The following is a 461,373-nucleotide window of genomic DNA, read 5'->3' as shown; positions in this document are numbered from 1 at the left end:
CAGAGGGCGACGGTGAAATGGGCTTCTTGCATGTCCATATATCCACTGTGTTATGACTGTTTAAATATACAGAAAACAACTGTTGTTGTATACAGGTGTCAAAGAAATTTTGCAAAACGACAAGTGTTCGATGCTCAGTGGCTAGCGCGTAGACTGAGCCACTATGAATCAAGCTGCACCGTTGCCGTTCTCTGCTCATGCCTTGTTTGTGACGCGCATTGGCGTGTGCGGTATGGCCTGGAATGAGCGCGCCATTTGCGCGGTGCAACTGCCAGAAGCGACTGGCGCTGAAACGCGTGAGCGCATGTTGCTAGGCCTGCACAAACGCCATGCCTTGCAGCCTCAGCTCGGGCCTGCCGCTTATGGGGCGCTGACTGCTGTAGCTGAGTTACCTGCATTTGCACGGCAGGCTATGGCGGACGTGCAGGTTTTGCTGGCGGGAAGCAATGCCGGGTTCGACAAAAACTGGGCTGATGTCTCTGCTGCCAATGCGGCGTTGGGTATCTTGGGCGATATGCGCCATGACTATCAAACTAGCGCGGCGGATCTCGCCCATGACAGCAAGCTTTTACCTGCGCTGGAGTGGATTGAGTTGGATGAATTTGCCGTGCCTGAATTTCATGCGCGGGTCTATGCCATGACCCGTGCGATCAAGCCGGGTCAGACCGCAACGTATGGCGAAATCGCGAATGCTTTGGGCAGGCCCGGGGCTGCGCGGGCCGTGGGGCAGGCGCTGGGGGCTAATCCGTTTGCGCCGATTGTTCCTTGCCACCGGGTGCTGGCGGCGGGTGGCAAGACGGGCGGCTTTTCAGGCGGGCAGGGCGCGGTCACCAAGCTGCAGATGCTGGAGATTGAGGGCGGTGCTTGGGGTGGAACCCGATCACTTTTCGCTGCCTAGCTTGCAGGCTGCCACTTGCGGGACAGCACCGACACGCAGGCGACAAGCCAGCGCGTTGGCCCCCGCACAATCTATGGAGTCACCCATGCTGGCGCACAGCGAACATAGGGCGTAGTTTTTGATTCTTGATAACAAGCAGGAGACATGGCAATGACAAGAACGGTGCAGCAACTTTTCGATCTCTCTGGCAAGACGGCTTTGGTGACCGGTGGCTCGCGGGGCTTGGGTCTGCAAATGGCGCATGCGCTGGGCGAGGCGGGGGCCAAGGTCCTGCTGACGTCGCGCAAGGCCAAGGATTTGCAAGAGGCTGCGGCTGAACTCAAGGCAGCAGGTATTGAGGCGGACTGGATTGCGGCGGACTGCTCTGATGAAGCGGATATTGACCGGCTGGCCAATGAGGCAGTCAAGCGCCTGGGCCATGTAGACATTTTGATTAACAACGCGGGCGCCAGTTGGGGCTCGCCTGCGGAGGACCACCCCACGTCTGCATGGGACAAGGTGATGAACCTGAATGTGCGCGGCTACTTTTTGCTCAGCCAGCGCATTGCCCGCCTGTCCATGCTGGAGCGCAAGAGTGGTCGCATCATCAATTTGGCGTCGATTGCCGGGCTGGGCGGCAACCCTTCGGGCATGAAAACGATTGCCTACAACACCTCCAAGGGAGCGGTGATTAACTTCACCCGCGCGCTGGCGGGTGAGTGGGGCGAGCATGGCATCACCGTCAACGCAATCTGCCCGGGCTTTTTCAAAACCAAGATGGCTGCCATCTTGATCGAGACGCTGGGCGAGGATGAGATGAAGTCCCATGCGCCGCTGCGCCGTCTGGGCGACGATGAAGATTTAAAGGGCCTGACGCTTCTGTACGCCAGCGATGCGGGCAAGCACATCACCGGTCAGTGGATGGCGGTGGATGGCGGTGTGAGCGCGCTGGTCGGCGGCTAGCTAAAGCGCACAGCCAGTGAAGCCGTGTTTTTGTGCCACGCTGCCGATTGAGTGACTGCGGCGCGCTTACATTGACGGCTTTGCTGCCGTCAGTTACCTGTGCTGGCGGCGCTTCACTTTTCTGAGAGGTCTTGCGGTGTTGTCATTCGGTCCTGATATTCCTTTTGTGCATGAGTTGGGCTTTGTCCTCGTGAAAGCGGAAAGCGGCGAGTCAGAGCTGCACTACGCACCGCGCGCTGAGCATTTGAATTCTTTTGCGATTGTTCATGGCGGCGCTTTGATGACGCTGATGGATGTGACCATGGCGATGGCGGCACGCAGCGTGGACTTTGAGCAAGGTGCTCTGACCATTGAGATGAAGACTTCTTTTATGCAGGCGGCCAACGGACCGCTGGTGGGCAAGGGGCAGTTATTGCACCGCACAGGCTCTATGGCGTTTACCGAAAGTCGTGTTTATGACCAAGAAGGGCGGCTATGCGTACAGGCCACGGGCACTTTTAAATATATGAAGCGCAAGGTCAAAGAAGATGGCAGCTTGCACCCTCAGGCCACTGATTAAGGGGCGGGCAACTGCTCCTTATGCTCTTGTTTAAAGAGCAGCTAGTGTCTGATCTATCTTGGCTTGCGATGAAATGATCTTCCAGTGTTATGAATATCAAGCACTGGTAGCTATAAAAATTGAAGTTCAGACGGAAATTCATTAAGGAGACAGATCATGACGGTCAATCAGCAAATTCTTCTGGATAACCGCCCACAGGGCGAAGCGGTAGAGAGCAATTTCAAGCTGGTGCAGTCCCCGCTGCCAGAGGCGGGTGAGGGCGAAGTGCTGGTGCGCCATCACTTTATGAGCCTTGACCCCTATATGCGTGGCCGCATGAATGACTCCAAAAGCTATGCCCAGCCGCAGGCGCTGGGCGAGGTGATGCAAGGCGGCACGGTGGGCGAGATTGTGCAAAGCCGCCATCCCAAGTTTCAGGTGGGCGATAAGGTGGTGGGCATGGGCGGCTGGCAGGAGTATTCGCTGGTTAACCCAAATATTCCCGGTGCGCTGCGCAAGGTCGATACCACCCATGTGCCTCTCTCTTACTATCTGGGCGCCGTGGGCATGCCCGGTGTGACGGCTTGGTATGGCTTGGTCAAAATCATCAATCCCAAGGCGGGCGAGACCATGGTGGTTAGCGCCGCGACCGGCGCCGTGGGCAGTGCCTTTACAGCACTGGCCAAAGCACGCGGCTGCCGCGTGGTGGGGATTGCAGGCGGGGTTGAAAAATGTCGTTATGCCGTGCAAGAGCTGGGTTTTGACGCCTGTATCGACTACCGCGAGCACCCGGACGCCAAGACCATGGCCAAAGCCTTGAAAGATGCCTGCCCGAACGGCATTGACGGCTATTTTGAAAACGTAGGCGGCTATATCTTCGATGCTGTGCTGCTGCGCACCAACGCTTTTGCGCGTGTGGCCCTATGCGGAATGATTGCGGGCTACGACGGCCAGCCCTTGCCGCTGACCAACCCGGCCCTGCTGCTGGTCAACCGCATCAAGCTAGAAGGCTTTATCGTCAGCGAGCATATGGAGGTCTGGGCCGAGGCGTTAACCGAGTTGGGTGGTTTGGTTGCCGCTGGCAAGCTCAAGCCGCGCGAGACGATTGCCCAGGGTCTGGCGGCTGCGCCCGGCGCATTTCTGGGCTTGCTCAAGGGCAAGAACTTTGGCAAGCAACTGGTGAAGTTGATCTAACCCCCTGAGGCGTTACACCTAGGCGGTTCCACGCCTTCCCCTTTCTTTATGCGCTTCTCTACGCGCTGTGCGCTAGGGAAGGGGGACGATGCCTTCGCCGCGAGGCGGCTCTTGCTTGGCATCGCTGACCTGGAGCGCGCCAGTTTCAGGCGCTGCTCACATAAAAATATTCGGAGACAAGAATGATCACGAATTTCAAGGGAAAGACGGCGGTTCTGACGGGTGCTGGCTCTGGCTTCGGGCTGGAGTGCGCGCGCATTGGCGCCAGCAAGGGCATGAATCTGGTGCTGGTCGATGTGCAGCAGGAGGCGCTTGACAAGGCCGAGGCCGAATTCAAGGCTGCAGGCGTCAAGGTGTTGGCACGCAAGGTCGATGTGTCGGATGCGGCGCAGATGCAGGCGCTGGCTGCCGAGGTCAAGGCCCAGTTTGGCGCACCGAACTTTGTGTTCAACAACGCGGGTGTGGGGGCGGGCGGTCTGGTCTGGGAAAACTCCGTGGCTGACTGGCAATGGGTGCTGGGCGTCAACGTTTGGGGCGTGATTCATGGCGTGCGCTTGTTTACGCCCATGATGCTGGAGGCGGCCAAGGCCGACCCCGCCTACGAAGGCCATATCGTCAACACCGCCAGCATGGCGGGTCTGCTGGCACCTCCTAATATGGGCATCTACAACGTCAGCAAACATGCGGTGGTGGCGCTGACGGAAACGCTCTACCAAGATTTGGCGCTGGTGTCGGATCAAATCAGTGCCAGCTTGCTGTGCCCATTTTTTGTACCCACAGGCATAGGGCACAGTGAGCGCAATCGCCCGCAGGGTTTAGAGGCGCAGGCGCTGACGGCGAGCCAGAAAATAGGGCAGGCTATGACGGATAAGGCGGTGGGCTCGGGCAAGGTCACGGCCGCTGAGGTGGCGCAGAAGGTGTTTGATGCCGTCGCCACGGGGCAGTTTTATATCTACAGCCACCCGCAGGCCTTGAGTTCGGTGCAGGTACGCATGGAAGATGTGGTGCAGGGGCGTAACCCCACGGACCCGTTTGCCCACAAGCCGGAATTAGGCGTGAGCCTTAAGGCGGCACTGCGTGGTGCTTGATACGGGGTGTTTGAAAGCGGCTAAGAGCCGCTAACACCACCCTTGATACGTCGTTGTTTCGCCTTGTCGTACCTTTTGTACTGCCTGCGGCTTTGCGCCTCGTCTCAAACGCAAACCTGCGGTTTGCTGGGTTGTGTTAGCGGCTCTAAACACAAAAAGCCTTGTCAAAGCGACAAGGCTTTTTTCATGGCACAGGTTTGAGTTCAAGCTCGGTTGCCGGGCGCACCAGCCTTAAGAGCAAAGCATTACCTTTGCCCATGTCGGGTGTTGCCTCTAGTGTTTCTGTGTTCACCGCCCAGGCCTGCTGGGCTGAGAGGCTCGAGAGGGTGTTGGATTTATCCACTTGGCTGTAGTTGTATTGGTTGATGCGCGCGGAGTTCACTGAGGCTGTGCTCGTCCAGTGCCAATCGCGGGGTGCGGCGGGGAATAATTCTGGGTTTAAACCTTGAGGTTTGCTGCTGCGGTCTAGCAGCCGTTTCAGTTCGTTGACCCGGGGCAGTCGCCAGCGCTGGTTTTCTGCCTTGCTGCGCTCGGCGGCATAGGTCTGGGCTTGTTTGTAGTTAAAAACCTCAGCACTGCCGCTGCAAGTCTTGCCATTCCAGTCCATGCCTTCGGCGCAGCGCGGCCACGCCAGCTTTGCACGGGTGTCGATGACGAATTTGCCGTCGGCAGCTATCTGAAAAGCAGGGGGGTGAAGAGCAGGGGATGCTGGTGCGGTCGCAGCGTTTTGTGCAAGGGCTGCGGTGCTGATGCTGCTCAGAAGGCTAAGCAGCATCAGCCGATGAAGAGAAGGTCGCTGATAAGAGCGCTGACAAGATAGAGCAGTTGAGAGCACGGCGACAGCATGAGGTGAAGGAGGGTTTTATTGTGCGCAGGTTCAGCCGCAGGCATTCGCTCAATGATGTGTGTGAAAGCATCGCTATTTCATCCACTCTTGCATCCACTTTTACTTCCACTCAGGTTTTGGCTCAGGCTTTAGCGCAAGTTCAGCACGCAAATCCAGATGCTAGGACAATTGCGCCCCTATGCAAGCTTCTGTTTCCCTGCGTCTGGTCTTGGTTTTGGGCCTGTTATCGGCCATTGGCCCGTTCGCCATCGATATGTATTTGCCCGCGCTGCCGCAAATTGGCAGCAGCTTGGGCGCTGATGTGGGCGCGGTGCAAGCCAGTCTGACCGCTTTCTTTCTCTCTATTGGCGTGGGGCAGCTGCTGTACGGCCCAGTCTCCGACATGGTGGGCCGCAAGCCGCCGCTGTACTTTGGTTTGATAGTGTTTGCCGCAGCTAGCGTGGGCTGCGCGCTGGCGCCCAATATTGAGATGCTGGTCGCATTTCGTTTTGTGCAGGGCTTGGGCGCTGCTGCTTGCATGGCCATCCCGCGTGCCGTGGTGCGTGATCTGCACACGGGCCACGCCGCGGCTCGCATGATGTCTTTGTTGATGCTGGTGTTCAGCGTCTCGCCCATTTTGGCCCCCTTGGTGGGCAGCGGCGTGATTGCCGTGGCTGGCTGGCGCGCAGTGTTTTGGGTGGTGGCCGTTGCTGCTTTGCTGGGTCTTGTTGCCACTTGGCGCGGCGTTGAAGAAACTCGCACACCCGCTGCGCGTCTGGACAGCAGCTTAATCGGCGCTTTAAAGGCGTATCTGACGCTGCTGCGCGACGCGCATTACATGGGCTTAGTACTGATTGGCGGCTGCGCCATGGCCGGTTTTTTTGTCTATTTGGCGGGCTCGCCCTTTGTGTTGATCAATTACTACGGCTTGTCGGCGACCGAGTACAGCATGGCCTTTGCGCTGAACTCTATCGCCTTTATTGGTGCGGCGCAGCTGACAGGGCGACTGGGGCAACGCTTTGGGCTGGTCAATGTGGTCAAGGCAGCGGCTTCTGCATCGGGCGTGACCATGCTGACTTTGCTGGCGTATTACTTGATGGGCGGCGAGCAGTTGATCGTGCTCATCGCGCTGTACTTTATTGCTAGTGCTTTTATGGGTTTGGTTATTCCTACCACCTCGGTGCTGGCGCTGGAGGCGCACGGCAAGATTGCGGGTACAGCATCGGCCTTGCTGGGTACGCTGCAAATGCTTTGCGGCGCGGCTGCCATGCAAATCGTGGGACATTTTTCTAACGGCAAGCCTTTGCCCATGGTGATCGGTATGGCCATTGGCGCGTTGGTAGGAGTGGCACTGGCCTGGGTGACACTGGGTAAGAAGGCTGCAGCCCTCGCCCATGCATGATCAGGAGCTAAAAGTCAGCAGTAGCGGTAGCCATAGCGATGGCACTGGCGCTGGGGGTAACAAGGCCTGCACGCCGTACGACGGCCTTCCCGATGGAGCGCGTGGCCGCGCCATGGCGGTGATTATTTTGGGCCTGACCTTGGCGGTGTTAGACAGCAGCATCGTCAACCTAGCCTTGCCTGTGATAGCGCGAGATTTGCAGGCCAGCTCAGCGCTTACGCTTTGGGTGGTCAATGCCTACCAGTTGGCTGGGCTGGTGTTGCTGTTGCCTCTTGCCGCCTTGGGCGAGCGCATGGGCTACCGACGCGTCTATCTGATGGGTATGGTGGTTTTTGTGATCGCCTCCGTGGCTGCAACACTGGCCAACTCCTTGAGCACCCTGATTGCTGCGCGCGTCTTTCAAGGCATGGGTGCAGCGGGTGTGATGAGCGTGAACGCCGCCTTGGTTCGCCTGACGTATCCGCGAGCCATGCTGGGGCGCGGCATGGCGCTTAACTCCTTAGTCGTGGCGACCTCTTCTATGGCTGGCCCAGTGGTGGCAGCGGCGATCTTGTCGGTGGCAAGCTGGCCCTGGCTATTTGCCATCAATGTGCCGCTAGGTCTGCTGACGCTGTGGATGGGGCGCAAGGCCTTGCCTGTGAACCCACCTGTGAGCAGCAAAATTGAGTCGATGGCCTTGCTTGATGTGCTGCTCAATATTTTGATGTTTAGTTTGCTCTTTTTGGGGGCTGAACAACTGGGTGTGGGTATGGGCAAAGAGGCTGCGCCGGGCAGCTCATTCATGCCCTCTGGCTGGTGGCTGTTGGGTGCGGGGGTTGCCGTGGGCTTTGTCTATTTACGCCGTCAGCGGCATCAAAGTGCGCCTCTTTTCCCTGTGGACTTGCTGCGTATTCCTGTGTTCAGGTTGTCTATGTGCGGCTCGATTGCGGCTTTTTGCGCACAGATGCTGGCGTATTTAGCGCTGCCATTTTTGCTACTGGAAGCTCGCGGCCTTTCGCCCTTTGAGGCAGGAATGCTGATGACCGTTTGGCCGATTGCCACCATGCTGACAGCCCCTGTGGCTGGCCGCTTGATTGGCAAGTATCCCGATGGTTTGCTCGGCGGCATTGGCATGGCGATGTTTGCAACTGGCCTGTGGCTGCTGGCAGCCATGCCGGCAGATGTGTCAATCGCGGATATGGTCTGGCGCATGTTGCTGGCGGGCAGTGGATTTGCCTTATACCAGTCGCCCAATAATCACACCATCGTAAGCTCAGCGCCCTTATCGCGTAGCGGCGCGGCGGGCGGTATGCTCAGTTCTGCCCGAATGACGGGGCAGACGTTAGGAGCTGTGGTGTTGGCCACGATTTTTGCCATCTCTGGCGGCCACGGCGGCAATGCTGAAGTCTTGGCATTGGCCATTGCTGGCGGCTTTGCTGCGCTAGCAGGCGTGTTCAGCATGATGCGGGTGAACAAGACCCCGGATCAAGAGGTACACAAGCGCTGACTTGGCGGTAAAGAGTGCAGCGGCCTTTTTGCTTTAAAGCCGCTCTTGATCGCGCGCGGCGATGAATTTTGTGACGAGTTTATATATGAAATCAGCGACTCAATCTTCTCCGTAAGGAGAGACTGAGTCGCTGATGAAAGCGCTTTGCTGAACTAGGCTGTTTAGCCCAGTTAGCTAGGCAGGCGCTTATTAGGACTTCTTGGTCACCAAGCCATAAATAAACAAAAGAATCACGGCGCCAACGACAGAGGCAATCCAGCCGGCGGCTTGACCTTGTTGATACCAACCCATGGCTGAGCCGAGATAAGTGGCCACAAACGCGCCCACGATACCTAGCAAGATGGTCATGATCCAGCCCATGCTGTCATTTCCGGGCTTGATGGCTCGGGCGATGAGACCCACGATAAGACCCACGATGATGGTGCCGATAATTTCCATGCTTAGCTCCTTGAGTTGGTTTCAATAAGGTTCACTCTACGCGGATGCGTTGAGGGCTTTTGTCAGACGATGCTGTCACGTCCACATGGCTTGAATTTTTTCACGGTTTTTATGGGTCAATACCTAGGGGCTATGCTTGGTAAGCATCGTTGACAAAGTAAAAAAGCCTGCATAAAGCAGGCTTTTTTGAGTGCGCTTTGAAAATTCAAGGCTGCATGGGCGACGTGGCGGTGTATGCCGCTGCTGTCGTGGCCGATGCATCGGCACCTTCAACGCGGCGGGCGCCGTCAAAGCGGCGAGCCCAGTATGAGGTTTGCATGCTTTCTACGCGAACACTGGCACCCGTGCGTGGCGCGTGGATGAACTGGCCGTCACCCACATAAATGCCGACATGGCTAAAGGTGCGGCGCATGGTGTTGAAAAACACCAAGTCCCCGGGCTTGAGGTCGCTGCGGTCGATTTTTTGAGTCGCTTGCGCTTGCTCAGCAGAGACGCGCGGCAGCATCTTGCCCATGGTCTGGGCGTAGATGGCACGCACAAAACCGCTGCAATCAAAGCCGGTTTCAGCGGTAGTGCCGCCAAGGCGGTAAGGCACGCCAAGGAAGCCCATGGCCGTCACCACCAAGTCGGAGGTTTTTTCGGCCACGTTTTGGCGAGCTTCACGCACGAAGTCAGTCGTCTTCTCGGCCACGGTGTGGCGAGCTTCACGTAACTGGGTGATGAGACCTCGGTTGACAAGCAACTGGGTCATGTCGTCGTCACGCTGTTCACTGGGTGCGGCTTGCGCGCTGGTGACGCCAACAAATAGAAGTGCAATAAGCCATTTGGACATGGGGATCGAGGGTAACACGTTAATTTGTAGGATGAAACCTGCTATTTCCAATTTTCAGTTAGGGTTTTTGATATTTCGCAGTTGATGCGCTGTTTTATGAGATTTTCATATGAGCTTATTGCTTTGAATGCTCTCAAATTTGAAGCGCTGATTGCTGGTGTTTTCCCTGTTTTGACTCGTCCACAAGTGCATGGAGTTATTTGGCAACTGCTTTTTAAAGTGGCGCTAGCGGCTCTTAGCCTGTTTGAAGCCTTGGCCGCGTCTTGCGGCGACAATAGGGCATTCATTGTTGCAGGTGGCCGTGGCTATATAGCGCCAGCGACCTGCATCTCGATTGAAAGGCTTTGCTCTTTGAATCGAGTTGCCTAATTCAAGAAAGATTTGCCATGTTGTTAGAAGCTTCTGAGTCGCAACTGGTTCTGGTGGACTACCAGGACAAGCTCATGCCCGTTATCCATGAAGGTCAGCAAGTGCTGTCCAACGCCGTCAAGTTGGCCAAGATGGCTCAACTGATGGATGTGCCGGTTTGGGGTACGGAGCAGAACCCTTCGCGTCTGGGTACCAATGATGCGGAGCTCAAATCCCTGTGCAAAAAGACGCTTGAGAAAATGTATTTCAGCGCCGTGGCAGAGGGCCTGGGCGAATGGCTGCGTCCTCCTGCCAAGCCACAGGGCGGCAATGCTCGCAGCTTGCCCAAGCATTTGCAAAAGCCCCAAGAGCAAGCGCCAGAGCGCAACATGGTGGTGATTGCTGGTTGCGAAACCCATGTCTGCTTGCTGCAAACCGCGCTGGAATTGTTGGAAGAAGAGTTTGACGTTTGGGTCGTCACTGACGCAAGCAGCTCGCGTACTGAGCGTAACCGTGATGCCGCGTTTGACCGCTTGGCAGGTGCTGGCGCTGAACTGGTGACCACCGAAATGGTGTTGTTTGAGTGGCTGCGTACTTGCGAAGATCCAGCCTTCAAGGACATGCTGGCACTTGTGAAATAAGCGCAGAGGCTGGCTTTGCAGTGGGCGCACTTGGCTGACAATGCTGCCCATTGAAAGCAAGGGATAAGCGATGAGCGAACAAAAAAAACCATCAGCAAAGCAGGCCACCGACTGGGCGGCTTGGAGCCGCGAGGCCGTTGAAATGATGCAGGCCCGCAATGCCCAATGGCCCCAGCAGTTTGGCCTGCAAGCTAATCCAAAGTACCACTGGGATTTGGGCCGCGCCCTGCTGGAGCTGGATGGGCCGCTGCATAAGGTGATTGCCACAGTCTGTCTGGTGGGCACAAGCAGCGAGCAAGAAGGCAGCTTTGTATGGAGCTGGGCTAATGAAGCCATTCCCAAGCAACATGGCGAGGCGTTGGAGGTGGTGCACGACTTTGGCCGTGAAAACCATTTGTCACTGCTGACCACAGCCCGCATTCCCGGTGGCCGCCCTGAGGCGCTGGAATGTCTGTGCATTGCGGCCCGACTGCAACGCGCCGTGGGCACGTTTATTGATCAGCAAGGGGATGTGACGCTCTACTTCACGCTGCTGCATTTGCAGCCGGCGGTAGATCCGGCAGCTCTGCCGAACTGAGAAACCACTGGGATGGGCATGAAAAATTCGTTAACAATTTTTCAGCCATGTTTTTTATAGACTTGAGCGCCTTGAATTAGCTGCTCAAAAAGGAGTCCTCATGAAATCCATGTTCGTACTGGCTGCTGCCGTCTTCATATTGAGTGGCTGCGCGGTGTATCACGACCGCGGTGGCTACTACGGTGATGGCTATAAAAAGCCTCACCCTCATGGCTGCCCACCCGGTCAAGCTAAAAAGGGCAACTGCTGACCACTCAACCCGCTTTCAGCGGGTTTTTCTTTTGGTGATTCAGTCCGTCACCCAGCCAGCTCATCTGGCTTGATCCACCCAATGCGGCCTTGGCCGCTTTCGTTAAGGGTGCTAACAAAGGCTTGGGCAGCCGATTGCGGCATCTGCAGCTTGAAGGTGACCAGGCTGCCGTGATCGACCTGCAGCAGCTCGGCGCCCGCCGCATCCACCATGCGGCGAATCAGCCCTTCTAGCGGATAAGGGGCTGTGCATTGCAAGATTTGCATGCGCTCAATAGTGGCTTTTTCGGCTTGCAAGAGCGCTTGCGCCACTGCATCGGTATAGGCGCGCACCAGCCCGCCCGCGCCCAGTTTGACGCCGCCAAAGTAGCGCACCACGGTTGCCAGTACGCCCTCCAGGTCTTGGTGGCGCAGCACATCCAGCATGGGGCGGCCTGCGGTGCCGCTTGGCTCGCCATCATCTACCGCTGCAGATTGCCCGCCGGCTAGCAAGGCCCAGCAAATATGGGCGGCGCTCGGGTGCTGGCGCCACAGCGCATCGACAACGGCCTGCGCGCTGGCCCGGTCCGTCATCGGTTGCACACAGCCGATAAAACGGCTTTTCTTAATGATGAGTTCACTGGAGACAGCGGCGCGAAGAGTCTGAGGCATAGCGAGCGGCAGCATAACCGCAAAGAGGGAGGCTGCAGGCGGTGTGCCGAATCCTGTTGGACACTTCATTTGTGTCAGATCCATGACGTGATGACGCGGGGTGTGGGATTTGCTCGACAGTGGCGTTAATCCGGTTCCTACAGGCAGAAAAAGCAGCCATGATTAAGCTACTTGCAAAGGAGGCGGTCATGAACATTCCCCAGCCACAGACCCTGAGCGAACACACTTTTGGACGAGAACATTTCTCCCCGCCGCCTTTGGCGCAGGAGTTGATGGAGGTACAGTCCATGCAACTTACGCCCCCCGAAGATGAATGGGACTTGCTACAACGCATACGCAACGTTGGCGAGTGGTAGGTCACTGAACGAATCTTCAAAAAACCGGCTGACTCAGTAAGAGCAGCCGGTTTTTTGCATCTGCCGTGTGCTGATGCGGGTCGGTGTGAAGGTTTGAGCGTTCAAAATCAGCGTATGTTTTTGATTGCCGCATTCACTGCACAATTGACTGGCCCATGACTGCCTCGATCACACCGTTTTCTGACCCTTCGCACTGGATGCTTCTGCCTGCCGCTGCGCAGACAAGCGTGCTTGCCGTATCGTTGGCGGATGTGACGGCGCTGATGGAGAAAGTCGGGCGAAGCAGCGCCACGCTGGGCAGCAGTGATGCCATTGCAGAGCAAATTTTGCAGCTGCTGGGCAGGCAGGTGCCGCTTGCGCAGTGCACTATTTTCGCCTTCCAAGGCATGGCGCGGCCTCGTGTGGTGGGCTTGGGCGACAGGGCGCGTACAGGTGCGCTTCCCATGATTTCGCAAGATTACAGCGAACGCTTTTACCCTCTAGATGGCTCGCAACGCGTGATGAAGGCCGAGCTTGCGCGGCTGCTCAAAGACCCGCATGCCAAGCCCCGCGTGTGGCTGCACCGGCAGGGGCCGCAAGATGTGCAGCACCCCGAGTACCGCCATGTCTGCTACACCCAGCCGCAAATTGCGGAGCGGCTGTCGGTATTGATGCTGCAAGAAAATGCGCGCTGGCTGTCCGTCAATCTGTACCGGGGCGAGGAGCACGGCCGCTTTGATGACGAGGCCATTGCGCTGATTGAGGCGTTTGCCCCGCTGCTCATGCAAGCCATGCGCCTGCATTACGCGGGCCAGACCTTGCAGGGCGACTTGGTGGACTTGGTGCTGGCCCGTCTGGCGCGCCGTTTTGAGCAGCTCACGCCGCGTGACCTTGATGTGGTGCGGGCGCTGGCACAGGGCTTGGATGCAGATGCACTGGCTCAGCGGCTGGGCATCGCCGTCAGCAGTGCCCGCACCTATGTGAAGCGGATCTGCGCCAAGCTGGGGGTGCAAGGCCAGCGAGAGCTGTTTGCATTGCTGATGGAGCCTGCGCAAGCGGTGGATTCGCAATTTTGATAGCTGCTAGTCCTTATGCCGTAATGACTTGAGGCAAGTTTGGTTTGAAATTGAGGCAGGAGCTGGCCTTTAGTCATTCATGTCCTCATTTGGTGACATGTGCAGGCTGGTGCTTTTCTACACTGGGCAGCAAATAAGCACCCGGAGACATAACAAAATGCACCAGCCATACGCCGAGCCCCGCCACTCCATCTACTACGAATACCAAGTTCATCAGCCTTGGCTGGCATCCCAGCACCCCGGTGAGCAAAGCCACCCAGTCGTTATCGTCGGCACCGGCCCTGTGGGCTTGACCACGGCGCTTGAAATGGCCCGCCACGGCCAGCGCTGCGTGGTGCTGGAGTCGGAGTTGCAAGTCTCCGAGGGCAGTCGCGCCATTGTGTTTACGCGCCGCTCCATGGAAATTTTGCAGCAAGTAGGCGTGGCCCACCGCGTCACAGAGACTGGCTTGCCTTGGTGCTTTGGCAACAGCATTTACCGGGGCCAGCGGGTGTACCGCATGGAAAACGCCCGCGCCGATGACGATCGCTTCTTCCCCATGATCAATCTGCAGCAGCAGTTTCTGGAGGAATATCTGGTCGAAGCCGTAGAAGCCAACCCGCTTATCGAGCTGCGTTGGGGAAACCGCGTCAACAAAGTGGAGCAAAAAGGCGAGAAGGCCTTCGTCGAAGTCGATACGCCAGAAGGCGCATACCAGTTGCAGGCGGATTGGCTGGTGGCTTGTGACGGCGCACGTTCGGGCATCCGCTCGGCCATGAAGCTGCAAATGGAAGGCGCGTCTTACGAAGGCCGCTTTGTGATTGCTGATATCCGCATCGACCTGCCGCTGCCAACCGAGCGTCTCGCGTTTTTCGATCCCACATGGAACCCCGGCAACACCATCCTCATGCACCGCGAGCCGCATGGTATTTGGCGGGTGGACTACCAGTTGCCAGCGGGTGAAGATCCCGAAGATGCACTCAAGCCCGAATCACTGAAGGCGCGTATTGATGCTCAACTAGAGATGATCGGCTTTGGTGGCACGCCGTGGGAGATGGACTGGAGCTCGGTCTATTCCGCCCGCGCCTTGACTTTGCCCAACTATGTGCATGGCCGTGTGATCTTTGCGGGCGATGCGGCCCACATGCTGCCCATCTTCGGCGTGCGCGGCGCGAACACCGGCTTTCAAGATGCGCAGGCGCTGGGATGGCGGCTGGCGCTGGTTGCCAAGGGCGCGGCCAGCCCCAAGCTGCTTGAAAGCTATAGCAGCGAGCGTGTGGGCGCCGCACGGGAAATTGTCGAAGAGGCGGGCAAGAGCACCCGCTTTATGGCGCCGCCCACGCGGGGCTTCAGATTGGTGCGCGATGCCGTGCTGTCCCTGTCTTTGACGCAGCCCTTTGTCGGCCCGCTCTACCACTGGCGCACCTCGCGCCCGCATGAGTACGCTCACTCGCCGCTCAACAGCGTGGGTGACGACAATTTGCTCTTTAAGGCCGGCCCCGCCCACGGCGCGCCGCCCGTCAATGTGCGCTTTGCGGCCGATAGCTATTTGCTCGACCACTTAGGCGGCGGCTTTGATTTGCTGTACTTCACTGCAGCGCAAGCCATCCCGCCTGAGCTGCGCGCCGTGGTCGATAGCGTTAAAGCTCGCGGCATCAATGTGCGACTGATTGCGGTGACTGACCAGAGTGTGAGCGAGGTTCAAAGTTCTGTTCAAGGGGCTGATCTGGTGCTCAATGACAGCGAAGGCCGCTGCCGAAACCGCTACGGCGTACTGGCCAATGGCGCGGCTTACTTGCTGCGCCCCGACCAACATGTCTGCGCGCGCTGGATGGCGCTGGATGCCCATCAACTGCAATCCGCATTCAAAGCCGCGCTGCTGGCCTGAGGAAGATCACCATGAACAACACAACAAGCACTCTGGATATCGCAGGCCTTGAAACCGTCTACGACCAACTGGCCACCGCGATTGATGCCGTGGGCGCTGAAAAATCTGAACTATTGCTGGTCAAGCTGGCGCTGCTAGCGGCGAACCAGTTGGGCGACGCCCAGCAGTTTGGCGAGCTAATTGCTGCGGCGCAGCGCGATTTGTAGCATTCAACTCTAAGCACTTAGCACAATCACTCAACCACAAGCACTTGCGTGCTTGTGGCGGCTTATGCAGCTCACGAAGCTCAAGAGCGCTGCACCCCCCACTTACGCACCGTCAGCCGCTCCAGCGTATGAAAGCCCAAAGTCTCCACCAGCAAGCCAATGGCGATGACGGTTAGCAGGCCGGCAAACACTTTGTCTGTGTACAGCTCGTTGCGGTTTTGGAAGATGTACCAGCCCAAACCGCCTTTGCCCGACGATGCGCCAAAGACTAACTCGGCCGCAATCAGGGTGCGCCAGGCAAATGCCCATGCAATTTTGAGTCCTGAAAGAATAGCAGGGAGTGCAGCGGGAATCAGGATTTGCAGCACATAACGCACACCGCTTAGGCCATAGTTGCGCCCTGCCATGCGCAGGGTTTCAGGCACGGACTGAAAACCGGCATAGGTGTTAAGCGACAGCGGCCACAGCACGGAGTGCACCAGCACAAACAAGAGGCTGCCCTGACCCAAGCCAAACCACAGCAGTGCCAGTGGCAGCAGGGCGATGGCGGGCAGGGGGTTGAACATGCTGGTGAGCGTGGTGAGCAAGTCGCGGCCAAACTGGGTGCAGACGGCCAGTGTGGTCAGCACTAGTGCGCCCACAATGCCCAGCAAATAGCCTTGCACCAAGATGGCCAGCGAGATGCCAGCCTTGGCCAGCAGCTCGCCGCTGCTGACGCCTTCTGCAACCGCACTCATGGTCTGCAGAAAGGTGGGCAGCAGCAAGTCGTTGTCTTGCCAGCGGGCCAGCAGCTCCCAAGCCAGAGCCAGCACCGCAAGAATGACAGCGCGGCGCAGGCCGGCTTGCTGCCACAGGCGCTGGGGCAGGCTCAGGGGCTGGGCGGCGGCCAGTGCACCGGGGGCGGTGAGCTCACGCACATATTCAGCGCGTACAGGTGGTTGCAAAGGCGGTTGCAAAGGAGATTGCAAGGTGGGCTGTGTCATCAATGGCTTTCGGCGGCGCTGGTGGCAGTGACATTGGCGCTCGCTGCGGTTGCTGCGTTCGCTTTGTTCGCGTCAGCGGCTGTGGGGCTGTTAGTCATACTGTTAGGGGCGACGGGCTCGTCAAACAACAGCTGGTGAATGCGCTGGGCTGTGGCCTGAAAGTCCGCACTGCCTTGGCTTGATAGGTCAAACTGGTGGCTGTTGACCTCGGCGCGCACGCGGCCCGGGTGGGGCGAGAGGATGGCGATGCGGTTGCCCACAACCAAGGCCTCTTCAATCGAGTGGGTGACAAAGATCAGCGTAAAGCGCAGCTCTTGCCACAGTGCCAGCAGCTCTTCTTGCATGCGGCGGCGGGTAAGGGCGTCTAGCGCGGCAAAGGGCTCATCCATCAGCAGCACGCGTGGTTGCATGGCCAGCGCCCGGGCAATGGCTACGCGCTGCTTCATGCCACCAGACAGTTGATGCGGGTGGGCGTTGGCAAACTTTGCCAGCCCGACCTTGGCAATCATGGCGTCCGCTCTTTGGCCCGCTTGGGAGCGGTTGAGCTGGCCCGAAGCTACCAGCGGGAAGATGACGTTTTCACGCACGGTCTTCCACGGCGGCAGTTGGTCAAACTCCTGAAAGACGACGACTCTATCTGGGCCGGGGCCTGTAATGGGCTGGCCGTCGAGCAGGATTTGCCCTTCGCTGGGCGTTAAAAATCCACCCACAGCTTTGAGTAAGCTGCTTTTGCCGCAGCCCGATGCGCCAAGCAGCACAAACCGATCGCCCTCGTGCACATCGAGATTGACGCGGTAGGTCGCCTGCACTTGCTGCTGGGCGGTGCGGTAGATGAGGCTTACGTCTTGAATTTGCACCAGCGGCTGGGCGGCAGGCGCAGCATGAGTTTGATGATTACTTTCTACATTGATAGCACCATGTCCATTATCTATGGCGGCTGGAGGCTGGTTTTTATAGATTTTTTGCAAGTCTAAAGTCGCAGGGGTAGGCGATGGCGATGGCGTTGCCGAAGCCGGATTCCAGTGCGCAGTCCCCGCCAGTGCAGGCGTTTGTGGCTGGAACAGGTTTTTGAGCAAAGCTACAAAGGGGGTGAGCAAGCGGGGCATGGTGTGATCTTTGCGTGCTAGCTGTCTTTAGTTGCCGCCGGCCACACGCGGGTCGTCAAAGAAGTAGTCGCCCAACTGGGCTGGGTTGTTTTTGAGGGCACCCACGCGGTGCAAAAACTGGCCCAGTGCCAAAGTGCGCTGCGGCTGCACGGTGAATTGCACTTGGGGGTTGCGAATGACATCCAGCACCAGCTTGCGGTCTTGCTTGCCGCCGCTGACTTTGAGGTAAATGTCAGCTGCTTGCTCAGGGTTGGCCTGGGCAAACTGGGCGGCTTCATGCAGCGCATCTAAAAACGCGCGGTAGGTTTTGGGGCTGTTGTTCTTGAACTTCTCGGTGGCATACAGCACGGTGGCCGCAGCCGGGCCGCCTTGCACGTCATACGAGTTCAGCACCACATGGGATTTGGGGTTGCCAGCGAGTTCCTGCTCTTGAAAGGGTGGGCTGGCAAAGTGGGCGTTGATCTCGGTGCCGCCCTTGATGATGGCTGCCGCCGCTTCCGGGTGGGGCAGGGCCACTTGCAGTTTGTCGAGCTTGTTGAACTGCGCATCGCCCCACTGCTTGGCAGAAGCGAGCTGCAAAATGCGCGACTGCACGGAGGCGCCAACGGCGGGCAGGGCGATGCGGTCTTTCTCCGTAAAGTCCGCAATGGTTTTGACGGCGGGGTTGTTGCTCACCAGCAGATAGGGGAAGTTGCCCAGCGATGCCACGCCCTTGACGTTTTGCTTGCCCTTGGTGCGATCCCACAGCGTGAACAGCGGGCCAACGCCAGCGCCTGCAATATCGACATTGCCAGACAGCAGCGCATCATTGACGGCAGAGCCGCCGGACAGTTGCAAAAACTGCACCTTGATATCCACGCCGCGCGCCTTGCCGTGCTTTTCAATCAGCTTTTGCTCTTGCGCCACGTTCAGTAGCAGGTAAACGATGCCGAACTGCTGGGCAATGCGCAGCTCGCCTTCTTTGGCTTGGGCTTGGGTGGAGGCCAGTCCTGTAATGAGCAAAGCGCTGGCGGTGGCAATGGCTGCCAATGTGCTGCGGCGTTGTGGTTTGAATGACATGTGCAAATCCTTTGATCTTTTTTTGAGGCAAAGCCGCCCCAAGCCACCGCGTGATATGCGGTAGCTGCTATGAATTGAGTAGTGCTGAAGGTGGGGCGCCCGAACTAACCGCGAATCGACGTGTTAATCGATGCGTTAAACGACGTTTTAAGCGACGCGTTAAGCGACCGGCTTGCTGCCTTCCACCGTGGTGCGGTAGAGCTTGCGGCGCAGATGCTCGGGCGTGCCGGCTGCCAAGTGCTGAACAGAGCGGTTGTCCCAGAACACCATGTCATGCGGCTGCCACTGGTGGCGGTACACAAACTGCGGCTGCACGGCGTGGGCAAACAACTGGGCGAGCAGGTCGCGGCTTTCGTCCTCGGGCAGGCCGACGATGCGGCCGGTGAAATGCTCGCTGACAAAAAGCGCTTTCTGGCCATTGCCGGGGTGGGTGTGAACGACGGGGTGAACGGCGGGCTTGACCTCGTCAACCTGAGTCTGCGTCAGCGCTGGGCGCCAAGGGCTTTTCTCGCGCAGCTTTTCGTAATGCAGCAAATAGCTGTGCTCAGCTTGCAGGCCGTGCAACTGGGTTTTCAGTGCTTGGGGCAGGCTGTCGTAGGCCGCGTGCTGGTCGGCAAACAAGGTGTCGCCGCCTTCGCTGGGCAGCTCTTGGGCATGCAGCAAGCTGCCCAGGCTGGGCACTTCTTTGTAAGACAGGTCAGAGTGCCAGAGCTGGCCCGCATCGCCCAAACCTTCAGGATTGCCTTGGGCATCACGGATATTGGAGACTTGCAAAATCTCTGGGTGACCGGCTAGTTGAAACTGGCGCAGCACATGAATTTGCAGCGGCCCCCAGCGGCGGCTGAATTCGATTTGCTGGGCAGGCGTGATGCGCTGATCGCGAAAGACCAGCACATGGTGCTTCCAGTGGGCTTGCTGCAGGCGGTCAAAATCAGCATCGGTTAAAGGCTTGGATAGGTCTAGGCCGATTACCTCGGCACCCAGATCGCCTGCCGCGCCGGGTGCGGGGCGAATTTCAAAGCGCTGTGGCTCAGTGGTCGCTGGCGCTGGGCGCAAGGTCTGTGCTTGGGTGGCGGCGTGGGCAAGAACGGCAGACATGAATGGCTCTCCTCAGGTGTTTTTATGCAGCGAAAGCCAGTTTAAAAAAACTCTTTAATTCTATAAAAGAATATATTCTTGGATTTTTATAACCAAAACATCTAATAAAGGTTTTGGCTTCAAAAAACTACACGCTAATCAGCCGCTCAAATGAAGCGCATCTGGAATCAAAAAAAGAGGTGATTAGCTCTTTGCTCTATATTTATCAAGGACTAGCTGCTACAAATTTCAGAGTTCGCACCATGGTTTTGCAAGACCTTGCTCGTGCAAGGAGAGGGCCGTAAACGTACACTGCCCGGTTCTTTCCCCGCACAGGCCATCAGGCCGCATAAAGCTCATTCACATGAACGCCCCGGTTGATGTTTCCTTCTTCCAACGCGACGCCAAGCCGCTGACCAGCTACAAACCGTACTGGGCCAAGCGATTCGGTGTGGCTAAATTCTTGCCCACCACCCGCGCGGAGATGGAGCAGCTCGGTTGGGACAGTTGCGACATCATCTTGGTGACGGGCGACGCCTATGTGGACCACCCCAGCTTTGGCATGGCCGTTATCGGCCGTGTGCTCGAAGCCCAAGGCTTTCGCGTGGGCATCATCGCCCAGCCGGACTGGAATAGCGCTGCAGCCTTTAAGACCTTGGGTAAGCCCAATCTGTTCTGGGGCGTGACGTCGGGCAATATGGACTCGATGATCAACCGCTATACGGCTGATCGCAAAATTCGCTCTGACGATGCCTACACCCCCGGCGACGTAGGCGGCAAGCGCCCCGACCGCGCAGCCATCGTCTACAGCCAGCGCTGCCGCGAAGCCTATAAAGATGTGCCCATTGTGCTGGGCGGCATCGAAGGCTCGCTGCGCCGAATCGCCCACTATGACTACTGGAGCGACAAGGTTCGTCGGTCCATCGTGGTGGATAGCAAGTGCGACATCTTGCTGTACGGCAACGCCGAGCGTGCGCTGGTTGAAGTCGCCCACCGCATTGCTGCGCGTGAGCCAATTGAGCAAATTACTGATGTGCGCGGCACCACGTTTTTCCGCCGCGCCTCTGAAGAGGGTTGGTTCGAAGTTGATTCGACCACCGTTGATGAGCTGGGCGACGTTGAAGTTCACATCAACCCCTATATGACCACCAGCGAGCAGGCTGAGGCACAAGGCCAAAGCTGCTCGAAGGAAGACGGCGAGAAAGCTCAGGGACAAGCCCAAGGTCAAGCCGAGGCCATGGGCCCGACATGCGCGAGCGGTCAAAACAAGGCCGGCGGCGCATCGGTGGCCAATGTGCAGCCGATTCAGTTTGTACCTAACCTCTCGCTGCGCAGCAAGTCCAAGCTGCCCCCGCGCGAGCGCACCGTGCTGCGCTTGCCCAGCTACGAAGAGGTCAAGAGCGACCCGATTTTGTACGCCCACGCTAACCGCGTACTGCACCTCGAAACCAACCCCGGTAATGCCCGCGCTTTGGTGCAAGCCCACGGTGAAGGCACCACGGCCCGCGATGTCTGGATGAACCCGCCCCCCATCCCGCTGACAACCGCTGAGATGGACTGGGTGTTTGGCCTGCCGTACGCCCGCAGCCCACACCCCAGCTATGCCGATGAAAATGGCAGCCACGACGGCACAACCAAAATCCCTGCGTGGGAGATGATTCGCACCTCGGTGAACATCATGCGCGGCTGCTTTGGCGGCTGCACCTTCTGCTCGATTACTGAGCATGAAGGCCGCATTATTCAAAGCCGCTCTGAAGATTCCATCATCCATGAGCTCGAAGAAATTCGCGACAAGGTCAAGGGCTTTACCGGCACCATTTCTGACTTGGGCGGCCCCACGGCCAATATGTACCGCTTGGGTTGCAAGAGTCCTGAAATTGAAAAGCACTGCCGCAAGCCAAGCTGCGTGTTCCCCGGCATTTGCCCGAACCTGCACACCGACCACGCTCCGCTCATCAAGATCTACCGCCGTGCGCGCAAGCTGCCCGGCATCAAGAAGATCTTGATTGGCTCTGGCCTGCGTTATGATTTGGCCGTCAAGTCGCCAGAATACGTCAAGGAGCTGGTGCAGCACCACGTGGGCGGCTACCTGAAGATTGCGCCTGAGCACACCGAAGCGGGCCCGCTCAACAAGATGATGAAGCCGGGCATTGGCAGCTATGACAAGTTCAAACAGCTGTTTGAAAAGTTTAGTGAAGAGGCCGGTAAAAAGCAGTTTCTGATTCCTTACTTCATCGCCGCCCACCCCGGCACCAGCGATGAAGACATGATGAATCTGGCGATTTGGCTGAAAAAGAATGGTTTCCGCGCCGATCAGGTGCAAACCTTCTACCCCAGCCCCATGGCCACGGCCACGGCCATGTACCACTCTGGCCGCAACACGCTCACCAAGGTGCGCCGCGAGATGCGTGACGAGGCTGAAGAGCGCGTAGACATCGTGCGCGGTGACAAGCGCCGTCGTCTGCACAAAGCCTTTTTGCGCTACCACGACCCAAACAACTGGCCTGTGCTGCGTGAAGCGCTCAAGCACATGGGGCGCGCCGACCTAATTGGTAACGGCAAGCAGCATTTGATTCCGACCTTCCAGCCTTTGGTGGACGGCAGCTATCAAAGCGCTCGCAAGAAAAATAGCACCGGCAGCACCGCTGGCGTGGGCTACACCACCAACAAGGATGGCAAGGCCGTGGCAGTGCGCCGCCGCACTGTGGAAGAGTCGCAAGAGCCTAAGGGTGATGTGCGCTTCCGTACCTCAGCGCCCCAGCCGGGCAAGATGCTGAGCCAACACACGGGCCTGCCCCCGCGTGCGGGTGTGACTGGCAAAGCCACATCTAAGGCGAAGCCAGCTTTTAAGGCATCGTCCAAGCCAGTGGTGAAGTCGGGCAAGCCTGCTGCGCAGGCCTCTCGCAAGCCACGCTAGTTTTATTGGCATCAGCCCTCAGTTTGACTGGGGGTTGCTGCAAAAATAGTAGCAGCTTGTCATCTAGGCATAAGGACTAGAGCCTTAAAAGGCTCTGGAGAATGTTTTTTCGGCGCTCTGAGTGCGTAGCCTAATGCGTACTCAAGCGCGCAAGACAACATGCATTCGAACAAAAACAGCCAGCATTGCTGGCTGTTTTTGTATCTGGAGGAGCGTAACGAAGACTGGCTTCATCTGGAAACCTCACCACTCAATTTGGGCAATCAGCTACTTCTGTTAACGGCCAGAAGCAGACAATAATTTCGACATTGGCCTTCGACCAGTCTTGACCAGTTGCAATCTCGAAATATTTAGGTTTGCCTAAGAAGTTTGCTTGTAATTGCTCACTCTGAAAATTTCAGATAGATTAATTTTTACAAGAGCGATAAGCCTTTTTCGCTTGTCGTCTAAATCAAGTTAGAAACTTAACCAGCGTGAGCTGTGTCAAATTTATGCAAATAATTAAATCGATCGAAATAAAGAACTTCCGATCAATCAAGAGCACTGGAAAATCAATAGAGCTATCAGATTTGAATATTCTTGTTGGCCAAAATGACAACGGCAAATCTAATATACTTCGCGCTTTAAATCTCTTCTTCAACAATCAAACAGACATAGACCAAGGATTCAGATTCAACGAGGATTATTGCTACCACGCCAATTCCGGAACTGGAAGCCGAAGAGAAATTAAAATCTCATTAACCATTGAGCCACCGAAAGGACGATTCAAGAACGCCAACACGGTTAAATGGACAAAGCGCTGGAAAATGGACGGATCAATAATTGAAAATCGAATCTACATTCACTCAAGCCAAAGCCTCACCTCAAGCGACAACATATATAAGTGGCTCGATAAACTAAAATATAGATATGTTCCGGCGATCAAAGGTAGAGACTACTTCAACATCTTAATGGGCGAATTGCATGACGTTCTTAACGAAGCGCATGGCACGCTCATGGCAACCCAAGGACAGGGTTTCATATCCGGAATCCAAAAGGTAACTGGCCGCATAACCAAGGAGCTGTTCAATCAAATAGGCATACCAAGCACCATTCAAGTTCCATCAGATTTTAAGCAGCTGTTTTCAAATCTAGATTTCGGAGCGAAGATTGGTCAAAACACATACCATCTCAAACAACGCGGCGACGGAATAAAGGTCAGACATATCCCCGTCATTTTAAAATATATGGCCGAACAGGAAAAGAACATCTCTATTCCAGGATACGTGAAGCCAGACACAATATGGGGTTTTGAGGAGCCGGAAAACAATCTTGAACTTAGGTATGCATTTGAGCTCGCGGAAACAATCCAAAACTACGCGTCCGACATACAAATCCTTGTTACAACTCATTCACCTGCGTTTTATGCTCTCAAATCTACCGACAACACAGACACAAGGAAGTACTATATCAAGAAGGATACTCATGAGTGCACAACGACAAAGTTAATTGATGAGCAAGGCGACAGTGAGTTACACGAACAAATGGGACTTCTCCCACTGATAACCCCATACCTTGAGAAGGTTAACGAAGCTCAAAAAACAATACAAAATCTGGAGCAGGAGATCTCAAAGATCCCACCCAATAAAAAATACTGCATCATCACTGAAGACTCCAAGAACGCCAATCTAAAGACATTGCTATCCGCCAATGGGTTTAACCCATCTGATATGGAAATATTCTCTTACGACGGAAAAGATCAAGTCAAGGGGGCGATAATTCTTGGAAAATACCTAAAAGCAAGGAACTCGGAAATTGTCGTTATACTACACCGCGACAGAGACTATTTGAGCGACGATGAAATATTTGAACTTAAGAAGAAAATCAACAACGCCGGACTTAACTTCTTCTACACAACAGGAACTGATATTGAAAGTCACTTCATCTCAGTTGAGCATATTATGAATTTGTGCCCAACGGCGGATTCAAATATAGTAAAGACTGCAATCAGCGAAGCAACTGATGAGGCGAAGGCTGACTCGATTGGCAGATTCATAGACCATGCTTTTCAACGACGACGCCCGGCTGGTAATGGCTACGCCTCGGAAATTGAAAAGATTACTGCAATCTACAATGCTTCGCCCAGTCGTTATCGTTACGGGAAGAAGGTTTTTGGTCTTCTAAAAAGCAAGTTGCACAAGGCGGGTTATAAATCATTCAAATTAGAGAGCGAATCAGATGCACTGCAAGTAAATATTCTAAAGAGACTAGCAGGATAAATATTGTCATGCATGCCGATTTTCTAACTTGCGGTTCAACGCGGACGCCAACACTGGCCATGGCTTCGCCATTTTCATGGCCAGTGTTGGAGCCCTCCGCGCTTCTTGCTCCGACGCCGGCTAACCTTGGCGTTAGTGGCTGTCTGCTTCGGGTCTTTTGCCGCCGACCGCGTTGAGCAGTCAGGCCTCCACGAAAATTCAGCGAGCTACTCACTAAATTTCAGATTCCACGAAACGATGGTCGATTCAACTACGGCTTTTCAGTAATCGCGCGCCAATCCGGTAGAGCAAGTACAGGCAGCTCAGGCTGAAGACAGCCCATGGAAGGTACTGGGACAGGGAGACAAATTTCCATAGTGGCCCTTCCCCGACGTAGGAAGGAGTGCTAAGCATGGATAAATGAAGTGTCAGCGACGCGGCAGTTCCTCCAACGATGCAAGCCAGCATCAGTTTTTCTGCCCAAGGTTTGAGTGCGTAGTTAATGGCGACAACAGCAAACAACAGGTAGCAAGCCAAAGACATCCATGCAATTACATCGAAGCCCACAGAGCTAACTGGAGCGATAGCGTGTGCCGATGATTTTAGAGAGGTCGCAATGCTCCTGAAAACCGAGTCAACTTGAGGAAAATACATAGCGTCATTATCAGTGGTTAGCTATACAAAGCGTTCAGAACGCTTCACTCCACTGGATTGCCGCTGCTTTCAAATTCGACTTTAGGGCGTTTGCTGTCGTCCAAGATGTACCGCTAGCGCGACAATTTAATTTCAAAGGCCTGTCTACATATCGTGGAATGGGTGCTCAAGTAAGACCGGAATCAGCAATCAATTCTCAACAGAGACATTAGCCAGTCTTACTCAAAATCAGCCCAAAGCCAGCGAGGCGCACCACTGCGGAAGCTGGTTTTCTTGCGTGGGTGCAAAGTATTCAGCCGTCATAGGCTTGGGGCGGGCAATGGCATAGCCTTGGACATAGTCCACACCCATGCTCATGAGTTCCTCGGCAATTTCACGGCTTTCGACGAACTCGGCCACGGTTTTCTTGCCCAGTGTCTGGCCTATGCGGTTGATCATTTCCACCATGGCGTGATCGCCCTTGTCTTGGAGCATGTCGCGCACAAAGCCGCCATCGATTTTGAGGTAGTCGACGGGCAGTTGTTTGAGGTAGGTGAGCGATGACATGCCCACACCAAAATCATCAAGTGCAAAGCGGCAGCCCATGGCGCGCAGAGCTTGGATCAAGCGGGTGGCGTTGCTGAGGTTGCCAATGGCGCTGGTTTCGGTAATTTCAAAGCACAACATATCGGGTGAAATGTCGTGCTCCAGCATTTGAGATTTGACAAATTCCAGCAGGCCATCGTCGTCCAGACTGGCGCCAGAGAGGTTGATGGAGCAGGTATCAATTAGCTTGGCGTAGCCCGGTTGTTCAGAGAGTGTTTGCAAAGCCTTGGAGATGACCCAGCGATCTAGCGCAGGCATGAGGCCGTAGCGCTCTGCTGCAGGGATAAAGGTTCCGGGCGCCAAAATTTGCCCACTCTCGTCGCGTAGGCGCAGCAGTACTTCAAAGTGCATGCCTTTGCGTTGGTTGCTTTGCTTGCTGGTTTGCAGCGGCGCAATGTGCTGCGCGTACAGGCAAAAGCGATCTTCATCGAGAGCGCTGCGAATGCGGGTGGCCCATTCCATCTCACTGACGTAGCGATTGAGCATGCCGTCTTCAGCCGTGTAGAAGAAGACTTTGTTACGCCCGCGTTCCTTGGCTTGGTAGCAGGCCATGTCGGCCATGCGCAGCAGATCCGAGGCGTTGGTCGAATCACCCGGGATGTGGACTACACCAATCGAAAAACCAGTGCGCAGGGTTTTCTCGCCCCAGTAGGTTTGGAGTTGCTGTGCAGCGAGTCGAAGTTTTTCTGCAATGGTGGAGACGTTGGATGGAGGGCAGTTTTCTAGCAGTACCGCAAACTCATCGCCGCCCATACGGGCTAGGCAATCCGTTTCACGCAGATTGTGTTGCAGCATGCGCGAGACTTCGCACAGCATTTCGTCGCCTGCGGAGTGGCTGCTGGTTTCATTGATGAGCTTGAATTGGTCAAGGTCGATATAGAGCAGGGCGCAAGGCTTGACCTGATGCAGACCTTGAGTCAGCAGTTTTTGCAGCCGGCGCTCAAACTCGCCGCGGTTTTCCAGACCCGTCAGAGTGTCATGTCGAGAGTTCCATGACAGCTGATCCATGTATTGCTGCTCGCGCGATACGTCGCGCAGCACGAAGACGGCTCCTGATGTAACGCCTTCGCGCTGCATGGTGGAGCCCAGTACCTTGACTGGCACGATGCTGTGATCGGTGCGGCGAACCCAATGCGTTTGCTCGTCGCGCATGACCGTGGCTTCGTTCATTAACTGGCCCAGCAGCGACGCGCTATTGAACGATGAGTCTGTGCTGTAGAACTGCAGCACCAGCTTGATCGGTCTGCCGATGTAGCTTTGTTTTTGCAGGCCCAGCAAGCCAATGCCAACGGGGTTGATGTAATTGACCAAGCCAGCTTGATCGGTGGTGATGACCGCATCACCGAGTGCGGCCAAGGTGGTCTCAGCACGCTCTTTTTCAGTATTGAGGGTGATTTGCATTTGCTCGCGCAACTGGACAAGGCGCCAGGTATTCCAACTCCATAGGCCAATCAATAAAAGCGCCAGACTGCTGTTGAGTGCCAGCAGTACTCTCACAATGGCGCGCGAGCTTTGACCCAGAGAGTCGCTGAAAGCGCGGGTGAGGGCGCTGACGCCTTGGTTGATGAGATCAATCTCACGCTTCCAGGTGGCGATGATTTTGGGGTTCACGCTAGCGACTTCGTAGCTCTGCTTTATTTCAGCCGCCAGTACATCGAGCTGGTCTAAATACTGGTCGCCCATGCTCCAGTAAGCGACGGGCTCTTTCACCCAGTCAAAGTAGCGAAAGGTGCGCAGCAGCCAGATCAGGCTATTGATATCGTCGGGATGATTTTTTCCTTGCTCCATGCCTTGGCGTGCAAGGTCCAAGCGCAGCGGAGCGCCATATAAAGCGTTGCGTGCAAGAGTGTCACCGCGAGGCACGAGCAAGGCGGCTTCGTAGTTCGCAAGATCTGTGGGATTGCCTTCGTCGGCATAGCGCGAGAGTGAATAAATGGCGTCTTTTTGGGCTTTGGACCAAAGACTTTCACCGTTGACGAAACCGCGCACCGCAGAAAGCAGGTAAAGGCTGCTGCTGGCGCTGAGCGTCAAAATAACCACTAAAAGCGCAAATATCCAGATGGGATGAACGTGATGGTGAGACTTCAGTGTCGGGCTTGCAGATGCCTTCATAACGCCTCAATTTTTATGGTTTGACGGTTAACGAAGGAGTAAGGCTTTTCATAGGAAAACTGAATTAAGCGCCAAAAATCCAAAGACCGAGATATCTCACATAGCTCGTATCGATGAATCACCAAAACTATCCCTAACTTTCTCAATAAGCCCCAGTGGCGGGCCATGAGTTTTCAACGTATTAAGATCAAAACTTAAGTTTTATGCAATTTGTATGCATTCGTAATTTTTGGCTTGTAAAAGTGAATTTCATGTAAGACAAATGCCATAGTTGTCCCAAGACAGAGCATGAGGTTTTATGAACTCATGCTCTGAGCTGAAGTAATTCACTCACGCTGCTTGCTGTTGATGAGCATGTTTGGAGGCACTAACACAACCCAGCAAACCGCAGGTTTGCGTTTGAGACGAGGCTCGAAGCCGCAGGCAGTACGAAAAGTACGACAAGGCGAAGCCACGACGTATCATGGGTGGTGTTAGCCGCTCTTAGGCTAGATCAATAGAGTGAACTAACGGCTGTTTTAGGGCATCCGCCTTGCGGTCGGCAAAAAAGCGCTCGAGCGTGACTTTGACGGTTCTAAAGGCAATCTCATCCCACGGAATGTCGGCCTCTGTAAACAACTGGGCTTCGATGGTTTCAGGGCCGGGGTAGAACTGATCGCTTTTAAGGCGTGCCAAATAAAAGAAATGCACTTGCCCGACTTGGGGCACGTTGATGATGGAAAACAGCTTGCCCATCTCAATATCGGCACCGGCTTCTTCATCGGTTTCGCGCTGGGCGCCACCGGCGGTGGTTTCGGCCAGTTCCATAAAGCCGGCTGGCAGCGTCCACTTGCCCAAGCGGGGCTCGATATTGCGCTTGCATAGCAAAATTCGCCCGTCATCCATGACGGGTAGGGTGCCTACGACGTTAAGAGGATTTTCGTAGTGGATGGTGTGGCAAGCCGGGCAAACCGCGCGTTCGCGGGTGTCCCCATCGTCAGGAACTCGGTAAGTGACTGCGGCGCCGCAGTTGCGGCAAAACTTGATGGGGTTGCGAAAAATCATGCAGCAACTATAAGCAAATCAGGCCGTTGGTGCAGGTGTATCAGGCACAACCAGCTATAAAAAAGGGAGTCAAACCGATGACTCGGCGTGACTCCCTTTGACTCTCTTGGCGTGCAGTACGAGCTAGATGCTCATGCAATCACGTGCATGCTCAGGCTATTCAGGCGATTTGTAGCTTGATCGGGGACAGGCCGGTGACCGTGCCTTCCAGTACATCCCCCTTGACTACGGCGGCTACGCCTTCAGGGGTGCCGGTCATGATGAGGTCGCCGGGTTGCAGCTCCCAAGCGGCGGACAGGTGCTCGATAGTTTCGGCAATGTTCCAGATCAGCTTGTGGATATGGCTGCGCTGGCGGTCAGCGCCGTTGACCTGCAAAGAAATTTCGGCATTGGTGATGTCGCCGGCTTGGTCGGCAGGGGTGATTGCGCCGATGGGGGCTGATTGTTCAAACGCCTTGCCAATGCACCAGGGGCGGCCCAGCTTTTTCATCTCGTTTTGAAGGTCGCGGCGTGTCATGTCCAGACCAACGGCATATCCATAGATGTATTGCAGCGCATCTGCAGCCTTGATGTTTTTACCGGCCTTGCCAATGGCAACTACCAGTTCAATCTCATGGTGCAGGTTTTGTGTCAGCGTGGGGTAGGCTAACTGGGTAGTGCTGTTTGCATCAACGGCCACGACTGCATCGGCAGGCTTCATGAAGAAGAAAGGCGGCTCGCGACCCGTAAAGCCCATTTCTTTGGCGTGATCTTCGTAGTTGCGGCCCACGCAATAGATGCGGTGAATGGGAAAGCGCTCGTTACAGCCCACAACAGGAAGGCTGGCCACGGCAGGGGGAGTGAACACGTAACTCATGAAGTCCTCTTACAGGAAAACGCGCTGAAATCAGCATGGTTTGATGTGGCAAACAGTGTGCCACGCCACAGCCGCTGCAAGCGCAGCGGCGAATGCGGCTTTTACGTATGCTGCCTTTTTCAGGGCATTCGAGGCGGTGGCTCGCGCTATGCTGCACAGATCATGAAGCTGCATACCTACTTTCGCTCATCCGCCTCGTATCGCGTGCGCATTGCACTGCAACTCAAGGGGCTGCCCTATGAATCCGTGCCTGTGCATCTGGTGCGGGGTGACCAAAAAGCGCCCGCCTATGCGGCCCATGTAGGTGATGCGCTGGTGCCATCGCTGATCACGGATGAGGGGCAGTGGCTCACGCAGTCCATGGCTATCATCGAATATCTCGATGAGACCCATGCCCAAACGCCGCTGCTGCCGAGCAATGCCTTGGATCGTGCTCGCGTACGGGCGTTGGCGCAGATGGTGGCTTGTGAGATCCACCCTTTGAACAACTTGCGCGTGCTGAAGTATCTGGTGCGCCAGATGGGCGTAAGCGATGAGGCCAAAAACAACTGGTATGTGCACTGGGTGCGCTCAGGCTTGGAGGCGGTAGAGCGCCAACTGACGCTGCTTGATGGCGAGCGCGGGGCTGCTGGCCTGCCTGCCTCTCAGTTTTGCTGGGGCGATACGCCAACGCTGGCCGAGTGTTGCCTGATTCCGCAAATCTATAACGCCCAGCGTTTTAACGTGAACTTGGATGGCCTGCCTCGCGTGATGGGCGTGGTGGAGCGCTGCAATGGGCTTGCTGCTTTTCAGCAGGCTCATCCTTCTGCATGCCCTGATGCGGAGTGAGCAATGAATGACCAGCCGAAATGGCCTGCTTCATGGCTGACACCTGACTGGCCCGCTATTGCTGGCGTCCACGCTGTTTGTACTTCTCGCGAGGGCGGTGTTAGCGAAAAGCCTTGGGGCAGCATGAACTTGGGCGACCATGTCAATGACAAGCCTGAACATGTACGCCGCAACCGCGAGTTGTTCAGCGCCGCCATTCAGTCGCAGACCGCTGGCGCTTGCACTGCTTTCTTGCAACAGGTGCATGGTGTCGATGTGCTGGCGCTGGATGCAGACAACATCTCCCGCTCTAATGGGGCAAGCTTTGACGCTTGCGTGACGGCCGATGCCGGCGTGGTCTGCACCATCATGGTAGCGGACTGCCTGCCGGTGCTGCTAGCCCATGATTCGGGGTTGGTGGTGGGTGCAGCCCATGCGGGCTGGCGGGGGCTGGCGGGTATGCCGCCATCAAGAGTTGTGGCTGATGGTCCGTTGCTCAGTGGTGTGCTTGAAAGTCTTTTTGAGTCTTTTTGCCAGCAAGTTCAATCAACATCTGCACTGCCTGCTATCAAAAAAGAAGTAATTCAGATTGCGGCTCACACGCAGGCATGGCTGGGGCCTTGCATAGGGCCTGAGTCTTTTGAGGTGGGAGCCGAGGTGCGCGACATTTTTGTGGCGCATGACCCATCAGCGGCGCAATATTTTGTACCTACGTCGTTACCTAATACCAAATATTTGGCCAATTTGCCGCAACTTGCGCGCCAAAGGCTTGCTGCATTGGGCATCTCTGCAATCTTTGGCAACGATGGCAGCGAGCCATGGTGCACGGTCACTAATGCATCACGTTTTTTCTCGCACCGGCGTGATGCTGCCCGTTTGGGAAGTAGCGGAAGGCTGGCCGCCAGCATCTGGCGCGATGCTTGATTGAGGGTTTGAGCTAGCAAGCTTGTCACTCGCTGCTGGCTGCGTTGCAGCGAGTGCTTCCTGCTCTTGTTGAGCTTTGATGCGGCGCTTGCGGCCCGGGGTCCCCAAGATATAAAGCAAGATGGAAAGCGGCAGCAATCCATAAAGCAAGAAGGTAAAAAACGCGCCTAAAACTGTGCCGCCGGGGCTGGCAGCCTCGGCAATTGTCATCATCACGACGACGTACATCCAGGCGATGGCAATCAGGTACATGGAGCTCCGATAAAGCATCCGTCTTCAAACGAATGCGTGGTTGGCGTGTGTCAAGGGTGTATCAAAACGGCTGCATGTCGGTGCAATGCCAAAACTACTCATCCGTTCTGACGGACATATCGGTGACAATTTCGCCGTGTGAGCCGTATTGCAGATTCCGCAAGCGCCCCTTGACCCTGAGATCCTTGGTCGCTTGCCTTGATGAGGATGTAGCATGAATTTTGACCCGAGCTGGGGCCAAGCAGGCCAATCTATTCAACAATTTTGGCAGGAGCAATGGGGTAAAAGCCTGCAGACACTGCAGCAATTTCAAGCAACTGCGCCTGCAGGCTTGGGTAACATGCCCGGTTTGGGTGAGGTGCCCCAATCATGGGCTGGGCTGCTGGAAGCCATGAAATCCGCCATGCCGCAAATGGCAGGCACTGCCGGCATTGCCGACGTGACGGCTCAGAGCGTTCAGTTTGATACCACCAAGCTGCAAGACTTGCAGCAGGAATACGTCAAAGCTTTTCAGTCTTTAAGCAATGCGCAGGCGATTGAAGCCATGCTTGCCAAAGACAAGCGCTTTGCTAAGCCTGAGTGGAGTGCCAACCCCATAGCGGCCATGGCTGCTGCCAACTATCTGCTAGGCAGTCGCATGCTCACTGGCATGGCTGAAGCGGTGAAGGGCGACGAAAAAACCCGCAGCCGCGTGCGCTTTGGGGTAGAGCAGTGGGTGGCTGCAATGGCGCCCAGCAATTTTTTGGCGCTGAATGCGGATGCACTGAACAAGATTGTCGAGACCAAGGGTGAGAGTCTGGCGCAGGGCATCTCCAACTTGCTGGCTGATATGAAGCAAGGCCATGTCTCCATGACAGATGAAAGCCTGTTCACCGTGGGCCAGAACGTGGCCACGACCGAAGGCGCGGTTGTGTTTGAGAATGAGCTGTTCCAGCTCATTGAATACAAGCCGCTGACGACCAAGGTGTACGAAAAGCCATTTTTGATGGTGCCGCCTTGCATCAACAAGTTCTACATTCTGGATCTGCAGCCTGAGAACTCGGTCATTCGCTATGCCGTCAGCCAAGGCCAGCACACCTTCGTGGTGAGCTGGCGCAACCCCGATGAAAGTCTGAGCGGCGCGACGTGGGACGATTACATTGAAAACGGCGTGATCAAAGCCATCAGCACGGTGCAGGACATTTGCACTGCGCCGCAAATCAATGTGCTGGGCTTTTGCGTGGGCGGCACCATGCTGACCACGGCCATGGCGGTGCTGACTGCACGCCATACCCGTGAGCATGGTCAGCCTGCAGCCAAGCCTAGTCGTAGCCGTAGCCGTAGTAGTGCCAGCGCTGCGGGCAAGACAGCTAGTAAGACCACCGCTAAAACTGAGGCCGCGCCGTTCCCCGTAGCCAGCATGACGCTGTTGACGACGCTGCTCGACTTTAGTGACACCGGCATTCTCGATATCTTTATCGACGAAAACATGGTCAAGCTGCGCGAGATGCAAATGGGCAAGGGCGGACTGATGAAGGGCCAAGACATGGCTTCAACCTTCAGCTTTTTGCGCCCCAATGATCTGGTCTGGAACTACGTGGTGGGCAACTACCTCAAGGGCGAGACACCGCCGCCCTTCGACTTGCTGTACTGGAACAGTGACTCGACCAATCTGCCCGGCCCGTTTTACGCCTGGTATCTGCGCAACCTTTACTTGGAAAACAGCTTGGTCAAGCCCGGCGCACTGACGGTGTGTGGCGAGAAGGTGGATATCAGCAAAGTCTCAGTGCCCGTCTACATCTATGGCTCGCGTGAGGACCATATCGTGCCAGTGAGCTCGGCCTATGCTTCGTCTCAAGTCCTCGGTGGCGAGCTGCGCTTTGTGATGGGGGCATCGGGTCATATTGCCGGGGTCATCAATCCACCTGCCAAGAATAAGCGCAGCCATTGGTTGCGTGACGACGGCGAATTTCCAGCCAGCTTTGACAGCTGGGTTAAAGAGGCGACCGAGTACCCGGGGAGCTGGTGGAGTGACTGGAGTGCTTGGCTAGGCAGCCATGGTGGCAAACAGGTAGCGGCTCCCAAAACTTATGGTCGCGCCAAGGTTTACCCAGTCATAGAGGCTGCACCTGGCCGCTATGTTCTGAGCAAAGTCTGAGGCACAATAATTTTTATATTGCGGTGCAGCATCAAGATGTGCCGCGATAGAAGGCAAGTCGTGGGGGCACGATGAACAAGCTGCGTCCCACGTGTATCACTCTTGTGTAAGAAACCTAGAAAGGTTCGTCAGCAATGGAAGACATCGTTATCGTTTCCGCCGTTCGTACGGCGGTGGGCAAGTTTGGCGGCTCTTTGGCAAAGATCCCTGCAACCCAGTTGGGCGCAACAGTGATTGCTGAAGCTTTGGCCCGTGCCAAGGTGGGCAAGGATCAAGTCGGTGAAGTCATCATGGGTCAGGTGCTCACCGCGGGTGTGGGCCAGAACCCGGCGCGTCAAGCCATGATGGCAGCTGGTATTGCCAAGGAAACCCCGGCTCTGACGATCAATGCCGTGTGTGGCTCTGGCCTGAAGGCTGTGATGCTGGCCGCGCAGGCGGTGGCGACGGGTGACAGCGAAATCGTGGTGGCCGGTGGCCAAGAAAACATGAGCTTGTCACCCCACGCAGTTCCCGGCTCGCGCGACGGTCAGCGCATGGGTGACTGGAAGATGGTCGACACCATGATCGTGGATGGCCTGTGGGACGCCTACAAACAGTACCACATGGGCATTACTGCCGAAAACGTGGCCAGGGAAAAGAGCATCACCCGTGAGCAGCAAGATGCGCTGGCGCTGGCCAGCCAGCAAAAAGCAACGGCGGCGCAGGATGCAGGCAAGTTCAAGGACGAAATCGTTCCCGTGGCGATTCCCCAGCGCAAGGGCGACCCTGTCGTTTTTGAGGCTGACGAATACATCAACCGCAAGACCAATGCTGAAGCACTGGCTGGCCTGCGCCCTGCGTTTGATAAGGCTGGCTCGGTCACGGCTGGCAATGCATCAGGCCTCAACGATGGCGCAGCTGCCGTGGTGGTGATGTCTGCTGCTAAGGCCAAGGCTTTGGGCCTGAAGCCACTGGCCAAGATTGTCTCGTACGCCACCAGCGGCTTGGCTCCTGAAGTCATGGGTCTGGGTCCCATCTATGCGGCCCGTAAGGCACTCGATCGTGCAGGCTGGAAGGCGGGCGATGTGGATTTGTTCGAACTCAATGAAGCATTCGCCGCGCAGGCCTGCGCTGTGAACAATGAGCTGCGTATTGATACTGCCAAGGTCAACGTCAACGGCGGAGCTATTGCCATTGGCCACCCCATCGGCGCGTCTGGTTGCCGTATTTTGGTAACCCTGCTGCACGAAATGCAGCGCAGCGGTGCCAAAAAGGGGCTGGCAGGTTTGTGTATTGGCGGCGGTATGGGAGTCGCTATGGCTCTTGAAGCCTGTTGAAATTGAGGCAGTAAGTTTGTGCAGGCAGCGCCCGTTTTTTTGAAACTAGCGCTGTTTGAGCAGCCCGTATGAAACCATCTCGAGACTTCCGCTAGAGAAGTTCAAGGTGCAATATGCTGGCAAGGGCGAGTAAGGACAAGGCATTTCGCGCTCCGGGATTTTTGAAGTTCAAGCGTGAAATGCATGGAGTAGTGCGTCCTCAGTGATAAGTAAAAATACAAAATCTTATTGCTGATAACGTTATCGTGAAATTACCATTGATAGGAGACATAGATGGCACAGAAAGTAGCGTACGTCACGGGGGGCATGGGCGGCATTGGGACCGCAATTTGCCAGCGTTTGCATAAAGATGGTTTCAAGGTCATCGCAGGCTGCGGCCCATCGCGCGACCACGAAAAGTGGTTGAAAGAGCAAGCGCAATTGGGTTACACGTTCTATGCGTCGGTCGGCAACGTAGGGGACTGGGACTCCACCGTTGAAGCCTTTGAAAAGACCAAGGCTGAGCATGGAAGCATTGATGTGCTGGTGAATAACGCAGGCATCACACGCGACCGCATGTTCATCAAGATGACTCCAGACGACTGGAAGCACGTCATTGAAACCAACCTGAACTCCATGTTCAACGTGACCAAGCAAGTGGTGGCGGACATGGCGGAAAAAGGCTGGGGTCGCATCATCAACATTAGCTCGGTCAATGGCGCCAAGGGCCAAGCCGGCCAGACCAACTACTCGGCTGCTAAGGCCGGTATGCATGGCTTCAGCATGGCGCTGGCGCAAGAGCTGGCCGCCAAGGGTGTGACCGTGAATACGGTCAGCCCTGGCTATATTGGCACCGACATGGTCAAGGCCATTCGCTCCGATGTGCTCGAGAAGATCGTTTCCGGCGTTCCGGTCAAGCGTTTGGGCGAACCTTCTGAAATTGCCTCGATCATTTCGTGGCTGGCTTCTGATGAAGGCGGTTACTCCACCGGCGCTGACTTCTCGGTCAACGGTGGCCTGCACATGCACTAAGCCTTTTCAGGCATTGAACAAAAGGAGCTTCGGCTCCTTTTTTAATAGCTGCCTATCTATGCGCTGTAAGCGCCATAGCTCTAAAAGACTCAGGTGTCGTGAAACAGAGCTAGAAATGACAAAACCCGCAGAAATGAATCTTGCGGGTTTTGTTGGGTTTGCCAGTTTGAGCTGGCTTGCACATCGGCAGTGAGGCTTGATTTTTCAGTGGCCTGTCAGTGCCGACTGCCTTGGCAGCTGGCTGCAATAGTCAGCGCGAGATTGCTCGTACGCGCTGTATTGCGAAAGAGCGCTTAACGCTTGCGATCGCGTTCGTCTTCGGGCCAGATGTTCATGATATTGAGGACTTGCATGGGAAATTTCTCCTGTATGCCTGTACAACGCTTGAAAGATTCAGCTCGTTGACAGCTTTTGAAAATTTTTTAAATCTTTTTATGAGAGGCCGAAGTCACGCTGCAAAGGCGGGAGCACGCTTGCGATCGCGTTCATCCCAAGGCCAAGCCATTGAGGACATTGCGGCGGCAGCCTGAGATGGCAGTGCTTTGGCGGTGTCGTTAACAGTGTGGGTCATTACAGTTCACTCCTTTGCATGTTCAACGCGCTGTCATGAGTGCTGGTTGACAGGAATATGAAAGAAACACGCAAGTAAATGCAACGAGCTAGCGGATGGATAGAGGTTGTGAGGCGAGAGAGCTAGATTTACTATCAAAAAAATAGCGCCCAGTCCATACAAAATATGGACTGGGCGCTATTTTGTTTAAACCAGATGGTTTTTTAGCAGGTCAATTAGCAGCTCGATCAGCAGGTTTCTGTGCTCAGCGCTTCGATTTGCTCTGACAGTTCCAGCCAGCGCTCTTCTAGCTGCTCGATCTCTCCGTTCACATTGCTCAGCAGCTTGCCGGCTTCGACGATGTCGCCAGCTGCCATGCCAGAGGTGGCCAGCTTTTCTTCAAGTGTGCTGCGCTGGGCGTTGAGCTGGGGCAGCTTCTTATCAATTTGCTCCAACTCCTTCTTGAAAGGCTTGGTTTTCTCAGCCAGTTGCTGGCGCGTGGCGGCGGCTAGACGGCGAGCTTCCTTGGGGTCAGCCATTGCGCCAGCAGCGGTTGCGACAGGAGCAGTCGACGTTGCAAGAGCTTGCGCTTTTGGCGATTCAACTACAGGCACTGCCTGCACCGCTTGGGCGGCAACCGCTGGAGTTTGAACTTCGGCAGACTTTGCGCTGCTGGCTTTGCTCTCTGCTTGCTTGGCTTCTTCGCGCAGGCGCTTGGATTCGTCGAGCAGGTAGCGCTGGTAGTCGTCCAGTGTGCCGTCGAACGGGCCCACCACGCCGCGGCCGACCATCCAGAAGTCCTCGCAGACCGAGCGCAGCAGCGAACGGTCGTGAGATACCAGCATGACGGTGCCATCAAAGTCGTTGATAGCCATGGCCAGCGCTTCGCGGGTAGCCAAGTCCAAGTGATTGGTTGGCTCGTCAAGCAGCAGCAAGTTGGGACGTTGCCAAACGATCATGGCCAGTACCAAGCGGGCTTTTTCGCCACCGCTCATGCTACCCACGGCTTGCTTGACCATGTCGCCGCTGAAGTTGAAAGTGCCAAGCCAAGTGCGCAAATCTTGCTCGCGGCTGGCGGCAGGAGCGGCAGAGCCCAAATCGCGGGCCAAACGGGCCATGTGCTCCAGCGGGTTTTCGCTAGGGCGCAGCACGTCCAGCTCTTGCTGAGCGAAGTAACCAATATTGAGGCCCTTGCCTTCGGTGACTTCACCTTCGAGCTGCTTCATCTCGCGGGCAATGGTTTTGACCAAGGTCGATTTACCCTGACCGTTGGCGCCCAAAATGCCAATGCGCTGACCGGCCAGTACCGAGCGGTTAACGCCGCGCAAAATGGTGGTCTTGTTGCCGTCTTCGTCTTGATAGCCGAAGGAGGCATCGTTGATGGCCAGCATTGGGTTGGGCAAGCTTGCGGGCTCTTTGAATTCAAAGGTGAATTCAGCTTCGGCCAGCACAGGGCCGATCTTTTCCATGCGTTCGAGCTGCTTGACCCGGCTTTGTGCCTGCTTGGCTTTGCTGGCCTTGGCCTTAAAGCGGTCAATAAACTTTTGCAAGTGCGCCATCTTCTCTTGCTGTTTGGAGAAGCTGGCGGCTTGCAGCTCAAGCTGCTGGGCGCGCAGCTCTTCAAAGCGCGAGTAGTTGCCGCCGTAGCGGTTGATTTGGCCGCCCTGAATTTGCAGGGTGACGTTGGTGATCGCGTCTAAGAACTCGCGGTCATGGCTGATGACGATCATCGTTCCGCTGTAGCGCTTGAGCCAAGCTTCCAGCCACACCAAAGCGTCCAAGTCCAAGTGATTGGTAGGCTCGTCGAGCAGCAACAAATCGCTAGGCGCCATCAGCGCGCGCGCCAGTTGCAGGCGCATGCGCCAGCCGCCAGAGAAGCTGTTGACCGGCTGGGTCAGCTCGGACACCTTGAAGCCTAGACCCAGAATCAGCGCTTGTGCGCGCGATTCTGCATCGTGCGCACCGGCATCGCCCAGGTCGATATAGGCTTGGGCGATTTCCATGCCGTCTTCAGATGCTTCTGCAGCAGCCAATTGGGCATTGAGTTCGGCCAGACGCGTGTCACCATCCAGTACAAACTGGGTGGCGGTGTCGTCCGTCTCGGGCATGTTCTGGGCCACTTGGGCCATGCGCCACTGGGGGGGATGAAAAAATCACCACCGTCTTCGCTGATGCTGCGGTTGAGCAGAGCAAACAGACTGGACTTGCCCGCACCGTTGCGGCCGACAAGGCCTACGGATTCTCCCGGGTTGATGGTGGTGCTAACCTGGTCGAGCAGGACTTTGGTGCCGCGGCGCAGCGTGATGTTCTTGAGGCTGATCATGAATGGCGGTGATTATCCCAGTGATTGGATGCCAGCCTGCGGCCCCGTGGAATAGGCCGGCGTGATAGGCGCTGTGCGCAGCGGCGCAAATTAGTGGCTTGAAGTGGCCGGTTGAAGTGGCTTTAGGCGCTTATTTAGCAGTAATGTCGGCGACATCTTACAAATTAAGCGTGAATGTGCTCGCAAGATCGCGTATCTTTTAATCCGTTACAGCTATGGAATAGATCTGGATCTAGCGCCTGATGCAGCCAAACTTGTCATATCCACCGCCACCTCGCCGGTCAGAGCAGCTGACACCTCCATCAAAGACTGAAGGAAAGACTGCTCCCCATTGGCGAGTGCAAGACATTGACTTCTCAGCCATTGATCGCGCGGCGGTGCAAGGTAATGAAGATCTTTTCTTCTTGCTGACGAGTGCCTCTTTCATCGAAACAGGCTCGGATACCTATGCCGTAAATCTGGCCGAGCATTTCGCCGCATGGCCTGAAATTGCGTCTTGGCTTAGTGCGCAGTGGGAGGGCGAAGAGTTGCAGCACGGCACTGCCTTGAGAGCGTATGTAGAGGCGGTGTGGCCTGCATTCCCTTGGCAGCAGGCTTATGACAGCTTTTTTGCCGAATATTCTCAGCTGTGCACCGTGGAAGAGCTAGACCCGGACCCCCGGCTAGAGTTGGTGGCGCGCTGTGTGGTGGAGACGGGTACGACCGCTTACTACCACACGCTGCGGGAGCTGAGTGATGAGCCAGTACTGAGTCAGTTGCTGGGCAATATTCGCAATGATGAGGTGAACCACTTCAAGCATTTTCTGAAGTTTTTCAAGGAAATGCAGAACGAATCTCCGGTGGGCCGCGCCCGCATTGCCAAGGCTCTTTATCGCCGCCTGAAGGAATTGCGGGAAAGTGATACGGAAATTGCACTGCGCCATGTATGGGGCCACAAAGGACGCTACTTTAAAGGGAGCGCCACCACCTTTGAAGGCATGGCACAGCGCATTTATGAGCTAATTAGCCGAAGCCTGCCAGCCGATCTGGCGGTGCGCATGCTTCTTAAGCCCATGCTGCTGCCGCCCCGTGTGGAAGGGCTGATCCGTACTCCGATTTGCAGACTGGCGACACGAGTGATGTCGTACTAAGTGAGCTTCTAGCTTCTTCTTCCCTCGGCCAAAGGTGCATCACGACTTTCTGTTTCATGCTGGGCCGATTTAACGTCAAGAATGGTGATCTAAACACAAGGTCAGTGGTTTGTAGGGTGCCGGTTTGCTTGAGCGCGGGACTAGCGTTGAATCACTGCGTATTTCGCAGATGCTGGGTCACTTCCTTGAGCCAGTCCAGCAGATGTCGTACAGCGGGTCGCATGCCGCGGCGGCCCAAGTGGACAGCATGGATGATGCTGGTGGGGGGCTTGAGGTCGAGGGCAATATCCATCAAGCGGCCCTGATCTACATCCTCACGGACATAGACCTCGGGAATCATGGCAATGCCTATGCCTTGTAGCGCGGCGTCACGCAAGGTGGTTAGGTCATTGACCATGAGGCGCGGGCGAATTTGCACATCCACCGGCATGCCATCTTGCGCAATGAGTTGCCAGGAGGGCAGGGCACCGCTGGTCTTCCAGGCGATGGTGGGCACATGTTCCAGGGTTTCTCGCAGATTGGGTTGCAAGGCGCTGGCCCATGAGGGGTGGGCGACCAGACACAGCTTCATGCGCCCTAGCACCACAGGCACGAAATGCTGGGGGTAGTCCATCTGCGCGCGGGCACGAATCACAAAGTCCACATCTTCGTTTTGAATGTCCACGGGGCGGTTGGAGACTTCCAGCTCAACACGTACCTGGGTGTAGGTTTGCATGTAGCGCAGGATCTCATTGCCCAGATGTAGGTGCATCAGTGAGGGGGAATGGCGGCACGTACGATGCCACTGGGCTCACGCTGCAGATTTTCCACCAGCGCCACGGCATCATCCACCTGCGCAAAGATGTCTTGGCTGCGCTCATGAAGAATATGGCCCTGCTCGGTCAGTTTGAAACTGCGGGTGCTGCGCTCGATCAGGCGTGCACCCAGAGCGGCCTCCAGCTCTGAGATATGGCGGCTGAGCGTGGCGCGGGATTGCCCCGTCTTGCGATGGGCGGCGGTGTAGCCGCCAGCGTTCACCACGTCGAGAAAAATCTTCAGGCTATGGAGATCAACCATGGCAAATATTCAGCCTCTCGGTGGATGACAGTCAAGTACAGGTATGCGCTGGCCGGTGCTAATAGGCTTGAACACGGGTGGTAGCACCGGGTTACTTGTATCAAAAATGGAATAGTGACGATCAATTGTGGCGCATTTTTAGGCTTTTGCACTGCGTAGTATGCAAGTCATGGATGGTTCAGGAATTGATGCATCGCTTCCGCACGTTGGTCATCCCCACTAACCACCGCGTATTTCACGCATTGATTGGAGACTTCATGCAAAGCACAGTAATGATCGCCAAGACCTACGGGCAGGCCGAGGTTCTCGAGTTCGCCAACGTGGAATTGCCGCCACTGTCCGTCGGCATGGCACGCATCAAGTTGCACGCCGCGGGCATCAACCCTATTGATGCCAGACGCATGACGGGCGAGTTTCGCCATGCCTCCACGCCACAGACCTTTGGTACCGAGTTTGCGGGTGAGATTGTGGAAATCAATGCGCCTGCCGCTACTGGCGCTAGCCCCTGGTCGCTGGGCAGTGCGGTACTGGGATCAGGCGGCGCGTTCACCCATGCGTCCGTGATTGATGTGCCAGTGGGCAACCTGCTTGCCAAGCCAGCCTCCATGTCCTGGGAAGTCGCAGGCTCTCTGGCGGGTGTGGCCCAGACGGCTATGACCATCCTTGATGAAATCGGGGATGTACGTTCACTGCTGGTGCACGGCGCTTCGGGGGGCGTTGGCTCGATCACGGTACAGCTGGCCAAGGAGCGCGGCATTAACGTGGTAGCGACGGCGTCCGCAGGTAACCAAGAGTATGTGCGTTCTCTGGGAGCGACCGCTGTGGTCTATGGTGAAGGGCTTGTAGAGCGGCTCAAGGCCGTGCATCCACAGCCCTTTGATGCCTCCATCGATATGGCCGGGAACGAAGATGCCACGCAGGCCTCTCTGGCAACGGTTGTGCCTGGTGGCTTCATGGGCACGATTGCAGGTCGAAAGCTGTCATCGCCACTCATCAAGGCGGTCTGGGTACAACGCAATCCGGCCAATTTGCAGCATGTGGTGGATGGTGTGGCGGACGGTCGCTTCAGCTGGGTGGTAAGCAAGGCCTATCCATTTGCCGATGCAAGGGAGGCGTTTACCAACATTTTGGAAGGTCACAGCCGGGGTAAAACGGTGCTGACGTTCTGAAAATAAGACGTGCTGAATGAGGCGCGATACGGGGAGTAATGCACGGCTCCTAAGCGCTCGGTATGCTGAATGTGCATGTTTGACGAGTTGAAAGACTCCAAGGAGGTTTTGTGTCACACGACAACCCCACGATCATCCTCAGTGCCCAGGCGCTGGAGCGTCGCCTGCCAGGCATCGATCCCTTTATCTTTGGTGCTTATCACCAGGATCACTATCCCCGTGGCAACGGCCAGCTAGGACCTGATGCCCAGTTGCTGCAGGGCCGGGAGATCGGTATGGACTTCAGCGGCAAGGATGGCTTCAGCATGTACCACGGTGATCAGGTACCCGGCTTTCCCGCCCACCCGCACCGTGGCTTTGAGACCGTGACCATCGTGCGCAAAGGGCTGGTGGACCATGCCGACTCCCTGGGGGCCACCGCCCGCTATGGCGAAGGCGATGTGCAGTGGCTCACGACTGGCAGCGGTGTGCAGCATGGTGAGATGTTTCCCATGGTGCATGAGGACAAGGACAACCCGCTGGACCTTTTTCAGATCTGGCTGAACTTGCCTGCCAAAAGCAAGATGGCACCGCCCGAGTTCACCATGTTCTGGGCCAATGAGATCCCCATGGTGGTGCAGACCGATGCCCAGGGACACAAGAGCGAGGTGGAGGTCATCGCCGGCGACTATGCCCCTGTGGATATGGCGGCTGCAGGCGGTCAAAAGCTGGTCAAGGCCCTGCCACCCCCGCAAAACTCCTGGGCCAGTGAGCCTGGAGCCGATGTGGCGATCTGGATCATCCGCCTGGAGCCCGGTGCCCGGCTGGTGTTGCCCGCAGCGGTGGGGCAGTCGCGCCGCGCGCTGTACCTGACCACAGGGAGTACGTTGACGGTGGATGGCCACCGCTTCAACCAGCGTGTGATGGTGGAGGTGCAGGCGGCTCATCCTGCACCGCTGGCCAACGAAGGCACGGAGGTTATTGAAGTGCTGCTGCTACAAGGCAAGCCCATTGGCGAGCCTGTGGTGGCCCAAGGACCGATTGTGATGAACACGCAGCAGGAAGTGATGCAGGCCCTGCACGACTACCAGCGTACGCAGTTTGGCGGCTGGCCCTGGCCCACCTACAAACACACCCATGGCACCGAGGGACGGTTTGCACAACACCCGGATGGGCGTCTCGAGAAGCCCAAACCGGATGTGCCCAAGCCTTGAACATCCGGTGGTGTCCACTCCTTTCAGAGAGCTCTCATCATGATGGATCCCATTCAAGACAATCCCATTCTCGAATGCATAGAACTGACCCAGCCGTGGGTGGGCATAGACCCTTTTCTGGTCTGCGCCCACCATGTGGAGCACTACCCCGCCGGGGATGAGCACTACGCGGTGCCTGAGAGTCATCGTGTGGGCCATCCTGCTGGCAGTGATTTTGGCAACCCTGATGGCTATAGCTTGTATTCGGGGGCTGACGGGATGCCGGGCTTTCCCAATCACCCACACCGGGGAATGGAGACGGTCTCTATTTTGCAAAAAGGCTATGTGGATCATGCCGACTCACTGGGCAATAGCGGCCGCTACGGTCCCGGTGATGTGCAATGGATGACGGCCGGTGGCGGTATTCAGCATGCCGAGATGTTTCCGCTGCTGAGTCAGGATCAGCCCAATGAGTTCGAGCTGTTTCAGGTCTGGCTGAACATGCCGGGTCGCAAGAAAATGGTGCACCCCGAATACAAAATGATGTGGGATGCGCACATTCCGCATTACCAACATGGCGGGGCGGATGTGAAGATCATCGCCGGGACCTATCAGCCACAGGAGCCGGAGCAAAGTGCCGACGGTTTCGCACCAGTGTCGATTCAACCCATCGTTCCCACGCTCGACACCTGGGCGGCGGATCCCCGCTCGGAGGTCGCCATCTGGATGATCACGCTGGAGCCCGGTGCCCGTCAGACCTTGCCTGCTGCGCAATTGGCGCAGACACAGCGCACCTTGTATGTCTATACAGGTATCGGTTTACTGGTGGATGGGCAGGACGTGGGAGGCAATAAGCGCGTGCGGGTGCTGGCGCAGGCCGCTTTGCCGCTGGCCAATCGCAGTGCCCACACGGTGCGCCTGATGCTGCTGCAAGGCGTGCCTTTGAATGAGCCCGTGGTGCGATCGACTGTCTACGTGACCAACACCATTGAAGAGTTGCACCAGGCCAAACGCGATTTTCAGCGGACGCAGTTCGGCGGCTGGCCCTGGGAGACACGCCAGCCCATGCATGGGCCGGGGTATGAGCGCTTTGCCCGGTATATGGGGCGAAGTGACGTAGAGAAGCCTTAAAAAATGCGGGCGCTTGTTTCACCAATTGTCTCAACATGTCGCCCGCATTGGCATTGATCGCGCTCTGTGAAATCGCTTCGAAAGCGCTGTGCGTTAAAGCGTTAGCGCCGCCGTGTCGCCGTTGCTCCAGTGGCGCAGGGATTCTTCGGTCAGCAGCAGCACTTGCTCGTCGCCCGAGCTGGTGTCGAGCCAGAAGACGGGTAGGTCCGGGAAGGCCGTTTCAAAATACGGCCTTTCGTTGCCGATCTCCAAAATCACCACACCATCCTTGTTCAGGCGTGAGGGCAGGTCTTTGAGGAGTTGGCGAATAAAGTCCATGCCATCCGCGCCGCCAGCCAAGGCTAGCTCTGGCTCGGCCAGATATTCCGCTGGCAGTTTGCCCATGCTGTCAGAGTTGACGTAAGGCGGGTTGCACAGTACCAAGTCCCAAGTGCCGGGCACTGCGCTCATGCCGTTGCTTTCCAGCAGCGTCACGCGCTCTTGCAGGCCGTGCTTGTCTACGTTGATGCGGGCCACGGCCAGCGCGTCGGCAGAAATGTCAGCGCCGGTGACATGCACATCCGGGTATGCCATGGCGGCCAAACAGGCCAAAGATCCGTTGCCTGTACATAAATCCAGTACCTGCTGAGTTTTGTCACTCAGCCAGTCGTCAATGCTGCCATCAGCCAAAAACTCAGCAATAAAACTGCGCGGGACGATGGAGCGCTCGTCAATGTAAAAGGGCACGCCCACCAGCCAAGCCTCATTGGTAAGGTAGGCGGCAGGTTTGCGCGTGCGGATACGCTCTTCAAAAAGCGTAGCTACTTGTGCTTGCTGTTCTTGGACTACAGCCTGATTTGCCACAGATTCTGGCGCGCCGGGCGTGAGTTCGCTGTCTAGCGGCAGGGCCAGCTTCCAGAGAACCAGCCAAGCGGCTTCGTCTTCAGCCGTGGCTGTGCCGTGACCAAAGGCCACGCCAGCCGCAGTCAGCGCCTGCGCGCCGCTGGCAATCAGCTCGGCGATGGTGTTGCCGGTGATGGTGTGAGGGGTGCTTGCGTTCATGCGGCGTTCTTATACAGAGGTTTGCTGGCGCTGGAGTTGCTCCAGCGTCTTGCGGTAAATGTTCTTGAGTGGCTCGATATCGGCCAGCGCAATGCATTCGTCGATTTTGTGGATGCTGGCGTTGGGCGGGCCCATCTCAATGACCTGCGCGCAGATCTGCGCGATGAAGCGGCCGTCGCTGGTGCCGCCGGTGGTCGATAGCTCGGTATCCAGACCGGTTTCATCCTTGATGGCGGCTTGTACTGCCTGCACCAAGGTGCCGGGCGTGGTCAAAAAGGGCTGGCCGCCAATGGTCCAGACCAGGGAGTACTCAACGCCGTGGCGCTCCAGCACCTCGTGCACACGCTGCTGCAGGGAGTCCGCGCTGGACTCGGTGCAAAAGCGGAAGTTGAAGTCAATCACCACATGGCCGGGGATCACATTGCTCGCGCCTGTGCCGCCGTGGATATTGCTGATTTGCCAGCTGGTGGGCTGAAAGAAGTCATTGCCACGGTCCCAGACGGTGGCAGCTAACTCGGCCAGCGCGGGCAGGGCTTCATGAATGGGGTTGCGGGCCAGTTGTGGGTAGGCAATATGGCCTTGCACGCCATTGACGGTGAGCTTGCCGCTCATGGTGCCGCGGCGGCCGTTTTTGATCATGTCGCCGGTGCGCTTGACGGAGGTGGGCTCGCCCACAATGCACCAGTCCAGACGCTCGCCGCGCTTGCGCAGTTCTTCAACAACGACCTTGGTGCCGTCGATAGAAGGGCCTTCTTCATCACTGGTGAGCAAGAGAGCGATGTCGAAAGCGGGCTGGGGCGTGGCTTGCAAAAATTCCTCCAGCGCCACCACAAAGGCGGCGATGGACGTTTTCATGTCGCTGGCGCCACGGCCATACAAGTGGCCATTGCGGTGCATGGGCACAAACGGAGGGCTGGTCCATTCTTTGAGCGGGCCGGGCGGCACCACATCCGTGTGACCTGCGAAGACCAGCACAGCCCTGTCAGAACTAATAGCGTTCTGTGCAGATGTGGACTGGACTGGAGTCAGTTTTGCCCAGAGGTTTTGCACGCGAAAGTCGGCGGGGCCGCTATCGAGGCGCTCACAGGCAAAGCCCATGGGTTTGAGGGCAGCGCTCAGCAGCTCAAGGCAGCCAGCATCTTCAGGAGTGACAGAAGGCAGGCTGATGAGCTGCTCGGTCAGTTGCAGGGTCCGGGACATGGGGGTTGGGCTTCAAACTAAAACAATGGCAAAACGGCTGGCGCTACGCTGTCTTGGATTTCAAGTGCAGCTCTGGCTCAGCCATTTTTGACATCGAGGGTGATTTCTGTGAAGGACGGTTCTTCGTCTTCGTCGGTCAGCATCACATCGGCGATAACGATGTTGCTGGTGGGACCGCGGTGGGTGTCATTATCCATGCGCCACATCAGATTGGTGGGCGAGTCGGCATAAGTCAGCGCTTCGTTGCGCTCGATTGTGCCACTGCGCACTAGGTCGGCCAGCGCTTCTTCAAAGGTTTGTGAGCCTTCGGCCATGGATTTCTCCATGGATTCCTTGACACCGCCAAAATCACCCTTTTGAATCATGTCGCTGATCAGCTTGGTGTTGAGCATGACCTCGACCGCCGGCACGCGCGTATGTTTGACAGTGCGTACCAAGCGCTGAGAAATGACGGCCTTGAGCGCGGCAGCCAACTCACCGAGCATGCTGGGTCGTATTTCTTCAGGGAAGAAGGACAAGATACGGTTGAGTGCGTGATAGCTGTTGTTGGCGTGAAGCGTGGCCAGACACAGGTGACCGGACTGGGCGTAAGCCAGTGCGGCAGACATGGTCTCGCGGTCGCGAATTTCGCCAATCAAAATCACATCAGGCGCTTGGCGCAGCGCATTTTTGAGCGCCGTGCCCAAGGTGGCGGTGTCCGTGCCGACTTCACGCTGGTTGACGATGGATTTTTTGTTGCGAAACTGAAATTCGATGGGGTCTTCCACCGTCAGGATGTGGCCGGTAAGCGTTTCATTGCGCTCTTCAATCATGCTGGCCAGCGTGGTGCTTTTGCCTGAGCCAGTGGCGCCAACAATGAGCACCAGACCGCGCTTTTCCATAATCAAATCACTGACGATGGGAGGCAGGCAAAGGGAGTTGCGGTTGGGAATTTGCTGTGCAATAAAGCGAATTACAACGGCATAGCTGCCGCGCTGGCGCATAGCGCTGATACGAAAGCGCCCCAAGCCGGTAATTGGGATCGCGGTGTTCAACTCGCCCGTTTCTGTGAGCTCTTTAATAGCTTCAGGGGAGACAACTTCGGCAAGTAATGCCAAAGGGGCATCGACTGGCAGCTCCTGGTTGTTAATAGGAACGCTTACGCCATTGATCTTGATTAGTGCCGGTGCACGGGCTGAAAGAAAGACGTCGGAGGCTTTTTTCTCAGCCATCAGACGCAGAATTTTTTCCATAGTGCTCATTTTTCTCTCATCCCTTGTTTTCTCATTGCTGGCACACAAACTGTACGCGGCCTCTCGGTTTGTGCATGTTAGCGCCTTGTGAGGCTAGGCGGGCTTGAGCCGGCCTGCGCTATGGCCTCAGGCATGAAAAAAGCCTGCGCGCTTTGCAAGCGGGCAGGCTTTTTGTGACACACCTTAAAGGTGCGGCGAAATTAATCGCGCAGCAGGTCGTTCAAGCTGGTTGTGGAGCGGGTCTTGGCATCCACGGTCTTGACGATGATGGCGGCATACATGGAGTAGTCCTTGCCGTCCTTGGTCTTCTTGGGCAGGTTGCCCGACACCACCACGGAGCCAGCGGGCACGCGGCCGAAGGTGGTTTCACCGGTTTCGCGATTGAAGATGGGGGTGGACTGGCCGATGTACACGCCCATGGAGATGACGGAGTTTTCTTCCACGATCACGCCTTCGACCACTTCGGAGCGGGCACCGATGAAGCAGTTGTCTTCAATGATGGTGGGGTTGGCTTGCAGGGGTTCGAGCACGCCGCCCAGGCCCACGCCACCCGACAGGTGAACGTTCTTGCCCACTTGGGCGCAGGAGCCCACGGTGGCCCAAGTGTCCACCATGGTGCCGGAGTCCACGTAGGCACCGATGTTCACGTAGGAAGGCATCAGGATGGCGCCAGGGGCGATGAAAGAGCCGCGGCGGGCCACAGCAGGCGGCACCACGCGCACGCCGGTGGCGGCGATTTCGGCTTCGCTCATACCTTCGTACTTGGTGGGGACCTTGTCAAAGAAGTTCAGGTCACCCGATTGGATCAGCTTGTTGTCGTTCAGTCGGAAGGACAGCAGCACGGCCTTTTTCAGCCACTGGTGCACAGTCCACTGACCCACGCCTTCACGGGTCGCCACGCGCAGCGTACCGTTATTGAGTTCGTTCAAAGCATGCTGAACTGCTTCAGCCACTTCCTTAGGAGCGGACTTGGCAGAGATCTCTGAACGGTTTTCCCAGGCGGCGTCAATGATGGATTGCAGTTGTTGGGTCATGATGTTTTCAGTTAAAGCTCGATATTTCAATCGAAAGTTAAGGTAAATCGTTTAGCCATAAAGGGTCTGTTACAACCCTTTATGAGGGTCAATCAGTGCGTACGGCTTGCGATGAACTGGGCGATGCGCTGCGCCGCTTCCAGACATTCTGCCGTTTCTGCCACCAGCGCCATGCGAATGCGGTTGGCGCCGGGGTTAAAGCCTTGAGCCTCTCGGGCCAAGTAGCTACCTGGCAAAACCGTGACGCCTGTATGAATGTACAGCTCCTTGGCGAATTGCGCATCATCCATGCCTAACTCTGCAGGAATGCCGGCCCACAGGTAGAAGCTGGCATCGGGCAGCTTCACATCCATGACTTTGGCGAGCACGGGCGTAACCTGTGCAAACTTCTCGCGGTACAGGCGGCGGTTTTCTTGGACATGGGCCTCATCGTTCCAAGCGGCCACTGATGCGGTTTGCACCACAGGGCTCATCGCGCCGCCGTGGTAGGTACGGTAGAGCAAGAAGGACTTGAGCAGGGTAGCATCGCCCGCCACAAAGCCGCTGCGCAGGCCGGGCACATTGCTGCGCTTGGACAGGCTGGTGAACATCACCAAGTTCTTAAAATCATGACGGCCCAGCTTTTTAGCGGCTTCCAGTCCGCCCAAGGGCGCTTCTTCTTGGAAGTAGATCTCGCTATAGCACTCGTCGCTGGCAATCACAAAGCCATGCTTGTCGGACAGGGCAAAGAGCTTTTCCCATTCTGACAAGGGCATCACCGCGCCTGTGGGGTTGCCGGGCGAGCACACAAAAATCATCTGCGTGTTCTGCCACACATCCTCGGGCACTGCATCCCAGTTTACGGCAAAGTTGCGTGCTGCGTCGCTGGCTGCGTAGTAAGGCGTTGCACCAGCGAGCAGCGTCGCGCCTTCGTAGATTTGGTAGAAGGGGTTGGGGCAAATGACGCGCGCACCAGCTTTGGTGTTGTCCACCACCACTTGAGTGAAGGCAAACAGCGCTTCACGCGAGCCATTGACGGGAATGATCTGCGTGGCGGCATCAAGCTCAAGGCCGTAGCGCTGGTTGGCCCACTTTGCGCAGGCCTCGCGCAGCACGGGCATACCGGCGGTAGCGGGGTAAACCGACAGTCCTTGGAGTTCGCTACTTAGGGCTTGCTCGATAAAAGGCGGCGTGGCGTGGCGCGGCTCGCCAATGCCGAGACTGATGGGACGCACACCTGCTGGCGGCTGTACAGAGGCAAACAGCTGACGAAGGCGTTCAAACGGATAAGGCTGGAGGCGCGAGAGCAGGGGGTTCATAGATGCACATTATGGGCTGGAGCTATTTGCACAGATGAAAATAGCGCAGATAAGTGCTTTGTTTTCCATTTTTCGCCGTTGTGTTTTGTGTTTTTCGACGAAAGTGATGGAGAAAACACTAGTGAATCGGCAAAGAGTCAGGTTAAGGCGATAAAAGAGCGTCCAAAAGATAGAGCTTGCTCGCTAGGCTTTTGACGCTTTTCATACTCACAAATAGATAGCATCTAGTCCATTATTTATGTGGACAAGAAGGCTGTTTCATTCATAAAGATCAAAGCCCGGCGCGTTGGGCTTTGGCTTTGGCCAAGATGGCGGCAATCGTCGCTTTTTTATCGCTGGCTGGCACTGCTAGCTGCGGGGTGTCAAGCGTTGCCTCGGTGGTGGCTTCAGCGGGCATTTCTGTGGCGGCTGACAATGCTGTGGTGCGTACCGGCGCATTGGCTTTGCGGCCTGTGCGCTGTACATGGTCGCTGTAGCGGCTGCGGGCATGGTCAGCCTGTGCGGGGCTCCAAGCATTCCAGCCCGTGGCATCACCACTGGCATTGATGAGTTCAATACAGTCCACAGGGCAGACTGGAATGCACAACTCGCAGCCGGTGCAGTGATCGGCAATGACGGTGTGCATGCGCTTGTTGGCGCCCAAAATGGCATCGGTAGGGCAGGCCTTGATGCACAGCGTGCAACCAATGCACCAAGCCTCGTCAATGACGGCCAAGGCGCGCGGAGCGTCTATGCCGTGCTCGGCGCTCAAAGGTGACTCAGGCTGGCCGGTAATGAGCGCCAGACGGCGCACGCCTTCTTGCCCGCCCGGCGGGCATTGATTGATGGGGGCTTCTCTGCTGGCAATGGCCCCGGCATAGGACGCGCAATCGGGGTATCCGCAGCGCGTGCATTGGGTCTGGGGCAGGGCTGCATCAATGTTCGCAGCCAGTGCTTGAAGCGAAGAGGCTGCGGACGGTGATGCGTTCATGCTGGTCTGGTAAGCCTTTAGCCCCTGGCGCGATGGTTGTTGCGCTTATGCGGGGCGGGGGCGCTATTTTGACCTGTTTTTGGCTGCTTGGCGTGCTCGTCGTCGATCAAGCTTTCTGCCACGGGTGCATCGTCGCTTGCGCTGCTGACATGACCTGCAGCGCTGGCGGCTGTTGCGGCTGCTGGCTGGTGAGAAAGGATGAAGTCGCGCACCTGTGGGTACACAGTCTTGCGCCAGCGGCTGCCGCTGAAGATGCCGTAGTGGCCAGCGCCTTGCACTTCAATATGCTTTTGTGCGTTTTCGGGGATGCTGGAGCACAGGTCATGTGCTGCGCGGGTCTGGCCAGAGCCGGAGATATCGTCAAGCTCGCCTTCTACGGTCAGCAAGGCAGTAGTTTTGATGTCTTGGGGGCGCACCAACTCAAGCTCGCCTTGCTCGTTTTTCACATTCCAAGTGCCGTTCACAAGTTTGTACTCTTGGAAGACGGTCGCAATGGTTTCCAAGTAGTAGTCCGCATCCATGTCCAGCACGGCGTTGTACTCGTCGTAGAACTTGCGGTGATGCTCAGCGCTGGCCTCATCGCCCTTGATCAAGTCCTTGAAGTAGTCGTAATGGCTGTTGGCATGGCGGTCAGGGTTCATCGCCACAAAGCCCGAATACTGCAAAAAGCCGGGATACACACGGCGGCCTGCACCGGGATAGTTTTTCGGCACTTCGTAAATAACGTTGCTCTTAAACCAATCGTAGCTGCGGGTCTCCGCAAGATTGTTCACGGCGGTAGGCGAGCGGCGGGCATCAATGGGGCCGCCCATCATGGTCATGGACAAAGGTGTGCTCTCGCCGCGGCTGGCCATCAGCGATACCGCGGCCAGCACGGGCACGGTGGGCTGGCACACGCTGACCACATGGCACTGACCGTAGCGGCCTTGCAGGTAGCGAATGAACTCTTGCACGTAGTTCACGTAGTCGTCGAGGTGAAACTCACCTTCGGACAGTGGCACGGTGCGGGCGTTCTTCCAGTCGGTGATGTAGACCTTATGGCCTCCCAACATGCTTTGCACGGTATCGCGCAGCAACGTTGCGTAATGGCCAGACAGAGGAGCGACGATCAGCACCACGGGCTGGCTGAGCATGGCGTCCAGCGTTTTGGGGTCGTCTGAAAAGCGCTTGAAGCGGCGCAGCTCACAAAACGGCTTATCAATCTCTACACGCTCGCGGATGGTGACATCGACACCGTCTACTTCGACATTGCGCAGGTCGAACTCAGGTTTTTCATAGTCCTTACCCAAGCGATAAACAAGATTGAAGCCTGCGGCCATGCGCTGGGCCAGCGGAACCTTGCTAAAGGCCGAATGGGGGTTGTTATAGAACTTGGAAGCGGCTTGGGCAAAGTCAGCAAATGGCTCGACCATTGAGCGTTGCATTTCGTAAATCTGATAGAGCATGAGAGGCACTTCCACAGGTTATGTTGCAGTGCAATATATCAGTAGCTTGAGCTGGACGAAATAGCCAGTTTCCCTCTCTTTAGTAATCTGATGGCAAAGCGCAACGAGGTCTTTGCGGTCACTTGCACAAAAGAAAAAAGCTGACAGTGTCAACTTTTTTAGGGGAGTTATCGCGCCTCAGTCGGCTTCGCCGGACTTGGTTCGGGCAATCTTCATCACCTCATGTGCGGGCAGAGTTTTCAGGCGGTGATCGCTCCACACCTGACGCCAGCGGCGAGCACCGGCTAGGCTGTTGCGAAGCCCCAGCATGTGACGGGCAATGGAATACCAGTTCGTGCCATGCTCGCGTGCTTCACGCTCCATATAAAGCACCATCTGCTCTTCAACAGCCTCACGCGTTCGCTCTTTGCTCTCATCTTGATAGTAAAGAGCATCCCAAGAAGCCATCCACCAGGGGTTGTGATAGGCCTCGCGCCCCACCATCACGCCGTCAACCAGCTCAAGCTGCTGCTGCACCACCTCGTCAGTTTTGATGCCGCCATTGACAGCAATGGTTAGATGAGGGAAGTCGCGCTTGAGTTGGGCCACGATTTCATAGCGCAGCGGCGGAACCTCGCGGTTTTCCTTGGGCGACAAGCCTTTGAGCCAGGCATTACGGGCATGAACCACAAACACATTGCAGCCAGCATCAGCCACAATGCCCACAAAATCGCGAACAAAGTCGTAGCTTTCAACTTTGTCGATACCAATGCGGTGTTTGACGGTGACGGGGACCGACACCACATCGGCCATGGCCTTAACGCAATCCGCTACCAAAGATGCTTCATTCATCAAGCAAGCGCCAAACACGCCGCGCTGCACCCGCTCGCTAGGGCAGCCGCAGTTAAGGTTGATCTCTTTGTAGCCCCATTGCTCGCCTAAACGCGCGCTGTGCGCCAGATCTACTGGCTCTGAGCCACCTAATTGCAGCGCTACAGGGTGTTCTTCAGCTGAAAAGCGCAGATGACGTGCCACATCTCCATGCACCAAGGCTCCTGTCGTCACCATCTCGGTGTAGAGCAGGGTGTGCTGGCTGAGCAGGCGATGAAAGTAACGGCAATGTCTATCGGTCCAATCCATCATTGGCGCAACGGACATGCGCCAGATGGAGTGTTGTTGTGTATCGGTCATGGGGGCTGGGAAAGATCCGAGCAGTACGGACTAGCTGAGGGCAGATCGATAAAACGTTTGACGAGGAGCGAGGTGAAACTGCCCATCTTCGTTTTGGAATGGCGATATTTTAGTGATTCCGTCTGTGTCATATGCGCAGGCGATTGAAAGCCATTAGGCATGTATGAAGGAAGTGGCTGTATTTTTCCATCCTAAACATCACGTAGGAACATATCTAATGTAACTTACATGAATTTTAAAAGCTCTCTTTTAAACAGAGAGCGCGGTAAATCAGTCCTTTGTCTTCCAGCTATCTGGTTGGACTCCGTACATCAGGGCAATATCTTTTTCGTAGAACGCCATCAAGTTCTTACGCTTGAGCTTGAGGGTAGGGGTCATCAAACCGTTATCAATGTTCCATGAGTCTTTGACAAGGCAAATGGCTCTGGGCACTGCATATTTAGCAAAGCTACGTGTTTGCTTTTCGATGCGAGCCAAGGCCTCGCGCTTCGATGCAGAGTGCTCAAGACTGGATTTTTCGTCTGGATTCAAGCCCAGACTTTTGGCCATGACCTCCCATTCCACCGCATTGACTACGGCAACGCAGGCAATGAAAGGCTGGTTTTCGCCAACGACAAAGACTTGCTCAAACAGCGGGTCGACCATGATGGCTTGCTCCACATCATTGGGCGGAACTTTCTCACCCGTTGAGGTGACGATGATCTCCTTGATGCGGCCTTTGATTCGGATACGACCATTTTCTAAAGCTGCTTGATCTCCGGTTTTCAGCCAGCCATCAGCGGTGAATGTCTTCGCCGTATCTGCAGGACGGTTCCAGTAGCCGCGCATGACGATAGGTCCTGAAATTTGCAACTCTTGATCATCGCCAATACGCACGTTGATACCGGGCAAGGACTTCCCCACCGTATCTGGCCAGTTGTCATCGAGTCCATTGGCGCTGACAACAGGCGCTGTTTCTGTCATTCCATAGCCTTGCACCATTGGCAGGCCAAGACCTAAAAAGGCGCGTGCAATGGTGGGGGAGAGCGGGGCACCGCCGCTGACGGCGATTCGCAAGCGACCACCAAATTGGGCAAGCAAGGGCTGAGCTACAAGCTTTCGCAAAAGCCATGCAGGCACTAAATCGGCCCAGCCGCCATTGCTTTGCTCTGCAGTTTGCGGTTTTGAAATGGGAATGCCCTGCTTGGCGCAGAAACTGAGCCAGCCTTTGTTAACAGCCGCATCAAACAGCTTGTGCTTATTCGGGCTCAGTGCCAATGTTTCTTGCACCTTGGCAAAGACGCGCTCGTAGATGCGAGGTACGGAGATCAATACGGTCGGCCGGATACTTTTCAAGTCCTGAGAAAGAAGGGCAACCGAGCGTGCGTATGCCACGCAAGAACCTGTCGCGACGGCCAAGTAGTAGCCGGTGGTTCTTTCAAACGTATGCGAAAGTGGCAAAAAGGAGAGAAAAACATCTTCCTGTAAGGCGATGACGCGCTGCATCACTGCATGCACATCGCTGACCACATTGTCATGCGTGAGCATCACTCCCTTGGGTTTGCCAGTGGTGCCTGAGGTGTAGACAATGCCAGCGAGATCGGTTTTTAGTGGCGCAGCAGGGAGCTCCGTAACGCTTTTGTCCCCTGCTTGTAGCCAAGCGCTCAGAACAATCATCGGCTTGGCGTAAAGGGCTTTGACTGCGTCTTGCGAGCCTTCCGCAATCTCTGCGGGGCGCCTGTTTGATGCCTCATCTTGCTTGGTTTGCTTTGCATGGATGACTATTTGGAGCGCAGGCAAATATTGGCCTGTGGCACAGATGCGATCCCAGGCTCTGGCTTCGGCCACAACCAGCAGCGATGCGCCAGAGTCGGCCAGAATGTAAGCAATGCTTCCGGCGTTATCGATGGCGTGCAGTGGGACAGGCACATAGCCGCAGCGCAGGCATGCCTGATCAATCGACATGGCATCAAAACCATTGGGCAGCAAGATGGCAACGCGTGCACCTTGCGGCAGATTGGATGCGCAAAGTGCTCGGCTCCAGCGGGCAACACGCTCTGCAGTATCTGCCCAGCTTAGGCTTTTCCAGTTGTTGCTAGCTTCATCGAACTCGCGGTAGGCCTCGCCGAGTGGAGTAGTGCGAACCCGGATGGCTAAAAGCTCTGGCAAAGTTTGAGCTTGCGCAATCTTCAAGTTCTCGCTCAGAGCTTTCAGGCCTAGTACATCGTTCGCACTTTGATGATCCATACGCTTAACCTTCATAAAACAGGCCAGTTGCTGCTTCGTGAATGATAGCGGCCGATTAAAAATGAAACAAACGGTCCAAGTTTTGAATCAAGCCAATTCTGGCTAATTCAGATCGAAACGGTTAGTGGAATATCAATGCGCTGATAACAAACGGCAATGTAGTGGTGCAGGCGCTGCTGCTCGTCTCGCACGGCGGTTAAGGAAATTTGGTGGGTATGCGCGTCATGGCGCATGGTGCAAGCACCTTGCCAATGGCCGTTGCGGCCTATTTGAGTCCAAATTTCATGCCAGCGAGAATCTTCATCGTCGTGAATAAACAAACTGATAAATTCTTTATTCTTCGCAATTTTTCGGCTCAAACCGCTCATGCGCTCAAAAGCTGGGTTGATATCGACCACTTTACGGTTGGCGTCAAGCACCACCATGCCTTCATAAGAATGATCAAAAACAGTAGCGGCAATATGCAGCTGGTGCTCGGTTTTTTTGCGATCGGTTAAATCTGTCAGCAAGCCCACGTAGATGCGCTGGCCGCGTGCTTCGGCTTGACTTAATGCGAGGCGAAGTGGCACTAGAGCGCCTTGCTTGTTTTGCCCCAGTACTTCAGAAATTTTGTTTTTCAGGGGCGGCTGTGCATTGCGCTGACCTGTCTCATGGCGGTCAAGATAATGATCGTGCTGACCGGACAATGCCGAAGGCATGAGCATCTTCACGTTCTGGCCAAGCACTTCTTCTGCAGTCCAGCCAAAAATGGCTTCAGCCGCCGGGTTGTAGTCGGTCACTAGGCCGCGATTGTCTATGCAGATAATGCCGTCGGCAGCCATATTGACTAAGGCACTCAAGCGGGCCTCATTCATATCGACTTTTTGCCAGCGAGTACGGTAGTGGATCAAGCCGTTGGCTTGGGCAATCAGGCCGCCGATGGCGAGCGTAATCAAAGCGATGGTCAGGGCAAGAATAAGCTTGTCATTGCTGGCTGCGATGCCGTGACTGCTGTGATCAGCGGTGACTCGCAGCGCCAGCATGGCAATATAGTGCATGCCTGCAATCGCGCCGCCCATGATGAGCGCTGCCAGTGTTTTGCGCAGTGTGTCGTGCTTGATGCTGGAGCGGTTGAGTCCAAAACGTACCCAAAGCGCCAAAGTCGCTAAAGCCACGCCAACAATGAGTGAAACCGCAAACCAAAAAGGTGAGTACTTATGCGGCGACGACATGCGCATGGCTGCCATACCGCTGTAATGCATGGTGGCAATACCAACGCCAACAATCAGGCCGCCAATCATTAATTGTTTGGGGCTGATCTCATTGCGAGATAACAAGGTGAGGGCAACAGCTGAAGCCGCTATGCCTGGAAGGATTGAAATAACCGTGCGCAGCAGGTCATATTGCACAGTCTCATGCAGGGAGTAAGCCAGCATGCCAATAAAGTGCATGGCCCAGATCCCTATACCCAGCGCCAGCGAACCGCCAGCAATAGACCAGCAGCGCAGTTGGGGTTTAGTGGCTAGACGCGCAAAAGCCGCATGGCGAAGAGCCTGAGAGGAAGCAATCCAGCAAACAGCGAGTGACAGCAGAACCAAGAAAGGATCGTGCTCACCGTGCTGTAGCTGGACTCCTGGAGATGAACTCCAAAAAAAATTCTCTAACATGAGTAGTAGTCATCCTAAAGAATGAAAGCACATTCCGTTACTGCGCTAAGGATGACACAAATAAAGTAATCCGATTTACTTTATTTGTAGGAAGAATCTTTAAGAGACTTCAAAAAGACTTACAAAGACGATTGTTGACGAATGACGGCTCAGTCTTATGAAGCTAAGTGCTCTAAACCGCTGCTTCCAGCCCATTTCTAAAGTGCTGCTTGACTGCATTCATTGCGATATGCGGCTGACGCTCTAGCAGGGCTTGCATGATGGCGTCATGCTCGGCCAGTGAGTCCTCAATGCGGCCTTGTTTGAAAAGCGACTTGTGGCGGTTGAGCTTCATAACCTTGCGCAGGTCTGCCACCAACTGGATGCGCCAGCGGTTATTGGCAATTTCCAGAATCTCCATGTGAAAACTCTCGTTGAGCGCAAAGAAGCGATCTGAGTTGGCAGTTTGCTGCTTTAGTTCATCGTGGATTTGCTTTAAGCGTTGCAACTCTTCATCACTGGCCTTGCCCGCAACTTCTGAAGCGGCATCGGCTTCGAGCAGGCTCAGCAGGTGATAGACGTCCGAAATATCTTTTCGCGACACCTCGGTGACATAAGCACCACGGCGCAGCTTCATGGTAACTAGCCCTTCAGTGGCCAGAACCTTTAATGCTTCACGCATAGGAGTGCGGCTGATGCCGAATTCTTCGGCAATCTTTAGCTCATCAATCCATACGCCAGGTTCGAGCTCTTGCCGAAAAATGCGTTGGCGTAGCTGTTCAGCGACCTGTTCATATAGCGCGAGGGGTGTAAGCATTTTGGATGTCATTACCGCTCATTATATGCAATTAGAAATTTTGAATTCATAATTATGAATCATGTACACTAAGGGCAAACAAGTAGTTCGCCGCCATTTCACACTTCACTGCACGCACCGCGTACGAGAGATAGAGAGACAACATGAGCCAAGAGAACAATACACAGGGCCAACAAGAATTTGCACCTGCAGACATGCAAGCCTGGGCAAAGGCTGCCAACAAGGTGTCACCCGGTGGTGATATCAACAACCTGAACTGGGTCACGCCTGACGGCATTACCGTCAAGCCCCTGTACACGGCTGAAGACACCGCAGACCTTCAGCACACCAACACGCTGCCCGGTTTTCCCCCCTATATTCGTGGCCCACAAGCAACCATGTATGCAGGTCGCCCTTGGACCATTCGCCAGTACGCCGGTTTCTCTACCGCTGAAGAATCCAACGCCTTCTACCGTAAGGCGCTGGCTGCCGGCGGCCAAGGCGTTTCCGTCGCATTCGATTTGGCCACACACCGCGGCTACGACTCTGACCATCCCCGCGTGACGGGCGATGTGGGCAAGGCCGGTGTGGCCATTGACTCGGTCGAAGACATGAAGATCTTGTTTGACCAGATTCCGCTGGACAAGGTCTCGGTCTCCATGACCATGAATGGCGCGGTGCTGCCCGTGCTGGCCGGTTACGTGGTGGCTGCTGAAGAGCAGGGCGTGAGCCAAGATCAGTTGGCAGGAACGATTCAGAACGACATTCTGAAAGAGTTCATGGTGCGCAACACCTATATCTACCCGCCCAAGCCATCGATGAAGATCATTGGCGACATCATCGAGTACACGAGCGCGAACATGCCCAAGTTCAACTCGATCTCGATTTCGGGCTACCACATGCAAGAAGCCGGTGCCAATCAGGCGCTGGAGCTGGCCTTTACACTGGCCGACGGCAAAGAGTACGTGAAGACTGCCATCGACAAGGGCATGGATGTGGACGCTTTCGCGGGCCGCCTGTCCTTCTTCTGGGCGATTGGCATGAACTTCTATCTGGAGATCGCCAAAATGCGCGCCGCCCGTCTGCTGTGGTGCCGCATCATGAAGGAAACCGGCGCCAAGAACCCCAAGAGCCTGATGCTGCGCACGCACTGCCAGACTTCTGGCTGGAGCTTGACCGAGCAAGATCCGTACAACAACGTGGTGCGCACCACCATCGAAGCCATGGCCGCCGTGTTTGGCGGCACCCAGTCTCTGCACACCAATGCGCTGGACGAAGCCATTGCACTGCCTACTGAATTCTCGGCCCGTATTGCCCGCAACACGCAGCTGATCATTCAGGAAGAAACCCACATCACTAATGTGATCGACCCTTGGGCCGGTTCCTACATGATGGAAAAGCTGACCCAGGACATGGCCGATGCCGCCTGGAAGATCATCGAAGAAGTCGACGCCATGGGCGGCATGACCGCTGCGGTGGACTCCGGCTGGGCCAAGCTCAAGATTGAAGCCGCTGCCGCTGAAAAGCAGGCCCGTATCGACTCCGGCAAGGAAGTCATCGTTGGCGTCAACAAGTACAAGCTTGCCAAGGAAGACCCCATCGAAATTTTGGACGTGGACAACGTCAAGGTCCGTGACAGCCAGATTGCACGCCTCAACAGCATCAAGGCAAAACGCGATACAGCAGCCGTGGAACAAGCGCTTGCAGCTATCACTTCTGCAGCTGAATCCGGCGAAGGAAACTTGCTGGATCTGGCCATCAAGGCCGTGCGTCTGCGCGCCACGGTGGGCGAAGTCTCCGACGCGATGGAAAAGGCCTTTGGCCGCCACCGGGCTGATACACAAAAGGTGACGGGTGTGTACGCTGCCGCTTACGACTCTGCTGAAGGTTGGGACAAGCTCAAGGAAGAAATTGCCGCAGCGGCTGAAACGCTTGGCCGTCGCCCCCGCGTGATGGTCGCCAAGCTGGGCCAAGACGGTCACGACCGTGGCGCCAAGGTCGTTGCCACGGCTTTTGCCGATCTGGGCTACGACGTGGACATGGGCCCGCTGTTCCAGACTCCCGAAGAGTGTGCTCGCCAAGCCATTGAAAACGATGTGCACGCTGTGGGTGTCTCCACACTGGCTGCGGGTCACAAGACTTTGGTGCCCGCCATCATTGCTGAGCTCAAGGCACAGGGCGCTGACGACATCATCGTCTTCGTGGGTGGTGTCGTGCCAGCACAAGACTATGAGTTCCTGTACAGCGCAGGCGTCAAGGGCGTGTATGGCCCCGGCACTCCTATCCCCGCCAGCGCCAAGGATGTGCTGGAGCAAATCAAAAAGGCCAACGGCATTTAAGCCACGGTGCATTGATAGCAAAGGCGAACCAGAAGTGACACCTGAGCAAATGCAAGACGGCATCCTGCACGGCAACGCTGCCGTGCAGCGCCGCTCCATGGCCAAGGCCATTACGCTGCTGGAATCTTCCCGCGCTGACCACCGTGAGCAAGCCGATGCCTTGCTCACGGCCCTGCTGCCGCACACGGGCAAGGCATTTCGCCTTGGCATCAGCGGCGTGCCGGGGGTTGGTAAATCGACCTTTATTGAAGCGCTGGGTCTGCACCTGATTGGCAAGGGCCTGCGCGTTGCGGTGCTGGCGATTGATCCATCGTCCTCCGTCTCGGGCGGCTCTATTTTGGGTGACAAGACCCGCATGGAGCACCTGTCCATGCGCTTGGAAGCCTATATTCGCCCAAGCCCCAGCAGTGGCACGCTGGGCGGCGTGGCTGAAAAAACGCGTGAAGCCATGCTGGTCTGCGAAGCAGCAGGCTATGACGTGGTCATCGTCGAGACCGTGGGCGTGGGCCAAAGCGAGATTGCCGTACATGGCATGACCGATATGTTCTGCGTGCTGCAGTTGCCTAATGCGGGCGACGATTTGCAGGCTATCAAAAAGGGCGTGATGGAACTGGCTGACCTCGTGGTCATCAACAAGGCCGACATCGACAAAAACGCCGCTACCCGTGCGCAGGCCCAGATTACATCCAGCCTGCGCCTGCTGGGCATGCATGGCAACCCGGACCACGCCACGCATGGCGCGCTCTGGCAGCCGCGTGTGATTCAGATCAGCGCTTTGCTGGGCAACGGGGTGGATGACTTCTGGGCTGCAGTCAGCAGTTTCAGAGACATGCAAACCACCAACGGCCGCCTGCAACTGCGCCGCGAAAAGCAATCGCTGGCCTGGATGTGGGAGCGTATTGACGCGGGACTCAAGCAGGCGTTTCGCCAGCACCCGCAAGTCAAAGCCATGCTCCCCGTCCTTCAAGACGATGTGACAGCCGGCCGTATTGCGGCCAGTACCGCAGCAAGAAACCTGCTTCTAGCCCAAATGCAGTAGGCGCTAGTAGCTCTAATTACCATAGCATCGCAGCACAACTTGCGAGACAAGCAACCCAAATCACGTTAGAGGACAAGCATGCAAGACGATATCCTGAAGCAGCTGGAAGCCAAGCGAGAACTCGCTCGGCTGGGTGGGGGACAAAAGCGCATCGATGCGCAACACAAAAAGGGCAAGCTCACGGCGCGCGAACGCATTGAGCTGCTGCTGGACGACGGCACGTTTGAAGAGTGGGACATGTTCGTGGAGCATCGCTGCACGGACTTTGGCATGGAAGACACCAAGATCCCCGGCGACGGCGTGGTCACCGGCTACGGCATGATCAACGGCCGTCTGGTATTTGTCTTCAGCCAAGACTTCACTGTGTTTGGCGGCGCGCTGTCTGAAACCCATGCAGAAAAAATCTGCAAGGTGATGGACCAGGCCATGAAGGTCGGTGCTCCTGTGATCGGCCTGAACGATTCGGGTGGTGCGCGTATTCAAGAAGGCGTGGCCTCTCTGGGTGGTTATGCCGACGTGTTCCAAAAGAACGTGCTGGCTTCGGGCGTGGTGCCTCAGATCTCCATGATCATGGGCCCATCGGCCGGCGGCGCGGTGTACTCGCCTGCAATGACCGACTTCATCTTCATGGTCAAGGACTCGAGCTATATGTTCGTGACCGGTCCCGAAGTCGTGAAGACTGTGACCCACGAAGAAGTCACGGCTGAAGAGCTGGGCGGTGCCATTACTCACACCACCAAGAGCGGTGTGGCCGATATGGCTTTTGAGAACGATGTTGAAGCACTGATGATGCTGCGTCGCCTCTACAACTACCTGCCTTTGAACAACAAGGAAAAGGCACCGGTTCGCCCCAGTAACGACCCGGTAAATCGCGCCGAAATGTCGCTCGATACGCTGGTGCCTGAAAACGCCAACAAGCCATACGACATGAAGGAGCTGATCGCCAAGACGGTTGATGACGGCGACTTCTTCGAGCTGCAGCCCGAGTACGCCAAGAACATCTTGATTGGTTTTGCTCGCATGGCTGGCCAGACCGTGGGCATCGTGGCCAACCAGCCTTTGGTGCTGGCCGGTTGCTTGGATATCAAGTCCTCTATCAAGGCCGCGCGTTTTGTGCGCTTTTGCGATGCGTTCAACATCCCCGTGGTGACTTTTGTGGACGTGCCCGGCTTCATGCCCGGTACCTCGCAAGAGTACGGCGGCATCATCAAGCATGGCGCTAAGCTGCTGTACGCATACGCTGAAGCCACTGTGCCGAAAATCACCGTCATTACCCGCAAGGCCTACGGCGGTGCATACGACGTGATGGCTTCCAAGCACCTACGCGGTGACGTGAATCTGGCGTGGCCACATGCTGAAATCGCCGTGATGGGCGCTAAGGGCGCGGTGGAGATCATCTTCCGTGAAGACAAGAACGACCCCGAAAAGCTCGCCGCCCGCGAAGCCGAGTACAAGGCCCGTTTTGCCAACCCCTTTGTGGCCGGTGCGCGTGGCTTTATCGACGATGTCATCCTGCCGCACGAAACGCGCAAGCGCATCTGCCGCTCGCTGGAGATGCTCAAGAACAAGCAGCTGGACAACCCATGGCGCAAGCACGGGAACATCCCCCTCTAATAAGAACAAGAAACAGGAGATCACCACATCATGTTTACCAAGATCCTGATTGCTAACCGCGGTGAAATTGCTTGCCGCGTGATTGCTACCGCCCGCAAGATGGGCATCCAGACCGTGGCCGTTTACTCGGACGCCGACAAGGATGCCCGTCACGTCAAGCTGGCCGACGAGGCTGTGCGCTTAGGCCCTGCGCCCAGCCGCGAGTCTTATTTGCTCGGTGACAAGATCATTGAAGCCTGCAAGGCGACCGGCGCACAGGCTGTGCACCCCGGCTATGGTTTCTTGAGCGAAAACGAAGGCTTTGCCAAGCGTTGCGAAGAAGAGGGCATTGCCTTTATCGGCCCCAAGTCGCACTCCATCGCGGCCATGGGCGACAAGATCGCTTCTAAGAAGCTGGCTAATGAAGCCAAGGTCAATACCATCCCCGGCTACAACGATGCCATCGCTGGCCCCGAGCAAGCAGTGGAAATCGCCAAGGGCATTGGCTACCCTGTGATGATCAAGGCATCAGCGGGCGGTGGCGGCAAGGGCCTGCGCGTGGCGTTTAACGACAAGGAAGCCTTTGAAGGTTTTGCATCTTGCCAAAACGAAGCGCGCAACAGCTTTGGCGACGACCGCATCTTTATTGAAAAGTTTGTCGAGCAACCACGCCACATCGAAATCCAGATTCTGGGCGACAGCCACGGCAACGTGCTGTATCTCAATGAGCGCGAATGCTCCATTCAGCGCCGTCACCAAAAGGTGATTGAAGAGGCGCCAAGCCCCTTCATCAGCGATGCAACCCGCAAAGCCATGGGCGAGCAGGCCGTGCAACTGGCCAAGGCCGTGCAGTACCAATCTGCCGGCACGGTGGAATTCGTAGTTGGCAAAGACCAAGATTTCTACTTCTTGGAAATGAACACGCGTTTGCAGGTGGAGCACCCTGTGACCGAGTGCATCACCGGCATTGACTTGGTCGAGCAGATGATTCGCGTGGCTGCTGGCGAAAAGCTGGCTTTCACACAAGCCGATGTGAAGCGCGACGGCTGGGCCATTGAGTGCCGTATTAACGCCGAAGACCCGTTCCGCAACTTCTTGCCATCGACAGGTCGTCTGGTGCGCTTTCAGCCGCCAGAGCAAACCATGTGGCAAGCGGATACCGAGCACCTGGGCGGCGTGCGTGTGGATACCGGCGTGTACGACGGCGGTGAGATCCCCATGTACTACGACTCGATGATCGCCAAGCTCATCGTGCACGGCAAGGACCGCAACGACGCGATTGCCAAGGCGCGCGAAGCCCTAAACGGCTTTGCGATTCGCGGCATCAGCTCCAACATTCCATTCCAAGCAGCGTTGCTGGCCCACCCAGATTTTGTCTCGGGCAAGTTCAATACTGGCTTCATCGCTCAGCACTACGCCAACGGCTTCCACGCCGAAGACGTGCCCCACGCCGATCCAGACTTCTTGGTCGCTTTGGCCCTGTTCCGCAACCGCCGCTACCGCGCCCGTGCATCGACCATCTCCGGTCAAATGCAAGGCCACCAGCTGCAAGTGGGCGAGAAGTACACCGCTGCCGTGCTGGGAGCCGAAGGCAATAACCAGTATGTGAACGGTGAGGTCACAGACTTCGATGCAGACGCGCGCGTGTGCAAGGTCGTCGTCAACGGCAAGACTTACGACTTCCGCAGCAATGCAGACATTCGTGATTTGGTCGTGCGCGGCGTTTGCAATGGCAAGGATTTCACCTGCCAAATCGAGCGCGGCACTGGCAAGAACCCGCTGGCACTGCGCGTCGTACATGACGGCACACAAGTTGATGTGCTGGTGCTCTCGCCCAAGGGTGCTCAGATGCACAAGCTAATGCCTTACAAGGCTCCGCCTGATCTGTCCAAGTTCCTGCTTTCACCCATGCCCGGCTTGCTGGTCGACGTGGCAGTCCAGCCCGGCCAGAAGGTGCAAGCCGGCGAAAAGCTGGCCGTGATCGAAGCCATGAAGATGGAAAACATTTTGTTCGCGGCGCAAGACGGCGTGGTTGGCAAGATCAGCGCCACCAAGGGCGACTCGCTTGCGGTGGACGACATCATTCTGGAATTTGAATGATGCTTTGCTTTCAGAGCCTGCTGCCCGCGCTGACATGGCTGAATGCGCAGGCAGTTAGGCTCTGAAGTACAAAGCCCGCATGGCTCAAGCTCTGCGGGCTTTTCTACAGGTTTGATGTGAAATTTAAGTCAAATTGCCATCAAGTTCACGTATTCAATAGACATGCAGCTATGAAATCAGAAGCAAAAACCTCTGCCGCAAGCAAACTCACCCGAGTCTGCTTGGGTGCGGCTGCAGCTTCGCTGCTGATCAATGCTGGCGTGTTGATGGTCATGGGCCACTATCATATCGGCGTAGTGCTGCCTGCCGCCATCGGCGTGGCGGCTTGGCTGCTTTGCTGGAAATGGCAGGCCGTGCAAGGCTGGCGTGGAGCCAAACCTATGCATGCGCGCCTGTGGGCGCTGGGCTGGTCAGTTTTTGCCATTTGGCTGCTGAGCCTATTTTGGTTTTGGAGCCAGCTTTTCAGTCTGGGATTAGAGCCCAAGCAAGTGCCGCCCGTGCAATCGATTGTGGTGCTGGGCAGCGGCACACAAAACGGACAACCCCGCCCCATACTGGCGGCGCGCCTGGATACGACTGCTGAGTTGGCAAAGTTGCAACCCTCAGCGTTGATTGCCGTGTGCGGCGGTGTGGACTGGGGCGAGGACGAGTCTGAAGCCGAAGTCATGGCCCGCTACCTGCAGCAGCGCCACGGCATTGCGCCAGATCGACTGGTGCTGGAAAAACTCAGCACCAGCACGGAGCTGAATCTCAAACTCAGCCGGCCCATGCTGGCAGAGCGCGGAATTTCTGCTGACGCGCCCATGGCCATGGTCAGCAGCGACTTTCACTTAATGCGCTCCATGCGAGTGGCGGCGCAGCAGGATTTGCTGCAGGTCTACCCCGTCGCAGCCCCAACGCCTTTAGCCACGCGCTTTAACGCGTGGCTGCGCGAGTATTTCGCCATGGGCAGCAGTTGGCTACTGGGCGAGATGTGAAATTGATTTTTGAAATTTCATAAAAACCGGCTGTAGTCCTAGCATTTATTGGACTTATAGCTATTTATTTAGGAGCAAACTATGAGCAATCGTCCTTTCAAGGTTCTGGGCATTCAACAAGTCGCCATCGGCGGCACCGACAAGGGCCGCATGAAAAAGTTGTGGGTCGACATGCTGGGGCTGGAGCAGACCGGCACCTTCCAAAGCGAGCGCGAGAACGTGGATGAAGATATTCTGGCCATGGGCAAAGGCGCATTTAAGGTGGAAGTGGACATCATGCAGCCCATGGACATCGAGAAAAAGCCGGCCGTGCATGCCACGCCGCTCAACCACATTGGCTTGTGGATTGACGACCTGCCCAAGGCCGTGGAATGGCTAAGCGCTAACGGCGTGCGCTTTGCCCCCGGTGGCATTCGCAAAGGCGCGGCGGGTTACGACATCACCTTTTTGCACCCCAAGAGCAACGACGAGTTTCCCATTGCAGGCGAGGGCGTGCTGATTGAGTTGGTGCAAGCTCCTGCAGATGTGATTGCTGCGTTAAGTTAAAGCGTAGATTTCGAAGCTACCTTATCGGCGCCCTGTAACGGGAAACGATTGATTGCACCACGCTAGGCTGCCTTTGTTTGCGCCGTCCATAAGCGGTATGGCGGTGCAAGCCATTGCAGCCTAGCCTAGTCAAGAGTCGGCATCTGCCTAAAGTGGGCGGGTGGCGCGCTCGTTGCTCTCAGCCAGACCCGTTGCGGCGTGGGCAAAATTCAGGCGCTCCACCAGAAAGTCGAGAAACACCCGCACCTTGGGAGAGCGACCATGGCCTCGGGGAAACACAGCGTTGAACTCTACCTCCGGCCCGATCCAGTTGGTCAACACCGGGCGTACAGCACCCGTCGCCACATGCCGCTCCATATTGATGCTCATGATTTGCAGCAGCCCCATCCCGTCGAGCAAGGGCGCGTACAAGGCCTCGGGGTCGCTGGCCTCCAGCACTGGGCTAACGGGGTAGGGCTGTAGCGCCTGTTCGCTGCGGCGCAGCCGCCAGGCGTAGTGTTTGTCGGTGCGTGCCAGCGGCAATACCAAGGCGCGGTGATGCACCAGCTCATCAGGGTGCTGCGGCTCACCATGGCGGGCGAGGTAATCCACACTGCCATAAATCTGCATCCGAAAAGTGGCTAGCCTGCGCGCCACCAAGCCAGAGTTGGGCAGGCTACCAAGGCGCAGCGCCACATCAATTTCCTTGCTCAGCACATCCAATGGCTCATTGCCTAAGAGCAGCTCAATGCGTACTTCGGGGTAGCGTGCGTAAAAGGCGGATAGCAGCGGTGTAATCCACGTAATCGCAAAAGAGTGGGGGGCACTGACACGCAAGTGCCCTTTGGGCCCGCTTGTGAACTGTGCCACGGCGGTATGCGCGTCTTTGAGTTCTTGCGCCACTCGCTGTGCGTGCTCATAGAAAACAGCTCCCGCTTCGGTCAGTGTATTTTTGCGCGTGGTGCGGTGCAGTAGCTTGATGCCCAGCCGCTCTTCGAGCTCTTGCACCTTGCGGCTGACCGTGGTTTTGGGCAGCCGCAGCGATTTTCCGGCCGCCGTAAAACTGCCATCTTTCACCACGCGGGCAAAAATTAAGGTGTCGTTTAAATCGGCTTGCATGCTAAAGATTGTCCCGTATTCGGGAAAATGTTGTGGCAATTTACCGTCTAGCTTGAAGATTTCAGCTGTTTTATCCTTCAACTATTCCAATTTTTAGCCAAATGATGATTGCACAAGCCCTCCATGCCAGCGCACGCAAGCTGCGCGAGATCGAAGTCGCCGCCACCGCAACCTCAACCGCAGGCGCCACCGTGCCCCAGCGTACATGTCATTGCGAATGGCCCCCAGCGAGCTTATGCACCCAAATCTTTCAGAAAGTGTGAACCATGACCGTACGTGATGCTGTCTTTCCCCCAGGCCGACAGGCCTTGTATGAAAAAAACCGCTATTCGGCTGCCGTACGCGCCAATGGCTTGCTCTTTGTCTCGGGGCAAGTCGGCAGCCGTGAAGACGGCAGCCCGGAGCCAGATATTGAACAACAGATGCGCCTAGCCTTTGAGCAACTGAACGCAGTGTTGGCAGCAGGCGGCTGCAGCTTTAGCGATGTGGTCGATGTGACTCTGTACTTGGTGGACCCAGAAAAACACCTGGATACGCTGTGGAAAGTGCTGCCTGACTACTGGGGTCCAGCCCCATACCCAGCGCTCACTGGCGTCGGAGTCACCTGGCTGTATGGTTTTCAGTTTGAAATCAAGGTAACCGCTGTATTGCCTGCGACCCAGCCAGCGCATGCCAGCTAGGGTTTAGAGCCGCTAACACCACCCTTGATACGTCGTTACTTCGCCTTGTCGTACGGAATGTACTGCCTGCGGCTTCGCGCCTCGTCTCAAAAGCAAACCTGTAGTTTGCTGGGTTGACTTAGCGGCTCTTAGTGCTGCTTGCACAGATGCGGACATGCCTGTGTGGGCAGCGGGCCGGTACCAACCCGCTGACTGCAATCTAGAAATTCCTCCCCTGCAATTGGCGGTTGCGGCGGCCATCAACCCGCTTGAGCCGCCACTTCAATGGGCATATTCAGGATTTATCAATCAGACTATTTTGTCGCTTATGGCTTTGGTAAAGCCATTCATTTGCACACTGGCAGGTGCACGGGCGTATCGCTCAATCCTCATCCATCATGCGTGCTGCCGGATTGCTCAAAGCGGTATCGGCACGGAAGTAACCAAGCACAGTGGCAACACTGTGATGGCCAGTCAGGGCCATGGTGTCAGGCAAGGAAAGGTTGCGTCTTCCGGCTTCCGTCACAAAGCCAGAGCGCAATGAATGCGCCGAAAAATCGCCTTCTACGCCTGCTAACTCACAGCGCTGCTTGACGATATTGCGAACCGCGGCGGGCGTCAGTGGCTCGGCCACATGCCCGCCTTTTCGAATGCGGCGAAAAATCGGTCCTTCCACAATTTGCGCGGCATATAGCCATGCCTTCAATGCCGCGGCTGAGCGGCCCGTCACAGGCTTGTGGTTTTCAGGTGCGTCTGAGCCGCTTTGATTGGTCTTGCTGTGGGCTAGCGTGTAGATAAACTCGTGCTCCCCAATGGCCCGCAAATAACGCATATCAGCGGCAGCCACTTCAGAGCGGCGGCGCCCGCCGCTGGCCCAGGCGAACAAGAGCAGGGCGCGGTCACGCTGTCCGCGCAGGCTTTCATCGCAGGTGGACAGTAACTCTTCCAGCAGATTGCGTGTCAACGCCTCTTTTTTTTGCGGCAAATCTCCGCGACGCGCATAGGCCTTGCGCGTGCGCGACATCAATTCTTTGACTGCACCGTCCTGACAAGGGTTGAGCATGGAATGAACTTGGTGCGCCTTAGACATCACTGCCATGCGATGCACCAGGGTGTTGTGTGAAAGTGGTCCTTTTTTGGCCTTGTAGCCTGCCGCGACTAACGCGTCATCAATCTCGACAGGCATCTCACTGATAAGGCCCGCGCCGGTCTGTCGCTGAGCATGGTCAATGATGAACTGCAGCACACAGGCGACTGTCAGCGGCAACTGCATGGGTTGATCCAGACGCAGCAGATACCAAGCAGCCCAGTAACGCATAGCGCTTTGATAGCTGCTGCGTGTGTTGGCCGATTCCCCTTCATGCAGCAACTCTTTGATAGCTTGATGCGCCTTGGATGTCAGCGGTGATGTCAGTGCGCCAGGCGTAGACAGACCTTCAGAGTGAAAAGGCACAGGGGTAGAGAAAGGGGAGCGCTTGCTGGAGTCCATATTGGTATTTTCGTCGCGAGAACCTCTATCAAGGAGAGCTTGCCGCTGCTGCGGGCTCACATTGCTCATAAATAGTTGCATCTTCAGTTTTTGGCTTATGCATGAGATGGACATGCTTCGTCAAACTGAAATGCTGAGGGATTTGGAAAAATTTGCCCATGAACAAACTAAAACAGCCACTGATGCTGCATTGATGGCATTAAATAGCTGTAATGTACGTTTTCATCTGTATGAAAATTTCATACGTAATATTTAATACATGACATGTATTGTGTATTACGTAAATTATAAATAGATCACGATAACAATCACTTATCGTGAGTTAAATTGCTTATTGATATGAATACAACTAAAACTACGTCGCGCGGTGTGCAAGAGTCCGATGTTTGGGCTGCAGCTGACGCTTTGATTGCCCAAGGCCTGCGTCCAACCATTGAGCGCGTTCGTCAGCACATTGGTCGCGGCTCTCCTAATACCGTGAGTCCTATGCTGGAGACGTGGTTTGCAACGCTGGGGCACAGGCTAGGTGTAGCAGGTGAGCAAGACCCATCAGTGCTGAAGTCCGTGCCAGACCCTGTTCAACGGCTTGCGCAGGATTTGTGGGATAGCGCCCAGGAAGAGGCGAAAAAATCCGCCTCTGTTGCTTTAGCCCAGCGTGAAGATGCATTGAAAGCGCAAGAGCAAGAGTTTGTGGCGCAGCAAGAGCAACTGGTTCAGCGTGAAGCCACCATGCAGGCTCAAAAAGAGGCCATGAATCAAGCCTTGCAGGCAGCGCAAAACCACGCTCAAGACTTGGCACGTCGATTGGATGAAATGCAGCAGCAACTGCAAGAGCGTGATCAACGCTTAGAAGAGTCTCGTGAAGAGCTGAGCAGCGCTGTGCGCCAACGTGATTTGCAGCAGCAAAAACACAGCGAAGAAATCCAATCCGCAGCTGCAGAGCGACAACGCATGGCTGAGCAATATGCAGGTAACGAACGCCACATGCTCAACGAAGTAGATCGCGCACGTCAGGAGCTGACAGCAGCCCGCAAAATGCAGCAAGAACAGGAACGCAAGGCTGAGGCGAGATATATCGAGCTGCAAAACCGCTTTGAACAATCTGAGCAAGAAATCCTAAACCTGCACACACAGCTGCAAAGCACCCAAAACAGCGCTGCACTGGCGCAAGAGCGTGCAGCTGACCTTAAAAGCTTGCTCGATGCTCAGCAAAGACTGGCTAGCTCAGCTGTACCGCAAGAATCAGCTGCAACACAACTTGCATCACGTCGAAGCAACCTTGCTGCCACACGTAGATCGATTAATCGACGTACCTTGCGTTGAGGGGTAAAGAGGATGGAAAGTGCATTTAGTGGCTTGGCCCGATGGATCGCTGACCGATACTGGGCAAGCTTGGTTGCTGGCGACCTGGCAAAAGCTGTGCAACAAGTGGAGCCGCGATAAGGTCAAGGTGATGGGCTTCCACGTGGCCGAGCCGAACCATGATGGGTGCCCGCATTGGCACATGCTGTTGTGGTGCGATCCGCAGCACGTCGAATCCATGCGCAAACGGTGGCTCAAAGACTGCGGGGACGACCCCGGCGCCGACAAACACCGCAGCAAAACCATATTGATGGAAGCAGGCGGGGCCACGGGCTAAATAGCAAAAAACATTGACGATGTGCATGTGCCGGATGGGCATTTGGACTATGAGACACCGCAGCAGAAATTGGTAGCGAACTTGCTGCGTGACGTGGAATTCAAGCCGAGCCCGCGCGTCTAAGCTTGGGACACTGCCTAGTGCATTTGGCAATTCCAACCCATAGGACAGCTCAGCGTCACGGTGTGGCGCGAGTTGTGGGCATGTCCGGGCTGGGTCAGATACCGTCATTCACATATTGCTGGCGGCGCAGCGATGCGGCGATCAGTGGCATGCTTGGCGCAAGTACATGAAAACTCAGGGCGGGCCATTGCAGGGCCGAGACGGTTACCGCCTGGGCATGTTCTATATAGAGAGGGAATGTCAAGGCCGCTATGACAAAGCTGACCGCAAGGTGCCTTGTGGGGTATCAGATCGGCGTCACCAAGGGGCAGGTGCCGTGCGTGGGGCGGGGAGGTCAGGCGTCGCTCCTTAAATAACTGTACGCGGTCACTGCGTGCTGTGGTCAATCAGTTGGCCAATGTGCGGGCGTGGTACGGTTTGGGGCGTAATTTCAATGAAAAAAGCCCCAGATGCATCCCGCACCGGGGGCCGCTGTGGGCGTTGCGGCAGTTAGCCGCTGCGCTCGACCCTAGGTACAGGCCGAAGGCAGGTGGGCAGTGTCTTTAGAACACATAACGCAGCTTGAGCGAGCCGGCGACGCCTTCGCGCTTGCCCATATAGCCTTGCAGTCCCACGGCCAGGGTCAGGGCCTGGCTGGTAGACAGTGGGTGCATGGCCACACCCAGCTCCAACACACCGGTGTTGCCGCGCAGCGAGGGCTGCTCGATCGCCATGTCATAGGCGCTGCCCGGGGCACCGCCTTGGAACTCTCGCTCCCAGGCCAGACCAACATAGGGGGTGATGCGGGGGGTGTAGGCGTAGTGCCAGCGTGCGCCCAGGCGCATGCGCGAACTCAGCGATGCCCCCAGCTCCAGCACATCGTTGCCAATGGCCACTTTGTCCGCGCCCGTCTTGCCCCAGCTGTAGCGGCCATAGACATCCAGCGACTGCTGGACGCCCAAGCGCCAGACATAGCCCGCCCCGGCCATGGCGCCGTAATAGGTCGAGCGACTGGAGTAGGCGCCGCGCACGCCCTCGGCATCGGTCAGGTCGTTGCTGTCAAAACTGGTCTTGGCACGGCCGCCGCGCAATGCGGCATTCAGGTACAGGCCACTGGGGGCGCTGAGCTCCGGGGTGGCAATGGCGTGCCCCCCGGCATCCGTATCAGCCCCCGTGCCGGCCACCGCCACATGGGCCATCAGGCCCAGGCCGGTGTAGCTGGAGTCGCCATGGCCACGCACCACGCCTGCGCTGGCAAAGTGGTTGTAGCTGTCGAACTTGCCCTGGCCATGCTCCACAAAAGCGCCCAGCATCAACGCACTGCGGTCGGCCAGGGTCAAGCCCTTGGCCAGGCCCCAGGCCAGGCTGACGCCACGCACATCCACATGTGAGCCGGAGTGGTAGCGGCTGGAGCCGGCATCGCTAGCCAAGAATGCGCCCGCTCCTCCGGCGCCCAGACTCAGGCGTGCGGCGTTGATGGCCTGGTCGCTGACCATGTCTGCGCCCTGGTTGACCGCTGCCGCACCGGCGGCACGACCTTCCAAAAATGCCTTGGAGGTCGGGTTGAGGCGACCCGCTGGAGTGGGAGTGGGAGTGGGAGTGGGAGTGGGAGTGGTATCGGTCTTGCCATCCATCGTGAGGACCAAGGCATCGCCCGTCACCGCCAAGCTGGCGTCATAGGTGATGAAATGGCCTTGATTGACCTTGGCGGTGTTCAGCGTGGGTGTGCCTGTGGCTTTGTTGATCAGCGTCACCGTATCGCCCACGTTAAGGCGGTTGCCATCGTTCTCCATGGCAACGCTGTGCTGGGTGGCCGTGAGGTTGACTTTGTCGCTGCCCGTGATGGTGACCAGCGTATCGCGGTTGACCACATCCTTGGGCAGCAGCCAGTGGTAGTTCTCGAAGTTGTAGATGCCGGTCACAGCGCCCCGGTAGCCAAGAAGGTTCAAGGTGTTGCCGCGGAAGGCGCGGCTGTGGTTCACCAGGCCCGCACCATCCACGCTATAGCCGCCGTAGACCGAACCGCCAATGGTGATATGCGTGCCCACCAGCGTGACAGTGTTGTTTTGCACCAAGCTGCCCAAGCCGTCAGTACCTGCATTGCCTTTTTGACCACCCTGGCTGTAGCCCCCATAGACATTGCCCGGAATCAACGATGTCCCCGCAATACGGACCGTGTTGGCACTGACATCGCCACCTGCGCCACCAGGGGCCGTGGCGGTGCCGGAGAAGGAGGTGGCTCCTCCTCCGGCACCGCCACTGCTGAGGCCGCCGAAGACCGAGCCGCCGCCAAGGCCACCACCACCACCACCAGAAGCACTCCCGCCCGCGCCACCGGCAGCGCCGGTCAGGGTGACGTTGGTGAGGTTGACGGTGTTGGCACTGACAGCACCACCTGCACCACCCGAGGCTGTGGCGTCGCCAGTGGAGAGGGAGGAGGCTACTCCGCCGGCAGCGCCGCTGCTGAGGCCACCGAAGACCGAGCCGCCGCCAAGGCCACCACCACCACTACCAAAAGAAGCACTCCCGCCCGCGCCACCGGCAGCGCCGGTCAGGGTGACGTTGGTGAGGTTGACGGTGTTGGCACTGACAGCACCGCCCGCACCACCCGAGGCTGTGGCGTCGCCGGTGGAGGAGGCGTATCCGCCGGCAGCGCCGCTGCTGAGACCGCCGAAGACCGAGCCGCCTCCAAGGCCACCACCACCACCACCACCACCAAGAACAGTAAGCCCGCCCGAGCCACCTTCAGCACCGCTCAGGGTGACGTTGGTGAGCGCGACGGTGTTGGTACTGACTGCACCGCCCGCACCACCCGAGGCCGTGGAGGAGGAGGCGGTGGTGGATCCGGCATATTTGCCGGCAGCGCCACTGCTGAGGCCACCGAAAACCGAGCCGCCGCCAAGGCCACCACCACCACTACCAAAAGTAGCACTCCCGCCCGCGCCACCGGCAGCGCCGGTCAGGGTGACGTTGGTGAGGGTGACGGTGTTGGCACTGACAGCACCGCCTGCACCACCCGAGGCTGTGGCGTCGCCCGTGGAGGTGGCTAATCCGCCGGTAGCGCCGCTGCTGAGGCCACCGAAGACCGAGCCGCCTCCAAGGCCACCACCACCACCACCACCAACATAAGTAGCACTCCCGCCCGCGCCACCTTCAGCACCGCTCAGGGTGACGTTGGTGAGCGTGACGGTGTTGGCACTGACTGCACCGCCCGCACCACCCGAGGCTGTGGTGTCGCCAGTGGAGGAGTCGGTAGCTCCGCCGGCAGCGCCGCTGCTGAGACCGCCGAAGACCGAGCCGCCGCCAAGGCCACCACCACCACCACCACCATAAGCAGGACTCCCGCCCGCGCCACCGACAGCGCCGGTCAGGGTGACGTTGGTGAGGGTGACGGTGTTGTCACTGACAGCACCGCCTGCACCACCCGAGGCTGTGGCGTCGCCAGTGGAGGAGGATGAGGAGTTTCCGCCGGCACCGCCGGTGCTGAGACCGCCGAAGGCAACGCCGCCTCCAAGGCCACCACCACCACCACCACCATAAGCAGGACTCCCGCCCGCGCCACCGACAGCGCCGGTCAGGGTGACATTGGTGAGGGTGACGGAGTTGTCACTGACAGCACCGCCCGCACCACCCGAGGCTGTGGCGTCGCCAGTGGAGGAGGATGAGGAGTATCCGCCGGCACCGCCGCTGCTGAGACCGCCGAAGGCAACGCCGCCTCCAAGGCCACCACCACCACCACCGCCGCCACCGCCGCCACCGCCCCCACCAGCAGGCCCGGTGAGAATGGTGGTCCCCATGGGGTTTAGATACAATTTGTTGGCAATATCTTTACCCTTGCCACCTTCTGGATCGAGGCCGTCATTGCCTTCCGTTCCCTGGTTCACAGCATCTGTCGCAGAATGAATAAAGCTCGATGTGCCCGGAGCACCGCCAGCGGCCCATGCGGTGGTTGACAATAAAAATGCCGATGCAACGGCTGCCGCAATAGGGCTTAAACGAAAATACATAAATTCTTTGGGTGGTGTGCTGGGAAGGGGCGCATACAACCGCGATGGCGATCGCTCACATCGGTATGGCCTGAGGACTGAATGGTGAATATCTGTTGATATTTGTATCCACTTTATTCAATACCCCTTGAGCTGTCTATCACTGAAATCAGTGATTTTTTGATGTAACCCTTACATAGACCCACTGTTTTTCTTTGTTAATCGACCAGAGTTTTGTAGAGAGTTCGCAGCCTCCTATTTCCGTTCAAATAGAGGTCCATATGAACGCACAACGCTAGCCAGAAGAACTCAGGATTGAAGCGGTCAAGCAAATCTTGGAACACGGCCACAGCGTAGCCGGCGTCTCACGCCGTTTAGGAGCAAGACGCATAGTCTGTACAAATGGATTCGACTCCAGCAAATGCCTTCAGAGCAAGTGAGTCAAAGCGAAGAGTTAAGCCGCATCAAGGCAGAACTGAAACGTGTTGCTGAGCAGCCTGACATCCTAAAAAAGCGGCGGCGTACTTCGCTCGCCAGTGCTACTGAAGTACGCCTTCATTGCCAACCACCAAGTGATTTACAGCGTTGTGCGCATGTGCCGTATGCTGCAATTGCACCCAGTGGTTACTACGCGTGGATGGCAGGGCCGCGATGAGCAGCGTCTGTTGGGTTTAATCAAGCAAGCGTGGCTAGAAAGCGGTGGCGTGTATGGCTATCGCAAGTTAACGCTGGGCATGCGTGACTTGGGCGAGACGAGACCTGCAGCAGGCACCGAGTGGCTGATCTACACCACCTACATCCAAACCGATGAGGGTTGGTTGTATCTGGCGACGGTGATTGACCTGTTCTCGTGCTAATTGCTGGGGTAGTCAACGGGTAGCCTCATCGATACACAGTTGCCATTAGATGTATTGAATATAGCGCTCTGGTGCAGAAGACCACGTAATACCGTGACTGTGCATTCCGACTAAGGCTGCCCATTTACAAGCCATGAATGGAAAAAGTTCTTGGCCAACCATAATTTGCAGCCCAGCATGAGCAGGCGCGGAAACTGTCACGACAATGCAGTTGCCGAAAGCTTCTTCCAGTTGTTGAAACGGGAGCGCATTCGAATAAAAATCTTTTCGACGAAGCAAGAAGCGCACAGCGATCTCTTCAACTACGTCGAAATGTTCTACAACCCCATCCTCAGGCATTCGTTTGAGGATGGCCTGTCTCCCATAGAGTTCAAGAAACGCAATTCCGTGAGGCTGTTAGCTATCTAGGAAAAGCTGCTCGATACAAAAGCAAAAATTCGCCCTAGTGGTTCGGCGATCGCAGAATATCTACTAGATACGATGTATATTATGTTTAATCACATACACTACTAATAAGATAGCAGCATCCCCTTGCCGGACGCATGTTACAGCTTGATGCATTGCTAATATTTAGACATGTTCAGAGCACCATACCCCGCCCATCTGCCACATTTCAACTACGTGCTGGACAACGTGCCCGGCTCCTTCGAGCAAAAGGCTCGGCTGCTAAATATTGCACCAGCAACGCTGCGCAAATATCGAAAGCAAGGACAGGCTCCCAGACCTATCCACCTGGCCTTGTTTTGGGAGTCCGTTTGGGGCATCAGCACCATTGAAACCACCGCCGCCAATCAGGCATCAAGATACTTTGCATGTTGGCAAGCGGCCAAGCGCGATAACGCCCGACTTGTCAAGCAAATGTTGACAATAGAACAAGAGCTTTCAGCGCAAAAAAATGGGGCCGCGAACGGCCCCATCTTCCAAATTGGCTGAAATCAGCGTTTTTATGAACCCGGCCCCAGTGGATTAGGAACCCCGGCCCACTGGCGCTTAATCCAGTCGCGCAGCGCAGGCACTTGCCCAATGACTGCCGCAGCGATGATGGCCCCACCCATCACAATCAGTGCCTCTCGGGCCAGCACTACTGGCCCCGGTATGAATCCTGGCACCTTCATTTGCGCTTCTTAAAGCGGCCCTTGCTGTCACGCTTGGGCGTGCTGCGTTTCTTTGCCATTGCTTTTCCCCTTGGTTAAGTCATCAATACGGCTATGAGCCTTGTCCACCTTGGCATGCAGCCGGGCCAGATCAGCCCGTATGCCTGCATAGACGGCTAAGGCTGGCCCCACAATTGCCAGCAGCGGGCGCAGCTCATCACCCGTCATTTGCGCTCGGCCAGCACGATTGCACCCAAAGCGGCCACGCCGCCCACGATCTGGCCCACGGCACCCACTGCGGCTTCTGGCACGCCGAACAAGATGCCCAGCGCAGACAAACCCGCCCATGTGGACGGCTCACGTAAACGATTCCAAATCTTGCCCATAGCTCCCCCCTTTAGTCCCACAGATATTTGATGAAATCCCCGGCCGGGCAGTCGAAAGACGCGTCCCAAGTCCGGCCCTCTGCTTTTGCTCTCTCACACTTGGTCATGTTGGTGGCAGGGATGCCGAAAATCTCGCCCACGCCCACCACAGTCCCGCCAATCACGCCGTCTGCCAAGTCCACCACGGCCCCGCCGATGTACTGGCCCGCGTTGCTGGCACTGGTGTTGCTGGCCCGCGTTACGGCCCATACCAGCGCCGCCGCAACGACGCTGCCCGCAATGAGGTACAGGTGCTGGCTTTTCATGGCTTACCAGCTCCCCGACGCGCCGCCGCCCCACAGGCTGTAGCCGTTGCTTTCCACGCCGCCGTAAGTCATGCCCAAGCCGGAGTTATCCCGCGACAGGCCCAAGCCGGTGCCGGTGCCCTTGCTGCCGCCCACAGTGACGTTATCGGCGCCGAAGCCCAAGCTATCCAACGCGCCATCAAACAGGCCATAGCCGATGCTTGCGCCATTGAAGTTGAACCAAGGCGAGTAATAGTTGGTGGCAGGCGTTTTGCCGACGCCGGTCAAACCTGCGCCGGTGCCCGCTGCGCTGACGGCCTTTTTGACCGCGCCGCCGATGTTGATGCCTTGGCTTTTGACGATCATGTAAACCGCCACGCCTGCAAGGCCCAGCACCAGCAATTCATCTTTTTTGACTGCCATGCCTGCCCCTTAGTAGCTGCTGCCGCCAGCTTCGACGTAGACGGCCCGCGCCGTGTCCATGCTGATGACGGGTTGACCGTAGGGACTGCCGGGCATGCTGGCCCATTCCCATGCGATTTTTTTAACAGCCACTTCAAAGCGGCCTGCCTTGATGTCTTCAAGCGCGTTTCGGGCTGCAATGCGGCCCACTGCGCCTAAGTCTTGATTCGCTGGCGAAAAGCCGCGCAGGCCCATGATTCGGGCTGTTTCGTCCCATGTGCTGCTCAGGAACTGATAAGCGCCTGCAGCCGTGCTGGTGTAGCGGCCTTTGGTGACTTTGATGCGCGGATGATCAGCGAAGCCCTCAAAGAGCTGGCCGCCAAAAATCCGGCGATATCCCGCCTCGTCCGCTGTGCCCTCCCCGCGCCGAATAACGCGAAGCAAGGCGCGCACGTTGGGGTGCGCTACGTCTGCCGCTGTGACGCGGCTCATGTTGGATAGTTTCAAGCTGCCCCCCGTCAGGCTATCAATGACTTCCGCCGCGCCTTGCGTGACGGTGTTGGACGCGCTTTCCACGTCCGTCCATGTGTCGCTTTCCCAATCGCTGCCGCCTTCGTCCAGATCAACGGTTTCTTGCTGCTTGCGGTACATGACCCAAGCACCAACGGCCAACAAGCCAGCGGCTGCGATCAGGTAGGCGCTACGCATCAACCAAGGTCCATGCGCCGTCTGCGAATACAAGCACCTTGCCCTCTACGAACATTCGTTCAAACTCGTTATTGAGCTTGGGCAACTCAAGATCAGTGGCATAGGCCGGAATCAGGTAAACGCCGGGCTCCAACGGGCTTTCAAAGCCGTCGCTAGTGCCCAAGTACTGACCGGTGCTCTCGTCGTAATGGTGGATTTGCTTCATGCGTGCCCCGGCTTAGCTGTACTTGATGATGGTCAGGACGGCCACGTTGCGTGGGCGGTTTTCTGCTGCTGTTGGAACTTGGCGGGATGCATCAAGTGAAACGCCAAACCCCCTCGCCTGTGCGCTTGTCGGGCCTGCTACCGTGTATCCATAACTACCAGCAGGAGCAAGTGCCCCACTCCCCCCCGCCGCAAATGTTGCGGCGTACTCACCCGCCAGCGCTCCCGATATATTTCGGATTGCATCACCCTGCGCACTGCCAATGGCCCGCCCCGCATCCACACCGCGCCCGCGATCAGCGCCGCGCAGGAACTCGCCTCGCAGGTCCGGCAGATTGAACGTGGTTGCGCCATCGCCTGCACCGTAGTTGGTGCCGATAGATGCAAACAATGTGCCGTAAGTTGCACGGCTGATGGCTGCGCCGTTGCACTCCAGCCAGCCTGACGGAATCACACCCGCCGCGCAATATGCGATTTGACCCGCCATAAATTCGTCGCCTTCGTTGTAGATGCCGTCTGTACCGGCGTTGTAGATGAAGCTCATCCCATTAGCTCCTGCACCTTGACGATGCCCGCCCCGCCCTCGCTCACGCCGTACCATGCGGCGCTTGGCGCTTCGCTTTCCAGCAGCATTTCGCCTGGCTTGATCTTTAAGCAGCCGTTGACCAGATCAACGCCGACGCCGCCCAAATAAACGATGGTTGTGCCACTGTTCAAAAAACGAATGCCCCGACGCTTGGCGTTGGCTGGCACCAGCAGCGTGGCATCAACGCCAATTGGCACAGGCCCGGTATTTGCAATGGCCGTGGCCGTAGCCAGATTCACAGTGCCGGTATAGCGGTCATAGCCGCCGTCGCCGTCAGAAATTGCGACTTTGACCAGTTGCGGCCCGCCCAGCGTTATGATTTGAACGGCATCAAAACCGCCGTCCGGCGTGGTGTAAAAACCCGCCTCCACGGCTTGTGCGTCATAGACCACGCGGCCTTGTCGAATCACGCTCAGATTGACAGGCGACACGCATTCCATCAGGCGGATATAGCGGCCGGTGCCATTGAGCCAAAAGCTTTGTTCCGGGTAAACGATTTGAGATAGCGTGCGCATTACTTGGCCTTATTCACGAACGCCAGCCCAGCGACTGCCGCCACGGCAATCACCATGATGGTTTTGTTATCAATGGTCCCCTTTGCCTCTGTCTGCGCTTGTGCGTAGGCATCAGCCACGCTTTTTTGCGTCTGGCCGATCAGGCCTTGACCTTGGCTAAACCAGTCGCCCGCCGTGTCCAGCAACTTGGTGAAGTTGTCGGAATTGGTGGCGTTATTGATGTTGATGGAATTCAGCGCACCATCAATGGTGTTGCTGTTGTTGCTCAGCATTCCCTTGAAGGCAGCGTCCACCGTATCCAGCCCGCGACCAATCAGCCCGCCATCCATCACAGAAATATCTGTTGATGTGTTGCTGCTGTAGTTGGTGGTTGCTTCGTATTTACTGGTGCTGCTGGCATCAATCCAATTGCCACTTGAAGAAGACAGGCCCACGCCGTCTTGCACTGCGGTGCGGTTGTCGTAGGTGTTTGATTGCTGGCTGCTTTCAGAGTCACCACCGCCGCCGCAAACAACGCCGCCGCCCAGCTTGGCGCGTGTCACGCCATCGCCCAAAGGCAGACCGAATTCATAGAGTTTTTGCCGCGAAGTCATGCCGCGAGTTCCTTCACACAGATCAGCTCTTGTGGCCCGTAGCCCATGCGGGCCATTTTTCGGGCAACTGCCGGTTTAGCGGTATGAAACCGAATCGAACGAACGCCGCAAAAACGGGCTTCAATCGCAGGCATGCAGGTTTGAATCATGTCCACGCCCTGCAGCTCTGCAGCCGCCGCCACAATCACGCCCTGCCGTCCCTTGGCTGTGCTGTCAACGCGCAGCAAGAATGCACCGACGCAAGCACCCTCATGCATGATTCGGTACAGCTTTGCGCCGTGCAGCCACTGCCGGTGCAGGTCTTGCAGGGTTGCCGATGCCAGCGCACGCCCCAGCCAATGCGCGGCATCGTCCCCCCACTCCCCCGGCACTAAACTCATTTTTTGCGGGTCATGCGCCATACGACCATCGCCCCCACAAACAGCACCGCATAAGGCAGGTATGCATCAAAGGCGCTTGATTGCGACTCAGCGCGAGCGCTGTCGATATTCCCCGGCCCAAAATTCACATTCCAGCCGGAGTTGTCGTATTTGTTGGCCTGAGTACCCGAGGCCATACCGGGGGTGCCGTTGACAGCACCACCCAGCCCCATCGCAAACATGCCCGCAACGTTGGCCCAAGGATTCATGGCCGATGCGCCCGCTGCTACAGCTTCGCCCGCCATTTTTAGTCCTTGGTCATGATGACGATCACAGCAACTGCGCCGATTAGCAGCAGTGTTGGCGAGATCGTCAGGCCTTGACGGCCTGCATTGATAGACGCTTGGCCCTCTTGGTACATGCCCAACTGGCCCAGCGCCTGCAATTGCATCTTCTGGATTTCGAAAGGCTGCACCAGCTTGTTATCGGCGTATTTATTGATCAGGCTGCCTGAAACCTGTTGAGCCCAAGTACCCCAATCCATAGCGCCCCCTTACAGGTTGCCCAGCGGATCGAGATATTCGACCAGCACCACACCGCTATCAGCCGCCGAGAAATCGAACAGCCATTCCAGCGAACGCGCTTGGCGTGTGTCCAGCGCCTTGACCACAGCACCGTCCACGCAGAAATCCAGCGTGTAGACGTTTGCTTGAGGCACGCGGCCTTGGCTCTTTTGCTCGTACTCGTTTTCAGCCTTCACTGACTCATGAATGACGAGGCCGTCTTCTTTGACGGTTGCGCCAGTCAGGTTGCCAGTGTGGAAAACGTGCAGGCGCTTGATGATCGAACCCGAGCCGGGGCCAAAAGGCACGTTCACAGGCAAGCGACCGCCCGTGGCTTGGCTGTACGGATAGCGCAGCAGCTTGCACATCAGCGGGGCATAAGGCGCATATTCGCCAGAGCTCAACTTTTGCTGCGCCGATTCGACCAGGATGGGCTGCAGCGTTGGAGCCGTGGCACCGGCAATCTGCACCTCAGTGGTGATATTGCTGATACCCCGAGAGGTATCGAACGCACCCACCATTCGGTCGAACTCGTTATTGAGCTGGTAATCCGCGAATGCAATATCCAGAAAACCGGCATCCAGCGGAGTGCCACGGTAGGCATTGATTTTGTCCAGCTCTGCGCCCGACGCTTCAATGATGACCTTGCCATTCGCCTTGATCTTGATCAGCGACAGCATGGCCTTTGTGAAGGTGGTGCCGCCCAAGCGCAAACGCAGGGTTTCCAAGGTACGGCCCGGCGTAACTTGGTTGGTTGCGGTGCCAGTGGGCACCACGTTGGAGAAAGGCAGGCCGTAGCGGTTAAGTTTTCCGACGCTCATGTCTTTCCCCTTACATCACATCTTTGACGTAGGGAACGCGCTTGGCGACAACGCCAGCGGCCACAGCGACGGCACCGGCCTTCATCAGACCATTGCCCCACTTGTAGGCCGCAAAAAGAATGCCGCCAGCAATGGCGAGCTTGGTCATATCCGCAGAAGTCATTCTGTTTCCTTGATTTGAACAGTTGCACATAGGTAAGCCGCAACGGCTTTGCCCCGTGCAGGCATGGCCCTATTGCACAAAAAAGAACAGCGCCCCGAAAGGCGCTGTATCTGTTCCCGTTCCCGTACTCAAAACCGCAGTTTTCCGCGCTGAATTTCTCCGTTCAAAGCATTCATGTGAACGAACTGCAACGGCACTAGGCCATTGATTTCGCCCTGCTCTACCCGCGTTTTACGCGCCAGATATGTGACGTCATCCCCCGAGGATTGCCGGAAAATCACAAAATCCGAAGCGTTACCGAACGCCGTTTTATCGGCCTCAGACCAACGCTGGCTAATGCAGTACAGGGAAATCCCTCTTTTCAAACCACGGCGCACCAGAATGCCCCAGTTTCCCGGCGCTTTGCTTGGCGTGGTGACGTCTGCCAGCTCCTCTGCCACCGCATCCAGCGGCTCCACATAGCGGCCCGCATACATCACGGCCCCGGCCCAAAAATCGAAGTCTTCTTTGAGCTGCCCCCCCGCCACAAATGCCACCTTTTGCGGCCCCTTCTTCTGCATGCAGGCCAGTAGCTCGGCCCGCGTGCTGACTTTGCGCCAGCCGGGCAGCTCGCACCACTGCGCCTCAGGGTCCCAAGCCCATATTCGGCGCACCTTGGCAATGCGCTTGCGTGTCCAAGCAGTTTTGCCAGAGCGCGAAGCCCCGGCGATAACGTAGAGCTGGCCGTCATTAGTCTTCATGCGGCTACAGCCCCCGATGCTGGTGCCGGTACCGGAGCGCCGAACGTCACCACCTTGGATGGTGCTGGCCCCGATACGGGAACCGGCGCCGACAGATCAGGCCCGCCGATACGCTCAACCGGCTGACGCGCCGCGATATCACCCTTGACCCCCTTGTACGTGGCAAAGGCCATCGGCCCCACGATCAGCGCGCAGGCGATTTCTTCGCCATAGCGGCCCATCATCCCGCCTTGCATCCAGCCATGCTTGTTGCAGACCCCGGCCACCGCTGCCGATGCGGCTTGCGTGGCCTCCGGCGTGTAGATACCTGGCAGGCTGGGAAACATGGGGGCCAGCATGCCCACCGCCATCTGCAGCAGCCCCTCAATCTCTGCCCCAAGATCATGCCTGCCCTGCTCCTGCTGCTCCTCTGCTGCCACTTCATCCGGCCCCGGCCCAGCCGCCGCCTGCAGGGCGGCAAAGTCTGCCGCCTGTTCGCTGCTTTGTTCTGCCGCTTCTTGTGTTTCGTCTCTCATGCTGTTGCCTTCTTCAAAAACATATCAAAGGGATTGGCTACCGGTTTGCGTTGCGGCTTCGCTACCTGTACCGGAGCCATGACCGGATTCACCAACTCGGGTTCTGGTTCCCGTTCCCGTACCGGCTCAGGCTTGATGCCGCATTTCTCCAGCAGCCGCGCCGATGTGGCCTCACAGCGTGGGAAGTACTGCGCGTTGCACTCAGGGCACCAGCGATAGGCCAGCCCCGCTTTGGTCTCTTTCACCTCTGCGCCACCCATGCCGCACTCAGGGCATGGGCATGTACCGATGATTTTTTTAGCCATGAGCATTCCTCTCCACTTGCGAACGTTTGAACCACAGCTTCTTATCCACGGTTACGCCTTCGCGCACTCCCTGAATGCAGACCTCTACGCCGGTTTGCTGGCCTTCTTCCTCTACGGTTTCCGTTACCGTACCGACAAGGCCCGCATATTTGCCGGTACGGATACGGGCGGACTCATGCACTTTGAAGACGTCATTCATGGCTTTCCCCCGGAAACGGCCACTTTGCTTGCGGGCTGCCAAGGCCCGTACATGTTTCGCCACTTCCACTGCTCCCACCACTGCTGCAATTCATGCCCTTGCAGGTAATCGGGATGGTTTTTTTTCCATCCCCACAGTGGGAGAGCTGGCATAGCGACTCGATCACGGTCAAGACTGGCTCCATGTACTTCCCAGCCATCAATTTGACATGCGCCGGAGCCTTCTCCCATGCCGCCCTCGCCTCCTTCATTTGCTCTTGCAACTCCATCTTCTATCTCCCCCGTACAGTTATTGACACAAGTCCAAGGCGCGCAAGGCGCGCTCAAAACAGCCGGACGCGGGCGCCCGACGATCTCCCACACATGGCGGGACGATTCGACAAACCATTCCACCCGGCGTGGAATCAGCGCAGGCGGGCTCATGTGGGCCATCCACGGAGGAGTCCACTCCTCAATGCCGCTGGTGTAGACGCCCACCGGACGCTTACCCTTTTCTTCGCCGTAGCGGTTCAAGCCCTCTTGCTCTTGCATGTCTAGGCGAATGGAATACAGACGGCCACAGAAAACGCCGCCCTGCGCTTCGCAATAGCGGTCCCAAGCCACCGACGCGTTTTCTCTTCCCTCGATCAACTCCACCTTGTTGACAGCGTTGAATGCCATGACCAGATGCGCAGGGGCACCCTTTGGCAGCTCCTCAATACGGCGCAGCTCCCGCCATACCGTTACAGGAGGCCCGCCGACCTGCTGAAACTGACGAATCCCCCAAGTGCGCGCCCATGATTCGACGCGGCCTGAGGTTTCCATTGCAGGGTTGCCGAACAAGTCCTCGCCCACGTTGTAGCCGTCAATATTCTTGGCAACGTACTTAGCGATGTAGCCCGCTGCAGAACCCTTTGCCGAATCCATTTCTTCAAAGTCAACGCGGTGCACTTTGGCACCCGGCTCTGAATTCTGGTTGCGGCGATCAGCAATGCGCCACGCCGTTTCAGCCATCGCAGCAGCAGCCTTTGCGGCTTTTTTGGTGCGGTACGGCACCATGCGCTCAGTGAACATTTTTTTAAACGCTGGCATCCTTGCCTCACCCCGACCCAGCGCATAACGCCTGCAGATAGCCTTAATGCGCGGCAATGCCGCCCGCTTAGCTTCGCCCGGCCATTTCAGGTCAAAGAAAACCAAAAAATGCCAATGCGGCGTGCCGTCATGATTCGGTTCAGCAATGCGAAAGCCGTAAAGCGCCACGCCATACCGCAACAGCGCAGACCTAGTGCGCGCCCACACATCAGCCAAATGCTCTTGAGCCTGTCTCGGCTCGGTGCCGTCATAACGCGAATTTTCTACGACCTTTTTCGAATGCTTTGGCCCCACCGTGCGCCATTTGTGCATGCGGCTCGGGCATGTAGTCGTCATGAACAAACCACCATGCCCAGCAGCCACGGCCACGCGCTCAAAACCGCTGATTCGCGTCATCAACTCGGCCCGCTTAATGCTGCGCTCGGCCACGCTAACCTTGCGCAACTCTTCAAGGCTCAGCTCTTGACCATGCTCATTGCGCGCAAACGTGGTTGCCAGCATTTCAGCCGCGGCTTTATCCCGCTGCCGTATCCGGTACACAGTTTCATTGCTGCAATAAATCTCTTCGCTACGGTTCACATAACCGAGGCTGATAGCCGTTGACTCAATGCAGCGGCCATGATGTGAGCGCAGCTTGCGCCGCCACCAAATCGGGCAGCACATACGGGCAAGCGCTCCCGGAATATCGGAGCAACGCTTAACCCTTGGCGCTTGAATCCCCTGCCCCTCACAGACACGCTTCATTGACGCCAAAAGCGCATTCTCTTCATGCACCAACGTCGCACGCTCGGCACAGCGCAGCGCAAGGCCCATTGCCTTATCAGTTATTTCCCAATCCGATGCATCAAGGCTTATGCGCGTCTTGCCAAGATCTGCCACGTACTTACGCAAAAACTGCTCACTCTCAGGGCGATCAGTACGATGTATGCGCGCCCAATTTCGCATCAGGCGGGCCTGCCAACGCTTAGGCAAGCCCAGCCTATCAAGGCGATCAGCAGCGCGGCCACCGGCCCACTGCTCATAGGTGACGGGCTTTTCGTCGGAGTGCTGAACTCTCATGCGAAGGCATCCGGCTCAAAGTACCGAATCGAACGACGCGGCTGCAGCGAAGCGCTTAAAAGCCGCGCCTGCTCCAAACGCTGGCAGGCCTGCTGCTCAGCATTCAGGCGGATAGCTTCGCGCCTGCAGACCTCATAAGAGGCATGCTCCATGACTGCTATCCATTCGCCGTTACCACGGCTTCGGGCGACCACAAACCCGCCCGCATGAGCTGCTACGGTGTATTGCATGGTCAGACCCCCGACGACTTGAGGAAGTCCAGATACACGGACTCTGTGCGCTTCAATTCCTCAAGCTGCCCACAAATCACGATGCGATCAAATGGATCGTTAGTTTTGAGGTCTTCGATCAGCTCTGCTTTTTTAAGGGCCAGAAACTTGTAAAAGCTATCTGCCTTTTCCGCCGCTTGTCTGTTCGCCATGCGTGTTCCCCGTTACGCCGTGTCCCCAACCTCTCGCGAAGAGGTGCCAGCCGGGTTCGCATAACGGGCAGTACCGGGGAACGGCTTAGAAAACACCACCTGTTCCCGGCTGGCAGCGCATTGTTAGTTGCACACCTACAACTAGTCAAATCAGCTAAGACGTAAATTGTCTACAACGTTGCAATGGAACTACTGTTAAAGCAAGATTGACGCATTCCAACCCCCCGGAGTAGTCCCGAATGCGAGCTTTTGAATGGATTGACCGCGCCAAAAATGCGGCAAAAATTGAATCGGATTACGCTATTGCCAAGATACTTGGCATCCATCGCGCAACCGTTAGCAACTACAGAAAATCGAGCGGCCTACTTGATGTTGAGGTGTCGATTAAGGTTGCTGAAATCATGGGCATTCCGCCCGAAAAAATACTGCTCGACCAACTTGCAGAGTCAGTAAAAACGCCCGCAGCCAAAGCGGCGCTCGAGCGCTTCTGTATATTATGTTAAATATAAGATCACGATTTGAGCAGGATTGATTGCCATGCTCATAGTATGTGTTGGCTTGCTAACAAGAAATACGGAACTGGCGATCGCGGATCGCACGGCGTTGCTCACGCACATCGTCAAGTGTTCGCATGCTGCAGCTGTTGGAACGACATTGGGCATCTAGCAGACGAATACTTTGCTCAAGGCGTTGGCATTCATTAGAGGCCGCTGATGCTGTGGCAGATGACCTAGATGCAACGGACACAACTTGTTCTGCGGCAATTGCGTGAGCTTTGTTCATTTGCTGCCGGGCAATTGCTACTTGTTCTTCCCAAGACACATTCGCTGGTACGCGGGCAATTCTGTCCATAAACCTTCCATTGGCAGAACAAGCAACGCTTTCCCAGGTCAACCGCTCATAGATGTCTTTACAAAGATAAATTTCCTTAGAGACTGATATTTCACGCTGCGGGGCGTTCTGGGCACCTTTAACCACATGTCCATTGGTGCACTGAGTATTGCTGTAAGTATTTCCGCAGCGATAAATCTGCCCGCGCTCAACAGGTGCAGGTATTGCTGGTTCCTTGTAGGCCTGATCGACTGGATCAGAAAGCCTAGTTCGCGGTACGGCATCCATGACCGGCGAAGGATTTTTGAGCCCGCTGAGCATTGATTGTATTGATGACTGATACCGATATGCCATCGCGCAGAGCAGCAGCAAGGCGATAGTGAGAATGAGTTTCGCGGTGAAGCTCAATTCGTTTTTGGGACTTGAAAAGGGTGAGCGGCTCATCCTTGACTCAAAAGGGCTCACATTACCCTGCTCATCCTCAGGCCAATGCGTGGGACCTTTTCTGTTCTGGCGCCAGTAATCCTTATCCATTCATTGCCCCCTCTTTTTTTGGATGGATCATAGTTCAGTGGCGCTTCGAAGCCTGATTTTCATGCGCGAACAATCATTACAAGCTTGCTGGCAAAATGTTAGTTATGCGATTTCTCCACACTATGCTTCGCGTTGGCAACCTCCAGCGCTCTATCGATTTCTACACCAATGTCATTGGTATGCAGCTGCTGCGTACCTCCGAAAACACGGAGTACAAGTACTCGCTGGCCTTTTTAGGTTTTGCTGGCGGTAACCCAGATCAAGCTGAGATTGAGCTGACCTATAACTGGGGCACTGAGAGCTATGAGATGGGTACTGCCTATGGCCACATCGCTCTGGGGGTTCCCGACGCCTATGCCGCTTGCAACAAAATCAAGGCCGCTGGCGGCAATGTAACGCGTGAAGCGGGTCCTGTTAAAGGCGGTAGCACGGTTATTGCTTTTGTGACGGATCCAGACGGCTACAAAATTGAACTCATACAAATGAATTCGAGAACACAAGAAAATTCCGGATCTACAGATCCTTTGCGATCCAATTAATCGTTACCAAAAACGGAAAAAGATGAAGGCGGGGCATTAACCGTCTTCATCTTTAATTGGTCTCGTTCTCAGAGCCTCTGCGTGAACTTGATTTGTACTCACTTAATTACCGTTTTAATTTCTTAATTAGCGCTCAGTCCTAAGCTCTTAATTAAAGTGTCCAGACATTCGCGGGCTTGCTCAAGTGCTTGCACCGTGTCCACATCCAGCACGCAGCCGATGTCATCACAGCGAAAGTGTTGCAAATGACCGCCCTCTGCTGCTTTGCGCACGATGGCGCTCGCGCCTTGGTCGCCGCTTAGCTGCATTAGGGAGTTAGCCGCAGCGCGGCTGAAAGCAACAGGGTGGCCTTTTTGCGCTTCATCCTTTGTTTGAAAAAGCGGCTGTATAACTTGCAAAACACTGCTATTTAGCTCATTTTCCAAAAGCAGCAAAGCTAAGGTTTTGAGTGTTTGTGTCCGCAGCAACGGTAGATCAGCCGGCAAGATTAACCAGCCATTGGCACTGGCTGTGGCTTTAACGGCAGCGGCAATACTGTCGCCCATGCCCGGGTGCGGGCCATATTCCACATGCCATGGCAGGCCCGAAGCTTGAACTGCGGCCAATGTGGTTTGCAAAACCGTTAGATCGCCCAGCATGGCTTGCAGCTTGTGAGTGCTGCCGCCTGAAGCGAAAAAGCGCTCTCCCCTGCCCGCAGCAAGAACAAGAACGCAGGGCTGCTGTGCATTGATGGGTGGACTGATTAAAAGGTCTGACGGCATATTGCGCTTGAGCATAACGCTGGGCTAGGCAGCTGGCTGCAGCAGAGAAGGCAGAATATGGGGCATGAGCCGACTATCTTCTTCCATTGCCGACCTGCGCAAAAGCTATGAGCGCGCAGAGTTGAGCGAATCCGCCTCCAACGCCAACCCACTGCAGCAGTTTGACCAATGGCTGCAAGAAGCAGTCACTGCCCAGGTGCAAGAACCCAATGCCATGACGGTGGCAACCGTGGGTGGCGACATGCGCCCGAGCACGCGGATTGTGCTGATTAAGGGCTATGACGAAGGCGGCATCGTTTGGTACACCAATTACGACAGCCGCAAGGGCCAGCAACTGGCGGGCAACCCGTTTGCAGCGCTGCAATTTCACTGGGTGGAGCTTGAGCGCGTGGTGCGCATTGAAGGCCGGGTTGAAAAAGTCAGCGCTGAGGAAAGCGACGCCTACTTTGCCAGCCGCCCATTAGATTCACGCATAGGCGCTTGGGCCAGCCCGCAAAGCCAAATCATTAGCGGGCGCGGCGTGCTGGTGGCTAATGCGGCTAAATACAGTGCCCAGTTTTTGCTGAGCCCTCCTCGCCCGCCACACTGGGGGGGTTATCGCTTGGTGCCTGATCGTTGGGAATTCTGGCAAGGTCGCAAGAGCCGCTTGCATGATCGCTTGAGCTATCGTGCGGATGATGGCAAATGGATTCGTGAGCGTCTGGCACCCTGAGATAACGACTCCTTGTTAAGCAAGTTTTTGCATTGATCTGTTGAGAGGCTGGTTTCGGAACGAATTCGAGCCTCTTTTCTGATTAGCGCTGTGTTGGTTTAAAAAATAACAATTTAATTTTATTCCAATGATATTCATGTAAGTTACATTAGATGCGTTGATAAAGAAAACAGATCGGTAATGCTGTGACTCCTGCTCACCCCCTCGTACTGCCCCATGGAAATGCTGTTTTTCAAGACTGGCTTGAGCATGAAGGCAATAAAAGCTGGGATGCTTTGGATGCCTCGCCTGACGGTAACTATGAAAAGGTCTGGCAGGCTTGGCTTTGGCACTTGAGTGGCGGCGATTGCGATATGGGCAGCTCACGCAAGCCCTCCCCTCAGCACCAGCCCAAAGAATGGCATCAAGCTACCGCAGTGGATGTGCAGCATTTTCTGCAGGTGCGAGACGGTCAGCGAGCCCATCACCACCCTGAGCGCAAGATCAGCCCTGTGACCCGCAGGCGTTACTGGCGGCTGCTCGAACGTATTTACGATCACGCAATGGAGCATGGCTGGGTAACAATCAACCCCGCCACAGGCTTAGAGCCCACAGATCGCCCGCCTTCTGAAGATGGCAAGGGTCACTGCCTGCCTCCCCTGCTCTGGCAATCATTGCCGCGCCACTTTCCACTAGCGGATGGCTATCAAAACGCACGTGACAGGGCCATTGTGCTGCTACTCTATGAAATGGCACTGGCCCCCGAAGAAGTGCGCGCTTTGCTTTGGATGGATTTACGCTGCAGCCCTGATGTGGCTTGGACTAGCACATCAAAAGAAATAGCGAACAGCACCTTAGACCTGCCGCGCTTTTTAAAGATTGATGGAGGAAGGGCTGCACAACAACGACTGCTGCAGTTGCCAGAATCCGTCGCCAAGGCCTTAGTCGACTGGCAACGCTTTAGCGCTGCACAACGCGGCCCCAGCGTGGTGGATGGCAATCACATCGTGTTTTATTCACGCCGTGGCGGTGAGCTTTCGGTGCGAATGTTATTTCATGTCGCCTCCCAAATTATTCAGCGTGCTCATGAGGCGCAGGCTGAAAACACGCAAAAAGTGCCACTGCAGCGTGTAGGGCCGCAGGTGCTGCGCAATACCGCCATTGTTCAGTGGCTGCGCTCAGGGGTGTCTGAGCTGGAGGTCATTGCCAAGATTGGCGTCAACAGCACCCGCGCCCTGCGTCATTTACAGCATTATCTATAGCAGCTAGTCCAATCCACATAAGGACTAGCTGCCAATATGAATCTAATACCAAGCGCCAACACCAACGGCTTTAGCGCTTAGATGAGAGCATTGGGAATGCTTAAAAATCCAATCTCAGGCCGACCACCAGATTGCGCCCTGTCAAAGGCGCAGCAGTCTTGATGAACGAGGTGGCGGCATAGGCCAAACGGTTGGTCAGATTCTGGCCCTTTACATAGACCTGCCACTGATTGCCGCCGCTGCGCCACTGGTAGCTGGCGCCCAAGTTCAGCATGCCGTAGCCCGCGGTTTGAGATTCGTACTCTGCCGTGCGGTTTTGGCGCAAAACCTGCGTCCATTCGGCCATGCCGTCCCAGCCTGCCAAGCGAGCATTCACGCGCAAGCCGGCGCGCAGCGCGGGAATGCGAGGTAAGGCCGAGCCATCCTCCAAACTCGCGCGAACGCCATCGCCAAACACCGTCACGCTCAGCTCGCGGTTGATGCGCTGGGTCAGCTGCGCTTCCCAACCCGTAAAGCGGGCGTTGCCCTGCGTGTATTGCAGCAGTTGCAAGCCCTCGTGCGCATCCAGCGTGGCGCCGTAGATATAGCCATTGATGCGGTAGTGATAGGCGTTGAGCTTCCAGCGCGTGTCGCCCATGGTCTTGGCCAGCCCCAAATCCAGCGCCTGCGAGCGCTCTTTGCTCAAGTTGGCATTACCCAGCTCATATGTCGATGTGGCCATGTGTAGACCGTTGGCAAACAACTCTTCAGCCGTTGGCATGCGACTGCCGCTCGTGAAAGATGCTGTGGCGCTGTAGCCGGGCTGAAACTTCCAGGCAGCGCCCAGCGATGTCGATGTGGCGCTGTGGCTGCGGCGCTCGTCGCTTAGCTGTGCATCGATGCGTTGACGGTCATGTCGCAGAGCGGCTTGAAAACTCCAGTCCTGCCAGCGATATTCCTCCAGCAAATACAAGCTATTGCGCTGCGTTTCGGTGGGCTGCACATAGGCTTCTTCGCCTGTAGCGCTAAAGCGGCGGTTCAGAGTTTGCAAGCCCAGCGTTCCGCGCCAGCCGGCAATGGGCTGGTGCTCTAGCTCCAAACGCAGGTCATGCGCTTTGTTTTTGAACTGGGTTGCGATACTTCCGCCTTCCACCTCGTTGTGGCGGTAGTTGGTCAAGCCACCGCGCAGGCGCAGCGCAGTAATGCCTGCGGTGGGATTGCGCCATTCACCGCGCAGGTCCCAGCGCTCGCTGGTCAGCTCAACCACCGGCACGCTGCTGCTGGCTGCGTGATCGTGCTCATCGCCGCCCCCGTGGACGTGACCCGCATGGTCACCGCCGCAGTGCAAATGATCGCCATGAGCATGGCAGCCTTCAAAGCTGTGCTGATGACCCGGCAGACCATAAGTGGCCTGCTGGCGTGTATAGGCCAGGCCCAGATAGCCGTGGTTGGTAACCCAGGACAGGCCTACGCTACCCGTGTTGCCACGGCTAAAACTACCGGGCACCTTGCCTTGCCCCCAGCCACTGCCCACGCGGTAGTCACCGGCATTGCGGGCCACGCCTTCGGCATGCAAGACCAACTGGCCGTTATCGTTTTTAAGAGGCGTCGCCGTGGTTAAAGAAAAAGCACCTGCCGACATGCCTGCCGCCGTGCCTGCCTGCACTTCAGCGGAGCCTTCCACGCCTTTTTCAGGCACGTGGGTGGGGATCTTGTTATCGAGCACGTTCACCACGCCGCCCATGGCTCCTGCGCTGTAGAGCAAGGCCGATGGGCCGCGCAACACCTCAACCTGTTTGGCCAGCATGGGCTCGCTGGTCACCGCATGATCGGGGCTGACGGTGGATGCATCAAGCAACTCAGAGCCATCGCTCAGCACCGACACCCGCGCACCATCCATACCGCGAATCACGGGGCGGCTGGCTCCAGCGCCAAAGTGGCTGGCATTAATGCCGGGCTCGGCCGCCAGGGTTTCGCCCAAGGTCGCGCCGCGGCGCATGCGCAGCTCTTCTTCACCCAGCACCTGTACGGGCGTGGCCATGTCAGCAGCAGCCATGCCTGTGGCCGATACCGTCACTTCTGCCAAGCTGCTTTCTTGCTGCGCCAAGGCCAGTGGCGAGGCAGTCAGCAGGCCCAGCCCTGCGCCCATGAGCAGCGCAGTTTGGCTTGCTTTGTAAGCACGACGTGGAAAAGGTATTGGAGAAAGTTTTGAAGAAGGTACAGAGTTAGGGCGAGCGGGCGGGAGGGCGGAAAAAATCGAAAAAGCGTGTGTCATCTCAGTTCCAACAACATCCATGTGCAAGCATGGCCCATGCGGGCCGCAGCAAGTTGCAGACAGAAATTTCAATCAAAAATCGGCTCTAGCCCCTATAAAACAAGGACTAATAGCTATCAGTTTGGGAGTTGTGGGCCTAGCAGCTAATTCATGTCAAGGCATGAAAGCCGTCCAAGCCTAGGAGCTGAAATGCGAGGGAGGGCCGCGCGCACCCGGCGGTGCGGCGAGAAAAATGGTGTGCGGTACAGCCGCAAAAACCACAAGCTGCACAGCAGCCGGTACCGGTGCAACAAAAGCTATCGCGCTGGGCGGACCAGCCAAGCCGTGATGGGCTTGGTCCAGCAGCTGACATTCAGCCGGGCCGTGCCCTGCAAAAAGCGCTTGAACCCATGAAGCGCCCAATAATGGGTCTGTCGCGCAGGTGCTGCTAGTGTTTTGGCTCGTGCTTTCACTAGCGGCAGCAACACGCGCTTGGTGCCCCGCATGCGACTGGCTTTGCGCAGTGCCTGCGTGCACGGCTCGGTGCATCTGACCCAACGTGGGGCCCAGCACCATGGCCAGCGCAAGCAGTGCCATCAGCCAACGCATAGCCCAAACCTCACGCAGGCTCACGCGAGACACCACGCCAGAGCCTGCAGAGGCTGAGCGGCGTTGAGAGCGCTGAATGCGTTGGTGAAAAGATGAGGGCACGGTGAAAAAGACTGGGGCCGAGAAGCGAAAAGCAAGGTCAGCCCGGCGAAAATCAAGCCGACTGAAGGCCGCAAAGTGTAGCGATATTCTCAGCCGTAAATAAACAAGCCGCTCTTAATCCTTGAGCCAGCGCGTAAAGACTTTTTTCAGCTTCTGCACTTTGGGACCCACCACAAAAGCGCAATAGCCTTGGTTGGGGTTGTGCAAAAAATAATCCTGATGGTAGTCCTCAGCCGGCCAATACTTTTGCAGCGGCTGTACCTCGGTAACGATGGCGTGGTCAAAGGCTTTGTCAGCCTCAATATCGCGAATCAGCGCGCGCGCCACCTCGGCTTGCTCTGCGCTGGTGGTGTAGATGCCACTGCGGTATTGCGTGCCTACATCGTTGCCTTGGCGGTTGAGTGTGGTGGGGTCGTGCGTGCCAAAGAAAATCATCAACAAATCGCGCAAGCTGATGATGGCGGGGTCAAACTCCAGCTTCACCACCTCGGCGTGGCCGGTCTGGCCGGTGCAGATGTCTTCATAACTGGGGTTGTCTAGTTGGCCGTTGGCATAGCCACTTTCCACATCCACAATGCCGCGTACGCGATCGAAAACGGCTTCGGTGCACCAAAAGCAGCCGCCGCCCAGATAAATGGTTTCCGCAGCCATTGAATATTCCTTATAGCTAATAAATTGACAGAGCGGCAAGCGTAGCTCAAATCGACTAGCCACTTTCACCAATGACAGAGATTGCAGCCGCGCTATGATCTTTGAAGTTCAGCATTGTTTGTTGCTCTGCTATCAAATACTGTAGCGCACGGCTAACAGAACTCAGCAAATCGAAGATTTGCGATTGAGACGAGGCGCGAAGCCGCAGGCAGTACAAGCGTACGACAAGGTGAAGCAAGGACGTATCAAGGGTTGTGTTTGCGGCTCTTAGTGCACAGTTGACCGAATTCCCCCCTTCTCTAATCACAACAACATTTTGCCTCCGAGGGAAATCACATCATGAAGCGTTCAGGACGCTGGGCTGCAGGCCTCATCGTTATCGGTCTGCTGGCTCTCGCTGGCTGGCGCGTTGCCGTCAATCAAGAGCACAAAAAGCAGGCCATTCAATCCAGCTCAGCGCCGGCAGAGCTGCCGATTCAAATCGCAGCGCAAGAGGTCCTTAACGTACAACTGCGCCAACTGGCTCTGACCGTACCCGTTAACGGTGCCGTACAAGCAGTGAACTCTGCCGTGGTGAAAGCCTATGTGGCCGGCGAGCTGCGCGGCTTGACGGTGCGCGAAGGCGATAGCGTGAAAAAAGGCCAGCAATTAGCACACATTGATGCAACCGAAGCCGAAGCGCGCCTGCGCCAAGCGCAGCAGCAAGCCGATGCATCTAAAGCCCAACTGGCCATTGCCCAGCGCAACCAAGACAACAATGCAACGCTGGTGCAAAAAGGCTTTATCTCCACTACGGCGCTGCTGACCTCTCAAGCCAATTTGGATTCAGCCCGCGCCAATTGGTCTGCAGCGCAGGCCGCAGCTGATGTCGCCCGCAAGTCTGTGACCGATGCGGTGATCACCAGCCCCATGAACGGCCAGATTGCTCAGCGTTTTGTTCAAAGCGGCGAGCGCGTAGGCATTGAAGCGCGCATTGTGGAGGTGGTGGACCCGAGTCAGCTAGAAATCATGGCCCAGTTGGCCCCTGCTGATTCTGTGCAAGTACAGGTCGGCCAAAGCGCTGAGCTGCAAGTGCCCGGTGCCCCGCAAGACATGGCCGCCATCAAAGCCCAAGTTGTGCGTATCAGCCCCAGCGCGCAGACCGGCTCACGTACGGTGGCGGTGTACCTCAAAGTACAAGGTGAAGACAGCCAAAGTGATAGCAAGCAGCGAGCAAGCCAGTTGCGCCCCGGCCTGTTTTTGCAAGGCAGCATCATTACCGGCAACGCCAGCCAGCTCGCCGTGCCTTTGAACGCTGTTCGCACTGACAAGCCCCAGCCATATGTGCAAGTTCTTCAACAAAACGAGCAAGCTGCTAAGCAGCTGCGCGTGGTTCACAAAACAGTAGCGCTAGGCTCGCGTACCTCGTTTGAAGGTGCTACCTGGGTGCAGATTCTCAATGGCATAAACGCCGATGAGCAAATTTTGGCCGGCACTGCCGGTGGCCTGCGTGAAGGAACGCTGGTTGAGGTGCAAGCACCGCAAACGCAAGCATCGCCAGCCGCAAAAGCTAACGCGCCAGAAACTCAAGACTCGAAAGCCGAGGGCCAGTAAATGTGGTTCACGCGCATTAGTCTGAAAAATCCGGTTCTGGCCACCATGGTCATGCTGGCCTTTGTAGTGCTGGGCATCTTCTCTTACCAACGGCTCAAGGTCGATCAGTTCCCGAATATTGAGTTTCCTGTGGTGGTGGTCTCGGTCGAGTACCCCGGTGCATCGCCTGAGATTGTAGAAAGCGAAGTCACCACGAAGATTGAGGAAAGCGTTAACTCGGTTGCTGGCATCAACGCCCTCACCTCGCGCAGCTATGAGGGCACGAGTGTTGTCATCATCGAGTTTCAGCTGCATATCGATGGCCGCCGCGCTGCAGATGATGTGCGTGAGAAGGTGGCATCCGTGCGCCCCACGCTGCGCGATGAGGTCAAAGAGCCCCGCGTTATTCGCTTTGACCCGACCAGCAGCGCGATATGGTCGCTGGCCGTGCTGCCCGACCCACAAGCCTTGCATGGCCAGACAGATCCCAATGCTCAGCCTGTGACGCCACCCGACGCGATTGCACTGACCAGCTGGGCCGATCAGGTGCTCAAAAAGCGCCTAGAGAACGTACGTGGAGTGGGCGCCGTAAACATGATTGGCGCCACCAAGCGCGAAATCAACATCTACCTAGACCCGCAGGCGCTAGAAGCCTATGCGATTACCCCCGATCAGGTCGCTCAAGCCGTACGCTCCGAAAATCAAGATCTGCCCGTGGGCGCAATCCGCTCTAAAACGCAGGAGCGCGTGGTGCAAATCGACGCCCGCATCCAGCGGCCCGAAGAGTTTGGCAACATCATCGTTGCCCAGCGCAACGGCGCACCGGTTCGCGTCAAGCAACTCGCCCGTGTGCAAGACGATGCGCAAGAGCTGCAAACGCTGGCTCTGTACAACGGCGGGCGCACCTTGCTGATGAGCGTGCAAAAAGCTCAGGACGAAAACACGATCGAAGTGGTGGACGGTTTGAGCGCCGCCATTCAAGCCCTGGCCCCGGAGCTACCGCCCGGCGTGCGCTTGCAAGCCATTGCCGATAACTCCCGCGCCATTCGCGTGGGGGTCGAGAACGTGCGCCAGACGCTGATTGAGGGCGCAGGCCTGACAGTGCTAATCGTCTTTTTGTTTTTGAACTCTTGGCGCTCTACCGTGATTACGGGGCTGACCCTGCCCATCGCGCTGATTGGCACTTTTTTGTTCATGTACGTGTTTGGCTTTTCCATCAACATGATCACGCTGATGGCCTTGTCGCTGTGCGTGGGCTTGTTGATTGACGATGCCATCGTCGTGCGCGAGAACATCGTGCGCCATGTGCAGATGGGCAAAAGCGCCTACCAAGCTGCGCTGGAAGGCACGCAAGAGATTGGTCTGGCCGTGCTGGCTACTACGCTGTCTATCGTGGCCGTGTTTTTGCCCATCGGCTTTATGGGCGGCATCATGGGTCAGTTTTTTCACGAGTTCGGCATCACCATCGTCGCCGCCGTGCTGATCTCCATGTTTGTAAGCTTTACGCTAGACCCCATGCTCTCCAGCGTCTGGCATGACCCCGCCATTCACGCCCATGGCGAGTATGGCAAAAAAGGCCTGTATGACAAAACACTGGGCAGAGTGACGGCGTGGGTGGAACGTTCAAGCGACCGTCTCTCAGACCTGTACCAGACGATTTTGCGCTGGGCCCTGCGCCGCAAACTGCTGACGCTGTTTCTGGCCCTACTGATTTTTATAGCGAGCATCGCGCTTGTACCCTTGCTTGGCACCGAGTTCGTGCCCAAGGCCGATTTCTCTGAAACGCAGGTCAGCTTCAATACGCCCGAAGGCTCATCGATTGAAGCGACCGAAGCCAAGGCCAAGCAAGTCAACGACATATTGCGCGCCATGCCTGAGGTGCGCTACACGCTCACCAGCATCAACACCGGCAGCGCCAACGGCAAAAACTACGCAAGCATTTATGTGCGTTTGGTCGATCGCCACCAGCGCAGCTTAAGTGTGGATGAGCTATCAGCCCAGCTACGCCCCAAGCTTCAGGCCATTGCTGGCATCAAAGTCACCCATGTGGGCCTGCGCGATTCCGTAGGCGGACAAAAGCAAATTGAGTTCTCACTCATTGGCCCCGATCTGGATGAGCTGGCCCGCTTGAACCGCATCGTGCAAGAGCGCATTCAAGGCATTGCGGGCTTGGTTGATCTGGACTCCAGCCTCAAGCCCAACAAGCCCATGGTCAATATCGAGGTGCACCGCGATCAGGCCTCAGATCTGGGCCTATCGATTGGCAGCATGGCCGGTGCACTGCGCACTTGGGTAGCAGGTCAAACTGTGGGCAACTGGCGCGCCAGCGATGACCAGACTTATGACGTCAACGTGCGCCTGACACCCGAGGCGCGCACCACGCCGCAAGATTTGGAGCGCCTGCCCTTTGCCTTGTCTGCCAGTGATGGCAGCACCCGCATCGTGCGCTTGAACCAAGTTGCCAGCGTGGCCAACACCACAGGCCCCAGCCAAATCAACCGCCGCAACCTGAACCGCGAAGTGGCCATCAACGCCAACGTTTATCAGCGCAGCACGGGCGAGGTCAGCGGCGATATCAAAAACGTGATGGCTACCGTTCCCATGCCGCCCGGCTACAGCTACCAGTTCAGCGGCGCGGCCAAGAACATGGCGGAGTCGTTTGGCTACGCCATGTCTGCCCTAGCACTGGCCATCATCTTCATTTACATGATTTTGGCCAGCCAGTTCAAGAGCTTTTTGCAGCCTTTGGCTCTGATGACATCCCTGCCGCTCACGCTAATTGGCGTGGTACTGGCTTTGATGATGTTTGGCTCGGCCCTGTCCATGTTCTCCATCATCGGGGTTGTGATGCTGATGGGCTTGGTGACCAAGAACGCCATTTTGTTGGTGGACTTTGCCATTCGTGCTCGCGAGCCTCATCTAGATGAAGTAACAGGCCAAACGACACCTGGCTTGCCGCGCAGTGATGCCTTGCTGCTGGCTGCGCAAGTGCGTCTGCGCCCTATTTTGATGACCACGCTGGCCATGATCTTCGGCATGGTTCCACTGGCTTTTGCCGTGACCGAAGGCTCAGAGCAGCGCGCGCCCATGGGGCAAGCGGTGATTGGCGGCGTCATCACCTCCTCGCTTCTCACGCTGGTCGTGGTACCTGTGGTGTATTGCTATCTAGACGATTTTTCGCAGTGGCTGCACCGTAAATGGTCAGGTAGCCCCCAAAAAACCGATGAGCCAAACCAATGAGCCGGCGCAACAAGCCTGAGAGGCTCGTAGAATTGATGGTTTGTCCTCATAAGTCTTTCCCCGGAGATACCATGGCCCAGCCAATGAATGCCCAAGTAGACCCGCGCGATGTGCACGCGCAAGCTCGTTTCAACATGATCGAGCAGCAAATTCGTCCTTGGAACGTGCTGGATCAAGCCGTGTTGGAGCTGATGGACAAGATCCCACGTGAAAACTTCGTAGCGCCCGAGTACGCCAACTTGGCCTATATGGACATTGAAGTGCCGCTCAAGAGCAACGCCGAAGAGTGCGCCGCCAAAGGCTGGCACATGCTCGCGCCCAAGATCGAAGCGCGCATGTTGCAAGACGCTCAGATCAAGCCCACCGATCGCGTGCTGGAAATTGGCTCAGGCTCTGGCTATATGGCGGCTTTACTGGCCGCTCAAGCCAAAGAAGTCGTGACCTTAGAGATCGACCCCGAGCTAGCTGACATGGCCCGCGAAAACCTGCTCAGTGCTGGTGTCAAAAACGTCGAAGTGAAGTTGGCCGATGGCGCAACCAGCTCGCTGGCTCAAGGCTCGTTTGATGTGATCGTGCTCAGCGGCTCGGTCGCTCAAGTGCCCGAAGCGCTCTTTGCCCAACTCAACCAAGGCGGCCGCATTGCTGCCATCGTGGGTTACATGCCTGTGATGCGCTTCACGCTGGTGACCAAGAATGGCGACAACTTTGAAGTCAAGCAGCCTTGGGATACCGCTGCCTCGCGTTTGGCCAGCTTTGAAGAGCCTTCGCGCTTTTCCTTCTAAGAGCGCTTTTTAAGCTTTTTCTCTTCGCCCTGCCCGGTGGCACGCCGGTCAGGGTTTGTGTTTCAGTGCCAAGTCTGGCCTAGCGCTTTTAAAGCGAGTCGCCAGCAGGAGTTTTTTGTATGTTGACCCAAGTTCTGCCAACCCAATTTCAGCAATGGCTGGCCTCTCATGCCGATGGCGGCATCAAGCCCGTAGTGCTGGATGTGCGCGAAGCTTGGGAAATTGCTCAAGCTAGCATCCCCGCGGGTGAAGGCTTTGAGCTGGTGTGCATTCCCATGCACAGCATCCCCGCCCGCCTACAAGAACTTAACCCCGACCACCCCATCGCCTGCCTGTGCCACCACGGAGCGCGCAGCATGAGTGTGGCCGCTTTCTTGGTGAACAACGGTTTTGAAGATGTCGCCAACATTACTGGCGGCATTGACGCTTGGTCGATCAGCGCCGACCCTAGCGTTCCTCGTTATTGATGCAAAGAGCTTGTGGAGGCTCCTTCACTCTTGAATTTCATTAGCTGCGTTCCGTTAGCTGTATTGCGTTCATTCCCTTGCGTTTTTTGATAGAGACTGCCCAACCCTGACTTTTATGACCAAGCTGCCCCGGCCCCTGCAAACCTCTTCCACCCACGCGCTGCGTGCTATTTCTTTGGGAGTTTTGCTGGCATGGGCCAGCGCACAGGCGCAAGCCCAGTCTCTGTCTGAATTAGTACAGCAAGCCCGCGGCCACGATGCCTTATGGCAGGCCCAGCAGGCAGATGCCCGTGCCGCGGCTAGCCGTGCTGATCAGGCCTTGTCTGGTTTGCTGCCTACGGTGGGGCTATCCGCCGGGGTCAACCGCACGAATACGCAAATCAACCTGCCTCAGGCCAGCACCGGCGTTAGCAACTCGGTGCAAAACATGCAGCTCAGCGCCCAGCAGCCGCTATATCGCCCAGCCAACAAAATAGCTTACGAGCAAGGCCAGCGCGGTATGGATGTGGCGCAAGCCCAAATTGAAAGTGCCTCGCAAAACCTAATCGTGCGCGTGTCGCAAGCCTATTTCGATGTACTGGCTGCGCAAGACAGCGTGCAAGTTGCTCAGTCTCAAAAGCAAGCCATCAGCACCCAGCTGGAAATGGCCAAGCGCAATTTTGAAGTGGGCACGGCCACCATCACCGACTCGTACGAAGCCCAGTCGCGCTTTGACTTGGTCACAGCCCAGCAAATCGCCGCTGAAAACGATTTGCAGGTCAAGCGTGTGGTGCTCGATCAACTGGTGGGCCGCGTTGGCACCAGCCCCACCCGCCTTGCCTCGCCGTTGACGCTGCCCAGCGTGATGCCCGACCACATGCAAAGCTGGGTGGATACTGCGTTGGCCAGTCAGCCCCAATTGCGCCAAGCCCAGTTAGCGCTGGATATTGCCCAGCTCGACACGAAAAAAGCCGAAGCCGGGCACAAGCCCACGGTCGATTTACAAGCAGGCTACGGCATTAACCGATACCCCAATGGCTTTATGACGCCCAGCCTGCCAGCAGGTACACGCACCAACGCCGCCCAAATTGGCGTGGTGATGAATATGCCGCTGTTTGCCGGCTTTGCCGTACAAAACCGCATCAAAGAAACGCTGGCATTGGAAGACAAAGCCCGCGCCCAGTTAGATGATGCGCGCCGCAATGTGGAGCAATCGACCCGCACCGCGTTTTTAGGCGTGCAGTCGGGGCAGGCACAGGTCAAGGCGCTTGAAGCGGCTCTGGCCTCCAGCAAAAGCGCTTTAGAAGCCAATCGCATGGGCTATGACGTGGGTGTGCGCATCAATATCGACGTGCTCAACGCCCAAAATCAGGTCTACCAAACCGAGCGCGACCTAGCCACGGCCCGCTACCAAGTGCTGCTGGGTCAGCTAAAGCTGCGTCAAGCGGCAGGTGTGCTGACAGATGATGATTTGCGCATGATTGATGCGCTGACCTTGCCAGCACCAGTCACTCCAGCATTGGCAATAGCTGTGCCAGCCAAGCCTGCGTCTGTGCCAACGCCTGCTAAATCAGCGAAGCGTTAAGCATGGCCTAGAAATAAGGACTTGAGGTTTTTCGGCCTCAAGTCCTTATTTGCGTAGGCAGCCAAATTAAGTGCGGCTGGCAGCTCTGAACTGCAACTGAACGTCAAAGTTACCTAGCACGGATCGACCGTGGAAGTGGTCTGGTTACCCACGGTCACTGTAGTCACACACATAGGCTCAGTCGCCTCGGCATCTTTGGCCTTCCCTACTGGAAACGCCGCTGGCTCCACTAGAGCCAGGCTTTGCACCGTTTTGCCAAAGTAGCTGCGCTGCAGCAGCAATTGGGCCGGCATGGAGCCGGAGGGCAGCGACTCATATTCATCACCGCTAATACAGAACTCAAAAAACAAATAGTTAATTTCTTGCACTTTGAACTGGTGCCGGCAGCTGTACCGGCCGGAGCCTCGCTGCGTTTCCACGGTGACTTGTTCTTGAGCGTCCTGCCCCATCAACCAAGTGTAGGCCATGGGCAAGGTCTGAGCCCACACCATCCAAAACATCAGGCTCATGAAGCCTAGCAAGCCCAACAGCAAGCCCGCACGTTTGATAGGTCCTCCATCCACCCATGGACCTGCCGGGCTCCATCGCCCTGTACGGTACAGGTGCACCAAGCCCCAGCTTGCAGCGGCCATACATAAAGCCACCACATACCAGACCAGACGCAGCCACTCAGGACTGGGAACAAAACTACGGCGAAGCATCGGGATCACTGCCAGCACGAGCACGATCAGCAAAACCGAAAGAATCCATTTTTGACCGTGCGTCGCATTGTCCTGCCACAGCCAGCGCGTCCAGCCACGTTTCTTGTTTGATGCCATAGGTTCTCAGTGTTAAGCGGCGACTATATCACTCACAATTTAATAGCTATCGCTGCCCAGCCGACATTGGCCTCAATGACATGAACGACAGCAACGGGGCGGTTTACAGCCGTTAAAGCCGCTCGAAACAACTGTGGCGGCATGCGTTATTAGGGACTAGCCGCTCCTTATTTAGGAGTATTCATCAAGCCTTGAATGGCCTGCGCCGTCGCAGCCGCTGCACCGCGATTGGCTAGCATCATCTCGCTAGCGCTTTGTTGGGCCGCATTCAAGCGCTCAGGGTTAGCGACCAAAGCTAGTGCCGAGTGCAGCGCACTATCCATATCCGCCACCCGCAAGGCAGCGCCAGCCTGCACCGCCTCTAAAGAGGCTTGGCTGAAATTAAAGGTATGCGGTCCCAGCAAGACCGGGCAGCCGCATGCCAGTGACTCGATCAGGTTTTGCCCACCCAAAGGCGCAAAGCTGCCGCCCATCAACGCGGCCGAAGACAAACCGTAATACAGCGGCATTTCACCGAGCGAGTCACCCAGCCAAATCGCCTCATCTGGCACTGCTGGGACTTCTTGCCACTGACTGCGCCGTGATACTGCAAAACCTGCATCGACAAGCAACTGCGCCACTTCATCAAAGCGCTGCGGGTGGCGCGGCACGATCAGCCACTGCACGGCAGCGGCTTGCTGACCCAGCGCTTTAAGGGCTGCGATGAACATGACTTCTTCGCCCTCACGGCTGCTGGCAAACAGCACAACGGGCTTAGGCAAAGCTGTGCGCCATTGCGCGGCTTGCTGCATCTGCGCTACATCGGGCTGCACATCAAACTTAAGGTTGCCCAGTACGCCGTTGACCTTGGCTCCCACATTGCGCAGGCGCCGGGCATCATCTAGGGTCTGCGCCCAGACGGCAGCCAACGCTTGATAAGCAGGCCTTGATAGAGGCTTGATCTTCAACGCCCCGGCTTCAGACTTTTCATTCAAACGCGCATTGGCCAGCGCCAGCCCAACGCCTGCATTGGCGCAAGCTGCAATCAGATTGGGCCAAATTTCGGTTTCCATCAGCACACCAACAGCAGGCCTGAACTGATGGATAAAACGCTTCGTGGCGCCCAAGGTATCCCAAGGCAACCATACCTGCACATCACCTTGTTGCAGCAGCTTGGCTCCCTCTTGGCGCCCCGTTGCAGTGCTATGGGTCATGAGCAAACGCATACCGGGCAAGCGTTCACGCAAAGCCTTGATCAAAATTGCAGCAGCCCGTGTCTCGCCCAGTGACACCGAATGAATCCACACCCATTGCCCGCGCCCATCACGCCCTAAGTCAAAGGGCTGGTAATGGCCAAACCGCTCAGGCACTGCCACGCCATAACCGGGCTCAGCCACCGCTCGGCGGCGCAGCTTACGGCGCAGCAGCGGCTGGGCGGCCCAAGCCAGCGCGCTGAACAGCGCACGGGCAAACGTCATAGGTGCGCGTGAACTCATTGATTTGATCGTTAGCTGAATCTAGAGTGAAGCATGCTCTAAATCAGAGATGCCAAGCAAGAGCCGTCTCGCTGCGATGGCATCGTCCCCTTCCCGCGCAGCGAGAGAGGGGATGACGCGAAGCGAATCAGGGGGAGACGCGAAGCGACTCAAGGGGGAAAAGCATCTCAATGAGATGCGGCACCAATAGCTGCATCGGGCTTGACACGCTTGAGCAGCGTCAGCATTTGCGCCTCAATGCGGTGCAAAGCTTCTTCGGTATGGCCTTCAAAGCGCAGCACCAGCACGGGCGTGGTGTTGCTGGCGCGAATCAGGCCAAAGCCGTCAGCCCAGTCCACACGCAGGCCGTCAATGGTGCTGACCTGTGCAGGCGCAGAAAATTCTGTAGCTGCCAGTGCTTGCAGCTCAGCGGCCAAGCGGTGGGGCTCGCCTTCAGCGCAAGCCACGTTCAACTCGGGTGTAGAGAAACTTGTGGGCAGTGCATTGAGCAAAGCACTAGGGTCTGTTTCGCGGCTGACAATTTCGAGCAGTCTGGCGCCGGCATAGGTGCCGTCGTCAAAGCCGTACCAACGCTCTTTGAAGAAAATATGGCCGCTCATCTCGCCGCCCAAAGGCGAGTTCAGCTCTTTCATACGAGCCTTAACCAGCGAATGGCCGGTCTTGAACATCACAGCCTTGCCGCCCGCCGCTTCAATCTCAGGGGCTAGGCGCTGCGTGCATTTCACGTCAAAAACAATGGAGCCGCCGGGCACGCGAGAGAGCACATCTTTGGCGAACAGCATCATCTGACGATCAGGGAAGATGTTCTGGCCGTCTTTGGTGACGATGCCCAAGCGGTCGCCATCGCCGTCAAAAGCCAGGCCCAGCTCTGCATCCGAAGTCTGCAGCGCCTTGATCACATCGCGCAGGTTCTCTGGCTTGCTGGGGTCTGGGTGGTGGTTGGGGAAATTGCCGTCCACCTCTGAGAACAGCTCAATCACTTCGCAGCCCAGCTGGCGGAAGATTTCAGGAGCCGATGCACCAGCCACGCCGTTGCCGCAGTCCACTACAACCTTCATGGGGCGGGCCAGCTTTACATCGCCAACGATGCGCGCTTGGTAGTCGGGCAGCACATTGGCTTGGGTGACCTGGCCTGCGCCGGTGATCGTCCAGTCTTCTGCTTCCATGCGCAGGCGCAAAGCCTGAATCTCGTCGCCATAAATAGCGCGGCCTGCCAAAACCATCTTGAAGCCGTTGTAATCCTTTGGGTTGTGGCTGCCCGTGACCTGAATGCCGCTGGTGCACAACGTCGCCGCCGCGTAGTACAGCATGGGCGTGGTGGCCAGACCGATATCGATCACGTTCACGCCCACGTCGGTCAAGCCCTGCATCAGCACCGCAGAAAGCGACGGACCAGACAAACGGCCATCACGACCCACGGCCACAGTTTTTTCACCTGCGACCAGCGCTGCCATACCAAAGGCACGGCCAATACCGCGGGCGACTTCTTCAGTCAGCGTGCTCGGCACAATGCCGCGAATGTCATAGGCTTTGAAGATGGAAGATGCAACTTGCACGATAGGACTTTCTTGAAGCTTTCTAATTCCATAGCGCCCAGCACAAGTCTGTGCGGCGTGATCTCTCGATTTTAGGCTGCAAACAACAAGGCCCGAGCCTTGGGAGCACGGGCCTTGATATCAAAGATTCCCCCTGAGTCGCTTCGCGCCTTCTCCCAGCGGGGAACGAGAGCCTTTGCTACGGGGCGGCTCTTGCTGGCAGCCCCCTCTTTTGGGTAACAAAACACCACAGATAGCTGTAGTGCTGAAGTTACAGGCGTTGTTGTACCTGAGCCAAGGCTGCCGGGTCTTCCATGGTGCTCAGATCACCCGGATCGCGCCCCTCAGCCACGGCTTGGAGGGCGCGGCGCAGCAGTTTGCCGCTGCGGGTCTTGGGCAAGGCCGTCACAAAAATCACGCGCGATGGGCGGGCTACTGCACCCAGCCGAGTATCGACGAGCTTCATCACATCGGCCTCTAGCGCCTTGCAGCCCGCATCGTCAGCGACCACATTGGCATCGCGCACCACGCAAAAAGCCATGGCGGCTTGACCTTTGAGGTTGTCCGCCACGCCTACAACCGCGACCTCGGCAATTTGGGCGTGTGCGGAGATGCTTTCCTCAATCTCGCGCGTGCCCAAGCGGTGACCGGCAACATTGATCACATCGTCGGTACGGCCCAAAATGAAGTAGTAGCCGTCTTCATCGCGAATGCCCCAGTCAAACGTGCTGTAGATGAGGCGGCCGGGAATGCTCTTCCAATACGTATTAACAAAGCGGTTGTCATCGCGCCAAACGGTTTGCATGCAGCCGGGTGGCAGTGGCCCTTCAATGGCCAGCACGCCTTTTTGATTGGCTTGGGTCAGTTCTTCACCCGTCGCATCGTCAATCAGCTTGACGTTGTAGCCATAAACCGCTTTACCGGGGCTACCAAAACGCGTGGTCTGTGACTCCACACCGTTGCACAGCGTCATGATGGGCCAGCCAGTTTCTGTTTGCCAGTAGTTGTCGATGATGGGCTTTTTGATGGCCGCACTGATCCACGCAGCGGTGGGCTCATCCAAGGGCTCGCCCGCCAACCACAAGGCTTTCAAGCTAGAGATGTCATAGCGCGTCAGGTACTCAGCATCATGCTTTTTGAGCACCCGAATCGCCGTGGGTGCCGAGAACATGTGGGTGACTTTGTACTTCTCAACAATGCTCCACCACACACCAGCATCTGGGTTCACGGGCAGGCCTTCGTACATAACGGTAGCCATGCCTGCAATCAGCGGCGCATAGATGATGTAGCTGTGGCCCACCACCCAGCCAATATCACTGGTGCAAAAAAAGGTCTGACCGGGCTGCGCATCAAAGATGTTGGGCATGCTGGACGCCAACGCCACCGTGTAGCCCCCTGTGTCGCGCTGCACGCCCTTGGGCTTGCCGGTGGTGCCGCTGGTGTAGAGGGTGTAGCTGGGATGGGTTGACTCTACCCAGACGCAATCGACCTTGGCATTCAGATGCGCGGCACGCAAAGCGGTCCAGTCATGGTCGCGGCCAGCGCGCATGGGCATTTCAGCCAAACCGCGATTGACCATCAGCACTGCTGCGGGTTGGTGCTTGGATTGCTTGAGCGCCTCATCGAGCAAGGGTTTGTACGCCACCACCCGCCCGCCGCGCGAGCCCGCATCGGCACTGATGATGACTTTGGGCTCGGCATCATCAATGCGCGAAGCCAGCGCGCCCGAGGCAAAGCCGCCAAACACCACCGAGTGGATAGCGCCCAGACGCACACAGGCCAGCATGGCAAAGCAGGCCTCGGCAATCATGGGCATGTAAATTTGTACGCGGTCTCCTTTTTGCACGCCCAGCACCTGCAAGGCCGCTGCCATACGGTTCACCTCGGCATGCAACTCGGCGTAGCTGTAGACCTTTTCAGTATTCGTCTCCGTCGAGATCGCGATCAACGCGTTCTGCTCAGCTCGCTCGGCCAAATGGCGGTCTATGGCGTTGTGACACAGGTTGGTCGTGCCACCCACAAACCACTTGGCAAACGGTGGGTTGCTGTAGTCGCAGACTTGCTGCGGCTTTTGCTGCCAGTCGATCAGCTCGGCCTGCTCAGCCCAGAACAGATCACGATCTTCAATGGAGCGACGGTGGAAATCTTCGAAACGCGTGGTCATGAATATGTCTCCTTGGCTTTTCATCCATTGCAAAAAGCCTTATGTACTTTGTGATGAACGTTGAATTATTCATAGCGCACTTGCCAAAAACTGACAGCCCGTTAACTGGACGTCAGCACGCCTGTACGCTCTATTGAACGCCTAGCGCCGCAAAACTGCCACAAGGTGTTTCCTTGATGTCTGAGCAATGACACCGCAGTGATGACAGGCCTCAATTGACAGCCCCCTATTTACCGGCTCACCGATTCACCGACAATCGCCTCATGAAAGACAGCAGCCCCCACAAGCCCCACAGCCCGCGTTACTGGCTCATGAAAAACGAGCCTGACGAATATTCGATCGATCACGCATTGGCTGCCCCCGCACAGACCATTGCTTGGAACGGCGTGCGCAACTACCAGGCGCGCAACTTCATGCGTGACGATATGCAGGTGGGCGATGGGGTGCTGTACTGGCATTCAAGCTGCGCCGAGCCCGGCATTTACGGCATTGCCCACATTGCTGGCAATTTGCAGGTAGACCCTTCGCAGTTTGATCCGGCCGACCCCTATTACGACCCCAAGTCTCCACAAGACAAGCCGCGCTGGTTGATGCTGGATGTGCAGGCGCAGCGCAAAACCCGGCCACTCTTGATTGCCGAGTTGCGCGAGCATTCAGCGTTGGCAGATATGCGTGTGCTGCAAAAAGGCAACCGTCTGTCCATCACCCCCGTAAGCGAAGCTGAATGGCAGTTTATTTTGGGCTTGCTTGAGGGGCGTTGAAACGCTGAAACCGTCAAATACTGGCACTCCCCGAATGCTCTCTAATTCATAGCAAATAGTCTATATACCGCCTTGACCAGAAGGCAATTTCTTTTATGAAGCACGCACTTTCAGTCAAAGGCCGATAATCTTGCGTTTTTCGCGCAGCCAAGATTGTTTGATCTTGTACCCGCGCGAATGCCAAGAACGGCGCGCCAATTTGGGCTGCGCCACGCCATAGACAACACAATGGTCACAGCCCAAGTGCCGTGGCCATGCGCAGGTGGGACTGTCCACAGTTCTGCCTTGTTCTTGTGAAGGAAGATTGCCTTGACTGATCGCCCACCCGCTGCGGCTGCGGCCTCCCCCACCCACCGCCTGCAAAAGACCTTGATGCTCTGGCATGTGGTCATCATCGGCCTTGCCTACATCCAGCCCATGACACTGCTGGACACCTTTGGCATGGTCTCGCGTGATTCGCTGCAGCATGTGCCCACCTCTTACTTTGTGGCGCTGCTGGCGGTGCTGCTCACATCGCTGAGCTACGGCCACATGATTCGCCGCTACCCGTCCTCGGGCTCGGCCTACACCTATGCGCAAAAGGCCATTCATCCGAATGTGGGCTTTATGGTGGGCTGGTCGTCCCTGCTGGACTATTTGCTCTCGCCCATGGTGAACATCTTGCTAGCCAAGATTTACCTGACCGCCATCTTCCCGGACATCAACCATTGGTACTGGATTGTCGGCCTCACCGCTGTGATGATTTTGGTCAACCTGCGCGGCATTCGCTTTGTGGCCAATTTCAACGGGCTGATTGTTCTGTTTCAGCTGCTCATCATTGCCATCTTCACCATCATCGTCTGGCGCGAACTTAGCAACGGCCAAAACGCATTGGGCGCGATTGCTGAGCATGGCGGCCAAGGCCTGTGGAGCATGTCTCCCTTTTGGACAGCGCAGGCCGAAATTGGCGCGCTGATTACCGGGGCGACGATTTTGTGCTTTTCCTTCACCGGTTTTGACTCGTTGAGTTCACTGGCCGAAGAAACACACGACACAAAGAACACCTTACCTAAGGCAATTTTTCTGACGGCGCTGATCTCTGGTGTGATTTTTATCGCCTCCACCTACTTTATGCAGCTGTACTTTCCGGGCGATCCGGCGCAGTACTTTGAAGCCGTCGATGAAACCCAGCCCGAAATTCTCTATTTAGTGGGCGGTGCGCTGTTCAAGTCGGTGGTGCTGTCGTTTGCCATCATCACCGTCATGGCCTCAGGCATTGCCGCGCACGCTGGTGTCTCACGACTGATGTATGTGATGGGGCGCGACGGAGTGATCAGCAAGCGCTTTTTTGGCCATATCAGCCCCAAGTCCTTCACGCCTTCATACAACATTTTGCTGGTCGGCGCGGTGGCACTCACGGCAGGCCTGCTGAGTCTGGAATACGTGGTCGCCCTCATCAGCTTTGGCGCGCTCACCGCCTTTAGCTTTGTGAACCTGTCCGTGCTGGCTGAATATGTGTGGCGCCAAAAGCGCTGGAACACGCTGGGCGATGTGCTGCGCTACATCGTTACCCCCGTGCTGGGCTTTATGAGCGTGGGCGCCATGTGGCTCAAGGTAGAGATGACTTCGCTGACCTCGGGCCTGATCTGGGGTGCCATTGGTATTGCCTATCTGGCCATCATCACCCGCGGCTTTCGCAGCAGCGCCCCGCAATACCACGAGGACGCCCAATAAATCGTTTGATGAAAATGGCTCTCAGTCCTTTGACATCAAAGACTCAATGCTCTACTTTTAGGAGTTATGTTGCATTGAGTCTTTGATGAGAGCGGGCTTGTCTGTGGCGTGAGTCCAGCACTGGGTCACGCCCAGCGCCAGCAGCCAGCCCAGCACGCACATGCTGACTGTAACCACCCAAGTGAACTGCCAGCCGCCCATCCACACCGCCACGGCAGCCACCAAGGGCGGGCCGGCAAACTGGCCTACGCAAGACCATTGCTGCATCAAACCCACGGTGGTTGAAACCGTTGATGAGCTGGGCGCCAAATGCATGGCTGTGGTGAACAAGGTCGCAGGTATCAAGCCACCCGTGGCAGAGAACAAAAACACCGCCACAAAGCGCAGCCACAGCGGCAGCGCCTCGCCGCCTATCTGCACATAGGCCAGCAGCGCGCACAGCCCCATCATCACAAAGCCGGTTTGCAAACAGCGCGCGGGGCTCCAGCCGCGCTGCTGCAGCTTGCCCGATGCGATATTGCCCAGCAAATTAGCCGCAGCCACGGCCGCAGTCAGCACGCCAGCGAGCTTGGCGCTCAGCCCTGCTTGCCCATAGAGCGTTGGCAAAAAACCAATCACCCCCATCCACTGCCCCGAATACAGCATAAAACTCAGCGACACCAGCCACGGGCCGGGGCTGCGCAGCGTCAAGGCCAAACGAGGTCGCCAGCCATCATGGGCAGATGTTGTTGCTATTAATGGATGAGCAGAATCTGCAGGCACCATGCGCAGCACCGCCCAAAAAGCCAACATAGACGTGCCGCCCAGCGCAATCCACCAAGTCTGCCAACTCGTTGCCTGCAGCACCCACGGGCCAAGCAACAGGCCCATCGCGCTACCCACCGGCATGTATGAACCCCACCAGCCCATGCGCGCGCCCAGCTCACTGGGTTGAACGCTGCGCCGAATCAAACCCGGAGCAGGCATGGCGATGAGCAAAAAGCCCATACCCTCCAGCACGCGCAGTGCTAGCAGCCATGCAAAACCGGTAGCCGCAGCGCCCACCATGCTGGACAAGGCAATCAGCGCCAGCCCCACCAACATGCTGCGCCGCAGCCCCCATTTATCCGCGCCGAGGCCCACGACCAGCCCCAGTGCCATACCCGCAACTTGAACGGTTGAGAGCAAAAAGCCCGCTTGCACCAGTGATATGCCCAGCTCTTGCTGCAGCACCGGCACAGCCGGCGGCAGCTTACCCACGTGTAGAGAAGCGCTGATGCCAGCGGCGACGATGATCCATGAGGGGTTCAAGCCCCGCTTCGCAATTGTCTGCACCTTGATGTCTCTTTTTTTGAGGTCGCTGATATATAGCCTTGCGAGCATAGGCCATAACCGAAGCGAGCTTGAGCGAGCAAAAGCGACTCATTTGTTTGAGCGCTTTTTTGCTGGGCTGCAGACAAACTGGTGTCTTTGGAAGAGACCTGGGAAACGCCGAAGACAGCCCTTAAGGCTATGGCGTAAAGGCCTTCTGAGACTGGGCATGCTGGCCTTAGCGTGCCACGGTTACATTGGAGGCTTCATACAGGAGATTTCTATGGCCAAAGGCATGCAACTTAACAACAAAATGGTCAAAAAACCGAAGAAGGACACCAGCTTGCCACCGCCGGTCAATACCTCGTCGGAATCCATGCGCCCTATGCCCCCAGTCACCTCGGTGCTGCCCAAGGGCAAGTTGAAAAACAAATAAGGCCTTCGCCGTGCGCTCTCCGTACAGGGCGCGTACGGCCAACCGCCGCTAGCGCACACCTGGATCCGCCCCCATAGGGGTGCGTTAGTGCACCGCTTCTGGCAGCAAGCAGCGAGAAGGTCCAGCCTAAGTTTTCGCAACAACGCTGCCAAGCAAGCTCCGCTAAGCTTTGCCAGCCCTGCATATCCATCACAATTGTGCTTTCGACAAAACGCACCGAGAGCTGACCATGACCTTTGCCGACAACCTCAAGCAACTTCCCTCCATTGCCCATATTGCAGAGCTGCAACTGATAGATGCCGATGGCAATGTGGCCGCAAGCATTCCCAATGCGCCCGGCAAGGCTGGCTCTGTAACCGTCTACAACGGCCTCTTCGTCAAACACGGCAGCATCAATGTGGCGGCGGCTGAAGAAGGGCTGCAGTTGTTTGCCGAGCACACTGAAGACGCCAAGGCACGCCCCGGCGCTCACCCCAATATCGACCGCCTGCTGGAAGTGATCGCCAGCGGCAAGGGTTATGAGGTCAAAGTCGTCGCGGCTTAAACCCCGCACGAGCAAACCAAGCACTATCAAAAAAAGAGCTAGCAATCCTTAATAGATTAGGGATGCTGGCTCTTTTTATTCAAACCTCCACATCTAAATCTTCCCGCTGAATCTCAGCGACGCCCGCCGCACAACTTCGGGCAATTGCTGCACTTGGGCATATTGCTCGCGCAGCCAAAAGGCGTCATTGCCCTGCGGGCCCAGCACTTGCTTCAAATCTTGCAGTGCGCTGCGCCCAGCAGCCGGGGCGTAGCTGCTGATTTTTTGCAGCGTCAGCGCAATATGCTCACGCAGCGAATGCTGCTCGCTAGTGACCGGATCCACATAGGTTCCATCCAGACCAAAGCGGCAGGCCTGAAAACGGTTATAGCTGTAGACCAAATAGTCGTCCTCGCTAGGCTCAAACGGCTGCTCGCTCAAAAACCAGGCACCCAGCGCCTGTACATAAGCCGCCAACTGGGCAGCGCGGTCTATGGACAGCGGTGTGTCGAACACGCGCACCTCGACGGTGCCAAACTCTGGCTTGGGACGTATATCCCAGTAAAAGTCCTTCATGCTGTGGATGACGCCGGTGGCGGCCATTTTGTCGAAGTAGCGCTCAAAGTCTTCCCAGTGCAGCGCAAACGGCGCGCGGCCTGAGAGCGGGAAGGCGAAAACGGAATTCAGGCGGGCCGAATCAAACGCCGTGTCCTGACCCTGCACAAAGGGGCTGGATGCGGACAGCGCAATAAAGTGCGGAATGTAGCGCGAGAGGCGGTGCAGCATCAGCAGTGCATCATCGGCACTGGGGCAGCCCACATGGACATGTTGACCAAAGATAGTGAATTGCTTAGTCAGATAGCCATACAGCGCCGTCATTTCCTTAAAACGCGGCTTGTCGTAAATGCGCTGATGGTGCCACTGCTGAAACGGGTGCGTGCCACCACCGGCCAGGGTGATGTTCAGCCGATCTGCCGCCTTGACCAGCGCATCGCGCGTTACGCTGAGCTGGGCATAAGCATCTTGTGCGTCTTGGCAGATACCGGTAGAGATCTCAATCATGCTGGCCGTTACCTCGGGCACGATAGAGCCCGGCACTGGGACGTTTTTCAGCAGCGCCAGCATATCGGGCGCATAAGGGGCCATGTCGTAGTGGTGGGTGCTCAGCAGTTGCAGCTCTAGCTCTACGCCCAGCGTTAGTGCTTGCGATGAGGCGAACTCACCCAGCTTCAGAGTTGCTGATTTGGTTGATGACCGGGCTGAAAGCTGGGTTGAGGAATCAATTGATGGCTCATGCGTCATGGCGCTTCTCCCCTTTTTGTAGTGCGGCGCGGCCCACGCCTCTATGCGCATCGCCGCTGCGCCACAAAGCACTGGCGGCAAGCAGTACCCCTAACACCTCGCACAGCGCAATCAACGGCAAGGCGATGGCTGCAATTTGCTGGGCCACGCCGAGATTGACAAGCATCCACTGCTGCACCAGTGCAGACACCATGAGCAAGGCCACGCCTGACAACGCCACCTGTGCGCAGGCCACCGGCCACTGTTTACGCCAGCCAAGCGCCGTGCCGCGGCCTAGTAGCAAAACAGCGCCCAATTTGGCTGCAAGCCTTACCAAAAATACGCTTGCCACTACAGAAATCAAAGCAAAAGACAAACCGACCTGGGCCGCCATGCTGGCCACCAGCACAAACATCAGCAGGTTAAGCATGGCATTGGCAGCCTGAAATGCCTGCGGCCAGATCAAGGGCTGGGGACTTAAATTGCGTAGCAGCAAGCCCGCGACCATAAAGGACAAAGCGGCTGACCCACCCCATTTCTGAGCGAGCAAGCAAACCGCTACCGCTGCCGCTAACAGGTACATGGCCGTTGTGTCGCTGCGCGAAGACTTCCAGCGCAGTACAGGCCAAAAAGCCAGCGCCAGCAGCGCTGCCCAAAGAAGGGTTAAAAGAATACTCAGTAGCAGTTGCCCCAAGCCCGCCGCTGAAAACTGCAGCCCACTCGCCTCTACAGTTGATACTGCTGATGCAGGGACAAAAACCAGAGTCAACACCAACGCAGCCAGCAACGCCAGCCAGGTGCTGACTGTGGCCAGCAGCAGGCTTCTGTCAGTGATTGAACCACTAGAGCGCAAATCATCAGCAATACGAAGCAGCACGGCGGGCGATGCGGCCATCGCAATCACACCTACTGCCAGAGCAACGGGCCAATCCCAATCCAGAAGCCGCAGCAGAGCGCAGACCAAAGCCCATGTCAGCAAAGACTCGCCCAGACTTTGAAGCAGCAGCCACGGTTGGCGCAGCAACCAAAACAAAGACACTTGCGAGGCCGCCAGCAGCAGGCTTACCCCCACCGCCAGCTCCAGCAATAGCAAAGTGCTGCCTTGCAAAGGCCATTGCAAATCACCAAAACCAAGCCAGCCGGCAACCAGACCGGCCAAGGTGTAGCCCAGCATACGTGGGTAGCCTGTAAATCGATGCACCAAATGGCCCAGCAAGGCAGCTGCAGCCACCAGTACGCACCAGTTCAAAAGCGTTTGAGATTCAAACAGCATCAGCGCCCTCCTGTATCAATGCCCGGGGATGCAGAGTTCAGATACGAACATCCGCAAACCCAGTCTTGCTGCAGGCAGCGTTGCGTGAAGGACGGCGAGTTAGCCTCGTAGAGCCGCTAACACAACTGAGCAAACCAAAGGTCTACGTTTGAGACGAAGCGCTAAGCCGCAGGCCGAACATAAGTAGGGCAAGGCCAAGCCGTGACGTATCAAGGATTGCGTGAGCGACTCTAAAGGCTCATGAGATCATGAATAGGCCAGATGGCCCGAGCCCAACAAAAGTGCAACACCTGCGAAAGGCGGCCAAACGACCACCGCGCAGCTTTGCAAAGCGCACAGGCTGTGCAAAGCATTGGTTTCATCATACAAAGATGGTCCTGACAGACAAGGCTGGCCGTCAGCATGTAAGAGTCTGTATTTCATCCCCTTAGGGCAGCTTCAAAGCCATGTCCTCAAAACACCGCCCATCCGGCTCAAGCCTCAAATCTGCAACATGCGCTGGGTGCGACCACGGGCACCTGCCACCAGTTCACTGATGAGTTGCGCTTCAGGCAGGTTTTTCCAGTATTTGCGCGGCATCTCTCGCTGCATGGCTTGCTCTTTGAGTCGCGCTGGGTTGAAGGTAGATCGGTAATAGGTCAGCCACAGTTGCTCGCCCGCGTCTGGGCCGGGGGCTTGGTCAGCCGTGCTGCCGGGGGCCATCAACAACTGCTCCAAATCCCAGTAAACACTGCATTGCGGCGTAAGAATGGCCCAGCGCATATTCGGAAAACGCCTTCTAAAAAAGCCCGATGCAGCGCGCAGCACATGGTGCTCAGGTTCAAACCAGGCCATTTGCATGGGCTGAGCATCCGCTGGCGTCTCAGTTCCCGGCACTGGCCTGAAGCGCACAAAGGCATGCATTTTGTGAATTTCGCGGCCCGCCGCTTTGGCCAAGCGCTCAATCTCGCGCCAATCGCTATCGAGCGCATCCAGCCGCAACCTAGGGTCAGCCTGCAAGCGATACAGCCAGCGGTAGCACAACGCAAAGCGGCCTTCCAAAATGTGGCAGCAAGCTAAGCGCATGGTTGACAGCTGGCTTTTGCCTAAACGTAGCGGCTGCGCGGGTGGCAAGGGCAACTGCTCTAGTGCATCAGGTGTCAGCGCCCTGCCCACTACGCTGCCTGCCTCATCGGCTGCAAACAAATCCTGCGCTTGCATTTGCTTGGTTAGGGGCTGGCAAAAGCGCCAGCGCACGGCATGAGGCTCCACGCGCAAAGCCAGCAGCACTTTGGCGGCTTGGCGAAAGCCGTCGAAGTCATCAGGCTGCTCTAGCTCAATCACCAGAAATTCGCTGGATAAAACACTAGATGCGGCATTGCTCGCGTCACTCGATGTTTCTTTCTTCATTGCCATCTTTACCGCCTATCACCATCCATCAAACAACGAGAGTTGAGCTGTTTTTGCGCTCAAGCCAGTATCTGGCAATCGCATGCCGCTATGCTTTTGTTGAACGACGCCGTTATTCATGCGCTGCAGCAATTGCTGGCGCAACATCGGGCTTTCCAAATCTGCGCGGCGCGGGTGGTAGTCCGTCAGCTCCACAAAAGCCAGCACCTTGGCCGTGGCGGTGCGCAGCTGCTGCAAGTCGGCTAACCGCAAGCTGCGCCCACGCCGCGCCAGCAAAAGGCGCTGCACGCTGCGCACCCCCAAGCCGGGCACGCGCAGCAGCCACTCTTTGGGCGCAAGGTTGAGGTTGACTGGAAAGTGCTGGCGATTGGCCAGCGCCCAAGCAAGCTTTGGGTCCACCTCCAAGTCCAGCATGCCGGCGCTGCCGGGCAACACAATTTCTTGATGGGCAAAGCCATAAAAACGCATCAGCCAGTCCGCTTGATACAGCCTGTGCTCGCGCAACAGAGGCGGCGCCTGTAGCGGGAGATCGGCCGAGGCATCGGGGATGGGGCTAAAGGCGGAGTAATACACGCGCCGCAACTGGTGGCCGCCATACAGGCCGCTGCTGGTTTGCAAGATGGCTGCATCGCTGGAATCATCAGCGCCCACAATCATCTGAGTGCTTTGGCCACCGGGGGCGTAACGCGGCGCTTTGGCACGGCGCACGCGCTGCGCGCCGGGCAAAGAGACGATGCTGCGGGCCGCTTGTGAGCGCCCTTCGTCCTTGGCAATCTGAATAAACCGAGCTACATCGCCCATGGCCGTCTGAATCTGATTGGCGTCTTTTTCAGGCGCTAGCTGCTGCAGACCTTGCTGGGTGGGCAGCTCAATATTGATGCTCAGCCGGTCGGCATAGCGACCCGCCAGCGCCAGCAGTTCGGGCGCGGCATCGGGAATGGTTTTGAGGTGGATGTAGCCGCGAAAATCATGGTCTTCGCGCAGGCTGCGCGCGACTTCGACCATTTGCTCCATGGTGTAGTCGCTGGACTGAATGATGCCGCTGGATAAAAACAGGCCTTCAATACAGTTTCGGCGGTAAAAGTCCAGCGTCAGCTCCACCACTTCAGCGGCCGTAAAACGCGCACGTTGCACGTTGGAGCTTTTGCGGTTGATGCAGTAGCGGCAGTCGTAAATGCAGAAATTGGTTAGCAAAATTTTGAGCAGCGAGATACAGCGCCCATCCGGCGCGTAGCTGTGGCAAATGCCCATGCCTTCAGACGAGCCCATGCCCTTGCCGCCCAGCGAATTGCGCCCTTTGACGCCGCTGGAGGCACAGCTGGCGTCGTATTTAGCGGCGTCCGCCAAGATGCTGAGTTTGGCAATGATTTCCATGATGGTGCTCGTGATTCGTGAGGAATTCACGATGTACTGTTTATTTATACAGTAATTTAACGAATCAACGAAGCACCGTGAGCCAAGGGGTTTTTAAATTTCACCTCAATCCGCAATCAATTCACCTTGAAATTGGCAGCTAGTCCATACACCAAAAGGACTTTTAGCTATGGTTTTAAAAATTTGAAACAAAAAAAACCGGGCAGAGCCCGGCTTGGTGATTGGCGTGAAGCGTCTTTTGCGTTTTTTCTTTTGCCTTATGGCCTATGCCCTATGCCCTATGCCTTATGTTTTATGCATTCCCCATTACGTCGAGCTTGGCAGCTTGCCGTCGCGCAGCAGCGCATGCACCAGCTCTACCCAGTAGCGCATGCCCAAAGGCAAGTTGGCGTCGTTAAAGTCATATTGGGGGTTGTGCAGCGATGCGCTGCCCTCGCCATTGCCCAGCCAGATATAGACACCGGGGCATTCTTGCGCCATGAAGGCGAAGTCTTCCGATGCCATGCTGGGCACCATGTCGCGGCGCACTTTGCCTTCGCCAAGCACGCCGGTCAGCACATCGGCACAGACTTCGGCATGGGTGGCGTTGTTGATGGTGGCCGGGTAGCTGACGCGGTAGTCCAATTGAGCCTGCAGCCCATGCAGCGCGCAGGTAGCAGCAATGGCTTCGCGAAAGCGCTGCTCGATACGAGCGCGCTGGGGCATGTCAAAGCAGCGCACGGTGCCGCGCAGCTTGATGGCCTCAGGCATCACGTTATAGGTGTCACCGGCGTTAAAGCTGGTGACGCTTAGCACGGCGGGCTTGTGCACTTCTTGCTCGCGGGCAATCAACGCAGGCAAATGGGTCACCAACTGGCAGGCAGCCAGCAAGGCGTCTTTACCCAAATGCGGCATGGCGGCGTGGCAGCCTTTGCCAGTCAAGGTCAGATCGAAAATATCGAAGGCTGCCATCACAGCGCCGGAATGCACCGCCGCCGTACCCAGAGGCAGTCCCGGCCAGTTGTGCATGCTGTACACCGCATCCATTGGGAAACGCTTAAACAGCCCGTCCTCAATCATGGCGCGCGCGCCGCCTTCGTTTTCTTCGGCAGGCTGAAAGATGAAGTACACGGTGCCCGCAAAATCGGGGTGCGATGCCAGTGCTTGCGCGGCGCCTAGCAACATGCTTGTGTGGCCGTCATGGCCGCAGGCGTGCATGCGGCCGGCGTGGGTGGATACGTGCTCGCACTGGTTGAGTTCTGTCACGTTCAGCGCATCCATATCAGCGCGCAGGCCGATGGAAGGACCTGCGCCGCGCAAGCCCTTGAGCACAGCGACGACGCCGGTTCCTGCCAGCCCACGGTGTACTTCCAAGCCAAAGCTTTTGAGCAAATCCGAAACACGTGCGCTGGTGCGGTGCTCTTGAAATGCCGTCTCAGGGTGGCGATGAAAGTCGTGGCGCCACGCTTGCAGCGCTTGCTGACCGGGCCATTGAATAGTGTTCAACATACTTCGCTCCGCGCTTACAGCGTATGCACAAAGGTCTGGGCGATCATGGTCGCAGCCAAGAACACACCGGCATTGGCCAGCAGCGAGACCAGCACAATGCGCCAGCCCAAGCGGCGAAACGCCGGAATATCCTTGGCCAGCGACAGGCCGGCAAAGGTCAGCATGGGCGTAATCATGGCCAAAAAGCTCACCTTGCCAGTCAGCGCAGTCACTTCAGCGGCCAGCGGCATTTGCGGGAAGGTCATGGCCATGGCGATGAAAGAAATCCAGCACACCGCAGGCAGCTTGCGACCCGTCGCCATATAGATCAAATCACCCACCAGCACGGGGATGATGATGATGAGCACGCCGGGCAAAGCGTCCAGCATCGGCGTGCCGTAACCAATGCGGTTGCCAATCAACACCATGGCGCCCACCCAAACCCAGCACAGCAGGCGCATGCCCAAGCTCAGCGCGGGCACATCGACCTTTTCTTCCTCAGCTTGATTGGCTTGGGCTGCAGGAGCGAGCTTTTCCACCAAAGCGGCCTTGCGTTTGCTGCCCAAAATCGGCTCCAGCCACTGGTAAGCACGCACAGCCAAAGGCAGGGAGATGAACAGCGTCAAATACGTTCCAACCGTCGTCGCGATCAGGTTCGCGGCAGCGGCAAAAGTCGCGATTTGCTCGCCCATTTCAGGGTACTGCGCTGCAACCGCGCCCACGGCAGCGGCAGTCATGGAGCCAGAGCCCACGCCCGCGCCCATGCCCAAGGCGATGGGGTGGAAAATGCCCAAGCTTGCGATAAAGCCCGCCAGCAGCGAGATAAAAATCGCTCCAATCAACGTGCCAGTAATGTATTCAGCCAGCACGCCGCGGCCTTCGGGCGAATCCATGCCGAAGCGCTCGCCAATGATGGCCAAGCCCGGTTCACGGCCAATCGAGAACGTAGCGCCAATCGCTTCACGCTTAATGCCCAGCAGCAGCGCCACCGGCATACCCAGCGCTACGCAGCCCACCAAGTTACCTAACTCTTGCAGCGCCAAGCCCCAGCCTACCTTGGCCAGTTGCGGCAGCGAGCCGCCCACCATCAAACCCAACTTGGCAATAAACAAAAACAGCGCGCAAGACAGCACGGCAGCGGCCAAGTTTTGGCTATACAAGCCAAGTTGCAGCGGCCCGGGCAGGCGCTTGCGCAGCAGGCCCAGCACCAAACCAATCAGCAGCGCCCAGATCATGGGCAGCAGCACCACCTTACCCACGCCTAAAGCAATGGGCAGCGGCCCCAGCCATTCAGACAATGCCGCAATCACCAGCGCCAGCGCAAACACTTGCACCACACTACTCATCTTCAACGCGGCCTTGGCCGGCTGCACTTTTGTACGCATCACGATTCCTTGCGCACGACGACCACGGCCGACGCGCTGAATTAGCTCAAAAACCTGAAATAAGGCGTAGCCAGCCCTCACCAGCACTACCTATGCTGGAGCCGAATATAGCAATGCATTTATTGCATACGCTCAGTTTTTCTGTTCTAAAAAAGTGAACATACGTAGCTCTACCCATGCAATTTAGCGACCACAATCGCTGCATGCCTGCATTTCAAGACTCTCGCGCCCGCTATCTTTTTGAGGCCGTCTCCTGTGGATCGGTACGCGCTGCCGCTGAAAAGCTGGGTATTGTTCCCTCAGCAGTCAGTCGCCAAATTAGCCTGCTTGAAGAAGAGCTTGGAGTCATCCTGCTAGAGCGCCACCGCAGCGGCGTGGTGCCCACCGAGGCGGGCGGGCTCATTTTGGATTACCACCGCGAGCACACCGCCCATCAACACGACATGCTGGCCAAGGTCGATGCCATGCGCGGCCTGCACAGCGGCAGCGTCAGCATCGTCAGCGGTGAAGGTTTTGCGCAAGAGCTGATCGACGGGCCGATTCGCCAATTTCGCCAACAGCACCCAGGCGTGAGCATCTCGCTAGAAATTTATGGCACGACTGAAATCATGCGCCGCATTCGTGAAGATGCTGCCGAGATCGGCCTGGTTTATTACCCGCCAGCCGACAGTCACATTACCGCCCGCGGCACGGCGCGCCAGCCCATGCATGCCATCGTTCACGCCCAGCACCCTTTGGCCAGTGCGGCTCAAACAACGCTCAAAGAACTCAACCAGTGGCCTATTGCCATGCTCCAAGGCGTGTACGGCATTCGCCAACTGGTGGAATATGCCGAGCAGGCGGATAAAACCCACCTCAGCCCCGCACTGACCAGCAACCTCATCAGCGTACTTTTGGCCTTCGTCACCAGCGGCCAAGGCGTAACGCTGCTGCCGCCCTGCTCCGTCACGGCCGAGCTAGCCAGCGGCCGCTTGCGTGCCATCCCTATTGATAATGCAGCGCTAGAAGATGCCGAGATGCAGCTGATCACCCGCACAGGCCGCCACCTATCGCCCGCCGCCAATCGGTTTTTGCTTTATTGCATGCAAGGGATTCAAGCGTTTCAAGCTTGATTCGGTGATTTCTAGCACTTAAAAAACCGAAATCTGCGCTTGTTCACACTTTGAAAAAATCGTCTCAAAGCAGCAGCAATGCCACGCCATGCACACAGGGGCAACGTGTGACAGAACGCGATGCAAGGCCATGAATTCCTAAAATTGCGACCTTTCTCTTCTACAGCTGATTGCTCCCAACCCATGCAACAAGACAACCGCCTTCCCCACAACAACAAAGAAGGGGCGATTTACGGTGCGACGATTTGCTCTCTTACCGCACTGGTGATGACCACATTCAACGTGCTCATCCATGCGCAGGAAGTCAACGCCCAAACCCTGCAAAGCATCGCCTTTTACTTTCCGCTGATGTTTGTCATTGCCATGTTGGTCGAGCCCCTGCTGGTCGGGCGCATTGCCGAAAAAGCCATGCACCGCCTGAGCCCCGCCACAGACAGCGGCAATGCCAAAATTCTGTTTCGCATGGTGTTCACGGTATTCGGCATGTCGCTGGTGATGACGGGCATCGGCAACCTGATCGCATTCGGCGCAGAAGGCTGGCTTGGCCGCATGCTGCACGACTGGCCGCGCAACTTCTTTGTGGTGCTGATCCTGGAAGCGCTGATCATTCAACCCATTGCCCGTGCGGTGATGGTCAAGCTGCATCAAAAAGCGGGCAACGCGAAAGCTGCTTAGAGCGGCGAACACAACTCAGCAAATCGAAGATTTGCGATTGAGACGAGGCGCGAAGCCGCAGGCAGTTCAAGCGTACGACAAGGTGAAGCAACGACGTATCAAGAGTTGTGTTAGCGGCTCATAAAGCCGCCTAAAGACGATTTGCGCTGGCGCTGAGTTTGATGATGATTAAACCCATCGATAATTGGGAAAAACTGCCAGAAGTCCTTGTATATATTGGACTAGCAGCTATTAAAAGCAGCCCCCACCACCCAGCAAACACAAGATTTGCGTTTAAGACGATTCGCGAAGCATCAGGCAGTACATTCGTATGGCAATGCCAAGCAACGACGTATCAAGGGTGGTGTTAGCGACTCTAAAGTTAGCGCCTGTAAAAAATTGAACTGAAAGCCCACCTTGAGCACATCCTCCCTACCCACCTGCCCCCAATGCGGCTTAGACAACACCTACCCCGACGGTGAGTTGCTGATTTGCCCCGACTGCGGCCACGAATGGACTGCCGCTGCAACGGGCTCGGCCACTGACGACGAAGACAGCGGCCCGCGCGTGATCAAAGACGCCAACGGAGCGCCGCTGGCCGATGGCGATAGCGTGCTGCTGGTGAAAGACTTAAAGGTCAAGGGCTCGTCTACCGTGATCAAAAAGGGAACCAAGATCAAAGGCATTCGCCTTGTGTATGACAACGGCGACCATGACGTGGACTGCAAGACAGACCAAGGGCCGTTCATTCTCAAGTCTGAGTTTTTGAAGAAGGCTTGAGAAAAATCCACTCAAATAGCTTCTTAGTCCATATAAATACTGGACTAGAAGCTATCAAAATAAGAGTGAACTGGGGTTGACTGTAGTGTCAACCCCGCGCTCTTAAAACGGCGAGCGGATATCGGACAGAAACTTCTGCGTGCGCGGATGCTGCGGGTTGCCAAAAAAGTCAGCAGGTTTGGCCCGCTCCAGCACCTTGCCTTGGTCCATAAAGATCACGCGGTCGGCCACTTCGCGGGCAAAGCCCATTTCGTGGGTCACGCAAACCATGGTCATGCCATCTTTGGCCAAGTCACGCATCACGAGCAGCACCTCGCCCACCATTTCAGGGTCTAGCGCGCTGGTGGGCTCGTCAAACAAGATGATGGGGGGCGCCAGCGTTAAAGCACGCGCAATCGCCACGCGCTGCTGCTGACCGCCGGAGAGTTGGCCGGGAATGGCCTGCGCTTTGTGCGCCAGCCCCACCCGCTCGAGCAGCGCCATGGCGCGCTCTTGTGCCTCAATGGCGGTGAGTTTTTTGAGCTTGACTGCGGCCAGCGTGCAGTTTTCCAGCACCGTCAGATGCGGGAAAAGATTGAACTGCTGAAACACAAAGCCAATGCCAGCGCGCAGCTGGTTCAAGTCCTGCCCCTTGGCATGCACATCGCTGCCGTCCAGCAAAATTTGGCCGGACTGAATTTCTTCCAAGCGGTTGATGGTTCGAATCAGCGTAGATTTGCCCGAGCCCGATGGGCCGCAGACCACGACGACTTCTCCAGTAGGAATAGTTTCATTGACTTCCACCAGCGCGTGGTAGTCGCCATACCACTTGTTCACATTGCGCAACTCAATCATGCAGATACCTTCACAGCCTTTGTCACGGCCTTTGATTTACCAAGTCCTTGACGCACCAAGCGTCGCTCCAGCGCGTAAGCCACACGGGACAGGCCAAAACACAAAATAAAATACGTCAGCGCCAGCAGGCCAAACACCTGCGCGCCCTTGGTCATCACCTGCGCGTTGATTTGCGAGGCGATATAACTAATCTCGGCCAGACCGATGATGTAGCCCAGCGAAGTCTCTTTGATGGTCGAGATGAACTGGTTCACCAGCGATGGCAAAGAGTTGCGCAGCGCCTGCGGCAGCACCACCGTGGCCATCGTCGTCAGGTACGACAGGCCCAGCGCTCGGCCGCACTCCATCTGCCCCTTGGGCAAGCCCAAAATTCCCGCGCGCACAATTTCGGCCAGATATGCGGCATCAAAGATGACCAGCGCAATCAACATGGTCCAAAACTGATTGGTCTTGACGCCCGTGATGGTGGGTAAAAAGAAGTAAGCCCAAAACACCACCATTAGCAGCGGCGTGCCGCGCACCACATAGACCAGCGCCGTAATCGGCCAGCGCACCCAGCGGTAAGGCGAGACGCGCATCAGGCCAAATACCAGCCCCAGCGGCAGCGACAAAATCAGGCCCAAGCTGGCCAAAATCAAAGTCAGCGCCAAGCCACCCAGCGGCCCATTGGGGTACTGCCCCACCAAAAAGTACAACCAATATTCTTGAATCAATTCCAGCATCTGCGTCTTCCCTTACATGGTCCGCACGGGATAGCGGTGCTGAAACCAGCTCGCCAGCAGCGTGATGATGAGCGACACGCCCAGATAGGCAACGCTGGCAAAGGCGAAGACTTCAAAACTTCTAAAAGACTGGCTTTCAATCTGCCCGGCTTGGTACATCATTTCGGTGGCACCAATCACGGTGGCAATCGACGTGCCCTTCCACAGGTTCAAAGTCTGCGAGATCAATGGCGGCACCGTCATGCGCAAAGCCTGGGGCAGGATTACCGTGCCCATGGTTTGCATATAGCTCAGCCCCAGCGCGCGCGATGCTTCCATTTGTACGGTGGGTACGGCGCGAATGCCACTGCGAATGTCCTCAGCCATATAGGCTGCGGTGTAAACGCCCAGCGCAATCACGGCGCAGATGGACTCCACCGGGCCTTCGTACAGCGCCAGCTTCCAAGACTCTGGCAGCAACTCTGGCACGCCAAAGTACCAGACCAACATGTGCGCCAGCAGCGGAATGCTGCGAATCACTTCCACATAAGTGGCGCCAATGGCGTTGAGCCATTTGAAAGGGGAAAGTCTGCACAGCGCAATCACAAGCCCCAGCGGCAGCGCAATGCAAAAGCTGAAGAATAAATATTGCAGCGACATCTTCAGCCCCGCGACCATCATGTCGTGGTACTGGCCTGTCAGCAGCATCTGAATATCGAAAGTCGTCATAAACCCCGCTCTGAACCAAAAACGCGCCCGCAAAGGGCGCGCTGTTCAAATGTGTGCCTTGCGGCTTAATCAATCTTGTCGCTGTTGAGCTTGAACTCGCGCTTAGGCATCTTCAGCGCGCTCTTTTGGCCAAACCAGTTTTCATACAGGGCTTCGGCCTTGCCACTGGCTTCCAGCTCGCGCAGGGAATCATCCACCACCTTCTTCAAGTTGGCTTCACCCTTTTTGATGCCCAAAGCCAAAGGCTCCAGCGCCAAGTTCGTTGGCAGCATCTTGTAGTCGCTGCGCTTGTCGCCCAGCTGATTCATGGCGCGCACCAGGCTCATGTCTTCGTTGACAAAGCCCACGGCCTTGCCTTGCTGCAGCGCGACAAAGGCTTGGGGCGATGTATCAAAGCTGATGACCTGAACGGTAGGCACGGCCTTTTTGATGTTCACTTCCATGGAGCTGCCCTTGGCCGTAGCCACGCGCTTGCCAGCCAAGTCAGGCACATCGTTGATGCCGCTATTGGTGCGCACCAGCACCTTGGTGCCAGTCACATAAGTGGTCAGCGAGAAGTCGATTTGCGCTTCGCGCTCTTTGTTGTGCGTGAGAGATGCGGCCAGCAAATCGATGTGACCTTGCTGCAGTTCAGGAATGCGCGCGGCCAGCGTGATTTGCTTGAACACGGCTTTCACGCCCAGCTTGGCGGCCACAGCCTTGCCCAAGTCCACGTCGTAACCAATCAGCTCGCGGGTCTTGGGGTCAATAAAGCTCATGGGTTCATCAGTACCCAGCACGCCCACGACCAGCTCACCCTTTTTCTTGATGTCATCGACCTGGTCGGCCTGAGCCATACCGCTTGCCATGACCAAAGTAGCCATGGTGGCCATCCAAAAACGTCGCTTCATATCCCTGTACTCCTTGACTTCTGTTAACTACCGTCGCCATTGACAAAATTTGTTCGAACGCAATCCACTATAGACGCATGGCGAAGCGTTTTTATAGATCGCTTATTCCTATGCAAATTACGCAGCACATACCACCGAAACGACGCGAAAGCTGGACGCAATGACTATTACCAGCGCCATGCCAGCTACATGTCATCGCCTTGCCATCACCTTGCCGCTCTCTTTTTCAGAGCACCTCACCCGCTTCTGGGTAGGCGGACATGGCAGCAACACCCCCGGTATGCAAAAACACCACGTTGCTCAAACCGTGCAGCGCGCCGCCCGTTGCGCAGGCCTGCAGCAAACCGGCAAAGCCTTTGGCGCTGTAAACGGGGTCTAGCAAAATACCCTCCTCGCGAGCCGCCAACTCCAGCGCCTTGAACGTCGCCGCATCAGGCACGCCATAGTGCGGGCCTTTAAAGCCCATCTCGGTGATGAGTTCTACCGAAGCAGCAGCATCAGCGGGCAAGCCCAACAGTTCACAAGCGTCGACCAGCGCGTAGTTGACTCTGGCGCTGAGCACTTCTTTTGTCGGACCTACGCTCACGCCATGAATGCGGCCTTGCCAGCCTTGCAGCCATCCGCCCAGCATCAGGCCAGCTTGCGTGCCGCCGCTGCCTGAAGCCAAAACCACAGCATCTAACGGTGCGTTCAATTGCTGCATTTGCTGGGCCAACTCGGCAAAGGCGGCGGCATAACCCAGCGCCCCCATGCCGTTTGAGCCGCCCATTGGAATCACATAAGGCCGTGAGCCATCGCGCCGCAATTGCTGTGCCAGCGCTGCACAAACCTCATCGGCATTCGCATCACCCACAATGCACTGCACCTGCGCGCCCAGCAGGCGGCACAGCTGAATATTGCCTACCTTGGCGTAATTAGCCGACCTGTCCGGCACGGCATCGCTGAGCACCAGATGCACCTTCATGCCCGCCACAGCCCCCGCCGCAGCCACCTGCCGCGCATGGTTGGATTGAAGCGCCCCTTGGCTAATTAAAGTGTCGCAGCCCATAGCACGCGCCTGTCCCAGCAAAAACTCCAGCTTGCGCGTTTTGTTGCCACCTGTGGCTAGGCCAGTGCAATCGTCGCGCTTGATCCAGATTTGAGGCCCTCCGCAAAGTGCAGTCACCCGCGCCAACAAGCTCAGTGGTGTAGGCGTCATCCCTAGTGGAGAACGCGGCAGGTTGCTCAGGCTATGCAAAGCGGCAAAAGCAGGGGATGAAGGAATGCTCATAAAATTGATAGCTAGAAGCGCTTTATTCGTATGGGGTTTAAGCCATCTTACTCGCGTACTCAATGATTCTTCGATCGCCATTCACAGTTGACGCAAACATGACTTGAACGACTTGCGTTCCGCGGTTTTATTAAGGGCACTGAAAGGTATGCTGCATTGCCACAAATCACGCGGGTAAAATTGCCGAGGATCAAAGAGCCTGCATTCAGTGACAAATCCTGTTATCTAGAAACACGCCACTCCGTAGTGCGTCAGGCTCTGCGCCAAGTCATGCAAGTTTTCCTCATGCAAAGCTTGGCTTGGTTCTTCACAACTTTCTGAAAACACCACAAAGCTTTAGCCCACGCCTGCTCCACCATGCTGATCTGCTTTTGCCATTTCGATCTGCCCACTCGCAGCTTCACGCGTTATCCATGCGCTGACGTCGAGGGGTGCGCATGACTGAGCAGCAGCTGTATGACATGGCGCCAGCCTTAGAGCTCATGGCCTTTGGTCTGGTTTTGGCGCTTGGCCCTCTGTGCTGGGTGTGGTGGCGCAATCGCGGCACAGGCCCTAGCAAGCGTTTGAAGGCGCTTTGTGTACTCACGCTATTTCTGACATTTGATTTGGTGCTGTTTGGTGCCTTTACGCGCCTAACAGACTCTGGCCTGGGTTGCCCAGACTGGCCTGGCTGCTACGGCAGCTCAAGCCCTTTGGCTGCACACGCACAAATTTCTGAGGCGCAAGCCGCCATGCCTACCGGCCCCGTCACCCACAGCAAAGCGTGGGTGGAAATGATTCACCGCTATTTGGCAAGCACCGTGGGCGTGCTCATTATTGCCATGACGGTGATGTCGTGGAAGCAAGCCCGCGCCGCACGCCGTTCAGGTCAGCCAGAGCTGGCAAGCGGTGCACTCAACCCTTGGTGGCCTACGGTGACGTTGGTTTGGGTCTGCATTCAAGGCGCTTTTGGCGCGTTGACGGTAACCATGAAGCTGTTTCCGGCCATTGTCACCTTGCACTTATTGGGCGGAACGGCTTTGCTGGCCTTGCTGGCAATTCCTGCTTCAGCCTTAAGCATGAAGCAAGCCAATCAAGTGCCGGCAGTGATCTCCCAATGCCTGCGCACTGCTCTGTGGCTGTGCTTGGCTTTGCTCATCATACAAGTGAGCTTGGGCGGCTGGGTCAGCACCAATTACGCTGTGCTCGCCTGCACCACCTTCCCCAACTGCCAAGGCAGCTGGTGGCCGGCTATGGATTTTGCGCAGGCGCTGCAAATCTGGCGCCCACTGGGCTTGCTCAAAGATGGCAGCAGTATTAGTTTTGAAGCACTCACCGCCATTCACTACACCCATCGCCTTGCCGCCTATGTCGTCGTCGCGGCATTGGCTGGCCTGTGGTGGCAACTGCGCCGCACTCCGGCTCTGGCCAAGCAAGCTCGCTGGCTGGGCTTTTTTGCGGTGCTACAAGTTTTGACGGGTCTTTCCAACGTGGTGTTGGACTGGCCCTTGGTTGCAGCCGTACTCCACACTGGTGGAGCCGCAGCGCTGGTAACAATTTTGGTCTGGAGTCTGGCTGCGACGCGCACTGATGCCACCGCCGCCCGCCCCGAAGTGAAGCGCCGACCCGCCTGAGGCAAGCGCACAAAGAGTAATTGCATGAGTCAAAGTGAAGCCTTGTTAGACAACACATCAAAAGTCAGCCAGTTCTACGCGCTGACCAAGCCGCGCGTGGTGCAACTGATTGTTTTTTGCGCCCTGATTGGCATGGTGCTGGCCGTTCCCGGCTGGCCCACCGTTGACCAGTGGGTACACATGGGTGTGGCCTGCATCGGCATCTGGCTGGTCGCTGCTGCAGCGGCCGCTTTCAATTGTTTGGTAGAGCGCCATATTGACGCCAAGATGAAGCGCACCGCTTGGCGCCCCACAGCGCGAGGCGAGTTGTCCAGCCAGCAGGCGCTGGCCTTCTCGGCCGTCCTGTGCATTTGCGGCTCAACCGTTCTTTGGATTTGGAGTAACGCGCTAACCATGTGGCTGACGCTGGCCACCTTTGTCGGTTACGCCGTGATCTACACCGTGCTGCTCAAGCCCGCCACGCCCCAAAACATTGTGATTGGCGGCGCATCTGGCGCTATGCCACCCGTGCTGGGCTGGGCTGCGATGACCAACAATGTCGGCCCTGAAGCGCTGATTTTGTTCCTCATCATCTTCCTGTGGACGCCACCGCACTTCTGGGCGCTAGCCCTGTACCGCGTGGAAGATTACCGCCAGTCGGGCCTACCCATGCTGCCCGTCACCCATGGCAGCGAATACACGCGCCTGCAGATCTTGCTGTACACCGTGGTGCTGTTTGCGGCGGGCTTGCTGCCCTTTATCTACGGTATGAGCAGTTGGCTGTACCTGTTTGCCGCCGTCGTTTTGGGCGCTGGCTTTATTGGCTACGCCGTGGCGCTGTACCGCAACTACTCTGATGAGCTCTCGCGCCGCACCTTCCGCTTTTCGCTGATTCACCTCAGCCTGCTGTTTCTGGCTTTGTTGGTCGATCACTACTTATTCATGGCCTGACTTTTCAGCCCAGCCTCTAAAAAAGCCCGGTTCGCCGGGCTTTTTTACGTCTATTGAACATGGCGACTGACAAGTCGATGAGAACCGCTCCTTCATTCAAAAAAACTATTTGAAATAAATTCAGATGAATTATTTCAATCATGTTTTAACTGTTAACGCACGAGGGCTCATGAATAAAACCTACCAATCCATCTGGAACGCCTCAATAGGTACATGGGTCGCCGCACCAGAAACCGCACGCCATAGCGGCTCAGGTAAAGCAAAAACTACAGTGGTTCTTATCGCAACAGCCCTGTTAGCCGCTAATGTGGCCCATGCAGACACCACGATCAATCTCACTGACCAACAAATATCCTCCACCAGCTACGCAACAACGCCGGCGAATAATCTGACTTTGAGTATTAGCAGCGGAGCGGCCACGCAGTCTGGCGACATCACTGGCACAGGCTCGCTCACCAAGTCTGGTGCGGGCACCGTCATCCTTAGCGGCAACAACACTCACAGCGCGGGCACCTTTATTAATGCAGGCGCTTTTCAGGCAGCTCAAGACAGCGCTTTAGGTCAGGCTGGCAGCGCAATAACAGCCAACACAGGGACTTTGAAGCTGGGCCTGAGCGGATCGCAAGGCTCTAGTTTCAACCGAGCCCTAACGCTCCAAAGCAATGGCCAGCTCAACTCTGCCTTTGGCAACAACACTTGGGCAGGCAGCATCACACTAAACAGCGCCAGCAACGGTGCTGTTGCTGATGCTGGCTCCTCACTCACCCTCACCGGCAATATAAGCGCTGCTACCAGCTCCCAGTTGGCGGTGGTTGGTAACCTGAACCTCATTGGCACCACCACAAACAATGTCGGTATTTTGACCGCCAACAATAGTGCAAACGGCCCAAGCAGTGTGCTTATCGACAAGGCAAATATTCAGGCCAGCATGAGCGACCCCAATGCTGCAGGTTTTTATTCGATTTACAGCATCGGGCAAAACCAAATACTGCTGACCAACTCCACCGTGGCTGGTAATAAGGGGATCAACACCAACCAAAAAAGCGCAGTGACTGTTAGAGATACGGCCATCAACGCTTTGACGACGGGTGTATTCACTCAATGGGGCTCTCAAGCAACTCTTGAGCGAGTGAACATCAACGTCAACAATCCCACGGCCACGGCAGTCGGTGTGGACAGCCTCATCAGCTCGCATACTGATATCAAGGATTCCACCATCAACGTCACCGCCACTGGTGGCGCTGCAATAGGTTTGATGGTGCGCTATGGCACAGCGCAAGCCGGAGAAAAAGGCGGCACCGCCACGCTAAGCGGCAACAACAGCATTTCAGCGCATCGCACCGATCTCACCCCATCGAATCTTGGCAACACATCAGCCATCTTGCTTTATCCATACACTGAGGGAGCCGGAGCTGTCAATGTCTCCGGTCAGCTCAATATTGACACCAATGGTCGCGCCATTTACAACAATATGGGCACCGTCACGCTGACCGACGCGAGCATTACCGGCACAGGAAGTTCAGCCAATATTCTTCCTATGTACATGGAAAGCGCCACCTCCATGATGACGCTCAAAGGTGCAACGCAGGGTAATAATCAATGGAGTTGGGAAGGGGCAGCCGGCACTTTCGACATCAGCGCAGTTCAAAGTGCAGCTCCATTTATTTTGGGCAGCCTACGCGGCCAAAGCACCGTCATGCTAGGCAATCACGTCCTTGCAGTGGGCGGCGGCAATATTGACACCTTGTTCAGCGGCAACCTGCAAGATGGTGGTATTTCTGGCGGCACAGGTGCATCTCTGCAAAAAATGGGCACTGGCAAGCTGACATTGGCCGGAACCAGCAGCTATACCGGCGGGACTACCGTGCAAGCCGGTGCATTGATCGCGGGCAGTGCCACTGGCTTACCGCAAAACACAAGCTATACGATCAACGGCGGCACATTGGATCTGGGTGACTGGGATTTGCAGACCTCTAACTTAGCAGGTACTGGCGGAGCCATTGAACTGAATGCACAGACGCTGACAGCAAATCAGGCCAGCAACTCCAGCTTTGCCGGCAGTATCAACGGCAGCGGCAACTTGATTAAGCAAGGCGCCGGCACACTGACTTTGAGCGGTATCAACACCTATACCGGCACCACCGATATTGCTCAAGGCACATTGCAAGCGGGTGCTGCCAATGTCTTCAGTAGTGGGTCTGCGCACAATGTCGCAGCAGGCGCGGTAATGAATCTGGCTGGACACAATCAGACAGTGGCGGGACTCAACAACAGCGGCACAGTCCAACTCAGCGCAGGCTCACCGGGTACGGCTCTCAAGGTAACAGGCCCTTATACCGGCAATAACGGCGTAGTTGGCATCTCAACCGTACTTGGTACTGACGGCAGCTCCAGCGACAAGTTGTTGCTCAGCGGTGCAGGCGCTGTAGCCAGCGGAAACACAGCGCTGCAAGTCACCAACGCCGGCGGCTTGGGCGCACAAACGCAAGGCACAGGCATTGAGGTTGTTGGCACAGAAAATGGTGCCATCCTGCAGCCAGGCAGCTTTACGCTGGCAGGCGAGCATGTTGATGCCGGCGCATTTGAATATCGCTTGGTGCAAAACGCTCAAAGTGCGGCCCTGCATTCAAGTGCAGCGCCACTGCCACTGCCACCGCCACCGCCACCGCCATCTCCATCTCCATCTCCATCTCCATCTCCGGCTCCGGCTCCGGCTCCGGCTCCGGCTCCGGCTCCGGCTCCGGCTCCGCAGCCCTCTCCAGCCTATCGCGCCGAAGTACCCCTGCTGTCCGCACTGCCTGCACAGATGCGCCAAGCAGATATGGCCATGCTGGGCGATATGCACAAACGCATGGGAGATGGAGCCTCACCCACTCAAGATCTCTCAAGCAACCGCCGCGCCTGGGGACGCATCTTGCGCACAGACCCCACCATTCGTCAGCAAGGCACGGTAAACCCGGAAAGCAGCGGTCACATGACGGGGTTTCAGGCGGGTATTGACTTGTATGCGGACAAAAATATCAAAGCTGGCCTGTATGTTGGCCAGTTAGAAGGTGATATGAGCGTGCGTGGTTTTGCCAGCGGCGTGCAAGACAAACAAGTGGGCTTTAACAAACTGCGCAGCCGCTATTTGGGTGTTTATGCCACTTGGCAGGGCGATAGCGGCCTCTACGCAGATGCAGTTCTGCAAGCTGCAGACTATCGCAGCGATTTACACACCACAGGCAACACCACGCAAGCCCGAACTAAGGGCAGCGGCTGGCTTGCATCTCTAGAAGTGGGTCAGCCTTTTGCACTCAACAGCCAGTGGCAGATTGAGCCGCAAGCCCAGCTGATTTACCGCAAGCTGAGCATCGACGACACTGCCCTCAGTCTTGCCACCGTTAAAACCAAGGCCGACGCCGACTGGACCCTGCGCTTGGGTGCGCGCATCAAGGGTAACTTCACCACAAGTGCAGGTGTTCTGCAGCCCTACGGCCGCATCAACATCTTGCGCACAAGCAACACAACGGACGTAGCAAGCTTCATCACTCCTGCAGCCATCACCGACATCAAAGCCCAAGGCGGCTACACCGCCACTGAGGTGGCAGCCGGCGCCAGCCTACAGATTAGCCAACGCACTAGTCTTTATGGCGAGCTAGGGAAAATGTGGGCAATCGGTGGGGACAGCCGACTCAAGAGCGGCTTGCAAGCGTCGCTGGGCGTCAAGGTGCAGTGGTAGGGAATCCATAACGCAGTCGTAGACGCAGTGAATACCTTGTGCAAATGAAGTTTCACTTACGGTACAAAAAACCACTGTAATTTTCCCTCTCTTCAGACCAAGTTGGGTGCGCAATGCACCCAACTCCTTGCATTTACCACGCGGCGTTCAAGCAACGCTGAGCAAAGCCTGGCTACTGATCACAAGTCGTGATCCGTCTCTCGCTTTTTGCAAAAGCCTACTCGCTCCTGCGAAGCCATCGCTTGCTATCCTAGCGGCAGTTTCAATTGTCTCTTGCTCATGGTTTCGACTGCATCTTTCGTTATTCCTCTTTTGGCTCTTTGGATTTGGTGGCCTGTTTCTAGTCACACTGGCACCTCCCGCTTGGCTCGTTTGCTGGCAGCGCTGCTCACCACTGCTTTTGGTATTTTTCCGGCATTACTGCTGCATGCAGTTCAAACCAATGCCTTGCCCTACCCTGTGATTGCACAGTTGCAAGTGCCCGGCGGCTGGATTTTGGCCACCTTGCTGATGCTGGCGGTGTTTGTAGTGCTGCGTGATTTGCTTTGGCTTATGGCCGCGCTCACTGGACGTCAAAGCTTTGCGCAGATCTTGCATCTTCCTGCTATCACCTTCGGGGCGCTGCTCGTATCTGCAGGGTTTAGCGCCATTGGCGTTTTTAACGCCTTGCAGCCGCCCCGCGTTTTTGAGCAAACGCTGGCAGTTCAAAATTTACCTCCAGCACTTGAAGGCCTGCGCATTGCGGTGGTGGCTGATATTCATGCCAGCCCCATTAACGACGCCCGCTACGTCAAAACCATCGTGCAACGCACCATGGACACCATGCCTGACCTGATTGTTCTGCCAGGCGATATCGTGGATGGAGATGTGGCAACTGGCCGCGCCAATGTCGCACCACTTGCCGGACTCAGCGCCCGCTACGGCGTGTGGGCAGCACCTGGCAATCATGAGTATTACAGCGGCTACAACAGCTGGATGAAGGAGTTTCGCCAACTGGGCTTGAACCTGCTGGAAAACCGCACGCAAATCATCAATATCAAGGGCAGCAAACTGGCACTATCGGGCATTGGCGACCCTGTTTATGGCCGCACATCGCGTAACAACGCTAATCCAGACGTCGCCGAAGGTGTGCCGCCGGATATTGATAGCGTGGCTCAACAAGCACGCAAAGCAGGTGCACAGTTTCATATTTTGCTGGCGCATCAACCCAAGTTCGCCCGTGAAAATGCAGGCAAGGGCGTGAACTTGCAAATCTCAGGCCACACCCATGGCGGCCTGATTACAGGCATGGATGAATGGCTTGTCGCCCCTGCTAACAATGGCTTTGTGCGCGGCGAATATACGATTGGCAAGATGAAGCTCTTCGTCAGCAGCGGCGCCGGGCTATGGGCGGGCTTTGCTGTGCGACTTGGCGTGTTGCCGCGCATTGAGGTTTTGTCACTGACCGCTGCGCTTTAAGCGGCGCTCATTTGCGTATTTAAAAGCAAGCCTTGGCTTGCTTTTTTTATAAGCATCTCATGCAAAACGCCCGGCAAATACCGGGCGTTTGAGTCTTGTCGCCTATCTCGCGTTATCGACGATTTAGGCAGCAGGCGTCTCGCCCACCACTTCAGCCGTGGTGCGGCGATCAATCTTGCGGCTGAGCACTACCGAGGTATAGGTCTGCTGAATGCCATCAATCAAGCCAATACGGTCAAGCAGCGCATCGAGCTTTTCATTGCTTTCGCAGCGCACAAAGACCATGTAGTCGTACTGACCGCTAACGGCAGAAACCTCTTCCACTTCGGTGAAGCGGTTGAGTGCCTGCATGACCGAGGTGGCAGTTTTTGGCATCACGCGAATACCGCAATAAGCACGCACGGCAGATTGCTCCATTCGCGAGCCTAGGCGAACGCCATAACCGGCAATCACGCCCTCTTGCTCGAGCTTCGCAATGCGCGCAACCACCGTGGTGCGCGCCAAGTTCATCTGCCGGGCCAAATGCGCCGTAGAGGCGCGTGCATTAGTCTGCAACAAGCGCAGCAGTTGACGATCCGTTTCGTCGAGTCGATATTCCATACCTTATTCGGCCCAATCTTTTCGTGCTTAGAGACAGAAATGCCGCAAATTTGAGAAGTTTAGGGTCTGTTGAGATTTTCTCGGAGTCGCGAAGGAGGCAAGGGGCTGACTGCGGCGTTGCCCACCTTTGCAAGGCATAAGCCTTGCTGCAGGCGTGCGCCTTGCATCCAACCCCTTGTCGCCGTAACGCGATCTTCGATCAATTCTCAATAGACCCTAGAGTTTGAGTAAAAAATTGCTCAAACAAAAAACCCTGATCACTTTCATGATCAGGGTTCAATATATCTGGCAGGGGAAGAAGGACTCGAACCTTCGCATGCCGGAATCAAAATCCGGTGCCTTAACCAACTTGGCGACTCCCCTACGATGGATCGAATTGTACAACGACTTTTTGCACTCAATTTTGAAGTGGCTCAAAAATGTGCATTTGCACAATGAGGCAGAACACCAAGACTTTGAAGCGTTATCTCAACCCAGCAAACGAAAGGTTTGCTTTTGAGCCTAGAAGCGAAGCGGCAGGCGTACAAAAATTACGGTAAGGGAAAGCCGACCTTTCAAGGGTAGTGTCTACCGCTTTTATTCGACCACCACGGCGGTGCCGCTGGCTGACACCATCAGCATGCCATTGCCCTGCCCCAGCACTTCAAAGTCCAGATCCACGCCGACCACCGCATTAGCCCCGGCTTCTGCCGCGCGCTGCTCCAGTTCCTTGAGGGCAATTTCGCGGGCCTTTTGTAGCTCTCGCTCATAGGTACCTGAACGGCCGCCGACGATGTCGCGAATACCGGCAAAGAAGTCTTTGACTACATTGGCACCCAAAATTGCCTCGCCCGCCACCACACCGCAGTAGCGGGTGATACGCTTGCCTTCAATATTGGGAGTGGTTGTCACGATCATGGCAGTCCTTTGAATTCAACAAAAGCTCATGGTAGGGCAAGCCAAACTATAAATTTCGTAAGAAATCGTTCTTATGTCTATATAAGACATAGACTTACAGCTATCAATACTGAAGCAAAAACGATTACAGCCGGCGGCGACAGCCAAGCCTTAGGACGGGCATAGTAAGGGCTGCATGGCATGCACGGCTTCGCGCAGATAGGTCCAAGTCGTAGCAATGCGCGGAACTTGGCGAGACTCCGCCGGCATACTCATCCAAAAGGTTCGGGTAAAGCAGGCCTGATCAGGCAGCACCCGGCTTAATACCGGGTCCTTATCAGCCAAAAACGCTGGCAGCACGGCTAGGCCAGCCCCGGCCCTCACCGCCTCGTATTGCGCGGTAATGCTGGTGCTGCGCAGCGCAAACCGCTCAGGTCGGTGCAAGGTATCTAGCAGTTGTAGCTCACGGGTGAACAGCAAATCGTCCACATAGTGCACAAAGCTGTGATGGCGCAGGTCTTCGGTGCGCGCTACCAAGGGCTTGCGCGCCAGATATTCACGCTGGCCATAGAGGTAAAGGCGATAGTCAGCCAGTTTGGTGACGATCACCGTGCCGCGCTTGGGGCGCTCCAGCGAAATGACGATATCCGCCTCGCGGCTAGACAGGTGCAGCATGCGCGGCAGCGCCAGCAAATCAACGCTCAGCAGCGGGTAGCGCAGTGTCAGCTTGGCCAACTCAGACGCCAGCATCTGCGTGCCAAACCCTTCCGTAGCGCCCACGCGCACCAAGCCAGCCGGGCCTTCGCTGGTAGCAACTTTGGCCAATGGCCCGTGCTCCAAACCATTCACTGCGCTTTGCATGGTGCTGCTCACCACTAGCAACTGCCGCCCAGCCTCCGTCAGCCGCCACTGCCCAGCTTCGCGGGCAAACAGCACCGCGCCCAATTGCTTTTCCAGCGCCTGAATGCGCCGCGACACCGTGGTGTGCTCCACCCCCAGCTTACGTGCCGCGCCAGCCATGCTGCCGCTGCGGGCTAGTTCCCCGAAAAAACGCAGATTGTCCCAGTCCAAGGCTCTCTCCTTGTATCAACACCCTCAGCACATTTACTGGCATTGCAATGCCTTTATTGTGCATATTTGCACACCCTATGTGCAGATATATCTATTGCCCAATCAAAAACGCACACATACCATAGGGTGCAAATTCACCAACGGAGACCTCTGATGAACGCACCCACATCCGCCAAGGTATTGGCACCTACCGTCAAACTGTTGATCAACGGCCAGATGGTCGAGTCCCAAACCACCCAGTGGCGCGATGTGGTCAACCCTGCCACGCAGGAAGTGCTAGCCCGAGTTCCTTTCGCCACCCCCGAGGAAATCAACGCCGCCGTGGCCAACGCCAAAGAAGCGTTCAAGACCTGGAAGAAAACCCCCATCGGCACCCGTGCCCGCATTTTCTTGAAGCTGCAGCAGCTGATTCGCGAGAACATGAAGGAGCTGGCCGCCATCCTGACGGCCGAACAAGGCAAGACCCTGCCGGACGCCGAAGGCGATGTCTTCCGTGGCCTGGAGGTGGTGGAACATGCCGCCAACATCGGCACGCTGCAACTGGGCGAGCTGGCCAACAACGTGGCCAATGGAGTCGACACCTACACTTTGAACCAGCCGCTGGGCGTGTGCGCGGGCATCACGCCGTTCAACTTCCCCGCCATGATTCCGCTGTGGATGTTCCCGATGGCGATTGCCACCGGCAACACCTTCGTTCTGAAGCCTTCCGAGCAAGACCCCATGGTCACCATGCGCTTGTGCGAACTGGCCCTGGAAGCCGGCGTGCCCCCTGGCGTGCTGAACGTGATCCACGGCGGTGAAGACGCGGTGAATGCGATTTGCGACCACCCCGATATCAAGGCGATTAGCTTTGTCGGCTCCACCAAGGTAGGCACCCATGTGTACAACCGCGCCAGCCTCAACGGCAAGCGCGTGCAATGCATGATGGGCGCCAAGAACCACGCCATCGTGCTGCCCGATTGCAACAAGGAGCAGTCGCTGAACGCCCTGGCAGGTGCCGCTTTTGGCGCTGCAGGCCAGCGCTGCATGGCGCTGTCAGTCGTGGTGCTGGTGGGTGAAGCGCAAAAGTGGATTCCCGAGCTGGTCGCCAAGGCCAAGACGCTCAAAGTCTCTGGCGGCACCGAAGCCGGCACCGATGTGGGCCCTGTGGTCAGCTGCCAAGCCCTGTCCCGCGTGGAAAGCCTGATCGAGCGTGGCATTGCCGACGGCGCCAAACTCGAGTTGGACGGCCGCAAGCCCCAGGTGTCTGGCTACGACAAGGGGAATTTTGTTGGCCCCACGGTGTTCAGCGGCGTCAAGCCCGGCATGTCCATCTATGACCAGGAAATCTTTGGCCCCGTGCTATGCATTGCCGAAGCCGCCGACATTGACGAAGCCATTGCCTTCATCAACGCCAATCCCAACGGCAACGGCACAGCCATCTTCACGCAATCGGGCGCTGCCGCGCGCAAGTTCCAGGAAGAGATCGACGTGGGCCAGATCGGCATCAATGTGCCGATTCCTGTGCCGGTGCCCCTGTTCTCCTTCACCGGCAGCCGCGCGTCCAAGCTGGGTGACCTGGGCCCTTACGGCAAGCAAGTCGTCATGTTCTACACCCAGACCAAGACCGTGACCGCCCGCTGGTTCGATGATTCGACCACCAGCCACGGTGTAAACACCACCATCAGCCTGAAGTAATCCACCAAGACCCGACATGCCACTGCGCCAGCGCCCTTTTTTCAGACCCTTGTTGACCGGGGTGCTTGCCGCAGTGCTGTGGGGAATGAATGCCATCAGTGTCATGGCGCAGGAGGCCACAGCCCAACCTGCCAGCTCAGCCTGCGATCCGGCCACCAACTGGCAAGCCAATCTGCAGTGCCTGAACGAAAAAACCGTTTTTGTCGACATCGCGCTGGAGCACAGCCTCCAAAAGCTCAACGAGCTACTACCGCCCAAACAAAGCGGCCAGTTGCAAACCCAGCAGCGCGACTGGCGACAGCGCCGCGACAAGGACTGCACGCCCACGGACAGACCCGCATCCGACAGCAACGCCCTGGCCTATGCTGCGCTGTGCCGCAGCCAGATGGCCCTGCAACGCACCGAACTGCTCGAGAGCGTGCGCTCGACCATACAAGGCTGGAAGGGCTCTAGCGAGCCGCTCTGCGCCAAGGACGATGCACCGAGCTTGGACTGCCTGCAAAAACAGAACGCCATGATCGAAAGCAGCATGCAGGTGTTCTATACATCCATCGCCCTGGGCCTGCCCGAGCAGCAGGCCCAAAAATTCCATGCCGAGCAAAAGCGCTGGCAGGCGCAGCGCGAGCAAAGCTGCCAGCTCAACGGCTATGTCCACGCCCAGGAAGACCAGGTCGTCTGCCACACCCGCATGACGCTGGAACGCCTGAAGGTCTACAAAAGTGACTGGTGGCCTTTGATCCAAACACAGACCCAGGCCAAGCCGTGAACTGCCATCCGCAACACGCATCTCAGCGCCGCCATCACAACCGGCTTTTGCACCGCACCCGCTCTTCAGGCTGCGATGATGGATGCATGACTTCTCGCTCTCTGAAATTTAAGCCAAATCGCCTTCAAGCCCTGAATAAACATGCGCTGATAGCTATGTTTTTCGCAGCAACTGTCGCCAGCGCCCATGCTCAGGCCGGCTCCGACTGCGTGCCCGGCGGCAACGTGCAGCAAACCAACGCCTGCGCCATCAAGGATTTTCAGCAGGCCGATACGGACAACCAGATTCTGTACGGCGACGTGATGCGCGCCTTGTCGGCCCATGAGCGCCCTGCCTTGCGCAAGGAGCAAAGCGACTGGAGCCGCAGTCGCAACGCGCAATGCAAAAAATCCCACGCGGCCCAGGAAGCCCAGGCCGACTGGCCGCAGCGCTTTCACGCCTGCCTGACCCAGCAGATCAAGGCCCGCGACAGCGTGCTCAAGCAGTGGCTGCACCACGGGGCACCGCTGTGACTATTAACTCAATAGCTAACAGCGCTTGATACATCAAGACTAGAGGCCAGTCAGAACAATAAAGGAGACAAGCATGGACTTTGAACTGACAGAAGATCAGCGCGCCTTTGCCGACACCGCCCGCGCTTTTGCCCAAGAAGAACTGGCACCCCACGCCGCCGCGTGGGACCAGGAGAAAATCTTCCCCCGCGAAGCCATTGCCAAGGCCGGTGAGCTGGGCTTTTGCGGCTTGTACGCCCCCGAAAACGCCGGCGGCCTGGCCCTGCCCCGGCTCGATGCCACGCTGGTGTTTGAAGAGCTGGCCGCCGTCGACCCCTCCACCACCGCCTTCATCACCATCCACAACATGGCCACCTGGATGCTGGGCACCTGGGCGACCGACGCGGTGCGCAGCGAATGGGGCGAGGCGCTGACCAGCGGGCAAAAACTCGCCAGCTACGCCCTGACCGAGCCCGGCGCAGGGTCTGACGCCGCCTCGCTCAAAACCCGTGCGGAGTTGGTCGGCAACGACTATGTGATCAACGGCAGCAAAGCCTTTATCAGCGGCGCTGGCGCTACGGATGTACTGGTGCTGATGGCCAGAACAGGAGATGCAAATTCAGGCGCTTCAGGAATTAGTGCCTTTGTCGTTCCTGCCAACGCCGAGGGCGTGAGCTACGGCAAAAAAGAAGAAAAAATGGGCTGGAACAGCCAGCCCACGCGCGTCATCAACTTTGACAAGGTGCGCATCCCCGCCAACCACCTGCTGGGGCGCGAGGGCGAAGGCTTCAAGATCGCCATGAAGGGGCTGGATGGCGGGCGCATCAACATCGCCACCTGCTCCGTCGGTGCGGCGCAAGGAGCGCTGACGCAAGCGCAAAGCTATATGCAAGAGCGCAAGCAGTTCGGCAAACCCATCGCCAGCTTTCAGGCCCTGCAGTTCAAGCTGGCCGACATGGCCACCGAGCTGGTCGCCGCACGGCAAATGGTGCGACTGGCCGCAAGCAAACTGGACGCAGGCGCCCGCGATGCATCCACCTACTGCGCCATGGCCAAGCGCTTTGCCACGGACGCGGGCTTTAACATCTGCAACGAGGCACTGCAGCTGCACGGCGGCTACGGCTATCTGCGCGACTTCCCGCTGGAGCGACTGGTGCGCGACGCCCGTGTGCACCAAATTCTGGAAGGCACGAACGAGATCATGCGCGTCATCATTGCCCGGCGCATGCTGGATGGTGATGCGCCGGAAGTGATTCGTTAAGACACAAAGTTAACCCAGACAACACGCCATGCCCGCCCGCCCCCTCTCTGACCAAAGCCTGCAGCTGATTCACGCCCTGCGTGAAAGTCTGGAGCAGGCGCTGGGCGACATTGAGCAGCTGGAAGAGCGCACGCTGTTTGGCAGCTACTGCTTTTTTGTGGACGGCAAACTGTGTCTGGGCGTCAAAAACGAAGAGCTACTGGTGCGCCTGCCGCCCGCGCGGCACAGCGAATTTCTGGAGATGCAGGGCCTGCGCGAGCTGTCGCCGGGCGGCGGTATGCAGGGCTACTTCTGGATCAGCAGCGACGGCTATGCCAGCCGCGAGCGCTGGAGCTTGTGGCTGCGCGAAGCGCTGGCCTACAACCCGCAGGCCAAGGCATCTCCACGCCGCAAAAAGGCTGCTGCTACTGAAAAAGATAGCAGCCAGCGCATATCGAGAAAGCGCAAGAGCACTAAAACGCTTGAAGCATCAGATGCTGCCGAGACGCCGAAGAAGCATCCTATTTTTGACCGCGAATAAGAGACTCTAAGCCTGAAGGACTCACGCCATGGCCCTTTGCATTGTTCAGCTAGGCAGCGACCGCACCCCCGACGAAGGCCTGCGCATAGGCACCGTGCGCCGCCCGCCGCGTGGAGTGCCCAAGACCGAATTTGCCAGCCGCAACTATTACGACTGCTGGTTGCCAGAACTCTCGCCCGAGGCAGAGCTGATGGCGCAGGCGCAAGAATCCGTCAAGCTGCGCGCCGCAGGCCAGACAGCCGAGGCCGACAAGCTCTGGAAGCTGTTTGAAAAGCAGTTTCGCAAGCAACTGAGCGAGCCAGCAACAGACCGCACGCTGGGCCTGCTGGCGGCCCTCTCGCACAGCAGCGCTTTTGCCATAGGCTGCTATTGCGATGATGAATCGCAATGCCACCGCAGCATTCTGCGCAGCCTGCTGATGGACAAAGGCGCAAGCCTGAAAAATCAAGGCTAAACCGCCTCAAACGCATACAGATCAATCGCAAGCAGCTATCAAACTCACACCAGCAAGGAGACAGAATATGCAAATCGCTTTTATCGGTCTGGGCAATATGGGCGCGCCCATGGCCATCAATCTGGCCAAGGCCGGCCACAGCGTCAAAGCTTTTGACCTGAGCCATGACGCCATTGCCAAGGTGGTTGCGGCGGGCGGGCAAGCGGCATCCTGCGCAGCCACTGCGGTGCAAGGAGCAGAGGCCGTCATCACCATGCTGCCCGCCAGCCAGCATGTGGAATCGCTGTTTCTGGGCAATGCCGATCAGCAAGGGCTGCTGGCCCATATCACCAAGGGCACGCTGGTGATAGACAGCTCCACCATCGCCTCGGCCACCAGCCAGAAAGTAGCCAAGGCGGCTGCGGCCTTGGGCATTGACTTTATCGATGCCCCCGTCTCTGGAGGTACTGGCGGCGCGATTTCGGGTACGCTGACATTCATGGTCGGCGCAAGCGATGCACAACTGGCACGCGCCCAGCCGCTGCTGGAGAAAATGGGCTCTAACATCTTCCACGCAGGCGCTGTGGGCGCGGGCCAGACTGCCAAGATCTGCAACAACATGCTGCTGGGCATTTTGATGGTGGGCACCAGCGAAGCGATTGCGCTGGGCGTGGCCAACGGGCTGGACCCCAAGGTGCTCAGCGAAATCATGCGCCGCAGCTCTGGCGGCAACTGGGCACTGGAAAAATACAACCCCTACCCCGGCGTGCATGAGAACGCGCCCGCCAGCAAGGGCTATGCCGGCGGCTTTGGCACCGACCTGATGCTCAAGGACCTGGGCCTTGCGCAGGAGAACGCCATTGCCACCCGCTCAAGCACACCGCTAGGCGGCATGGCCCGCGCCATCTACAGCGCGCACAGCATGGCCGGCCATGGCGGAGAAGATTTCTCTAGCGTCATCAAGATGCTGCAGAAAAAATAAGCTGCGTTTTGCCCCCTAACTCAGCTTACGCAACGCCCTCCAGCCAGCTTATGTCTAAGGCGTTGCGACCACTGTTTGCTCATGCAGCCACTGCTCGAACGCTTTAGGAGTCAATGGTCGTGCAAACAAATACCCCTGTGCCACGTGATAGCCCTGGTCTCTGAGCATCACGTGCTGCACAGGGGTCTCAATGCCTTCGGCCACCACGGTCAGGTGCAGGCTCTTACCGATCCCCAAAATTGCGCCACTTAAGGCTTGAGCCGCTTCGTCGTGCTCTATATCCGCCACAAAACTGCGATCCAATTTCAGCTCACTGACTGGCAAGCGGCGTAAATAGCTCAGGCTGGAGTAACCGGTACCAAAGTCATCCATCGACAGTCGCACGCCTTGAGCGTGGACTTCATGAATGGTCTGCATCGTGCTGGGGTTGGTGTCCAGCAAAATGCTCTCGGTCAGCTCAATCGTTAAATCCTTGGGCTGCAAAGCATTGCGCTCTAAAGCATCGGCAACCATGCGCGGCAAGTCTAAGTTGTGGAAGTTAGAGGGCGACAGATTCACAGCGACCGAAGGCACCGCTAAGCCTAGCGCGCGCCAGTGACCCAATTGTCTGCAGGCCTCCCCCACTGCCCAGCGCCCTAATTCACCAATCAAGCCACACTCTTCAGCCAATGGAATAAAGCGTGCCGGTGATATTTCGCCCAGTACGCCGTGAGTCCAACGCGCCAATGCCTCCACGCCGTAAAGTCGGCCAGTATGGAGTTCGATCTGCGGCTGATAGTGCAAATGCAATGCGCCTTCTTTGAGTGCTTGGCGCAAAGCATGCTCAAGCGCCATACGCTCTTGCGCCAAGCGATTGAGCTCACGGCTAAAGAAGCTAAAGCCACCTCGACCGGTTTTTTTGGCTTGGTACATGGCCATATCGGCACGATGCATCAGGGTTTCCATCTCGCGCCCGTCTTCAGGAAACATCGCAATACCAATGCTCGCCGTCACCGCCACAGCGCTGTCTTGAAAGCTCACCGACTGGGCCATTAACTCTTGCAAGCGCTCAATAATGATTGCTACATAAGCGGCATCACAGTCAGGCAGTACCGCTACAAATTCATCACCCGACAAACGTCCAACAATGTCTGAATTACGCAGCACTTGCCTTAAGCGCGCAGCGGTAGCGCGCAGTAACTGATCGCCGGCCGGGTGCCCAAGCGAATCATTGACTTGCTTAAAGCGATCCAGATCAATGAACAACACGGCACCACGCTGGGTACTGGCTAAAACTTGCTCAGCCTTGGCAAGCAACAAGCTGCGGTTAGGCAAGCCTGTCAAAGTGTCGTAAAACGCCAGCTGCCGAATGCGCTGACGAGAATGCTCACGCTCCAATGCCAAAGCACACATATGTGTGCAAGCATCGACCAATTGCTGATGGTAGGCCGAAGCGACGCCTGCGCGCGCATCCCGGTAGTAAAACGCAAACGTACCCACGGCCTGCCCCTGCTTGCCTCTAATTGGCGTAGACCAGCAGGCTTGGTAGCCAAGGGGCAAGATCAGGTGCTTGTAATCGCTCCACAAAGGGTCGGTAGCAATGTCATGCACAACAACAGACTCATTGCGCCAAGCGGCTGTACCGCATGAGCCCGCTTTATCCCCCACTGCCAAGCCCTCCAATTGCGAGGAATAGGCTGCAGGCAAACTAGGGCTAGCCAAGGGGTGCAGCAAACCTTGCTCATCGACCTCCAAGATTGATGCTGTGACCTCGGGAGCGATACGCTCTACCTCTTTGCACATCATCTCCAACACCTCGACCAGAGGGTGGTCTTTGGCCATGGCTTCCATCACGCGGTGCTGCAGCACCTCGTGCATTTTGGAGCTGGTGATATCGGTCAGCACCGAGACGGTGTATTGCCAGTGGCCCGCAGCATCCAACATCGGATTGCTTTGCACCTTGGCCCAGTAACGCTGACCTTGCTTGCCCACCACGATTTCTTCACGGTTAACCGATTGCCCTGCCTTTAACAGGCAGCGAAACTCCTCGCCAAAGCCTTCGGCCACATGGGGGGCTAGCAAACGGCTGGGGTCGCGCCCGACAATTTCTTGTATCTCCCAACCAAACATACGGCTGAAGCCACCATTGATATACGCAATGCGCGAAGACGCATCACTGATGAGCACCGCCGTATCGCTTGCGTCAGCCACCAAAGACAGCATACGCAAACGCTGCCTCTGGGAGATTTCTAGACTATGGCGCGCTGTGATGTCCGTGGCCACGCTCATCACCTGCACCACATGGCCTTGAGCATCAAAGACCGGGGAATACGTAGCTTCTAACCAGCAGCAACTACCGTCACTGTGCACGCGCTCCACCACGCCAGAAAATGGCTGGCCTTCGCGCAGGCCAGCCCACATCTGAGCGTATTCGGCACTGGCTACGAATGCAGGGCGGCAAAAGCTCTGGTGGCTACGACCTTGTGCTTGCTCAAGCGTCAAGCCCAGCAGGTTCAAATAAATGCTGTTGGCGTATGACAAGTCACCACTGGCTGAGTAACAAGCCATGGCCATGACCCGCTCCAAAGACTGAAACTGCATCATCTGCAGCCCTTGAGCCGCATCCTCCAAAGTGCTCATGTGCATTGATCACTCCTTTTATTGTTTGCAATCAAGCGCCATGCGCTCAAAAAAAATCTCACTGCTCACCTCTACAGACAACATCTTGTGAATGAAGCGAGCTTCAAAATTGATGACTTAATACTCAAACCCATGCTTGATCTAATCACCACGCAATCAAATTTACAACTACTAACACAACCTATCAACCAAGTTTTAAATAGAGTTCTCGCTCGAAAGCAAGAGTTGTTCTCGATTGTGGATATCACTCTTAGGCTATTTGACGCAAGCTAGGTCAATCGCACAAAGTGAGGCAACTTCGGCATTGTGGCTGTGGCACGCACTGGTTTATGCAATAAGTCGCTGACATCACCAACTCCTGAGACTTACATCGGCCAGATATACGCCAGCCCAGTTTCAGCGCCTAGCCTTGCTCTTATGATTCGAGCTCTTATGTCCATCAGCTCTACTAGCTCGCCCTCCCCAGCCTCCAAGCATTCAAGCGGTTTGCGCGCCATTTGGCGCCAGCGCGGTGCGGGTGCGTGGCTGCTTTGGCCTGTGTCAATGCTCTACGGTGCGCTGCAAAGCTGGAATGCTCTGCGCATGCTCAAGCAGCAACAGGCTGCCGGGGTCCCCGTCATCGTGGTTGGCAATGTGATTGCGGGCGGCGCAGGCAAGACCCCCGTCACTCAAGCCGTGGTAGCGCACCTCAAAGCCCAAGGCTGGCAGCCGGGCATCATCTCGCGCGGCTATGGCCGCAAGGTGGTGGCTGGACAAGACTGCCGCGAAGCCCTGCCAGACACTCCTGCCAGTGACGTGGGCGACGAGCCTGCTCTTCTTGCGCGCAGCACAGGCGTGCCGGTATTTGTGGCGGCCAAACGCATTGAAGCGGCTCTGGCGCTGCGCCAAAAGTATGCGCAGGTCAATGTCATCGTCAGTGATGACGGCTTGCAGCATTTAGCGCTAGCCCGAGACATAGAGCTGTGCGTGTTTAACGACGAAGGCGTGGGCAACGGCTTTTTGCTACCCGCTGGCCCGCTGCGCGAAGCTTGGCCACGCCCCGTTACCGCGGCACTGTATGCAGGCCAGCCGCCCCAGCCGCTAGGCTTGTCACCCGCTTTTGCACTGCAGCGCAGTCTGGGTGATGAGGTGCGCAACGGTTTTGGTCAGAGTATTCGCATGAGCGATCTCGCAGGCCAAAACGTTGAAGCCGTGGCCGCCGTCGCCCGCCCAGAATCATTTTTTGCCATGCTGGCAGATCAGGGCATTGCGCCCGCCGCCACGCAGGCTTTGCCTGATCACTATGATTTTGAGAGCTTCTCACGCAAGCTGAATAAAGACTCTACGCTGATTTGCACTGAAAAAGACGCCGTCAAACTGTGGCGCAACTACCCTGAGGCTTGGGCAGTGCCACTGCAATTGCAGCTGCCGCCGGCCTTTTGGGAGCTGCTCGATACGCAGTTAGCAGCGGCCAGCGCCCATATTCGCGGCCAAGGCTCCGCAGCCTGACTATCATTGGCACATTCATCGCCCTCTTTGCGGTGTCAGCCCACGGGTTGGCGCCCTCACCCCGTTTCGCAGGATTTCCCCATGGACGCCAAACTTCTTGAACTGCTGGTCTGCCCCGTCACCAAGGGCCCGCTGCGCCTTGATCGTCAAAATCAAGAACTCATCAGCCACAGCGCACGCTTGGCATACCCCGTGCGTGACGGCATTCCTGTCTTACTGGAAAACGAAGCGCGCACGCTCAGCGATGACGAATTGGATGACAGCCAGTACTAAGCCATGAGCTACACGGTACTGATCCCCGCCCGCTTGGCCTCTACCCGCCTGCCCGGCAAGCCACTGGCCGATATTGCCGGCCTGCCCATGGTGGTGCGCGTGGCGCAACGTGCAGCGCTTGCTGGCGCGGCGCGCTGCGTGGTGGCTGCAGACGATGCAAGCATTGTTGCAGCCTGCGTCCAGCACGGCATTGAAGCCATCCTCACCCGCACTGATCACCCTAGCGGCAGCGACCGCTTGGCCGAAGCCTGCACGCAATTGGGGCTGACAGGCGACGATGTGGTGGTCAATGTGCAGGGCGACGAGCCCCTGATTGACCCCGCCTTGATCGACGCCGTAGCCAAACTGCTGCTCGCCCGACCCGAAGCGAGCATGGGCACAGCAGCCCACCCGATTGATAGCCTGACGGACTACCGCAACCCCAATGTGGTAAAGGTGGTGTGTGATGCCCAGGGGCTGGCCAGTTATTTCAGCCGCGCGCCCATTCCCTTCTCGCGCGATCACGCCGATGAAGCGTGGTGGAAGACGGCTACGCCCAAAGCAGGCCATGCAAGCTTCTCGCCGCTGCGCCATATCGGCATCTACAGCTACAAGGCCGGTTTTCTGCGTGCATTCCCACAACTCTCGCCCGCGCCGACTGAGGCCATGGAGCAGCTAGAGCAACTTCGCGCCCTGTGGCACGGTCACCGCATTGCCGTGCACATTACCCCCGATGCACCCGGGGCTGGCGTTGACACCCCTGAAGATCTGGAACGCGTGCGCGCCGTGTTTGAACATTAAGAAGCTGCTTTTGATCTGAACCCAAGCCTGTGCACCAAAGTAGCACAGGCTTTTTTCGTAGAGGTTTCGTATCAGTTTCTTATAGGTTTCGCAAAAGATCAGGATTTGATGGGCGCTGTAGTTTTAACGCGCAAGCTTGGCTCTAAAAAAGCCTAAGTCCAGTCGTGGCAAGCACTGCTAGCTATACTTTCCACCTAGTCCAAACAGCGCATGTGCCCACAAGCACGCAGGCCTTATAACTAAAGCCATCGCGTTTGCACCGGATACACGCATTTTTTTGGTCCGCATTGGCGACAGTCTTGACTGTGAAAATAAGCCTGCGCTGGCCTTGTGCATGCTATCCTTGCCCGCTAAAAAATACAGCTCAGGGACTACAGACGTCCACCCGTTTCCCTGAGCTTGTCAAAAAAATTTCTACTCTCCTCAAGGATTTCCATGAAACTGATTTTGTTGGGAGCTCCCGGCGCCGGTAAAGGCACTCAGGCAACCTTTATTTGCCAAAAGTACGGTATCCCTCAAATCTCCACCGGCGACATGCTGCGTGCAGCAGTCAAGGCTGGCACCCCTCTGGGTCTGCAAGCCAAGGCCGTGATGGATGCAGGCCAGCTGGTCAGCGACGATCTGATCATCAATTTGGTCAAAGAACGCATCTCTCAAGAAGACTGCGCCAAGGGCTTTTTGTTTGACGGCTTCCCCCGCACCATCCCTCAGGCCGACGCCATGAAGGCTGCTGGCGTGAAGCTGGACTATGTGCTGGAAATCGACGTGCCCTTTGAAGCCATCATCGAGCGCATGAGCGGCCGCCGCAGCCACCCCGCCTCGGGCCGTACCTACCACGTCAAGTTCAACGCCCCCAAGGTCGAAGGCAAGGACGATGTGACCGGTGAAGACCTGGTGCAGCGCGAAGATGACAAGGAAGAAACCGTCAAGAAGCGCCTGGATGTGTACAGCAGCCAGACTCGCCCTCTGGTGGACTACTACAGCAACTGGGCCAAGGCCGACGCTGCTGCTGCCCCCAAGTACCGCGCTATCAGCGGCACAGGCACCGTGGAACAAATCACCGAGCGCGCCTTCGCTGCTCTGGCCGAATAAGCCACCTCAGACCACAAAAAAGCGCCTTTTAGGTGCTTTTTTGCTTTGCAGTCCATATTTCATATAGACCTACAGCTATAAATTTATGAGCAAACGAGGTACAGCATCAACGCAATACGCGCCTTGCTGGGCGGCAGTAGCACCGTATCTAGACGATCCTCCCCTTCAGCTTGAATAACATGGGCTGCGATTTCATCACAGCCAAGATGTGTCTCAGCCCCGCTATGAGCTTTGCTAATAACTTTGCAATTACCGCGACTTTTCACTGACTGCGCACCCACCACTTGCCCCTCCAAGCAGCGCGTGGTGAGCCAGACACTCACGCCCTGCGCTTTGGCCTCAAGCAGCGCCTGCTTCATCGCCTGATGAAGCGAGCCATTACCCGTGCCCGCCACCACCAAGCCCTGCACGCCAGCAGCCACCAAGGCCTGTACAGCGCGCGCGCTTTGCAAAGCGCCTGACTGAACAATCTCTACCCAAGGCAGCTCATCTGAGGCCAGCAACTGTTCAAGCCGCACCACATCCAAGCCTGAGTATTGCGCCGCAGCGCGCCCCAGCCAGCGCACACGCCCTTCTTCCACATAAGCGCATGGCCCGCCCTCATAAGAGCGCAGCGCATTCAAACGGTAGGGGTGTACCTTGAGCACCTCACGCGCCGCGTGCACTTCACCGGCTGCAACGACCCATACACCAGCGCCTCCATCTGCAGCAACCACCACCGCATCACGCAGGTTCTGCGGACCATCGGCTTGCAGCGATGTCGCCGGGCGCATGGCGCAGGTCAGCACTACGGGCTTAGTCGGCTGCAGCAGCAGTTGCAGCAGCCAAGTGGTTTCTTCCAGCGTGTCCGTGCCATGCGTAATCACCAGCGCTTTCGTGCCCGCATCGTCCAGCCCCGCCTTCACAGCCTTTAGCAGGCTGCGCCACACTGGCCAATCCATGTCCTTGCTGTCAATTTGGGCAATTTGCACGGCATCCAGTACTTCACCCAGCACCACATCCGCGCCACCACCAATCAACTGTGGCAAATCTGGCACAGCGGCCAAAAGCCCTGCCACACTGAGCTGCCCCGCCACGTAGCCCACACCCTGCGTGCTGCTCTGGGCCTGCCCTGCAATCGTGCCGCCTGTACCCAAAATGACAATCTTTGCTTGTGGCACTTGCTCTCCATAAAAAACTGGTTAAAAATACAGGTACTGTATAAACACACAGATTAAAAATCTCACTAGGCCCAGCCTACTGAAAGACCGGAAGCCCAGACATGCTAGACCACCCTAAGCTCACTCCCCGCCAGCAGCAGATTCTGGACCTCATCCAGTCCAGCATTGCGCGCACTGGTGCGCCGCCTACCCGAGCCGAGATTGCCAGCAGCTTCGGCTTCAAATCTGCCAACGCCGCTGAAGAGCATCTGCAAGCACTGGCACGCAAAGGCGTGATTGATCTGGTCAGCGGCACATCGCGTGGCATTCGGCTGCGCGCTGACACTGTGCGCAGCATCAATGCCGCGCGTGGCAACAGCTTTGCTTTACCACTGAGCAGCATGGCACCACTGGTTCTACCCCTGGTCGGTCGCGTCGCTGCCGGCTCGCCTATTTTGGCGCAGGAACATATCGACCAGAGCTATTCTGTTGAGCCTAGCCTGTTCGCTGCCAAGCCCGACTACCTGCTTAAAGTACGCGGTATGTCTATGCGCGATGCCGGCATCATGGATGGCGACTTGCTGGCAGTCCAATCCACCCACGAAGCGCGCAACGGCCAAATTGTGGTTGCCCGCTTGGGTGAAGATGTCACGGTCAAACGCTTTAAGCGCACCCCGCAAGGCATTGAGCTGCTTCCCGAAAACCCCGACTACAAAGTCATTCATGTGGATCCTGAAGAGCCCTTCGCCATCGAAGGTCTGGCCGTTGGCCTGATCCGCAACACCATGTTTATGTAGTCACAAGGCTAGTCATCAGCTTGCCGCCATCTCACCGCGGCAAGCTGATCCTCTATACCTTTCACTTTCCCTCTCCAGCCCAGGTGGTAGGCGCGAAGCAGTTTTGCTTCGCCCTGGGCGGAGCTTTGCCTTAAAACGCAATCCTGCCCTTATCTGTGCCGCAAGGCTATTAAGAGGAGTTGCCACATGGGATTCGCCACATCTTTGCAGTCTTTGACCCGCTTGAGCTTGAAAGTACTGCCCTTCGCTTCGGCCACAAGCCTGAGCTTTGAGTCCAGCAATAGCAAGAGCATCAAGAGTTCAGAGACAACTGAGTCTGAGCCAGCTTCTTTCATCCCCAGCTCTTTTGAGACTGAGGAATTCAAGTTGACGCACACCAGCATCCCCTTCATGCGCGCCAACCGCTCGCGCCGGCGCAGCAGCAACAGCATCAATACTGGCGCACGCGTTAACAGCAAAGCAAAGGCCAACGCGGCTCATATAGCCGCTACCCAATTACCTCTGGCTTTGCCTGCGCAAGCCGGCCCAGCGCCAGTGTTGTCAGCTACCGCAGCCTCCACAGCCGCCTCGGGACAAGTCAAAATCTTGCAGCGCGAGCCCCGCAAGCAGCCTGAGTGCATGTACATATCTGGCCGCATGGCCGATGTCTGCGCCGCCCTAGAGCGCATGGCACTCAACGAGCAAGCTCTACAGGCATAAAGCTGGGGCTTCGCAGCTCATCCCAAACGCAGAATTTCGGTTTGCTGAGATATGTTCTCTGCCCTCAGCGCACCGGTAAAAACTGCAGAAATGGCCCGGCCACCAACCCCTGCGCATAGCCGATTACGGAGCGCCGGTAGCGCTCTGTGGTGTAGTCTGCAATCAGATCAAGCCGGCCAATGATCTTGCCCATCTCCCGCTCAAAACTCAGATTATTAGCTTCCTCACTCATCTGATTCGATAGCAGCAAGGGCTGGTTTGCTGAGATATGTTCTCTGCCCTCAGCGCACCGGTAAAAACTGCAGAAATGGCCCGGCCACCAAGCCCTGCGCATAGCCGATTACGGAGCGCCGGTAGCGCTCTGTGGTGTAGTCTGCAATCAGATCAAGCCGGCCAATGATCTTGCCCATCTCCCGCTCAAAACTCAGATTGTTAGCTTCCTCACTCATCTGATTCGATAGCAGCAAGGGCTGGCCAGACGCAGCTTTGCGTGAGTTCAAAATCCAGTTGGCAATTTCCAAATTGCGTGCGGCATTAAAGACATGCTGCGGCTCCAAGCCATCCACCAGCGTAAAGCTAGTGCGCCCGCCATGCGAGGTAATCAGCATATCGGCGGCGGCGTAGATAAAGGCTGCTACCCGGTCGCCCTCAAACTCAGGCTGCAATGCCAGCGACAGCGCCGCCACATCGCGCTTGCCCTGCAGCTCATGCCACGGCTGTCGCTCTGTTACGGCTATGCGCACATAGGTAATTGCGGCCTCACGGCTTGTGGCGGTCTTTTTCCATTCAGCGGGGTTGCGACGATAGAGCTTGTCCATGATGACAAACAGGTTCTGCAAGTTCTGCTTCATGGCCAGCGTCGCCATGCGGTTGCTGTCGGACTGAAGCAGCTCGCGTGAGTGAAAGCTTTCACCTTTAACTTCGCCATGGTTGGTTGGCGCACTGGAGCATGCGGCCAGTCCCGCAACTAATAGAACAAGCAAAAATAGCAGCCGCATTAACCGTGAACCGAGGCTGGCGCAGTGGCTGGAAGCGTTACGAAGCAAGGCTGGTGCTGCAATCATGCTACAAACATAACAGCAGACAACGCGCTATCACGTACGCCAAAGCCCTGTGATTGTTATCAATCGTGAATGCAAAAAACGCTGCGAGCAGGCGAGCTAAACGACGGAAGTATCAACTTAAATAAAGACTTAATTACCGACGTAATTGCTTAAGAATCTGCTCCAGCAGCATCCACGGTGCCGCTTGGTCGGCCATGGCCACCGGCACACGTAGCATGCGGCTGGTCGCTTGTTGGGGCGAAAACAAAACGCCCGGCGCCAGCAGCAAATTTTTCAGGGCCGCCTGTCTTGCCAGCACCTCGGTGTCGACCCCGCAGTCGACCCAAGCAAAAGTGCCAGCCACGGGCTCATGCACGGCATGACAGTCCAAAGCTTCGAGTTTGCGCAGGCAGCGAATGCGCGCCCTGTCCACCCTGTCACGCAGGCGATCTACATGCTTGCGGTAAGAACCATCGGCCAAAATGTGATGCACGATGTGCTCAGCCGGCAGCGATGAGGTCAGGCCTGAGAGCAGCTTCATGTCAGTGAGGCGGTGGACATATTCAGGCTTGGCAGCGATATAGCCCACACGCAGGCCACCTGAGAGCGTTTTGGAATATCCGCCCACCAAAATCACGCGTTGCAGCCTATCCATGGCCGCCAGGCGCAGCGGCATAGCGCCCAGGAAATCGGCGTAGGTGTCATCTTCCACCAGCAAAAAATCATGCCGCTCGGCAATGCGCAATACCTCATGGGCCACGCCTGCAGACAGACTCAAGCCCGTGGGGTTGTGCACTGCGGTGTTGAGGATAAAGAGCTTGGGCTGGTGCTCCTGCGCAAGCGACTCAAGCGCCAGCACATCCGGGCCACCGGGCAAGCGCGGCACGCCGACGATGTTCACACCCATGTATTTCAACCGCCCGAAGATCAAAAACCAGGCCGGATCTTCCACCAGCACGGTATCGCCGGGGCGTAAAAAGCAGCGCACGATAAGGTCTAGCCCTTGCGTGACGCCGGCCACCGTCATCAAATTCATCGCAGGGTGGGCTGGTACCTCTTGCGCCTGCAGATACGAGGCAATGTGCTGGCGCAGCGGGGCAAAGCCTTGCGGCACGCCGTAGCCCAAAAGACTTTGTTCGGCCCGCGCACCTTGGCGCGTAATGGCCCGCATTGCACCCGTGATAAGGCCCTGATCCATCCAGCTCGATGGCAGACAGCCGGCACTGCCTGTGCCGTCTTCGTTTTCACCAAAGATGCCTCGGAGCAAATAAGCTGTATCAAACTCCACCACCTGCGGCGATACAGACTCGGCGGGCGCGGTGACCGAACGCTGGCTCGCCACATAAAAGCCACTGCCGCGGCGCGACACGATCAAGCCCTGCGCGGCCAGCCTATCGTAGGCCTGCACCACGGTATCGCGGCTGACGCCTGCGGTTTGTGCCAAGGCCCGCACCGATGGCAAACGCACACCAGCGCGCAAGCCGTGATTGCGCACCAGCGAGCCGAAATGCTCCACCAACTGCTCAGCCAGCCCGATGGAGCCAGAGCGAATAGGCTGCCACCCCCAGCTGACGGAGGCTGATAACGCGGCAGCACCCGCCTGTGTGGATAACGATTGTGATTCGGAGTCAAGCATGGTGGGTTTTCAACTGTCAGGGTTGCACTAGCAGGCCAACTCATCAGCTGGCATGACAAAGTGTACTGCCACTGTACTGAAGCCAGCAACTAACATTGGGCACACTTCACGCATCAACGCCCTGACGCCACCATGCCCATGCTGCCCGAATCACTCTCGTTTGTATTGCCACTGGCCATGTTTGCCTTGGTCAGCTCCATCACACCCGGCCCTAACAATGTGATGCTCACTGCCTCAGGCGCCACCTTTGGCTATCGTCGCAGCGTGCCGCATATGCTGGGCATCTGCTTAGGCGTAGTGGTCATGGTGCTGCTTATTGGCGCAGGCCTTGGCCAAGTTTTTGAGGCCGAGCCACGCATCTACACCCTGCTCAAATATGTGGGCGCGGCTTATTTGGTGTGGCTGGCTTGGAAGATTGCACGCGCAGGCAGTGTGGATCAAGGCCAATCTGGCCAGCGCCCGTTTGGTTTTTGGCAGGCCGCCGCCTTTCAGTGGGTCAACCCCAAGGCATGGATCATGGCGATCGGCGTGGTCGCCACCTATACGCCGCGCGATGGTTTTTTTGCCAACCTGCTGCTGTCCGCTCTAGTGCTAGGACTGATCAACTACCCAAGCATTAGCGTGTGGACCCTCTTTGGCAGCACAGTAGGACGCGCATTGCGCACACCCAAAGCACTGCGTACTTTTAACGGCGTGATGGCGGGGCTGCTGCTGCTATCGCTGGTGTCGATTTTTGTCGAGCACGCTTAAATAGGCTTGGGTCTGTTGAGAATTGACCGAAGAGCGCGTTGTGGCAAGGCCATACAACAACGTACCAAGGGTAGCGTTAGCGGCTTTTAATCATGCCTGCAGCGCCCTGACTTGCTGAGCCAAACGGGCAATCGCCGCATCAGACAAATCATCGGCCTGCAGCACTTGGCGGGTAGGCCACTGATCAAAGTGGTTGGACTGCGAACGCTCGTAATGCGGGTCATAGTGGCGCAGCATCAGCTCTTCAAACAAGGGCGATAGTTCTTTGGTTAGCGCCCATTGCTGCCAGCGGCCTATGACTTCGTTGCCATGCAGCTCTTTGAGCCAGCCCAGCTTGCCAGCCAGCGCTTCAGGCTCATCGCCCAGATACGCATAGTCGTGCAGCAGATACGACAGACGAGCAGACTCAGTGGCGCGCACCTCAATGACTGGGGCCTTATGCAGATGCGTGACCAGCGGCAGCGGCAGACCGATACGGCCTATTTTTGCGCTTTCACCTTCCAAATAAACGGGGCGAGACAGGTCAAACTGCTCTAGCTTTTCAGAGATCAAGGTCTCAAAGCGCTTTTGGCTAGGCTGCTCTATGCCGGGCAAATTACCCAGTAGTGAGCCTTTGTGATTGGCAAAACCTTCCAAGTCCAGTACCTGCTCACCACTTTCGGCCAGCGCATGCAGCACCCGGGTTTTGGCCGAACCCGTTGCGCCGCACAGCACACGCATTTGCACTTGGGGAAGCAAGGTTTCCAGCTGCTCAATCACATGGCTACGAAAGGCCTTGTAGCCGCCGGCGAGTTGCTGCGCGTCCCAGCCTACTAAGCGCAGCCAAGTCACCATAGAGCCGCTGCGCAGGCCGCCGCGCCAGCAGTAGACCAGAGGCTTCCAGTTGGCGGGCTTATCGGCAAAGGTTTCGCGCAGGTGGCGCGCCAGGTTTGCCGCCACGTAGGAGGCGCCCAGACGCTTTGCCTCAAAAGGACTGACTTGCTTGTAAATGGTGCCGATCTCAGCGCGCTCAGCATCGCTGAGCACGGGGCAGTTGATGGCGCCGGGGATGTGATCCAACGCAAACTCGCTGGGCGAGCGGGCATCAATCAGAGCTTTGTACTGGTGGCGTTCAGGAACGCGAACGGGCTGGCGATGAGACAAGGCAGACTATCTATGGCTGTACCCATACGGCCCAAGACCGCGGGGCAATGGCATGAAGTCGGGCAGAGGTCAGGCTGCTGAAGGCAGTGATCTCGGGAGATCTGACTCGATGCTCGGCAACATGAAGAACCTGCTACCCCTGTCACAAACAGAACCAGAAACAGGCCACGAAGCCAGGGCGTGGATCGAGCCTCGATACGCACAAACGCCGCAGCGATTGGGCTCGCAGCGATCATTCCCTGAAAAGCCGTATTTTCTCAGATGCTGCCTCCCGTGTCAGAGCGCCACACCCAAAACCGCACAGGGCGCTGATGCATACACACCAGCGCCCTGTTACTAACAAATTGGGCTCGCAGCGATCATTCCCTGAAAAGCCGTATTTTCTCAGATGCTGCCTCCCGTGTCAGAGCGCCACACCCAAAACCGCACAGGGCGCTGATGCATACACACCAGCGCCCTGTTACTAACAAAATAGACCGCTAGTCCTGACAATTCAAGGACTAGCAGCTATCAAATTTGATTTAACGATCTTCTTCCTTGCGCGCAAAGTATTCGCGCGTGAGCTTCACAATCACGGGTGACAGCAGCAGCAAAGAGATCAGATTCGGTATCGCCATCAGCGCATTGAGCGTATCGGCCACCAGCCAGGCAAAATCCAGCGTAGCGACGGCACCGACAAAGGCGCTAATGGTCCAGAGAATGCGAAATGGCTTTTCGCAAATCGTGCCCACCAGATACGTCCAGCACTTCTCACCGTAGTAGGCCCAGCCCAAAATGGTGGTGAAGGCGAAAACGGACAAAGACAGCGCCAGCACATATTTGCCAATACCGGGCATGGCTGCCTCAAAGCTCTGGGTAGAAAGCACGGCGCCTGTTGCACCCGAGTTCCAGACGCCGCTGACCACAATGGCCAAACCTGTCATGGTGCAGACGATGATGGTATCGATAAACGTACCCATCATGCCGACAAGACCCGAAAAAACCGGGTCACGCGTAGCACCTGCAGATTGCGCAATACCGGCAGTGCCCAAGCCTGCTTCATTCGAGAAAATACCGCGCGCCACGCCCATGCGTATGGCCATCAACACGGTCGAGCCCAAGAAGCCGCCAGTCGCTGCTGTGGGATTGAAGGCCTGCTCAATGATCAGTGCAAAAGCAGCAGGAATGCGGTCCACATATACCCCCAGCACATACAGCACGCAAATTACATAGGCCACGCACATGGCGGGCACCAGCTTTTCAGCCACAGCGCCAATACGTTTGATGCCGCCCAGTACCACAGCGCCAGTCATCAGCGCCAGCGCCACGCCGGTCACCCAGTTCTCCAGACCAAAAGCGGTATGCATGGCCGATGCGATGCCGTTGGACTGCACCATAGAGCCAATGCCAAAACCGGCCAAGCCGCCGAACAGCGCAAACAGCGTACCCAGCCACTTCCACTTTTTGCCCAAGCCGTTTTTGATCGCGTACATGGGACCACCCACCCACTGGCCTTGGTCGTTTTTCTCGCGGTACTTTACCGCCAGCACCACCTCGCCATACTTGGTAGCCATGCCCAGCAGCGCGGTCATCCACATCCAGAACAATGCGCCTGGGCCGCCTACTGCAATGGCCGTTGCCACACCGGCAATATTGCCCGTGCCAACGGTGGCAGAAAGCGCCGTCATCAACGCCGCATAAGGGGTGATGTCGCCATCCGCCTTATCTCCGGGCTTGCGGCTGCGCCAGATCATGCGAAAGCCGCGCACGATGTTGCGCAGCGGCATAAAACCTAGGCGAATGTGAAGATAAAAGCCCGTGCCGAGAATCAGCACGATCATAGGAACACCCCAAACAATGTCGTTGAGGGTTTTAAAGAGTTGGGTTAACCAGTCCATTGATGTCGTCCGCCGCGCGCGATGAATGTACGCGGTCCGTTAAAAGGCAACAGTCCCGGAACATGTCTTTCACTCATGAGCATGGCGGGCGCACCAGCCGCTGCGAATCTTGTAAATCCGCTGCGCAGCACGCCTGTTCTGTTTGCCGGTTGGCAAAACCCTCGACTTTAATGCAGTCAGACAGGGCTTACAGCAAAAAAACCAGTACCCATGCTGCGAAAGCCTGCTGAGAATCGTTAAAGGACGCGGATTAAAGGCCTAGATTCGCGGCCCACATTAACGCCCTCATTAACGCCCCACATTGCGCGGGCGCAGCAGCATTTCATCACCGCTCATCTGCACATCAAAAAAACGCAGAAAGTTCTGTCCTAACAGTGCGTCGTCGCTGTCATCGCCGGTGTATCCCGTGCCCACGCGCACGCCGCTCACGCGCAAACTGGCAACGCGCACCTCATCGGCCACCACAATTCGGCCATCTCGATCGCCGTTGGCAGTGCGAAAGCGCACTTTCTCGCCGCCTTGCAGCCCTGCTTTTGCAGCGAGCACATCGGTCACGCTGACCGATGAGGCTCCGGTATCCACCAAAAAACTCACGGGCTGGTTGTTGACATAACCTTTAACGCGAAAGTGCCCATCCATGTCCCGCTCAATGCGCACTGTGCCGTCGGCCATTACCTTGGCCTGTGCAGGCTTCAAAAAATGCTGCATGGCCAGATACATCACCCCCAAGGCCACCAGCCAGAACAGCAAAAACAAAAACGTGCTGCGCCGGGCAACAGATTGCGGCGTGGGCTCAGACTTTTGGGGCGAACGCGGTGGCGGCGTAGCATTCATGCGCATGGCGACAAATTAAGGCTGATGAAGAAGCGGCCATTTTGCCGTGATAACGCTCAGGGTCTTCAGGCAAATGAAACCTATGGAGCAGCCCCAGCGTCTACATTGAGGCCCGTTTGTAATTTTGCGGGCCTTTTGAGGCCTCATCCACACATGACTACATCCACGGCTCCCGCCACCTTGGTGCTGCACTATATTTTTGATCCCCTCTGCGGCTGGTGCTACGCCGCAGCCCCACTGGTCAAAGCCGCGCGCGAGGTGCCCGGCATTCAGGTGCAATGGCATGCAGGAGGCATGTTGACTGGCGATCACACCCGCACCATCACGGCAGACTGGCGCGAAAAAGTCATGCCAAGCGACCAGCGCATTGCCGAAATGACTGGCCAGCCCTTTGGTGACGACTACTTCAACGGCCTGCTCAACGACATCGGCGCGCCACTCGACTCCGAGCCACCCACCACCGCCCTGCTAGCTGCTGAAGCGCTCTCAGGCCAAGGTCTGGAAATGCTGACAGCCCAGCAAAAAGCCCATTACGTGGACGGCCGCCGCATTAGCGATCCGGCAGTACTGCGCGAGCTGGCCGCAAGCATTGGCCTAGACAGCGCCGCCTTTGACGCCGCCTACGCCGAGCAAAGCGGCGCAGCAACCCATGCCCATATTGCCGACAGCCGCCAGTGGCTGGGCATGGTGCAAGGTCAGGGCTTCCCCACTCTGGCGCTGGAGTTTGACCACCCCGAACAACCCGGCCAGCGCGCCGTGCAGCGCCTTGAACTGGGCGAATGGCTGGGCGATGTAGAAGGCTGGAAACTGCAACTGGCGGAATGGGTAGAGCAAATCGCAGCCCTCAACCCACAGCAAGCCGGTGACAGCAACACCGACCCCAGCTGCGGCCCCGATGGCTGCGAGCTGCCCCAGCGTTAAAAACATCAATTCAAAATACAAAAACAGCCCTAAACGGGCTGTTTTGTTAACGGCGCTCGCACTGGACACACTCCAAGCCAGAGACACCAAGGAAGCGCCTCCGAGCACCGAGGGTGTCGTCCCCCTTCAGGGGGGAAGGCGCGCAGCGCCTCAGGGGGTCAGTCCATCAATGAAATGACCACATCCCCAAACTTCGAGCAGGAAACCTGTGTCGCGCCATCCATCAGGCGAGCGAAGTCATAGGTCACATGCTTGCTCAGAATCGCTTTTTCCAGCGACTGCACGATCAGGTCTGCTGGCTCGCGCCAGCCCATGTGGCGCAGCATCATCTCGGCGCACAAAATCATGGAGCCGGGGTTCACATAATCCTTGCCCGCATAACGCGGCGCGGTGCCGTGCGTGGCCTCAAAGCAGGCAATCGTCTCCGACATATTGGCGCCAGGCGCAATGCCGATACCGCCCACCTGCGCGGCCAGCGCGTCAGAAATATAGTCGCCGTTCAGGTTTAGCGTAGCCACCACCGAATACTCTGCCGGACGCATCAAAATTTGCTGCAAGAAGGCGTCGGTGATTGAATCCTTGATGATGATGTCTTTGCCCGTATTAGGGTTCTTGATGCGGCACATGGGGCCGCCATCCATCAGCTCGGCACCAAACTCGCGCTGCGCCAGTGCGTAGCCCCAGTCACGGAAAGCGCCTTCCGTGAACTTCATGATGTTGCCCTTGTGAACCAGAGTCACGCTGGGGCGGTTGTGGTCAATCGCGTATTGAATCGCCTTGCGCACCAGGCGCTCCGTTCCTTCACGCGACACGGGCTTGATACCAATGCCTGACGTCTCGGGAAAGCGAATCTTGCTGGAGCCCAGTTCCTTGGCTAGAAAGTCGATCAGCTTTTTCACCTTCTCGCTACCCGCTGCGTACTCAATGCCCGCGTAAATGTCTTCCGAGTTCTCGCGGAAGATCACCATATTCGTCTTCTCAGGCTCCTTCAGCGGTGAAGGCACACCCTTGAAATACTGCACAGGGCGCAGGCAGACGTAGAGATCCAGTTCTTGGCGCAGCGCCACGTTCAACGAACGAATACCACCGCCCACAGGCGTGGTTAGCGGGCCTTTGATCGACACAGCATAGTCGCGCACGGCGGCCACGGTCTCTTCGGGCAGCCACACATCGGGGCCGTAGGTGCGCACGGCCTTCTCGCCCGCAAACACTTCCATCCACGCAATCTTGCGCTGGCTGCCGTAAACCTTTGCCACAGCCGCATCGACCACTTTGCGCATCACCGGCGTCACATCGACACCCACGCCATCACCCTCAATGAAAGGAATGATGGGCTGGTCCGGCACGTTCAATGTTTTGTCTGCATTGACGGTGATCTTTTCGCCCTGCGGCGGAACTTGAATGTGTTGATAGGTTTGCGGGCTCGTGCTCATACGGTCAAATCTCCTGATCTTGAATACTGTGCGGCTGCGCACCTTGCTGGTGCTTGTCTTGACCTGATTTTGGCATCTCTGCGCCTGCCTTCATCCATATCCGCCAAGGAATCTCATATCTGGTGCAAATCTGCTTCATAAAGCAGTGCTTGCAGTTCGCACTATGGCTTCGTCAATTAAGCGGCAAAATAAGATCACCGCACCCTGCGCTGCATCAAGCACCACATCAAGTAACCCGTGTGATGAACCGCCGTGAACATCGCCCCGCTTTAGTTGCTAACTCCCTGTCTGTCCATGCAAGGCTTATGAAGAACTCTCCTAGCAAGATCTCTCACCAAGACCTGCCCCAAAGCGTACGCGCCAAGTGGGTCGCCGTTGTCTCAACCGCCTTGCTGGCCTTTGCCAGCTTGGGCAGCATGACGCCCGCCATGGCTCGTGATGAAGGCCAGCCGCAGATGAACCTGCGCCGTATTGATTTGACCGCCGGCATGTTCCGCATCAACACGCAACTCGCCCAAACGCCCCAGCAGCGTGAGATCGGCCTCATGTTTCGCAAAGAAATGCCCCAACAAGAAGGCATGCTGTTCATCTTCGACGTGCCCGGCGTGCAGTGCTTTTGGATGCGCAACACTTTGCTGCCACTGACAGCTGCCTTTGTGGCCGACGATGGCACCATCGTCAACCTCGCCGACATGAAGCCCATGAGCGATGACTCCCACTGCTCGGCCAAGCCCGTGCGCTATGTGCTGGAGATGAATGTAGGTTGGTTTGCCAAACGCGGCATCAAAGCGGGTGCCAAACTAGGCGGAGAGCCGTTCAAACAATAGCTCACAGCTCAAGCCTAGCCACGAACGCTTTCATGCTGTATCGAGCACAACTACCTTCGGCGTTACAAACCATCGCCCCGACATTGCTGCGAAGTCTCGGCAGAGGCGAGGCTTTTGAGCCCTTCCCGGGGTTTACGGCCCAAGTCCAAGGCGAGTCGCTGCACGCGCCTTACCGTGTTTATTACGACGAGCAAAACCTACGGCAGTGCATTAAAAAAGCCTGTGGGCCCACGCAGTGGCTTGCGCTTTGCCTTGGCTGCTGTCATGCCAACGGCCATATGCGTGAAGCTTGCCTGCGCGAGCTTTTACAAACTGAGTCCGCATGCAACGAAGATTGGGTTGTGCCTTTTATCGTCAGGCTCAGCAGCGACTACGTGCACCAGATGGCAGAGCTTCTAGTCCAGCACATTTCCAGACTCAACCCACAAAGCTATGGACGTTTTGCCGCTGAGAACCCCGAATTCATCACCCTGCGCAAACAGCAAGTCGCCAGTTACTGGGACTGCTATCACCGCGCGCAGCATCCGCTTTTGCGCCAGCACCCGGGCATACGGTTTCTGCGCTGGATTGAACAAGCCCGAAGCGAACTTTAAAGCGGACGGACTCAGGCCTTGACCTGCCGCGCCCTGTAGCGCAGCCACAGACGCTCATCCGCATGCATCACATGTGCCAGCGACCGGGCATCGCAGGCCCCCAGTTCTAGAAAATTGCTCCGCCCCTCGCGCAGCGTCATACGGTTGGGGCCTGAACGCACATCGGGGCGGTCTATATCCAGCCCATCATCTTCCCAGAAGCAGACCTTGCAAATCTCATACTCGCCCCCCATGAACAAAGAGTAGTAATCACAGCAAGGGCATTGGTATCGCTTCATGCACAGTTCTTCGAATATTTGAATCAAACAAGGCTGTAATGCTTATTCATCAAACACATGCAGCTTCTCTTTATATAGCAAATACAAAAAATTCAGGCATGAAAAAGCCGGTGACCTTTTCAGGTTCACCGGCTCAGAGCTTCAGCAGGTCAAGCCAAGGCTCAACCCGCACTCATCGCGCTATTTAGGCGGCAGCAATGGCTGCGTTGAAAGTAGCGCTGGGGCGCATTACGGCGTCCAGCTTAGCCACGTCGGGCATGTAGTAGCCGCCGATGTCAGCTGGCTTGCCTTGCACGTCCTTCATCTCGCCAATAATCTTGGCTTCGTTATCGGTCAGTGCCTTAGCCAGAGTCGCGAACTTGGCAGCCAGTTCTGCGTCTTCGGTCTGAGCGGCCAGAGCCTGTGCCCAGTACTGAGCGACGTAGAACTGCGAGCCACGGTTGTCCAGCTCACCCGTGCGGCGCGAAGGCGACTTGTTCAGGTCCAGCAGCTTGCCAGTGGCTTCGTCCAAAGTCTTGGCCAGCAACTTGGCGCGGGCATTGTTTTCCTTGATGCCCAGCTCTTCGAAGGAAACTGCCAGCGCCAAGAACTCACCCAGCGAGTCCCAGCGCAGGTGGTTTTCTTCCACCAGTTGCTGCACATGCTTGGGAGCGGAGCCACCGGCACCGGTTTCGTACAGGCCACCACCCTCCATCAAAGGCACGATGGACAGCATCTTGGCCGAGGTACCCAGTTCCAGAATGGGGAACAAGTCGGTCAGGTAGTCGCGCAGGATGTTGCCGGTCACCGAGATGGTGTCCAGACCACGGGCCACGCGCTCCAGTGTGTAACGCATAGCGCGCACTTGGCTCATGATGTGGATTTCGAGACCGTTGGTGTCGTATTCCTTCAAGTAGGTTTGCACCTTCTTGATCAGCTCGGCTTCGTGGGGGCGGTATGCGTCCAACCAGAACACGGCAGGCATGCCGGAGTTACGGGCACGGGTCACGGCCAGCTTCACCCAGTCGCGGATAGGAGCATCCTTGACTTGGCACATGCGCCAGATGTCGCCCTCTTCCACGTTCTGGCTCATCAGCACTTCGCCAGTGGCGATGTCCACGATGTTGGCCACGCCAGCTTCGGCGATTTCAAACGTCTTGTCGTGCGAGCCATACTCTTCCGCCTTTTGCGCCATCAAGCCCACGTTAGGCACGGTGCCCATGGTCTTGGGGTCGAAGTTGCCGTGCCACTTGCAGAAGTTGATCACTTCTTGGTAGATACGGGCAAAGGTGGACTCAGGCATCACGGCTTTGCAGTCGTAAGGCTTGCCATCAGCCGCCCACATCTTGCCGCCGACGCGAATCATGGCGGGCATGGAGGCATCAACGATCACATCGTTAGGCGAGTGGAAGTTGGTGATGCCCTTAGCGGAGTCAACCATGGCCAGACGAGGACGATCTTCTTGACACTTGTGCAAGTCGCGCTCAATTTCTTCACGCTGAGTAGCAGGCAAAGTAGCGATCTTGTTGAACAGATCGGCCATACCGTTGTTCACGTTCACACCCAGCTGGTCAAACAGCTTGCCGTGCTTTTCGAAAGCTTCTTTGTAGAAAATGCGCACGCAGTGTCCAAACACGATGGGGTGGGACACCTTCATCATGGTGGCCTTGACGTGCAGCGAGAACAAAATGCCGGACTTCTTGCAGTCTTCGATTTCTTTTTCGTAGAAAGCGATCAGCGCCTTCTTGCTCATGAACATGGAGTCAATGACTTCCGCATCCTTCAGAGCAACCTTTTCCTTGAGCACGATGGACTTGCCGGAAGTGGTTTCCAGCACCATCTTCACGTTACGAGCCTTGTCCACAGTCATGGACTTTTCACCGTGGTAGAAGTCGCCTTCGTGCATGTGGGAGACATGGGTCTGTGACCACTGAGCCCACTCACCCATGGAATGCGGGTGCTTCTTGGCAAAGTTCTTCACCGCAGCGGGTGCGCGGCGGTCAGAGTTGCCTTCGCGCAGCACTGGATTCACGGCAGAGCCGGTGCACTTGCTGTAGCGTGCCTTAATGTCTTTTTCAGCATCGGTCGAAGGGCTGTCAGGGAAGTCTGGCAGGGCGTAACCCTTGGACTGCAGTTCCTTGATCGCGTCCTTCAACTGGCCAACGGATGCCGAAATATTTGGCAGCTTAATGATGTTGGCTTCAGGCTTTAGCGTCAGCTTGCCCAACTCAGCCAGGTTGTTAGGAGCGCGCTGCGCTTCGGTCAGAAAGTCAGGGAACTCACCCAAGATGCGGCCGGACAGCGAAATGTCGCTGGTTTCCACATTGATGCCAGCAGGTGCGGCGAAAGCACGAATTACGGGCAGGAACGCGCTGGTGGCCAGGCGAGGAGCCTCGTCAGTCAAGGTATAGATGATGGTGGGTTGCTGCGTACTCATCTCGTGTCTCAGGTTATGAAAAAAAGGGGGAGTGCCTAGGTCCAACAATTCGAGCTTACGCAATCGGGCCTGACACAGCGGGACGTCACTATCTTGGTGCAATGCGTTCCCTCAATTCAAAATTCTAAGCGCAACCGAGCTGTTTTTTTCAAGTCTTGTACAAGACTCAAGGGATTAGCTCTGCTTTCACAAGGCATTTTCATTGGGAAAACCGATTAAACCCTTTAATTCTCGCCATGTAAAAAATTTACAGCGCGAGCACATCTATTGGATCTGGTTCTATCAATGACGTGCAGCGACGATGACGAAGTTTTCTCAACCACCCTTTTGCTGGCAGCCACTTTTAGGTCCGCCTAGGCCTGCGTAAGAAGTCAATCGTTCCTCCATACCCATGATTGATTGACGCTCTCAACCAATGCCTTGTGCAGATCGTCAATATCTGCTTACATATGCTTGACAGCAAAGACGCTTTCAAGAACAACTTTTTCTTAACAAGCCGCAAAATACACATAATTTCTAAGTTACGTCGCTTGATAGCCTGCACATGGCAGGAGATGCAAGCACCGTTGTGCAATATAGGCTTTCGTTGAATGCCAAGTACTCAAGCACTCTCCATCAATTGATGAATACCATTTTTCATCAATTAATCAGCCACTTATGCAAGGATTTCAGTGGTGAACATTGTTATTTTGGACGACTACCAAGATGCAGTCCGTAAACTTGACTGCGCCAAGTTGCTGGACACCTTTAACGCCAAGGTCTACACCAACACGGTCAAGGGCGTAGGCCAACTTTCAGTACGCCTGCGTGATGCCGACGTCATCGTCTTGATTCGTGAGCGCACTCAGATTTCCCGCCAACTACTGGAAAAGTTGCCGCGCCTCAAACTCATTGCCCAGACGGGCAAAGCAGGCGCGCATATCGATGTGCAGGCATGCACCGAGCGTGGCGTGGCGATTGCTGAAGGCGTAGGCTCGCCTGTTGCACCAGCAGAGCTCACTTGGTCGCTAATCATGTGCGCCATGCGCCGCCTGCCGCAATATGTATCAAATCTCAAACATGGCGCATGGCAGCAGGCCGGACTCAAAGCTGCGTCCATGCCGGCCAATTTTGGGCTAGGGAATGTGCTGCGTGGTCGCATGCTGGGTATCTGGGGCTATGGGCGCATTGGCCAACTTGTAGCTGGCTATGGCAAAGCTTTTGGTATGAAAGTCTGCATCTGGGGCAGTGAGGCATCACGCAAAAAAGCACGAGCCGATGGTTTTCTGTCCGCAGCCAGCAAAGAAGCGTTTTTTGAACAATGTGATGTCATCACGCTTCACCTTCGCTTGCACGACGCCACACGTAATGCCGTGACCGCTGAAGATCTGGCGCGCATGAAGCCCACTGCGCTTTTCGTCAACACCTCGCGCGCTGAATTGGTGGAGCCAGATGCCCTGCTTTACGCATTAAACCGTGGACGCCCAGGGCTGGCCGCTATTGACGTTTTTGAGAGCGAGCCGATTTTGCAAGGCCATGCTTTGCTTCGATTAGAGAACTGTGTTTGCACGCCCCATATTGGCTATGTGGAGCAAGACAGCTATGAGATGTATTTCCGTGCGGCTTTTGAGAATGTTGTGAATTTTGCCAATGGTCACCCTACTAACATTCTGAATCCTGAAATTTTCAGCGGCCCGATTCGTATCAATCGTTAAAGAGCAATTCTATTAATTTAGATGCTTCAAAAGCTGGTCTCACGTTGATAGATTTAATGGGAAACGGTTTTCAAATGGGGGTTTAAAGGCATTCACTACGTTGGAGTGCAACGCCATGGCCGTCACAATTTTGCCTCCCCATAACGCCTCCATGAGGGATCAGAGTTAGCCATCACCCATCGCCGCATGGCTGTGTCTGCAGCGCTATTTCTGTCACTACAGTTGCAAGCGTTAACAACAACGTTTGACCGAGATAAATCTGCACGCCTTTTGCGGTTGAGGAAAAGACTGACACCTAAAATGGTTGAGCACCTATTCACGGAGCTGGAGTTTCGATAGTGATTTTTAAGTCTCATTCCCTTACGGTTATGCGGCATTGCCTGAGCAAATCAAGCCTGTCTCGACTTGCAACTTTCGCCTGAATCCAACACTTTTCAGGCTCTTAATTTCTTGATTCTCAAACGAAGAATTTATAAATATTCTTTGAAACATCACCAGCTTACCCACTCCCTTATTTTTAAAATCAAATCAAAGTGTTGAAATAAGGAAAGGCGTGGAGTGTCAGAAAATTGTCGCGCTCATTTTCATGCAAAGTTAAGATACAAATTGACAATGAAGATTGCGCAACCACTCAACCTCTAAGATCAACTCTTTAAAAGAGTTGGTTAATAAAAAATTATTCAGGGCTTGGGCAACGCTAAGAACTCAACTGAGCATCCAAGGCCCGCAACCCATTTCATCGATTGCAGACTATGAATTGTTCAGAATGCAGCAGTGCGCTGACGCCCAATGCCAAGTTTTGCAAAAGCTGCGGCGCTAGACAAAACTCATCGGCAGCGCCCACCGATCCCCTTGAAAAAGTCTGCGGCCAATGCCATGCGATCTGCAAACCCCGAGCTCGCTTTTGCCCTCGATGCGGGGCAGTATTTAATACGAGCTCAACGGTAGCACCTGCATATGCTGTGCCGCCCAGCCCTGCAATCGCGACATCAGCCGCGCAAGGAATGCCGGCCTCGACGACCTCCTTTACTGAGCCGACGCTGAATGGAGCAAAGGTCTTGCCCGCCCCATCGCCAGATACATCTGGAGTCATAGCGCATGACACATCGCCTGCCCCAGCCCACTCGCCCAACTTTCCGCAAGAGCCTGCGCAAAGCAGCAAATCATGGATTAAATGGGCGGCACTGGCTCTGATCATTGCGGCCATCGCAGGCGGCGTACTGATGGCAAACAAAATGAAGGCATTGAGCGGCGCCAACAGTGCACCTACTGCATCACAGGCAAACAAGGATGCTATGTCTCCTGAAGACAAGGCAAAGGCAGATGCTCTGGTAGGCCCGCAAGGCGGCAATACTGCATCAACTACAGATACCGTCGCCCCGCTCAATGATGCGTCCAGCGTCACCATTGCGCCAGCTGTCCAGACACCTTTTCCTGCGGTCAGCAACCCAACCCCTCAGCTGCCACCTCCATCGGTTGCATTGCCAGCCACAACTCCACCTTTACCTCAAGTGGCACCCAGCAAGCCTGCCCCAGCGAAGGTGCAACCCACCAAGAGTAATGCACCACCCTCGCTCAATGACCTGCTGGATTGAACCTCATGAAAATCGCCAAACTCACATTGATCGCCTGCGCCGCCATGATTGTCAGCGGCTGCGCCACCTTTGAAGAAGCATCAAGCTCGCTGAGCTGCATGCTCTCACGCGTGACCAACGCCGGTGACCCCAAATGCGCCACGGGCGGTGGATCCTCCGCGCCGGCAACCGCCATATCTGGTGGCCACGACGAGCGTTTCTCTCGATTACAAGCCGCACTGAATCAAGAAACGCAGCGGGCGCAAGGCATACAGACACAGGCTGTGCAAGCCATGCAAACGCTTCCCGTCAAGCAGCGCGCTGTTGCCGGCGCTGTTCTCACGCAATCTGTCTCCATTGCCGATGCCCAAAGCGGTAAGACGCTGCAGATGCGCGCTTTCTCATCGCTCAGTGTTGAAATGCCGCTGGCAGCCAAGGGACGCAAGGAATATACAGCTGCTATGGACCTGCTCAAAGAGCTGGCGAACGAGCTGGCCGACAACCGCGGCTCGTCAAGCATCGTGGTTGATCAATCCGATGCCGATGTCAAAGCTGGGCGTGTTAACACGGCTACCGGCACCACCCAATCCAAGGGCGGTAAACCTGTGACAGTCATCAAACGCATTGATGCCGGTGTGCCTAGCGGCGTTGAGCGCTACACCATCGAAGCTGGAGCGATTCGCGGCAAGCTTTAAACGCCGCCCATCGTTTGACACAGCACCTCTAGGCAATAGATCCATCCAATAGACAGGACACCAGATGAGAGAGCAATCCATGGGAGATATTCGTTTTGGCACCCTTGCCAGAGCCGCTGAGGGGCTGACTCAGTGGCGGCCACTGCTCATGAGCTTTTTGACACTGCTGGTTTTTAGCTTGCTTACCGGTCTTGGAGTGTTGATGGGCTCCAAAACCAATGCATTCTTTGCCAGCATCTTCATGCTCATCGCTTTTGTGGCGCTGCTGGCGGGCTCATCGGCTGTGGGCATCATGCTGATGGATCAGGCTAAAAATGAGCCCATTCGCTCTTTCACTGCGGCAGCTTCTGCCGGTTTACTCTGTTTACCAAAATTCATTTTGGTTGGCTTGATTGTGTTTGCTGCCACGCTGGCATACAGCCTTTTCGCAGCCATCATCTACTTTGTCTGCAAGATTCCGTTTCTCGGCGGCATCTTGGCCTTTGTGGCCCACCCTATTTTGGTTCTGGTCGCTGCTGCTTTGCTGATCGCTTTGATCTGGGTCATCGGCCCGCTGATGGGCCCTGCTCTGTGGAGCGGCCTATCCGTCAAGGCGGCTTTGGCCAATGTGCTGAGCATTGCTCGCAAGCGCCTGGTGGAAGTCGTGTTGATGGAAGTGGTGCTCTACATCATCCTCACGCTGATCTGCGTGATGCTGTTCGCAGGTTTGATGCCAGCGACCGTATCACTAACGGCCATGGCCATAGGTATTACCGCCGACGCCCGCAGCATGGGGGGATTTGGTGACTATGGCGGCTATGGTTACGGCGGCGGCATGTTTAGCAGCATGCAGGGCCTGTTGATGGGCAGCGGTGCAAGCACAGGCCTGGTCGCGGGTCTAGGCGTGCTGTTTGCCGTGGTTGGGGCTTTGCTCGCCCAAGTGGCCGTGATGGGAATGAACTTGATCTATCTGCAAGCCAGCGAAAGCGTGGACCCGGAGCAAGCACAAGACGCATTGAACAGCATGATGGGCGATGTGCGTAAAAAAGCCGAAGAAGCCAAGGTACACGCCAAGGCCGCTGCGGAGCGCACGATGGCGGCTGCAGAACGCGCCAAGCAAGCTGCATCAGAGCGCCTGCAAGAAGCCACTGCAAAAAACCCTCCGGCTGCGACCACAATTGATACCGTAGCCGATACCGCAGCGAATCCTGAACCCGCTAACCCAGCACCAGCGGCAAATGCTGCTAACGGTGCTGCTGCAGTTGCCGCTGCAGGCTTTGCCGCCACGGCATCAGCCCCCACCTTGGCAGATCGACAAGCACAAGACCGCGCAGCAGCCGCAGCGACTGCGCAAGCACAGGCACGCCAAGTCGCTGATGAAGAAGCTGCGAGACTGCGCACAGAAGCAGAAGTAGCCCGTGTCCATGCCGAAGCGCAGGCTGCCCATCTGAAGGCGCAAGAACAAGCGCAGGCCGAGGCACAGGCACAGGCACAGGCACAGGCACAGGCACAGGCACAGGCACAGGCACAGGCAAAGGCACAGGCACAGGCACAGGCCCAACTACAAGCTCAGCAAGCCCAAGCTGAGCGAGCAATCCGCGAACGCGCTGAAGCCCAAGCGGCTGAGGCAGCCCGTCAGCGCGCGCAATCCGAGGCCAATGAACGCGCAGCCGCCGCGCAAGCGACACAAGCTGCAGAAAAAGCCGCTGAAGAAGCCCGCGAGAAGGCCGATGCAGCACGCCGCGCAAGCGAGCTGCAAGCCCAGCGTGAAGCAGAGCAACGTGAGGCTGAGCGCCAAGAGGCCGCCGCTCGCGAAGCAGCCCGCGTCAAAGCTCAAGCGAAGGCTCAGGCAGAAGCTGAGGAAAAAGCCCGTCAAGCGCAGCTGTTGACTCATTGCCCAGTCTGCAAGACTTCCGTTGCGCCAGAGGATGTGTTTTGCGAGGAATGCGGCAATAAGCTGAAGTAACTTAGCAAACCAAAAAAGGCAGCCAGCATTGGATGGCTGCCTTTTTTATGCCCACCAAATGAACTAACTGGAACTTTGCTGCTATCAAATTAAAAGCGGTTGGCCTTTGAAATGTCTGGACTTCAATCATGTTTGATCTTTAATTAGATGTATGTACAGCACCAGCCGCTACGTTTTTAAAAGCGCCGCATCGCCAAAACCAAAAACTGTGCGATCTGCGCGCAGAAAAGCCTGTCGCTAGCGGCGCAGCAACGCGAGTAGCCGCTACACTTTGCGCCGCAGGCCTGCGTAACCACAATGATTGGTACGCAGGCCTTCTTTAGCCATTTTCGAGGTTTTCGCGCACCGCCATGTCCACCGTTTTCAACTTCACCTTCGTTCCCTGGTTCCGGTCTGTGGCTCCTTATATCCACAAGTTCCGACACCAGACCTTTGTGGTGGGCCTGACCGGTGAGGCCATTGATGCGGGCAAGCTCAGCTCCATCGTGCAAGACTTAGCCATGATTCAGGCCATGGGCGTCAAAATCGTGCTGGTGCATGGCTTTCGCCCTCAAGTCAACGAGCAGTTGCGCCTTAAAGGCCAAGAGCCGCGCTACTACAACGGTATGCGGGTGACGGACTCCATTGCTTTGGACTGCGCGCAAGAAGCCGCGGGCCAACTGCGCTATGAGATTGAAGCGGCCTTCAGCCAAGGCCTGCCCAACACCCCTATGGCTGGTGCGCGCGTGCGCGTGATCTCGGGCAACTTCCTCACCGCACGCCCTGTGGGCATTGTCGATGGTGTGGACTTTATGCACTCAGGGCTGGTGCGCAAGGTGGATGTGGAAGGCATTCGCAACGCCCTGAACTCCGAAGCCATGGTGCTGGTCTCGCCCTTTGGCTTCTCGCCAACCGGCGAAGCCTTCAATCTCAGCATGGAAGAAGTGGCCACCCGCGTAGCCATTGAACTGAAGGCCGACAAGCTGCTGTTCTTGACCGAAGTGCCCGGCATCCGCATGGACCCCACGGCTGCTGCCGACGAACACAACCCCATTGATACCGAGCTGCCGCTGCACGCCGCACGCCGCATCTTGGCCCAGTTGCCGCCAGCGCAAGAGCCTACGGACGTTGGCTTTTACCTGCAGCACTGCGTGCATGCCTGTGAGCATGGCGTGGAGCGCAGCCACATCCTGCCGTTTTCTACCGATGGAGCCCTGCTGTTAGAGATCTATGTGCACGATGGTATCGGCACCATGATCATTGACGAAAAGCTCGAAGAACTGCGTGAGGCCACGATTGACGACGTCGGCGGCATCATCCAGCTGATCGAGCCCTTCGAGCGCGATGGCACCTTGGTTAAACGCGACCGCACCGAGATCGAGCGCGACATCGCCAGCTACACCGTGATCGAGCATGACGGCGTGATCTTCGGCTGCGCAGCTTTGCACCCTTTCCTAGAAGCCAAGACGGCCGAGATGGCAGCAGTCACCGTCTCGCCCAAAAGCCAAGGTACAGGTGACGGTGAAAAACTGCTCAAGCGCATAGAGCAACGCGCACGCGCCTTGGGCTGCGACACCATGTTTGTGCTGACTACGCGCACCATGCATTGGTTTATCAAGCGCGGCTTTCAGCCTGTGGACCCCCAATGGCTGCCTGAGGCACGCAAAGCCACCTACAACTGGGGCCGCAAGAGCCAGGTTCTGGTCAAAAAGCTGTAACTGCTCAAACAGGTGCGGCTTCATGGCGCGGCAAGCATGAAGCCCGCAAAAATCTTGGCATTCAAAAAATCAAACGCTCGCCGTTGCCACGGTTACTGCGCAAAGCAGCGCCGCTAGGGGTATGTCTGCTATCAATCTAAGCAAAGAGTGCTCTGAGGTTTTAGCAAATACGTAACAATGAAGCCAGCAGTCGGTGTACTGCCTATGGTCTTTCATTCGCCACAAGCAAAACTTTTGGCCCACTAAACCGCCTTGTATCCGGAAGGCGGTGGCTTTTTAAACGGAGCACTTCGATGACAACTTCTTTCGCTCGCCGCACGGCGCTGCGCGGCTTTGCCGTGGCAGTTATGGCCGCATCTTCTTTGGCAGCTTTCAGCGCCCATGCCGACACCCCTGCCGTGCTGCGCGTATCGGCCATCCCTGATGAAGCCCCTACTGAGCTGCAACGCAAGTTCAAGCCTCTAGGCGAGTACCTGTCGCAAGCGACTGGCATGAAGGTGGTCTTCACCCCTGTGTCTGACTATGCAGCAGTGGTTGAGTCGCTGGCGACCAAAAAGCTGGACCTGGCATGGCTGGGCGGCTTTACCTACGTGCAAGCCAAGATTCGCACCAACGGCACAGCCATCCCAATCGTGCAGCGCGCTGAAGATGCAGTCTTCACCAGCAAGTTCATCACTGCAGACCCAGCCATCAAGACTTTGGCTGACTTAAAGGGCAAGACCTTTGCCTTTGGCTCGCCCTCTTCCACCTCGGGCAGCCTGATGCCCCGCTTCTTCTTGCAGCAAGACGGCCTGAACCCTGAAAAGGACTTCAAGACCGTGGCTTACTCTGGCGCGCATGACGCCACTGTGGCCTTCGTCGCTGCAGGCAAGGCAGACGCTGGCGTGCTCAACACTTCGGTGTGGGACAAGCTGGTCGAAACCAAAAAGGTAGACCCCAGCAAGGTGCGCGTGTTTGCCACCACCCCCACCTACTTTGACTACAACTGGACCGTGCGCGGCGATCTGGACCCCGTCATCGTCAAAAAGCTGACCGCCGCCTTCTTGGCGCTGGACCCCACCAACCCAGAGCACAAGGCCATCATGGACCTGCAACGTGCTTCTAAGTTCGTGGCCACTGAGTCCAAGAACTACGACGGCATTGAAGCCGCCGGCAAATCGGCTGGCCTGCTGAAGTAAAAAACTTCGGGCTTTTTGACTGCTAGTCCTTACCCATTCAGAGTGGCTGGTACCACCCGGTCAACCGCAGGTTTGCGGTTGAGCCAAAGCGTGACGTCGCAGGCCGTACCCAAGTACGAGCAGACAATGCGAGAACGTTTCAAGGGTTGTGCCTGCACTTTAAGGACTAGCAGCTATCATTTTTGAGAGTTCGCGTCTCATGAGCTTCATGCTGGACGAGGTGGGCCTGACCCACAGCAACGGTTTTGTTGCCCTGTCCCAAATCCATTTATCCGCCATGCAAGGCGAGAGCATTGCGCTCATCGGCCCCTCCGGCGCGGGTAAAACATCGCTGCTCAATACCATTGGCACCGGCCACCTGCCCACAGCAGGCCGCATGCAGGTGCTGGGGCAAGCGGCATCCACACAATCTTCGGCCAATGAACTCAAAGCGCTGCGCTGCCGCATTGGCACGGTGCACCAAAGCGCGCCTATTGCGCTGCGCCAACGTGTGGTGACCGCTGTGCTGGCGGGCAAGCTCGGCCAGTGGCCGCTGTGGAAAGCGCTGGCTTCGCTGGCCTACCCACAAGACATGCCTGGCGCACGGGAGGCATTAAGCCGCGTGCAACTTGAAGATAAGCTCTTTTCCCGCTGCGATCAGCTCTCTGGCGGGCAGCTGCAGCGCGTGGGCATTGCCCGCGTGCTCTACCAGCAAGCCGAGTTGATTTTGGCGGACGAGCCCGTCTCCGCACTCGACCCGGCGCTTTCGCAAGCCACGGTGCAGCTACTAGTGCAAGAGGCCGCCGCCCACAACGCCACGCTGGTCGCCAGTTTGCACGCCGTCGATTTGGCACTGGCCCACTTTGGGCGCATTGTCGGCATCAGAGATGGGCGCGTGGCTTTTGATCTGCCCACCGAGCAAGTCACCGACACCCTGCTGCAAGCCCTGTACGCCAATGTCGATGGCAGCGCCGCAGCCCTGCCCACACTGCACAATTTACCTACTGAGCCCAACGCCAATCCGGCCACCGCCCCTATTCAGGTGAGCGCATGCCGATAAATGCGGGTCAAGGGGCTGAGCCAACCACAGCTACTCCAGCGTCTATGCGTGACCCCGCTGCACGCGGGCGTCTGACTTGGCTGGTCGTTGCGCTCATCGTGCTGTGGCCCATGCTGCAGACTTCGGGCTTTTCGCTTGAGCCGTTTTTTGATGCCAACAACCTCAAGGTCATTGGCGGCTTCTTAGCCGGTTTTCTGCCCCCAGAAACCAGCGCAGAGTTCCTCGGCTATCTGGCCCAAGCCACGCTAGAAACCTTGGCCATTGCCACGGCTGGTATGGCGCTGGCCTTTGTCATCGCCGTGCCCATGGCCTACCTGTCCACGGGCGCAGCGCGTGAGCGGGTCACGCTCAACCCCATTGCCCGCGGCGTGCTCACCATCTTGCGCGGCATACCTGAGCTGGTCTGGGCACTGGTCTTTGTGCGCGTGTTTGGCTTAGGCCCCGCAGCTGGCGTGCTGGCGTTGGGGCTGACCTATGGCGGGATGCTAGCCAAGGTTTATGCCGAAATTTTAGAGTCCACCGACCCCGCACCAGCCCGCGCACTGCGCGCCAGCGGAGCTGGGCGTTTGCAGGCATTGCTGTATGGCCTGCTGCCGCAAGCGGCCAAAGAATTAACGTCCTACACCGTGTACCGCTGGGAATGCGCAATTCGCGCCTCGGTTGTTATGGGCTTTGTGGGCGCAGGCGGTCTGGGCCAGCTCATGGACCAAGCCATGAAAATGCTCAACGGCGGCGAAGCTGCCAGCATTTTGCTGGCCTTCATGGCGCTGGTGGCGGCCGCTGATGTGCTGTCATGGTGGTTGCGCCGCTCGCTTGATACAGCGCCTGCCGCTCGCGCTTTGCCTTTTGGCTGGCGTACCGCTGCGTTTTTAATAGCATTCAGTCTAAGCCTGTGGGCCAGCCTGCGCCTGTTGAATATCGATTTTCCAGCCCTGTTCACGCAAGAAGCGGCCAGCAGCATGGGCGACTTTGTGCGCGGCTTCTTCCCGCCTGATTTAAGCCAGCCTTGGCTACTCAAAGTGCTCAAAGGCGTGTGGGAGACGCTGGCCATCTCCATCATCGGCACCTTGCTAGCTGCAGTAGCCGGCTTGGTGCTGGCTCTGCCGCGCTGGCGTGGGCCATGGAACGTGGTGCTCAATATTCTCAGGTCCGTGCCTGAGTTGGTCTGGGCCACTATCACAGCGCTCGCTGTGGGCTTAGGCCCATTTGCCGGTGCGCTGGCTTTGGCGCTGCACACATCAGGCGTGCTAGGCCGCTTGTTTGCCGAGGCGCTGCAAAATGCCCCAGCAGCCCCTGCCAATGCGCTCAAGCTTAGCGGCAGCAATCGCTTTGTGGCTTTTTGCTACGGCACCCTGCCCGGCGCAGCGCCACAATTGCTGGCCTACACCTTGTACCGCTGGGAGATGAACATCCGCATGGCCGCCATTTTGGGCTTTGTGGGTGCTGGAGGCCTGGGGCAGCTGCTGTATTTTGAGCTGTCTTTATTCCATTACGCGCAAGCCAGCACAGTGATTATTGCTATGCTTTTATTGAGTATTGCAGTGGACTGGAGCAGCGCCGCTCTGCGCAGGGCTATGCGCTAAAAGCTAGGCTCTGAGCACTGTGCCGATGCTCAGAGCCGCTTCAATAGGCGCACTTGCTAAGCTCTTTAAACACCTAGTGGCAAGTCAGCCCGCTTCAACGTACGCAGCACAAAGCAAGATTGGCTGTGGCGTATGCCTTTAATCTTGTAAAGCTTCTCGCGCAGCAGGCGCTCGTAGTCCCGCGTGTCTTTGACGACGATGCGCAGCAAATAGTCGTAGTCACCGGAGACCAAATGCGCCTCCACCACTTCGGGAATCGTGGCCAGCACCTCGCCAAACTTCTCCAGCGTGTTGTCCGAATGGCTGTCTAGCGTGACCATGACCAGCACCGTATCGGCCAGCCCCAGCGCTTGCGGGCTCAAACGCACGGTGTAGCCCTCAATCACACCGGCTTCTTCCATTTTTTTGATGCGCGTCCAGCATGGCGATGCGCTCAGGCCCACGGCCACACCAATGTCTTGCAGACTGGCACGTGCATTGGCTTGCAATTCAGCAAGAATCTTTTTATCCAAGGTATCCATAAGCTTGAATTTACCTGCATTTGCCAGATCACAGAATAATTTTCTGTAGCAAGGCCGTATTTGCAGAATTTAAAGCAACCTTTTCTGCAGCGCAACATGCACACTTGAACCCATGGAAGCACGTTGATCGACGCAGCAAACCCATTCAATCGACCGCGCTGTTTACCGTCAGCTCCCGGTTCGTTGATCTGCTAGCCGCAAACACGACAGGCCGCCCCACTTAAGCACAGTGGCGCGGCCTGTTGATTTTTTGAGTCCAGCTATAGCGAACTTTCTTGAACTAGGGCATGTCCTAGGCATGAAAGCCGCCAATTTCACGGCAGAGCTACCGTACGCGCACGGCCACCTTCAGAACATCACCCTCGTAGACCAGCTCCACCAATGAGCCCTGCCATTGCGGATGCTGTGCCAGGTATTCGATACCTGCAAGGCGCTGCACCCTATACCCCAGCTCCGCCATCAGCGCCATCAGCTCCTCACGGCCTTGATCAAACCAAGCATGGTTCCATGCTTCAAAAAGAATCGGCGGATAGCCATGCTTGCGTAAAAAATCGCGCCCACCATTCAGCACCTCGGCCTCCAAGCCCTCCACATCGATCTTGATTAGACATGGCGATTTGTGGATGTCTAACTCATCGAGCCGAATCATTGGAACAGTATGCGTCTGCACCTTCATCGCAGACTCGATGCCGTGAATTTCTCGGAAATTTCGCTGCAATGAAAAAGCACCAATGTTTTCGTTAATCGAATAGTCCACTTCAGGAATATCGATTATTTTTCTTTCACTTCCCAGCGCTTGCTGCATCGCAACGCAGTTATCAAGCCGGTTAATGAAAATATTGGCGCAAAGCTGGTAGTAAACAATGCGCTGCGGCTCAAAGGCCAGAACCTGCCCACCAATTGCTTGCAACTCTTTGGCAATTGGAATGGAAAACGCCCCCAAGTTCGCCCCAATATCTAACACCAGAGGTGCGTCTTGGTCTTGAAAAAAAAGCCGCGCGAGGCTCAGCATATGCGCCTCCCACACACCATTGCGAAACAGCTCATTGGAAATCAAATCCCTACCAGCGAATACCAAGTAATCTGCGCCTTGACCTTCAACTCTGCTGACTCGTGGAAGCATGCATCAACCTCATGGATTAATTTTAGCCATTCAATATGCCAGCAAGTACTGCGAGAAAAATGGGGGCAGCACCCATGGCCAGCTATTGACGGCAATCAAGCGGCTGCTTCTTGCTCTTGGAGCAGCCGCCACATCACTTTGCCGCTACCGCTTTTAGGTAAGGCGGGCACAAATTGCACGATACGCGGGGCTTTGTAGACCGCCATATTGCTGTGACACCACGCCAGAATGTCTTCAGCTGTCGTTGCCTCATGACCGGTGCGCAAGACCACCACCGCCTTGACGGTCTCACCCCGATACTCGTCTTTGACAGAGATGATGCAGGCCTCCTGTATCGCGGGATGCCTGAACATCAGCGACTCAACTTCGGCGGGCCAGACCTTAAAACCGCTGGCATTGATCATGCGTTTGAGCCGGTCGGTGATGAAGAAGTAGCCCTCCTCGTCGACGCGCCCCAAGTCGCCAGTACGAAAAAAGCGCTTTCCGTCCAACTGCATAAAAGCATCTTCGGTGGCCTCGGGGCGCTGCCAATAGCCTTCAAAAACTTCAGGGCCGTTCACCACGATTTCGCCCTGCTCGCCTTGTGCAACTTCTTGCAGCGTGTCGGGGCTGATGATGCGTGCATCCGTGCTCATAAAAGGAATACCCAGACATTGCTGCTTAGGGTAATCAGGCGGATTGCTGTGTGAGGGTGCTGCCGTCTCCGTCAAACCATAACCTTCACAAAAGCGCAGGCCATACTGCTCTTGCAGGCGCTGCGCCACCGCCTGAGGCATGGCCGCGCCGCCACCGCCAATGTATTTAAGGCTAGAGAGATTGAACGAAGCAAAGTTCGGGCTGGCCAGCAGATCAATCACCATGGTGGGGATATTGGTCCAGCTAGTGACTTGATAGTGTGAGATCAAACGCCCCGCCAGCTCGCGATCCCAGCGCGGCATGATGATGAGCGTCGCGCCTATATAAATCGCGCTGTGAAGCACCGACACCATGCCTGTAATGTGAAACATGGGCACCACGCACAACACCACGCTTTCACTCGTCCCCGTGCCCCAATAGGCCCCCGCCACCGCGTTGTGATTGATGCTGCGGTGCAAATGCATGCAGCCCTTGGGCTGGCCTGTCGTGCCGCTGGTATAAGGCAAGACAGCCAGATCATCGCGCCCCACCGTATGCGGCGGAGCAGCCTCTTCACAAGCCAGCGCTTGTGCCCAGCTGTGCACTGCTCCGCCACTAAGTTCAGCCGTCTCGCGCTCGCCAAGCAACCAGTTGCGCCAAGCATCAGGCGGCGCATCCAGCCCCTGCACATTGGCATCAAAACCATCGCTGAACTGGGTGACGATCATGTGCTCTAGCGCCTCGGCCGGCTCTAGAGCGTTACTGGCCTTGGCCAACTCCAGCGCCAAATCTGCTGAGGTAATCGCCACCTTGGCGCCTGAATCGGTGATGTAGTGCTTGAGCTCCTGCGCCGTGTTCATAGGGTTGACCGGCACCACCACCGCATTGGCTCGCAAGATGGCGTAATGCGCCAGTACCAATTGGGACGTGTTTTGCATCAGCAAGATGACACGCTCACCTTGTTTCACTCCCAAACCATGTAAATAGGCCGCCATGCGCTCCGTACCTGTGCACAGCTGTCCGTATGTCGTGGTGCGCCCCAGAAACACCAGCGCGGGCTTATCTGGGTAGCGTTTGGCATTGACGGCCAAGTTCTCCCAGACGCTTGATGCAGGAATGCTGATGGAGTGCGGCAAGCGGGCAGGCCAAAAAGCGTGATGAGCAGGCATAGATCAATCTTCCCTAATCAAAAGGCGGTGCTAAATACAGGGTGCTGAGACCACGAGCGTGTTGGTGCTCTAAGACCGCGTAAATCCTCTAAGAGCGCAAGACTAGGCTGCACCCATCCATCGAGCATCCGGGATGCCCCCAAGCCCCCGTCCCGCAGGTGACCCTTTATTTCATTGTTGATTTCCATCGTATCTTGCGCGCAGGATGCCGCACACCGCTGCATGGCTTCAGGTCAGCAGTTACAGTAGCCACCCAGCAAGCGCTGCGGCGCTTTTGTTCATCCATTTCAATCCAAACTCTGCCTTGACTGCTGCCTCCACCCTGCCCGTTCTGTACTCCTTTCGCCGCTGCCCTTATGCCATTCGCGCGCGTCTGGCGCTGGCCCATGCAGGTCTGGCCTGCGAGCTGCGCGAAATCAATTTGCGCAACAAACCCCAAGCACTGCTGGATACTTCCCCCAAGGGCACGGTGCCTGTGCTGGTGCTACAGGGCGGCCAAGTCATTGAGCAAAGCCTGCAAATCATGCTGCATGCGCTGGCCAGCAACGACCCCGATGGCTGGCTGCAGCCCACAGAGGGCAGCCTGGAAGAAATGCTGACCCTGATTGAGCGCAACGACGGCTTTTTCAAACAAGCCCTTGACCGCTGCAAATACCCTGAGCGCCACAATGCTGAGGCCGTGAACCAGGCGCAAGCCGATGCACTGACTTGGCTTGCCGAGTTGAACGATCAACTGGAAGAGACCGGCTACCTGTTTGGCCTGCACCCAAGTCTTGCCGATATGGCGCTGCGCCCATTTGTGCGCCAGTACGCGCGCATTGATGAAGCCCAGTGGAACGAGCAGCCTTGGCCGCATCTGCAAGACTGGCTGCAGCGCTGGATTGACTCGGCCCTGTTCGCCGAAGTGATGGAGACCTACCCCGGCTGGGTGCCCGGCAGCAAAGGCCCGACCTTTGTCAGCGAAAGCATTGAAAGCCTTTAAGAGCCACGAACACCACCCTTGATACGTCGTTGCTTCGCCTTGTCGTACGCATGTACTGCCTGCGGCTTTGCGCCTCGTCTCAAACGCAAACCTGCGGTTTGCTGGGTGGTGTTAGCGGCTCTAGGTTAAAAATACAAAACAATAGCTACATGTCCTTTATGCATATGGACTTCAGGCTGTTTTAAATCAAAAAAGCCCCGACAGTGCAAGCTGCCGGGGCTTTTTTGATGGATGCATCAGAACTTAAATGCTTAGTAATACCCCACCATGTTGAGATACCAGCCCTTGGCCCGGTAGTCATCCACACGGGTCAGGTCGCCCTTGAAATCCGTAAAGTTGTAGCCCACGCCAATGCGCAGATTCTTGGTCAGATCGCGGTCCACGCCCACCAGCCAACCATTTTTGTCACCGCCGTCTTTAACACCCAGCCAACGGTATTCGGCCAGTGCATGCCATTTGTTCATCACTTCGTAGCGGGCCTGCACGGCTGCAAACGTGGTGGCTGAATCAAACCATTGACCGCTACCGCGACCAAAGCGGGCCTTGCCTTCGCGGTGAGCAAACTTCACAGCGCTCTCCCAGCGCTTGTTCAAGCGGTACACGCCTTCAAGAGAAACGATATGCGACTGCTGGTCGTAGTAGGCGGACGAGGTGCTGCTCGTGCCGTCCCAGCCAACCTGCCCCAGCGAGCTCATGTCGTAGAGGTGGGTGTAGCGGCCAAACACTCCCCAGCGGGAGCTGTCCCATGGGCGGTAAGCAAAGCCTAAGCTACCCTCGATGAGCTTGGCGCCGGCTTGGGCGTTGTTTTGGTCCTTGGTTTCGGAGAAGTTGAGCTTGCCTGCAATGCGCAAGCTGTTGTCCACCTTATGAGTGAGGTAGTTGGTGAGCACCCATTGCGTGCGATTTTCTGAGCCGGAGTCACGGCGCCATTCGACCTTGCTGCTCCAGTTGGTGCGCACATTGGTGCGCCCGCCGTAGATGCTGATGGCGTCGCGGCTCACGCTGCCGGTGGTCGCAGTCAGGTCACCGTGCTGCAAGGTGTAGCCCAGACGCCAGTTCTGGCCGGGGTAAAAATCCATGCCAAAGGTGTGGGCCAAACCGCTGCCGGTGCGCGGGTCCTTCAAGTACTGGCTTTCGTTAAAGATGTTGGTGCGCTGGCTCAGGCGCCAGCGCTGGCCCAGCGTCAGGCCCGGGAGCTTGCCGTTGTTAAACAGGCTGTCGTACTGGGTCGTATCCGTCGATACGGTGTAGCCGCCATAAAAGCTGTGCTCTGGCGTGAGTCTGTACTCCCCCGACAGCGTTACGGCATTACCGCGGCTGCCGTGGGTGGCTTCACCACTGACGGAGGACTGGTTGCCAAACAAATAGCGGGCACCAGCAGTCAACGCATCGTTGTTGCGGTATTTTCCGCCATCGTTGTCCAGCGTGGTCTGGCCAATGCCGTATAGCTCTAGCGATGGGCTCATGCGCTGGCGGTACTTCAGGGCCGCCAAGCTGCCAATGCCTTGGCCGCTGTAGCGCTCTTCATCCACACGGCGCAGCTCGGCAGTCAGCGCGCGCTGGTCATCCATGCGCCACTCGGTGGTAACTTGGGTTTGAGTCAGCGACTCACCGCCTCGCTCGGCACGGCTGTGCTTGGCAAAGAGCGTCATATCACGGCGCAGCTCGCCCAGCAGCTCCGCACCGTATTCGGTGACATCACGCCCCAGATAGTCGGTGCGGGCGGTGGAAAAACCGGCATCGACCTTGCGCCACCATGCGCCTGTGCTCCAAGCGCTTTGGGTGATGCCCTGCTCTTGCAGGTTAGCGCGGGCCTCCACCGACATGGCATCGCCCTTGCGCGCAGCGACGGGGTTGAGACGGGCAAAGCTCAAGCCACCGTTGTCCGAGAAGAAAACGGGCACGCTGGTGGACTGGCTTTGGCTGCGCTCGACCTTGAGGTAAGTGCCCCGGCCGGCTTGCAAGGTGACGTCTACGCTTTTGAGTTTGTAGTCATCACCCTCGTTTTGCTCGTCCACATAGGTGCCGCCCACGGCCACATGCTCACCAATCCATTGCTTGCCGCGGCCACCTACAGTCATGTTTTTGCGCAGGTCGCTAGGAGCGTATTCATAGTCCACCAGCAGGCGCTGCTCGTAGCCAGAAAGCGGTGCATCACGGGTGATGGTGTTGCTGCTTTCGCTGGCAATCTGGGCCAGCGGGCGGCGGTTGATGATGCGGCCCTGGTAAGAGTCCACTTCATAGTCCGCACCGCGCACCAGTTGCTGGCTGCTGATGGTGCGGCCGGTGGCGCGGTCACGCACTTCTAGCATGACGATGTCGGAGCCAGGCATGATGTCGGTGTGGCGCAGGTAGTAGAGGCTGCCGCCCGTGCCCAGCAGCTCGGTGTGGCCATGGGCGGTGTTGCTGTCAGAGCCAAACACACGCAGCTGGGACTTAGCCTCGCCCAGTTGCGTGGTCTCGTTGCTGCGCAAGTTGGCGGCAGCGCCATACAGCGAGCGCTGGTATTGCGCAAACTCGGTACCCGTCAGGCCCGTGGAGTAGTTGCCCCACAGGGCTTGGTTCTTGTCCCAGTCGGCACGCACATACATGCGGCCTTGGCTGTCCACGTCGCGGGTCGTCGTGGAATCATCGCCATAGGTCAGGTAGTACTGATCAGGGTCGAGGCGGCGAAAGACGTCACGGGCATAGGTATCGGTAAAGCCGTTGAACAGGCTGCCAATGGGGCGCTCGGTGGTGTCGGCCTGCGCCGTCACCAAATACTTGGACTGCAGCTTGGTCTTGAGATAAAAAGCCAAGTGGGCATCGGTGAGCAAGTCTTTGTCTCTGCCTTCTTGCTTAAAACCTTCATGCGAGCCGCTGAGGCGATTGCCTTGCAAAGTCACATCCGCCAAAGCCACACCAAAGAAGTATTCGCCGCTGACATCAACACCCAGCTTGCGCTCAGTCTTGCCAGAGCGGCCATCCACCGCCACATCAAACACATGCTGGCCCACGGGCATCATGTACTCGGCAACAAACTTGCCTTCCATGTCCACCGGGTATCTTTGGCCGTTGATGCTCAGCGAGGTGCCGCCCGGGATGTTGCGACCCTGAACCCGGACTCGCGAGCCATAAAAAGGAATGTTCTGCAAACGCAGACCATTGCCCGCAAAAGCGCTGTTGATCAGGCTTTGCTGCAAAGCTTGCTGCAAAGACAGCGAGCTATTCATGGACTTTTCCAAGTTGTCACGAAGCAGCGTGTTGGCACGCTGCTCATCTTGCGGGGTGACCAGCTGGAATTTGTTGGGGTAGGTTTCGTCGAACTGAACGCTCTTGCCATCTGCACCGGGCTTGGCATAGGCGCGCACGATGTAGATCAGCTCATCGCCCACGCGGTAGCGGTAATCCTCAGAGAGCTTGCCATTCCATTCGGTGGAGACAACCGCCCCCACCTTCAAAGGCACGGTGGCCACGGGTTTGACAAAGTCGGTGTCACTGCTGCGAAACACCAGCAGCTCCATGCGCTCGATGAAGTCCGGGTAGTTGCTGCGCACGTAGAAGTTGACGGGCTTGGTGATGCGGCCCATATCCATTGGCACCAAGGTGGGGCCGGAAGCTGTCAGCTCGGCACGGCCCAGTGTCGGGTCTTCAGTCGCCCAGATCACACCACCATCGGGCAGCGAGAAAGAAAAGCGCCCGCGCACATCAGCCTTGCCCGGAGACTTAAGGCCTAGCGAGACTCGGCGATCTGGCGCCAGCTGCTCAGAGCTGGACTGGCGCGTGGTGTCCGCAGTCAAAGGCTGGTCATAGCTTTGCGACTGCAGGCGAAACAAAAGCTTGCCGTTTGCGTCGCAATGGCCTTGAGTGCAAGCAGTGCTTAGAGGTAGTGCTTCAGTTTTAGGAGTAGATGCCGCCACAGGTGCGACATTTTGATTTTCAGCGGCCCAAACTCCAGCCGCCGTACCCGCCATCAAACTCATGATGGTGTAGTCAAGCAATTTAATTTTCATGATCAGCAGTTCAGTGGGACGCGGCTTTCTGGACGAAGTGCAGGACTGGGGCGGTGTGCGCCTCGGTCTTGACCTCAATACGCTTTCTCAGCGCGTCAGACAGATGAGGCAGCAGCGCCTCATACACCGCCTTGGCTCGTGCCAGGCCCAGCTTCTGGTTATAGGCATGGCTGGCTCTTACGTCGGTGTGACCGACGATGCTGACCACGCTCGCATCTTGAGCAGCTCCTTGCGTGGTGGCCTGCTCGTTCAAGTACGCAGCCACCTTGGCCAGCAGCGCCTGATACTCAGGACGAACCACAGACTTGTCAGTGTCAAACAGCACGCTGCCCAACACCGCACCATTGGCCGTCACACCGCTGACGATGCTGTTGGCATCGCTCACATCGCGACGCACGCTGACCTTGGTCGCGGCCTGCACTTCGGCTGGCAGCTTCTCAGTCACGGCCTTGCGCACGGCTTCAGCCCGGGCAAAGGCCATGGCATCGCTTTCGCCATTGGCGCTAATGAGCAACTCACCGCCTCGGTACTGCTGCAGCTTGGCAGCGACTTGGGCGATCACGCTAGCCTCACCTAGGTACAGGCTGCGAATCTCGCTGGAGCCTGCGGCAAACAGCACGCTGCCCAATTCGATCTCAACCATTTTTTGCTCACCGGCCATGAACTCGGGATTGAGCTGCACGCCAAAGTCAAAGCGCACGGGCAGGCCCGGAGTGACACGGCGCAGCAAGGGGTTGCTGGTAGTGAACTCAGCGCCAGCAGGCAAAGTGCTGGGGTCTACCTTCAAGATGAAGTGACGACCACGCTCCCAACGACCGCCGTTGACGCCCGCCAAGTGGTAGCGGCCAAAGGGGTCGGTTTCCATCAAAAGGCCTTCAACCGAAGCCACACGCACGCCGGGGATACCGCGTTCATCAATGCCAGTGCTTTGAATGATGTAGTCCACCGCGTAGCCTTGAGCCGTTTGGCTGATCTTGCGCTCCACCGCAATCTCAGCGGCATTGCGACCGGCAGCTGCTTCGCCTGTTTTCTCAATGCGGCTTAGGCCTGCAGCGTTCATGCGCACGGTGATGCCTTGATCGCTGGTCAGCACAAAATCATCCGTAAAGTCCAGCGATTGCAGCTTTTGGTGAATCACCACGGTGTGCTTGGCCACGGGATCGGCTTCAGACTGGCGCGCAGCAATACTGCCCAGTGTCAAGCCATGCAGCAGCGGCGAGCTGGCATCGGCCTGAGGCACAGCACCTGCGTCATCCCCCTTATCCACGGTGGTGGAGTTGGCGATGTAAGCGCCGGGCGCAAAGCCGCCTTGGGCCTTGAGACCAGTGAGCTTGGCGCTGTCTTGCCAGCCATCGCGGTCACGGTCGTCAAACACCGTGCCGTAGATCAGCGAATCATCGAGCAACGGATCGCTGACCAACTCCACCGAAGCGGTGGCTTGGTTAGAGATGCTGTCACCCACGCCGTTCTTGGCAAAGGCGGTATTGACATGGTTGCCCGGGCGCACGCCGGCACCCACACGCATCATGTAGACAATGGTGCCGCTTTGGCCCACATCCAGCGTGACACCGCTGAACTGCACGGGGCGCACACCCGAAGAAGTCACTGCCGAGCCCAAGCCCACGGCGCTCATAGAGCCGTTAACAAAAGTGAAACCATTGGCAGCTGTATCGACCACGTTGGCGTTGACCACTTTCACAGCGCCAATGTTTTGCACTTGCAGGCTGTAGCGCACCAAGTCGCCGATCTTGACGGTACGAACAGAGGCGGTCTTGACGATGCGCAGCAGCGATTCGTCGGGCTTGACCGTCACTGCCACTACCGCGTCATCACAATTGGCAGGGTTGAGCTTCTCGCAGATGCGGTAGTAGATGCGGTAGTCACCAGCAGGCGTGCCCGAAGGCACTGTCACCTTGCCAGTCACCACGTCGAGTACAGGCACGCGGGGGTCACCACCCACAGGCTGGGCGGGTGTGGTCACCGTGCCGGTAATACGCTCGGGCGTGAACGGCGTGCCGTCCAGTGTGTCGTTCTCAGAGTAGGCATTGCCCACCACCTGATCGCCACCACCGCGGTTGCCCGTGTAGGTATCGTCCTTGGCATCAATAGGCGAGGCTGTCACCTTGATGGTGATAGTGGCCGTGTCACACAAGGTGGGCTGCAGCTTGTCGCAGATCTGGTAGACGATGGCGTAGTCACCGGCCGGGGTGCCTGGGGGCACAGACACGATTCCGGTTTCGACATCTAGCACGGGGACGCCTCCGCCGTTGATGGGGGTCGCCGGGGTCATCACCTTGCCGGTGATCTTGGAAGGCACCACCGGAACACCATTTAAAGTGTCATTGGTGTAGGCATTGCCTGCATTGGTCGAGCCGGAGGTGCTTTTGACGGGAAGCAGTGGATCATCTACAGCGTCAATCTCACGTGTCACCGGCGTGGTCACTGAGCAGCTGACTGCGCAGGTAGGCGTTGATCCATCCAAGGTAGGAACTCCCTCCACCTTGTTGTTTACGCTCGTCAAGGCGGCTGCCGTGACTCGGGTGTCGTAAGTCACTTGGTAAGTGCCAGGTGCCGTACCCTTGGGCAACGTGAGCACCAGAGACGTTCCGTTGATGGAATAGCTAAAGCCAGGCGCCGATGTGACAGCCACAAATTCAAGGCCTTGACCCAAGTTGTCTACCATGCTGGAGACTGCCTCGGTCAAAGATGCATCCGACACGGTTGCCGTCAGTGTGTAGGGGATGATCTCGCCCACCTTCGCGCCAGTGGACGAAGATGTTTTGGCAATCACCACCACCGGCTTGGCTACAGGCGTTTCTGTCGCGCAGTTAATGGCGCAACTGGGGTTGTCCGCACCAGAGCCCAACACAGCATTCTTGACCGAACCTGCCGCTGCCTTAGTGACCTTTGCCTTGTACTTGTACTCATGGGAGCCAAGCGGCAAACCCGAAGGTATATTGATGGTCAACTTTTGACCCGAATAACTGGCCACCCAATTCTGCGGTAATGCATCCTGCTGCTTCTCAAATTCCAGCCCCTGGCCCAGCGTATCCAGCAAAGTCAACTCATCCAGCGTGGGGGCAGTCTGGACATCGACCTTCAAGGTAAAGGTCAGCACATCATCCACCTTGACAGGCGAGGCATTGACGGCCACGGACTTGCTATAGCGCACTTCGGACGTCACCAGAGGCGTCGCAGTCTGGCAGGAGAGCACGCACACAGGTGTGCCACCACCGCCAGTGGCAGTCACGGCATTCGTCAAAGGATTGGTTGTTGCACCCGCCTGGACTCTGACCTTGTATTTGACCTTGTAGGTGCCGGGGGCCTTGTTGGCAGGCAAAGTCAAAACAATCGTATTGGATCCCGCATTATTTGCCGTCAAGTCACCGGTGGCGCTTGGGTGCACAAAGACAAGGTCTGCGCCCAAAGTATCAGACAGCACCACCTCAGAGGTGGTCTGCGCGTCGAAGACTTTGACGGTCACCTCATACTCGATCTCGTCGTTCGCTTGCGCCTTGACCGCTGTGGTGGTCTTGGAATACTCAATGCGCGGAGCACTCATCACATGTCTGGTCTCACAAGGCCCTGTACAGCTTGGCATGGAGCCCGCAGGAGGTACGCCTCCCGCCGGATTGTCGGCCGTCACCACATTCGTCAAATCCGCGCTCTTGGCCGCCGGATTGACATCTGCCGTGTAGCTCACCAAGTAAGTCCCCGGCGCCGCACCGGCAGGCAAGGTAAAGGTATGCGTTCCACCTTGGCCGGCCACCATAAAGCCGGTATTGGCCACGACCACACCAAACTTAAGACCTGCACCCAAGGTGTCTCGCAACACCACCTCTTGCGTGGTTTGAGAGCGTTGCACCACCACACTCAGCGTGTAGGTGATGTTCTGCCCCGCCTTGACCTCGGCATTCAGACCCGGGTTAGAGGTCTTGCTGTAAGTCACAACCGGTGTTTCCAAGGAGTGCGTCGTCGCGCAGCTCACACATGATGGAGCAGGCGCATTGGGATCTGTGGGGTCACCACCACCCGCAGGCAAGACCCGGTTCTGAACCTTAGACACGGCACTGGCCATTACCTTGGCACGGTAGCTAACGGCATAGGTGCCAGGAACAGTTCCCTTGGCCAAGGTAAAGCTGCGTTTGAAACCACTGCCCCCCTCCACAAAGCCCGCAGCATTGCTGCTGAGCCCTTGATATTCGAGGCCTGCTCCCAGTGTGTCCGTCAGCACGACCGGAGACAGGGTGGCTGCATCGGAAACCACGACCTGCAGGTTATAGGTGATGACATCATCTACTTTGACCTTGGACTGGTCCGCGGGCATGGCTGTTTTGCTCACTGCCACTGCAGGCGTCTTGATCTGTACCGAGGTATTTGCACAGTAGTTCGTATCAGTACAGGAAGCCGGTGGAAGAGGCTCGCCACCGTTATGCGGATCGACGCCACCAGCCACACTCGCAAAGTTCACCAGCGTACCGCTAGGGCTGGCCGCGACCACTTTGACAGGCAACTCAATCACGGACTGGCTACCAGCAGCCCCCGCTTTTGCCAAATGCGTTGGGCTCTCGCAAGTGACCATTTGCCTCACGTAAGTACATGACCAGCCATTGATGCTCAACGCAGCATTCCAATCAGGAGCAATACCCACAGGCAACTGATCAAGAACCTTGATCGGTTTCCATAAATCCGGGCTCATGGAGGGACCCGTAGGAATGTCGCCTCTATTGCTCACCGTCAACAAATACTTGGCACCCAACTGCCCCACAGTCCAGCCCGCAGTGCCTGCGTTATGAGATTTAGCCAAGCTGAGCTTGGGAGCAATAATTTCAATCAGGTGGTCCTCCACCTCACCGTCATCAGCCACCCCTGTTGGCTCTTCCAACTGGCTTGGGACACTGGCATAACGCAAGCGCGCATAACTAGTGCCTGACTTGGTGTCTTTCGGAACTTTGCTCCAGTTCAAAGCAGCTTTAGACCCCGAGCAGGTCGCCGAGGTTCGCTCAGAGCTATCAAAAACATTGTTGCGATTGAAATCAACCCACGCCGCCACGGTGCCTGAGCCTTGGCACACAACATCTACTGAAAAGGCGCCGCCAATTTGCAGCACGCTGAGCTTCTTGAGAGCCAGTGGCCAGCCATCTTCTTCATTGGAAGGGCCGACCAAATCGTCACCGGCAGCAGTCGGGCTATACGTTGAAGTAGGCTCAGAGTCAGGGCCTACAGAGCCCAAATAATTGGCATGAACAGGTGCAAGAGTTGCAAGACTGTCGTTGAGAGTAGAGCCTGAAGTCAGTGCCGTTGCAGCTCCGCCGTTCTGAGAATTCAGCTGCAAATTTTCAATAACATGCATGGCTTGCCCATAGCTTTGGGGCGCATCGCCAAAGTCTGCATAGGGGACCACTAGGCCGATGGCCATAGCGGTTATCCCGCCGTTCGGTCCGCCACGCATTTCAAAGCCCATGGTTTGTTGCGACGCGGGGGTCTTGAACTTTAAAAAAGTAACAGCAGTTCGCTTACCGTCACCATCAGCCACACTGAACTTGGCGGTTCCTGAGTCACTGCCGCCCAGCAGGTACGAAGAGCCGACTGCACCTGTATCAAGATACTTGTCAATCAGATACCACTCTCCGTCGCCTTTGCCCTGCAAATACTCAGGTCCGCTCATTGCTTCGGCATCGGCAATAACAAAACCCCGCTGCATCAGCGGACGCCCGCCCAGCAAGGAAGTGCAGGTAACATCAAACTGTACCGTCTGGCCCGACACCATGATGCCGTTGACCAGTTTGTTGGGATTCTCGGCTGGCTTTGGATTTCCAGATCTACCGTCATAACTTTTCGTAGGGTCGTAGGTGCCGACGCTATAGAGAGCCCCCAACCGATCCTCTTTCCATTGACCGGGCGCATAGCTTTTCAGAGTGATACCAGATGTTTTCTTCAGCGAACAGGTGACTTCAAGCCACTGGCCATCCGCGACCTTGTAGCTTGCAGAAGTCTTTGCACCATCGGCCAAGATGACATCAGGCTTACCCAGTGCCCCACCACCCCAAGTCAGCCACAAAATCTCGTTTTTATAATTACCTTCGCCACCCGTCGCATACGCTGCAGCCAAGACAGCTTGCGGTAGCCACAACATCTGCAGCGCCAGCAAAATTCGCGCCAACCAACTCAATAACGTCAACCGCCCCATGACTTTGGTACCAAATAGTAAAACTTGGAAGATTGTCGTTTTGCTGACAGAGGTAAACAAAGTTACAAAATGATACCTTCAGGGTGCACTCTGAAATCTATTGACAATACAAATCTTGCGTAATCCCAGTCCTACACGACAACCGCCGCCGTTTGCACAAGAGTCAATAAAAAGCACGGACATACGTAGCAGTAAAAAAGTTGTTAACACCAATCAACTAATTGATACTTTTGTTTCTAAAAAACAACTTTCTGACATTTGAAGGTATCTTGAATTGTTAACTTTCTTTTCTGTATTGAACTGCTTAATCGCCTACAGCAACGAACAAAAAAAGCACCCAAAGGCGCTTTTAGTGATGAAGAAGAAAATTAGACTCTTTTAATAGCTGATAGAAGATCGTATTTTCAAATTAATGAAACTAGGCAGAACGTAGGGCACTGCAAGAAGACCTCACCTAGCATAGCTTCTAGACTTTCCTGCCTTAATCAGCAGCGTGGCAGTTGTAACAAAAAATACTGCAAAGCAGATAAAGGACCAGTTGGCAATGGAGCCGCCCATGAAGGTCCAGTCAATAGCAGCGCAGTCACCTGAGCCTTGGAAAATCATAGGGATCGAGCGGCTGAAAGAGTAGTGCTCAATCATTCCGTAAAAGTCGCGCCCGCAGGTCGCAAATTCAGGCGGGTACCACTGCAGCCAACTTTGACGTGCAGCCACAAAAGCGCCAAAACCACTGGCCAGCAAAGCCAGTACGCTAAAGCTCATCCACCAGCCTTTTTTGCCACTAAGGCTTGCCAAGCCCGTGAAGATGGCTACCAAAATTAGTGCATAGCGCTGCACGATACACATGGGGCAAGGCTCAAGCCCCACTACATGCTGCAAATACATGCCAAAAGCCAGCATGGCCACACAAGCAGCGCTCATCAGGGCCAGAGTGCGCCGTGGCGCGGCGGTAAACCATTGAAGCATCAATATTCTTTCTGCGAAATTTTCGGATCATGCCAGCAACAAGGATAACTCCCCCTAAACAGAGTTAGAGGATTCCGCTCTGTGGCATGCATCTTCCCTTTCGCAGAGGACGATGGCAACGACGCCTTACGGCAAAAATCGTTGCCCCCTCAGGGGGAAGGCGCAAAGCGCCTCAGGGCGAATTAAATGCCCGCAGCCTCATCCAAAAACACCTTGGCGCGGCGCGGTGTCACCACCAGGGTTTCACCTTCGCGCAGGCCCATGTCTTTGAACTGTTGCGAAGGGATATGGGCTTCAATGATTCCTTCGTCACCGGCATTGCTAGCGTTTGGTGTAGCTTCAGACGGAATAAGTTCCAGCCTTGCGATGGGGCCGACCACAATCGCGCGCGACAACTGGGCCACGATGCCTGTGGGGCGGCCCTGCGCATCCAAATTCTGGCCGGGTGAATAGCGCTCCACCTCCAAGTCATGGGGGCGCACATAGGCAAAGGCCTGACTGTCATTGGCACCGCGGGCATCAGAGCTGTCCATTTGCATGCCGTCGTCCAAGTAAACACGGCCATCACGGGCACGGCCCTTGAACAAGTTGACATCACCCAAGAAACCATAAACAAATGGCGTGGCCGGGTTGTCCCAAACCTGCTGGGGCGTGCCTTCTTGCTCGATCTTGCCTTGGTTGATAACGACCACGCGGTCAGCCACTTCCAGCGCTTCTTCTTGGTCGTGGGTGACGAAGATCGAAGTCACATGCAGCTCATCGTGCAACTGACGCAGCCAGCGGCGCAGCTCCTTGCGCACCTTGGCGTCTAAAGCGCCAAAAGGCTCGTCTAGCAAAAGCACCTTCGGCTCTACCGCCAGCGCACGGGCCAGCGCAATACGCTGGCGCTGACCACCAGACAGTTGAGAAGGAAAGCGATCCGCAATCCAGTCCAGCTGCACCAGTTTGAGCAGCTTCATGACCTTTTCTTTGATCACGGCTTCGCTGGGGCGTTCTTTGCGAGGCTTGATACGCAGGCCAAAAGCCACGTTTTCAAACACCGTCATGTGGCGGAACAAGGCGTAGTGCTGAAACACAAAGCCGACGTTGCGGTCACGCACATGCACATCCGTGGTGTCTTCACCGCTGAAGTGAATGGTGCCCACATCGGCAGTTTCCAGACCCGCGATGATGCGCAGCAACGTCGTTTTGCCGCAGCCCGAAGGGCCAAGCAAGGCAATCAACTCGCCCGACTTGATATCCAGACTGACATCGCGCAGCGCCTGAAAGTCGCCGAACTGCTTGCTGACATTACGAATTTCGATACTCATGATGAATCTCTGCTTGATGTCCAGACAGCTCAGGCTGCCGTGGCGGTTTTGTTCGAGTTTTGGCTGATCTGGCTAGGGCGCTCAGGAGGGGCATCCACAGATGCTTTGGCCTGTTGTTCTTCGCGCCATTCGGCTATCGATTTGATGAGCAGCGTCACCAAAGCCAGCAGCGCCAGCAGCGATGCCACGGCAAAAGCGGCAGCGGCCTGATAGTCGGCGTACAGCACTTCCACATGCAGCGGCATGGTGTTGGTCTGCCCACGGATATGACCGGAGACCACAGACACGGCACCAAACTCCCCCATAGCGCGGGCGTTACACAAGATCACGCCGTAAACCAAGCCCCACTTGATGTTGGGCAGGGTCACATGCCAGAAGGTTTGCCAGCCAGAAGCACCCAGTACCACAGCGGCCTGCTCTTCATCCGTTCCTTGCGCCTGCATCAAAGGAATCAGCTCACGGGCGATGAAGGGGAAGGTCACAAAGATGGTGGCCAGCACAATGCCGGGCACGGCAAAGATGATCTGGATATTGTTGGCCGCAAGCCATGGGCCCAGCCAGCCATTGGCGCCAAAGACCAGCACGTACATCAAACCTGCCACCACGGGCGAAATGGAGAACGGCAGATCAATCAGCGTGGTCAAAAAGGCCTTGCCCTTGAACTCATACTTGGCAATACACCAAGCCGCTGCCACGCCGAACACCAGATTCAGCGGCACGGCAATCAGCGCAGTGATGAACGTCAGCTTGATGGACGACAGTGCATCAGGCTCGCTCAGCGCCGCAACGTACACATCCCAGCCCTTGCGCAGCGCTTCGCCAAAGACGGAGAGCAGAGGCAAGATGAGAAACAGCACCATGAAAAGCATGGCAATGGTGATCAGCACCCAGCGCACCCAGCGGGGCTCGGTCGTGCTCATTTTTTCAAGCTTGGTGCTTTTAGCCGGGGCCGTGAGTTGGTAGAGCACCAGCAGTGCGACTACTACGACAACGATGCCTACGAATAGGTTGGTCCAGATCGGCAGTAGATTAGGAAACAGCGTTTGCATGGCTGCATGAATCGTAGACATCAGCGGCCTCCCTGCGCCTTGCGCTGCCATGCTTGCAAAGCGTTAATCAGCAGCAGCAATACAAAAGAAATAAGCAGCATGACCAAAGCCACGGCGGTTGCGCCGCCCAAGTCATGCTGATCGAGCTTGGCCATGATGATCAGCGGAGTGATTTCCGAGACCATGGGAATATTGCCAGCAATAAAAATCACCGAGCCGTACTCGCCCACAGCGCGGGCAAAAGCCATGGCAAAGCCTGTCAACAAGGCTGGGCCGATGTGCGGCAGTATCACCTTGTAGAAAATTTGCCAGCGCGAAGCACCCAAGCTGGTTGCCGCCTCTTCCAGCTCCTTTTCGAAGTCTTCCAGCACAGGCTGCACGGTACGGACCACAAAAGGCAGACCGATAAAGATCAGCGCAATCACGATGCCTTTGGGGTTGTATGCCATTTGAATGCCCAGCGACTCGAAGTACTGGCCAATCCATCCGTTACCGGCATACAACGCCGACAAAGAGATACCGGCCACTGCTGTTGGTAAGGCAAAGGGCAGATCGACTAAGGCATCCACCACCTTTTTGCCGGGGAACTGATAGCGCACCAGCACCCATGCAATCAGCATACCGAAGACCACATTCACGCAAGCTGCAATGAAGGATGCGGTGAAAGACAATTGATAAGACGCCACCACAGAAGGCGAGGAAACGGCCTTCCAAAACTGCTCCCACGTCAAACTAAAGCTGGCGGACACCAGCGCTATCAATGGGATGAGCACCACGATGCTCAAATAAAAGATGGTGTAGCCCAGCGTTAACCCAAAACCGGGCAACACTCGCTTGGCGCTTCGCACCTTGCCGGGAGCTATAACTGCAGAGGACATATTTAAAGACAGAGCTTGGAAAGATTTCACTGCCGGTCAATCAAGCACGGCCCTGCTCAAAAACATTGAGCCAGGGCCGTCCCGCAGCGAGTGTATGAACCCTCTCTTGCATCACAAGAGAGGTGTGAGCCAAAGCGGCTCTGGGTCAGCTCTTTAGTTGCCTGGGCTGTAGAGTTTGTCAAACTGACCGCCATCATTGAAGTGCACTTTTTGCGCTTCAGTCAGAGAGCCAAAGTACTTGGCCACGGTGAACTGCTTGATGGGTTTGAACTGAGTGGCGTACTTTTTGAGCACGGCTTCAGAGCGTGGGCGAATTGCGTGTTTGGCCGCAATTTCCTGAGCTTCGTCGGAGTACAGCCATTGCAGATAGTCGGTTGCCAGTTGGGTCGTGCCCTTTTTGGCAGTAGTGCGCTCGACCACAGCCACCGGGTTTTCAGCTACAACGCTCACGGATGGGTAAACCGCATCCACCTTGCCTTGGCCAAAATCGCGGTCCACGGACACGACTTCAGATTCAAACGTAATCAATACATCGCCAATATTGCGCTGCAAGAAAATGCTGGTTGCGTCGCGCCCGCCCTTGCCTAGCACGGGCACGTTTTTGTAGAGCTTTTGCACAAACTCAGCGGCTTGCGCATCGGTGCCGCCCTTTTCGCGGACCGAACCCCAAGCGGCGAGATATGCGTAGCGGCCATTGCCACCGGTCTTGGGGTTGACGACCACGACCTTCACGTCAGGGCGAATCAGGTCAGACCAGTCTTTGATGTTCTTGGGGTTGCCGTTGCGCACCAAGAACAACATGGTCGAGGTGGTGGGCGATGCGTCGTGGGCAAACTTCTTGTTCCAGTCCTTGGCGACCACGCCGTTTTGGGCCAGAAAGTCTACGTCGGTGGTTGTGTTGAAGGTCACTACATCAGCAGCCAGACCGTCGTTCACTGCGCGCGCTTGCGAGCTGGAGCCGCCGTGCGACTGATCGACCTTGATGTCCACGCCCTTGGTCTTCTTGTAATGAGCGATGAAAGCTGCGTTGTAGTCCTTGTAGAACTCACGCGCCACGTCGTAAGAGGCATTGAGCAACTGAGTCTGTGCCGATGCCATACCGGCAGTGGCAAGAGCAATCGAAGCCAGCAATGTTTTGAGCTTTAAGGAGTGCATGCTTCGCAGCCTTTCTAACGCTGTGTATGAAGATGTAGGCATTGTGCGAACAAGCTCTTAAAACTCAAACGAATATATTCTTCTTTGTTTTTCTGTAATTTGATATATAGAAAATTTCAAGCATCAATTAATGCATGAAATTAGCTCAATGTCCTTATATATCAAGGACATTCAGCTATCAAAATAATTGACGCTTAGGGTGCGCTTAGCCTCAGGCAGCCAGCGCCGGTTTCAAGTCTTCCCCTGAAGAGTGGGGAAAATCGCCCTGCCAACTGCCTACATGCATCAAGGATTGAAGCAATGCTAGGCCCAGAGGCCACGCGCCGTAGCCCGACTCGATGTTGATGTGGCCTGCGTTTTGCAGTCGCACCAGCTCACTGCCCCAAGCTCTTGCATAAGCACCAGCACGGCGTATGGGGCAAAACGGGTCGTTGCTACTGGCCACCAACACGCTGCGATACGGCAGGGGTGCATAAGGCACGGGCGCAAAATCTGCCAGCTGAGCGCGGCGCTCAGGGTCTGCCGGGGCTACCAATAAAGCGCCATGTACACGGGCTGCGGCGGCTTCGCCTAAATGCGCTGTCGTAATGCAGCCAAGACTGTGAGCCACAATCACCGCAGGGCGCTCATCGGCCAGTAGCACCTTCTCCAGCTCGCCCACCCATGCATCACAGTGCGGCACCAGCCAGTCTTGCTGCTCTACACGTACAGCACCGGGCAATTGCTCTGCCCATAGGCTTTGCCAGTGGCCGGGGCCTGAGTTGCGCCAGCCTGGCACGATCACGATTCGAAATGGGGATTGCATTGAGCCTCCTGCGGTCTGAGAGCGCATTGAGGCTGTATACGAAAAAGTATACAAAAGGACCAAACGCTCTTGATCTGCTTACATGAGGCGCATTGTGGGCAGTCAGCCCACAAATCCCAACGAATGATTTGTTGTTACCTTATACGCAGAAGCTAATGCCATTTAAATAGCTTTGAAGGTTCAGCCCTCTTCGTTAACGTCCACCCCAGTCAGCGTCTTTTGCAGCGCCGAGATGCGACTACCCGTGAGATGCTCACCCAAAAAGTCCAGAAAATGCCGCACTGCTGGTGCTAGTCCGCGTCGTGATGGAAAGATGGCGTGAACAATGCCCAAGGGCGGCGCCCATTGCGGCAGCAGCTGCACCAAGCTCCCTTGGGTCAATTCGTCATGGCACATGTAGTCAGGCAGCCAGCACATGCCGCTGCCGGCAAGCACCGCAAACTTAAGTGTCAGCAAATCATCCACCACATAACGCGGCTGCAGTTGCAAGCGGTGCTCTTTGCCCTCGGGCCCCACCAGCAGCAAGGTGGATTGGCCATCAACAGCCGACATCGCCAAGCTATCGAGCAGCTGTAAATCTTCCAACGATCTGGGCGTGCCTTGGCGCTGCAGCAGATCTGGGCTGGCTACCAAAATCTGACGCGAGCTATCTAGCCGCTTAACCACCATAGAGCCGCTATCGTCCAGATTACCGCGCACACGCAGCGCTACATCAACCCCCTCTTCCACCAAGTTCACAGGGCGGTTGGTGACCTGCATCTCTACATGCACCAGCGGGCATTGTTTGAGGAAGTCAGGAATCAACTCACCCAGCACCGTCTGCGCCAACGTCACTGGGCAAGTGACGCGAATCGTGCCACGTGGCTCCGTTTGCACCTCAGCCACGGCATCAGATGCGGCCAACGCCGCATCGCGCATGGCTTGACCATGGCGCAAAAAGGTCTCACCCACCTGCGTCAAAGAGAGTTTGCGGGTGGTGCGCTGCAGCAGCCTCACACCCAAATGCGTTTCCAGCTCCGCCACACGGCGCGAGAGGCGGGACTTGGGAATGCCTAGCGCCCGCCCTGCCGAGGCAAAGCCACCGCGCTCGACCACTTCGACGAAATACAGCATGTCATTGAGATCCACCATGCACACATCCTTGGGCTCGATTGAAAGAGATTGAGTTCATATTTAGAACGATCAATCGCATTTTTGCAGGCTTATCGGCCACTCTCTTCAAAATTACAATCAAATTCAGAAAATTTCGAAACGCAACGCTGCTTTTCCGCAGCTCAGCAACACATCTGCTCTGGGCAGAACTTATTCTCCAACCAACTGGATCGATACTTATATGCAAATCCTGCACATTGACTCCGCCATCACTGGCTCCAGCTCTGTCACTCGCGAACTGACGGCCGATATTGTCTCCAGCCTCAAGCAAGCCAATGCACAGGCCAAGGTGGACTACCTCGATCTGGCTGTCAACGCTCCTAGCCACTTAAGCGCACAGTCGCTGGGCTTTCGCACCGGCCAAGAAGCGACGACAGAAGTTGAGCGTCAAGAAAACGCCTTGACCGCCGCCCTGCTCAAGCAGTTCATGGCCGCTGATGTCATCGTTGTGGGCGCACCTTTTTACAACTTCACCATTCCTAGCCAACTCAAGGCATGGTTAGATCGTGTCGCCCAAGCTGGTCACACCTTCAAGTACACCGCCACAGGCCCCGTCGGCCTAGCTGGTAACAAAAAGGTCATCGTTGCCTCCGCTCGCGGCGGCGCTTACTTCACCAGCGAAATCGGCCAAGCCATGGAACATCAAGAAAGCTATTTGCGAGTGATGTTCGGCTTTATGGGTATTACTGACTTCAGCATCGTGCGCGCTGAAGGCGTGGCCATGGGCCCAGAAGCCAAAGCTGCCGCAATGCAAGCAGCCAAAGAGCAAATCGCAGCCGTCTAATACTGATAGCTGCCCCACAAAAAGCCGGAGCGCGTTTAAAACGCTCCGGCTTTTTTTCACTTTAAATTGATGCGCAAAGTAAAGGCATACAACCATCAAGAAGCGATCAATTCGTAATAAATGCCGCTATGACAGGTTGGGATGACTGTTTTTTGTTACTCTAAAAACAGTTAGATAATTTTTAGCTCAGAGATTACTTCGCTAATCTTGGGCTGCACATTTCATGTCCATTCATCGCCCCACCCCTGCCGCTCGTCAAAATTCAGTTCCGCGTTCTGATGTCAATTACGTTTTTACGGCTATCGCTGTATTTTTGCTTGCATCCCTAATCTTAGGTACTGTCGCCTATCAGTACTCTCAATATGCAGACAAGCAAGAGCAGGCCCGCACCGAGCGCCAAGCCTATAAGCGCTACAACGATTACCTAAAGTCAACGCAGCAAGCATCACCAGAGCAAACTCCTGCCGTCGCGCAAGACCCTGCGCCTGCCCAAGCCGTTCAAGAGGCACAGGCCGAAGCAACGCCGCCCCAGCCGAGCATGACTGAAAAGCTGCTGACGCACCCCGCCGTGACCCCCGGCCCCGGCTTTAACGCCCCCGGCGTGCAAGAAACTGGCGTAGCAATCATCGATGCGATGGGCAGCGCACAGGCAAATAGCAAGCATTAAGTAAGAGCCGCTAACAAAACCCTTGATACGTCGTTGATTAGCCTTGTCGTAAGTATGTACTGCCTGCTGCTTCGCGCCTCGTCTCAATCGCAAATCTTCGATTTGCTCAGTTGTGTTAGCCCCTCTAAAGAGCTTGAGTCATGAGGCTGGAGTCCAGGGAGTCTCTTTTCGCCCTCAAACTGGCTTAAGTGAAATTTTTTTCGCACTCATTTTTTGCCCCGCGCACGGTAAAAAATCAGCTTTCTAGTGCGAAATCAGGCATTTGAGTGCTGCCTTGCAAGCTGCTCTAGCTAATTTGCGCAACAACACCCGTCAAAACACCGGCAACGACGGACAAACTCCGTGATCACCCCATTCGCATATCCAAAAGTTAAGCGACATTGCGTGACGAAGAGAACAAATTGCAAGCGTGTAAAAAACTCTCACGCCATCTTTGCTACATCTACCCATCAACGGCAGCCAAACCACGGTCAAATCGCTGCCAAATTTCTTCCCTCATGCACTTGAAGTGAAGAAGTCATTTCTTATAGGAAATTCATATAAATAGCGCGCAAGTTACGAGCTTTTGAAAGCACGCTTGCAGGACTAGAATCCGCCTGCATTGCAAGCCTGAATCCATCTTGGCGATTCAGGGCCAAGGTTTCGCTCGCTAGCCCGCTTCCTATGTTCAGCTTTCATCTTCACGGTATCCATCAAGCCGCGCCTCTCGCCACCTCCCACTCACAGCCGGGAGCCAGGGCATGAGCGGCCATATGCAATTGATCGATATCCGCTTGCAGCGCGGCCAGACCACCGTGTTTGACAGGCTCAATCTGAAGATGCAAGAAAAGCGCATCGGCGTCATTGGCAATAACGGCGCGGGCAAGTCCAGCCTGTTTCGCTTGCTGTGCGGGCTTGAAGCTCCGCAATCCGGTCAGGTGCTGGTGAATGACGAAGCACTGCTTGAGGCGCGCCAAAACAACCCCGGCCTCGTAGGACTGATGTTTCAGAACCCCGATGACCAAATCATTTTCCCCACGGTGGAGGAAGATTTGGCGCTAGGCCTGCGCCCCCAAGGGCTGAACAAGCAACAAGCCAAAGCCCGCGCCCGCGAATTTTTGGCCCAGCGCGGCTTGCTGCACTGGGCCGATCGGGCCATCAGCAGCCTGAGCCAAGGCCAGCGCCAGCAGGTCTGCTGGCTGTCGCTGCTGATTGCATCGCCCCAAGTGCTGCTGCTCGATGAGCCTTTTGCCAGCTTGGACTTGCCCGGCCAAGCGCGCCTTGCCCGCGACATTGCTGCTGCGCCGCAGCAAATTTTGCTCTCCACCCATGTGCTTGAGCATGTGCACGACTTTGAGCGTGTGATTTGGCTGGAACAAGGCCAGTTGCGCGGCGACGGCCCCGGGCGTGAGGTTTGCAGCGCATATCAGGCCGCCGTGGCGCAGGAGATATCTGCCGAACAAACCAACGCAAGCAAAGTGCCACATGGGTAGCCTCTACAGCGAATACACCACGTGGCTGCACCGCTGGCCAGCCGGGCTCAAGCTCTTGCTGCTGGCGGTCTTCGGCACGCTATTATTTTTAACAAGCTCCTCCTTATGGTTAGCTGGCTGCGGGGCGTTTTGCGTGATTTTTTGGCTGTCGCTAGGCCCCGCCACGCAAGTGGCGCGCAAGCTTATGCACTCGGTCATCATCGCCGCGCTTTTGGTGGCGGGTTTTCATGCCTTCATGGGCAACTACAACCTTGCCACGGTGAGCGCACTGCGGCTGATTTGCGCATCGGCTTTAGGCATTGCGCTGACCATCACCACACGACCCAGCGACTTGGTAGAGGTGCTGGAATGGCTACTCTCGCCACTGGCCAAGCTCGGTATACCCACAGAGCGCATCGCCATGCAAATTGCGCTGATGCTGCGCTTTACCGAGCACTTTTTTGTGCAATGGAAAAAGCTCGACGATGCCTACCGCTTGCGCACCGGTAAAAGCGGAGGCCTGCGCTTGATTGCGCCGCTGACGATTCATATGCTGCAGGCCACGCGCCGCGTTGCTGATGCTCTATGGGCAAGGCTAGGGTTTTAAAACTGATCGGAGACATGATGGGCCAGACTTCCTCACACACCGTATCGCGCCAAGGCGCACGTTCCATGGCTCAGGTCTCGCTGTTCGCAGCGCTGATGGCTGTGCTGGGGCTGATTCCCAAGATCGATTTGCCCTTGGGTGTGCCAATCACCATCCAGTCACTGGGCGTGATGCTGGCTGGCGTCATGCTCGGGCCGTGGCGCGGTCTGCAATCCATGCTGCTGTTTCTCGCCGCCGTGGCCGTGGGCTTACCGCTGCTTTCTGGCGGGCGCGGCGGCATTGGTGCTTTTCTCGCGCCTTCAGCCGGTTATTTGCTAGGCTTTGCACTGGCTGCATGCATTACCGGTGCGGTGATGGCGGCCTTACCCCAGAGCACACCGCGCCGCACGGCCATCAGCGCCTTCATCGCCTCTTTGCTCGGCGGCCTGCTGTGCATGCATGCCTCTGGCGTTTTAGGGCTGATGCTGCTGGCCAATATGAGCCTGGCCCAAGCCTTCAAAGTAACGCTGGTCTTTGTGCCCGGCGACATCATCAAGTGCATTCTTTGCGCCATCATCGTGCATACCGTGGCTCGCGGCATGCCTGACTGGCGCTTTGGCGGGCGTCGATGAACAAAGGCGATGTGAGTGCTTTGCCTGCTTGCGCTCCTTTGCAAGACTTCTGGCAACTGGTACACGGCCCGCTGGCGCATTGGGCCCAGAACCGCCCTGATGTAGTTGCCCTTGAGAGCGAAGCCGGCACGCTCACTTTTGCTCAGCTGCATACCGCCGTAGAACAGCAATCCGCCCAACTGCAAGCCCAGCGCGCAGCGCAAATACGGCTGCTAGACACTAAACAATCAACGCTCATGCAGTTGGTGGATTTTCTCGCCACCATTTACAGCGGCCGCTGCGCAGCCATTGCCGACCCAGATTGGCAAGCCACCGTGCGCCAGCGCATTGAAAGCTGGCTACCCAATACGCCTTGCGAGCTAAGCACATCAGCAGCCAACACGCCTTTTTACGTTGGCTTTACCTCGGGCAGCACAGGCCTGCCCAAAGGCTTTAAGCGCCACCACCAGTCGTGGACAGAGAGCTTTCGCGTAGGCCTGAAAGACTTTGGCCCTGTGGTAGCCCAGCGCACGCTGGCACCGGGGCGCATCTCGCACTCGCTGTTTTTGTTTGGCGCCCTGCAGGGCATCTGGTATGGCGTGGGCGCGGTCATGCAAGAGCGCTTTTCTGCGGCCCGCTGTCTGAGCACGATGGCCCAAGGCCATACGCCCTGCCTCATCACCGTACCCAGCCAGTTGCTGCTGATGCTGCAATGGGCCGAGCACCGCAAGCTGCCCCCTATCCCCGAGATCGAGCTCATCACCATCAGCGGCGCACGCTGGATGCGCGCCCACACGCCCGCGCTGCGCGCCCTATTCCCCAAAGCTCGCATCATTGAGTTCTACGGCGCATCAGAGGCCAGCTTTGTGTCGTGGATGGATGCCGATGAAACCTGCAGCCCGAATGCCGTGGGCAGGCCATTCAGCAATGTCGAGCTACAGATCCGAGCTGATGAAGTCGATAGTGCCAACATGTCCAACCCATCATCGGACGGCCTGATCTACATCCGCAGCCCCATGCTGTTCATGGACTATGTGGGCGACGCCCATGACCCCACCGCCGTGCTGCGCGATGGAGACTGGCTATCTGTGCGCGACATGGGCCATATCGACGAGAGCGGCATGCTGTGCTTGGCGGGCAGGCAAAGCCGCATGATCGTCACGCAAGGCAAAAACCTGTTTCCCGAAGAGCTTGAAAACCTGCTGACCGAGCACCCGCACATCGCCCATGCCTCGGTACAAGGCTGCCCCGATACACTGCGCGGTATGCAAGTGCAGGCCGTGCTGCAATGGCGAGCGGATATGCCCGAGCCACGCCCCAGCGCACTGGCATTGAGCCAATGGCTGCGCGAGCGCACCCAAACCTTCAAGCTGCCGCGTCAATGGTGGGTTTGCAAAGACTGGCCTTACACCGCCAGCGGCAAAACTGACCACGGCAAACTGGGCTTGGCGCTGCAAACCACACGCAGCGATTTGCCTGAACTTCAGCCCTTGCAGGCCTGAAACCGATGCTCATGCACGAACACAAGCAAGTACACAAGCACACGCCCATCATCGCTTGGTCGCGCAGCCCGGTCGCGCCTGTGGGCGGCGCGCTCAGCCACTTGCAAGCCCATGAAATAGCCGCGCCCGTGCTGCAAGCTTTGCTGGCGCAAACCGGCCTGCCTGCCCAAGCGGTAGATGCTGTGGTGCTGGGCAACGCAATGGGCGCTGGTGGCAACCCCGCCCGCCTGCTGGCTCTAGCCGCAGGCCTGCCCGACAGCTGCGCGGCGCACAGCGTGGATACGCAATGCTGCTCAGGCTTAGACGCTATTGCCATGGCTGTGGGCTTGCTTCAATCGGGCCAAGCCGAGGTGGTGATTGCCGGCGGCGCCGAGGCGTGGAGCCGCGCCCCCATTCGCCAGATGCGGCCCACGCACGCGAGCGATGCCCCGCAAAGCTACGAGCGCCCAGCCTTCGCCCCAGACCCAGCGCGTGACCCCGACATGCTGCAATCTGCCGCCAACTACGCACAGCAGCATGGCTACAGCCGTAGCCAGCAAGAACAATATGCGCTACTCAGCCACGCACGGGCCGCAGCTGGGCAAGCCAGCCTGAGTGCAGAAATCACCGCCGTTGCGGGTCTGGCTCACGACACGTATCCGCGCACCATCACGCCCGAACGTGCAGCGCGTATGCCAGCAGTCGCGGTGGCTGAAGTTAGCCACGCCAATCAAGCCGACCTTAATGCCCACGCCCTCAGCGCCTTAACGGTGTCTGCCAAGGCTGACGGCGCTGCCCTGATCTTGCTGGCCACTCCCGAGGCTTGCACCCGCTGGAACTTTCAAGCCCGCGCCCTGTGGTTGGCCAGCGCATCCATTGGCGCAGCACCTGAAACGCCGCTACTGGCAGCTATTGATGCCGCGCACTTAGTGCTCAAACGCGCAGCGAAAGTACTGCCAATGACAGCGCTCTCAAAACAAGAGCTACCAGCCCATACCCTATCTGCACTAGAGCTGCATGACGCCTTTGCCGTGCAAGGCTTGGCCTTTTGCCAGGCACTAGGCCTTACGCCTGTGCAAATCAACACACAGGGCGGCGGTCTGGCGCGCGGCCACCCCATCGGTGCATCGGGCGCTATTGCCTTGGTGCGATGCTTGGCACGGCTTCAAAGCAGTGCCAAATCTGATTCAAAAAAACAGTCTTTAGGCATGGCCGCCATTGCCGGCGCGGGCGGCATTGGCGCTGCCACGCTGGTGCAGTGGCTTGGCGGAAACCCTTTAACGCTTTAATCAATTTGATAGCTGCAAGTCCATGCACGACCTTGACAAGACCGAGAATTCATCCAAAAACACGGCCATGCTGAGTCTCATGCAGCAGCGCCGCTCTACCCGTGCATTTTTGCCAGACCCTGTGCCCGATGCACTGCTTGAACAACTGCTAAGCACCGCCCGCCAAGCCCCCAGCGGCGGCAACCTGCAGCCCGGCCAAATCATTGCTGTGCGCGGCGCTGTGCGTGAGCAACTGAGCATAGCTCTGCTACATGACGTTAAAAATCAAGTGCCGGAGTGTGAGGACTATGCCTACTTCCCTCGCCCCATGCCCATGCAGCTGCGCAAGCGCCAAGTCGCCTCAGCCCAGGCGCTGTACGGCGCTCTAGGCGTAACCCGCGATGATCGCGCCGGGCGCGAGGCGCAGTTTGCGCGCAACTACCAGTTCTTTGATGCGCCCGTGGCGCTGGTCATCACCATCGACTCTCACTACGGCCCCGGCGGCTATATGGATCTGGGCATGACGCTCTACGGCCTGCAACTCGCTGCCGCCGCCATGGGCTTGGGCAGCTGCGCCATAGGGGCGCTGGCCTCCTACCCTGCCACCGTGCGCCGCGTACTGGGCTTGCCCGAGCACAAACACATCGTCTGCGGCATGGCGCTAGGCTGGGCCGATGATGCAGCCCCCGTCAACCAGACGCAAACTACCCGCGCGCAGCTGGGTGAGTGGTTTCAAGTCATGGAATAGCAACAAAAACAATACCGGCCAGCGCAGCAATTCAAAGGTTTTCCATCCAAGAGACTTGGAAACCAATCTCCAGCAAGCGCAAACAGCTATGCATAAAAAAGTGCTGCAAGTGCAGCGCTTTAGCTAAATGCCCGCCAATCAGGCATGCCCCAACAAAGAGGCGCCCAGCAAGAGCCGCCTCGCGGCGATGGCGCCGTCCCCCTGTTTCCTGTTCAAGGGGAAGGCGCAAAGCGCCTCAGGGGGGAGTTATCAGAACGCCGGGAATACTGATCCCTTGAATTCCTTATCAATAAACTGACGCACTTCTTCCGAGTGATAAGACTTGATCAGCTGCGCCACCCAAGGCTGACTCTTGTCTGCTTCGCGCACGGCCATGATGTTCACGTAGGGGTTCTGGGCCGACTCCAGCGCAATCGCATCCTTCTTAGGGTTCAAGCCCGCAGCAATGGCGAAGTTGGTGTTGACAGTAGAGGCATCCAAGTCGTCCAGCGAGCGCGGCAGTTGGGCTGCATCCAGTTCGATGAATTTGAGCTTCTTGGGGTTGGAGACCACATCCAAAGGCGTGGACTTCAGGCCTGCACCGTCTTTGAGTTTGATCAAGCCCTGGCTCTGCAGCAACAGCAAAGCACGGCCACCATTGGTGGGGTCGTTAGGCAAGCCAAACTTGGCGCCTGTGGGCAGCTCAGCCAAGGTTTTGATCTTCTTGGAGTAGATGCCGATGGGGAAATTCACGGTATCTGCTACGGCCGTGATTTTGTAGCCACGGTCTTTGATCTGCGCATCCAGATAAGGGCGGTGCTGGTAGCTGTTGGCATCCAGATCGCCTGAAGACAGCGCCGCATTGGGCTGAACGTAATCGCCAAACTCCACAATCTTGAGGTTCAGGCCATTTTTGACCGCAACCTTTTTGACCACTTCCATAATCTGAGCATGAGGGCCAGCCGTCACACCGATTTTGATGGTTTTGTCCTGAGCCTGAGCCGCAAAGCCCAGTGTGGCAGCCGCAGCCACTGCCAAAGTGGTGCGCAAAAGCGAGCGCTTGTTCAGCATAAAAGTCCTTGAGCCAAAAAATTGAATGACACTGACTGTAGCGCCTGTTTCGACCATTAAAAGCCAGCGCTTTAGACAGATTGCTCACTTGCAAACTACATATTGGTAGGTAGGCCACTCAAAGCATGTTGAGGACCTCAGGCAAGCACAAAAAGGCAAGGTACAAAAAAGCCCACTACAAAACAGTAGCGGGCTTTTTGCTGAGTGCGGTGCGCTGAGCAGCGTCTTAAAGGTCTGACAAAGTAGGTGCTGCCAGCACCTGCTGGGCCACCACGTCGAGCACGGCGTGCGACTCGTCTTGGCGGTCAATCCAGACCTTGGGGGTAAAGGTGCCGCGCAATGCAATAGCGTCCCCCTCTGCGAGGCTGCGCAGCACGGCGCAGGGTGCATTGTCAAAAGCGACGATATTCACAGGAATCGAGGTGCCGTCTCCAGCATTAGCTCGCATGCGGCCAACCATATAGGGGCGGCGGTTGCGGTCTACGCGACTCTCAGGAACTCCGGTCAATCGGCCGGTAATCAAACCATCCATCATTTGCTGTTATCTATCCAAAAAAAATCATGGCCACTCTTTTTCAAAGCGACCTTTTAAAAAAAGTTTGAGCTTGCATTCTAGGGGCTGAGCAGCCAAGCTGACCCTGCCCCTTTCTTAAAATTTGGTAATGATCTCGATAGCTTAGCGATGGCTCAGACGGCGCACCGCCCAGTCACCCAAGCTTTGAATAATCTGCACAAAGAAGATCAAAATCACCACCACAACCAGCATCACATCGGGCAAGAAGCGCTGGTAGCCGTAACGAATACCCAAGTCACCCAAGCCGCCACCGCCAATGGCTCCCGCCATGGCCGAATAACCTGTCAAGCTCACAAAGCTGATGGTCAGGCCCGCGACGATGCCGGGCAGCGCCTCAGGCAGCAAAACCTTCCAAACAATCTGAGTGGTGCTCGCGCCCATGGACTGGGCCGCTTCGATCAGGCCACCATCGACTTCACGCAATGCGGTTTCCACCAAACGCGCCACAAAAGGTGCGGCGGCAATGGTCAAAGGCACGACCGCAGCCCAAGTGCCGATGGACGAACCGGTGATAAAGCGCGTAAGCGGAATGATCGCCACCAGCAAGATGATGAAAGGCGTGGAGCGCAGCGCGTTCACAATCCAGCCGACGGTCTTGTTGGCCGGGCCGTTTTGCAAAATGCCGCCATGATCGGTGAGGCGCAAAAATACGCCCAGAGGAATACCAATCAGCCCGCCAATCAGGCCTGAGACGCCGACCATGAACAGCGTCTCCCAAAAGGAATCCAGCAGCAGCTGGAGCATCATTTCCGAAAAATTCTCAAACATCGCTCTTAGTCCTTGCTGGGCACAATTTCCACCTGCACGCCGCTGGCGCGCAAATGGGTCACGGCTGCATCAATCTTGCTGCTCTCACCGCTGGCATAAACGGCCAGCGAGCCAAAAGTCTGCTCCTGAATCTCATCGATCTGGCCATGCAGAATCGACAAATCCAGACCCAGCTCACGAATCAGATGCGACAAGATGGGCTGATAAGCGCTCTCACCCGCATACGACAAACGCAGCAACTGACCACGCTGGCCGGGCTGCAACTGGGCGGCCAAAGCCGTCACGCGGTTCATCACGGACTCGGGCAGTTGCTGGGGCACGATTTCGTCAATCAAGCTCTTGGTAATGGCTTGCTGCGGGCGGGTGAACACGTCAATGACGGGGCCTAGCTCGGCAATTTCGCCGCCGTCGATGACAGCCACGCGATCCGCGATCTGCTTAATGACCTGCATCTGGTGGGTAATCAAGACCACGGTCACGCCCAACTCGCGATTGACCTTGCGCAGCAAATCAAGAATGGAGCGCGTGGTTTCAGGATCCAGCGCTGAAGTGGCTTCATCGCTGAGCAAAACCTTGGGGTTGCTGGCCAGCGCACGGGCAATGCCCACGCGCTGCTTTTGGCCGCCGGAGATCTGCGCGGGGTAGCGATCTGAGAGGTGATCCAAGCCCACCAACTCCAGCAGCGGCGTCACGCGCTGAGAGATTTCGCCCTCGCTCATGCCCGCCAGCTCAAGCGGCAGGGCCACGTTGTCAAACACCGTGCGCGATGAAAGCAAGTTGAAGTGTTGAAACACCATGCCAATGTCGCGTCGCGCGGCGCGCAAGTCGGCATTGGACAGTTTCATCAAATCGCGGCCATGCACCACAACGCTGCCTGCGGTGGGGCGGTTGAGCAAATTCAGGCAGCGCACCAGCGAGCTTTTGCCCGCACCAGAGCGGCCAATAATGCCAAACACCTCGCCCGAGGCAATTTCTAAGTTGATGTCACGCAAGGCGTGCACCGGGCCCTTGGAGCCTTGGTAGGTCAGGGATAAATCCCGAATTTCTATCATGAAAAATATCGCGTAGTCCGCATCAACAATGCGGCAGTCGCTATAAAAAAGTGATTGGTTTCATCCCGCCCGCAGAGCTGGTCTAGGCAAGCACCGCGAGCTTTCATTTTGATAGCAGCAAGCGGTTCAAAGCCTGCCTACTTTCGTAGTAACCCTCAATGATGCCTGAGTCTGGGCAACCTCAGACCCATCGGGGCAAGTGATGCTACGTAGTACTCAAGCAATGTTCAGGCACTTCTTGGGCGTCAATAAGGTGCAATCACGGGCACAACGCCATAGTCAAACGCCGGCCCTGCCCTTAGCATGACAACTGCTTAATTGTTTCGCCCATGCCGCCCAACTTCCCTATTCGCGTTGAATGCCCGCCCAATGTCTGCACCTGCCAGCGCGATTTGCTGCAGAGCACGCCAGACGCGGACTTGCGCATTTTGATGCTGACCCGTGAGCAGGAGAAAAAGCTATTAGAACGTCTGGAGCGTATCAGCAGCCTTGCCGACCTTGAGCATCTGCTGCAACGCATAGAGCAGCAACTGGGGGTTGTTATTGCGCTAGCCCCCGGCAATAACGAAGTGCGCACCATGCGCGGCATTCAGATTCATTTGTCCGAGATGCCCGGCCTTTGTCGTAAGACCCGTCAAAGCATTCCAGCGGCCATTCGCAAAGGTCTTGAGCGCCAGCCTGAAATCGCTTGGGCGCTGCTGGATGCACATGATTTGTTTGGCATGTAAGCCTTTTCATTCATCTCTTGACATCTCTTGACATCGCTTAGCAGGAACAAAAAAACCTCCTTAATGGAGGTTTTTGAGCAATCAGGCCGCCAGCATTAGCCAGCGTCCTGATGGTGCCTAGGCACACCTAATACATCTTAGGCGGCGAAGTTGGCTTCAGCAAACTTCCAGTTCACCAGCTTTTCGAGGAAAGTCTCGACAAACTTTGGACGTGCATTGCGGTAGTCGATGTAGTAGGCGTGTTCCCACACGTCCACAGTCAGCAAAGCCTTGTCAGCTGTGGTCAGGGGGGTGCCAGCAGCGCCCATGTTGACGATGTCCACGGAGCCATCAGCCTTCTTGACCAACCATGTCCAGCCGGAGCCGAAGTTGCCCACTGCAGAAGCCACGAAAGCCTTCTTGAAGTCAGCGTAGGAGCCCCACTTCTTGTTGATGGCATCAGCCAGTGCGCCTGTAGGCTCAGCACCGCCACCGTTAGGAGTCATGCAGTTCCAGAAGAATGTGTGGTTCCAGATTTGAGCAGCTTGGTTGTAGATGCCGCCGGAAGACTTCTTGATGACTTCTTCCAGATCCATGTTTTCAAACTCTGTGCCCACTTGCAGCTCGTTGAGCTTGACCACATACGCGTTGTGGTGCTTGCCGTGGTGATATTCCAGAGTTTCTTGGCTGTAACCGAACGGAGCCAGTGCGTCGATAGCAAAAGGCAGGGGGGGCAGAGTGCGTTCCATGATGATTTCCTCGTGGTTGAAATTTTTTTGTACCACCCTGCACCGGGATGCTGGCGTGGTGAGCGTTGTGCGAGCCAGAGCGGCTTGCACATTGCTGTACTAGAGCCCTCAAGTATTGCACTAACCGAGACATTGTAGGAAGAACTTAGCCGCTCAGCGCCCTTCATCAAGACTATTCGGCGCAGGACTTAGGCATTCCATGAAGTGGCCCTGCCATCCTTGGCTTGGCCGCACTTGAACGCTCTAGCCTACGCTCTTACCTTAGCCCTGAGCTTTGTACTTACCTGCATCAGCGGCCGCCGCGCACAGGCGTAAAGGCGTAAACGCGCCCGGATACGGCTGCGCGCCATGTTTAAAGCAGCCGCGGATGAGTGACAATCACATCCACAGCGCCATCCGACAACTGTGCCTTCAGAGCTGCCCCCGGCTTTGCCTGCTTGATATGGGTAACCGGCTTGCCCTTGTCGTCCGTGAGCAAGGCATAGCCACGCTGCAGCACCAAGCGCGGGTCTAGCAATTGCAAGCGCAGGTCCATGCGGTCGAGCTTGTTTTTTTGCTGCTCCAGGCTGCGCTGCAAAATATTAGGTAAATTGGCCTGTAGTCCTTGATGGTTCTGAACTAGGCGCTGCATTTTTAAGAGCATGGCATGGCGCAAGCGCTGTGCCTGCCTTGCCAAATGCAGATGGTTACGGCCCAGTTGCTCGCTAGGCCTGCCCAGTCGCCCGGCCGCCAAGTCCAGCCGCTGGGCCTGCCTATCCAGTAAGCGATGCACGGCGTTGTCCAGCCGGTCTTGCATCAAGTCCAGAGCTCCAAGCCACACCTCTCGCGGCTGGGCGACCAGCTCTGCTGCCGCTGTGGGCGTGGGCGCACGCAGATCGGCGCAGAAGTCGGCAATGGTGAAGTCTGTCTCGTGCCCCACCCCACTAATCAGCGGCACCGGGCTTTGCACAATGGTGCGAGCCACCTGCTCGTCGTTAAAGGCCCAGAGGTCTTCCAAAGAGCCACCGCCGCGCACCAGCAAAATGGTGTCGATGATAGGTTGGTGTGATTTTTTGGCACTCAAATCACCTTCTAGTCCTTGACCCTCTTGGACTAGTTGATACATTTTTAATAGCGCCTGAACTATGGATTGTGGCGCTTGCACGCCCTGTACCAGCGCTGGCGCAATCACCACGGGGATATGCGGGACGCGGCGGCGCAGTGCAGTCACCACATCGTGCAAAGCTGCTGCGCCCAGCGAAGTGACTACGCCAATGCCGCGTGGCAAGGTGGCTAGCTGGCGCTTGCGGGCTTGCTCAAACAGGCCTTCAGATTCGAGCTTGGCTTTAAGGCGCAGAAACTGCTCAAACAAAGCACCCTGCCCGGCGCGCTGCATACCCTCCACCACCAGCTGCAGATCGCCGCGCTGCTCATATACACCTAGCCGACCACGCACTTCAACCATGTCCCCATCGCGCGGCGAAAAGCCGACCTGCTCGGCAGAGCGGCGAAACATGGCACAGCGAATCTGACCGCTCGCGTCTTTGAGGTTGAAGTAGCAGTGCCCGCTGGCTGCACGCGAAAAACCGCTTAACTCGCCACGCACCGCAACGGGGTTAAATCGGGCCTGCAACGCATCACCAATGGCGTGGCATAGCGCACCAACATCCCACACATGCGGCGCAGCAGCTGGACTTTGACTTTCAAACATTGAATTCATGCAGTTTTAAAGAGTTTTGTCAGCTCGGAATTTTCCACAGAAGCAAGCACTCAGTCACGGCGCCGGACACAGTTACATCTTCCACAAGAAAAACCTCTGATTGAAATTCAAGTGATTGATTTTTCGACATGATTACTCGTCAACCAACACCTCAATGCTGTAACAAGTTACGATCAAAATCGCCACGAGAAAGTTGCCTGATTAAAAGATCACATAGTTATCCACATTTTTGGTGCTGCGGATGATGCGCAGTAAATGCAAACACGCCGTGAACGCTCGCATAAATACGGATCAGGCCTGTGTTTCTGTGGGTCATAATTGACGACTGCCATTTCCGAACAAGACGAGGGAGAGCAACGTTGCTGTCGATCATACAAGCCGCAGGATGGCCAATTTGGCCTTTGATTGCCTGCTCAATTCTGGCTTTGGCCCTGATTTTTGAACGCTTTATTTCTTTGAAATCCAACAAGGTCGCCCCGGCGAACTTGCTCAATGAGGCCATCACCGTATCTGCCAAAAGCCTGCCCAGTGCAGAAACCACCAAACAACTGGCCCAAAGCTCGGTGTTGGGTGAAGTTCTGGCAACCGGCCTGAGCACACTTCAAGCCCACCCCGATAGCAGCGAAGAAGCTCTGCGCTCGGCCATGGAGGGCGCAGGCCGCGCCGCCGCCCACAAGCTGGAAAAGTATTTGAGCGCATTGGCCACCATCGCCTCGGCTGCGCCACTGCTGGGCCTGCTTGGCACCGTCATCGGCATGATCGAGATTTTTGGCGCTCAGCCCGGCGCTAGCGCTGGTACGGGCGATCCTGCGCAGCTTGCGCACGGCATCTCGATTGCGCTGTACAACACCGCATTCGGCCTGATTGTGGCGATTCCCGCCCTCATCTTCTGGCGCTATTTCCGCGCTCGTGTGGATGCGTATCTGCTGGGCATGGAGCTGGCTTCCGAACGATTTGTGCGCCATCTAGTGCGAGTGATCTCGGTCAAATAAAAGCAATAAAGCAAACGCCTCTACACCATGAACTTTCGTCCTCGCCACCGCGATGAACCTGAGATCAACCTGATCCCCTTCATCGACGTGCTGCTGGTGGTGCTGATCTTTTTGATGCTCTCCACCACTTACAGCAAGTTCACCGAGCTGCAACTGACCTTGCCCGTGGCCGATGCAGAGCAGCAACGCGATCACCCCAAAGAAATCATTGTTGCTGTGGCCAGCGATGGCCGCTACTCCGTTAACAAGCAAGCCGTGGATGACCGCAGCGTCACCGCCGTCACCGCTGCGCTTTCAGGCGCGGCAGCCGCCGGCAAAGACAGTGTGGTCATCATCAGCGCCGACGCCAACGCACCCCACCAATCCGTGGTGACGGTGATGGAAGCCGCACGCCATGCAGGCCTGTCGCAAATCACTTTTGCCACACAGAGAGCTAGCGGTTCTGGCAGCGCACGCTAATCGCGGCTTAGAGCCATCATCAAGAACGGGCCATCACGGCCCGTTTTTTATTGCTGATATTTCACTTTAATGAATCAAAGGCCCAGCGCCGTCAAATCCAGCTTGCCCTGCGCCACAGGCGGGCACCAAAAGTAACTACCACTCAAAGGCTTGGAGTAACGAAACAGCGCATCGCTGATACCGTCATCCATCCCCAGCATACGGCGCATCTGGGCTTCAAAGGCATCAAAGCTGCAGCCAAACGCGGAGAACATCAGGCCACTGCGATCAACGCCCTGCGGGCTGACGCTCCACCAGGGCATCGAACGGCGCACCAAAAAAGCTTCAGGCTCAAAGCTCTCCTGCGCGGTGCGCTTGACGTGGGCAGACTCTGGCGCATCATCCAACTCTTCGTTATCGCTTCGGCGGCGGCCCATTGCATGGTCTTGCTCTTGCACAGTCATGTGATTGAACACGGCATAGTTATGCTGCCACTGCTGCAGCACCCAAAAACTACTGCCATCCACTCCTACGCCCTGCCCTGTGGCAATGCCTGCTGTCACAGCATCAGCATCCTGCGGGTTTTCTGTGCCGTCCTCATAGCCTGTCAGATCGCGACCATGACCGTTGTTTGAGCGTTGGTGAACAAACGCATCCACCACCTGATTGAGCGTAAAAGCGGGGGCCAGCATCGCAGCCAACTTGGCGGTCTGCTCAATCAATTCTCCACGCTGATTACCGCGCAGCCACAGACACAACGCCTTCGGCGTACTGGGCGCTTCAAACTCAGGCCCCTTCAACGGTGGAAACTCATGCATCGGCGCAATGCGCTTATCCAGCGCTTGCAATACTTGCTGACCCAAACCAACGACAACCTTATTGCTATCTACAGAGCCCTGCAACGCCTTGAGCGCCACTTGTACCTGCGCTGCCGCCTCAGACAAGGTGAAAAAAACATAGCGCCCCTGTTCAGGTAAAGACGCCAGAATGCCCGCTTGTGCTTTTGTCATGAAATTGCCGATTCAATAGAAGAGAGAAGACTCATCAAAGTTTAGTGGCGAATCAAGACTGACACGATCAAGCCTTAGCCAGCCGGCCTAGATTTGAAAAAATTACTCTCCAAACGCAAAAAAGTCAGTTCTTTCCTAAAACCGGTTTTTTACGCTGCTACAATTGCTTCATCAACGAAACAGGCGCGTAGCTCAGCTGGTTAGAGCACCACCTTGACATGGTGGGGGTCGTTGGTTCGAGTCCAATCGCGCCTACCAAATAAAGCAAGCAAAACCAGTGCTTGCAACAGAAATGCCCGCTAACAAGCGGGCATTTCTGTTTCCGGAGTACGCAACAAGTACGGAAAATATTCCCGACTTGATGGCTCACAGGCGTACTTTTCAGCACAAAACCTGTCGCAATTACCCGATTAATTTGCGTGCTGACGTTCTATGAGTCCAATACCTTTTGCCTCTTGATCTGTTTCTTGATCTGCCCATTGCTTGCATTGGGTGTTGTTGAATAACTCTGTACGCGCAAGCCGCTAGGTTTGCGAGATGCTTCATCCTCGCCGTACTCCCAAGTCCCGTTATCACACCACTAACAGAACGTGCAACTACTCAGGCTCTAAGATCCGCGGTTCATTGAGCTTGACCGACCAGAGTCGGAAGTCGTGGACTAGCCACGGCAGAAGTTTTGGGTTGTTCGCCTCAAAATGGATTCATGCACCAAAGCAATCAGATAGAAAACCGGAGTTTCTTATCTACCGAGTAGTGCCCACTGCCACGTACTGACATGTAGAGAGCGAGAAATCCCATGAGCACGGGAAACTCAATGCCTCGATCTATCCATGGCCACGTGGGACCTAGCGCGTAGCTGATACCCAGCATTTGCAAAAAGATGATGAATGCAACTGGCCGAGTAAACAGTCCCAAAGCGAGCATCACCGCCCCGACGGTTTCAAGCAGCATGACCAAGAACGCTAGCTGAGGTGCGAACGGCAGGCCCATCACGTTCTGTATCAGGTGGATGGAGCCAGCCATAGGGTTGGCCATGGAACCATGCGATGTTCCCAGTGCTTTGGGAATTCCGTGGGTCAGCATGACGACGCCGAACACGCAGCGCAGCAGGGCATACAGCAAGGGTTCCGTCTTGACGTAGATCTTGCCCAGCGCTGGAAATAGCAGTCGCTCGTGGCGCAGTGCGTCTGCCTGCATAACAAGTGGCTGTGTTGTCTCTGTAATTTTCATTGGTGTGCTCCTTTCAAATGAGTCTTTGTGAAGTCCAAGAGCTCTCCACTTCAAAGCACTGCCCAGCTTCTTCGCTGCTCGCGGGCAGTGCATGGGTACTCCAACTTTTGCTTAAGCTCGCAAAGCAACTCTGCTTGCAGCGTTTTGCTGAATGAACTTTTGTAGGGAGTGCGCCAGCAAAGCTGCTGTTGCCCCGAGCGTTGCGGCCAGAGCCAACACTCCAAACGTCGAGATGGACGGAGGTTGGTGTAAAGCGAAGTACGCAACCAGCCCTAAGAAGATGCACAGCAGATTGTTAAAAACGGGTGCCTTCGCTAAGGAAAGTGCAATGACCGTAATGGCGAACACGACGGCACTTATGGCATAGCTGCCCATAACCGGTGCGAGTGCAACCAAAGCATGCGCAGCACCGATGCCCAGCGTCACGCCAATGAACACACAAGCCAGGTTAATCACGCCCTGCTTCAAGTTCAGTCCTCGGGTAAAGAACGAGATCCAGCCCACGAACATGGCCCAGACAGGAATGTCAAAGACCAACAAACTCAGCGTTGCGGCCACAGATGCAATCACTGCCTCGCCAATCACAACCTTAGAGTTTGTAAAAAAAGAGAGATTCGTCATGCTTTGACTCCAGAGATGCAGCAACTTAACGTCGCGCCACGGGGGGCAAAAAATTGGATGTGGTACATGCTTATTTCGAATTTGCTCAATGCAAGCGCTTAGGCGAATCCGCCGTTGGCCCGCACGATCTGAGAGTTGACCCAACTCCCCTCGCCGCCCGCGAGAAAAGACACGACACGTGCGATGTCCTCGGGTTGGCCCAAACGCTCCAAGGGGGCAAGCATGCTGAGCTGGGCCAGTTGCTCATCGGACTTGCCGTTCATAAAAAGCTCTGTTGCAACAGGTCCCGGAGCCACAGCGTTGACAGTGATGCTTCGCCCTCGCAACTCGTTGGTCAATACATGTACCAAACCCTCAACCCCCGCCTTAGCGGCGATGTAGGGGCCATACAGCGGAAAAGACTTGGCAATCACGCTGGTGGACAGCGCGACGATGCTGCCACCTGTTTGCACATGCTGTGCAGCCAGACTCAGCACCAGAAAAGCGCCTCGAAGGTTCGTCTGAATGACGCGATCAAATATCTCAAGGCTGTCAGGGCTTATTGGCGCGAGCGGCATCACACCTGCACTGTGTACAACGGTGTTGATCGAGCCGAAAGCGTTCAACGCCGTTGAAAAGAGGCGATGTGCATCTTCTTCAATGGACACATCTGCTTGAACCGCGATCGCCTCCCCACCAGAAGCCTGGATGGCAGAGACAACCTCCTGGGCTTTTTCGGCGTTGCTGCTGAAATTGACCACGACCTGGAACCCGTCCGCAGCTAGGCGCAACGCTATCGCGCGCCCAATCCCGCGGGAGGCTCCTGTAACGATGGCGGATCGCAAGGGGGAAATTGTGGTTAACGGTTGACTGGTAGCCATAGTGGGTAAATTGCTGGGGCAAAGAGATAGCAGGTAATTCGGTGGCTGATGCGCTTAGCGTCCTTTGGCAGGCTCGGCCGCCTCGCCCTGCAGGCTGACCAAGCGGCTAGCCTCCTGCGCCAGCGCATCAGTGCTGCGCAGACGCAGGTATTCGTCATAAAGCTGGCGATAAGGTAGGCTGGTGAAGTCAGGTGACAACTCGCTGCCAACCATTTGCAACAGGCCTGCGCGCTTCCACAAAGCGAGGTCTGCCAATACCTCCGCGCGAGTAAGCTTTGAGCCGCTGGCAATGCTTGAAACATGGGCTGTGCTCTCCCCAGCGAAGGCACTGAAGGAGGCGCCAGTGGCGCTAAGGCACAAGGCCGCGAGGATGTTTTTTGTGCTCATGGTCAATTACTTTCTATCAACGACTACCGGTGAATGTGGGCTCGGCGCTGGCTCAGGCCACACCGCAGAAGCAATGATGCCGATTGACCAAGAATGAATAAATGGGTTTAAATTGGTCATTTAATTCAAAAATCACTAACAATCAAATCCAGCATGGACCGTTTCGATGCATTGCAGTTGTTCACTCGAATCGTCGAACTCGGGAGCTTTACCGAAGCGGCCAGTGTTCTCAACATCCCCCGTGCCACGGCAACCCACACGATCAAGGCGCTTGAAAAACGACTGGGAGCACGGCTGCTTGACCGAACCACGCGCCAAGTAGTGGCCACCCTGGATGGGAAAGCTTTTTACGAGCGAAGCAAACGGGTTTTGGCTGAACTAGAGGATGCTGAAACCTCTTTGAGCACGAACATCGCCAACCCGCATGGACTGCTCAGGCTGGACCTGCATGGTGTGCATGCCTCGATGATCATCCTGCCGCGCATTGTTGAGTTCAGACAGCGCTATCCAATGATTGAACTCGCGATTAGTAGCGGTGATCGGCTGGTGGATTTGGTCAAAGAAGGTATCGACTGCGTGGTCCGCGCAGGTGAGCCGCGTGATTCTTCATTAGTGGTTCGCAAGCTTGCTGAAATGCCACAGATCATCTGTGCCAGCCCCGAATATCTGACGCGGTATGGCATGCCCACACATCCGAGTGAGTTGGCCAACCACCATGGGGTTGGCTTTTTTTCGCAAGGCCATGACAGCCGTTATCCGTTCTCAGTCCTAGTAGATGGGAAAGTTACAAACTTCGAGGCGAGCGGCTGGATCTCTGTGAGCGATGCAGAGAGTTACACGAGTGCCGCGCTGGCCGGATGCGGACTCATTCAGGTGCCGCGCTTTCGGCTTGAGGAGCACCTGAAAAATGGCCGGCTGGTTCAAGTGCTGCCTGAGTGGGCATGTCCTGAATTGCCTTTGTCTGTCCTCTACCCATTTCACCGCCAACTCTCACCAAGGGTACGCGTTTTTATTGATTGGGCAAGCGGTTTGTACAAAGAAAAATTTGGGCAAACCTGAGCATTGGGATTACGGAGGGATTACCGCCACAGCCATTGCGGCCCACCAGAGCATTACCGGCGAAGGGCGTTGTTTCATAAAAACAGTGCCCAATCCGGTGGGCACGAGACGTGAGCCCACCAAGACCTAAAAAACGTTATCGCTCTACCGACTGAAGCAACACCACTCAACCCTGAAAGCCTGTGGCTCCTCGAAGATTTAGCTGGAAGAGGAGATGTATTGGTTTGCCACTTGCCGCGGCAAACCAAAAGCGCACTGGCTCGGTACTTATGCAGTAACGTCTTAGTTACTGAAATTAGCGAATCAGCGTGACGCCAGTCTTAGACTGAATCTCAGCAAAGCTGACGCCATCAGCCAGCTCCACCAACTTCAGACCTTCAGGCGTCACATCCATCACACCTAAATCAGTGATGATGCGGTCCACCACGCCAAGGCCAGTCAAAGGCAAGGTACAAGCAGGCAAGATTTTCAAGTCTGTTGTACCGTCTTTTTTCTTGGCCACATGCTCCATCAGTACGATGACACGCTTGACGCCGGCCACCAAGTCCATGGCGCCGCCCATGCCCTTGACCATCTTGCCGGGGATCATCCAGTTGGCCAGGTCGCCCTTTTCGGACACTTGCATGGCGCCCAGAATCGACAAATTGATCTTGCCGCCGCGAATCATGGCAAACGATTGATCAGAGCCAAAGATGGCCGAGCCAGCAATCGTGGTGACAGTCTGCTTACCGGCGTTGATCAAGTCAGCGTCGACTTGGTCTTCAGTCGGAAAGGGACCAATGCCCAGCATGCCGTTCTCGGATTGCAGCCACACCTCTTTATCACCCGTGTGGTTGGCCACCAGCGTAGGAATGCCGATACCGAGGTTGACATAGAAGCCGTCTTCGAGTTCCTGGGCCGCACGCGCGGCCATTTGGTCTTGGGTCCAAGGCATGACAGCTCCTTATTTTTTCTCTGTATTAGTTTCGGTGATGGTGCGCTTTTCGATGCGCTTTTCAGGTGTAGCGTTGTGAACAATGCGGTTCACGTAGATGCCTGGCAGATGGATATCATCTGGGGCAATCTCGCCAATCTCCACCAACTCTTCCACTTCGACCACGCAGACCTTGCCGCAAGTTGCCGCTGCAGGGTTGAAGTTACGAGCCGTTAGGCGGAACTGCAAATTTCCGCTTTTGTCCGCTCGCCAAGCTTTAACGAGGGACACGTCAGCAACGATAGAGCGCTCCATCACATAGGTCTCGCCATCGAATTCGCGCAGTTCTTTACCCTCCGCCACCAAGGTGCCCACACCGGTCTTGGTGAAGAACGCGGGGATACCAGCGCCGCCTGCGCGCATCTTCTCGGCCAGCGTGCCTTGGGGGGTAAATTCCAGCTCCAATTCGCCGGCCAGATACTGGCGTTCGAACTCTTTGTTTTCGCCCACGTAACTGGAGATCATTTTTTTGACCTGACGTGTATCCAGCAGCTTGCCCAAACCAAAGCCGTCCACGCCGGCATTGTTCGACGCAACCGTCAGATTCTTGACGCCGCTGGCACACACTGCATCGATCAAAGCTTCAGGAATACCGCACAGGCCAAAGCCGCCAACAGCCAGCAATTGCCCGTCAGCCACAACGCCATCAAGCGCTGCTGCTGCGGATGGGTAGAGTTTTTTCACATTTGTCTCCTTTATCTGGGATGCACTACGATACTACGTACTCAAGTAAGTAGTTTTTCGTAAAGATCAGTACTATGAAGGTGGACTACCAGCTAGCGTTTGATACGGCACCGGTCGGCCTAGTTATTTCGCGCAACCGCATCATGATCGACTGCAATCAGCAGTTATGCGAAATGTTTCATGCATCTCGTGAGCTGTTGATAGGTCAAACGTTTCAGCTGCTCTACCCCAGCGTTGATGAATACGAGCGGCTAGGTGTGCGTATCGGCCCTATCCTCAACACCAAAGGCATTTACTCCGACAGTCGCATCATGAAGCGTGCCAATGGCGAGCTGTTTTGGTGTCATGTCAGTGGCCGTACACAAGACCGCAAAGACCCACATGCGTCGGGAATATGGAGCTTTGAAGACCTCTCGGCACAGCGCGCCGTCAAAGCAGAACTCACAGGCCGTGAGCGCGAGGTGGCCGCGCGACTGCTCGAAGGCATGACCAGCAAAGAAATCGGCAAAGCTCTTGGGATTAGCCACCGTACGGTAGAAATTTACCGTGCCAGATTGATGCGCAAATATGGAGCCTCTACCGCCGCCGATTTAGTACACAAATTAGTATCGATTTGAGAGCAGGATTTATCGCGCAACCTCCTCAAAGATTAGGAGAATTACTTAATCTTAAGACTAATGCTTGTGCAAATGAGTCCGCTCGCATACGCTCAAAATGATCCAAGATTTGGATGAGCCACGCGCTTTGCACAGAACGCTTACCTTCATCTGCATCCGATCAAGCCACTACATTTCTCACTATGAGCAGGCTTAGTAATTTCAATAGCAAAACATGGTCATTTGCTACGCAAGCCACCGATAATAAACATCAATCAATCGTAAACAGCTATTGATTAAATTTGATTGATGTCAATTTACCAAGCCCACCGACTCGTCGGTCTGTTGAAACGGAGAGCCCCATGACTACAGAATCCAAGTGCCCCTTCCACCAAGGTAAAAACAGCGAAACCGCTGTCGTGGGTAACGCCACGGGCAATCAACATTGGTGGCCAGATCGACTGCGCCTTGAACTGCTGAGCCAGCACAATGAAAAAAGCAACCCACTGGGTGAAGATTTTGACTACGCGGCAGCCTTCAATAAACTTGACTATGAGGCACTCAAACGCGATTTGCGCGCCTTGATGACCGACTCGCAAGAGTGGTGGCCAGCAGACTACGGACACTACGGCCCTCAATTTATCCGCATGGCATGGCACAGCGCCGGCACTTACCGCGTGCAAGACGGCCGTGGTGGCGGTGGCCGTGGTCAACAGCGCTTCGCCCCCTTAAACAGCTGGCCAGACAACGTCAACATCGACAAATCCCGCCGCTTGCTGTGGCCCATCAAGCAAAAGTATGGCAACGCCATCTCATGGGCTGACTTGATGATCTTGACCGGCAACGTCGCGCTGGAAACCATGGGCTTTCGCACCTTCGGTTTCTCCGGCGGCCGCGTGGACACTTGGGAACCTGATCAAGACATCTACTGGGGTGCTGAAAAAGAATGGCTCGCCCCCACCAACAACCCCCAAAGCCGTTACTCCGGCGAGCGCGACCTGGAAAACCCACTAGCCGCCGTGCAGATGGGCCTTATCTATGTGAACCCCGAAGGACCCGACGGCAACGGTGACCCCCTAGCTTCGGCCCGTGACATCCGCGACACCTTCGCGCGTATGGCCATGGACGATGAAGAAACTGTCGCCCTGATCGCTGGCGGCCACACCTTCGGCAAGACCCATGGCGCAGGCGATGCTGCCAGCATTGGCGCGGAACCTGAATCTGCAGGCTTGGAAGCCCAAGGCCTTGGCTGGAAGAGCAGCTTTGGCTCGGGCCACGGTAAAGACGCCATCACCTCCGGCTTGGAAGTAACCTGGACGCAAACGCCTACGCAATGGAGCAACTTCTTCTTCGAAAACCTGTTTGGCTTTGAATGGGTAAAGACCACAAGCCCCGCCGGTGCCCTGCAATGGGAGGCCAAGGACGCAGGAGATGTCATCCCTGCCCCCGATGCGGGCGGCGCCAAACGCAAGCCCACCATGCTGACGTCCGACATCGCCCTGCGCGTCGACCCAGCTTATGAAAAAATCTCGCGCCGCTTTCTGGAAAATCCCCAAGCCTTTGCAGAAGCCTTTGCACGCGCCTGGTTCAAGCTGACTCACCGCGATCTGGGTCCACGCTCACGCTACATTGGCCCAGAAGCACCGAAGGAAGAACTGCTGTGGCAAGACGCAGTGCCCAAAGCCACTGAAGCCACCTCTGACGCCACCATCGCTGCTGCCAAAGAAAAAATCGCTGCATCTGGCCTGACCGTGCAAGAGCTTGTCGGCACCGCCTGGGCATCGGCTTCCACCTTCCGCGGCGGCGACAAGCGCGGTGGCGCCAACGGCGCACGCATTCGCCTTGCTCCTCAAAAAGATTGGGCTGCCAACAACCCTACCCAATTGAGCAAGGTACTGGCCGTGCTCGAAAGCATCCGAGCTGATCTGAAAATCTCGCTGGCTGACTTGATCGTACTGGCTGGCAGCGTGGGCGTGGAGCAAGCCGCCGCTGCCGCTGGCGTAACTCTGAAAGTGCCCTTCCGCGCTGGCCGCACAGACGCTTCGCAAGAGCAAACCGATGTGGAGTCGTTCAAGTACTTGGAGCCTAAGGCAGACGGCTTCCGCAACCATTTGCAAGGCAGCTTCCCAGCCGCCCCGGAAGCGCTGCTGATCGACAAGTCGCAGTTGATGACTTTGACCGCTCCAGAAATGACCGTTTTAGTTGGCGGCCTGCGTTCGATCAACATTAACACGGGCGGCAGCACCTATGGCGTGTTGACCAGCAAGCCAGGCCAGCTGAGCACCGACTTCTTCACCAACATTCTGGACATGTCTACACAGTGGACTGACCTGAAAGACGGCACCTACCAAGGTTTGGACCGCAAGACTGGCGCGATGAAGTGGACCGGCACTCGCGTTGACTTGGTGTTTGGCTCGAACTCCATCCTGCGCGCTCTGGCTGAGGTGTATGCCGAAAAGGGCAACGAGCAAAAGTTCTATAACGACTTCGTGGCCGCTTGGGTCAAGGTCATGGAACTGGACCGTTTTGACCTGAAGAAGTAATGCGAGCAGGCCGGACTCCGCTCCGGCCTATGCGGTCTATACGGCCCCTGTGCTGACGCAAAAACACAAACGCCCTCAGTAAATTCAAAGTTTACTGAGGGCGTTTACGTTATTAAACGTCCTGGAAATTCAGGCCCGAGAAAAAGCCTGAATTTAGACCTTCACACTTTCTGTGACTGATGCCAGATGACTCTTAGGCACCCACATTTTCAAAGCTGCGCCATGCAGTCTTACCGCCGCTGGATTTATCCAGTTGCTGAAGCACATCATCATGCGCCTGCTGCTCTTGCTCATTAGCACGTAACACCGGCAGCTTGAAGGTGCTCAGATCTACAGACGGTATGACAATCGCGCCAGCAGTTTGCGCCTCTGCAGGCTCCTCTGTCATCAGCAGCGCATCTTGACCACGCGTGAGATTGATGTAGACATCGGCTAGCAACTCCGAGTCCAGCAAAGCACCGTGCAGTGTGCGGTTGGAGTTGTCAACGCCAAGGCGGTCACACAAAGAATCCAACGAGTTGCGCTTACCCGGGTACATTTCCTTGGCCATGACCAAGGTGTCAATCACACCCGAAACACATTTCTGGATGGGCGGACGTTTGGCCAGTTTGAGCTCGTTGTTCAGAAACCCCAAGTCAAACGGCGCGTTGTGAATGATGATCTCGGCGCCTTGCAGGTACTCCCAGATCTCATCAATCTTGTCAGCAAAACGCGGTTTGTCCTTTAAGAACTCCGTCGTGATACCGTGTACACGCAACGCATCCGGATGGCTGTCCCGGCCCGCATTGAAGTACAGGTGCAGATTGTTGCCTGTGAGCTTGCGGTTCACCATCTCCACGCAACCTAGCTCAATCAAGCGGTCACCTTCAAAGACCGACAAGCCCGTTGTTTCTGTATCCAGAATAATTTGGCGCGACATTCGTTTTCTCTCCATTACCTGCAACAACGCGCCAAAACTGGCACAAGCCAAGTCGGGATGCCAAGCAAGAGCCGCCTCGCGGCAAAGGCATCGTCCCCCTCCCGAAGAGAGAGGGGGAAGCGGCGCAGCCGCCCAGGGGGTCAGTGATTCTCTTTAGCGTGATTGATGGAGTATTTGGGAATCTCCACAGTCACATTCTCACGTGCCAAAATAGTTTGGCAAGACAGGCGCGACTGAGGCTGTAGGCCCCATGCGCGGTCGAGCAAGTCTTCCTCTTCCTCTTGCGCTTCATTGAGCGAGTTGAGGCCTTCCTTGACGATAACGTGGCACGTCGTGCAAGCACAGCTCATATCGCAAGCGTGCTCAATATTGACACCGTTATCCAGCATGGCTTCGCAGATCGAAGTGCCAACAGGTGCGTCAATTTCTTTGCCTTCTGGGCAATATTCAGCGTGAGGAAGAATTTTGATGATGGGCATATTGTTCTGCTTATGAATTAAATAGAGTTCAAATCTTTACCGGCCAGCGCCTTTTGAATGCTGCGGTTCATACGCTCTGCCGCAAATGCTTCTGTGCCCTTGGCCAAGGCCTGAGTCGCGCCTTCCACAACGGCAGGATCTTCGCTGGAAACCGCTGCGTGCAACGCCTGCATCAAGGCATCAATTAGCTCTCGCTCTGCGCTGCTGAGCACATCACCATCGGCAGCCAATGCACTGTTGGTTGCCAAAATCATACGATCTGCATCCACACGTGCCTCAACCAAGGCGCGAGCCTTCATGTCTTGCTGAGCTGTCGCAAAGCCATCTTGCAGCATCTGGGCAATTTGATCATCAGACAAACCATAGGATGGCTTGACGTTGATGCTCGCTTCCACGCCACTGAGTTGCTCTTTGGCGCTAACGGCCAGCAAGCCATCAGCATCCACCGTAAAGGTCACGCGAATGCGCGCTGCACCTGCCGCCATGGGCGGGATACCGCGCAGCTCAAAGCGCGCCAAACTGCGGCAGTCTGCCACTAAGTCACGCTCGCCTTGCACCACGTGAATAGCCAGTGCGGTTTGACCATCCTTGTACGTGGTGAAGTCCTGCGCACGCGCTGTGGGAATAGTTTCGTTACGAGTGATGATGCGCTCAGCCAGACCGCCCATAGTCTCCACACCCAGCGAAAGCGGTATCACATCCAGCAGCAGCAAATCACCGGCCGTGCTGTTGCCAGCCAATTGATTGGCTTGAATGGCCGCGCCCAGCGCTACCACTTCATCGGGGTTGAGATTGGTGAGTGGCTCGCTGCCAAAGAAATCAGCAACCGCCTGACGAATCTGGGGCATGCGAGTAGAGCCGCCCACCATCACCACGCCCTGCACTTCATCACGGCTGAGCTCTGCATCCTTGAGCGCACGGCGCACGGCTGACAAACTCTTAGCAGTTAAGTGAGCAGTCAGTCCAATGAACTCATCACGTTTAACGTCAAAAGTGACTGAACCCGAGGAAATATCGGCAGTAAACGCTACGATTTCTGCATCGGTCAAAGCCTGCTTGCAGTTGCGTGCAGCAATACGCCAAATGGTTTTATCCGCCCCGCTTTGCAGCTGCGTGCCTGTCTTTTCGGCCACCCACGCCGCCAAAGCATCGTCATAATCATCGCCGCCTAAAGCAGAGTCACCGCCAGTGGCAATGACTTCAAACACACCTTGTGAAAGGCGTAGCACGGAGATATCAAACGTGCCGCCGCCTAAGTCATACACGGCGTAGACACCTTCAGAGGCGTTGTCCAAACCGTAGGCAATGGCAGCTGCAGTAGGTTCGTTAATCAAGCGCAGCAAGTTGATGCCGGCCAGCTTGGCTGCATCTTTGGTGGCCTGACGTTGGGCATCATCAAAGTAAGCAGGCACTGTGATGACGGCGCCGTAGAGCTCGTCGTCAAAAGTGTCTTCTGCACGAAAGCGCAGCGTGGCCAGAATCTCAGCGCTGATTTCGATGGGCGTCTTCGCACCATCAATCGTTTCAATGGTGATGACGCTGCTGTCACCATCGGTCTTGAATTGATAAGGCAGGTTTTGCGGCTCGTCGATATCCGACAGACTGCGGCCCATAAAGCGCTTGGCAGAGCTAATGGTGTTAGCCGCATCGGAAGCCTGGGCGGCCTTAGCGTCAAAACCGATCTGGCGGCGACCCATTTCCATATAACGAACCACGGATGGCAAAAGCACGCGGCCTTGATCATCAGGCAGGCATTCAGATACACCATTGCGCACAGAAGCGACCAGCGAATGCGTGGTGCCAAGGTCAATGCCTACAGCAATGCGTCGCTGATGAGGATCGGGCGATTGGCCGGGCTCGGAAATCTGCAAAAGCGCCATGAAATTCTTCTTTTGGAATGTCAAAGGCCAGTGGAGCTGGCCTTTTTAAGATGGATATATCCCGAGGGCAATGCCTCGAATTGTGCTCTGGGTCTTATTGTCCCAGTTGATCGCGACGGCGCTCCACATCTTGCGCAAATCGCGCAACAAACATGAGGGCTCTCACCTGCTGAACTGCTGCAGCGGGGTCATTCACTTCATCCAGCAGTCGAGCGCATTCCGCCAGCATTTGCTTTTTGGCGCTGAGCACTTCGTCATCCAGCGCATCCAGCGCCGACTCCGAAGTTGCATCTTCCAAAGATTCACGCCAATCCATCTGCTGCATCAAAAAAGCGGCGGGCATGGAGGTGTTGTCTTCAGCCCGCACAGGAGCGCCCAGTAACTCACACAAGTACGCTGCGCGCTTGAGTGGATCCTTCAGTCGTTGATAAGCCTCGTTGATACGCACAGACCACTGCATGGCAACGCGCTGAGCAGCTGCGCCTTGTGCAGAAAAGCGATCTGGATGTGCCTCACGCTGAAGCTCTTTCCAGCGTGCATCAATCTGGCTGCGCTCTTGCGCAAATTTGCACGGCAGGCCAAACAATTCAAAGTCGTCAGATTGCAGATTCATGGCATTAAAAAACCGCCTTCAGCGAGGCTGAGGCGGTTCAGTACTAAAACTGGACGCAATGCACATCAGTGACACCAAGCAAGAGCCGCCTCGCAGCGAAGGTGTCGTCCCCTTGGGGGAAGGCGCAAAGCGACTCAGGGGGTTAAATCCGGAAGCTCTCGCCACAACCACAACGATCACGCTCGTTAGGGTTGGTGAACTTAAAGCCCTCGTTCAGGCCTTCGCGCACAAAGTCCAGCACGGTGCCGTCGATATAGGCCAGGCTCTTGGGATCGACCAGCACCTTAATGCCTTGATCTTCAAAAACCACGTCATCAGGCAAGATCTCATCCACATACTCCAACTTGTAAGCCAAGCCAGAGCAGCCTGTGGTCTTGACGCCCAAACGGACGCCAACACCCTTGCCACGACGCGAGAGATAGCGATTCACATGACGGGCAGCCGCCTCGGTCATTGAAATAGCCATAGCCTCAAGCTTCCGCTGTGGTGCGCTTTGCGCGGTAGTCGTTCACTGCAGCCTTGATGGCATCTTCCGCCAAAATGGAGCAGTGGACTTTCACAGGAGGCAGAGCCAGTTCTTCAGCGATCTGGCTGTTCTTCAGAGCCGCCGCTTCGTCCAAAGTCTTGCCCTTGACCCATTCGGTCACCAGCGAAGAAGACGCAATGGCAGAGCCACAGCCATAGGTCTTGAAACGCGCATCTTCAATCACGCCCGTGGAAGGGTTGACCTTGATTTGCAGTTTCATCACGTCGCCGCAAGCTGGGGCGCCGACCATGCCCGTGCCAACAGTGTCATCACCCTTGTCAAAGGAACCCACATTGCGGGGGTTTTCATAGTGGTCTACCACTTTTTCAGAATAAGCCATGGTGTCTACCTCTTGAACTCTTAGTAATCGGTACTTAGTGTGCAGCCCATTGAATAGTGCTGAGGTCGATGCCGTCTTTAAACATCTCCCACAGTGGGCTCAATTCGCGCAGCTTCAACACGTTTTCACGAATCGTCTTGATTGCGTAGTCAATTTCTTCTTCAGTCGTAAAGCGACCAAAAGTCATGCGCAGCGAGCTGTGAGCCAGCTCATCGCTGCGGCCTAAGGCACGCAACACATAGCTGGGCTCCAGGCTGGCAGAGGTGCAAGCTGAGCCAGAAGACACGGCCAGACCCTTGATACCCATGATCAAAGACTCGCCTTCAACGTAGTTGAAGCTCATGTTCAGGTAATGGGGAACGCCGTTCTCCATGTCACCGTTCACAAAGACTTGCTCCAAATCCTTCAGGCCGTCGAGCAGGCGTTGACGCAGGGCACGAGCGTGCTCCATGTCCTTAGGCATCTCTTCCTTGGCGATGCGGAAAGCCTCACCCATACCCACGATCTGGTGCGTAGCCAGCGTACCCGAGCGCATACCGCGCTCATGACCGCCGCCGTGCATTTGCGCTTCAAGACGCACACGAGGCTTGCGGCGCACGTACAGAGCACCGATACCCTTAGGGCCATAAGTCTTGTGCGATGCCAAGCTCATCAAATCGATGGGCATGTTTTGCATATCCAAAACCATCTTGCCGGAGGCTTGTGCAGCATCCACGTGGAAGATGATGCCCTTTTCGCGGCACAGCGCACCGATGGCGTTCAGATCCTGAACCACACCGATTTCATTGTTCACAGCCATCACGCTAGCCAGAATGGTGTCAGGACGGATTGCCGCCTTGAACACTTCCAGATCCAACAGACCGTTTTCATTGACATCTAGGTAAGTGACTTCAAAGCCTTGACGCTCCAGCTCACGCATGGTGTCAAGCACAGCCTTGTGCTCGGTTTTCACCGTGATCAGGTGCTTGCCCTTGCCTTGGTAGAAGTGCGCAGCGCCCTTGATGGCCAGATTGTCAGACTCGGTCGCACCGCTGGTCCACACGATTTCGCGCGGATCAGCATTGATCAGATCGGCCACTTGTTTGCGGGCGTTCTCAATCGCTTCTTCAGCTTCCCAGCCCCAAGCATGGCTACGCGATGCTGCGTTACCAAAGTGCTCACGCAACCAAGGAATCATTGCGTCAACAACGCGAGGATCCATAGGAGTAGTTGCGCCGTAGTCGAGATAAATGGGAAAGTGCGGGGTCATGTCCATGACTGGCTCATCTTGTTATTGGCTGACAGATCGTGAGGAAATCGATGCACTCTAGGTGCGGCCAAGGCGAAGAAACATGCCGCACAGCCGTGCATGCTTTTTTGCCCTGACTATCGGAATCAGGCTTTAACCGATTAAGTTACCGCTCAAACTCAGCTTGAGCGGCAGCCCAATCAGGATTTAGCGAAGGCGTTACCCAGCGCAAACACCGAGTTCGGTGCATTCACGCGGATAGGCTTGACAACAGGAGCTGTGGAGATGGCGCGGCGAACCACGGGCTTATCCTCAATCTGGATACCCTTGGCGAGCTGCTCGTCCACCAGCTTTTGCAGCGTGACGGAATCCAAAAATTCCACCATGCGTGTGTTCAGTGCAGCCCACAGCTCGTGAGTCATGCAGCGACCTGCTTCGCCCAGACAATTTTCTTTGCCGCCACACTGGGTCGCATCAATAGGCTCGTCCACCGAGACGATGATGTCTGCCACAGTGATGTCAGTGGCCTTGCGGGCCAAGGTGTAGCCGCCGCCAGGACCACGGGTGGATTCCACCAGCTCGTGACGACGCAGCTTGCCAAACAGCTGCTCCAAATAAGACAGCGAAATTTGCTGACGTTGGCTGATCGCTGCCAATGTCACGGGGCCGTTGTTCTGGCGCAAAGCCAGGTCGATCATCGCGGTGACCGCAAAGCGGCCTTTAGTTGTAAGACGCATATGAGCTCCTTCAGTCAGGATTGTTAGCTACAGAAACGCCCGCCTGGTCACAGTCACCTAAACGAGCACAGTCTCCGCCCTTACTCCGTCCTGCAATTAGGTTCAGAGCCCTTCTGTGAGGGAAGTTTGTTGTTGAGTGTTTGATCGAAGTATAGCACATTCCCCATTAATTTTGTCGGGTAACCGCTCACGCCCACGTAATAACCCCGACAAAACTGAAGGCACAGTCCTACGGATTTGCCCCAAACAGCTGCTGTTTGAGTAGCGACAGTTGATCGCGAACGCGTCCAGCCTGCTCGAACTCCAAATTCTTCGCGTGTTCGAGCATTTGCTTTTCCAAGCGCTTGATTTCTTTAGCGATATCTTTTTCAGACATATCTTCAACACGCGCTTTTTGCAAAGCCTGATCTTGCAAACGTTCAGCCTCTTTGCCGCTTTTCTCGCTGTAAACACCATCAATCAGGTCTTTCACCCTCTTGACAATCTGTTTAGGAACAATTCCGTTTTCTTGATTGAAAAGCTTTTGCTTTTCACGGCGCCGCTCGGTCTCGCCAATTGCCTTTTTCATCGACTCCGTAATGCGGTCTGCGTACAAAATCGCTTTGCCGTTCACGTTACGCGCGGCGCGGCCTATGGTCTGGATCAGGCTACGCTCGGCACGCAAAAAGCCTTCTTTGTCCGCGTCCAAAATCGCCACTAGCGAGACTTCGGGAATATCCAAGCCTTCGCGCAGCAAATTGATGCCAACCAGCACATCAAACGCGCCCAAACGCAGATCGCGGATGATTTCTACGCGCTCTACCGTGTCCACATCGGAGTGTAGATAGCGCACCTTCACGCCGTTGTCCGTCAAATAGTCGGTCAATTGCTCGGCCATGCGCTTGGTCAGCGTGGTGATGAGTACGCGCTCATGCTTTTGCGAGCGTATACGAATTTCTTGCAGCACATCATCAACTTGATGAGTAGCGGGGCGCACCTCAATCAACGGGTCTAGCAAGCCCGTCGGGCGCACCACCTGCTCAACGACTTGGCCGGCATGGGTTTTTTCATAATCGGCCGGCGTAGCCGAGACAAACACCACTTGGCGCATGCGCTGCTCAAACTCTTTAAATTTAAGCGGGCGGTTATCGAGTGCGGAAAGCAAGCGAAAGCCATACTCAACCAGCGTGGTCTTGCGCGCCCGGTCGCCGTTGTACATGGCGTTAAGCTGGCCAATCATTTGATGGCTCTCATCCAAAAACATGATCGAATCGCGCGGCATGTAGTCGGTGAGCGTGCTGGGCGGATCGCCGGGGTTAGACGCAGAGAGATGGCGGGTGTAGTTCTCAATGCCTTTGCAATGCCCTACTTCGCTGAGCATTTCCAAGTCAAAGCGGGTGCGCTGCTCAAGCCGCTGAGCTTCTACCAACTTACCCATTCCTACCAGTTGCTTTAGGCGCTCGGACAGCTCTTCTTTAATCGTCTCCACCGCCTCCAGTACCTTGTCGCGCGGTGTGACGTAGTGACTACTGGGGTAGACGGTAAAGCGCGGAATATTTTGGCGCACACGGCCTGTCAGCGGGTCAAACAGCTGCAGGCTTTCTACCTCGTCGTCAAACAGCTCAATGCGCACGGCCAGCTCGGAATGCTCGGCCGGAAAGACATCAATCGTATCGCCGCGCACGCGGAAAGTGCCGCGAGAGAAATCTTGATCGTTGCGCTGATACTGCATGCGAATCAGTTGCGCAATCGCATCACGCTGGTTCAGCGTGTCGCCGGTGCGCAGCGTCATGATCATGCGGTGATAACTTTCAGGCTCGCCAATGCCGTATATGGCCGAGACCGTGGCCACAATCACTACATCGCGGCGCTCCATGATGCTTTTGGTGCACGACAGGCGCATCTGCTCAATGTGCTCATTGATAGCGCTGTCCTTTTCAATGAACAGGTCGCGCTGGGGCACATAGGCTTCAGGCTGGTAGTAGTCGTAGTAGCTGACAAAATACTCCACAGCGTTTTTTGGAAAAAACTCTCTGAACTCTGAGTACAGCTGCGCAGCCAGCGTCTTATTAGGCGCAAACACAATGGCCGGGCGACCCAAGCGGGCAATCACATTGGCCATGGTGAAGGTTTTGCCCGAGCCAGTCACGCCCAGCAGCGTTTGATAGGTTTCACCGTCATTGACACCTTCCACCAGCTTTTCAATGGCCGCAGGCTGATCGCCCGCCGGTTGATAGGGCTGAAACAGCTCAAATGGCGAGTCTGGGTATTGCACAAAACGGCCTTGCGGCTCAGCAGTCATATCTTGTTCTTGCATGGTGTCATGTCCGTGGCGCATAGGGTTAGCGCGGAGTAGAATGGCTGGCTAACCCTCAAGCCTAACCTAGGCTGCAGCGTTTGTTCGAGCTCAGCGCCCATCGCACTCGACAACACGCGCTCTATCTTAGTAATTGGGGGTGACCTGACTTATTTCTATCCCTCAAGGATTTTTCATGTCTCTGTTTACCGCCGTCGAAATGGCTCCTCGCGACCCTATCTTGGGTCTGAACGATCAATTCAATGCTGACACCAACCCCAGCAAAGTGAACCTGGGCGTGGGCGTGTACTTCGACGACAACGGCAAGCTGCCCTTGCTGCAGTGCGTGCAGGCCGCTGAAAAGGCCATGATGGAAAAGCCCACCGCCCGTGGCTACCTGCCTATCGACGGTATCGCCGCTTACGACAACGGCGTCAAGGCTTTGGTGTTTGGTGCTGAGTCTGACGTGGTCAAGTCTGGCCGCGTTTCCACCGTGCAAGCCATTGGCGGCACGGGCGGCCTGAAGATTGGCGCTGACTTCTTGAAGAAGATCAACCCCAACGCCAAGGTTCTGATCTCCAACCCCAGCTGGGAAAACCACAAGGCCATCTTCCAAAACGCAGGTTTTGAAGTCGGCACCTATTCTTACTACGATGCGGCGACTCGCTCCATCGACTTCGCTGGAATGCTGGCGGATCTGAACGCTGCCGCTGCTGGCACCGTGGTCGTGCTGCACGCTTGCTGCCACAACCCTACCGGCTACGACATCACCGCCGCTCAGTGGGAAGAAGTGATTGCAGTGGTTAAGGCCAAGGGTCTGGTTGCCTTCCTCGATATGGCTTACCAAGGCTTTGGCTACGGCATCGCCGAAGACGGCGCTGTGATCGCCAAGTTCGTCGCCGCGGGTCTGGACATTTTTGTGTCCACCTCTTTCTCCAAGAGCTTCAGCCTGTACGGTGAACGCGTCGGCGCCCTGTCCGTGGTCGCTGCCGATAAGGACGAAGCCGCTCGCGTGCTGAGCCAGCTGAAGATTGTCATCCGCACCAATTACTCCAACCCACCAACACATGGTGGCGCTGTGGTGGCTGCCGTGCTGAACAACCCCGAGCTGTACGCTCAGTGGGAAGCTGAACTCGGCGAGATGCGTGTGCGCATCAAGGCCATGCGCCAAAAGCTGGTGGATGGCCTGAAGGCTGCTGGCGTGACGCAAGACATGTCCTTCATCACCACCCAAATCGGCATGTTCTCGTACTCCGGCCTCTCTAAAGAGCAAATGGTTCGCCTGCGCTCCGAATTCGGCGTGTACGGCACAGACACCGGCCGCATGTGCGTGGCTGCGCTGAACAGCAAGAACATTGAGCATGTCTGCAAGGCCATCGCTGCAGTGATCTAAGGTCAGCCTTCAGGGTCACGGCCCTGAAACCAAAAAGAGCAACCGGTTCAAAATCGTTGCTCTTTTTTTATGCCTGCGACACTATCAATTCAGTAGCTACATATGCTTGAATTACTTTGACTACAAGCTTAAAACACCTAAATTTTCAGAAATCCAAGCACAAGCGGACTGAAACTCAACCCTCAAGCGTTCAAACCCCAAATGGCTGAACGCATAGACAGCGCCCCATATTGATAGGCCGCGTTAAAAATGCGCGGTGCTTCGCCATCTTGCACTGCACCGGCGGCGTAAAGCAATGGCAAATAGTGGTCATGCGTGGGGTGTGCCAAACGCGCCTGCGGCCCCCAGTCTAAGAAAGTGCTCAAGTCCGCCAAATTGCCGCTGTCAAAACGCTGCTGCACTTCGTTGTCAAACTGAATCGTCCAATCAAACGCTTGGTTGTCCGCCACATCGCGACGCATAGCGCGCAGGTTGTGCACCACGTTGCCACTGCCCACAATCAAAACGCCCTTATCGCGCAGCGCACGCAGCTGGCGGCCCATCTCAAAATGCTTCTCAGGCGCTAGCCCGTAAGGCATGCTCAGTTGCATGACCGGGATTTTCGCCTCGGGAAACATGGGCAGCAGCACCGACCACGTGCCATGGTCAAAGCCCCAATCGTGATCAACCAACAGGGCAGAGTTGTCTAAAGGCGAATGCAACTGCGCCGCCAACTGCTTGGCGACCTCGGGCGCACCGGGCGCTGGATAGCGTTGGTCGAACAGCTCTTGCGGAAAGCCGCCAAAATCATGGATCGTGCGCGGCTGGGCCATGCCGGTCAGCGACCAGTCGCTTTCGCTCAGCCAGTGGGCCGACACGCACAAAATCAGCTGCGGGGCGATACCTTTTGCGCTGAGTTCTTGGCCCATCGCCTTCCAGCTCTGGCGCCAGTGTGTGTCCTCAATCACATTCATGGGGCTACCATGGCCAATAAACATGACCGGCATACGCGGTGAGGGTTTGAGTTGCTGCAACAAATGCTCGGGCAGCACGGTGTTCGAAATAGAGTTCATGGAATAAGCCTTCCAGCCCCCGCCAACAACCGCCGCAGCCGCTGCACTCAGGGACAAAAGCGTACGTTTACGCATCAAATTCAATCTCTTGCTTCGCTTGCTTGCGTCGGTTAATTGCTTCAGTCAATTACTTCCTTCGCGTGTTTCATCAAAGCAAATGCTTTTTACAGATAAGGCTAGCTTGCCACAGCGCAATAGTCTTTTGAGGCGCCAATGGCACAACAGACTGTCCTAGATAAGCACTGCGAAAGTGCCGACAAAATGCATAAGTTCAAAAAATCGGATCTAGCAATACCTAATTAGTAGTCTTTAAAAAGGCCTCAAGTCCTGATCAAACAAGGACTCACAGCTATCAAATTCATAAAAAGAGCCACTAGCATTACGCCGGTGGCTCTTTCAATTAGCGCTCAAACCAGGCTAAGGCTTAATACTCCAGCGTCTGCACGCCTTGCGCTGTACCCAGCAAGCAAACAACCGCCTTTTGGTGCGCAAACACGCCAACAGTCACCACGCCAGGCCACTGGTTGACTTCAGACTCAAACGCAAGAGGGTCCGCGATCTTCAGACCGCGCACATCCAGAATATGCTGGCCGTTGTCAGTCACCAAAGCAGCGCCGTCCTTCATGCGGATCTGCGCAGTCACTTCAGCTCCCATGCCTTCAACGCGACGGGCAATCTGGGCAGCAGCCATGGGAATCACTTCCACAGGCAGTGGAAAATTACCCAGCACGTTCACCAATTTGGATTCATCGGCAATGCAGACAAAGCGGTCAGCCAGCGCCGCCACAATCTTTTCGCGCGTCAGCGCAGCGCCGCCGCCCTTGACCATATAGCCCTTGCCATCGATTTCATCTGCGCCATCGATGTACACGGCCAAGCGTGTTACTTCATTGGCATCGAACACGGTGATGCCCAGTGCCTTCAAACGCTCAGTGCTTGCCACGGAGCTTGAAACCGCACCAGGAATTTGATCCTTGATGGTGGCCAGAGCATCGATGAACTTGTTGACGGTGGAGCCTGTGCCCACGCCCACAATTTCACCGGCTACTACATATTTCAGGGCAGCTTGCCCCACCAAAGTTTTCAGTTCATCTTGAGAAAGGGGTGCAGCAGGTGTCGTCATGAGTGAAAATCCAGAAAATCCTGCGATTATCCTCATGTCTCTTATTCCTTACTCTCTGACTCGTCCCATTCTTTTCGGCATGGACCCCGAAGCGGCTCACGACCTCACCATGAATCTCATGGCCAAGGGTCAGAACACGCTGCTGCAATGCGCATGGTCACGCACCATGGTGCAAGACCCCATCGAGCTGGCGGGACTGAAGTTCCCCAACCGCGTGGGCATGGCCGCAGGTCTGGATAAAAATGCGCGCTGTATCGATGCGCTGGCCGCCATGGGCTTTGGCTTCGTGGAAGTTGGCACTGTCACGCCACTGCCCCAGCCCGGCAACCCCAAGCCGCGCATGTTCCGCATCCCTGAAAAGAATGCGCTGATCAACCGCCTGGGCTTTAACAACGACGGCTTGGACGCCTTTTTAGCCAATGTACGTCGCTCACAAGTAAGAGCCAAGGGCGGCCCCATGCTGCTGGGCCTGAACATCGGCAAGAACGCCGCCACCCCTATCGAAGAAGCCACTAGCGATTACATCAAGGCACTTGACGGTGTGTACCCCCACGCCGACTACGTGACGGTGAACATTAGCTCCCCCAACACCAAGAACCTGCGCGCTCTGCAAAGTGATGAGGCACTGGATTCCTTGCTTGGCGCCATTGCCAACCGCCGTGAGCAACTGTCTAGCCAGCATGGCAAACGCACACCCGTGTTTGTCAAAATCGCACCAGATCTGGATGAAGAGCAAGTGAGCGTCATCGCCGCCACACTGCAGCGCCACGGCATGGATGGGGTGATAGCCACCAACACCACCCTCAGCCGCGATGCCGTGAAGGGACTGCAGCATGCAGAAGAAGCCGGCGGCCTGTCTGGCGCCCCGGTGCTGCAAGCCAGCAATCAAGTCATTCGCCAACTGCGCTCGGCTTTGGGCAGCGGCTTTCCTATCATTGGCGTGGGCGGCATTCTGAGCGGATCAGATGCCGTGAGCAAAATTGAGGCGGGTGCTGATGTGGTGCAAATCTACAGCGGCCTCATCTATCGCGGGCCAGACTTGGTGAAAGAGTCGGCTGAGGCCATCGCAATAATGCGTTAACTACGTGCTTTGATTACGTGCGCTCCTTGTATGCACGAGCTTGTTGCAGCCCGCCCGCCAACAAAGAAAAAGCCCGCCAGACCTAAGTCTGGCGGGCTTTTTTATATGGGGCGAATCAGCTAGCTGCGCAATTAGCTGCGGTCACGCTGCTGCAACTTCATTACCCAAGGCATGGCCACAGTACCCCAACGAATCAATTTGCGCGGCCCAATGACCATCAGCAGCGCACCAGCGGCAGCCGTTGCGACAGGATGCAAACGCACAAAGGTCAGCAAACGCTCTGGCAGCGACGCATTGCTATCAACCTGAGTTGGCTGTGTTTCGCGCAGCGCCAAAGCTTGTGCTTTGGCCGAAGCGCGACCCTTGATACGCGAGCGCTGGCGCGAAATGCGCGAGAGCATCTGCTTTTGCTCAAGCGTTGCGTCATCCCAGAGGCTGGGGGGCAAGCCAGCAGGCTTTACCAAGCTTTCAGCGGTCGTTAATTCAGGAGATGAGTTCATAGTCAAATCTTCTCCTTCAAAGCGTTCCAGTCTGATTTGAGCTCATGGCGAGTCAACCTGAAAGGGCTGGACAGCTGTTGAACTGCAGATAGCAAACGCCACAAGCCCAGAGCCCAGATCAGCACCCAGCCACCCGCCAACAACCAAGCCACCAGCGTGCGATGCTGGCTGTCCCAGAATTGCACTAAAACAGCAAGCGTCAGCACGATGAGCACGACAACAGTCAATGCGCCAAGAACGATGGCGAGCACCGTCAGCGTCTTCAGGCTACTCTTGTGCTGCTGCCACTCTAGATGCGCTAGATCGACACGGTCTTCAGCAGCCATGGCGCTCTCGTGCAGGTTTGCGCGAAAACGCTCAAGCAAAGAGTCAAGCCCTAAAAGTGAAATTAAATTCACAGGCAGTTGTCCTAGTAAGAGTCAGCGACTCTTAACGACGGCCCAGCATAAAGCCGACCAAAGCACCCACCGCCAAAGCTGCACCGGCAACGCGCCAAGGCTCATCATGAGCATAGCGGTCAGCCACATCGGCAGCTTCACGAGCCTGACGCGCAGCATCCTGAGCAGCGCGAGCCGCAGAATCGCGCACCACGTTCATGCTGTCATCGATACGCTGGCGCAGTGCACTGATCTCAGGCATCTTGTCCAGTTCACGGGCAGACAGCAGACCCCGCAAATCGCTAACCAGTTTTTCCAGATCGCCTTGGGCGTGGGAAACAACGTCGGAAACAGAGCGTGACATATCGATCCTTTCTACATGACGAATTGGAATATCACGTGCACCCTTTAGTGCACGGACAGCTGTGGAGCGAAGGGAAACCATCGCTTGCAAATACAGCACATGTCCATCTTACAGAAAAGCAACAGTGTCAAAGCGCCTAGAACACGAAGTCTCGTGTCGGACAGTTACGGACTGCCAGTGTTCGAACGTAAACGCACTCCACCCATACTGTAAATACGCTCGCCAGTATTTCGTCTCAAAGCAGCCAGCCACCGGCACAGCCGCTTATGTGCGCCCCTGTTCTAACCATCACGCCAAACACAAACGCCCGACATCAATGCCGGGCGTTCTATAAGAGTGCTCGCTTCAGTTACTTGCCTGCAGCAACTGTCGAGCAACCCTCAGGCTTAGAGTAAATACTGCCAATTTGCGCTTGCTTGTCATAAATCAGCTTGAGCTGACAAACCACATTCGTGCCTTGCATATGCAGCAGATAGTCCCACTCTCTGGCCCCAAAGCCTTCCGTGAAATGGGGAGTTCCCATCAATTGAAACACTTGGGTCTTCGTCAAGCCTACGCGTAAATTGCGCAAGCTTTCAGTGTTGGGGTAGCTGCCCTCGGGCTGCGTGGGTTGCTTGACCGGGTCAGGGAAGATGATCTCCTTGGCCTGCCCCTGATCATCAACTCCTTTGCTGACTGTGCCTGCACAACCGGCCAAGCCCAGCACAACAGCCACAGCGGCGATGCGCATGGAAGAGGTTTTAAATTCAATCATTTTGTTCCTCTCTCTTACCATTGATAGCCGGCGCCAACCGACACGCCGACTTGACCACGCGAATTGGCAGAGCCTGTGAACTTGGTCACCCAGCGGCCGTTGTCTGAGATGCTCGACATACCCACAGCCAGCGCAGACTCTCCTCGGAAATTAGCAGCACCAGCGGCAAGCATGCTCTTGCCGGGCATATACGCCTGAGGCATACCCGCCATGGCCATGGCACCTGCAGTACCTGCATTTGCCTCCCGCTGGTTCTGGTTAATCTGGTTTTGCATGTTGCCGAACTGGTTGCTGATGGTGGTGCCCATCTGATTCAACTGGTTCAGGTTGACTGCGTCTGTGCCCTGAGTTGCGGGTGCTACGTTGGTGATTTGGCGCTCAGCACCTGCGGAGCCCACAGACACGACATTTGCACGACCGCCATCGCTAGAGTTATTGCCAATAGCGACGGAGCCTGCACCTGTCGCAGTCGCCCCCTGACCCAAAGCCGTTGCACCATTTCCTGAAGCTACGGCCCCGTTGCCAATGGCCGTTGCATTGGTGCCGCTTGCCACAGCACCGCTACCGGCCGCCAGCGACTCCTGACCTGTGGGAGACGGCGCCATGAATGTCACGACATTGCCGTTTATCCATTCATTGCCAGAGCCACCTCCTGTACCCGGTTTAACCGAAGGCCCGACAGGACCCGGAGCACCCTGTGGCCCCACAGGACCCGGTGTCAGCTGAATGTTGTCAATGCGGTCATTGAGACCCTTGGCCACAGCAAACAACTGGCTGCCATTGACCGCATCGGTGCTGGCTGCAGACAGCTCACCAGGGGCCACATTCACAATCTGGCGCGTACCTGCAGCGCTGCCTACGCTAACCACTCCCACTACGTTGCCGGCACCTGCAAAGTTCAAGGTCGTTGCAGGAATCAGTGCCATATCGGTGGGAATGGCCACTGCCGCCTTGGTTTGCGAGCCACTACCCAAAGCCACGCTGTTGGCATCCGACGCGGCAGCTCCCTTACCGATAGCCACCGCATTGGCAGCAGAGGCTTGTGCCTCACCAATGGCAATTGCATCATCGGCACTGGCGCTAGCACCAACACCCGCAGCCAGCGCATTTTTGCCCGATGCACCATCGTTCTTATAGTTGGCAGCGGTTGCGTCCGTGCTGCCAACACTGTAGAAATGTGTAGCAACACCCACTGTTGCAGCCTGGAGTTGCGAGACATTTACCCCATCCGTCGCTGCGGTACCTGGTGCCACGTTGGTGATCTTGTTGCCACCATTGTTCAAACCTGTAGAAGTCAACGCGACAGTGCTCGAAGTAAAGCTGACACCCGTGCTATTCACCAGCGTGCCCCCGGTTGTGACGCTGGTGACATTCAAGTCAGGGTTCAAAGTCACGTCCACCTTGGCACCATTGGTGTCTGCGGCATGTTTAACAGTGACATTGCTGTCGCCATTGAAGGTCACCGTACCGCCGGGAGCAATATTGGTCGCTGTGGCATTTCCGCTGGATGCTACGTTCCAGCCCTTGTTCACCGTGGCGTTGACCACACTCAACTGCTCTTCGGTGGCCGCACGGCCTGCCGTCGCAAAGCCTGCCCCCGTCAGCGTCTTGTTGCTCAGACCTGTCACCTCACCGGCAGTGCCGTTGATGGTCACGGGGTTGCTGCCACCCTGACCGACCACCACGCTGGTGGGATTGATAACCGTGCTTTGTATGCCATTGCTGACGCTGGCTGTGCCGGCACCCAAGGTGCTGACATTGCTGCCATTGGTCACGGTCGTGCCTGCGGCGGTGGAGGCCGTAGTGCTTGTGCCATCGGTCACGCGGGTGCCCGCGCTGGTCAGCTGGCTCACATTGACACCATTGGTCACCGCCACACCGTTGTTGTTGAGCACGGTGTTGCCCGTCGTCACGCTGCCAGTGCTGGTCAGGTCCAGAGCATTGGCCAGACCGACCTGAATATCCGTGCCAGTGGCGCCGCCACGTGTCACCGTCAAATTGGTGTTTGTGGGACTGAAGTCAACCTTGCCGCCAGGGGCCACATTTGCACCGGTTGCTTCACCGTTGGCACCAATATTCCAGCCCTTGTTCACTGTTGTGTTCACTGCGCTCAACTGCTCTTCGGTAGCCGCACGGCCTGCTGTCGCAAAGCCTGCCCCCGTCAGCGTCTTGTTGCTCAGGCCGGTCACCTCACCGGCAGTGCCATTGATGGTCACGGGGTTGCTGCCGCCCTGACCCACCACCACGCTGGTGGGATTGATAACCGTGCTTTGTGTGCCATTGCTGACGCTGGCCATGCCGGCACCCAAGGTGCTGACATTGCTGCCATTGGTCACGGTCGTGCCTGCGGCGGTGGAGGCAGTAGTGCTCGTGCCATCGGTCACGCTGGTGCCCGCGCTGGTCAGTTGACTCACGTTGGCACCATTGGTCACCGCCACACCGTTGTTGTTGAGCACGGTGTCACCTGTCGTCACGCTGCCAGCGCTGGTCAGGTCCAGAGTATTGGCCAGACCGACCTGAATATCCGTGCCTGTGGCGCCGCCACGTGTCACCGTCAGATTGGTGTTGGTGGGACTGAAGTCCACCTTGCCGCCAGGTACCACATTACCGCCGGTCGCTTCACCATTGGCAGCTACGCTCCAGCCCTTGTTGGCGGTATCGTTCACACTTTTCAATTGCGCCACGTTAACGGCATCAGAAGGGTTCGTTCCTGCCGCAACCCCCGTAATCTGGCGCGTCATGCTGCCGTCGGCTGCGCCAACCGATATCGCGGCGTCCGTGGCTTTCCAGACGCCCGATGCCAGTGCCGCGGGGCTTTGCGCCTGACCCGCGCCAAGGGGGTCATATCCCTGCACTCCCTCCGCCACGCTGGCATAGCTGCCCTGCCCCAACGCTACTCCTCCGGGCTGACTGACACCCGATTGGTTACCCAAAGCGACGGCTCCGCTGGCATTTACACCAATGTTGACGCTATTTCCCACGACAAAGGTGTTAGTTGAATAAACACTGTTGTTGTTGCCTATGACATATGAGCCATCAGCGCCCGCAGCCACAGAATTCGGGTCTCCGAAGGCACCTGCGCTATTCGCATAAATACGGTTGCCGGTGCCAATGCTAATGGACTGCTTGCCAGCAGCCCGAGCACCTTGACCCATGGCAATGGAGTTATCACCAGAGGCAGTGGCATGACCGCCTAATGCCACTGCGTTACTGCCGTTTGCGGTGGAATAACCACCGACGACAACGGAATAGGATTTATTGGATGCTGCCCCCTCCCCAATGGCAATGCTGCCATCGGCTTTAGCACTCGCAATCGAGCCCAGTGCAATAGCTGACGCGCTCATTGCGCTGTCCGAGCCATCGCCCTGCGCAAATGAACGATATCCAATGGCAACAGAGCCCGCGCTGCCATTGTTCAGAGTATTGTTCCTGGCACTTGCCCACGCTCCAATACTAATCGTTCCGAAAGCTTGGGTTCCGTTTGGCGGTGAGCCGTAGTTAGGGCCTGAGTTGTATCCAATCGCGAGATTGTAATCACCGCTATAAGAGCCCCCCGCAACACTTCCAACGGCGATATTTCTCATACCGGTAATTTGCCCGCCGGAAAAGGACCCTATAAAGGTATTCTGAGCGCCCGATGTCTCTGCGCCCGCCCCTGTCCCAATGACAGTACTGGCTGCACCTAGATTCTGGAGGGAAGAAGATAATGCGCCACTATAACCAGACTGTTGGCCAATGGCGACCGTGGAGGATGAGGTTACGTATGTATTGACACCCAGAGCAATTGACCCATTGGCACTAGTACCCGTCGCGGTATTTAAACCTATAGCCAGTGAAGATTGGCCTTTGGCGCCATCATTATCATAATTAAGATAACGTGAAGAGCCATCATTCACACTGTAATAATGCATCTGCGCAGCCTGCAACTGCGCCACATTTACCGCATCGCTATCGACTGAGCCCGCAGCAACACCGGTAATTTGACGATATCGTCTTGCTGCAGCATCACCCACCGATACCGCACCAAGGGTACTCTGCGTCGCATTGACTGCCGCTGCGCTCCCGCCCAGAGGCACATAACCTGCGACCCCCGCCCCGGTACTGGCCATGGAGCCAGAGCCCAGAGCCACACCATCCGCAACCGTCACCTGCGCAAACGGCCCCAGTGCTGCACTGTTAGCCCCATAGGCTCTGCTGCCCCCACCCATAGCCATGGCACTGTCATTCATGGCCTTGGCATTCACGCCCAAAGCTATGCTGTGATACGTACCATTTGCCGTAGTGGCTGCACCAATTGCGATGGAGCCTTGCCCGGTTGCCGAGGGACTACTGAAATCAACACCCGTGTCAGGCAAACCGCCGCTCGCTCCACGGGATGATCCAATCGCAATCGAGGAAAAGCCCAGCGCTTGTGCCGCTGCGCCAATCGCAACACTCTGCCCCTGCGAAGCTGCTGCTACCGCGTTGTAGCCAATCGCGACCCCAAAGTTCGCGGGCGCCTGGACACCGTGCCCCATGGCAACCGCACTTTGGCCTTGCGCCACGGTATTAACACCCGCGGCAAGGCTGTTATTGCCTTGCGCACCATTGTTGTTGTAATTTCCGCTTTGAACCCCTGCATCATTGACACTGTAGTAATGCGTCTGCGCCGCCTTCAGTTGCGACACATTGACGGCATCGGTATCGGTTGCGCCTGCCGCCAAATTGGTGATACGGCGTTCATTACCCGCAGAACCCACCGACACTTCGCCTGCCGGCGTTGCGCCCGCCACCGCCTTACCAAGAGGCTGGTAAGCCGCCTGGGCCAAGGTGCTGCCGTTGGCGATAGAGGCAGAGCCCAGCGCCACGCTGTTGGCTGCAGAAGCATTGGCATTGGTACCCAGTGCTGTGGCACCTGATACATCTGCCGAGGCATTCTGACCCACCGCCGTACCCGCCACCGTACCGGCGACAGTGGCCGCATTCAAGAACGTGCCCACTGCTCCGTCACCGATAGCAGTCCCCCCATTGCCCGCCTTGGCTGCAGCACCATAAGCTACTGAACCTGTCGCGATGGCATCACGCCCCATGGCAATGCTGCTGTCACCCAAGGCTTGCGCATTGGTACCCAAGGCGATGGCGTTGGCTTTGGCCGCATAAGCAGCGCTGCCGATTGCAATAGAGTCACTCCCCTGCGCCCAAGAGAGACGGCCGACGCTGATAGAACGATCGCCACTCCCTGCTGTCTGCATGGATTCATTCACGGCCTGCATATCAGCCGCTTTCAAAATAATCGCACCATCAGAAACTCTCATTACATCTCCAGAAGAGTTGTAATCGAAAGTCCCCGCATTAAGGCCATCCACAATCTGTTGAGCCGTGTAGCTTGTTAGCGGCGCCAACAGCTTATCCATGCGAGAGACTACCGCTGATACGTAATCCTGACCGGTCATTGCCAATGCCGTCAAGCCATTGCCGGTCGTACCTGCGCCAGTACCAATGCGCACGGCATCAGAGGCCGCACCAGACCCTGCACCTATACCAATGGACACATTGGCATTCCCGGTCGCCGAGGCCCCCGCAGCCCCGCCAATAGAAACATTGCCATGACCGTTGGAATACTCACCAGCGCGAAAGCCAGAAGACGTGTTGAAATCCCCTACCAGAGACGCGCCGCTACCCGTGCCCGTAGCCACGTTATAAGAGCCTGCCACATTGGAACCGGCCCCCAAGCCAAGCGCAGAATTCTGGCTACCCTGGGTCATGAAACCGGCCTGGGCACCCACGGCCGTATTTGTCTCACCTGTGGAGTTGGAGCCAGCGTTCTTGCCCACGCCCACATTTTCACTGCCATTGATGTTGGAACCCGCATACGAACCCACCGCCACGTTGTCCTGCGCAGTGGCAGGACTTCCAGCAATCCCGGAGGTACGCAACGTGCTACCAGCGTTGTAGCCCTGTGCAATATTGCGATCCCCTTGCACATCACCGCCGGCCAATTGACCCAGTGCGAGGTTGTAGTCCCCCGTCACATTGGAACCAGCCAAGCTGCCCATGCCCACATTTGTTATACCGTTCACAAACTGACCGGCGGCGCGACCGATGGCCACGTTATCGCCTGACTGAACGGCCGTATTGGTCGCACCATCGGTACCCGCCGCATGACCGATGGCAATACTCGAATCTCCATTGGCTTCAGAATGGCTGCCGATCACTACGGAGTTAGACACGTTGTTCACATTGCCCTGGGCCACCGCGCGTGCATTTTGGCCAATGGCAATGGCGCCATTGGCCTCCGACGAGTAGTTCTGACCCGCGTTGATGGCCCCGACCATGGCGCCTTCACCAATGGCGATACCGCTTTTGGCGGAAGTGGCCACACTCGCGCCAGCACCACCGTCTGCGACGGAGACAACTCGCGCACCACTACCAATAGCCAATGCACCTGTTGCAACAGCATTGGCATCTCTGGCGATCGCATGAATTTCAGCACCGCCCATGGCCAAAGTGCGACCTGCATCTGCGGAGTAGCCATTGCCATCAGCTATGACGCGGCTTCCCATACCGACAGCAGTGGCTGCCGTGACATCTGCCGCACCTGCACCGCTGCGGTTGGAATCACTTTGCGCGATGGCAAGCACCAATGCCTGCGGCCCGAGCACGGTCACCATGTCCGCCCTGGCAAGCGACGCCACATTGTTGCTATCCACACCTTGAGCACGTTGTACCGCCGCTGAATTGCCGCCGACAACCACCGAGCCTTCTCCCGTCGCTGCAGAGCCATTGCCTATCACAATGGAATTGGCACCTGTCGCCATGGTTATGGTATCGCCCAAAGCCAGAGCATTCGCTCCCAGGTTTGTGGCAGCCCAGTTGCTGATAAAGCTCGTTTGCGGCTGACCCGAGGCATCCGAAGGCACACCCGTAATTCGAGCGACGCCACCTGTGGGACTATTGATTTCACAGGTCCAGGTGGGTTGGCCTGATGTGCGTGTACAAGTGCCAACACTGCTGAAGGAGGCATCGGCAAAAGCCGCTGATGGCAACATCCCTCCCACAGCCACCACCGACGCCAACACTGAAGCCGCTGCTGTCGCAATGCACCGGTTGCGAGATTTCTTACCACGAGTGGCGCTCACTTCTGATGCGGCGACCCACGCGCCCAAAGACTCATTCCAGATCGTGCGATAGCTACGGTTCATGACGCTTTCTCCATTTCCTGCGAGGTGGACCATCCCCTCACATGCCTTGTTTCTTGAACTCAGCCCACCCATAGTTGATAGGCTAAAAAGCTAGAAATGGATTTTGCAATTACCAAAAACTATTACAAGAAGGCAAAAGCAATGAAATCTTGTGCGTCCAAACTTACAAATTAATTCATATGAAAAACAAGATAAATTAATCGATGATCGTGCGAAATTCTTGGCTTCTATCGCATAAAAAATGCCTCTCCTCAAGCCTTCTAATTATTAAAAATCTTTAATTTTTAATACCTATAAGAAGGTACATAAACTACGCAGGGTGTCGCAATTTTCACTAAAGCGACTAAGTTATCCAAAAACTACGAAGCGTTTTTTGCCCTCGTTCTCCGTCACTTCAACCTCAACACTGCAGCAACTGATGGATAAGGGCTATGACAATTGCACGCGAAGCGCCGCAATGCCAAACAGTCGCAAGATAAGGTGTATTACAAGGTTCAACGCACAGCACATTGCCCGCAAAACAAGCACGCAGAACCTGATCTGCAATCTAAGTTCTGATGACATCGCTCAGAATCTGCAAAGTTCCACGCCCATTGCTGCTATTGCAGTTTTTCATGCCCCATGCTCCGACTGGAACACGACTGCTAAGTGGGACTTTGAGTTGCAGATGCTTACCGCCTAGGGTCCTGCATACGCCTCAGAAACGCCAACGGCCAGCGCTAATACTTGTAGCGCTGGCTGTGAAGAACCCAAAGAGGGGTCGTTAATGAACTGGAGTTTTGCCCCCAACTCGTGTGCGCAGCGTTGCAAGCAACTCAGCAGGCAAAAACTTGAAGGCCAGTTGCAGCAGCAGATAACCAATCAAACCGTCATCCAGCCAACCCAGGATGGGAATGGTGTCAGGAATGAAGTCGATCGGGCTGATGACATACAAGGCCGCCAGCACCGTAACGAGCTTGGCGAGTTTGGGCGTGCGGGAGTCCCGCAATACGGCCCAGGCGAGCCTGAGCTCTTTGCGAAATACCGTCAGCAGGCGACCCAGTTTCCACATAGCTAGCACTCCTTTAAAAAAGGACACAGAACAAAAGCGGCCTGCCCTTCTGTGCCATTCACAGTTCAGAAGATGGGGCCCAAAAGCTCAACCAGCAGCCGCACGATCCAGTCGTCTCTAGGCTGTGGCTTGCCGCTTCAGGCTATAACGTGTGGGCACGCGGGGGGATGACAAGAGTTGGCAAGAAATGACTGGGCACAGAATGTATCAATGCTGGATGAAAATTTCTATGAAACATGCCCCATGTCTAGACGGCATAATGACTTTCAGCTCCATCATTCATAGCAAACAGGAGTGCACTCAGCCATCTACTGGATTCAACGGCGTCTCCAGAGTGAGCTGGTAGAAGGCCAGGTCCAGCCAGCGACCGAACTTGAAACCCACCTGGGGCATCTGACCCACATGCACAAAACCCAGGCGCTTGTGCAGTGCGATGCTGCCTTCATTGGCGGCGTCAATCGCACCCACCATGGCGTGCACATTGCCACGGCGGCGGGCTTCAGCAATCAGCAAATCAAGCAGTTGGCGGCCCAGTCCCGCACCGCGGTGCTGGGGGTGGACGTACACCGAATGCTCTACCGTGTATTTGTAAGCAGGATATGCGCGAAAACTGCCATAGCTGCAAAAGCCCAGCAATTGCCCTTGCGCATTTTCAAGCCCGATCACCGGCCAGTTGCCTGCGCGCTTGGCCTCAAACCAGGCCACCATGTTTTGCGCCGTGCGCGGCTGGTAGTCATAGAGCGCGGTGGAGTTGACGATGGCGTCGTTGAAAATCTCCAAAATCGCGGTGGCGTGGCGTTGGTAAGTGCATTGCACTATTTGTAAGTCGTTCATTGTTTTTACGGCAGCATGGCTCAAGCTCACAGATCATGGGCAGTGCCGTTGACTTTGCACTGCCGCAATGCGATTAAAGCACTTGCTGCATCACATAATCGACCACCTAAGTGAACATTCAAGCGAATATTCAAGCGACCACCCGTTCTATACCTGTTTGGGATTATTTATGAATCAAGCCATTCCTGCCGAAATCATGTCTGTTTGGAACAGTGGCAACAAGGTGCTGGCCATCAAGCTTTTGCGCGATCAAACAGGTTTGGGGCTGGCAGAGACTAAGCACTTGCTGGAGTCTGCCGATGCAGCAGGCTTGCCAATTGAAATGCCGCTGCAGATGCACAGAGCAGAGCCTTCAATTACCGAGCCCTCACCTACAGAGTTGCGCATTCACGCAGCGATTGCTGCAGGAAGCAAATTAGAAGCCGTCAAGCTGCTTAAAGAAGCCACGGGACTTGGGCTGGCCCAAGCCAAGGAGCGCATTGACGACGCCATGCAAGGCCAGCCGTTGGATTTAAAACCAGCGCAACCTTCCAGCACCCAGGCCAGCGCAAGCCCGTACGAAGTAGCGACCGCCCCTGGCGAAGTACCGCGCAGCCGCAGCGGCCTTTTTGTCACGATGCTTTTACTCGTGCTTTTGCTGTGCGCAGTTATCTGGAATTATTTCAAATCGGCTTGAGTAAGCGTTGGTTCAGGCAAGGGCAACAAACTACGGCGGCTGATAAATTCGCGGCGCAGCCCTGTCAGCGGGTCATCAAAGGCAAGGCTACGCGCCAGCAGTTGCAGTGGGTTGGAGTAGTCGCCGTGCAGCGCATCGTTCACCACCGGGTACAGCGCATCGCCTTTGAGCGGCAGGCCCAGCGCCAGCATATGCACGCGCAACTGGTGGCGTTTGCCAGAGACTGGGCTGAGCCGGTAGCGCGCCCATGCCTCGTTGTGCTCGATGATTTCCATCTGCGTGCAGCTATTGGGCTGGCCTGCCACTTCGTGCATACGAAAGAACTGGCTGCTTTCCTCCATGCGGCTCACATGCTCGCGCGGAAACGACAGATCAGACCTGTAAGAGGCCACGGCCTCATAGGTTTTGTGAATGCTTCGCTCTCTAAACAAGGCCTGATAAGCGCCCCGCGTGGCGCGCTGCACCGAAAACACCACAAGGCCCGCCGTATCACGGTCAATCCGGTGAATGGGCGAGAGTTCGGGCACATCCACCTCACGCTTAAGGCGCACTAGCAAGGTGTTTTGCAAATACTGACCTGAGGGTACTACGGGCAAAAAATGCGGCTTGTCAGCCACCAGCAAATGTGCATCGCGGTAGATGATCTCGGCGGCGAACGGTATCTCAGGCTCGCTTTGCAGATTGCGGTAGTAGTAATAGCGCAGTCCAGGGGCGAACAAGCTAAGCGGCTGGGCTGGCTCACCGGTCTCACACACGACTTCGCCCACATCAATGCGGTCCAACCACTGCTCGCGTCCAACTGCAGGCATTCGCTCACACAGAAAATCAATCAGCAAACCCTTGCCCTGACTGGGCGCGATCACGCAGCTAGGACTGACGCCTGCGCGCAGCGGCAAGACTTTGGGATCATGAGCGTTATGCATGGCGCGAAATTTTAGTGCGCTCAGGCACGCCAGCGCAAAACTTCAATCGAAATCAGCCTCTAGTCTAGGAAAATTAAAGACTGATAGCTATCAATATTGATGAAACTTAGTTCATCGGGGCTAAGTACAGCTCTCAATAGACCAAACTTGATGCTACTTGCTGGCCTCTGGCATCAGCTGCGCGCAAGCATCGCACCATTGCGCCACGGCCAATTCAAATGCCGATGCGCTTTGGCCCAGTGCGGGCCATCGGCGCAAGCAGTCATTGGTGATGGTTTGCAGCTGCCACAAGGCTTCTCGGTTGACCATAATCAGCTCGCTCATTCCCAGTGCATCGTCTTTCAAATACGTCAGCACATGCACCTGCTGGCTGGGGTGAGAGCCTGCTTCGGCCAGCTGTTTTTGCAGCTGCGCCAAGTTAGCGTCCACCAAGGCCGCGGCCTGCGCATCAGGCATGAGTTGCCACTGCTCGGGAAAGTCGCTTTTGAGCTCGGCCCACTTGCTCAACGCCGCTTCCAAAGCTGCGATGCTGTGCGAAAACTCTGCCTGCAACGGGCCAAGCGGCTGACCGGGGACGATTTCGTCATAGAGTAGCGGCAAAATTTGATGCACCAAATCAGCCGGATAGCTCTTGTGGTTCATGCGCAGCATCAGCGACAGGCGCTGGCCCGGCATGTCCTTGAACTTTTCAAAGAAGGCGGACACCACCTCGGCCAGCAGCAGCACCTGCCCCATTGGCGAGATGGCACTGCCCTTTATGCCGCGCGGGTAGCCAGTGCCATCCATGCGTTCATGGTGCTCAAGCACCGCAATTTCGACAGCGCGGGAGTAAAGCTCGGTGCTGCGCACCACCAGCATGGCTGTGACAGAGTGCGCAATCAGGTGCTTGCGCTCTTCGCCTGTAAGGCGGTGAGCGGGGTCCGTCCACACAGGGTCCATATAGAGCATGCCCACATCGTGCAGCAGCGCTGCAGTGGCCAAGGGCACGCAATCGCGTTCAGTCCAGTTATTTTTCAATGCCAAAAAGATAGACACCAGCGTCATCTGCAGGCTGTGCTCAAACAGATCGTTGCGCTGCTCACGCATCACGGTGAGCTTAAAAGCAATGGCCGGCGGCAGCAGCAAGCCTTTGACTGGCGCCAGCAAACACTCCACACCGCCCACCGATACGGCCATGCGGCGCAGCCACTCAAGCTTCTCGCATTGCTGGCGAGCTAAGGAGACCAGAGATGCCACATCCACAAGGTTATCGGTGACCAAACAGCGATCGATAGGGTCACGCAGCTTGTGCATGACTAAGCGCTCATACAAGCGCCCATCTACGCGAATCCCTTTATCCACCAGCTTGACGCCATTGTCTGTATAGATAGCGTCGCCTGTCACCACGTTCGTGTGGTCGGCCATATCGGTGACGGCTCGCAAGAAATGGCTATCGTTGCCACGCCCCTCAACTCCACTTTGCTGAGGACTGTGCTTTGTGTTCTCGCGCATTGATTTTTTTCTTGGAAAGGTTATCTGTGCGCTGTAGTGTCGCCCATAAACATCGTGTTTTAAGAGCATTCATTCTAGGAATGAGCGTGACTATTGCCTTGTTGAGACAGATCTATCCAAGAAGATTAAAAATTCAATTTTTAAAAGCGGATACTTTGCGCAAAAAAGCATCGCTTTATTCCCTATCCAGATTATTTAGCAGCGACATAAAGTGGGTAAGTGCTTAATCCTCAATCTGACCCAGCAATGAATTAAAAGACTCAAGACTGCTATCAGTCATATAAGCAAGGTCCCAATCCTCAAAGAGCCGCTCGCTTGGCCCTCAACAATCCATCACAGACACCATCTGAACAGGACGAGCATCTGTTGTGAAATGGCATATGGCAATAGACGCGGGCAACTTTTGTAATGGAGGCAATGCAAAAAACACCGCTTGTGGACGCCCACTGGCTGCAATAAAGGCTAGGCCTGAAAACAAAGCCTCCCAAAATACTGTAGTTAATGGCCGATGCAGGAACAAGCACCCATTTATAAACACATCCACTCACCACGCTTAATGACTAAGCCTAAAGACAGTTTCCTCGCATCTCAACGCACTGCTTTATGGTGAGTGAATAAGTTCATCAATCCTTGGGGCCAGATTTTTTCCTTACCCGCAGCCGCATTCGGTTGTTTACTCCATTGCTTGTTTTGTAGTTTGCTTGATGGGTCTGAGCTTGCTTAGTTTTGCAATTGCGCCCACACCTTATCCAGACGCTTGCTGCTCACCGGGTAAGGCGTGCGCAGTTCTTGTGCGAAGAAGCTCACACGCAGCTCTTCAAGCATCCAGCGGTACTCTTGCATGCGTGCATCGACGGCACCCTTGCGCTCAGCAACCAAGCGCCAATAGCGCTGCTCAAGCGGCATTAACTCTTTGAGCTTGCTGGCATCACGAGCCGGGTCGGCGCGGTATTTATCGAGACGAATGACGATGGCCTTGAGGTAACGTGCGTAATGTCCCAACTGCGCCCAAGGTGCGATGGCGATGAAGTTTTTGGGCATCAACTTTTGTAGCTGCTCGCCCGCATCCTTTGTGGCATCCGCCGCATTTTTCGTGTCTTTGATCTTGCGCTGGGCAGCAGCGTATTCCAGCAAGATCACGCCAGACATGCGCGCCACTTCGTTGGCGATCAGGGTCAGACGGCCCCGACCATCTTGCACACGTTGCTTGAAGTCAGCTTCGTTCGAAGGCAGCGGCTCTTGCAGAAAAGCGCGGTCAATGGCCACGTTGATGATCTGCTCGCGCAACTCTTCCTGCGTGCCCAGTGGCATAAAGGCCACGGCCATTTTCTGCAGATCGGGGATATTCTTTTCCAGATACTTCAAAGCATCGCGAATTTGTAGCGCAAACAAGCGGCGCAGGCCCAAGCGGTGCTTTGCGGCAGCGACTTCGGGCTCGTCAAACACTTCAATACCCACACCATCGCCGTGATCGATCAAGGCAGGAAAGCCGATCAAGGTGGTGCCGCTCTTTTTAATCTCCATCAGCTCGGGCAGCTCACCAAAACTCCAATCCTTGTAGCGTGCATCGTGCGCTTGAGCAGGAGCTTTGCTTACAGTGGCTTGGGCTTTTTCACTTTTTGGAGCAGCCTGTGCAAGAGTTTTATTGGTTTGAGCCTCTTTTGCAGCTGAATCCAATGATTCAGTAAGACTTGCAGCTACTTTTAACGAAGCAAGCGCTTGAAAAGCCCCACGCGCTTTTACGCCCCATTCGGCTTTGAGCGCACCTAAATTACGGCTTTGGCCCAGCTGGCGGCCATGCTCGTCGGTGATGCGGAAGTTCATGAACAGATGCGGGCTCAGCATGTCGAGCTTGAAGTCGGCACGCTTCACGTCCAGCGACGTCTCATCGCGCACCTGCTTGAGCAAGGCGTCGATTAAGCCGCCCTGCCCCCAACGTTCACTCTGCGTAAACAGCTCGGCCAGCCGCGCAGCACTTTCGGGCAACGGCACAAAGCGGCTGCGCGGGCGCTGGGGCAGGCTTTTGAGCAACGCCTGAATTTTGTCTTTGAGCATGCCGGGCACCAGCCATTCGGCGCGCTCATCACTGACTTGGTTGAGCACAAACAGCGGCACGGTGACGGTCACACCATCGCGCGCATCGCCGGGGCTGTGCAGATAGGCAGCAGAGCAATCCACCCCGCCTAATTTCACCAGCTTGGGGAAGTTATCGGTGGTGATGCCAGCGGCCTCATGGCGCATCAGCTCATCGCGCGACAAGCGCAGCAAATCGGGGTTGCCCTTGCTTTGCTGACGGAACCAGTGGTCAAAGGTTGCGCCGCTGTACACATCCTTGGGCAACTGCTGGTCGTAGAAGGCGAAGATCAGTTCGTCGTCCACCAGCACGTCTTGGCGGCGGCTCTTGTGCTCTAGTTCCTCCACCTTGCGCATCAGCTTAAGGTTAGCGGGCAAGAAGTGCCACTTGGTTTCCCACTCGCCCTCCACCAGCGCCTGACGGATGAAGAGATTGCGCGCCTCGTGCGGGTCGATGCGGCCATAGCTCACGCGGCGGCCGTTGTAGACCACCAGCCCGTACAGCGTGGCACGCTCCAGCGCCACCACATCGGCTTGTTTTTTGGACCAGTGCGGGTCCAGCATCTGCTTCTTAAGCAAATGCCCACCGACTTCTTCCAACCACTGCGGCTCAATCGCCGCAATGCCCCGGCCATACAGGCGCGAGGTTTCGACCTGCTCGGCCGCCAGAATCCAGCGACCGGGCTTTTTGCTCAGGTGCGCGCCGGGATGGGCGTGGAACTTGATGCCATGCGCGCCCAGATAGGTTTCGCTTTCCTCGGCCTTGTAGCCAATGTTACCGAGCAGGCCGGCCAGCATGGAAAGGTGCAGCGCGTCGTAGCCCGCCGCTTCGTTGTTGAGCAGCCATTTTTGCTCTTTCACCACCGTCATCAGCTGCGAATGAATATCGCGCCATTCGCGCACGCGGCGAATATTGATGAAGTTCTGGCGCAGCAGTTGCTCCCACTGGCGGTTGCTAATTTTGTGCGTGGCGGCCTGCTCCACTTCGGAGGGGTTGAACAGCGCCAAACGCTCTTCGACTGTGCCTTCAACCTGCGCGCCACTGCTGCGCTGGCTGACTGGCAAGAAGGCTTGGCTGCGTGTGCTTGGCCTGGATGCCGGTGCGTTTTGCGCCGCCATTTCCTTGCGCGACTGCGCCACCACTTTGCCGCCGCGCGCATCATGCAGCCATTTCCACAAGCGCAGATAGCCAGTGAATTCGCTTTTTTCGTCGTCAAACTTGGCGTGGGCTTGGTCGGCCTGCTGCTGCGCCTCCATAGGCCGGTCGCGCACGTCTTGCACCGAAATCGCGGAAGCAATGATCAACACCTCGGCCAGCGCCTTGCGGTCACGCGCTTCCAAAATCATGCGGCCCACGCGTGGGTCCAGCGGCAGGCGCGACAGCTCTTTGCCCATGGCCAGCAAGTTGCCGCGCTCGTCCACCGCGCCCAGCTCGGCCAGCAGTTGGTAGCCGTCGGCAATGGCGCGGCCCGAAGGCGCTTCCAGAAACGGGAAGTTCACCACATCGCCCAAACCCAGCGACTTCATGCGCAAGATCACGCCGGCCAGCGAGCTACGCAAAATTTCCGGGTCAGTGAACTTGTCGCGGCTGGTAAAGCTCACCTCGTCATACAGGCGAATGCAGATACCGTTGGCCACACGACCACAACGACCGGCGCGCTGGTTGGCGGCGGCCTGCGAGATCGGCTCGACCAGCAACTGCTCCACCTTGCTACGGAAAGAATAGCGTTTTACGCGGGCCGTACCTGCATCAATCACGTATCGGATGCCGGGAACCGTGAGCGAGGTTTCCGCCACGTTGGTCGCCAGCACAATGCGCCGGCCCGTGTGGCCGTCAAAAATGCGATCTTGCTCAGCCTGCGACAGGCGCGAGAACAGGGGCAGTACCTCGGCATTGCGCAGCACGGGTGAATGTTGCAAATGCTTGCGCAAATGGTCAGCCGCTTCGCGAATTTCGCGCTCGCCGGGCAGGAAGATCAGAATATCGCCGCCCTTGCCGCCTTGCCAGAGTTCATCCACGCCGTCGGCAATGGCGTCGTTCAGGTCTTTATCTTTTTCGCCTTCAAACGGGCTGTAGCGCATCTCGACTGGGTAGGTGCGCCCTGAGACCATGATGACGGGCGCAGGGCCATCTTTGCTTTCAAAGTGCTTGGCAAAGCGGTCGGCATCGATGGTGGCGGATGTCACCACCACTTTCAAATCAGGGCGCTTGGGCAGGATCTGGCGCAGATAGCCCAACAGAAAGTCGATGTTCAGGCTGCGCTCATGCGCCTCGTCGATGATCAGCGTGTCGTAGGCTTTGAGCAGCGGATCGGTCTGCGTCTCGGCCAGCAAGATACCGTCGGTCATCAGCTTGACGGAGGCACCTTTTTGCAGCGTGTCCTGAAAACGCACCTTGTAGCCCACCACCTCGCCGGGCGGCGTGTTCAGCTCCTCGGCAATGCGCTTAGCCACCGAACTTGCCGCAATCCGGCGCGGCTGGGTGTGGCCGATGAGGTGGCCGCGCACTTGGCCATTCGCATCGGGCGTGGCATTGAGCTTGCCGCGCCCCAGCGCCAGTGCGATCTTGGGCAACTGCGTGGTCTTGCCCGAGCCGGTTTCGCCGCAGACGATGATGACCTGGTGCTTGTCCATGGCCTCCATGATTTCTTGGCGGCGGCCAGATACGGGCAGGGACTCGGGGAAGGTGATCTTCAAGGGCATAAGAGCTGGCATAAGGGCTGGGATTATCCCCGCCCTTGGCGACTCGTGCGCGCATATGGCGAAAGCGCACGGTTCAATGAGCGGCGCAGAGTCAAAGTGATGTGTCCGTGCTCGCTGATTGAACGCCTCTGTGAAAATGCTATGTTAAGCAACGACACACGCTAGCAATGCTTGGAGCAGCATCCAAGAATTCAGTTAAATTGTGCCTGCTTAGTATTAATATAGAACGAGACTGCTCGAATCCGACTACATTCGCAGCAATCACAAATCAAACAACTAATGCCCCTAGTGAGGGAAAGATTTGCTGCTTACAAGCACGATTCCCTACTTGAAGACCAAGGAGTATTCATGCTTTTTTCGGCTCGTCCCCTCAAGCGCCTGCGCTCATCCATGACAACGCTCAACATGGCTGCAGCACTGATTGTCTCTTTCAGCGCCCTACCCGCCGCGCAGGCTGGCGAGCTAGAAAAAATCAAGGCCGCAGGGCGCATTACGATCGCTCACCGCGATACGTCGATTCCTTTTTCCTATCTTGATGCCAACAAAAAGCCCATTGGCTATGCCATGGACCTGTGCAGCAAACTTGTAGATGCCATTCGTGCGCAATTGCAGATACCCGCACTGCCCGTGGACTATTTGGCGGTCAGCTCTGCGGCGCGTATTCCGACCATCGTTGAGAGCAAGGCGTCGCTGGAATGCGGCTCTACCACCAATACAGCCGAGCGCCGCAAGCAAGTCGACTTCACCATTTCTCACTTCATCGCCTCGGTACGCTTGCTCACTCCCGTCAGCAGCAACATCACTGCGGTGGATGACTTAAGCGGAAAAACTGTGGTCTCGACTAAGGGCTCGACCAGCATCACAGAGCTTGCGCGCATCAATACTGAGCGCCTGCTGAAAATAAAAATCATGCCCGCTAACAACCACCAAGAAGGTTTTGATGCAGTTGCCGCTGGCACAGCCCAAGCCTTTGCGATGGATGATGTGCTGCTATCCGGCCTGCGCGCCCAGTCCAAAGAGCCTGCTAAATACGCGATTGTGGGCAAGCCCATGACGGTTGAGCCTTACGCAATCATGCTGCCCAAGGACGATGAGGCCTTTAAGAAGGTGGTTAATCAGGAAATGCTGCGCCTTATCCGCAGCGGTGAGCTGCAGGCGCTCTACGCCAAGTGGTTTCAAAAGCCGATTGCACCCAACGGCATCAACTTAGAGATGCCCATGTCTTACTTGCTGCGTGAATCGTTGCGCTACCCCACAGACAAAGTCAGCAATTAATTAGGGCCACGCAAAAAAAAGACGCTACATCAGCGTCTTTTTTTTCGACCGCAGACTCGCTTTACAGTCCCCAACCCTTGAGCGCTGGCAGCACCTGCTGCGTTGCTGCATAGCCCTCATCAATGGACTCACGCCCACGGTGAAAGTCCATGAGGCCGATATGCGAGAGGCGCGGCGCGATCAGTACTTCCGCCGGGTCTCCCGCCATGCGGCTGCGCGTAATGCGCATTTGCATGATGTTCACGCTGGCCATCACCACGTTGAGTAGCGAGGGAATGCGCGGGGAATCATCTTCATCCTCATCACTGCCCTCCTTGCGTCCCATACGCATGACAGAAGATGACATGCTGGTCATGCTGCGCTTCCACTTGCCCGTCCAGCCCACTGGGGATGCATGGGCCGCCAGCGCCTCAGGAATCACCCCCAAGGGCTGAGGCGGCTCCTCATCTTCGAGATGCATCTGCGACACATGAACCTCTCGGGTGTGAATTTTCAACTCACTCTCGCTCATGTCCACAGGCTTCATGTGCTTGCGCATGATGTCGGCATTCAGGTCAACGGCAATCACAATATCCGCTCCCATGGCGCGTGCCAAGGACACCGGAACTGGGTTGACTAAGCCCCCATCGACCAATAAGCGCCCATCAAGACTGGATGGCGTGAACAATCCGGGCAAAGCGATAGAGGCACGCACCGACTCAGCAATCGAGCCCTTGCGCAGCCAGACTTCAGCACCCGTTTGCAGATCGGTTGCCACGCAGCCAAATGGAGCGCCCAGCTCCTCCATGGTTTCCTGCACAAAGTTTTCGCGCCAGAACTCGATGATCTTCTCGCCCTTGAGCAAACCACCGCCCAGGTTGAAGTCCATGAAGCCGAAGACTTTGCGCTTGCCTAAACCCAGCACCCAGCTCTCAAATGCGTCCATTTCGCCGGCCGCATAGGTTGCACCGACCAGCGAACCTATGGATGTGCCGCAGATGATGTCGGGGCTGATCCCTGCCTGGCGCAGTGCATGCAGCACGCCAAAATGAGCCCAGCCACGGGCAGATCCGCTACCTAAAGCCAGCCCAACAATCGGTTTGCGTCGCAATGTGTTCATGCTTGCTTTTTACAACATTGAAAACTTAAAAAAATTACACCGGCTTCCCGCCAGCCAGCAGCGCCAGCATGCCCGCTTCGTCCAGCACAGGCACACCCAATTCTTCGGCCTTGGCCAGCTTGCTGCCCGCCTCTGCCCCTGCCACCACATAGCTGGTTTTTTTACTTACCGAGCCAGAGACTTTGGCGCCAGCTGCCTCCAGCATATCTTTGGCCGTATCGCGTCCCAGCGTGGGCAGGGTGCCGGTCAGCACCACCGTCAAGCCCGCCAGAATTTGCGGTGCTTTCTCAGCGGGCTCGCCCTCTTCCCAGTTCACACCGCAAGCGCGCAGCTGCTCTACCACCTCGCGGTTGTGCGGTTGGGCAAAAAAGGTGTGAAGGCTTTCAGCCACTATGGGGCCTACGTCTTTGACCTGGACCAGCTCTTCAACACTCGCATCCATGATGGCATCCAGCGTGCCGAAATGCTTGGCCAAGTCTTTGGCCGTGGACTCGCCCACATTGCGAATCCCCAAGCCAAACAAAAAGCGCTGCAGCGTGGTGCGCTTGGATTTTTCCAGCGCATCAAGTACGTTCTGGGCCGATTTGACCGCCATGCGATCTAGCGCCGCAAGAGACGTCAAACCCAGCTTGTAGAGATCAGGCAGCACGCGCACCACCTGCGCATCCACCAACTGATCGACCAGCTTGTCGCCCAGACCTTCAATATCCATAGCTCGGCGGTGGGCGAAGTGAAGGATGGCTTCTTTGCGCTGCGCGCCACAGAACAGGCCGCCCGTGCAGCGGTGGTTAGCCTCGCCTTTTTCACGCACCACTTCACTGCCGCAGATGGGACAGGCCTTGGGCATGCGAAAGTTGGGTACGTAAACTGGACGAACTCCAGGCACCCTACCCGCAACCTCCGGAATCACATCGCCGGCGCGGCGCACGATGACCATGTCACCCACGCGCACGCGCTTTTTGCGAATGTCGAACAGATTAGATAGCGTGGCATTGGTCACAATCACGCCGCCCACTTGCACAGGCGCAAGCCGCGCCACGGGGGTGAGCTTGCCAGTGCGGCCCACTTGCACGTCGATGGCTTCCATCACTGTAGGCATCTCTTGCGCAGGGTATTTGTGCGCCACGGCCCATCGCGGCTCGCGGCTCTTGAAGCCCAGTTGACGCTGCAAAGCCAAGCTGTTGACCTTGTAGACCACGCCATCAATTTCATAAGCCAAATTGGCACGATCAGCCCCTATGCGCTCATGAAATGCTACTAATTCAGAAGCACCTAGTGCAATAGATACCTGGGGTGCAACCGGAAAACCCCATGACTTCAGCGTCTGCAGCATGGCGTAGTGAGTGCCAAAGTCTGGCCCGCCTTCAGCGGCCGGCGTGATCTCGCCCAGGCCGTAGGCAAAGAAGGAAAGCGGGCGCTGGGCGGCGATGCCTGAATCCAGCTGGCGCACCGATCCCGCCGCCGCATTGCGCGGGTTGGCAAAGGTTTTGGCGCCTGCGGCCTGCTGGCGCTCGTTGAGCTTGTCCAGATCGGCCTTGGCCATATGCACCTCGCCGCGCACCTCTACCACGGGCGGCACATTCTGGTCAGCGGGCAAGCACAGCGGAATCTGGCGAATGGTGCGAATGTTGTGCGTCACATCCTCACCCAACTCACCGTCGCCGCGGGTGGCGGCTTGCACCAGCACTCCATTTTGATAACGCAAGCTCATGGCAAGGCCATCGAACTTGGGCTCGGCCACATATTCCACAGCGGGGTCGGTCTCTGTCAACTCCAGCTCTTTGCGTACGCGCTGATCGAAAGCGATGGCACCTGAGGCCTCGTTATCGGTTTCGGTCTGAATGCTCAGCATGGGCACGGCGTGACGCACAGGAGCAAGGCCATCGAGCACCGCACCAATCACGCGCTGCGTGGGCGAGTCGGGGGTAATGAGTTCGGGGTAGGCGCCTTCGAGCGCTTGCAGCTGCTGATAGAGGCGGTCGTACTCGCCATCAGGCACCGTAGGAGCGTCTTGCACATAGTATTCATGCGCCCATTGGTTGAGCTGGGTGCGCAGCTGCTGCGCTTTAGCTTGCACGCTGGCAGGCGTTGCTGCTGTAGAAACTCCTGTTTTAATAGCAGATAGTCCTTTTGGTTCTAGGGGCTCAGCGGAAAAAAGGTCTAAATTCTCGGTCATACGCATCCCGCTGCAATTGAAAGTCTGAGATGAAAAAGGCCAACAATGTTGGCCTTTATATTTTGTGGTTTAGCTAAAAAGCCTTCTGGCAAGAAGCGATCCTGCTGACAGCTCGCGGCTGTCGAGCTTGTCGTACAGCAGCTCTAAATCATGCTGAATCGGATCGAGCGCTGACACTGGCAGCAAGTAACCATTTTGGTCGCAAAGCACACCGTCCATAGTCTGGCACAGCTGCTCGGCCACTTGACGCAAGCGCACAAAAGGCTGCTGGCCTCGCGGCACCTGTGCGACATCCAAACTCAGCAAAAATTCACGCACCACGGACTGATCCAGATCGGCGCCCATGGCGGCCTGCGGGTCGTAGCTGAGCACCAGCTCGGGCGGCAAGCCATGGTGTGGCGACTGCAGCACCATGCGTCCGGGCATGGGCGTTGTGACAAAGCCCAAACGCTGTGCGTTTTGCTGCACATAGCCTGCGCTCCATGAGGCTTGACGGGCGCGCAGCATAAAGCTCAGCTGGGCATCATGCTCGCTGGCGAATTGGTCTAACTCGCGGGCCCGCGCCACTTCATTGAGCATATTGGGCACATCAGCCATGGCACCCAAGGCATCGGCAAAGCGCTGAATCTTGGTGACAAACTCCGAGAACTCAATTTCGTTGAGCGAGCCTGTACGGTTAGCCAGCTGCACACCGGCCTGAAAGCCCAGATAGCGCTGACCAGCTTGCAGAGGCTCCCACTCTTTGCTGTCTTTGTTCATGCCTTCAATGGAGAAGGGCTTGTTGCCCGCACGGCGTGTGCTGGGCTGGGCCTGCAACGCCACTTCGCCGGGCACAGGTTGCGCCACGGTGATGGGGGCGATGGCGTCAATCAGCGCATCTAGGTAGCCACGGCGTTCTACCGAGGATGCAGGCGGAATTGAGGCAGACAAAAGCTCGCCGGTGAGCACAGGCTCAATCGGCTGAGTATGTTCTTTAGTGCTTGCAGCTTGACCGTTGACAGCTGCAATGGCTGCATCGGTGCGCTGGGCTGTGACTTCGCCTTCTGGTTGGGCACCGTTTTGAGCCGCCAGATTATCTTGCGCCGCAGACTCTTGGCGCTGCGCGTCTTCGTGCGCGTCACGTGCCACCAGACGAGCCAATTCGGCATCGGCTTCTGCAAAGCGGCCAGCAGCTTCAGGCAACTGTACTGGCTCAGCGCCGGGGATGGCTTGGCCAAAGTCGCCCAGCACAGGCTCGCTTTGGTATTTGGTCAGGTCAGAGCCGTGACCCACGGTGTTCATACCGGGCTCATGGCGCAGCGGATCGGCGCTTTCCTCAACAGGCTCTGCGCGCTTGGGCGCATTGCGGCGCGCGGACCAAGAATTGTAGGCAATGATCAGAATCAATAGCACTACACCCAAAACGGCCAGACTGATTTGCAAATGACTCATATGAGTAAACAGTTCTTCAAAAATGGGCGACTAAGCTCAGGATAGCTCAGCCATAGACAGTGCGGACTCCATGTCCACGGCAACAATTCGTGAAACGCCCTGCTCCTGCATGGTCACACCAATCAACTGCTCCGCCATTTCCATGGCGATCTTGTTGTGACTGATGAACAGGAACTGCGTGCTCTTGCTCATGCTGTGAACCAGCTTGGCATAGCGTTCGGTGTTGGCATCGTCCAGCGGCGCGTCCACCTCGTCGAGCAAACAAAAAGGCGCAGGGTTGAGCTGGAAAATGGCAAACACCAGCGCAATCGCCGTAAGCGCCTTCTCCCCGCCCGAGAGCAGGTGAATCGTCTGATTTTTCTTGCCGGGCGGCTGGGCAATCACCTGCACGCCGGCATCCAAAATTTCATCACCGGTAATCACCAGCTTGGCCTGACCACCGCCAAATAGCTCGGGGAACATGCGGCCAAAGTGCTGGTTGACGATGTCAAAGGTGCCGGTCAGCAGATCACGCGTTTCAGCGTCAATCTTGCGAATGGCGTCTTCCAAGGTGTCCATGGCCTGAGTCAGATCGTCCATCTGCGCATCGAGGAAGGTCTTGCGCTCTTTGGCCAGTGTCAGTTCATCGAGCGCTGCCAAGTTCACCGCACCCAGCGCTGCAATCTCGCGGTGCAGGCGGTCAATTTCGCCCTGCAGACCATGCATGCGCACATTGCCCTCGGCGATGGACTGGGAGACGGCTGCTAAATCGGCATTGGCTTCGGCCAGCAGATTGCTGTACTGCTCAAGCCCCAGACGCGCAGCCTGCTCCTTGAGCTGAAACTCGGTAATGCGTTGGCGCAGCGGGTCCAGCGCTTTTTCAAGGCTCTGGCGGCGCTCATCGCTGGCGCGCAGCTTGTTGGTCAGGTCTTCGTATTCGCTGCGGCGCTGGGCAACGTCTTTTTCGCGCTGCATCTTCAAGTCAAGCGCGTCTTGCAGGCCGCCTTGGGCTGCGGCATCGGTCAGGCGCGTCAACTCGTCCTGCGCGCGCTGCTGCTCTTCAGCCAGCGACTTAGCTTGCTGACTGGCCGTTTCAATGGTGCGCGACAGCTCAGCACGGCGGGCGTGCAAGGTGCGCTGCGAGAAAGTGGCCTCCTGGGCTTGCCGCTCCAACGTGCGCAACTGCTCGCGTGATTCGTTCAAGCGGCGCTCGGCTTCGAGCACGCGGTCGCCCAACTGGGCATGGCGCTCTTGGCTATCGGCCAGCTGCATGTCCAGCTCTTCAAAGCGGCCTTCAGCCGACATCTTGCGCTCTTCGATATCGGAGAGCTGTGCCTCTACTTCAGACAAATCGGCAGAGATCTGGGCATTGCGCGCACGCGCTTGCTCGGCCAGTTGCGACAGGCGCAGAGTCTCGACCTGCAGCTCATGGGCTCGGCCTTGCGACTCTGTGGCTTCGCGGCGCGCAGCGACCAAACGCTGCGAGGCATCGGCATACGCGCTTTCGGCGCGCACCAGCGCAGAGCGCGACTCGTCCGCAATCAACTGCTGAGCGCGAACTTCTTTTTCGAGGTGCTCAATTTCCTGCGCACGCGCCAAGAGGCCCGATTGCTCGGAGTCCTGCGCATAGAACGTCACGCTGTGCGCGGTGACTGCGTGGCCTGTGGGCACATAAATGGTTTCGCCGGCCTGGAGCTCAGCGCGCTTGGCCAGTGCTTCATCGAGTGAAGGCGCCGTATAGCAACCTGAGAGCCAGTCCACCAGCACAGCGCGCAGACCGGCATCGTTGATCTTGAGCAAGTCGCTCAGGCGGGCAAAGCGGGCCGTGGACGATGCTCCAGCCGCTTGTGCGGTGCTGAAAAAAGCCAGACGCGCTGGCGGTGCATCTTGCCCACCCGAGCCCAAAAAGCCGCGCACCATATCAAGGCGGCCCACTTCCAAAGCGCTCAAGCGCTCGCGCAGCGCGGCCTCGAGGGCATTTTCCCAGCCCGACTCAATGGCAATACGGCTCCACAGCCCTTGCAAGCCATCCAGACCATGCTTGGCCAACCAAGGCTGGAGCTTGCCATCGGTCTTGACCTTTTCCTGCAGTGCCTTGAGTGCATCAAGCCGCGCCGACAAATCGGCGTGGCGGCTGCTTTCCGCATTCACCGCTTGCTGACGCGTGCGACGGTCTTCGTCCAACTGGGGCACGCTGTCTTGCAGTTCGTTGAGCACGGCATCAGCCATCTCAGCCAGCTCTTGGGCTTCGGATAACTGCGCCTGCAAATTAGTCAGGCGCGCTTCATCAGGCGTTTGCAGCGCATTGCGGTCCGTGCGCAGGCGCTCGTAACGGGTTTCAAACTGGCGGCGCTGCTCATCCAGACTGCGCTGCTCGGCGGCCAGCACCTGAATTTGCTGCTGCACCTGCACCACAGAGCCGCGCTGGTCAGCATCGGCTTTTTGCGCAGTACGCAGCGCATCTTCTAAGTCGGGCAGGCGAATGCTTTGCTCTTCGAGCTGAGCAGCCAGCATTTCTGCCTGCTCTTCGGCATCCATGCCCGCGCCTTCAATGTTCTCGATCTCGCCCTGCGCCTCTTCGCTGCGGCTGCTCCACAGCAGCAGTTGCTCTGCCAACTGCTGCAGACGCTGCTGCACACGCTGGCGGCCTTCGACCACGTATCGAATTTCGGCTTCAAGCTTGCCGACTTCAGCCGTGGCCTCGTACAGCTTGCTTTGCGCTTGGTTGACTTGGTCGCTGGCGTCGTAGTGCGACTGGCGCAGGGTTTCAAGTCCGCTTTCGTTATTGCGGATATCGGCCATACGCTCTTCAAGCTCGTTGACGACCTTGAGGCCATCAACGCGCACGCGGTCTTGCTCGCCTTCGGCTTCGGCACGCTTCATAAACCACAGCTGCTGCTGCTTGAGCGTGACCTGCGCGTTCAGGCCGTTGTACTTGGCCGCAACTTCGGCCTGCTTTTCCAATTTATCAAGATTGGCGTTGAGCTCGCGCAGAATGTCTTCCACACGGGTGAGGTTCTCGGTCGTGGCCGAGAGGCGGTTTTCCGTCTCACGTCGGCGCTCCTTGTATTTTGAAACCCCAGCCGCTTCTTCGAGAAACAAACGCAGCTCTTCCGGGCGCGACTCGATGATGCGACTGATCGTGCCCTGGCCAATGATGGCGTAGGCACGTGGCCCCAAGCCCGTACCCAGAAACACGTCCTGCACGTCACGTCGACGCACAGCTTGGTTGTTGATGAAATAGCTGCTGTTACCGTCACGCGTAAGAACGCGCTTGACGGCAATTTCGCCAAACTGGCCCCACTGCCCACCAGCGCGGTGATCGCTGTTATCAAACGACAACTCCACACTGGCGCGGCTCGATGGCTTGCGGTGCGTAGTGCCGTTAAAAATCACGTCCTGCATGGACTCGCCACGCAACTCGCTGGCCTTGCTCTCGCCCAGCACCCAGCGCACCGCATCCATGATGTTGGACTTGCCGCAACCGTTAGGGCCGACCACGCCAACCATCTGCCCGGGCAGCACAAAATTAGTGGGTTCGGCAAAGGATTTAAAGCCGGAGAGCTTGATCGTATTCAGGCGCACGGTGTCAGGATGGGTCTAGAGGCGGGCCTAAAAAGGCTTGAATGAGCGGGAAAGCAGAAATGCGAAAACCGGCTGCAACACGCAAAAATCTTGAGAAAAATCCAAATTTCCCCAAACTTTGCAAGCAACCGATGACAGGCTGGAATCATAACGCGCCCTGCCCACTATGCGGCCAAGACTGGGGCAAACACGTAAACCATAGCAATTAGTGCAAGAGCTATATAGGCTTGCGGCAGTTTTAAGCTGTTTTTTAATTCGATCAGCCCCTGGGCTGAAAAGCGATGAGCCCTGCGCCCAGCAAGCAGACCGCCACACCGCCCATGTCCCAGCCGCTTGGTTTGATGCCATCCACCAACCACAGCCACACCAAAGCCGCGCTGATGTAGATGCCGCCGTAAGCCGCGTAGATACGGCCCGAGGCCGATGGGTGCAGGGTCAACAGCCACACGAACAGCAGCAAACTTGCCGCAGCGGGTAGCAGCAACCACGCACTGCCGCCTTGTTTTAGCCACAGCCAAGGCAGGTAGCAGCCCACGATTTCGGCAACTGCCGTCAAGGCAAACAGCAACAGGGTTTTGATTTCAGGCACACGAATCTTTCATTTAGCAACTGCCGCTATTGTGTCTGTATCGTCATTACTCAATCCTGTAGCAGCTCTTAGCCCATAGGCTGTAATTAGCGCATAGAGGCCGGACTGAGAGTAGGCGCCGGTACCCCCGGAACATTGCCAACCGTCACCAATCGCTCAAACTCCGATACCGCGACCGGGGGACTCATCAAAAAGCCCTGCCAAGCGTAGCAGCGAATGCTTTCCAAGAAGCGGCATTGCGCCTTCGTTTCAACCCCTTCAGCGATAACATGCAATCCCAAGCTATTGGCCAACCCCACGATGGTGCGGGCGATGGCGCCATCATTGGGGTCAGTCAGCACATCACGCACAAAGCTGCGGTCAATTTTGAGCTGATCAAGTGGCAACCGCTTGAGGTAATACAAAGAGGAGTAGCCCGTGCCAAAGTCATCAAGCGCGAAGCTGATGCCGTATGACTTCAGGCGATGCATTTTGGCAATGGTGTCGTCCATATCGGCGAGCAGCATGCCTTCGGTCAGCTCCAACTTCAATAGCTTGGCATTCGCACCATGCTCAGCCAAGGCCTTGAGCACTTGCTCAACAAAGTCGCTTTGGTGAAACTGCTTGGGGCTGACATTGACCGCAAGCACTAGCTGGCTGTAACGCGGGTGCTCGGCCCATGTCGCCAACTGCTTGCAAGCCGCGTGCAACACCCAGTCGCCTAGGGGCAAGATGACGCCACTTTCTTCGGCCAGAGGAATGAAATCCGCCGGGGGTACAAAGCCTTTTTTCGGATGCTTCCAGCGCAGCAAGGCTTCGGCTCCAATCACTTTGCCCATTTCGACTTGGGGCTGGTAGTAAAGTTCAAACTCTCCTGCGGCTACCCCATCGCGCATGTCCTGCTCCATTGATCGGCGCTCTTGCAGGGCGGCTTGCAAAAGCGGATCAAAAAAGCAGCTGACATTGCGCCCCATACTTTTGGCCTGATACATAGCCATCTCAGCTCGCCGCTGCACTTCTTCTGCGCTTAGCGCCTGGTCACCAAACAGGCTCAGGCCGATACTCACCGTCACAGAATGCTTTACGCCTGCTGCAATCATGGGCTCGCGCAACTGAGTCAGCCATTGACTTGCCTCCTGCTCAAGCCGAGCAGCAGCGGCGACGGCGTCTGACCCGAGGTCTTCAATCAGCAGCGAGAATTCATCACCGCCTTGCCTGGCAAGGGTTGCGCCCGGGGGCAGTAAGCTCAAAATGCGTTGACCCAAGGTCTGCAGCAGCAAGTCGCCTTGCTCCAAACCATAAGCCTCGTTAAAGGCCTTGAAGTTATCAATATCGAGCAGCAGCACTGCGCCAAAATGCGCCTTGCGCTGTGCAGCGGCCAAGGCATGTTGCAGGCGATCTGCTAAAAGACGGCGGTTGGGAAGGTCAGTCAGCGCATCATAGAAAGCCAAGCGGTTGACCTTTTGCTCAGCGGCTATGCGTAAGCTCTGATCTTGCATCACCATTAAGCAGCCATCGCTTTGCAGCACAGCACTGACTGCCACGGGGCGGCGCTGGCCATCACTGCCCGTTAATAACAGTGGTTGTGCTGCAATCATGCTGGTTGACGATTTAGGAGAAAACTCATCCCACTCAACGCCATCTTCATCAAGAGCCGCTCCTTGAGCCTGCTGCGACTTCAAGTTCTTGCGGGCAGCGGATTTCGCACTCTCCCAGCGCTGCTGCAAACGTTCACGCTCAGCCGCGTCAGGGAACATGCGCTCCCACCACTGCAAACTGCTGCCATCTAGCTGACCACCATGACCTGCGAGGCGCACAAACTCTTCATTCCAGTAAACCAGCCGCCCCTGAAGGTCCTCCATCACCAGCCCCACTGGCAGGCGCTGCATAAGTGTGCGCAATTGCTGGTGTCCCATTCGCTCCATTTGCTCAAGCCGCTTGCGCCCGCTGACATCTTGCACAAGCACTTGCAAGCGCTTTGCCTCTTGCGACCCAATCAGATAGGCATTGAGTTGTACCCAAACCGGTGATCCATCCTTGGCACGCAGGCGAAACTCGGCTGCATTGTGTTGGACTTGCCCCAGATCTAGCTCGTCCAACATGTGTGCGTAATGCTCCCTGTCTTCGAGCATCAGCAGATCCATCACGTTAGAGCTGAGAAGTTCATGCACCTCATAGCCCAACATGCTGCAAAAATGCTGGTTGACTTTTAGTACGCTGCGCGTTGGCGCGTTGATTTCAATCATGCCCATGGCGGCGTGCTCATACATGGAGTGAAAACGTGCATCACTTGCTTGCCGCGCTTGTGCACTAACTTTGATGCGCTTGCGCCAGCGACTTTGCCACCAGCCTAAAACCCAAGCGGCCAGCACCAGTCCAGCCAACACGCCAGCGGCCAGCGCCAACCATGGCAAAGTTTTCTCCATGCGGTATTGACTGCTGAGCACGGGCTTGAACTGAAATGCCCAAACTCGGTCATTGACCTGTATTTGTCTATCTAACTGCTTGACCGTCTCAAAACTGAGCTGGCCTTCTACGGCATCCCACAAGTCTGCGGTAAACAGCGTTTGTGCGGCTGGAGTGAATGCATCAGCTGGCGCAGTGAGGTTTTTGCTCCCCATCACCCACGGCTTTTTAGGTAATGCAGCCGGGCTTAAGTCCAGCAAACGCATCGTTACACGTGTGTTGAGATTGCGTGGCAGCAAATCTTGCGACAAATCCGCTAGCCGAATACTGGCGTTGAGCGTACCCATCAAGAACTGAGATGCAGCAAAGCCACCCACATCTGAGCGCAAAGGCATCCGTAGAGGCATGCGCAAAATCACACCATCGGGACTGCTAGGGAGCTGCAAAAAACGAAATGGCCCAGACATGGACATCTGGCGCGAATTCCATGCACTGATGAGCGAATGGAACGCCGCAGCAGGCTGGCGTGCATTGGTGCCCACCAAGCTCTCATTACCTACTAGGGGCCAGACATAGGAGATCTCGAATGCCTGAGCACCCTCCTCAAGATCAGCATGTTTGTCCTCAGGCACACCCTTGGTCAAACTTAAAGCCTGCAAGCCCACCACGGCTCTTTGACTGAGCTGGGCGTGCGCATATTGGGCAAACAACTGCTGATTGAGCTGCTCGCTATTGCCCAAGTCATGCGCCAGACTTGTTAGGAGATGCTCATAGTTGAGTAAGCGCTGCTCAAGCTCGCGCGTCGCCACAGCCGCACTGTGCTCCAAGCGTTTTTCAGTACGCAATTCATACCGCTGGTGTAGAGCCCAAGCACCCAAAGCACCAGTGCCAACCCCGAAGATCAAGGCAATCAACGCCAGCCAGCGCGAAGCGGCCTTAAACGTTGGTGGGGTTGCAAGTTGGAACATACAAAAACAAAAGTCTGAGTTATGAAGTTGCTAAAGACCAAATCTAAATAGCGCTTAACACGCTCATTGCCTACAAAACTTTGCCATTGTTTGTAAGAAAAATCCTACAAATTTAGAAGCAATTATTCAATCTGGTAGCGCTAAAAATTTGGGATTGTCTTTTTTACTCTTGGAGTAAATCTTAATTACAACTATGTACAGCAAACCTAAAGCGCTGCAAAATCAAGAGCAGATGAAGCCTGCTCAAATTGATAAGCATCAAGATTTGCCAATGACTTAGGCCATCTTGAATCACCATTTACCCTTGCAGCATTGTTAGTTTTAAACAACAGCATGTAAACCGTAAATTTCAAATGGTTATATCAGACCCCTTGCTTGGCCCACAAACCACACCAGAACCTAGTCATGCCCTTGCGCCCCACGTTGCTGATCGTCTACCACTCACAAACCGGTGCAACCCATCAGATGGCACAAGCCGCCCACCAAGGCGCGCTCGCTGAAGGGTCGGTTGATGTGCTCTTGCTGCATGCTAGTGAGGCCTCCGCACAAGACCTGCTCTCAGCTCATGGCTATATATTTGCCACGCCCGAGAATCTGGCCGCTATCAGTGGGCTGATGAAGGATTTCTTTGATCGCAGCTATTACGGCGCATTGGATCAAATTCAAGGCCGCGCCTACGCCAGTCTGATATGCGCGGGCAATGACGGCCGCAATGCAGCCCAACAAATTGAACGTATTGCCACAGGCTGGCGCCTCAAAGCAGTGGCCGAGCCCATCATCATTTGCACCCATGCTCAGACACCTGAAGCCATCCTCGCGCCCAAGAAAATTGAGCCCGCCGACTTGCAGCGCTGCGAAGAATTAGGTCAATCACTGGCTGCAGGGCTGGCTCTTGGGATTTTCTGAAAGCTGTAGCAGCACTTTCATGTGAAACGCAGTATCACGCACAGCCACTCCAACAATCAGGTCTGGCAAGACCTCAACTATGGCTTCCCCCCAATGACTATTTATGGAAAACTGCAATCATTGCGTGAGTGCTGTATATCAAAATGCTCTCCGGTCCACGCCTTACAAGGGCTCAAGGACTTTTTACCTATCTCAGTCAGAGCGTCCAAAGCCTAAAAAACCAGCCCAGAAGCTCTTCTAACAGTTGTCTTGCGCCATGACTCAACCAGAAATCGAACGACCTAAACGAACCCCACGGGGCCCCAGCCCTCAAAAGACTCAAGCGACGCGCCGCACCATCGTGGCTGCAGCGTTTGAGGAATTTTTAGAGCATGGCTATGCACGCGGCACCACGGCATCTGTTGCGCAGCGTGCAGGGCTCTCCAAAGTCACCCTGTTTCGCTACTTTGATAGCAAAGAAGCCTTATTTGAAGCGGTAATACAGACGCATATTGCTTCTGCCGCCTTGGCCCTAAAGTCCAGCACCATGCTCGACCATGAGTTTGTGGGCGAGTTTCTGATGCGAACAGTAGGCACAGCCGCCGAGGTCATTGACACCAGCGGCCGCTCTGCCACAGCGCGTCTAGTTATCGCAGAAGGGCTTGAGTTTCCGCTTCTAGCGCAGATGTACCGCCGCTACGTGAACGACGCCTTGTTAGAACATTTCACCAGACTCGCCGAGTTGGCTGCGCAGCGCGGGGAGCTGAAAGTACCAGAACTGGTTGAGCACCCCGCTTTGCTGCTAGCACCCATTTGGATGGCCATGATGAACAACACCGTCATTCACCCCGAGACGCCATTGAATGCCAAAACCTTGTTTGAGCTACAGGTCAGGCTGCTCTTTAAGATGCCTTAAAGATTTTTACATCAAACAAGCCTTAAGTCTTTACTAATAAAGCACTTGGCGCTATCAAAAAAGCCGCAGTTTTCAAACTGCGGCTTTTGTTTTAGAACGATTTTTTATTAAGCGCCCTCTTCTCCGCCCAGCGCCTTCCACAAAGTGACGCGATTGAGCTGCTCTGACAGGCGCAGAGCAATCAAAGTCTGCTGTGCAATGTAGAGACTGCGCTGCGCATCCAGCACCGTTAAATAATTATCCACGCCAGCTTTGAAGCGGGCATTGGACAAATCAAATGCTTTTTGCGTATTGGCCACCATGCTGGTCTGGGCCGACAAGCGCTCGTCCCACTGCGCACGATCCGCAAGGACATCTGCCACCTCCTTGAAAGCCGTCTGTACGGACTTCTCGTACTGGCTCAGCGCAATACGCTGATTACTCTCAGCGACTTGCACATTGGCACGATTACGGCCGCCATCAAAGATAGGCAGGCGCACCAGCGGAATAAAGCTCCAAGTGCTGTTGTTGTTGCCAAACAAGCGATCCAACTCATTACTGCCTACGCCAAAACTGCCCGTCAGCGTGATGCTTGGGAACATCGCCGCACGGGCTGCTCCAATGCTGGCATTCATGGCTTGCAAATTGCGCTCTGCCGCCTGCACATCTGGGCGCTTGAGCAGCACGATGGATGGCAGCGGAACTGGCACTGCCTTCAAAGCCGCGGCGTTGGTGCCGTCCATCAAGGTTTGCGCCGTAGGCAGTAACTGGGCAGGTATAGGGCCGCCCAGCAGCAACTGCAGCGCATTGCGGTCTTTGTCGACCTGCGAGGTATAGCTGGCTACATCGCCACGCGCCGTATCTACCGTGGTTTGATTCTGGGCCAGCACCAGGCCAGACGTAGATCCCAACTCATGCATCTTGCGCGTCAGCTCAAACGCCTTAACGCGACTCGCCAACGTGTCTTTAGCCAGTTGCAAACGCGCTTGATCAGCGGCCAGAGTCAGCCAAGCATTGCTCACATCAGCGACTAAGCCGATTTGCACATTGCGCTGGTTTTCTTGGCTTAGCAAAAATTGCTGCAGCGAGGCTTCGCTCAAATTGCGAATACGCCCCCACATGTCCAACTCATAGCTGGCAAAGCCCAATTGAGCGCTGTATTGCTCCGTAATATTGCTGCGCCCTGCCGTCGTCAAATCCGCCGCAGTGCGTGAGCGGTTTGCCTGAGCCTGAGCCGTAATACCCGGCAATAAATCAGCCCGCGTAATACCGTACTGAGCGCGCGCTTTTTCGATATTTTCCACCGCCACGCGCAGGTCACGGTTGTTGCTCAGTGCCAGTGCCACCACATCGCGCAGCTGGCTCGACTGCAGCCACTGCAGAGCTTGCGTTTGCTGTAATGCCGTTTCGCTTGCCTGCGCCAGCACAGCGTTTCCTGCATTAGCAGACACATTCTCTGGCACAGGCAGATCAGGTGTCTTATAGGTTGGTGCCAAATTGCAGCCAGCCAGCAACGCAGCCGCACAAGCCGCAGCAACTGCCGAAATATTCATGCTCAGGCGCCTCATGCTGCGCTCTCCTTGGTTTTAGCTGCATCTGTCACTTGGACTTGAGATTCTTCATCAGTGCGCAAGCGACTCTTGAAAAAGCTGCGAATCAGCAAAAAGAACACTGGCACTAAGAAGATACCCAGCACCGTGGATGCCACCATGCCGCCCAGCACCGCCGTACCGATGGCGTTACGCCCACCCGCACCTGCACCAGTGCCAATAGCCAGCGGAATCACACCAAAACCAAAGGCCAGCGATGTCATCAAGATGGGGCGCAGGCGCTGGCGCACTGCCTCCACCGTGGCGTTAAACACGCTCTTGCCTTGCTCTTGCAGCTGCACCGCAAACTCAACAATCAAAATGGCATTTTTAGATGCCAAGCCAACCGTTGTGAGCAAGCCCACCTGAAAGTACACGTCATTCGTCAAGCCGCGTGTGCACGTTGCCAGCAGCGCGCCCACAACGCCCAGCGGCACTGCCAGCATCACGGACAAAGGTACCGTCCAGCTTTCATACAGAGCCGCCAAACACAAGAAGACAAACAAAATGGAGATGGCATAAAGCATGGGCGCTTGGGCACCCGACTGGCGCTCTTGCAGCGATGCCCCTGTCCACTCGTAACCAATACCTTGCGGCAGGTTTTTGAGAATGTCTTCCACCGTTTTCATTGCTACGCCAGAGCTGACGCCCGGCGCAGCGCTGCCGATGAACTCATAAGCTGATGCGCCGTTGTAGCGCATGAGTTGAGGCGAGCCATAAGCCCAGTAGGTGCGAGAGAAGGAGCCAAAAGGCACCATCTCGCCGTTCTTGTTACGCACCGTCCACTTGGCAATATCTTGCGGCAGCATGCGGTGCGGTGCATCGCCCTGAATATAGACACGCTTGACGCGGCCGTTGTTCAAGAAGTCATTCACATACGTGCCGCCCATGGCGCTGGAGAGCACACTGTTTATGTCCGTGTACGACAAGCCCAAGGCGGCAGCTTTGCGGTCATCAATATCAAGACGCAACTCGCTGGCATCTTCCAGATTCGTCGTGCGTACTGAAGTCAACTCAGGGCTCTTGCGCGCAGCCTCTTCCACCTGCTTGCTGGCAGCCAGCAAGGCTTGGTGGCCCAGACCATTGATGTCCTTCAACATAAAGTTAAAGCCGGCGCTCGCACCCAGACCACGCACGGCGGGCGGATTCATCACAAACACCCGCGCATCGCGGATGGAGCTCAAGTCCTTGGTGGCACGGTGTGCAACCTGAATAGAAGACTGAGACGCCAAAGGGCGCTCGGACCAAGGCTTAAGGCGCACGAAGCCGCGAGCCGAGCTTTGGTCACCATTCAAGCCGGAAACCTGGTTAAAACTGATCACCTCAGGCTGCTTGAGCAGGTGGTCACGCACCTCATCGAGCACCTGCTGCAGGCGTGCATCAGAAGCACCTGCGGGCAAGTTCACGTTCACATAGACAAAGCCTTGATCTTCATCTGGCAAAAACGAAGTGGGCAAGCGGGCCATCAACAGCCATACCGCCGCACAAATGGCCAAAAACACCAGCATCATCCGTTTGGAGCGGCGCAGCATATATGCCACCGAGCTCTGATAGCGCGAGGCCGTCAAATCAAAATTGCGGTTAAACCAGTTGAAGAACTTGTCATTCAAACCCAGCAAACCCGAGCGCACGGGGCGCGCATGACCTTCACCGCCGTGATGCTCAGGTGCTTTGAGCAAGGTTGCGCACAGTGCAGGAGTCAAGGTCAGTGCCACAAAAACCGAAAGCGCCATGGCTGCCACGATGGTGATGGAAAACTGGCGGTAAATCACGCCAGTAGAGCCACCGAAGAAAGCCATGGGGATGAACACGGCAGACAGCGTCACGCCAATACCCACAAGCGCCGGCGTAATTTCAGTCATGGACTGGCGCGTCGCCTCTTTGGGTGACTTACCCGTCTCGTGCATCACGCGCTCGACGTTTTCAACCACCACAATCGCATCGTCCACCAGCAGGCCAATGGCCAGCACCATGCCAAACATGGTCAGCGTATTAATGGAGTAGCCCGCCACCGACAGCACGCCAAACGTACCCAGCAGCACCACTGGCACCGCAATCGCAGGGATCAGCGTGGCACGGAAGTTCTGCAAGAAGATGAACATCACGATCACCACCAGCACCATGGCCTCAGCCAAAGCACTAGCCACTTCGCTAATGGACGCACGCACAAAAGGCGTGGAGTCCGAACTCACGAAGTAATCTATTTGATTGGGGAAGAACTGCTTGAGCTCCGCCAACTTGGCACCCACAGCATCTGCCACCACCATGGCGTTAGCACCGTCGGCCAAAATCACGCCCATACCGGCACCAGGCAGGCCGTTGAGCTTGGCTTGAATATTCAGATTGTCTGCTGCTAATTCCACACGCGCTACATCGCCCATGGTTACGACCGAGCCATCAGTCGCGGACTTGAGCACAATGGCGCGAAACTGTTCAGGCGTCTGCAGCTTGGTACGCGCCGTAATCGTCGCGTTGAGCTGCTGGTTCTGCACAGCAGGCAAAGCGCCCAGCTGACCAGCAGAAACCTGCGCATTCTGAGCATTCAGCGCGCTCGTCAGATCAGAAGGAATCAGGCCGTACTTCTCCATCTTGGCCGGGTCCATCCAGATACGCATGGCGTAAGCTGAACCAAAGACGTTGATGTCGCCCACACCTTCCAAGCGGCCAATTACGTCGACCAAATTGCTGTTCAGATAGTCGCCAATCGCCACATCCGTGACAGAAGGGTCCAGCGAATAAAAGCTGTAAGTGACCAAAAAGTCCTGACCGCCCTTATTCACAAACACACCGCGGCTTTTCACGGCATCAGGCAAGCGGTTCATGGCCGACTGCAGCTTGTTTTGCACCTGCACCTGCGCCACGTCGATGTTGGTGCCCGGAGCAAAGGTCAGCGTGGTGCGCGAGCGACCCGACGCATCACTGGTCGAGCTCATATAGAGCATGTTGTCGATGCCCTTGATTTGCTGCTCAATGATCTGCGTGACCGAGTTTTCCACGGTCTCGGCTGAAGCGCCTGTGTATTGCGACGAAATAGTCACACGCGGCGGCGCGATATCGGGGTACTGCTCCAGCGGCAGCTTCGAGATCGAAAGCGCCCCCGCAAGCATGATGACAATAGAGATGACCCACGCAAAAATGGGTCGGTTAATGAAGAACTGTGCCATGACTAATGCCCGCCTTACTTGGCTTGCGCCTTGGCAGCAGAGGTATCAGCACCCGCCTGCACTGGCGGCTCACCGCGCTCGCTCTTGCGCTCGGCCTTGGCCTTCATGTCTACTTCTTCAGGCTTAACTTTGTCTCCCGGCTTGACACGTTGAAAGCCGTCCACCATCACGCGATCACCCGCCTTCAGGCCAGACTTCAGCAGCCAAGACGCGCCCACTGCCCGGTCTAGCTCCACTTCACGCTTTTGCACCACATCGCCTTCTCCCAGCACCATGACATTGGGCTTGCCGGCCAGATCTCGTGTCACACTTTGCTGCGGCAGCAGCAGCGCATCAGGGGCCAGCGCCGTGGGCAACAAAGCCTTCACATACATACCGGGCATCAGCAGCCCGTTGGGGTTGGGCACTTCGGCACGCAAAGTCAATGTGCCAGTGGTGTCGTTGACGATCACACCAGCAAACGCCAGCTTGCCTTGCTGCGGGTAGTCGCTGCCGTCATCAAACTGAATGCGCACAGAGATTTTGTCGCCATCGACCTTTTGGTAGCGGCCAGACTCCAAGTCGCGCTTGAGCTGCATCAAGTCAGTGCTGGACTGGGTGAAGTCCACATACATAGGGTCTAGCTGCACGATGGTTGTGAGCGCTGTAGCCTGCCCAGCTGTCACCAATGCACCCGGAGTTACGGCAGACAAAGCAATGCGCCCACCAATTGGCGCCTCAATACGGCTGTATTTGAGGTTAATGCGCGCTGCTTCTAAATTGGCCTTGGCCACCGCCACATCAGATGAAGACTGGGCCGCAGCCGCTTGGCTTTCATCAAAGGCCTGCTTGCTAATCGCGTCAATCTTCACCAGCTCAGCATTGCGGCGAGCTGTAGCAGCCAGCGTACGCTGGCTGGCCTCAGCCTTCGCAACGGCCGCCATCGCGCTGGCTTCAGTGGCTTTTAAAGAGGCGGCGTCAATTTGATAAAGCGGCTGACCTTGCTTAACCAATGCACCTTCGGTGAACAAACGCTTTTGAATAATGCCCGAGACTTGGGGGCGCACTTCAGCGGTCATAAAGGCCTTGGTGCGGCCTGGCAAGCTAACATCCAGCTGCTGGCTTTGAGTCTGCAAAGTCACCACGCCGACTTTTGGCTCTGCCTTTGCGGGGCCTTTTTGCTCGGCTTCGGGCTTGGAACAAGCAGCGAGCGCACCGGCAATCAGCACAGCGCTCAGCGCCAGCGCCCAACGCGGGCGGCCATGACGTTGCGAGCTTGCACTGGGCAGATCAGAAAAATGCGCCTTACGGCGCGGGCTCAGTGAAGCGTGCTGGTCAATCGTCATACTTAATTTATCGTGCGGTCTGGGCTGGAGAACTTAGCAACATTGTGCATCGTCAATATTAAGCCAATGTAAAGCAAGTAGGCCCAGAACTACATGGACTGCGCACGCCAGCAGTTCATGAACACGGGCGCTGACGCGGTGTCTGCATAGCACTGCGAATGGCTCAGCATAGAATCGCCCACATCGCGGTATTTGTGACAAGAGATAAACAAGGCCGCGCAATCTAGTTTTTCCATTCAATATCCAAGAGAGACTCCCCGATGACGAACGAAGAGATCCTGACTCAATACGGCCCGCGCGAGGCTATGGAATATGACGTGGTGGTGGTAGGTGGAGGCCCCGGCGGCCTTGCCACTGCAATTCGCCTCAAACAATTGGCTGCTGAAAAAGGCCAGGATGTCTCCGTCGTCGTACTGGAAAAAGGCTCAGAGCCCGGCGCTCATACTCTGTCAGGCGCCATCATGGACCCACGCGCACTGACGGAATTGATCCCTGACTGGAAGGCCAAGGGCGCGCCCCTGAATCAGCCTGTGACCGAAGACGCCATGGTGTTCTTGGGCGAAAAAGCATCGCTGCGCACGCCCAACTGGCTGCTGCCCAAGTGCTTTCACAACGAAGGCAACTATATTGTTCGCTTGGGCTTTGTCACCAAGTGGCTGGCCGAGCAAGCCGAAGAGCTGGGCGTAGAAATTTTCCCCGGCTTTACTGCGGCTGAAGTGCTCTACAACGAAGATGGCTCGGTCAAGGGTGTAGCCACCGGCAACATGGGCATCAGCAAAGAAGGCGAGCCCACAGGCGACTTCCAGCTGGGCATGGAGCTGCACGGCAAATACACCATCTTTGCTGAAGGCGCACGCGGCCACTTGGGCAAGCAAGTCATTGCCAAATACTCGCTGGACGCTAACCGCGATCCACAAACCTACGGCCTGGGCATTAAGGAACTGTGGGAAATCGACCCAGCACGCCACAAGCCCGGCATGGTGGTGCACACCGCTGGCTGGCCCATGAAGAGCGACACCTACGGCGGCGCCTTCCTGTACCACCTGGAAGACAATTTGGTCACGCTGGGCTTCATCACAGGTCTGGACTACTCCAACCCCTACCTGTCTCCGTTCGAGGAAATGCAGCGTTGGAAGACACATCCCAACATTCGCTACTACCTTGAAGGCGACGAAGCCAAGGGCATCAAGCCCGGCAAGCGCATCTCCTACGGTGCCCGCGCCATCACCGCTGGCGGCATCTCCAGCCTGCCCCGCTTTGTGTTCCCCGGTGGCGCGTTGGTGGGCTGTGAAGCCGGCTTCCTCAACGTCAGCCGCATCAAGGGCAGCCACGCTGCGATCAAGACGGGCATGCTTGCTGCCGAAGCTGCTTACGATGCGCTGCTGGCCGGTCGTCAGCACGACGAACTCAACAGCTACACCCATGCGTTTGAAAACAGCTGGCTGTATGAAGAGCTCTGGAAGGCTCGTAACTTCAAGGCCTGGTTCAAGAAGGGCCTGACCACCGCTTCGATCATGAATGGCCTGGAGCAGTTTGTGCTGCGCGGCAATATTCCATGGACGCTGCACCGCAACAAGCCCGACCACGCTTACCTCAAGCCCGCCGCTGAATGCACGCCCATCGAGTACCCCAAGCCCGATGGCAAGCTGACTTTTGACCGCCTCTCCAGCGTATTCATCAGCAGCACCAACCACGCAGAAAATCAGCCTGCTCACCTGACACTCAAAGACGCAAGCGTCCCCGTCAACGTGAACCTGACCAAGTACGCAGGCCCAGAGCAGCGCTACTGCCCAGCAGGCGTTTATGAGTTTGTGGAAGACGAGGCCGACGCTGGCAAGCAGCGCCTGCAGATCAACGCGCAGAACTGCGTGCACTGCAAGACCTGCGACATCAAGGACCCCACCCAGAACATCGTCTGGGTGACGCCTGAAGGCGGCGGCGGCCCTAACTATTCAGGTATGTAAGCTGAACTCAATTCGCCGTAAAGCGAGTAATAAAGCCTGCACGGGTCATGCCTGCGCAGGCTTTTTTTTGGCCAAAAACCAATTATCTGCAGCAAAAAAAGCCTCACCAACTGTCCGCCAACTCTGAGATGCCAAAAAAATCATCTTGTAAAAACGAAGTGGCTGCTTGCCTCCGGGCACGTTAAACGCCATTAGCGGCATACGCGCCAGCCTTTCAAAAAAAGCGCAAGGCACAGATTTCAGTCATCAAATTGACCTAGGCGCAGGAAAAATGTGCAAATTAAGGCATTAAACGAGACTGGAGACGCAATATTGCGCAACTTTCAATACCGCACTCGCACCCTTTCAGCACACAGTTGTGGCTTTATGCAGCTTTCATGCCATTTTTTCGCAATTTACGTATAGGGATAAACCGGGTTCTCTCAAGCCAAGAGATAGGTTGATCGGTGCAGTAGACTTTCTCGCAAGACCTTGTGCCTTCAAACACAGGCGTCTTAATTCATTTGGAACACACAACAAACGCTGGAGATACACATGAAGCAGCTGTCCTTGGCCCGCATGGGTGCATTGGCCCTGGCAATTTCCGCCATGACCGGCGCTTACGCCGCCGATACCAAGTCCGTGGCCGTTACCGCCATTGTTGAGCACCCCGCTCTGGACGCTGTGCGTGATGGCGTCAAGGACGCTCTGAAGTCCGCCGGCTACGAAGATGGCAAAAACTTGAAGTGGCAGTACCAAAGCGCTCAAGGCAATACCGGCACCGCAGCCCAGATCGCCCGCAAGTTTGTGGGTGACAAGCCTGACGCCATCGTCGCCATCGCCACGCCTTCCGCTCAGGCCGTGATCGCATCGACCAAGTCGGTGCCTGTGGTGTTCTCCGCAGTGACCGATCCCGTCGCCGCCAAACTGGTGCCTAGCTGGGAAGCCTCCAAGAACAACGTGACCGGTGTGTCCGATCTGCTGGCTTTGGACAAGCAGATGGATCTGGTCAAGCAAGTCGTGCCCAATGTCAAGCGCATCGGCATGGTCTACAACCCCGGCGAAGCCAACTCCGCCGTGGTCGTGAAGGAACTGCAAGCTCTGCTGCCCAAGATGGGCTGGACGTTGGTGACTGCTGCGGCCCCCCGCTCGGTGGATGTGTCTAGCGCCGCCCGCTCGCTGGTGGGTAAGGTCGACGTGATCTATACCAACACCGACAACAACGTGGTGTCTGCCTATGAGTCGCTGGTCAAGGTTGGCCAGGACGCCAAGATTCCTCTGGTGGCTTCGGACACTGACTCTGTCAAGCGCGGCGCTGTGGCTGCCTACGGCATCAACTACCGCGATCTGGGCGAGCAAACCGGCCGCATGGTCGTACGTATCTTGAAGGGTGAAAAGGCTGGCGATATCAAGCCTGAAGTCTCCACCAAGATGGAACTGTTTGTGAATCCCGGCGCTGCTGAAAAGCAAGGCGTAAAGCTGCCTGACGCGCTGATCAAGGCTGCAGCCACCGTGGTCAAGTAACCCCTGGACTGTGACTTGCGCTGCTGCCCTGTGGGCATGCAGCGCCAGCACAGCGGCAGGTGTCATGGCAACATGACCCTGCCGAATTTTTTTAGAAGTCTGCCGCGCCTGTCGCTTCCTCTATGTCTTTATTTTCTGTACTCGGCGCCATTGAAATTGGCCTGATCTTCAGCCTGGTGGCGCTGGGCGTCTATATCTCTTTTAGGTTGCTGCGCTTTCCCGACCTGACGGTTGATGGCAGCTTCCCCTTGGGTGGTGCGGTCTGCGCCATTCTGATTTCCACGGGCTCCAACCCTTGGCTGGCCACACTGGCCGGCACGGCTGCGGGCGCTGTCGCAGGCTTCATCACGGGCTGGTTGAACGTCAAGCTCAAAATCATGGATTTGCTGGCCTCCATCTTGATGATGATTGCCCTCTACTCCATCAATCTGCGCGTCATGGGCGGCCCCAATGTGCCACTGATCAATGATGTCACGCTGTTCACCATGCTGCAGCCTGATAACGTTGAAGACTATGTGATGCGCCCCATCATCTTGCTGGGCTTTGTCATTCTCGCCAAGCTGGCGCTGGACTGGTTCTTTGCCACCGAGCGTGGCCTTGCCATTCGTTCCACCGGCTCCAATGCCCGCATGGCACGCGCCCAAGGTGTGAACACTGGCGCAATGATTTTGCTGGGCATGGCCATCTCTAACGGCTTGGTTGGCTTGGCTGGTGCGCTGTTTGTACAGACACAGGGCGGCTCTGACATCTCCATGGGCATCGGTACCATCGTGATTGGTCTGGCCGCTGTCATCGTCGGCGAGAGCATCCTCCCCTCGCGCAAGATCATCTGGGCTACCTTGGCCGTGGTGATTGGCGCCGTGGTCTACCGCTTCTTCATCGCCGCAGCACTCAATATCGACGCGATTGGCCTGAAGGCGCAGGACTTAAATTTGGTAACCGCCGTGTTGGTGACCATTGCTCTGATCATTCCGCAAATCAAAAAGAAAATCGGCAAGCGCAAGTAAAGAAGGAATGCGGAGAACACCATGCTGAACGCACAAAACCTAGAACTCACCTTCAACCCCGGCACGCCGATTGAAACGCGTGCTCTGCGCGGCCTCTCGCTGGCTATCCCTGACGGGCAGTTTGTCACCGTCATCGGCTCCAACGGCGCAGGCAAATCAACTTTCCTGAACTGCGTATCTGGCGACCAAAGCGTAGACGCGGGCAAGATTGAAATTGCCGGCATCGACATGACGCGCATGCCCGTGTGGGATCGCTCCAAGCAAGTAGCACGCGTTTTTCAAGACCCCATGGCAGGCACCTGCGAAGACTTGTCCATTGAAGAGAACATGGCGCTGGCGCATGAGCGCGGCAACTTTCGCGGCCTGTCAAAAGCCGTTAAAGCTTCCAACCGCGAGCTGTATCGCGAGCGTCTGGCTACGCTAGGTTTGGGCCTGGAAAACCGCCTAAGCGACCGCATTGGCCTGCTGTCTGGCGGCCAGCGTCAGGCTGTGAGTCTGCTGATGGCAGCTTTGCAGCCCTCGCGCATTTTGTTGCTCGATGAGCACACTGCTGCACTCGACCCCCGGACTGCAGACTTTGTGCTGCGACTGACAGACCGTATCGTGCAGGAAACCAAACTGACCACCATGATGGTCACGCACAGCATGCGCCAAGCGCTGGATGTGGGCTCGCGCACCGTCATGCTGCACCAAGGCCAAGTAGTGCTGGACGTGAGCGGTGAAGAGCGCGCCAAAATGGATGTGCCCGACCTGCTGCACATGTTTGAGAAAGTTCGCGGTGAAAAACTGGCGGACGATGCCTTGCTACTGAGCTGATCAAACGACTCCGCACCTACCAAAGCGAGAAGTCGCTATCAAAAGAGGAGCTGCTAGTGCTTTATTCATAAGCACTAGCAGCTTTTTTCATTTATATACGATCACTATCGCCCAAGGAATATATCAATCTGACTTTAATTTTTGACTGAATGACTAAATATTTAGTCCAAATTACCATCACAAGATTTGTCTCCAGCCAAACAACTCTCCAATTAATACGACGATTTGACGAAGATTTAAGGATATTCAACAAACACCTTTAAAGCGTGTTTATTACAAACAAATCAAACACTTAAAGCTCAAAAAAAACATCCGCCTAGACACATGCCGTCCTCGCTGCACAGCAACCGTGCAAATCGCTCACAATCGCCCCCTATTAGCAGCCTCCATGGGCGATGCATGTCATCGCACATCACGCTGGCCACGTTGATATCCGGGTAGGCCAGATATCACAAAGCAACACATGGCATGAAGCACCGGCATGAGCGCAAGCCACTTACGCCCTCGCTTCATGCGCAGCAAAACCCAATACCTATCATGAGCGATAGCCAAGCAACAACACAAAGCGGTGGACTGCACCGCAGCCTCAAGGCCCGCCACATGTCGATGATCGCCATCGGCGGCTCCATCGGCACCGGTCTTTTTGTCGCATCTGGTGCAACGATTTCTCAGGCCGGCCCCGGCGGCGCACTGCTGGCCTATATGGTCGTTGGCCTGATGGTCTACTTTCTGATGACCAGCTTGGGCGAAATGGCCGCGCACATGCCCGTGTCTGGCTCGTTTGCCACTTACGGCGCCAAGTATGTAGACGAAGGCTTTGGCTTCGCCTTGGGCTGGAACTACTGGTACAACTGGGCCGTGACGATTGCCGTGGACTTGGTGGCCGCACAGTTGGTGATGGCCTACTGGTTTCCCGACAGCAACGGCATGCTTTGGAGCGCCTTGTTCCTCGCGCTGATGTTTGGCCTCAACGCTCTGTCCGCCAAAGGCTTTGGCGAGTCTGAGTTTTGGTTTGCCGCCATCAAGGTCGCCACGGTGCTGATCTTCATTGGCATTGGCGTGCTGATGATCTTTGGCATTTTGCAAGGCGGCTCGCCTGAAGGTGTCTGGGGCAATATCGCCAACTTCACCGCCGGTGATGCGCCCTTTGCAGGCGGCTTTGCCGCGCTCATTGGCGTGGCCATGGTGGTGGGCTTCTCCTTCCAAGGCACCGAGCTGATCGGTATTGCCGCTGGCGAATCAGAAGACCCCGCCAAGAACGTACCCAAGGCCGTGCGCAAGGTGTTTTGGCGCATTTTGCTGTTCTACGTCTTCGCGATTCTCATCATCGGTCTGTTGATTCCTTATACCGACCCCAAGCTGCTGCGCAACGACTTGGGTGATATCGCCGTCAGCCCCTTCACACTCGTGTTTGAACGCGCCGGCCTGCTGGGCGCAGCGGCCCTGATGAATGCGGTGGTGTTGACTTCCGTGCTGTCTGCTGGCAACTCTGGCATGTATGCATCGACTCGCATGTTGTATGCATTGGCTAAGCAAGGCATGGCGCCCAAGCTGTTTGCCAAGGTTAACAAGCGTGGCGTGCCCGTGATGGCCCTGATCGCCACGACCGTGATTGCAGGACTGTGTTTTTTCACCAATGTCTTCAGCCCTGAAGTCGTTTACATCTGGCTGCTTAACCTGTCCGGCATGTGCGGCTTTGTGGCTTGGCTGGGCATTGCAATCAGCCACTATCGCTTCCGCAAGGGTTGCGAAGTGCAGAACTTCGACATGAACCAGCTGCCATACAAGGCAGCGGCCTTCCCTTTCGGCCCCATCTTTGCCTTTGTGCTGTGCTTGATCATCACACTGGGCCAGAACTATGAAAACCTGATGAAAGACCAGATCGATTGGGTAGGCGCCATTGCCACCTATATTGGTCTGCCTTTGTTCTTGGCCATCTGGTTTGGCTACAAGTGGACCAAGGGAACAAAAATAGTCAAATACGCAGATATGGATTTGCGCGGCTCGAAATAATTTTTCGCGCTTTCTCTTCAGAGGCAGCACCAGCAATGGTCGCTGCCTTTTTTATGGATCAGAAATTGAAGCTCTTTCTTAGTCTTTCCAGACGATTCATCTGATCAAAAGCATCGCCAAAATCCGCCTAATACGGGCGATAAGCCCGCATGATTTATCAGAGGGATATAGAGCGATGCGAGAAAAAAAGATGAGCGCAGCCTTGATGCTGTGTATGGGTTTGATGGCTGGAGCGGCCCTTGCAAAAGTTCCAGCGGCAGAAGCCGACAAGCTGGGCAAAGAGCTGACCTGCACCGGCGCCATCAAAGCAGGCAATGCCGATGGCAGCATCCCCCCCTTTACAGGCAAGATTTTGGGTGTACCTGCCGGTGTGAAATTCACTAAGAACGTGGGGCAGTTTCAGCCTGATATCTACGCAAGCGAAAAACCGCTGTTCGAGATCTCAGCGGCCAATATGGCGCAATACGGCGACAAACTCAGTGATGGCCAAAAGGCACTGCTAAAGCGCTTCCCCACCACCATGCGCATCCCTGTTTATCCGGGTCACCGCGATTTTCGCTATGACGACGATATCTGCGCGGTCATCAAGCGCAATGCCCTCGAGGCCGAAGTCGTCAATGAAGGCAACGGAGTCAAGGGCTTTATGGGCGCACTGCCCTTCCCCATCCCCAAGACTGGCCTAGAGCTGCTCTGGAACAACCTGATCCCCAGTCGCGCCAGCACCGAAGAGGTGGAGCGTGACATGGCTCTAGTCGGCTCAGGTGGTGATATTGCCTTGGGCCGCACCAGCTATATCCAGCTGAGCAACTACGACTCCAAGGAAAACCTAGGCAAACCCAACGATGGGAAATACGCTTATGTGACCAATTTCTCCATCCTGCCCGAGCGTGAAAAAGGTGGCGTAATTCTGTCCATCGAGCCCATGAACTTTGGCACGGACAAACGTCTGGCCTGGGCCTATGACCCCGGCACCCGCCGCGTTCGCCAGCTGCCTGAGTTTGGCTATGACCAGCCCTCACCCGGCACCAGCGGCAAGGCCACTATTGACTCTGAGCGCTTGTTTAACGGCGGCTCCGAACGCTATGAGTGGAGCATGCAGGGCAAGCGCGAGATGTTCGTTCCTGCGAATACCTTTCGCATCAACCAGCAGATCAAATACGCAGACCTGCTTAAGCCCGGCCACCCCAACCCTGCCTACACCCGCTACGAGCTGCGCCGCGTCTGGGTGCTGGAAGGCAAACTCAAGCCCGGCTACCGCCACGTTTACGCGAAGCGCGTGATGTTCATTGATGAAGACACAGGCCATGCCGTCTCGGGTGATTTCTACGATGCACGCGGCCTGCTGTGGCAGCACGGCGAAATCAACTACTACTATGCCTACGACATCAAAAAATGGCATGCAGGCACCTCGTTTTATTACGACCTCAATGCCGGCTCTTATGTCGCGATGAATCTGGTGCAGGAGCGTCCAAAGGCTCCAATTTTGGGCAAAGATAACCTCAAGCCTAAGCAGTACACCCCAGAAGCAATTCGCAACTTGGGTAACTAAAGGCCGGTGGCTCGACCACCGCGCACTCAACACAAAATCCACACCGAAAAGTGCAAAGAGAGGCCTTGAGCCTCTCTTTTTTATCTCTTCAAAACAATTAGCAGCGTAACTTCAAAGGGCGGCAGCTATTTCATTCGTAGACAATGCCTGTCATGCAATCTTTGGCACGCTGGCTCCCTTTTCTTGACTGGCCCAAGCCCACATTCGCTTTGCTACGCGGCGAATTCTGGGCTGGACTGACTGTTGGCCTGATGCTGTTGCCACAAGGCGTGGCCTATGCGGCGCTGGCTGGCATGCCGCTGATTACGGGCATTTACGCTTCCATCATTCCGGCAGCAATTGCGGTGCTGTTTAGTTCATCGCCTCGTTTAGGCGTAGGCCCCACAGCTCTGACCGCCTTGCTCATCGGTGCATCACTGACCGGCATGGCCGAGCCTGGTTCCGCCCAGTGGGTGGCTCTGGCGGCATGGATGGCCATACTCTCTGGCCTGCTGCAGTGGAGTCTTGGCATGGTGCGTGCGGGATGGCTGCTCAACCTCGTCACATCCCCTGTTCTGGCTGGCTTTACGCAGGCTGCAGCCTTGCTGATTTTGGCGTCTCAGCTTCCCATGTTGTTGGGCATGAATGCAGACTGGAGCACCGTCTGGAGCTCGCCTTCAATTTACTTGTTCAGTGGCCAATCCATTGCTTATGGCTTGGGCAGCATGGCCTTGCTGATGCTCGCCAAAAAATGGCGCCCGGCCTTTCCATCAGCTATTTTCATTATTGGCATAACAGGGCTCATCAGTTGGGCAACTGGTTTTGCCGATGATGGCGGCCTCGTCATCGGGCACTTACCGGCAGGTCTGCCGCACATTCAATGGCCTGGAATGCTGGCTTGGGAGCAATTTTCCGCACTCATCATGCCGGTGCTGGTGATTTCGCTGGTGAGTTTTCTGGAGACCGCTTCAAGCGCGCAAGTCGAGCACAGGCAAGCGGGTACGCGCTGGAATGAGAATCAGGATTTGATTGCACAAGGCCTGTCCAAAATCAGCGCCGGTCTTTTCGGCAGCTTTGCCACCAGCGCCTCGTTCTCACGCTCTGCGGTCAACTTACTGGCAGGCGCCAAAACGGGGTATGCGAACGTTTTTTCCATCTTGCTGGTGGTTGCCGTCGTGATCTGGTTTATTCCGTGGCTTTATCACATACCTCAATCAGCACTGGCAGCTATTGTGGTCACTGCGGTACTCAACTTGGTCAAGCCCAGCGCCATTTTGAAACTGTTCAAAATCTCCAGAGTCGAGGCTTGTATCAGTATCACCACATTGGTTCTGACCATCGCCACCGCGCCGCGCATGTACTGGGGCGTGTTCGCCGGCATCATGCTCAGCCAAGCCTACTATCTCTACCAGCATCTGCATCCGCGCATTATTGAAGTGGGCTTGCACCCGGACGGCAGCCTGCGAAGCCGCCAGCTTTGGCAGCTGCCGAAGCTGGCACCCCAGCTCATTGCCCTGCGCATGGATGCCGATTTGGACTTTGCAACGGCAACCGCACTAGAGCGTTATGCAGCCGATGCACTGCAACATTCGCCGCAAACGAAAGACTTGGCTTTGCTGATGCAATCTATCAACAGCATCGACATTACCGGCGTAGAAACCTTTGCAAGGCTCGAGCAGCTAGTTGCCCTTCGCGGCGGTTTACTACATGTGGTGGGGCTGAAACTACCCGCAGAAAAACGACTTGAGCGTGCTGGCCTATTGAGCCAAAAAGACAGCTCGCTACGGCTGTACCGCACCGATACAGAGTTTTTGCAAAGCCTCGGCAATTTCCCCACAAAGCTGACTTAAATCATGCTCTCAGATAAACCGCTTCTTACAAAAAATCAACGCACACTGCTACACTGATAGTCATCATTGATAGCTATTCGTGACTTCATCAGCCCCTCATCAGTCCGTGTTTCTGCGCGATCTGCGCCTTGCCACTGCCCACAATCTGGTCACTCGCACTGGTGGGGGTGATATTCGCCTTCCCACAGACACACCCACCCATTATTTGCAAGCACTGATTGACGGTCTGTGCGAGCTGTCTTTGCGCGACCCTCTGACTGGGCTAGCCAATCGTCGTCATTTCCGCACCGTTATTGAGCGAGAAATAGACCGCGTGGCTCGCTCTGGCGAAACCGCTCTGCTGCTCATGCTCGACATCGACCATTTCAAGCAGATCAATGACACTTATGGCCATATTGCAGGCGATATGGTGCTGCAGTCCGTCGCTCAGACGCTGTCCGAAGGCATACGCCCCATGGACACGCTAGCGCGTTACGGTGGTGAAGAATTCGCCATCGTCTTGCCCATCTGCCCACCCCATCAGGGTCATACCGTGGCAGAGCGCCTACGGCAGGCGATTGAAGCGACCCCTATCCGCATCTCATCCGGCCAGGCCCTGCATATCACCGTGAGCATTGGTGGCGTTTTTGCTCCGCAATGGGTTCGCAGCACCACCCCACTTTGGACAGAACGCGCCGACCGGCAGTTGTATCTGGCCAAATCTGCAGGCCGCAACTGCGTGTTTGTAGAAGATCCTCCCGACAGTACCGTGAGTGCTGAGGAAAAAGGCCTGCTTTTCAGTCATTTACCTCATATCGATATCGAGGAAAATGATGCTAACGACACCGCATCCAACGTAAACACCGAAGCTCAACGCCAGGTCATAACGCCTTAAGACGATGGACACCTTGGCCCCTCACCCCACACTGCCCGCTCATATTTCCATGGAAGATGCATTACGTGCGCCCAGCCGCTCCAAGCTGGCCCACATCATCGCCGTCACCAGTGGTAAAGGCGGCGTAGGCAAAACCTTTGTGTCCGCTAACCTTGCCGCCGCACTCACCCGTCACGGCTTCAATGTGCTGGTGCTGGATGCGGACTTGGGACTAGCCAACCTTGATGTTGTACTCAACCTCAACCCCAAGGTAACGCTACACGACGTCTTTACAGGTCGCTCAACGCTGGATGAAGCCGTTTTGAATTCACCGGGCGGCTACTCTGTGCTGCTGGCAGGTTCAGGAATGATCGAATACTCGCGCCTCACGCCCGAGATTCGCGACCAATTCATGCGTACCATAGAGACGCTTCGCCCCCGCTTTGACATCATCTTGCTAGACACGGGTGCTGGTATCTCAGATGTGGTGCTGTTCTCTGTGTCACTAGCTACTGAAGTTCTCGTTGTAGCTACGCCCGAGCCCACATCGCTCACCGATGCCTACGCAGCCATCAAAGTGCTGGCGATGCAACAAAAGCGCCAGCAGATTCGCCTCGTCATCAACCAAGCCCAGCGCCCAGGTGATGGCCGAGCGATTACCAGCCAGCTCCAGCAAGTTCTTAACCGCTTTGTCGCTACAGAATCTGGCGAGCCCTTGCAGCTGACGCATTGGGGCGACATTCCCCTAGATTCCTCCGTACGGGAAGCTGTCATGCGCCGCCAATTGCTGGTGCAATCTATGCCCGGAGCACCCGCTTCTCTCGCGGTTGCTCAGCTGTCTAATAAAATCAAGTCAGCACTAACGGCCCCGGTCTGAGCTGCGTCACCGTCGACGCAGCCACCGAGAGGCCGCATCCGGATACCGACGTGGCCGACATACTCAACATCTCCTGCTACAAATTCACGCCCTTGCCTGACGCAGCCCAGTTGCGCCAGACGCTGGCTGAGCGTGCAACCGCTTTAGACCTTAAAGGCACGATACTGCTGGCCGAAGAAGGCATTAACTTCTTTTTAGCGGGTCCTGCTGCCGCCGTACACAGCTTTGTCGCTGCACTCAAGCAAGACCAACGCTTTGCAGACCTTGCACCAAAGGAAAGCTGGTCCGAGACCGTGCCGTTTCGCAAAATGCTGGTCAAGGTCAAGAATGAAATCATTCGCATGGACCACCCCACCATTCGCCCCGCCAATGGCCGCGCGCCCTCTGTCGCGCCGGCCACGCTGCGCCGCTGGCTCGAGCAAGGTCACGACGATGATGGCCGCGAAGTGGTGACGCTGGACACCCGCAACGACTACGAAGTCGACGAAGGCGCATTTACTGGCACAGTGGACTGGCGCCTGACCAAGTTCACGGAATTTCCGCCCGCCTTGCGCGAGCACAAAGCCCAGTTTGAAGGCAAGACCGTGGTTAGCTACTGCACGGGCGGCATTCGCTGCGAAAAAGCCGCCATCCTGATGCGCGACGAAGGCCTTGAAAATGTCTACCAATTGGAAGGCGGTATTCTCAAATATTTTGAGGAAACCGATGGCAAGTTCTACGACGGCGGCTGCTTTGTCTTTGATGGCCGTGACTCCCTGAGCACCGACCTTGCCAAAGCCGAGTTGATTCACCCACGCCCTATCAAAAAACACTTGATGGAATAAGCAACACCTCAGCGCAGATGTCGCCGCGCTTTCGCACTTGATTTCATCCAGCGCCAGCTATCAAAAACAAAGCAGCCTGTCACTACTCAGACTTGGGGTTATGGACTTTTAATCCTGAAACCCAATTCTGACTAGGACTGGCTGCTTTGATTTAAAGAGCGCTAATGCAGCTTATTTAGCCCAACGTGCAGCAGCCTTGGCCACGCGCTCACCAAACTGGCGTGCGGTTTCTAGATCGCCTGCTGCCATTTCACCGGCAGAGGCATCCGAAGGCGATTGCGCCATGGCGCCGCTAAAGCTGCCCATCCAGTTCACATCATTGCGCTGCGCGGCCTTGGTGTTCGAGGGCAACAAACCCAAGCCCACCCACACGCCGCCATGCTGCATGGACAGGTGATAGAAGTAATCCAGCGTCACCTGCTTGTCGCCTTGCACGCTGGCGCTATTGGTAAAGCCGGCGAACATCTTGTCCTTCCAAGCCTGTGCAAACCAAGCTTTAGAAGACGCATCCGCAAATTTTTTGAACTGCCAGCTGGGTGCCCCCATATAAGTTGGCGAGCCAAACACGATGGCATCCGCTGCGGCCAATTGATCCCAAGCAGCTTCTGGCACATTGCCGTCTGCATCAATGGCTAGCAGCTGCGCGCCTGCACCTTGCGCAACCGACTGCGCCATGCGCTGGGTATGACCGTAGCCCGAGTGATAAACCACAACGATATTGCTCATGCTTAGCTTCTTTCTACATTTTTACGAGCAGCGCCAAACTATGGCTAGCTCTACAATTTTCGACCCATTAAAGCCCACCGAATTTTGGACCCGGCGGGCTTTTTTTTGCAGCGCAGTAGCTTATCAAATTGATAGCTGCTTACGCCCTATTTGCCTAGACTTACGGCTATTTAGAACTTGCGTCCATCCACACTCCAAGCGCCTGCGCCGTGAGCGGCATAACCGAGCAAACCACCCACCACAGCAATGTTCTTCCAGAACAGCAACTGCTGCATCATGGCCGCATCAGCAGGCGCACCCCAGAAGTTATGAAAGAAGAAGCTCGCCACCAGCGTGAAGAAGCCCAAAATCAAAGCCGCCCAGCGTGTCTGCCAGCCCAACAAAATGGCCAAGCCACCCACAATTTCAATCACCAGCCCCAAGCCCACCGCAATTTCTGGCATGGGCATCCCCGCCGATGCGGCATAGCCCGCAGAGCCTGCAAAGCCACTGATTTTTTGAATGCCCGCAGGCACAAATAACAGGGCAATCAGAATGCGGCCGACGAGGTCCAATGGATTTTTCAATTGATTCAACATTTTTAACTCCCATCATTGCGACCTGAGGCCGCATTAATTCATTTCAGACTCTTTGAGAAGCAAGCTCTCAAGGCTCCAAATCAAACACCAAAACTTCCGCAGCCTGAGCATTGCTAAGGCTCAGGCGCTCCTCATTTTCAATAAATGCCGCATCGCCGCTTGTCAGCTTATGCCCATTCACATCGAGTTCACCACGAATCAGGTGCACATAGGTCTTACGACCTGCAGGCAAAACCATGTCAGCAGACTCCGCGCCATCAAACAAACCGGCATATAAGCGCGCATCGGCATTCATAGGGACAGAGCCTTCGGCACCATCTTGAGAAGCCACTAAACACAGGCGACCGCGCTTATCAGCGTCGCTAAACGCCTTTTGCGCATAGCCGGGCTCTACACCGTTGCGTGCTGGCAGCAGCCAGATTTGCAAAAAATGCGTGGTCTGGTCTTTGGCGTAGTTTTGTTCGCTATGCATCACGCCCGAGCCTGCGCTCATACGCTGCACTTCACCGGGGAAGATCGGCTTTTCATTGCCCATGCTGTCTTTGTGCGAGAGCGCACCATCGAGCACATAGCTGATGATCTCCATATCGCGGTGACCGTGAGCACCAAAGCCTGTGCCTGCTGCAATTCGGTCTTCGTTAATCACGCGCAGGTTGCCAAAGCCCATAAACCGTGGGTCGTGATAGCCGGCAAACGAAAAGCTGTGATAGGACTTGAGCCAGCCATGGTCGGCGTAGCCGCGTTCCTGAGATGTGCGCAAAGTCATCATGGTGTGATCCTTTCGTTGAACTGTTTCTGGTTCAGTTGATACTGTTTCTCAATGCCTCTACTTTAGAAGTTGCCACCGGCGCTGTGGCTCAAGCCTGTTGATGGCATCATTCAAACTCTTTGAACTCTTACCATTTCAACCCGCCCCATGCCCAGCTCCCGCGATGTGCTCACCCCCGACAGTCTGGCGATGCTGCAAGCTATTGCTGAAGCTGGCAGCTTTGCCGCCGCCGCCCGCTCACTGGGCTTGGTGCCCAGCGCCCTCACCTACCGAGTGCGGCAAATCGAAGATGCGCTAGATGTGCTGCTGTTTGACCGCAGCTCGCGCCACGCGCAGGCAACGCAGGCCGGTCAAGCCCTACTGCGCGAAGGCGCGCGTCTACTCCAAGAGATTGATGCCGTAGCCCACCGTGTCAAGCGCGTTGCCACCGGCTGGGAGCCACAGCTGACCATCGTGATTGACGGTGCTGTCGCCCGCACACCTATTTTCGAACTGGTTGAGGCCTTCTACGCCACGAAACCACCGACCAGCCTGAAGCTCAAAGACGCCATTCTCAATGGCACGCTCGAGGTGCTTACCAGCGGTCAGGCCGATTTAGCCATTGGCGTTGCGGTCAACACCAGCAATGTCTCAGAGCTGCAAACTCGTGAGTTGGGTGAGATGGAATTTGTCTTTGCCATGGCGCCGCACCACCCACTAGCTAAGCTCGATGAACCACTACCCGATGACGTTTTGCTACAGCACCGCATGATTGCCGTGGCCGATTCAGGTGTGCGCAGCAACACCAGTTACGGCCTTGTCAACGGCCAAGATGTGCTGACGGTGGACAGCATGCACGCCAAGCTCGAGGCTCAGGTGCGTGGTATTGGCGCAGGCTTTTTACCCCTTGGCATGGTGCAAACCTATCTGGATGCAGGCCTGTTAGTGACGCGCCAAGTGCAGCGCGCCAGCCGCAATCTGCGCCTGCATTACGCGTGGCAGGGCGCAGCCCATCGCACGCCCGGGCGCGCACTGCAATGGTGGCTGGAGCAGTTGGAAAGCGCGACTACGCGCAAAGCGCTTATGGAAAACCATCATCGCCAATAAGTGCGCACTTGCGCTCAGCCTGCCCTTGTCGATGTAGAGTCAATTGCGCTGCAACAATTGAGCACAAGCAGCACTTGCTATCTTTAAGCTAGCTGGCTACTCTAGAAGTCAAACGGTTTCGAAAAGGCTTTTACATGAACGCTTCCCGAACTCCAACTTCCACAGCGGCCCAAAAGCCGAAATCCAAGCCCAAACTCGCGCCCCAGCCCGAGTCCAAAGCGTATCCGGTAATTCAGCCAAAAACCCCAGCCAAACGCATTGCCGTTATCGGCGCAGGGATTGCTGGCTTGGCCTGTGCCCGCACGCTGCTACAAGCCGGGCACGAAGTTCATGTCTATGAACGCTTAACGCAGGCCGGTGGCCGCATGCGCTCCGTCAGCGGCCCTTACGGCAGCTTTGACATTGGCGCCCAGTACTTCACCGTGCGTGACCCGCGTTTTCAGCAGGTACTAGACAGCACGCCCGGCAATCTGCGCGCATGGAGCCTCAACAGCATACAAACGCGCAACGCACAGGGACGCCGCATCGACAAGCTTGTGCCTATTCGCGAAACCCACTGGGTTGGCGTGCCCGATATGCAAGCCATGCCACTGGCATGGGCCACACCACTATGGGAGGCCGGCAAGCTGCATCTAGGCCAGTCCGTCAGAGCCATCAACCACCACATTGCCAGCGGCAAGGACCAAAGCCAGCACCAATGGTCTTTGATGCTTGATACCGAAGACCATGGCCCGCAAATTGCCGATGGTTTTGATTGTGTGGTCATGGCTGTGCCCTCCCCGCTCGCCTTGCAGCTGCTGCAAACGGCCCCGCAGGGTGCGGCGCTGGCTAAATCACTCGCCACCGTTGAAATGGCGCCCTGCTGGGCCATGACACTGTCCTACCCCATGGCAGCTCAGGCCGGCCTGAGCACATTGGGCCCGCAGTGGAATGCAGCGCGCAGCACCCACGAACGTATCTCTTGGGTGGCCCGCGAATCCTCCAAGCCCGGCCGTGCGCAGACCGAGCGCTGGACGATTCACGCTAATCCGCTGTGGTCTAACGAGCACCGCCATGACGATGCCACGCGCGTGCTGACTAAGCTGCAAAAAGCGTTTGGCGAGGTCACAGGCATTCGCGTTGCTCCCCGCCACGCCAGTGTTTACCTGTGGCAAAACGCCCAGACATTGGCACCGCTAGGCCAAACCTTTGCCTACGACCCTTCAACAGGCTTGGGGCTGTGCGGCGACTGGTGTACAGGCTCTCGCGTGGAAGACGCTTTTATCTCTGGCTTAGATATGGCGCTGGCGCTGGTCTAAAACTCGCTTGAAACCCGCTTAAACCCTGCATGAGGGGCGTAAGATTGCGTCCCTCATGACTGCGGCCATCGCCCCCACCCCTCCCTTTCAAAAAGCGACCTGTTCAGGGCGCTATATCGGCAGATTTGCGCCATCCCCCACAGGGCCGCTGCACGCGGGATCTCTGGTCGCGGCGCTGGCCAGCTGGCTCGATGCCCGCGCTCACGGCGGCAGTTGGCTGATCCGCATTGAAGACATAGACCCGCCGCGCTGCCAAGTCGGAGCCGATGAGGAAATTTTGCGCCAGCTCGCAGCCTGCGGTTTGCTCTCTGATGCGTCCGTGGTCTGGCAATCGCAGCGCCATGCGCTTTATGAGCAAGCATTGCAGCAGCTGCAGAGCCTGCAACCCCGCCCACTCACCTACCCCTGCGGCTGCACCCGCAAAGACATTGAAGCCGCGTGGCAAGCACAGGGCCTGGCGCATGAACGTCATATAGAGCGCCCCTACCCCGGCACCTGCCGCCACGGCCTGCATGGCAAACCGGCCAGAGCTTGGCGCTTTTCGCTAGAGCAGCAAGTGGCAGATTTACAGAGAAAACAACCTCTAGTCCAATCAAATAATAGACTTGAAGCTATACAAACAATAGCAATTGATAAACAGCGTCATGAGTGGCAGCTAGATCCCCATGCCCCAGTGCTGCACTGGGTGGACCGCCGCCTCGGCCCGCAGCAGCAAAATGTGCAGACTCACGCGGGCGACTTTGTGCTGCGCCGCGCCGATGGGCTTTGGGCCTATCAACTTGCCGTGGTGGTGGATGATGCCGCGCAAGGCATTACCGATATCGTGCGCGGTGCAGACCTCACCGACAACACGCCGCGCCAGTTGCTGCTGCAGCATGCGCTGGGCCTGCCCCAGCCCCGATATATGCACACACCACTGGTGCGCATGGAGAACGGCGAAAAACTCTCCAAACAACATGGCGCGCCAGCGGTGGATGTCAGCCGCCCACTGCGCGCTTTAAGCGAAGCAGCCCTGCAACTAGGTCTGCCACAAGCCCCCCACAGCGCCAGCTCTATCAACGAAAGCCCCGCAAGCGCCTTGCCTTTGGCGCTGGCCTTCTGGGTCAATTGCTGGCGTCAAACCTACAATGTTGCCCCGTGACTTCATCTATTCCAACCCCCTCCTCCGATATGGCCGAAAACGCGCCCGCCGCTGACGCATCTGCAGCACCAGCAGCCAATGACCAAGGCCAAGCGCCTGAAGGCGTGGCCTACCCCAAGGTCATCAAAAGCTTTGTGCGCCGCGCTGGTCGTACCACTACAGGCCAAGCCAAGGCTTTTGAAGACTTGGGCCCGCGCTTTTTGCTGCAATACCAAACAACCCCTCTGGACGCCGCAGCTGCATATGGCCGCGGTGGCAAGCTGATTCTCGAAATCGGCTTTGGCATGGGTGAAGCCACAGCCCATATCGCCCGCGTGCGCCCTGACGACAACTTCCTGTGCTGCGAAGTGCACGAACCCGGCGTGGGCGCGCTGCTCAAGCGCATTGGCGAGCAAGAGATCTCCAACATTCGCATCCTTCAACACGATGCGGTGGAAGTCATCGACAACATGCTGCCCGAAGCATCGATTGACGGCGTGCACATCTTCTTCCCCGACCCTTGGCACAAGAAAAAGCACAACAAGCGCCGCCTGATTCAGAGCCCGCTCATTGCCAAGCTGGCTGCCCGTATCAAGCCCGGTGGCTACATCCACTGTGCAACCGACTGGGAGCCCTATGCCGTGCAAATTCTGGAAGTACTGAGCGCTGAGGCCACGCTGCAGAACACGGCCGAGGCTTATGCTGAAAAGCCCGACTACCGCCCTCTGACCAAGTTTGAAAACCGCGGCATTCGTTTGGGCCACGGCGTTTGGGACTTGGTGTTTAAGAAAAAGTAAGCTCTTACAGTTAGCTACTAAGCAGAAGATCGCTCCTGCTACTTGAATGGTTCAAGTTGCCGGAGCTTTTTTTTGAGCGCTGAAAGCTAACAGCTGACTGCCTAAAGCGCCATGCGCGCGCAGTTACGTCCGTCAGCCTTGGCCTGATACACCATGCTATCAGCGCGTTGCAGCAAGTTCGTCATGTTTTCGCCGTCGCGCAGCTGGGCAATCCCAAAGCTTGCTGTCACTTCTACCACTTGGCCGTGGACCAGCACTGGCGTGCTGCGCAGCAAGTCAGCCACCCTCCCCACAATCTCCAGCGCATCGTGGGCTGCAGTCTCTGGCATCACCAGCAAAAACTCTTCCCCCCCATAACGCGCCACCCAATCGACTTGGCTGCGCAAGCTGCTTTGCAAGCGCGACGCCACTTCGCGCAGCACCATATCGCCCATCCCGTGCCCATGCTCGTCATTGATTCGCTTGAAGTGGTCGACATCCACAAACGCTACGGACAACGGTCTGCGGTAACGCTGGCTGCGCTCTAACTCGGAAGGTAGGCGCTCATCCAAAGCGCGCCGGTTAAAGCAACCCGTCAACGCATCCATCAGCGACAGGCGCTTGACCTCGTCCACCAGCTCCTCCAGTTTTTGCGTGCGGTCGGCCACCAGCTGATCCAAGTTATCGATATAGCGGCGCAAATCGCTTTGCAGCTGTTGAAAGCCTTGAATAACCAAATCAATCTCATCAGGCTTGCCACGCTGTGGACGGTTCAGCCGCAGCGGCGTAGCCAGTTGGTTGGGTTTCAGACCCGCCGCAAACCGCGCAATCTGAGACAAGGGCTGGCGCAGCTCGCGGCGCATCACCCATGCGACCATCACGCAAATGAGCAGCGTGAACAGCGCATAACCCAAAGCCACCCGCATCGTAGACTGCACCATCAAGCTGATGAAGTACTGTGGGTTGGCCCAGATTTCTAGCACCCCCAACGGCTTCTCCTGCCCGTCTGGCGGCAGGATTGGCACCGAAACAGTAGCGGGCACATCCGCCATATCCCGGCCAGCCATGAATTTTTCGCCCGTTGCGTACACCTTCACATGAACGTGAGCCACCTCCGGCAGCGCCGCCATCCAAGCCACTTGATCGCGCACGGTATAGCGATCAATGTCCCACAGGCCCACCGACAGCGTACGCATGCTGTTATCAGCCAAGCGCCCCATGGAACGCTCAAAATTTTTCTGCTCTAGACGAAACTCCACCCAAGCATGCAGACTGCCAAGCAACAACAAACACGCCAGTGACAGCAAGACGATGCGCTGAATTAGCAGCGTGGAGATGGAGCGAAAACGAGAGGATTTGGCAAGCATATTGACACCACGGCCGCGCTTTAGCGCAGCAAGCGACCTATGTCGAAATCGTATTTTTTGATGCGCGGGTTATGAGCTTTGCTAAAAGCTTTGAAGTCCATGCGTTGCTGCATATGCATAAAGCGAGCCTCAAACGCGGGGATGTTGCGCTCATCAAGCAGCATGAACATGGGGTACTCCTGCTCAAGCCCTTCTGCCGCAAAATCGATGCCTTTGGCGTAGTCGTGCAGCATGACCAATGACCAAGCCCCAGCCATAAAGTGCCCTCCTGCCAACGCCGTCAACTCTCCACGCAGACGAGCATTCAAAGCCTCTTGCGAGGTATTGACGCCGCTAAATAAAGCGTCTTTTCCCGGCTCACCGCCCTGTTGTCGCCAGGCTTCCATCGCGCCAAACGCCATCTGATCGCTGCCAGCCCACACCAAGCGCACATTGGGGTAGCGCTGATAAAGCACCTTGGCTTGCTCTTGCGCCCGGTCACGGCGCCAGTCGGCATACACCTCTTGGGTGAAAGCCACATCTGTGGCCTCTTGCACCGCACGGCGCATGCCTTGGTTACGCTGCGTCGATGCAGTGGTTGAACGGTCCCCAGCGATTGCCATGAAATACAGCTTGCCATCGGCTGCACGCAATTGCGGCAAAGTGCGCGCTTTCTCAATCAAGGCTTTGGCGGTCAAATACCCAGCATCTTCGGCGCGAGGCTCCAGACTACCGAGCCAAAACGGGTAACGCTCGCGTGGGCGCCCAGTCTGCTGCCGTACATCGCCTTTGATGCCGCTAAATGCCATGAACACTTGAATCCCCGCACCTTCTAAAGAGCGCAGTAGCTCTGGCGCTGTGCTGTAGTCATTGGTTAGCACCACATACTGAGGTCTTCGCTCTTTGGGCCTTCGCACGATCTGCTTGGTAATTTCCATAGGCATCAGGCGATTACGCTCGGCGTAGATCACCTCCAAATCCATGTTCAAACTACGTGCGGACTGCTCCATGACCTGCGAGGCTGCGAGCCAAAAAGCTTCATTACTCTTACCTGGATTAATGAACACCACGCTTTGCGCGTGCGCACCTATAGCACAGGCCAGCAGCGTTAGTGTGGCTACCCACTGAACCCATCGACGAGGTTGAGCACAGAGCGCAAAAATACGCAGAGATATAGGAAATTTGAGTGTCATTCACCCTCCGCTGAGGCGGTATGCAGCTGAAATCAATGGTTCATTTGGTTACAAAGTAGGCAAGTATCGCATTTTCTGCCCCAAAAAAAGCCCGCACAAGGCGGGCTTATCAAGGATGAGAGGGCTAAGTATCAGCTTAGTCCCCGCTCTTTACCTGCGGTTTACAAACGCTCAGTCACCCAAGCTTGCACGCTGGCCAGTGCTGCGGACACAGCCGCTGCATCGGTACCACCGGCCATGGCCATATCAGGCTTGCCGCCGCCCTTGCCGCCCACTTGCTGGGCCACAAAGTTCACCAGCTCACCGGCCTTGACCTTGGCAGTTTCAGCCTTGGTTACGCCTGCTGCCAATTGCACCTTGTCGCCATCCACAGCGGCCAGCACGATGACAGCTGCGCCCAGCTTGTCTTTGAGTTTGTCCATTGTGTCGCGCAGGGTCTTGGCGTCAGCGCCTTCCAGCTTGGCAGCCAGCACCTTCACGCCATTGATTTCTACAGCGGTTGTGGCCAGTTCGTCGCCCTGGTTAGAAGCGAGCTTGCCCTTGAGTGCAGCGATTTCTTTTTCCAATGCCTTGATCTGATCCAGAGCGCCGCCAATGCGATTGTTCAGCTCAGCAGTTGGCGCCTTGAAAGCAGCAGCTGCTTGGTCTACGGTGGATTCCAGCGACTGCAGATAGGCCAGCGCGTTGATGCCGGTGATGGCTTCAATACGGCGCACGCCAGCAGCCACGCCCGATTCACCCACCACCTTGAACAGGCCAATGTCGCCCGTGCGGTGCACGTGGGTGCCACCGCAGAGTTCACGGCTGGTGCCGATGTCCAGCACGCGCACGGTCTCGCCGTACTTTTCGCCAAACAGCATCATGGCGCCGGTCTGCTGGGCGGATTCGATGTCCATCACGCGGGCGTCGGTGGCGGTGTTGGCCAGCACTTCAGCGTTCACGCGGGCTTCGATCTCCAAGATCTGCTCTGTGGTGACGGGATTGTTGTGCGCAAAGTCAAAGCGGGTGCGGTCAGCGTTGACCAGCGAGCCCTTTTGCTGCACATGGCTGCCCAGCACTTCGCGCAGGGCCTTGTGCATGATGTGGGTGACCGAGTGGTTACGCATGACAGCAGCGCGCACAGCAGTATCCACTTGCGCCTCAACCGCATCGCCCACCTTCAGGCTGCCGGATTCGAGCTGGCCGTGGTGACCAAACACATCGGCCTTGATCTTGAGCGTGTCTTCCACCACAAATCGCACAGCGCCAGCAGCAATCACGCCCTGATCACCCACCTGGCCGCCGGACTCGGCGTAGAAAGGCGTGGTATCCAGCACGACTACGCCGTTTTGGCCAGCCTTCAGTTCTGAAATCGAGACACCATCAGCATACAGTGCTACGATTTTTGCAGCTTCAGCCAGCTTTTCGTAGCCTACGAAAGTGTTGGTATCGCCCGTGTATTCCAGTGCGCGGTCCATCTTGAACTTGCCTGCTGCGCGGGCCGTTTCCTTTTGGTGCTGCATGGCGGCTTTAAAGCCAGCCTCGTCCACGCTCACGCCACGCTCACGCGCCACGTCGTTCGACAAGTCCAGCGGGAAGCCATAGGTGTCGTGCAGCTTGAAGGCCACATCGCCGGGCAGCACCTTGACGTCACCCGCCAGTGCGCTGTCCAGAATTTCCATGCCGTTGGCCAGCGTTTCGAAGAAGCGCTCTTCTTCGGCCTTGAGCACGCTGGTGATGTGCGCCTCTTGCTCACGCAGCTTGGGGTAGGCATCGCCCATTTGCACGACCAGATCTGCCACCATCTTGTGGAAGAACGGTGTCTTTTGGCCCAGCTTGTAGCCGTGGCGAATGGCGCGGCGAATGATGCGGCGCTGCACGTAACCACGACCTTCGTTGGAAGGAATCACGCCATCAGCCACCAAGAAGGAGGTGGCGCGAATGTGGTCGGCAATCACCTTGAGCGATGGAGTGCTCAAGTCTTCAATATGCGTTTCGCGGCCAGCGGCCTTGATCAGCGCCTGGAACAGGTCGATTTCGTAGTTGCTGTGCACGTGCTGCAAGATGGCAGCCAGACGCTCCAGACCCATGCCGGTGTCCACGCAAGGTGCCGGCAGCTTCACCACGGAGCCGTCTTCCTTCATGTCGAACTGCATGAACACGTGGTTCCAGATCTCAATGAAGCGGTCACCGTCTTCATCGGGGCTGCCGGGAGGGCCGCCAGCAATGTGCGCGCCGTGGTCGTAGAAGATTTCCGAGCAAGGACCGCATGGGCCCGTGTCAGCCATCATCCAGAAATTGTCGCTCTTGTACTTGCCGCCCTTGTTGTCGGCAATGCGGATGATGCGCTCGGCAGGCAGGCCGATGACGTTGAGCCAGATGTCATAGGCTTCGTCGTCTTCGTAGTAGACGGTGGCCAGCAGCTTTTCAGCGGGCAGGCCGAAAACCTTGGTCAACAGCTCCCAGCCCCATTCGATCGACTCCTTCTTGAAGTAATCGCCGAAAGACCAGTTGCCCAGCATTTCAAAGAAAGTGTGGTGACGCGCGGTGTAGCCCACGTTCTCCAGATCGTTGTGCTTGCCGCCAGCGCGCAGGCAAGCCTGAACCGAGGTGGCACGGTTATAAGGGCGCTTGTCCGAGCCCAAAAACACGTCCTTGAACTGCACCATGCCGGAGTTGGTGAACATCAGCGTCGGGTCATTGCCGGGAACCAGCGAGCTGGAGGCGACAACGGCATGGCCCTTGGAAGCGTAAAAGTCCAGGAACGTCTTGCGGATGTCCGCTACGGAAAAAGTGGGTGTGCTCATGGTGTTTGGTATGAAGACGCCTGCGTGACGCCTGCGATCAGTACAGCCCGATGCAACTTCTTCAAAAAGCTGCACACAAAGGCAAATCAGCCGAACATTATAGGTTTGCGACTACAGGCCCGCGCAGCGCTGCGCTGTTTAGGGTCTGATGAGCTTTTCATGATCTGCATTAAGGTGGTCCAAACCGGCTTGAGCATAATCAAGCCCTGATATGAGCGACACAACTAAAACCGAAGCCGGCAAGCCAGCCGCCCCCGTCAAAAACCGCATCGTGGTTTGGATGATTGCCCTGCCTGTCGTCATCTTTGGAGCGCTGATGCTTATCGGTCAGTTCATGGATGACCCGCAGAGCAAGCAGCGCTGGACGGAGAACGAAACCATCAAAATTTGCTGGAAGCAGATGGCCAAACCCGAGGCGGATCGCAAGACGCAGGAGTTCAAGTCAGCACAAGACTGCGAGCGCCTTGAGTTCGACTTCAAGACGCGCTACGGCGAGAACCCTTAATCGAAAAATATCAGCGCCCTACCGTGTTCAGTTCAACGGCGCTGATTGTCATCAACGGTTGCGGCCCTTCATGGCCCGCTCAACCTCGCGCTTGCCTTCGCGGTCCTTGATCACATCGCGCTTGTCGTGCTCTGCCTTGCCCTTGGCAAGCGCAATGTCGCACTTCACATACCCATTCGTCCAATGCAGGTTGATGGGCACTAGCGTGTAGCCTTTTTGCTCAACCTTGATGGTCAAGCGCTCAATGTCAGCCTTCTTGAGCAGCAGCTTTTTAATGCGCGCATTGTCTGGGTTGACGTGGGTCGACGCCGTTTTGAGCGGGTTGATCTGGCAGCCCAGCAGGTACATTTCGCCCTCTTTGATGAGGACGTACCCGTCAGTAAGCTGCACTTTTCCTTCACGCAAAGCCTTCACTTCCCAGCCGTGCAGGACTACCCCGGCCTCGTGACGCTCCTCGAAGAAATAGTTGAACGCTGCTTTTTTATTGTCGGCAATGCGCGACGATGTTTCTGGTTTCTTGGCCATGGAATATTAGTTGTAGGCAAACTGGAGATAAAAGCTCTCCCTACAATACGTGATTGCGTCTCGCCTCTGAGCGGTGATTTTAGTTTCGCATGACGACACTAGAGAACTTGGTCGGCTCCAAAGCCCTTCTCTTGCGTCATGCTGATCATTTTTTGTTCATGAAAAACGTCAACAAGTCCGTCCTGATCTGGTACAGCCCCGAAGAAATGTTTGCCCTCGTGACGGACGTGGCCCACTATGCCGATTTTCTGCCATGGTGTGATCACGCCAAGGTGCTAGAGCAAGACTCTCTCGGCATGACAGCCGAGGTCGGTATCTCGTTTAGCGGGCTGCGCAAATCTTTTGTGACGCGCAACACCAACAGTACCATGGACGACGGCGGCAAACAGGTTGCGATGCGATTGGTCAAAGGCCCGTTCTCCCGTTTAGAAGGCCAATGGCGCTTTCACCCCGTGGGCGACGGCTCTCAGCGCGCTTGCAAGGTGGAGCTGCAACTCGATTACGGCTTTGACAACGGCGCGGTGGGCGCCATTATCGGCCCCGTATTTGATCGCATCGCTGGCTCTATGGTCGACGCCTTCATCAAGCGCGCCGAGCAGGTCTATGGCTGAGCTCAAAACGCTGTTGCAAATAACCGTTTGCACCTCGCCCAAGGCGGGCGTCACCCATGAAGCCTTGCTTGAACTGCCTTGTGGCAGCACCGTAGCGCAGGCTTTGACGCAAGCGGCCAAACTGTTGCAGTTGGAGCTGGAGTTGGGAACTGAGCAACTCACCCCCTCCATGATCGGCATCTGGGGCAAAACAGCGCGTGGTGAGCAACTGCTTAAAAACGGGGACCGCCTAGAAATCTACCGACCTCTGACGGTGGATCCTAAGGTGGCACGCCGTGAGCGCTTTGCGCGCCAAGGCGCACGCAGCAGCGGACTTTTCAAACGCCAAAGGCCTGGGGCCAAGGCGGGATATTGACTATCAGCTATCAAAAAAGAAGCGCCTTTAAAAGGCGCTTCTTGCATTAGATCTATCGCAGCTTACTGCGCAGCCTCTGGCATCGGCCCGCACTCGGACGCAATCGCCGCGTCAGCACGCTTGACCTCCGCATCACGTCCAGCCTCATCCATAAAGCCTCGCTCGCCATTGGCATTAACCGTTGAGAGCATGCGGCCTGAGCTCAAAGTCGCCTTGGCCTGCTTGGCACGGTTGCAGTTTTCTTGACGAGAAGCTTCTTTTTTCATCTTCTCAGCTTGAGCCTTGGCCGCTTCTTGCTCTTCTTGCTTGCGCTTTTGCTCTTCAAGGCCCTTGTCTACGCCTTTATCGGCCGCAGGCTTGGCAGCAGGCGCTTGAGTGGTTGCTGGCGCGGTTTCCGAAGTAGCTGCGGCTCTAGAAAAAGTAGGGGCACCAGGGCTGCGCAGCACATTTTTGGAGGGGATCTCGGCAGGCGGAGCCCTGTCACTAAACACTTTTCGCCCCTGAGCATCAATCCATTGCCATTGGGCCATTGCAGAAACCGAGCAGCAGGTGATGGCGGCAAACAGAGCAAACTTAATGGTATTCATGGGGTCAATATGTCTTGGGCAGCGGTTAGGGGTTCTGAACCACGAGCCTGCATTGTGCGGCAAGTCGCAGCTACAATCTTTCTTTTGGAGCCTTCACAATGCGCCTTCTCGGAAAAGCACTGACCTTCGACGACGTTCTGCTCGTCCCAGCCTACTCCGAAGTCCTGCCCAAGGACGTTACTCTCTCCACCCAATTCACTCGCAATATTCGCTTGAACCTGCCCCTGGTGTCTGCCGCCATGGATACGGTGACAGAAGCGCGCTTGGCCATTGCCATTGCGCAAGAAGGCGGTATTGGCGTGATCCACAAGAACATGACAGCTGCTGAGCAAGCCGCTGAAGTGTCCAAGGTCAAGCGCCACGAATCTGGTGTGGTACACGACCCCGTGGTCATTACCCCCGAGCACACTGTGCTGCAAGTATTGCAGCTGTCCGAAGAACGCGGTATCTCGGGCTTTCCCGTGTGTGACGGCGGCAAGGTCATCGGCATTGTGACCAGCCGCGACGTGCGCTTTGAAACGCGCTACGACGTCAAGGTCAGCCAGATCATGACTCCCCGCGAGAAGCTGATTACCGTCAACGAAAAAGACGGCACCACTCCTGCGCAAGCCAAAGCCCTGCTCAACAAGCACAAGCTTGAACGTATTTTGGTGGTGAACGACGCCTTTGAACTCAAGGGCCTGATCACCGTCAAGGACATCAACAAGCAAACCACCTTCCCCAACGCTGCACGTGATGCCGCTGGCCGCCTGCGCGTGGCCGCCGCTGTTGGCGTGGGTGCTGGCACAGAAGAGCGCGTGGAACTGCTGGCCAAGGCCGGCGTGGACGCGATTGTGGTGGACACCGCTCACGGCCACAGCAAGGGCGTGATCGACCGCGTGCGCTGGGTCAAGCAAAACTACCCGCAAATAGACGTGATCGGCGGCAACATTGCTACCGGCGCTGCAGCTCTGGCCCTGGTTGAGGCAGGTGCTGATGCGGTTAAGGTCGGTATCGGCCCAGGCTCCATCTGCACAACTCGTATCGTCGCTGGTGTGGGCGTGCCCCAAATTATGGCGATTGACGGCGTGGCCAAGGCCTTGAAAGGCACAGGCGTGCCTTTGATCGGCGACGGCGGCATCCGTTACTCCGGCGACATTGCCAAGGCACTGGCCGCTGGCGCATCCACCATCATGATGGGCGGCATGTTCGCGGGTACTGAAGAAGCTCCCGGCGAAGTCATTCTGTATCAAGGCCGCTCGTACAAGAGCTACCGCGGCATGGGCTCGATTGGCGCCATGCAGCAAGGCTCTGCCGACCGCTACTTCCAAGAGTCGAGCACGGGCAACCCCAATGCTGACAAGCTGGTTCCTGAAGGCATTGAAGGCCGAGTGCCTTACAAGGGCTCCATGGTTTCCATCGTGTACCAAATGGCCGGCGGCGTGCGCGCCTCCATGGGCTACTGCGGTTGCGCCACAATTGCCGAGATGGGCGAGAAGGCCGAATTTGTGGAAATCACCTCCGCCGGCATCCGCGAATCTCACGTGCATGACGTGCAGATCACCAAAGAAGCGCCTAACTATCGCGCTGACTAAGCAAGGTCTCACAGACCCATAGGTCACAAGCGGGGTTGGCATGGCTAACCCCGCTTTTTCTTTTTCAGGAGCCTCTATGAAACTTGCCGAAGCCCTGATGCTACGCGCTGATCTGAAGAAAAAGCTGGCCTCGCTGCGCGAGCGCATTGCGCGCAACGCCATGCTTCAAGACGGCGAAACGCCCCGCGAATCTGTTGACGACCTACTGGCGGCAGCCATGTCCACTTTGCAAGAGCAGCAAGTACTGGTGCGCAGCATCAACGCCACCAATGCCACCGCCAAATTGGCAGATGGCCGCTTGCTGGCAGACCTGCTATCGCAGCGTGACATGCTGATTGATCAGCATTCCTTGCTGACCAATACCATTGCTGCCACCCACAAAGACGTGGACCGCTACAGCCAGCGTGAAATCAAATGGGTGCCGCAGATTAATGTGTCCAGTTTGCAAAAGCAGGCCGATGACTTGTCGCGCAAAATTCGCGAGGTCAACGTGACCGTGCAAGCGACCAACTGGCAAATCGACATCTGACGACTGTGCATTGACATTCAGTTTTGGAGCGTCGCGGGCGAGTGCAAAGACCTCGGTGAGACCAAGAGGTTGAAAACAAGTTGGTCTCTATGTAAAGCGTAAAGGGCAGCGCCGGTGCTAAAACCACCTAACCTATTCGCCCATTACCCTGAACAGCGTACCCTTGATTCATCACACAGCACTACCTTGCACTGACGCGGCGCTCCTCCCAATAGTCTCCCATCAGAGACTCCAAGGCCAATCCCCACACGCATCTAACCAGAATTAAAAACTCTGACCAGAATGTTAAAATCAAGTCTGATTTCAACTTCAAACTCTGCTGCCTGCATCCAACCTCATGCAATCTGTCGGTATTTACGAAGCAAAAACGCGGTTCTCAGCCCTGATCGAGTTGGTCGAGCAAGGTGAAGAAGTGCGCATCACGCGCCACGGCAAAGAAGTCGTGCGCATGCTGCCCGTGCGCCGCAAGCCCGTCATCACCGACGAACAGATTGCCCGAGAGTTAGAGCAAATATCGGCTCTACAGCAGACAGTCAAAGGGCTAAAAGCTACTGATTCAGTAGCAAATCTGCGGCATACCGGTCGGAGCCAAGCATGAGTGCCAGCGCCTTCGTTTTGGATACCTCTGTGACCGCTGCTTGGCTGCTGCCCGATGAGGCTAGCGAGCATACGCAACGCCTTTACGCCCGCATTCGCCGCGACGAGGTGGATCCTCATGCCCCCAATGTCTGGCAGTGGGAATGCAGCAACTTGATCGCCTCTGGCGTTAATAGCTCTCGCATCCCGCAAGCCTCCGTCGAAGGAATGTGGGGCGTGCTTGAGGCTATTCGCCACCGCGTAGAGTTGCACGACCTCGCGCCCGCACAACACAAAGCCGTATTAGATGTGGCACTGCTGACCGCCCTGCCCACCTACGATGCTGCTTATTTGTGGCTGGCGCAATCTTTGCGCCTGCCCTTGGCCACATTCGATGCAGCCCAGATCGCTGCCGCCCACAAAAGTGGCGTGCAAATACTGGCTGCCGAAGACTTCTAACCCTCTCTTTTGCCACCCTCTTGCCCTTGAACACCATGCAACACGACAAGATTCTTATTTTGGATTTCGGCTCCCAAGTCACCCAGCTGATCGCCCGCCGCGTGCGCGAAGCCAATGTGTACTGCGAAGTACACCCCTGTGATGTGAGCAGCGACTGGGTGCGCGAATTCGCCGCCGACGGCAAGCTCAAGGGCATCATCCTGTCCGGCAGCCACGCCTCTGTCTACGAAGTGGACGACCGCGCACCAGACGCCGTGTTCGAGCTGGACCTGCCCGTACTGGGCATTTGTTACGGTATGCAGACCATGGCCACACAACTGGGCGGCAAGGTTGAAGGCTCCAACACCCGCGAATTTGGCTACGCCGAAGTGCGCGCCCATGGCCACACCAAACTGCTCAAGGGCATTGAAGACTTCGTGACCTCTGAAGGCCACGGCATGCTCAAAGTCTGGATGAGCCACGGCGACAAGGTCACCGAGCTGCCACCGGGCTTCAAGGTCATGGCCTCCACGCCGAGCTGCCCTATCGCCGGCATGGCCGACGAAGCCCGCCGCTACTACGCCGTGCAGTTCCACCCCGAAGTCACGCACACCGTGCAAGGCCAAGCGCTGCTCAACCGCTTTGTGCTGGACATCTGCGGCACCAATGCAGACTGGATCATGGGCGACTACATCGAAGAAGCCGTGGCCAAAATCCGCGAGCAAGTCGGTGACGAAGAAGTGATTCTGGGCCTGTCCGGCGGCGTGGATTCGTCCGTCGCGGCAGCGCTGATTCACCGCGCCATTGGTGACCAGCTGACCTGCGTGTTCGTGGACCACGGCCTGCTGCGCTTGAACGAAGGCGACGCGGTCATGGAGATGTTTGAAGGCAAGCTCAACGCCAAGGTCATTCGCGTCGATGCCGCTGACCTGTTCCTGGGCAAGCTGGCTGGCGTGTCCGAGCCCGAAGCCAAGCGCAAGATCATCGGAGGCCTATTCGTCGATGTATTCAAAGCCGAAGCCGCCAAGTTGAAGGCTTCCAACGCAGGCTCCAAGGGCGCGACATTCTTGGCTCAAGGCACGATTTACCCCGACGTGATCGAGTCTGGCGGTGCCAAGTCCAAGAAGGCTGTCACCATCAAGAGCCACCACAACGTGGGCGGCTTGCCAGAGCAATTGGGTCTGAAGCTGCTGGAGCCCCTGCGCGACCTGTTCAAGGACGAAGTGCGCGAGCTGGGTGTGGCCCTGGGCTTGCCCCGCGGCATGGTATACCGCCACCCCTTCCCCGGCCCAGGTCTGGGCGTGCGCATCTTGGGTGAAGTGAAGAAGGAATACGCCGATCTGCTACGCCGCGCCGACGCCATCTTCATCGAAGAGCTGAACAACTGGATCGACGAAGCAACTGGCAAGAGCTGGTACGACCTGACCAGCCAGGCCTTCACTGTGTTCTTGCCCGTCAAGAGCGTGGGCGTGATGGGCGACGGCCGTACCTACGACTACGTCGTGGCCCTGCGCGCTGTGGTGACCAGCGACTTCATGACCGCCGACTGGGCCGAGCTGCCTTACGGCCTGCTGAAAAAGGCCTCCGGCCGCATCATCAACGAAGTGCGCGGCATTAACCGCGTGACCTACGATGTAAGCACCAAGCCACCAGCGACCATCGAGTGGGAATAAATTTAAGTCATTTCACACAGTCTCATTTCACCTCATAAATATGAAATAGACTTTGTTTTTCAATGACTTAGACTCGCCACATCATCTCATGATGTAGCACTACCTCCCGGTCAAACAGTCGGTACAGATGACGGTATAGTTACGGCGACAGCGAAACGCCATGGCTATACCGTCATTTTGCATTGACGGTATCAGATGGCAAATCACTACTGGAGGTGAATCATGCTGACTGACAAAGAACTGGGGAATCTCAAGCCAACTGCGGGGAAAGTGCTGAAGGTTGCAGACCGTGACGGAATGTATGCAGCAGTTCTGCCCACCGGCACCATCTCGTTTCGGTACGATTACCGCCTGAATGGCCGTCGCGAAACGCTTGCTATTGGCCGCTACAACGGGGATTTAGGACGTAAGCCAGCGCGCGAACCTGACACACTTGAATACGGGATGGAGGTGTCTCTAAGGGAAGCACGGTCATTACTGGAACGTGCACGGCGTGATGTTGAGCGAGGCGAATCGCCTTCCCGAGCCAAGGTAGAAAAACGCACACGCGCTTCCGACGCCCTATCCTTTGGAGGGTGGGTAGAAAATTATTTCCAGCACAAAGCTGACCCTAAAAGCGGTGCTGAGCAGTTGGCCGACAGCACGCTTGCGTTTCGTCGCTCTACCTATAGACGCGTCATAGAGCCGGTTTTTGGTCGCCTGCGCTTGGAAGAGATAACGCCACAGCGTTTGATGCAACTGTGTGACGATGCAAAGATTAAGCGCGGCCCTGCTGTGGCAGTTCATGTGCGCGAAGTGGTACTAGCTGTTTTCAGGCATGCGCAAGGGCGAGGGCAAACCGTCACCAACCCCGCCGAATCCGTGCGGGCCAGTGCAATCGCAACCTTTACCCCTCGTGACAGAGCCCTGACGCCAGCCGAAATAAAGAAATTCTTGAGCGCATTGGAGCGTGTAGCCACTACGCCAACGCTCCGCTTAGCACTGAAGTTCATCTTATTGACAGGTGTTCGCAAAGGAGAATTTATCGATGCCACCTGGAGTGAAATTGATTTCGATGCTGAACGCTGGGTTATACCTGCGGCAAGAATGAAAGCAGGTAGTCCTCACATCGTTCCCCTCAGTGAACAAGCCTTGGATATTCTCACTGCCTTTCGCTCCTGCTTTAGCTCAAGTAGATACCTGCATCCCGGACGGTATGACAGCGATACGCCTATATCAAACGCAACACTTAATCGCGTTATCGATGCAGCGGTTAAAAAAATTCAAGTAAATGAACCTGATTTTCAAACATTCGGTGTGCACGATTTGCGGCGTACATTTTCTAGCGGCTTGAATCGCGCAAAATTCGATGAACGCTGGATTGAAATGTCACTGGCGCATGCTCCCAAGAATAGAATTGCTGCTGTATATAACGTAAACCGTTACCTGACTGAACGAAAAATTATGCTCCAGTGTTGGAGCGATATGTTGGATACATGGATGCGCGGTGAATCTGCCCGCGAGATAATTCTAGAAGCCAAACGGAAGGCGGCAGAAATTCATGAAGATGACCTGGACGATGATCTTTGATTTCGATATATCAGCATTAAATTACCCGGCTTGGCCGGGTTTTTTATTGCAATCGTTACCAAGAATGATTTGGAATGAGCTTCCGTGAGATTTTAGGAAAACCCGCAAGAAGAAGCACCGATGAGTTGTCGCGAAAATTTACTCAGCTCAACTCACAAGGACTCAGCAAAATGCAACAAATCTCAGGCAAAAGCGTTGACATCTACATCCGTCAATCGCAGCTCATCAAGGACAAACTCGTCCCATTCAGCGCTGCTACATTGTGGCGTCGCGTTCAAGACGGCACATTCCCTGCCCCCATAAAAATTTCGCAAAGAGTTACTGCTTGGAGATTAGAAGACATTCTCCACTGGCAAAGTAGCTTCAATAAGCTAGCGCAGAAATAAAAAGGGGCCGCGATGTACCAGATCACAGCCCCTAAAAAATACACTAAATTGGACATTGTTTTTGGCAAAAATAATGTCACACGCTATTTTATACATCCTTCGATGATTAATGCGCAACGTGTTAAGCAAAGATTTTCAGATGCAGTAATTGCGCCTGACCTTAGGAAGACAGAGGAAGCGCGCATAGCATGGATTGCATACACAGCTTGGGCGCTTGCAAAACAGGTTGCCGATGGCCGGATATATCGTGACGACCCACTGATTGCAGCGGAGTTTATGGCGCGGTGTGCATCCATGTCCATGAGAGAGAAGCCTTGCCCATTCACGCGGCTGGACTTTGAAATGATGCTGTTTGATGCGTTTTACCGTAAACGCCGCCCATTTGCCATTGGCTAAGAATGGCTCGCTTCCTTGACTGGTGCGCGGCTACATACACACAACCCGAAGACGCTCTAGCCGCATATTTTGAGGATGCTGTGCAAGCCGCTGCATCCGTGGGCGCAACACTTGACCACCTGCCTTTGTTGGATGGACTAAAGCACTATGTGCCGAACCTGAATGGCCGCAACGACAAAAAGCAGTTCTACCTTGCCAGCATTGAAACCGACAAGGACGGCACCGCCTGGCCTGCTGTGACCTTCAAGAGCTTCAAGGGTGCATCGGTTTATTGGAAGCCCCGCGATTTGGCCTGGCAGCAATTCATGGCCCAGCGTGGCACGGTGGCTGCGAACGACAACGACCGCAGGGGCTACCGCGCCGCCGCCGCTGCCGCCATCCAGGCCGCCAAAGCCAAGGCCGCCGAGCATGAGCGTAACCAGGCTGAAGGCCGCACCGCTGCTGCTGCCGCTGCCTTGGCAGCCTGGCAGGCCGCAACCCTTGCCGATGCTCACTCATACCTGAGCCGCAAGGGAGTGCAGGCCCATGGCCTGCGCCTGGCAGGACACGACCTGCGCGCACGCCTGTGGAATGACGAGGCCCAGCAGTGGCAGGACGCTGCCACAGTGCGCGCTGGTGATTTGCTGGTGCCTATGTTGGACGATGCCGGGGCCTTGGTGAACATTCAGCGCATCACCCCGCAAGGCGTGAAACGGTTTGTGATGGGTGGCCGCGCCCACGGTTGCCACCATCGCATTGATGGCAGCACAGTCCTGGTTGAAGGCTACGCTACCGGGGCCACCTGGCACGCGGCCACGGGTGATGCTGTGGTGATTGGCTTCAGTGCTGGTGCATTGGCCGCAGTGGCCGCATACACCAAGCCAGACGCCATCGCAGCAGACAACGACGACAGCAAAACCGGCGAGAAGGCCGCCAAGGCAACAGGCCTGCCGTATCACTTGCCACCCTTGGTGGGCGATTGGAACGACTACGCCGCAGCGCATGGCCTGGAGGCTGTGCGCGCTGCTGTGGCGAACGATAACGCCGAAGCATTCACGCGCCCCTATGCTCTGCCGCTGGTTGAGCTGAAGGGGCGCGAACAGACCTGGTGGAACAAGCTGGCCGCAGCCGATGACGCGGCACAGGCCGCCGCGCTGGCTTGGTCGATTGGCCGCCGCCTGTGCGTGCGCGTGCCTGTGCTTATGACCTTGGAAGCACTGGCCGAGCAAATCGGCAACAACACCATGCCGGGGGCACTGCACCCCGCAACCCTTGCCGCCATCGTTGCAGCGCTGGCCCGCATCGTGGATTGGCGAAAGCGCCGCGCAATGGCTGCCGTAACTATGTCAGCAGAGGCCACCGCACGGCACAACGTAGAAACCGTGGCAAACCTGCCCACACTGACCGCCGAGGACTACAAGGGCGTTTTGCTGCTTGCATCACCCATGGGTAGTGGCAAGACCCAGCGCATAGGCCAGCCATTTTCGTCGTGGGCAAAGCACCAAGAGGCCCGATTCCTGGCGACCTGCCACAGGCAAAGTCTGGTTGCTGAGCTGGCCCGAGTGCTGGCCTGTGACCACTACCAGGAAACACCAGGCGAGATGGCCTGGAGCGTGCAAGCCATGGCAACCTGCCTGCCATCCATCGTGAAGGCAGACCACAGCCAAATCATTGATGAGGCTGGGAATGTGTTTATTGATGAAGTGGCACAGGTACTACGCAGCATTGCCAGCAAAGTGACCGTTGCCGACAAGAAAAGCCGCGCCGATGTATTCCACACGCTGCGCGAGCTGGTGAGCCGAGCCAAATGCCTGATTGGCGCTGATGCAGGCATGGATGACCGCGTGCTGTCCTTTCTGGAGAGCTGCCGCCCTGGCGAGCGATTCCGCATCATCCAGCAGCCGCACCGCATTGAGGGCTTGACCGTGTCTTATGGCTTTGGCCCTGAAGCCCTCGCCACGGCCTATGGTGAGGCCATGGCACGACTGACCCAGGGCGAACGCTTATGGATTGCGTGCGGTGAAAAATCCCGAGCAATTGAGGCCGCGCGCATCTTGGCAAGCACTGGTGCCCGCATCCTGCTGCTGCATGGCGACAACAAGGAAAACGCCGAGCAAGCCGCTTTCTGGCGCGACCCTGAAGCCATCAGCCGCGACTATGACTGTGTGATTGCGAACAGCGTTATTTCCTCTGGCCTGTCTATCGAGCACAGAAAAACTGGTGAACACTTCACGCATGGCATGTTTTTGGGTAGTGGGGCCACTATCACCCCTGCCGATGCTTTGCAGATGCTGCGCCGCGTGCGCTACCTACGTGCCTGGACGGTGGCAATTACGCCGAACAACGCCAAGGACATTGACAACGTTGATGCCATCCTGGCGGGCATGGAGCAGGCCGCAGGCATCGAAGGCTCAATCCTGGTCACGGCCACAGACTTTGACGCATTTGTGGCCGGTATCGAGGCCGACCAGGCACGCTGGCGCGCGGACTTCGCCGCTGGCCTGTGGTGGGCACTGGAGCACCAGGGCTTCACGCTTGAGCGCATGGCCGTGCAGGCTGATGCAGGCATAACCGCCGAGCTGAAGACCACACGAGCCGCCATCCGTGAAGAACGACGCGCCGCCATCCTGGCCGCTGCTGACCTGGACGATGCCCAAGCCCGCCGCCTGCGCGAAAAGCCCAGCCGCACAGAGGCCGAGCAAGACGCGCTGTTGCGCCATCGCATCAAGTCGGACTTGTGTTTAACCACCTTGGATGGTGATGCCCTGGACATTTGGGACGATGGCCGAGGCCCACGCCGCATGGACAGATTCAGCGCAGCCACACAGCGCATGGCCGAGCGCCAAGACCACACCGGCGAGGACTTGGCCCTGCGCCGCTTCACCAAGGCCCGTGCGCTGGCTTATTCCTGGTTGCTGGAAGGCGTTGCCTTGGCCCCTGGCCTGCGCATCACTCAGGCCGTTGCATCATCACTGGTTGAACGAGTGATTGAGCGCCGATATTTACAGGCCTTTCTTGGCATCGTGCCTGCTAAGTGGGCGCATGATGTGGGCACCGACTTAAAGGGCAAATCAAAACCATTTCCAGCCCCTGTATACCCAGTGCGTGAAGTAGCAGAAATCCTTGAGCGCATGGGGCTAGAGTTGAAGCGCCGTGAGTTCCGCTTTGCCCTCACATGCCCTGATATCTCCTTAGAAGTAATCACACCATGTGAGGGCAAAAGCACACGGCACTATGCGCATGAGCTGACCGCCGAAAGCTGGGAGCGCATCGCCTTATGGGCAGACCGCCGCAACAAAGGGCGCAAGAGTATTACTGTGGAACATGCGCAGCAAATCGTTGTCCCTGCTGGTGAAGATGAGCGTTACTGGCACTCTGTGCGGTTGGAGCTGTGGCAACAGTCCGAGCAAGTCACAGCGCCGCAAGCATTGGGCAGGCTATCTGCTGCGCTCAAGGGGCGAGCCATTACCCCTGCTGTGAGGCTGACCCGCTTTTGGTGGAGTGAGGTGATGGGGCCGAGGCTGGCGGCATAGGGGGCGTGAGGTAGGTTCTTCCCTAGGGGGCCAGCCTGCGGGGACAGTGTTCCCGCGCCGTTTCATATCTGCGTGTCCAGAAAACATGATTTCCGTTTCCTCATGCGCGTAACGCATAACCAGCGGAAAACCCGCAAGAAGATTTTCAAGCTTGGAAAAAAAACAATAGCACTCATCCCAACCAAACGAGTGCAAGCAATGAAACTTCAAGAACTTCTCGACCAAGCCCGCCATGCTTCTGGTGTGCATTTGCATATTGCCCCAGGCAACATAGACCCTCACGCTGTGACCCGTGAACGTGCCGCGTCCTATGGCGTTCTGCGCCTTACCGAATCGCTGACGGTGCCTGCCGCTGATGTGGCTACGCGCTGCCTCATCCCCCTGGATGGCGAGGCCGTTTCCCGCGCTGCCACCAAGACTGCCCGCGATGAGCTGATCGAACTGGGCAACGAGCTGCGCACCGCCGAGCGTGAAGGTCGATCGTTCCTGATGCCTTCAAACGGTGTTTCCACAATGGCTGGTGCCGTGGTCAACGCTTCCCAAGTGGCCGCAGCCGGTGCCCGCATCATCCCCATCAGCGCAGCCCCCGACAGCCCCCAGCCCGAAATTCAGACTTACGGCAAGGCCCTGCCTGCGCCTGTACTCTATCAACGTCCTGAAACCTTCAGCATCATCACCGCTGCCAAGTTCGCCGCCCTGGCTGATGGCGTTGATGTGGCAACTACCGCTTTCCCCGCTTCCCGTGCTTCTGTGCTGTGGGGCGATGCGCCATCGCACGCTTTGCGCTTTGAAATCTCGCGCAAAGACCAGAAGGCAAAAGCGCCTGAAGAACTGGCATTTGAAATTGAGCAAGCAATTGCCCGTGGCCTGGCCCGCCTGGCTGATGCTGTGCTGCTGGGTGCCATCGCCGCCGCAAACCCTGCCGCTTTCACCCTAGCAGCTGCTGCTGCCAAGGGCCTCCGCTTCGCTGAGCTGCGCGCCTTGGTCGGCACCACCGCCACTGGTGCAGCAGTTGGCTTGGACGGCATGCTGCGCGCTGCTGGAATCGCTGCTGAACTGACCGACACAACGGCAGCCACAACCATTGGTGCATTCAACCGCGCTGCCGTGGCCGTAGAAGACGAGGTGCAAATCATCGTTGACCGCACCAGCCTGCATGGCGACCTTGCCATTACAGCCCACGCATCCATGCGCGCATTACTGCCCGACGGTGGCGCTTTCTTCAAACTAACCGCCTAAACATCATGCGATTTAAACCGCGCAAGCGCCCCGAACCAGCGCCGATGGTTGAAGAAGCATCCATACTGCCACGCGCTGTGGTAGAGGCTCTTGATAAGGCGTCACTACATGAACGCGCAGAGGGCGAAGACCATCAACGCATTGCCGTAATGCTGCCAAGTGGGCGAGCCTGGATGTACGAAGGTGAAGATGAGTCCATTCAGAAGCTGGCTGAAGCTATGGCTCTGAGCCAAGAGCAAGCCAAGGCCGCCGCAAAACAGCTGGATAAACGCATCAGAGCCATGGTGAGCAAGACGCGCCGCGACCGCCGCGCTGCCAGCTCTTGGGTGCATGGTTTTTAAGTATCAAGGACCCACGATATGACCACCACACACGCAAACGATTGCAACCGAGTAACGGTTACCCTGCCTGCTGAGCTGCGCCCTTTGCTGGAGCAGCAACGCCGAAGCCTGGAGAGCGGCACAGGCCTGCGCGTTAGCCTGAGTCAAGCAGCTGCTGCACTAGTGCGCCGCAGCGCCGAAGCAAAGCCGCAGCCGAGCAAATAGTTTTATTTGGGGCTGTAGTCGTCCTCTGAACAGGGATGGTGACAGCTGGCATGGCAGTTGAAAGCGTTTTGCCCCAGGCGCACCATGCACCCCATTTTTTTCCCGAGGCCATTTTGTGAAAACACGATCTGACCAGCGCGCGGCTGGTTTCGAGATGGAAGGCCTCCCATCACCGCGCAACTAAAGCATGCCATGACCACAAACCTGACCGCACCCGATATTGCCGAGATAGTTGGCCTCACGCCCCGCCGCATCCGTCAGTGGGCCGAAGATGGGCAGCTCAAGCGCCAAGGTGTAGGGCTCTATGACGTTGGCTGGTGCATGTATCTTGCTATTGCCAACAAGGCAGCCCCCCAGCAGATCAAGAAGCATGGCGCTTCTGTCATGGTGGCCTGGTCTTGGCTGAGTGGGGTAGCAAACCCGCCAACCCCAGCAGACCGCACTGCACTTGTTGGCCTGTTTAAACGCAATGGATTCACCGCAGACGATGCCGCCCAGGCCATCGGTACAGCCCTGGCCCTTATATGAGCAAAAACTACGACCTGTGTGAACCCCTGCGCGCCATCGCTGACGTGATTGGCCGCGAGAGAGCTTTACTCCTGGCAGGCAAGATTATTCGTTGGGAAGCTGCCAAGGGCAAAAGCATTGGCCGCCGTGGCTGGGTTTATGTCCCGAAAACTCACACCGAAAACAGCGTGCTTGCTGGCCTGGTTGACCCTGATGATTTGGCCGCCCTAGTTGCGGCACTAGGTGGCGAGTTGATGCAAATTACTGCACCTATGGCACCTATTCGCCGATTGCGCGATGCGCGCATAGAGGAACTATGCAATGACGGTGAGCCAGCTGCCCTGATTGCCTGGAAAATGAACATGAGCACTCGGCAAGTGCGCAATGTTTTGCACGCAGCGTTGCCAGCTGACGCACATTAGGAACCTCCTTTAGCCTAGAGGATTCCGACTTCCTTGAGCATTGACCCAGTTCATTCACAGTTGAATTTTCCAACAAGTCTTACATTTAGTAATGACTGCAAATTTCCCCTGTAAGCTCTAAAAAGATCTACAAGAAGGGCTAATCATGTCGTGCGAGGAATGGGGGTTCAATCCTACCGCAGTAGGTGCTATCGCCACTGCAGCTGCAACCTGCGTTGCGCTTTTTGTTGTAATAAAAGATGCTAGGTCACGTTTGGCGGTACGCAGGCAAGCACTCAGGGTTGCTATAGCTCTACTTGATGATGAACTCACGACTTTGACTTCTTATGGAGAAGGCTGGCAAATCGCGTCCCTTCTTGTAATTGAACAGACGACCAAAGCAGGAGTCAGGGAGACGGCAGAGTCGGATTTACTTGCATCCAACCTCCGTGCATACATTGATAACCAAACGCATCTTTCTGAGCAAACGATGCTAGCTGCTATACGTGTGCTGAATATAACGTCCACATACCGTAAAGCCTTTTCGGAAAAGAGCTGTGCCCCGCTCAACAAGAAGAAGGGTAGTTATGAAACCCACTATGCGGCGCTTACTGCGGAAGTTCAAGAGCTACGCCGGCTTATGAATTTGGAGTCTCAAAGCTGTTGGTAAGCTGATAATTTCTTGACGGTATCCATGACGGTATTATTCGAATAAAATTAATTATTGTTTATATTTTTCAACAACTTACGAAATTAATTCATTATCGAGTGGGAATAAAAGTACGTCGCGAAGTAATTCGCGACCTTTAGACTTTTTTTTCATGTAAGCCCGCGATTTCGCGGGCTTTTTTCATTTTTATCTAGCTCTATCTTGAATCGAGCAGAGTTTTGTAGATAGTTCACAGCCTGCTATTTCCGTTCAAATAGGAGTCCATATGTGGACTGCCCCTAGGCAGGTAGACAAACCCCATAGAGTTTGAGAGATGCAATTCCGTGAGGACGGCAGCTATCTAGAAAAGCTAGTCGATTCAATGGGCACCCTCAAAACGCAGCAAAGGCACAACTACATTTAGGGTTTGGGGGAGTTCGCCCTCAGGCTGCTTTATGCAACAAAGCCGATTCAAGTTAGAACTTATACAGTTATTTATTTGTTGATACCAAACGCTCTCCAGGACGTTTGTTTACTCATTTGATCAAATTTTTGTCCGCAGTGTGTTGGATGTGGCACTAGTAAAAGCTTTTCTTTAACGCCCACGGGATTAGCCATCGTAATGCTGCGTTCGACATGGATAGCTCTCCATTGCCTACTCAATATTTTGAAAGCTTTATACACATTCAAGGCGTGCGGTATCTGAATCGGTTTCCGCTATTCATATTTACCGCTGTAAGGAGTGAACTTTGGTACTTAAAAAATCGATTTGGCTGGCGAGTGTTGTCATTGCATGCGGTGCTGTCCAAGCCAATGAAGCGAAAACTATCTATGTTCAGGGTGGTTGGGGAGAAAACACTGCTGGATCCGCTGTACTGGGAGCAACACTGCCTTGGGAGAATTGGTCATTGAGCTTGGGCAGTGGCTCCTTACGAGGACAGTGGGATGCCTATGCGGGTATTTGGTCAAGTCAACTCGAAGATGCATCTCGGCGCAACATCTGGGTCATCGGTTTTGGTCCAAGTTTGCGCTGGCGCGGCAGCGAAGGTCAATCGCCATGGTTTGGCGAGGTTGGGACCAGTTTGCACCTGTCGAGCCGCATGTATCGTTCAGGCAATGTCGACTTCAGCACACGCTATAACTTCGCATCACATATTGGGGTCGGACGAAACTTTGGTGTGAACCGCCAGCATGAGATTTCATTACGCCTGCAACACACTTCCAACGCCAGCATCAAGCGGCCCAATCCTGGCCAGAATTTTGTTCTGTTTCGTTACGCCCACAAGTTTTGAGTTCATCAAATCTGGACACTTTGTTCATGGAACCAACCGTTATCTGAGGTCATGGATGTGGGTGCAGTTCCTACAGCATCGATACCTTTTACGCCGGACTATGGCTAACCCGTCGCCTTGGCGTGTTGGACACTGAAAGGAATCTATATGACCGATCCTAATGACAAGCTGAATCCTGACCCAATTACCGGAGAGCCAGGATCTCACCCTGTAGGTACTGGTTTAGGCGCAACTGGAGGGGCCCTTGCTGGTGCCGCTGCAGGCATTGTCGGCGGACCAATTGGCGTTGCCGTAGGTACGGTTGTGGGTGCAGTGATTGGTGGTTTTGCAGGCAAAGAAGCTGCGGAAGTTGCCAACCCTACCCAACATGACGCTTACTGGCGAGAGGCCCATAAAGGAGAGCCATACTACCTCTCTGAGTACACCTACGACGAGTACGGCTCAGCATATAAAGCAGGATATGAATCACGATTTTCCGGCTCGGATTGGGATACAACTCGAGCGGAGTGGGCTCGTCGCTGGGATGCCGAGCACGCTGATGGAAAACTTAAATGGGAAAAAGCTGAGCCTGCAGTCAAAGCCGCTTGGGAGCGTGCAAATCGTTCCTATGTGCAGGAAACTGGTTCTTGATATATAAAATTTAGGTAGGTGGAAATCAAGACATCTACCTAAATTTTTATTTCTTTTTACTTTTATTGATCTTCTAGGCGAATCTGCAATCTTGACAAGCAGACACTTCTGGCTTTGGCCTTCACAGCATCTATCACTAAAAGCTGATTCATCAGCATCAGTTTTTAGATTGAAGGTTGCAGTCGGAGCAATACCCCGCACAGCGAGCTTTGCACTATCCTCTCGCAATATCTCGTCGGTGTACGCGACGAACTATAAATTTGCTATTACCATTTATGCGCCAATCCCACCATAGCATTTAAAGTTCGCTCATCTACGATCGAAAGCGGATCACCTCGCAATTCAGATAATTCTCGCTTCCAAAAATCCTCTGAAGGCATTAGTACGTTTTCCTCAACAGCTGCAATGGCCATCATCCACGGCCCCCCTGATACTGCGATATTGGTAATGAATGGACGCACTGTCCCGAATGTGGATCTCAACGCAGCAAGCACCTCAGAACAACGTTGAGCTTGAGCCCAAGGTGCACCAATATGAAGACTCAATGCTCCAGAACGACCAACTACTCTGGCGCATTTTTCGAAAAAATCAACATTCCACAGCGGTAATGATGGACCAATTGGATCGGTTAAATCCAGCACTAATGCATCCACGGTGCATTGTTGTGAAATAAGTTCTTCAATTCGAGCCATTCCATCACCGATCGTCAAGCGATAACGTGAGTCAACAAGCTGATTTTCATCTAAAAGTCCGTGGTGCAAGAGGCGCAAATATTTACGGCTCACATCAATCACACAGTGGTCTAGTTCAATATGCTCAAGCTTTTCCACCTGAGGCCACTTTAGTAATTCTTCAGCAGCACCTCCGTCCCCCCCTCCTATAATTAATACGTTTCGAGAATTCGGAACATGCCCCATCAGCATATGGACAAGTGGTTCGTGATAACACGCTTCATCTGCCTCGCTGCATTGCAGAGCCCCATCGATTCGCAAAATATGTCCAAATTGCGGATGGTGTAGCATCTGAATATGTTGATACCTACTATGCACATCTTGAAGCAATTGAGCATCAATGCCATAGTAATAACCCGGACTCAATTCCTCTTCAAAACACTGATTATTCATATATCATTTTTCAATTGTGGAGTCAATGAGTGCCTCTGCACACATTTTCGACTATGTGAGATAGGTTCAAACAATGCTTGCAAGGCATCTGCCAAGCGCTCTCCTTTGGCCTTATTGGACTCATTGAAATCACAAACATAAACATCAATAGCTACGAATCCTGATTCTGGCCAGGTATGCACAGTTACATGCGACTCTGAAAGTATTAATGCACCAGTTACACCACTCGGTTGAAACTGGTGGAAGACTTGACCAACTACAGTCATTCCTGCATCACGTGCGACAGAAGGAAGAAACTTCTCTAAATGCTCAGTTTTCTCTAAAAGTCTTTTATCAGCTTGACAATCAGAAAGGTCTAGCAGCCAGTGGTGGCCGGTTATGACTGGTTGATCTTGATTATCTAATTTTATTTCAAGTAAACTCATTCAAGAATTCCTTTGCTGTCTTTGACACACAGATCAGCTTGACTCAAGCTCATCCTAAGCATATTTGACTTCGGAAATAGGCCAATGCACCGCAAGTGACGATTGCAAATGAACCATATTTCATCTCTATCGTTAGAAAATATAAAATATGCATCAGAAGTTTCTGAAGGGTTAAATAAACCCAATGCACGATAAGCAGTATCTACATTAAACCCACTCTCCAACGGAAGGGGTTTTGGACCGTTAACCAACTGTTCAACTCGCAAATATAGACCTGGTTCAAAACTGAGCATAAATATATCCAGACAAATGATAGAAAATAAATTTAATTGTTAAATTTAAGGCGATTTCACGCTCTTCATTTATCCATTAATTCATTGTTTGTTGTAGTTTGTCAACCGTATATTCGCGAGTTAATTTGGAATACGTCGGAAATAGTGCCGCAGTCATGTCGTCATTCATCCCTAAATGAATTAAATATGGTTGGCAAATTGGAGATTTAGATCGATATATACAGAAATTTTCAAATAACCGGTATGAGATGTACTGTGAAAATCGCAAATTGATCTAATCCATCTCATCCCTAAAAAACTGCTGCTAGCACCTGCATCTGCGCGCTTAATGCTTTAAGGGCAGTCTCCGCAATCCGCTGAGTGCGTTCCTTGCCCATCTCGCACACTTTCTTCCACACACCCGGGATCTTCACGGTGATAGGCTCATCGGGATTGTTAATGTTCCAGTCGGCTAGCTTCTGCAGTCTTTACGCCCTCAAGAGCACGCGAGCGCTTGAGCATGGGCGACTCATTGAGCACCTTCACCAAATCATCAAACGCGACCTCTACTTCAGCACGCACTCCCTGCTTGTGCTTGGGATCTTCAATCCAGTTGTCAGAGGCAAGATACTAATTGGTCGGGCTTGTGATGCGCGACCGCTCTAGACATGCGCGCGTGTATCCACTGCCGCCACGACCATCCGTGCCAATTTGCGTTGCTCTTGCATGCGCAGGTAGCGCGCTACCTTGCTCTGCTTTATTGGCTTTAGAGACATTGGTATTCACTCCTGTTCCAATAGCTGATAACGTTTACTGCGCAAGCGCTTAGAGTGCTTTCTCCAATTCTCCCATGTGCTTGTGTTTTCGGCCGTAATGGGCAATAGCCTGTTGCAGCTCCTGCTCACTCATCGCAGGAATCTGCTTGGCCAGAATCTTGGTGATGTCCATCAAAGGCACCGGCACAGGTGCACCCGTGGTCGAAGCGCTGCGCTCTTACCCGCCAGATGCTTGAAGCTCTAAGCGGGTGAGTTGGCTTTGCAGCACGTTTCGCTGGGCCGCCATCTCTTTGTTCCAGCCCTGGGCCTTGCCCTGCTGCTGCATATGACCAATGCTTGCCCGCAAGTCGTCCATCTGGGCATGCAGCGAGATTTTGCCTGCATCTGGGTCCACACTTTGGACAGCTAGAGACGATGGCGCGACCTCCTTTGGAGCTATGTCCTGCGCCGCGCCTGTCAAAGTGACTGCTGCGGGTGCTTGCTCCGCCGGTCCGGTCAAGCTTGTAGTCGCACCGGAATCCACCGCCATGGCTGCTGCCTTGGATAGAGCTCCGTCATTCAGGTCCAAACCCATGGCCTGAGAGGGGGGTCAGCTGCTGCGCGGCAGCGTCTGCAGTTGCGCCTGCATCCGTGCTCCAGTTAGGAGTGGCAAAGTCCCGCGCGAAGTTGATTTCATTGCCTGCAGCTCCGGGCGCTGCACCAGGCAAGGTTTCGTAATCCAGATTGGGGGAATTGGCAGGCGATGCCACCGCAGCGCCAGGCTCTCCCACATCGAGCGTAGAAGCGTCTGGGGCAGTTGTCCATGCAGCAGCAGGCACACCAGCATCACTTGCTGCAACACCCTGATGGACAGCTGTATTTGCTGCCTACAGACGTAAAGTGCACCGCCCTCCAATCTATTCACCACACGCCCGCTAACAAGCGGGTTTCGCATTTCTGGAGCCTCAATGTTCAAGAACATGATCATTTACTGCATCGGAGCGGGTTTTTCACTTATGGAGGCCTATGCCTACTTCGAACTTTCTACAGCACAACCAAAATGGCTTTGCTTGCTAATCCGAATCTAAATTCGTGGTTGGCTGAGTAACGTTTAAAGGGTCCATTAATGAACGAAACGCTCAACACCATAGCTAACACCATTGCCAGTGAGTTTTCAGATGTCTCGGACGCAGCCCAAGCAACAAGGATCGTTGTTCGTCTGTTTTTGGCAGCTGTTTTGGGGGGGCTCCTTGGATGGCAACGTGAGGCAAATGGAAAGGCTGCTGGATTGCGCACTCACATGCTGGTGGCCATGGGGTCATCATTGGTCGTGCTTGTTTCTTTGCAGTCTGGTGTAGATACAGCTAATGCTGCACGCGTAATACAAGGAGTTATTACTGGTGTTGGTTTTCTCGGTGCCGGAGCAATCTTGAAGTCTGATGGTGAGAACTCAGCACCTTATGTAAAGGGACTCACTACTGCTGCCGGACTTTGGCTCACTGCCGCCATCGGCGTTTGTGCAGGATTAGGTGAAGAAGCAACTGCAGTCATCAGCACAATCTTTGCACTCTTAATCTTGAGCGTAATACCCATGCTCACAAAAAGTAGCCTATCCAAACAGAGCTAAAAACCCAGCTTGTTCAGGCAAGACGTGAACAGATCAATAAATGACTTGAACTTCACAAACTCTTGAATATTGGCCCTGATAGATGGAGCATGGTGCACGGGAAATACACAACATTTAAAAGCAAGTCTACCCGCCAGACAAGGCTTGGTAAAAGCAGGACTGAGCTTCAACAACGGCTGGCTAAGCGCAAAACGCGCCATTGAATACGGGTGTATGTAGCACATGCGCAAGCCCGCCAGCGCCGCGACAAGCGAGCGCTTCCCCTTACTTTGATAACCATGAGCCCCGCCACTGAGCGGGGTTCTTTTTTGGAGAGCCAAGATGAAGCTCCTAGACCGTAAAGCCCTTTGCGATAAAGTACCCTACTCAGACCGCTATATCTTCAAGCTGGAATCTATTGGCCTTTTCCCGAACGAATTGTTCTGCCACCGCGCAGAGTCGCATGGGATGAAGCTGAAGTGGGCGCATGGATTGAAGAACGCCGCAATGCCAATCTGAAGGCTTCAGCACCTCTCAGCCATTAGCTAACCCAGACCATCTTAATAATGGTATCTGTGATGGAATTACGTAAAGACCAAGTCTTCCAGAGCACACCAGATAAGGCTTTCAGCGCCTTATCAATATTTGAGTGTCAATAAAAGTACGTCGCGAAATCACTCGCGACTCTTAGACTGTTTTCTCAAAAAAGCCCGCATAATCGCGAGCTTTTTTTATTTCTAACTAGCTCTGTCTAGAACTAATGAGGCACATAAGCGGAAAGCTGTCTAGTATCGATTGACTGAACTAACTAGTCCTATGACAGTGGATACGCCAAGTCTGAGGTTGGAGAAAGCTCGTGCCAAAAGGGCGCTATGCCCCGAGGCCTATCTGCATGCTCAAACCCCAGTTAGAACAATGGTTCACGCACTCGTGCGTTTCACCTCATAAGCGGCCTGCTTACCACACCAGGCCCACATGAAGATTCCGCCCGCAATCATGGGAATACACAGCCACTGCCCCATGCTCATGCCCAGCGAGAGAATGCCCAGAAAATCATCCGGCTCACGAAAGTATTCGGCAATAAAACGGAAGGCGCCGTAACCGATCAAGAAGACAGAAGCCACTTGACCCGGTTTGTGCTCTTTGCGGGCATACAGCCACAGGATGATGAACAGCAGCAGCCCTTCCATCAGAACCTGATAAATTTGCGAAGGGTGACGCGGCAGCATGGAGCCGCTTTGCGGAAACACCATGGCCCAAGGCAGATCTGCGCTGGCAAAACGGCCCCAGAGTTCACCGTTGATAAAGTTACCAATACGTCCTGCAGCTAGCCCTGTGGGTACGCAGGGTGCTACAAAATCTGCCACTTCAAGCCAGTTTTTCTTGCGCGAACGGGCGAACCAAATCATGGCGGCGATAACGCCTAAAAGCCCGCCGTGAAAGGCCATGCCACCTTGCCAGACCGCAAAAATCTCTAAGGGGTGCGAGAGGTAATAGCCGGGTTTGTAGAACAAGCAGTAGCCGATACGCCCGCCCACTACTACGCCCAGAACGCCGAGGAATAAAATGTCCTCGACGTCTTTGCGCGACCAGGCGCGATCGCCTGTCATGTATTTAAATGGTGGATGGAGCAGACGTCTGGTTCCCAAAAATAGGAACAGGCCAAACGCTGCTAAGTAAGTCAGGCCATACCAGTGCACGGCCAGCGGGCCAATTTGCAGGGCAACGGGATCAATGTGCGGATACATCAGCATGACAGACATTGTGCCGCAGGCCGATGACTTTTCGGCAAAACCGCTTACGGCTGGAGTGTGACAAATGCAATTTGACGCAAAATCAGCCGCAGCTGCTTATAAATCAATGACAAGCAGCTATTGTTTTTGCTGTGCAAAGCACCGCCCAACCGCAGTGCGATCAACGTACTTTGATCGGCTTCAAGCCCTGCTCTTGAACCATCTGGCGCACGGTACGGTTTGCCTCTTCAATCAAACGAGTCAGATGCGATGGCGCTCCGCCCAAAGCCTTCACATTCATGCTTTGCAAACGTTCCTGCACCTCGGCGCGCTGCAAGGCATCATTCGCAGCTTTGTTCAGCTTGAGAATCACGGCGGGGGGCGTGCCCGCAGGCGCGACGATGCCAAACCACGTAATCGCCAAATCATTAAGATCAGGGTAGCCAAGCTCCGTGAACGTGGGCACTTGAGGTAAGGCAGGCAAGCGCTCTTGCGCAGCCACAGCAAACGGGATCAATCTAGCAGCTGCCACATAAGGTGCTGATGAGGGGTATTGATCGCTGAGTACCTGAGTCTCGCCCGAAAGTGCGCTGCTGACCACCGGGCCTTGGCCCTTGTAAGGAATATGATGCAGCTTGATCTTGAGATCAGCATTCATACGTTCGGCAATCAAGTGACCAATGGATCCCATCCCTGCCGAGCCGATATTGTGTTGCCCAGACTGAGCACGGACCACTGAAACGAACTGCGCATAGTTGTTCACGCCAAGACTAGGATGCACTGAAAACACCGAGGGAATGGACGCCAGCGCCACCACCGGCACAAAGGCTTTGGCCGGGTTCAGCCTTGCTGATTGCGCCAGCATGACGGGGTTGACCACCAGCGTGCTGATAGTACCAAGCCCAATGGTATAGCCATCCGGGGCGGAATGGGCCACAGCTTCTGCGCCCAGCAAGCCGCTGGCGCCTGCGCGGTTTTCTACCACTACAGGCTGACCGAGGCTAGCCTGCATGGCATCGGCCATGACACGCGCCACGATATCGGTGGAGCCGCCGGGCGTGAAAGGTACGACCAGCCTGACAGGCCGCTTCGGATAACGAGCATCGGCCGCATGTACCGCACCTGCGCTCATCAGCGCCAGCAGGCCCCAACCACTGACTTTGCGAGCCAATCCAGCGGTCTTCATGATGAAGGTGCGACGGGTTGGAACGGGCATGGAAATCACTTTCTGACAAGACAATAAAAACAGCCGCGCGACTTGCATCGAGCGGCTGTGAGATTGTCCGTCAGCACGGATGACCGTACTGCGTTCGATGACGAAACACTTGTAAGCTAGCGTCGATTTAGTCGAGCAAAGTCAGGTCACGCACGGCGCCCGTGTCGGCACTGGTCACCAGCTTGGCATAAGCCTTGAGCGCAGCAGAAATTTTGCGGGGACGAGCCTCGGCAGGCTTCCAGCCCTTGGCGTTTTGCACTTCGCGGCGCGTTGCCAACTCTTCGTCGCTGACCAGCATGTTGATGCTGCGGTTCGGGATATCGATGCGAATCTTGTCGCCGTTTTGCACCAAGCCAATATTGCCGCCAGCTGCCGCTTCAGGCGAGCAGTGACCAATCGACAGGCCAGAAGTGCCGCCAGAAAAGCGTCCATCGGTCAGCAGCGCACAAGCCTTGCCCAAGCCCTTGGACTTGAGGTAACTGGTGGGGTACAGCATCTCTTGCATACCGGGGCCGCCCTTAGGGCCTTCGTAGCGCACGATGACCACATCACCCGCCTTGACCTTGTCGGCCAAGATGTTGGCCACGGCTTCGTCTTGCGATTCGACCACATGGGCCGTGCCTTCAAACACCAAAATGGATTCATCCACACCCGCAGACTTCACCACACAGCCGTTCAGAGCAATATTGCCGGTCAGCACAGCCAGACCACCTTCGTGGCTGAAAGCGTGCTCGTAAGAACGGATGCAGCCTTCAGCGCGGTCCAGATCAAGGCTAGGCCAGCGAGTGCTTTGGCTAAAAGCCACTTGCGTTGGAATGCCTGCGGGGCCCGCCAGATAAAAGTGCTTTACCGCTTCGTCTTGCGTGACAGTGATGTCCCACTTCGCCAGCGCGTCAGCCATGGTCTTGGCATGCACGGTGGGCACATCCGTGTGCAGCTTGCCTGCACGGGCCAGCTCACCCAGGATGGCCATGATGCCGCCAGCGCGGTGCACGTCTTCGATGTGGTACTTCTGGGTGTTGGGCGCGACCTTGCACAGCTGGGGCACGACGCGCGAGAGGCGGTCAATGTCAGCCATAGTGAAGTCAATCTCTGCTTCTTGTGCAATGGCCAGCAAGTGCAAGATGGTGTTGGTGGAGCCGCCCATGGCGATATCCAGCGTGATGCAATTCTCGAAAGCCTTAAAGCCTACCGAGCGCGGCAGCACGGTTTCGTCATCTTGCTCGTAATACTGCTTGGCCAGCTCGACTATGCGGCGGCCTGCGCTCAAAAACAGTTGCTCGCGATCCGAATGGGTAGCGACTACCGTGCCGTTACCGGGCAGGGACAGGCCCAACGCTTCGGTCAAGCAGTTCATGGAGTTAGCGGTGAACATGCCCGAGCAAGAACCGCAGGTGGGGCAAGCCGAGCGCTCAACCTGAGCGACTTCTTCATCGCTAAAGCGCGAGTCGGCGGCGATGACCATGGCATCCACCAAATCGAGCTTCTTGAACTCGATCACCTTGGTGTCGGGGTTGGCCAGCTTGGTTTTACCCGCTTCCATGGGGCCGCCGGAGACGAAAATCACCGGAATGTTCAGGCGCATGGCGGCCATCAGCATACCGGGAGTGATCTTGTCGCAGTTGGAGATACACACCAGCGCATCGGCGCAATGGGCGTTGACCATGTACTCGACCGAGTCGGCAATCAGGTCGCGGCTGGGCAGCGAATACAACATACCGTCGTGGCCCATCGCAATACCGTCATCCACCGCAATGGTGTTGAACTCTTTGGCCACACCGCCGGCTTTTTCAATCTCACGTGCGACCAACTGGCCCATGTCCTTCAGGTGTACGTGACCGGGGACAAACTGGGTGAAGGAGTTGGCAATGGCGATGATGGGCTTGTCAAAGTCGCCATCTTTCATGCCAGTGGCACGCCACAGGGCACGCGCACCAGCCATATTGCGGCCACCAGTGGAGGTTTTGGAACGGTATACAGGCATGGGTTCGCTCTTAGACGTTATCGAGGAATGAACCTCAGATTATGACCCAGCCCTGCAGCAAGACTTCATGCAGCATCGCAACCGCCAAGAGGCAAGCGCCTACAGAACATCGTCAATAACGATGCCTAAGAACCCACTCAGCGACGGCGCTGGCCCGGAGTCAAGCCATTTTTCTGGCGTTCAATGCGATCTTGCTTGCGTATGTCCATTTTTTCCATAGCTTTGCGTTTGGTGTAGCCAGACGCATCTGCCCAAGACCACCAAGCCACGGCCGAGCCATAGACGCCCAAAATAACCCACCAGCTCCAAGTCGCCACAGGGCCAACTTCAGCGTACTTGAGCAAAGATAAAACTATCGCCAGACCTAATAAATACATAAGAACTCCCACTCTCAAATTGTCAAAATAGTGACTGCATCCAAGCGCATGCAGTGCAAGCTCTACAATGCGCTAAAAATTGAACTTTAACCTGCCCCCGGAAACTCATGATGAAGCAAACACTAATCGCTATCGCACTGTCCGCAGCAGCCATTGCTCCTGCCATGGCCGACCAGGCTTTGGCCCAGTCCAAGAATTGCATGGCCTGCCACTCCGTCGATAAAAAGCTGGTTGGCCCATCATTTAAGGATGTGGCAGCCAAGTATGCCGGTCAAAAAGACGCCGCTGACAAGCTGGCCGCCAAGATCATCAAGGGTGGCTCTGGCGTGTGGGGCCCTATCCCCATGCCTGCTAACCCGCAAGTCAACGATGCTGACGCGAAGAAGCTGACCACATGGTTGCTGGCACTGAAGTAATCTGAGCCACATCAAGGCGCCGAAATACAGCAGCGCCCCACTAAAAAAACCGCATCGGCTTGGCCCATGCGGTTTTTTGTTTTTCGCCTATTAAAGCGTGACTCGCTCTTTACTTCAAACTGCCAGAAAGAAACTTGGCCAATCGCTCGCTTTGCGGGTTGCGCAGCACTTCACGCGGATCGCCCTGCTCTTCAATCAAGCCTTGGTGCAAAAAGACCACGTGGTTAGAGACTTCGCGGGCAAAGCCAATTTCATGGGTCACCACCACCATGGTACGCCCCTCCTCAGCCAGCACCCGCATCACGCGCAGTACTTCGCCAACCAATTCGGGGTCCAAGGCGCTGGTGGGCTCGTCAAACAGCATTACCTCAGGCTCTACAGCCAGCGCACGAGCAATGGCTACGCGCTGCTGTTGTCCGCCGCTCATATGGTTGGGCCAAGTATCTTCGCGCCCTTCCAAACCCACCAGCTTGAGATATTTGCGGGCGCGCTCAACGGCTTCGTCCTTATCAAGGCCTAGAACCTGAACAGGGGCTTCGATGATGTTTTGCATCACCGTCTTATGTGCCCACAGGTTGAAATGCTGGAACACCATAGCCAGCTTGCTGCGCAAATGCTGTAGTTGCTTGGGGTCCACAGGCTCTAGCTCACCGCTGCGGCCCGCTTTGAGCTTGAGCTCTTCACCGGCCACAACGATGCGCCCTTGCTGAGGCTTTTCCAGCAAATTAATGCAGCGCAGCAGCGTGGACTTGCCAGAGCCTGAGCTGCCAATCAAACTGAGCACATCGCCAGCTTTGGCGGTCAGAGTGACGCCTTTGAGCACATGGTTGCTGCCATAGCTCTTGTGGATGCCTTCTGCTTGAAGCTTGTATGCAGTGGATGTCATGGATTCGAAACAGAGTCTTAGTTATTGCGCACGCGGTGCCAAATAGGCGAGAAAGCGCTTTTCCAGCAAACGGAAAGTGCCGATCAGTGCAAACGTCACGCAAAGATAAATTACGGCAGCCGCCAGATAGGCCTCAAACGGCAAGTAAAAGTCGGAGTAAATGCGACTGGCCACGGCAGTCACATCGGTGAGAGCCGGTACCACGCTGGCGAGGCTGGTCGAGTGCAGCATCTGCACCACCTCGTTGCTGTAAGGAGGCAGCGTGCGCCTCATGGCACTTGGCAGCACGATGCGACGCATGATCTGAAAGCGGCTCATTCCCATCGCTCGCGCGGCCTCGACTTCGCCCGGCGAGGTCTCGCGAATCGCGCCAGCCAGCATCTCGCCTGTATAGCCTGCGTTGTTAAGCGCAAACGCCAGCAAGGCGCAAAAGAATGGCTGCTTGAAATAAGTCCAAGGCCAGACCTCATCCCAACGCGCCTGAATCCATTCCAGCTGCCCCAGCCCGTAGTAAATCAGATAGACCTGAATGAGCAGCGGCGTGCCGCGAATAAAGTAGGTGAAAGAGCCCGCCAGTTTTCTCAGCCACCAGCTGCGGCTGGTCAGTGCCAAAGCCGTGGCGATGGCCAGCACGAAACCAATCGCCAGGCAGGACAGCAGCAGCCACAGCGTGGTGAACAAACCTTGGCCGTACATTGCCAGATGCTCTGGCTGAAAAATAATGTCCCAGCTCATAACTGCACCTTGTCAGTGCCTAGGCTGTAACGCGCATTCAGGCGCTTAAGCACCCATAGCGACATACTGGTGAAGACTAAATACAAAGCAGCAGCAAACAGTAAAAAAACAAAAGGTTGGCGCGTGGCCGCACTGGCTTGCTTAGCCAGATAGGTCATATCGTGCAAACCAATCAGGCTGACCAGCGCCGTGGCCTTAATCAGCACCAACCAGTTATTGGTGTAACCCGGCAAGGCATAACGCACCATTTGCGGCAGCGTAATGCGCAGAAATGTCTGCAGCGGACTCATGCCAAAAGCCCAAGCGGCTTCCATCTGCCCACGCGGAATTGACAGAATCGCAGCGCGAAATGTCTCCGTCATATAGGCGCCGTAAATAAAGCCCAGAGTGGCAACACCGGCGACAAAGGGGTTCAAGTCCAGCACAAAGTCTGAGCCCATGGCTTCAAACAAACTGTTAATTCCAATCGCTGCACCATAAAACACCAGCAGCATCAGCACCAGTTCAGGAATGCCACGAATCACCGTGGTGTAGAGCGTTGCACCCCAGACCAGGGGTCGCTTGTTCGAGAGCTTAGCGGTTGCACCCAGCAAACCTAAAACCGTAGAGACGCACAAAGAGGCGATGGACACAGCCACCGTCAACAGCGCTCCGTTCAGGATAGATAAATAGTAGTCACTCATTCGCGCAAAAGCTTGATGAAACAAAGCCCGCAGCCGTTAAACGCACTGCGGGCAAGTAGGCGCTTTAGGACTTAGTTCCCGTACGGGTCAAAGTCAAAGTACTTCTTTGCAATGGTGTTGTATGTACCGTTGCTGCGAATTGTCTTGATGGCCTTGTTAACCTGTTCCTTCAGGTCTTTTTGACCCTTGCGCATGCCGATGCCAATGCCGTCGCCGTAGTACTTGGTCTCGTACTGGTCAGCGCCCACATAGCCATAGTCCTTGCCTTCAGGCTTGCGCAGGAAGCCGCCATGCACTTCCACCTTATCAGCCACGGTGCCATCTAAACGGCCGGCCTTGATGTCCAGATAAACTTGGTCTTGCGCCTCATAAGGCACAACCGTCACGCCTGCAGGCTTGAGCTCACCCATGGCCCACTTCTCTTGCGTGCTGCCCTTGAGCACACCAATGCGCTTGCCCTTGAGGGATGCAGGGTTGGCGTATGCCGTGCCCTTCTTCACCACAATAGCGCTAGGCGTTTTGTAATAGCGATCTGAGAAGTCAATCACGCGCTTGCGCTCTTCCGTGATCGACAACGAGCTGACCACCACATCGTATTTACGCGCTTGCAAGCCGGGAATCATGCTGTCCCAGACCTGTTCCACAAACACGCAATTGCGCTTCATTTCAGCGCAAATAGCATTCGCGATGTCCACGTCAAAGCCCGTGGGCTTGCCGTCGGCTGTCTTAAACGTAAAGGGCTCGTAGGTTGGGTCGATTGCCACCTTCAGATCCGCGGCCTGGGCGGTAAAAGCAAAAGCGCTACTGGCAGCAATCAAGGCCATGCTCAACATTTTGGGGGTCATATCGCTCCTAGATAAGTTCAAACCTGCTGGAAATGCAGGATGCGTGCCACTTTATGATAGGGATTCTAGAAGCCCACTCTGTCCGAGCAAGGTCCATTACCCTTAGTCCAGCCGATACTCTACACATCAAACCCATCGCTTCTGCCCTGGCACAAACAATAAAAGGCCCCGAAGGGCCTTTTATGACATTGAACGAGTCAATTAGTCGCGCGAAGCACGCTTGCGCTCGGCCTCACTCAGGTGGCGCTTGCGCACGCGCAGGCTGGTAGGAGTGATTTCCAGCAATTCGTCGTCTTCGATGAAGTCAACGCCGTATTCCAGCGACAGCTCGATAGGAGGCGTGATCTTGATCGCGTCTTCCTTACCGGACACACGGAAGTTGGTCAGCTGCTTGGTACGCGTGGCGTTCACGATCAGATCGTTGTCACGGCTGTGGATACCCACAATCATGCCTTCGTACACAGGGTCGTTGGCCTTCACAAACATGCGACCACGGTCGTCCAGCTTACCCAGGGCGTAAGTGAAAATCTCACCGTTGTCCATGGAGATCAGCACGCCGTTCTTACGGCCGCCGATGTCACCCTTATGGGGTTCGTAGCTGTCAAAGATATTGGCGATCAAGCCGGAACCACGTGTCAAGTTCAAGAACTCGTTGGTGAAACCGATCAGGCCACGGGCAGGAATACGGTATTCCAGACGGACGCGACCGCGGCCATCGGATTCCATGTTCACCAGCTCGCCCTTGCGCTCGCCCAAAGCTTGCATCACGCCGCCTTGATGAGACTCTTCGATGTCAGCAGTCACCAACTCGATAGGCTCGTGCTTCACGCCGTCGATCATTTGCATCACAACGCGGGGCTTGGACACTGCCAGCTCGTAGCCTTCGCGACGCATTTCTTCCAGCAAAATAGTCAGGTGCAGTTCGCCGCGACCCATCACTTCAAAGATACCGTCTTCGTCGGTTTCCTTGACCTTCAAAGCCACATTGGAGCGCAGTTCCTTTTGCAGACGATCCCAGATTTGACGGCTGGTCACGTACTTGCCTTCGCGACCTGCCAAAGGCGAAGTGTTCACGCAGAAATTCATGGTCAGGGTCGGCTCGTCAATCTTCAGCATCGGCAGAGGCTGAGGATTCTGAGGATCGGTCACGGTCTCACCGATACCGATGTTTTCAATACCGCTGATCAGCACGATTTCCGAAGGACCAGCTTCGGTAGCTTGAATGCGATCAATACCTTGGAAGGTGTGAACTTGGTTGATCTTGCCGGTGTAAGGCTTGCCTTCAGGACCCGCCATGAGCATCACTTGCTGACCAGGCTTCACAGTACCTTGAGTGATACGGCCAACGCCAATACGGCCCACGAATGTGGAGTAGTCCAGCGCGGAAACTTGCATCTGCAGGGGAGCCGAAGCATCACCTTGAATCGCAGGCACGTGTTCCAAAATGGTGTCAAACAGGGCGGACATGTCCTCGCCCCACTTTTCACCAGCAACGCCTTCTTCCTTGGACGACCAGCCGTTGATACCGGAGGCGTACACAACAGGGAAGTCCAGCTGCTCGTCAGTAGCACCCAGCTTGTCGAACAAGTCAAACGCCAAGTTCACCACCTTATCGGGGTTTGCACCGGGCTTATCAACCTTGTTCACCACCACGATAGGACGCAGGCCCAAAGCCAGCGCCTTCTTGGTCACGAAACGCGTTTGGGGCATAGGGCCTTCTTGCGCATCGATCAACAGAACCACGCCGTCAACCATGGACAGAGCACGTTCGACTTCACCACCGAAGTCCGCGTGACCGGGTGTGTCAAGAATATTGATGTGAGTACCTTTCCAAGAAACAGCACAGTTCTTGGCCAAGATAGTGATACCACGCTCGCGTTCGATGGCGTTGTTGTCCATCACGGTGTCAACGACTTTTTCGTGCTCGGCGAAAGTGCCCGACTGGCGCAGCAGCTGGTCAACCATGGTGGTTTTGCCGTGGTCAACGTGCGCAATGATCGCGATATTGCGGATTTGTTTGCTCATAGTGTTTCCAAAATGCCGCTTGCTTGTGGGCGCGGCTTTACTTCCAAAATTTGTTGAATTTCTAGCGGACTGAGCAGACGCTCGGGGATCAACTCCCCGCTCACCACACGGCCTACCCCCAAAAGGGCATGCGGGCGCTCACCATACACCGCGACAGCTGGGGCATCTGCCCAAGTCCCCCGTCGGCGCAAACCTGATGAATAGCGTCCTGCATCCTCTTCACCCAAGGTGACGACGGCATGACGATGCAGTAGCGACTCCACAGGGGCAACCTGCGCAACTCGCTCTTCATCATTCATGGCTTCAAGCGCTTCCAGCGTCACGCAGCGCGAGATATCAAGACCACCCGTTTCCACTCGGCGCAAAAAACGCAAATGGGCGCCACAGCCAAAGGCCTCGCCCACGTCTTCGCCCAAAGTACGGATATAAGTGCCCTTGCTGCAGGTCACTCTCATCTTGATAGCTGGATACCCTTGATCATCCTGCACCAGCGTCAGATTCAATGCATGAATTGTGACATCTCGTGCTGGGCGCTCCACTTCAATACCCGCGCGGGCATATTCATAAAGTGCCTTACCGTCTTTTTTCAAAGCACTGTGCATGGGTGGCACTTGCTTAATAGCGCCTGTGAACTGCGCCTGCACTTCAGCCAGACGTTCTGGCGTGATGGAGGCCAGATCGACCGCACGTTCCAGCACCACATCTCCTTCGGCATCTGCCGTGGTCGTGGTCTGGCCCAAGCGGGCGATGGCTTCATAGGTCTTTTCAGCTTCAAGTTGAAGCTGACTGAATTTAGTTGCAGCACCAAAGCACAGCGGCAAGATGCCACTGGCCAAAGGATCAAGCGTGCCTGTATGCCCGGCCTTTTCGGCGCGAAGTAGCCACTTGACCTTCTGCAAGATATCGTTGCTGGACCATCCCAGCGGTTTGTCGAGCAGCAACACCCCATGCACGGGGCGCCGCTGCACCCGTGTGCGAGGGGCGTTCATGCTTAGTCTTGTTCTGGGCCGCGCGACGCTACAGCCTTGGCGATCAAGGCGTTCATGTCGGAGGCTTGTTCTGTCGTACGGTCGTACACAAAATGCAGCGTTGGCACAGTGTGAATGTGCAAGCGTTTGAACAGGCCATTGCGCAGAAAGCCTGCGGCCTGGTTGAGTGCACTCAGCGTCACTTCAGGATCACCGATGAGCACGCTGAAAAACACCTTCGCATGGGCATAGTCAGGAGTTACCTCCACGCCTTGCAGCGTGACCATACCAATACGCGGGTCCTTCAACTCGCGAGCGATCAGCTCCGACAGATCGCGTTGGATCTGGTCAGAAACTTTGAAGCTGCGATTGGGTGCAGCAGATTTACGTTTGGTTGCCATGAATAAAAAGAGCTCGGCGCGCTTGAAGAACAACGGGTTTGAAGCATTTTATGCCTCAAACCCTTGTAGAACATGCGCTAGCAGCTATCGCTTTTACAGCGTACGAGCGATTTCCTTGATCTCAAAGACTTCCAGCATGTCGTTTTCTTTGATGTCGTTGTAGTTGCGCAGCTTGATACCGCACTCGAAGCCTTCCTTGACTTCCTTAACGTCATCCTTCAAACGGCGCAACGATTCGATCTCACCTGTGTAGATGACAACGTTATCGCGCAGCAGACGGAAGTGCGCACCGCGGGTGATATGACCCTGCGTGATGTACGAACCTGCAATGGTACCAATCTTCGTGGCCACGAACACGGTACGGATTTCAGCCATACCAATGATCTCTTCACGCTTCTCAGGAGCCAGCATGCCGGACATCGCAGCCTTCACTTCATCTACAGCATCGTAAATGATGTTGTAGTAGCGAAGATCGACACCGTTGCCTTCGGCTGTCTTACGAGCCTGGGCATCTGCACGGACGTTGAAGCCGACGATGATGGCCTTGGAAGCCAGCGCCAAGTTGACGTCGGATTCGGAGATACCGCCCACGCCGGAGTACACCAGCTGAACCTTGATTTCCTCGGTCGACAGCTTGAGCAAGGAGGCAGCCAGTGCTTCTTGCGAACCCTGCATGTCGGCCTTGATGATGATGGGCAGAGTCTGCACATCGCCAGAAGTCATTTCGGCAAACATGTTTTCCAGCTTGGCGGCTTGTTGCTTAGCCAGCTTGGTGTGACGGAACTTACCAGCACGGTAGGTCGCGATTTCACGGGCACGGCGTTCGTCGCTCAGCACCATGAAGTCGTCACCCGCCATAGGAACTTCATTCAGACCCTGAATTTCTACAGGGATAGAAGGACCTGCAGACTTAGTCTGCTTGCCGTCTTCGTCCAGCATGGCGCGAACGCGGCCGTAGGTCTGGCCAGCCAGCACCACATCGCCCACCTTCAGCGTACCGGACTGCACCAGCACCGTAGCCACGGTACCTCGGCCCTTATCCAGTTGAGCTTCGATCACGATACCCTTGGCTGCGGCGTCCACAGCGGCCTTGAGTTCCAGCACTTCGGCTTGCAGCAGCACTTGCTCCAGCAACTCGTCAATGCCTTGACCGGTCTTGGAAGACACAGCGATGAATGGAGAATCACCACCGTATTCTTCCGGCAGCACCTCTTCAACCACCAACTCTTGCTTTACGCGATCGGGGTTTGCATCGGGCTTGTCAGACTTGGTAATGGCAACCACGATAGGAACACCAGCCGCCTTAGCGTGCTTGATCGCTTCCTTGGTCTGAGGCATCACGCCGTCATCCGCAGCAGCCACCAAAATCACGATATCGGTGGACTTAGCACCACGAGCACGCATGGCCGTGAAGGCCTCGTGACCCGGAGTATCCAAGAACGTCACCATGCCGCGAGGCGTGTTCACGTGGTAAGCACCAATGTGCTGAGTAATACCACCGGCTTCGCCCGACGCAACCTTGGTGCGACGGATGTAGTCCAGCAGCGAAGTCTTACCGTGATCCACGTGACCCATGACGGTCACCACAGGAGCGCGGGAGATCAACTCCGCGTCTTGGTTAGAGACTTCTTCGTTCGTGAAGACTTCCAGTTCATCCAGCGCTGCCACCTTAGCGGTGTGACCCATTTCTTCCACCACGATCATGGCAGTGTCTTGGTCCAGCGGCTGATTGATGGTGACCATCTGGCCCATCTTCATCAGAACCTTGATCAGCTCAGATGCCTTAACAGCCATCTTGTGCGCCAATTCGGACACAGTGATGGTTTCGGGCACCGAGATTTCCAGCTGACGGAACTCAGGAGCTTGTTGCTGCTGTTGATCGTTGCGCTCATTGCCACGACGGCCACCACGTGGACCACCGCGCCAGTTGGAACGACCCACACCACCGGAGCTATCGCCACGGGTCTTGAGTTCTTTCTTCTTGCCTGCGTCGTTAGACCAGCTCGAAGCCAGCTTTGCAGACTTAACTTCCTTGCCAGGACGTGCAGCGGCATTAGCACCAGCACCTGGAGCGCCGGCAGGCTTAGCGCCATCCTTAGCAGCAGGCTTTTTGGCATCGGCAGCGACAGCAGCAGGAGCAACCTTCTTAGGTTCTTCCGGCTTCTTGGCGACCAACACCTTCTTAGGTGCAGCCATCATGGCGCGAATAGCTTCGGCCTCAGCCAAAGCCTTGCGGCGACGCTCGTCCAAATCCTTAGCGCGAGTGGCTTCTTCGTCGGCCTTGGCCTTAGATTCAGCTTCGGCCTTGACTCGGGCATCTGCCTGAGCGGCTACACGAGCAGCCGCGCCAGCAACATGCCCGCGCTTTTCTTCTTCCTTTGCCGCTTTGGCTTCAGCTACCTTGGTAGCTTCGGCTGCAGCATAAGCAGCAGCACGTTCCTCTGCTTCACGCTCACGGCGTTCGCGCTCTTCGCGCTCTAGACGTTCCTTGGCCAATTCTTCTTCCTGGTGACTCAACTGCTCAACCTCGCGGCGAGCGTCTTCTTCACGGCGTACCAGCTCTTGAGTAGCAGCACGCACTTGCACAGCCTTGGCCATGCTTTCCGCATTGGCCTGAACTTCTGCGGGTGTATCTTCACGCTTCACAAAAGTGCGTTTTTTGCGCACTTCCACTTGAATCGTACGAGCGCGGCCCGAGGAATCCGCCTGCTTGATTTCGCTGGTGGATTTCTTGGTTAGCGTAATTTTTTTGGCGCCGCTGTTATGGCTACTCTGCAGGTGACTCAGCAAACGCTGCTTGTCACCTTCAGTCAACACATCAGCCGCATTAGCCTTGTCAACCCCAGCTGCCTTGAGCTGCTGCAGCAAGGAATCAGGGGTCGTATCGCGTTCTTGCGCAAATTCTGCAACCGTATTACTCGACATAAATGCTCCGAACCTCCCTGACCTTACTCTTGCCCATCAGTAAACCAGTGCTCACGCGCCTTCATGATCAAAGCCTTGGCTTCATCAGCAGTCTGACCGGTAATTTCGGTCAGCTCGTCGATGGCCAGATCGGCTAGTTCATCACGGGTGTGCACATCAGCTTGCGCCAGCTTGTCCAACAATTCGGACGTAATACCGTCCAAAGACAGCAGATCTTCAGATGCCTTGCTCACATTTTCTTCGCGAGCGATTTCTTGTCCCAGCAATGCATCTTTAGCGCGGCTACGCAGCTCGTTTACCGTCTCTTCGTCGAAGGATTCAATTTCGAGCATTTCCTGCAGAGGCACATAGGCCACTTCTTCCAGAGTCTCGAAACCTTCTTCGATCAGGATGTTGGCGATATCCTCGTCCACATCCAGCTTCTCCATGAACAGCTTGCGTGAGCCAGCTGACTCATCAGCCTGCTTTTGGGCAGACTCGACAGCGTCCATGATGTTGATTTTCCAGCCGGTCAACTCGGAGGCCAGACGCACGTTCTGACCGCCACGACCGATGGCGATGGCAAGATTTTCTTCATCCACCACCACGTCCATGGCATGCTTTTCCTCATCCACAACAATGGAGGAGACATTTGCAGGAGCCAAGGCGCCAATCACAAACTGGGCGGGGTCTTCAGACCACAGCACGATATCCACGCGCTCGCCAGCCAGTTCGTTGGTCACACCATTCACACGGGTACCACGCACACCCACGCAGGTGCCAATGGGATCCACGCGCTTGTCGTGACTGACAACAGCAATTTTCGCACGGCTACCAGAATCACGAGCGCAGCTCTTGATTTCCAACAAACCTTGCTCGATTTCCGGGACTTCATTGCGGAACAGTTCCACCATGAACTCAGGGGCCGAACGCGACAAGATGATAGGAGCGCCGCGCAGTGTGGCGTCTACTTCCATGATCATGGCGCGCACACGGTCACCGCTGCGCAGATTTTCCTTAGGGATCATCTCGCCGCGCTTGAGGCGACCTTCCACACGACCGGATTCGACAATGATGTCGCCCTTGTCCATGCGCTTGACGGTGCCTGTGAAAATCTTGTCGCCACGAGCCAAAAACTCGTTGAGCAGCATTTCGCGCTCGGCGTCACGGATTTTCTGCAAGATGACCTGCTTGGCAGCCATAGCGCCAATACGGCCAATCGGCACAGACTCAATCTGCTCTTCAATGAACTCACCGACTTCAATGCCGGGGACACGGTCTTCCGCGTCCATCAGCATTTCTTCGGCTTCAGGGTTTTGCAGACCGGCATCGTCAGCCACAACCACCCAGCGGCGGAAGGTGTCGTAGTCGCCGCTTTCGCGATCGATGGACACGCGGATGTCTACTTCACCTTGGTACAGCTTCTTGGTGGCTTGGGCCAGTGCGGATTCCACGGCACCAAAAACCAGATCGCGCTCAACGTTCTTCTCGCGCGAAATGGCTTCAACCAACATCAACAGTTCGCGATTCATGCGACGACTCTCCTATTTCAATCACGCAAAGAGGAAATGGCTTTCAGCCTCTTTGCCCCAGAAAATTCAACGCTCCAGCCATCTTATTCAGACTTGGCAGCGCGCCCTTTGAAACTCACAATCGGTGCCAGACGCACGTCACGCAACTCATCTAACGTAAAGCCCATCACGTTCATCGGTGCAGGCTCACGTTTTTTGCTCACGCGCACGCCTGGCTTGGGAGGAGGCTCATCTGTCCAGACGAGCTGCCAACCACCCTCTTCAGAACGCTCCAGCGTGCCACGAAATTTTTTGCGATTTGCATTGATTTTTTCACCGCCAGCTGCCCCAATCGGAGCCTTGAGCGTCAAGTCCACCTCAGAGCCTTCAAAACGAATGAAGTCCTGCTCGTGGCGCAATAAACGATCAATACCTGGAGAAGAGACCTCCAGACGGGCGTAATCCGCGCCATCAACTTCCAAAGCGAACTGGAGCTGACGCGTGACTTTTTCGCAGTCTTGCACTGTCACGTACTGATCGGGCAGCTCAGGCGCGCCCTCCTCAGGCGCTTGCCAAGGCAAATCAATCGTGATGCGCAGCAGTCCACCCGCTGTGCGTTCAATTTCGACCAAGTCATAACCTAGACCTGTCACGGTTTGTTCAACGATTTGCTGTAGTGCCACGTGTATTCAGTTCAATCCCGAAAAATATTCGTCAAATCATGGACTTAGCACTGTTTAAAACAGATTTAGCCATGAATTGCCCAAAAAAAACGGGCGGTAATTACCCGCCCGTTTGGTCGTGAAGCCGTGATTGTAGCCTCAAACCATTGTTTTCGCAAAAAGTAGCTCGCATAAATCAGCGGTCAGCGCAAGACTTCCTGCAAGTCATGCGCCTGTAATACACGCTGCAGCAAATCCTGCGCCTCTTTTACATCCGCAGGCTTAGCCGCAGCATCGTGCTGCATAGACTCAAGCATACGTGCCAAGACACCCGTCTGCGGCAATACAGGCCCGAGAAATTTAGCCTGACTGCCGCGCGCCACCAGAATCGATGGAAAAGTTTCTACATCTAGATCGCCAGCGACGTCTTCGCGGTCTTCCACATCCAGCCAGACAAAACGCATTTGTGGAAACTGAGCAGCGAGATCCTTAAAAGACTGCTCATATTGCTTGCAGGTACCGCACCAAGCTGCACAAAGGCAAACAACCCACCATGCATCGGGCTTTGTATTTTCTTGTGTCATTTCAAAAATTCTCAACCTACTTTGGCTCAGCCCTTTGACTAGTCATCGCTATGGTAACGACATCTTGATGCCTTCAGATCAGCAACAGATATGCCGTGCTCAGGAGCGCAAAAAACAAAAAAGCCCTCGCACGTAAGTGACGAGGGCTTTTTTTGCAGAACCACGCAAGCGCGGCCTACTGCAGCAATTAACCGTGGCGCTTGCCAGCTTGCTTCTTGCTGCGAGTGTGCGAACCACGCTCCAGGCTCACGCGCTGACCACGACCTTGCGTGGGCAGAGTCACGCCGTTAGGCGCTTGGGGACGGGGAGTGGCCTTGCGGTCTGCTTCGGTAACGATCTTATTGCCCATGTCGAGTTCTCAATTGGTCGGTTGAAAAACAGCAATTAGGCCACAGCCAGAGAATTCGCGCCAAACAAATACATGTTTTTGAGTACGGATTCAATGTTTTTCATGCCCAAAGCCCCAAATCAAGGCCTCAGATTGACCTCAAACTCAATTATTTAGCGCTTCAGTCATTACCCAACAAGCACCAAACGCTATCAATTTTTACTTCCCAACGGCTTGCAAGTCTTCTCCAACCGCCTCAACCAGCTGGCGTGTATAGGCCTGCTGTGGTGCCTGTAGAACTTGCTGCACAGACCCCTGCTCCACAATCTGGCCGTCCTTCATCACCAGCACCTCATGGGCCATGGCGCGAATCACATCCACATCATGGGTGATAAGCAGATAGGCCAGCCCGCGCTCTTTTTGCAGCCTCTGCAGCATCGCCAGCACCTGCTGCTGAATAGTCACGTCAAGCGCGCTGGTGGGCTCATCAAGCACCAGCACCTCGGGCTGCATGATGAGCGCACGCGAGATGGCCAACCGCTGCCGCTGCCCGCCCGAAAACTCATGCGGATAGCGCTGCAGCAAGCCGGGGAACTGCGCATCGGTCATGCCCACCTCGGCCAGCATTTTCAGCACACGCTCACGGCGCTGGTCGGCGCTTAACTCTGGGGCGTGGATTTGCAGACCTTCGCCCACGATTTCTTCCACCGTCATGCGAGGTGATAGCGACGAGAACGGGTCTTGAAAAACCACCTGAATTTTGCGACGCAGTGCCAAGTTAGCGGTGCTGTTGCGAATGGCCGGCTGCTGCCATTGCTTGCCCGCCACCTGCAACTCGCCCCCATAAGGCAGCAGCCCCAGCACGGCCTGCGCCAGCGTGGATTTGCCTGAGCCAGATTCGCCAATCACACCCAGCGTGCGGCCGCTCTTGAGCGCCATATCCGCGGCCTTGACCGCAACGAAGGCCCCTTTTTTGAACCAGCCCCGAATACCCGGCAGCGGCGTGGCATAGCTCACTTGCAGCGCTTTGGCCTGCACCACATCCAGCGCATCGGCCGGTAGAGCCCCATCATTCACATCGCGCACGGGCTTGCTGGCCAGCAGCTTGCGGGTATAGGCATGCTGCGGGTTTTGCATGACAGCGGCCACAGCGCCCTGCTCAACCAGCACGCCTTTTTCCATCACCGCCACACGGTCGGCAAAGCGGCGCACCAGATTCAGGTCATGCGTAATCATCAGCACGGCCATGCCGGTCTGGCGCTGTAAATCAGCCAGCAAATCCAGAATCTGGCCGCGCAGCGTCACATCCAGCGCCGTGGTGGGCTCATCGGCCAGCAGCAGGCGCGGGCGACTGGCCAGCGCCATGGCGATCATGGCACGCTGGCGTTGCCCGCCACTGAGCTGATGCGGATAGCTTTGTGCTCGGCGCTCTGGCTCGGGTATGCCCGTCGTGGCCAACAACTCCACTGCCTGCTTAAGTGCCTGCGCCTTGCTCAGCGCCTGCTTGAGTTGTAGCACCTCGGCCACCTGATCGCCCACAGTCATAAGCGGGTTCAGCGCCGTCATCGGCTCCTGAAAAATCATGGCGATATCGCCGCCGCGCACAGCCTGCATCTCGCGTTCTGAAAGTCGTAGCAGGTCGCGCCCGTCTAGCAAGCACTGGCCGCTTAATTGAGCATCACCCACCAGTCGCAGCAAAGACAGAGCTGTGACGGATTTGCCCGAACCCGACTCACCCACCAGCGCCAGCTTTTCACCGGCAGCCATGTCAAAACTCACGCCCTGCACCACGCTCTTGCCCGCAAAAGACACGCTCAGGTCGCGCACTGAAAGCAATGTGCTCGTCTTATTGAGCTCGCTCATGGCTTGCCTCCCCCGCTCTTAACCGCAGCGCTCTTTGCCTGCTTGCGCGGGTCCAGCGCATCGCGCAGGGCGTCACCCATAAAGGTCAGCAGCAGCAAGCTGATGACCAGCACGGCAAAGGTGGACAGCGAAATCCACCACGCATCAATATTGTTTTTGCCCTGACTGAGCAACTCACCCAGACTGGGCGTGCCGGGTGGGACGCCCAGCCCCAAAAAGTCCAGCGACGTCAGCGCCAAAATGGCCCCGCTCATGCGGAAGGGCAGAAAGGTGATCACCGGCGTCATGCTGTTGGGCAGAATGTGGCGAAAGATGATGGAGCGATTGCTGGCACCCAGCGCCTGCGCAGATTTGACATAGTCCAACTGGCGATTGCGGAAGAATTCGGCGCGCACATAGTCGGCCAGACCCATCCAGCCAAACAGACTAAGCAAGACCAGCAGCAGCGACACGCTGGGCGCAAACAGCGCGCTGAAGATGATGAGCAGGTATAGCTCGGGCATGGAGCCCCAGATTTCTGAAAAGCGCTGAAAGGCCAGATCGATCTTGCCGCCAAAAAAACCCTGCACCGCCCCGGCCAGCACGCCCAGCAGCACACCCACCACCGTCAGCGCCAGCCCGAACAGCACGCTGACACGAAAGCCGTAGATGAGCTGTGCCAGCAGATCACGCCCCCGGTCGTCCGTGCCCAGCCAGTTATCGGCCGATGGAGCCGATGGGTTGGGCGACTTGGCAAAATAGTTGATGGTGGCCTTGCCGTAGCGGTTGATGGGGAAGATGGCCCAGTTGCTGCCCTCGCTCAGCTTTTGCTGAATAAAGGGATCGAGATAGTCCGTGGGTGTATGAAAGTCGCCGCCAAAGGTGGTCTCGGGGTAGTCATTGAGCAGCGGCAGATAGGTCTGCCCCTCATAGCGCACGATAAGAGGCTTGTCGTTGGATAGCACTTCTGCAAACAAGCTGAGCACGACCAGCACCGAAAAAATCACCAGACTGACAAAACCCAGCCGGTTGGATTTGAAGCGCCGCCAAGCTCTGCGCCCCGGCGATTCTGACGGGGCTGCAGGCGCTGAGGGCACGGCTTTTACTCCTGAATTCATAGCTTCTAGTGCTTGTACCATATTGGCTTGAGGCTCATTTTTCATGAAATCAGTCAAACTTGACCCGAGGATCAACCCATACATAGCAAAGATCGCTGATGAGCTTGGTCACCAGCCCAATCAGCGTGAACAAATACAGCGTGCCCAGCACCACGGGAAAGTCGCGGCGAATCACGCTTTCGTAGCTGAGCAAGCCCAGTCCATCGAGCGAGAACAGCGTCTCGATCAGCAGTGCCCCGGCGAAGAAGGCGCCAATAAAGGCAGACGGAAAGCCGGTGACGATGGGAATCAGCGCATTGCGAAACACATGCTTGTAGAGCACTTGCCGCTCGCTCAAACCTTTGGCACGCGCCGTCAGCACATATTGCTTGCGGATTTCTTCAAGAAACGAGTTCTTGGTCAGCATGGCCGTGACGGCAAAACTACCCGCCACCATGGCTGTAATGGGTAGCGCGATGTGCCAGAGGTAATCGACCACCTTGCCCATGGCGCTGAGTTCATCAAAGTTCGATGAGGTCAGCCCCCGCAGCGGAAACCATTGCAGCTGACCGCCAAAAACCACCAGCAGGGCCACGCCCAGCACAAAGCCGGGGATGGCATAGCCAATCAGGATGAGCACCGTGGTGGCCAGATCAAAGCGCGAGCCGGCACGCACAGCCTTGGCAATACCCAGCGGCACGGCGACCAGATAGCTGATAAAAAACGTCCACAAACCCAGACTGATGGAGACAGGCAGTTTTTCTTTGACCAAGGCCCACACGCTTTTGTTCTGGAAAAAACTGGTCCCCAGATCAAAGCGCGCAAACTGGCCCAGCATCTGCACAAAGCGTTCAACGGGCGGTTTGTCAAAGCCATACAGGGCCTTGATCTCTTCCAGCCGCTTGGGGTCCACACCTTGCCCGCCGCGGTAGCTCATGGATGCACCTTCCACTCCGCGCCCCGCGCCAGTCTTGGCTTCTGCCAAATATTGCTCTACAGGGCCACCGGGCACAAACTGAATAACGATAAAGGTCAGCAGCAGCACACCCAGCAGCGTGGGAATCATCAGCAAGATGCGTTTGAGAATATAGGCAAACATTTTCGATCAACCCTTGTTTTCGACCGCAGCGCCGTGCTGCCCCAAGCAAGGCCAGCCCCCTTGGGGGGCAGCGACCCGTGCAACGGTGGAGCGTGGGGGCCACATTACTTGGCCCAGCCGGTATAAACCACCCACATCTCACCGGGCGAATAAGGTGGAATTTTCCCCGGCAGGGCCAGTCTCCAGTCGTCATACACCATTCGGTGCTTGCCCGAGAAGTACTGCGGAATCAGGTAGTGGCCGTGCGCGATGATGCGCTCCAGCGCGTGGCAGGCGGGCAGCATCTGCTGCTCAGATTTGGCCGACGCCATCTGCGCGATGATGTCGTCAACCGCCTTGCTTTTCAGGCCCACATAGTTAGATGCACCTTCGATATCAGCGGCGGCACTGCCGAACAGCTCCGCATATTCCTGACCCGGGTTGTGCGTGCCGGGCACGTTCAGCGTCACGATATCGAAATCGTATTTGTCCATGCGCTGCTGGTAGAGGGCGTAGTCCACATTACGCACCTTGAGCGTGATGCCCAACTTTTCCAGATTGCGCATCCAACTGCTCACCGCCTTGATGCCGCCTTCGCCGCTGTCCAAATATTCGATCTGCATGGCCTCGCCAGCGGCGTTGCGCAGCGCCCCGTCTTTGACGCTCCAGCCTGCATCGGCCAGCAGCTTTTGCGCGCGGCGCAGATTTCCGCGCAAGCCCTCGCCTGTATCGGTGCGCGGCGGCTGGGCCATAGGCCCCAGCGTGGCGGGCGGCAAACTGCCTTTGTAGGGCTGCAGCAGCGCCAGTTCCGCCTCGGTGGGCTCGCCTTGGGTCTCGCAGGCAGTGTTGCCAAACAGGCCATGCACGCGCTGGTAGGCGCCGTAGAACATCTGGCGATTCATCCACTCATAGTCGTAGGCAAGGCCCAGCGCCTCGCGCACGCGCACATCTTTGAGTTGCTCGCGCCTTGTGTTCAAGAAAAAGCTCTGAAAGCCCGAGGGCAGCTTGTTCTCAAACTCACCCTTGACCAGCTCGCCCGAGTTAAAGCGCTTGCCCGTCAAGCGCCGCGCCCAGTCGCCTGCGCTGTTGATGCGCATCAGGTCAAACTCGCCCGCCTTCAGTGCCTCAAGCCGCGCCGTTGCGTCTTTGTAGATCTTGATGGTGATGCGATCAAAGTTGGCCTGCCCCACGCGCACTGGCAGTGAAGCGCCCCAGTATGAAGCGTCGCGCACATAGGTAATGTCTTTGCCAAACTTGACTGGGCCAATTTTGTAAGGGCCGCTGCCAATCGGTATATCCGTCACCACCTGATCAAAAGGCTTGGGCTTGCCATTCGCATCCAGCCCCCAGTCGCGGCTAAACACCGGCAGGGCGGCACCCACGGTCAGCGGCAAATCCCGATTGGGCTTTTTGAAGCGAAAGCGCACCGTGCGCTCATCGAGCACATCGCAGCCATCCACCTCGGTAAATAAAGTCTTGTAGCCGGGCGATGCGTATTTGCTCAGCAGCGTCTCATAGCTGTGCTTTACATCCTGCGCCAGCACCGGCTTTCCGTTGTGAAAGCGCGCCTGCTTGCGCAGCCTGAAGGTGGCAGACAGGCCGTCGGCCGCCACATCCACATCTTCAGCCAGCAGGCCGTAGCCCGTGGCCGTTTCATCAAGGCTGGGCGCGAGCAGCGTCTCCAGCAGCATGTCCCCCACGTAGGCGGGCGGCGAGCCTTTGATGGTGAAGGGGTTGTACTTATCAAAGGTGGAGTAACGCAGATTACTCACCATGCGCAACTCGCCGCCCTTGGGGGCCGCGGGGTTCACATAATCAAAGTGCTTGAAATCCGCCGCATACCGCGGCTCGCCCCACAGTGCATAGGCATGTGCCGCCCAAGCTGGCGTGGCAACTTGGCTGCAGGTAATCAGGGCTGAACAAATCATCCAATGGCGCATGCGACAATTCTGCCCTAGCTAGGCTGACTATCGGTCAGTTCCTACGGATACGTTTTTAAAGATAGCGCCGCCGCCACAGGTGGTGCAGTCCCCCTCTTAATATTTTCTCTGGAGATCAACAATGGGTTTTCTCACCGGTAAAAAGCTGCTGATCACGGGCGTTCTGTCCAACCGTTCCATCGCCTACGGCATCGCCAAGGCCTGCCACGCACAAGGCGCAGAGCTGGCTTTCAGCTATGTGGGTGAACGCTTCAAAGACCGCATCACCGAGTTCGCTGCCGACTTTGACTCCAAGCTGATTTTTGATTGCGACGTGGGCAGCGACGAGCAAATCGACAAGATGTTTGCCGATCTGGGCGCCGCTTGGGGCAAGTTTGACGGTTTTGTGCACTCCATCGGTTTTGCCCCCCGCGAAGCGATTGCCGGCAACTTCCTCGACGGTCTGTCGCGCGAAAACTTCCGCATTGCCCACGACATCAGCGCCTACAGCTTCCCTGCCATGGCCAAGGCTGCTATGCCGCTGCTCAACGACAAGTCCTCGCTGCTGACCCTGTCGTACTTGGGCGCCCTGCGCTCCATCCCGAACTACAACACCATGGGTCTGGCCAAGGCATCGCTGGAAGCTTCTGTGCGCTACCTGGCTGAAGCCGTGGGCCGCACCGAAGACGGCCGCGCCATCCGTGCCAACGGCATCTCCGCCGGCCCCATCAAGACTTTGGCCGCCTCGGGCATCAAGGACTTCGGCAAGCTGCTGGGCCGCGTGGCCGATGCATCGCCCCTGCGCCGCAACGTGACCATTGAAGACGTGGGCAATGTCGCCGCTTTCTTGCTGAGCGACTTGGCATCGGGCGTGACCGCCGAGATCACCTATGTGGACGGCGGCTTTAGCCAAACCGCAGGCCTGTCTGCCGATCAGGTCTAAGCGGCTTGCGAAAGTCTCTGACTAAGCCTTAAAAGTTGACACTTCCAAAGCCCCGCAGGTACGCAAATACCTGCGGGGCTTTTTATTTGACAATTTATTTGCTACCTTGTTTTTCGCTGCGTGTTTTGCGTTTAGTGTTTTTCGCCATGCACAAGGCATCACCGCCCTCGCCCTACAAGCGCAGCCAAGCACAGCAGCTATGGTTAAAAAGTATTTTTAAGCCCAATCAATATTCATAAGGAGCTTTTCATGTCATTGCGTTTTGTACTTCTCGCCCTCTCCACCGCAGCACTGGCAGCGTGCAGCACTACTGAGCCACAGCAAGCGCAGGCCATCGCCAAGCTGCAAGCCACCTCGGGCAGCAATGTCAGCGGTGATGTGAAATTTACCCAAAAGACCGGCCAACAGGTCGTTATCAGCGCCGTGGTTCGCGGCCTCAAGCCCAATTCTGAGCATGGCTTTCACATTCACGACAAAGGCGACTGCGCAGACAACGGCAACGCTGCTGCGGGTCACTTCAACCCCATGGGCAACCCCCACGGCAAATACGACTCCACCCAGCACCATATGGGCGACCTGCCCAGCCTGAAGGCGGATTCCAACGGCGTGGCCACCGTCAATGTGCAGTCCCGCGACATCACCTTGTTGGCGGGCCCCGGCAACGTGATTGACCGCGGCCTCATCGTCCACGCCCAAGCGGATGACTACACCACCCAGCCCACAGGCAACGCCGGCGCCCGCATTGCCTGCGCCGTGATTACGCGCGATTGAGGCAACTCACCCCCTCACAAAGCCGCAACCCACAGGTCGCGGCTTTTTTATGCCTAAACCGCCAAAAGTCCTTATTCTGTATTGACTAGACGCTATCTTTTTTATATCAATACAGCAGTTTCATAGACAACGCACGCTGGCAGCTCTAGCATGGGCCGCTTGACCATGAGGAGATCGCCATGCCGCTGTCGCTACTCAAATTTCCATCCTGGTTTTTGCACGCTCTGATATGTGCCGGTTTTTGGCTGAGCGCCCCGCTCCAAGCTCAAACAGCAGTGCAAACCACTGCGCAAAAAACTGCACCAATAGCAACGCAAGCACCCTCACTCATGCTGGCCCACATCTGGCGCAACGGCCTGCCACTGCAGGACTACTGGATCAGCGAAAAGCTCGATGGCGTGCGCGGCTACTGGAATGGCCTGCAACTCATCAGCCGCAGCGGACAGGTGATTGCAGCGCCCAGCTGGTTTACCCAAGGCTGGCCTGCCACGCCCATGGGTGGCGAGCTCTGGGCCGGACGCGGCCAGTTCTCGCACGCCCAGTCCACCACTGCACAGACCCAGCCCAGCGATGCGGCTTGGCAACGCATGCAGTTCATGGTGTTTGACCTGCCAGCTGCCCCCGGCAGTTTTGACGAACGCCTGCCACTGCTCAAACAAACCGTGGCCCACATCAACCAGACTTGGGTGCAGATGGTGGCCCAGCAAAAACTAAGCAGCGATGCGCAACTGCAAACCTTGCTGAATCAAGTCGTAAAAGCTGGCGGTGAAGGTCTGATGCTGCACAAAGGCAGCGCGCCCTATCGCAGTGGCCGCAGCGACGATCTGCTCAAGCTCAAACCGTTTGACGACGCCGAAGCCAAAGTCATTGGCTACAAGAGCGGACGCGGCCAGTGGCAGGGCATGACGGGGGCGCTCATCGTGCAGAACCCACAAGGGCTGCAATTTGCGCTGGGCTCGGGCCTGAATGCTGAGCAGCGCAAAAACCCGCCGCCGCTGGGCAGCTGGGTTACTTATCGCTATCAAGGTCTGCATGAAAAAAGCGGCCTGCCGCGATTTGCTCGCTTTATGCGGATGCGCGATGAACCCGGCTTTCAGCCTGAGGCAATCACGCGCTAAATTCAAAATCCATAGCTGCTTGCCGTTGATGCTAATGAATTAGAGGCACTTTCGGCTCAAAATTTACCAGCTGAGCGCCTGAATCGATTCACGGGACTGGACTGCCCTCAAACTGAAGTCATGCGACAGCGCCCCCTCAAGTGATTGGATTTCTAAAGGTTTATAGGGAAAAACCATTTACAGACAAGCACTAAGCGCTATCTTTTTTAAAGAGTAGCCCCCGCAATGATTGCCAGAACAACACTGCCAATGCCGCCCCTGTGGTGTTAGCCAGCGCATCCAGCCACTCAGCGCCGCGCGTGGTGGTAAAGCCCGCCTGCAGCAGCTCAATGACGCCGCCATAGCTGGCGCAAATTAGCACCACAGCTAGCGCCGCACGCCCTGACCAGCGCGATTGCTCAGCATGGGCACGCGCCCAGGCCGTACTCCACAGCAGACTGGCCAGTACGCCATGCAGCCCCGCGTGCACCAGTTTGTCCGTGTACTCAAAGCCACGCAAAAACGGCAACAGTCGAAGAATCAGCCCACCGCTAGTTCCGGTTTCATTCAGACAACCCCACAAAACAAACAAGGCCCAGCACAGGCTGAGCCAAGCCAAAACTTTCCAAAGGCGCGCTGCACGTGCTGATTGAGAGAGTGAATGCATAGGCAAAAATATAAAAAAGCCCGAAGTGCGAACACCCGGGCTTTTGATAGAAAGCAGGTTTTACAACCCGCCCGTGAACTGAAGCTTAAACCGCTTTCTTGGCAGTCTTCACTGCTTTGACAGGCTTTGCAGCCGTTTTAACTGCGGCTTTGACCGCTGGCTTGGCAGCCGCTTTTTTAGCAGGTGCCTTAACAGTAGGTTTTACAGCAGCCTTTGCAGCGGGCTTAGCAGCAACTTTCTTGGCTGCAGGCTTTTTCGCCGCCACCGCTTTTTTCGCAGGCTCTGGCGTAAAGCTCGACTCTGCCACGCAGTCGGCGTAGTAGCGCACTTCACCGTCTTCACCTTCCAGCTCAACCAGACCGTGAATATCGGTCTCAAAGCCCGGAGCCATCTTGGCAAATTCGCGGGCGAACAGCAGATAGTCCACGATCTTCTTGTTGAAGACTTCACCAGGAATCAGCAAAGGAATGCCCGGCGGGTAAGGCGTGACCAGACCCACCGTGGTGCGACCGACCAAATGGTCGATTTCCACACGCTCGGTCTTGCGCTGGGCAATGTGGGCGTAGGCGTCCGAGGGTTTCATCGTGGGCTTGAGGTCCGAGAGGTACATCTCAGTCGTCAAGCGCGCAATGTCGTACTTGGCATACAGCTCGTGCACGTGCTGGCACAGGTCCTTCAGACCCATGCGCTCGTAGCGGCGGTACTTCTGCACAAACTCTGGCAGGATGCGCGCCAGCGGCTGGTTGCGGTCGTAATCGTCCTTGAACTGCTGCAGCGCAGTCAGCATGGTGTTCCAGCGACCCTTGGTGATGCCGATGGTGAACATGATGAAAAACGAGTACAGACCCGTCTTCTCCACCACCACGCCATGCTCGGCCAGATACTTGGTGACGATGGACGCGGGAATACCGATGTCGTCAAAGTCGCCATCCAGATCCAGACCCGGCGTGACGATGGTGGAGTTGATCGGGTCCAGCATGTTAAAGCCATCGGCCAGATCGCCAAAGCCGTGCCAGTTGTCGAACTCCTTGCCGTTCTTGCCGTTCTTGGCTTTAGCCTTGTGCTTGCGCGAGGAGTCGGGGCCGCGAATGATCCAGTCTTGAGCCGAGCCCACGCCTTCTTCGGCCAAGGCTTCAGGGCCCCAGACTTCGAACCACCAGTCGTCGTCACCAAACTCATCGTCCACCTTGCGCATGGCGCGGCGGAAGTTCAGCGCTTCCAGAATGGATTCTTCTACCAGCGCGGTGCCGCCGGGCGGCTCCATCATGGCAGCGGCCACGTCGCAGCTGGCAATGATGCTGTACTGCGGGCTGGTCGAGGTGTGCATCAGGTACGCCTCGTTGAACAGCGGGTGGTCCAGCTTTTCGGTCTGCGAATCCTGCACCAGCACATGCGAGGCCTGGCTGATACCGGCCAGCAACTTGTGAATGGACTGGGTCGCGTACACCACCGAATGCACGGGGCGCTTACGCTTCTTGCCCATGGCGTGGTAGCTGCCATAGAAGGGGTGGAAGGCCGCGTGCGGCAGCCATGCCTCATCAAAGTGCAGGTTGGCCACATAGCCATCCAGCATGCCCTTGATGGTTTCTGTGTTGTACAGAACACCGTCGTAAGTGGACTGCGTCAGCGTCAACACACGTGGCTTGACGGACTTGGCATCCACGCCCTTGAGCAGCGGGTTGGCAGCGATCTTGGCCTGAATGGACTCGATCGAGAACTCGCTTTGCGGAATAGGGCCAATGATGCCGAAGTGGTTGCGTGTGGGCTTCAAGAACACCGGAATCGCACCCGTCATGATGATGGAGTGCAGGATGGACTTGTGGCAGTTGCGATCCACTACCACCACGTCGCCCGGCGCCACAGTGTGGTGCCAAACGATCTTGTTGGACGTCGATGTGCCATTGGTCACAAAGTAGCAGTGGTCGGCATTGAAAATCCGCGCAGCGTTGCGCTCGCTCTCGCCAATTGCCCCGTTGTGATCTAGCAGCTGGCCCAGCTCTTCCACGGCATTGCACACGTCGGCGCGCAGCATGTTCTCACCATAGAACTGGTGGTACATCTGGCCCACGGGGCTCTTCAGAAACGCCACGCCACCGGAGTGGCCAGGGCAGTGCCAGCTGTAGGAGCCATCTTCGGCGTAATCCAGCAGCGCCTTGAAGAACGGAGGTTGCACGCCCTCCAGATAGCCCTTGGCTTCACGGATGATGTGCTTGGCCACAAATTCGGGGGTGTCCTCGAACATGTGGATGAAGCCGTGCAGTTCGCGCAGAATGTCATTAGGCAGGTGGCGACTGGTCTTAGTCTCACCGTAGATGTAGATGGGCACATCTTCATTCTTGCGTCGCACTTCACCAATAAAGCTGCGCAGACTGTGAATGATGGGATCTTTGTCGCTGCCGAGCTGGAATTCCTCGTCGTCAATCGACAAAATAAAGGCACTGGCGCGGCTTTGCTGCTGAGCAAACTGCGAGAGGTCACCGTAGCTGGTCACGCCCAGAACTTCAAAACCCTCTTCTTCAATAGCTTGAGCAAGGGCGCGAATACCCAGCCCCGAGGTGTTCTCGGAACGGTAATCTTCGTCAATGATGACGATGGGAAAGCGAAATTTCATGGACAGCCTCCGTACCAATCAGGCCTAAAAAACGAAACAGCCGCGAAGTGTAAGGAATATCCTTATCGCGGCTTTGAATGCGGGTGTTTTTAACCCAGAATGTGGTGCATACAAGCCACAAATAGAGGAGTTCAGGTATGGATCATTCCACCGCATGGTGGTTGCTTGCAGGTTTACTGGTCATTGCTGAATTATTGACCGGTACTTTTTACCTCCTCATGCTGGCACTAGCCGCCGTCGTTGGCGCACTGTGCGCCCACTTTGGTCAAGGCAGCAGCACGCAGATTGTGGCAGCTGCCATTTTGGGCTCTGCAGCAGTATTTATCTGCTACCTGCTGCGCAAACGCAGCCCACGCAAGCAGCCAGCATCCAGCAATCGCGATGTCAACATGGATGTGGGCGAAACCGTTCTTGTAGAGCAATGGAACCCCGACGGCACAGCCCAAGTACGCTACCGAGGCGCCGCCTGGACCGTGATGTGCCGCCCCGGAACCTTGGCTATGCCCGGCCCCCACCGCGTGACCGAAGTGATTGGCAACCGCCTTCTAGTTGACAAAGTTTGAGCATTTTTCAGCCTTGGCATGACTATGCTGTGCGCTGAAAAGCTTCCCCCTCTTCCTCATCACAACGCCCCATAAGGGCTGGAGACAATATGGATTACGCAGTTCCTCTCGCCATTGCCATCATTGCTGTTATTTTTATCGTGCGTTCGATCAAGGTCGTGCCCCAGCAACACGCATGGGTCAAAGAGCGTTTGGGCAAGTACGCAGGCACCCTCACCCCGGGCCTGAATTTTCTAATTCCTTTTGTCGATCGCGTTGCCTACAAACACAGCCTCAAAGAAATCCCTCTGGATGTGCCTAGCCAAGTCTGTATTACACGCGACAACACGCAGCTGACGGTGGACGGTATTCTGTACTTTCAGGTTACCGACCCGATGCGCGCCAGCTACGGTTCATCTAACTACATCATGGCCGTGACCCAGCTGGCACAGACCTCACTGCGCAGCGTGATCGGTAAGTTGGAGCTGGACAAAACCTTTGAAGAGCGCGACATGATCAACGCACAAGTGGTCAACGCTATTGATGAAGCGGCGTTGAACTGGGGCGTGAAGGTTCTGCGCTATGAAATCAAGGACTTGACACCCCCTGCTGAGATTTTGCGCTCCATGCAGGCCCAAATCACCGCCGAGCGTGAAAAACGCGCCTTGATCGCCGCCTCTGAAGGCCGCCGCCAAGAACAAATCAACATTGCCACCGGCGAGCGCGAAGCGTTTATTGCCCGCTCTGAAGGTGAAAAACAAGCGGCCATCAACAAAGCACAAGGTGAAGCCAACGCCATCACTACTGTGGCTGAAGCGACAGGCCAAGCGCTAGAACGTGTAGCTACCGCCATTCGCCAGCCCGGTGGCGAGCAAGCCGTCCAGCTTAAAGTGGCCGAAAGTGCTGTGGAGGCCTATAGCAAAGTGGCCGCTGACTCCAACACCACGCTGGTTGTCCCCGCCAACATGTCCGAAGTCTCGGGTTTGATTGCATCCGCTATGAAGATGATGCAAGTGGGAAAGAGCAGCTAATTTCGGCCAACGAATGAAAGTGTAGAAAATAACTTGCTGCACTTTCATTTTGAGGTCGGAATTTCTGGTTAGAATAACGACATCAAACACGGAGCGGTGGATGAGTGGTTTAAGTCGCACGCCTGGAAAGCGTGTGTGGGTTAATAGCCCACCGCGGGTTCGAATCCCGCCTGCTCCGCCAAAATTGCAAAAAGGCCTTGATTTTCAAGGCCTTTTTTGTTTTTTCAGAAAAGGCTTAGGAAAACTTCTGGGACATACGTCCAACAGGAGCACTCTATGCCTACTGAAGGAAGTCTCGCCTCTGCCTCTATTTTTTTGAGTTCAGCTCTCAAAATTGAGCCGTTCACCATCGAAGATGTCGATGCATCCGCTGTCGCAGATTTGCCCGTTGGCGAGCATTTGCCAGACTACGAGCAGCATCTTCATCAAATCGACAATTCTTGGCGAGCTGGAGGCACGCACCTCAGCCGAAGTCACTCCGGCCTCTGGTACATGCGCTTTAAAGTGCCTGAGGCCATTCGCGCCGCCTACCCGGATCTCCCCAAGGAATTGCGCCGTTCCACCAAAACGCGCCATAAAATCCACGCGCTCGCGATTTCTCGAAAAATGTGTCTAGACTTCCTGATCAGGCACAGAATTTCGGAGACGCGCATGGGTCAGCCTGATCAATCGAGACAAGAGCAAGCACAAACACTGCAGCCGCAGTATTCGTTTACCGTGATCAACGGCACGGTGCAGCTGCATTTTTCAGGCAGCCCTGCTCTGGAAACTTTGCAAGAAGCCACCCGCTGCCTTCAAGCACTGCAAAGCGCCTTGGCCGCAAATGATCCAAGCTTTGCGCTGAAGCCTGCCCCCACGCCTAGCCCTGCTGCGCCACTTTCTTCTGAAACCCCTCAGATTCTCGACAAAGGCGCAAACGAAGAGTTTCTAACAAAACCGGTTTCTGCTGAGACTCCCCCCTGCTCTTCCTCCAGTGATCCTTCCGCTCATGAGCACAGCACTCAATCTGTATGCGGGACAGAAACTCCACACTGGCTATCTGACGCCATCGACCGCTGGCATGGCAATGGTGCGCATACGTTCACAGCCAACACATGGAAGCATTCTTACGCCCCTTCGTTTCGAATCTTGCGAGAGATCATGGGTGCCGAGCGGCGCCATCGGATTCTGGAGGACGGCAGCGTCCAAGCCGATCTGCTGGATATTCGCATGAGCGACATTACTGATCGGCATATTCATAACTTGCTCGATTGCCTAAAACAATTGCCGCCCAATCAGGGCAGCAATACCGCCGTTGTCGAAGCCCTGAACCGCATACAGCAGCGCCAGCGTAAAAGGCAGCCCCTACCCAGCGCCAGCAGTGTAGAAAAAAAGTTAGGCCATCTTCTGCCCTTCTTTCGCTACGCCAAAGAAGCTAAGTGGATTCAGCCAGATGTACTGGATGCAATGCACCTCATTCAGCGCACGGCTTCTGCCCAATTAAGTAAAGCGCTACGCAAAAAAGGGGGCAAAGCGGGCTATGTTGCGCTCTCCAAGACCGAACTGACTCGCTTGTTCAGCCACGAAGCGCTCACCCAAGACAGCCACCGTAATCCCTGGAAATTCTGGGTGCCCCTACTGTGCCTGCATCAAGGCGTCCGGGTCTCAGAAGCATCTCAGCTGTACACCAATGACATCCAATGCATTGATGGCATCCCTTGCATTTCGGTCATTGAAGACACGCAAGATGAAGCGAGCGACCGCTCAACGAGACCACATGCCAAGTCCAGTGAGGAATACCGGCGTCTCAAGACCCTGTCCTCAAGACGCGTCGTTCCTCTGCACCCGCAACTAATCGAGCTGGGGTTCCTGCAGTTTGTGGAGCAAATCCAGCAGAGGAATCCCAGAAGGGCCACTCATCTCTTTGCGAACCTGCCATGGGATGAGAAAAGCATGTTCGGGCGCAAACCGGCTCGCTTCATCATTGAGCTACTGAAAGAGCTGCAAATTCATACCCCACGCAGCAAGGTTGCGCACTCACTGCGTTCGAACTTCAACCAGGAATTGCAGCGCACCATGATCCCTAGCGCCCTCATCTCTCGTATGTTGGGTCACTCCACCCGGCAAACCAAAGATGAACACTACAACGAAGCCGACTACGGGCCGGCATTGCCTTTTGCTGAAATCCTGCCCTACCTGAACAAAATGGACTTTGCTCTCACGCTTCCGAGCTGGGAGGAACTCATGCGTAGAAGATCTGCTCAGCGACTGGCGAAGCAATACAGTACCCTGCTTTGAAGTAGATCTTTTGACTGCCATGTGTGCCATGTGTGCCATGGACTAAAGCTTGAAGCAGGTATGCATAGACCTTTATATATGGCAGCTTTAGGCTGGTTGCTGACGCTCAGTTGAAGAGCTCAGACGGCGGCTGTGCACACAAAGCTGCCCCTCGACGCCGGAGCGAGCCGGTGAGCTCTTGTAATCCCAGTGCCTGAGTGTCGTGGCAATCCTCCTGCATACTGATGAGCCTTGTTTCAGGGCCGCGCGCTTGGGGGTCTCAGGTTATCTACACACGTTCGCCCGGCGCTAAGGCGCCACACACTCGTTTGTCATGCACTTCGCCTGGGCAACGCCATGGCGGACTACACAGTGTCGCCGCACCAGGCTGAAAAGGTGATTGGATACTGGACTTGTGTATCATTTTGTATCTTTAAAAGAGTAAACAGGCTTGAAACATGGGAGAGGCTGTGAGTCGACTTGATCTTGGGATAGTGGGTTGCGAGCAACTGGCCGCGGTACTGGGCGTCGTAACCGACTCGGACGTCAAGGCGGCGGCGGAGCTGAACCCGGCGCCTCGCTCAGAGCAGGGCAGAGGCGACGTCGCGACTGATCCTGAGGCGCTCGCGGAAGCTTGTCGCCCTTTGCTAGGCTACGCCAGCGGGGTGCGGTCGGCTATGGGTTCATTGCTGACAAGTTCGATTCCATGGGTGGGCTCGGTCCGACATGCGTGCGTCGCTTCGTGGAGGATACGCAGGTGCTCCGGGCTGCGCTTCCAGAGCAGTGGCAGCGGGATGCCTTCGGAAAGGTTCATGCCTGGTTGCGCGCACTCGAGTTGAGGAGTTAAAACACAATGACACAGCTGACGTTCAATATCTTTGACTCCTTGTCCGCTTGGGGCACGACACTTCCCACCTGGCAGTATTTCTTGCTGAGCAAATTGGTGGAGGACATTGAACTGTCCGATGCCGTGCTCGATGAGGTTTTCTCGGAGTATCTGATTGACCAGAACCTGGCTGGCCCCGATGCGGCCCGCGTTGCTTGGAATCCGGTGCTTCCTCAGTTCAAACCGGGTGCTCCTGCCGTGGTCAGTACCCTGACGAAGATGACCGGTGTCTCAGGCGTCAACGCGCTGGCCGCAGGTGAAACGCTTAACTTTGGTCCCAAGCTCACGGTGATCTACGGACCCAACGGGGCTGGCAAGTCTGGTTATGCACGGGTGCTGAAATCCGCGTGCTTTACGCGATCGAAGGATGTCGGGATCCTGGGCGATGTGAAGCTTGGGAAGAGCAAGCAGCCAAAGCCAACTGCGAAGTTCTCATTCGACGATGGTTCGACCGTGGACTTCGTTCATCAGGAACCCTTCCAGCGAATGCGCGATGGCTTCGCTGTCTTCGACTCGACTTGCGTTCGCGTGCACCTGGACGGCCGCAACGCTTTCCAGGTCATGCCGTATCTGTTTGATGTCTTCCCGCGCATGGTGGCGGCATTCACCGGACTGCAGACCAAACTCCGTGACCAGATCACGCAGCGCACCCACGCCGCCGACAAATATGCCATCCAAAACAGCACATCCGAAGTCGCGACAGCTCTCTCTGCCCTCACTGCAAAGACGGATCTGGCGCGGCTGCAAGAACTTGCGGTGTATGGTGAAGCCGAAGCTGCCCGGCTCTCGGCGATCGAACAACAACTGGTCGAATTGCGCACCTCGGACCCGAAAGAGATCGTCAAGAGAAACGAACAGCGCATTGCCGACCTGAAGGCTGTTCATACGTCCATCGGTGCCCTGACGCAGGCGATCCAACCGGTGCTCGTGCAAGGCATCGCTGCGACGGCGTCGCGGATAACGGCGCTGGTGGAACAAGGCGCGGCGCTGTCGGCCGCCCGTTTCGGCGGTGAGCCGGTTCAACCTGTCGGAACCCGTGCGTGGCTGGATTTGCTGGCCGCTGCGATTGCATACGGCGAGGAAGCTTATCCAGGAGCTCCATTTCCGTCCCAGACGGATGGAGCCCGCTGCGTGTTGTGTCAACAGACCCTGGATGCCGACAGCGCGGATCGCCTGACTAAGTTCTACCAAACGGCCACTAGCGATGTGGAGGCTCAGCTTGCCGTCACGAGGAGCACCCTCAAATCGCACAACGTTGCGCTAGGCAAGGTAGGACTGTCTTTCTTTGGCGAGGAAAGTGCCGCGCGGCGCACCGTGCAAGAACTCGATGCGGTCCTGGCGGCGGAGATCATCGGGTATATTGAGGGCTTCCGTTCCATTGTTGGCGTGTTGAGCGAAGCGGTGGCAAAGGAGACGGATCCGGCGCTGTCGCTGCTCGCATATGACACCGTCTCGGACCGGGTGTCCGCGCTGGTAGATCGCCTCGCTCAAGACAACGGAAAGCTTCAGCAGAGCGATCCTCAGGTATTAATTGATGCGCTGCTTCTGGAACTGCAACTACTCAAGGACCGACAGTGGCTGGCCGACCACTACATTGCCGTGGCAGAAGCGGTCGAAGACCAGAACTGGGTGCTGAAAGCGAATGCATGCCTTCGCAGTCTGCCAACCATCCAGCGCGATGTCACGAGCAAGCAGAAGGCTCTGGCCAAGGAACTCGTTGCACAAGGTTTCATCGCGCGATTCACCGAGAACTGTACCGCGCTTGGGTTGACACTGCCGGTGCAATTCAAGTTTGCCGGCGAGGCTGGGACTACGGACAGGAAGATCGAAATTGCCAATGCCGGGATGGCCGGAGTTGATCCTTCGCAAGTGCTTAGTGAGGGAGAGCAGACGGCTGCGGCACTGGCCGACTTTCTAACAGAGGTGGAGCTCAACGGTGCTTGTGCGGGGGTGATCTTCGACGATCCAGTAACGTCGATGGATCACGTGCGCAAGGAGTCGATCGCGCAGCGGCTGGTGACCGAAGCCAATCGTAGGCAGGTGGTTGTCTTCACACACGACATCATGTTCACAAACTATCTCGCGGCGGCTGCTAAGGAGAAAGGGGTGGCATTCGCTGGGCGCACAGTATGGCGCGATGACGCCAATTCGCCTGGGGCGATCGATCGGCTGGCCTTTCCGTACGAACACTATGAAGGGGCTGCGCATGAACGGGCCAAGGGGCACTACGAGACGGCACTGACCTTGGCTGGTGACCCGCAGCGGGACGCCATGGAAAAGGCCTGTGGCAGTCTGCGCACTGCCTATGAGGACTTCATCCAGAAGACGCTGTTCAACAACGTGGTGCGGCGTTGGCGTGAGAACATCACGTTCACACTGAATAAGGTGTACTTCGACGAAGCGATCGCGGCGCGCATTCATGATCGAATGGCTGCTTTATCGCGCTACATCGACGCACATTCCCACTCGCAAGACTTCCATGAGGTGCCCCTCACCACTGATTTGATCAAGAGCGAGTTGGCCCATTTCGATGCCATCAAGTCGGACTACAAGAGAGCTCGTTCGGCTTGGGAGAAGGCGAAGCCGAATGCCACCAGTGTCTTCAGCTGAGTAGTTCCTGGAAGGTGCTTGAACACGTATGACCTGCACAGGCTGGGATGGAACAGCTTCCAGCAGCTTTGTCTCACCATCGCCCGCGAAGTTCTCGGACAGACGGTGCAGTCGTTCCTGGATTCGAACGATGCAGGGCGCGATGGTGCCTTCGCGGGAAGCTGGAACCCGTCGTCAGGACAGCACTTCAGCGGCAACTTCGTCATCCAATGCAAGTTCTCCAGCAAGGCCGGAAGCCTGCTGACGAAGTCCGGCATCGCGGATGAAATTCCTAAAGTCCGAAGGCTCGTGTCCGATGGACTTTGTGATGTCTACATTCTGATGACGAACGCTGGCGTGTCCGCGAAGCAGGAGGCACAACTCAAGGCTGCGCTGAGTGGCGTCGGCGTGAGGGATGTGCTGATATGCGGGTCCACCTGGATCGAGGACCAGATCAGGGAGAACACTCGGCTGCGGATGCTCGTGCCCCGCGTGTACGGCTTGGGCGATCTGAGTCAGATTTTGGACGAGCGTGCCTATGCCCAGGCTCGCGCCGTCCTTGAATCGCTGCGTGACGATCTTGCCAAGGTCGTCGTCACGGAATCCTACCGAAAAGCCGTCAATGCACTCGACGAGCATGGGTTCGTCTTGCTGATCGGTGAGCCTGCTGCAGGCAAGACGACGATCGCCTCGATGCTTGCGATGGCCGCCGCCGACAAATGGAAGTCGTCGGTTCTCAAACTGGCCGACCCGGCCAAAGTCGTGGAACGTTGGAATGTCGACGAACTTTCGCAGTTCTTCTGGATCGATGACGCATTCGGTGTGACTCAGTACGAATCACCGTTGGTGCATGGCTGGAACCACTCTCTGGCGCAGGTCAGAACGATGCTGCGCCGTGGAGCCAAGATCGTCATGACGTCCAGAGACTACATCTACAACCGAGCCCGCCAGGATCTCAAGGAAAGCGCATTTCCTCTGCTCAGCGAGAGCCAGGTTGTGATCGATGTGCATGACCTGTCCGACTTAGAGAAGCAGCAGATTCTTTACAACCACCTCAAGCTGGGCAAGCAGACCGCCGAGTTCCGCGCCACCATCCATCCTCACCTGGAGTACATGGCGGCGCATCCGCGTTTCATTCCGGAGACCGCACGACGCATCGCAGACCCCTTGTTCACGAACGATCTCTACCTGAGCAAATACCATTTGGGTGCATTCGTGGAAAAGAGGGAACAGCTTCTGCTCGAAGTGATCCAGGGGCTGGACGCGAGCAGCAAGGCAGCGCTGGGCCTGATCTACATGAGAAAGGACTATCTTGAAAGTCCCATCATGCTGCAAGGCTCAGAGCCTCATGCCATTGATCGTCTGGGCAGCACGTTGGGGGAGTGTATTAAGGCGCTCGATGCACTCAATGGCAGTCTCGTGACGCACATGCATATCGATGACCAGCTGGTATGGCGGTTCAAGCACCCGACAATCGGCGACGCCTACGCGACGACCCTCGCTTTCAGTCCGGATCTGCTTGGAGTCTTTCTCAGCGGCAGCTCCATCGAGAATCTTCTGTCTCAAATCACATGTGGGAACGTCGGTATCGAGAAGGCCGTCATTGTTCCCAAGTCGCTGTTTCCGACCATGATCGAGCGTCTGAGGAATTTCTCGGCCAGCAATCAGTACAAGGTTGAGTGGATGTCCTCGTGGGGCGCTCGTTGGACACTCTATCGCTTTCTCGCAAATCGCTGCTCAAAGGATTTTCTGGCAGCCTATCTTAAGCAATCGCCAGATGTCTTGCAGCGCGTGGCCAAGCCGGGCCTGAGCCTCAGTGCCGTTCCCGAGGTCGATCTTGCCGTGCGATTGCATGAATTTGGTCTTCTTCCTGAGGAAGTTCGCAAGGCGTTCATTGAGGCGGTGAGCACTTATGCAGTAGAGGGCCAAGATTTGTATGCGCTAGACGATGCTGGTGTACGGAGTGTGTTCCAGGACAGCGAGTTTGACGAACTGGTGGAAATGGTCAGAGCGGATTTGATCCCAAAGCTGGCGGATGTCCGACTCAGTGCACAGAGCAACCACTCATCTTCTGATTCGCCGGATGAGCACATGCTGGGAATCCTCGAATCGTTCGGCACACTCAAGAAGCGGTTTGGCGAAGACGAACAACTGGGAAAGCTCATTGACAGGGAAATCGATCTCGTGAACGAATGGATCTCCGAGACAGAGCCACCGGAGCCGAAGGTGGGGCCAAGGGCTCTGGGAGCCGTGGAGCATTTAGATGAGAGGCGCGGCACGAGAAGCATCTTTGACGATATTGCTGATTAACGCTTCTGAATCGACCAGCCTTTCCTAGAAGGTTTCAGATCTCGGACAACTACCTTTTCAGTTTGCGAAATGACCGATCCTAGGCATAGAGCAGTCATTCATGTCGAAGAGTTGAGCGGCAGCTAGCGCTGCAAAGCCGAAGTTGGTGCTCAGATGTGGGTGACGTCGCAATAAAAGTCCACATTCTTAAGATCCACTTAATGTTTTGACTGCGATCTTTATACGAGCTTAATTTCAGCACTTATAGATTCCGTACATCGCAATTACGGGCTTGCAGGCCAAGCCCTTTGATGTATGAAACCTATCGCCATTCTCCAGCACGAAAACACCCAAGGCCCCGGCGTGTTGGGAGAGTATTTGCAGCAACAAAACATCGCCTTTGAGGTCATCACCCCCTGTCTTGACGCCCACACCCCCGTGCGCGCAGCAGATTACCGAGGCCTTGTCGTGCTGGGCAGTAACCACTGCGCCAACGAGCAGCTGCGCTGGATTGAGCAAGAGCGCTGCCTGCTACAAGATGCCTTGGTCCATGATGTGCCAGTGCTAGGCCACTGCTTTGGCGCACAAATGCTGGCCCGCGCCATGGGTGCGCGTGTGATGCGCAACCCCTGCGCCAATATTGGATGGAGCCGGGTGTGGGTGACACGGCCGGCGCAAACACTGCTGCAAGTGCCCAGCGAGATTACGCTGTTCAACTGGCATTACGACACCTTTGAAATTCCGCAAAAGGCTACGCGCAGCATGTTTGGCGCGTTTTGCCTGAACAAAGGCTTTTTTTACGGCCGAAACTGGGCATTTCAAGGCCACCTTGAAGTAACCGAGCACAGCGTGAAAGCGTGGTGCCATGAAGGCCACGAAGAATTGCGCCATGCGCACGGACCTGCGGCGCAGCACGAGGCACAAATTTTGGCTGAGCTGCCCCAACATATGGATGCGCTGCGTGAGACAGCGATAAATGTTTACAGCGCATGGGCCCGCCAGCTAGACCGCCCCGCCTTCTTCTCCTTGGGGGCATTACCCGCACAGTGGCCTATCACAGTGCCTGCGAACGCACCTGCCCCAACCAAGGCACAAGCGCAAGCCGCCGTGACTATTGCTCCCACCCTCCTGCGTCTTGGGGGGCAGCCCGCCTCCGACATCCCGAACCACGCCGTCGCAGCGCTGCAATATCAGGCGCCACTGGCCGAGCAAACCAAGGTGATTTTGGCAAGGGTGGTGCATTAAGAGCGCCCACAGGCGCGCCATCTTGATGCCATCTTGATACGCAGCCCCTGATTCCATACACGGTATTGACGGCATCATTTTTATATTTCTTCACAAGCCAACAGCGTGTCATCAATGCGATGCACACGGCGTTGGATGCCTTAAGGGAGAAATAAAAATGTTACCCAGCCTCTGGATTGAAGCCTTAGCCGCCCTCACGGCGCTGGGGCTGTTTGCGTATTTGGGCTATGCGCTGCTGCGCCCTGAAAAGTTTTAAGGAGGCGACATGCACGCACTACAAGACTTGATTTTTGTCAGCCTCACCGTGGTCTGCTTTGTCGGACTGCTGGGCTTTGTTCGCGCCTTGGTGCGCATTTAAAAAACACCTCTCTTGACTTTAAAGACGCGCAAGAGGCCTGGCCCACAGGCCCAGCGCGCTTTGGCAGCGGGGAGGCTTTTGCTTGGTATGTCGACCGATGTGGGCAACGGTGCAGTGTCCGCCCCATCTCAGTTGCCAGCGCAAAAGATGCATCGGAGAAATTGGTATGTGGTTACCTTGGATGGAATTTGCCGTAGTCCTCACGGTCGTCGCGCTGCTAACCGTGCCCATGGGGCAATGGCTGGCACGCTGCTTTACCAGCGAGCACCATACGTGGCTTGAGCGTATGACTTATGGCGCCATTGGCATCAACCCGCAAGAGCGCATGGGGTGGCAGCATTACGGCATAGCGCTGGTGCTGTCCAACGCTGTGATGATGCTGCTAGGCTATCTGATCTTGCGCATGCAATGCGGGCTGCCACTTAACCCATTGGATTTGGCCGCTCAAACTCCAGATTTGGCGTTCAACACCGCCGCGTCGTTCATCACCAACACCAACTGGCAGTCGTATGGTGGTGAATCCAGCCTGAGCAATGCCACGCAAATGGCCGCCATCACCTATTTGATGTTTGCTGGTGCCACCACCGGTGTGGCAGTGGGTGCCGGCTTTGTGCGCGGCTTGGCGCGCTCTAGTAGCCAAGACGTGGGCAACTACTGGGTAGATTTTGTGCGCGTGCTGTGGCGCGTGCTGCTGCCGCTGTCTTTGGTGATGGCACTGGTGTATGTATGGCAAGGCATTCCGCAAACTCTGAGCACCGAGGCCATTGCCACCACACTGGAAGGCGCCCAGCAGCAACTGATGATGGGCCCCGTGGCCAGCTTTGAAAGCATCAAGCATTTAGGCACCAACGGCGGCGGCTTTTTCAGCATGAATGCGGCCCACCCGTTTGAGAACCCCACACCGCTGACCAATGTGCTGCACATCCTGTCGATGCTATTGATTCCTGCGGGCATGACCTATGCCTTTGGCTCCATGCTGCTGCGCCGCCGCCAAGGCTGGGTGCTGTTTGGCGCTTGCATGGTGATGTTTGTTGGCTTTTTGAGCCTGGTGTTCGTTGCCGAGCAAGGCGGCAGTGCCTTGCTTGAGCGCACCGGCGCAGACCAGCAATGGAGTCAAACCCAGCCGGGCGGCAACATGGAAGGCAAAGAGTTGCGCTTTGGCATTGCTGATACCGCATTGTTTGTGACCACCACCACGGCGGCCACTACAGGTTCGGTTAATGCCATGCACGACTCGCTCACGCCGCTGGGGGGCATCACGCCCATGGCGCTGATGATGCTCAACTGCGTGTTTGGTGGTGATGGGGTTGGCCTGATCAACCTAATTCAGTACGCCATCCTGACGGTGTTTCTGGCCGGGATGATGATTGGCCGCACGCCGGAGTTTTTGGGCAAGAAGATCGAGGTGCGTGAGATGAAGCTCGTCATGCTCTCGGTGTTGGCCCATCCCATCTCCATTTTGGGCTTCACCGCGCTGGCCTCTTTGTGGCCCGACGCCGCCGCCAGCCTCAACAACCGAGGCCCGCACGGCTTCTCAGAAATTCTGTATGCCTACGCCTCGGCCACGGCCAACAACGGCTCGGCGTTTGCAGGTCTGAATGCCAACACGCCCTTCTTTAACACCACGATTGGCTTGGCCATGATCGCCGGGCGCTTTTTGACAATGCTGCCTTTGCTGGCACTGGCCGGTGGCATGGCTGCCAAAGCCACCGTGCCTGCTGGCCCCGGCACATTCCCCACGGCCACGCCGCTGTTCATGGGCCTGTTGGTGTTTGTCGTGCTGGTGGTGGGCGGCTTGACCTTTTTGCCCGCTTTAGCGCTAGGCCCAGTGATTGAGCATCTGCAAATGCTTATGGGACAGCTGTACGCCTAAGCCTGCGCAGCAGACACGCCCACGACATTCTCCCCATTCAGATCACACCCATTTTTGCCAAAGAAGCGGGGCCAGCGCGCCCCGCGTCACGGAGCAATCTATGAAAACCTCTCCCTCCTCTTTGTCTTCATCCTCCTCTATCTCAATACCCACCCCCCTTGCCGTGGTGCCTGATGTGACCTGCACTCCCCGCTCTTGGGGCCGGCTTTTGGGCAGCAGCGTGCGTGCCGCCGTACTGGTCATGCTGGTCACCGGCATTGCCTACCCACTGCTCACCACCGGCTTGGCGCAAGCCCTTTTTACGCATGCGGCCAACGGCAGCCTGATTGAGCAAAACGGCCGCATTGTGGGCTCGGCACTCATTGGTCAGCAGTTTGATGGCGCGACCTACTTTCACAGCCGACCCAGCGCCACCATGGGGCCTGACCCAGACAAGGAAGGCGCCAGCGTTAGTACGCCCTACAACGGCGGTGCATCCGGCGCCAGCAACCAAGGCGCAACCCATGAAGCCTTGGCCGCCACAGTGACTGAGCGCGTGGCGCAGTACCGCGCCGTCAATGGCTTGCCCGCTGATGCCAGCGTGCCAGTCGATGCCGTCACAGCCTCCGCCTCTGGGCTTGACCCCCATATCTCGGTGGCCAACGCCGCGCTGCAACTGCCGCGTGTGGCCCAAGCGCGCGGCCTGAGCCCTGAGCTTGTGCAACCGCTGCTAGACCAAGCCACCGTGCAGCGCACCGCGCTTTTGCTGGGTGAGCCCCGTGTGAATGTGCTGCAACTCAATCTGGCGCTCGATGCTTTCAAAGCACCTACCGCTGCAGCCAAGGAGTAAGCAATGAGTCTCAAAACAATGACAGCAGGCACTAGTCTGTGGGATGCGCAACTCATGCGCACCGCCTTGTGGGGTGCCGTAGGCAAGCTCTCGCCGCGCACGCAGTGGGCCAACCCGGTGATGTTTGTGGTGTATCTGGGCGCTATTTTGACCACCTTGCTGTGGTTGCAAAGCATGACCAGCGAAGGCTCCAAAGCCGGTTTTACGCTGGCTTTGGCGCTGTGGCTGTGGTTTACGGTGCTGTTTGCCAACTTTGCCGAAGCACTGGCTGAGGGCCGCAGCCGCGCCCAAGCGGCCAGCCTGCGCGGCATGAAGCGCGACACGGTGGCCAAGGTGCTGCAACAGCCTCGTTATGGCAGCTCATGGATTCCGGTGCGTGCCAGCGAATTGCGTAAGGGTGCCACGCTGCTGGTGGAGGCCGGCGATGTGATCGCGCTCGATGGCACGGTCATCGAAGGCGTGGCCTCGGTCGATGAAAGCGCCATCACGGGCGAGTCGGCCCCGGTGATCCGCGAAGCGGGCGGCGATTTTTCGTCGGTTACCGGAGGCACCCGCGTGCTGTCGGACTGGCTGGTGATGGAGATCACCGTCAACCCCGGCGAGTCATTTTTGGATCGCATGATCTCGATGGTCGAATCGGCCAAGCGCCAAAAAACCCCTAATGAATTGGCGCTGACCATTTTGCTGGTGGGCCTGACCTTGGTGTTCCTGCTGGTCATCGTCACGCTGTGGCCGTTCTCTGCCTTTGCCGTGGCACAGGCAGGCAGCGGCTCGGTTGTGAGCATTGCGGTGCTAGTGGCTTTGCTGGTGTGCTTGATTCCCACCACCATTGGCGGCTTGCTGTCGGCCATTGGCGTGGCGGGCATGAGCCGCATGATGCAGGCCAATGTGATCGCCACCTCAGGCCGCGCAGTGGAAGCTGCAGGCGATGTGGATGTGCTGTTGCTGGACAAAACCGGCACCATCACGCTGGGCAACCGGCAAGCCAGCGAGTTAATCCCTGCCCCCGGCGCGACCATCGCGCAACTGGCCGAGGCCGCGCAGCTTTCATCGCTGGCCGATGAGACACCCGAAGGCCGAAGTGTGGTGACACTGGCCCAAGAAAAGCATGGCCTACCTGAGCGCAAAGCGGCCGACATGACAACGAATTTGCAAGCCGAGTTCATAGCCTTTACCGCACAAACACGCATGAGCGGCGTGAACTTTGCCACGCCCCAAGGCCCACGCAGCCTGCGCAAGGGCGCTGCCGATGCGGTGCGCCAGCATGTGCAGTCGCTCGGTGGCAGCTTACCTGCTGCCGTGCAGCAGGCCGTCGACGGCGTGGCCCGCAAAGGCAGCACCCCGCTGGTGGTGGCCGACGGCGCCAAAGTCTTGGGTGTGATTGAGCTCAAAGATATCGTCAAACCCGGTATGCGCGAGCGCTTTGCTGAGCTGCGCCGCATGGGCATCCAAACGGTGATGGTCACAGGCGACAACTCCCTGACCGCCGCCGCCATTGCCGCCGAAGCCGGTGTGGACGACTACCTGGCCGAGGCCAAGCCCGAGGACAAGCTGCAACTGATCCGCAGCCACCAAGCCGCTGGCCGTTTAGTGGCCATGACAGGCGACGGCACCAACGATGCGCCTGCGCTGGCACAGGCCGATGTGGCCGTGGCCATGAACAGCGGCACACAAGCGGCCAAAGAAGCCGGCAACATGGTGGACTTGGACAGCAACCCCACCAAACTCATTGAAGTGGTGGAAACCGGCAAGCAAATGCTGATGACGCGTGGCGCGCTCACCACCTTCAGCATTGCCAATGATGTGGCGAAATACTTCGCCATCATTCCAGCCGCCTTTGTGGGCACCTACCCGCAGCTGGCGTCGCTGAACGTGATGCAGCTGCACAGTGCGGACTCGGCCATTTTGAGTGCCGTTATCTTCAACGCGATCATCATCATTGCGCTGGTGCCGCTGGCTTTGCGCGGCGTGCCGTACCGCGCCGTGGGCGCCGCCGTGCTGCTGCGGCGCAACCTGCTGATCTATGGGCTAGGCGGGCTGATCGTGCCGTTTGTGGGCATCAAGCTCATAGACATGCTGCTCGCTGCATTCGGTCTGGTCTAGCTCGGCGGATCACCAGCCGGATGGGTGGCTGCCTGAAAAGCGGCCACCTAAAAGGTACCTCACCTGAGACTTTGCGCTTTAGTTTTTCGCCATAGCGCTATGCCTTATCTGTACGTATTCACTCACCATCCTTCGTACTGTCTGTGGTGTGGCGCCTTGTCTCATCCCTAGCTGCGCGTTGGTGCAGTGGGTCTGCTGCCCAGTAGCCCCTAGACCTGCACTCCCGAGCTTCTTATTCCCTGTTCGTTTTGTCACCCCAGCGCGCAATGGCTGCGCGGGGCGGGAAAGCGTTTTTCTTTGTCACTGATCTCACTATGTCCTCGATCTCTACGTCAACGTCAACGTCAACGCCTACCTCGGCCACGTCCTCGATCACCTCTTCGGCTTTCTTACGCTCCATCCCCTCCAAGTTGAGCTTGCTAGGCTGCACACTGGCCACACCTTTTTTCATGCCCAATATGGCTCTGGCGCAGGCACAAAGCTCACCTGTAGCTACTTCTTCTGTAGCAGAAGTATTTTCTGCAGAGCAATTCACCCCAGTTGCTCAGGCAGACACGTCAGAGCAAGCCGCAGCGCCAATACTGGCGCCCACGCCCACGCCGTCACCGAAGGTATCAAAAAGCCCGCTCAGTGGTAGCTTGGCTTTGATGACCGATTACCGCTTTCGCGGCATTTCTCAAACTTGGCGCGGCGCGGCTCTGCAAGGCGGGGTGGAGATGGCTTTACCACATGGCCTGTATGTGGGAACGTGGCTGTCCAATGTCTCCACCAACAGCTATCCGCAAGGCCAAAGTTTGGAGCACGACATTTATGGCGGCTGGCGCGGCGAAGTGGCGCCCGACTGGCAACTGGACACCGGCTTGCTGCACTACCGCTACCCCGGTGCGCGCCTTGGCACTGCGCAAGGCGGCACTGAGCGCTTTGACACCACAGAGGCTTACGTAGGCGCCACCCTCGGTGGCTTCAGCGCTAAATGGTCGATCGCACTCACCCCCTATTTCGGTCTGCGTGACAGCACGGCAGGTTCTGCTTTTGCCAGCGCTTTAACCCCTGCAGGCAGCAGCCGTGGCAGCCAGTATCTGGATTGGAACTACCAGCAGGCGCTGGGCGACTGGGCCACACTGGGTGTGCATGCGGGCTATACCCATGTGCGCAATTACAGCGATGTCTCTTATGCCGATTGGCGCGTGTCTTTAGCCAAAACCTGGGGCATCTGGACGGCCTCTGCCGCATGGCTGGGCACATCGGCCGACGCCCACTATTACAGCGCCATGAATAGCCAAGGGCGCATGCGCAGCCTCGGTCGCAGCGGCTGGGTTTTTGGCCTGAGCGCCGCCTTTTGACCGCGTTGAACCACGCGAGAGTGATACGCTGAGACACCCATGCCAAGCCACACCGTCCCGATAGCCCCGCGCCCCGATCCAGATGCGCTGGTGGCCCAGTTGCAAGCCGAGCATCAACAGGCCCAGTTGGGCAAGCTGCGCATTTACTTTGGCTCCAACGCGGGCGTGGGCAAAACCTACGCCATGCTGGCAGCCGCACAGCGCGAGCGCCAATCGGGGCGCTCGGTCTTGGTGGGCTTGGCAGAAACGCATGGCCGCTCCGAGACCGAGCTGCAACTGCATGGGCTAGAGCTGCTGCCCCGGCGCAGCATGGCCTATCAAGGCAAGCAACTGCCAGAGTTTGATCTGGACGCAGCACTGGCGCGCCATCCGGATGTGCTGCTCCTTGACGAGCTGGCGCACAGCAATGTGGCCGGCTCACGCCACCCCAAGCGCTGGCAGGATGTGCAGGAGCTGCTCGATGCGGGCATTGACGTGTGGACCACGCTCAATGTGCAGCACTTAGAAAGCCTCAACGATGTGGTCAGCTCCATTGTGGGCATTCAGGTGCACGAGACCGTGCCTGACCATATTTTTGACGATGCCGATGAGGTCATCGTGGTGGACATTCCTCCAGAAGAATTGCTCAAACGTTTGCGGGCCGGCAAGGTCTACCCGCTAGAGCAAGCAGAGCGCGCCTCGCGAAATTTCTTCCGCTTAGGCAATCTGCTGGCGCTGCGCGAATTAGCACTGCGACGCACAGCCGACCGCGTGGACGAGGACATGCGCGACTACCGGCGCGAGCGCTCGATTGGGGAGGTATGGCCTACCCGAGAGCGTTTGCTGGTAGGCATTGGTGGGCGGGCCGGTGATGATGCACTGGTGCGTCAAGTAGCCCGGCTGGCGCGGCGGCTGGAGGCCGAATGGGTGGTCGTGTACGTCGACGCTCCCCAAAGACAGCACCGTCCACGCCTGGCCCAAGAAGCTGTTCTCAAAACGCTGGCGCTGGCGGCACGACTGGGAGCCGATACCGCCACCATTCCCGGCGCCAATGTGGCGCAAGCACTGGTGGACTATGCCCGCGAGCGCAATGCCAGCCATTTGGTGCTGGCCCGTGTTCAGCAACGCTTCAATCGCTGGATGCCTTGGAGACGACCTAGCTTGCCCGAAGAGATTGCGTTACTCAATCCGGGACTAGACGTGTTGGTGCTGTCTGTTCACAGCGCCAAAAGTGAGAGCGCTTCTGCAGCGCCCGCCAGTGCAAGTCGTGGGTTTTCTTGGCGTGGCTATTTTGGCGTCACGCTGGCCTGCTTTGCGGCGACAGGATTGGCCGAAGTGCTGCTGGAGGTGTTTGACCCCGCCAACGTAGTCATGTTGTTCTTGCTGGTTGTGGTGCTATCGTCTCTGCGCTGGGGACGCGGGCCGGGGGCTTGGGCGGCGCTACTTTCCGTGCTGCTGTTCGATTTCTACTTCGTGCCGCCGCGCAACTCTTTTAGTGTGAACGACACACAGTACATCTTCACCTTCTGCCTGATGCTGGGTGTGGCCTTGGTCTGTGGCCAATTGATGGCCCGACTGCGCCATGAAGCCCGGGTAGCGGCAGAGCGCGAACGCCGCGCCGGGGCCTTGGCACGGCTGGCGCGCGATTTGTCAGGGGCACTGACGCAAAATCAGGTCCAGCAAATTGCGCTGACTACCATTTCAGGCGTATTTGATGCGCAAGCGGGCTTGCTGCTGCCAGACAGTGATGAGCAACTGCACATCGCCCGTGGCAGCGAAGGTGCCATTGATACGAGTGTGGCGCTGTGGTGCATCGAGCACGGTCAGATGGCCGGCCACGGCACTGACACGTTGAGCGCAGCACATGCACTTTACGTGCCACTGATGGCGCCGGTCAGGGTCCGCGGCGTACTGACACTGCACATGCGCGCTCCCCTGCGACTGCGCGTACCCGAAGAGCGCCGCCTGCTCGACGCCTGCGCCAGCCAAATTGCACTGGCGCTAGAGCGTGTGCACTTTGTGGAAGTCGCCCAACAAACTCAGGTAGCGATGGAAGGCGAGCGCATGCGCAATACCTTGCTGTCGGCCGTGTCACACGATTTGCGAACGCCGCTGACCAGCATTTTGGGCGCAGCGCAGGCCGGCTTACCTCATACACAACCCGGTGCTGCGCAGGACATGTTGATGCAAATTCGCAATCAAGCCCAAGCTATGCAGCAGCTGGTTGAAAATCTTTTAGCCATGGCACGCCTGCAGCAAGGTGGGGTGCATTTGAAACGCGAATGGTTGCCTGTGGATGAGCTGGTGGGCAGCGCTTTGCGCCAGATGCAGGAGCGTTTAACGAGCCATGTGGTGCGCACCGAATTGCCGGCGGATCTTCCCTTGCTGCACATCGATGCAATGCTAATGGAGCGTGTGCTGGTCAATTTGCTAGATAACGCTATCAAGTACACACCTGCCGGAACGGCTATCACCGTGAAGGCCCAGAACGATGGAAAGGATTGCCTGCTGTGTGTGGAAGATGCAGGGCCAGGCTTGCCCGGGCACGTGCCGCTTGAACAATTGTTTGAGCCCTTCACTCGGGGCGAAGCTGAATCCACCGTGACGGGCATGGGCCTTGGACTGGCCCTTGCGCAGCGAATAGTTGAGGCCCATAACGGTAGCTTGCGGGCAACTGCCGCACAGCCCGGGCCGGGCACGCTGTTTACGATTCACTTGCCGGTGCCAGAGCAACCCACCCTAGACGCCTGATAACGGCAACCCATACTTGTAGTGTTTCTTGAGATATGACTTCTTCTCCTCGTATTTTGCTAATTGAAGACGATGCCAACATCCGACGCTTCGTGCGCTTGGCATTGGAAGATGAAGGCTGGCATGTCTGTGAAGCAGACACGGCCAAGCGCGGCTTGATTGAAGCGGCAAGCCGCCAGCCTGATGCCATCGTGCTGGACTTAGGGCTGCCCGATGGAGATGGAAAAAGTGTGATTGCCGAGCTACGTGGCTGGAGCCAATTGCCAATCTTGGTGTTGTCAGCGCGTGAGCGTGAAGAGGAAAAGGTTGCTGCGCTCGATGCCGGAGCCGATGACTACCTGAGCAAGCCCTTTGGCATTCCTGAGCTTTTAGCGCGTCTGCGCGTGATGCTGCGCCGCAGCCAGCAATCAGCATCAGCTGAAAAGCCCGGCAGCCGCGTATGTTTTGGTGACGTCACCGTGGATCTGGCTAGCCACGAAGTAAGGCGCAATGATGCTGCCATCCACCTCACACCCATCGAATTTCGTCTGCTATCTGCTCTGATCGCAGCTCAGGGCCGTGTGCTAACCCACCGACAGTTGCTATTGAAGGTGTGGGGACCTGAATATCTGGATCGCCAGCATTATCTTCGGGTGCACATGGCCAATTTACGCCAAAAAGTTGAAGCCAATCCAGCCCAACCGATTTATTTAGTCACTGAGCTGCAAGTGGGGTACCGATTAGTGCTTAGCTAGATGCACCTTTGTTTAAGGCACTCAATATTTCGTCCGTATCCAACACTGAACTGAACAATGCTTCAAGCAATTGAAACTGCAGCCGGTTGCGGCTGTCGCTGTTCGACCCTAAGCAGCAATTCCATCTCAGCATTCATAAGTCCAACTACTGAGCACTCTTGTTCTAGGTACTTGTCAAAATTGCACGCGCATCATTTGCCCTACGTCAGTTTCCTGTGTGGCGGGAAGCAAGGCAAATAGCTCGGCCATGCACCTAGCTTCCTCTGCGGGGCTACGTCCAAAAAAGCGTTTGAATTCTCGGCTGAACTGGGATGGGCTTTCATAGCCCACGCGGGCTGCCGCTGCGGCAGCGGTTTGCCTGTCGCGGATCATCATCAAGCGGGCTTGGTGCAAGCGGATCGACTTGATGTATTGAATGGGCGTTGTACGTGTCAATGCTTTGAAGTGGTTGTGAAATGCCGCTACGCTTAAATCGGCGTCATGGGCCAGGCCGCCAACATTCAACGGCTGTGCATAGTGGGCATGGATACGCCGTAGCGCCCGCGCAATTCGCCCGAAATGTCCTTGCAAGCTTAGGGCAGATCGAATTACTGAGCCTTGTTCACCGAGCAGGACGCGAAAGTGCATCTCCCGCACAATGGCCGGGGCCAGCACCTTAGCTTCCAAAGGAGAAGCTAGAGCTTCGAGTAGCCTCAATGTCACCTGCTGCAGATAGTGGTCCAGCGGCGTAGACACGATGCCCACGAGCGGTGCCAGCGCTGGCACCGGCGGACCTTCTTCAGCCAGCGAGATGAGTAGTTCTGCCACCAAAGTCATATCAAGACGAATGGAAACCGCCAACATGGGTTGCTTAGCCGTGGCGTCGGTCTCAGATGAAAAAGGCAATGGCACCGAGAGCACCAGGTAGTGCTGCGAGTCATACAGATAGACCTGCCCATCGAGGTAGCCACGCTTGGAGCCCTGGCAGACGATGACGATGCTGGGTTCGTACAGCACCGGTGTACGCGCCACAGGCTGATTGCAACGTAGAAAACGTACACCGTTGAGTCGTGATTGGGTATAGCCCTCATGAGGTGCGAGAAGGCGCAGCAGATCGCCCATGCGCTGTTCACATTCAGCAGGTGTCACACAACGCTCCAACTTGCAAAGATGCGGCCATCGTATCCGGGTCTAATGCGTGAATCGTCAGAACATAGCGTCTGAAAACAGGATTAGGCAAGCATGGCAGAGCATTGCATCTGCTCTTTTGTAAGACTTCTCCATAGCATCGAAACACTGAAATTTCATGCGACATAAAGGAGAAACACCATGCCAGCTCAAACTCAAAAAGTCATTCTGATCACCGGTGCCAGCAGCGGCATTGGCGAAGCCACGGCCAAAGTACTAGCCCAGGCAGGCCATGCAGTCATGCTCGGTGCGCGTCGCACGGAACGGCTGCAGGCATTGGCATCTGCCATCGTTAACACAGGTGGTACAGCCCGCTTCCAAAGTCTGGACGTTACTTCGCGCGAAGACACGCAGCGTTTTGTGAGCGAGGCTTTGTCTGCATTTGGGCGCATCGATGTGCTCATCAACAATGCAGGGGTTATGCCACTGTCACCCATGAATGCACTCAAGATCGATGAGTGGGACCGCATGATCGATGTGAATATCAGAGGTGTTCTGTATGGTGTTGCCGCCGTGCTGCCTGCGATGAATGAGCAGGGGTATGGACAGATCATCAATGTGTCCTCCATCGGTGGTTTGAGCGTGGTGCCTACAGCTGCTGTGTATTGCGCCACCAAGTACGCGGTGCGTGCCATCTCAGACGGCTTGCGACAAGAGAACGACAAGCTGCGTGTGACCTGTGTTTACCCCGGTGTGGTGGAGTCGGAGCTGGCCAATCACATCACCGATGCCGCCACAGCGCAGCTGATGCAAAGCTACCGGCAGATTGCTCTAAAGCCAGAGGCTATCGCAAATGCCATCGCCCACGTGATTTCGCAGCCCGCCGATGTGGACACTAGCGAGATCGTGGTGCGGCCTACGGCTTGTCTGTAGCTTGTCGCTAAGTAATTGGCATGGCGCTTGAAAGTTAGCTCTTTCAGGCATCAGTCTTAAGTGCTGGAACGCTGTTTAACGGCTGTTTCTGGCCGAGTGATTCATTCCAGGCCTTCGCCGTAAAGCAGCCGAACAAGTCGTGCCGCCTTGTCCCAGACAAAGGCAGCACGACCGTAAGCATGATTCAGATCTCGGTTTGTTCGGAAATCTCCAACGCATCGTCAACCTCTATGCCGAGATATCGGACGGTCGACTCCAGTTTGGAATGCCCAAGCAGTAACTGAACGGCTCGTAGGTTCTTGGTTCGTCGATAGATCAGCGTGGCCTTTGTTCGTCGCATCGAATGGGTGCCGTAGCTGGCCCGCTCCAGACCCAATTCCTCCACCCAATGTCCCAGGATGCGGGCATATTGGCGAGTTCCCAGATGAGGAGAGTTGTGGATCCGACTGGGGAACAAAAAGCTATCGGATTTCAGTCCTGCATGCTTGATCCACGCTTGAAGGGCATCTCGTGTCGTTGATGTGATTTCAAACTGCACGGGGCGCTGAGTTTTATTCTGCATAACGATTGCACGTGTCGCCAACTGATTACCGTGGCACACGTCGCTGACCTTCAATGCTACGAGGTCGCAGCCCCGCAATTTGCTGTCGATGCCTAGGTTGAAAAGCGCAAGTTCGCGGATTCGGTGCTCCATCTGCAGACGTACACGAAGCGCCCAGATGTCTTTGACCTTGAATGGAGCCTTTTGCCCCACAATTTTTCCCTTGTTCCACGGCTCGCGATGGATGGCGTTGGCTACGGATTCCATGATGGACTCCCATCGAGTTGAGGGAGAACAAAAATGCGCTTAATTGGCCAGGAAGTCGATGCACTGGCCGTACTGCACCTGTATAAATTCTCTGGTGAACGGCTGCTAACTGGCGTATTTTTGAACTGCCGATCCCGGCCAAGAGCGGTCATTCCATCATTGGTGTTCGGACTACTTGCAACAAGCTCCAATCTCGAAATTTTTAGATTTTCCTAAAAGTTTTACTTGTGATTGCTCACTCTTGGAATTGCAGATAGATTCAGTTTCATAAGAACGATGAGCCTATTTCCCTGCCATCTGAATCTAGTTAGGTAACATGAAGACCAGAAGTGAATTGATTAATGAACTCTGGAAAGAGTTCTTGGAGAAATCGGGTGCAGGAAAGCCGAGTAGTCTGCCATTCAAGATTTTCATCTTTGTGCTTCTTGGGCTCTTTGCTTTTGGCGTTGTCCGTCATTTTTTCAAATGAGCGTGCAAGGCCTAACCCATAGTTTCAGCAGACTGCCTTCGGCAGCCGCTGAACCTGCTCTAGTTAATCCACATGTCCTCTGAATTTGAAGACGCTCGTCGCAGTCTTAACGATCTTCCAGAATCAGCCCAGAAAGCTAAAGCTATAAATCTTCTGGCCGAGATTGAAGAGGCAGAAAAGCTTAAAACCGAGGCGCTGAATAAACTAGAATTCGCGGCGCCATCCCCGCATAAGAATCGCGATGACTGGCTTCTTTCAGGGTTAATAGGACTGCTTGCCATTGCCGCCCTATACACCGGCATCGACGCCATCTGGAACGCTGAATACTGCTCTCGCTCACGAAGCGGTAGCAGTTGCACCCGTGGTCTCAGAGCCCAGCTCCAAGGCGGAGCAACTGTAGCCATCGCTCTCCTGCTGGGCGTCGTTCCTGTTCCTGCATGCAAAGTCAAGGTCGCAGTGAGCTGGCTTTTGGGCATCACTGTTGCGATCCTATTTATGGCTTCGTTGTTTGTGTAATGTGGACTAATTGAATGTCTCAGAAGGGTCGATAGCGACAGCAGCAAGCGGCCAGCAGCGGCCGTTCACTGGATACAGTGCGGTGCACGTTGCAAACGTATTTCTTAATAAGCATTCCAATGCATACAATGATTTCTTATCTGTTTCTAGACAGGAAAACTCAATGGAGCGCTGGGAGGTCATTGAACGCTTTGTTCTTATTGTTATCGCCGCATTGCTTGTCGCCTTGGGCTTATGGCTGCTTCTCTTTCGTAGTGGCCCTGAAAGATTTGCTTGGCTTGCGTTACTGACACCATGTGTTTTTTGGCTTTTTTGGCAAGCACTCTACGAAGACAACCTCGAAAGTACACACCCCCCTTCCAGTGGCGAGTATTTGCTGGCCTTTATTTGGTTTTGGTCTAGAAGACTGGTGATAGGAGCAATTTCAGTCATGTGCGCAGCCGGATTTGTGTACGCACTGGTCGGCCCTGACAAAATTATCGAAGGGGCATTGGCGTGTGGTGTTCTGTCATTTTTCGCGGGCTGGGTTGCTCTCTTTGGCTGCGGAAAAGAAATGTCGATGTCGGATGATTTACGCATCCATCGTCAACGTAGGAATCGATACGAATGATTCGGTTTTGAGGAATGCAGGTTTACTTTTGAAAAAGCCAATGACGAATTAAATGTCGGTTATGGGTCGATAACGCCACTTGATACCCCGTGAGAGCGGACGTCCAGCACCATCTTGGTAGCCTGCCCCCACACTGTCCGCTACTCACCAGAAACCAGCCAGTGGGGGCTGGCTAACGGTGTTCCCAGGAAGACTGCTATCTGGCTAAGTCGGCAGTTCGGGGAGCAGACATGAACTTCTGCAACCGCTGCAAAGCAGACCAGGATGACGCCACTGTTCGCTATCTTTACGTGTAGAAGTTTCGATCATCTCGGAACTTCTACTGGTCACTCCTTTTGCGAAGAGCCTTGGCACGCGAAGCAAATGCTTGTTCAATCAGGTTGCGCAGGTTTGCGGTTTTTAAGCTTTTGCAGTTCTTGCGTGTCCACAGGTTTGACTGGTCGTGCAGTCTGAATCCTGTCTTTGATCACCGCCACATCCGGCTTGATCTTTTTTCCGCCTCTGACTCGAATACCGTAATGCCGGATGGTTTCAGCACTCCATTCACCGATCACGGCTGCCATCTCCTCCGACGTCCAGCCTGATTCACGCATTTCTGTGACCAGGGCGTGTCTGAACATGTATGCAGAGAGGGTTTCCTTGCAGCCATTTTTGCGTTGCTCTGGGTTGAACACTTTTTCGCTCAAACGCTTCAGGTGGGTCCTCATGCTTTTGCTTTTTTTGCTGATCTTCAGTGATCCCTGCTCTCTAAGCTCATCCACAAACCATTGCGGCAGCAATTTGGGGTTGAGCAAAAAGCTCCTCCACGGCTGGCCTGCGGTTTCCCGCACTTTGGCTCCCTGTATGTACACATCGACCCCCAGCTCTGTCCATTTCACCTGAACACCTCGCTCCAATTCCTCAGGTCGCATTCCGCAATAGCGCAGCATCACCCCTGCATACCGGTAGGTGGGCGACTGCTCATTCACAAAGTCAAACTGCTCTTGCCATCCATCGGGCAGATTTTTGAGAGCGTACTTTTTGCTTTTCTTGGGATGTTCTTTCTCTAAGCGTACGGGTGGCCACTCTTCTTGCCCCCTGTACTCGTCGTAGGAGAGTGAACAAATTTCTTGGTATTCAAACCAGACCTCTTCCAGCGCTTTGACATCTCTGTACCACTGCAAACTCAGACCCTGCGTGCGTTGCATCTGGTCTTGGGCAGCAGACAACTTTGTCAAGCGAGCTATGCAACCCCATTTGACGGCCGACCGGTATTGGGAGAACGTGCTTTTCGCCACATTGAGCATGTCGAAGGTATCGGTCCAGGGTATGCGGCTGGACTTCGATACCGTGTGCTGGAACAAAGGCTCAAGATATTTGAGGCGCTTTTGGTAGTCAGCGATCGTGGTCTTCCCTGGCTCCGTGTCTTTGCGATATACACGTACCGCAGCAATTTCTTGACGCGTCGTTCGCACGACTTTGATGATGCTGAAAGCCTCCGCCTTTTGTTCTGCGCTGAGAAACGGTTCAGGTACTGCAGTGACTTTCTGATCAGGCACCTGACCATCTGGGGCTGGCTTTGCCGCAGATCGCCTCGCCAATGCCAAGGCCGGCAGTTGACGAAGGCGCCAGAAAAACAGTGCTTCAAACGACTGAATATCCGGGTCATTGGCGGCCTCGGGATCATGAACCCCAAGGTTTCGCAGGCTCTGATGCGCCTCCCATTTACGGATACCTGGATGGAGGGTCAGCGAATCATTCGAGTCCATTTTTTCGTGAACGCTCTCTGAGTCGACTTCGAATTTTTGATCGTTGGCGCTGTCAGGCTTCCTATCGTTGACGCTTGAAACGCTCACGTTCCGTGTCGGTGTCGAATCCAACATCCGTGTCGCTTTCGCAAGTCCTTCGTCAGAAATGAGAATATAGGCTCTCGATTTCTGCCGGTCCGCAGGTGCAAAATCCGCGCCAGACACCTGCATCGGCGATGCCTCAGCAGGGTCTGTCACGCCTTTTGCGAGATCAATGGTTTTTGCCTGCGGAATACACGGGACTGCGCTACGCGCCCCCTCACCTGAAGGTTCGGGTCCGTCCCACATTACCGAACGGTTCGAGAAAGCCTCTTGCTGAGAGTTACTGAAAGGTTTCTCAGCAAGGTTCGGTAATGTGGGGTCCGTATCGTTTTCGGAAGGCCTTTTCGTGATCGAAGTAGGTTCGTCAACGCCAAGCTTCGCTGGCTGTTTCGCATTCGTATTGCTCATCATGCGCGCTCCTCGCCAGTGACTTGGCTGTCATTGGCAGCAGGCTGCTTCGCTGTCACTGCCATGATTTCTGCGGCTGCTTTTTTGATAGCAGGCTTTCTAACTGCGGGGTTGAGGACTTTGCTGCGCAGGAATTTTTCGATCAGCTTCGCCAAGTCGGCTTGTTGTCTAGGGTTGAGTGGCAGCGCAAGGCTGATTTGAGGCAGGCCTTTTTTGTCGATGGCGACATTTCCCAACGCCTGTCCGTCCACCTCGATGGCAAGTGGGCTGCCTGGGGTGTTGAACGGTTCAACACCTGTGGCTAGGCCCTTAGCCAGAGCGGCCGCTTCAGCTGCCTCAATCAGTTTTGCTATGACTTCCTTGGCTGAGATTTCTTGGCCCTTGATGGACTCGGCGCATGCGATAACCGGATCTCTGGCCATCGTCACTGCGTCTTTGAGAGGTTTGGCATCCCTGTATTGAATTTCTGATGCACTGCTGAAAGCGGCAATCACGGACGCAGGCAAAGCAGCGATGTCGATCGCTTTTTGCACCACCGACACATCGAGCCCGACCACCCTTGCCAATTCTCTGCGGGAGACGCTTTGGCTCGAAGCGAGGATGTGCTGCAACTGCATGCCCAATTCATAAGGGCTGAGCGGCTGACGAAGATGGTTTTCGACAAGGCGATCGATGAGCTCACGCGTGGGCTGCACTTTTTGCACGATGGCCAGCACAGGGAGTTGATGCATTTTGCAGGCACGCAAACGCCTAGCTCCGGAGATCAAACGGTAGCGAAGTGGAGAGTCCGAAGGGATCTCATGGGGTGCCAACTCCCGCACGGCGATAGGCTGCACATTGCCGCGGTTGTGCAGAATGCTATCTGCCAGCAAAAAGAATTCATCCGAGTCAAAGGACTCTTCCAGCCGATTGGGCGAAGTGCCCACATCAATACTCTCGGCAGCTAAGAGGAGGAGCGCCGACGAGAGATGCGAAGGAGAAGAATGAGTTGGAGCAGAGCCCACAACAGTAGCTGAGACAGGGTCCGAGACCAGAGGGATATCGACATCCTCAGGATGACTGATTTCGGGAGCCGGGGCAGGACGAGCTTCGAGAGATTTCTGAACAGCATTCATGGTGCATTTCCTGGTGAAAGCACTGCATGCGCATCAAGCTCATCGATATAGGAGACCCACACGTGAACCAACTGCGCATTGCAGCGAAAGCATTCCTTGATGGAATAGGTTTTTGGTTCACGGGTGGGCCATCACCGCAAATACGAGCCTGCCCAACCCAGCAAATAGCGCGTGATGCGCTTGGCCAGGCCTCGTCCATTGTTTTTGCACAATGGGTATTAAAAAGTAGCTCGTCTTTTTAAAGAATAGCGAAGAATTTTGCGTTGGTGGGCCGGAGGTGGATTTTTAGCGCGCTTTATTTTTGACACTCAGAATGAATTCTTGCCCTGGTGCAGAGACTGCACCAGGGCAAGTATCTTGAATTCCTCCTAACTGGCGGCTCGGGTCACAGAGCAGAAGGGAGTCCAAACGGATTCCTCTTCGCATCCTCTGGGGCCTATCTTTGGGACACGCTCTGCGTGATGCGGCATGACGGCATATGTCTTGGCTACTGCTTGAATCAGCAAACTGGATGGACATCAGTCTCTGGCAGGTTCCGAAGATTTTTGAGCATGCCGTTCATAGCCTGGAACAGCCGCTAGACCTGCGGTGTGATGTCAATCGACGGATCGGCATCCATGCCCGACAAGGCACACAAACGGCGCCAAACTTTCAAATCATCCTGCAACCAGAACTACAGACCGCCGCCTGCAAGCATCGCTCCAAGAACCCTCGATCAGCGTCGCCGCTGTGCCTCAACGATTGCCTGGGCGCGTTGAAGCGCCCGCTGGAACTCAGGGGAGTCAAACACTTCTTTTGCGTCAACCTTGATCGTGCCTCGGCCAACGACGCGAACGGATTTGTAGGAGTTGTTGACCAATTGCGCGATCTCCCGGTCACGTTGCGTTGGGGCTAAGCCTAGCAGTCTTAACAGGCTTAGTAATGTTTTCATAAGTACCTCCGGCGGTTCATCTTCAGATAGCCACGGCAATGGGGAAGCGCAGTCTTGCAGGCACATCAAGGCTTGCACCATGCAGTCGAGCCGATGCAATCCATCACCTTGCATAACGGTTTGATCAGCTCCGCCAAGACAGGATCTGCAGCATCCTTGACGAGTACAGACTGGGCCAGATCCATCAACTCAGCAACCCAGGCCCGCAGATACCTAGAGTGAAGAGAGTTATAGGCAGGGGCCAGGGTCCGCATGCTCCAGAAACTGCTGGGTAAAGCCTTTTTGGTTGACGACCTCGTCATTCAAAGTTTGCCCTGCGCAATGCAGGGGCAGTTGAAGCATCGGTGGCAGTTGCCCGGCTTCTCCTTCGATGTGAACAGCGCGTGCATAGTTATCGGCAATTTGATGCAACCAAGCCTGCATGTCTGCGTCCAATGAGTCCTTGCGATGACACAAGAAATGATTCAGCTGGGCTTCAGGTGTGGTTCTGGATGATTCATGCCATCCTGAGGGCAAAGCTCAAACGTCACACACTTGCCAGCGTCCCTCGGGACTTTGCTCCAGCAGCAAAGCGGGATCGAATGTTTCGTTTTCGAACTGGCTCGACAGCCGCCCCATGGGATAGCCGCGGGGATTGCAGACCACCATGCAGCCGTTCACGTCGTACCGGCATGAACTGTGCGTATGACCATGAATCCACAGCCCTGCCTGCTGGAACATGGCTTGCGGCAATTGAGACCCAAAAGCTGCAGTGCATAGCTCTGCTTGATATTGCAAAGCCGTGGATTTTTTGTGCGGGTAGTGGTGTGTCACTACTACACGTGCCCCAGGATTGTCAGGGGAGGCAAGTGCCGCCTTTAACCAGCTCAAACTGCTTTGGTGACGCTTCAAAGTTTCTTCAGGTGTGCATCCGCGGATGGACTGATAGTCCATCATGTAACGCTTCGCCTCACTCATGGCCTGTTCGACATGATCAGTGCCAAAGTATTCGAAGTCGCTCCACAGCGTGGTGCCGAGAAACTCAACGCCGTTCAAGGTCATGGCATCGTTTTCCAAAAAATGCACCTCATTGCGCATCGCCTCTTCACGCATCTCATCCAGCGTGCGCTCCCAGTGCCCGTGATAGAGCTCATGGTTTCCTGCGACTAACACAACGGGCTTGTCGGCAAAGGTCCGACGGGACCATTTAACCGCTGTGGCGCCAATATGAATATCGCCAGCGAGTACCACGACATCGGCGGCCGCCATCACTGCGGGATCAGGTCGATATTCCGCAAACTCGACATGAAGATCGGAAAGGATAAGGAGCTTCATCGCTGAACTTTTTCTGATATCTGATTGTTGGAGTACGCGCACTCATGCGTGCGGTGATCCTGCCAATGAAGGGTATGGCGACGGGCATGGCCCGTCGTCCAAGAGCACCTCAAGCCCCTTGCGCAAATTCCCTCAGACCCTCGGCATCACCTATGGCATCAGGGGCAAAGACACGGTCAATAAGCCTGGAAACGATTTCGTGTTCGACGAGATACTGAAAATGGCCAACCGCCAATCCCATTCCGTCAGGTGTAACCGCCGTTTTGGTGCCTGTGGCGGTGCCGCTTCTACCAGTCCCTAACACGATGGCATCGACGACAAACGAAACTATTTCGCTACACCACCCTAGTCCGGGCACCCAATGCATCCGCCCACGTATTTGTGGATAGCGCATATCTTTGGCCAAGCTAAGAAGCGCCTCATCGTTAAGACGTGATGGCACCAAGCCTTCCCATCCATGCTTACTGAGCTGTTCATTTAAATATTCAATATCCGGCGCGGCAACTGGGCCGAAATCGCTCAACTTCAAAACAATTTTGGGACTATGTGGACGCCCATTGCACTTTGTCTTTTCTGTTGCTCTCTCGTGGCTGCCCAAAGCATCTTGCTCTTGGAGAACCCCATCTAGATCTAAACTCAAAATGAATCCTATAGGTTGTAGATCTAAAGGATTCTATGCATGTCAATCAGTACATGCATGAAAAGATTTTTTTTACCCACAACATTGCTGAGGCATTGAAGTCAGCACGCAAGCTCACCGGTACCACGCAAGAAGCATTTGATGAAATTTCCAGTCGCACTTACATCAGTGCGATTGAACGAGGTATCAAAACCCCGACCTTAAGCAAGATAGACGAGATCGCAGGATTGATGGGACTGCACCCCTTGACTGTTCTTGTATTAGCCTACGCTGGCACTGACATCAGCAAGCAGGGGAAACTGCTCGCTTCGGTGCAAACCCAACTGAGCAGACTTTCCATCAATCCTGAGTAACTAGCGCTTTTACCCGCTCGCTCATTTTTTGGAGCATTGCCTGTGGACTAGGCTCCGAAAATCGTAATACTTCCCTAGGAAATCCACGCTTTCCAGGGTGTGTTTCTGGACTCACTGGAATACAGGTAAATCGAGCAAGGCAATGTCCGCATTGATATGTTCTGTCGTCGACCGAGCAGCGCTCTAACGACTAAAAAAGCTACTTCACACATTTACTACCGCTCTGCAGCGGTTGCGGCAGTTTATGTTTTCCGCCTGGAACTATGGACTGCCCCCGCTGCAGTAGACAAATCCCAGCCTCACGCCCGGGCGCTCTCAAACGCCTAGGGGCAGTCCAGTCCAGTCCAGTCCAGTCGCGAATATCAAGCAGCCGCAGCCACTTTCCGCCTGTGTCATAGGACCATCCAGTGACGCTGAAATTTCGGTGCTCTCAGCTCGGCCACGGTCAAGCCAGCACCGGCTTATTGCATGAATTCAACAACCGAGTCGCTTCTTCAGACCCGATCTCTTGCCGATGGAGTTGTGGGGAAATTACCGACTCATGCATCGGGCCTACAGCGCGCAGGCTCGGTGCTTATGCAACAACGCCTTTCTATAATTCAAAGTGGTCCCATCAGGCTCACAACATTGCCACTCCTGATGAGGAGTACTTTGCAGCGATGCCGTTTACAGAAATGCAAGCGGCTTAGCCCCGTGTATCTCGCTTAGCAACTGAATTCAGTCGTGCAAAAGAGCGGGACCACTTCTGACATAACCTCCTCGAAGCTGTGCCATGAATTACTTTGACCCCATTTCTTTGCAGCTGTTCATTGCGATCTGCGAGATGCGAAGTCTCACTAAAGCTGCAGACCGGAGCAATCTCACAGTGTCGGCTGTCAGTAAACGGCTGGCATCACTGGAAGAACAGATCGGTGCTCCCTTACTTGAAAGAGGTCGCAAGGGCATTCAGTTAACGGCTGCGGGCGAAGCATTGTTACCAGCCGCGCGTGGACTGTTGCAGTCGATGTCCAAAATTCAGGCCAATCTGTCGGAGTTTGCACAATCCGTTCCGGGTCATGTGCGCATTGCATCCACGATGTCGGCCATCACTTCGTTTTTGCCGCAGGACATTCGAGCTTTTTTAAAGCGACATCCGCACGTTAAGGTAGATATTCACGAACGCGGAGCGGCGGACATTGTGCGCAGCGTGGAAGAAGGCCGCGCCGATATCGGCGTGTGCTGGGAAGTCACGGGCACGAAGCGTTTGCAGGTTCACCCTTACCGTCAAGATCACCTGGTGGTAATTGCCCATCAAGACCACGAAATCGCCAATCAGGAAAGCATCAGCTTTGCGGAAACGCTGGACTATTCACGTGTGACGCTGCAAGGAAGCAGTCTGGTGCAAGGAATCCAGCAACGCCTAGCCATTGCCGAGGGCAAAGCCCTTAAATCATCCATTCAAGTCCGCACCTACGATGCCGCCTGCCGTATAGCTGACGCCAACCTAGCCATTGCCATCGTGCCCCGCGAAGCCGCCTGGCCCATGATCGAATCCTTGCAGCTCAAGGCCATTGCGCTGACGGACAAATGGGCCCAGCGTCAATTTGTGATTTGCATGAAAGATTACAACGATCTGGCCGTGCACAGCAAACTGTTGGTAGACACGCTCAGTACACCGTATCGCTAACCTCCCTCAGCCTCCTGCGGGCGATGCATCCTCCATACGCCCCCGATAGAACTGAGACCAGTGCACCTACTGAATCGCCCCGGGTTTTCCAGCGACTATGAGGATGCAGTTGCTGCGTTTCTTGCGCGTCTGAAGCCGCAAACCGAACGGGTACAAGCCTTGGCTTTTGATGCATTTTTTGAAGTCGCCAATCTGCTGTACTACGGCCCCTGGATGGCTGAACGGGTGGTCGGAGCACGCGGCATCTACGAAGAAAAACCAGAAGCCTTGCTGGCGGTGTACTTCGGCAGTATTGGCGTGAAACACAGCTGCCATGCGCTGGCCTGTGCGCTGCTGGCCGACGCAGTAGGGCTCATTGCAACCATTGGCGTGGGCTATGCCATGCTGCGCTGACGGCCCCATTGTTCGTCCGCACGCAGGGAGCCGTCACCCCTCCTCAAGCGCTGATCACCAGCAAGGTTTCGTCGGTCATATCCCGGATCGCGTACTTGGGCCCTTCGCGGCCAATCCCACTGTCTTTGACACCGCCGTACGGCATTTGGTCCGAACGCCAACGTGAAGTCCCGTTGACGATGATCCCTCCCATCTTCAAGGTTCTGGCCGCCTGCATGGCCGCATGAATGGATTTGGTGAAGATCCCGGTTTGCAGTCCACTGCGGCCTTGATTGATCTGGTCGAAAACCGCGTTCAGGTCTTGGTAGCCCAGAATCGAGGCCACCGGACCGAAGATCTCCTCCTGCACGATGTGCGATCCCGGTACGACGCCAGTCAGTACCACGGGATCCATCTGTGCACCTCGGCGCCCCCCGCCGCACAGGACCTTGGCGCCCCCCTGTACGGCCTCATCCACCATCGTTTCCACGCGCCGCGCGGCCACTTCATCAATGAGGGTCCCGATGTCCGTCGAGGCCGCCATGGGGTCACCCACCCGAAACTGGCCCACATGCTCACACACCAGCTCCGTGAACTGCTGGCGTATGGCTTCATGCACGTACATGTTCTGCACGGAGACACAACTTTGTCCCGCCAGTTGCATGGCATTCTTGGCACATTGAAGTGCCGCGGCCTGCCAGTCCGCATCTTCATGCACGATCGTCGGAGCGGCGCCGCCCAACTCTAGGGCAACGCGCTTGAGGCCGGCGCGCGCACGAATGGCGGCCCCCACTTTGCTCGACCCGGTGAACGAGACAAAGTCCACACGACTGTCCGACACCAGCAAAGGCCCCACCTCGTCGCCATACAGCGCTGCAATGAAGCCCGACGGAACGCCTGCATCCACAAACGTTTCGATCAATCGGTGAAAGGCCAACGGCGCCTTGGGTGAGGGCTTGATCACAATCGGATTGCCCGCCGCCAGTGCAGGCCCGAGTTTGTGGGCCGCCAGGTTGATGGGAGCATTGAAGGGCGTGATGGCCCCCACCACGCCCACCGGGGTGCGCAGCACCATGGCCAGCTTGCCATGACCCGCCGCACTGGCATCCATGGGCACATGTTCACCTTCGATACGCACCGCTTCCTCGGCACACAGGCGAAGGGTGTCCGCCGAGCGCACCACTTCGGCACGGGCATCCACAATGGCCTTACCGGTTTCCCAGGTCATGGCGGTAGCGATCGACTCCGTGCGCGACTCCAGCAAATCCGCTACGTTGCGCAGCAGTCTGGCGCGTTCAAACCCCGGCATGGCGGCAACTTCGCCCTTGGCCCGGGTGGCCAAGCGCAATGCCTGGTCCAGGTCCTGGCTGGTCGATACCGGCACCATGGCCACAATGTCTCCGGTGTAGGGGTTGAATACGGGTTGCACCTGCGCACTGTCGATCCAGGCATCTCCGATGCGCGCCCGAATGCGCTGCGGAAGTTCGGTGGTGCTTGTCATCGAATTCATTCCTGTCTCCTTGTCGTGGACCTAGCCACTCACACCACACCATGTGGCAAAAGAATCTGTCGCACCGTGCCCCCCTGGGCCAGCAGATCAAAGCCATGGTTCAGCTCGGCGAACTGAATGTGTTTGCTGCGCAGCAAGTCCACCGGCAACTTTCCGTCAAGGTACATCGCAGCAAAGCGCGGAATATCCTGCTGGGGAATACCGCCGCCCATGAACGAGCCGCGAATCACTCGCTCCTCAGTCACCAGCTGCATTTGCTGCACGGTGAATTGCGCATCGGTTCGTCCCACTCCCACGCAGATCACTTCGCCACCGCGCGCCGTCACTTCCTGCGCCAGCCCCACGGCGGCGAGATTGCCGGAAATTTCAAAGCTGTAGTCCACCCCTCCATCCGTCAGTTCCCGCACATGCTGCACGGCCTCAGGGGAATGAGCATCCACGCAATCGGTAGCGCCAGCCGCGCGGGCCAACGCAAACTTGTCTGGCTGGATGTCCAGTCCCACTATGCGGCTGGCACCGGCCTCGCGCGCGGCCATCACGGCGGTCAGCCCTACCCCGCCCAAGCCCACCACAGCCACCGAACTTCCCGAGCGTACCTTGGCGCTGTTGAACACGGCCCCCGCACCGGTCACGACCGCACAACCGAACATGGCGGCAATATCCAAAGGTACGCGGCGGTCGATGCGCACCAGCGATGGGGCCGCCACCACCGCATACTCGGCATACACCGAAATGCCGCTGTAGTGGTTCAAACGATCGCCATTTCCCAGATGCAAACGGCGCGCGCCTGTGGCCAGCAAGCCTTCGGCTCTGGCCCCTGTGACTGCCTGACACAAACCTGGACGCCCTGCAGAACACACACGGCAGCGACCACAACCGGCCACGGCGGCCATGGCCACGTGATCGCCTGCAGACAAGCCGACCACACCCGCACCCACCTCCATGACGACACCCGCCCCCTCATGCCCTCCTACAATGGGCAAGGGGCGCTTGCGCAGACCCTCCAGCACCGACAGGTCGGAGTGGCACAAGCCTGCAGCACGTACCTGCACCAGCACCTCCCCTGGTCCTGGACCGTCAATCTGAACCTCTTCAATGCGAAAAGGCATTGAGCGTGCAAATGGCGCCTCCAATCCCTGTTCGTACATCACTGCGGCCATCATTCGCATACTGGATTCCTTGTTCTTGGACTATGGGTGGATTCGCCGCATCAGGCCTTGAAGCCCGTGCTTTGAACCATGTTGCGCCACATCGCCAAATCGCGCTGGATGGTGGAGCCAAACTCACTGCGGCTGTTGCCAATGATGCGATAGCCTGCCGCAGTCAGCCTCTCTTGCACTTGTGGCAATTTGAGGGCCAACGTCACTTCGGCATTGATCCGCTCCAGAAGTGTCGCAGGCGTGTTGGGCGGCGCTACCAAACCAATCCAATTGGAGAACTGCATATCGGGATACCCCACTTCCAGGAAGGTGGGCACATTCGGATAAGAGGGCGAGCGGGTCGCTCCATTGATGGCCAAGGCATTGAGCTTTCCGGCATTGACTTGGGCCTGGACCACCGCAGGTGTGGACATCAGTATGTGCACATCCCCAGAGAGCAGTCCCGCCAGTGCATCGCCCACCGTGCGGTAATGCACGGGATCGAACTTGAGCCCCGCTGTTTGCGCAAACAGGAATCCCGCGAAGTGCCCCGAAGTTCCCGCACCAAACGTGGCCAAGAAAGTCGGCGCAGGTTGGGTCTTGGCCCAGGCCACGAATTCCTTGACGTTCTTCGCTGTCACGTTGGGGCTGGTCACCATTACAACATCCATCCCGACAATGGAGGTCACTGGCGCAAAGTCCTTGACTACGTCATACGGCGGCTTGTCCATGGTTGCCGGCACCATGCTCATGTTCGCCGAGGAACCAATGCCGATGGTGTAGCCGTCCGGGGTCGCGCGCGAGATCTGCTGGCTGCCGATCAAGCCCCCGGCACCCGGCTTGTTTTCCACAACCACCGGCTGCTTCAATTGGATCGAAAGCCGTTCCGCAATCAGGCGTCCGATGAAGTCTGTGCTGCCACCTGGCGGAAAGGGAATGATCAACCGAATGGGGGCGGAGGGATAGGCAGCTTCGGTCGCATGCACCTGAGGCACCAGGATCAAAGCCCCGATGGCCCCCATCGCTTGGCGCCGCGTGACGCCCGGAATGGAACCGTTATTCATCTTGTCTCCTTGAAATTTTTATGTCTGAATGCCATTGCACTTTCCACCCGCATTCCGCAACGTTGATGTTGCTTGGATCATGGTAGGGATGTACCACCACGTTGACTTGAAGACTTCGACAATGACGGTTTCCATTCAGGAAATCACTTCGTAGAGCCGCTAACTCAGCCCTTAATGCGTCGTTGCTTCGCCTTGTCGTACGCTTGGCCACTTGCGCAGCGCATTCGACTCCTTTTCACTCTGGCCAATCGCATCCGGGCCGGTTCGCATGAATTACATTGACCTCGTCTACCTGCAACTCTTCATTTAAATTTGTGAGCTTCAAAGCCTGACGGAATCGGCCGATCGGCGGAACCTCACAGCCTCGCCCGTCAGCAAACGACTGGCCGCAATCGAAGAGCACATCGGCGCCCTATGCTGGAACGGGGACGCAAAGGCGTCCAGTTGACGGCTGCCGGCCAAGCGCTGCTGCCGGCAGCCTGCGGATTGCGGCAGTTCATGGCAAAGATTCAGGCTAATCTTTCGGAGTTCGCACAAACGGTACCGGGCCATGTCGGCCATCACCTCGTTACTTCCCCGCGACATTGGTGCCTTTGTGCAGCGCCACCCTCAGGTGCATGTCAGCATTGATGAACGGGTTGCTTCCGATGTGGTGCGCAGCGTGGAGGAAGGCCGAGCCGATATCTGCGTGTGCTGGGAAGTCACGAGCACCAAGGGTTTGCAGGTTCACCCGTACCGCCAAGACCACCTGGTTGTGATTGACCATCAAGACCACGAAATTACCCGCTTGGAAAGCATCAGCTATGCGGAGACGCTGGACTATTCCCATGTGACACTCCAAGGCGGCAGCCTGGTACAAGGCATCCAGCAGCGCCTGGCCATCGCCCTCAAGTCATCCATTCAGGTTCACACCTACGATACCACCTGCCGCATCGCTGACGCCAATCTGGTTGTCGCCATCATTCCGCGCGAAGCCACCTGGCCCATAATCGAATCCTTGGAACTCAAGGCCATTGCGCTGACCGACCAGTGGACCCAGCGCCAGTTTGTGATCTGCATAAAGGATCACATTGATCTGACCATGCCCAGCAAAATGCTCGTGGACACGCTCAGCGCACCGTACCGCTGACCGACCTCAATCCCCTGCGGACTGCGGTACATCCTCCACACGCCTCCTATAGAACTGGGGCCAGTGCACCTGCACCAGTTGGCGCTCGGCCCCATAGGCATAGCAGCTATCAATCTTCACCGGCCGTCCTGTCGCGTCCAAGCGATCGGGCTCCTTCAGCCTTCGCGCACTCAGGGACTGAAAGGCCGTCGTTGCCATCGGCATCAACAACTCCCGCAAGTGGGTGCAACTGGCTGCGCCCCCCAAAAGTCTACGCACCTCGCCCCCCAGCCGGCGGACATCTTGAGCCCCTTAAGGTGCACGAGTGCAGCGCCTCCCTCCGGGCATTGTGCGTAAGGGTAAGCCAGTGACTGCGTGCTCACCTCGTGTACCACCAAGTCCAGGTCAAACACGATGCGCACACTCAGGTTGTGAATCGGATCCCCCGCCGGAACCATGCGATCACCGCGAATAGGTCCATGGTCGTGGGGCTTGCGGTCCACCACCCGCCCCTCCACTTCAAACAGCCCATCCCCGCGCTCGTAGGCATGCATCTCGATATGCCGGGTGTGCATCGGGCGTCGATCAAGACTCACCGTATCTGTTTTCTGCTGACCCATGTTTGGATGCACTCCAATTTTTCATATTTCAAAAAATGGGGCAAAAGCTCCATATTAAAGTTATCACGCAACGAAATTATTGGTGCGAATAAAGTCTCGTACCTTGTGCGAAGGCTTTTGATTTGAATATCCAGGATCCATGTTTTTTTAACTCATCCCTAGCAACAATGTACATATCTCTCGATTGATGATCGATAATCAAACTTGCAACCTTCAAGAATTTTCCATCCGTTCTTCCTGGAAGAAGAATTTGTCCAATTGGAAGGCCCTCGGAGTCAAACACCATGATCCGCCCTTGTCCATACATTACAACATAAACATTGCCGTCTACATCAGTCCGCATGGAGTCGGGACCTTTACCCACAAAGTGGTATGGAATCGACGAGCCATATCTACCTATTTTCCCTGGCTCACCAAGCTCAATTCTGTGAAGCCGGCTATTCCCAAACTCTGTTGCCCACAACACCTTTCCATTAGGACTCAATGCAATCCCGTTGGGTGCTGACATATTTTTCAATAGTGGCTTAAAACCACCATCTACTGGGTTCAAATAGTATATACCTCCTTGTAAATCAGTAGAACTCCCTCTGAAGTCCGTGAAATATATTCCACCATATTTATCAATAACCAAGTCATCAGGAACCAAGTTTTCCTTGGCAGAAAGAAGGTCTCTAATCTTCTTTCCATTATTTCCAATCAACGTGACTGTTCCGCTTTTGAAGTCTCCAACATTCGCCGCCACGAAATCGCCATCTTTGGTAATCGCAATCCCTCCAGGAAAAAACCCTTTTTCCTCATAAAAAACAGAAATATTTCTTTCTGGCGTTAATTTATAAATACGCCCCTCATAAACACTTACAAAATATAGATTACCTTGTTTATCAAATACTGGTGACTCCAAAGCCAAGGTTTCTTTTGAGACTTCAAAGTAAGGTTCAGCGACAACATTTGAAAGATTTTTTTCACTTGGTGCAATGGGTACATACGTTTTACTTCCCCCTGGATACACCAAACCCTCATTAAAAAACGGTTGCGTAGAGGAACAACCAGAAAGCAGCAAAGCTGCGTACAAAAAGAACGAATATTTTTCCATGATTTCTCCTTAAAAGCTGTGACGCAACCCAATGTCAAAACCAGAAGATGGGCGGTTAGCTTCCGTTACCGCGCCCATCAAAGCGACCTTGCTACCGCCCGAATTTTTGACATGCGCCAAGGTGGTATATATCAGGGTGCGCTTGGACAGGGTGTGGACATAACTTACCGCGAACTTCTGGGCCTTGGGTTCATTGGGTTGATTGGTCTTGTGCATCGAATACGTCATGCGGACGGCACCCGCACTGCTCACGGGAACCAAAGCCCCGACCAATCCGCCTCGGGCAGCCAAAGTGCCGCGCTTGTCCCAATTCAGCATGCCTGAGAGCTTGAACCAGGGCAGTTCATACGCCATAGCCACATTGCGCTGCAGTGCATCCCCTGCGAGATAATTGGTACGGCCCCAGCCAAAGCCCGCCGTCAGCTTCGCATCCTGATAAATGAGCCGAATACCGCTGCCGGTGCCATCATCCTTCGCTGCGGTCCCCCCCACGTTCTCACCCCGGTAATGGGCCAGGTGCACAACCAAGGAGTTAAGCAACTTCGGCGTGAAGTAATACAAGCCATTCGAAGCCCGCGTATTGACCGGTCCGGTAATGATGTTCGTGTAGTTGACTGCAGCGCCAGCTCCGACCAAGAGCATAGGGTCTGCCAAACCAAAATTGTTATATTGAGGAACCGTATCCCTGCCAGCGCGCAATTCTCCCCAAGATCCTTTGATGCTCAGGATCGACGCCCGGTTGAATGTCAAGCCACCGTTTCCTATATTGCCGTTGTCTTGATTATTGGTGCTGGTTGAACCACCGGTTCCTTCATCAGCACTGAAGCCAGATTCCAGGTTAAATCCCACAGTGACCCCATTACCAAGGTCTTCCACACCCCGAAATCCAAGACGACTCGACTGGTAGCCACCCCGACTGACCTGGCTTTTATTTTCCAAAGAGCCCGTCCCCAAGGAAACCCCTAAGTCAATAATTCCGTAAAGACTCACGGAGGATTGCGCAGAAACACCACCGACCAAGCCGAACGCTGAAATTACGGTCAACATCAACTTCTTCATCGTCATCTCCATCTTGTGATTGGAATCAAATACAAGATGGATCTTAAAAATCTCACCCACTCAATATTAGAGGGTTGTTGCTAGCCTTCTAAATTCTTCAATGCCTTAATGTTTTATACAACGACAATATGCGTACACAAGGCACGCATAAATATCAAAAGTATTAATCATCAAGAAAAGTTGGGACTTCTTTTTTCCAGAAATGCATCCACCGCTTCACGATGATCCGGCGTTTTATGCGAAATCGCCTGATAGGCTGCAGCCATTTCCAAGGAGGAATCCAAACGCAAGTGCATGGACTCGCGCATCAGACGCTTGGCCAAGCGCACACTGTGGGAAGGGTTCTTGGTAATTCGCTCGGCCAATGCCATGGCCGTAGGCATTAAATGATCGAGCGCAACGACGTCCGAGACCAAATTCCAAGCCAAGGCTTTTTGTGCATTGATCATGTCCCCTGTAAAGGTCATTTCACTAGCACGCTGGTAGCCAATAGTGCGAGGAAGAAGCCATGCCCCACCATCGCCAGGAATAATGCCCAACTTCACAAAGCTTTCTGCAAACTTAGCATTTTCAGAGGCAATCCGAATGTCGCACATGCATGCCAAATCCAGCCCCGCTCCGATCGCATGCCCATTGATGGCGGCAATCACAGGAATTTCCAAGTTGAACAGTGCTAGTGCCAAGCGTTGAATGCCAGAGCGGTAATCGTGACGAATCTGCATCTCACTGACTACGGGTTCGGATTGACGCTTCATGGTTTTGATGTCACCTCCTGCACAAAACGATGCGCCGTTACCTGTCAGGATGACGCATCGCACTTGAGGATCATTTTCGATGAGCGCTATAGCCGCTAAAAACTCGGGAATAGCGGTATTGCCAGTGAGTGGGTTACGCTGCTCTGGCTGGTTCATAGTTAAAACTACCAGCGGTCCTTCTTTTTCTACGATGAGAAATGGGTTCATTGCTAGGGCTCCTATTTTGAGTAAAGAATGGAGGAGTCAGTCGGGTTGCTCGATGACAAATTTTCCGATCCCGCGTGGGGTGTGGAATGTATGGAAGGCTTCTTTAGCTTCCAAAAACGAGAAGCTTCGCTCGATGATGGGACGCAGTTGGTGTACCGTCATGGCTTGAAGCAGGTTTAGAAAGTCTGAGCGACTCCCTACACCAATTCCTGCTACTCGTAGGTTGCGCAATTGCACAGGAACGAGGGAACATGTTGCTGTGCTATCTCCAAGCCGCCCGACGAAGCTAATCGCTCCCCCAATGCGAGTAGCGCGAAAGGTTTGCTCCATTTTTCCGATGAGCTCAATAGATAGATCAACACCGCGGTTTTGCGTAATTCTTAGTACCTCCTTTGCCCACAAGGGATGCTCAGACGTATCTATGCCTTCTACTTGACAAAAGTCCTGCATTTTTTTTAACTTGGAACTACAAGAGGAAAGGACTAACACTCGAGCACCCATGATGCTCGCCAATTGCGCAGCGAAAACGGCCACTCCACCTGTGCCTTGAACTAGAACGCTCTGCCCGGGCAGCAAAGGACCGTGTGCGGTTAATGCACTCCATGCTGTGACGCCTGCCGCAGGTAGAGTTGCGGCCTCTGCGAAGCTTAGATAAGCAGGAATAGGTACCAGCCCCGATGCTGGTATGAGCGCATATTCAGCAAGTAAACCATCAAATGAACCTCCGAGGTCACTGCGTGGAGTTTCTGGCATCCGGGGGCCTGCAAGCCAAGCCTGATGGAATACAGCCGCAACGCGATCTCCTAGCGCCCACTGTGTAACACCAGATCCTACTGCGACGACTTCACCTGCGCCATCGCATAAAGGAACCATCCCCTCGCGCGGAGGCATAGTGTATTGTCCTGAGAGCAGGCTGACATCACGCGCGTTGATTGAATTGGCTCTGATCCGTATGAGTACTTCCATTGGCCCGGGCGCTGGAATTTTCGCTTCTCGAACCATTAGCCGGTAGCCAGATTCCGCTTTTTCAATGTGGTAGCGTCGCATCGTAGATTGTGCGGTTACAGTCATACGATCTCCCGTTTATTCTGGCTTGAGACCCATACGCTGCGCAATGTGGCGATAGATTTTTGCCCGCTCATTTAGAGTACGAGTTGCCATCTCCGCAGGTTCATATTTGAGGCTCAGAAGCAAACCTTGTGAACGCTCTTTCATCTCGGTTGAACGAAGAGCTTGTTCTGCTGCGGCGGAGAGCTTTTCGATGATTGCTTGAGGTGTGCCGGTGCGCACGACCAAGGCATATGCAGGCCCGAAAATCTGAGGGTATCCCAGTTCAATAAAGGTGGGTACATTCGGCTCAAATGCACTGCGCGTACTTCCTGTAACACCATAAAAACGTAAGCGGTTGGACAATGGTCGCGCTGAGGTCTCGGACAAAAAACCAAGATGAATATTTCCTGCCGCGAGATCCTGTGAATAAGGACCGCCTCCTTTGTAGGGGATATGGGTCATCGTCAGCTTTAACTCATTGGTCAATGCAAGCATGGGAATAAGTACCGCTGGGCCAGATGTTCCATAGTCATACTTGTTTGGATGCGACTTAATCTCTTCAACAATATCCTTGAAATTCTTCTGAGGTGCCGTAGCAGGCCCTGCTAGAACGTAGCGTCCTTCACCAAGTCCTGCGACTGTGGTGAGGTCTTCAAGTGGATTGAAGCGAAGCCCTTTTTTAGTCAACGGCAGTAAGGCCTGCCCATCAATCCCAATGACACCAACGGTGTATCCATCGGCAGGTGCGCCACGGGCAACGAATTCAAAGCCGATGACCTGATCTGCACCAGGCTTGTTTTCAACAATGATCGGTGTCCTAAGTTCTTTGGTCATGCCTTCGGCCACTGCACGTGCCATGATGTCTGCAGGTGAGCCAGCCGTGGCGGCTGCAATGAACTTGATAGGACGTTCAGGATAGCCTGTCGCTTGCGCTCCTTGTGATAGAAGCGCTAGGACAAATGCCATCATCACGCTATGTTCTTGGAGACTCTTACCTATTACTTGAGGTACTTTGCAGATAAGTTTGGTTGCAGTCATTCCGTTTGTCTCCGTTGTCATTTTTTATTGGAATTTGGGAAAGGGTTCGCATGGGATGCAGAGTCGTCTACAGTTGTAATGCAGGGAGCTCTTAAAAGTGGCACCACCGGCGTTCTTGTAGCTACGTCTTAGCTTGCATCTGCTCCACTAGAGCTAAGATCGTGCGGCAACGCCCAATAATGTGATCCCCCTCTCTAGTGAGTTGAAGGCCCTGGTGATCGCGCAGAAAGATTAGCACTCCAAGTGCATCTTCCAACGCACTCAGACGGTAGCTGCCCGTAGACAGTGAGCAATGCAGTTGTTTCACAGCTACCGTCAAGCTTCCAAGATCCGCGCAGAGCACTACTAATTGCAGCGATGCAAGGTCGAACCTCAGCAAGTTAGGCCGATAGCGCAGCCTAACTTCCGAACTTATCGAAGCGACAGCATCGACGTGAGCTGCGGGCTGCATTGATATCACTGAGCTTGGCTTTGTGTGAGATACGTGCACGATCGTTTCCCTTGCTGTTGCTGGACGGGAGAGCTAAGCTCAAATTACGCCTTCACGCTGCATTGCTCCTATTTGCACTGAGGAATACCCCATCTCCCCATAAAACACTTGGTTGTCCTGCCCTTGGCGTCCACCTGCATGCCTGATCGCATGTTCTCGTTGGGGAAATTTAGGAACAATGCCTTGCATAGTGAAAGTACCGAGGTCTGGGTCATTCACAGTTACAACGTCATCACGAGCGCGGTATTGCGGATCGTTATAAATATCTTCTGCGGTATAGACGGGGCTGAACACAGCCCCTGCGGCATCTAAGTCAGAGATCAACTGTTCGTAATCATGCTGAACTGCCCACCGAGTCAAATGCTGGTCACATTGCGATAGAAACTCATACACCGTCTCTGTATTGGGGTTGTGCATAACACCTTGATCAAGCACGGGGAGTAGGTGGTCTGCCTTTGCGCCAACCAAAATGCGGCGAATAGCGACTGGACCAACGGCTGCAACGATGAAATAGCGCCCATCACGTGATCCATATGTGTTACGAAGCACACCGTGCGAGCCTAGGTAGTTTCCAGGTCGGTTCTGAATTTCGCCAAATTGCTGGTAAGTGGATAGTTGAGTGGGGACAATACGAAAGAGACTCTCGAACAAGGCTACATCAATCACCTCAACACCACGAGTACCACCAAGGCGCGTAGATGCCAGCGAGGATGACAATGCTCCAATCACGCCCCAGAGAGATGCAACCCCGTCGGCCAAGGTCGTGGATGGAAAAATAGGTGGGCCGTCGGGAAATCCGTTTAGATGTGCAAAGCCACTCATTGCTTCAGCAGCTGTACCAAAGCCTGGGCGAGACCTGTATGGGCCCGTCTGGCCATAGCCACTGATGCGGACCATGGCGAGATTGGCACCAGCACGTTCGAGATCCTCTGGTCCAAGCCCCCACTTTTCCAAAGTACCAGGACGAAAGTTTTCCACCAATACATCAAAATCTTTAATCATCCGGAGGAATATCTCCCGCCCTTGCGGCTTGGAAAGATTTAGGGTGATGTGTTTCTTGCCGCGCTGCACGACTTTCCACCACATCGAGATACCCTCCTTCTTGGGAAGCATAGTCCGAATAGGACTTCCCGCAGGATGCTCAACTGATACGACCTCTGCACCGAGATCCGCAAGGATCCCGCATGTATTAGCAGCCGAATACTGATGCGCAATATCTAGGACGCGCAGTCCACGCAAGACTGGTTCACGGGATTTTTCGCTGGTCATTGCTGTACTTTCTTTCGCGTTGTTTGGGTCTGATCTTGTTCAAGCGCTCACTCTGAGCCCCCATAATGCATAGCTACGATCTTGGCGTTGACTAATGCATCGATTTCTGCATCACCCTTGCCAAGAAGCCCCTTCAGGACTTGATATGTGTCAGCCCCCATGGTGGGAGCTGGTCGTGCCGGGAAATCGCCCCAAGCCTTTACGCGTATGGGATTGCGAACCATCGTCACAGCCTTTTCCCCCTCTCCTACCGACATCAGTGCATGCATGTGCTTCACCTGTTCGCTGTGCACTGCGTCATGGAGTTCAAACACAGGACTGTTAGGAACATCGGCGGCGTTGATGAGTTCGGCCCATTCATCGCGATTGCGTGTGGCAAAGATGCGCTCCAGCTCCCCAACCAATTCGGCCCGATGAGCCAGTCGTGCAGGGTTCGAGGCAAATCTTGAATCGGTAATCCACTCCTCTTTGTCTAGAGCACGACATAAGTTTTGCCAAAACTCCCGGGTGAAGGCTCCAATCATCAGGTACTCGTTGTCTGCACACAGAAATGCTTGGTAGGGAACGATCTGTGCATGACCACGCCCAAGCTTTGCCACTTTTGAGCCCAGATCTACAACGGAAGGTATGTAATTGCTCATCATGTTGAGCGATGCCTCCAGCATGGCGACCTGAACATGCTGTCCTTCAGGATGTCGGTCTCGCGCCAGCAAAGCTGCAAGTACGCCGGAGAGCATGAAGAGACCGCTGGAGAAGTCGGAGATCGGAGCCCCAATACGCACAGGCCCACCTCCTACTTCGCCAGTAATCCCCATCAAACCCGACACACTCTGCATGATGATGTCGTTGGCTGGGCGCTTGGACCATGGCCCCGACGCGCCAAACGCGGAAATTGACGCATACACCAACTTTGGCCTCAAGGCTTTCAAGACATCGAACCCCAAGCCCAGTCGGCTCATTACATCAGGGCGAAAGTTCTCCAGTACCACATCACAGTGTTTGACAAGCTCTTTCGCAAGCGCAACGCCCTCTGGCAATGTGAGATCGACAATTAACCCCTTCTTGTTGCGATTCAAACTCACGAAGTAGTCTGAGTCCTTGGGACCGTGATGGGGCATGGGAACACCCATCGTACGTGCGCCATCGCCGCCTTTGGGCTTTTCTATCTTGAGAACCTCTGCTCCCATATCTGCGAGGAACATGGCTGCAAAAGGTCCTGCAGCAGCATGGGTCAGGTCGAGTACGCGCAAGCCTGCGAGAGGCTTGGCGCTTGGGTTAGATTGCGCCATACTCATTTGGAGTCCTTAGGGCTTATCGGCCATCCAGTCGACTACCGTAGTTGGCAGAGGTTTTCCCTTCTGGGGAAGGGCAATCACGCCGGTTCCTGGCATGATGTTTTCTCCGCGTTGGTTGATGCTGTCGAAGCTACAGGCCACGTAGCCAATGCCGCTCTTGCCCAACCACTTATCGGTGATTTCACCTTTGATGCGGGTTGTGTCGCCCAGGAAGTTCATACCTCGATAGAAGGGGAAGCACTCTGCCACCCAACCGTCATCGCCTGCCCAGTTAGTCAAAAAGTGCGTTGACCAGCCTCCGCGCTGAGAACCGTAGTCATATGCGTCAGGCATGCCGATCTCTGCAGCCATATATGAGTCCCAATGCACGCGCTCCACAGCCTGAGGAATACGGGTCACGGGATCTTTGACGCTGACTTTCGGCGATTGACGACGGTATGCCAGCCAGTGTTGACCACTGCGAATATGTGGCGAGCCAATGCCCATCATCCATGCAATCATGTCTGACACTGTCAGAGGACCACGCACGATTGGCTGCATCTTGTCACCTACTGCCACGTCTTCCCAGTAGCGCGGCTTGTCGCCGCGTACTTCTTCCGCAGCCATTTCATTATCAATCTCCTCTATTTCTTCATCGGTGTAAATTGCTTTGGGAATATTGGTATATTTCCCAGCTTTTTTACCAGCCTCGCGCTCTCCGCGAATAAATGACATATGACATTGGGCAATTAGCTCGTCATTCTGGTTGTAATAACGCAGCATGTCGCTTTGCAAAAATGTACGACCTGCCCATTTGCTTTTTTTCTCTTCAATGGAATATGGTTCCTTAGTAGCGCGAACCGTGTCACCTTCATATAGAGGGCGAAAAAAATTCCAGCGATCACTTGAATGCAAACCATGCACACCAGGAAGACCCTGCCCACGACGCAGGTCCCAACTTCCCCACGCAGCTCCATAAAGGAGTGCCGGAGGGGCGATCATTTTGCCAAAGCGGGAGGAGCGAGCATGCTCAGGTTGCGTCCACATAGGGTTGGCATCACCAATACCGCGTGCTACGTGCTCAATACTATCCCTATTGACATGTCGAATATACGGGAAATTAATTGGATAAATTTTTCCATGGCGAGCACGAATCTTATCAAGCTCTGCATCAGTAATTTTTCCATATTCTCCAGCACTAGCACTAGCACTTACTTGCATGTCCATAATATCTCCTTGGCATTAACCATTACCGATGAATCATCTTCAACAGGTCAATTAATTAATTCGAAAATCAACTTCCTGACCGCAAGAAAATATTATTACTTTCGCTTTAATAAATGGTTGAAAGTTGTGATGTAGATAGTTTCTTAAAAGGAAAGCAAGTTGGCGGCGGTCGTGTGCTATTGAGCGCTGTAGGACAATAGACGAGCCTGCGAGCTAGGCTGAGTGCATGACTCAGTTCATCCGGCGTTGTTACACAACTCTCGTCTGGGGCGAGACTCCGGTAATCCCCCGTAATTCCAGCGCGCATAGAAGTAATCATGTTTCACCGACAGCTAGATCATCGATGCGCTCAAGCGAGCAGAGACAGGCCTGACGCTCTGCCGTGAACTGGGCATCAGCTCAGCAACCTTCTACAAGTGGCGGGCCAAGTTCTTCAGCATGGACGCCTCGCTAATGGTTCGCATGAAGGAACTGGAAGATGAGAACCGACGCCTGTGCAAGATGTACGTCGAAGAAAAGATCAAGGCCAAGATGGTTGCGGAGGCTCTCGCAAAAAAGTGGTGAAGCTATCTCGTAGACGCGAGATGGCACATCAAGCAGTGCAGCAACGGGCGCTGTTGCACAACTCGATGCTCAGCAAGCGGTAGGCTTGCTGCATGAGCCAGTCACGTAAGCCCCGCTACTGCACCACAAACTGGAAGCAATACAACGTTTCCCTTAAAGCTCGTGGCTCGTTATCAATCTGGCTGGACAAGCGCATGTCTTGGTTTACCGCTTCTAGCGGCAAACGCGGGCGAAACACGAAGTTCTCCGATACGGCCATTCAATTTTGTTTGACGCTCCAAAATTTGTTCGGCTTGGCGCTCAGGCAAACCACGGGTCTGGTGCAGTCAGTGCTGTAGCTGTGTGACCTTGCATGGCCAGTGCCAGACTTCCGTGCGCTGTGCAGGCGGCATCTTGATCTGAATGATCAGATTCCGTGCACACGCAGCCAAGCGGGCCTGCACTTGCTGGTGGATTCAACAGGAATCAAGCTCTTGGGCGAAGGTGAGTGGAAATGCAAAAAGCACGGCTCTGAGCCCCCCGCCAGTGGCGCAAGCTACACATCGGCATTGATGCTCACATCTTGCAAATTCGGGCTATCAGCGTGACCTTCAATAACGTGAGTGATGAAGCGGTGGTACCTGATTTGCTTCTGCAGTTGCCTGAGAATGAAGTGCGAGGGAACCTCTGCATAACTCCCCCCACGCATGTGCTTGCACATGTGTGCCGGTTGCGGCAGCATTCCGGCCCATGCAGCAATTTGATCTCGGCCTGAACCTGTCCATCAAGAAGACCCGCAAACGTGAATTCTTGGAGCAGATGCAGCAAGTCGTGCCGTGGAGAGACTTGGTGGCCTTGATTGCGCCCTATGCCCCTGAAGGACGCACAGGCCGGCCTCCGTTTCCTGTTGAGATGCTGCTTCGCATCCATTTCATGCAGCAATGGTTCACGCTCAGCGATCCGGCCATGGAAGAAGCGCTGCACGACATGCCACTGTTCCGGGACTTTGTTGGCTTGTCCTGGGACAGTGCCACACCAGACGAGACCACCATCCTGCGTTTCCGTCATCTGCTAGAAACGCACAAACTGGCCGAGCAAATCCTGAAGACCATCACGTACTTGCTGGAGAGCAAAAAGCTGTTGCTGCGCACGGGCACCATTGTCGATGCGACGTTGATCGCTGCGCCCACATCTACCAAGAACAGCACCAAGTCTCGGGATCCGGAGATGCACCAAACCAAGAAAGGCAACCAGTGGTACTTCGGTATGAAGGCCAATATTGGTGTGGATGCAGACTCTGGCCTGGTGCATACCGTACGAGGTACCGCGGCCAATGTCAGCGATGTCGTTGAAGCCAACAGCCTGCTTCACGGACAAGAGGTTGATGGCTATGGTGACGCTAGCTACCAAGGGGTAGATAAGCGCCCCGATATGCCTGCACCAACACTTGAGCATGAACTACGCTGGCACATCGCCATGAAGCGCAGCAAGCGCAAGGCGCTGGATCTGCAGCAGCCGATACCAGCCTTGCGAGAGCAGCTTGAAAAGGTTAAGTCCAAGATTCGAGCCAAGGTCGAACACCCGTTCCGGGTCATCAAACGCCAGTTTGGGCATGTCAAAGTTCGCTGCCGAGGTTTGAGAAAGAACACCCAGCAACTGCACACGCTGTTCGCCCTGGCGAATTTGTGGATGGCCCGTGCCTGCTTGCTGAAAAACAGCCAATCCGAGCGTGTGATGACGGTCTGAAAAGGAAAGATGCCCGCGAAACGCGGGCATCTTTGGGGATAGGTAGGCCGAAAATCATTCTCGCTCAGGCACTACACCACCTAGATTGGCGTTATGCAGAGGTTCCCTAGAGAGCCTAACGGGCGATGTGCTTATGACACACAGCCGGCCTATGAAACTTTGATGCGCCGGAGAGCTATCCCAATTATTCCGCCTCGTATAAATGTCCTAATACGCAAAGGCAGTGCCTTTGCGTATCGGAATGCGGCGATTGCCGGATGCAGACGGTTAGGGCGAAATATTTGGAAACGCTGGAGTGCCTACCACCGGCGAAGTTTGGAGGAAACCAAGATGAACTGCATCAAGCGATTGGGTGAGCGCGTGATGTCCCGTACCTTTGAGCGTCAAGTCAATGAAATGCATAATCGGGCAGTCATATTAAATCTATTCACTGAACTGGGACGCCCTCAGACGGTAGCAGTGGATAGCCACGGCTAGGGTTTGAGGTAACTCGCCTCAAACTGAATTTGTGCAACAGCGCCGTTGTCATCTGATCTCACCAGATTGAATGCTAAATTGACTTGCCAAAAAACATAGATCCTCGCTTAGCTACTTGTTCAAAAAACCGGAGCCACTTCTACTTGAATCGACCAGCTTTTCTTAGATAGCTGCCAGCCTCACGGAATTACGTCTCTCAAACTCTATTGGAGACAGACCATCAGCAGATGAATGTCTGCGAATGGGGTTGTAGAACATTTCGATGTAGCTGAAGACATCGCTGTGCGCCTCTTGCCTCGTAGGATAGGTTTTTCTGCGGATGCGCTCCCGCTTAAGCAACTGAAAGAAGCTTTCAGCAACTGCGTTGTCGTGACAGTTTCCTCGCCTGCTCATACTCGATTGCAGGTTGTGGCTAGCAAGGAAGCGCTGCCATTCATGGCTTGTAAATTGGCAGCCTTGGTCAGAGTGCACGGTCACGGTATTGCATGGTCTTCTACGCCAGAGCGCCATATGCAATGCATCCAAGGGCAGCTGGGTATCAATGCGGCTACCTGTTGCCCAGCCAACAACTTGGCGTGAGAACAGGTCAATTACCGTTGCCAGGTACAGCCACCCCTCATGAGTGCTGATATAGGTTATATCAGTCACCCAGACTTTGTTCGGAGCATGCACGGTGAACTGCTGCGATAGTAAGTTGGGAGCCACGACTGCTGGAGCACCTCCTCGCACACGAGGGCGTCGTCCGTAGCCTCGCTGAGCCTTTAACCCCTCACAGCGCAGCTGTCTTGCTACCCGGTGCCTGCTGCAGGTCTCGCCTAAGTCACGCATGTCCAATGTCAACTTGCGATAGCCATATACGCCACCGCTTTCTAGCCATGCCTGCTTTAGAAGGCCCAATAGACGCTGGTCATCGGCCGCACGTTGACTGAGCGGCCGAACCCTCCAAGCGTAGTAACCACTGGGGTGCAATTGCAGCACCCGGCACATGCGCACAACGCTGTAAATCAACTGGTGCTTGGCAATGAAGGCGTACTTCAGTCGCACTGGCGAGCGAAGTACGCCGCCGCTTTTTTTAGGATGTCACGCTCCTCGGTGACCCTTTTGAGTTCTGATTTGATACGGCGTAATTCTTCGCTTTGACTGACTTGCTCCTGCCGCTGAGCTGCGGGGATTTGCTGCAGTCGAATCCACTTATACAGACTATGCGTGCTCACGCCTAAACGGCGTGAGACGTCGGCTGCGCTGTGGCCGTGTTCCAAGATTTGCTTGACGGCCTCAATCCTGAATTCTTCTGGGTAGCGTTGTGCGTTCATATGGACTCCTATTTGAACGGAAATAGGAGGCTGTGAACTATCTACAAAAAACTGGTCGATTCACTCCACCCTTATCCATTAAGTCCAAGGGTGTTGCAACTCAGGTTTAAATCCGCCCTAGTAGAAACCGCAGATTTACGGCACAGTCGAGACGTGCTCGCCGCATCTTGGAGCGACCAGGCCCTGAAAAATTTCCGAGCCGACCCGAACCAGCAAAGGGGGTATTAGTCACTCAAAGCAGCGTCAGCCACGACTGCGTCCGCCTGCACATGCAGCACTGAAGCTAACGCCACTTGTCAGCCGGAATATCAAAAATCGCGAACCATCAAAATACGGCTTTTGTGCATATAGCCCTGCGTATTGGCGTTCACCCGCACCTGCCACCAGTCGCCTGCCTGGGGATGGGTGCTAAATATATTTTCTTTATCAACGCGCCCAATAATCGCACTCTTGCCGTCAGGGGACCTGCGCAGATTGGTATATCCGTCCGGGTCGTTGATCACAGCTGTCACTGAGAATGGTTTGCTGGAATACACATCCGCCACGACCTTGCCGTTGTCTGTCAGCACGCTATCGGCAAACACATATTTGTGCTGACCTTGCCGGCCTTCCATCTCAATCACCAGCGACTTATTCAACAGCTGGATCTTGTGAGGCTCATCACAGGTACCAAATGTGGGCGATGAAACCGCCTTGCCTGCGTCAAGCGTAATGACATTAAACAGCTCGGGGCAACCTGTGCCACCGACATTGGTGGTGAGCACCAGAACCTTGCCGCCGACATCGTAGGCGTTTCCGATAGACAGACTGCTATTCCCCATCACCCCCGGAGTGACGGGCTTGCCGTTGAAATGCAGCAGTCGGTTCTCATCCACAGACAAAGTACCAAACTTGGTTTGCAGATACGTCTCATAGGCGTTGGCTTGCGACGCTGCCATACTCCAAATTATTAGCCCATACATTTTTAAATTCAATATCTTCATCTCTTTGCATTCGTTTCAATTAGAAATTTTTAATATATTTTGATACTAAATAGGCTTTAAAAATCTACAGAAATTTTCAAGCAAAAACCTGAAAATTGTTATCAAAAATTTAATTCATTTCTGATCCACTCCTTCAATTTTATATATCCGATGTTATTTTTATTAGATAAGAAAATTATTTTTCCTTGGAAGTCAAAAGACTTCCTTAAATCATTAACAATTAAATTAATAGACTCTTTCTCTAAAGAATCTGAAAAACTTCTAACCAAACAAATTCTTTTCCTGGATTCGATTAATTTTTTAAAAAACTTAACATCATCAGAATATATTTTTCCAGACACAAAAAAAATATTTAATGCTAATTTTGAAAAAGGAAATAAATCAATAAAATCACTTACTGAGTATTTTTTGGTCCCATAGCCAGGCGTATCCATAAATGATATGAAAGATGTATGAAAAAATAGTGGTGAATCCCTTAGCCAATCTGTGGCATCAGTCTCTAAGCCAACTTTGGGATAAAGACTGGCACCAGAACCAAGAATTTTTTTTAGCGTCGAACTTTTACCACTTCCTGGTTGCCCCCAAAAGGCAACAACCGGAAGAGTCACAGTGTCAAACGCTTGCCAAGAATCAATTAAAAAACTTGGCAAGCAATCTGTTTTGTTATAGTTCACCGTTATTTTAAATTTTTGGCAAAGTATTCTTTTGCGACCGAATGACAGTCATCAAGGTAAGATCTGCCAGCATAGTTGGTAATTGCAAATCCAAGTGATGCGGCAATGGCTTGACCTACAAAAGGTATATATTTTGTCATTTGCTTTGCCAGTTGTCGTCCTGCATAATTTTTAATTAATAAAACAACACCTTCTTTTGCAGCATAGCTAATTACACGATTAACAGCTGGAGCAACATTCTTTGCTTTGTCTAAAATATCATCCTGCTTCAATCCATCAATGCCATAAGACTCACGTATTTCTTTAAATAGTTTCACAAGAATTGAAATATCCAAAGCAATATCTGTCCCTGGAATGGGGTTCAATGCATTTGCTGCAGAAAGCCCTGCTGCAATCACAACATTTTTCTTACATACAGTAAATTTCTTATTTAAAAAATCCTCTGAGTATGCAGCAGCACTTTTATGCCATCGATCTTTTTTTGCAGCACCCAAGCAAGATGCAATCTTGTCTTGCAGTTCATTCAGCCCTGTTTTATTCCTGCAACTTGTAAAAATTACATCTACTTCTAATCCTATATTTTTTGAAATATCATCTTTTTTACGTTTTTTTAATTCTTCTTCTGAATAACCGTCTTCCCAAAGATCATCTGATTTGTTGAAAACAAAAATGCAAGTTTTTTTATTCTTATGGAGCTCTTTAAAAAGATCAATATCATCTGCATGCAATTTACCACTCGTCACACACAAAAAAATATCTTTTTCCAAAAGATCAAATTTATCAAAATACCCTTGCTTTGGGAATTTTTCCGTCCCATAGCCTGGTAAATCCACAAAATTTAGCCCGTTTATGGAAAAAACATGCTCTTTAATGGTTTTGTCAGTCTCCACTCCTGTCTCGGCAAGCTTTTTCCCTGCGATTGCATTAATTAGAGATGATTTTCCTGCACCTGGCTGACCAAATAAAGCAACCGAAACCTTTACGTTACTCTCTTCTTCTATCTTACGTTTTATTTCATCAACCTCTTTTTGAATAACAGCTTCCATTTTACCTCCTTAAATATTTTATCTTTAAAAATTTGATAGATTAAATATTTCTTATATTATTTAATGGATATCCCTACTAATACTATATCTCTTATTTTTTTGTCCTAGTGTAATAGCTACGAGTTTATGATTGATTCACACTTAAGCTTGAGCAAAGTCATTAACGTCTCCTGCCTTCACCTCTTGATTTGTCCGCACGCGCCTCGCGCAGATGACACAGCAGCTCGGTGGCCGGTTCGTCATTCGGGTCTTGCGGAACCAACTCGCCGCAAAAGGCCTTGGCCAGCAGCGCGGGCGTCAGGCGGTCGGCGGCGGTGCGGGCAGTTTGCAGGCGGGCTTCCAGGCGGTCGGCATAGGCGAACAGGATTTCTACGCGGCGGACGATTTCGGTTTGTTCTTCTTGTGAAGGCACTGATATTGCAAAGCTTTTTATTTTACTCAAATTCAAATTCGGCTGATTCCCACCTTCTGCCAAAGTTCGCATTTCAAGATAATTTGCTTGCAGTGATAACTTAACGAATTGCTTGCTAATTTTCGTTTCATCAACAATCACAGCGGCACATGCTTGATTTATCGCCGCAGAAATTTTCAGCTCAGTAACTTGTCCGCGCGTTTTACCTTCGCCATACATTGCAACCAGCAGCGTACCGACTGGATAAATTTTCAAACGATGCGCAGCAATTGCAGCTGAAGTCACATGCTCCTCTGCTTGTTTTACAAACTCCTCGCTTGTGGCAGAGCTTGTGACCCAAGGTGTCCCTGAGGTAGCAAAGAAATCTGGGTTTGAGCGCAGCGGCGTAGATCCCGTCCCAACATGAGCAACGTTCTGAATCTCTGCGCTTGACCATTTCGCAGATGAATGACTGATTCGCCAATCCTCCGTCAATCGCCCAGAAGTGGCTGCGGCCAAGACGGATTGGCGGAAGCGTTTGAGCAAGGGGATAATGCGGGCGAGGCGGTCATTCAGGGTATCGACACGGGTCAGAACGGTGTCGAGTTTGTCGGCGATGCGGCGTTGTTCACTTTCAGGTGCCAGCGGTAGTTCTTCCGAAAGAAACACATCTTTGGGCACGCGCTTCAAACCCACGGAGCCCGTCATTACTACGGTCGCTCTGCGTCGAAAATCTTCTGTACTCAGCCAAGCCAGCAAATAACGTTCGTCAATGCCTTGGGCTGGCCGAAAAACACAAAACTCGGAACTACCTGCGCCAATCCCATTGGGGATCTCAGGGACAACACCTGCTTTTCCGTTCTCAAAGCAAGGGGTGACTTTCGCAACAATCACGTCACGCGACTGAAAATGAACATAGGCCTTTTTAATATCACCCCATTTTCGATCTTCATATCCCATGCTTGCTCGAAAACGAATTCCCAGATGTTGCATTGGCGAGAAAGCACATTGCAATGAGTCATCCGCAATCGTTTTGGGATTGAATTCCGCAATTGCATCGATTGGCGTTTTCGACCAACCTGTTGGCAGCGCACTCATTCCGCAACCTCCCCCAACTCCGCCAATATCCCCTCCAACTCCTCCAGCGCCGCATTCAGCTCATCCGTTACCTCCCGCGCCAGCACGGCGGGTTCGGGCAAGTCGGCGGCATCTTCCACGCTGTCGTCCTTGAGCCAAGCAATGTCCAGGCTGTCTTGCTTTTCGCTCTTGATCCACTCCCGACTAAAGCAGCGCCAGCGGCTTTGTTCGCCGCCATCGGTGCGCTCGCTCTTGCCGTTTTCGTCTTCGCCGTAGGCTGCGATGAATTCGGCAAAGTGCACGTCGGTCAGCGGGGTGCGCTTGCCAAACTTGGGGGCATTGGCACGCATGTCGTACACCCACACGTCTTTGGTGCTGCCGGTGGCGGCTTCGCCCACCTTCTCAAAGAAAAGCACATTGGTTTTGACGCCCTGTGCGTAGAAGATGCCGGTGGGCAGTCTGAGTACCGTGTGCAGCCGGCATTTGTCCATCAGGGCGCGGCGAATGTCTGCGCCTACGCCGGCTTCAAACAGCACGTTGTCGGGCAAGACCACGGCGGCGCGGCCACCGTCTTTGAGGTGCTTGACGATGTGCTGCACAAAGGCCAGCTGCTTGTTGCTGGTGGCGTAGGTCAGGTCATCACGCGTGGGGCCACCGCCGCCCTTGGCCGTGCCAAAGGGCGGGTTGCTGAGGATGATGTCGCTTTTGGGCAGGCGCTGACCGGCGGTGCCCAGGGTGTTGCCCAGATGAATGGCGCCTTCTTGGTCTCCCTCAATCCCATGCAGCAGGCAGTTCATCAGCGCCAGCCGCCGGGTGTTGGGTACCAGTTCCATACCGACATAGGCTTTGCGAATTTGGTAGGCGCGCTGAGCTTCGGTGAGATCCAGTAAATCGTCGGTTTGGGCGCGAATGGCACGGTCGGCGGCAATCAAAAAGCCGGCCGTGCCTGCGGCGGGGTCTTGAATGGTCTCACCCACTTGCGGGCGCATGACGGCAATCATGGCGTCAATCAGCGGGCGCCGGGTGAAGTACTGACCTGCGCCGCTTTTGGTTTCGCTGGCGTTTTTCTCCAGCAGGCCTTCGTACAGGTCGCCCAGACCGTCTTTGTCGATGTCAAACCAGTCAATGCGGTCAAGGTCGTTGATGAGCTGCTCCAGATGGCGCGGCTCGCTCAGGCTGGTCTGGGCATTGGCGTAGATGGCGGCAATGCGGGGGTTGGCGGATTCAGACAGCTGCTGCAGCGTGCGGCGGTAGGTGTTGAGCAGGTCGATGCCCGAGAGGCCGCGCAGCTGATTCCAGCGGGCGTAGTCGGGCAGCAGCGGTTGTTTGATGACGCCGGATTCGAGGTTTTCATGCTCCATCTTGATGAAGAGCAGCAGCACGAGTTCGGTGACGTAGTCGCTGTAGTTGATGCCGTCGTCACGCAGGACGTCGCAAAGGTTCCAGAGTTTCTGGACGATATCAGAGGTGGTCATATCTTTTTTATAGCTGCTTGTGCTGATAGTTATTAGGTTTGATTATCTATTGAGCATGAAACCTATATTTCAAAGGCACAGGTAGCTATTATTTTTAGCGCGAGGGCGCTAACAAGGTGGGAAAGCCTGCGTAGTGTGCTGCCAGCGCTGGATCAGGAGGAAGCCCGGCGGGCAGGAGTTTGCCTTTTGGTGCGGCGTAGCTGTGAATGCTGCGCTGGGGATTTTCATGCCAGCCGATGTTGAACGCACCGAGTTTTGAGAAAAATGTGAGCGAGCTGTAAGGCAAGTGGTTATGAATCCAGTACGCCATGGCAGGCCAGTCCTCGGGCTTGCGGTGGTCTAGCAGCCACGGCACAACGATGCAGGCCATGGCCCCCATGTGGCCGTTGGCATCGCGCTCATCCCAGATATGGGCAGCACGGTTGCTGTCGCTGCTGGCGCAGTTGTGGTCTTTGGCGTTGCCCAGGTCATTGACTTCGCGTGAGCGGTAGGCCGAGCGGATGACAATGCGTCCAAAGGTGGCCTGCAGGGGCTCCAGCAGCTCTTCGCACAGGCGCGTGCCTGCTTCAATGGCCAAATCCGGGTTGGCTGGCGCGTTGCGCAGGCCGTAGTGGTTGGCAATTTCACTGTAGAGGAAGTCGCGCATGAAAAACGACTGGGACAGGCGTACGCGCCCCAGTTTTTCTAGAGATTCCACACTGAGAGGTTTTTGCATGGCGCTCTTTCTCTAACTCAGAAATGTTGGCGTTTCGCCCCTAACTACGCGCCCAAGGCAGGCTCAGCTGCCGCGGATATGGTGACTGTATCCAGACGCTTGGAGCTGAATGTCCAGGTTTGCAATGCCAACTCCAGTAGCAACTGCTGGCGCCGTCCAATGGCATCTCCGTCCCACGTCAAGAAGTGATAGCCCAGCGCGTTCTTGACACGGTTGACACCTGTGTTCACACCAATAGTGAAAGCTGCATCCAGCAATTGCGTGCCCAGCAAGCTGGATTTGACATATTCGCCCTGCTTGCGCTCGAACCAGTTGCCGTGCAGGTCATTGCATTTATTGACAGCCTGATTGATCGTGCTTTCAAGCAAAGTCCCATTACCCAGCAACCCCACCAAGGCTTGGTAGCTCTCCGGATCGCTGGCCAATGACTCAGGGATGCCGTCTGCATCTGGCGTCTGGGGAAGAATGTGCTCGATTTGCAGGCCGTTAATGAATTGAAGCCCCTTAAGAGGCATACCCGCAGCACCCAGCAGCGTGTTTTCCATGCGCCCTAGCACATAGCGTGTTCGGTACAGCGGGTTGAAATCATTGATCTTGCTAGCCAGAAACTTTTGCTTGAAATCCGTCAGTTTCAGGCGCAGATAAGCAAACATGGTTTTCTCAAGCACTTGTTCAATATCCACAACCTCCTTGAGACCGCGAAGCTGTGCAGCCCATTGACTAAACAAGGGTTCATTGATGTTGGTGCGTATCCCAATCACATTGCTAAAGAAGAAATAACTTTCAATGTGTGTGGCCAGATATTCAAGACTGTCAGTTGCCGCATTTTCATCCAGAGCGAGCAGCAAGATCAGATGCAGACGCGAACCGACTTTGTTGATAAAGCCAATACGCGTTACAGCGGGATAGTCCCCTCCATCGTCCTCCAATTTAGTGGCGACTACCAAGTCTGCGTAGCGCTTGGCGGCTTTCTCCAGCTTGCTAGCTAAGGCGACTGGGTGATCTTCATAACCGAGTGCGATTTTCCCCTTGGGAGACACAATCCATGCATAGAGTTCATCTTCACGCAGGATGCCCGCGTGAAAGCGTGCCATGAACAAGTAGCGCAAAAAGCGCAATGGCTTGTCGCCTTCTCCTGCCTGAGTAAGGTGGGCGCTCATGCTTCGCCACTTTTCCTTGATCTGTACAAACTTGTTTTGATCTGCACTGCGAAACAGCAGATTCTTGAACAAGTCCATCGCGTTCAGGCCTGCGCCGCGCTGGTTGATGGTTTCAAAAATCTTCAGCGCACTACTGATGCTTTCCGACTCAATGACGACCAACTCAATGTTCGCCAAAAAGTAGCGTACAAAGTTGGTGAAATCTTCAACTCCGACCTTCAGATACTGCCCATCAAGCCAGTTTTTGATGCTCAAGTAAGCAGAGCGCATCTTGAGAATGGAGGCACTGTCGTCCGGAGAGGGGACATCACCCGCCTGAATCAGATTGCCCAAGAAGTCTTTGCTTTCCTCGTACTGCAGGCTGAGACGGGGCCGCATCTCATCCGCTTCAGCATCGAACGTTGATAACCACTCACCGACTTTCTTGAAGTATTGCTCTTGCCGCGCTGTCAGCGTTGGTTGGTGCGGCCGATATAAGTCGCGCATGGCACACATCGCTAGGGTGATAGTTGTAAGGCGCTGCTGGCCATCAATGACCTCGTACTGGCTGCCTTTTTTCACCACAATGACAGAGCCAATAAAGTAGTTACTTTGCTGCTTTGATCCGGGATCAAATTCAGCAGAGACGTCTTCTAAAAACTGCTGAACCTCATGGTCTACACGCCAGACGTATTCACGCTGGTAATCCGGCACCATAAAAAAATACTCATTGAGCTTTTCAACTTTGTGTACTTGGGCTTTGATATCCATGGCTTTTCTAGATCAGGTCTCTGTACAAAAATACGATTGCAATAGTGCAGCTTCTTCTCTCAACACAAGTGACCGCCTTATGCGGCTCTTTGCCATAGCGCTTCAGCCAATTGAGTAACAACGGTTTCCAGCTCACCGCCTAGCACCTTGTCCACCTGCTTGGTGCCAGCCTTGCTGGCGGAAGGCTTCGTTGAGAAAGCGACTGTCCACCACGGTCTCGTGCTTGAGCTGTTTGGCAATGCGGTCCAGCCAACTGCGCTGCGCCGTGGTCCAGCTACGCAGACTGTAAATGCGCTGCATGCCATGGTTGACGCGGTCTTCAAAAGGCAGCAAAGCCTCGCCTAGCGCTGCTTTGCGAATGTGAGCGACGATGCCGGCGGCAATGTCCTGATTGCTCTGGTTGCGCCATGCGGCTTTGAGGGCAGCTTCTGAAAAGCCTGCGCCGTCAAGCAGCAGGCGCACTTCACGCAACTGTTCGCGTGTGAGGTCTTTGGGGCGGTTGACCACTACGGACAGCGCCACCGACTGGTTGAGCTGCTCTTTGATGAAGCGGGCAAAGCCGTCCAGATAGTCTTCAGGCTTGGCATAACTGCCCCAGCTTTGCTCGCGGGCTACAAGCTCGTCGTGATGGTCAGACAGTACAGGACGGTAGGCCGTGCCCATGAGTTCTTGCACCTCGCCCAGTTGCTGGAGCAAACGGGTGTTGTCGCGCAGAAAGTTGGCGGCGGCCTGTGTGCCTTGCTTTTGAGCCACTTCATGCAGGTGCTTGTGCAGCTGCGCAGGGGGCACGCCCCAGCTTTGCTCCAGCTGCTGCAGGCGCTCTTTGAGGACGGGTTTTTTCTCAGCTTTATGCGTGGCCTTGCGCAGCACGCGCATGAGTTTTTGGTTGAGCTGGTCGAGCACGTCGTCGGCATGTTTGCGCTCGGGCGTACTGCCAGGGGCGGTGTAGGAAGCCGGGTTGTGCAGCTCCTCGAACAGTTGGTCAATGGTGACGCTGGGATCTTTGACCAACGGCTGCATGGTGTTGACGTCTTGCAGCGTGGCATACAAATCCACGGGGTCGTAGATGCGAAAGACGGTTTTGCCAATGTCATCGCAGCGGCGCGTGGCGCGGCCAATCATCTGCTCGTACAAGATGCGCGAGCGCACGCGGCGCATGAAGACGAGATTGCAGATGCGCGGCACATCAATGCCGGTGGTGAGCAAATCCACCGTGACCGCGACCTTGGGATAGGCCTCGTTTTTGTAGTTACGAATCATCTGGCTGACTTTGTCGGTCTTGCCCGTGATTTTGGTGACGGTGGCTTGGTTGTAGGCATCGCCATGCAGTTCTTTGAAGGCCTCGCCCAGCATGCGCACCACCGTGTCGGCATGGGTATCGGTGGCGCAGAAGATCATGGTCTTCTCGTCACTGAACGGATCAAGCTCCTGCGCGAGCTGGTTGCAGATGACGCGGTTGAAGTTATCGTTGAGCACGCCTTTGTTGAAGCTGGCCACGTCAAAGTGCAGCTCATCCTCCAGCTCTGCTGTGTCGATTTCTCCTGTTTGCAGGTGAATGCTTTCAACGGCATCACCCTTGTCAAAGTGAATGCCATTTTCGGTCAGTAGCGTGGTGTAGCGAATGGGGGGTTCGTGGTCAATCAGCCAGTCATCTGCCACAGCTTCGCGGTAGCTGTAGGTGTAGATGGGGTGGCCAAAGATGTCGCTGGTGTGCTTGGCGGGCGTGGCGGTGAGCCCTACTTTGAAGGCGTCAAAGTAGTCCAGCACACGGCGGTAGGTGGAGATGTACTGCGCTGGGTCACGTAACTCTTGCTCACCTTCAGTCATGTCTTGATCAAGCGTGTAGCCGCGGTGGGCTTCATCAACAATGACGCAGTCAAACATGTCCACAGGCGGCGGGTTGTCGCTGCCAAATATGCGTTTGACCATGGCCTGCACGGTGGCTACCTGTACGCGGTCTTCAGCCTCGGCAGCCATGTCGCCCAGCTCTGCAATGTTGTAGAGCTTGGACAAGGGCATGTTCTGCTCAAGCAGCATTTCGTCAAAGGCTTCCAGCGCTTGATCGCCCAGCGCAGTGCGCTCCACCAGAAACAGAATGCGCTTGAAGCGCTCGGCCTTGAGCAGCCGGTAGATTAGGCCAATGATGGTGCGGGTTTTGCCGGTGCCGGTGGACATGGCCAGCAGGCTGCTGCGCTGGCCATGGGCCAGACTTTGCTCCACCGCGCTGATGGCGTTGAGCTGGTAGCTGCGCAAGCCCAAATAGGCGGCAGCTTCGGTCTCCAGCTTCTCTTGCGCCTTGGCAATATCGCGTCTAAGGATATCGAGCAAGCCTTCAGGCGAGTGAAAGCCCGGCAATGATCTGGCCAGATTGGCCGTGTGGCGCAGGTCACGAAACCAAGTGCCGCTGGATTGCTCATGCTGCTTGACATAGGGGCGGGCGTTGCAGGAGTAGGCAAACGGTATCTGGAACAGGCCGCCCTGCCCGTCTTGCCAAGGCTGAGGTGGCTGTTCATTCTTCCAAGCCGCCTCGCAGTCATCTGCAAGCAGAAAACCGCGCGCATAGCGTTCAGCCTGGCCGATTTTTCCTGCGACGTTCTGGTTAATACGCTTGGCCTCCACCACACCCACAGGCGTGAGACCCGCGAACAGGACATAGTCTGCACTTTGCTGAGCCTTCATCGGCCACTCGGCAATGGCCATATTTCGGCCCCGTGCAGGGCGTGCGCCCTTGGCATGGGTCAGAGCCACGGTGTCTGCCTTCCAGCCCGCATCACGCAGCATCTGATCAATGATGAGCCGGGTAGCCGCTTCATCCATCTGCACCAGACTGGCGGCCTTGCGGGAGCGGCTGCTCCAGCTGCGCACGGCTTCTGCGGTGGGCGTTTGCTCAACGGCCTCCGCAGAAGCCAGCTCGGCCTTGAGCTTTTCGATAGTAGCGCTAGCCTCCGTGGCCAATTGCTCATAGATATCGCGCTCTTGCAGGGCTTGCACTGCCAGTGCTTTTTCTTGGTCAGCCTGTTGCTGCAGCAACTGCTGCATGGCCTCCTGGTCCGAGCTCAGGGCTTGTGCGCTGCTCAGACGGGCATGCAGCGCTTCCATCTGCTTTTGCAGGTCATAGAGTTTCTAGCTGGGATCATCCGGCAGCTGAAACGGTCCGGGCTTGTAATGGGCATCGCTGCCAAAAGTGCGGTGAAACCAGAGTGCGACTTCACGGGCAACTTTGAGAGATTCGAGTGCTTCCCGATAGCCGATAACTGCCCCGACCTCATGCACCGCATCATTACCGCGCATGCGCAGCAGGTGAAACACCTGGCGCAACTGAGGGTCCAGTCCAAGCTTTTTATCAATGGCGCGAATGAGATCGACCTGTGTGGACTGCGACGGCAAACCCATGCGGCTGGCCACATCTTTGGCAATGGCCTCCGCCAGCAACCGAAGCTTGGCAACGCAGCTGGGTGGATCGTGGGGAAAGATTTTTTCGGCAGCCAGTCCCAGCGCAGCCAATGATTTGGAATAGATGCCCAAAAAATCGAAATTACTCACCCGCTGCCTCTGTTGATATTAGTATATTGCACATTATGTAACTACACGTTGCAATATTTATAATTATTCCCGACTGGATCTGCGATTAACTAGGCTGTTCGGGCTGCAACATAGCCACCATATGGCGCAGGTCCCCACCTGTATTTCTCTCTACGGCAAAGTTGTGGCGATGTGATTTACCTCATTCACCGAAGCGGCCTCCCGGTTCAGCTTGAGGCTGATTGAATATCTGACGGCCAAAAATCGTCAGCAATTCGCCTCAGAACATCTTGATGCCCGGAACATGGCTCGGGCCGATGTGTTTGACTACATTGAAGTGTTCTACAACCAATAACGTCGCCACAGTCATCTGGGCGATATTAGTCCCGAGGCGTTTGAGAGCGCCCGGGCGTGAGGCTGGGATTTGTCTATTGCAGCGGGGGCAGTCCACGCTTAGATACTTGTTCAAAAAACCGGGGCCACTTCTGTGCAACAACGCCCTGTGGGACTAAACACCTACAACCTATTTTTTAAAAAAGTCCATTGAGAGTGGATAATTTTCTTTCCCGTGTTGGAAATAATTTTGCACTCCACCACTACCGTGTTGCGACCTTGTCGCAGCACTTGGGCTGTCGTATCGAAGCACGGCTCTGACGCCGCATTCAGGTACTGCACCGAGCTGTCTGCCACCATCCAGCCCTCCGGCGCGACGGCTCTGGCCGCCTGGGCAGCCAAACCGTACAAAATGCCGCCATGCACATTGCCAGAGCGATTGGACAGTTGCGCCCCTTTGTAGAAGCGAAATACCGCGCTGCCTGAGTTAAGACTGACTTTCTCCGCCCCCCAAAAATGATCCAAAAAGGTCTCGCTCTGGCCTAGCGCATCGGCCTTCTGTGCCGCTTGGTACACCGCATAATCGGGTGAGTCACTGTTCGGCACACACTGCGCCAAGTCGGAAAACACCTTGGGAGCATGCGGCAGTGCTCGCACATTCAATGCATTTTTGAAAGGTGCCATGCCCATCAATGCGCTGCCCGAGGCCAACTGCTCGCCTGCTTCGCAATAAATCTCCACTTCGGTGCGCACCGCGCCAATTTCTGCGTCATCGATGGTATTGGCCATTCTTGCAACGGCCTTGATCTTTCCCGCACCGGGAAGCTTTTTGATCGACAAGTGCAAGCTGATTGTGGCCAAACTGGCCTGCTGCCCCAACGTGGCACGCGCCGCATTAGATAGCCCCACATCCGAAAATACGCCCAGCGCAGCCATGCCGATACGCCCCTGGCTACTAAGCGCATGTGCGCCTACTTCCATCCATGAGATGTTTTCCTGTGCGCTGACCTTTTCAAAATAAATGTCCAGGTAGTTAGATGGATAGGTCCAGCCATAATCATGGACGGCGCGTATTGCCTGAATACTTCTTTGAAAACCCGGGGATACGGTCATGGACGATGACTCCAAACAATCGTACAGCGCGGGCACAAAAAGCTAGCCGTGCTGCGCTGTCGTTGACAACTGCGTAAGCCTCGCAAAAGTGGCTCAGCCCGTCTCATAAAAAGCGTCTCAGACCTTTTCGAGGATCACGGCAATGCCTTGGCCCACGCCAATGCACATGGTACACAGCGCGTAGCGACCGCCCAGTGTGTGCAACTGGTTCACAGCGGTAGTGGCCAGGCGGGCACCCGAGGCACCCAGGGGGTGGCCCAGGGCGATGGCGCCGCCCCATTGGTTCACGCGCTTATCGTCGTCGGCAATGTCCAGGTCACGCAGAACGGCCAGGCCTTGGGCGGCAAAAGCTTCGTTCAGCTCAATCACATCCATGTCCGCCAATGTCAGGCCGGTCTGGGCCAGCACCTTGCGCACGGCGGGTGCGGGGCCAAAGCCCATGATGCGGGGGGCGACACCGGCGGTGGCCATGCCCACCACGCGGGCACGGGGCACCAGGTTGTACTGTTTGGCTGCTTCGCCATTGGCCAGCAGCAGGGCGCAAGCGCCGTCGTTCACGCCGGAGGCATTGCCTGCGGTCACGGTGCCGTCAGGGCGCACCACGCCTTTGAGCTTGGCAAGCGCTTCCAGCGTGGTGGCGCGGGGGTGTTCGTCTTGCGACACGATGATGGCCTCACCCTTCTTCTGAGCAATGGAGACGTTGACGATTTCCTTGGCCAGATAGCCTGCAGCGATGGCGGCTGCCGCCTTTTGTTGCGAAGCCAGTGCCATGCGGTCTTGCGCCGCGCGTTCGATCCTGAAGTCGTCAGCCACGTTCTCGGCCGTTTCGGGCATGGAGTCCACACCGTACTGGGCCTTCATTAGTTTGTTAACGAAGCGCCAGCCGATGGTGGTGTCATACACCGCATTGACACGGCTGAAGGCGGATTCGGCCTTGGGCATGACGAAGGGGGCGCGGCTCATGGATTCCACGCCACCAGCAATCATCAAACGAGCTTCGCCAGACTTGATAGCGCGGGCGGCTGAACCTACAGCATCCAGACCCGAGCCACACAGGCGATTGATGGTGGCGCCAGGCACATCCAGTGGAAGACCAGCCAGCAGGGCCGACATGCGGGCCACGTTGCGGTTGTCTTCGCCGGCCTGGTTGGCGCAGCCAAACAACACATCGTCCACAGCCTTCCAGTCCACGCCTGGATTGCGCTCCATCAGCGCCTTAATGGGCAGCGCACCTAAATCATCTGTACGCACGCTCGACAGCGCGCCGCCGTAGCGGCCAAAGGGGGTGCGAATGGCATCACAGATGAAAGCGTCGACGGCGTGGCTCATAAAAGTCTCCCAGAGATATCAGTGTTTATGGCGCATGGCCAAATTTAAAAATTGATAGCTGTTAGCGCCTTACCTGTAAGCGCTACAGCCATATTTAATGCAAATTTTTAGGGCAATTTCAGCAGGGCCAGATCGCCCTTGGCAAAGCCATGCCCTACATGCTGGGCCAGCTCGGTTTGCATTTGCGCCTGTTCTTGCACGCTGAACTGGCTGAGCCAGAACAAAGGCCCGCCCTCCCAACGCGGGAAGCCGTACCCCTGCACCAGCACCACATCAATGTCGGAAGGCTGGCGCGCCACGCCCTCAGCCAGCAGCAATGCCGCCTCGTTGCACATCGCCATGAGCGTGCGACGCATGATTTCGACATCCGTCAGGCTGCGACGGGTCAGACCACGTGCCTGCGTGGCTTGCTCGATCACGGCCTTGACGCTGTCATCCACTGCTGCCGATTTTTTGCCATCCACATAGGTGTAGTAGCCGGAACCGGTCTTGCGACCCAGGCGACCCTGCTCGCACAGCTGATCCAAGATGGAGACATAGCGCTCCTTGGGGTTCCGCGTAGCCGCTTGCGACTTGCGCATGCGCCATGCAATGTCCAGCCCAGACAAGTCGGCCACGGCAAACGGGCCCATCGCAAAGCCAAACTTTTGCAGCGCGGCATCCACCTGTTCGGGCAAAGCACCGTCTTCCAACATGAACTCAACCTGCTTGCGGTAAGCGTTGTAGATGCGGTTACCGATAAAGCCAAACGCGTTGCCGCACAACACTGGCAGCTTGCCCAGCTTCTTGCCCAGCGCCATGCCGGTGGCAATGGCGTCAATAGCCGTGCCTTGCAAGCGCACCACTTCCAGCAGCTTCATCACATTGGCGGGGCTAAAGAAGTGCAGGCCAATCACATCCTGTGGGCGTGAAGTGGCTTGGGCAATGTCGTCCAGATCCAGGTACGAGGTATTGGTTGCAAGCAAAGCACCTGCGCGGGCATGCTGATCAATGGTCTTGAAGACGTTTTGCTTAACGGCAAGGTCTTCAAACACGGCTTCAATCACCACATCCGCCTGAGCCAGCTCGGCCCAATTCAGGGTGCTGGTCAACGCCGCCTTGCGCGCTATGGCCTTGTCTTGTGTCAACTTGCCTACGGCCACGCGCTGGTCATAAAAGTCCTGCACGCGTTGCACCCCACGGTTCAGAGCCGCTTGATCTTGTTCAAAAATCTGCACCTGCAAACCGGCGTCCAACGCACTGATGGCAATGCCGGTGCCCATGGTGCCTGCGCCAATTACCGCAATGCGCTGCATGGCACGCGGGGCCACGTTCAACTCAGCAGGCAACACGGTGGTGCACTGTTCGGCCTGCAACTGGTACTGCAGCGCCTTGGCATCACGACCTTCGCGCAACTGGGTTAAAGCTTGCTGGTCTTTGACAGCAGCATCGTCAAACGGCAGCACGATGGAATTCTTGATCGATGCCACTGCCGCCTGTGTCGCAGGGCGCTGCTTGCCTTTGCGCAGCACATCCTTGATGGCAGTTTGCAGCAAGGCATCGTCCACCGCAGCAACCGCACCATCACGCATGCGACGCTTGCTCCCCTGCAGACTTTTTGCCAGGTTCACAGCGGCATCCAGCACAGAGGCTTGTGCCACCACATCCAGCAGATCCAACGTCTGCGCTTGAGATGCGGTGAGTTGCGCACCCATGCCAATCAAATCAAGCGCCTTGAGCGCACCTACACCACGCAACAAGCGCTGTGCAGTACCTGCACCAGGAATCAAACCTTGGCTCACCGCAGGCAATGCCATGCGCGTGGTGGCGCTCGCAACCCGTGCATCACAAGCTAGAACAAACTCCCAGTGCCCGCCTTGCACACTACCCTGCAAGGCCGCGACAACTGGTTTTGTGCTGCTTTCCACCGCAGAGATAGCTTGCGGCAATGCGGCGATCACATCGCTACCCAGTGCAAACACCTTACCGTCTGCATGCAGAACCGCAGCCTGCACACTGACATCTGCCTCCAAGGCCTGCAGGCCTTGTAGCAAGGCGTTGAGCGATGCGACATCGATCACCAGCACGTTATCCACGCGCTCTGTGTGAACCAAGGTATTCATATTTACAGCGCTCCTGCGATCTCAGGAACAGCCGTAAACAGGTCGGCTTCGAGACCGTAATCAGCCACCGAGAAGATGGGCGCCTCTGGGTCCTTGTTGATTGCAACGATCACTTTGGAGTCCTTCATACCGGCCAAGTGCTGGATTGCGCCCGAAATACCAGCGGCTATATACAACTGCGGCGCAACGATCTTGCCGGTCTGGCCCACTTGCAGGTCGTTGGGGGCGTAGCCGGCATCAACTGCTGCGCGGGAAGCACCGATGGCGGCGCCCAGCTTGTCAGCAAGCGGTGTGATGACTTCGCTGAACTTCTCTGCCGAGCCCAGTGCGCGGCCACCGGAGACGATGATCTTGGCTGCCGTCAGCTCAGGACGATCGCTCTTGGTGACTTCACGGCCCACTAAAGCGCTCTTGCCCGAGTCAGCCACTGCAACAGTGGTTTCCACAGCGGCAGAGCCACCGGTGGCGGCAGCAGCGTCAAAGCCGGTAGTACGCACGGTGATGACCTTGACGGCATCGGCAGACTGCACGGTGGCTATGGCGTTACCTGCGTAGATGGGGCGCTCGAAGGTGTCAGCGGAATCAACCTTGGTGATGTCGCTGATCTGGGCCACATCCAGCTTGGCGGCAACGCGGGGAGCAATGTTCTTGCCCGCAGCCGTCGATGGGAACAGGATGTGGCTGTAGCTACCAGCGATGCTCAGAATTTGCGCTGCGACGTTCTCAGCCAGGCCGTCCTTGAGGCTTGTGCCGTCTGCGTGAATGACTTTGGAAACACCGACGATCTGGGCAGCTGCTGCCGCTGCTGCGGCCGCGCCCTCACCGGCCACTAGCACATGCACCTCACCACCACAGGCCTTGGCGGCGGTAACGGTGTTCAGCGTAGCGCCCTTGATTAAAGCGTTGTCGTGTTCTGCAATGACAAGAGAAGTCATGTTCTATATCCCCATTCACGAGGCGCCCCGCTGCGCTGGCAGTCCTGTTCGCACTCAGAAATTACAAAATAGATAGCTGTCTGCGCTTTATCTTTAAGCGCTAGCGGCCAATTTCACTATAGATTTTTGGGCGAGCACTCTTAGAAACCTCCAAGAGCGCTCGCTTCGCGCCTTACAGCACCTTGGCTTCGTTCTTGAGCTTGTCCAACAGCGCTGCCACATCGGCCACCTTGATGCCAGCACCGCGCTTGGCGGGCTCTGCCACCTTCAGGGTCTTGAGGCGAGGAGTCACGTCCACACCCAGATCCTCAGGCTTGAAAGTGTCCAGCTGTTTTTTCTTGGCCTTCATGATGTTGGGCAAGGTCACGTAGCGGGGCTCATTCAAGCGCAGGTCGGTGGTGATGATGGCAGGCATTCTCAGAGCCACCGTTTCCAGACCGCCATCCACTTCACGGGTCACATTGACCTTGTCGCCGGCCACTTCCACCTTGGAAGCGAAGGTGGCTTGGGGCAGATCGGCCAGCGCCGCCAGCATCTGACCGGTCTGGTTGTTGTCACCATCGATGGCTTGCTTGCCCAAAATCACCAGACCGGGCTGCTCTTTGTCTACCAGTGCCTTGAGCAGCTTGGCAATGGCCAGCGGCTGCAGCTCTGCATCGGCTTCCACCAGAATGCCTCGGTCTGCACCAATGGCCATGGCCGTGCGCAGCACTTCTTGGCTTTGTGCCACACCGCAGGACACGGCAATCACTTCCGTGACCACGCCTTGTTCCTTGAGACGCACCGCTTCTTCAACGGCGATCTCATCAAATGGGTTCATGCTCATCTTGACGTTGGCAATGTCTACACCTGTGCCGTCCGACTTGATGCGAACTTTGACGTTGTAGTCCACCACGCGCTTGACTGGAACCAATACTTTCATAGCAATCTTTCTTTGACACTAAAGGGCTACCGCCCTACTTGCTGCGTATTTTCAAAAGGCCACATAGTGGCCTTGGGGCTTACCTCAGGCAACGCGCTTGAGCGCTGCAGACTCGCCGGGCTGCTGGGCGCGTTGCTTAGCCACCTGGGCACGGCGTGCCGGTGCATAGGCCTCCTGACCCAGCGCCGCGTGCAAATCTGCAGTCACATCAAAGTGCTCCACCAAGCCGGTGCGCTCCAGTAAGGAGATAGGACCTTCGGGGTAGCCCAGACCCAGGCAAAGGGTCTTGTCCATGTCGTCGGCACTTGCCAGCTTTTCATCGAGGCGGCGCAGCGCGGCGTTCAGGTAGGGCCGCACCAGGCGGTTGATGATGCGACCGGGGAAGTCATTGCACACCGCCACTTTGAAGCCTGCCGCTTCAAACGCGGACTTGGCGGCAGCCAGTGCGTCTGGCTGGGTTTGGGGCTGCTTGACCAGCTCAATCAGGTTCGAGGGATCTGCCTTACCCATGCGAAAACGTGCAAAACCCACCACGTTGGAACCTTCTTGGCCACGGCTTTCGCCGGTGTGCGCGCCAAGGCATTCGTTGCCCAGCTCCAACGCCACAAAGCTGCGGTTTTCCACATTGCTGGTGGCGGCAAAGGCGGCGCCTGCATCGGCACCGATGAACACCAGGCCTTGTGCGCCGCTGGTGGCTTGCTGGGTGAGGGCGTGGTCGTCTGGAAAGGAGTTGCTCTGGCCCGCGCGAAAGATTTCGTAGCTGCTCATGGTTTTACGCTCCATACATTTTGTTGTCGGCATAGCTGTGAAAGCCTTTGCCGGTTTTCTTACCCAACCAGCCTGCGGCGATCATTTTTTTGACCAGCGGCGGGCAGGCGGCCCGCGGCTCGTTGGTGACGCCATGCATGGCTTCGCACAGCAACTTTTGCGTGTCCATTCCCACCAGATCCAGCAGCTCAAACGGACCCATGGAGTAACCCATGCCGGTCTTGATGGCCAGGTCGATGTCTGCCGGATCGGCCACGCCCTGCTCAATCAGGCGGATGGCGTCGTTGTGGTACGGAATCAGGAAGTAGTTCAGGATGAAGCTAGGGGTGTCTTGCGTCTTGACCGGCTTTTGACCCATGGCTTCGCACACGGCCCATGCCTGCGCAAAGGTGGCGTCGCTGGTTGTCAGCCCCGGTGACATTTCCACCAGCTTCATCAGTTGGGCCGGCAGGCAAAAGTGCATGCCTACAAAGCGGTCAGGACGGCCGCTGCCACCGGCAATTTCGGTGATGCTGATGGTCGAGGTATTGCTGGCAAAAATGGTGTGCTCAGGGCAAACGGCGTTGAGCTTGCTGAACAGGTCGTGCTTGGCGGGCAGGCTCTCAAAGATGGCTTCGATGACCAGATCGCAGTCAGCCATATCGTTCAGATCACTGGTACCCTGCCAGGCATTCATGATCTCGGGCAGCTTCTCGGCGGCCAGCTTGCCGCGCTCCACGCTCTTGCGCAAAAAGCCTTCGGTCTGCTGACGTGCACGGGCGACAGACTCAGGGTTCAGGTCGAACACCTTTGTGCGAAAGCCTGCGCGTGCGCAGACGATGGCAATGCCTGCACCCATGGTTCCGGCACCGGCGATGCCAATGGTTTTGATCTCACTCATGTGGTGTCTCCTAATGTGTGGTGTCTTAGCGCTGCAAAAAGCTGCGGCCGATGAGCTGGCGGTGGACCTGGTTGGTGCCTTCCCAGATCTGGGTGATCTTGGCGTCGCGCATCAGGCGCTCCATGCGGAAGTCTTTACAGTAGCCATAGCCGCCCAGCAGCTGCACGCCGTCGGTGGTTACGCGCATGGCCAGGTCGGTGGCGCGCATTTTCAGCAACGAGGCGTCGATGCCGAAGTCCTTGGCACCGTTGTCGATACGGGCCGCCAGCTGCCACAGATAGCTCTCTACCAGAGACATTTCAGAAGCCAAATCGGCCAGCATGAACTGGATGCCCTGGAACTCCAGAATGCGCTTTCCAGATTGGCGGCGTTCGTTGATATAAGCCGTGGCATCTTCAAATGCAGCGCGGGCGATACCCGAGGCGTGGGCTGCCACGCTGGGGCGGGATTTATTCAACGATGCAAACAAAATCTTCAGGCCATCGCCGGGGCTGCCCAGCAGGTTGGCACGTGGCACGCGGCAGTTATCAAACGCCAGTGTGGCAGTGCTGGAAGCCCGGTGCCCCATCTTGTCTTCGAGGCGCACCACGGACAGACCGGGTGTGCCCTTTTCTAGGATCAATACCGAGATCGCCTCTTTGGCGTTGGCAATACCTTCCCATTTGCCAAACAGCAGGTACAGATCGGCTACATCGCCATTGGTGATAAAGGTCTTGCCACCGTTGATGACGATCTCATCACCTTCTTCACGGAAAGTGGTGCGCATACCGGTGGCGTCCGAGCCGGCGCCGGGCTCGGTGATCGCCAGCGCACCCAGACCGCCTTCAGCAATGCGCGGCAGCAGGCGCTGCTTTTGCTCTTCGTTTCCCCAGTCGATCAGCGGCTTCATGCCGTGGTAGTTGGTGGCCCAGATGATGCCAGTGGCAGCACAGGCCTTGCTGATCTCGCGAGCGCAGGCCAGATAAGCCGTGTACGACATTTGCGCGCCGCCATATTCCTCAGGGATGAACATGGCGTTCAAACCCAGCTGATTGATGGCCTTGACGTTCTCCCATGGGAACTCAGCCGTGCGGTCGTAGTGCTCAGCTTTGGGTGCAATCTGGTCCTGGCACAGGGCTTTGACGCTGTCGAGCAGCATGCGTTCTTCGTCGTTGAGCGCGATGCGCTCATCCATGCTTTGCAAGATATTCATGGCAGCAGCTCCTTAGTGCGCAATGCTTTGACCACCATCGATATAGATGGTCTCGCCACTGAGGAAAGCACCTGCAGGGCCAAACATGCTGGCCACCAGTGCCCCCACATCCTTGGACTTACCGGGCACACCGCCGGGAATGCGCTTGGCTAGGTATTGGCGCAGCGGGCTGTCTTCGCCCATAGCGTCCGCATTCAAATCGGTCTCGATGTAACCGGGGGCCACGTTCATGACGCGAATGCCCTTGCCGCCCCACTCGGCAGCCAAACAACGGGTAATTGCACCTACCGCCGCCTTGCTGGCGCAATACGCCACATTGCGTTTGACGCCCAGCTTTTCAAAGAAGGAGCCGATGTTGACAATCATCCCACCTTGGTTTTCCAAAAGGTAGGGGTAGGCAGCTTGGCAAGCGGTGAGCACCGAGGTGGCATTCATGTCCATCATCAGTTGCCACTGATCCAGCGGCAATGTGGCGGATGGTGAATCCACATGCAGGCCAGCGTTGTTGACCAAGCCCTTGATCTGCCAGTCAGCATCCTTGAGTTGCTTCAAAGCCTGCGCCATCGTTTCCGGCTTCGACACATCAGCGCGTCCGGCGATCAATCGCGCACTCACTTCGGCACTGGTACCTTCGAGCGAGGGCGCCGCTCCAGAGCGTGAAAGGCATGCCACGTGGTAGCCCTGCTCGGCCAGCGTCAGCGCAATGGCAGCGCCAATGCCCTTGCTGGCACCTGTAACCACAATACAAGCTTTGCTCATACGATTTGTCTCCCTGTTGTTCTGGCTTATTGGTCTTGGAAAACTGCGGGACGCTTGTCCACAAAGGCTTGCATGCCCTCTTCAGCGTCGGCCGTGCGATAGGCCAGCGTGGACAGATCGGCCTCCAGGCGCAGCCCCTCATACAGCGGCAGGTCGGCTGCACGCAGCACGGCTTCTCGGGCAAACTGCAGGGCCCGCAGGCTGTGGCCAGTGAACTCACGGGCGTAAGCTTTGCCAGCCTCAACCACCTGTCCTTCTACGATGCGGTTGACTAGGCCGATGGCCAACGCCTCATCGGCTTTGACCGTGCGGCCTGTCATGACCAACTCCAGCGCCCGCCCCGTCCCCACCAAGCGAGGCAGGCGCTGGGTTCCGCCATAACCGGGGATCAGGCCCAGCTTCACTTCCGGCAATCCAAACTTGGCGTTCTGCAGTGCTAGGCGCAGCGTGCACGCCAGCGCCAACTCGCAGCCACCACCAAACGCAAAGCCATTGACCACGGCAATCGAAGGAATACTCAGACGATCCAGCTGTGCGAACACCGCCTGGCCCAGTTCCGCACCTTCGCGCTGCTCTTTGAGGCTGCGCTGCTGCAGCTCTTTGATGTCAGCGCCCGCGCAAAACGATTTCTCGCCTTCTCCGGTGATGATCAGCGCACGAGCCTTGGAGCGCCCTGCTTCCGTGATGGCTTTTCCAATGTCTTCGATCAGCGAAAAGCTCAAGGCATTCAGCGCTTGCGGGCGGCGAATTGTCAGCACCGCAAATTCTTCGTCGTATTTCAGTTCAATCATGCGACCACCTCGGGGGCGCGATAGCGCACAGGTTGGGGTTGAATACGGCCAGACTTGACCCACTCAATCAATTCACGTTTGAGAATTTTTCCGCTGGGAGTGAGCGGAAACTCGGGCAGCACGATGTAGAACTCGGGCATGTCGAATTTCGACAGCCCCTCTGCCGCCAAGTGCTGCAGCATGTCCTGGGCTTGGGGTGCGTTTTCGGGGGCAATCAATGCCAAACACACTTTCTCGCCCAGTCGTTCATCGGGCACGCCAAAAGCCGCCGCCTTTTTGACAGCCATATGGCGGTGGGCGTATTCCTCGATGTGGGCCGGGTGGATGTTGTGGCCGCCGCGAATGATCAAGTCCTTCTTTCGACCGACAATTTCCAGGTTGCCGTTGGCATCAAAGCGACCCAGATCACCGCTCATGAACCAGCCGCCCGCATTGAACGAACCTTCGGTGGCTGTCTGATTGTTGAAGTAGCCCAGCATCAGCAGACCACCACGGCCACCGATTTCGCCCACTTCACCTTGCACCACTTCCCGGTCAGGATTCTCTTGGTCAAACAAGCGCACCTCGTAGCCATGGCAATGCTTACCACAGGTGGTGGTAATGACTTCCACGGGGTCATGAGGCAAGGTGTACTGGTGCGAGCCGCACTCGGTCATGCCATAAACGTTTTGCGGAGTGGCGCCTAGGGCCAGCAGGCGGGATGCGGTTTCAGTCGGGATGGGTGCACCCGCCATATAGAACACACGCACATTGCCCAGTTTCTGCAACTGGCGTTTATCCACCTCCTGGATCAAGTCCATCGCATGCGTGGGTACCCCCATCACATAAGTCGCACCGGTTTGCTGCAACCAGTCCAGTGCAGGCACACCAGCCGTGCCATCCAACATCACCAGCTCACACCCGGTGACCAACACCTGCTCCAACGCCACAGTCCCAATGTGGTGGCTCATAGGACTGAGCGTTAACAAGACCGTGTTCGCGTCCTGGTTCCAGTCCTTCGACAACGAGCGGCCATTGGCCAGCAAAGTGTTATCGCTGTGCATGACGCCCTTCGGCGCGCCAGTGGTGCCACTGGTAAAAGCCAGGTACACCACTTGATCAGGATCTTCACTGGCTGCGGGCAACTCAGACAGTGACACATCGCCAGGCTGCGGCATCGGCTGCGTACCGAGGGGCAAAGCGGAGTCACCGGCATTCAGTGCTGGCAGTGCAAACATCCGCTTGATATGGCCCAGCCCTTGTGCCTGGGCGAACACATCGTACTGTTTGGCGTCTGCGCCCCAGCCGATCTGGGCAAACAAGGCTTTGCAGTCGATGCGCTGCAGCAACGTCAGGATTTCGGCAACGGTGTAGTTCTGGTGCAGCGAGGGGTTGCAAACATAGCCGTTGCGCGAGCAGGCCAGTTGAATGACCACGTTTTCCAGCCGATTGGGCAGCCATACGGCCACCCGGTCGCCGGTGCGCAGCCCACTGGCATGCAGCGCAGCGGCCACCGTATCTACCCACTGCAGCAGTGCGTGCCAAGTCAGGCGGCGCTGGTTGTCCCGCACCGCAAAAGCAGCCGATCGCTCGCTGGCATGCTTGCGCACCAAGCCATACATCGTGGTGTTTTGCCAGACGCGCTTGCGATAGAGCAAGCTCGACTGCGCCGGGTTATGCAACGTCAGCAAATGGGACATCACGGGCCTCCTCGTGGTCTATCGTTTGCTGAAATTACTGACCAAACTTGCTGGCATCAGGACTGCGACGCTCTGCGAAAGCAGCCGCCATTTCGTCATGCTCTTTGGTATCGAGGTAGCCACGCAGCAGTAAGTCATGGGCCATGCGCGACAGGCCGGATACACCACCGTGGCGGGCATTGAAAGCGCCCTTGATGGAGGCCAGTGCGAATGCTCCGCGGTCCGCAATTTCCAGCGCAAACTTCTTAGTTTCTACCGCCAGCTGCTCGTCAGGCACCACGCGGTTGACCAGTCCCCATTCCTTAGCTTCCTTGGCGCTGAGCTTGGGGTTGGAGTACCACATCTCCTTGGCGCGCTTCTTACCCACCAGGTCTTCCAGATACCAAGTGCCGTAGCCCGCGTCAAAGCTGCCCACCATCGGCCCCACCTGGCGAAATACCGCGCTTTCCTTGGCAATGGTCACATCGCACACCATCTGCAGCACATTGCCTCCGCCCACCGCAAAGCCGTTGACACTGGCAATCACCGGCTTTTGCAGCTTGTCGATGGATTCGTACATTTCCAGCGTAGGCAACACGCCGGCGTACAACAGCGTTTCTTCCATTCCATCCTTGCGGCCACCGGTGCAAAAGAACTTGTCGCCAGCGCCCGTCAACACCACCACGCGGGTGCGGGTCTCACGGCGGATTTCGTTGATGCAGTCACGGATTTCGTGGCACATCTTGGCTGTGAACATATTGCCGTCATGGGGACGGTTCAGCGTGATCGTGGCAATAGGACCGTCTTCGCTATAAATGATTTCTTCGAATTGCTGCATGGTGGTCTCCTTAAATAATGGCTTGTGCGCGAAGCTGAGTAATGGCCGACTCGTCCAGTGCGAGCCAGTCCTCTAAAACGGTTTGGGTGTCAGCGCCCAACTTGGGCGGTGGCACCTGAGTGCCTTCGGTCTGGCCGTCGAAGCGAATGCCCAATCCCACTTGCGGGATCTCGCCATCCGCCCCCTGGGTACGGTAAATAAAGCCAGCGTCTTGCAAGGCTTTGTCGCGGGCCAACTCGTCCAGTCGCTGGATGGGACCTGCAGGCACACGGGCTTGGGTAAACAAACCCAGCCACTCGGCACGCTGTTTGGTCACCAGCACCTTGGCAATCATTTCGACCAACTCGGGGCGGGCTTCGCGCCGCTGCGCATTGCTGGCGTAGGCGGGGTTTTGCGCCACTTCGGGCTGGCCTACGGTGTCCCAGAAACGCTTCCAGATGGCGTCATTACCCAGGCCCAGCGTCATCGGGTCATCCGCGGTTTCGAATACCTGGTAGATGGCAATCACACTGTCACGGCCACCGGAGCGGCGGTACATCTCACCCGAGCCAAGATGCGGCATCAAGCGCGGCGACATAAAACGCGACATCGACTCCACCATCGAGATATCAATGCTGCAGCCCACGCCATCACGCTGGCGGCGGTACAAAGCGGCAATCACGGCCATGGCGGCATCGTGGCCCGAGAGCATATCGGCAGCGGGGGTGCCGACTTTTTGCGGACCGTTTTCCAGCTCTCCGGTCAAATCCATCACACCTGAGTAACCTTCGGCAATCAGGTCGTAGCAAGGCATATCGGCACGTTCGCCTTGCAAGCCAAAGCCTGTCAGCGACAGGTGAATCAGCTTGGGGTTGATGGCACGCAGCGTAGCGGCATCCACACCCAGCTTGCGCTGAACACGGGCGACCAAGTTCAACAAGATGACATCGCACTGGCCCACCAGTTGCTCCAGTACGGCTTTGCCTTCTGGCTGGCTGAAGTCCAGTGTCATGCTCTGCTTGCCACGGTTCACAGCCATGAACCACAGCGATTCACCGTGCAGGAACGGAGGGCCCCAGGCGCGGGCATCGTCACCGCCCTTGGGCTTTTCCACCTTGAGCACCGTGGCGCCCATATCGGCCAGCAACTGACCTGCATAGGGCCCTGCGATCGATGTGGTCAGGTCCAGCACTTTGACGCCTGTCAAAAAATCTAGGCTCGGGGCGTTGCGCAGTGGCAAGTCGCTTAGTGGTGAATCCAAAGTGGTCTGTGACATGGCTCTAGTTCTCTATTGTTGTTTCCGTCAAGACGCACCCTCCCCTCACAGCATGTGACATGCACACGCCGTGGTGCTTTCAAGAGGGGGCGATCAGCGTCGCCAGGCTGCTCTTAAGCCTGTGGGCGGCACTTATAGAGGTACTTGGATTCCATTTGCTGGACGATCTCACCGCGTTGGTTGATGACCGAGCGCTCGAACTTCACCACACCACGGTCACCCTTGGACGACAGCTTGCTCTCCAGCACCTTTGAGACCATGTGGATGGTGTCGCCGTGGAACACGGGTTTGAGCATGCGCCAGTTGTCGACCTGCAGCAGCGCAATCAGCGTACCGTCGTTCACGCCGCTGGCGTACTGCAGACCTGCCGCCACGGCATAGACCAGTGGACCGTGGGCAATGGGCTGGCCAAATGGGGTGGTCTTCAGGTACTCGTGGTTGGTGTGTACTTCGTTGAAGTCGCCCGACAGGCAGGCGAAATTCACGATGTCAGTTTGGGTAATGGTCCGCGCAGGGGTACGGATTTCTTCACCGATGGAGAAGTCTTCAAAGTAACGACCGCGGGGTGTGGCTGCTGTGCTCATAGTTTTTGTCTCAGATATTTTTAATAGAAAGGTTCAGGCGTCTGGGCGTACTCAGCCCTTGTCGTTGGCCAGAATGATCGTGCAGTGCGACGACAAAATGCCGCCTTCGTTGTGCACCAAAGCCACTTCGGCACCGTTAACCTGCCGCTCGCCTAGGCCACCACGCAACTGGCGAACGGCCTCGACGATGCCGAACAAACCGCCTGCTGCACCTGCGTGGGCATGGCTCAGCATGCCGCCGTGGGTGTTGATGGGCAGATCGCCACCGACGCGGCCACGACCTTCGGCAAAGAAAGCACCGCCCTCGCCCGGCTTTACAAAGCCCAGCTCTTCCAGCTCAATGATGGGCACGATGGAGAAGCAGTCATACAGCTGCGCCACATCGATGTCCTTGGGTCCCAGACCGGCCATCTCGTAGGCCACGCGACCCGATTCAGTAGCACCGAACTCCGTAAGGCTGGGGGCACACATCAGGTGCTCATGGGTGTGGAACTCGCCAATACCCTGCAAGTAGACCGGCTTGCACTTCAGATCCTTGGCACGTTCGGCCGAGGTCACGATGAAGGCACCACCTGCATCCGACAGCAAGCAGCAGTCCAGCATGCCCAGCGGATCGGCAATCGGTTTGGCCGACAGCACATCGTCCATGCTGATGGGCTTTTTCATGTGCGCATTGGGGTGCAGCAAGGCGTTGGCGCGGGTGTTCACCGCGACACTGGCCATTTGCTCGCGAGTCGTGCCGTACTTATACATATGGCGCTGCGCAATCATGGCGTAGTAGCCGGGGATAGAGCCACCATACGGCTGCTCGAAATACGGATGGCCCACAGCCAGAAGCGTAGAAACAGCCGCATCGCGGGACTGGCCGGTAGCACGGTTTTCACCAGCACACACCAAAATCACTTCTGCCTGACCGGATGCAATCGCTTCTGCGGCATGCTTGAGCATGATGGCCGGCGAGCCACCGCCCACCACCATCGACGCATTAAAGCGCGGCTGGATACCTAGGTACTCGCACATCACCGAGCCCAGCATGAAGTAAGGCTCTGTGAATGAGTACGCAGTCAGCAAACCATCAATGTCCGAGACCTTCAGGCCCGCATCGTCCAGTGCCCGCTTGCAGGCTTGGGCATTTAGCCCCAAACCGGTCATGTGCGGCACGCGGCCTATTTCCGACTCGCCCACACCCACAATGGCGATCTTGTTCTTCAAAGAAGTAGGTTGTTTCATAAAGCTTCCTCAGACCGATGTGCGCTTGAACTGAGGCAGCTGGTCGCCATCGCCACGGTCTTCAAAAACCAGGCTCACGGCATCACCAATCTTGGTCTCCAAAGCGTTCTCCCCCAGAACGTTGGCCATCATGCGGGGGCCCTCCTGTAAATCCACCAGCGCCACGACATAGGGCACCAGATGCGCAAAGCGCGGGTCGGAAGCGCGTCGGATGATGGTGTAGCTGTGCACCGAGCCTTTGCCCGAAGCCTCGACCCATTCCAGATCGCCTGACCAGCAGGTGGGGCACAGATAGCGGGGCATGAAGTGCAGCTGCCCACAGGCGCTACATTTGCGGATCAGCAATTTACCTTCACGGGCACCTTGCCAATAAGGCTGTGAGTCCGCGTTGGAGACGGGTTTGGGAAGGGTGTTTTCCACGACTTTTATCCTGACCAAATGTTCGAAGTTCTGAGTGACTTGCTTCAGGCCGCAGCAGCCGGCACTTCCACATAGGCGCGGGTGCGGATCATTCGGGTCGACAGGTAGCTGATCACTACCTCGCCTTTTTGATTCACCACCTCATGGGCCGTCACCACCACGCCACGATCGGATTTGCTGGTCATCTTCTTGGAGGCCAAGCGCACCCGATTGACTAAGGTGTCACCGGCAAAGACCGGTTTCTGAAATTTGGGCGACAACTCCATCAAGAAGATGCCGCGTTTGCGCGTCAGGCCGGCGCGCAGCACCAGACCTTCTGCGGCACATAGTGCAAACAACCCAGGAGCCATGCGCGCACCGTAATCTGCCGAAGACTTCACATAATTCATGTCCGTGAAGGTCGGCGTATGGAACTTGTGTAGTTCTACGAAAGCGGCGATGTCTTCATCAGTCACCACGGTCGATTCGGTTACATACGACCAGTCTTCTGTGTAATCTTCAAAGTACGGTGCGTTCATGGCGCTTTCATCCCTGATGGCTAATTAATAAGAACGTGGCAGGCCCAGCACGTGCTGGCTGACGTAGTTCAGAATCATGTTGGGAGACACCGGCGCGATCTGAAAAACGCGGGTATCACGGAAGCGTCGTTCAATGTGGTATTCCTTGGCCAAGCCGAAACCGCCATGTGTTTGCATACACACATTGGCCAGTTCCCACGAAGCGTCGGACGCTAGCATCTTGGCGATATTGGCTTCACCGCCACAGTGTTCGTTACGGTCGAATTTTTCCGCTGCTTTCCAGCGCAGCGCGTCAGCCGCTTCCAGGTGGGCATAGCCCAGGGCGATCGGGAACTGCACACCTTGGTTAGCACCGATGGGCTTGCCAAACAACACACGCTCCTTGGCGTAATTCACGGCTTTTTCCACGAACCAGCGACCGTCGCCGATGGCTTCGGAGGCGATGATGATGCGCTCGGCATTCAAGCCATCCAGCAGATATTTAAAACCCTTGCCTTCTTCGCCGATCAGTGAAGTTTCCGGCACACGCATGTTGTCGTAGAACACTTCATACGTATGGTGGTTGAACATCACGTCGATCTTGCGGCTTGAGTATTGCTTGGGATCTACATTGCGCTTGTCCACCAAGAAAGCCGAGATACCTTGGTAAGCCTTGGCAGGATCCTTAGGAGGGCTGGTACGGGCGAACACCATGAAGGCATCGGTGTAGTCAAAGCGCGAGGTCCACAGCTTCTGACCCGTAATAACCCACTCGTTACCTTCTTTAACGGCCTTAGTTTGAAGTTTGGACGTATCGGTGCCGGCATTGGGTTCGGTCAACGAAAAGGACTGCAGACGCACTTTGCCTGCACAAACCTCTTCGAGAATTTTGCGCTTTTGCTCATCGGTGCCGTGACGGGCCAAGATGCCCATCATGAACATCTGACCATGGATCATCGAGCCCACGCCACCGGAGCGATGCATTTCTTCCACGATCGTGCAAGCATGCTCCAAGCCCAGACCCATGCCGCCGTACTGCTCAGGAATCATCACGGTGTGCAGCTTGGCATCCATCAGGGCCTTGATGTACTCGTGTGGAAAGCCCTCTTCCTTGTCCAGCTTGGCAAAGTATTCATCGCCAAAGCGGCTGGTCACGGCCTGCGTCGCTTGCAATACATCGGCGCGGGTTACGCCAGAGGCATGGCCGCTTTGGTTGGATGCTGGACGCTCTAGGGTTGCGGTGTTCATAAAGTGCTTTCAGAGGGTGGTGGGTGGAATGAAGTTCAGATAGAAACTCAGGCGACAGAGGCCAGTGCTGGGGTTTTGCCAAAAGCGCCTTCTTCCATCAGGCGCTCAATGTCCTGAGCAGACAGGTTCAACTCACGACGCAACACGGCGTCGCGGTGCTCGCCCAATAAGGGCACTAGGTCGCTGCCCGGCACGGGCTCAAAACGGGTGGCATCTATGGGCAGTTGCATAGTTCCGCCAATGCCGTCGCGCACTGTGCGCAAGGAGCCGCGCAGCTGCATGTAATCGTGCTCAGTCAACTCATTCATGTTCAGAATGCTGGCCACGGGCACATCGACGGCATTGAGCTTGTTGACGATTTCGTCACGGGTGAATTGGCGGGTGAACGCTTCGGTGATGCCATGCACTTCGTGCTGGCGTTTGGCGCGCTCCACATATTTGGCATAGCGCTCATCAGTACCCAGCTCGGGGCGATCCATGGCATTGCACAGGCGCGCCCAGAAGTCGTCACGGTTCACGCCGATGTTCACAAAACCATCCGATGCGGGGAAAGCACCGTAAGGCACACCGTGGAAGTTATTGGAACCCGCAAAGGCACGCAGCTCGGCGCTGGCCGATTGCTCACGGGCCAGCGCAACACTCACCATGGGCAGGGAGCACTCCACCATGCTCAGATCCAGCACGCGACCCAATCCGTGCTGCGCTTGGTTACGCAGTGCCAACAAGATGGCCGAATGCGCAGTCATGCCGGCCAGAATGTCGCCCATTGCAAAGCCGCACCACACGGGGTTGCCTTCATGGTCACGAGTCAGGCTGGTGGTGCCGGACATGGCTTCGGCCACCATGGCCAGACCAGCCACTTCGGTGTACTTGCCGGCGTTTTGCAGACCAAAACCAGAGATGCAGGCCACGATCAGGCGGGGGTAACGCTTAATCAGATCTTCCGGATACAGGCCAAGGCGCTTCAGTGCACCGCCACGCATATTCGTCAGCAGCACATCGCTGCCCGCCAGCAGCTGGTGCAGGGTGTCAATGCCCTGCTTGTTTTTCAGATCCAAACAGACACTTTGCTTGCCACGATTCAAGGCACCAAAGTAGCCCGAAATTTCCTGGTCACCGTTGCGGCGCATGGGTTCGCGGTGGCGGGTCAACTCACCTTCGGGTGGCTCGACCTTGATCACGGTGGCGCCTTCTTCTGCCAGCAACTGGCCGCAGTAAGGACCGGCGATCAAGTGGGATAACTCAATGACCTTGACACCTTGCAGTGGCGATGGAGCGGTAGTGGAAGCAGACATGTGATGAAGCTGTTTGGTTGATCTGAGGGATAGTTTCAGATTCAGCTTCGTTAATGTCGAGTTGGATTTTTTGCGCCAAATGGAAAGTTTTACTTACCAATAAATCATCGCCACCTAGTGAGAGTAAAGGGTTATCCCTTTATTTTTGACTGCCGTTATCAGCGATATCAAGTAATAAAAATTACGGGTTTAAAGCAACCATCAATCTCGCATCCCGGTATTAACCCGGATTCATTTCGATGCAATAGAAAAACATAAGCTTGACATTCCTCGTATTAACCCTAGGAATATCAACAACGAATTCAAAAGTTTCACCGGATCTGATTTTGATTTCGAGGACGATTACCGATGTCAATTCATACAGGAAAATTGCTAGCGATAAAGAAGGAAAATTTCTCAACAGCCATCAAATCAAAATTGATAGCTGTTTGTGCCGATAAAAATTAACTTTCAATATATTGACATACTGAAAGTTATTGAATAACAAGCACTGCTTGCTCACTTTTTACTATTTTCAGCCTCGCAAGCCGTCAGGCTGCGCCGCATTGCACTGCATCCCTACCCGTTTTTCCACCCCTTGCGATGGCCCTTACCCCCAGCCCAGATGCAAACACTACGGCCGCTGTATCTGGGCTGGGGACAACACCTCCGCTATGCCGCAGCTGGCACCAGCCGGTCGACCAGCTGGCCGACATTCGCCAACTCCTCCACCTGCCACAAGAACTCCAGCAGGCTGCTCGCCTGCACCGCATCACCCCACGGCGCAAAACAGGCCAGAAACTTGGCCTCCAGCTCGGCATCGCTGATGGGGTCGTTGGCATGCCCCCTAGGGTTGCGCTGCGTGTGCACCGTGGTGACACCCTGCAAATCCGTCACTTCAATGCGCACCTGCGACTGACTGGGGAATTGCTGCGTCATCTCCAGGCAAGGCTGCACCTCGATGCGCTGCATCCAAGCCAAGAGATCGGGCCGCTGCAGCTGCGCATCTGCATACGAGTCAATACCCAGAGCACCATCGAGCCACACAGTGGCCACTACATATGGCAGGCTGTGGTCAGCCGTTTCACGGTTGGAAGGTTGCCAACGTTGCGGATCATTTCCCATACCCAGAAAGGCGGCTTCGTACGTAACGATGCGCACACTGCGCACCTTATCGGCGGGCACTTGGCACCGCAGCACCAGTGCCGCATCCACCGCCGATTGGCCGTGGTAGCACACGGGGTGCAACTTCAGATGCGTATTCTCAATGCGCGCCCGTCCGCGCTCTGCGCCCTGCCCCGGTGTCCACTCAAACGCACCCAAAATGGTCTGTAAGCCGCCCTTGCCTTCTACCGGTGCTGTGGGACCAGATACACCCGCTTGCGCCAGCAAGCAAGAGAATACGCCATGACGCGCGCCATTGGGGCCAGCGCAGCCTTTCCAATCAGAGAGCTCTCCACAGCGTACGTTGAACAGCTGCATATGCCCAGACAAGGCCAGCGACAGCGAATTTGCTGTTTGCACCTCATCCAGTCCGAGCAGCAAAGCCGTGCCGCCCGCAGCACCTACGGCTGCTGCCGTAGCTTGGTCCAGCCCTTTGGCCGCCATAGCCACAGCATCACACAAGCTGACATAGATTTCATAGCTGGCCACAATGGCCTGCAGCAATAGCTTGCCACTGCACTGCAGCGCTTCTGCTACGGCCACCAGCGCCCCGATCATGTCGCTGGGGTGACCATTGCTGCGCGACAGCACGGTGTCGCTCAGGTCCAAATAACGCAGCAAGCTGCCGTTGACCAGCGCGGCCATCTCCAAGGTAGTGGACTGACCCGTCCCCCAGATGCGCGCATGGTACTGGCTGTGCGTATAGGCCGCGCCAAACTGGCGCAGCTGCTGGCAAAACGGCTCGGGGAAGGCCGCCGCCGCACAAGCCACGCTGTCGATCAGCCGACGCTTTGCCGCGTACAGCGCCTCTGGGCTGACGTCGGATGCACTCACCTCTTGGATGTAGCGCGCCAGGCGCGCCAAAGTGACATCCATCACATCAACCCAAGGTACGCAGCATGGCGGTGGCGTCTGGCACATTGTCCAGATCGCGCACCATCTGGTAGGCAGCAGCAATCTGCTCTTGCGACGGTGCATTGGCAGCCAGCGCCGCACTCTCACGGAATTTTTCGTACAGATAGTCCCAGTTCATGGGGCATTCGACATCGCCCGGCACGTTCTCGCCAACCTGGCTGAAGGTCCGCCCGTCGTGCGTAGTCACCTCCAGTCGGCCCTTGGGCAACATCCCTTTCCAGTCGAAGTTTTCGTCCACCACCGCTTCAATGCGGTCGGCCATCGCACCCACTGCCGGGTCGTGCAGTGCATCGCCAAAGAAGTCGGAAAGCTTGACCGCCCCCTTGCTGGCGGCTACGGCAATGCAGTACGGAATGCTGAACTTGGCATCGGCCGGAGTGGCGGGGCGGCGACGGCCTTCAATCGGCTCGCACAGCTGCTTCTGGAAATCCCCCACATGCACGCGAATGGTTGCAATGTCCTGGGCGCGCAGCGCATGCTCACGCATCAGCTCCAACGTAGCGTGGATGAAACCGTGCGATGCGCCGCACGAAGGCCATGGCTTGTACAGTACATCCCCGCCATGGAACACCTTGCCTAAGTCTTTGAGCATGCTCGCGCGGTCGTATTCATTGTCAAAGTAGACCGGGAACAAGCCCGCCTTGCCCTCGAACATGCTTTGCACGCCGCGGATACCGCGCTCGGCCATCAGGGCGGCCAGTACCGCGCCCTTGGTAGAAAAGCCGGCGTACATGCCACGCAAATCACTGCCCACGCCGTAGGCCAGCTCCAGCGTGCCGCAGCTTTGCATGCCCGCAATGCCAAGGGCGCTGATGGTTTGCGCACGGTTCAGCCGCAGGATGTGGGCTGCCGCCGCCGTGGCGGAAAACACCCCGATCACGGTGGTAATGTGCCAGTCCAGCCGGCTAGGTACCGCGCGGCGCATGCGCAAAAACATGTCTTGCCCCACGGCAACCGCGGTAATCAAATCGCGGCCTGACACACCGCCTGCGCGCTCGGCCAATGCCAGTGCAGCGGGAACGATGGAACTACTGGGGTGGTGCCCTTCTGGTGCATGATCATCAAAGTCTAGGCAATGGGCTAGAGCGCCATTGTGAAAAGCCGCCCAAAGCGCAGGCGCTTTACCGCCAAAGCCCATCAAAGTGCTTTGGGGCGTACCACCCGCTTCTTGCACCAAGTCATATACAGCACGGACTGCCGGCTCCACACCTGTGGCAGCCAAGATGACGCCGACCGTATCCAAAATACTTTTTTTTGCGCCTTCGATTGCCTCTGGAGACAAATCCTCATATCGCGCTGTAGAAATAAATTGTGCGAAATCGTGTGAAATATCTTGCGTCACTGACATAACTTTTCTCCATACTTTTTATGTAGAGATTTCAGTCTGCCTATCGCATTAGGCTATGTCGCGACGGATTTATTTTCTGAACCGATAGTTTTTCTTATCTGTCGCGGGTTAATACCATTAGCGATATTCACTAGGTAAACAAAACTTACCGATCGTGCAAGATAAGCAACTGGACTGACATGCTTGGGTTGCACAGACTTCAGCGGAACTTAACAACACGAGTGAAATAAACCGCCATGGATTTAGCGCAACACCTCGCAGCTAACGCTACCAGTCGCCAATATGCCCAACTCTCCCCTGCCACCATTGATGCCACCGTAGATGGATTGATCGACAGCCTGGCTTGCGCTTTGGCAGGAGCCAACTCGCATGGCTTGAATGAAGCCCGCAAGGCCTTAGGTCATTGGGGTGGCAATACCGGCAGTTCCATCTGGGGTGGCTTTGGCAAAGCGCCAGCACCTTTTGCTGCTTTCTTAAACGCGGTTTCCATGCACGCACTGGACTATGACGACACCGACGACAAAGTACCGCTTCACGCCAATGGTTTGGTGCTGCCGGGCCTGATGGCATCCATGGAACAAGACAGTCCCGAATGCGATGGCCGTGAATTCCTCACTGCCATCGCTGTGGGAGTTGACGGCGCCATGCGTATTGGCCGTGCAGGGGGACCCAAAGGTTCGCGCGGCTGGAACTACAGCGTCATCAGTGGCTCCGTTGGTGCTGTATTGGCCATTGCACGCCAGCGCCGTTGGAAAGCCGAAACCACGGTGAATGCGCTTGGTCATCAACTCACTCAAACCGCAGGTAGCCTGCAATCCATCATCGATGGAAGTATGGCCAAACGCTTTCAGCCCGCGCAAATGGTCAAGAACGTGTTGTTCTCAACCGCACTAGCAGAAGCTGGTATTAACGGCCCACACAATGTATTTGAAGGCAAAGCCGGCTTCATCAACCTATACCAAGACGGCAAGTTTGATCTCGAAAACGTGCTTAAGGGCATAGAAACTTGCGCGTTGGTAGAAGACCTGAGCCTCAAGCCCTATCCGGCTTGCCGCTTCACTCACGCTCCAATTGATTTGGCTTTGGAGATGCACACACGCGGGCTACGTCTAGCTGATGTACGCCAACTCCGCATCAAAGTCAGTGGCCAAGCCGTCAACATGGTGGGGCGCAAATATGACCTACAAACTGCGGGGATCGTCGATGCACAGTTCAGCATTGCCTACACCTCAGCAGTCGCTATTGAACGCGGCGCTGTGCTAATTAGTGACTTCACAGACAGCGCTATCCGTGATGAGCGCATCGGCCACTTCGCGCGCGATCAGATCCGCATTGAAGCTGACGATTCACTCCCGTTTCTGGGCATGACCCCAGTTTTCTTTGAAGCTGAACTGAACAATGGAGAGCGAATTGCTTTGTCTACCGACGTGGTCTCGGGTGCGCCCGAAAAGCGCTTAAGCGCTGACCAACTACGCGCAAAAGTAGTTGACTGTCTTCAGTACGGCCAGTCACGCATAAATGCAGACCAACTGATCAGCACCGTCCATGAACTCAAAGAAGGTGCTCCAGTTTCCCGGCTACTCACCCTTCTTGCTTAAATCGTCCACTACCTAGATAAAAAAAGCTACAGGAGACAAAGAATGCAACGCAGAAATTTCATGGGGCAATTAGCAGCCACTTTCGCTACATCCATGCTTTATGGCACCGCCTTTGGTAAGGTCGGCTACCCAGAAAAAGCAATAACTATCATCGTTCCTACATCACCAGGAGGTGCCACCGATGCCGTGGCTCGCCTGTTTGCGGAGCAAGTCGGGCACAAGCTGAACAAACCCATCGTGGTCGAAAACATTCCTGGTGCTGCAACTTTGATGGCCGTGCGTAAGGCGGCGGCAGCGAAACCCGATGGCTATACGCTAAGCGTCATGGCGAACTCGTTCACCGCAATTCCTCACGTAGACAAAAACGCCCGCTACAAAACCTCCGACTTCAAAGGCGTCAGCTACCTAGCCCGCTCCAAGATGTTTCTAGTAGTGCCTGCTCAATCGCCTCACAAGAGCCTGCAAGATCTAGTGACCGCTGCACGTAAATCCCCTGCAGCCTTGACATATGCCTCTGTGGGGGTGGGAACCTCATCACATGTGCCACTGGAAATGCTCAGCCAAGAAGCCAAGATTCAACTCACTCAAATTCCTTACAAGGGCATCACGACAGCCATCCCAGACGTGGTTGCAGGCCGTATTGACATGATGATGGGTACTGGTGCCTCCACCAGTGCGCTGATCAAAAGCGGCAAGTTACGCGCGCTGGCTGTCGCTGATACAGAGCGATTGACACACATGCCTGATGTACCTACTTTCGCAGAGCTAGGCTTTGGAAAAGTGCAATATGAACTCTACCTCGGTCTGATGGCACCAGCACAAACACCGGATGCTGTTTTGCAAACGCTGTCCGAAGCATTCGAAAGCGTGAAGTCCAACCCTTCTGTAATCGACCGCTTGACATTGTTAGAGCAAGAGTTACCCAACATGAGTTCTCCAGCCAAGTTTGCGCAGTTCTTGCAGCAAGATGAGCAGCGCATGCGCCAAATCCTAAGCAAGTAATGACATCTACGAACATCACGCCACATCGCCGCATGCTGTTGCAGCCCCACGCATTCAGGAAAACTACTCCATGGAACTGAGGCATCTACGCTACTTCATCGCTGCAGCCGAAGAGGAGCACTTTGGCCGTGCTGCCGAGCGCATGTATGTGACCCGTCCTGCGGTTTCCCAGATCATTGCTGACCTGGAAAATGAGCTGGGGACACCGTTGTTTGAACGACAGGCCCATCGTGTCAAACTGACTGCGGCTGGGCGGGTGTTTTTGACACAATTACAAGGCTTGATGCGCAATCTAAGCCAGGCAATCACTCTCACACGCGATGTGGGTGCTGGCCGCACAGGCATGCTCAATATCGGTTACGGTTCGTTGACGCTGTTGCACCCACTGTTTCGTGCTGCGGTTAAAGCGTTCAACGAAGAGCTTCCTGATGTGAAGCTTTCCTTACTTGAGATTCCCAGCTCGCAACAAGTTCGAGCTTTGGCCGATGGAAGAATCCACGCGGGCTTTATGCATTTCAGCAATATGCCTGAGTACTCGAAAAAGCGCAAAGGTAAGGAAGACGCTACTGACCAAGACAACACCGACTTGGATAGCCTCAAGATCCAAACGGAGGGCTTGGGTCTCGTAGTTCCCAAAGACCATCCCTATGCCCAGCGCAAGTCAGTCGTCTTGGCAGAACTTATTGCAGAAAAATGGGTGGTAATTCCCCACTCTACCGTGAGTCCAGGGTACGGACCGCTCTACACCATCTGCCAACAAGCAGGCTTTGAACCACGCATTGTGCAAGAAGTGAACTCCATCACAACTCTGTTAAATCTGGTGTCGGTTGGTGTGGGCATTGGCCTAGTGGTTACTGGTAAAGGCTTTGCATTTCCCAGCAATTTATCTGTCTTACGCATCGAAGATGTTTCGTATCCATCGACATTCGCTTTGTGCTGGATTCGCGGACACATGGAGCCCACTCTCGCCCGCTTCATAGATCTTGTTAGAAGCATCAAGTAACACATAAGAGGTGGACAGGAATGTCAATCTGTCTAGAAGCAATTCACCTCAATATGCCCGCGTTACGCGGGCATATTGCCTTTTCAGGCAATTAACAGCGGATCGATGTCACGGTTCTTCCTAGAGCGGAGACACTTCATCCGTAATTTCACCAAATCAAATTGGAGTTGCAACTACTGGGTGCTCTTCCTCGTACATCGGTAGCAAACTTAGGCTGTGAAAAACTGACGTGTGATGACTTTAAAAGTCGGTTTGACTTTAGCCAAAAACTTAGGCGTTACCTGCTCGGGTAGCAACTGCAATGCGGAGCAAATGAAGATCGACGCATACCCCCTTCTGCGCTGTAAGAGTGCAATCAAGGCCCGCAATTTTTTGACCCGACTTGAAGCATCTGCTCTAAGAATTCGCAACCAGGAGTCTTTTTTGTGGAAAAAAATACGACCGAGTTGAAGTTGCTACCCAAATTCGGATTGGCAACACCCGACACGCTTACTCCTGCAGATTAGCCGGAAGATATATGCAAATCATTCTTACAAGCCATTTAAAAAAATATTTATCGTGGTTTCTATTTAAGTATTATCCTTAATGCGTTAGTTTTATTTAATTTGAGATAAGTAAATATAAATATACACAAACCAACAGGTGCATAAAATGAATTCTCCATATTTGGAGGATGTATGCAAAGAAGAACTTTTATTCTAGGTGCAATTTCTGCATATCCAGTAGTCACATTTTCTCAGCAACAAAAGTTTCCTAGTAAGCCGATAAAAATATTGGTCGGAAGTACACCAGGTGCTTTAACAGATGTCGCCACTAGACTATACGCCGATCGCGTTGGGAAAACATTTGGCGAGCCAATTATTGTAGAAAATGTATCCGGCGCAAGCTCAACCATGGCTGTCAGACAACTACTAAAGTCACCACCTGACGGATATACATTAATGACAATTGCAAATACGGTATACACCTTACCGTATTTAAATGAAAAATATAAGTACTCTCCTGACAAAGATTTCGTGACAGTCGCAGAACTCGCCAGAGGCCCTGGAATGCTCGTTGTGAATGCCAATTCACCTTATAAAACGTTAAAGGATTTAGTAAGCAACGCAAAGAAAAGTCCTTCATCTATCAGCTATGCATCTGGCGGTAAAGGAACGACATCGCACCTCCCTATGGAGATGTTTCAAAATGAAGCGAATATTGAGCTTCTACACATTCCATACAAAGGTGTAGCTCCGGCAGTCATTGATGTGATTGGTGGAAGGGTGGACGCCATGTTGGGAACTCCAACGTCGATGCTTTCTGCTTTAAAAGCGGGACAGCTTCGTCCACTGGCGATTACATCAGAAGAGCGGTCAGAAGAATTTCCAGATGTCCCAACCTTCAAAGAGCTAGGCTACCCAAAAGCAACGTACATCATTTTTATCGCACTAGTAGCACCGGCTGGTATACCCAAAAAAATCAAAGACGAATTAACGCTTACCTTTAATAATTCTAAGCATGATCCAATCATAAACTCTCAAATAAAAAAATTGGGACAAATGATTGACATGCGTATGAATGATATCAATGCACTAAACAAGTTCATCTCCGATGAAGAGCACAGATATGCAAAACTCATCAAAGAAGAAAATTTAAAAATTGAATAAACAAGGAGAAAATAATGAAATTAAAAATAGCTATTTTTTTTACCTCGATTATTAGTGGCTCAATGTCCCATGCTGAATCAAGTTTAGTGATGTATGGCATCACTGATTCTGCGTTGACCTATGTCAGCAACAAAATGGGCAACAGCTCAACAGAGTTAAATAGTGGCAATTTAAATACTTCCAGACTGGGTTTTCGTGGCAAAGAGGATCTGGGAGGTGGCTTAGCAGCAATATTCAACTTGGAAAGCAGCTTGGGCCTCGACAACGGAAGCATAGGCTCCAGTAGCACATTTTGGAATCGTCAAGCGTGGATGGGTTTTTCATCTAAATCCTGGGGGATTTAAGGGCTGGTTACCAGCGCCCATCGTTTTATGACATTTTGGGCCCTCTAAGCCACACACCGCCATTTGGAGCTCCTGCAGCACGCATCGATGGAGCGGCCATCGCTGGAACCTCGCTAGCACGTTTTGACAACACCATAGGTACAAAGCGATATGCCAACTCTCTGAAATACATCACACCAGAGATGTCTGGCTTCAAACTCCATGCTTTTGGGGCATTAGGTGAAGTTGCAGGCTCCAATAGTGCAGATCGTACTTGGAACCTAGGGTTAAGCTATAAAAATAATAGCTTTACCGCTGGACTGAGTTATTTAAAAACCAATTGCCCTGGCGTAATCGGCTGCCTAGCCAATCAATCTGAAGATGAAGTTCTTGGATTTGGCATGGGGTACAGCTTTGGCAAACTGAAAGTCACAGGAATTTATACCAAACAAAAAAATGCAAAAATAGTAAAAGGAAATAATGCAGAAACAGCTTCGATTGCATTTAAATACCCTGTAAGAAATTGGCATTTTGCTGCTGGCTATCAAATATTAAATGATAAAACATCTAAGAATATGGATGTACAACAGATAAATTTATCTGCAGTTTACGACCTAAGTAAAAGAACAGCCCTTTATACAATATTAGCAAGACAAAGAGTCACTAACGGTGGTATTTCCGGAATTTCTTTCTTATCATCCTCAGGATCTCAGAATCAATTTAGCTTAGGTCTTCGTCATTCCTTTTGATCATTATGAAAAAATCACCTTCTCAATAATCTTAGTATCTTTCACTGCAATATTAAGTCAACCTGCATATTCATATCCTGACAAACCCATAAAATTCATAATACCTAGCGTCGCTGGTGGGGTTTCAGATGCGGTAGGAAGGCTCTATGCAGAGGAAATGGGGAAAGAATTAAAATCACCTGTAGTTCCAGAAAATGTCCCTGGTGTTGGGACTGTTATGGCCGTTAAGCGTGCATTAAATGCACCTACGGATGGATACACTGTATCTATTTTTGCAAATACTATTGTAACCATGCCGTATGTCGATAAAAAGGCAAGCTTCAAGACTACAGATTTCACAGGAGTAAGCTATCTATCAAAAATGCCGCTTGCTTTGGTTGTCAGTACAGATTCACCCTTTAAAAATCTCAAAGATTTAGTCGAATTTGCCAAAAAAAATCCCAAAGGAGTAAGTTTTTCATCAGTAGGTATCGGCACTACCTCTCATTTACCTGCAGAACTCTTTGCTCAAAATGCAGGCATTGACTTTCAAATGATCGCTTACAAAGGAAGCGCCCAAGCAATTCCAGATATTGTCAGTGGACGTGTAAACTTCATGATGAGTAATGCTGCTACTGTTGGTGAACTTATCAAAGTAGGAAAGGTCAAAGCACTTGCTACTACAACCAAGCAGCGCAATGAACATTTTCCAAACACACCAACATTTTCAGAGCTAGGATATTCAAACGTTGTTTATGAACTTATTCTAGGACTAATGGTAAAAAAAGGAACCAGCCCTGAAATTATTCAAACACTCTCTAATGCTGCAGAGAAAGTAAAAAAATATCCGCATGTGCAGCAACGTCTAAAAGATCTCGGACAAGATATTCCAGAGGAGGATAGCCCAGAAAAATTCAATAACTTCCTAATTAATGAGGAAAAAATTATGAGTCAAGTCGTAAAAAAAGCAAAAATCAATATTGAATAGATGTCAAATCCCGACTAGTTACAAGCCCGTTTTGAACAATTCAGGCTTTTTTGAATACAAATTCCTCAATGCCTGAACAGGCGCAACATGATTGAGTGCCCGTTGCGGAATCTGGTGCTTGTGGGCCTTCAAGTAGCTCAATAGCGTCACCTCCAACTGAGCAGCTGATGCAAAGCGCGTCTGTTTGACCACCTCGCTGATGCACCCATTGAAGCATTCGACCATGCCGTTGGTTTACGGGTGTGTGGGGCACAGGGGTGCTTGATGCCCAGTGCCTTGCAACTTACATCGAACTTGTGGCGACCATTAGGCTCTTGCTTTTTGCTGGTGAAGCGACCCGTGAACTGACTGCCGTTGTCAGTGAGCAGTTTGACGATCTTCATGGGTGCAGCCTGCTCCAGACAGTTCAAGAAGTCCACGCCACTATCCGCGCATTAATAGCCATAGATGTGGATAAACACCCAGCGCGTGGCGCGGTCGATGGCCACGCTCTAGCGTATGGAATAAATGATGTTCGGCATCTGAGAACTTCAGATTGCGCACACGTTGCCGGCAAACCAGAACATTTTCTTGTCAAGCCAAATTGTTAGCGGCACACAAAATCGGAGTGATGAGTTGTACTGCTCCCAGTTTGTGTTGGGATAACGTTTTGATGACTGGCGGCTCACGTGCCGAATCTACCGCGAGGGCGCACAACTTTATGCAACAACGCCGCCTCCACCAAGTCCGGCGTGATTCAGTTTCGGGTTCGACTGAAATTAGAGTTATGCAATAGCGCCTGTTCATGACTCAATCCACTAACGTGTTGAGTTTCCACGGAAGCCCGTGTGATTCAGTAAAGGGAGCAGTAAGGGATTGATTGCTGTGCGTTAAGCACGACACATCACAAAGGACCATTTGGTGAGAAGTTAATGAAAAAACCTGTCTTTTGTAACGTTTGCCATCAGTGATGCAGACCACACATTTACTTGCCCAAGAGGTGGCGGTAAGGTGGCGTCTTCGCGAAGAATACGAGGAGCTAGCTCATGACTGCGTTGAAAGCAAACGGCCCTGAAGTCCCTAATCACTTCCCGTTTGAAGACCTGAATCAAGCACTAGGCACTCCAGTTAAGCCCCAGCCCATTGATGCTCCTAGGGCGGAACCACCAGTCAAGCTACCGCCTGAACCAGTGCCACAACCATGAAAGAAGTCTTCAAACGCCAAGAAGTGATAAGTCCAAATACACGGACAAGCAAAAACGGCAGGCGGCTGATATTGAGGAGAACTATGAAAAACGTTGCGTCAGCGAAAAGAGCACCATGAAAGAGTCAGTGTGCGTTGATGAAGTCAATGAGTACCCGGTTGAACTCTTCAGCATGTGAGAGGTTGCATCCATGAGGACCATTCCTGATCACATGTATTTCACTGCCATGCACCAATTGATGCGTGCGTAAGCCACTGACCTCTATTGGGACAATTCGGTCGCTATCGCCATGAATTACGAGCGTAGGCACATTTATTTTCTCCAAATCCTTCCGAAAGTCGGTTCTGGAAAATGAGCCGATGCATGCGTGTGTTGCCTTTGGAGATGCAAAAGTAGCTATTGATTTAGCGTATTCGCGCTGAGCCTCGCTGACCAGAAGTGTTCCTTCCGCATTCGAGAAAAATTTATGTGTGAATTCATCGAGAAAGTGCAAGCGATCTTTCAAGACAGCTTGCTCTTTATTAAATATGTCGTCCTCTGTTACGGCCCCTTCTGGATTCGAATCCACTTTTAGCAAAAACGGGGGAACTGCCGCGGCAAACACCGCACACCGAATAAACGCTGTCCCATAGGTCCCGATGTACCGAGCAACTTCTCCTCCTCCCATTGAAAATCCAACCAAAGAGACAGTTTGCAATTCGAGCTCAGTGATTAACTCGTTGAGGTCTCTGGCCAGAGAGTCGTAGTCATAACCGCTCCATGGCTGCGAAGAGTCGCCAAAGCCTCGTCTGTCGTATGTGATGACTCTGAACCCTGAATCAACTAGGTTAGCAACCTGCGGCTCCCATGTGCGTGCGCTGAGAGGCCAGCCGTGGATAAGTACCACAGGTGGTCCCTCTCCAAAGTCTTGGTAATGCAGCTTCACGGGTTTGGAATTGGATTGGGAAATATCAATGTGTGGCATTAGATCTCCTTAGCTGTTTGAGTAATGGGTAGGCATAGTTAAAGCAACTAAGTCGTTCTTCGGCTACCGATGGGGCGACCATCTGTTGCTCTTGCGTCAGTATCGACCAAGCCTTTTTTGAGGTCACTGTGGGCTTGCTTCATCTCTGGGTGAAGAAGGTCTCCAGTTGACTGCAATGACTGATCACGCTCATGTGGAAGCCGAGACTCATTGCCAGGATCTGACATATCCCCTTTTTTCGTGAGATTCACTTTTGTTTCGTCAGGGCTTGCGACCTTCGACGGATTTTTAGGCTTCATAAGCACCTCCTTTGGAAAGTGCAGTCTGATGCCCTAGCTAAAGCTGCTGTGTAGTCCAGACGACCAGACATGTTTTTAAGCGTCAATGAAATTTCAATATGTTTTTTTTGAGCACTCATATAAATAGTGATTGGCTGAGCCTGCGGCTTCTGCTGGCGTCACGCCCATAGAGGAGCATAAGAGGAGGAATTTGCATTGCATTTAGCCTGCTCCATCTTCTTTTTTGCTCTAAAAAAGGTTACCTAAGGAGACATTTCAAAGCGGCAAGGCCGTACATGGCCTACAAGATCGGCAAGCTCATACGCTTAATCTGAAAACTCAACGGTTCAAGAAAGGAGCTCACATGAGATTTCGAAAAGCAAATGCAGCAGACCTATCCAAAGATCTGAGCCAGCTTTTAAATGATCTGAGAGATGTTCTGGCTACTAAAGGCCATGATGCAGACCCAGCTGCATCCATGCTTTTCAATAAAGCGGCCTCCACGCTAGAAAAAGTGAGATCAAGTTCGGCTGCGGCAATAAATGAGTCTCGAGCTGCAGCTCAATCAGCTGATGCCTATGTTCATGACTCACCATGGAGAGCCGTCGGCGGTGCGCTAGCAGTCGGCGCTTTGCTTGGATTTGCCCTCAGCAGGCGTTAAGCCATGTTGAATCCCTTACCACGCACCTAAAGGAGAACTTATGAATACCGCATCCAGCGTTATCTCATCCACTAAGGTTGATGGCACGAATGTGTACAACCCAGGTGGCGAAAAATTGGGCTCTATTGAGTCGCTGATGATTGACAAAATATCTGGTCAAGTTCGTTACGCCATCATGGAGTTTGGCGGCTTTCTGGGTATGGGTACAGATCGCTACCCATTGCCATGGAACACGCTCAAATATGACGTGAATCAACAAGGTTACGTCGTTTCACTTGACCAGGAGCAACTGCGTCAAGGGCCTAAATATTCGTCGGATACGGCCCCAGAATACACGGATGACTATGGTCGACGGGTTTATGACTATTACGGCGTGCCGTGGGTCTAACTTAACGCTGAGAGGCGTCTTCTAAGTGAGCGCTTCTCAGTGTTGCTTTTAATTAATAAAGCCATTTAAGGAGCTTGTCATGCAAGAGCACCAACGCAATCAATCAGTTGAACCCACACAGAGCAACACTAGAAAGCTTGAAGAAAACCAATCATCTGAGCCAGCTTTTATTGCTGTGCAGCACAAGTTGCCTTTTACAAGCCTTGGAAGCAATTCATCAGAATCTGATGTTGCAACACCAACGACTCCTCCGTCTGAGAAGCCCAGCAATCCCAACCCCTCTCAGCAGCCTCAATATCCCGCCGACCCTATGGATCCCTCAGATCCCAACACTCTTAATCCCATAGAGGGAGCACGAGAGGACTTATTTCCTAAAGACATAACAAAGCAGAACAAGCTTAACGAATAAGGCTGTTAATGCTGTTACGCACGGTCTGCTCAGATTGCAAAAACTTAAGCTCTTTTACGATTGATCTTTTATATAGCCAAGATTTTCGTTAGTCCGCAAAGTTAGTGCAATTAGACATGGATCTATTCATTAATGATTGAATGAACTCGAAGGAAAGAAATGAGTGTTTCCAAAAGCTCAGTCTTTAAAGCAATCACATTGACGGCAGTAGTTGCCGGAGTTGCCGCAGCTGTGTCTGGCTGTGCTGTCACCGTTCCTCGAGGTATTGAGCCAGTGACAGGTTTCGATGCTAAACGCTATATGGGAACTTGGTATGAGCTCGCGCGAATTGATCATCGTTTCGAGAAAGGCTTGTCACGAACCACAGCGCATTACAGTCTTGAAAAAGACGGGACTGTGACGGTAATCAACCGTGGTTACAGCGAGGAAAGAAATGAATGGAAGGAATCTGAAGGTAAAGCGCGCTTTCTGGGTGAGCCTGATATAGCCGCTTTGAAAGTTTCGTTCTTTGGTCCCTTTTATGGCGGCTATAACGTTGTGAGTCTCGACGATGAGTATCAGACCTCACTGGTGATCGGTAACAGCCTTGACTATTTCTGGCTACTGTCTCGAAGCAAAAGTATTCCCGATCGGAAATTCAGGCAATTGCTGCAAATTGCCCAAGAGCTGGGTGTAGACATGAACCAAGTAATAGCAGTAGCGCAGTAAGCCAAAAAGCTTGAGGCGGTACGTGTCTCACTCTAAAAAAGGACGATTCCATGAAATTAATATCTGTAATTTCTCTCATCTTAGCTGCTGGTGCGTTGAGCGCTTGCGAGGACAAGACTCCTAAACCTGAACTGGAAACAAGACCGCCAGCTACTGGCGGCTTGACTGTACCCGCACCTAACACTGTAGAAACGCCCAACACAGCGCCAGCGCCAACTCAATCACTTGATCCTACGCAGGCTCCCTATGGGCCCAATAAGTGAAGTTAGTGGATTTCACAAATGGGCTAATTAACTGTGTAACAACGTAGGCTCATCCCGACTCGGATGCTAAGGGATGCCTGACGTCTACATTGCTTCAGGATGCTTAGAGTCAATGTTCGCCCACCGCCCAGTTATGTGATTCCATGCTATGGCGCTGATTATCGATCGATTGCGCATGCCTTCACGCACCGTAATGAAAACCTGAAACGGAGAGACTCATGAAGTTCAACATTCAACTAGCCATCGCCTTTGCCACTACGGCATTTGCTGCCTCATCGTTCGCTTTAACTCCAGCCGAACACTCAGCTGAAAAGGATCGTATAAGTGCCGAATACAAGACCGCCAAAGAGCATTGCAAAACGCTGAAAGGTAACACTAAAGACGTTTGTGAAAAGCAAGCGAAAGGTGCTGAGCAAATAGGTTCTGCAGAGCTGAAATATAAGTCCGACCCTAGCGAAAAAAATCGGTATGCCGTTGCGAAAACCAAGGCCGATTCAGCTAACAATGTGGCAAAAGAAAAATGTGATGATCTATCGGGCAACGAAAAAGATGTCTGTAAAAAAGAGGCTAAAGCTACGCATGTAAAGGCTTTGGAAAATGCCAAGGTTGCTGAGGTACGCCAGGATCCAACAGCAAAGTCCAGTGATGTTGCTGAAGCACGAAAAGATGCTAGCGACAAGACTCGCGAAGCCGATTACAAAGTAGCTAAAGAGCGCTGTGATGCCTTGTCTGGCAATGCCAAGGACACCTGCGTCACAGATGCAAAGCGTAAATACGCTCAGTAACCATAGGCTGCTTTAGGGCGATGATCTTCACACCTCTCTCATGCAGGTGCAAGCACATGCGTGAGAGAGGTTCAGCATCCTTCTTCAAGCAAAATTGATATCGACCAGGATCTATAGACGAAGAAGAGCTACAGACACCAGTTTTTCAAATTAAAGCGC

General features: G+C 55.8%; 406 protein-coding genes, 3 tRNA genes and 13 pseudogenes (1 of these 422 only partly in view). 185 read left to right on the top strand and 237 right to left on the bottom strand.

Features of this window, described 5'->3' with window-relative positions; all coding sequences use genetic code 11:
• Positions 1-32, bottom strand: partial view of a hypothetical protein gene (locus KUF54_RS07535; protein WP_219346315.1) — the 5' end (the start) only. It extends 274 nt beyond the left edge of the window; only the first 32 of its 306 coding nucleotides appear in the window; it begins with the start codon at positions 30-32; its stop codon lies beyond the left edge, outside the window.
• A gap of 131 nt (positions 33-163) precedes the next feature.
• Between KUF54_RS07535 and KUF54_RS07530 the strand changes: the two genes are divergently transcribed.
• From KUF54_RS07530 to KUF54_RS07510, 5 genes are all read left to right on the top strand, one after another.
• On the top strand, positions 164-898 hold the full coding sequence (locus KUF54_RS07530) for a methylated-DNA--[protein]-cysteine S-methyltransferase (protein WP_219346014.1): 735 nt from the start codon (positions 164-166) through the stop codon (positions 896-898).
• 150 nt (positions 899-1,048) lie between these two features.
• Positions 1,049-1,840 carry an SDR family oxidoreductase gene (locus KUF54_RS07525; protein WP_219346314.1) on the top strand — a complete coding sequence of 264 codons (792 nt, stop codon included), beginning with the start codon at positions 1,049-1,051 and terminating at the stop codon, positions 1,838-1,840.
• A gap of 136 nt (positions 1,841-1,976) precedes the next feature.
• Positions 1,977-2,399, top strand: a complete 423-nt coding sequence (locus KUF54_RS07520) for a PaaI family thioesterase (RefSeq protein WP_219346013.1) — start codon at positions 1,977-1,979, stop codon at positions 2,397-2,399.
• A gap of 156 nt (positions 2,400-2,555) precedes the next feature.
• Entirely contained in the window at positions 2,556-3,572 is a 1,017-nt protein-coding gene (locus KUF54_RS07515) for an NADP-dependent oxidoreductase (protein WP_219346012.1), read from the top strand.
• A gap of 182 nt (positions 3,573-3,754) precedes the next feature.
• Positions 3,755-4,660, top strand: a complete 906-nt coding sequence (locus tag KUF54_RS07510; protein WP_219346011.1) for an SDR family oxidoreductase — start codon at positions 3,755-3,757, stop codon at positions 4,658-4,660.
• A gap of 184 nt (positions 4,661-4,844) precedes the next feature.
• On the opposite strand, the gene KUF54_RS07505 is transcribed toward KUF54_RS07510, so the two are convergent.
• Positions 4,845-5,435: a DUF1566 domain-containing protein gene (locus tag KUF54_RS07505; RefSeq protein ID WP_219346010.1), complete on the bottom strand. Its 591-nt coding sequence runs from the start codon at positions 5,433-5,435 to the stop codon at positions 4,845-4,847.
• 250 nt (positions 5,436-5,685) lie between these two features.
• Between KUF54_RS07505 and KUF54_RS07500 the strand changes: the two genes are divergently transcribed.
• Both KUF54_RS07500 and KUF54_RS07495 read left to right on the top strand, forming a co-directional pair.
• Positions 5,686-6,888 (top strand): multidrug effflux MFS transporter, encoded by a 1,203-nt coding sequence (locus tag KUF54_RS07500; RefSeq protein ID WP_219346009.1) that lies wholly within the window; start codon positions 5,686-5,688, stop codon positions 6,886-6,888.
• 112 nt (positions 6,889-7,000) lie between these two features.
• A complete protein-coding gene (locus KUF54_RS07495) occupies positions 7,001-8,374 on the top strand; it encodes an MFS transporter (RefSeq protein ID WP_219346313.1) in 1,374 nt (457 codons plus the stop codon).
• Between the two features lie 189 nt (positions 8,375-8,563).
• Here KUF54_RS07495 and KUF54_RS07490 read toward each other — a convergent pair whose 3' ends face one another.
• Both KUF54_RS07490 and KUF54_RS07485 read right to left on the bottom strand, forming a co-directional pair.
• Positions 8,564-8,812, bottom strand: a complete 249-nt coding sequence (locus KUF54_RS07490) for a GlsB/YeaQ/YmgE family stress response membrane protein (RefSeq protein ID WP_219346008.1) — start codon at positions 8,810-8,812, stop codon at positions 8,564-8,566.
• 205 nt (positions 8,813-9,017) lie between these two features.
• Positions 9,018-9,644, bottom strand: a complete 627-nt coding sequence (locus tag KUF54_RS07485; RefSeq protein ID WP_219346007.1) for a C40 family peptidase — start codon at positions 9,642-9,644, stop codon at positions 9,018-9,020.
• A 96-nt stretch (positions 9,645-9,740) separates the two neighbouring features.
• On the opposite strand from KUF54_RS07485, the gene KUF54_RS07480 reads away from it, so the two are divergent.
• The 4 genes from KUF54_RS07480 to KUF54_RS07465 all read left to right on the top strand — a co-directional run bounded on the left by KUF54_RS07480 (position 9,741) and on the right by KUF54_RS07465 (position 11,460).
• Positions 9,741-10,013 carry a hypothetical protein gene (locus tag KUF54_RS07480; protein WP_219346006.1) on the top strand — a complete coding sequence of 91 codons (273 nt, stop codon included), beginning with the start codon at positions 9,741-9,743 and terminating at the stop codon, positions 10,011-10,013.
• Positions 10,014-10,030: 17 nt separating this feature from the next.
• Positions 10,031-10,633 carry an isochorismatase family protein gene (locus tag KUF54_RS07475; protein WP_219346005.1) on the top strand — a complete coding sequence of 201 codons (603 nt, stop codon included), beginning with the start codon at positions 10,031-10,033 and terminating at the stop codon, positions 10,631-10,633.
• A gap of 70 nt (positions 10,634-10,703) precedes the next feature.
• Positions 10,704-11,210: a DUF6882 domain-containing protein gene (locus KUF54_RS07470; protein WP_219346004.1), complete on the top strand. Its 507-nt coding sequence runs from the start codon at positions 10,704-10,706 to the stop codon at positions 11,208-11,210.
• 100 nt (positions 11,211-11,310) lie between these two features.
• The gene (locus KUF54_RS07465; protein WP_219346003.1) at positions 11,311-11,460 is read left to right on the top strand and encodes a hypothetical protein; all 150 of its coding nucleotides are present in this window, start codon (positions 11,311-11,313) and stop codon (positions 11,458-11,460) included.
• A gap of 47 nt (positions 11,461-11,507) precedes the next feature.
• Here KUF54_RS07465 and KUF54_RS07460 read toward each other — a convergent pair whose 3' ends face one another.
• Entirely contained in the window at positions 11,508-12,110 is a 603-nt protein-coding gene (locus KUF54_RS07460) for a YigZ family protein (RefSeq protein ID WP_219346002.1), read from the bottom strand.
• A gap of 188 nt (positions 12,111-12,298) precedes the next feature.
• On the opposite strand from KUF54_RS07460, the gene KUF54_RS07455 reads away from it, so the two are divergent.
• The 4 genes from KUF54_RS07455 to KUF54_RS07440 all read left to right on the top strand — a co-directional run bounded on the left by KUF54_RS07455 (position 12,299) and on the right by KUF54_RS07440 (position 15,594).
• The gene (locus KUF54_RS07455; protein WP_219346001.1) at positions 12,299-12,466 is read left to right on the top strand and encodes a hypothetical protein; all 168 of its coding nucleotides are present in this window, start codon (positions 12,299-12,301) and stop codon (positions 12,464-12,466) included.
• A gap of 155 nt (positions 12,467-12,621) precedes the next feature.
• On the top strand, positions 12,622-13,521 hold the full coding sequence (locus tag KUF54_RS07450) for a helix-turn-helix transcriptional regulator (RefSeq protein WP_219346000.1): 900 nt from the start codon (positions 12,622-12,624) through the stop codon (positions 13,519-13,521).
• Between the two features lie 157 nt (positions 13,522-13,678).
• Entirely contained in the window at positions 13,679-15,388 is a 1,710-nt protein-coding gene (locus KUF54_RS07445) for an FAD-dependent monooxygenase (RefSeq protein WP_219345999.1), read from the top strand.
• 11 nt (positions 15,389-15,399) lie between these two features.
• Positions 15,400-15,594: a DUF2783 domain-containing protein gene (locus KUF54_RS07440; RefSeq protein ID WP_219345998.1), complete on the top strand. Its 195-nt coding sequence runs from the start codon at positions 15,400-15,402 to the stop codon at positions 15,592-15,594.
• Positions 15,595-15,674: 80 nt separating this feature from the next.
• Here KUF54_RS07440 and KUF54_RS07435 read toward each other — a convergent pair whose 3' ends face one another.
• The 4 genes from KUF54_RS07435 to KUF54_RS07420 all read right to left on the bottom strand — a co-directional run bounded on the left by KUF54_RS07435 (position 15,675) and on the right by KUF54_RS07420 (position 19,840).
• On the bottom strand, positions 15,675-16,577 hold the full coding sequence (locus tag KUF54_RS07435) for an ABC transporter permease (protein WP_219345997.1): 903 nt from the start codon (positions 16,575-16,577) through the stop codon (positions 15,675-15,677).
• On the bottom strand, positions 16,577-17,683 hold the full coding sequence (locus KUF54_RS07430) for an ABC transporter ATP-binding protein (RefSeq protein ID WP_219345996.1): 1,107 nt from the start codon (positions 17,681-17,683) through the stop codon (positions 16,577-16,579). Before KUF54_RS07430 ends, KUF54_RS07435 begins: the two co-directional genes overlap by 1 nt.
• Before the next feature lie 27 nt (positions 17,684-17,710).
• Positions 17,711-18,742 carry an ABC transporter substrate-binding protein gene (locus KUF54_RS07425; protein ID WP_219345995.1) on the bottom strand — a complete coding sequence of 344 codons (1,032 nt, stop codon included), beginning with the start codon at positions 18,740-18,742 and terminating at the stop codon, positions 17,711-17,713.
• Positions 18,743-18,901: 159 nt separating this feature from the next.
• The gene (locus KUF54_RS07420) at positions 18,902-19,840 is read right to left on the bottom strand and encodes a TauD/TfdA family dioxygenase (RefSeq protein WP_219345994.1); all 939 of its coding nucleotides are present in this window, start codon (positions 19,838-19,840) and stop codon (positions 18,902-18,904) included.
• 343 nt (positions 19,841-20,183) lie between these two features.
• Between KUF54_RS07420 and KUF54_RS07415 the strand changes: the two genes are divergently transcribed.
• Together KUF54_RS07415 and KUF54_RS07410 are read left to right on the top strand one after the other, a co-directional pair.
• Positions 20,184-22,736 carry a YgiQ family radical SAM protein gene (locus tag KUF54_RS07415; protein ID WP_219345993.1) on the top strand — a complete coding sequence of 851 codons (2,553 nt, stop codon included), beginning with the start codon at positions 20,184-20,186 and terminating at the stop codon, positions 22,734-22,736.
• Positions 22,737-23,227: 491 nt separating this feature from the next.
• Positions 23,228-24,994 (top strand): ATP-dependent endonuclease, encoded by a 1,767-nt coding sequence (locus KUF54_RS07410; RefSeq protein WP_219345992.1) that lies wholly within the window; start codon positions 23,228-23,230, stop codon positions 24,992-24,994.
• A 246-nt stretch (positions 24,995-25,240) separates the two neighbouring features.
• On the opposite strand, the gene KUF54_RS07405 is transcribed toward KUF54_RS07410, so the two are convergent.
• The 4 genes from KUF54_RS07405 to KUF54_RS07390 all read right to left on the bottom strand — a co-directional run bounded on the left by KUF54_RS07405 (position 25,241) and on the right by KUF54_RS07390 (position 30,224).
• The gene (locus tag KUF54_RS07405; RefSeq protein ID WP_219345991.1) at positions 25,241-25,627 is read right to left on the bottom strand and encodes a hypothetical protein; all 387 of its coding nucleotides are present in this window, start codon (positions 25,625-25,627) and stop codon (positions 25,241-25,243) included.
• A 228-nt stretch (positions 25,628-25,855) separates the two neighbouring features.
• On the bottom strand, positions 25,856-28,324 hold the full coding sequence (locus KUF54_RS07400) for a bifunctional diguanylate cyclase/phosphodiesterase (protein ID WP_219345990.1): 2,469 nt from the start codon (positions 28,322-28,324) through the stop codon (positions 25,856-25,858).
• A 483-nt stretch (positions 28,325-28,807) separates the two neighbouring features.
• Positions 28,808-29,368, bottom strand: coding sequence for an NUDIX hydrolase (locus KUF54_RS07395; protein ID WP_219345989.1), 561 nt, complete (start codon positions 29,366-29,368; stop codon positions 28,808-28,810).
• A gap of 160 nt (positions 29,369-29,528) precedes the next feature.
• Entirely contained in the window at positions 29,529-30,224 is a 696-nt protein-coding gene (locus KUF54_RS07390) for a fumarylacetoacetate hydrolase family protein (protein ID WP_219345988.1), read from the bottom strand.
• Between the two features lie 162 nt (positions 30,225-30,386).
• Here KUF54_RS07390 and maiA point away from each other — a divergent pair, with 162 nt between their 5' ends.
• Entirely contained in the window at positions 30,387-31,052 is a 666-nt protein-coding gene (gene maiA / locus KUF54_RS07385) for a maleylacetoacetate isomerase (RefSeq protein ID WP_219345987.1), read from the top strand.
• A 3-nt stretch (positions 31,053-31,055) separates the two neighbouring features.
• Positions 31,056-31,955, top strand: a complete 900-nt coding sequence (locus tag KUF54_RS07380; RefSeq protein WP_219345986.1) for a polyphenol oxidase family protein — start codon at positions 31,056-31,058, stop codon at positions 31,953-31,955.
• On the opposite strand, the gene KUF54_RS17415 is transcribed toward KUF54_RS07380, so the two are convergent.
• On the bottom strand, positions 31,872-32,207 hold the full coding sequence (locus KUF54_RS17415; RefSeq protein WP_255576375.1) for a hypothetical protein: 336 nt from the start codon (positions 32,205-32,207) through the stop codon (positions 31,872-31,874). The two genes, KUF54_RS07380 and KUF54_RS17415, sit on opposite strands and share 84 nt — an antisense overlap.
• A gap of 214 nt (positions 32,208-32,421) precedes the next feature.
• Between KUF54_RS17415 and KUF54_RS07375 the strand changes: the two genes are divergently transcribed.
• The 3 genes from KUF54_RS07375 (at position 32,422) to phbB (ending at position 36,671) form a co-directional block, all read left to right on the top strand.
• Positions 32,422-34,344: an alpha/beta hydrolase gene (locus tag KUF54_RS07375; protein WP_219345985.1), complete on the top strand. Its 1,923-nt coding sequence runs from the start codon at positions 32,422-32,424 to the stop codon at positions 34,342-34,344.
• A gap of 134 nt (positions 34,345-34,478) precedes the next feature.
• Entirely contained in the window at positions 34,479-35,660 is a 1,182-nt protein-coding gene (locus KUF54_RS07370) for an acetyl-CoA C-acetyltransferase (protein ID WP_219345984.1), read from the top strand.
• Between the two features lie 273 nt (positions 35,661-35,933).
• Complete coding sequence (phbB, locus tag KUF54_RS07365; protein WP_219345983.1) at positions 35,934-36,671, top strand: acetoacetyl-CoA reductase; 738 nt, start codon at positions 35,934-35,936, stop codon at positions 36,669-36,671.
• 448 nt (positions 36,672-37,119) lie between these two features.
• Here phbB and KUF54_RS17410 read toward each other — a convergent pair whose 3' ends face one another.
• Complete coding sequence (locus tag KUF54_RS17410; RefSeq protein ID WP_255576374.1) at positions 37,120-37,242, bottom strand: hypothetical protein; 123 nt, start codon at positions 37,240-37,242, stop codon at positions 37,120-37,122.
• A 227-nt stretch (positions 37,243-37,469) separates the two neighbouring features.
• A pseudogene (locus KUF54_RS07360) lies at positions 37,470-39,544 on the bottom strand (ABC-F family ATP-binding cassette domain-containing protein).
• A gap of 242 nt (positions 39,545-39,786) precedes the next feature.
• Between KUF54_RS07360 and KUF54_RS07355 the strand changes: the two are divergent.
• Complete coding sequence (locus tag KUF54_RS07355; RefSeq protein WP_255576372.1) at positions 39,787-40,674, top strand: ferritin-like domain-containing protein; 888 nt, start codon at positions 39,787-39,789, stop codon at positions 40,672-40,674.
• 151 nt (positions 40,675-40,825) lie between these two features.
• Here KUF54_RS07355 and KUF54_RS07350 read toward each other — a convergent pair whose 3' ends face one another.
• Positions 40,826-41,389 (bottom strand): LysR substrate-binding domain-containing protein, encoded by a 564-nt coding sequence (locus KUF54_RS07350; RefSeq protein ID WP_255576371.1) that lies wholly within the window; start codon positions 41,387-41,389, stop codon positions 40,826-40,828.
• A 35-nt stretch (positions 41,390-41,424) separates the two neighbouring features.
• On the bottom strand, positions 41,425-41,730 hold the full coding sequence (locus KUF54_RS07345) for a LysR family transcriptional regulator (RefSeq protein ID WP_219345981.1): 306 nt from the start codon (positions 41,728-41,730) through the stop codon (positions 41,425-41,427).
• A 257-nt stretch (positions 41,731-41,987) separates the two neighbouring features.
• On the opposite strand from KUF54_RS07345, the gene KUF54_RS07340 reads away from it, so the two are divergent.
• The 3 genes from KUF54_RS07340 to KUF54_RS07330 all read left to right on the top strand — a co-directional run bounded on the left by KUF54_RS07340 (position 41,988) and on the right by KUF54_RS07330 (position 45,202).
• Positions 41,988-42,899, top strand: a complete 912-nt coding sequence (locus KUF54_RS07340) for an NADP-dependent oxidoreductase (RefSeq protein ID WP_219345980.1) — start codon at positions 41,988-41,990, stop codon at positions 42,897-42,899.
• Positions 42,900-43,009: 110 nt separating this feature from the next.
• Entirely contained in the window at positions 43,010-44,092 is a 1,083-nt protein-coding gene (locus tag KUF54_RS07335) for a pirin family protein (protein ID WP_219345979.1), read from the top strand.
• Between the two features lie 39 nt (positions 44,093-44,131).
• A complete protein-coding gene (locus KUF54_RS07330) occupies positions 44,132-45,202 on the top strand; it encodes a pirin family protein (protein WP_255576370.1) in 1,071 nt (356 codons plus the stop codon).
• 93 nt (positions 45,203-45,295) lie between these two features.
• Here the strand turns inward: KUF54_RS07330 and prmB are convergent, their stop codons facing one another.
• The 11 genes from prmB to KUF54_RS07275 all read right to left on the bottom strand — a co-directional run bounded on the left by prmB (position 45,296) and on the right by KUF54_RS07275 (position 59,272).
• Positions 45,296-46,243, bottom strand: coding sequence for a 50S ribosomal protein L3 N(5)-glutamine methyltransferase (gene prmB / locus KUF54_RS07325; protein ID WP_219345978.1), 948 nt, complete (start codon positions 46,241-46,243; stop codon positions 45,296-45,298).
• A gap of 9 nt (positions 46,244-46,252) precedes the next feature.
• The gene (gene dapE / locus KUF54_RS07320; RefSeq protein ID WP_219345977.1) at positions 46,253-47,443 is read right to left on the bottom strand and encodes a succinyl-diaminopimelate desuccinylase; all 1,191 of its coding nucleotides are present in this window, start codon (positions 47,441-47,443) and stop codon (positions 46,253-46,255) included.
• A gap of 77 nt (positions 47,444-47,520) precedes the next feature.
• Positions 47,521-48,684, bottom strand: a complete 1,164-nt coding sequence (locus KUF54_RS07315) for a PilT/PilU family type 4a pilus ATPase (RefSeq protein ID WP_219345976.1) — start codon at positions 48,682-48,684, stop codon at positions 47,521-47,523.
• A 191-nt stretch (positions 48,685-48,875) separates the two neighbouring features.
• Positions 48,876-49,709, bottom strand: coding sequence for a 2,3,4,5-tetrahydropyridine-2,6-dicarboxylate N-succinyltransferase (dapD, locus tag KUF54_RS07310; protein WP_219345975.1), 834 nt, complete (start codon positions 49,707-49,709; stop codon positions 48,876-48,878).
• A gap of 92 nt (positions 49,710-49,801) precedes the next feature.
• Positions 49,802-51,007, bottom strand: coding sequence for a succinyldiaminopimelate transaminase (gene dapC, locus KUF54_RS07305; protein WP_219345974.1), 1,206 nt, complete (start codon positions 51,005-51,007; stop codon positions 49,802-49,804).
• Positions 51,008-51,278: 271 nt separating this feature from the next.
• Positions 51,279-51,977: an electron transport complex subunit RsxB gene (rsxB, locus tag KUF54_RS07300; RefSeq protein ID WP_219345973.1), complete on the bottom strand. Its 699-nt coding sequence runs from the start codon at positions 51,975-51,977 to the stop codon at positions 51,279-51,281.
• A 17-nt stretch (positions 51,978-51,994) separates the two neighbouring features.
• Complete coding sequence (locus KUF54_RS07295) at positions 51,995-53,422, bottom strand: polyhydroxyalkanoate depolymerase (protein ID WP_219345972.1); 1,428 nt, start codon at positions 53,420-53,422, stop codon at positions 51,995-51,997.
• A 177-nt stretch (positions 53,423-53,599) separates the two neighbouring features.
• Positions 53,600-54,592, bottom strand: coding sequence for a tRNA dihydrouridine(20/20a) synthase DusA (gene dusA, locus KUF54_RS07290; protein ID WP_219345971.1), 993 nt, complete (start codon positions 54,590-54,592; stop codon positions 53,600-53,602).
• 270 nt (positions 54,593-54,862) lie between these two features.
• Entirely contained in the window at positions 54,863-56,818 is a 1,956-nt protein-coding gene (locus tag KUF54_RS07285) for a long-chain fatty acid--CoA ligase (protein ID WP_219345970.1), read from the bottom strand.
• 107 nt (positions 56,819-56,925) lie between these two features.
• On the bottom strand, positions 56,926-58,464 hold the full coding sequence (locus tag KUF54_RS07280; protein ID WP_219345969.1) for an MHYT domain-containing protein: 1,539 nt from the start codon (positions 58,462-58,464) through the stop codon (positions 56,926-56,928).
• Positions 58,465-58,636: 172 nt separating this feature from the next.
• Positions 58,637-59,272 carry a GntR family transcriptional regulator gene (locus tag KUF54_RS07275; RefSeq protein WP_219345968.1) on the bottom strand — a complete coding sequence of 212 codons (636 nt, stop codon included), beginning with the start codon at positions 59,270-59,272 and terminating at the stop codon, positions 58,637-58,639.
• A 131-nt stretch (positions 59,273-59,403) separates the two neighbouring features.
• Between KUF54_RS07275 and scpA the strand changes: the two genes are divergently transcribed.
• From scpA to KUF54_RS07245, 6 genes are all read left to right on the top strand, one after another.
• On the top strand, positions 59,404-61,578 hold the full coding sequence (gene scpA / locus KUF54_RS07270) for a methylmalonyl-CoA mutase (RefSeq protein ID WP_219345967.1): 2,175 nt from the start codon (positions 59,404-59,406) through the stop codon (positions 61,576-61,578).
• A gap of 34 nt (positions 61,579-61,612) precedes the next feature.
• A complete protein-coding gene (gene meaB / locus KUF54_RS07265) occupies positions 61,613-62,617 on the top strand; it encodes a methylmalonyl Co-A mutase-associated GTPase MeaB (protein WP_219345966.1) in 1,005 nt (334 codons plus the stop codon).
• Positions 62,618-62,695: 78 nt separating this feature from the next.
• Positions 62,696-64,231 carry an acyl-CoA carboxylase subunit beta gene (locus KUF54_RS07260; protein WP_219345965.1) on the top strand — a complete coding sequence of 512 codons (1,536 nt, stop codon included), beginning with the start codon at positions 62,696-62,698 and terminating at the stop codon, positions 64,229-64,231.
• A 30-nt stretch (positions 64,232-64,261) separates the two neighbouring features.
• On the top strand, positions 64,262-66,310 hold the full coding sequence (locus tag KUF54_RS07255) for an acetyl/propionyl/methylcrotonyl-CoA carboxylase subunit alpha (protein ID WP_219345964.1): 2,049 nt from the start codon (positions 64,262-64,264) through the stop codon (positions 66,308-66,310).
• A 170-nt stretch (positions 66,311-66,480) separates the two neighbouring features.
• The gene (locus KUF54_RS07250) at positions 66,481-67,287 is read left to right on the top strand and encodes a YdcF family protein (RefSeq protein ID WP_219345963.1); all 807 of its coding nucleotides are present in this window, start codon (positions 66,481-66,483) and stop codon (positions 67,285-67,287) included.
• Positions 67,288-67,368: 81 nt separating this feature from the next.
• Positions 67,369-67,833 (top strand): VOC family protein, encoded by a 465-nt coding sequence (locus tag KUF54_RS07245; protein WP_219345962.1) that lies wholly within the window; start codon positions 67,369-67,371, stop codon positions 67,831-67,833.
• A 147-nt stretch (positions 67,834-67,980) separates the two neighbouring features.
• On the opposite strand, the gene KUF54_RS07240 is transcribed toward KUF54_RS07245, so the two are convergent.
• Entirely contained in the window at positions 67,981-68,931 is a 951-nt protein-coding gene (locus KUF54_RS07240; RefSeq protein WP_219345961.1) for a LysR family transcriptional regulator, read from the bottom strand.
• Positions 68,932-69,197: 266 nt separating this feature from the next.
• On the opposite strand from KUF54_RS07240, the gene KUF54_RS07235 reads away from it, so the two are divergent.
• Positions 69,198-69,611 (top strand): RidA family protein, encoded by a 414-nt coding sequence (locus tag KUF54_RS07235; protein WP_219345960.1) that lies wholly within the window; start codon positions 69,198-69,200, stop codon positions 69,609-69,611.
• A gap of 361 nt (positions 69,612-69,972) precedes the next feature.
• Here KUF54_RS07235 and KUF54_RS07230 read toward each other — a convergent pair whose 3' ends face one another.
• Positions 69,973-71,079, bottom strand: a complete 1,107-nt coding sequence (locus tag KUF54_RS07230; protein ID WP_219345959.1) for a site-specific integrase — start codon at positions 71,077-71,079, stop codon at positions 69,973-69,975.
• A gap of 339 nt (positions 71,080-71,418) precedes the next feature.
• On the opposite strand from KUF54_RS07230, the gene KUF54_RS07225 reads away from it, so the two are divergent.
• Positions 71,419-72,402: a DNA-binding protein gene (locus tag KUF54_RS07225; protein WP_219345958.1), complete on the top strand. Its 984-nt coding sequence runs from the start codon at positions 71,419-71,421 to the stop codon at positions 72,400-72,402.
• A gap of 19 nt (positions 72,403-72,421) precedes the next feature.
• Positions 72,422-72,718 (top strand): replication endonuclease, encoded by a 297-nt coding sequence (locus tag KUF54_RS07220; protein ID WP_219345957.1) that lies wholly within the window; start codon positions 72,422-72,424, stop codon positions 72,716-72,718.
• A gap of 217 nt (positions 72,719-72,935) precedes the next feature.
• Here the strand turns inward: KUF54_RS07220 and KUF54_RS07215 are convergent, their stop codons facing one another.
• A complete protein-coding gene (locus KUF54_RS07215) occupies positions 72,936-73,085 on the bottom strand; it encodes a hypothetical protein (RefSeq protein ID WP_219345956.1) in 150 nt (49 codons plus the stop codon).
• Between the two features lie 298 nt (positions 73,086-73,383).
• Entirely contained in the window at positions 73,384-76,827 is a 3,444-nt protein-coding gene (locus tag KUF54_RS17400; protein ID WP_255576367.1) for a hypothetical protein, read from the bottom strand.
• Between the two features lie 293 nt (positions 76,828-77,120).
• Here KUF54_RS17400 and KUF54_RS07205 point away from each other — a divergent pair.
• A pseudogene (locus KUF54_RS07205) lies at positions 77,121-78,071 on the top strand (IS3 family transposase).
• A gap of 168 nt (positions 78,072-78,239) precedes the next feature.
• Entirely contained in the window at positions 78,240-78,596 is a 357-nt protein-coding gene (locus tag KUF54_RS07200; protein ID WP_219345955.1) for a hypothetical protein, read from the top strand.
• An 11-nt stretch (positions 78,597-78,607) separates the two neighbouring features.
• Here KUF54_RS07200 and KUF54_RS07195 read toward each other — a convergent pair whose 3' ends face one another.
• The 22 genes from KUF54_RS07195 to KUF54_RS07090 all read right to left on the bottom strand — a co-directional run bounded on the left by KUF54_RS07195 (position 78,608) and on the right by KUF54_RS07090 (position 88,650).
• Positions 78,608-78,778: a hypothetical protein gene (locus tag KUF54_RS07195; protein ID WP_219346459.1), complete on the bottom strand. Its 171-nt coding sequence runs from the start codon at positions 78,776-78,778 to the stop codon at positions 78,608-78,610.
• Between the two features lie 27 nt (positions 78,779-78,805).
• Positions 78,806-78,985 carry a hypothetical protein gene (locus tag KUF54_RS07190; RefSeq protein ID WP_219345954.1) on the bottom strand — a complete coding sequence of 60 codons (180 nt, stop codon included), beginning with the start codon at positions 78,983-78,985 and terminating at the stop codon, positions 78,806-78,808.
• Positions 78,982-79,143, bottom strand: a complete 162-nt coding sequence (locus KUF54_RS07185) for a hypothetical protein (RefSeq protein ID WP_169107246.1) — start codon at positions 79,141-79,143, stop codon at positions 78,982-78,984. Before KUF54_RS07185 ends, KUF54_RS07190 begins: the two co-directional genes overlap by 4 nt.
• Before the next feature lie 11 nt (positions 79,144-79,154).
• Complete coding sequence (locus tag KUF54_RS07180; protein ID WP_219345953.1) at positions 79,155-79,448, bottom strand: hypothetical protein; 294 nt, start codon at positions 79,446-79,448, stop codon at positions 79,155-79,157.
• 3 nt (positions 79,449-79,451) lie between these two features.
• Entirely contained in the window at positions 79,452-79,850 is a 399-nt protein-coding gene (locus KUF54_RS07175) for a hypothetical protein (RefSeq protein WP_219345952.1), read from the bottom strand.
• Positions 79,851-79,859: 9 nt separating this feature from the next.
• Complete coding sequence (locus KUF54_RS07170) at positions 79,860-80,537, bottom strand: glycoside hydrolase family 104 protein (protein ID WP_255576365.1); 678 nt, start codon at positions 80,535-80,537, stop codon at positions 79,860-79,862.
• Positions 80,530-80,742: a hypothetical protein gene (locus KUF54_RS07165; RefSeq protein ID WP_219345951.1), complete on the bottom strand. Its 213-nt coding sequence runs from the start codon at positions 80,740-80,742 to the stop codon at positions 80,530-80,532. Before KUF54_RS07165 ends, KUF54_RS07170 begins: the two co-directional genes overlap by 8 nt.
• Before the next feature lie 12 nt (positions 80,743-80,754).
• On the bottom strand, positions 80,755-81,285 hold the full coding sequence (locus KUF54_RS07160) for a phage tail protein (RefSeq protein ID WP_255576363.1): 531 nt from the start codon (positions 81,283-81,285) through the stop codon (positions 80,755-80,757).
• The gene (locus tag KUF54_RS07155) at positions 81,282-81,842 is read right to left on the bottom strand and encodes a hypothetical protein (protein ID WP_219345949.1); all 561 of its coding nucleotides are present in this window, start codon (positions 81,840-81,842) and stop codon (positions 81,282-81,284) included. The genes KUF54_RS07160 and KUF54_RS07155 overlap by 4 nt, the downstream gene beginning before the upstream one ends.
• Positions 81,842-82,435: a hypothetical protein gene (locus tag KUF54_RS07150; protein WP_219345948.1), complete on the bottom strand. Its 594-nt coding sequence runs from the start codon at positions 82,433-82,435 to the stop codon at positions 81,842-81,844. The genes KUF54_RS07155 and KUF54_RS07150 overlap by 1 nt, the downstream gene beginning before the upstream one ends.
• Positions 82,432-82,815 (bottom strand): hypothetical protein, encoded by a 384-nt coding sequence (locus KUF54_RS07145; protein ID WP_219345947.1) that lies wholly within the window; start codon positions 82,813-82,815, stop codon positions 82,432-82,434. The genes KUF54_RS07150 and KUF54_RS07145 overlap by 4 nt, the downstream gene beginning before the upstream one ends.
• Positions 82,812-83,099: a hypothetical protein gene (locus KUF54_RS07140; RefSeq protein ID WP_219345946.1), complete on the bottom strand. Its 288-nt coding sequence runs from the start codon at positions 83,097-83,099 to the stop codon at positions 82,812-82,814. Before KUF54_RS07140 ends, KUF54_RS07145 begins: the two co-directional genes overlap by 4 nt.
• A 2-nt stretch (positions 83,100-83,101) precedes the next feature.
• Complete coding sequence (locus tag KUF54_RS07135; protein ID WP_219345945.1) at positions 83,102-83,338, bottom strand: hypothetical protein; 237 nt, start codon at positions 83,336-83,338, stop codon at positions 83,102-83,104.
• 9 nt (positions 83,339-83,347) lie between these two features.
• Complete coding sequence (locus KUF54_RS07130; protein ID WP_219345944.1) at positions 83,348-84,178, bottom strand: major capsid protein P2; 831 nt, start codon at positions 84,176-84,178, stop codon at positions 83,348-83,350.
• 10 nt (positions 84,179-84,188) lie between these two features.
• Complete coding sequence (locus KUF54_RS07125) at positions 84,189-84,341, bottom strand: hypothetical protein (RefSeq protein WP_219345943.1); 153 nt, start codon at positions 84,339-84,341, stop codon at positions 84,189-84,191.
• A 128-nt stretch (positions 84,342-84,469) separates the two neighbouring features.
• Positions 84,470-85,081, bottom strand: a complete 612-nt coding sequence (locus KUF54_RS07120) for a hypothetical protein (RefSeq protein ID WP_219345942.1) — start codon at positions 85,079-85,081, stop codon at positions 84,470-84,472.
• On the bottom strand, positions 85,078-85,596 hold the full coding sequence (locus tag KUF54_RS07115; protein ID WP_219345941.1) for a hypothetical protein: 519 nt from the start codon (positions 85,594-85,596) through the stop codon (positions 85,078-85,080). The genes KUF54_RS07120 and KUF54_RS07115 overlap by 4 nt, the downstream gene beginning before the upstream one ends.
• Positions 85,593-85,901 (bottom strand): hypothetical protein, encoded by a 309-nt coding sequence (locus tag KUF54_RS07110; RefSeq protein ID WP_219345940.1) that lies wholly within the window; start codon positions 85,899-85,901, stop codon positions 85,593-85,595. Before KUF54_RS07110 ends, KUF54_RS07115 begins: the two co-directional genes overlap by 4 nt.
• Positions 85,894-86,100 (bottom strand): hypothetical protein, encoded by a 207-nt coding sequence (locus KUF54_RS07105; protein WP_219345939.1) that lies wholly within the window; start codon positions 86,098-86,100, stop codon positions 85,894-85,896. The genes KUF54_RS07110 and KUF54_RS07105 overlap by 8 nt, the downstream gene beginning before the upstream one ends.
• A complete protein-coding gene (locus KUF54_RS07100) occupies positions 86,097-88,229 on the bottom strand; it encodes a replication endonuclease (RefSeq protein WP_219345938.1) in 2,133 nt (710 codons plus the stop codon). The genes KUF54_RS07105 and KUF54_RS07100 overlap by 4 nt, the downstream gene beginning before the upstream one ends.
• The gene (locus KUF54_RS07095; RefSeq protein ID WP_219345937.1) at positions 88,226-88,459 is read right to left on the bottom strand and encodes a hypothetical protein; all 234 of its coding nucleotides are present in this window, start codon (positions 88,457-88,459) and stop codon (positions 88,226-88,228) included. Before KUF54_RS07095 ends, KUF54_RS07100 begins: the two co-directional genes overlap by 4 nt.
• Before the next feature lie 2 nt (positions 88,460-88,461).
• Positions 88,462-88,650 (bottom strand): hypothetical protein, encoded by a 189-nt coding sequence (locus KUF54_RS07090; protein ID WP_219345936.1) that lies wholly within the window; start codon positions 88,648-88,650, stop codon positions 88,462-88,464.
• A gap of 239 nt (positions 88,651-88,889) precedes the next feature.
• Between KUF54_RS07090 and KUF54_RS07085 the strand changes: the two genes are divergently transcribed.
• Positions 88,890-89,153 carry a helix-turn-helix transcriptional regulator gene (locus tag KUF54_RS07085; protein ID WP_219345935.1) on the top strand — a complete coding sequence of 88 codons (264 nt, stop codon included), beginning with the start codon at positions 88,890-88,892 and terminating at the stop codon, positions 89,151-89,153.
• 58 nt (positions 89,154-89,211) lie between these two features.
• On the opposite strand, the gene KUF54_RS07080 is transcribed toward KUF54_RS07085, so the two are convergent.
• On the bottom strand, positions 89,212-90,015 hold the full coding sequence (locus KUF54_RS07080; RefSeq protein ID WP_219345934.1) for a hypothetical protein: 804 nt from the start codon (positions 90,013-90,015) through the stop codon (positions 89,212-89,214).
• A 104-nt stretch (positions 90,016-90,119) separates the two neighbouring features.
• On the opposite strand from KUF54_RS07080, the gene gloA reads away from it, so the two are divergent.
• Positions 90,120-90,554, top strand: a complete 435-nt coding sequence (gene gloA, locus KUF54_RS07075; RefSeq protein WP_219345933.1) for a lactoylglutathione lyase — start codon at positions 90,120-90,122, stop codon at positions 90,552-90,554.
• A 122-nt stretch (positions 90,555-90,676) separates the two neighbouring features.
• Here gloA and KUF54_RS07070 read toward each other — a convergent pair whose 3' ends face one another.
• On the bottom strand, positions 90,677-91,330 hold the full coding sequence (locus tag KUF54_RS07070) for an NTP transferase domain-containing protein (protein WP_219345932.1): 654 nt from the start codon (positions 91,328-91,330) through the stop codon (positions 90,677-90,679).
• A gap of 49 nt (positions 91,331-91,379) precedes the next feature.
• On the opposite strand from KUF54_RS07070, the gene pdxH reads away from it, so the two are divergent.
• Both pdxH and KUF54_RS07060 read left to right on the top strand, forming a co-directional pair.
• On the top strand, positions 91,380-92,027 hold the full coding sequence (gene pdxH / locus KUF54_RS07065) for a pyridoxamine 5'-phosphate oxidase (RefSeq protein ID WP_219345931.1): 648 nt from the start codon (positions 91,380-91,382) through the stop codon (positions 92,025-92,027).
• A 185-nt stretch (positions 92,028-92,212) separates the two neighbouring features.
• Positions 92,213-93,268, top strand: a complete 1,056-nt coding sequence (locus KUF54_RS07060) for a site-specific integrase (RefSeq protein ID WP_255576359.1) — start codon at positions 92,213-92,215, stop codon at positions 93,266-93,268.
• Between the two features lie 100 nt (positions 93,269-93,368).
• On the opposite strand, the gene KUF54_RS07055 is transcribed toward KUF54_RS07060, so the two are convergent.
• From KUF54_RS07055 to msrA, 3 genes are all read right to left on the bottom strand, one after another.
• On the bottom strand, positions 93,369-95,396 hold the full coding sequence (locus KUF54_RS07055) for a TonB-dependent receptor domain-containing protein (RefSeq protein ID WP_219345930.1): 2,028 nt from the start codon (positions 95,394-95,396) through the stop codon (positions 93,369-93,371).
• Between the two features lie 303 nt (positions 95,397-95,699).
• Positions 95,700-96,212: a hypothetical protein gene (locus KUF54_RS07050; RefSeq protein WP_255576358.1), complete on the bottom strand. Its 513-nt coding sequence runs from the start codon at positions 96,210-96,212 to the stop codon at positions 95,700-95,702.
• A 114-nt stretch (positions 96,213-96,326) separates the two neighbouring features.
• Positions 96,327-96,863, bottom strand: a complete 537-nt coding sequence (gene msrA, locus KUF54_RS07045) for a peptide-methionine (S)-S-oxide reductase MsrA (RefSeq protein ID WP_219345929.1) — start codon at positions 96,861-96,863, stop codon at positions 96,327-96,329.
• 339 nt (positions 96,864-97,202) lie between these two features.
• Here msrA and KUF54_RS07040 point away from each other — a divergent pair, with 339 nt between their 5' ends.
• From KUF54_RS07040 to KUF54_RS07020, 5 genes are all read left to right on the top strand, one after another.
• On the top strand, positions 97,203-98,456 hold the full coding sequence (locus tag KUF54_RS07040) for an efflux RND transporter periplasmic adaptor subunit (protein WP_219345928.1): 1,254 nt from the start codon (positions 97,203-97,205) through the stop codon (positions 98,454-98,456).
• A complete protein-coding gene (locus KUF54_RS07035) occupies positions 98,457-101,675 on the top strand; it encodes an efflux RND transporter permease subunit (protein ID WP_219345927.1) in 3,219 nt (1,072 codons plus the stop codon).
• Positions 101,676-101,746: 71 nt separating this feature from the next.
• Positions 101,747-102,457 (top strand): protein-L-isoaspartate O-methyltransferase, encoded by a 711-nt coding sequence (locus KUF54_RS07030; protein WP_219345926.1) that lies wholly within the window; start codon positions 101,747-101,749, stop codon positions 102,455-102,457.
• A gap of 119 nt (positions 102,458-102,576) precedes the next feature.
• Positions 102,577-102,924, top strand: a complete 348-nt coding sequence (locus tag KUF54_RS07025) for a rhodanese-like domain-containing protein (RefSeq protein ID WP_219345925.1) — start codon at positions 102,577-102,579, stop codon at positions 102,922-102,924.
• Between the two features lie 115 nt (positions 102,925-103,039).
• Entirely contained in the window at positions 103,040-104,488 is a 1,449-nt protein-coding gene (locus KUF54_RS07020; protein ID WP_219345924.1) for a TolC family outer membrane protein, read from the top strand.
• A 113-nt stretch (positions 104,489-104,601) separates the two neighbouring features.
• Here KUF54_RS07020 and KUF54_RS07015 read toward each other — a convergent pair whose 3' ends face one another.
• The 4 genes from KUF54_RS07015 to KUF54_RS07000 all read right to left on the bottom strand — a co-directional run bounded on the left by KUF54_RS07015 (position 104,602) and on the right by KUF54_RS07000 (position 110,480).
• Entirely contained in the window at positions 104,602-105,306 is a 705-nt protein-coding gene (locus tag KUF54_RS07015) for a hypothetical protein (RefSeq protein ID WP_219345923.1), read from the bottom strand.
• 167 nt (positions 105,307-105,473) lie between these two features.
• Entirely contained in the window at positions 105,474-106,781 is a 1,308-nt protein-coding gene (locus tag KUF54_RS07010) for a 3-deoxy-D-manno-octulosonic acid transferase (RefSeq protein WP_219345922.1), read from the bottom strand.
• A 167-nt stretch (positions 106,782-106,948) separates the two neighbouring features.
• Complete coding sequence (locus KUF54_RS07005) at positions 106,949-108,337, bottom strand: phosphomannomutase/phosphoglucomutase (RefSeq protein WP_219345921.1); 1,389 nt, start codon at positions 108,335-108,337, stop codon at positions 106,949-106,951.
• Positions 108,338-108,587: 250 nt separating this feature from the next.
• On the bottom strand, positions 108,588-110,480 hold the full coding sequence (locus KUF54_RS07000; protein ID WP_219345920.1) for a propionate--CoA ligase: 1,893 nt from the start codon (positions 110,478-110,480) through the stop codon (positions 108,588-108,590).
• Positions 110,481-110,743: 263 nt separating this feature from the next.
• On the opposite strand from KUF54_RS07000, the gene KUF54_RS06995 reads away from it, so the two are divergent.
• Both KUF54_RS06995 and KUF54_RS06990 read left to right on the top strand, forming a co-directional pair.
• Positions 110,744-111,241 carry an EVE domain-containing protein gene (locus tag KUF54_RS06995; protein WP_219345919.1) on the top strand — a complete coding sequence of 166 codons (498 nt, stop codon included), beginning with the start codon at positions 110,744-110,746 and terminating at the stop codon, positions 111,239-111,241.
• 309 nt (positions 111,242-111,550) lie between these two features.
• On the top strand, positions 111,551-112,954 hold the full coding sequence (locus tag KUF54_RS06990) for an APC family permease (RefSeq protein ID WP_304518284.1): 1,404 nt from the start codon (positions 111,551-111,553) through the stop codon (positions 112,952-112,954).
• Between the two features lie 57 nt (positions 112,955-113,011).
• On the opposite strand, the gene KUF54_RS06985 is transcribed toward KUF54_RS06990, so the two are convergent.
• Positions 113,012-114,268 carry a CynX/NimT family MFS transporter gene (locus tag KUF54_RS06985; protein WP_219345918.1) on the bottom strand — a complete coding sequence of 419 codons (1,257 nt, stop codon included), beginning with the start codon at positions 114,266-114,268 and terminating at the stop codon, positions 113,012-113,014.
• Positions 114,269-114,527: 259 nt separating this feature from the next.
• On the opposite strand from KUF54_RS06985, the gene KUF54_RS06980 reads away from it, so the two are divergent.
• Entirely contained in the window at positions 114,528-114,680 is a 153-nt protein-coding gene (locus KUF54_RS06980) for a hypothetical protein (RefSeq protein ID WP_219345917.1), read from the top strand.
• Positions 114,681-114,909: 229 nt separating this feature from the next.
• On the top strand, positions 114,910-115,224 hold the full coding sequence (locus tag KUF54_RS06975) for a DUF2322 family protein (protein ID WP_219345916.1): 315 nt from the start codon (positions 114,910-114,912) through the stop codon (positions 115,222-115,224).
• 93 nt (positions 115,225-115,317) lie between these two features.
• On the opposite strand, the gene KUF54_RS06970 is transcribed toward KUF54_RS06975, so the two are convergent.
• The 6 genes from KUF54_RS06970 to KUF54_RS06945 form a co-directional block, all read right to left on the bottom strand.
• Positions 115,318-116,505 carry a YbdK family carboxylate-amine ligase gene (locus tag KUF54_RS06970; protein ID WP_255576356.1) on the bottom strand — a complete coding sequence of 396 codons (1,188 nt, stop codon included), beginning with the start codon at positions 116,503-116,505 and terminating at the stop codon, positions 115,318-115,320.
• Positions 116,495-117,757, bottom strand: a complete 1,263-nt coding sequence (locus KUF54_RS06965) for a cation:proton antiporter (protein WP_219345915.1) — start codon at positions 117,755-117,757, stop codon at positions 116,495-116,497. Before KUF54_RS06965 ends, KUF54_RS06970 begins: the two co-directional genes overlap by 11 nt.
• A 480-nt stretch (positions 117,758-118,237) precedes the next feature.
• Positions 118,238-119,152 carry a TIGR03915 family putative DNA repair protein gene (locus KUF54_RS06960; protein ID WP_255576355.1) on the bottom strand — a complete coding sequence of 305 codons (915 nt, stop codon included), beginning with the start codon at positions 119,150-119,152 and terminating at the stop codon, positions 118,238-118,240.
• 12 nt (positions 119,153-119,164) lie between these two features.
• Positions 119,165-120,520, bottom strand: a complete 1,356-nt coding sequence (locus KUF54_RS06955; RefSeq protein ID WP_219346303.1) for a putative DNA modification/repair radical SAM protein — start codon at positions 120,518-120,520, stop codon at positions 119,165-119,167.
• Between the two features lie 306 nt (positions 120,521-120,826).
• Positions 120,827-122,008: a M20 aminoacylase family protein gene (locus KUF54_RS06950; RefSeq protein ID WP_219345914.1), complete on the bottom strand. Its 1,182-nt coding sequence runs from the start codon at positions 122,006-122,008 to the stop codon at positions 120,827-120,829.
• A gap of 14 nt (positions 122,009-122,022) precedes the next feature.
• Positions 122,023-123,372, bottom strand: coding sequence for a DUF3100 domain-containing protein (locus tag KUF54_RS06945; protein WP_219345913.1), 1,350 nt, complete (start codon positions 123,370-123,372; stop codon positions 122,023-122,025).
• A gap of 203 nt (positions 123,373-123,575) precedes the next feature.
• Here KUF54_RS06945 and KUF54_RS06940 point away from each other — a divergent pair, with 203 nt between their 5' ends.
• From KUF54_RS06940 to KUF54_RS06930, 3 genes are all read left to right on the top strand, one after another.
• On the top strand, positions 123,576-124,484 hold the full coding sequence (locus KUF54_RS06940; protein ID WP_255576353.1) for a LysR family transcriptional regulator: 909 nt from the start codon (positions 123,576-123,578) through the stop codon (positions 124,482-124,484).
• A gap of 183 nt (positions 124,485-124,667) precedes the next feature.
• The gene (locus KUF54_RS06935; protein ID WP_219345911.1) at positions 124,668-125,159 is read left to right on the top strand and encodes a DUF2798 domain-containing protein; all 492 of its coding nucleotides are present in this window, start codon (positions 124,668-124,670) and stop codon (positions 125,157-125,159) included.
• A gap of 396 nt (positions 125,160-125,555) precedes the next feature.
• Positions 125,556-125,918 (top strand): zinc ribbon domain-containing protein YjdM, encoded by a 363-nt coding sequence (locus KUF54_RS06930; protein WP_219345910.1) that lies wholly within the window; start codon positions 125,556-125,558, stop codon positions 125,916-125,918.
• A gap of 102 nt (positions 125,919-126,020) precedes the next feature.
• Here KUF54_RS06930 and KUF54_RS06925 read toward each other — a convergent pair whose 3' ends face one another.
• The 5 genes from KUF54_RS06925 to KUF54_RS06905 all read right to left on the bottom strand — a co-directional run bounded on the left by KUF54_RS06925 (position 126,021) and on the right by KUF54_RS06905 (position 130,342).
• Positions 126,021-126,752, bottom strand: a complete 732-nt coding sequence (locus KUF54_RS06925; RefSeq protein WP_219345909.1) for an amino acid ABC transporter ATP-binding protein — start codon at positions 126,750-126,752, stop codon at positions 126,021-126,023.
• Positions 126,749-127,474, bottom strand: coding sequence for an amino acid ABC transporter permease (locus KUF54_RS06920; protein WP_219345908.1), 726 nt, complete (start codon positions 127,472-127,474; stop codon positions 126,749-126,751). The genes KUF54_RS06925 and KUF54_RS06920 overlap by 4 nt, the downstream gene beginning before the upstream one ends.
• A gap of 12 nt (positions 127,475-127,486) precedes the next feature.
• The gene (locus KUF54_RS06915; RefSeq protein WP_219345907.1) at positions 127,487-128,182 is read right to left on the bottom strand and encodes an amino acid ABC transporter permease; all 696 of its coding nucleotides are present in this window, start codon (positions 128,180-128,182) and stop codon (positions 127,487-127,489) included.
• Positions 128,183-128,247: 65 nt separating this feature from the next.
• On the bottom strand, positions 128,248-129,072 hold the full coding sequence (locus tag KUF54_RS06910) for an ABC transporter substrate-binding protein (protein WP_219345906.1): 825 nt from the start codon (positions 129,070-129,072) through the stop codon (positions 128,248-128,250).
• A 226-nt stretch (positions 129,073-129,298) separates the two neighbouring features.
• Entirely contained in the window at positions 129,299-130,342 is a 1,044-nt protein-coding gene (locus KUF54_RS06905) for a D-cysteine desulfhydrase family protein (RefSeq protein ID WP_219345905.1), read from the bottom strand.
• A 437-nt stretch (positions 130,343-130,779) separates the two neighbouring features.
• Between KUF54_RS06905 and KUF54_RS06900 the strand changes: the two genes are divergently transcribed.
• From KUF54_RS06900 to KUF54_RS06885, 4 genes are all read left to right on the top strand, one after another.
• Complete coding sequence (locus KUF54_RS06900; protein WP_219345904.1) at positions 130,780-131,955, top strand: heme A synthase; 1,176 nt, start codon at positions 130,780-130,782, stop codon at positions 131,953-131,955.
• A gap of 24 nt (positions 131,956-131,979) precedes the next feature.
• Positions 131,980-132,885, top strand: coding sequence for a heme o synthase (gene cyoE, locus KUF54_RS06895; protein ID WP_219345903.1), 906 nt, complete (start codon positions 131,980-131,982; stop codon positions 132,883-132,885).
• Between the two features lie 169 nt (positions 132,886-133,054).
• Positions 133,055-136,606 (top strand): autotransporter outer membrane beta-barrel domain-containing protein, encoded by a 3,552-nt coding sequence (locus tag KUF54_RS06890; protein WP_219345902.1) that lies wholly within the window; start codon positions 133,055-133,057, stop codon positions 136,604-136,606.
• Positions 136,607-136,885: 279 nt separating this feature from the next.
• Complete coding sequence (locus tag KUF54_RS06885; RefSeq protein ID WP_219345901.1) at positions 136,886-138,064, top strand: metallophosphoesterase; 1,179 nt, start codon at positions 136,886-136,888, stop codon at positions 138,062-138,064.
• Positions 138,065-138,187: 123 nt separating this feature from the next.
• Here the strand turns inward: KUF54_RS06885 and KUF54_RS06880 are convergent, their stop codons facing one another.
• From KUF54_RS06880 to KUF54_RS06865, 4 genes are all read right to left on the bottom strand, one after another.
• Positions 138,188-138,664, bottom strand: a complete 477-nt coding sequence (locus KUF54_RS06880) for an Lrp/AsnC family transcriptional regulator (RefSeq protein WP_219345900.1) — start codon at positions 138,662-138,664, stop codon at positions 138,188-138,190.
• A gap of 286 nt (positions 138,665-138,950) precedes the next feature.
• Positions 138,951-139,027 (bottom strand) — tRNA-Gln (locus KUF54_RS06875).
• A 213-nt stretch (positions 139,028-139,240) separates the two neighbouring features.
• Positions 139,241-139,561 (bottom strand): heavy metal-binding domain-containing protein, encoded by a 321-nt coding sequence (locus KUF54_RS06870; RefSeq protein WP_219345899.1) that lies wholly within the window; start codon positions 139,559-139,561, stop codon positions 139,241-139,243.
• A gap of 150 nt (positions 139,562-139,711) precedes the next feature.
• Positions 139,712-140,611, bottom strand: coding sequence for a LysR family transcriptional regulator (locus KUF54_RS06865; RefSeq protein ID WP_219345898.1), 900 nt, complete (start codon positions 140,609-140,611; stop codon positions 139,712-139,714).
• 153 nt (positions 140,612-140,764) lie between these two features.
• Here KUF54_RS06865 and KUF54_RS06860 point away from each other — a divergent pair, with 153 nt between their 5' ends.
• The 7 genes from KUF54_RS06860 (at position 140,765) to mmsB (ending at position 146,741) form a co-directional block, all read left to right on the top strand.
• Positions 140,765-142,288, top strand: a complete 1,524-nt coding sequence (locus KUF54_RS06860; protein WP_219345897.1) for a CoA-acylating methylmalonate-semialdehyde dehydrogenase — start codon at positions 140,765-140,767, stop codon at positions 142,286-142,288.
• 16 nt (positions 142,289-142,304) lie between these two features.
• Positions 142,305-143,054 (top strand): lysozyme inhibitor LprI family protein, encoded by a 750-nt coding sequence (locus KUF54_RS06855; RefSeq protein WP_219345896.1) that lies wholly within the window; start codon positions 142,305-142,307, stop codon positions 143,052-143,054.
• Between the two features lie 155 nt (positions 143,055-143,209).
• Positions 143,210-143,566, top strand: coding sequence for a lysozyme inhibitor LprI family protein (locus KUF54_RS06850; protein ID WP_255576351.1), 357 nt, complete (start codon positions 143,210-143,212; stop codon positions 143,564-143,566).
• Between the two features lie 73 nt (positions 143,567-143,639).
• Entirely contained in the window at positions 143,640-144,806 is a 1,167-nt protein-coding gene (locus KUF54_RS06845) for an acyl-CoA dehydrogenase family protein (protein ID WP_219345894.1), read from the top strand.
• Between the two features lie 28 nt (positions 144,807-144,834).
• Entirely contained in the window at positions 144,835-145,326 is a 492-nt protein-coding gene (locus KUF54_RS06840; RefSeq protein ID WP_219345893.1) for a TfoX/Sxy family protein, read from the top strand.
• 28 nt (positions 145,327-145,354) lie between these two features.
• The gene (locus KUF54_RS06835) at positions 145,355-145,780 is read left to right on the top strand and encodes a DUF488 domain-containing protein (RefSeq protein ID WP_219345892.1); all 426 of its coding nucleotides are present in this window, start codon (positions 145,355-145,357) and stop codon (positions 145,778-145,780) included.
• A 67-nt stretch (positions 145,781-145,847) separates the two neighbouring features.
• Positions 145,848-146,741, top strand: coding sequence for a 3-hydroxyisobutyrate dehydrogenase (mmsB, locus tag KUF54_RS06830; RefSeq protein WP_219345891.1), 894 nt, complete (start codon positions 145,848-145,850; stop codon positions 146,739-146,741).
• A 54-nt stretch (positions 146,742-146,795) separates the two neighbouring features.
• Here mmsB and KUF54_RS06825 read toward each other — a convergent pair whose 3' ends face one another.
• Positions 146,796-149,360: an EAL domain-containing protein gene (locus KUF54_RS06825; RefSeq protein ID WP_219345890.1), complete on the bottom strand. Its 2,565-nt coding sequence runs from the start codon at positions 149,358-149,360 to the stop codon at positions 146,796-146,798.
• Positions 149,361-149,798: 438 nt separating this feature from the next.
• Here KUF54_RS06825 and lpxK point away from each other — a divergent pair, with 438 nt between their 5' ends.
• From lpxK to adk, 4 genes are all read left to right on the top strand, one after another.
• The gene (gene lpxK / locus KUF54_RS06820) at positions 149,799-150,848 is read left to right on the top strand and encodes a tetraacyldisaccharide 4'-kinase (RefSeq protein ID WP_219346302.1); all 1,050 of its coding nucleotides are present in this window, start codon (positions 149,799-149,801) and stop codon (positions 150,846-150,848) included.
• 81 nt (positions 150,849-150,929) lie between these two features.
• Positions 150,930-151,121 carry a Trm112 family protein gene (locus KUF54_RS06815; protein WP_219345889.1) on the top strand — a complete coding sequence of 64 codons (192 nt, stop codon included), beginning with the start codon at positions 150,930-150,932 and terminating at the stop codon, positions 151,119-151,121.
• A gap of 3 nt (positions 151,122-151,124) precedes the next feature.
• Positions 151,125-151,901, top strand: coding sequence for a 3-deoxy-manno-octulosonate cytidylyltransferase (gene kdsB / locus KUF54_RS06810; protein ID WP_219345888.1), 777 nt, complete (start codon positions 151,125-151,127; stop codon positions 151,899-151,901).
• Between the two features lie 435 nt (positions 151,902-152,336).
• Complete coding sequence (gene adk / locus KUF54_RS06805; RefSeq protein ID WP_219345887.1) at positions 152,337-152,993, top strand: adenylate kinase; 657 nt, start codon at positions 152,337-152,339, stop codon at positions 152,991-152,993.
• Between the two features lie 83 nt (positions 152,994-153,076).
• Here the strand turns inward: adk and KUF54_RS06800 are convergent, their stop codons facing one another.
• Positions 153,077-154,153, bottom strand: coding sequence for an asparaginase (locus KUF54_RS06800; RefSeq protein ID WP_219345886.1), 1,077 nt, complete (start codon positions 154,151-154,153; stop codon positions 153,077-153,079).
• A gap of 101 nt (positions 154,154-154,254) precedes the next feature.
• Here KUF54_RS06800 and lexA point away from each other — a divergent pair, with 101 nt between their 5' ends.
• Positions 154,255-154,929, top strand: coding sequence for a transcriptional repressor LexA (lexA, locus tag KUF54_RS06795; protein ID WP_219345885.1), 675 nt, complete (start codon positions 154,255-154,257; stop codon positions 154,927-154,929).
• A 186-nt stretch (positions 154,930-155,115) separates the two neighbouring features.
• Positions 155,116-155,628: a hypothetical protein gene (locus KUF54_RS06790; protein ID WP_219345884.1), complete on the top strand. Its 513-nt coding sequence runs from the start codon at positions 155,116-155,118 to the stop codon at positions 155,626-155,628.
• A gap of 64 nt (positions 155,629-155,692) precedes the next feature.
• Here KUF54_RS06790 and KUF54_RS06785 read toward each other — a convergent pair.
• From KUF54_RS06785 to KUF54_RS06775, 3 genes and pseudogenes are all read right to left on the bottom strand, one after another.
• Positions 155,693-155,911 (bottom strand): annotated as a pseudogene (locus tag KUF54_RS06785) (hypothetical protein); the annotation flags it as partial.
• Positions 155,910-156,692, bottom strand: a complete 783-nt coding sequence (locus tag KUF54_RS06780; protein ID WP_219345883.1) for a hypothetical protein — start codon at positions 156,690-156,692, stop codon at positions 155,910-155,912. The pseudogene KUF54_RS06785 and the gene KUF54_RS06780, both read right to left, overlap by 2 nt.
• Before the next feature lie 133 nt (positions 156,693-156,825).
• On the bottom strand, positions 156,826-158,307 hold the full coding sequence (locus KUF54_RS06775) for a PLP-dependent aminotransferase family protein (RefSeq protein ID WP_219345882.1): 1,482 nt from the start codon (positions 158,305-158,307) through the stop codon (positions 156,826-156,828).
• A gap of 132 nt (positions 158,308-158,439) precedes the next feature.
• Here KUF54_RS06775 and KUF54_RS06770 point away from each other — a divergent pair, with 132 nt between their 5' ends.
• Entirely contained in the window at positions 158,440-159,057 is a 618-nt protein-coding gene (locus tag KUF54_RS06770) for a LysE family translocator (RefSeq protein WP_219345881.1), read from the top strand.
• 90 nt (positions 159,058-159,147) lie between these two features.
• Here the strand turns inward: KUF54_RS06770 and mnmH are convergent, their stop codons facing one another.
• The 3 genes from mnmH to KUF54_RS06755 all read right to left on the bottom strand — a co-directional run bounded on the left by mnmH (position 159,148) and on the right by KUF54_RS06755 (position 162,917).
• Positions 159,148-160,200, bottom strand: coding sequence for a tRNA 2-selenouridine(34) synthase MnmH (gene mnmH, locus KUF54_RS06765; protein WP_219345880.1), 1,053 nt, complete (start codon positions 160,198-160,200; stop codon positions 159,148-159,150).
• A gap of 521 nt (positions 160,201-160,721) precedes the next feature.
• The gene (locus KUF54_RS06760; protein ID WP_219345879.1) at positions 160,722-162,077 is read right to left on the bottom strand and encodes a sodium:alanine symporter family protein; all 1,356 of its coding nucleotides are present in this window, start codon (positions 162,075-162,077) and stop codon (positions 160,722-160,724) included.
• 288 nt (positions 162,078-162,365) lie between these two features.
• Positions 162,366-162,917 (bottom strand): TIGR02281 family clan AA aspartic protease, encoded by a 552-nt coding sequence (locus KUF54_RS06755; RefSeq protein ID WP_219345878.1) that lies wholly within the window; start codon positions 162,915-162,917, stop codon positions 162,366-162,368.
• 147 nt (positions 162,918-163,064) lie between these two features.
• Here KUF54_RS06755 and KUF54_RS06750 point away from each other — a divergent pair, with 147 nt between their 5' ends.
• Positions 163,065-163,832, top strand: coding sequence for a DsbA family protein (locus KUF54_RS06750; protein WP_219345877.1), 768 nt, complete (start codon positions 163,065-163,067; stop codon positions 163,830-163,832).
• Between the two features lie 158 nt (positions 163,833-163,990).
• Here the strand turns inward: KUF54_RS06750 and icd are convergent, their stop codons facing one another.
• The gene (gene icd, locus KUF54_RS06745) at positions 163,991-165,265 is read right to left on the bottom strand and encodes an NADP-dependent isocitrate dehydrogenase (protein WP_219345876.1); all 1,275 of its coding nucleotides are present in this window, start codon (positions 165,263-165,265) and stop codon (positions 163,991-163,993) included.
• Positions 165,266-165,570: 305 nt separating this feature from the next.
• On the opposite strand from icd, the gene KUF54_RS06740 reads away from it, so the two are divergent.
• Together KUF54_RS06740 and KUF54_RS06735 are read left to right on the top strand one after the other, a co-directional pair.
• Positions 165,571-166,092, top strand: a complete 522-nt coding sequence (locus KUF54_RS06740) for a DUF192 domain-containing protein (protein ID WP_219345875.1) — start codon at positions 165,571-165,573, stop codon at positions 166,090-166,092.
• A 32-nt stretch (positions 166,093-166,124) separates the two neighbouring features.
• The gene (locus KUF54_RS06735; RefSeq protein WP_219345874.1) at positions 166,125-166,685 is read left to right on the top strand and encodes a hypothetical protein; all 561 of its coding nucleotides are present in this window, start codon (positions 166,125-166,127) and stop codon (positions 166,683-166,685) included.
• Between the two features lie 11 nt (positions 166,686-166,696).
• On the opposite strand, the gene KUF54_RS06730 is transcribed toward KUF54_RS06735, so the two are convergent.
• Positions 166,697-166,963: a CPCC family cysteine-rich protein gene (locus tag KUF54_RS06730; protein WP_219345873.1), complete on the bottom strand. Its 267-nt coding sequence runs from the start codon at positions 166,961-166,963 to the stop codon at positions 166,697-166,699.
• Positions 166,964-167,147: 184 nt separating this feature from the next.
• A complete protein-coding gene (locus KUF54_RS06725; protein ID WP_219345872.1) occupies positions 167,148-169,379 on the bottom strand; it encodes an NADP-dependent isocitrate dehydrogenase in 2,232 nt (743 codons plus the stop codon).
• 674 nt (positions 169,380-170,053) lie between these two features.
• Between KUF54_RS06725 and KUF54_RS06720 the strand changes: the two genes are divergently transcribed.
• The 9 genes and pseudogenes from KUF54_RS06720 (at position 170,054) to phnE (ending at position 180,784) form a co-directional block, all read left to right on the top strand.
• Positions 170,054-171,073: a D-2-hydroxyacid dehydrogenase family protein gene (locus KUF54_RS06720; RefSeq protein WP_219345871.1), complete on the top strand. Its 1,020-nt coding sequence runs from the start codon at positions 170,054-170,056 to the stop codon at positions 171,071-171,073.
• A gap of 752 nt (positions 171,074-171,825) precedes the next feature.
• Positions 171,826-171,981, top strand: a pseudogene (locus KUF54_RS17395) (zinc ribbon domain-containing protein); the annotation flags it as partial.
• A gap of 150 nt (positions 171,982-172,131) precedes the next feature.
• A complete protein-coding gene (locus tag KUF54_RS17390; protein ID WP_255576425.1) occupies positions 172,132-172,668 on the top strand; it encodes a zinc ribbon domain-containing protein in 537 nt (178 codons plus the stop codon).
• A 5-nt stretch (positions 172,669-172,673) separates the two neighbouring features.
• Positions 172,674-173,342 carry a hypothetical protein gene (locus KUF54_RS06710; RefSeq protein ID WP_219345869.1) on the top strand — a complete coding sequence of 223 codons (669 nt, stop codon included), beginning with the start codon at positions 172,674-172,676 and terminating at the stop codon, positions 173,340-173,342.
• A gap of 79 nt (positions 173,343-173,421) precedes the next feature.
• The gene (locus KUF54_RS06705; protein ID WP_255576347.1) at positions 173,422-175,287 is read left to right on the top strand and encodes a zinc ribbon domain-containing protein; all 1,866 of its coding nucleotides are present in this window, start codon (positions 173,422-173,424) and stop codon (positions 175,285-175,287) included.
• A 350-nt stretch (positions 175,288-175,637) separates the two neighbouring features.
• Positions 175,638-176,984: an amino-acid N-acetyltransferase gene (gene argA, locus KUF54_RS06700; protein WP_219345867.1), complete on the top strand. Its 1,347-nt coding sequence runs from the start codon at positions 175,638-175,640 to the stop codon at positions 176,982-176,984.
• A 293-nt stretch (positions 176,985-177,277) separates the two neighbouring features.
• Entirely contained in the window at positions 177,278-178,162 is an 885-nt protein-coding gene (locus tag KUF54_RS06695; RefSeq protein WP_219345866.1) for a putative selenate ABC transporter substrate-binding protein, read from the top strand.
• 199 nt (positions 178,163-178,361) lie between these two features.
• Positions 178,362-179,201, top strand: a complete 840-nt coding sequence (locus tag KUF54_RS06690) for a phosphonate ABC transporter ATP-binding protein (protein WP_219345865.1) — start codon at positions 178,362-178,364, stop codon at positions 179,199-179,201.
• Entirely contained in the window at positions 179,192-180,784 is a 1,593-nt protein-coding gene (gene phnE / locus KUF54_RS06685) for a phosphonate ABC transporter, permease protein PhnE (RefSeq protein WP_255576345.1), read from the top strand. The genes KUF54_RS06690 and phnE overlap by 10 nt, the downstream gene beginning before the upstream one ends.
• A gap of 65 nt (positions 180,785-180,849) precedes the next feature.
• Here phnE and KUF54_RS06680 read toward each other — a convergent pair whose 3' ends face one another.
• The 3 genes from KUF54_RS06680 to KUF54_RS06670 all read right to left on the bottom strand — a co-directional run bounded on the left by KUF54_RS06680 (position 180,850) and on the right by KUF54_RS06670 (position 184,212).
• On the bottom strand, positions 180,850-181,305 hold the full coding sequence (locus tag KUF54_RS06680; protein WP_219345864.1) for an Lrp/AsnC family transcriptional regulator: 456 nt from the start codon (positions 181,303-181,305) through the stop codon (positions 180,850-180,852).
• Between the two features lie 325 nt (positions 181,306-181,630).
• The gene (locus tag KUF54_RS06675) at positions 181,631-182,428 is read right to left on the bottom strand and encodes an FkbM family methyltransferase (RefSeq protein WP_219345863.1); all 798 of its coding nucleotides are present in this window, start codon (positions 182,426-182,428) and stop codon (positions 181,631-181,633) included.
• A 95-nt stretch (positions 182,429-182,523) separates the two neighbouring features.
• Positions 182,524-184,212 carry a long-chain fatty acid--CoA ligase gene (locus KUF54_RS06670; RefSeq protein WP_219345862.1) on the bottom strand — a complete coding sequence of 563 codons (1,689 nt, stop codon included), beginning with the start codon at positions 184,210-184,212 and terminating at the stop codon, positions 182,524-182,526.
• Between the two features lie 304 nt (positions 184,213-184,516).
• Between KUF54_RS06670 and KUF54_RS06665 the strand changes: the two genes are divergently transcribed.
• Positions 184,517-185,194, top strand: a complete 678-nt coding sequence (locus tag KUF54_RS06665) for a glutathione S-transferase (protein WP_219345861.1) — start codon at positions 184,517-184,519, stop codon at positions 185,192-185,194.
• 251 nt (positions 185,195-185,445) lie between these two features.
• Here KUF54_RS06665 and KUF54_RS06660 read toward each other — a convergent pair whose 3' ends face one another.
• The 9 genes from KUF54_RS06660 to KUF54_RS06620 all read right to left on the bottom strand — a co-directional run bounded on the left by KUF54_RS06660 (position 185,446) and on the right by KUF54_RS06620 (position 202,670).
• Positions 185,446-189,186, bottom strand: a complete 3,741-nt coding sequence (locus KUF54_RS06660; RefSeq protein WP_255576343.1) for an outer membrane protein — start codon at positions 189,184-189,186, stop codon at positions 185,446-185,448.
• Between the two features lie 10 nt (positions 189,187-189,196).
• The gene (locus KUF54_RS06655) at positions 189,197-195,376 is read right to left on the bottom strand and encodes a CshA/CshB family fibrillar adhesin-related protein (protein ID WP_219345860.1); all 6,180 of its coding nucleotides are present in this window, start codon (positions 195,374-195,376) and stop codon (positions 189,197-189,199) included.
• A gap of 450 nt (positions 195,377-195,826) precedes the next feature.
• Positions 195,827-196,342 carry a disulfide bond formation protein B gene (locus KUF54_RS06650; protein WP_219345859.1) on the bottom strand — a complete coding sequence of 172 codons (516 nt, stop codon included), beginning with the start codon at positions 196,340-196,342 and terminating at the stop codon, positions 195,827-195,829.
• A gap of 182 nt (positions 196,343-196,524) precedes the next feature.
• Entirely contained in the window at positions 196,525-197,652 is a 1,128-nt protein-coding gene (locus KUF54_RS06645; RefSeq protein WP_219345858.1) for a sulfate/molybdate ABC transporter ATP-binding protein, read from the bottom strand.
• Positions 197,653-197,681: 29 nt separating this feature from the next.
• Positions 197,682-198,722: a sulfate ABC transporter permease subunit CysW gene (cysW, locus tag KUF54_RS06640; RefSeq protein ID WP_219345857.1), complete on the bottom strand. Its 1,041-nt coding sequence runs from the start codon at positions 198,720-198,722 to the stop codon at positions 197,682-197,684.
• Positions 198,722-199,579, bottom strand: a complete 858-nt coding sequence (gene cysT / locus KUF54_RS06635) for a sulfate ABC transporter permease subunit CysT (RefSeq protein ID WP_219345856.1) — start codon at positions 199,577-199,579, stop codon at positions 198,722-198,724. The genes cysW and cysT overlap by 1 nt, the downstream gene beginning before the upstream one ends.
• Before the next feature lie 153 nt (positions 199,580-199,732).
• Positions 199,733-200,734 (bottom strand): sulfate ABC transporter substrate-binding protein, encoded by a 1,002-nt coding sequence (locus KUF54_RS06630; protein ID WP_219345855.1) that lies wholly within the window; start codon positions 200,732-200,734, stop codon positions 199,733-199,735.
• Between the two features lie 211 nt (positions 200,735-200,945).
• Positions 200,946-201,539: an alpha/beta hydrolase gene (locus tag KUF54_RS06625; protein ID WP_219345854.1), complete on the bottom strand. Its 594-nt coding sequence runs from the start codon at positions 201,537-201,539 to the stop codon at positions 200,946-200,948.
• Positions 201,540-201,719: 180 nt separating this feature from the next.
• A complete protein-coding gene (locus tag KUF54_RS06620) occupies positions 201,720-202,670 on the bottom strand; it encodes a LysR family transcriptional regulator (RefSeq protein WP_219345853.1) in 951 nt (316 codons plus the stop codon).
• Between the two features lie 202 nt (positions 202,671-202,872).
• Here KUF54_RS06620 and KUF54_RS06615 point away from each other — a divergent pair, with 202 nt between their 5' ends.
• From KUF54_RS06615 to KUF54_RS06580, 8 genes are all read left to right on the top strand, one after another.
• Positions 202,873-203,475 (top strand): FMN-dependent NADH-azoreductase, encoded by a 603-nt coding sequence (locus KUF54_RS06615; protein WP_219345852.1) that lies wholly within the window; start codon positions 202,873-202,875, stop codon positions 203,473-203,475.
• Positions 203,476-203,698: 223 nt separating this feature from the next.
• Entirely contained in the window at positions 203,699-204,142 is a 444-nt protein-coding gene (locus tag KUF54_RS06610; protein WP_219345851.1) for a hypothetical protein, read from the top strand.
• Between the two features lie 752 nt (positions 204,143-204,894).
• Positions 204,895-205,614 carry an energy-coupling factor ABC transporter ATP-binding protein gene (locus KUF54_RS06605; RefSeq protein WP_255576342.1) on the top strand — a complete coding sequence of 240 codons (720 nt, stop codon included), beginning with the start codon at positions 204,895-204,897 and terminating at the stop codon, positions 205,612-205,614.
• On the top strand, positions 205,607-206,200 hold the full coding sequence (locus tag KUF54_RS06600; protein WP_219345849.1) for an energy-coupling factor transporter transmembrane protein EcfT: 594 nt from the start codon (positions 205,607-205,609) through the stop codon (positions 206,198-206,200). Before KUF54_RS06605 ends, KUF54_RS06600 begins: the two co-directional genes overlap by 8 nt.
• Before the next feature lie 17 nt (positions 206,201-206,217).
• Positions 206,218-206,811 (top strand): biotin transporter BioY, encoded by a 594-nt coding sequence (locus tag KUF54_RS06595; RefSeq protein ID WP_219345848.1) that lies wholly within the window; start codon positions 206,218-206,220, stop codon positions 206,809-206,811.
• On the top strand, positions 206,808-208,292 hold the full coding sequence (locus KUF54_RS06590) for an AMP-binding protein (RefSeq protein WP_255576341.1): 1,485 nt from the start codon (positions 206,808-206,810) through the stop codon (positions 208,290-208,292). Before KUF54_RS06595 ends, KUF54_RS06590 begins: the two co-directional genes overlap by 4 nt.
• An 11-nt stretch (positions 208,293-208,303) precedes the next feature.
• Complete coding sequence (locus tag KUF54_RS06585; protein ID WP_219345847.1) at positions 208,304-209,560, top strand: thiolase family protein; 1,257 nt, start codon at positions 208,304-208,306, stop codon at positions 209,558-209,560.
• A 22-nt stretch (positions 209,561-209,582) separates the two neighbouring features.
• Positions 209,583-210,287 carry a nitroreductase gene (locus tag KUF54_RS06580; protein ID WP_255576340.1) on the top strand — a complete coding sequence of 235 codons (705 nt, stop codon included), beginning with the start codon at positions 209,583-209,585 and terminating at the stop codon, positions 210,285-210,287.
• 249 nt (positions 210,288-210,536) lie between these two features.
• On the opposite strand, the gene KUF54_RS06575 is transcribed toward KUF54_RS06580, so the two are convergent.
• The 4 genes from KUF54_RS06575 to KUF54_RS06560 all read right to left on the bottom strand — a co-directional run bounded on the left by KUF54_RS06575 (position 210,537) and on the right by KUF54_RS06560 (position 213,731).
• Positions 210,537-211,337, bottom strand: coding sequence for a MetQ/NlpA family ABC transporter substrate-binding protein (locus KUF54_RS06575; RefSeq protein WP_219345846.1), 801 nt, complete (start codon positions 211,335-211,337; stop codon positions 210,537-210,539).
• Positions 211,338-211,563: 226 nt separating this feature from the next.
• Positions 211,564-211,872 carry a single-stranded DNA-binding protein gene (locus KUF54_RS06570; RefSeq protein ID WP_219345845.1) on the bottom strand — a complete coding sequence of 103 codons (309 nt, stop codon included), beginning with the start codon at positions 211,870-211,872 and terminating at the stop codon, positions 211,564-211,566.
• A gap of 141 nt (positions 211,873-212,013) precedes the next feature.
• A complete protein-coding gene (locus KUF54_RS06565; RefSeq protein ID WP_219345844.1) occupies positions 212,014-212,679 on the bottom strand; it encodes a methionine ABC transporter permease in 666 nt (221 codons plus the stop codon).
• Between the two features lie 5 nt (positions 212,680-212,684).
• Complete coding sequence (locus tag KUF54_RS06560) at positions 212,685-213,731, bottom strand: methionine ABC transporter ATP-binding protein (RefSeq protein WP_219345843.1); 1,047 nt, start codon at positions 213,729-213,731, stop codon at positions 212,685-212,687.
• Between the two features lie 329 nt (positions 213,732-214,060).
• Here KUF54_RS06560 and KUF54_RS06555 point away from each other — a divergent pair, with 329 nt between their 5' ends.
• Positions 214,061-214,459 (top strand): hypothetical protein, encoded by a 399-nt coding sequence (locus tag KUF54_RS06555; RefSeq protein ID WP_219345842.1) that lies wholly within the window; start codon positions 214,061-214,063, stop codon positions 214,457-214,459.
• A 137-nt stretch (positions 214,460-214,596) separates the two neighbouring features.
• On the opposite strand, the gene KUF54_RS06550 is transcribed toward KUF54_RS06555, so the two are convergent.
• Entirely contained in the window at positions 214,597-215,187 is a 591-nt protein-coding gene (locus tag KUF54_RS06550; protein ID WP_219345841.1) for a superoxide dismutase, read from the bottom strand.
• Between the two features lie 352 nt (positions 215,188-215,539).
• Positions 215,540-216,886, bottom strand: a complete 1,347-nt coding sequence (gene xseA / locus KUF54_RS06545; RefSeq protein WP_219345840.1) for an exodeoxyribonuclease VII large subunit — start codon at positions 216,884-216,886, stop codon at positions 215,540-215,542.
• Positions 216,887-217,245: 359 nt separating this feature from the next.
• On the opposite strand from xseA, the gene KUF54_RS06540 reads away from it, so the two are divergent.
• Both KUF54_RS06540 and KUF54_RS06535 read left to right on the top strand, forming a co-directional pair.
• Entirely contained in the window at positions 217,246-217,878 is a 633-nt protein-coding gene (locus KUF54_RS06540; RefSeq protein ID WP_219345839.1) for a MotA/TolQ/ExbB proton channel family protein, read from the top strand.
• Between the two features lie 27 nt (positions 217,879-217,905).
• A complete protein-coding gene (locus KUF54_RS06535; protein WP_219345838.1) occupies positions 217,906-218,337 on the top strand; it encodes a biopolymer transporter ExbD in 432 nt (143 codons plus the stop codon).
• Between the two features lie 74 nt (positions 218,338-218,411).
• On the opposite strand, the gene KUF54_RS06530 is transcribed toward KUF54_RS06535, so the two are convergent.
• On the bottom strand, positions 218,412-219,326 hold the full coding sequence (locus KUF54_RS06530) for a Dyp-type peroxidase (RefSeq protein WP_219345837.1): 915 nt from the start codon (positions 219,324-219,326) through the stop codon (positions 218,412-218,414).
• Positions 219,327-219,507: 181 nt separating this feature from the next.
• On the opposite strand from KUF54_RS06530, the gene KUF54_RS06525 reads away from it, so the two are divergent.
• Positions 219,508-219,584: transfer RNA gene (locus tag KUF54_RS06525), tRNA-Val, on the top strand.
• Positions 219,585-220,043: 459 nt separating this feature from the next.
• On the opposite strand, the gene KUF54_RS06520 is transcribed toward KUF54_RS06525, so the two are convergent.
• From KUF54_RS06520 to KUF54_RS06505, 4 genes are all read right to left on the bottom strand, one after another.
• Complete coding sequence (locus tag KUF54_RS06520) at positions 220,044-220,556, bottom strand: DoxX family protein (protein WP_255576339.1); 513 nt, start codon at positions 220,554-220,556, stop codon at positions 220,044-220,046.
• 111 nt (positions 220,557-220,667) lie between these two features.
• Complete coding sequence (locus tag KUF54_RS06515) at positions 220,668-221,177, bottom strand: DUF1097 domain-containing protein (protein WP_219345836.1); 510 nt, start codon at positions 221,175-221,177, stop codon at positions 220,668-220,670.
• A 98-nt stretch (positions 221,178-221,275) separates the two neighbouring features.
• Positions 221,276-222,037: an SDR family oxidoreductase gene (locus KUF54_RS06510; RefSeq protein WP_219345835.1), complete on the bottom strand. Its 762-nt coding sequence runs from the start codon at positions 222,035-222,037 to the stop codon at positions 221,276-221,278.
• A 54-nt stretch (positions 222,038-222,091) separates the two neighbouring features.
• Complete coding sequence (locus tag KUF54_RS06505; protein ID WP_219345834.1) at positions 222,092-222,424, bottom strand: DUF4148 domain-containing protein; 333 nt, start codon at positions 222,422-222,424, stop codon at positions 222,092-222,094.
• A gap of 153 nt (positions 222,425-222,577) precedes the next feature.
• Between KUF54_RS06505 and KUF54_RS06500 the strand changes: the two genes are divergently transcribed.
• Positions 222,578-223,483 (top strand): LysR family transcriptional regulator, encoded by a 906-nt coding sequence (locus tag KUF54_RS06500; protein ID WP_219345833.1) that lies wholly within the window; start codon positions 222,578-222,580, stop codon positions 223,481-223,483.
• Positions 223,484-223,778: 295 nt separating this feature from the next.
• On the opposite strand, the gene KUF54_RS06495 is transcribed toward KUF54_RS06500, so the two are convergent.
• Positions 223,779-224,417, bottom strand: a complete 639-nt coding sequence (locus tag KUF54_RS06495) for a 3-oxoacid CoA-transferase subunit B (RefSeq protein ID WP_219345832.1) — start codon at positions 224,415-224,417, stop codon at positions 223,779-223,781.
• Between the two features lie 9 nt (positions 224,418-224,426).
• Positions 224,427-225,140: a CoA transferase subunit A gene (locus tag KUF54_RS06490; protein ID WP_219345831.1), complete on the bottom strand. Its 714-nt coding sequence runs from the start codon at positions 225,138-225,140 to the stop codon at positions 224,427-224,429.
• Between the two features lie 74 nt (positions 225,141-225,214).
• Here KUF54_RS06490 and KUF54_RS06485 point away from each other — a divergent pair, with 74 nt between their 5' ends.
• Both KUF54_RS06485 and katG read left to right on the top strand, forming a co-directional pair.
• The gene (locus KUF54_RS06485; RefSeq protein WP_219345830.1) at positions 225,215-225,757 is read left to right on the top strand and encodes a PAS and helix-turn-helix domain-containing protein; all 543 of its coding nucleotides are present in this window, start codon (positions 225,215-225,217) and stop codon (positions 225,755-225,757) included.
• Between the two features lie 341 nt (positions 225,758-226,098).
• Positions 226,099-228,279 (top strand): catalase/peroxidase HPI, encoded by a 2,181-nt coding sequence (gene katG, locus KUF54_RS06480; protein WP_219345829.1) that lies wholly within the window; start codon positions 226,099-226,101, stop codon positions 228,277-228,279.
• A 193-nt stretch (positions 228,280-228,472) separates the two neighbouring features.
• Here the strand turns inward: katG and dnaQ are convergent, their stop codons facing one another.
• From dnaQ to uvrB, 9 genes are all read right to left on the bottom strand, one after another.
• Positions 228,473-229,198 (bottom strand): DNA polymerase III subunit epsilon, encoded by a 726-nt coding sequence (dnaQ, locus tag KUF54_RS06475; protein WP_219345828.1) that lies wholly within the window; start codon positions 229,196-229,198, stop codon positions 228,473-228,475.
• A 140-nt stretch (positions 229,199-229,338) separates the two neighbouring features.
• Positions 229,339-229,677 carry an ISC system 2Fe-2S type ferredoxin gene (fdx, locus tag KUF54_RS06470; RefSeq protein ID WP_219345827.1) on the bottom strand — a complete coding sequence of 113 codons (339 nt, stop codon included), beginning with the start codon at positions 229,675-229,677 and terminating at the stop codon, positions 229,339-229,341.
• Positions 229,678-229,694: 17 nt separating this feature from the next.
• Complete coding sequence (gene hscA, locus KUF54_RS06465; RefSeq protein ID WP_219345826.1) at positions 229,695-231,557, bottom strand: Fe-S protein assembly chaperone HscA; 1,863 nt, start codon at positions 231,555-231,557, stop codon at positions 229,695-229,697.
• Positions 231,558-231,651: 94 nt separating this feature from the next.
• Positions 231,652-232,170: a Fe-S protein assembly co-chaperone HscB gene (gene hscB, locus KUF54_RS06460; RefSeq protein ID WP_219345825.1), complete on the bottom strand. Its 519-nt coding sequence runs from the start codon at positions 232,168-232,170 to the stop codon at positions 231,652-231,654.
• Positions 232,171-232,312: 142 nt separating this feature from the next.
• Complete coding sequence (gene iscA / locus KUF54_RS06455; protein WP_219345824.1) at positions 232,313-232,636, bottom strand: iron-sulfur cluster assembly protein IscA; 324 nt, start codon at positions 232,634-232,636, stop codon at positions 232,313-232,315.
• 4 nt (positions 232,637-232,640) lie between these two features.
• Positions 232,641-233,036: a Fe-S cluster assembly scaffold IscU gene (gene iscU / locus KUF54_RS06450; RefSeq protein ID WP_219345823.1), complete on the bottom strand. Its 396-nt coding sequence runs from the start codon at positions 233,034-233,036 to the stop codon at positions 232,641-232,643.
• A 34-nt stretch (positions 233,037-233,070) separates the two neighbouring features.
• Positions 233,071-234,291 carry an IscS subfamily cysteine desulfurase gene (locus KUF54_RS06445; protein WP_219345822.1) on the bottom strand — a complete coding sequence of 407 codons (1,221 nt, stop codon included), beginning with the start codon at positions 234,289-234,291 and terminating at the stop codon, positions 233,071-233,073.
• A 173-nt stretch (positions 234,292-234,464) separates the two neighbouring features.
• Entirely contained in the window at positions 234,465-235,001 is a 537-nt protein-coding gene (gene iscR, locus KUF54_RS06440; RefSeq protein WP_219345821.1) for a Fe-S cluster assembly transcriptional regulator IscR, read from the bottom strand.
• Between the two features lie 229 nt (positions 235,002-235,230).
• Positions 235,231-237,297 carry an excinuclease ABC subunit UvrB gene (uvrB, locus tag KUF54_RS06435; protein WP_304518283.1) on the bottom strand — a complete coding sequence of 689 codons (2,067 nt, stop codon included), beginning with the start codon at positions 237,295-237,297 and terminating at the stop codon, positions 235,231-235,233.
• Positions 237,298-237,472: 175 nt separating this feature from the next.
• Between uvrB and KUF54_RS06430 the strand changes: the two genes are divergently transcribed.
• A complete protein-coding gene (locus KUF54_RS06430; protein WP_219345820.1) occupies positions 237,473-238,669 on the top strand; it encodes an amino acid aminotransferase in 1,197 nt (398 codons plus the stop codon).
• Between the two features lie 182 nt (positions 238,670-238,851).
• Here the strand turns inward: KUF54_RS06430 and ygiD are convergent, their stop codons facing one another.
• Positions 238,852-239,721, bottom strand: a complete 870-nt coding sequence (gene ygiD / locus KUF54_RS06425) for a 4,5-DOPA dioxygenase extradiol (protein WP_370627583.1) — start codon at positions 239,719-239,721, stop codon at positions 238,852-238,854.
• Positions 239,722-240,145: 424 nt separating this feature from the next.
• Positions 240,146-240,844: a ribose-5-phosphate isomerase RpiA gene (gene rpiA, locus KUF54_RS06420; protein ID WP_219345819.1), complete on the bottom strand. Its 699-nt coding sequence runs from the start codon at positions 240,842-240,844 to the stop codon at positions 240,146-240,148.
• Between the two features lie 34 nt (positions 240,845-240,878).
• On the opposite strand from rpiA, the gene KUF54_RS06415 reads away from it, so the two are divergent.
• The gene (locus KUF54_RS06415; protein ID WP_219345818.1) at positions 240,879-241,925 is read left to right on the top strand and encodes a quinone-dependent dihydroorotate dehydrogenase; all 1,047 of its coding nucleotides are present in this window, start codon (positions 240,879-240,881) and stop codon (positions 241,923-241,925) included.
• A gap of 131 nt (positions 241,926-242,056) precedes the next feature.
• Here KUF54_RS06415 and KUF54_RS06410 read toward each other — a convergent pair whose 3' ends face one another.
• The 7 genes from KUF54_RS06410 to KUF54_RS06380 all read right to left on the bottom strand — a co-directional run bounded on the left by KUF54_RS06410 (position 242,057) and on the right by KUF54_RS06380 (position 252,986).
• A complete protein-coding gene (locus tag KUF54_RS06410) occupies positions 242,057-242,425 on the bottom strand; it encodes a hypothetical protein (RefSeq protein WP_219345817.1) in 369 nt (122 codons plus the stop codon).
• A gap of 2 nt (positions 242,426-242,427) precedes the next feature.
• Positions 242,428-242,829: a phage holin family protein gene (locus KUF54_RS06405; RefSeq protein ID WP_219346294.1), complete on the bottom strand. Its 402-nt coding sequence runs from the start codon at positions 242,827-242,829 to the stop codon at positions 242,428-242,430.
• A gap of 25 nt (positions 242,830-242,854) precedes the next feature.
• Positions 242,855-243,166, bottom strand: a complete 312-nt coding sequence (locus KUF54_RS06400; protein WP_219345816.1) for a DUF883 family protein — start codon at positions 243,164-243,166, stop codon at positions 242,855-242,857.
• A gap of 349 nt (positions 243,167-243,515) precedes the next feature.
• Positions 243,516-243,920, bottom strand: a complete 405-nt coding sequence (locus KUF54_RS06395; protein WP_219345815.1) for an outer membrane protein assembly factor BamE — start codon at positions 243,918-243,920, stop codon at positions 243,516-243,518.
• Between the two features lie 14 nt (positions 243,921-243,934).
• A complete protein-coding gene (locus KUF54_RS06390) occupies positions 243,935-251,101 on the bottom strand; it encodes a YadA-like family protein (protein WP_219345814.1) in 7,167 nt (2,388 codons plus the stop codon).
• Positions 251,102-251,864: 763 nt separating this feature from the next.
• Positions 251,865-252,152, bottom strand: coding sequence for a YkvA family protein (locus KUF54_RS06385; protein ID WP_219345813.1), 288 nt, complete (start codon positions 252,150-252,152; stop codon positions 251,865-251,867).
• A 300-nt stretch (positions 252,153-252,452) separates the two neighbouring features.
• On the bottom strand, positions 252,453-252,986 hold the full coding sequence (locus KUF54_RS06380; RefSeq protein ID WP_219345812.1) for a GNAT family N-acetyltransferase: 534 nt from the start codon (positions 252,984-252,986) through the stop codon (positions 252,453-252,455).
• Between the two features lie 169 nt (positions 252,987-253,155).
• On the opposite strand from KUF54_RS06380, the gene KUF54_RS06375 reads away from it, so the two are divergent.
• Positions 253,156-253,662 carry a hypothetical protein gene (locus tag KUF54_RS06375; protein ID WP_219345811.1) on the top strand — a complete coding sequence of 169 codons (507 nt, stop codon included), beginning with the start codon at positions 253,156-253,158 and terminating at the stop codon, positions 253,660-253,662.
• On the opposite strand, the gene KUF54_RS06370 is transcribed toward KUF54_RS06375, so the two are convergent.
• The 3 genes from KUF54_RS06370 to hrpA all read right to left on the bottom strand — a co-directional run bounded on the left by KUF54_RS06370 (position 253,644) and on the right by hrpA (position 260,852).
• Positions 253,644-254,585 carry a pseudouridine synthase gene (locus tag KUF54_RS06370; protein WP_219345810.1) on the bottom strand — a complete coding sequence of 314 codons (942 nt, stop codon included), beginning with the start codon at positions 254,583-254,585 and terminating at the stop codon, positions 253,644-253,646. The two genes, KUF54_RS06375 and KUF54_RS06370, sit on opposite strands and share 19 nt — an antisense overlap.
• Positions 254,586-254,738: 153 nt before the next feature.
• Positions 254,739-256,076, bottom strand: a complete 1,338-nt coding sequence (locus KUF54_RS06365; RefSeq protein WP_219345809.1) for an HD-GYP domain-containing protein — start codon at positions 256,074-256,076, stop codon at positions 254,739-254,741.
• Positions 256,077-256,796: 720 nt separating this feature from the next.
• Entirely contained in the window at positions 256,797-260,852 is a 4,056-nt protein-coding gene (gene hrpA, locus KUF54_RS06360; protein WP_219345808.1) for an ATP-dependent RNA helicase HrpA, read from the bottom strand.
• A gap of 348 nt (positions 260,853-261,200) precedes the next feature.
• Here hrpA and KUF54_RS06355 point away from each other — a divergent pair, with 348 nt between their 5' ends.
• The gene (locus KUF54_RS06355) at positions 261,201-262,127 is read left to right on the top strand and encodes an amino acid ABC transporter substrate-binding protein (protein WP_255576337.1); all 927 of its coding nucleotides are present in this window, start codon (positions 261,201-261,203) and stop codon (positions 262,125-262,127) included.
• Between the two features lie 61 nt (positions 262,128-262,188).
• Here the strand turns inward: KUF54_RS06355 and KUF54_RS06350 are convergent, their stop codons facing one another.
• The 6 genes from KUF54_RS06350 to KUF54_RS06325 all read right to left on the bottom strand — a co-directional run bounded on the left by KUF54_RS06350 (position 262,189) and on the right by KUF54_RS06325 (position 274,339).
• Positions 262,189-263,226, bottom strand: coding sequence for a patatin-like phospholipase family protein (locus KUF54_RS06350; protein WP_219345807.1), 1,038 nt, complete (start codon positions 263,224-263,226; stop codon positions 262,189-262,191).
• A gap of 34 nt (positions 263,227-263,260) precedes the next feature.
• Positions 263,261-265,402 (bottom strand): NAD-dependent DNA ligase LigA, encoded by a 2,142-nt coding sequence (gene ligA / locus KUF54_RS06345; RefSeq protein ID WP_219345806.1) that lies wholly within the window; start codon positions 265,400-265,402, stop codon positions 263,261-263,263.
• 69 nt (positions 265,403-265,471) lie between these two features.
• Positions 265,472-266,833 carry a cell division protein FtsZ gene (locus KUF54_RS06340; RefSeq protein WP_219345805.1) on the bottom strand — a complete coding sequence of 454 codons (1,362 nt, stop codon included), beginning with the start codon at positions 266,831-266,833 and terminating at the stop codon, positions 265,472-265,474.
• Between the two features lie 36 nt (positions 266,834-266,869).
• On the bottom strand, positions 266,870-270,397 hold the full coding sequence (gene smc / locus KUF54_RS06335) for a chromosome segregation protein SMC (protein ID WP_219345804.1): 3,528 nt from the start codon (positions 270,395-270,397) through the stop codon (positions 266,870-266,872).
• A 259-nt stretch (positions 270,398-270,656) separates the two neighbouring features.
• A complete protein-coding gene (locus KUF54_RS06330) occupies positions 270,657-270,986 on the bottom strand; it encodes a YnfA family protein (protein ID WP_219345803.1) in 330 nt (109 codons plus the stop codon).
• Between the two features lie 86 nt (positions 270,987-271,072).
• Complete coding sequence (locus tag KUF54_RS06325) at positions 271,073-274,339, bottom strand: EAL domain-containing protein (protein WP_219345802.1); 3,267 nt, start codon at positions 274,337-274,339, stop codon at positions 271,073-271,075.
• A gap of 405 nt (positions 274,340-274,744) precedes the next feature.
• On the opposite strand from KUF54_RS06325, the gene KUF54_RS06320 reads away from it, so the two are divergent.
• Entirely contained in the window at positions 274,745-275,245 is a 501-nt protein-coding gene (locus KUF54_RS06320; protein ID WP_219345801.1) for a flavodoxin family protein, read from the top strand.
• Between the two features lie 256 nt (positions 275,246-275,501).
• Entirely contained in the window at positions 275,502-276,140 is a 639-nt protein-coding gene (locus KUF54_RS06315; RefSeq protein WP_219345800.1) for a TetR/AcrR family transcriptional regulator, read from the top strand.
• Positions 276,141-276,247: 107 nt separating this feature from the next.
• On the opposite strand, the gene KUF54_RS06310 is transcribed toward KUF54_RS06315, so the two are convergent.
• The 3 genes from KUF54_RS06310 to KUF54_RS06300 are packed head-to-tail and all read right to left on the bottom strand — an operon-like array spanning position 276,248 to position 282,197.
• Positions 276,248-277,687 carry an efflux transporter outer membrane subunit gene (locus KUF54_RS06310; protein ID WP_219345799.1) on the bottom strand — a complete coding sequence of 480 codons (1,440 nt, stop codon included), beginning with the start codon at positions 277,685-277,687 and terminating at the stop codon, positions 276,248-276,250.
• Positions 277,684-280,872: an efflux RND transporter permease subunit gene (locus tag KUF54_RS06305; protein WP_219345798.1), complete on the bottom strand. Its 3,189-nt coding sequence runs from the start codon at positions 280,870-280,872 to the stop codon at positions 277,684-277,686. Before KUF54_RS06305 ends, KUF54_RS06310 begins: the two co-directional genes overlap by 4 nt.
• A 14-nt stretch (positions 280,873-280,886) precedes the next feature.
• On the bottom strand, positions 280,887-282,197 hold the full coding sequence (locus tag KUF54_RS06300; protein WP_219345797.1) for an efflux RND transporter periplasmic adaptor subunit: 1,311 nt from the start codon (positions 282,195-282,197) through the stop codon (positions 280,887-280,889).
• 260 nt (positions 282,198-282,457) lie between these two features.
• Between KUF54_RS06300 and KUF54_RS06295 the strand changes: the two genes are divergently transcribed.
• The 10 genes from KUF54_RS06295 to KUF54_RS06250 all read left to right on the top strand — a co-directional run bounded on the left by KUF54_RS06295 (position 282,458) and on the right by KUF54_RS06250 (position 295,432).
• The gene (locus KUF54_RS06295) at positions 282,458-284,161 is read left to right on the top strand and encodes an electron transfer flavoprotein-ubiquinone oxidoreductase (protein WP_219345796.1); all 1,704 of its coding nucleotides are present in this window, start codon (positions 282,458-282,460) and stop codon (positions 284,159-284,161) included.
• A gap of 534 nt (positions 284,162-284,695) precedes the next feature.
• Positions 284,696-285,664, top strand: coding sequence for an ABC transporter substrate-binding protein (locus KUF54_RS06290; protein WP_219345795.1), 969 nt, complete (start codon positions 284,696-284,698; stop codon positions 285,662-285,664).
• A gap of 122 nt (positions 285,665-285,786) precedes the next feature.
• A complete protein-coding gene (locus KUF54_RS06285; protein ID WP_219345794.1) occupies positions 285,787-286,671 on the top strand; it encodes an ABC transporter permease in 885 nt (294 codons plus the stop codon).
• Positions 286,672-286,692: 21 nt separating this feature from the next.
• Complete coding sequence (locus tag KUF54_RS06280) at positions 286,693-287,487, top strand: ABC transporter ATP-binding protein (protein ID WP_219345793.1); 795 nt, start codon at positions 286,693-286,695, stop codon at positions 287,485-287,487.
• Positions 287,488-288,024: 537 nt separating this feature from the next.
• A complete protein-coding gene (locus KUF54_RS06275; protein ID WP_219345792.1) occupies positions 288,025-289,500 on the top strand; it encodes an amino acid permease in 1,476 nt (491 codons plus the stop codon).
• Positions 289,501-289,675: 175 nt separating this feature from the next.
• Entirely contained in the window at positions 289,676-291,049 is a 1,374-nt protein-coding gene (locus KUF54_RS06270; protein WP_219345791.1) for a DUF1329 domain-containing protein, read from the top strand.
• A gap of 152 nt (positions 291,050-291,201) precedes the next feature.
• On the top strand, positions 291,202-292,878 hold the full coding sequence (locus tag KUF54_RS06265) for a SulP family inorganic anion transporter (RefSeq protein WP_219345790.1): 1,677 nt from the start codon (positions 291,202-291,204) through the stop codon (positions 292,876-292,878).
• Between the two features lie 79 nt (positions 292,879-292,957).
• Positions 292,958-293,752 (top strand): GGDEF domain-containing protein, encoded by a 795-nt coding sequence (locus KUF54_RS06260; RefSeq protein WP_219345789.1) that lies wholly within the window; start codon positions 292,958-292,960, stop codon positions 293,750-293,752.
• Between the two features lie 4 nt (positions 293,753-293,756).
• Positions 293,757-294,608, top strand: a complete 852-nt coding sequence (locus KUF54_RS06255; RefSeq protein WP_219345788.1) for a MinD/ParA family protein — start codon at positions 293,757-293,759, stop codon at positions 294,606-294,608.
• A 50-nt stretch (positions 294,609-294,658) separates the two neighbouring features.
• Complete coding sequence (locus KUF54_RS06250) at positions 294,659-295,432, top strand: sulfurtransferase (protein ID WP_219345787.1); 774 nt, start codon at positions 294,659-294,661, stop codon at positions 295,430-295,432.
• 171 nt (positions 295,433-295,603) lie between these two features.
• Here the strand turns inward: KUF54_RS06250 and KUF54_RS06245 are convergent, their stop codons facing one another.
• From KUF54_RS06245 to KUF54_RS06235, 3 genes are all read right to left on the bottom strand, one after another.
• Positions 295,604-296,158, bottom strand: a complete 555-nt coding sequence (locus KUF54_RS06245; RefSeq protein ID WP_219345786.1) for a flavodoxin family protein — start codon at positions 296,156-296,158, stop codon at positions 295,604-295,606.
• 170 nt (positions 296,159-296,328) lie between these two features.
• Complete coding sequence (locus KUF54_RS06240) at positions 296,329-296,736, bottom strand: DoxX family protein (RefSeq protein WP_219345785.1); 408 nt, start codon at positions 296,734-296,736, stop codon at positions 296,329-296,331.
• A 67-nt stretch (positions 296,737-296,803) separates the two neighbouring features.
• Positions 296,804-297,505, bottom strand: coding sequence for a pirin family protein (locus KUF54_RS06235; protein WP_219345784.1), 702 nt, complete (start codon positions 297,503-297,505; stop codon positions 296,804-296,806).
• Positions 297,506-297,652: 147 nt separating this feature from the next.
• Here KUF54_RS06235 and KUF54_RS06230 point away from each other — a divergent pair, with 147 nt between their 5' ends.
• From KUF54_RS06230 to trmB, 4 genes are all read left to right on the top strand, one after another.
• The gene (locus KUF54_RS06230; protein WP_219345783.1) at positions 297,653-298,591 is read left to right on the top strand and encodes a LysR substrate-binding domain-containing protein; all 939 of its coding nucleotides are present in this window, start codon (positions 297,653-297,655) and stop codon (positions 298,589-298,591) included.
• A gap of 134 nt (positions 298,592-298,725) precedes the next feature.
• Entirely contained in the window at positions 298,726-299,889 is a 1,164-nt protein-coding gene (locus KUF54_RS06225; RefSeq protein ID WP_219345782.1) for an NAD(P)/FAD-dependent oxidoreductase, read from the top strand.
• A 55-nt stretch (positions 299,890-299,944) separates the two neighbouring features.
• On the top strand, positions 299,945-301,030 hold the full coding sequence (gene gluQRS / locus KUF54_RS06220; protein ID WP_219345781.1) for a tRNA glutamyl-Q(34) synthetase GluQRS: 1,086 nt from the start codon (positions 299,945-299,947) through the stop codon (positions 301,028-301,030).
• 29 nt (positions 301,031-301,059) lie between these two features.
• Positions 301,060-301,806 carry a tRNA (guanosine(46)-N7)-methyltransferase TrmB gene (gene trmB / locus KUF54_RS06215; protein WP_219346292.1) on the top strand — a complete coding sequence of 249 codons (747 nt, stop codon included), beginning with the start codon at positions 301,060-301,062 and terminating at the stop codon, positions 301,804-301,806.
• A gap of 101 nt (positions 301,807-301,907) precedes the next feature.
• On the opposite strand, the gene KUF54_RS06210 is transcribed toward trmB, so the two are convergent.
• From KUF54_RS06210 to alaS, 3 genes are all read right to left on the bottom strand, one after another.
• Complete coding sequence (locus tag KUF54_RS06210) at positions 301,908-303,152, bottom strand: GGDEF domain-containing protein (protein ID WP_219345780.1); 1,245 nt, start codon at positions 303,150-303,152, stop codon at positions 301,908-301,910.
• Between the two features lie 20 nt (positions 303,153-303,172).
• Complete coding sequence (locus KUF54_RS06205) at positions 303,173-304,324, bottom strand: ABC transporter substrate-binding protein (RefSeq protein ID WP_219345779.1); 1,152 nt, start codon at positions 304,322-304,324, stop codon at positions 303,173-303,175.
• A 161-nt stretch (positions 304,325-304,485) separates the two neighbouring features.
• The gene (gene alaS / locus KUF54_RS06200) at positions 304,486-307,110 is read right to left on the bottom strand and encodes an alanine--tRNA ligase (protein ID WP_219345778.1); all 2,625 of its coding nucleotides are present in this window, start codon (positions 307,108-307,110) and stop codon (positions 304,486-304,488) included.
• Between the two features lie 211 nt (positions 307,111-307,321).
• On the opposite strand from alaS, the gene KUF54_RS06195 reads away from it, so the two are divergent.
• On the top strand, positions 307,322-307,615 hold the full coding sequence (locus KUF54_RS06195) for a hypothetical protein (protein ID WP_219345777.1): 294 nt from the start codon (positions 307,322-307,324) through the stop codon (positions 307,613-307,615).
• Between the two features lie 51 nt (positions 307,616-307,666).
• On the opposite strand, the gene smpB is transcribed toward KUF54_RS06195, so the two are convergent.
• A complete protein-coding gene (smpB, locus tag KUF54_RS06190; protein WP_219345776.1) occupies positions 307,667-308,140 on the bottom strand; it encodes an SsrA-binding protein SmpB in 474 nt (157 codons plus the stop codon).
• Between the two features lie 158 nt (positions 308,141-308,298).
• Between smpB and KUF54_RS06185 the strand changes: the two genes are divergently transcribed.
• Positions 308,299-308,751 (top strand): type II toxin-antitoxin system RatA family toxin, encoded by a 453-nt coding sequence (locus KUF54_RS06185; protein WP_219346291.1) that lies wholly within the window; start codon positions 308,299-308,301, stop codon positions 308,749-308,751.
• On the top strand, positions 308,744-309,106 hold the full coding sequence (locus KUF54_RS06180) for an RnfH family protein (RefSeq protein ID WP_219345775.1): 363 nt from the start codon (positions 308,744-308,746) through the stop codon (positions 309,104-309,106). Before KUF54_RS06185 ends, KUF54_RS06180 begins: the two co-directional genes overlap by 8 nt.
• Before the next feature lie 62 nt (positions 309,107-309,168).
• Here the strand turns inward: KUF54_RS06180 and KUF54_RS06175 are convergent, their stop codons facing one another.
• Positions 309,169-309,693, bottom strand: a complete 525-nt coding sequence (locus tag KUF54_RS06175; RefSeq protein WP_219345774.1) for a DUF4124 domain-containing protein — start codon at positions 309,691-309,693, stop codon at positions 309,169-309,171.
• Positions 309,694-309,791: 98 nt separating this feature from the next.
• Here KUF54_RS06175 and guaB point away from each other — a divergent pair, with 98 nt between their 5' ends.
• From guaB to KUF54_RS06090, 17 genes are all read left to right on the top strand, one after another.
• Positions 309,792-311,267 (top strand): IMP dehydrogenase, encoded by a 1,476-nt coding sequence (guaB, locus tag KUF54_RS06170; protein WP_219345773.1) that lies wholly within the window; start codon positions 309,792-309,794, stop codon positions 311,265-311,267.
• Positions 311,268-311,343: 76 nt separating this feature from the next.
• Positions 311,344-311,796, top strand: coding sequence for a DIP1984 family protein (locus tag KUF54_RS06165; RefSeq protein WP_219345772.1), 453 nt, complete (start codon positions 311,344-311,346; stop codon positions 311,794-311,796).
• A 337-nt stretch (positions 311,797-312,133) separates the two neighbouring features.
• Positions 312,134-312,394, top strand: a complete 261-nt coding sequence (locus KUF54_RS06160) for a type II toxin-antitoxin system Phd/YefM family antitoxin (RefSeq protein WP_219345771.1) — start codon at positions 312,134-312,136, stop codon at positions 312,392-312,394.
• Positions 312,391-312,831 (top strand): type II toxin-antitoxin system VapC family toxin, encoded by a 441-nt coding sequence (locus KUF54_RS06155; protein WP_219345770.1) that lies wholly within the window; start codon positions 312,391-312,393, stop codon positions 312,829-312,831. Before KUF54_RS06160 ends, KUF54_RS06155 begins: the two co-directional genes overlap by 4 nt.
• 35 nt (positions 312,832-312,866) lie before the next feature.
• Positions 312,867-314,483, top strand: a complete 1,617-nt coding sequence (gene guaA / locus KUF54_RS06150) for a glutamine-hydrolyzing GMP synthase (protein ID WP_219345769.1) — start codon at positions 312,867-312,869, stop codon at positions 314,481-314,483.
• A 222-nt stretch (positions 314,484-314,705) separates the two neighbouring features.
• Complete coding sequence (locus KUF54_RS06145) at positions 314,706-316,052, top strand: site-specific integrase (protein ID WP_219345768.1); 1,347 nt, start codon at positions 314,706-314,708, stop codon at positions 316,050-316,052.
• Positions 316,053-316,126: 74 nt separating this feature from the next.
• Positions 316,127-316,438: an AlpA family transcriptional regulator gene (locus KUF54_RS06140; protein ID WP_255576334.1), complete on the top strand. Its 312-nt coding sequence runs from the start codon at positions 316,127-316,129 to the stop codon at positions 316,436-316,438.
• Positions 316,439-316,450: 12 nt separating this feature from the next.
• Positions 316,451-316,834 carry a hypothetical protein gene (locus KUF54_RS06135; RefSeq protein WP_219345767.1) on the top strand — a complete coding sequence of 128 codons (384 nt, stop codon included), beginning with the start codon at positions 316,451-316,453 and terminating at the stop codon, positions 316,832-316,834.
• A 2-nt stretch (positions 316,835-316,836) separates the two neighbouring features.
• The gene (locus KUF54_RS06130; protein ID WP_219345766.1) at positions 316,837-320,346 is read left to right on the top strand and encodes a plasmid replication protein, CyRepA1 family; all 3,510 of its coding nucleotides are present in this window, start codon (positions 316,837-316,839) and stop codon (positions 320,344-320,346) included.
• A gap of 198 nt (positions 320,347-320,544) precedes the next feature.
• Entirely contained in the window at positions 320,545-321,585 is a 1,041-nt protein-coding gene (locus KUF54_RS06125) for a hypothetical protein (RefSeq protein WP_219345765.1), read from the top strand.
• Positions 321,586-321,590: 5 nt separating this feature from the next.
• Positions 321,591-321,926, top strand: a complete 336-nt coding sequence (locus tag KUF54_RS06120; protein ID WP_219345764.1) for a hypothetical protein — start codon at positions 321,591-321,593, stop codon at positions 321,924-321,926.
• An 18-nt stretch (positions 321,927-321,944) separates the two neighbouring features.
• Positions 321,945-322,130 carry a hypothetical protein gene (locus KUF54_RS06115; RefSeq protein WP_219345763.1) on the top strand — a complete coding sequence of 62 codons (186 nt, stop codon included), beginning with the start codon at positions 321,945-321,947 and terminating at the stop codon, positions 322,128-322,130.
• A gap of 192 nt (positions 322,131-322,322) precedes the next feature.
• Entirely contained in the window at positions 322,323-322,658 is a 336-nt protein-coding gene (locus KUF54_RS06110; RefSeq protein WP_219345762.1) for a helix-turn-helix domain-containing protein, read from the top strand.
• Positions 322,655-323,059: a hypothetical protein gene (locus KUF54_RS06105; RefSeq protein ID WP_219345761.1), complete on the top strand. Its 405-nt coding sequence runs from the start codon at positions 322,655-322,657 to the stop codon at positions 323,057-323,059. The genes KUF54_RS06110 and KUF54_RS06105 overlap by 4 nt, the downstream gene beginning before the upstream one ends.
• A 145-nt stretch (positions 323,060-323,204) precedes the next feature.
• Positions 323,205-323,708, top strand: coding sequence for a hypothetical protein (locus tag KUF54_RS06100; protein WP_219345760.1), 504 nt, complete (start codon positions 323,205-323,207; stop codon positions 323,706-323,708).
• A gap of 728 nt (positions 323,709-324,436) precedes the next feature.
• Positions 324,437-324,979 (top strand): acyloxyacyl hydrolase, encoded by a 543-nt coding sequence (locus KUF54_RS06095; protein ID WP_255576333.1) that lies wholly within the window; start codon positions 324,437-324,439, stop codon positions 324,977-324,979.
• Between the two features lie 147 nt (positions 324,980-325,126).
• Entirely contained in the window at positions 325,127-325,609 is a 483-nt protein-coding gene (locus tag KUF54_RS06090) for a hypothetical protein (RefSeq protein WP_219345759.1), read from the top strand.
• 266 nt (positions 325,610-325,875) lie between these two features.
• On the opposite strand, the gene KUF54_RS06085 is transcribed toward KUF54_RS06090, so the two are convergent.
• From KUF54_RS06085 to KUF54_RS06070, 6 genes are all read right to left on the bottom strand, one after another.
• The gene (locus KUF54_RS06085; RefSeq protein WP_219345758.1) at positions 325,876-326,733 is read right to left on the bottom strand and encodes a hypothetical protein; all 858 of its coding nucleotides are present in this window, start codon (positions 326,731-326,733) and stop codon (positions 325,876-325,878) included.
• A complete protein-coding gene (gene speD / locus KUF54_RS06080) occupies positions 326,730-327,158 on the bottom strand; it encodes an adenosylmethionine decarboxylase (protein WP_219345757.1) in 429 nt (142 codons plus the stop codon). Before speD ends, KUF54_RS06085 begins: the two co-directional genes overlap by 4 nt.
• Positions 327,159-327,886: 728 nt before the next feature.
• A complete protein-coding gene (locus KUF54_RS17385; protein WP_255576332.1) occupies positions 327,887-328,012 on the bottom strand; it encodes a hypothetical protein in 126 nt (41 codons plus the stop codon).
• A gap of 243 nt (positions 328,013-328,255) precedes the next feature.
• The gene (locus KUF54_RS17380) at positions 328,256-328,378 is read right to left on the bottom strand and encodes a hypothetical protein (RefSeq protein WP_255576331.1); all 123 of its coding nucleotides are present in this window, start codon (positions 328,376-328,378) and stop codon (positions 328,256-328,258) included.
• A 45-nt stretch (positions 328,379-328,423) separates the two neighbouring features.
• Positions 328,424-328,780 carry a hypothetical protein gene (locus tag KUF54_RS06075; RefSeq protein WP_219345756.1) on the bottom strand — a complete coding sequence of 119 codons (357 nt, stop codon included), beginning with the start codon at positions 328,778-328,780 and terminating at the stop codon, positions 328,424-328,426.
• The gene (locus KUF54_RS06070) at positions 328,761-329,024 is read right to left on the bottom strand and encodes a hypothetical protein (RefSeq protein ID WP_219345755.1); all 264 of its coding nucleotides are present in this window, start codon (positions 329,022-329,024) and stop codon (positions 328,761-328,763) included. Before KUF54_RS06070 ends, KUF54_RS06075 begins: the two co-directional genes overlap by 20 nt.
• A gap of 287 nt (positions 329,025-329,311) precedes the next feature.
• Here KUF54_RS06070 and KUF54_RS06065 point away from each other — a divergent pair, with 287 nt between their 5' ends.
• Positions 329,312-329,812 (top strand): MgtC/SapB family protein, encoded by a 501-nt coding sequence (locus tag KUF54_RS06065; RefSeq protein ID WP_219345754.1) that lies wholly within the window; start codon positions 329,312-329,314, stop codon positions 329,810-329,812.
• On the opposite strand, the gene KUF54_RS06060 is transcribed toward KUF54_RS06065, so the two are convergent.
• On the bottom strand, positions 329,809-330,132 hold the full coding sequence (locus KUF54_RS06060; RefSeq protein WP_219345753.1) for a hypothetical protein: 324 nt from the start codon (positions 330,130-330,132) through the stop codon (positions 329,809-329,811). The genes KUF54_RS06065 and KUF54_RS06060 overlap by 4 nt on opposite strands.
• Positions 330,133-330,204: 72 nt before the next feature.
• Between KUF54_RS06060 and KUF54_RS17535 the strand changes: the two genes are divergently transcribed.
• The gene (locus KUF54_RS17535) at positions 330,205-330,336 is read left to right on the top strand and encodes an AlpA family transcriptional regulator (protein ID WP_219346288.1); all 132 of its coding nucleotides are present in this window, start codon (positions 330,205-330,207) and stop codon (positions 330,334-330,336) included.
• A gap of 375 nt (positions 330,337-330,711) precedes the next feature.
• Here KUF54_RS17535 and lgt read toward each other — a convergent pair whose 3' ends face one another.
• The 4 genes from lgt to KUF54_RS06035 form a co-directional block, all read right to left on the bottom strand.
• Positions 330,712-331,545: a prolipoprotein diacylglyceryl transferase gene (gene lgt / locus KUF54_RS06050; RefSeq protein ID WP_219345752.1), complete on the bottom strand. Its 834-nt coding sequence runs from the start codon at positions 331,543-331,545 to the stop codon at positions 330,712-330,714.
• 160 nt (positions 331,546-331,705) lie between these two features.
• The gene (locus KUF54_RS06045; protein WP_255576329.1) at positions 331,706-332,740 is read right to left on the bottom strand and encodes a tripartite tricarboxylate transporter substrate binding protein; all 1,035 of its coding nucleotides are present in this window, start codon (positions 332,738-332,740) and stop codon (positions 331,706-331,708) included.
• A gap of 127 nt (positions 332,741-332,867) precedes the next feature.
• Entirely contained in the window at positions 332,868-334,724 is a 1,857-nt protein-coding gene (gene ilvD, locus KUF54_RS06040; RefSeq protein WP_219345750.1) for a dihydroxy-acid dehydratase, read from the bottom strand.
• A 137-nt stretch (positions 334,725-334,861) separates the two neighbouring features.
• A complete protein-coding gene (locus tag KUF54_RS06035; protein WP_219345749.1) occupies positions 334,862-335,101 on the bottom strand; it encodes a TIGR04438 family Trp-rich protein in 240 nt (79 codons plus the stop codon).
• Between the two features lie 110 nt (positions 335,102-335,211).
• Between KUF54_RS06035 and KUF54_RS06030 the strand changes: the two genes are divergently transcribed.
• Positions 335,212-335,517, top strand: a complete 306-nt coding sequence (locus KUF54_RS06030; protein ID WP_219345748.1) for a c-type cytochrome — start codon at positions 335,212-335,214, stop codon at positions 335,515-335,517.
• Positions 335,518-335,626: 109 nt separating this feature from the next.
• Here the strand turns inward: KUF54_RS06030 and KUF54_RS06025 are convergent, their stop codons facing one another.
• The 16 genes from KUF54_RS06025 to KUF54_RS05950 form a co-directional block, all read right to left on the bottom strand.
• A complete protein-coding gene (locus tag KUF54_RS06025; RefSeq protein WP_219345747.1) occupies positions 335,627-336,403 on the bottom strand; it encodes an ABC transporter ATP-binding protein in 777 nt (258 codons plus the stop codon).
• A 21-nt stretch (positions 336,404-336,424) separates the two neighbouring features.
• Entirely contained in the window at positions 336,425-337,138 is a 714-nt protein-coding gene (locus tag KUF54_RS06020) for an ABC transporter permease (RefSeq protein ID WP_219345746.1), read from the bottom strand.
• Positions 337,135-337,821: an ABC transporter permease gene (locus KUF54_RS06015; RefSeq protein ID WP_219345745.1), complete on the bottom strand. Its 687-nt coding sequence runs from the start codon at positions 337,819-337,821 to the stop codon at positions 337,135-337,137. The genes KUF54_RS06020 and KUF54_RS06015 overlap by 4 nt, the downstream gene beginning before the upstream one ends.
• A gap of 71 nt (positions 337,822-337,892) precedes the next feature.
• Positions 337,893-338,666 carry a lysine/arginine/ornithine ABC transporter substrate-binding protein gene (locus KUF54_RS06010; protein WP_219345744.1) on the bottom strand — a complete coding sequence of 258 codons (774 nt, stop codon included), beginning with the start codon at positions 338,664-338,666 and terminating at the stop codon, positions 337,893-337,895.
• Positions 338,667-338,867: 201 nt separating this feature from the next.
• Entirely contained in the window at positions 338,868-340,691 is a 1,824-nt protein-coding gene (gene typA, locus KUF54_RS06005) for a translational GTPase TypA (RefSeq protein WP_219345743.1), read from the bottom strand.
• Positions 340,688-341,680, bottom strand: coding sequence for a tRNA pseudouridine(55) synthase TruB (gene truB, locus KUF54_RS06000; protein ID WP_219345742.1), 993 nt, complete (start codon positions 341,678-341,680; stop codon positions 340,688-340,690). The genes typA and truB overlap by 4 nt, the downstream gene beginning before the upstream one ends.
• Positions 341,681-341,682: 2 nt before the next feature.
• Positions 341,683-342,060 (bottom strand): 30S ribosome-binding factor RbfA, encoded by a 378-nt coding sequence (rbfA, locus tag KUF54_RS05995; protein WP_219345741.1) that lies wholly within the window; start codon positions 342,058-342,060, stop codon positions 341,683-341,685.
• Positions 342,061-342,153: 93 nt separating this feature from the next.
• The gene (gene infB, locus KUF54_RS05990) at positions 342,154-344,985 is read right to left on the bottom strand and encodes a translation initiation factor IF-2 (protein ID WP_219345740.1); all 2,832 of its coding nucleotides are present in this window, start codon (positions 344,983-344,985) and stop codon (positions 342,154-342,156) included.
• A gap of 23 nt (positions 344,986-345,008) precedes the next feature.
• A complete protein-coding gene (gene nusA, locus KUF54_RS05985) occupies positions 345,009-346,496 on the bottom strand; it encodes a transcription termination factor NusA (RefSeq protein ID WP_219345739.1) in 1,488 nt (495 codons plus the stop codon).
• A gap of 83 nt (positions 346,497-346,579) precedes the next feature.
• Positions 346,580-347,158 (bottom strand): ribosome maturation factor RimP, encoded by a 579-nt coding sequence (gene rimP / locus KUF54_RS05980; RefSeq protein ID WP_219345738.1) that lies wholly within the window; start codon positions 347,156-347,158, stop codon positions 346,580-346,582.
• A 182-nt stretch (positions 347,159-347,340) separates the two neighbouring features.
• Positions 347,341-347,721: a thioredoxin family protein gene (locus KUF54_RS05975; protein WP_219345737.1), complete on the bottom strand. Its 381-nt coding sequence runs from the start codon at positions 347,719-347,721 to the stop codon at positions 347,341-347,343.
• A gap of 187 nt (positions 347,722-347,908) precedes the next feature.
• A complete protein-coding gene (locus KUF54_RS05970; RefSeq protein WP_199173700.1) occupies positions 347,909-348,070 on the bottom strand; it encodes a hypothetical protein in 162 nt (53 codons plus the stop codon).
• A gap of 198 nt (positions 348,071-348,268) precedes the next feature.
• Positions 348,269-349,912, bottom strand: coding sequence for an ABC transporter ATP-binding protein (locus KUF54_RS05965; protein ID WP_219345736.1), 1,644 nt, complete (start codon positions 349,910-349,912; stop codon positions 348,269-348,271).
• Positions 349,909-351,009: an ABC transporter permease gene (locus KUF54_RS05960; protein WP_219345735.1), complete on the bottom strand. Its 1,101-nt coding sequence runs from the start codon at positions 351,007-351,009 to the stop codon at positions 349,909-349,911. The genes KUF54_RS05965 and KUF54_RS05960 overlap by 4 nt, the downstream gene beginning before the upstream one ends.
• A 49-nt stretch (positions 351,010-351,058) precedes the next feature.
• Positions 351,059-352,087 carry a microcin C ABC transporter permease YejB gene (locus KUF54_RS05955; RefSeq protein ID WP_219345734.1) on the bottom strand — a complete coding sequence of 343 codons (1,029 nt, stop codon included), beginning with the start codon at positions 352,085-352,087 and terminating at the stop codon, positions 351,059-351,061.
• Positions 352,088-352,191: 104 nt separating this feature from the next.
• The gene (locus tag KUF54_RS05950) at positions 352,192-354,006 is read right to left on the bottom strand and encodes an extracellular solute-binding protein (protein WP_219345733.1); all 1,815 of its coding nucleotides are present in this window, start codon (positions 354,004-354,006) and stop codon (positions 352,192-352,194) included.
• A gap of 121 nt (positions 354,007-354,127) precedes the next feature.
• Between KUF54_RS05950 and fabI the strand changes: the two genes are divergently transcribed.
• The 3 genes from fabI (at position 354,128) to KUF54_RS05935 (ending at position 356,817) form a co-directional block, all read left to right on the top strand.
• Positions 354,128-354,928: an enoyl-ACP reductase FabI gene (fabI, locus tag KUF54_RS05945; RefSeq protein ID WP_219345732.1), complete on the top strand. Its 801-nt coding sequence runs from the start codon at positions 354,128-354,130 to the stop codon at positions 354,926-354,928.
• A gap of 249 nt (positions 354,929-355,177) precedes the next feature.
• Positions 355,178-355,699 (top strand): superoxide dismutase family protein, encoded by a 522-nt coding sequence (locus KUF54_RS05940; protein ID WP_219345731.1) that lies wholly within the window; start codon positions 355,178-355,180, stop codon positions 355,697-355,699.
• Between the two features lie 179 nt (positions 355,700-355,878).
• A complete protein-coding gene (locus KUF54_RS05935; protein WP_219345730.1) occupies positions 355,879-356,817 on the top strand; it encodes a DNA ligase in 939 nt (312 codons plus the stop codon).
• A 190-nt stretch (positions 356,818-357,007) separates the two neighbouring features.
• On the opposite strand, the gene KUF54_RS05930 is transcribed toward KUF54_RS05935, so the two are convergent.
• Both KUF54_RS05930 and KUF54_RS05925 read right to left on the bottom strand, forming a co-directional pair.
• Positions 357,008-357,463 carry a VanZ family protein gene (locus KUF54_RS05930; RefSeq protein WP_219345729.1) on the bottom strand — a complete coding sequence of 152 codons (456 nt, stop codon included), beginning with the start codon at positions 357,461-357,463 and terminating at the stop codon, positions 357,008-357,010.
• Between the two features lie 85 nt (positions 357,464-357,548).
• Complete coding sequence (locus KUF54_RS05925) at positions 357,549-360,074, bottom strand: arginine/lysine/ornithine decarboxylase (RefSeq protein WP_219345728.1); 2,526 nt, start codon at positions 360,072-360,074, stop codon at positions 357,549-357,551.
• Between the two features lie 137 nt (positions 360,075-360,211).
• Between KUF54_RS05925 and KUF54_RS05920 the strand changes: the two genes are divergently transcribed.
• From KUF54_RS05920 to kdpB, 12 genes and pseudogenes are all read left to right on the top strand, one after another.
• Positions 360,212-360,637 (top strand): NfeD family protein, encoded by a 426-nt coding sequence (locus tag KUF54_RS05920; protein WP_219345727.1) that lies wholly within the window; start codon positions 360,212-360,214, stop codon positions 360,635-360,637.
• 89 nt (positions 360,638-360,726) lie between these two features.
• A complete protein-coding gene (locus tag KUF54_RS05915) occupies positions 360,727-361,647 on the top strand; it encodes an SPFH domain-containing protein (protein WP_219345726.1) in 921 nt (306 codons plus the stop codon).
• A gap of 90 nt (positions 361,648-361,737) precedes the next feature.
• Positions 361,738-361,828 (top strand) — tRNA-Ser (locus tag KUF54_RS05910).
• Between the two features lie 95 nt (positions 361,829-361,923).
• A complete protein-coding gene (locus KUF54_RS05905; RefSeq protein WP_219345725.1) occupies positions 361,924-363,924 on the top strand; it encodes a site-specific integrase in 2,001 nt (666 codons plus the stop codon).
• 596 nt (positions 363,925-364,520) lie between these two features.
• Positions 364,521-364,750: pseudogene (locus KUF54_RS17375) on the top strand (hypothetical protein); the annotation flags it as partial.
• A 6-nt stretch (positions 364,751-364,756) separates the two neighbouring features.
• Positions 364,757-367,399 (top strand): AAA family ATPase, encoded by a 2,643-nt coding sequence (locus tag KUF54_RS05900; RefSeq protein WP_219345724.1) that lies wholly within the window; start codon positions 364,757-364,759, stop codon positions 367,397-367,399.
• An 18-nt stretch (positions 367,400-367,417) separates the two neighbouring features.
• Entirely contained in the window at positions 367,418-369,688 is a 2,271-nt protein-coding gene (locus tag KUF54_RS05895; RefSeq protein ID WP_219345723.1) for a hypothetical protein, read from the top strand.
• A gap of 294 nt (positions 369,689-369,982) precedes the next feature.
• Positions 369,983-370,699: pseudogene (locus tag KUF54_RS05890) on the top strand (type 1 glutamine amidotransferase); the annotation flags it as partial.
• 370 nt (positions 370,700-371,069) lie between these two features.
• A complete protein-coding gene (gene kdpF, locus KUF54_RS05885) occupies positions 371,070-371,168 on the top strand; it encodes a K(+)-transporting ATPase subunit F (RefSeq protein WP_219345721.1) in 99 nt (32 codons plus the stop codon).
• Between the two features lie 268 nt (positions 371,169-371,436).
• Positions 371,437-373,143: a potassium-transporting ATPase subunit KdpA gene (gene kdpA, locus KUF54_RS05880; RefSeq protein WP_219345720.1), complete on the top strand. Its 1,707-nt coding sequence runs from the start codon at positions 371,437-371,439 to the stop codon at positions 373,141-373,143.
• A 100-nt stretch (positions 373,144-373,243) separates the two neighbouring features.
• Positions 373,244-373,972, top strand: coding sequence for a potassium-transporting ATPase subunit KdpC (kdpC, locus tag KUF54_RS05875; RefSeq protein WP_219345719.1), 729 nt, complete (start codon positions 373,244-373,246; stop codon positions 373,970-373,972).
• Positions 373,973-373,975: 3 nt separating this feature from the next.
• Complete coding sequence (gene kdpB / locus KUF54_RS05870; protein ID WP_219345718.1) at positions 373,976-376,075, top strand: potassium-transporting ATPase subunit KdpB; 2,100 nt, start codon at positions 373,976-373,978, stop codon at positions 376,073-376,075.
• 232 nt (positions 376,076-376,307) lie between these two features.
• On the opposite strand, the gene KUF54_RS05865 is transcribed toward kdpB, so the two are convergent.
• Positions 376,308-376,526, bottom strand: a complete 219-nt coding sequence (locus KUF54_RS05865; RefSeq protein ID WP_219345717.1) for a hypothetical protein — start codon at positions 376,524-376,526, stop codon at positions 376,308-376,310.
• On the opposite strand from KUF54_RS05865, the gene KUF54_RS05860 reads away from it, so the two are divergent.
• From KUF54_RS05860 to KUF54_RS05850, 3 genes are read left to right on the top strand one after another with little or no spacing between them, the layout of a single operon-like run.
• The gene (locus KUF54_RS05860) at positions 376,525-377,418 is read left to right on the top strand and encodes a TorF family putative porin (protein WP_255576326.1); all 894 of its coding nucleotides are present in this window, start codon (positions 376,525-376,527) and stop codon (positions 377,416-377,418) included. The genes KUF54_RS05865 and KUF54_RS05860 overlap by 2 nt on opposite strands.
• A gap of 39 nt (positions 377,419-377,457) precedes the next feature.
• A complete protein-coding gene (locus KUF54_RS05855) occupies positions 377,458-380,148 on the top strand; it encodes a sensor histidine kinase KdpD (protein ID WP_219345716.1) in 2,691 nt (896 codons plus the stop codon).
• Positions 380,149-380,183: 35 nt separating this feature from the next.
• Positions 380,184-380,882 carry a response regulator gene (locus tag KUF54_RS05850; protein ID WP_219345715.1) on the top strand — a complete coding sequence of 233 codons (699 nt, stop codon included), beginning with the start codon at positions 380,184-380,186 and terminating at the stop codon, positions 380,880-380,882.
• A 174-nt stretch (positions 380,883-381,056) separates the two neighbouring features.
• Here KUF54_RS05850 and KUF54_RS05845 read toward each other — a convergent pair whose 3' ends face one another.
• Positions 381,057-381,983, bottom strand: a complete 927-nt coding sequence (locus tag KUF54_RS05845) for an AraC family transcriptional regulator (RefSeq protein WP_219346286.1) — start codon at positions 381,981-381,983, stop codon at positions 381,057-381,059.
• A 207-nt stretch (positions 381,984-382,190) separates the two neighbouring features.
• Here KUF54_RS05845 and KUF54_RS05840 point away from each other — a divergent pair, with 207 nt between their 5' ends.
• Positions 382,191-382,922, top strand: coding sequence for an SDR family oxidoreductase (locus KUF54_RS05840; protein WP_219345714.1), 732 nt, complete (start codon positions 382,191-382,193; stop codon positions 382,920-382,922).
• 184 nt (positions 382,923-383,106) lie between these two features.
• On the opposite strand, the gene KUF54_RS05835 is transcribed toward KUF54_RS05840, so the two are convergent.
• Positions 383,107-383,730: a tyrosine-type recombinase/integrase gene (locus KUF54_RS05835; protein WP_219345713.1), complete on the bottom strand. Its 624-nt coding sequence runs from the start codon at positions 383,728-383,730 to the stop codon at positions 383,107-383,109.
• A 541-nt stretch (positions 383,731-384,271) separates the two neighbouring features.
• Here KUF54_RS05835 and KUF54_RS05830 point away from each other — a divergent pair.
• Together KUF54_RS05830 and KUF54_RS05825 are read left to right on the top strand one after the other, a co-directional pair.
• Positions 384,272-384,715, top strand: coding sequence for a hypothetical protein (locus KUF54_RS05830; RefSeq protein WP_219345712.1), 444 nt, complete (start codon positions 384,272-384,274; stop codon positions 384,713-384,715).
• Between the two features lie 10 nt (positions 384,716-384,725).
• Positions 384,726-385,325 carry a hypothetical protein gene (locus KUF54_RS05825; RefSeq protein ID WP_219345711.1) on the top strand — a complete coding sequence of 200 codons (600 nt, stop codon included), beginning with the start codon at positions 384,726-384,728 and terminating at the stop codon, positions 385,323-385,325.
• Positions 385,326-385,696: 371 nt separating this feature from the next.
• Here the strand turns inward: KUF54_RS05825 and KUF54_RS05820 are convergent, their stop codons facing one another.
• Together KUF54_RS05820 and KUF54_RS05815 are read right to left on the bottom strand one after the other, a co-directional pair.
• Positions 385,697-387,565, bottom strand: a complete 1,869-nt coding sequence (locus KUF54_RS05820) for a hypothetical protein (RefSeq protein ID WP_219345710.1) — start codon at positions 387,563-387,565, stop codon at positions 385,697-385,699.
• Positions 387,562-388,677 (bottom strand): ParB/RepB/Spo0J family partition protein, encoded by a 1,116-nt coding sequence (locus tag KUF54_RS05815; RefSeq protein ID WP_219345709.1) that lies wholly within the window; start codon positions 388,675-388,677, stop codon positions 387,562-387,564. The genes KUF54_RS05820 and KUF54_RS05815 overlap by 4 nt, the downstream gene beginning before the upstream one ends.
• 62 nt (positions 388,678-388,739) lie before the next feature.
• On the opposite strand from KUF54_RS05815, the gene KUF54_RS05810 reads away from it, so the two are divergent.
• Both KUF54_RS05810 and KUF54_RS05805 read left to right on the top strand, forming a co-directional pair.
• Positions 388,740-388,919, top strand: coding sequence for a hypothetical protein (locus KUF54_RS05810; RefSeq protein ID WP_219345708.1), 180 nt, complete (start codon positions 388,740-388,742; stop codon positions 388,917-388,919).
• Positions 388,920-389,188: 269 nt separating this feature from the next.
• Complete coding sequence (locus KUF54_RS05805; protein ID WP_219345707.1) at positions 389,189-389,572, top strand: hypothetical protein; 384 nt, start codon at positions 389,189-389,191, stop codon at positions 389,570-389,572.
• A 264-nt stretch (positions 389,573-389,836) separates the two neighbouring features.
• Here the strand turns inward: KUF54_RS05805 and KUF54_RS05800 are convergent, their stop codons facing one another.
• The 3 genes from KUF54_RS05800 to KUF54_RS05790 form a co-directional block, all read right to left on the bottom strand.
• Positions 389,837-390,031, bottom strand: coding sequence for a hypothetical protein (locus KUF54_RS05800; RefSeq protein ID WP_219345706.1), 195 nt, complete (start codon positions 390,029-390,031; stop codon positions 389,837-389,839).
• A 96-nt stretch (positions 390,032-390,127) separates the two neighbouring features.
• Positions 390,128-390,922: a metallophosphoesterase gene (locus tag KUF54_RS05795; RefSeq protein WP_219345705.1), complete on the bottom strand. Its 795-nt coding sequence runs from the start codon at positions 390,920-390,922 to the stop codon at positions 390,128-390,130.
• Positions 390,923-391,031: 109 nt separating this feature from the next.
• Positions 391,032-391,562 (bottom strand): hypothetical protein, encoded by a 531-nt coding sequence (locus tag KUF54_RS05790; protein ID WP_219345704.1) that lies wholly within the window; start codon positions 391,560-391,562, stop codon positions 391,032-391,034.
• Positions 391,563-391,615: 53 nt separating this feature from the next.
• Between KUF54_RS05790 and KUF54_RS05785 the strand changes: the two genes are divergently transcribed.
• From KUF54_RS05785 to KUF54_RS17370, 3 genes are all read left to right on the top strand, one after another.
• Complete coding sequence (locus KUF54_RS05785; RefSeq protein ID WP_255576325.1) at positions 391,616-391,915, top strand: helix-turn-helix domain-containing protein; 300 nt, start codon at positions 391,616-391,618, stop codon at positions 391,913-391,915.
• A gap of 772 nt (positions 391,916-392,687) precedes the next feature.
• Positions 392,688-393,581 (top strand): LysR family transcriptional regulator, encoded by an 894-nt coding sequence (locus KUF54_RS05780; protein ID WP_219345703.1) that lies wholly within the window; start codon positions 392,688-392,690, stop codon positions 393,579-393,581.
• A 60-nt stretch (positions 393,582-393,641) separates the two neighbouring features.
• A complete protein-coding gene (locus KUF54_RS17370) occupies positions 393,642-393,974 on the top strand; it encodes a hypothetical protein (protein WP_255576465.1) in 333 nt (110 codons plus the stop codon).
• A 43-nt stretch (positions 393,975-394,017) separates the two neighbouring features.
• Here the strand turns inward: KUF54_RS17370 and KUF54_RS05770 are convergent, their stop codons facing one another.
• The 3 genes from KUF54_RS05770 to KUF54_RS05760 form a co-directional block, all read right to left on the bottom strand.
• Positions 394,018-395,463, bottom strand: a complete 1,446-nt coding sequence (locus KUF54_RS05770; RefSeq protein WP_219345702.1) for an aldehyde dehydrogenase family protein — start codon at positions 395,461-395,463, stop codon at positions 394,018-394,020.
• Between the two features lie 29 nt (positions 395,464-395,492).
• Positions 395,493-396,572: a zinc-binding dehydrogenase gene (locus KUF54_RS05765; RefSeq protein WP_255576324.1), complete on the bottom strand. Its 1,080-nt coding sequence runs from the start codon at positions 396,570-396,572 to the stop codon at positions 395,493-395,495.
• Positions 396,573-396,673: 101 nt separating this feature from the next.
• A complete protein-coding gene (locus KUF54_RS05760; RefSeq protein ID WP_219345700.1) occupies positions 396,674-397,666 on the bottom strand; it encodes a tripartite tricarboxylate transporter substrate binding protein in 993 nt (330 codons plus the stop codon).
• A gap of 550 nt (positions 397,667-398,216) precedes the next feature.
• Here KUF54_RS05760 and KUF54_RS05755 point away from each other — a divergent pair.
• Complete coding sequence (locus tag KUF54_RS05755; RefSeq protein WP_219345699.1) at positions 398,217-398,795, top strand: LysR substrate-binding domain-containing protein; 579 nt, start codon at positions 398,217-398,219, stop codon at positions 398,793-398,795.
• A 6-nt stretch (positions 398,796-398,801) separates the two neighbouring features.
• Here the strand turns inward: KUF54_RS05755 and KUF54_RS05750 are convergent.
• From KUF54_RS05750 to KUF54_RS05705, 10 genes and pseudogenes are all read right to left on the bottom strand, one after another.
• Positions 398,802-399,328 (bottom strand): annotated as a pseudogene (locus KUF54_RS05750) (DUF2889 domain-containing protein).
• A gap of 142 nt (positions 399,329-399,470) precedes the next feature.
• Complete coding sequence (locus tag KUF54_RS05745) at positions 399,471-400,487, bottom strand: SMP-30/gluconolactonase/LRE family protein (protein ID WP_219345698.1); 1,017 nt, start codon at positions 400,485-400,487, stop codon at positions 399,471-399,473.
• A gap of 9 nt (positions 400,488-400,496) precedes the next feature.
• Entirely contained in the window at positions 400,497-401,546 is a 1,050-nt protein-coding gene (locus KUF54_RS05740) for a porin (RefSeq protein WP_219345697.1), read from the bottom strand.
• A 170-nt stretch (positions 401,547-401,716) separates the two neighbouring features.
• Positions 401,717-402,508, bottom strand: a complete 792-nt coding sequence (locus KUF54_RS05735) for a crotonase/enoyl-CoA hydratase family protein (protein ID WP_219345696.1) — start codon at positions 402,506-402,508, stop codon at positions 401,717-401,719.
• A 36-nt stretch (positions 402,509-402,544) separates the two neighbouring features.
• The gene (locus tag KUF54_RS05730) at positions 402,545-403,579 is read right to left on the bottom strand and encodes an NAD(P)-dependent alcohol dehydrogenase (protein ID WP_219345695.1); all 1,035 of its coding nucleotides are present in this window, start codon (positions 403,577-403,579) and stop codon (positions 402,545-402,547) included.
• A gap of 12 nt (positions 403,580-403,591) precedes the next feature.
• On the bottom strand, positions 403,592-404,596 hold the full coding sequence (locus KUF54_RS05725) for a tripartite tricarboxylate transporter substrate binding protein (RefSeq protein ID WP_219345694.1): 1,005 nt from the start codon (positions 404,594-404,596) through the stop codon (positions 403,592-403,594).
• Between the two features lie 121 nt (positions 404,597-404,717).
• Complete coding sequence (locus KUF54_RS17530; RefSeq protein ID WP_219345693.1) at positions 404,718-405,047, bottom strand: LysR family transcriptional regulator; 330 nt, start codon at positions 405,045-405,047, stop codon at positions 404,718-404,720.
• A 78-nt stretch (positions 405,048-405,125) separates the two neighbouring features.
• Positions 405,126-406,355, bottom strand: a complete 1,230-nt coding sequence (locus KUF54_RS05715; protein ID WP_219345692.1) for a CaiB/BaiF CoA-transferase family protein — start codon at positions 406,353-406,355, stop codon at positions 405,126-405,128.
• Between the two features lie 47 nt (positions 406,356-406,402).
• Complete coding sequence (locus KUF54_RS05710) at positions 406,403-407,650, bottom strand: CaiB/BaiF CoA-transferase family protein (RefSeq protein WP_219345691.1); 1,248 nt, start codon at positions 407,648-407,650, stop codon at positions 406,403-406,405.
• A gap of 9 nt (positions 407,651-407,659) precedes the next feature.
• On the bottom strand, positions 407,660-408,856 hold the full coding sequence (locus KUF54_RS05705; RefSeq protein WP_219345690.1) for a MaoC family dehydratase N-terminal domain-containing protein: 1,197 nt from the start codon (positions 408,854-408,856) through the stop codon (positions 407,660-407,662).
• A 336-nt stretch (positions 408,857-409,192) separates the two neighbouring features.
• Here KUF54_RS05705 and KUF54_RS05700 point away from each other — a divergent pair.
• The 4 genes and pseudogenes from KUF54_RS05700 to KUF54_RS05685 form a co-directional block, all read left to right on the top strand.
• Positions 409,193-409,473: pseudogene (locus tag KUF54_RS05700) on the top strand (transposase); the annotation flags it as partial.
• A gap of 39 nt (positions 409,474-409,512) precedes the next feature.
• A pseudogene (locus KUF54_RS05695) lies at positions 409,513-410,072 on the top strand (IS5 family transposase); the annotation flags it as partial.
• 77 nt (positions 410,073-410,149) lie between these two features.
• On the top strand, positions 410,150-411,145 hold the full coding sequence (locus tag KUF54_RS05690) for an IS5 family transposase (RefSeq protein ID WP_219345689.1): 996 nt from the start codon (positions 410,150-410,152) through the stop codon (positions 411,143-411,145).
• Positions 411,146-411,265: 120 nt separating this feature from the next.
• Positions 411,266-411,622, top strand: a pseudogene (locus tag KUF54_RS05685) (IS5/IS1182 family transposase); the annotation flags it as partial.
• 162 nt (positions 411,623-411,784) lie between these two features.
• Here the strand turns inward: KUF54_RS05685 and KUF54_RS05680 are convergent.
• The 10 genes from KUF54_RS05680 to KUF54_RS05635 all read right to left on the bottom strand — a co-directional run bounded on the left by KUF54_RS05680 (position 411,785) and on the right by KUF54_RS05635 (position 424,749).
• Positions 411,785-412,935 (bottom strand): IS3 family transposase gene (locus KUF54_RS05680; RefSeq protein ID WP_219342576.1). Its coding sequence is split into 2 segments (ribosomal slippage): positions 411,785-412,686 and positions 412,686-412,935, totalling 1,152 coding nucleotides; the frame shifts between segments, so codons are not numbered across the junction.
• A 308-nt stretch (positions 412,936-413,243) separates the two neighbouring features.
• Positions 413,244-413,918 (bottom strand): SH3 domain-containing protein, encoded by a 675-nt coding sequence (locus tag KUF54_RS05675; RefSeq protein ID WP_219345688.1) that lies wholly within the window; start codon positions 413,916-413,918, stop codon positions 413,244-413,246.
• Between the two features lie 101 nt (positions 413,919-414,019).
• Positions 414,020-414,592 (bottom strand): GTPase domain-containing protein, encoded by a 573-nt coding sequence (locus tag KUF54_RS05670; RefSeq protein WP_219345687.1) that lies wholly within the window; start codon positions 414,590-414,592, stop codon positions 414,020-414,022.
• 2 nt (positions 414,593-414,594) lie between these two features.
• Positions 414,595-415,638: a GTPase gene (locus KUF54_RS05665; RefSeq protein WP_219345686.1), complete on the bottom strand. Its 1,044-nt coding sequence runs from the start codon at positions 415,636-415,638 to the stop codon at positions 414,595-414,597.
• Between the two features lie 160 nt (positions 415,639-415,798).
• The gene (locus KUF54_RS05660; RefSeq protein WP_219345685.1) at positions 415,799-417,127 is read right to left on the bottom strand and encodes a restriction endonuclease subunit S; all 1,329 of its coding nucleotides are present in this window, start codon (positions 417,125-417,127) and stop codon (positions 415,799-415,801) included.
• Entirely contained in the window at positions 417,124-418,581 is a 1,458-nt protein-coding gene (locus KUF54_RS05655) for an N-6 DNA methylase (protein ID WP_219345684.1), read from the bottom strand. The genes KUF54_RS05660 and KUF54_RS05655 overlap by 4 nt, the downstream gene beginning before the upstream one ends.
• Before the next feature lie 94 nt (positions 418,582-418,675).
• A complete protein-coding gene (locus KUF54_RS05650; protein WP_219345683.1) occupies positions 418,676-419,296 on the bottom strand; it encodes a hypothetical protein in 621 nt (206 codons plus the stop codon).
• A gap of 44 nt (positions 419,297-419,340) precedes the next feature.
• On the bottom strand, positions 419,341-421,206 hold the full coding sequence (locus KUF54_RS05645) for a DUF262 domain-containing protein (protein WP_219345682.1): 1,866 nt from the start codon (positions 421,204-421,206) through the stop codon (positions 419,341-419,343).
• A 132-nt stretch (positions 421,207-421,338) separates the two neighbouring features.
• Complete coding sequence (hsdR, locus tag KUF54_RS05640; protein ID WP_219345681.1) at positions 421,339-424,305, bottom strand: type I restriction-modification system endonuclease; 2,967 nt, start codon at positions 424,303-424,305, stop codon at positions 421,339-421,341.
• Positions 424,306-424,329: 24 nt separating this feature from the next.
• Complete coding sequence (locus KUF54_RS05635) at positions 424,330-424,749, bottom strand: DUF4145 domain-containing protein (RefSeq protein WP_219345680.1); 420 nt, start codon at positions 424,747-424,749, stop codon at positions 424,330-424,332.
• A gap of 277 nt (positions 424,750-425,026) precedes the next feature.
• Here KUF54_RS05635 and KUF54_RS05630 point away from each other — a divergent pair.
• Positions 425,027-425,143, top strand: a pseudogene (locus KUF54_RS05630) (IS3 family transposase); the annotation flags it as partial.
• A gap of 101 nt (positions 425,144-425,244) precedes the next feature.
• Here KUF54_RS05630 and KUF54_RS05625 read toward each other — a convergent pair.
• The 21 genes from KUF54_RS05625 to KUF54_RS05525 all read right to left on the bottom strand — a co-directional run bounded on the left by KUF54_RS05625 (position 425,245) and on the right by KUF54_RS05525 (position 448,283).
• Positions 425,245-426,174: an acyl-CoA thioesterase domain-containing protein gene (locus KUF54_RS05625; protein WP_219345679.1), complete on the bottom strand. Its 930-nt coding sequence runs from the start codon at positions 426,172-426,174 to the stop codon at positions 425,245-425,247.
• A 117-nt stretch (positions 426,175-426,291) separates the two neighbouring features.
• Entirely contained in the window at positions 426,292-427,503 is a 1,212-nt protein-coding gene (gene pcaF / locus KUF54_RS05620; RefSeq protein ID WP_219345678.1) for a 3-oxoadipyl-CoA thiolase, read from the bottom strand.
• 107 nt (positions 427,504-427,610) lie between these two features.
• Positions 427,611-429,605 (bottom strand): 3-hydroxyacyl-CoA dehydrogenase NAD-binding domain-containing protein, encoded by a 1,995-nt coding sequence (locus KUF54_RS05615; RefSeq protein WP_219345677.1) that lies wholly within the window; start codon positions 429,603-429,605, stop codon positions 427,611-427,613.
• Between the two features lie 2 nt (positions 429,606-429,607).
• Positions 429,608-430,540: an electron transfer flavoprotein subunit alpha/FixB family protein gene (locus KUF54_RS05610; RefSeq protein ID WP_219345676.1), complete on the bottom strand. Its 933-nt coding sequence runs from the start codon at positions 430,538-430,540 to the stop codon at positions 429,608-429,610.
• 172 nt (positions 430,541-430,712) lie between these two features.
• A complete protein-coding gene (locus KUF54_RS05605) occupies positions 430,713-431,462 on the bottom strand; it encodes an electron transfer flavoprotein subunit beta/FixA family protein (RefSeq protein ID WP_219345675.1) in 750 nt (249 codons plus the stop codon).
• Positions 431,463-431,546: 84 nt separating this feature from the next.
• A complete protein-coding gene (locus tag KUF54_RS05600; protein ID WP_219345674.1) occupies positions 431,547-432,230 on the bottom strand; it encodes a 3-hydroxyacyl-CoA dehydrogenase family protein in 684 nt (227 codons plus the stop codon).
• A gap of 4 nt (positions 432,231-432,234) precedes the next feature.
• Entirely contained in the window at positions 432,235-433,110 is an 876-nt protein-coding gene (locus KUF54_RS05595; RefSeq protein ID WP_219345673.1) for a 3-hydroxyacyl-CoA dehydrogenase family protein, read from the bottom strand.
• Positions 433,111-433,135: 25 nt separating this feature from the next.
• Positions 433,136-434,302: an acyl-CoA dehydrogenase family protein gene (locus tag KUF54_RS05590; protein WP_219345672.1), complete on the bottom strand. Its 1,167-nt coding sequence runs from the start codon at positions 434,300-434,302 to the stop codon at positions 433,136-433,138.
• Between the two features lie 12 nt (positions 434,303-434,314).
• Positions 434,315-435,061, bottom strand: a complete 747-nt coding sequence (locus KUF54_RS05585; protein WP_219345671.1) for an SDR family NAD(P)-dependent oxidoreductase — start codon at positions 435,059-435,061, stop codon at positions 434,315-434,317.
• A gap of 26 nt (positions 435,062-435,087) precedes the next feature.
• Positions 435,088-435,852 carry an enoyl-CoA hydratase/isomerase family protein gene (locus tag KUF54_RS05580; RefSeq protein WP_219345670.1) on the bottom strand — a complete coding sequence of 255 codons (765 nt, stop codon included), beginning with the start codon at positions 435,850-435,852 and terminating at the stop codon, positions 435,088-435,090.
• Positions 435,849-437,531 carry a class I adenylate-forming enzyme family protein gene (locus KUF54_RS05575; protein WP_219345669.1) on the bottom strand — a complete coding sequence of 561 codons (1,683 nt, stop codon included), beginning with the start codon at positions 437,529-437,531 and terminating at the stop codon, positions 435,849-435,851. Before KUF54_RS05575 ends, KUF54_RS05580 begins: the two co-directional genes overlap by 4 nt.
• 34 nt (positions 437,532-437,565) lie before the next feature.
• Positions 437,566-438,348: an enoyl-CoA hydratase-related protein gene (locus tag KUF54_RS05570; RefSeq protein ID WP_219345668.1), complete on the bottom strand. Its 783-nt coding sequence runs from the start codon at positions 438,346-438,348 to the stop codon at positions 437,566-437,568.
• A 10-nt stretch (positions 438,349-438,358) separates the two neighbouring features.
• Entirely contained in the window at positions 438,359-439,603 is a 1,245-nt protein-coding gene (locus KUF54_RS05565; protein WP_219345667.1) for a CaiB/BaiF CoA-transferase family protein, read from the bottom strand.
• Between the two features lie 113 nt (positions 439,604-439,716).
• The gene (locus KUF54_RS05560; protein WP_219345666.1) at positions 439,717-440,187 is read right to left on the bottom strand and encodes a MaoC/PaaZ C-terminal domain-containing protein; all 471 of its coding nucleotides are present in this window, start codon (positions 440,185-440,187) and stop codon (positions 439,717-439,719) included.
• Between the two features lie 51 nt (positions 440,188-440,238).
• Positions 440,239-441,417 (bottom strand): thiolase family protein, encoded by a 1,179-nt coding sequence (locus KUF54_RS05555; protein ID WP_219345665.1) that lies wholly within the window; start codon positions 441,415-441,417, stop codon positions 440,239-440,241.
• Between the two features lie 9 nt (positions 441,418-441,426).
• Entirely contained in the window at positions 441,427-441,837 is a 411-nt protein-coding gene (locus KUF54_RS05550) for a Zn-ribbon domain-containing OB-fold protein (RefSeq protein ID WP_219345664.1), read from the bottom strand.
• A 44-nt stretch (positions 441,838-441,881) separates the two neighbouring features.
• Entirely contained in the window at positions 441,882-442,355 is a 474-nt protein-coding gene (locus tag KUF54_RS05545) for a MaoC family dehydratase N-terminal domain-containing protein (protein WP_219345663.1), read from the bottom strand.
• A 24-nt stretch (positions 442,356-442,379) separates the two neighbouring features.
• Positions 442,380-443,582, bottom strand: coding sequence for an acyl-CoA dehydrogenase family protein (locus KUF54_RS05540; RefSeq protein WP_219345662.1), 1,203 nt, complete (start codon positions 443,580-443,582; stop codon positions 442,380-442,382).
• A 47-nt stretch (positions 443,583-443,629) separates the two neighbouring features.
• On the bottom strand, positions 443,630-444,877 hold the full coding sequence (locus tag KUF54_RS05535; protein ID WP_219345661.1) for a CaiB/BaiF CoA-transferase family protein: 1,248 nt from the start codon (positions 444,875-444,877) through the stop codon (positions 443,630-443,632).
• 651 nt (positions 444,878-445,528) lie between these two features.
• Complete coding sequence (locus KUF54_RS05530) at positions 445,529-446,896, bottom strand: MmgE/PrpD family protein (protein WP_219345660.1); 1,368 nt, start codon at positions 446,894-446,896, stop codon at positions 445,529-445,531.
• A 4-nt stretch (positions 446,897-446,900) separates the two neighbouring features.
• Positions 446,901-448,283: an MmgE/PrpD family protein gene (locus KUF54_RS05525; RefSeq protein WP_219345659.1), complete on the bottom strand. Its 1,383-nt coding sequence runs from the start codon at positions 448,281-448,283 to the stop codon at positions 446,901-446,903.
• A 236-nt stretch (positions 448,284-448,519) separates the two neighbouring features.
• On the opposite strand from KUF54_RS05525, the gene KUF54_RS05520 reads away from it, so the two are divergent.
• The 6 genes and pseudogenes from KUF54_RS05520 to KUF54_RS05490 all read left to right on the top strand — a co-directional run bounded on the left by KUF54_RS05520 (position 448,520) and on the right by KUF54_RS05490 (position 455,574).
• Positions 448,520-449,881: an MmgE/PrpD family protein gene (locus KUF54_RS05520; RefSeq protein ID WP_219345658.1), complete on the top strand. Its 1,362-nt coding sequence runs from the start codon at positions 448,520-448,522 to the stop codon at positions 449,879-449,881.
• A 42-nt stretch (positions 449,882-449,923) separates the two neighbouring features.
• Positions 449,924-450,883 carry a tripartite tricarboxylate transporter substrate binding protein gene (locus KUF54_RS05515; protein WP_219345657.1) on the top strand — a complete coding sequence of 320 codons (960 nt, stop codon included), beginning with the start codon at positions 449,924-449,926 and terminating at the stop codon, positions 450,881-450,883.
• 70 nt (positions 450,884-450,953) lie between these two features.
• Complete coding sequence (locus tag KUF54_RS05510; protein WP_219345656.1) at positions 450,954-451,886, top strand: LysR substrate-binding domain-containing protein; 933 nt, start codon at positions 450,954-450,956, stop codon at positions 451,884-451,886.
• 677 nt (positions 451,887-452,563) lie between these two features.
• Entirely contained in the window at positions 452,564-453,535 is a 972-nt protein-coding gene (locus KUF54_RS05505; protein WP_219345655.1) for a tripartite tricarboxylate transporter substrate binding protein, read from the top strand.
• Positions 453,536-453,549: 14 nt separating this feature from the next.
• Positions 453,550-454,607 (top strand): annotated as a pseudogene (locus KUF54_RS05495) (porin).
• The gene (locus KUF54_RS05490; protein WP_370627604.1) at positions 454,597-455,574 is read left to right on the top strand and encodes a Bug family tripartite tricarboxylate transporter substrate binding protein; all 978 of its coding nucleotides are present in this window, start codon (positions 454,597-454,599) and stop codon (positions 455,572-455,574) included. Before KUF54_RS05495 ends, KUF54_RS05490 begins: the two are co-directional and overlap by 11 nt.
• An 18-nt stretch (positions 455,575-455,592) precedes the next feature.
• On the opposite strand, the pseudogene KUF54_RS17365 reads toward KUF54_RS05490, so the two are convergent.
• Positions 455,593-456,062 (bottom strand): annotated as a pseudogene (locus KUF54_RS17365) (IS481 family transposase); the annotation flags it as partial.
• 820 nt (positions 456,063-456,882) lie between these two features.
• Complete coding sequence (locus KUF54_RS05485; RefSeq protein WP_219345652.1) at positions 456,883-457,722, bottom strand: alpha/beta fold hydrolase; 840 nt, start codon at positions 457,720-457,722, stop codon at positions 456,883-456,885.
• Positions 457,723-458,364: 642 nt separating this feature from the next.
• Here KUF54_RS05485 and KUF54_RS05480 point away from each other — a divergent pair.
• From KUF54_RS05480 to KUF54_RS05460, 5 genes are all read left to right on the top strand, one after another.
• Positions 458,365-458,661, top strand: coding sequence for a YqjD family protein (locus KUF54_RS05480; protein WP_219345651.1), 297 nt, complete (start codon positions 458,365-458,367; stop codon positions 458,659-458,661).
• 40 nt (positions 458,662-458,701) lie between these two features.
• A complete protein-coding gene (locus KUF54_RS05475) occupies positions 458,702-459,049 on the top strand; it encodes a PRC-barrel domain-containing protein (RefSeq protein ID WP_219345650.1) in 348 nt (115 codons plus the stop codon).
• A 79-nt stretch (positions 459,050-459,128) separates the two neighbouring features.
• Entirely contained in the window at positions 459,129-459,458 is a 330-nt protein-coding gene (locus KUF54_RS05470; protein ID WP_219345649.1) for a hypothetical protein, read from the top strand.
• 192 nt (positions 459,459-459,650) lie between these two features.
• Positions 459,651-460,166 (top strand): lipocalin family protein, encoded by a 516-nt coding sequence (locus KUF54_RS05465; protein ID WP_370627603.1) that lies wholly within the window; start codon positions 459,651-459,653, stop codon positions 460,164-460,166.
• A 481-nt stretch (positions 460,167-460,647) separates the two neighbouring features.
• Complete coding sequence (locus tag KUF54_RS05460) at positions 460,648-461,214, top strand: hypothetical protein (protein WP_219345647.1); 567 nt, start codon at positions 460,648-460,650, stop codon at positions 461,212-461,214.
• Positions 461,215-461,373 lie beyond the last annotated feature (159 nt).

Origin of the sequence: Comamonas sp. Y33R10-2 (assembly GCF_019355935.1) — a bacterium.
Taxonomy (GTDB): Bacteria; Pseudomonadota; Gammaproteobacteria; order Burkholderiales; family Burkholderiaceae_C; genus Comamonas.
Note: the sequence above shows the minus strand (reverse complement) of the source record. Positions and strands in the feature narration are given on the sequence as shown.

Coding starts and splice junctions, on each gene's coding strand:
- KUF54_RS07145 (WP_219345947.1), bottom strand. CDS start 82,815: ATGAGTTTAGTGCCGGGGGAGTGGGGGGACGATGCCGCGCATTGGCTG.
- KUF54_RS05765 (WP_255576324.1), bottom strand. CDS start 396,572: ATGCCTTTTCGCATTGAAGAGGTTCAGATTGACGGTCCAGGACCAGGG.
- KUF54_RS06750 (WP_219345877.1), top strand. CDS start 163,065: ATGACTACATCCACGGCTCCCGCCACCTTGGTGCTGCACTATATTTTT.
- KUF54_RS06245 (WP_219345786.1), bottom strand. CDS start 296,158: ATGAGCAATATCGTTGTGGTTTATCACTCGGGCTACGGTCATACCCAG.
- KUF54_RS06620 (WP_219345853.1), bottom strand. CDS start 202,670: ATGGTGGATCTCAATGACATGCTGTATTTCGTCGAAGTGGTCGAGCGC.
- KUF54_RS05655 (WP_219345684.1), bottom strand. CDS start 418,581: ATGACCACCTCTGATATCGTCCAGAAACTCTGGAACCTTTGCGACGTC.
- KUF54_RS06655 (WP_219345860.1), bottom strand. CDS start 195,376: ATGGGGCGGTTGACGTTATTGAGTTGGTTGGCGCGAATTTTGCTGGCG.
- KUF54_RS06130 (WP_219345766.1), top strand. CDS start 316,837: ATGGCTCGCTTCCTTGACTGGTGCGCGGCTACATACACACAACCCGAA.
- KUF54_RS06350 (WP_219345807.1), bottom strand. CDS start 263,226: ATGAACACATTGCGACGCAAACCGATTGTTGGGCTGGCTTTAGGTAGC.
- KUF54_RS06565 (WP_219345844.1), bottom strand. CDS start 212,679: ATGTTTGAGAATTTTTCGGAAATGATGCTCCAGCTGCTGCTGGATTCC.
- KUF54_RS06105 (WP_219345761.1), top strand. CDS start 322,655: ATGAGCAAAAACTACGACCTGTGTGAACCCCTGCGCGCCATCGCTGAC.
- KUF54_RS07500 (WP_219346009.1), top strand. CDS start 5,686: ATGCAAGCTTCTGTTTCCCTGCGTCTGGTCTTGGTTTTGGGCCTGTTA.
- KUF54_RS07250 (WP_219345963.1), top strand. CDS start 66,481: ATGAAATCAGAAGCAAAAACCTCTGCCGCAAGCAAACTCACCCGAGTC.
- KUF54_RS07130 (WP_219345944.1), bottom strand. CDS start 84,178: ATGAGCGTCGGAAAACTTAACCGCTACGGCCTGCCTTTCTCCAACGTG.
- KUF54_RS06550 (WP_219345841.1), bottom strand. CDS start 215,187: ATGGAACGCACTCTGCCCCCCCTGCCTTTTGCTATCGACGCACTGGCT.
- KUF54_RS05585 (WP_219345671.1), bottom strand. CDS start 435,061: ATGAGCAAAGCTTGTATTGTGGTTACAGGTGCCAGCAAGGGCATTGGC.
- KUF54_RS07490 (WP_219346008.1), bottom strand. CDS start 8,812: ATGGAAATTATCGGCACCATCATCGTGGGTCTTATCGTGGGTCTCATC.
- KUF54_RS07375 (WP_219345985.1), top strand. CDS start 32,422: ATGAATTTTGACCCGAGCTGGGGCCAAGCAGGCCAATCTATTCAACAA.
- KUF54_RS07455 (WP_219346001.1), top strand. CDS start 12,299: ATGAACATTCCCCAGCCACAGACCCTGAGCGAACACACTTTTGGACGA.
- KUF54_RS06410 (WP_219345817.1), bottom strand. CDS start 242,425: ATGAACTCATCTCCTGAATTAACGACCGCTGAAAGCTTGGTAAAGCCT.
- KUF54_RS06825 (WP_219345890.1), bottom strand. CDS start 149,360: ATGAGCACTTTGGAGGATGCGGCTCAAGGGCTGCAGATGATGCAGTTT.
- KUF54_RS05600 (WP_219345674.1), bottom strand. CDS start 432,230: ATGAGCAGCTACGAAATCTTTCGCGCGGGCCAGAGCAACTCCTTTCCA.
- KUF54_RS05595 (WP_219345673.1), bottom strand. CDS start 433,110: ATGAGTGAGATCAAAACCATTGGCATCGCCGGTGCCGGAACCATGGGT.
- KUF54_RS07015 (WP_219345923.1), bottom strand. CDS start 105,306: ATGGCATCAAACAAGAAACGTGGCTGGACGCGCTGGCTGTGGCAGGAC.
- KUF54_RS06145 (WP_219345768.1), top strand. CDS start 314,706: ATGCTGACTGACAAAGAACTGGGGAATCTCAAGCCAACTGCGGGGAAA.
- KUF54_RS05535 (WP_219345661.1), bottom strand. CDS start 444,877: ATGTCTGCTTCCACTACCGCTCCATCGCCACTGCAAGGTGTCAAGGTC.
- KUF54_RS07175 (WP_219345952.1), bottom strand. CDS start 79,850: ATGGCAGTCAAAAAAGATGAATTGCTGGTGCTGGGCCTTGCAGGCGTG.
- kdpB (WP_219345718.1), top strand. CDS start 373,976: ATGAGTCTCAAAACAATGACAGCAGGCACTAGTCTGTGGGATGCGCAA.
- KUF54_RS07340 (WP_219345980.1), top strand. CDS start 41,988: ATGCAAAGCACAGTAATGATCGCCAAGACCTACGGGCAGGCCGAGGTT.
- KUF54_RS05850 (WP_219345715.1), top strand. CDS start 380,184: ATGACTTCTTCTCCTCGTATTTTGCTAATTGAAGACGATGCCAACATC.
- KUF54_RS05935 (WP_219345730.1), top strand. CDS start 355,879: ATGCCGCTGTCGCTACTCAAATTTCCATCCTGGTTTTTGCACGCTCTG.
- KUF54_RS06575 (WP_219345846.1), bottom strand. CDS start 211,337: ATGCTGAACAAGCGCTCGCTTTTGCGCACCACTTTGGCAGTGGCTGCG.
- KUF54_RS06290 (WP_219345795.1), top strand. CDS start 284,696: ATGAAGCAGCTGTCCTTGGCCCGCATGGGTGCATTGGCCCTGGCAATT.
- KUF54_RS05745 (WP_219345698.1), bottom strand. CDS start 400,487: ATGGAAAAATATTCGTTCTTTTTGTACGCAGCTTTGCTGCTTTCTGGT.
- KUF54_RS06125 (WP_219345765.1), top strand. CDS start 320,545: ATGAAACTTCAAGAACTTCTCGACCAAGCCCGCCATGCTTCTGGTGTG.
- cyoE (WP_219345903.1), top strand. CDS start 131,980: ATGAGTCAAAGTGAAGCCTTGTTAGACAACACATCAAAAGTCAGCCAG.
- KUF54_RS06205 (WP_219345779.1), bottom strand. CDS start 304,324: ATGACACTCAAATTTCCTATATCTCTGCGTATTTTTGCGCTCTGTGCT.
- iscU (WP_219345823.1), bottom strand. CDS start 233,036: ATGGCTTATTCTGAAAAAGTGGTAGACCACTATGAAAACCCCCGCAAT.
- KUF54_RS05470 (WP_219345649.1), top strand. CDS start 459,129: ATGCAAGAGCACCAACGCAATCAATCAGTTGAACCCACACAGAGCAAC.
- ligA (WP_219345806.1), bottom strand. CDS start 265,402: ATGACCGAGAATTTAGACCTTTTTTCCGCTGAGCCCCTAGAACCAAAA.
- KUF54_RS07485 (WP_219346007.1), bottom strand. CDS start 9,644: ATGTCCAAATGGCTTATTGCACTTCTATTTGTTGGCGTCACCAGCGCG.
- alaS (WP_219345778.1), bottom strand. CDS start 307,110: ATGAGCACACCCACTTTTTCCGTAGCGGACATCCGCAAGACGTTCCTG.
- KUF54_RS05690 (WP_219345689.1), top strand. CDS start 410,150: ATGCAGCAATTTGATCTCGGCCTGAACCTGTCCATCAAGAAGACCCGC.
- iscR (WP_219345821.1), bottom strand. CDS start 235,001: ATGCGTCTTACAACTAAAGGCCGCTTTGCGGTCACCGCGATGATCGAC.
- truB (WP_219345742.1), bottom strand. CDS start 341,680: ATGAACGCCCCTCGCACACGGGTGCAGCGGCGCCCCGTGCATGGGGTG.
- KUF54_RS06185 (WP_219346291.1), top strand. CDS start 308,299: ATGAAAAACGTCAACAAGTCCGTCCTGATCTGGTACAGCCCCGAAGAA.
- KUF54_RS07445 (WP_219345999.1), top strand. CDS start 13,679: ATGCACCAGCCATACGCCGAGCCCCGCCACTCCATCTACTACGAATAC.
- nusA (WP_219345739.1), bottom strand. CDS start 346,496: ATGAATCGCGAACTGTTGATGTTGGTTGAAGCCATTTCGCGCGAGAAG.
- KUF54_RS06510 (WP_219345835.1), bottom strand. CDS start 222,037: ATGGCTACCAGTCAACCGTTAACCACAATTTCCCCCTTGCGATCCGCC.
- KUF54_RS06270 (WP_219345791.1), top strand. CDS start 289,676: ATGCGAGAAAAAAAGATGAGCGCAGCCTTGATGCTGTGTATGGGTTTG.
- KUF54_RS07410 (WP_219345992.1), top strand. CDS start 23,228: ATGCAAATAATTAAATCGATCGAAATAAAGAACTTCCGATCAATCAAG.
- KUF54_RS05645 (WP_219345682.1), bottom strand. CDS start 421,206: ATGGATATCAAAGCCCAAGTACACAAAGTTGAAAAGCTCAATGAGTAT.
- KUF54_RS05515 (WP_219345657.1), top strand. CDS start 449,924: ATGCAACGCAGAAATTTCATGGGGCAATTAGCAGCCACTTTCGCTACA.
- KUF54_RS05805 (WP_219345707.1), top strand. CDS start 389,189: ATGGACATCAGTCTCTGGCAGGTTCCGAAGATTTTTGAGCATGCCGTT.
- KUF54_RS05625 (WP_219345679.1), bottom strand. CDS start 426,174: ATGACCGTATCCCCGGGTTTTCAAAGAAGTATTCAGGCAATACGCGCC.
- KUF54_RS06505 (WP_219345834.1), bottom strand. CDS start 222,424: ATGAGCACAAAAAACATCCTCGCGGCCTTGTGCCTTAGCGCCACTGGC.
- KUF54_RS05555 (WP_219345665.1), bottom strand. CDS start 441,417: ATGAAACAACCTACTTCTTTGAAGAACAAGATCGCCATTGTGGGTGTG.
- argA (WP_219345867.1), top strand. CDS start 175,638: ATGTCCACCGTTTTCAACTTCACCTTCGTTCCCTGGTTCCGGTCTGTG.
- KUF54_RS06195 (WP_219345777.1), top strand. CDS start 307,322: ATGAGCGACACAACTAAAACCGAAGCCGGCAAGCCAGCCGCCCCCGTC.
- KUF54_RS05735 (WP_219345696.1), bottom strand. CDS start 402,508: ATGAACCCATTTCTCATCGTAGAAAAAGAAGGACCGCTGGTAGTTTTA.
- KUF54_RS07140 (WP_219345946.1), bottom strand. CDS start 83,099: ATGGCGGGCGAAGCTGTAGCAGCGGGCGCATCGGCCATGAATCCTTGG.
- KUF54_RS05900 (WP_219345724.1), top strand. CDS start 364,757: ATGACACAGCTGACGTTCAATATCTTTGACTCCTTGTCCGCTTGGGGC.
- KUF54_RS06920 (WP_219345908.1), bottom strand. CDS start 127,474: ATGCTGGAATTGATTCAAGAATATTGGTTGTACTTTTTGGTGGGGCAG.
- KUF54_RS05950 (WP_219345733.1), bottom strand. CDS start 354,006: ATGCGCCATTGGATGATTTGTTCAGCCCTGATTACCTGCAGCCAAGTT.
- gloA (WP_219345933.1), top strand. CDS start 90,120: ATGCGATTTCTCCACACTATGCTTCGCGTTGGCAACCTCCAGCGCTCT.
- KUF54_RS06240 (WP_219345785.1), bottom strand. CDS start 296,736: ATGTTGAATCAATTGAAAAATCCATTGGACCTCGTCGGCCGCATTCTG.
- KUF54_RS07420 (WP_219345994.1), bottom strand. CDS start 19,840: ATGTCTGCCGTTCTTGCCCACGCCGCCACCCAAGCACAGACCTTGCGC.
- KUF54_RS06945 (WP_219345913.1), bottom strand. CDS start 123,372: ATGCGTACAAAAGTGCAGCCGGCCAAGGCCGCGTTGAAGATGAGTAGT.
- KUF54_RS06590 (WP_255576341.1), top strand. CDS start 206,808: ATGAACAAAGGCGATGTGAGTGCTTTGCCTGCTTGCGCTCCTTTGCAA.
- KUF54_RS06845 (WP_219345894.1), top strand. CDS start 143,640: ATGGACTTTGAACTGACAGAAGATCAGCGCGCCTTTGCCGACACCGCC.
- KUF54_RS07105 (WP_219345939.1), bottom strand. CDS start 86,100: ATGAATGACGTCTTCAAAGTGCATGAGTCCGCCCGTATCCGTACCGGC.
- KUF54_RS07115 (WP_219345941.1), bottom strand. CDS start 85,596: ATGAGAGACGAAACACAAGAAGCGGCAGAACAAAGCAGCGAACAGGCG.
- KUF54_RS06775 (WP_219345882.1), bottom strand. CDS start 158,307: ATGCTTGACTCCGAATCACAATCGTTATCCACACAGGCGGGTGCTGCC.
- KUF54_RS06725 (WP_219345872.1), bottom strand. CDS start 169,379: ATGAGTACGCAGCAACCCACCATCATCTATACCTTGACTGACGAGGCT.
- KUF54_RS06770 (WP_219345881.1), top strand. CDS start 158,440: ATGCCCATGCTGCCCGAATCACTCTCGTTTGTATTGCCACTGGCCATG.
- KUF54_RS05665 (WP_219345686.1), bottom strand. CDS start 415,638: ATGGAAGCTGTTATTCAAAAAGAGGTTGATGAAATAAAACGTAAGATA.
- KUF54_RS05475 (WP_219345650.1), top strand. CDS start 458,702: ATGAATACCGCATCCAGCGTTATCTCATCCACTAAGGTTGATGGCACG.
- KUF54_RS06840 (WP_219345893.1), top strand. CDS start 144,835: ATGCCCGCCCGCCCCCTCTCTGACCAAAGCCTGCAGCTGATTCACGCC.
- KUF54_RS06600 (WP_219345849.1), top strand. CDS start 205,607: ATGGGTAGCCTCTACAGCGAATACACCACGTGGCTGCACCGCTGGCCA.
- KUF54_RS06650 (WP_219345859.1), bottom strand. CDS start 196,342: ATGCTTCAATGGTTTACCGCCGCGCCACGGCGCACTCTGGCCCTGATG.
- KUF54_RS05675 (WP_219345688.1), bottom strand. CDS start 413,918: ATGAAGATATTGAATTTAAAAATGTATGGGCTAATAATTTGGAGTATG.
- KUF54_RS06520 (WP_255576339.1), bottom strand. CDS start 220,556: ATGAAAATTACAGAGACAACACAGCCACTTGTTATGCAGGCAGACGCA.
- KUF54_RS06390 (WP_219345814.1), bottom strand. CDS start 251,101: ATGAACCGTAGCTATCGCACGATCTGGAATGAGTCTTTGGGCGCGTGG.
- KUF54_RS05755 (WP_219345699.1), top strand. CDS start 398,217: ATGTCGGCCATCACCTCGTTACTTCCCCGCGACATTGGTGCCTTTGTG.
- KUF54_RS06790 (WP_219345884.1), top strand. CDS start 155,116: ATGGGATTCGCCACATCTTTGCAGTCTTTGACCCGCTTGAGCTTGAAA.
- KUF54_RS06275 (WP_219345792.1), top strand. CDS start 288,025: ATGAGCGATAGCCAAGCAACAACACAAAGCGGTGGACTGCACCGCAGC.
- KUF54_RS06740 (WP_219345875.1), top strand. CDS start 165,571: ATGAAGAACTCTCCTAGCAAGATCTCTCACCAAGACCTGCCCCAAAGC.
- trmB (WP_219346292.1), top strand. CDS start 301,060: ATGGCCGAAAACGCGCCCGCCGCTGACGCATCTGCAGCACCAGCAGCC.
- KUF54_RS05970 (WP_199173700.1), bottom strand. CDS start 348,070: ATGGGCAATAAGATCGTTACCGAAGCAGACCGCAAGGCCACTCCCCGT.
- katG (WP_219345829.1), top strand. CDS start 226,099: ATGACTACAGAATCCAAGTGCCCCTTCCACCAAGGTAAAAACAGCGAA.
- KUF54_RS06430 (WP_219345820.1), top strand. CDS start 237,473: ATGTCTCTGTTTACCGCCGTCGAAATGGCTCCTCGCGACCCTATCTTG.
- KUF54_RS06850 (WP_255576351.1), top strand. CDS start 143,210: ATGTTTTTCGCAGCAACTGTCGCCAGCGCCCATGCTCAGGCCGGCTCC.
- pdxH (WP_219345931.1), top strand. CDS start 91,380: ATGAGCCGACTATCTTCTTCCATTGCCGACCTGCGCAAAAGCTATGAG.
- KUF54_RS06075 (WP_219345756.1), bottom strand. CDS start 328,780: ATGGGTTTGGACCTGAATGACGGAGCTCTATCCAAGGCAGCAGCCATG.
- KUF54_RS06610 (WP_219345851.1), top strand. CDS start 203,699: ATGTCCATTCATCGCCCCACCCCTGCCGCTCGTCAAAATTCAGTTCCG.
- KUF54_RS07080 (WP_219345934.1), bottom strand. CDS start 90,015: ATGGATAAGGATTACTGGCGCCAGAACAGAAAAGGTCCCACGCATTGG.
- KUF54_RS07380 (WP_219345986.1), top strand. CDS start 31,056: ATGAATGACCAGCCGAAATGGCCTGCTTCATGGCTGACACCTGACTGG.
- KUF54_RS06755 (WP_219345878.1), bottom strand. CDS start 162,917: ATGCGCATGAATGCTACGCCGCCACCGCGTTCGCCCCAAAAGTCTGAG.
- KUF54_RS07150 (WP_219345948.1), bottom strand. CDS start 82,435: ATGACTTCGCGGCAAAAACTCTATGAATTCGGTCTGCCTTTGGGCGAT.
- KUF54_RS05830 (WP_219345712.1), top strand. CDS start 384,272: ATGTCCTCTGAATTTGAAGACGCTCGTCGCAGTCTTAACGATCTTCCA.
- guaB (WP_219345773.1), top strand. CDS start 309,792: ATGCGCCTTCTCGGAAAAGCACTGACCTTCGACGACGTTCTGCTCGTC.
- prmB (WP_219345978.1), bottom strand. CDS start 46,243: ATGAACGCAAGCACCCCTCACACCATCACCGGCAACACCATCGCCGAG.
- KUF54_RS07415 (WP_219345993.1), top strand. CDS start 20,184: ATGAACGCCCCGGTTGATGTTTCCTTCTTCCAACGCGACGCCAAGCCG.
- KUF54_RS07400 (WP_219345990.1), bottom strand. CDS start 28,324: ATGAAGGCATCTGCAAGCCCGACACTGAAGTCTCACCATCACGTTCAT.
- smpB (WP_219345776.1), bottom strand. CDS start 308,140: ATGGCCAAGAAACCAGAAACATCGTCGCGCATTGCCGACAATAAAAAA.
- KUF54_RS07345 (WP_219345981.1), bottom strand. CDS start 41,730: ATGGTTGATCTCCATAGCCTGAAGATTTTTCTCGACGTGGTGAACGCT.
- KUF54_RS07505 (WP_219346010.1), bottom strand. CDS start 5,435: ATGCTGCTTAGCCTTCTGAGCAGCATCAGCACCGCAGCCCTTGCACAA.
- dusA (WP_219345971.1), bottom strand. CDS start 54,592: ATGACCGATACACAACAACACTCCATCTGGCGCATGTCCGTTGCGCCA.
- KUF54_RS07285 (WP_219345970.1), bottom strand. CDS start 56,818: ATGGATCATCAAAGTGCGAACGATGTACTAGGCCTGAAAGCTCTGAGC.
- gluQRS (WP_219345781.1), top strand. CDS start 299,945: ATGACTGCGGCCATCGCCCCCACCCCTCCCTTTCAAAAAGCGACCTGT.
- KUF54_RS06995 (WP_219345919.1), top strand. CDS start 110,744: ATGAAAGACAGCAGCCCCCACAAGCCCCACAGCCCGCGTTACTGGCTC.
- KUF54_RS06160 (WP_219345771.1), top strand. CDS start 312,134: ATGCAATCTGTCGGTATTTACGAAGCAAAAACGCGGTTCTCAGCCCTG.
- KUF54_RS07165 (WP_219345951.1), bottom strand. CDS start 80,742: ATGAAGCAAATCCACCATTACGACGAGAGCACCGGTCAGTACTTGGGC.
- hscB (WP_219345825.1), bottom strand. CDS start 232,170: ATGAATCTGCAATCTGACGACTTTGAATTGTTTGGCCTGCCGTGCAAA.
- speD (WP_219345757.1), bottom strand. CDS start 327,158: ATGAGTTTACTTGAAATAAAATTAGATAATCAAGATCAACCAGTCATA.
- KUF54_RS07070 (WP_219345932.1), bottom strand. CDS start 91,330: ATGCTCAAGCGCAATATGCCGTCAGACCTTTTAATCAGTCCACCCATC.
- KUF54_RS06385 (WP_219345813.1), bottom strand. CDS start 252,152: ATGTGGAAACTGGGTCGCCTGCTGACGGTATTTCGCAAAGAGCTCAGG.
- KUF54_RS07025 (WP_219345925.1), top strand. CDS start 102,577: ATGTTGACCCAAGTTCTGCCAACCCAATTTCAGCAATGGCTGGCCTCT.
- KUF54_RS06495 (WP_219345832.1), bottom strand. CDS start 224,417: ATGCCTTGGACCCAAGACCAAATGGCCGCGCGTGCGGCCCAGGAACTC.
- KUF54_RS05540 (WP_219345662.1), bottom strand. CDS start 443,582: ATGAACACCGCAACCCTAGAGCGTCCAGCATCCAACCAAAGCGGCCAT.
- KUF54_RS06100 (WP_219345760.1), top strand. CDS start 323,205: ATGTCGTGCGAGGAATGGGGGTTCAATCCTACCGCAGTAGGTGCTATC.
- dapD (WP_219345975.1), bottom strand. CDS start 49,709: ATGACCCAACAACTGCAATCCATCATTGACGCCGCCTGGGAAAACCGT.
- KUF54_RS07435 (WP_219345997.1), bottom strand. CDS start 16,577: ATGACACAGCCCACCTTGCAATCTCCTTTGCAACCGCCTTTGCAACCA.
- xseA (WP_219345840.1), bottom strand. CDS start 216,886: ATGAATTCAATGTTTGAAAGTCAAAGTCCAGCTGCTGCGCCGCATGTG.
- KUF54_RS06320 (WP_219345801.1), top strand. CDS start 274,745: ATGCCCTTGCGCCCCACGTTGCTGATCGTCTACCACTCACAAACCGGT.
- KUF54_RS07275 (WP_219345968.1), bottom strand. CDS start 59,272: ATGACATCCAAAATGCTTACACCCCTCGCGCTATATGAACAGGTCGCT.
- kdpF (WP_219345721.1), top strand. CDS start 371,070: ATGTTACCCAGCCTCTGGATTGAAGCCTTAGCCGCCCTCACGGCGCTG.
- KUF54_RS07155 (WP_219345949.1), bottom strand. CDS start 81,842: ATGCGCACGCTATCTCAAATCGTTTACCCGGAACAAAGCTTTTGGCTC.
- KUF54_RS05580 (WP_219345670.1), bottom strand. CDS start 435,852: ATGATTGAACTGAAATACGACGAAGAATTTGCGGTGCTGACAATTCGC.
- KUF54_RS06900 (WP_219345904.1), top strand. CDS start 130,780: ATGACTGAGCAGCAGCTGTATGACATGGCGCCAGCCTTAGAGCTCATG.
- KUF54_RS06395 (WP_219345815.1), bottom strand. CDS start 243,920: ATGATTGAATTTAAAACCTCTTCCATGCGCATCGCCGCTGTGGCTGTT.
- KUF54_RS07095 (WP_219345937.1), bottom strand. CDS start 88,459: ATGCAATACACCGTAGCAGCTCATGCGGGCGGGTTTGTGGTCGCCCGA.
- KUF54_RS07530 (WP_219346014.1), top strand. CDS start 164: ATGAATCAAGCTGCACCGTTGCCGTTCTCTGCTCATGCCTTGTTTGTG.
- KUF54_RS07255 (WP_219345964.1), top strand. CDS start 64,262: ATGTTTACCAAGATCCTGATTGCTAACCGCGGTGAAATTGCTTGCCGC.
- KUF54_RS06925 (WP_219345909.1), bottom strand. CDS start 126,752: ATGATTGAGTTGCGCAATGTGAACAAGTGGTATGGCGACTACCACGCG.
- KUF54_RS05800 (WP_219345706.1), bottom strand. CDS start 390,031: ATGCAGGCTTGGTTGCATCAAATTGCCGATAACTATGCACGCGCTGTT.
- KUF54_RS07510 (WP_219346011.1), top strand. CDS start 3,755: ATGATCACGAATTTCAAGGGAAAGACGGCGGTTCTGACGGGTGCTGGC.
- KUF54_RS07055 (WP_219345930.1), bottom strand. CDS start 95,396: ATGGGCGCAGGGCTGGGCCTGCTGACTGCCTCGCCACTGGCCTTGGCG.
- KUF54_RS06030 (WP_219345748.1), top strand. CDS start 335,212: ATGAAGCAAACACTAATCGCTATCGCACTGTCCGCAGCAGCCATTGCT.
- KUF54_RS07280 (WP_219345969.1), bottom strand. CDS start 58,464: ATGTTAGAGAATTTTTTTTGGAGTTCATCTCCAGGAGTCCAGCTACAG.
- KUF54_RS06955 (WP_219346303.1), bottom strand. CDS start 120,520: ATGGAAATCATTGCCAAACTCAGCATCTTGGCGGACGCCGCTAAATAC.
- KUF54_RS06090 (WP_219345759.1), top strand. CDS start 325,127: ATGACCGATCCTAATGACAAGCTGAATCCTGACCCAATTACCGGAGAG.
- KUF54_RS06835 (WP_219345892.1), top strand. CDS start 145,355: ATGGCCCTTTGCATTGTTCAGCTAGGCAGCGACCGCACCCCCGACGAA.
- KUF54_RS06695 (WP_219345866.1), top strand. CDS start 177,278: ATGACAACTTCTTTCGCTCGCCGCACGGCGCTGCGCGGCTTTGCCGTG.
- iscA (WP_219345824.1), bottom strand. CDS start 232,636: ATGGCTATTTCAATGACCGAGGCGGCTGCCCGTCATGTGAATCGCTAT.
- KUF54_RS05615 (WP_219345677.1), bottom strand. CDS start 429,605: ATGAATACCTTGGTTCACACAGAGCGCGTGGATAACGTGCTGGTGATC.
- KUF54_RS07040 (WP_219345928.1), top strand. CDS start 97,203: ATGAAGCGTTCAGGACGCTGGGCTGCAGGCCTCATCGTTATCGGTCTG.
- guaA (WP_219345769.1), top strand. CDS start 312,867: ATGCAACACGACAAGATTCTTATTTTGGATTTCGGCTCCCAAGTCACC.
- hsdR (WP_219345681.1), bottom strand. CDS start 424,305: ATGGAAGCGCTGCATGCCCGTCTGAGCAGCGCACAAGCCCTGAGCTCG.
- pcaF (WP_219345678.1), bottom strand. CDS start 427,503: ATGAGCCACGCCGTCGACGCTTTCATCTGTGATGCCATTCGCACCCCC.
- lgt (WP_219345752.1), bottom strand. CDS start 331,545: ATGCTGATGTATCCGCACATTGATCCCGTTGCCCTGCAAATTGGCCCG.
- KUF54_RS07405 (WP_219345991.1), bottom strand. CDS start 25,627: ATGTATTTTCCTCAAGTTGACTCGGTTTTCAGGAGCATTGCGACCTCT.
- KUF54_RS05915 (WP_219345726.1), top strand. CDS start 360,727: ATGGATTACGCAGTTCCTCTCGCCATTGCCATCATTGCTGTTATTTTT.
- KUF54_RS06940 (WP_255576353.1), top strand. CDS start 123,576: ATGCCTGCATTTCAAGACTCTCGCGCCCGCTATCTTTTTGAGGCCGTC.
- KUF54_RS05705 (WP_219345690.1), bottom strand. CDS start 408,856: ATGGACATGCAAGTAAGTGCTAGTGCTAGTGCTGGAGAATATGGAAAA.
- hscA (WP_219345826.1), bottom strand. CDS start 231,557: ATGGCGCTTTTGCAGATTTCCGAGCCCGGCCAATCGCCCGATCCTCAT.
- KUF54_RS07010 (WP_219345922.1), bottom strand. CDS start 106,781: ATGAGTTCACGCGCACCTATGACGTTTGCCCGTGCGCTGTTCAGCGCG.
- KUF54_RS05840 (WP_219345714.1), top strand. CDS start 382,191: ATGCCAGCTCAAACTCAAAAAGTCATTCTGATCACCGGTGCCAGCAGC.
- KUF54_RS07020 (WP_219345924.1), top strand. CDS start 103,040: ATGACCAAGCTGCCCCGGCCCCTGCAAACCTCTTCCACCCACGCGCTG.
- KUF54_RS05740 (WP_219345697.1), bottom strand. CDS start 401,546: ATGAAGAAGTTGATGTTGACCGTAATTTCAGCGTTCGGCTTGGTCGGT.
- KUF54_RS05760 (WP_219345700.1), bottom strand. CDS start 397,666: ATGAATAACGGTTCCATTCCGGGCGTCACGCGGCGCCAAGCGATGGGG.
- KUF54_RS06975 (WP_219345916.1), top strand. CDS start 114,910: ATGACCTTTGCCGACAACCTCAAGCAACTTCCCTCCATTGCCCATATT.
- KUF54_RS06415 (WP_219345818.1), top strand. CDS start 240,879: ATGTCTCTTATTCCTTACTCTCTGACTCGTCCCATTCTTTTCGGCATG.
- KUF54_RS06355 (WP_255576337.1), top strand. CDS start 261,201: ATGCTTTTTTCGGCTCGTCCCCTCAAGCGCCTGCGCTCATCCATGACA.
- KUF54_RS06115 (WP_219345763.1), top strand. CDS start 321,945: ATGACCACCACACACGCAAACGATTGCAACCGAGTAACGGTTACCCTG.
- KUF54_RS05650 (WP_219345683.1), bottom strand. CDS start 419,296: ATGCAAAAACCTCTCAGTGTGGAATCTCTAGAAAAACTGGGGCGCGTA.
- KUF54_RS07330 (WP_255576370.1), top strand. CDS start 44,132: ATGATGGATCCCATTCAAGACAATCCCATTCTCGAATGCATAGAACTG.
- KUF54_RS06210 (WP_219345780.1), bottom strand. CDS start 303,152: ATGCTTGCCAAATCCTCTCGTTTTCGCTCCATCTCCACGCTGCTAATT.
- KUF54_RS05590 (WP_219345672.1), bottom strand. CDS start 434,302: ATGAATATCTTGCAAAGCATGGATGAGCGCATCGCGCTCAACGACGAA.
- KUF54_RS05605 (WP_219345675.1), bottom strand. CDS start 431,462: ATGAAAGTATTGGTTCCAGTCAAGCGCGTGGTGGACTACAACGTCAAA.
- rpiA (WP_219345819.1), bottom strand. CDS start 240,844: ATGACGACACCTGCTGCACCCCTTTCTCAAGATGAACTGAAAACTTTG.
- KUF54_RS06915 (WP_219345907.1), bottom strand. CDS start 128,182: ATGACGACTTTCGATATTCAGATGCTGCTGACAGGCCAGTACCACGAC.
- KUF54_RS06890 (WP_219345902.1), top strand. CDS start 133,055: ATGAATAAAACCTACCAATCCATCTGGAACGCCTCAATAGGTACATGG.
- KUF54_RS07515 (WP_219346012.1), top strand. CDS start 2,556: ATGACGGTCAATCAGCAAATTCTTCTGGATAACCGCCCACAGGGCGAA.
- KUF54_RS05930 (WP_219345729.1), bottom strand. CDS start 357,463: ATGCATTCACTCTCTCAATCAGCACGTGCAGCGCGCCTTTGGAAAGTT.
- KUF54_RS06815 (WP_219345889.1), top strand. CDS start 150,930: ATGGACGCCAAACTTCTTGAACTGCTGGTCTGCCCCGTCACCAAGGGC.
- KUF54_RS06020 (WP_219345746.1), bottom strand. CDS start 337,138: ATGAGCTGGGACATTATTTTTCAGCCAGAGCATCTGGCAATGTACGGC.
- KUF54_RS07295 (WP_219345972.1), bottom strand. CDS start 53,422: ATGCTCTATCAGATTTACGAAATGCAACGCTCAATGGTCGAGCCATTT.
- KUF54_RS06910 (WP_219345906.1), bottom strand. CDS start 129,072: ATGAAGCGACGTTTTTGGATGGCCACCATGGCTACTTTGGTCATGGCA.
- KUF54_RS07180 (WP_219345953.1), bottom strand. CDS start 79,448: ATGAAAAGCCAGCACCTGTACCTCATTGCGGGCAGCGTCGTTGCGGCG.
- KUF54_RS05785 (WP_255576325.1), top strand. CDS start 391,616: ATGCATGAAAAGATTTTTTTTACCCACAACATTGCTGAGGCATTGAAG.
- KUF54_RS07525 (WP_219346314.1), top strand. CDS start 1,049: ATGACAAGAACGGTGCAGCAACTTTTCGATCTCTCTGGCAAGACGGCT.
- KUF54_RS06615 (WP_219345852.1), top strand. CDS start 202,873: ATGCAAATCCTGCACATTGACTCCGCCATCACTGGCTCCAGCTCTGTC.
- kdpA (WP_219345720.1), top strand. CDS start 371,437: ATGTGGTTACCTTGGATGGAATTTGCCGTAGTCCTCACGGTCGTCGCG.
- mmsB (WP_219345891.1), top strand. CDS start 145,848: ATGCAAATCGCTTTTATCGGTCTGGGCAATATGGGCGCGCCCATGGCC.
- KUF54_RS06370 (WP_219345810.1), bottom strand. CDS start 254,585: ATGCATAACGCTCATGATCCCAAAGTCTTGCCGCTGCGCGCAGGCGTC.
- KUF54_RS07170 (WP_255576365.1), bottom strand. CDS start 80,537: ATGCGTAGCGCCTACCTGATCGCAGCCGCTGGCTTGTTGGCCGTTGGT.
- KUF54_RS07000 (WP_219345920.1), bottom strand. CDS start 110,480: ATGACCACGCGTTTCGAAGATTTCCACCGTCGCTCCATTGAAGATCGT.
- KUF54_RS07245 (WP_219345962.1), top strand. CDS start 67,369: ATGAGCAATCGTCCTTTCAAGGTTCTGGGCATTCAACAAGTCGCCATC.
- KUF54_RS06265 (WP_219345790.1), top strand. CDS start 291,202: ATGCAATCTTTGGCACGCTGGCTCCCTTTTCTTGACTGGCCCAAGCCC.
- KUF54_RS06025 (WP_219345747.1), bottom strand. CDS start 336,403: ATGACATCCACTGCATACAAGCTTCAAGCAGAAGGCATCCACAAGAGC.
- infB (WP_219345740.1), bottom strand. CDS start 344,985: ATGTCGAGTAATACGGTTGCAGAATTTGCGCAAGAACGCGATACGACC.
- KUF54_RS06305 (WP_219345798.1), bottom strand. CDS start 280,872: ATGGCACAGTTCTTCATTAACCGACCCATTTTTGCGTGGGTCATCTCT.
- KUF54_RS07395 (WP_219345989.1), bottom strand. CDS start 29,368: ATGATTTTTCGCAACCCCATCAAGTTTTGCCGCAACTGCGGCGCCGCA.
- KUF54_RS05730 (WP_219345695.1), bottom strand. CDS start 403,579: ATGACTGTAACCGCACAATCTACGATGCGACGCTACCACATTGAAAAA.
- KUF54_RS06630 (WP_219345855.1), bottom strand. CDS start 200,734: ATGCACTCCTTAAAGCTCAAAACATTGCTGGCTTCGATTGCTCTTGCC.
- KUF54_RS05480 (WP_219345651.1), top strand. CDS start 458,365: ATGAGATTTCGAAAAGCAAATGCAGCAGACCTATCCAAAGATCTGAGC.
- KUF54_RS05865 (WP_219345717.1), bottom strand. CDS start 376,526: ATGAAAAAAGGTGTGGCCAGTGTGCAGCCTAGCAAGCTCAACTTGGAG.
- KUF54_RS05925 (WP_219345728.1), bottom strand. CDS start 360,074: ATGAAATTTCGCTTTCCCATCGTCATCATTGACGAAGATTACCGTTCC.
- KUF54_RS07100 (WP_219345938.1), bottom strand. CDS start 88,229: ATGAGAGTTCAGCACTCCGACGAAAAGCCCGTCACCTATGAGCAGTGG.
- KUF54_RS06140 (WP_255576334.1), top strand. CDS start 316,127: ATGAGCTTCCGTGAGATTTTAGGAAAACCCGCAAGAAGAAGCACCGAT.
- KUF54_RS06935 (WP_219345911.1), top strand. CDS start 124,668: ATGCAACAAGACAACCGCCTTCCCCACAACAACAAAGAAGGGGCGATT.
- KUF54_RS07120 (WP_219345942.1), bottom strand. CDS start 85,081: ATGAAGACTAATGACGGCCAGCTCTACGTTATCGCCGGGGCTTCGCGC.
- KUF54_RS06675 (WP_219345863.1), bottom strand. CDS start 182,428: ATGCTTCCACGAGTCAGCAGAGTTGAAGGTCAAGGCGCAGATTACTTG.
- KUF54_RS06580 (WP_255576340.1), top strand. CDS start 209,583: ATGCACGACCTTGACAAGACCGAGAATTCATCCAAAAACACGGCCATG.
- KUF54_RS05815 (WP_219345709.1), bottom strand. CDS start 388,677: ATGAATGCTGTTCAGAAATCTCTCGAAGCTCGTCCTGCCCCGGCTCCC.
- KUF54_RS07315 (WP_219345976.1), bottom strand. CDS start 48,684: ATGAGCACTATGGAAAAAATTCTGCGTCTGATGGCTGAGAAAAAAGCC.
- KUF54_RS05835 (WP_219345713.1), bottom strand. CDS start 383,730: ATGGAATCCGTAGCCAACGCCATCCATCGCGAGCCGTGGAACAAGGGA.
- typA (WP_219345743.1), bottom strand. CDS start 340,691: ATGAGCAAACAAATCCGCAATATCGCGATCATTGCGCACGTTGACCAC.
- kdsB (WP_219345888.1), top strand. CDS start 151,125: ATGAGCTACACGGTACTGATCCCCGCCCGCTTGGCCTCTACCCGCCTG.
- KUF54_RS06310 (WP_219345799.1), bottom strand. CDS start 277,687: ATGAGGCGCCTGAGCATGAATATTTCGGCAGTTGCTGCGGCTTGTGCG.
- KUF54_RS06950 (WP_219345914.1), bottom strand. CDS start 122,008: ATGTTGAACACTATTCAATGGCCCGGTCAGCAAGCGCTGCAAGCGTGG.
- KUF54_RS06860 (WP_219345897.1), top strand. CDS start 140,765: ATGAACGCACCCACATCCGCCAAGGTATTGGCACCTACCGTCAAACTG.
- KUF54_RS05525 (WP_219345659.1), bottom strand. CDS start 448,283: ATGTCAGTGACGCAAGATATTTCACACGATTTCGCACAATTTATTTCT.
- KUF54_RS06530 (WP_219345837.1), bottom strand. CDS start 219,326: ATGACAAAAGCACAAGCGGGCATTCTGGCGTCTTTACCTGAACAGGGG.
- rbfA (WP_219345741.1), bottom strand. CDS start 342,060: ATGGCAACCAAACGTAAATCTGCTGCACCCAATCGCAGCTTCAAAGTT.
- ygiD (WP_370627583.1), bottom strand. CDS start 239,721: ATGAACTCTATTTCGAACACCGTGCTGCCCGAGCATTTGTTGCAGCAA.
- KUF54_RS17380 (WP_255576331.1), bottom strand. CDS start 328,378: ATGGACATCACCAAGATTCTGGCCAAGCAGATTCCTGCGATGAGTGAG.
- KUF54_RS05565 (WP_219345667.1), bottom strand. CDS start 439,603: ATGTCACAGACCACTTTGGATTCACCACTAAGCGACTTGCCACTGCGC.
- KUF54_RS05510 (WP_219345656.1), top strand. CDS start 450,954: ATGGAACTGAGGCATCTACGCTACTTCATCGCTGCAGCCGAAGAGGAG.
- KUF54_RS07235 (WP_219345960.1), top strand. CDS start 69,198: ATGACCGTACGTGATGCTGTCTTTCCCCCAGGCCGACAGGCCTTGTAT.
- KUF54_RS06780 (WP_219345883.1), bottom strand. CDS start 156,692: ATGATTGCAGCACCAGCCTTGCTTCGTAACGCTTCCAGCCACTGCGCC.
- KUF54_RS07390 (WP_219345988.1), bottom strand. CDS start 30,224: ATGAGTTACGTGTTCACTCCCCCTGCCGTGGCCAGCCTTCCTGTTGTG.
- KUF54_RS06485 (WP_219345830.1), top strand. CDS start 225,215: ATGAAGGTGGACTACCAGCTAGCGTTTGATACGGCACCGGTCGGCCTA.
- KUF54_RS06885 (WP_219345901.1), top strand. CDS start 136,886: ATGGTTTCGACTGCATCTTTCGTTATTCCTCTTTTGGCTCTTTGGATT.
- phnE (WP_255576345.1), top strand. CDS start 179,192: ATGCCGATAAATGCGGGTCAAGGGGCTGAGCCAACCACAGCTACTCCA.
- KUF54_RS06735 (WP_219345874.1), top strand. CDS start 166,125: ATGCTGTATCGAGCACAACTACCTTCGGCGTTACAAACCATCGCCCCG.
- KUF54_RS05505 (WP_219345655.1), top strand. CDS start 452,564: ATGCAAAGAAGAACTTTTATTCTAGGTGCAATTTCTGCATATCCAGTA.
- KUF54_RS06535 (WP_219345838.1), top strand. CDS start 217,906: ATGAACTTTCGTCCTCGCCACCGCGATGAACCTGAGATCAACCTGATC.
- maiA (WP_219345987.1), top strand. CDS start 30,387: ATGAAGCTGCATACCTACTTTCGCTCATCCGCCTCGTATCGCGTGCGC.
- KUF54_RS06045 (WP_255576329.1), bottom strand. CDS start 332,740: ATGCCCGTTCCAACCCGTCGCACCTTCATCATGAAGACCGCTGGATTG.
- KUF54_RS07085 (WP_219345935.1), top strand. CDS start 88,890: ATGCGAGCTTTTGAATGGATTGACCGCGCCAAAAATGCGGCAAAAATT.
- KUF54_RS06165 (WP_219345772.1), top strand. CDS start 311,344: ATGAAACTTGCCGAAGCCCTGATGCTACGCGCTGATCTGAAGAAAAAG.
- KUF54_RS05520 (WP_219345658.1), top strand. CDS start 448,520: ATGGATTTAGCGCAACACCTCGCAGCTAACGCTACCAGTCGCCAATAT.
- KUF54_RS06710 (WP_219345869.1), top strand. CDS start 172,674: ATGAAAATCGCCAAACTCACATTGATCGCCTGCGCCGCCATGATTGTC.
- KUF54_RS06285 (WP_219345794.1), top strand. CDS start 285,787: ATGTCTTTATTTTCTGTACTCGGCGCCATTGAAATTGGCCTGATCTTC.
- KUF54_RS07185 (WP_169107246.1), bottom strand. CDS start 79,143: ATGGGCAAGATTTGGAATCGTTTACGTGAGCCGTCCACATGGGCGGGT.
- KUF54_RS07440 (WP_219345998.1), top strand. CDS start 15,400: ATGAACAACACAACAAGCACTCTGGATATCGCAGGCCTTGAAACCGTC.
- KUF54_RS06340 (WP_219345805.1), bottom strand. CDS start 266,833: ATGAGTCATTTGCAAATCAGTCTGGCCGTTTTGGGTGTAGTGCTATTG.
- msrA (WP_219345929.1), bottom strand. CDS start 96,863: ATGGCTGCGGAAACCATTTATCTGGGCGGCGGCTGCTTTTGGTGCACC.
- KUF54_RS07190 (WP_219345954.1), bottom strand. CDS start 78,985: ATGACGGGTGATGAGCTGCGCCCGCTGCTGGCAATTGTGGGGCCAGCC.
- KUF54_RS05940 (WP_219345731.1), top strand. CDS start 355,178: ATGTCATTGCGTTTTGTACTTCTCGCCCTCTCCACCGCAGCACTGGCA.
- kdpC (WP_219345719.1), top strand. CDS start 373,244: ATGAAAACCTCTCCCTCCTCTTTGTCTTCATCCTCCTCTATCTCAATA.
- KUF54_RS06085 (WP_219345758.1), bottom strand. CDS start 326,733: ATGAATAATCAGTGTTTTGAAGAGGAATTGAGTCCGGGTTATTACTAT.
- KUF54_RS06660 (WP_255576343.1), bottom strand. CDS start 189,186: ATGAAAATTAAATTGCTTGACTACACCATCATGAGTTTGATGGCGGGT.
- KUF54_RS06315 (WP_219345800.1), top strand. CDS start 275,502: ATGACTCAACCAGAAATCGAACGACCTAAACGAACCCCACGGGGCCCC.
- KUF54_RS07465 (WP_219346003.1), top strand. CDS start 11,311: ATGAAATCCATGTTCGTACTGGCTGCTGCCGTCTTCATATTGAGTGGC.
- KUF54_RS07200 (WP_219345955.1), top strand. CDS start 78,240: ATGTTCAGAGCACCATACCCCGCCCATCTGCCACATTTCAACTACGTG.
- KUF54_RS05530 (WP_219345660.1), bottom strand. CDS start 446,896: ATGGATGTCACTTTGGCGCGCCTGGCGCGCTACATCCAAGAGGTGAGT.
- KUF54_RS06300 (WP_219345797.1), bottom strand. CDS start 282,197: ATGACGATTGACCAGCACGCTTCACTGAGCCCGCGCCGTAAGGCGCAT.
- KUF54_RS06960 (WP_255576355.1), bottom strand. CDS start 119,152: ATGGCAATGAAGAAAGAAACATCGAGTGACGCGAGCAATGCCGCATCT.
- uvrB (WP_304518283.1), bottom strand. CDS start 237,297: ATGCAAGAACAAGATATGACTGCTGAGCCGCAAGGCCGTTTTGTGCAA.
- KUF54_RS17530 (WP_219345693.1), bottom strand. CDS start 405,047: ATGCAGCCCGCAGCTCACGTCGATGCTGTCGCTTCGATAAGTTCGGAA.
- KUF54_RS07430 (WP_219345996.1), bottom strand. CDS start 17,683: ATGCCCCGCTTGCTCACCCCCTTTGTAGCTTTGCTCAAAAACCTGTTC.
- KUF54_RS05965 (WP_219345736.1), bottom strand. CDS start 349,912: ATGAGCGAGCTCAATAAGACGAGCACATTGCTTTCAGTGCGCGACCTG.
- dnaQ (WP_219345828.1), bottom strand. CDS start 229,198: ATGTCGCGCCAAATTATTCTGGATACAGAAACAACGGGCTTGTCGGTC.
- KUF54_RS06625 (WP_219345854.1), bottom strand. CDS start 201,539: ATGCAATCCCCATTTCGAATCGTGATCGTGCCAGGCTGGCGCAACTCA.
- KUF54_RS06380 (WP_219345812.1), bottom strand. CDS start 252,986: ATGAACGACTTACAAATAGTGCAATGCACTTACCAACGCCACGCCACC.
- KUF54_RS05795 (WP_219345705.1), bottom strand. CDS start 390,922: ATGAAGCTCCTTATCCTTTCCGATCTTCATGTCGAGTTTGCGGAATAT.
- KUF54_RS05560 (WP_219345666.1), bottom strand. CDS start 440,187: ATGAGCACAGCAGCCACACCCCGCGGTCGTTACTTTGAAGACTTCTCC.
- KUF54_RS05975 (WP_219345737.1), bottom strand. CDS start 347,721: ATGACACAAGAAAATACAAAGCCCGATGCATGGTGGGTTGTTTGCCTT.
- KUF54_RS05575 (WP_219345669.1), bottom strand. CDS start 437,531: ATGTCCCATTTGCTGACGTTGCATAACCCGGCGCAGTCGAGCTTGCTC.
- KUF54_RS05860 (WP_255576326.1), top strand. CDS start 376,525: ATGCCCAATATGGCTCTGGCGCAGGCACAAAGCTCACCTGTAGCTACT.
- hrpA (WP_219345808.1), bottom strand. CDS start 260,852: ATGCCCTTGAAGATCACCTTCCCCGAGTCCCTGCCCGTATCTGGCCGC.
- KUF54_RS17400 (WP_255576367.1), bottom strand. CDS start 76,827: ATGTATTTTCGTTTAAGCCCTATTGCGGCAGCCGTTGCATCGGCATTT.
- KUF54_RS07195 (WP_219346459.1), bottom strand. CDS start 78,778: ATGAAGGTGCCAGGATTCATACCGGGGCCAGTAGTGCTGGCCCGAGAG.
- KUF54_RS06515 (WP_219345836.1), bottom strand. CDS start 221,177: ATGACGAATCTCTCTTTTTTTACAAACTCTAAGGTTGTGATTGGCGAG.
- KUF54_RS06570 (WP_219345845.1), bottom strand. CDS start 211,872: ATGATGGATGGTTTGATTACCGGCCGATTGACCGGAGTTCCTGAGAGT.
- KUF54_RS06730 (WP_219345873.1), bottom strand. CDS start 166,963: ATGAAGCGATACCAATGCCCTTGCTGTGATTACTACTCTTTGTTCATG.
- KUF54_RS05845 (WP_219346286.1), bottom strand. CDS start 381,983: ATGGGCGATCTGCTGCGCCTTCTCGCACCTCATGAGGGCTATACCCAA.
- cysT (WP_219345856.1), bottom strand. CDS start 199,579: ATGTCCTCTGCAGTTATAGCTCCCGGCAAGGTGCGAAGCGCCAAGCGA.
- KUF54_RS06365 (WP_219345809.1), bottom strand. CDS start 256,076: ATGCGCGAGAACACAAAGCACAGTCCTCAGCAAAGTGGAGTTGAGGGG.
- KUF54_RS06965 (WP_219345915.1), bottom strand. CDS start 117,757: ATGCTGTTTGAATCTCAAACGCTTTTGAACTGGTGCGTACTGGTGGCT.
- KUF54_RS06560 (WP_219345843.1), bottom strand. CDS start 213,731: ATGATAGAAATTCGGGATTTATCCCTGACCTACCAAGGCTCCAAGGGC.
- KUF54_RS07355 (WP_255576372.1), top strand. CDS start 39,787: ATGCAGCCAAACTTGTCATATCCACCGCCACCTCGCCGGTCAGAGCAG.
- KUF54_RS07160 (WP_255576363.1), bottom strand. CDS start 81,285: ATGAGCTTCATCTACAACGCCGGTACAGACGGCATCTACAACGAAGGC.
- KUF54_RS07350 (WP_255576371.1), bottom strand. CDS start 41,389: ATGCAAACCTACACCCAGGTACGTGTTGAGCTGGAAGTCTCCAACCGC.
- KUF54_RS06295 (WP_219345796.1), top strand. CDS start 282,458: ATGACGAACGAAGAGATCCTGACTCAATACGGCCCGCGCGAGGCTATG.
- KUF54_RS06015 (WP_219345745.1), bottom strand. CDS start 337,821: ATGAGTGACTACTATTTATCTATCCTGAACGGAGCGCTGTTGACGGTG.
- KUF54_RS06970 (WP_255576356.1), bottom strand. CDS start 116,505: ATGACGCATGAGCCATCAATTGATTCCTCAACCCAGCTTTCAGCCCGG.
- KUF54_RS05570 (WP_219345668.1), bottom strand. CDS start 438,348: ATGCAGCAATTCGAAGAAATCATTTATAGCGAAGACGGTCCTATTGCC.
- KUF54_RS06375 (WP_219345811.1), top strand. CDS start 253,156: ATGAATCAAGCCATTCCTGCCGAAATCATGTCTGTTTGGAACAGTGGC.
- KUF54_RS05770 (WP_219345702.1), bottom strand. CDS start 395,463: ATGAATTCGATGACAAGCACCACCGAACTTCCGCAGCGCATTCGGGCG.
- KUF54_RS06155 (WP_219345770.1), top strand. CDS start 312,391: ATGAGTGCCAGCGCCTTCGTTTTGGATACCTCTGTGACCGCTGCTTGG.
- KUF54_RS05820 (WP_219345710.1), bottom strand. CDS start 387,565: ATGATGAGCAATACGAATGCGAAACAGCCAGCGAAGCTTGGCGTTGAC.
- KUF54_RS05545 (WP_219345663.1), bottom strand. CDS start 442,355: ATGAACGCACCGTACTTTGAAGATTACACAGAAGACTGGTCGTATGTA.
- KUF54_RS07230 (WP_219345959.1), bottom strand. CDS start 71,079: ATGGACTCCAGCAAGCGCTCCCCTTTCTCTACCCCTGTGCCTTTTCAC.
- KUF54_RS07035 (WP_219345927.1), top strand. CDS start 98,457: ATGTGGTTCACGCGCATTAGTCTGAAAAATCCGGTTCTGGCCACCATG.
- rsxB (WP_219345973.1), bottom strand. CDS start 51,977: ATGAACGCATCACCGTCCGCAGCCTCTTCGCTTCAAGCACTGGCTGCG.
- dapE (WP_219345977.1), bottom strand. CDS start 47,443: ATGTCCCGGACCCTGCAACTGACCGAGCAGCTCATCAGCCTGCCTTCT.
- KUF54_RS06760 (WP_219345879.1), bottom strand. CDS start 162,077: ATGGACTGGTTAACCCAACTCTTTAAAACCCTCAACGACATTGTTTGG.
- KUF54_RS06605 (WP_255576342.1), top strand. CDS start 204,895: ATGCAATTGATCGATATCCGCTTGCAGCGCGGCCAGACCACCGTGTTT.
- KUF54_RS05905 (WP_219345725.1), top strand. CDS start 361,924: ATGCCTACTGAAGGAAGTCTCGCCTCTGCCTCTATTTTTTTGAGTTCA.
- KUF54_RS06400 (WP_219345816.1), bottom strand. CDS start 243,166: ATGTCACGCTCTGTTTCCGACGTTGTTTCCCACGCCCAAGGCGATCTG.
- KUF54_RS17410 (WP_255576374.1), bottom strand. CDS start 37,242: ATGACCCACACTGTTAACGACACCGCCAAAGCACTGCCATCTCAGGCT.
- KUF54_RS05920 (WP_219345727.1), top strand. CDS start 360,212: ATGGATCATTCCACCGCATGGTGGTTGCTTGCAGGTTTACTGGTCATT.
- KUF54_RS06500 (WP_219345833.1), top strand. CDS start 222,578: ATGGACCGTTTCGATGCATTGCAGTTGTTCACTCGAATCGTCGAACTC.
- KUF54_RS06035 (WP_219345749.1), bottom strand. CDS start 335,101: ATGTATTTATTAGGTCTGGCGATAGTTTTATCTTTGCTCAAGTACGCT.
- KUF54_RS06870 (WP_219345899.1), bottom strand. CDS start 139,561: ATGATCGTGACAACCACTCCCAATATTGAAGGCAAGCGTATCACCCGC.
- KUF54_RS06445 (WP_219345822.1), bottom strand. CDS start 234,291: ATGGACATGACCCCGCACTTTCCCATTTATCTCGACTACGGCGCAACT.
- KUF54_RS05660 (WP_219345685.1), bottom strand. CDS start 417,127: ATGAGTGCGCTGCCAACAGGTTGGTCGAAAACGCCAATCGATGCAATT.
- KUF54_RS17415 (WP_255576375.1), bottom strand. CDS start 32,207: ATGTACCTGATTGCCATCGCCTGGATGTACGTCGTCGTGATGATGACA.
- KUF54_RS07370 (WP_219345984.1), top strand. CDS start 34,479: ATGGAAGACATCGTTATCGTTTCCGCCGTTCGTACGGCGGTGGGCAAG.
- KUF54_RS07450 (WP_219346000.1), top strand. CDS start 12,622: ATGACTGCCTCGATCACACCGTTTTCTGACCCTTCGCACTGGATGCTT.
- ilvD (WP_219345750.1), bottom strand. CDS start 334,724: ATGCCTGTATACCGTTCCAAAACCTCCACTGGTGGCCGCAATATGGCT.
- phbB (WP_219345983.1), top strand. CDS start 35,934: ATGGCACAGAAAGTAGCGTACGTCACGGGGGGCATGGGCGGCATTGGG.
- KUF54_RS06705 (WP_255576347.1), top strand. CDS start 173,422: ATGGGAGATATTCGTTTTGGCACCCTTGCCAGAGCCGCTGAGGGGCTG.
- KUF54_RS06225 (WP_219345782.1), top strand. CDS start 298,726: ATGAACGCTTCCCGAACTCCAACTTCCACAGCGGCCCAAAAGCCGAAA.
- KUF54_RS06010 (WP_219345744.1), bottom strand. CDS start 338,666: ATGACCCCCAAAATGTTGAGCATGGCCTTGATTGCTGCCAGTAGCGCT.
- lexA (WP_219345885.1), top strand. CDS start 154,255: ATGCTAGACCACCCTAAGCTCACTCCCCGCCAGCAGCAGATTCTGGAC.
- KUF54_RS06235 (WP_219345784.1), bottom strand. CDS start 297,505: ATGATGACTTTGCGCACATCTCAGGAACGCGGCTACGCCGACCATGGC.
- KUF54_RS05485 (WP_219345652.1), bottom strand. CDS start 457,722: ATGCCACACATTGATATTTCCCAATCCAATTCCAAACCCGTGAAGCTG.
- KUF54_RS07125 (WP_219345943.1), bottom strand. CDS start 84,341: ATGACTTCTGCGGATATGACCAAGCTCGCCATTGCTGGCGGCATTCTT.
- KUF54_RS07480 (WP_219346006.1), top strand. CDS start 9,741: ATGAGATTTTCATATGAGCTTATTGCTTTGAATGCTCTCAAATTTGAA.
- KUF54_RS06135 (WP_219345767.1), top strand. CDS start 316,451: ATGTACCAGATCACAGCCCCTAAAAAATACACTAAATTGGACATTGTT.
- KUF54_RS06180 (WP_219345775.1), top strand. CDS start 308,744: ATGGCTGAGCTCAAAACGCTGTTGCAAATAACCGTTTGCACCTCGCCC.
- KUF54_RS07090 (WP_219345936.1), bottom strand. CDS start 88,650: ATGGCGAACAGACAAGCGGCGGAAAAGGCAGATAGCTTTTACAAGTTT.
- KUF54_RS07135 (WP_219345945.1), bottom strand. CDS start 83,338: ATGGATTGGGGTACTTGGGCTCAACAGGTTTCAGGCAGCCTGATCAAT.
- KUF54_RS07240 (WP_219345961.1), bottom strand. CDS start 68,931: ATGCAAGCCGATTTAAACGACACCTTAATTTTTGCCCGCGTGGTGAAA.
- KUF54_RS07110 (WP_219345940.1), bottom strand. CDS start 85,901: ATGGCTAAAAAAATCATCGGTACATGCCCATGCCCTGAGTGCGGCATG.
- KUF54_RS06645 (WP_219345858.1), bottom strand. CDS start 197,652: ATGAGTATCGAAATTCGTAATGTCAGCAAGCAGTTCGGCGACTTTCAG.
- KUF54_RS05780 (WP_219345703.1), top strand. CDS start 392,688: ATGAATTACTTTGACCCCATTTCTTTGCAGCTGTTCATTGCGATCTGC.
- KUF54_RS06855 (WP_219345896.1), top strand. CDS start 142,305: ATGCCACTGCGCCAGCGCCCTTTTTTCAGACCCTTGTTGACCGGGGTG.
- KUF54_RS06175 (WP_219345774.1), bottom strand. CDS start 309,693: ATGAATACCATTAAGTTTGCTCTGTTTGCCGCCATCACCTGCTGCTCG.
- KUF54_RS05955 (WP_219345734.1), bottom strand. CDS start 352,087: ATGTTTGCCTATATTCTCAAACGCATCTTGCTGATGATTCCCACGCTG.
- KUF54_RS05725 (WP_219345694.1), bottom strand. CDS start 404,596: ATGACTGCAACCAAACTTATCTGCAAAGTACCTCAAGTAATAGGTAAG.
- KUF54_RS07495 (WP_219346313.1), top strand. CDS start 7,001: ATGGCGGTGATTATTTTGGGCCTGACCTTGGCGGTGTTAGACAGCAGC.
- KUF54_RS07475 (WP_219346005.1), top strand. CDS start 10,031: ATGTTGTTAGAAGCTTCTGAGTCGCAACTGGTTCTGGTGGACTACCAG.
- KUF54_RS07225 (WP_219345958.1), top strand. CDS start 71,419: ATGAATACAACTAAAACTACGTCGCGCGGTGTGCAAGAGTCCGATGTT.
- KUF54_RS07030 (WP_219345926.1), top strand. CDS start 101,747: ATGGCCCAGCCAATGAATGCCCAAGTAGACCCGCGCGATGTGCACGCG.
- KUF54_RS06980 (WP_219345917.1), top strand. CDS start 114,528: ATGGCCAAAGGCATGCAACTTAACAACAAAATGGTCAAAAAACCGAAG.
- KUF54_RS07460 (WP_219346002.1), bottom strand. CDS start 12,110: ATGCCTCAGACTCTTCGCGCCGCTGTCTCCAGTGAACTCATCATTAAG.
- adk (WP_219345887.1), top strand. CDS start 152,337: ATGAAACTGATTTTGTTGGGAGCTCCCGGCGCCGGTAAAGGCACTCAG.
- KUF54_RS06595 (WP_219345848.1), top strand. CDS start 206,218: ATGGGCCAGACTTCCTCACACACCGTATCGCGCCAAGGCGCACGTTCC.
- KUF54_RS06555 (WP_219345842.1), top strand. CDS start 214,061: ATGCCGCCCAACTTCCCTATTCGCGTTGAATGCCCGCCCAATGTCTGC.
- KUF54_RS06905 (WP_219345905.1), bottom strand. CDS start 130,342: ATGAGCATTCCTTCATCCCCTGCTTTTGCCGCTTTGCATAGCCTGAGC.
- KUF54_RS06325 (WP_219345802.1), bottom strand. CDS start 274,339: ATGTTCCAACTTGCAACCCCACCAACGTTTAAGGCCGCTTCGCGCTGG.
- KUF54_RS07470 (WP_219346004.1), top strand. CDS start 10,704: ATGAGCGAACAAAAAAAACCATCAGCAAAGCAGGCCACCGACTGGGCG.
- KUF54_RS06255 (WP_219345788.1), top strand. CDS start 293,757: ATGGACACCTTGGCCCCTCACCCCACACTGCCCGCTCATATTTCCATG.
- KUF54_RS06280 (WP_219345793.1), top strand. CDS start 286,693: ATGCTGAACGCACAAAACCTAGAACTCACCTTCAACCCCGGCACGCCG.
- KUF54_RS06110 (WP_219345762.1), top strand. CDS start 322,323: ATGACCACAAACCTGACCGCACCCGATATTGCCGAGATAGTTGGCCTC.
- KUF54_RS05710 (WP_219345691.1), bottom strand. CDS start 407,650: ATGAGTATGGCGCAATCTAACCCAAGCGCCAAGCCTCTCGCAGGCTTG.
- KUF54_RS07425 (WP_219345995.1), bottom strand. CDS start 18,742: ATGTCATTCAAACCACAACGCCGCAGCACATTGGCAGCCATTGCCACC.
- KUF54_RS05460 (WP_219345647.1), top strand. CDS start 460,648: ATGAAGTTCAACATTCAACTAGCCATCGCCTTTGCCACTACGGCATTT.
- KUF54_RS07260 (WP_219345965.1), top strand. CDS start 62,696: ATGCAAGACGATATCCTGAAGCAGCTGGAAGCCAAGCGAGAACTCGCT.
- KUF54_RS06680 (WP_219345864.1), bottom strand. CDS start 181,305: ATGGATACCTTGGATAAAAAGATTCTTGCTGAATTGCAAGCCAATGCA.
- KUF54_RS06690 (WP_219345865.1), top strand. CDS start 178,362: ATGAGCTTCATGCTGGACGAGGTGGGCCTGACCCACAGCAACGGTTTT.
- cysW (WP_219345857.1), bottom strand. CDS start 198,722: ATGTCTACGATTCATGCAGCCATGCAAACGCTGTTTCCTAATCTACTG.
- KUF54_RS06230 (WP_219345783.1), top strand. CDS start 297,653: ATGCCCAGCTCCCGCGATGTGCTCACCCCCGACAGTCTGGCGATGCTG.
- fabI (WP_219345732.1), top strand. CDS start 354,128: ATGGGTTTTCTCACCGGTAAAAAGCTGCTGATCACGGGCGTTCTGTCC.
- icd (WP_219345876.1), bottom strand. CDS start 165,265: ATGAGCACGAGCCCGCAAACCTATCAACACATTCAAGTTCCGCCGCAG.
- KUF54_RS05855 (WP_219345716.1), top strand. CDS start 377,458: ATGCCAAGCCACACCGTCCCGATAGCCCCGCGCCCCGATCCAGATGCG.
- dapC (WP_219345974.1), bottom strand. CDS start 51,007: ATGAACCCCCTGCTCTCGCGCCTCCAGCCTTATCCGTTTGAACGCCTT.
- KUF54_RS06065 (WP_219345754.1), top strand. CDS start 329,312: ATGAACGAAACGCTCAACACCATAGCTAACACCATTGCCAGTGAGTTT.
- KUF54_RS06585 (WP_219345847.1), top strand. CDS start 208,304: ATGCACGAACACAAGCAAGTACACAAGCACACGCCCATCATCGCTTGG.
- fdx (WP_219345827.1), bottom strand. CDS start 229,677: ATGCCCATCATCAAAATTCTTCCTCACGCTGAATATTGCCCAGAAGGC.
- KUF54_RS06880 (WP_219345900.1), bottom strand. CDS start 138,664: ATGGAATATCGACTCGACGAAACGGATCGTCAACTGCTGCGCTTGTTG.
- KUF54_RS05715 (WP_219345692.1), bottom strand. CDS start 406,355: ATGACCAGCGAAAAATCCCGTGAACCAGTCTTGCGTGGACTGCGCGTC.
- KUF54_RS05960 (WP_219345735.1), bottom strand. CDS start 351,009: ATGAATTCAGGAGTAAAAGCCGTGCCCTCAGCGCCTGCAGCCCCGTCA.
- scpA (WP_219345967.1), top strand. CDS start 59,404: ATGAGCCAAGAGAACAATACACAGGGCCAACAAGAATTTGCACCTGCA.
- KUF54_RS06120 (WP_219345764.1), top strand. CDS start 321,591: ATGCGATTTAAACCGCGCAAGCGCCCCGAACCAGCGCCGATGGTTGAA.
- KUF54_RS05610 (WP_219345676.1), bottom strand. CDS start 430,540: ATGACTTCTCTTGTCATTGCAGAACACGACAACGCTTTAATCAAGGGC.
- KUF54_RS06670 (WP_219345862.1), bottom strand. CDS start 184,212: ATGCCTGCTCATCACGCTTTTTGGCCTGCCCGCTTGCCGCACTCCATC.